Source organism: Flavobacterium granuli, assembly GCF_031456055.1.
GTDB lineage: Bacteria > Bacteroidota > Bacteroidia > Flavobacteriales > Flavobacteriaceae > Flavobacterium > Flavobacterium granuli_A.
In genome coordinates this window covers 57,672-495,623 of sequence record NZ_JAVDTX010000003.1, presented here as the reverse complement: position 1 = coordinate 495,623, position 437,952 = coordinate 57,672, and the positions used below count along the sequence as shown (strand labels likewise).

353 protein-coding genes, 5 tRNA genes and 1 pseudogene (1 of these 359 cut by a window edge) are annotated in these 437,952 nt (G+C 34.6%); 188 read left to right on the top strand and 171 right to left on the bottom strand.

The features are described from left to right. The 5 genes and pseudogenes from J2W95_RS09105 to J2W95_RS09085 all read right to left on the bottom strand — a co-directional run. Positions 1-11,849: pseudogene (locus tag J2W95_RS09105) on the bottom strand (SprB repeat-containing protein); the annotation flags it as partial. Between the two features lie 466 nt (positions 11,850-12,315). Continuing rightward, positions 12,316-15,543 carry a PorP/SprF family type IX secretion system membrane protein gene (locus tag J2W95_RS09100; protein WP_310006142.1) on the bottom strand — a complete coding sequence of 1,076 codons (3,228 nt, stop codon included), beginning with the start codon at positions 15,541-15,543 and terminating at the stop codon, positions 12,316-12,318. A gap of 1 nt (position 15,544) precedes the next feature. Next, entirely contained in the window at positions 15,545-17,071 is a 1,527-nt protein-coding gene (locus J2W95_RS09095) for a T9SS type B sorting domain-containing protein (protein WP_310006141.1), read from the bottom strand. A gap of 195 nt (positions 17,072-17,266) precedes the next feature. Next, the gene (locus J2W95_RS09090) at positions 17,267-18,553 is read right to left on the bottom strand and encodes a hypothetical protein (protein WP_310006139.1); all 1,287 of its coding nucleotides are present in this window, start codon (positions 18,551-18,553) and stop codon (positions 17,267-17,269) included. 120 nt (positions 18,554-18,673) lie between these two features. Then, a complete protein-coding gene (locus J2W95_RS09085) occupies positions 18,674-19,042 on the bottom strand; it encodes a hypothetical protein (protein ID WP_409025121.1) in 369 nt (122 codons plus the stop codon). A 479-nt stretch (positions 19,043-19,521) separates the two neighbouring features. Here J2W95_RS09085 and J2W95_RS09080 point away from each other — a divergent pair, with 479 nt between their 5' ends. Genes J2W95_RS09080 through J2W95_RS09070 form a run of 3 tightly spaced genes read left to right on the top strand, consistent with a single transcriptional unit; the run spans position 19,522 to position 21,611 of the window. Continuing rightward, a complete protein-coding gene (locus J2W95_RS09080) occupies positions 19,522-20,658 on the top strand; it encodes a DNA polymerase III subunit (RefSeq protein WP_310006135.1) in 1,137 nt (378 codons plus the stop codon). 6 nt (positions 20,659-20,664) lie between these two features. Further along, entirely contained in the window at positions 20,665-21,048 is a 384-nt protein-coding gene (locus J2W95_RS09075) for a DoxX family protein (protein ID WP_310006133.1), read from the top strand. Between the two features lie 53 nt (positions 21,049-21,101). Further along, positions 21,102-21,611, top strand: coding sequence for an acyl-CoA thioesterase (locus J2W95_RS09070; protein WP_310006132.1), 510 nt, complete (start codon positions 21,102-21,104; stop codon positions 21,609-21,611). A gap of 164 nt (positions 21,612-21,775) precedes the next feature. Here J2W95_RS09070 and proC read toward each other — a convergent pair whose 3' ends face one another. From proC to J2W95_RS09045, 5 genes are all read right to left on the bottom strand, one after another. After that, positions 21,776-22,552: a pyrroline-5-carboxylate reductase gene (gene proC / locus J2W95_RS09065; protein ID WP_310006130.1), complete on the bottom strand. Its 777-nt coding sequence runs from the start codon at positions 22,550-22,552 to the stop codon at positions 21,776-21,778. A 183-nt stretch (positions 22,553-22,735) separates the two neighbouring features. Beyond that, positions 22,736-24,085 carry a magnesium transporter gene (gene mgtE / locus J2W95_RS09060; RefSeq protein ID WP_310006128.1) on the bottom strand — a complete coding sequence of 450 codons (1,350 nt, stop codon included), beginning with the start codon at positions 24,083-24,085 and terminating at the stop codon, positions 22,736-22,738. Next, entirely contained in the window at positions 24,075-24,854 is a 780-nt protein-coding gene (rsmA, locus tag J2W95_RS09055) for a 16S rRNA (adenine(1518)-N(6)/adenine(1519)-N(6))-dimethyltransferase RsmA (RefSeq protein WP_310006126.1), read from the bottom strand. The genes mgtE and rsmA overlap by 11 nt, the downstream gene beginning before the upstream one ends. Positions 24,855-24,930: 76 nt before the next feature. Continuing rightward, positions 24,931-25,242, bottom strand: coding sequence for a DUF4286 family protein (locus J2W95_RS09050; RefSeq protein WP_310006125.1), 312 nt, complete (start codon positions 25,240-25,242; stop codon positions 24,931-24,933). A gap of 83 nt (positions 25,243-25,325) precedes the next feature. Further along, a complete protein-coding gene (locus J2W95_RS09045; RefSeq protein ID WP_310006123.1) occupies positions 25,326-27,104 on the bottom strand; it encodes a tetratricopeptide repeat protein in 1,779 nt (592 codons plus the stop codon). A gap of 306 nt (positions 27,105-27,410) precedes the next feature. Here J2W95_RS09045 and J2W95_RS09040 point away from each other — a divergent pair, with 306 nt between their 5' ends. Further along, complete coding sequence (locus J2W95_RS09040; RefSeq protein ID WP_310006121.1) at positions 27,411-28,319, top strand: hypothetical protein; 909 nt, start codon at positions 27,411-27,413, stop codon at positions 28,317-28,319. Positions 28,320-28,392: 73 nt separating this feature from the next. Here J2W95_RS09040 and serS read toward each other — a convergent pair whose 3' ends face one another. Further along, complete coding sequence (gene serS, locus J2W95_RS09035) at positions 28,393-29,664, bottom strand: serine--tRNA ligase (RefSeq protein WP_310006119.1); 1,272 nt, start codon at positions 29,662-29,664, stop codon at positions 28,393-28,395. A 253-nt stretch (positions 29,665-29,917) separates the two neighbouring features. Between serS and J2W95_RS09030 the strand changes: the two genes are divergently transcribed. Then, positions 29,918-30,436, top strand: coding sequence for a ferritin (locus tag J2W95_RS09030; protein ID WP_310006117.1), 519 nt, complete (start codon positions 29,918-29,920; stop codon positions 30,434-30,436). Between the two features lie 671 nt (positions 30,437-31,107). On the opposite strand, the gene J2W95_RS09025 is transcribed toward J2W95_RS09030, so the two are convergent. Then, positions 31,108-31,431, bottom strand: coding sequence for a single-stranded DNA-binding protein (locus J2W95_RS09025; RefSeq protein WP_310006115.1), 324 nt, complete (start codon positions 31,429-31,431; stop codon positions 31,108-31,110). Between the two features lie 271 nt (positions 31,432-31,702). Between J2W95_RS09025 and J2W95_RS09020 the strand changes: the two genes are divergently transcribed. The 3 genes from J2W95_RS09020 to J2W95_RS09010 are packed head-to-tail and all read left to right on the top strand — an operon-like array spanning position 31,703 to position 35,980. Further along, positions 31,703-33,232: a bifunctional GNAT family N-acetyltransferase/carbon-nitrogen hydrolase family protein gene (locus J2W95_RS09020; RefSeq protein ID WP_310006112.1), complete on the top strand. Its 1,530-nt coding sequence runs from the start codon at positions 31,703-31,705 to the stop codon at positions 33,230-33,232. Then, the gene (locus J2W95_RS09015; RefSeq protein WP_310006110.1) at positions 33,229-33,576 is read left to right on the top strand and encodes a DUF2116 family Zn-ribbon domain-containing protein; all 348 of its coding nucleotides are present in this window, start codon (positions 33,229-33,231) and stop codon (positions 33,574-33,576) included. Before J2W95_RS09020 ends, J2W95_RS09015 begins: the two co-directional genes overlap by 4 nt. A gap of 10 nt (positions 33,577-33,586) precedes the next feature. Next, the gene (locus tag J2W95_RS09010; RefSeq protein ID WP_310006108.1) at positions 33,587-35,980 is read left to right on the top strand and encodes a M20/M25/M40 family metallo-hydrolase; all 2,394 of its coding nucleotides are present in this window, start codon (positions 33,587-33,589) and stop codon (positions 35,978-35,980) included. A 69-nt stretch (positions 35,981-36,049) separates the two neighbouring features. Here J2W95_RS09010 and J2W95_RS09005 read toward each other — a convergent pair whose 3' ends face one another. Then, the gene (locus J2W95_RS09005) at positions 36,050-36,445 is read right to left on the bottom strand and encodes a rhodanese-like domain-containing protein (protein WP_310006106.1); all 396 of its coding nucleotides are present in this window, start codon (positions 36,443-36,445) and stop codon (positions 36,050-36,052) included. A 147-nt stretch (positions 36,446-36,592) separates the two neighbouring features. Between J2W95_RS09005 and J2W95_RS09000 the strand changes: the two genes are divergently transcribed. From J2W95_RS09000 to J2W95_RS08960, 9 genes are all read left to right on the top strand, one after another. Then, positions 36,593-37,483, top strand: a complete 891-nt coding sequence (locus tag J2W95_RS09000) for a LysR family transcriptional regulator (protein WP_310006104.1) — start codon at positions 36,593-36,595, stop codon at positions 37,481-37,483. After that, a complete protein-coding gene (locus J2W95_RS08995) occupies positions 37,480-38,304 on the top strand; it encodes an NAD(P)H-binding protein (RefSeq protein ID WP_310006102.1) in 825 nt (274 codons plus the stop codon). The genes J2W95_RS09000 and J2W95_RS08995 overlap by 4 nt, the downstream gene beginning before the upstream one ends. 1 nt (position 38,305) lies before the next feature. Further along, a complete protein-coding gene (locus tag J2W95_RS08990; RefSeq protein WP_310006100.1) occupies positions 38,306-39,235 on the top strand; it encodes a DMT family transporter in 930 nt (309 codons plus the stop codon). Positions 39,236-39,247: 12 nt separating this feature from the next. Continuing rightward, positions 39,248-41,194, top strand: a complete 1,947-nt coding sequence (locus J2W95_RS08985; RefSeq protein ID WP_310006099.1) for a S9 family peptidase — start codon at positions 39,248-39,250, stop codon at positions 41,192-41,194. 152 nt (positions 41,195-41,346) lie between these two features. Beyond that, entirely contained in the window at positions 41,347-42,024 is a 678-nt protein-coding gene (locus J2W95_RS08980) for an SCO family protein (RefSeq protein WP_310006096.1), read from the top strand. Positions 42,025-42,095: 71 nt separating this feature from the next. Next, positions 42,096-42,332, top strand: a complete 237-nt coding sequence (locus tag J2W95_RS08975) for a FeoA family protein (protein ID WP_310006094.1) — start codon at positions 42,096-42,098, stop codon at positions 42,330-42,332. 2 nt (positions 42,333-42,334) lie between these two features. After that, positions 42,335-44,434 (top strand): ferrous iron transport protein B, encoded by a 2,100-nt coding sequence (feoB, locus tag J2W95_RS08970; protein ID WP_310006092.1) that lies wholly within the window; start codon positions 42,335-42,337, stop codon positions 44,432-44,434. Between the two features lie 7 nt (positions 44,435-44,441). After that, complete coding sequence (locus tag J2W95_RS08965; protein ID WP_310006090.1) at positions 44,442-44,564, top strand: FeoB-associated Cys-rich membrane protein; 123 nt, start codon at positions 44,442-44,444, stop codon at positions 44,562-44,564. Positions 44,565-44,849: 285 nt separating this feature from the next. Further along, positions 44,850-45,335, top strand: a complete 486-nt coding sequence (locus J2W95_RS08960) for a YybH family protein (RefSeq protein ID WP_310006088.1) — start codon at positions 44,850-44,852, stop codon at positions 45,333-45,335. Positions 45,336-45,535: 200 nt separating this feature from the next. Here J2W95_RS08960 and J2W95_RS08955 read toward each other — a convergent pair whose 3' ends face one another. The 3 genes from J2W95_RS08955 to J2W95_RS08945 all read right to left on the bottom strand — a co-directional run bounded on the left by J2W95_RS08955 (position 45,536) and on the right by J2W95_RS08945 (position 49,548). Further along, positions 45,536-46,711 carry a hypothetical protein gene (locus tag J2W95_RS08955; protein WP_310006087.1) on the bottom strand — a complete coding sequence of 392 codons (1,176 nt, stop codon included), beginning with the start codon at positions 46,709-46,711 and terminating at the stop codon, positions 45,536-45,538. Positions 46,712-46,929: 218 nt separating this feature from the next. Then, the gene (locus tag J2W95_RS08950; protein WP_310006084.1) at positions 46,930-47,583 is read right to left on the bottom strand and encodes a metal-dependent transcriptional regulator; all 654 of its coding nucleotides are present in this window, start codon (positions 47,581-47,583) and stop codon (positions 46,930-46,932) included. Positions 47,584-47,676: 93 nt separating this feature from the next. Further along, positions 47,677-49,548 (bottom strand): Nramp family divalent metal transporter, encoded by a 1,872-nt coding sequence (locus J2W95_RS08945; protein ID WP_310006083.1) that lies wholly within the window; start codon positions 49,546-49,548, stop codon positions 47,677-47,679. An 88-nt stretch (positions 49,549-49,636) separates the two neighbouring features. Here J2W95_RS08945 and J2W95_RS08940 point away from each other — a divergent pair, with 88 nt between their 5' ends. From J2W95_RS08940 to J2W95_RS08930, 3 genes are all read left to right on the top strand, one after another. Beyond that, entirely contained in the window at positions 49,637-51,913 is a 2,277-nt protein-coding gene (locus J2W95_RS08940; protein ID WP_310006081.1) for a TonB-dependent receptor, read from the top strand. A 1-nt stretch (position 51,914) separates the two neighbouring features. Continuing rightward, a complete protein-coding gene (locus J2W95_RS08935; protein ID WP_310006079.1) occupies positions 51,915-52,379 on the top strand; it encodes a thioredoxin family protein in 465 nt (154 codons plus the stop codon). A 131-nt stretch (positions 52,380-52,510) separates the two neighbouring features. Then, on the top strand, positions 52,511-52,921 hold the full coding sequence (locus J2W95_RS08930) for a BrxA/BrxB family bacilliredoxin (protein WP_310006077.1): 411 nt from the start codon (positions 52,511-52,513) through the stop codon (positions 52,919-52,921). Positions 52,922-52,997: 76 nt separating this feature from the next. Here the strand turns inward: J2W95_RS08930 and J2W95_RS08925 are convergent, their stop codons facing one another. The 4 genes from J2W95_RS08925 to J2W95_RS08910 all read right to left on the bottom strand — a co-directional run bounded on the left by J2W95_RS08925 (position 52,998) and on the right by J2W95_RS08910 (position 59,679). Continuing rightward, positions 52,998-53,777, bottom strand: coding sequence for a bestrophin-like domain (locus J2W95_RS08925; protein ID WP_310006075.1), 780 nt, complete (start codon positions 53,775-53,777; stop codon positions 52,998-53,000). Between the two features lie 196 nt (positions 53,778-53,973). Continuing rightward, positions 53,974-55,338 carry an efflux transporter outer membrane subunit gene (locus J2W95_RS08920; protein WP_310006073.1) on the bottom strand — a complete coding sequence of 455 codons (1,365 nt, stop codon included), beginning with the start codon at positions 55,336-55,338 and terminating at the stop codon, positions 53,974-53,976. After that, positions 55,331-58,498, bottom strand: a complete 3,168-nt coding sequence (locus J2W95_RS08915; RefSeq protein WP_310006071.1) for an efflux RND transporter permease subunit — start codon at positions 58,496-58,498, stop codon at positions 55,331-55,333. Before J2W95_RS08915 ends, J2W95_RS08920 begins: the two co-directional genes overlap by 8 nt. Before the next feature lie 32 nt (positions 58,499-58,530). Beyond that, entirely contained in the window at positions 58,531-59,679 is a 1,149-nt protein-coding gene (locus J2W95_RS08910; protein ID WP_310006069.1) for an efflux RND transporter periplasmic adaptor subunit, read from the bottom strand. A 288-nt stretch (positions 59,680-59,967) separates the two neighbouring features. Between J2W95_RS08910 and J2W95_RS08905 the strand changes: the two genes are divergently transcribed. From J2W95_RS08905 to J2W95_RS08875, 7 genes are all read left to right on the top strand, one after another. Next, entirely contained in the window at positions 59,968-60,939 is a 972-nt protein-coding gene (locus J2W95_RS08905; RefSeq protein WP_310006067.1) for a polyphosphate kinase 2 family protein, read from the top strand. 123 nt (positions 60,940-61,062) lie between these two features. Beyond that, the gene (locus J2W95_RS08900; protein WP_310006065.1) at positions 61,063-62,733 is read left to right on the top strand and encodes a SulP family inorganic anion transporter; all 1,671 of its coding nucleotides are present in this window, start codon (positions 61,063-61,065) and stop codon (positions 62,731-62,733) included. A gap of 140 nt (positions 62,734-62,873) precedes the next feature. Continuing rightward, on the top strand, positions 62,874-63,158 hold the full coding sequence (locus J2W95_RS08895) for a GIY-YIG nuclease family protein (RefSeq protein ID WP_310006063.1): 285 nt from the start codon (positions 62,874-62,876) through the stop codon (positions 63,156-63,158). Positions 63,159-63,692: 534 nt separating this feature from the next. Beyond that, the gene (gene trhO, locus J2W95_RS08890; protein WP_310006061.1) at positions 63,693-65,051 is read left to right on the top strand and encodes an oxygen-dependent tRNA uridine(34) hydroxylase TrhO; all 1,359 of its coding nucleotides are present in this window, start codon (positions 63,693-63,695) and stop codon (positions 65,049-65,051) included. A 6-nt stretch (positions 65,052-65,057) separates the two neighbouring features. Beyond that, positions 65,058-66,299 carry a peptidase U32 family protein gene (locus J2W95_RS08885; RefSeq protein WP_310006059.1) on the top strand — a complete coding sequence of 414 codons (1,242 nt, stop codon included), beginning with the start codon at positions 65,058-65,060 and terminating at the stop codon, positions 66,297-66,299. Next, entirely contained in the window at positions 66,299-66,529 is a 231-nt protein-coding gene (locus tag J2W95_RS08880; RefSeq protein ID WP_310006057.1) for a ferredoxin, read from the top strand. Before J2W95_RS08885 ends, J2W95_RS08880 begins: the two co-directional genes overlap by 1 nt. 106 nt (positions 66,530-66,635) lie before the next feature. Next, positions 66,636-68,138 carry a hypothetical protein gene (locus J2W95_RS08875; RefSeq protein WP_310006055.1) on the top strand — a complete coding sequence of 501 codons (1,503 nt, stop codon included), beginning with the start codon at positions 66,636-66,638 and terminating at the stop codon, positions 68,136-68,138. A 143-nt stretch (positions 68,139-68,281) separates the two neighbouring features. Here J2W95_RS08875 and J2W95_RS08870 read toward each other — a convergent pair whose 3' ends face one another. Further along, positions 68,282-70,672: an arylsulfatase gene (locus J2W95_RS08870; protein WP_310006053.1), complete on the bottom strand. Its 2,391-nt coding sequence runs from the start codon at positions 70,670-70,672 to the stop codon at positions 68,282-68,284. A gap of 394 nt (positions 70,673-71,066) precedes the next feature. Between J2W95_RS08870 and J2W95_RS08865 the strand changes: the two genes are divergently transcribed. From J2W95_RS08865 to J2W95_RS08835, 7 genes are all read left to right on the top strand, one after another. Continuing rightward, a complete protein-coding gene (locus J2W95_RS08865; protein WP_310006051.1) occupies positions 71,067-72,455 on the top strand; it encodes a PSP1 domain-containing protein in 1,389 nt (462 codons plus the stop codon). Beyond that, the gene (locus J2W95_RS08860; protein ID WP_310006050.1) at positions 72,439-72,918 is read left to right on the top strand and encodes a gliding motility lipoprotein GldH; all 480 of its coding nucleotides are present in this window, start codon (positions 72,439-72,441) and stop codon (positions 72,916-72,918) included. The genes J2W95_RS08865 and J2W95_RS08860 overlap by 17 nt, the downstream gene beginning before the upstream one ends. 9 nt (positions 72,919-72,927) lie before the next feature. Further along, positions 72,928-75,246 (top strand): penicillin-binding protein 1A, encoded by a 2,319-nt coding sequence (locus J2W95_RS08855; protein ID WP_310006048.1) that lies wholly within the window; start codon positions 72,928-72,930, stop codon positions 75,244-75,246. Between the two features lie 369 nt (positions 75,247-75,615). Continuing rightward, entirely contained in the window at positions 75,616-76,317 is a 702-nt protein-coding gene (locus J2W95_RS08850; RefSeq protein WP_310006047.1) for a CoA transferase subunit A, read from the top strand. A gap of 79 nt (positions 76,318-76,396) precedes the next feature. Beyond that, on the top strand, positions 76,397-77,056 hold the full coding sequence (locus J2W95_RS08845) for a CoA transferase subunit B (RefSeq protein ID WP_310006045.1): 660 nt from the start codon (positions 76,397-76,399) through the stop codon (positions 77,054-77,056). A 194-nt stretch (positions 77,057-77,250) separates the two neighbouring features. Then, the gene (locus J2W95_RS08840; protein ID WP_310006043.1) at positions 77,251-77,874 is read left to right on the top strand and encodes a hypothetical protein; all 624 of its coding nucleotides are present in this window, start codon (positions 77,251-77,253) and stop codon (positions 77,872-77,874) included. Positions 77,875-78,086: 212 nt separating this feature from the next. Next, entirely contained in the window at positions 78,087-81,383 is a 3,297-nt protein-coding gene (locus J2W95_RS08835) for a M4 family metallopeptidase (protein ID WP_310006041.1), read from the top strand. Positions 81,384-81,538: 155 nt separating this feature from the next. Here J2W95_RS08835 and J2W95_RS08830 read toward each other — a convergent pair whose 3' ends face one another. The 16 genes from J2W95_RS08830 to hemA all read right to left on the bottom strand — a co-directional run bounded on the left by J2W95_RS08830 (position 81,539) and on the right by hemA (position 98,767). Continuing rightward, entirely contained in the window at positions 81,539-83,140 is a 1,602-nt protein-coding gene (locus J2W95_RS08830) for a fumarate hydratase (RefSeq protein ID WP_310006040.1), read from the bottom strand. Between the two features lie 425 nt (positions 83,141-83,565). Further along, positions 83,566-84,741: a BamA/TamA family outer membrane protein gene (locus J2W95_RS08825; protein ID WP_310006038.1), complete on the bottom strand. Its 1,176-nt coding sequence runs from the start codon at positions 84,739-84,741 to the stop codon at positions 83,566-83,568. An 89-nt stretch (positions 84,742-84,830) separates the two neighbouring features. After that, positions 84,831-86,270, bottom strand: coding sequence for a nucleoside recognition domain-containing protein (locus tag J2W95_RS08820; RefSeq protein WP_310006036.1), 1,440 nt, complete (start codon positions 86,268-86,270; stop codon positions 84,831-84,833). A gap of 189 nt (positions 86,271-86,459) precedes the next feature. Continuing rightward, positions 86,460-87,173 carry a 3'-5' exonuclease gene (locus tag J2W95_RS08815; RefSeq protein WP_310006035.1) on the bottom strand — a complete coding sequence of 238 codons (714 nt, stop codon included), beginning with the start codon at positions 87,171-87,173 and terminating at the stop codon, positions 86,460-86,462. A 94-nt stretch (positions 87,174-87,267) separates the two neighbouring features. Further along, the gene (locus J2W95_RS08810; RefSeq protein ID WP_310006033.1) at positions 87,268-89,625 is read right to left on the bottom strand and encodes a glycoside hydrolase family 3 N-terminal domain-containing protein; all 2,358 of its coding nucleotides are present in this window, start codon (positions 89,623-89,625) and stop codon (positions 87,268-87,270) included. Between the two features lie 68 nt (positions 89,626-89,693). After that, positions 89,694-90,164, bottom strand: a complete 471-nt coding sequence (locus tag J2W95_RS08805; protein WP_310006031.1) for a methylated-DNA--[protein]-cysteine S-methyltransferase — start codon at positions 90,162-90,164, stop codon at positions 89,694-89,696. A 191-nt stretch (positions 90,165-90,355) separates the two neighbouring features. Beyond that, a complete protein-coding gene (locus J2W95_RS08800; protein ID WP_310006030.1) occupies positions 90,356-90,739 on the bottom strand; it encodes a c-type cytochrome in 384 nt (127 codons plus the stop codon). A gap of 100 nt (positions 90,740-90,839) precedes the next feature. Then, positions 90,840-91,838 carry a porphobilinogen synthase gene (hemB, locus tag J2W95_RS08795; RefSeq protein ID WP_310006028.1) on the bottom strand — a complete coding sequence of 333 codons (999 nt, stop codon included), beginning with the start codon at positions 91,836-91,838 and terminating at the stop codon, positions 90,840-90,842. Between the two features lie 32 nt (positions 91,839-91,870). Next, the gene (locus J2W95_RS08790) at positions 91,871-92,815 is read right to left on the bottom strand and encodes a DUF4421 family protein (RefSeq protein ID WP_310006026.1); all 945 of its coding nucleotides are present in this window, start codon (positions 92,813-92,815) and stop codon (positions 91,871-91,873) included. Beyond that, the gene (gene hemF / locus J2W95_RS08785) at positions 92,806-93,708 is read right to left on the bottom strand and encodes an oxygen-dependent coproporphyrinogen oxidase (protein ID WP_310006024.1); all 903 of its coding nucleotides are present in this window, start codon (positions 93,706-93,708) and stop codon (positions 92,806-92,808) included. The genes J2W95_RS08790 and hemF overlap by 10 nt, the downstream gene beginning before the upstream one ends. Next, entirely contained in the window at positions 93,698-94,249 is a 552-nt protein-coding gene (locus J2W95_RS08780; RefSeq protein WP_310006021.1) for a GNAT family N-acetyltransferase, read from the bottom strand. The genes hemF and J2W95_RS08780 overlap by 11 nt, the downstream gene beginning before the upstream one ends. 4 nt (positions 94,250-94,253) lie before the next feature. Continuing rightward, the gene (locus tag J2W95_RS08775; RefSeq protein ID WP_310006019.1) at positions 94,254-94,631 is read right to left on the bottom strand and encodes a hypothetical protein; all 378 of its coding nucleotides are present in this window, start codon (positions 94,629-94,631) and stop codon (positions 94,254-94,256) included. Positions 94,632-94,701: 70 nt separating this feature from the next. Beyond that, the gene (gene hemE / locus J2W95_RS08770) at positions 94,702-95,727 is read right to left on the bottom strand and encodes a uroporphyrinogen decarboxylase (RefSeq protein WP_310006017.1); all 1,026 of its coding nucleotides are present in this window, start codon (positions 95,725-95,727) and stop codon (positions 94,702-94,704) included. 95 nt (positions 95,728-95,822) lie between these two features. After that, a complete protein-coding gene (locus J2W95_RS08765) occupies positions 95,823-96,485 on the bottom strand; it encodes a uroporphyrinogen-III synthase (RefSeq protein ID WP_310006015.1) in 663 nt (220 codons plus the stop codon). A gap of 43 nt (positions 96,486-96,528) precedes the next feature. After that, positions 96,529-97,455 carry a hydroxymethylbilane synthase gene (gene hemC, locus J2W95_RS08760; RefSeq protein ID WP_310006014.1) on the bottom strand — a complete coding sequence of 309 codons (927 nt, stop codon included), beginning with the start codon at positions 97,453-97,455 and terminating at the stop codon, positions 96,529-96,531. 55 nt (positions 97,456-97,510) lie between these two features. After that, positions 97,511-98,767 carry a glutamyl-tRNA reductase gene (gene hemA / locus J2W95_RS08755; RefSeq protein WP_310006012.1) on the bottom strand — a complete coding sequence of 419 codons (1,257 nt, stop codon included), beginning with the start codon at positions 98,765-98,767 and terminating at the stop codon, positions 97,511-97,513. 228 nt (positions 98,768-98,995) lie between these two features. On the opposite strand from hemA, the gene J2W95_RS08750 reads away from it, so the two are divergent. From J2W95_RS08750 to recA, 6 genes are all read left to right on the top strand, one after another. Continuing rightward, on the top strand, positions 98,996-99,868 hold the full coding sequence (locus J2W95_RS08750) for an AraC family transcriptional regulator (protein WP_310006010.1): 873 nt from the start codon (positions 98,996-98,998) through the stop codon (positions 99,866-99,868). Between the two features lie 101 nt (positions 99,869-99,969). Beyond that, a complete protein-coding gene (gene hemH / locus J2W95_RS08745) occupies positions 99,970-100,983 on the top strand; it encodes a ferrochelatase (protein WP_310006009.1) in 1,014 nt (337 codons plus the stop codon). A gap of 5 nt (positions 100,984-100,988) precedes the next feature. Further along, a complete protein-coding gene (locus tag J2W95_RS08740) occupies positions 100,989-101,543 on the top strand; it encodes a CopD family protein (RefSeq protein ID WP_310006006.1) in 555 nt (184 codons plus the stop codon). Positions 101,544-101,602: 59 nt separating this feature from the next. Next, positions 101,603-103,018: a sensor histidine kinase gene (locus tag J2W95_RS08735; RefSeq protein ID WP_310006005.1), complete on the top strand. Its 1,416-nt coding sequence runs from the start codon at positions 101,603-101,605 to the stop codon at positions 103,016-103,018. 10 nt (positions 103,019-103,028) lie between these two features. After that, positions 103,029-103,811 carry an enoyl-CoA hydratase/isomerase family protein gene (locus J2W95_RS08730; protein ID WP_310006002.1) on the top strand — a complete coding sequence of 261 codons (783 nt, stop codon included), beginning with the start codon at positions 103,029-103,031 and terminating at the stop codon, positions 103,809-103,811. Positions 103,812-103,940: 129 nt separating this feature from the next. Beyond that, positions 103,941-104,960, top strand: a complete 1,020-nt coding sequence (gene recA, locus J2W95_RS08725; protein WP_310006000.1) for a recombinase RecA — start codon at positions 103,941-103,943, stop codon at positions 104,958-104,960. Between the two features lie 33 nt (positions 104,961-104,993). Here the strand turns inward: recA and J2W95_RS08720 are convergent, their stop codons facing one another. Further along, positions 104,994-105,761 (bottom strand): lysophospholipid acyltransferase family protein, encoded by a 768-nt coding sequence (locus J2W95_RS08720; RefSeq protein ID WP_310005998.1) that lies wholly within the window; start codon positions 105,759-105,761, stop codon positions 104,994-104,996. 103 nt (positions 105,762-105,864) lie between these two features. On the opposite strand from J2W95_RS08720, the gene trpS reads away from it, so the two are divergent. Continuing rightward, positions 105,865-106,839: a tryptophan--tRNA ligase gene (gene trpS, locus J2W95_RS08715; protein WP_310005997.1), complete on the top strand. Its 975-nt coding sequence runs from the start codon at positions 105,865-105,867 to the stop codon at positions 106,837-106,839. 82 nt (positions 106,840-106,921) lie between these two features. On the opposite strand, the gene J2W95_RS08710 is transcribed toward trpS, so the two are convergent. Further along, positions 106,922-107,395 carry an Lrp/AsnC family transcriptional regulator gene (locus J2W95_RS08710; protein ID WP_111408403.1) on the bottom strand — a complete coding sequence of 158 codons (474 nt, stop codon included), beginning with the start codon at positions 107,393-107,395 and terminating at the stop codon, positions 106,922-106,924. Between the two features lie 189 nt (positions 107,396-107,584). Between J2W95_RS08710 and J2W95_RS08705 the strand changes: the two genes are divergently transcribed. The 3 genes from J2W95_RS08705 (at position 107,585) to J2W95_RS08695 (ending at position 113,616) form a co-directional block, all read left to right on the top strand. Beyond that, complete coding sequence (locus tag J2W95_RS08705) at positions 107,585-108,394, top strand: DUF1338 domain-containing protein (protein ID WP_310005994.1); 810 nt, start codon at positions 107,585-107,587, stop codon at positions 108,392-108,394. 328 nt (positions 108,395-108,722) lie between these two features. Next, positions 108,723-110,618 carry a phosphoglycerate dehydrogenase gene (serA, locus tag J2W95_RS08700; RefSeq protein WP_310005992.1) on the top strand — a complete coding sequence of 632 codons (1,896 nt, stop codon included), beginning with the start codon at positions 108,723-108,725 and terminating at the stop codon, positions 110,616-110,618. Positions 110,619-110,697: 79 nt separating this feature from the next. Further along, complete coding sequence (locus tag J2W95_RS08695; RefSeq protein ID WP_310005989.1) at positions 110,698-113,616, top strand: FAD-binding and (Fe-S)-binding domain-containing protein; 2,919 nt, start codon at positions 110,698-110,700, stop codon at positions 113,614-113,616. Between the two features lie 121 nt (positions 113,617-113,737). Here the strand turns inward: J2W95_RS08695 and dprA are convergent, their stop codons facing one another. Then, the gene (gene dprA / locus J2W95_RS08690; protein ID WP_310005988.1) at positions 113,738-114,838 is read right to left on the bottom strand and encodes a DNA-processing protein DprA; all 1,101 of its coding nucleotides are present in this window, start codon (positions 114,836-114,838) and stop codon (positions 113,738-113,740) included. Positions 114,839-115,072: 234 nt separating this feature from the next. On the opposite strand from dprA, the gene J2W95_RS08685 reads away from it, so the two are divergent. Both J2W95_RS08685 and J2W95_RS08680 read left to right on the top strand, forming a co-directional pair. After that, positions 115,073-116,050 carry an HU domain-containing protein gene (locus tag J2W95_RS08685; protein ID WP_310005986.1) on the top strand — a complete coding sequence of 326 codons (978 nt, stop codon included), beginning with the start codon at positions 115,073-115,075 and terminating at the stop codon, positions 116,048-116,050. A 469-nt stretch (positions 116,051-116,519) separates the two neighbouring features. After that, positions 116,520-117,776 (top strand): DcaP family trimeric outer membrane transporter, encoded by a 1,257-nt coding sequence (locus J2W95_RS08680; protein ID WP_310005984.1) that lies wholly within the window; start codon positions 116,520-116,522, stop codon positions 117,774-117,776. A gap of 34 nt (positions 117,777-117,810) precedes the next feature. On the opposite strand, the gene J2W95_RS08675 is transcribed toward J2W95_RS08680, so the two are convergent. Together J2W95_RS08675 and J2W95_RS08670 are read right to left on the bottom strand one after the other, a co-directional pair. Next, on the bottom strand, positions 117,811-118,377 hold the full coding sequence (locus J2W95_RS08675; RefSeq protein ID WP_310005981.1) for a TetR/AcrR family transcriptional regulator: 567 nt from the start codon (positions 118,375-118,377) through the stop codon (positions 117,811-117,813). A 94-nt stretch (positions 118,378-118,471) separates the two neighbouring features. Further along, positions 118,472-119,266, bottom strand: coding sequence for an LOG family protein (locus J2W95_RS08670; RefSeq protein ID WP_310005979.1), 795 nt, complete (start codon positions 119,264-119,266; stop codon positions 118,472-118,474). A 436-nt stretch (positions 119,267-119,702) separates the two neighbouring features. Here J2W95_RS08670 and J2W95_RS08665 point away from each other — a divergent pair, with 436 nt between their 5' ends. Beyond that, the gene (locus tag J2W95_RS08665) at positions 119,703-119,933 is read left to right on the top strand and encodes a hypothetical protein (protein WP_310005977.1); all 231 of its coding nucleotides are present in this window, start codon (positions 119,703-119,705) and stop codon (positions 119,931-119,933) included. A 276-nt stretch (positions 119,934-120,209) separates the two neighbouring features. Then, positions 120,210-120,695, top strand: a complete 486-nt coding sequence (locus tag J2W95_RS08660) for a hypothetical protein (protein WP_310005975.1) — start codon at positions 120,210-120,212, stop codon at positions 120,693-120,695. 259 nt (positions 120,696-120,954) lie between these two features. Here J2W95_RS08660 and J2W95_RS08655 read toward each other — a convergent pair whose 3' ends face one another. From J2W95_RS08655 to J2W95_RS08620, 8 genes are all read right to left on the bottom strand, one after another. Continuing rightward, positions 120,955-121,623, bottom strand: coding sequence for a DUF6624 domain-containing protein (locus J2W95_RS08655; RefSeq protein ID WP_310005973.1), 669 nt, complete (start codon positions 121,621-121,623; stop codon positions 120,955-120,957). Positions 121,624-121,849: 226 nt separating this feature from the next. After that, on the bottom strand, positions 121,850-124,123 hold the full coding sequence (locus J2W95_RS08650; protein WP_310005971.1) for a helix-turn-helix domain-containing protein: 2,274 nt from the start codon (positions 124,121-124,123) through the stop codon (positions 121,850-121,852). A 101-nt stretch (positions 124,124-124,224) separates the two neighbouring features. Then, on the bottom strand, positions 124,225-124,779 hold the full coding sequence (locus tag J2W95_RS08645; protein ID WP_310005969.1) for an OmpH/Skp family outer membrane protein: 555 nt from the start codon (positions 124,777-124,779) through the stop codon (positions 124,225-124,227). A gap of 247 nt (positions 124,780-125,026) precedes the next feature. After that, entirely contained in the window at positions 125,027-125,875 is an 849-nt protein-coding gene (locus J2W95_RS08640; protein ID WP_310005967.1) for a class I SAM-dependent methyltransferase, read from the bottom strand. Between the two features lie 93 nt (positions 125,876-125,968). After that, on the bottom strand, positions 125,969-126,436 hold the full coding sequence (locus J2W95_RS08635; protein ID WP_310005965.1) for a hypothetical protein: 468 nt from the start codon (positions 126,434-126,436) through the stop codon (positions 125,969-125,971). Positions 126,437-126,783: 347 nt separating this feature from the next. Further along, positions 126,784-128,655 (bottom strand): tRNA uridine-5-carboxymethylaminomethyl(34) synthesis enzyme MnmG, encoded by a 1,872-nt coding sequence (gene mnmG / locus J2W95_RS08630; RefSeq protein ID WP_310005963.1) that lies wholly within the window; start codon positions 128,653-128,655, stop codon positions 126,784-126,786. A 241-nt stretch (positions 128,656-128,896) separates the two neighbouring features. Then, entirely contained in the window at positions 128,897-129,316 is a 420-nt protein-coding gene (gene ybeY / locus J2W95_RS08625) for an rRNA maturation RNase YbeY (protein ID WP_310005961.1), read from the bottom strand. Next, positions 129,313-132,633 carry a hypothetical protein gene (locus tag J2W95_RS08620; RefSeq protein WP_310005959.1) on the bottom strand — a complete coding sequence of 1,107 codons (3,321 nt, stop codon included), beginning with the start codon at positions 132,631-132,633 and terminating at the stop codon, positions 129,313-129,315. The genes ybeY and J2W95_RS08620 overlap by 4 nt, the downstream gene beginning before the upstream one ends. 153 nt (positions 132,634-132,786) lie before the next feature. On the opposite strand from J2W95_RS08620, the gene gltX reads away from it, so the two are divergent. Together gltX and J2W95_RS08610 are read left to right on the top strand one after the other, a co-directional pair. After that, positions 132,787-134,298 carry a glutamate--tRNA ligase gene (gene gltX / locus J2W95_RS08615; RefSeq protein WP_310005957.1) on the top strand — a complete coding sequence of 504 codons (1,512 nt, stop codon included), beginning with the start codon at positions 132,787-132,789 and terminating at the stop codon, positions 134,296-134,298. Positions 134,299-134,391: 93 nt separating this feature from the next. Then, a complete protein-coding gene (locus tag J2W95_RS08610; protein WP_310005955.1) occupies positions 134,392-135,381 on the top strand; it encodes an SPFH domain-containing protein in 990 nt (329 codons plus the stop codon). A 28-nt stretch (positions 135,382-135,409) separates the two neighbouring features. Here J2W95_RS08610 and J2W95_RS08605 read toward each other — a convergent pair whose 3' ends face one another. The 4 genes from J2W95_RS08605 to J2W95_RS08590 form a co-directional block, all read right to left on the bottom strand. After that, on the bottom strand, positions 135,410-135,664 hold the full coding sequence (locus J2W95_RS08605; RefSeq protein WP_310005953.1) for a DUF6327 family protein: 255 nt from the start codon (positions 135,662-135,664) through the stop codon (positions 135,410-135,412). 2 nt (positions 135,665-135,666) lie between these two features. Further along, positions 135,667-136,017: a competence protein gene (locus J2W95_RS08600; RefSeq protein ID WP_310005951.1), complete on the bottom strand. Its 351-nt coding sequence runs from the start codon at positions 136,015-136,017 to the stop codon at positions 135,667-135,669. 11 nt (positions 136,018-136,028) lie between these two features. Further along, positions 136,029-136,364 carry a YtxH domain-containing protein gene (locus J2W95_RS08595; RefSeq protein ID WP_310005949.1) on the bottom strand — a complete coding sequence of 112 codons (336 nt, stop codon included), beginning with the start codon at positions 136,362-136,364 and terminating at the stop codon, positions 136,029-136,031. Between the two features lie 564 nt (positions 136,365-136,928). Then, entirely contained in the window at positions 136,929-139,025 is a 2,097-nt protein-coding gene (locus tag J2W95_RS08590; protein ID WP_310005947.1) for a glutamine--tRNA ligase/YqeY domain fusion protein, read from the bottom strand. Between the two features lie 238 nt (positions 139,026-139,263). Here J2W95_RS08590 and folB point away from each other — a divergent pair, with 238 nt between their 5' ends. Together folB and J2W95_RS08580 are read left to right on the top strand one after the other, a co-directional pair. Then, positions 139,264-139,632: a dihydroneopterin aldolase gene (folB, locus tag J2W95_RS08585; protein WP_310005945.1), complete on the top strand. Its 369-nt coding sequence runs from the start codon at positions 139,264-139,266 to the stop codon at positions 139,630-139,632. An 85-nt stretch (positions 139,633-139,717) separates the two neighbouring features. Continuing rightward, positions 139,718-139,791: transfer RNA gene (locus J2W95_RS08580), tRNA-Cys, on the top strand. Between the two features lie 320 nt (positions 139,792-140,111). Here the strand turns inward: J2W95_RS08580 and J2W95_RS08575 are convergent. The 3 genes from J2W95_RS08575 to rnr are packed head-to-tail and all read right to left on the bottom strand — an operon-like array spanning position 140,112 to position 143,711. Next, positions 140,112-140,792: a LysE family translocator gene (locus tag J2W95_RS08575; protein ID WP_310005943.1), complete on the bottom strand. Its 681-nt coding sequence runs from the start codon at positions 140,790-140,792 to the stop codon at positions 140,112-140,114. A 34-nt stretch (positions 140,793-140,826) separates the two neighbouring features. Continuing rightward, positions 140,827-141,492 carry a head GIN domain-containing protein gene (locus J2W95_RS08570; protein WP_310005941.1) on the bottom strand — a complete coding sequence of 222 codons (666 nt, stop codon included), beginning with the start codon at positions 141,490-141,492 and terminating at the stop codon, positions 140,827-140,829. A 38-nt stretch (positions 141,493-141,530) separates the two neighbouring features. Continuing rightward, the gene (gene rnr, locus J2W95_RS08565) at positions 141,531-143,711 is read right to left on the bottom strand and encodes a ribonuclease R (protein ID WP_310005939.1); all 2,181 of its coding nucleotides are present in this window, start codon (positions 143,709-143,711) and stop codon (positions 141,531-141,533) included. A 107-nt stretch (positions 143,712-143,818) separates the two neighbouring features. Between rnr and J2W95_RS08560 the strand changes: the two genes are divergently transcribed. Together J2W95_RS08560 and rpiB are read left to right on the top strand one after the other, a co-directional pair. Continuing rightward, positions 143,819-144,052, top strand: a complete 234-nt coding sequence (locus J2W95_RS08560; protein WP_310005937.1) for a DUF2007 domain-containing protein — start codon at positions 143,819-143,821, stop codon at positions 144,050-144,052. A 736-nt stretch (positions 144,053-144,788) separates the two neighbouring features. Next, positions 144,789-145,220 (top strand): ribose 5-phosphate isomerase B, encoded by a 432-nt coding sequence (gene rpiB, locus J2W95_RS08555; protein ID WP_310005935.1) that lies wholly within the window; start codon positions 144,789-144,791, stop codon positions 145,218-145,220. A 68-nt stretch (positions 145,221-145,288) separates the two neighbouring features. On the opposite strand, the gene J2W95_RS08550 is transcribed toward rpiB, so the two are convergent. Next, positions 145,289-145,564 (bottom strand): DUF1294 domain-containing protein, encoded by a 276-nt coding sequence (locus J2W95_RS08550; protein WP_310005932.1) that lies wholly within the window; start codon positions 145,562-145,564, stop codon positions 145,289-145,291. An 87-nt stretch (positions 145,565-145,651) separates the two neighbouring features. Here J2W95_RS08550 and J2W95_RS08545 point away from each other — a divergent pair, with 87 nt between their 5' ends. The 3 genes from J2W95_RS08545 (at position 145,652) to J2W95_RS08535 (ending at position 150,646) form a co-directional block, all read left to right on the top strand. Beyond that, positions 145,652-147,775: a Tex family protein gene (locus tag J2W95_RS08545; RefSeq protein ID WP_310005930.1), complete on the top strand. Its 2,124-nt coding sequence runs from the start codon at positions 145,652-145,654 to the stop codon at positions 147,773-147,775. Between the two features lie 422 nt (positions 147,776-148,197). After that, on the top strand, positions 148,198-148,902 hold the full coding sequence (locus J2W95_RS08540) for a Crp/Fnr family transcriptional regulator (RefSeq protein ID WP_310005928.1): 705 nt from the start codon (positions 148,198-148,200) through the stop codon (positions 148,900-148,902). A 316-nt stretch (positions 148,903-149,218) separates the two neighbouring features. After that, positions 149,219-150,646, top strand: a complete 1,428-nt coding sequence (locus J2W95_RS08535; protein WP_310005926.1) for an alginate export family protein — start codon at positions 149,219-149,221, stop codon at positions 150,644-150,646. Positions 150,647-150,844: 198 nt separating this feature from the next. Here J2W95_RS08535 and J2W95_RS08530 read toward each other — a convergent pair whose 3' ends face one another. Continuing rightward, positions 150,845-151,018 carry a Sec-independent protein translocase subunit TatA/TatB gene (locus J2W95_RS08530; protein ID WP_310005924.1) on the bottom strand — a complete coding sequence of 58 codons (174 nt, stop codon included), beginning with the start codon at positions 151,016-151,018 and terminating at the stop codon, positions 150,845-150,847. A 211-nt stretch (positions 151,019-151,229) separates the two neighbouring features. On the opposite strand from J2W95_RS08530, the gene J2W95_RS08525 reads away from it, so the two are divergent. The 7 genes from J2W95_RS08525 to J2W95_RS08495 all read left to right on the top strand — a co-directional run bounded on the left by J2W95_RS08525 (position 151,230) and on the right by J2W95_RS08495 (position 159,747). Beyond that, the gene (locus tag J2W95_RS08525) at positions 151,230-151,733 is read left to right on the top strand and encodes a peptidase (protein ID WP_310005922.1); all 504 of its coding nucleotides are present in this window, start codon (positions 151,230-151,232) and stop codon (positions 151,731-151,733) included. Between the two features lie 64 nt (positions 151,734-151,797). Continuing rightward, positions 151,798-153,285 carry a GH3 auxin-responsive promoter family protein gene (locus J2W95_RS08520; RefSeq protein ID WP_310005920.1) on the top strand — a complete coding sequence of 496 codons (1,488 nt, stop codon included), beginning with the start codon at positions 151,798-151,800 and terminating at the stop codon, positions 153,283-153,285. A 35-nt stretch (positions 153,286-153,320) separates the two neighbouring features. Next, complete coding sequence (locus J2W95_RS08515; protein WP_310005918.1) at positions 153,321-155,000, top strand: DUF6909 family protein; 1,680 nt, start codon at positions 153,321-153,323, stop codon at positions 154,998-155,000. 14 nt (positions 155,001-155,014) lie between these two features. Next, the gene (locus tag J2W95_RS08510) at positions 155,015-155,998 is read left to right on the top strand and encodes a hypothetical protein (protein WP_310005916.1); all 984 of its coding nucleotides are present in this window, start codon (positions 155,015-155,017) and stop codon (positions 155,996-155,998) included. A gap of 16 nt (positions 155,999-156,014) precedes the next feature. Then, positions 156,015-157,325 carry an MATE family efflux transporter gene (locus J2W95_RS08505; RefSeq protein WP_310005913.1) on the top strand — a complete coding sequence of 437 codons (1,311 nt, stop codon included), beginning with the start codon at positions 156,015-156,017 and terminating at the stop codon, positions 157,323-157,325. An 81-nt stretch (positions 157,326-157,406) separates the two neighbouring features. After that, the gene (locus J2W95_RS08500) at positions 157,407-158,471 is read left to right on the top strand and encodes a hypothetical protein (protein WP_310005911.1); all 1,065 of its coding nucleotides are present in this window, start codon (positions 157,407-157,409) and stop codon (positions 158,469-158,471) included. Further along, positions 158,443-159,747 carry an O-antigen ligase family protein gene (locus J2W95_RS08495; RefSeq protein WP_310005909.1) on the top strand — a complete coding sequence of 435 codons (1,305 nt, stop codon included), beginning with the start codon at positions 158,443-158,445 and terminating at the stop codon, positions 159,745-159,747. Before J2W95_RS08500 ends, J2W95_RS08495 begins: the two co-directional genes overlap by 29 nt. Here the strand turns inward: J2W95_RS08495 and J2W95_RS08490 are convergent. Then, positions 159,718-160,791, bottom strand: coding sequence for a glycosyltransferase (locus J2W95_RS08490; RefSeq protein WP_310005906.1), 1,074 nt, complete (start codon positions 160,789-160,791; stop codon positions 159,718-159,720). The genes J2W95_RS08495 and J2W95_RS08490 overlap by 30 nt on opposite strands. Before the next feature lie 198 nt (positions 160,792-160,989). On the opposite strand from J2W95_RS08490, the gene J2W95_RS08485 reads away from it, so the two are divergent. Then, positions 160,990-161,973: a UDP-glucuronic acid decarboxylase family protein gene (locus tag J2W95_RS08485; protein ID WP_310005905.1), complete on the top strand. Its 984-nt coding sequence runs from the start codon at positions 160,990-160,992 to the stop codon at positions 161,971-161,973. 3 nt (positions 161,974-161,976) lie between these two features. Further along, positions 161,977-163,329 (top strand): exopolysaccharide biosynthesis polyprenyl glycosylphosphotransferase, encoded by a 1,353-nt coding sequence (locus J2W95_RS08480; protein ID WP_310005903.1) that lies wholly within the window; start codon positions 161,977-161,979, stop codon positions 163,327-163,329. On the opposite strand, the gene J2W95_RS08475 is transcribed toward J2W95_RS08480, so the two are convergent. The 3 genes from J2W95_RS08475 to J2W95_RS08465 form a co-directional block, all read right to left on the bottom strand. After that, a complete protein-coding gene (locus tag J2W95_RS08475) occupies positions 163,326-164,510 on the bottom strand; it encodes a glycosyltransferase family 4 protein (RefSeq protein ID WP_310005901.1) in 1,185 nt (394 codons plus the stop codon). The genes J2W95_RS08480 and J2W95_RS08475 overlap by 4 nt on opposite strands. Beyond that, a complete protein-coding gene (gene wecB, locus J2W95_RS08470) occupies positions 164,510-165,595 on the bottom strand; it encodes a non-hydrolyzing UDP-N-acetylglucosamine 2-epimerase (RefSeq protein ID WP_310005899.1) in 1,086 nt (361 codons plus the stop codon). Before wecB ends, J2W95_RS08475 begins: the two co-directional genes overlap by 1 nt. Before the next feature lie 61 nt (positions 165,596-165,656). Then, complete coding sequence (locus J2W95_RS08465) at positions 165,657-166,967, bottom strand: phenylacetate--CoA ligase family protein (RefSeq protein ID WP_310005898.1); 1,311 nt, start codon at positions 166,965-166,967, stop codon at positions 165,657-165,659. A gap of 150 nt (positions 166,968-167,117) precedes the next feature. Here J2W95_RS08465 and purD point away from each other — a divergent pair, with 150 nt between their 5' ends. Then, positions 167,118-168,392: a phosphoribosylamine--glycine ligase gene (gene purD, locus J2W95_RS08460; RefSeq protein WP_310005896.1), complete on the top strand. Its 1,275-nt coding sequence runs from the start codon at positions 167,118-167,120 to the stop codon at positions 168,390-168,392. Between the two features lie 70 nt (positions 168,393-168,462). Here the strand turns inward: purD and J2W95_RS08455 are convergent, their stop codons facing one another. Further along, the gene (locus tag J2W95_RS08455) at positions 168,463-168,699 is read right to left on the bottom strand and encodes a DUF6341 family protein (RefSeq protein ID WP_310005895.1); all 237 of its coding nucleotides are present in this window, start codon (positions 168,697-168,699) and stop codon (positions 168,463-168,465) included. 144 nt (positions 168,700-168,843) lie between these two features. Between J2W95_RS08455 and J2W95_RS08450 the strand changes: the two genes are divergently transcribed. Next, the gene (locus tag J2W95_RS08450; protein WP_310005893.1) at positions 168,844-169,773 is read left to right on the top strand and encodes a DUF6427 family protein; all 930 of its coding nucleotides are present in this window, start codon (positions 168,844-168,846) and stop codon (positions 169,771-169,773) included. Here the strand turns inward: J2W95_RS08450 and upp are convergent. Continuing rightward, on the bottom strand, positions 169,768-170,421 hold the full coding sequence (gene upp / locus J2W95_RS08445) for a uracil phosphoribosyltransferase (protein ID WP_310005891.1): 654 nt from the start codon (positions 170,419-170,421) through the stop codon (positions 169,768-169,770). The two genes, J2W95_RS08450 and upp, sit on opposite strands and share 6 nt — an antisense overlap. 90 nt (positions 170,422-170,511) lie before the next feature. On the opposite strand from upp, the gene J2W95_RS08440 reads away from it, so the two are divergent. Together J2W95_RS08440 and J2W95_RS08435 are read left to right on the top strand one after the other, a co-directional pair. Next, positions 170,512-171,117: a DUF4254 domain-containing protein gene (locus J2W95_RS08440; RefSeq protein WP_310005889.1), complete on the top strand. Its 606-nt coding sequence runs from the start codon at positions 170,512-170,514 to the stop codon at positions 171,115-171,117. A gap of 46 nt (positions 171,118-171,163) precedes the next feature. Next, the gene (locus J2W95_RS08435; RefSeq protein WP_310005888.1) at positions 171,164-172,174 is read left to right on the top strand and encodes a glycosyltransferase family 9 protein; all 1,011 of its coding nucleotides are present in this window, start codon (positions 171,164-171,166) and stop codon (positions 172,172-172,174) included. Positions 172,175-172,218: 44 nt separating this feature from the next. On the opposite strand, the gene J2W95_RS08430 is transcribed toward J2W95_RS08435, so the two are convergent. Then, on the bottom strand, positions 172,219-173,271 hold the full coding sequence (locus J2W95_RS08430; protein WP_310005886.1) for a 2Fe-2S iron-sulfur cluster-binding protein: 1,053 nt from the start codon (positions 173,269-173,271) through the stop codon (positions 172,219-172,221). A gap of 137 nt (positions 173,272-173,408) precedes the next feature. On the opposite strand from J2W95_RS08430, the gene J2W95_RS08425 reads away from it, so the two are divergent. From J2W95_RS08425 to hflX, 22 genes are all read left to right on the top strand, one after another. Beyond that, on the top strand, positions 173,409-174,869 hold the full coding sequence (locus J2W95_RS08425; RefSeq protein ID WP_310005884.1) for a DUF5687 family protein: 1,461 nt from the start codon (positions 173,409-173,411) through the stop codon (positions 174,867-174,869). 46 nt (positions 174,870-174,915) lie between these two features. Then, on the top strand, positions 174,916-175,611 hold the full coding sequence (locus J2W95_RS08420) for an ABC transporter ATP-binding protein (protein ID WP_310005882.1): 696 nt from the start codon (positions 174,916-174,918) through the stop codon (positions 175,609-175,611). An 87-nt stretch (positions 175,612-175,698) separates the two neighbouring features. Further along, complete coding sequence (gene porW / locus J2W95_RS08415) at positions 175,699-178,320, top strand: type IX secretion system periplasmic lipoprotein PorW/SprE (protein ID WP_310005880.1); 2,622 nt, start codon at positions 175,699-175,701, stop codon at positions 178,318-178,320. A 2-nt stretch (positions 178,321-178,322) separates the two neighbouring features. Next, positions 178,323-178,709, top strand: a complete 387-nt coding sequence (locus J2W95_RS08410; RefSeq protein WP_310005878.1) for a bactofilin family protein — start codon at positions 178,323-178,325, stop codon at positions 178,707-178,709. Further along, a complete protein-coding gene (locus J2W95_RS08405; protein WP_310005877.1) occupies positions 178,696-178,929 on the top strand; it encodes an AtpZ/AtpI family protein in 234 nt (77 codons plus the stop codon). Before J2W95_RS08410 ends, J2W95_RS08405 begins: the two co-directional genes overlap by 14 nt. Before the next feature lie 13 nt (positions 178,930-178,942). Then, entirely contained in the window at positions 178,943-179,335 is a 393-nt protein-coding gene (locus J2W95_RS17435; RefSeq protein ID WP_476400170.1) for a DUF6168 family protein, read from the top strand. A gap of 119 nt (positions 179,336-179,454) precedes the next feature. Continuing rightward, on the top strand, positions 179,455-180,603 hold the full coding sequence (atpB, locus tag J2W95_RS08400; protein ID WP_310005875.1) for a F0F1 ATP synthase subunit A: 1,149 nt from the start codon (positions 179,455-179,457) through the stop codon (positions 180,601-180,603). Between the two features lie 88 nt (positions 180,604-180,691). Further along, a complete protein-coding gene (gene atpE / locus J2W95_RS08395) occupies positions 180,692-180,883 on the top strand; it encodes an ATP synthase F0 subunit C (protein ID WP_077374818.1) in 192 nt (63 codons plus the stop codon). Positions 180,884-180,970: 87 nt separating this feature from the next. Continuing rightward, entirely contained in the window at positions 180,971-181,471 is a 501-nt protein-coding gene (locus J2W95_RS08390; RefSeq protein ID WP_310005870.1) for a F0F1 ATP synthase subunit B, read from the top strand. Positions 181,472-181,473: 2 nt separating this feature from the next. Beyond that, positions 181,474-182,007, top strand: a complete 534-nt coding sequence (atpH, locus tag J2W95_RS08385; protein ID WP_310005868.1) for an ATP synthase F1 subunit delta — start codon at positions 181,474-181,476, stop codon at positions 182,005-182,007. Positions 182,008-182,043: 36 nt separating this feature from the next. After that, complete coding sequence (gene atpA / locus J2W95_RS08380) at positions 182,044-183,621, top strand: F0F1 ATP synthase subunit alpha (RefSeq protein WP_310005866.1); 1,578 nt, start codon at positions 182,044-182,046, stop codon at positions 183,619-183,621. Between the two features lie 71 nt (positions 183,622-183,692). Further along, on the top strand, positions 183,693-184,553 hold the full coding sequence (gene atpG, locus J2W95_RS08375; protein ID WP_310005865.1) for an ATP synthase F1 subunit gamma: 861 nt from the start codon (positions 183,693-183,695) through the stop codon (positions 184,551-184,553). 373 nt (positions 184,554-184,926) lie between these two features. Next, the gene (locus tag J2W95_RS08370) at positions 184,927-185,370 is read left to right on the top strand and encodes a GNAT family N-acetyltransferase (RefSeq protein ID WP_310006162.1); all 444 of its coding nucleotides are present in this window, start codon (positions 184,927-184,929) and stop codon (positions 185,368-185,370) included. A gap of 98 nt (positions 185,371-185,468) precedes the next feature. Continuing rightward, positions 185,469-186,938, top strand: coding sequence for a lipopolysaccharide biosynthesis protein (locus tag J2W95_RS08365; protein ID WP_310005863.1), 1,470 nt, complete (start codon positions 185,469-185,471; stop codon positions 186,936-186,938). 105 nt (positions 186,939-187,043) lie between these two features. Beyond that, complete coding sequence (gene dut / locus J2W95_RS08360; protein WP_310005862.1) at positions 187,044-187,478, top strand: dUTP diphosphatase; 435 nt, start codon at positions 187,044-187,046, stop codon at positions 187,476-187,478. 93 nt (positions 187,479-187,571) lie between these two features. Then, the gene (locus J2W95_RS08355; RefSeq protein ID WP_310005861.1) at positions 187,572-188,582 is read left to right on the top strand and encodes a sugar phosphate nucleotidyltransferase; all 1,011 of its coding nucleotides are present in this window, start codon (positions 187,572-187,574) and stop codon (positions 188,580-188,582) included. 130 nt (positions 188,583-188,712) lie between these two features. Then, positions 188,713-190,065: a tetratricopeptide repeat protein gene (locus tag J2W95_RS08350; protein ID WP_310005860.1), complete on the top strand. Its 1,353-nt coding sequence runs from the start codon at positions 188,713-188,715 to the stop codon at positions 190,063-190,065. Beyond that, positions 190,065-190,868: a lipoprotein insertase outer membrane protein LolB1 gene (gene lolB1, locus J2W95_RS08345; protein ID WP_310005859.1), complete on the top strand. Its 804-nt coding sequence runs from the start codon at positions 190,065-190,067 to the stop codon at positions 190,866-190,868. Before J2W95_RS08350 ends, lolB1 begins: the two co-directional genes overlap by 1 nt. Before the next feature lie 21 nt (positions 190,869-190,889). Next, positions 190,890-192,122, top strand: a complete 1,233-nt coding sequence (locus J2W95_RS08340; RefSeq protein WP_310005858.1) for a murein hydrolase activator EnvC family protein — start codon at positions 190,890-190,892, stop codon at positions 192,120-192,122. Between the two features lie 102 nt (positions 192,123-192,224). Further along, the gene (locus J2W95_RS08335) at positions 192,225-193,706 is read left to right on the top strand and encodes a murein hydrolase activator EnvC family protein (RefSeq protein WP_310005857.1); all 1,482 of its coding nucleotides are present in this window, start codon (positions 192,225-192,227) and stop codon (positions 193,704-193,706) included. Between the two features lie 77 nt (positions 193,707-193,783). Continuing rightward, positions 193,784-194,545 (top strand): Bax inhibitor-1/YccA family protein, encoded by a 762-nt coding sequence (locus J2W95_RS08330; protein WP_310005856.1) that lies wholly within the window; start codon positions 193,784-193,786, stop codon positions 194,543-194,545. A gap of 128 nt (positions 194,546-194,673) precedes the next feature. Beyond that, complete coding sequence (hflX, locus tag J2W95_RS08325; RefSeq protein ID WP_310005855.1) at positions 194,674-195,918, top strand: GTPase HflX; 1,245 nt, start codon at positions 194,674-194,676, stop codon at positions 195,916-195,918. 44 nt (positions 195,919-195,962) lie between these two features. On the opposite strand, the gene J2W95_RS08320 is transcribed toward hflX, so the two are convergent. The 6 genes from J2W95_RS08320 to J2W95_RS08295 form a co-directional block, all read right to left on the bottom strand. Next, positions 195,963-196,892, bottom strand: a complete 930-nt coding sequence (locus tag J2W95_RS08320) for a DUF3078 domain-containing protein (protein ID WP_310005854.1) — start codon at positions 196,890-196,892, stop codon at positions 195,963-195,965. Between the two features lie 74 nt (positions 196,893-196,966). Next, positions 196,967-197,476, bottom strand: coding sequence for a DUF2480 family protein (locus J2W95_RS08315; protein WP_310005853.1), 510 nt, complete (start codon positions 197,474-197,476; stop codon positions 196,967-196,969). An 86-nt stretch (positions 197,477-197,562) separates the two neighbouring features. Further along, a complete protein-coding gene (locus J2W95_RS08310; protein ID WP_310005852.1) occupies positions 197,563-197,886 on the bottom strand; it encodes an SUF system Fe-S cluster assembly protein in 324 nt (107 codons plus the stop codon). A gap of 4 nt (positions 197,887-197,890) precedes the next feature. Further along, a complete protein-coding gene (locus J2W95_RS08305; protein WP_310005851.1) occupies positions 197,891-198,316 on the bottom strand; it encodes a SufE family protein in 426 nt (141 codons plus the stop codon). Then, positions 198,313-198,744: a hypothetical protein gene (locus J2W95_RS08300; RefSeq protein WP_310005850.1), complete on the bottom strand. Its 432-nt coding sequence runs from the start codon at positions 198,742-198,744 to the stop codon at positions 198,313-198,315. The genes J2W95_RS08305 and J2W95_RS08300 overlap by 4 nt, the downstream gene beginning before the upstream one ends. A 10-nt stretch (positions 198,745-198,754) precedes the next feature. Next, positions 198,755-199,969 (bottom strand): aminotransferase class V-fold PLP-dependent enzyme, encoded by a 1,215-nt coding sequence (locus J2W95_RS08295; RefSeq protein WP_310005849.1) that lies wholly within the window; start codon positions 199,967-199,969, stop codon positions 198,755-198,757. A 180-nt stretch (positions 199,970-200,149) separates the two neighbouring features. Here J2W95_RS08295 and J2W95_RS08290 point away from each other — a divergent pair, with 180 nt between their 5' ends. Beyond that, complete coding sequence (locus tag J2W95_RS08290; RefSeq protein WP_310005848.1) at positions 200,150-201,499, top strand: serine hydrolase domain-containing protein; 1,350 nt, start codon at positions 200,150-200,152, stop codon at positions 201,497-201,499. 88 nt (positions 201,500-201,587) lie between these two features. Here J2W95_RS08290 and sufD read toward each other — a convergent pair whose 3' ends face one another. From sufD to J2W95_RS08265, 5 genes are read right to left on the bottom strand one after another with little or no spacing between them, the layout of a single operon-like run. Next, positions 201,588-202,904, bottom strand: a complete 1,317-nt coding sequence (gene sufD, locus J2W95_RS08285; RefSeq protein WP_310005847.1) for a Fe-S cluster assembly protein SufD — start codon at positions 202,902-202,904, stop codon at positions 201,588-201,590. A 1-nt stretch (position 202,905) separates the two neighbouring features. Then, entirely contained in the window at positions 202,906-203,652 is a 747-nt protein-coding gene (sufC, locus tag J2W95_RS08280; protein ID WP_310005845.1) for a Fe-S cluster assembly ATPase SufC, read from the bottom strand. Positions 203,653-203,689: 37 nt separating this feature from the next. After that, entirely contained in the window at positions 203,690-204,178 is a 489-nt protein-coding gene (locus tag J2W95_RS08275) for a flavodoxin family protein (protein ID WP_310005843.1), read from the bottom strand. Positions 204,179-204,185: 7 nt separating this feature from the next. After that, positions 204,186-205,634 carry a Fe-S cluster assembly protein SufB gene (gene sufB / locus J2W95_RS08270; RefSeq protein ID WP_310005841.1) on the bottom strand — a complete coding sequence of 483 codons (1,449 nt, stop codon included), beginning with the start codon at positions 205,632-205,634 and terminating at the stop codon, positions 204,186-204,188. Positions 205,635-205,676: 42 nt separating this feature from the next. Next, positions 205,677-206,006 carry a HesB/IscA family protein gene (locus tag J2W95_RS08265; protein WP_310005839.1) on the bottom strand — a complete coding sequence of 110 codons (330 nt, stop codon included), beginning with the start codon at positions 206,004-206,006 and terminating at the stop codon, positions 205,677-205,679. Positions 206,007-206,360: 354 nt separating this feature from the next. Here J2W95_RS08265 and J2W95_RS08260 point away from each other — a divergent pair, with 354 nt between their 5' ends. Next, on the top strand, positions 206,361-207,218 hold the full coding sequence (locus J2W95_RS08260; RefSeq protein WP_310005837.1) for an MBL fold metallo-hydrolase: 858 nt from the start codon (positions 206,361-206,363) through the stop codon (positions 207,216-207,218). 77 nt (positions 207,219-207,295) lie between these two features. On the opposite strand, the gene J2W95_RS08255 is transcribed toward J2W95_RS08260, so the two are convergent. Then, positions 207,296-213,502, bottom strand: coding sequence for a T9SS type A sorting domain-containing protein (locus J2W95_RS08255; protein WP_310005834.1), 6,207 nt, complete (start codon positions 213,500-213,502; stop codon positions 207,296-207,298). Positions 213,503-213,923: 421 nt separating this feature from the next. Here J2W95_RS08255 and J2W95_RS08250 point away from each other — a divergent pair, with 421 nt between their 5' ends. Both J2W95_RS08250 and J2W95_RS08245 read left to right on the top strand, forming a co-directional pair. Then, positions 213,924-215,501 (top strand): S8 family peptidase, encoded by a 1,578-nt coding sequence (locus J2W95_RS08250; protein WP_310005832.1) that lies wholly within the window; start codon positions 213,924-213,926, stop codon positions 215,499-215,501. A 62-nt stretch (positions 215,502-215,563) separates the two neighbouring features. After that, entirely contained in the window at positions 215,564-217,438 is a 1,875-nt protein-coding gene (locus J2W95_RS08245; protein WP_310005830.1) for a M1 family metallopeptidase, read from the top strand. A gap of 264 nt (positions 217,439-217,702) precedes the next feature. Here the strand turns inward: J2W95_RS08245 and J2W95_RS08240 are convergent, their stop codons facing one another. From J2W95_RS08240 to J2W95_RS08215, 6 genes are all read right to left on the bottom strand, one after another. Beyond that, positions 217,703-218,917 (bottom strand): DUF418 domain-containing protein, encoded by a 1,215-nt coding sequence (locus J2W95_RS08240; RefSeq protein ID WP_310005828.1) that lies wholly within the window; start codon positions 218,915-218,917, stop codon positions 217,703-217,705. 126 nt (positions 218,918-219,043) lie between these two features. Further along, the gene (locus J2W95_RS08235) at positions 219,044-221,704 is read right to left on the bottom strand and encodes an MGH1-like glycoside hydrolase domain-containing protein (protein ID WP_310005826.1); all 2,661 of its coding nucleotides are present in this window, start codon (positions 221,702-221,704) and stop codon (positions 219,044-219,046) included. Between the two features lie 379 nt (positions 221,705-222,083). Next, positions 222,084-222,755, bottom strand: a complete 672-nt coding sequence (locus J2W95_RS08230) for an SDR family NAD(P)-dependent oxidoreductase (protein WP_310005825.1) — start codon at positions 222,753-222,755, stop codon at positions 222,084-222,086. Positions 222,756-223,002: 247 nt separating this feature from the next. Continuing rightward, positions 223,003-224,166: an acetyltransferase domain-containing protein gene (locus tag J2W95_RS08225; protein WP_310005823.1), complete on the bottom strand. Its 1,164-nt coding sequence runs from the start codon at positions 224,164-224,166 to the stop codon at positions 223,003-223,005. 181 nt (positions 224,167-224,347) lie between these two features. Then, complete coding sequence (locus tag J2W95_RS08220) at positions 224,348-224,884, bottom strand: hypothetical protein (RefSeq protein ID WP_310005821.1); 537 nt, start codon at positions 224,882-224,884, stop codon at positions 224,348-224,350. A 514-nt stretch (positions 224,885-225,398) separates the two neighbouring features. Further along, positions 225,399-226,361, bottom strand: coding sequence for an L-threonine 3-dehydrogenase (locus tag J2W95_RS08215; protein ID WP_310005818.1), 963 nt, complete (start codon positions 226,359-226,361; stop codon positions 225,399-225,401). Between the two features lie 262 nt (positions 226,362-226,623). On the opposite strand from J2W95_RS08215, the gene J2W95_RS08210 reads away from it, so the two are divergent. The 6 genes from J2W95_RS08210 to J2W95_RS08185 all read left to right on the top strand — a co-directional run bounded on the left by J2W95_RS08210 (position 226,624) and on the right by J2W95_RS08185 (position 234,231). Beyond that, a complete protein-coding gene (locus J2W95_RS08210) occupies positions 226,624-227,325 on the top strand; it encodes a hypothetical protein (protein WP_310005816.1) in 702 nt (233 codons plus the stop codon). A gap of 100 nt (positions 227,326-227,425) precedes the next feature. Next, positions 227,426-230,704, top strand: coding sequence for a transcription-repair coupling factor (gene mfd, locus J2W95_RS08205; protein ID WP_409025124.1), 3,279 nt, complete (start codon positions 227,426-227,428; stop codon positions 230,702-230,704). Positions 230,705-230,776: 72 nt separating this feature from the next. Next, complete coding sequence (locus tag J2W95_RS08200) at positions 230,777-231,421, top strand: outer membrane beta-barrel protein (protein ID WP_310005812.1); 645 nt, start codon at positions 230,777-230,779, stop codon at positions 231,419-231,421. Positions 231,422-231,496: 75 nt separating this feature from the next. Then, positions 231,497-232,390 carry an alpha/beta fold hydrolase gene (locus J2W95_RS08195; protein WP_310005811.1) on the top strand — a complete coding sequence of 298 codons (894 nt, stop codon included), beginning with the start codon at positions 231,497-231,499 and terminating at the stop codon, positions 232,388-232,390. Between the two features lie 42 nt (positions 232,391-232,432). Continuing rightward, positions 232,433-233,362, top strand: coding sequence for a helix-turn-helix domain-containing protein (locus J2W95_RS08190; protein WP_310005809.1), 930 nt, complete (start codon positions 232,433-232,435; stop codon positions 233,360-233,362). 101 nt (positions 233,363-233,463) lie between these two features. Beyond that, positions 233,464-234,231, top strand: coding sequence for an SDR family NAD(P)-dependent oxidoreductase (locus J2W95_RS08185; protein ID WP_310005807.1), 768 nt, complete (start codon positions 233,464-233,466; stop codon positions 234,229-234,231). 119 nt (positions 234,232-234,350) lie between these two features. Here the strand turns inward: J2W95_RS08185 and J2W95_RS08180 are convergent, their stop codons facing one another. The 6 genes from J2W95_RS08180 to J2W95_RS08155 all read right to left on the bottom strand — a co-directional run bounded on the left by J2W95_RS08180 (position 234,351) and on the right by J2W95_RS08155 (position 241,154). Then, on the bottom strand, positions 234,351-235,067 hold the full coding sequence (locus tag J2W95_RS08180; protein WP_310005805.1) for a heterodisulfide reductase-related iron-sulfur binding cluster: 717 nt from the start codon (positions 235,065-235,067) through the stop codon (positions 234,351-234,353). 1 nt (position 235,068) lies between these two features. Further along, complete coding sequence (locus J2W95_RS08175) at positions 235,069-237,180, bottom strand: FAD-binding and (Fe-S)-binding domain-containing protein (RefSeq protein WP_310005803.1); 2,112 nt, start codon at positions 237,178-237,180, stop codon at positions 235,069-235,071. 20 nt (positions 237,181-237,200) lie between these two features. Continuing rightward, positions 237,201-238,715 carry an L-lactate permease gene (locus J2W95_RS08170; protein ID WP_310005801.1) on the bottom strand — a complete coding sequence of 505 codons (1,515 nt, stop codon included), beginning with the start codon at positions 238,713-238,715 and terminating at the stop codon, positions 237,201-237,203. Between the two features lie 151 nt (positions 238,716-238,866). Then, the gene (locus J2W95_RS08165; RefSeq protein WP_116796690.1) at positions 238,867-239,523 is read right to left on the bottom strand and encodes an aspartate kinase; all 657 of its coding nucleotides are present in this window, start codon (positions 239,521-239,523) and stop codon (positions 238,867-238,869) included. A 119-nt stretch (positions 239,524-239,642) separates the two neighbouring features. After that, on the bottom strand, positions 239,643-240,002 hold the full coding sequence (locus tag J2W95_RS08160; protein WP_310006160.1) for a YraN family protein: 360 nt from the start codon (positions 240,000-240,002) through the stop codon (positions 239,643-239,645). Positions 240,003-240,257: 255 nt separating this feature from the next. Then, positions 240,258-241,154, bottom strand: coding sequence for a S66 peptidase family protein (locus tag J2W95_RS08155; protein ID WP_310006157.1), 897 nt, complete (start codon positions 241,152-241,154; stop codon positions 240,258-240,260). Positions 241,155-241,383: 229 nt separating this feature from the next. On the opposite strand from J2W95_RS08155, the gene J2W95_RS08150 reads away from it, so the two are divergent. Beyond that, positions 241,384-242,499 carry an endonuclease/exonuclease/phosphatase family protein gene (locus tag J2W95_RS08150; RefSeq protein WP_310005798.1) on the top strand — a complete coding sequence of 372 codons (1,116 nt, stop codon included), beginning with the start codon at positions 241,384-241,386 and terminating at the stop codon, positions 242,497-242,499. A gap of 2 nt (positions 242,500-242,501) precedes the next feature. On the opposite strand, the gene J2W95_RS08145 is transcribed toward J2W95_RS08150, so the two are convergent. Then, entirely contained in the window at positions 242,502-243,452 is a 951-nt protein-coding gene (locus tag J2W95_RS08145) for a 3',5'-cyclic-nucleotide phosphodiesterase (RefSeq protein WP_310005796.1), read from the bottom strand. Positions 243,453-243,698: 246 nt separating this feature from the next. Between J2W95_RS08145 and amaB the strand changes: the two genes are divergently transcribed. Then, positions 243,699-245,252 (top strand): L-piperidine-6-carboxylate dehydrogenase, encoded by a 1,554-nt coding sequence (gene amaB / locus J2W95_RS08140; protein WP_310005795.1) that lies wholly within the window; start codon positions 243,699-243,701, stop codon positions 245,250-245,252. A gap of 255 nt (positions 245,253-245,507) precedes the next feature. On the opposite strand, the gene J2W95_RS08135 is transcribed toward amaB, so the two are convergent. The 6 genes from J2W95_RS08135 to J2W95_RS08110 all read right to left on the bottom strand — a co-directional run bounded on the left by J2W95_RS08135 (position 245,508) and on the right by J2W95_RS08110 (position 253,127). Then, complete coding sequence (locus tag J2W95_RS08135; protein WP_310005793.1) at positions 245,508-246,782, bottom strand: APC family permease; 1,275 nt, start codon at positions 246,780-246,782, stop codon at positions 245,508-245,510. 83 nt (positions 246,783-246,865) lie between these two features. Continuing rightward, positions 246,866-249,328, bottom strand: coding sequence for a TonB-dependent receptor plug domain-containing protein (locus J2W95_RS08130; protein ID WP_310005791.1), 2,463 nt, complete (start codon positions 249,326-249,328; stop codon positions 246,866-246,868). Between the two features lie 19 nt (positions 249,329-249,347). Beyond that, positions 249,348-249,872 (bottom strand): DUF6646 family protein, encoded by a 525-nt coding sequence (locus tag J2W95_RS08125; RefSeq protein ID WP_310005789.1) that lies wholly within the window; start codon positions 249,870-249,872, stop codon positions 249,348-249,350. Positions 249,873-249,906: 34 nt separating this feature from the next. Continuing rightward, positions 249,907-250,638 (bottom strand): metallophosphoesterase family protein, encoded by a 732-nt coding sequence (locus J2W95_RS08120; RefSeq protein WP_310005787.1) that lies wholly within the window; start codon positions 250,636-250,638, stop codon positions 249,907-249,909. Between the two features lie 402 nt (positions 250,639-251,040). Next, positions 251,041-252,180 (bottom strand): ATP-binding protein, encoded by a 1,140-nt coding sequence (locus J2W95_RS08115; protein WP_310005785.1) that lies wholly within the window; start codon positions 252,178-252,180, stop codon positions 251,041-251,043. Positions 252,181-252,254: 74 nt separating this feature from the next. After that, positions 252,255-253,127, bottom strand: coding sequence for an aldo/keto reductase (locus tag J2W95_RS08110; protein WP_310005783.1), 873 nt, complete (start codon positions 253,125-253,127; stop codon positions 252,255-252,257). Between the two features lie 225 nt (positions 253,128-253,352). Between J2W95_RS08110 and J2W95_RS08105 the strand changes: the two genes are divergently transcribed. From J2W95_RS08105 to J2W95_RS08070, 8 genes are all read left to right on the top strand, one after another. Further along, positions 253,353-254,357: an AAA family ATPase gene (locus J2W95_RS08105; protein WP_310005781.1), complete on the top strand. Its 1,005-nt coding sequence runs from the start codon at positions 253,353-253,355 to the stop codon at positions 254,355-254,357. An 87-nt stretch (positions 254,358-254,444) separates the two neighbouring features. Next, complete coding sequence (locus J2W95_RS08100; protein ID WP_310005779.1) at positions 254,445-255,308, top strand: DUF58 domain-containing protein; 864 nt, start codon at positions 254,445-254,447, stop codon at positions 255,306-255,308. Between the two features lie 66 nt (positions 255,309-255,374). After that, positions 255,375-257,000: a phenylalanine--tRNA ligase subunit alpha gene (locus tag J2W95_RS08095; protein ID WP_310005777.1), complete on the top strand. Its 1,626-nt coding sequence runs from the start codon at positions 255,375-255,377 to the stop codon at positions 256,998-257,000. After that, a complete protein-coding gene (locus J2W95_RS08090) occupies positions 257,000-258,001 on the top strand; it encodes a vWA domain-containing protein (RefSeq protein WP_310005775.1) in 1,002 nt (333 codons plus the stop codon). Before J2W95_RS08095 ends, J2W95_RS08090 begins: the two co-directional genes overlap by 1 nt. 134 nt (positions 258,002-258,135) lie before the next feature. Further along, complete coding sequence (locus J2W95_RS08085) at positions 258,136-259,167, top strand: VWA domain-containing protein (protein ID WP_310005773.1); 1,032 nt, start codon at positions 258,136-258,138, stop codon at positions 259,165-259,167. 70 nt (positions 259,168-259,237) lie between these two features. Continuing rightward, on the top strand, positions 259,238-259,972 hold the full coding sequence (locus tag J2W95_RS08080) for a tetratricopeptide repeat protein (RefSeq protein ID WP_310005771.1): 735 nt from the start codon (positions 259,238-259,240) through the stop codon (positions 259,970-259,972). Between the two features lie 99 nt (positions 259,973-260,071). Next, positions 260,072-261,817: a BatD family protein gene (locus tag J2W95_RS08075; protein ID WP_310006156.1), complete on the top strand. Its 1,746-nt coding sequence runs from the start codon at positions 260,072-260,074 to the stop codon at positions 261,815-261,817. A 67-nt stretch (positions 261,818-261,884) separates the two neighbouring features. Further along, entirely contained in the window at positions 261,885-262,631 is a 747-nt protein-coding gene (locus J2W95_RS08070; protein WP_310005769.1) for a tetratricopeptide repeat protein, read from the top strand. A 154-nt stretch (positions 262,632-262,785) separates the two neighbouring features. On the opposite strand, the gene J2W95_RS08065 is transcribed toward J2W95_RS08070, so the two are convergent. Then, entirely contained in the window at positions 262,786-263,286 is a 501-nt protein-coding gene (locus J2W95_RS08065; protein WP_310005767.1) for a CvpA family protein, read from the bottom strand. Positions 263,287-263,422: 136 nt separating this feature from the next. Between J2W95_RS08065 and J2W95_RS08060 the strand changes: the two genes are divergently transcribed. The 3 genes from J2W95_RS08060 to J2W95_RS08050 all read left to right on the top strand — a co-directional run bounded on the left by J2W95_RS08060 (position 263,423) and on the right by J2W95_RS08050 (position 265,471). Next, entirely contained in the window at positions 263,423-263,779 is a 357-nt protein-coding gene (locus J2W95_RS08060) for a hypothetical protein (protein ID WP_310005765.1), read from the top strand. Between the two features lie 111 nt (positions 263,780-263,890). Beyond that, complete coding sequence (gene pheS, locus J2W95_RS08055; RefSeq protein ID WP_310005763.1) at positions 263,891-264,910, top strand: phenylalanine--tRNA ligase subunit alpha; 1,020 nt, start codon at positions 263,891-263,893, stop codon at positions 264,908-264,910. A gap of 153 nt (positions 264,911-265,063) precedes the next feature. Beyond that, positions 265,064-265,471: a hypothetical protein gene (locus J2W95_RS08050; RefSeq protein WP_310005761.1), complete on the top strand. Its 408-nt coding sequence runs from the start codon at positions 265,064-265,066 to the stop codon at positions 265,469-265,471. 82 nt (positions 265,472-265,553) lie between these two features. Here J2W95_RS08050 and J2W95_RS08045 read toward each other — a convergent pair whose 3' ends face one another. From J2W95_RS08045 to J2W95_RS08035, 3 genes are all read right to left on the bottom strand, one after another. Beyond that, positions 265,554-266,549 (bottom strand): NAD(P)H-dependent glycerol-3-phosphate dehydrogenase, encoded by a 996-nt coding sequence (locus tag J2W95_RS08045; RefSeq protein ID WP_310005759.1) that lies wholly within the window; start codon positions 266,547-266,549, stop codon positions 265,554-265,556. A 295-nt stretch (positions 266,550-266,844) separates the two neighbouring features. Continuing rightward, positions 266,845-268,008 (bottom strand): iron-containing alcohol dehydrogenase, encoded by a 1,164-nt coding sequence (locus J2W95_RS08040; RefSeq protein WP_310005757.1) that lies wholly within the window; start codon positions 268,006-268,008, stop codon positions 266,845-266,847. A gap of 85 nt (positions 268,009-268,093) precedes the next feature. Continuing rightward, positions 268,094-268,855, bottom strand: coding sequence for a type 1 glutamine amidotransferase domain-containing protein (locus tag J2W95_RS08035; protein ID WP_310005755.1), 762 nt, complete (start codon positions 268,853-268,855; stop codon positions 268,094-268,096). A 100-nt stretch (positions 268,856-268,955) separates the two neighbouring features. Between J2W95_RS08035 and J2W95_RS08030 the strand changes: the two genes are divergently transcribed. Beyond that, positions 268,956-269,852 (top strand): LysR family transcriptional regulator, encoded by an 897-nt coding sequence (locus J2W95_RS08030; protein WP_310005753.1) that lies wholly within the window; start codon positions 268,956-268,958, stop codon positions 269,850-269,852. On the opposite strand, the gene nadD is transcribed toward J2W95_RS08030, so the two are convergent. From nadD to J2W95_RS08005, 5 genes are all read right to left on the bottom strand, one after another. Beyond that, entirely contained in the window at positions 269,853-270,434 is a 582-nt protein-coding gene (gene nadD, locus J2W95_RS08025) for a nicotinate (nicotinamide) nucleotide adenylyltransferase (RefSeq protein ID WP_310005751.1), read from the bottom strand. Between the two features lie 77 nt (positions 270,435-270,511). Continuing rightward, the gene (gene gmk, locus J2W95_RS08020; protein WP_310005749.1) at positions 270,512-271,084 is read right to left on the bottom strand and encodes a guanylate kinase; all 573 of its coding nucleotides are present in this window, start codon (positions 271,082-271,084) and stop codon (positions 270,512-270,514) included. Between the two features lie 6 nt (positions 271,085-271,090). Next, positions 271,091-271,951 carry a YicC/YloC family endoribonuclease gene (locus J2W95_RS08015; RefSeq protein ID WP_310005747.1) on the bottom strand — a complete coding sequence of 287 codons (861 nt, stop codon included), beginning with the start codon at positions 271,949-271,951 and terminating at the stop codon, positions 271,091-271,093. A 105-nt stretch (positions 271,952-272,056) separates the two neighbouring features. Then, positions 272,057-272,938, bottom strand: coding sequence for a DMT family transporter (locus J2W95_RS08010; protein ID WP_310005745.1), 882 nt, complete (start codon positions 272,936-272,938; stop codon positions 272,057-272,059). Next, positions 272,938-273,288, bottom strand: coding sequence for an arsenate reductase family protein (locus J2W95_RS08005; protein WP_310005743.1), 351 nt, complete (start codon positions 273,286-273,288; stop codon positions 272,938-272,940). Before J2W95_RS08005 ends, J2W95_RS08010 begins: the two co-directional genes overlap by 1 nt. A gap of 74 nt (positions 273,289-273,362) precedes the next feature. Here J2W95_RS08005 and J2W95_RS08000 point away from each other — a divergent pair, with 74 nt between their 5' ends. Both J2W95_RS08000 and J2W95_RS07995 read left to right on the top strand, forming a co-directional pair. Next, positions 273,363-273,818 (top strand): DinB family protein, encoded by a 456-nt coding sequence (locus J2W95_RS08000; RefSeq protein WP_310005741.1) that lies wholly within the window; start codon positions 273,363-273,365, stop codon positions 273,816-273,818. 42 nt (positions 273,819-273,860) lie between these two features. Then, entirely contained in the window at positions 273,861-275,021 is a 1,161-nt protein-coding gene (locus J2W95_RS07995) for a cystathionine gamma-synthase (RefSeq protein ID WP_310006154.1), read from the top strand. 55 nt (positions 275,022-275,076) lie between these two features. Here J2W95_RS07995 and J2W95_RS07990 read toward each other — a convergent pair whose 3' ends face one another. Next, positions 275,077-275,862, bottom strand: a complete 786-nt coding sequence (locus tag J2W95_RS07990; protein WP_310005739.1) for a THC0290_0291 family protein — start codon at positions 275,860-275,862, stop codon at positions 275,077-275,079. A 278-nt stretch (positions 275,863-276,140) separates the two neighbouring features. Here J2W95_RS07990 and gdhA point away from each other — a divergent pair, with 278 nt between their 5' ends. The 8 genes from gdhA to J2W95_RS07950 all read left to right on the top strand — a co-directional run bounded on the left by gdhA (position 276,141) and on the right by J2W95_RS07950 (position 287,154). Beyond that, entirely contained in the window at positions 276,141-277,484 is a 1,344-nt protein-coding gene (gene gdhA / locus J2W95_RS07985) for an NADP-specific glutamate dehydrogenase (RefSeq protein ID WP_310005737.1), read from the top strand. 477 nt (positions 277,485-277,961) lie between these two features. Continuing rightward, complete coding sequence (locus J2W95_RS07980) at positions 277,962-278,774, top strand: formylglycine-generating enzyme family protein (RefSeq protein WP_310005734.1); 813 nt, start codon at positions 277,962-277,964, stop codon at positions 278,772-278,774. Positions 278,775-278,877: 103 nt separating this feature from the next. Beyond that, a complete protein-coding gene (locus tag J2W95_RS07975; RefSeq protein WP_310005732.1) occupies positions 278,878-279,399 on the top strand; it encodes a GNAT family N-acetyltransferase in 522 nt (173 codons plus the stop codon). A gap of 59 nt (positions 279,400-279,458) precedes the next feature. Then, positions 279,459-281,753, top strand: coding sequence for a type IX secretion system anionic LPS delivery protein PorZ (gene porZ, locus J2W95_RS07970; RefSeq protein WP_310005730.1), 2,295 nt, complete (start codon positions 279,459-279,461; stop codon positions 281,751-281,753). 73 nt (positions 281,754-281,826) lie between these two features. Then, positions 281,827-282,540, top strand: coding sequence for a DNA repair protein RecO (gene recO, locus J2W95_RS07965; RefSeq protein ID WP_310005728.1), 714 nt, complete (start codon positions 281,827-281,829; stop codon positions 282,538-282,540). Positions 282,541-282,669: 129 nt separating this feature from the next. Next, the gene (gene ileS, locus J2W95_RS07960; RefSeq protein WP_310005726.1) at positions 282,670-286,080 is read left to right on the top strand and encodes an isoleucine--tRNA ligase; all 3,411 of its coding nucleotides are present in this window, start codon (positions 282,670-282,672) and stop codon (positions 286,078-286,080) included. A gap of 4 nt (positions 286,081-286,084) precedes the next feature. Then, complete coding sequence (locus tag J2W95_RS07955) at positions 286,085-286,465, top strand: TraR/DksA family transcriptional regulator (RefSeq protein WP_077372364.1); 381 nt, start codon at positions 286,085-286,087, stop codon at positions 286,463-286,465. 86 nt (positions 286,466-286,551) lie between these two features. Continuing rightward, positions 286,552-287,154 carry a lipoprotein signal peptidase gene (locus J2W95_RS07950; RefSeq protein ID WP_310005722.1) on the top strand — a complete coding sequence of 201 codons (603 nt, stop codon included), beginning with the start codon at positions 286,552-286,554 and terminating at the stop codon, positions 287,152-287,154. A gap of 57 nt (positions 287,155-287,211) precedes the next feature. On the opposite strand, the gene J2W95_RS07945 is transcribed toward J2W95_RS07950, so the two are convergent. From J2W95_RS07945 to J2W95_RS07930, 4 genes are all read right to left on the bottom strand, one after another. Next, on the bottom strand, positions 287,212-287,406 hold the full coding sequence (locus J2W95_RS07945) for a hypothetical protein (RefSeq protein ID WP_310005720.1): 195 nt from the start codon (positions 287,404-287,406) through the stop codon (positions 287,212-287,214). A 44-nt stretch (positions 287,407-287,450) separates the two neighbouring features. Next, entirely contained in the window at positions 287,451-288,014 is a 564-nt protein-coding gene (locus J2W95_RS07940) for a 5-formyltetrahydrofolate cyclo-ligase (protein WP_310005718.1), read from the bottom strand. Continuing rightward, positions 287,983-289,245 carry a pyridoxal-dependent decarboxylase gene (locus J2W95_RS07935; protein WP_310005716.1) on the bottom strand — a complete coding sequence of 421 codons (1,263 nt, stop codon included), beginning with the start codon at positions 289,243-289,245 and terminating at the stop codon, positions 287,983-287,985. The genes J2W95_RS07940 and J2W95_RS07935 overlap by 32 nt, the downstream gene beginning before the upstream one ends. A 63-nt stretch (positions 289,246-289,308) precedes the next feature. Then, positions 289,309-290,286 carry a succinylglutamate desuccinylase/aspartoacylase family protein gene (locus tag J2W95_RS07930; protein WP_310005714.1) on the bottom strand — a complete coding sequence of 326 codons (978 nt, stop codon included), beginning with the start codon at positions 290,284-290,286 and terminating at the stop codon, positions 289,309-289,311. A gap of 150 nt (positions 290,287-290,436) precedes the next feature. Here J2W95_RS07930 and uvrC point away from each other — a divergent pair, with 150 nt between their 5' ends. The 11 genes from uvrC to J2W95_RS07875 all read left to right on the top strand — a co-directional run bounded on the left by uvrC (position 290,437) and on the right by J2W95_RS07875 (position 306,376). Next, positions 290,437-292,230 (top strand): excinuclease ABC subunit UvrC, encoded by a 1,794-nt coding sequence (gene uvrC / locus J2W95_RS07925; protein WP_310005712.1) that lies wholly within the window; start codon positions 290,437-290,439, stop codon positions 292,228-292,230. Positions 292,231-292,239: 9 nt separating this feature from the next. Further along, positions 292,240-294,435, top strand: a complete 2,196-nt coding sequence (locus tag J2W95_RS07920) for a patatin-like phospholipase family protein (RefSeq protein ID WP_310005710.1) — start codon at positions 292,240-292,242, stop codon at positions 294,433-294,435. A gap of 246 nt (positions 294,436-294,681) precedes the next feature. Then, positions 294,682-295,839 carry a homogentisate 1,2-dioxygenase gene (locus J2W95_RS07915; protein ID WP_310005708.1) on the top strand — a complete coding sequence of 386 codons (1,158 nt, stop codon included), beginning with the start codon at positions 294,682-294,684 and terminating at the stop codon, positions 295,837-295,839. A 180-nt stretch (positions 295,840-296,019) separates the two neighbouring features. Further along, positions 296,020-297,180 (top strand): 4-hydroxyphenylpyruvate dioxygenase, encoded by a 1,161-nt coding sequence (hppD, locus tag J2W95_RS07910; RefSeq protein ID WP_310005706.1) that lies wholly within the window; start codon positions 296,020-296,022, stop codon positions 297,178-297,180. A gap of 278 nt (positions 297,181-297,458) precedes the next feature. Next, complete coding sequence (locus tag J2W95_RS07905) at positions 297,459-298,232, top strand: DUF3108 domain-containing protein (RefSeq protein WP_310005704.1); 774 nt, start codon at positions 297,459-297,461, stop codon at positions 298,230-298,232. Beyond that, positions 298,229-299,161 (top strand): tryptophan 2,3-dioxygenase family protein, encoded by a 933-nt coding sequence (locus J2W95_RS07900; protein ID WP_310005702.1) that lies wholly within the window; start codon positions 298,229-298,231, stop codon positions 299,159-299,161. The genes J2W95_RS07905 and J2W95_RS07900 overlap by 4 nt, the downstream gene beginning before the upstream one ends. Positions 299,162-299,179: 18 nt before the next feature. Next, positions 299,180-300,397 (top strand): M23 family metallopeptidase, encoded by a 1,218-nt coding sequence (locus J2W95_RS07895; RefSeq protein ID WP_310005700.1) that lies wholly within the window; start codon positions 299,180-299,182, stop codon positions 300,395-300,397. 134 nt (positions 300,398-300,531) lie between these two features. Further along, positions 300,532-302,175 carry a glucose-6-phosphate isomerase gene (pgi, locus tag J2W95_RS07890; protein ID WP_310005698.1) on the top strand — a complete coding sequence of 548 codons (1,644 nt, stop codon included), beginning with the start codon at positions 300,532-300,534 and terminating at the stop codon, positions 302,173-302,175. 297 nt (positions 302,176-302,472) lie between these two features. After that, the gene (locus tag J2W95_RS07885; protein ID WP_310005696.1) at positions 302,473-305,280 is read left to right on the top strand and encodes a TonB-dependent receptor; all 2,808 of its coding nucleotides are present in this window, start codon (positions 302,473-302,475) and stop codon (positions 305,278-305,280) included. Positions 305,281-305,384: 104 nt separating this feature from the next. Next, entirely contained in the window at positions 305,385-305,807 is a 423-nt protein-coding gene (locus tag J2W95_RS07880; protein ID WP_310005694.1) for a hypothetical protein, read from the top strand. Positions 305,808-305,884: 77 nt separating this feature from the next. After that, positions 305,885-306,376, top strand: coding sequence for a septal ring lytic transglycosylase RlpA family protein (locus J2W95_RS07875; RefSeq protein ID WP_310005693.1), 492 nt, complete (start codon positions 305,885-305,887; stop codon positions 306,374-306,376). Positions 306,377-306,407: 31 nt separating this feature from the next. Here the strand turns inward: J2W95_RS07875 and J2W95_RS07870 are convergent, their stop codons facing one another. Then, entirely contained in the window at positions 306,408-306,875 is a 468-nt protein-coding gene (locus J2W95_RS07870; protein ID WP_310005691.1) for a CYTH domain-containing protein, read from the bottom strand. Positions 306,876-307,047: 172 nt separating this feature from the next. On the opposite strand from J2W95_RS07870, the gene dinB reads away from it, so the two are divergent. After that, entirely contained in the window at positions 307,048-308,130 is a 1,083-nt protein-coding gene (gene dinB / locus J2W95_RS07865) for a DNA polymerase IV (RefSeq protein ID WP_310005689.1), read from the top strand. Positions 308,131-308,438: 308 nt separating this feature from the next. Here dinB and J2W95_RS07860 read toward each other — a convergent pair whose 3' ends face one another. The 3 genes from J2W95_RS07860 to aceB form a co-directional block, all read right to left on the bottom strand. After that, positions 308,439-309,731: an aminopeptidase P family protein gene (locus J2W95_RS07860; RefSeq protein ID WP_310005688.1), complete on the bottom strand. Its 1,293-nt coding sequence runs from the start codon at positions 309,729-309,731 to the stop codon at positions 308,439-308,441. 612 nt (positions 309,732-310,343) lie between these two features. Further along, complete coding sequence (gene aceA / locus J2W95_RS07855) at positions 310,344-311,624, bottom strand: isocitrate lyase (RefSeq protein WP_310005686.1); 1,281 nt, start codon at positions 311,622-311,624, stop codon at positions 310,344-310,346. 65 nt (positions 311,625-311,689) lie between these two features. After that, positions 311,690-313,291: a malate synthase A gene (gene aceB, locus J2W95_RS07850; protein WP_310005683.1), complete on the bottom strand. Its 1,602-nt coding sequence runs from the start codon at positions 313,289-313,291 to the stop codon at positions 311,690-311,692. Positions 313,292-313,411: 120 nt separating this feature from the next. Here aceB and J2W95_RS07845 point away from each other — a divergent pair, with 120 nt between their 5' ends. Further along, positions 313,412-314,893, top strand: coding sequence for a helix-turn-helix domain-containing protein (locus tag J2W95_RS07845; protein WP_310005682.1), 1,482 nt, complete (start codon positions 313,412-313,414; stop codon positions 314,891-314,893). Positions 314,894-314,953: 60 nt separating this feature from the next. On the opposite strand, the gene J2W95_RS07840 is transcribed toward J2W95_RS07845, so the two are convergent. Continuing rightward, on the bottom strand, positions 314,954-316,315 hold the full coding sequence (locus J2W95_RS07840) for a hydroxymethylglutaryl-CoA synthase family protein (protein ID WP_310005680.1): 1,362 nt from the start codon (positions 316,313-316,315) through the stop codon (positions 314,954-314,956). A gap of 382 nt (positions 316,316-316,697) precedes the next feature. Between J2W95_RS07840 and J2W95_RS07835 the strand changes: the two genes are divergently transcribed. The 3 genes from J2W95_RS07835 to J2W95_RS07825 are packed head-to-tail and all read left to right on the top strand — an operon-like array spanning position 316,698 to position 320,154. Continuing rightward, the gene (locus J2W95_RS07835; protein WP_310005678.1) at positions 316,698-317,363 is read left to right on the top strand and encodes a succinate dehydrogenase cytochrome b subunit; all 666 of its coding nucleotides are present in this window, start codon (positions 316,698-316,700) and stop codon (positions 317,361-317,363) included. A gap of 12 nt (positions 317,364-317,375) precedes the next feature. After that, positions 317,376-319,385: a fumarate reductase/succinate dehydrogenase flavoprotein subunit gene (locus J2W95_RS07830; protein WP_310005676.1), complete on the top strand. Its 2,010-nt coding sequence runs from the start codon at positions 317,376-317,378 to the stop codon at positions 319,383-319,385. A gap of 7 nt (positions 319,386-319,392) precedes the next feature. Beyond that, positions 319,393-320,154, top strand: coding sequence for a succinate dehydrogenase/fumarate reductase iron-sulfur subunit (locus J2W95_RS07825; RefSeq protein ID WP_310005674.1), 762 nt, complete (start codon positions 319,393-319,395; stop codon positions 320,152-320,154). A 74-nt stretch (positions 320,155-320,228) separates the two neighbouring features. Here the strand turns inward: J2W95_RS07825 and J2W95_RS07820 are convergent, their stop codons facing one another. The 5 genes from J2W95_RS07820 to J2W95_RS07800 all read right to left on the bottom strand — a co-directional run bounded on the left by J2W95_RS07820 (position 320,229) and on the right by J2W95_RS07800 (position 324,132). Then, positions 320,229-320,639 (bottom strand): cupin domain-containing protein, encoded by a 411-nt coding sequence (locus tag J2W95_RS07820; protein ID WP_310005672.1) that lies wholly within the window; start codon positions 320,637-320,639, stop codon positions 320,229-320,231. A gap of 54 nt (positions 320,640-320,693) precedes the next feature. After that, positions 320,694-321,137 (bottom strand): Rid family detoxifying hydrolase, encoded by a 444-nt coding sequence (locus J2W95_RS07815; protein WP_310005670.1) that lies wholly within the window; start codon positions 321,135-321,137, stop codon positions 320,694-320,696. Positions 321,138-321,206: 69 nt separating this feature from the next. Continuing rightward, positions 321,207-322,118 carry an alpha/beta fold hydrolase gene (locus J2W95_RS07810; protein WP_310005667.1) on the bottom strand — a complete coding sequence of 304 codons (912 nt, stop codon included), beginning with the start codon at positions 322,116-322,118 and terminating at the stop codon, positions 321,207-321,209. Positions 322,119-322,252: 134 nt separating this feature from the next. After that, positions 322,253-323,074: an alpha/beta fold hydrolase gene (locus tag J2W95_RS07805; RefSeq protein ID WP_310005665.1), complete on the bottom strand. Its 822-nt coding sequence runs from the start codon at positions 323,072-323,074 to the stop codon at positions 322,253-322,255. A 227-nt stretch (positions 323,075-323,301) separates the two neighbouring features. Then, complete coding sequence (locus J2W95_RS07800) at positions 323,302-324,132, bottom strand: helix-turn-helix domain-containing protein (protein WP_310005662.1); 831 nt, start codon at positions 324,130-324,132, stop codon at positions 323,302-323,304. A 272-nt stretch (positions 324,133-324,404) separates the two neighbouring features. On the opposite strand from J2W95_RS07800, the gene J2W95_RS07795 reads away from it, so the two are divergent. Further along, positions 324,405-325,169 (top strand): amidohydrolase, encoded by a 765-nt coding sequence (locus J2W95_RS07795; protein WP_310005660.1) that lies wholly within the window; start codon positions 324,405-324,407, stop codon positions 325,167-325,169. Here J2W95_RS07795 and J2W95_RS07790 read toward each other — a convergent pair. Continuing rightward, positions 325,161-326,849, bottom strand: a complete 1,689-nt coding sequence (locus J2W95_RS07790; RefSeq protein WP_310005658.1) for an Ig-like domain-containing domain — start codon at positions 326,847-326,849, stop codon at positions 325,161-325,163. The two genes, J2W95_RS07795 and J2W95_RS07790, sit on opposite strands and share 9 nt — an antisense overlap. A 239-nt stretch (positions 326,850-327,088) precedes the next feature. Here J2W95_RS07790 and J2W95_RS07785 point away from each other — a divergent pair, with 239 nt between their 5' ends. From J2W95_RS07785 to J2W95_RS07775, 3 genes are read left to right on the top strand one after another with little or no spacing between them, the layout of a single operon-like run. Further along, a complete protein-coding gene (locus tag J2W95_RS07785; protein WP_310005656.1) occupies positions 327,089-327,541 on the top strand; it encodes a 6-pyruvoyl trahydropterin synthase family protein in 453 nt (150 codons plus the stop codon). Positions 327,542-327,555: 14 nt separating this feature from the next. Further along, a complete protein-coding gene (locus tag J2W95_RS07780) occupies positions 327,556-328,311 on the top strand; it encodes a UDP-2,3-diacylglucosamine diphosphatase (RefSeq protein WP_310005655.1) in 756 nt (251 codons plus the stop codon). Between the two features lie 51 nt (positions 328,312-328,362). Next, on the top strand, positions 328,363-329,046 hold the full coding sequence (locus J2W95_RS07775) for a GNAT family N-acetyltransferase (protein ID WP_310005652.1): 684 nt from the start codon (positions 328,363-328,365) through the stop codon (positions 329,044-329,046). A 32-nt stretch (positions 329,047-329,078) separates the two neighbouring features. Here J2W95_RS07775 and J2W95_RS07770 read toward each other — a convergent pair whose 3' ends face one another. The 5 genes from J2W95_RS07770 to J2W95_RS07750 form a co-directional block, all read right to left on the bottom strand. Next, the gene (locus tag J2W95_RS07770; RefSeq protein ID WP_310005651.1) at positions 329,079-330,347 is read right to left on the bottom strand and encodes an MFS transporter; all 1,269 of its coding nucleotides are present in this window, start codon (positions 330,345-330,347) and stop codon (positions 329,079-329,081) included. A gap of 12 nt (positions 330,348-330,359) precedes the next feature. Continuing rightward, positions 330,360-332,048 carry a single-stranded-DNA-specific exonuclease RecJ gene (gene recJ / locus J2W95_RS07765; protein ID WP_310005649.1) on the bottom strand — a complete coding sequence of 563 codons (1,689 nt, stop codon included), beginning with the start codon at positions 332,046-332,048 and terminating at the stop codon, positions 330,360-330,362. Positions 332,049-332,098: 50 nt separating this feature from the next. Further along, the gene (locus J2W95_RS07760) at positions 332,099-332,443 is read right to left on the bottom strand and encodes a HopJ type III effector protein (RefSeq protein ID WP_310005647.1); all 345 of its coding nucleotides are present in this window, start codon (positions 332,441-332,443) and stop codon (positions 332,099-332,101) included. Positions 332,444-332,453: 10 nt separating this feature from the next. Then, a complete protein-coding gene (rsmI, locus tag J2W95_RS07755; RefSeq protein WP_310005646.1) occupies positions 332,454-333,170 on the bottom strand; it encodes a 16S rRNA (cytidine(1402)-2'-O)-methyltransferase in 717 nt (238 codons plus the stop codon). A 63-nt stretch (positions 333,171-333,233) separates the two neighbouring features. Further along, on the bottom strand, positions 333,234-334,235 hold the full coding sequence (locus J2W95_RS07750) for a hypothetical protein (RefSeq protein WP_310005644.1): 1,002 nt from the start codon (positions 334,233-334,235) through the stop codon (positions 333,234-333,236). 234 nt (positions 334,236-334,469) lie between these two features. Between J2W95_RS07750 and J2W95_RS07745 the strand changes: the two genes are divergently transcribed. From J2W95_RS07745 to J2W95_RS07725, 5 genes are all read left to right on the top strand, one after another. After that, positions 334,470-335,063: a thymidine kinase gene (locus J2W95_RS07745; RefSeq protein ID WP_310005642.1), complete on the top strand. Its 594-nt coding sequence runs from the start codon at positions 334,470-334,472 to the stop codon at positions 335,061-335,063. A gap of 30 nt (positions 335,064-335,093) precedes the next feature. Continuing rightward, complete coding sequence (locus J2W95_RS07740; RefSeq protein WP_310005640.1) at positions 335,094-337,541, top strand: bifunctional UDP-N-acetylmuramoyl-tripeptide:D-alanyl-D-alanine ligase/alanine racemase; 2,448 nt, start codon at positions 335,094-335,096, stop codon at positions 337,539-337,541. A 64-nt stretch (positions 337,542-337,605) separates the two neighbouring features. Then, positions 337,606-338,034 (top strand): large-conductance mechanosensitive channel protein MscL, encoded by a 429-nt coding sequence (gene mscL / locus J2W95_RS07735; RefSeq protein ID WP_310005638.1) that lies wholly within the window; start codon positions 337,606-337,608, stop codon positions 338,032-338,034. A gap of 268 nt (positions 338,035-338,302) precedes the next feature. Further along, positions 338,303-339,292, top strand: coding sequence for an aspartate-semialdehyde dehydrogenase (locus J2W95_RS07730; protein WP_310005636.1), 990 nt, complete (start codon positions 338,303-338,305; stop codon positions 339,290-339,292). A gap of 582 nt (positions 339,293-339,874) precedes the next feature. Beyond that, positions 339,875-342,082 (top strand): TonB-dependent receptor, encoded by a 2,208-nt coding sequence (locus tag J2W95_RS07725; RefSeq protein ID WP_310005634.1) that lies wholly within the window; start codon positions 339,875-339,877, stop codon positions 342,080-342,082. Positions 342,083-342,139: 57 nt separating this feature from the next. Here the strand turns inward: J2W95_RS07725 and mtgA are convergent, their stop codons facing one another. Further along, a complete protein-coding gene (gene mtgA, locus J2W95_RS07720; protein WP_310005633.1) occupies positions 342,140-342,883 on the bottom strand; it encodes a monofunctional biosynthetic peptidoglycan transglycosylase in 744 nt (247 codons plus the stop codon). Positions 342,884-342,886: 3 nt separating this feature from the next. Next, positions 342,887-343,999, bottom strand: a complete 1,113-nt coding sequence (locus tag J2W95_RS07715) for an NAD(P)/FAD-dependent oxidoreductase (protein WP_310005631.1) — start codon at positions 343,997-343,999, stop codon at positions 342,887-342,889. A 251-nt stretch (positions 344,000-344,250) separates the two neighbouring features. Here J2W95_RS07715 and J2W95_RS07710 point away from each other — a divergent pair, with 251 nt between their 5' ends. From J2W95_RS07710 to J2W95_RS07700, 3 genes are all read left to right on the top strand, one after another. Beyond that, positions 344,251-344,664: a hypothetical protein gene (locus J2W95_RS07710; protein WP_310005630.1), complete on the top strand. Its 414-nt coding sequence runs from the start codon at positions 344,251-344,253 to the stop codon at positions 344,662-344,664. A 115-nt stretch (positions 344,665-344,779) separates the two neighbouring features. Continuing rightward, positions 344,780-346,681, top strand: coding sequence for a S9 family peptidase (locus J2W95_RS07705; protein WP_310005628.1), 1,902 nt, complete (start codon positions 344,780-344,782; stop codon positions 346,679-346,681). 245 nt (positions 346,682-346,926) lie between these two features. After that, entirely contained in the window at positions 346,927-349,359 is a 2,433-nt protein-coding gene (locus J2W95_RS07700) for a hybrid sensor histidine kinase/response regulator (RefSeq protein WP_310005626.1), read from the top strand. On the opposite strand, the gene J2W95_RS07695 is transcribed toward J2W95_RS07700, so the two are convergent. The 10 genes from J2W95_RS07695 to pdxA all read right to left on the bottom strand — a co-directional run bounded on the left by J2W95_RS07695 (position 349,356) and on the right by pdxA (position 357,198). Beyond that, complete coding sequence (locus tag J2W95_RS07695) at positions 349,356-350,693, bottom strand: sigma-54-dependent transcriptional regulator (protein ID WP_310005624.1); 1,338 nt, start codon at positions 350,691-350,693, stop codon at positions 349,356-349,358. The two genes, J2W95_RS07700 and J2W95_RS07695, sit on opposite strands and share 4 nt — an antisense overlap. Before the next feature lie 128 nt (positions 350,694-350,821). Beyond that, positions 350,822-351,130, bottom strand: a complete 309-nt coding sequence (locus tag J2W95_RS07690; protein WP_310005622.1) for a hypothetical protein — start codon at positions 351,128-351,130, stop codon at positions 350,822-350,824. A 50-nt stretch (positions 351,131-351,180) separates the two neighbouring features. Next, the gene (locus J2W95_RS07685) at positions 351,181-351,477 is read right to left on the bottom strand and encodes a hypothetical protein (protein ID WP_310005620.1); all 297 of its coding nucleotides are present in this window, start codon (positions 351,475-351,477) and stop codon (positions 351,181-351,183) included. A 29-nt stretch (positions 351,478-351,506) separates the two neighbouring features. Further along, entirely contained in the window at positions 351,507-351,815 is a 309-nt protein-coding gene (locus J2W95_RS07680; protein ID WP_310005618.1) for a hypothetical protein, read from the bottom strand. Between the two features lie 384 nt (positions 351,816-352,199). Then, positions 352,200-353,546: an acetyl-CoA carboxylase biotin carboxylase subunit gene (accC, locus tag J2W95_RS07675; protein WP_310005616.1), complete on the bottom strand. Its 1,347-nt coding sequence runs from the start codon at positions 353,544-353,546 to the stop codon at positions 352,200-352,202. 89 nt (positions 353,547-353,635) lie between these two features. Continuing rightward, on the bottom strand, positions 353,636-354,115 hold the full coding sequence (gene accB / locus J2W95_RS07670; RefSeq protein ID WP_310005614.1) for an acetyl-CoA carboxylase biotin carboxyl carrier protein: 480 nt from the start codon (positions 354,113-354,115) through the stop codon (positions 353,636-353,638). Positions 354,116-354,137: 22 nt separating this feature from the next. After that, entirely contained in the window at positions 354,138-355,136 is a 999-nt protein-coding gene (locus tag J2W95_RS07665; RefSeq protein WP_310005612.1) for a beta-ketoacyl-ACP synthase III, read from the bottom strand. A 172-nt stretch (positions 355,137-355,308) separates the two neighbouring features. Then, positions 355,309-355,506 (bottom strand): 50S ribosomal protein L32, encoded by a 198-nt coding sequence (rpmF, locus tag J2W95_RS07660; RefSeq protein ID WP_100432852.1) that lies wholly within the window; start codon positions 355,504-355,506, stop codon positions 355,309-355,311. Between the two features lie 9 nt (positions 355,507-355,515). Next, complete coding sequence (locus tag J2W95_RS07655; protein WP_310005609.1) at positions 355,516-356,064, bottom strand: YceD family protein; 549 nt, start codon at positions 356,062-356,064, stop codon at positions 355,516-355,518. A gap of 84 nt (positions 356,065-356,148) precedes the next feature. Continuing rightward, positions 356,149-357,198, bottom strand: coding sequence for a 4-hydroxythreonine-4-phosphate dehydrogenase PdxA (pdxA, locus tag J2W95_RS07650; RefSeq protein ID WP_310006152.1), 1,050 nt, complete (start codon positions 357,196-357,198; stop codon positions 356,149-356,151). 58 nt (positions 357,199-357,256) lie between these two features. Here pdxA and J2W95_RS07645 point away from each other — a divergent pair, with 58 nt between their 5' ends. Continuing rightward, the gene (locus J2W95_RS07645; protein WP_310005607.1) at positions 357,257-357,844 is read left to right on the top strand and encodes a riboflavin synthase; all 588 of its coding nucleotides are present in this window, start codon (positions 357,257-357,259) and stop codon (positions 357,842-357,844) included. Between the two features lie 36 nt (positions 357,845-357,880). On the opposite strand, the gene J2W95_RS07640 is transcribed toward J2W95_RS07645, so the two are convergent. From J2W95_RS07640 to mce, 3 genes are all read right to left on the bottom strand, one after another. Next, positions 357,881-358,069, bottom strand: a complete 189-nt coding sequence (locus tag J2W95_RS07640; protein WP_310005605.1) for a hypothetical protein — start codon at positions 358,067-358,069, stop codon at positions 357,881-357,883. Positions 358,070-358,410: 341 nt separating this feature from the next. Then, a tRNA-Ile gene (locus J2W95_RS07635) sits at positions 358,411-358,484 on the bottom strand. Positions 358,485-358,621: 137 nt separating this feature from the next. Further along, positions 358,622-359,023, bottom strand: a complete 402-nt coding sequence (gene mce, locus J2W95_RS07630) for a methylmalonyl-CoA epimerase (protein WP_077376138.1) — start codon at positions 359,021-359,023, stop codon at positions 358,622-358,624. A 256-nt stretch (positions 359,024-359,279) separates the two neighbouring features. On the opposite strand from mce, the gene rbfA reads away from it, so the two are divergent. Next, complete coding sequence (gene rbfA / locus J2W95_RS07625) at positions 359,280-359,672, top strand: 30S ribosome-binding factor RbfA (RefSeq protein ID WP_310005602.1); 393 nt, start codon at positions 359,280-359,282, stop codon at positions 359,670-359,672. A gap of 3 nt (positions 359,673-359,675) precedes the next feature. Further along, entirely contained in the window at positions 359,676-360,875 is a 1,200-nt protein-coding gene (locus J2W95_RS07620) for an ABC transporter permease (protein WP_310005601.1), read from the top strand. A 222-nt stretch (positions 360,876-361,097) separates the two neighbouring features. On the opposite strand, the gene dusB is transcribed toward J2W95_RS07620, so the two are convergent. Then, positions 361,098-362,090 (bottom strand): tRNA dihydrouridine synthase DusB, encoded by a 993-nt coding sequence (gene dusB, locus J2W95_RS07615; protein WP_310005599.1) that lies wholly within the window; start codon positions 362,088-362,090, stop codon positions 361,098-361,100. A gap of 355 nt (positions 362,091-362,445) precedes the next feature. Here dusB and lepA point away from each other — a divergent pair, with 355 nt between their 5' ends. Then, positions 362,446-364,242 carry a translation elongation factor 4 gene (lepA, locus tag J2W95_RS07610; RefSeq protein WP_310005597.1) on the top strand — a complete coding sequence of 599 codons (1,797 nt, stop codon included), beginning with the start codon at positions 362,446-362,448 and terminating at the stop codon, positions 364,240-364,242. A gap of 369 nt (positions 364,243-364,611) precedes the next feature. On the opposite strand, the gene J2W95_RS07605 is transcribed toward lepA, so the two are convergent. Continuing rightward, a complete protein-coding gene (locus J2W95_RS07605; RefSeq protein WP_310005595.1) occupies positions 364,612-365,544 on the bottom strand; it encodes a 1-phosphofructokinase family hexose kinase in 933 nt (310 codons plus the stop codon). A 183-nt stretch (positions 365,545-365,727) separates the two neighbouring features. Here J2W95_RS07605 and J2W95_RS07600 point away from each other — a divergent pair, with 183 nt between their 5' ends. Next, complete coding sequence (locus tag J2W95_RS07600; RefSeq protein WP_310005593.1) at positions 365,728-369,786, top strand: choice-of-anchor L domain-containing protein; 4,059 nt, start codon at positions 365,728-365,730, stop codon at positions 369,784-369,786. 188 nt (positions 369,787-369,974) lie between these two features. Here the strand turns inward: J2W95_RS07600 and J2W95_RS07595 are convergent, their stop codons facing one another. Both J2W95_RS07595 and J2W95_RS07590 read right to left on the bottom strand, forming a co-directional pair. Continuing rightward, positions 369,975-371,015 carry a Gfo/Idh/MocA family oxidoreductase gene (locus tag J2W95_RS07595; protein ID WP_310005591.1) on the bottom strand — a complete coding sequence of 347 codons (1,041 nt, stop codon included), beginning with the start codon at positions 371,013-371,015 and terminating at the stop codon, positions 369,975-369,977. Between the two features lie 68 nt (positions 371,016-371,083). Then, on the bottom strand, positions 371,084-372,154 hold the full coding sequence (locus J2W95_RS07590; RefSeq protein WP_310005590.1) for an NADH:flavin oxidoreductase/NADH oxidase: 1,071 nt from the start codon (positions 372,152-372,154) through the stop codon (positions 371,084-371,086). A gap of 200 nt (positions 372,155-372,354) precedes the next feature. Here J2W95_RS07590 and rseP point away from each other — a divergent pair, with 200 nt between their 5' ends. The 10 genes from rseP (at position 372,355) to thiL (ending at position 380,806) form a co-directional block, all read left to right on the top strand. After that, positions 372,355-373,698 carry an RIP metalloprotease RseP gene (rseP, locus tag J2W95_RS07585; RefSeq protein ID WP_310005588.1) on the top strand — a complete coding sequence of 448 codons (1,344 nt, stop codon included), beginning with the start codon at positions 372,355-372,357 and terminating at the stop codon, positions 373,696-373,698. An 82-nt stretch (positions 373,699-373,780) separates the two neighbouring features. Continuing rightward, a tRNA-Asn gene (locus tag J2W95_RS07580) sits at positions 373,781-373,854 on the top strand. A 38-nt stretch (positions 373,855-373,892) separates the two neighbouring features. Then, a tRNA-Asn gene (locus J2W95_RS07575) sits at positions 373,893-373,966 on the top strand. A 168-nt stretch (positions 373,967-374,134) separates the two neighbouring features. Further along, positions 374,135-375,064, top strand: coding sequence for an alpha/beta hydrolase (locus tag J2W95_RS07570; RefSeq protein WP_310005587.1), 930 nt, complete (start codon positions 374,135-374,137; stop codon positions 375,062-375,064). A gap of 456 nt (positions 375,065-375,520) precedes the next feature. Beyond that, positions 375,521-376,957, top strand: coding sequence for a circularly permuted type 2 ATP-grasp protein (locus J2W95_RS07565; protein ID WP_409025123.1), 1,437 nt, complete (start codon positions 375,521-375,523; stop codon positions 376,955-376,957). Positions 376,958-376,986: 29 nt separating this feature from the next. After that, positions 376,987-377,313, top strand: coding sequence for a hypothetical protein (locus J2W95_RS07560; protein WP_310005584.1), 327 nt, complete (start codon positions 376,987-376,989; stop codon positions 377,311-377,313). Between the two features lie 25 nt (positions 377,314-377,338). Beyond that, positions 377,339-377,467: a hypothetical protein gene (locus J2W95_RS07555; RefSeq protein WP_310005582.1), complete on the top strand. Its 129-nt coding sequence runs from the start codon at positions 377,339-377,341 to the stop codon at positions 377,465-377,467. 278 nt (positions 377,468-377,745) lie between these two features. Beyond that, positions 377,746-378,699, top strand: coding sequence for an alpha-E domain-containing protein (locus tag J2W95_RS07550; protein WP_310005581.1), 954 nt, complete (start codon positions 377,746-377,748; stop codon positions 378,697-378,699). Between the two features lie 6 nt (positions 378,700-378,705). Beyond that, entirely contained in the window at positions 378,706-379,644 is a 939-nt protein-coding gene (locus tag J2W95_RS07545) for a transglutaminase family protein (protein ID WP_310005579.1), read from the top strand. 115 nt (positions 379,645-379,759) lie between these two features. After that, positions 379,760-380,806, top strand: a complete 1,047-nt coding sequence (gene thiL / locus J2W95_RS07540; protein WP_310005577.1) for a thiamine-phosphate kinase — start codon at positions 379,760-379,762, stop codon at positions 380,804-380,806. Between the two features lie 67 nt (positions 380,807-380,873). On the opposite strand, the gene J2W95_RS07535 is transcribed toward thiL, so the two are convergent. The 5 genes from J2W95_RS07535 to J2W95_RS07515 all read right to left on the bottom strand — a co-directional run bounded on the left by J2W95_RS07535 (position 380,874) and on the right by J2W95_RS07515 (position 386,764). Beyond that, positions 380,874-381,569 (bottom strand): response regulator, encoded by a 696-nt coding sequence (locus tag J2W95_RS07535; RefSeq protein ID WP_310005575.1) that lies wholly within the window; start codon positions 381,567-381,569, stop codon positions 380,874-380,876. Next, the gene (locus J2W95_RS07530; RefSeq protein WP_310005573.1) at positions 381,569-383,614 is read right to left on the bottom strand and encodes a tetratricopeptide repeat-containing sensor histidine kinase; all 2,046 of its coding nucleotides are present in this window, start codon (positions 383,612-383,614) and stop codon (positions 381,569-381,571) included. Before J2W95_RS07530 ends, J2W95_RS07535 begins: the two co-directional genes overlap by 1 nt. Before the next feature lie 98 nt (positions 383,615-383,712). Then, positions 383,713-383,973 carry a hypothetical protein gene (locus tag J2W95_RS07525; RefSeq protein ID WP_310005572.1) on the bottom strand — a complete coding sequence of 87 codons (261 nt, stop codon included), beginning with the start codon at positions 383,971-383,973 and terminating at the stop codon, positions 383,713-383,715. A 174-nt stretch (positions 383,974-384,147) separates the two neighbouring features. Beyond that, complete coding sequence (locus J2W95_RS07520; RefSeq protein WP_310005570.1) at positions 384,148-384,957, bottom strand: LytR/AlgR family response regulator transcription factor; 810 nt, start codon at positions 384,955-384,957, stop codon at positions 384,148-384,150. A gap of 265 nt (positions 384,958-385,222) precedes the next feature. Then, the gene (locus J2W95_RS07515) at positions 385,223-386,764 is read right to left on the bottom strand and encodes a glycine--tRNA ligase (RefSeq protein WP_310005568.1); all 1,542 of its coding nucleotides are present in this window, start codon (positions 386,762-386,764) and stop codon (positions 385,223-385,225) included. Positions 386,765-386,860: 96 nt separating this feature from the next. Here J2W95_RS07515 and J2W95_RS07510 point away from each other — a divergent pair, with 96 nt between their 5' ends. From J2W95_RS07510 to J2W95_RS07500, 3 genes are all read left to right on the top strand, one after another. Continuing rightward, on the top strand, positions 386,861-387,544 hold the full coding sequence (locus J2W95_RS07510; RefSeq protein ID WP_310005565.1) for a ComF family protein: 684 nt from the start codon (positions 386,861-386,863) through the stop codon (positions 387,542-387,544). A 320-nt stretch (positions 387,545-387,864) separates the two neighbouring features. Then, positions 387,865-389,076 carry an MFS transporter gene (locus J2W95_RS07505; RefSeq protein ID WP_310005563.1) on the top strand — a complete coding sequence of 404 codons (1,212 nt, stop codon included), beginning with the start codon at positions 387,865-387,867 and terminating at the stop codon, positions 389,074-389,076. Positions 389,077-389,334: 258 nt separating this feature from the next. After that, positions 389,335-390,339, top strand: coding sequence for a carboxypeptidase-like regulatory domain-containing protein (locus J2W95_RS07500; RefSeq protein ID WP_310005561.1), 1,005 nt, complete (start codon positions 389,335-389,337; stop codon positions 390,337-390,339). 518 nt (positions 390,340-390,857) lie between these two features. On the opposite strand, the gene J2W95_RS07495 is transcribed toward J2W95_RS07500, so the two are convergent. Together J2W95_RS07495 and J2W95_RS07490 are read right to left on the bottom strand one after the other, a co-directional pair. Further along, positions 390,858-393,590: a hypothetical protein gene (locus tag J2W95_RS07495; RefSeq protein WP_310005560.1), complete on the bottom strand. Its 2,733-nt coding sequence runs from the start codon at positions 393,588-393,590 to the stop codon at positions 390,858-390,860. A gap of 191 nt (positions 393,591-393,781) precedes the next feature. After that, positions 393,782-394,051: a hypothetical protein gene (locus J2W95_RS07490; protein WP_310005558.1), complete on the bottom strand. Its 270-nt coding sequence runs from the start codon at positions 394,049-394,051 to the stop codon at positions 393,782-393,784. Between the two features lie 672 nt (positions 394,052-394,723). Between J2W95_RS07490 and J2W95_RS07485 the strand changes: the two genes are divergently transcribed. Then, on the top strand, positions 394,724-395,326 hold the full coding sequence (locus J2W95_RS07485) for a recombinase family protein (protein WP_310005556.1): 603 nt from the start codon (positions 394,724-394,726) through the stop codon (positions 395,324-395,326). Positions 395,327-395,379: 53 nt separating this feature from the next. On the opposite strand, the gene J2W95_RS07480 is transcribed toward J2W95_RS07485, so the two are convergent. The 3 genes from J2W95_RS07480 to J2W95_RS07470 form a co-directional block, all read right to left on the bottom strand. Next, the gene (locus J2W95_RS07480) at positions 395,380-396,864 is read right to left on the bottom strand and encodes a DNA/RNA helicase domain-containing protein (protein ID WP_310005554.1); all 1,485 of its coding nucleotides are present in this window, start codon (positions 396,862-396,864) and stop codon (positions 395,380-395,382) included. Positions 396,865-396,891: 27 nt separating this feature from the next. Beyond that, the gene (locus J2W95_RS07475) at positions 396,892-397,338 is read right to left on the bottom strand and encodes a hypothetical protein (RefSeq protein WP_310005552.1); all 447 of its coding nucleotides are present in this window, start codon (positions 397,336-397,338) and stop codon (positions 396,892-396,894) included. A 63-nt stretch (positions 397,339-397,401) separates the two neighbouring features. Beyond that, positions 397,402-398,934 carry a tyrosine-type recombinase/integrase gene (locus tag J2W95_RS07470; protein WP_310005550.1) on the bottom strand — a complete coding sequence of 511 codons (1,533 nt, stop codon included), beginning with the start codon at positions 398,932-398,934 and terminating at the stop codon, positions 397,402-397,404. Positions 398,935-399,149: 215 nt separating this feature from the next. Here J2W95_RS07470 and J2W95_RS07465 point away from each other — a divergent pair, with 215 nt between their 5' ends. Both J2W95_RS07465 and J2W95_RS07460 read left to right on the top strand, forming a co-directional pair. Next, positions 399,150-400,934 (top strand): TonB-dependent receptor, encoded by a 1,785-nt coding sequence (locus J2W95_RS07465; protein ID WP_310005548.1) that lies wholly within the window; start codon positions 399,150-399,152, stop codon positions 400,932-400,934. An 18-nt stretch (positions 400,935-400,952) separates the two neighbouring features. Further along, positions 400,953-402,305, top strand: coding sequence for a DUF5689 domain-containing protein (locus J2W95_RS07460; protein WP_310005546.1), 1,353 nt, complete (start codon positions 400,953-400,955; stop codon positions 402,303-402,305). Positions 402,306-402,406: 101 nt separating this feature from the next. On the opposite strand, the gene J2W95_RS07455 is transcribed toward J2W95_RS07460, so the two are convergent. From J2W95_RS07455 to J2W95_RS07425, 7 genes are all read right to left on the bottom strand, one after another. After that, positions 402,407-404,524, bottom strand: coding sequence for a glycoside hydrolase family 97 protein (locus J2W95_RS07455; RefSeq protein WP_310005544.1), 2,118 nt, complete (start codon positions 404,522-404,524; stop codon positions 402,407-402,409). 289 nt (positions 404,525-404,813) lie between these two features. Continuing rightward, positions 404,814-406,460: a DUF6377 domain-containing protein gene (locus J2W95_RS07450; protein WP_310005542.1), complete on the bottom strand. Its 1,647-nt coding sequence runs from the start codon at positions 406,458-406,460 to the stop codon at positions 404,814-404,816. Positions 406,461-406,565: 105 nt separating this feature from the next. Continuing rightward, positions 406,566-407,996 carry a pyruvate kinase gene (gene pyk / locus J2W95_RS07445; RefSeq protein WP_310005540.1) on the bottom strand — a complete coding sequence of 477 codons (1,431 nt, stop codon included), beginning with the start codon at positions 407,994-407,996 and terminating at the stop codon, positions 406,566-406,568. A gap of 5 nt (positions 407,997-408,001) precedes the next feature. Continuing rightward, positions 408,002-408,490, bottom strand: a complete 489-nt coding sequence (locus J2W95_RS07440; RefSeq protein WP_310005538.1) for an IPExxxVDY family protein — start codon at positions 408,488-408,490, stop codon at positions 408,002-408,004. 114 nt (positions 408,491-408,604) lie between these two features. After that, positions 408,605-409,345 carry a ribonuclease III gene (rnc, locus tag J2W95_RS07435; protein WP_310005536.1) on the bottom strand — a complete coding sequence of 247 codons (741 nt, stop codon included), beginning with the start codon at positions 409,343-409,345 and terminating at the stop codon, positions 408,605-408,607. Beyond that, entirely contained in the window at positions 409,346-410,605 is a 1,260-nt protein-coding gene (gene fabF / locus J2W95_RS07430; protein WP_310005534.1) for a beta-ketoacyl-ACP synthase II, read from the bottom strand. Positions 410,606-410,796: 191 nt separating this feature from the next. Next, the gene (locus tag J2W95_RS07425; protein WP_007137004.1) at positions 410,797-411,033 is read right to left on the bottom strand and encodes an acyl carrier protein; all 237 of its coding nucleotides are present in this window, start codon (positions 411,031-411,033) and stop codon (positions 410,797-410,799) included. Positions 411,034-411,211: 178 nt separating this feature from the next. Between J2W95_RS07425 and purN the strand changes: the two genes are divergently transcribed. The 4 genes from purN to J2W95_RS07405 all read left to right on the top strand — a co-directional run bounded on the left by purN (position 411,212) and on the right by J2W95_RS07405 (position 415,310). Next, on the top strand, positions 411,212-411,781 hold the full coding sequence (purN, locus tag J2W95_RS07420; protein ID WP_310005532.1) for a phosphoribosylglycinamide formyltransferase: 570 nt from the start codon (positions 411,212-411,214) through the stop codon (positions 411,779-411,781). Between the two features lie 10 nt (positions 411,782-411,791). After that, a complete protein-coding gene (gene rnhA, locus J2W95_RS07415; RefSeq protein WP_310005529.1) occupies positions 411,792-412,271 on the top strand; it encodes a ribonuclease HI in 480 nt (159 codons plus the stop codon). A gap of 75 nt (positions 412,272-412,346) precedes the next feature. Next, on the top strand, positions 412,347-413,270 hold the full coding sequence (locus tag J2W95_RS07410; protein ID WP_310005527.1) for a PfkB family carbohydrate kinase: 924 nt from the start codon (positions 412,347-412,349) through the stop codon (positions 413,268-413,270). 141 nt (positions 413,271-413,411) lie between these two features. Further along, the gene (locus J2W95_RS07405) at positions 413,412-415,310 is read left to right on the top strand and encodes an amidophosphoribosyltransferase (RefSeq protein WP_310005525.1); all 1,899 of its coding nucleotides are present in this window, start codon (positions 413,412-413,414) and stop codon (positions 415,308-415,310) included. A 1,431-nt stretch (positions 415,311-416,741) separates the two neighbouring features. On the opposite strand, the gene J2W95_RS07400 is transcribed toward J2W95_RS07405, so the two are convergent. Beyond that, the gene (locus J2W95_RS07400) at positions 416,742-417,350 is read right to left on the bottom strand and encodes a superoxide dismutase (protein ID WP_310005523.1); all 609 of its coding nucleotides are present in this window, start codon (positions 417,348-417,350) and stop codon (positions 416,742-416,744) included. A gap of 331 nt (positions 417,351-417,681) precedes the next feature. On the opposite strand from J2W95_RS07400, the gene J2W95_RS07395 reads away from it, so the two are divergent. The 5 genes from J2W95_RS07395 to J2W95_RS07375 all read left to right on the top strand — a co-directional run bounded on the left by J2W95_RS07395 (position 417,682) and on the right by J2W95_RS07375 (position 427,491). After that, on the top strand, positions 417,682-420,855 hold the full coding sequence (locus J2W95_RS07395) for a UvrD-helicase domain-containing protein (RefSeq protein ID WP_310005521.1): 3,174 nt from the start codon (positions 417,682-417,684) through the stop codon (positions 420,853-420,855). 75 nt (positions 420,856-420,930) lie between these two features. Further along, a complete protein-coding gene (gene kbl, locus J2W95_RS07390) occupies positions 420,931-422,124 on the top strand; it encodes a glycine C-acetyltransferase (protein ID WP_310005519.1) in 1,194 nt (397 codons plus the stop codon). Positions 422,125-422,235: 111 nt separating this feature from the next. Beyond that, positions 422,236-423,693 (top strand): OmpA family protein, encoded by a 1,458-nt coding sequence (locus J2W95_RS07385; RefSeq protein ID WP_310005517.1) that lies wholly within the window; start codon positions 422,236-422,238, stop codon positions 423,691-423,693. A gap of 63 nt (positions 423,694-423,756) precedes the next feature. Continuing rightward, entirely contained in the window at positions 423,757-426,522 is a 2,766-nt protein-coding gene (locus J2W95_RS07380) for a PD-(D/E)XK nuclease family protein (RefSeq protein ID WP_310005516.1), read from the top strand. A gap of 297 nt (positions 426,523-426,819) precedes the next feature. Further along, complete coding sequence (locus tag J2W95_RS07375) at positions 426,820-427,491, top strand: ATP-binding cassette domain-containing protein (RefSeq protein ID WP_310005514.1); 672 nt, start codon at positions 426,820-426,822, stop codon at positions 427,489-427,491. Here the strand turns inward: J2W95_RS07375 and J2W95_RS07370 are convergent. The 6 genes from J2W95_RS07370 to J2W95_RS07345 all read right to left on the bottom strand — a co-directional run bounded on the left by J2W95_RS07370 (position 427,488) and on the right by J2W95_RS07345 (position 433,593). Further along, positions 427,488-428,270 carry an alpha/beta fold hydrolase gene (locus J2W95_RS07370; RefSeq protein WP_310005512.1) on the bottom strand — a complete coding sequence of 261 codons (783 nt, stop codon included), beginning with the start codon at positions 428,268-428,270 and terminating at the stop codon, positions 427,488-427,490. The genes J2W95_RS07375 and J2W95_RS07370 overlap by 4 nt on opposite strands. A 136-nt stretch (positions 428,271-428,406) precedes the next feature. Beyond that, positions 428,407-429,213 carry a TIGR00266 family protein gene (locus tag J2W95_RS07365; RefSeq protein ID WP_310005510.1) on the bottom strand — a complete coding sequence of 269 codons (807 nt, stop codon included), beginning with the start codon at positions 429,211-429,213 and terminating at the stop codon, positions 428,407-428,409. Positions 429,214-429,415: 202 nt separating this feature from the next. Continuing rightward, on the bottom strand, positions 429,416-431,677 hold the full coding sequence (locus tag J2W95_RS07360) for a hypothetical protein (protein ID WP_310005508.1): 2,262 nt from the start codon (positions 431,675-431,677) through the stop codon (positions 429,416-429,418). Next, a complete protein-coding gene (locus J2W95_RS07355) occupies positions 431,637-432,641 on the bottom strand; it encodes a hypothetical protein (protein WP_310005506.1) in 1,005 nt (334 codons plus the stop codon). Before J2W95_RS07355 ends, J2W95_RS07360 begins: the two co-directional genes overlap by 41 nt. A gap of 20 nt (positions 432,642-432,661) precedes the next feature. Continuing rightward, the gene (locus J2W95_RS07350; protein WP_310005504.1) at positions 432,662-432,832 is read right to left on the bottom strand and encodes a hypothetical protein; all 171 of its coding nucleotides are present in this window, start codon (positions 432,830-432,832) and stop codon (positions 432,662-432,664) included. Positions 432,833-432,834: 2 nt separating this feature from the next. Further along, positions 432,835-433,593: an enoyl-CoA hydratase/isomerase family protein gene (locus J2W95_RS07345; RefSeq protein ID WP_310005502.1), complete on the bottom strand. Its 759-nt coding sequence runs from the start codon at positions 433,591-433,593 to the stop codon at positions 432,835-432,837. A gap of 127 nt (positions 433,594-433,720) precedes the next feature. Here J2W95_RS07345 and J2W95_RS07340 point away from each other — a divergent pair. The 4 genes from J2W95_RS07340 to J2W95_RS07325 all read left to right on the top strand — a co-directional run bounded on the left by J2W95_RS07340 (position 433,721) and on the right by J2W95_RS07325 (position 437,048). Beyond that, a tRNA-Ala gene (locus J2W95_RS07340) sits at positions 433,721-433,794 on the top strand. 112 nt (positions 433,795-433,906) lie between these two features. Next, positions 433,907-436,015 carry a prolyl oligopeptidase family serine peptidase gene (locus J2W95_RS07335; RefSeq protein ID WP_310006149.1) on the top strand — a complete coding sequence of 703 codons (2,109 nt, stop codon included), beginning with the start codon at positions 433,907-433,909 and terminating at the stop codon, positions 436,013-436,015. Between the two features lie 308 nt (positions 436,016-436,323). Then, the gene (locus J2W95_RS07330) at positions 436,324-436,509 is read left to right on the top strand and encodes a hypothetical protein (protein WP_310005500.1); all 186 of its coding nucleotides are present in this window, start codon (positions 436,324-436,326) and stop codon (positions 436,507-436,509) included. A gap of 224 nt (positions 436,510-436,733) precedes the next feature. Further along, positions 436,734-437,048, top strand: a complete 315-nt coding sequence (locus J2W95_RS07325; RefSeq protein ID WP_310005498.1) for an HPF/RaiA family ribosome-associated protein — start codon at positions 436,734-436,736, stop codon at positions 437,046-437,048. Between the two features lie 71 nt (positions 437,049-437,119). On the opposite strand, the gene J2W95_RS07320 is transcribed toward J2W95_RS07325, so the two are convergent. Continuing rightward, a protein-coding gene (locus tag J2W95_RS07320; protein WP_310005496.1) for a L,D-transpeptidase family protein crosses the window boundary here: on the bottom strand, positions 437,120-437,952 show its 3' portion. Its footprint extends 760 nt past the window's final position; only the last 833 of its 1,593 coding nucleotides appear in the window; its start codon lies beyond the right edge, outside the window; its stop codon occupies positions 437,120-437,122.

Sequence of the window (437,952 nt, the reverse complement as noted above, 5' to 3'; positions counted from 1 at the left end):
GAACCATTATTGTTTATTCCGTTAGCAACATTACATGAAATATCACTCGCTAAGGCTCCAACTATAGCTATTGGAGTAACTGAATCTACTGTGTAAGATTCTTGATACGTACAGCCGTTAGCATCTTTTACTTGGAATGTATATGTATCTGGTACCAATCCTGTAAATACTCCGCTTGATTGGCCAGTAATATTGCCAACTGCACTTGTTGGTGACAAAATGGAATATGTTTTTGTTCCTACTCCCTTAACAACATTCGTAATTGAAACTGTACTTGTTTGTCTGACTGCCGGACTGCAATACACTGCTGTGCCAGTAATATCCATTCCTGTAGGAGCATCCAAAACTGGAATATTAACTCCATTTGACAGTATATAGATACATTCATTAGCATCTTTCACATAAACATTAAAAGTTCTTCCAACATACGATTGATACGTATTTGTTGAAGAATAATTAACTCCTAAATCAAAACTATACTCATAAGGAGCTGTTCCAGTTCCTGGCGTAGCTGTAACAGTAACAGTAGCAGGTTGTGCAGCATTCGCAGCTCCACATGTTAATGGTGTCGTTAAAATTGAGCTAGCTCTTAAAGGTGTTGGTGATCCAACAATAACATTATTTTTTATATCTGAACAACCTCTGCCTGAATTAACTTTTACAGTATAAGTTCCAGCAAGTAAACCACTAAACACATTAGAAGCTTGAGCTATACGTGTTGTTGGGCCAGCGGTAATTTCATAAGTATAATTAGGATTATTATTTCCAGTTCCCAAGTTAACAGTAATAACTCCATTAGAATCTCCGCTACAAACTACAGGAGTCGTAACTGTTGTAAAAGTAACCGCAGTAGGTGCAATTAACGTGACTGAAGCCGTTGTACTACAATTCGTTGGTGTAGTAGTTGGTATGGTTTTATCAGTCATTGTAACAGTATATGTTCCTGCAGGTAATTTTGAAATTACATTTGCTACTATAGTAACTCCTACTGGCATTGGCACTATTGTATACGTGTAAGGACCTGTACCTCCATTTCCGGACATAGTAATTACACCATCATTATTGGCACAAGTTGGCAAGGTCGTAATTGCAGCAGTAGCTACTAATGGCTTAGAAATTGTAATTGACTCAGTATCAATGCAGCCATTGGCATCTTTAATTTTAATAGTATGAAGGCCAGAATTTAATCCAGTAATAATATGAGGCCATACAGTGACATTTGTAAAAGTGCTATTATCAACACTAATAGAATGAGTGCCAATTCCTGCAGTAGTTCTGTTAACATTGATACTAAAAGTTCCCTCGACAACACATTTATTAACTACTGATAAAGCAATTACCGGCGCAGGGTCTTTAATCAAATTAACGATGGCGCTTGGCTGAATACATCCATAAGCATCTTTTGCATGAACGTAATAAGTTCCTGCTGCTTTAGTGAATGTGCTAGCAGAATTCCAAGCAGAATCAGTTGCAGATGGTGCTGTAGCTGAACCCGTAATCATATACAAATAAGGTGCTGTACCGAATTTTGCCAATGCAGTTATAATACCTAAATTATCACAATTCTCATTTTTAATAACTGAAGCGGATACAGTTAAAGGAATTGATGATTCTTTAATTTCAAAAATGGCTGAAGCAGATTTACATCCATTAAAAGCTCCTGTTCCATTTTCAATAAATTTAATGTAATACTGTCCTGGAGATAAAGCACCAGGGCTTGGGGCCGTAACTGTATAAGGTGGTGCACCTGTAACAATTTTATTACCAACAGCTCCAACAGCAACATTAGAAAAAGCACTAAAAATTTGATAATCTATACTAGTTGTTGTACTATAAAATCCACTAAGTGTAAAAGTAACGCTACCATTATTTAATCCTTGACAAGTAACATTCTTAGCTATAGGTACTGCTGTTAATGCTGATGCCGGAAGAATAGGCGCACTAGCTGCCTCTACATAATAACATTGGGTAGTTTTATCATGAACTACAAAAGTATAAGTCACTCCAGGAACAAGATTAGTAAAAGTTTTAATTTTTCCTCCTAGTGCATCAGGAGCAAACCAAGTTGTAGTGTATGGAGAAATGTTCGATTCTAAAATACCAAATTCATAATTACCGCTAGCAATTAAAGTTTTCACTTCAACCTTTGCAGTCCCTCCAGTTGTACAATTTGATGCTAGAGAGGTAACATTAATGTCTAAGTCAGTAGGTGGCGAAGCCATCGTAATTTTCTGTGTTAAACTACATCCATTGGCATCAACAACATTAATTGTATAAACACCATAATTGATAATCGTAAAAGTGTGATTTTCACGTCCTGTAGTAGTTGCAGTATAAGGATTTCCAGCAATTACATCACCAAAATTATTAGTAATAAAATATTTAAATGGTGTTGCAACAGAACCTGTACCTCCTAAAACATTTGAAACTGTGATAGAACCTAAACTTGAACCAGAAGAAGCATTACACTTAATCTCAACATTAGACAAAGTAAAAGTAATTGGATTTGGCTGTGCGATTGGGGCGCTATAAGGCACGGGATTGATACAACCTTTACTGTCTTTTACCGTAACAGAATATGTTCCTGCTATTAGTCCAGTAAATATATTAGAAGATTGATAAGTAGTGCCATTAATACTATAAGTAAATGGACCTAAACCTTTAGTTGTATCTATATTAACCGTAAGTATTCCCGTATTATCTCCATTACACTTAATAGATTGTGTTTCAGTTACAGAAGTAATTACAGGATTAACAATTGGATTAACAGTGATAACATTCGTTTCCTTTTTACAGCCATTGGCATCTGTAATTTCAAACTGGTAAGTTCCCGCTACAGTTGGATTAGAGGTAAATGTATTTCCCGTTACAGCTGTTGAACTTCCATAAACTCCTCCATTAAACTTAACCTTATAACTAAAATTGGCTTTTCCTCCATTAATGGTAACATCAATTTGAGCACTAGCCGGCGTAGAACAAGTTAAGTCTTTCTTTAAAATAGCATCTGTATCTAAAGCGTCATTAACCGTAACAGAAATTGTATTCGGACAGCTATTAGCATCTTTAACAGTAATTGTATAAGTCCCTGCAGGTACTGTAAATGTATCAGCTGGACTTGGTGCCACACCTGTATTAATAGTATAAGTATATGGACCAACACCAGAAGCTCCAACAGCTTTAATTTGGAATGTGCTTCCCGAAGCAGTACATTGATTCAGTACTGAAGCACTCACGGTTGGATCAAGATCTTTGGCAACAGTAACGTCTAATTTAAAAGTACATTCTTGACTGTCTTTTACCCATACATCCCAACTTAGACTTGTCGTTGGGTTTAAATTTCCAATATTGGTAGTCCCAACATAATCATTTGCACCTGGTGCTACACCATTTATCTTATAAGCGAATGTATAAGGAGCAGTTCCTCCTGTTGGCGTAACAGTAACTTTTGATGTTGCAACATTACAATTAGCATTTACTTGCGCAACAGTTGCAGATAAAGCAGTTGTTGGCCCATTAATAGTTATTGGTTTTGAAATAGTACATTTTGTTGTCTCGTCAGTAAAGAGAACATTATAACTTCCTTTAATAAGGTTTGGCAAAGTAAATTCTGCAGCTGTTTGTCCTAGAACTGCAGTTCCTCCATTTACACTATAGCTATAAGTAGTTGTAAAACCGCTCACATTATAACGAATAGAACCTGCATTAGAACCAAAACAATCAGCATCAGATAATTTTGTTGCTGTTACCGCAATTTGTATTCCTACAGGAACGTTATGAGTATCTATATCATAACATCCGTTAGCATCCGTTACTTTAAAAGTATAAGTTGTACCTCCTGCTAAACCATTGAAAACACCAGTTGTATTTGATGTCACTGCTGTTGAAGGAGCCGTAATTGCATAAGTAATTGTTCCTGTTCCAGTTCCTGCAGTCTTAGTAATAGTAACTGTACTTGTAGTACTGGCAACTGGTAAGCAATAAATTGGTGTATGAACAATATTCGAAATCGCTGGAGGGTTTAATTTATTAATCGTAACTGCCGTTCCAGCTTGAATACAACCTTTACTGTCTTTAACAGAATAATTTATCGTTTGATTCGATCCGTTATCATATACAGTCAATGTTCTTGCCGAATCATATGCGCCTCCATTGAAACTATACTCATAAGGGGCTGTCCCAGTTGTAGGAACATTAATTGTAACCAAAGCGGATTGTTTTACATTGCTAGCGTTACAGCTCAAACTTGTTGCTGAAGCTGATACTGCCAAAACTGTAGGTTGAGTAATAGTAACAGAAACTGATCCTGTACACCCCTTGCTGTCTTTAACATAAAAAGTATAAGCTGTGGCCGAAGCAGCTAAACCAGAAAATGTAGGACTAGTCGTAAAACCAGAAGTTGCATTTCTACTGTAAGTATATCCTCCTGAACCTCCAGCTCCTGTTAGGGTAACTGAACCATTGCTTAATCCGTTACAACTTACTTGCGTTGGCGCTGCAGTAACTGTAGGATTCGTAATTGCCGTTACAGTAGCTGTAGCAATGGCAGTACATCCATTTGCATCAGTAATAACAAATTTGTAAGCACCTGCATTTGCATTGCTTACATTATATGTAAAAGTTAAAGACGAACTTGATGCGCTTGGGGCGCTAACTGCTCCTGTACCTTTTTGAACCGTATAAGTATAAGGCGCTTTTCCTCCTGTAATTGTAGTGGTTATTACAGCATCTGGACTGGTTGAACAATCTAATGTATTGGTAACATCAGCACTTGCCGTCAACTGCGGATAAACTGTAATTGGCGTTGTTGAAGCCGTACATTGATTACCGTCTTTTACCCAAACGGTATATGGCGTTGCACTAGCTGCAACAGTAAATGTATTTGCAGATTGGAAAGCACCTGCTGCACCATTGATTCCATAAGTCAATGTGCCTATTCCTCCAGTACCGGTAGCAGTAATGGTAAAATTGTTTCCAGAAGCAGTACATTGGTTACTTACAACTGCTGTCACTGATGGTATAGCATCTTTAATAATGGTTACGGTAGTTTTTACGGTACATGCGTTAGCATCTTTTACATACACATCCCAAACTAAATCAGCTCCAGAATTAGTATTTACCGTTACAACATTGCTGGTTGCAAAAGCCGTAGGCGCCGCAGCTCCTGTTTTTACCGCTGCATAACCGTAATTAGTTGTCCCGCCCGATGCTGTTATAGTAATATTTGAATTATAATCATTACAGTTTACATGAGTCGCTGCAGCACTCGCGATTGATAAAGCAGCAATAGGCTCTTTAATCGTTACTGGATAATCGTCACTACAGCCTGTTGCTGTATCTGTTACCTGAACTTTATAGTTTCCAGCCTTTACATTGGCCAACGTAAGCGTATTTCCAGATTTTGTTAATGTTCCTGTTCCTAATGTTCCTGATGTTAACGCAAATGTATAAGCGCCCGCAGTAACATTTCCAGATACAGTAAATGTAGCTTTACCTGTTGAATTCCCTTTACAATCTACATTTAAATCAACATTTCCTGTTATTGCAATTGGAGTAACAGCATCAATTGTATGTAATTCTGAATAATAACATCCATTAGCATCCGTTACTTTAAAAGTATAAGCACCCGCTGCTAAACCAGCAAAAATATTTGATGGTTGTTTTCCTAGAATCACTACAGACGGAGCTATAGTTTCGTATTGTAAAGTCCCAACTCCATTAACAGCAGTAACCGTAACTGTAGTAGTTGGTGCAGAACATGTAACAACTGCATTGGCAAACGTTAAATCGGTTGGCTTGTTTAACTTATTAATAATGATTGCTGTTCCTGCTTTGATACAGCCTTTACTATCTTTTACCGAATAATTTATCGTTTGATTCGATCCATTATCATTTACAGTCAATGTTCTTGCCGCATCATATGCGCCTCCATTAAAACTATACTCATAAGGTGATGTTCCTGTTGTAGGAACATTAATTGTAACCAAAGCGGACTGTTTTACATTGGTAGCGTTACAGCTCAAACTTGTTGCTGAAGCTGATACAACCAAAGCAGTAGGCTGAGTTATAGTAACAGAAACTGATCCTGTACACCCCTTGCTGTCTTTAACATAAAAAGTATAAGCTGTGGCCGAAGCAGCTAAACCAGAAAATGTAGCAGTAGCTGTAAAACCAGAAGTCGCATTTCTACTGTAAGTATATCCTCCTGAACCTCCAGCTCCTGTTAAGGTAACTGAACCATCACTTAATCCGTTACAACTAACATTTATGTGTGTCTCGCTTACTGTTGGATTCGTAATTGCCGTTACAGTAGCTGTGGCAATAGAAGTACATCCATTTGCATCAGTAATAACAAATTTGTAAGCACCTGCATTTGCATTACTTACATTATATGTAAAAGTTAAAGACGAACTTGATGCGCTTGGGGCGCTTATTGTTCCTGTACCTTTTTGAACCGTATAAGTATAAGGCGCTTTTCCTCCTGTAATTGTAGTGGTTATTACTGCATCTGGACTGGTTGAACAATCTAATACTTTTGTTGAAGTCAAAGTTGTCAGTTCTGGATAAACGGTTACTGCAGCTGCAGAAGCCGTACATTGATTACCGTCCTTTACCCAAACGGTATATGGCGTTGCACTAGCTGCAACAGTAAATGTATTTGCAGATTGGAAAGCACCTGCTGCACCATTGATTCCATAAGTCAATGTGCCTATTCCTCCAGTACCGGTAGCAGTAATGGTAAAATTGTTTCCAGAAGCAGTACATTGGTTGCTTACAACTGCTGTTACCGATGGTATAGCATCTTTAATAACCGTTACGGTAGTTTTTACGGTACATGCGTTAGCATCTTTTACATACACATCCCAAACTAAATCAGCTCCAGAATTAGTATTTACCGTTACAACATTCCCTGCTGCAAAAGCCGTAGGCACTGCAGCTCCCGTTTTTACCGCCGCATAACTATAATTAGTTGTCCCACCGGATGCTGTTACCGTAATATTCGAATTTTTATCGTTACAGTTTACATGAGTAGCGCTAGCACTCGATATTGACAAAGCAGCTGTTGGCTGCGTAAGATTCACTGCATAAGTACCTGTACATTTCGTTTTTCGGTCAGTTGCAGTAATCGTGTAAACTCCCACTGGCAGAGCCGTAGGAACATTGACTGTCGTAATGGTTTCACTTATATTATCATCTTGTTGTACAATCCCACCACTTGCATTTTTAATCACATAATCATAACCTCTATCTTTTACTCCAGTAACTGTAAACTCAATAGTTCCTTTATCTCCAAAACATTTAATAGGAGTAAGCACAGAACCTCCTGCAACAATATCTGGCACATCTTTTACATGGTAACGTCGCTCAACAGAACATCCATTTCTATCAATAGCTGTAAAAACATAGTCCCCTGGATCAAGACTATATTGTCCAGATGCTTCAATTGGAATACTTATACCCGAAGGAACAGCAATTACTTGATAACGAATAGGAGATAATCCTCCTATAGCCTGAAATTTGACATGCGCCTTATATGCTGGACACTCTAGACCAGTCTCAAAAAACACATCAATACCAGCAATAAGTGTATTAGCACTAATTGTTTTCGATAAAGGCCCAAACTGACAGCCATTTTTATCTCTAATATAAGCAGTTACAGTTTCTGGTGTACTTGTAAAATAAATATTATCAGAGCCAAAATGATTAGCATCATTAAAACTATATTCATAAGGACCTACCCCACCTGAGCCAATAACTGTAATCTTTGCAGCAACAGTACCTGTACTACTGCAACCTAACTCTGTTGCACTAATAGTTCCTCCAACAACAGTTGGATTTATTATCGTAACGTCAGTCACCGCAGATTCACAACCTTTACTATCAATAACCTTAATATTATAAGTCCCCGCCGCTAAACCGGTAAATTGATTCGTAGTTTTAGTAGTATATGTTGCTGCAGTATTTAACTTAATTGCATAGGTGTAAGAACTAGTAAAACCATTACCTGCTGTCACTGTAATAATACCATCATTTTTATTATTACAAGTAATATCGGTTTTATTAGCAGTTAATGTTGGCGTTGTTTTTGAAGAAACAATTATAGTATTGCTAGTTGCCGGACAGCTCTTGCTATCAGTAACTGTAAACACATAGGTACCAGCAAGTGTAGTCGTATATGGGAAAGAAGCAACTGTTGTAGCCGTAGCTCCGTTATAAGAAACTTTGTAAGTATATGGTCCTGCATATCCATCAGTAACCGTAGCTGTTATAGATGCACTTACTAAACAGGTTAGATCTTGTGTTAAAACTGCGTTCAGTTTCAATGGAGGCGAAATAACAATATTTGATATTGTGGCTGTACACCCATTGCTATCAGTCACAACAATTGAATGCGTACCTGGTGCAACATTACTAAAGGTTTTTGAATTAGCAGGTGTATTTGCATTTCCATCTAATGCATAAGAATATGGTCCAACTCCACCGCTAGCATTAACTACTAAAGATGCAGGATTAGCTGAAGTATAACACCAGTCAGTAGTTGCATCCAAAGTTGCTGTTACCGCTGGAGGATTTACTACACTTACAGGTACACCAACAACATTGCTGACACACAAATTAATATCACGGGCAAAAACTGTATAATTACCAACTGGCACACCTGTAAATACTGCATTATTACTGAAACTGAATGGAGCTACTACAGTAATTCCGTCAGATTTACGTAATTCATATTGGTAAGGAGATGTTCCTCCTCCACCCACAGCTGTAATCGTTGCTCCTGTTGTACAAGTAGCTATTTTGGTTACAGAAGCAGAAACAGTTAAAGCTGCTGGTGCTTTTATTTCTTTAGAAAATGGAAATGTACAGCTACCTGCTGCTGAATCGTAACGAATACTTATATTATAGATTTTGCTTCCTAGGTTTGTTAAAGTTTTGCTTCCGCTTGTTGAAGCTGGAACCGGAATTACAGTTTGCCAAGCACCACCATCTACTGAATATTGAAATCCTTTAACTTTGTCAAAATTTTGAGCCGATATCGTAATTTCACCATTGCTTTGACCACTACATTTTACATCTTTATATCCTGTTATACCAGCCGAAAAAGCTTTACTCCCATCAACAACTAAAGGAAAAGAAGCTACTGTATTACAGGCCTTAGGCATCTGTGTAACCACTAAATCATCAACAGCAAAATCGATACCATTTACTTGTGATAATTCTAATCGCAATACAAAATCTAAAGTTGTATTATTACCGGGGTTGATAGTTTTTGTATATTCTACCCAACCATTAGTTTTTGGTATTCCACCTGTAGATTGAGAAGACAAAGCAACTCCAGCACTATTTTGTAATTCTACAGTAAGAGAGGCGTCTGGTTGTGTATTTCCAACTTTCAATAAATTGGTACCAACAAACGTAACCTTAATTGGTTGGTTAGGAATAATATCTTTAATGGTTTTTCTATAAAGAACCGCGTTATTAGGAATTGAATTTCCGGCATCTACAGCCAAATATCTTCCATTCGCACTACCACTTGTATGATCCACAGGATTATGCCACCCGCTATAAGGATTGTTTTTTAATGAATTGGTAACGGTGTATTCTCCATTTCCAAATAATCTATCTCCATTACATTTTGTCGCTTCAACTTGTCTTTCCCAACAAAAATTTGGATTAATTCCCGGAGAACTAACATCTGGTCCTGAACCAAAGCTTTCATTTAACAATACGCTTTCGGTAGGAACACTTAATACATTATAGCTAACAGTTATTGTATGATCTCCTTGAGTGACATTTTTGAAAATGTTTGAAGGACTACTTGTATTAAGAACTCCATCCATATAATAGTCATAACTAAATTGAGGAGATCCACTTCCGCTATTAGTAACCGTTACCGTACTTGTAGCCGAACCATCACAATTAAATACTGGAGCATCAACACTAATTGTTGGAGCAGCAGGTTTTGTCTCTAAAGTAATGGGCGCCAATGCAACCTCACAATTCGCGTCTTTGATATAAAGAATATGCGTTCTTGGATCAACATATGCTTCTTTTGTGGTTACCCAAGTAGCTTTACCATCAAAACTATATAGGTAAGGATTTGTCCCTGATATAGGAACTCCACCTTCTGCATTCGTAATCCTAACCTTTCCTTGAAGTTCTTTTCCTACTGGACCACAACCAGATAATTCTGCAACCCCTGCTGACGCAGTTAATGCAGTTGTTTGCCCAATTGAAATTGGAGCGTCGGGATCAATACAGTAACTATCATTCCTGCTTTTTTTGTACTCAATACTTATAATATAGTTTTCAGGAGGAAGATTATTGAATACATAAGTAGTTCCTGTTACTGTTTGATAGGTACCAGCAGCTAAGCTACCACCATCTATCTTTACATTTATATAACTATAACTTTTCCTGTCTGATAATGTTACTGTTATTGATCCATTTGGATTTGTACATGTTCCAGCCGTTTTAGTAATAGTATAAACTGGTTTATCAACGGGATCAACTATAATTGTTTTCGAAATGGAACAGCCATTTGTATCTTCAACACGAACTTCATAAGTTCCTGGCTGTACCACTGTAATGTTCTTATCTGAATTTAGAACAAAACCGGCATTGTTTATATTAACCCAGTATCTATAAAAAGTGGTACCACCTGTTGCGTCAACCCTAATTTTACCTGGAGTACAGACTGCTAATGCTGTGGGAACTAAATTAATTGTTAAAGCCGCTGGAGCTGCTGGTACAACAACATTTGTCTGAATATCAACCATACAAGAAGTCCCCTCCACATAAGTTTTTATAGTATAGGTACCAGGAGTCAAACCAGTAAAAAGTTTGGCCGTATCTTTAATATAGCCACCACTAGAACCAGCTGATAATGTTGTAGCATTATTATAAATTTCATATTTATATTGTAGTCCAACATTACTCGCAACAACGTTAACACTCCCTTTGTCACCATTACACTTAGGCGCAGTAATCACAGTTGAAACAGTAAAATCTAAGCTATTAATTTCAAGGTTTATAACTTTAAATTCACATGCACCAACAACATTTTTTAGTCTTATAAAAGCCGTGTAAGTACCAGGCGTTGTCGTAGTAAAAACATTACTGTCATTCCATGCTCCTGGAGTAGATCCAGTAGTAAAACTATATTGGTAACCATCACCAAATCCGCCTACAGTAATTTTACCAGGAATTACACAAGTAGCACCATATTTAACAATATTGTTTTTGGCAACAGCAGTAGGTATTAAGGCGTTTTGATAAACATTGAAGTAAAAAGTATAAAGAGTCCCAGTGCTATCAGTAATTTTCACACGAAATTGTCCTGCTGAATTTGCTAGATAATCTTGACCTTGAGTACCCGCAACGCTTGGAACTGCTACCCAACAAGATGCTAATGCATTTTTATTGGCACAATCGCTATTTGAAACAGTTGTACAACTACCCCCAGAAATAAATCTTTCCCAGATTATGGATCGTGCATCTGTTATTCCAGTTTGGATAAGTCTAGAATCATTTCCACCACATAAAAATAATTTAGGCAATAGATCACCATCATTAGGACATTGGGAAACCTGCCCAGCATAGGAATTTGTTGCATATTTAATTAAGGGATTTGTAATTTCAGCTGCAGTATTGGAAATCAATGCTTTTCCATTAGTAACAGTAATCTTATTTTTCAACGAATCTGCGCCAATTACTAACGTATCAACTTTTACTTCGATGCTTTTAGCATTAACAAGAGACAACAAAGAAGAGCTCTCTACATTAGAAAAACTAGAAAGAGTTGTTATTAAAAAGAAAAGAAATAACAAAACAGCAATTCTGTTTTGCATAATTGAAAAAGAATTCCTTTGTAAAAAAGATTTTTTCAAATCTCTCAATTCTTTCGAAATTGAAAAATTTAAACTTACACTCTTTTGAAATAAATTTTCAAACAGAGAAAATATCAAAACAAAAAAATTAGAAAAAGTAGGTTTTTTCATGGTAAATATATTTTTGAAGAATTCCTTTCAAATAGCTCTCTTTGGGGGGAGACACTATTATAAGAAAATCTCATTTTAAATTAAATGTTAAATTTTAACACAAACAACACAACTTCTCACTTAAAATGCCTGAAAAACAGCGCGTTATTTATTGTATTTATATAATCTTTAAAAAAACAGAGCGATAAAAAGCTTTTTAAAAAAGTCGATTAAAGCTACAAATCATCGTTTAAAGCGCTAAAAATAATCATTTCATAAGAATAATTAGCAAATGTTTAAAAAAATATTTGAAAAAGACAACTCCATTAAAAAAGACTTATTTCTGAATTTTAACAATTACCATTTTTCCATTATAAGGCTTCTTACCTTTCTCTCCCAATGCCTGTGTCGCTTCATCCAAATTATCAAACATAGCTTCGTAAATAAAATATTTACTAGAACTAGCGTCATAGAAGAAATTCACCTCTTTTTGTCCAGCAGCTACTGTTTTAGTAACGAAGGCATCACGTTTTTGAGCATCAGTATGAACAGCTAATATTACATAATAACCACTTTCAACATTCTTATTGTTTTTAATAATCTGCATGTTGGACTGGCTTTCTCCAAAATCAAAATCTTCAGCTTTTAATGGTGTACTACTTACTTTTGTAGTTTCTTTTATTCGTTTCAGAGTAGCCAAATCTTGCGTATAACGATCTTGATCATTCAAAGAAGCGGCACGCTTAATTCTACGTTTTTTCTCTATCTCAGTTTCTACTTTGATTTGTTCAAGTTTGGCAGCCATGATAGCATTAGATTGCTCTGCTTTTGCTTGTTCCGCTTTTAAATTCTCAATAGTCTTCAAATAATTTTGGTTAATTAAATCATTCTTCGGAGTCTTTTTAAGTCTTTCAGCATAAAGTCTATTGAACTCATCCAAAGATTCTGCCTGAGCTCTATTTACCTCGGCAATTTGTGCCTTAATAGATTCCAACTCGGCATTTTCACCAGAAGTACTTTTGAATTCTACTGTAGTTTTTACAATACCTTTATCACTTAAATCATTTTCTTCCCTCATTTCTCTCAATGCTTTTTGCTTATTCGCCACAGAAGCATCCAAGCGAGATAACAATTGTTGTTGCTTACGTTTCGAATCTTCAAGTGTCTTTGTCAAATTATCCATTGATTTTCCATACTCATCTTTTGGCATGGCATCGGCTTTGGCTTTGGCAAGTGCCTCAACAGCCAATTTAGCAGCAGCGGCAGCTTCAATTTTATCTTGTTCAGCTTGAGCAGCAGCATCAGCTTTGGCTTTATTTTCAGCAGCAAGTTTTGCGGCAGCGGCATCAGCATCGGCTTTCGCTTTGGCATCGGCGGCAAGTTTCGCAGCGGCAGCATCAGCTTTTGCTTTATTTTCGGCAGCCAATTTAGCAGCGGCTTCAGCATCTGATTTTGCTTTGGCATCAGCAGCAAGTTTTGCGGCAGCGGCATCAGCATCGGCTTTCGCTTTAGCATCAGCGGCAAGTTTCGCAGCGGTAGCATCAGCTTTTGCTTTATTTTCGGCAGCCAATTTAGCAGCGGCTTCAGCATCTGATTTTGCTTTAGCATCAGCAGCAAGTTTAGCGGCAGCGGCTTCAGCATCGGATTTCGCTTTGGCATCAGCAGCAAGTTTTGCAGCGGCAGCATCAGCTTTTGCTTTATTTTCGGCAGCCAATTTAGCAGCGGCTTCAGCATCTGATTTTACTTTGGCATCAGCAGCAAGTTTTGCAGCAGCTGCATCGGCATCAGCCTTAACTTTATTATCGGCAGCTAATTTAGCGGCAGCTTCAGCATCTGATTTTGCCTTAGCATCAGCAGCAAGTTTCGCAGCAGCAGCATCGGCATCAGCCTTAACTTTATTATTGGCAGCTAATTTAGCGGCAGCTTCAGCATCTGATTTTGCTTTGGCATCTGCAGCAAGTTTCGCAGCAGCTGCATCGGCATCAGCCTTAACTTTATTATCTGCAGTTAATTTAGCGGCAGCTTCAGCATCTGATTTTGCCTTAGCATCAGCAGCAAGTTTCGCAGCAGCTGCATCGGCATCAGCCTTAGCTTTATTATCGGCAGCTAATTTAGCGGCAGCTACAGCATCTGATTTTGCTTTGGCATCTGCAGCCAATTTTGCAGTGGTTGCATCTGCATCAGCCTTAGCTTTGTTATCAGCAGCTAATTTAGTGGCGGCAGCAAGTTTCACTGCGGCAGCATCTGCGTCTGCTTTAGCTTTAGCATCAGCAGCTAATTTTTCTTTTGCAACTTCTTTTGCTTTAGCATCGGCAATTAATTTCGCAGAAGCATCAGCATCTGCTTTTGCCTTGGCATCTGCTGCCAATTTTGCTTTAGAAACTGGCTCTTGTTTTTTCGCTAATGCTAATGCGGCCGCATCAGCTTTGGCTTTATTATCAGCAGCTAGTTTAGCTTTTTTAGCTTCTTCCACTGCATCAGCTTTTGCTTTCGCATCTGCAGCTAGCTTGGCTTTATTTTCAGCAATTTTTTGTTGTTGTACAGCCTTTGTATCGGCAACTGTTTTGGTATCTGCTTTTGGTTTAGCAGTCGATGTTTTTTGAATTGGAGCTGGCTCTATTAAAGCACCTTCTTCTTCATCATCTCCGTAATCAAAATTATTATTTTTAAACTTATAAGCCAATACAACTATATGAGAAGCGCCCAAATCTGAAATATCACCCAATCCCATCCCATAAGAATATTCAAGAGCTATTTTTGGGGTGATATTAAGTCCAAAACCAGCGGTCATTCCCAAAATAGAATGATAACCTCCTTGTACCCATATTCCTTTTGGAATTGTAAACATAGCAGATCCAGAAAAAACAGTTTCTTCTTTATTAACTTCAGTTTTGATTAAACCAGAAAATTTGCTTTTGTCAAAAAACCCATAAGAATCTATAAAACCAGTGTACATAACATGACCTACGATTCCTTTATTAGGATCATCTTTTAATATTCCAGAGTTAAAATTATAGGAAACTAAATTATTAAAGGCCAATCCAAAATCAAAAAAAGCAGTCCCGTAATTGATACCTGGGTTGATGGTCATTACAGTATTTGAAGGTATATTATCCAATGATGGGTCTGGATAATTTGAAATAATCTTTCCACTATTCAATCCACTTTTATATGCACTTAAATTGATTCCAAAAGTCAAATTACTATCTTCTTGCAATAGAATATTATGAGCAAAATTTGCAACTAAACCTGTAGTTGAAAGAACTCCTTGTGATTGTTGAAAAACACCCAAAGCCACACCTTCATCCTCTCTAAAACGACCTGAATAGCTTAACAAATAAGTTGTTGGAGCATTTTCAAAACCAGCCCATTGTGTCTTATTAAACAAAGTTATATACGCACTTTGCTGTCTAACAAAACTAAATGTAGGGTTAATAACAAAAGAATTGAATTTCAAAGAATTTCCAGGCGGAATTACATAAGAGACAACTCCATCTTCTTGTTGGGCATAGAAAACTTGGATTGAACAGCAAAAAATGAAAACGAATAGTAAATATTTTTTCATATTATTTCACAAGAGTAATAGAACCCTTTTTGGCAGACTCGCCAGTTGGAGTAATTATATAATAATAAACGGGATTGAAATTATTGAATTCAATAGCTGTTTGTGGCCAACCATTATAATTGTCATAATTATCAGTTTGGTAAACGATTTCACCTAAAGAGCTTAAAATCGAAATATGAGTATTTGTTCCAGTCAAATATTTATCAGGAATAATCCAAGTATCATTAACCCCGTCACCATTTGGAGTAATAATATTAGAAATTTTCGGGACGTTTAAATTTACTTTAAAAGAAACTTCAAATGGGAATTCATCGGTTATAATACAACCTGTAGTTTGAGTAACAACTCCTTTGTATTTCCCTTGAGCTGCAATCTCTAGAAGAGGTTTATCAGCACCAGGTATTGCTACTTCATTTAAAAACCATTGATAAGAAGGAACTGCTGCATCAGATGTTATGGTAGCAGTAATCATTTCGCCTTCTGAAATATTATTAACTTTATCAACATCAACACCAGATATTGTGCTGTTGGTTTTTAACACCTTTAAATCTATTGTTCCCAACCCCTTGCAACCACCAAAATCAACATCGCAAGTATAAACACCAGATTGATTGGTTTCATAAGTTTGGGATATTGCTTCTTTAATAACAACATTATCTTTTTTCCAAACATAGGAATTACCTCCTGAAACCGCTAATGTAGTATTCCCTAAACTGGAACAAAAAGGATTTCCCAAACTCGAGGTAATGGGCATACCAGTACTAGAAGCTCCAGAAACTGTAACATTTTGTGAAAGATAATTACCTGTACAAAGACCATAATCAATGGCGGCATAATAAACACCAGCAACATTAATATTACTCAGAGAACTGGAAGTTTGACCTGGAATTAAAACATCATCTTTATACCACTTGTATTTTAATTGAGGATAATTTGCTGGTGAAGAATTTGTAATATCCGGTGTAGGATTATCGACTGAAAGCGTTACGCTCCCACCACTACAAAAACCAGCTGAAGACTGCTTATTATTGATTGAAAAAGAATCAGAAAACACCTTATAATATGCCGGAAATGTCTTTGTACTAGTTGTACCACTAATGGTAAAAGAAGTACTTGCAACATTAGTAGAACTAACCACTCTTAATCTATATGTATTGGAACCAACTAAATCAGTTGGTACAGCAAAAGTTAAAGTTTTATCAGTTGCTGTATCAGGAGGTGCCCCTGCTAGGGCAGGCAAATCAATTGTAGAAGTAGGGTTAGTAAAAGAACCTGTAGCATCAGAAAGTTGAACTTTAAAAAAAACATCAGAAGCAAAACCACTAATAGAAAACGAAGCTTGATACTCGTTGAAAATTTCTCCTGGTTTTTCAGGATGGGGTCCACCAGCACAAATCTGAAAAAAATTTAATATTTTAGGGCTAATTTGCTGTGCAAATAAACTCTGACTTGATGGAAGCACTACCAACAACATCAAAAAAAACATAAATGTACAGGAAGAAAAAAAAGAAGTAGGTTTACTTTTCATATGTTGATATTTATTGCTATTCATAGGGGCATATGCAATACGCAAATAATCATTTTAATCTCAACCAGTTGTTTAGGTTAAGTTCATTCTTATTAAAGTCAATTCAAAACTATTTTAATTAATAAAATGAAAGCTAAACCTTCTTAATATTAGGTCCAACTTTCATTTTATTAATTTAAAAACAATTATAAATTTTTATTTAGTAGCTGCAGTAAATTTTGAAAGTGCCAACCTAAAATCTGGTCTTCTTGGATTAGCAAAATCATTAAAGGTTTCTAAGTTTGTTGTCTTAGAATGCAAATTAAAGAATACGCTATCACCGTAATAACTTTCTAAATCTTCATTTTCAGTCGAACCTTCTGTATATATATTCCCATTACAGAAATTCAAATACATTTCTTCGATTCTGATTTTCTTAAGATTCTTGTCATTGATTTCAATTTTATTATCAAATACAACTGCTGGACTAAATCCAGAAATCACACTTTTTCTTAAAACTAAAGAACAATTTTCAGCCACATAGACACCTTCTTTGACTAAACCTGCTTTGATATCCTGATCGATATTATCACTATCGTTTGCAAAAGTTAAATTAGTGGCAGTAACAAGTGTTTGTTTTTTGGTAAAATCTACTTCTTCTTTCTTAGTATATGAAGAAACATCTAAACAACGAGATCCTGCACTACTTGTCAAATAAGAAGATCTAACGGCTAATGAATTATCAATTTTAGCTTGTGTTCCTAAAGTAAATTTAAAGTCAATACCATTAGATTTATAAGATACCATTTTAGTCATTACTGGCTCGCCACCAAGAACTTCAAACGAATCTCCTAATGCATAGCTCACCATAATATTTTCTAAAATTGTTTTGTTTCCAATTCCTCCAAGTAAAAGAGCATTAAAACTCTCTGAGGAACCTCTTACCTTTTTACCAGCGTATTCAATTCTTACGAATTTTAAAACACCTGAAGAACTTGCTGGATTTAAACCTCCATAGGTAGTTAAACTTGGGTCTAAATCAAAATTCACAGAAGAATAATTACCAAATTTATTAATTGGAGCATCACCAAGAATAACAATACCTCCCCAATCACCAGCTTTTTTTATAGATTTATTAGATGTAAAAACAATAGGATCTGTCTCTAAACCTTCTGCAATTATTTGGGCACCCTTTGTAATGATTAAAGTACCTTTTGACTCACCATCACCAATGATAACAGTACCAGGTTCAATACTAAGAATTGCATTATTAGTCACATAAACATTACCTTGAATAATGTAAACATCCTTCTTTACCAGTTTAGTATTTTCAGTAATATTACCAGCCAAAATTTGTGTAGCTTCGCCATAATCGACTTTACCAGGTTTAAATTCAGTCCAGTTATTCAACCAATTGCTTGATCCAATTATCCCCTTCTCTTGTTGTGCATTTACGCTGCAAACAGTAGTAAGGAAAACCCATATAATAAATATATTTCTCATAGGTTTGGGGGTATTAAATTATTATTTGTAACTCTGTAGGTCTAGAGTATATTGTCTCATTAAAGAGGAAAAGATCAAACTTAGCTTAAGATTGTTACATCTTTTCTAAAAACAACTTATTTATTGTTGTTCAACTTCATGAAGTGATTTCAAAGTTGACTCATAGAATAAAACCATAGTCACAAGTTGATTTTTATCTGCATAAGGAAGCATTTTTCTTAAGAAATTCACAGTGATTTCTATGTAAGTTTGAGTTGCTTCAGTTTCTAAATCCAATGCTTTTCTATTATCTGCATCGTCTGGAATACCTAAATCTGTCATAGTTACTCCTGGCTTAGTAGCCAATGCAATATGAGGCAATGTTTTAACAATTACTTTCATACGCTCAATGTACAATTCCACTAATTCACCTTTAGACATAGCTCTAAGTGTCTTATCATCATAATAAGTACGTAGTGATGCACTTGTGCTAACTATACTTTTTGGCATATTTGGTTTTGCTTGCGCGAAACCTTTAGAAGTTAATGCTAACATAACAATACTGAAAAATATAATTTTCCCTTTCATAAACTTGAATTTTAGATTTAGTTGAAACAAAAATATACAATTAAATCGAATTTGCAAGTTCTGCAAAAAAAATTAAAGATGTTTTTAATTCAAAATAGAACGAAAAAACTTCGTAACATATCTAAAAACAGCGTTTTATCGAAATAAAATGCGTTTAAAAAAAATAATTGTTAATTTATATTATCAAGTTTACATAGGTTTTTACTTTAGTTATTTTGTAATACAAAACTTCGTAAAATAAAATGTTGAAAAATAATACAGAAGTTATTAACATTTACTAGTTGAAAAGTAAAAAGACAATTTATAAATTCTTCTTCTAAATTTTGTTCTAAAATTTTTAGTAAAAACAAACTTTCTAACAGAAAATTTTTGAAACTATCATTTTCTCCTATCTTTGCTTAATGGAATTTTCAAAAATTTTAGGACAAGAGTATATTAAAAATCACTTAATTCAAAGTGCTAATTTAGGCAGAATACCGCATGCTCAATTATTCGTTGGCCCTGAAGGAAGTGGAACTTTGGCCATGGCAATCGCTTACACTCATCATATCTTATGCAATAGCAATAAGAACCTAAACGAATCTTGCAGTCTTAAATTTCAAAAATTATCCCATCCTGATTTACATTTCATCTACCCAACAGTTACTACCGAAGAAATCAAAGTAAAACCAAAAAGTATTGATTTTATTGCAGACTGGAGACAATTTGTTATAGATAATCCTTATGGAGGATTATTTGATTGGTATGCCAAATTAGGAGTTCAGAACAAACAAGGAGAAATTCGCGTCGATGATGCTCAAGAAATTTTAAAATCTCTTTCCTTAAAATCGTATGAAGGTGGATACAAAATAATGATTATTTGGATGGCAGATAAAATGAATATAGCCGCTTCAAATAAACTGCTCAAACTACTTGAGGAACCACCCGAAAAAACAGTTTTCATTCTCATCTCCGAAAATGAAGAAGACATCATTCAAACGATTCGGTCACGCTGTCAAATTACACATTTTAGTGGTTTGAGTGAACAGGTTATTGCTGATGCACTAATTGAGAAAGAGCAAATTGATCTTAAAGAAGCTCTAAAAATCGCTCATCAATCACAAGGTAATTTCAACAAAGCTTTACACCTTTTATATGACGACCATGAAGTATTGCCTTTTGAACAATGGTTTGTAACTTGGGTTCGAGCTGCATTCAAAGCAAAGGGAAATGCAGCAGCTATACAAGACTTAATCGGATGGAGTGAACAGATAGCCGCTTTAGGAAGAGAAACACAAAAAAAATTCTTGCAGTTTTGCATCGAAATGTTTCGCCAAGCATTGTTGCTCAATTATGAAACCAAAACACTTGTTTACATTGAACCCAAAGTCGAGAAATTCAAACTAGAAAACTTTGCGCCTTTTGTAAATGGGAACAACATTACAGAAATATTCAAAGAATTATCTGACGCGATGTACCATATAGAACGCAATGGTAATGCTAAAATAATTTTAACCGATTTATCCATAAAACTTACTCGTTTAATTCATAAAAAATAAAACCCAATGAATAATATTGCCTCAATTTTAATTTTAGTTTTTTTAGCTATAACTTTTTTACAGTCTTCACAGGATAAATTATTTAACTGGAAAGATAATATCAACTGGCTAAAAGAACATTTTGCCGAAACTCCTTTGCGCAATCAAGTTCCATTAGCTCTAGTAAATGTTTTAATTTTAGAATTAATTTCTGGTATTTTGTGCGTGGTTGGAGCTATAGAAATAGCCGTAAATAGTGGCAGAGTATACGGTCTATATGGCGCCATTTTTTCTTGCATCACTCTTATTATGTTGCTTTTCGGTCAGCGTTTGGCCAAAGACTACGATGGTGCAAGAACCATTGTGTTATATTTCATTCCTTCAGTAATGGCAGTATATTGGCTTAACTAAAAAGTTAATTACAATAACGTTTAAAATTAAAAACTAATACTCATATAAAAAGTATGACAGCAAAACATCCTTCAGAGTCCTTGACGATATTAACCGATTTGGTTTTACCGAGCGAAACCAATCCTTTGAATAACTTATTTGGAGGGGAACTATTGGCAAGAATGGATCGCGCAGCAAGTATTGCAGCCGGAAGACATTCACGTCGCATTGGTGTGACGGCATCAGTAAATCACGTGGCTTTTAACAAATCCATTCCATTGGGAAGTGTTGTAATTATTGAGGCCAAAGTATCTAGAGCTTTTAAAAGTTCAATGGAAATTTACCTGGACGTTTGGGTAGAAGACCGTCAATCTGGAAACAGAACCAAAGCAAACGAAGCAATTTACACATTTGTGGCGGTTGATGATACTGGAAGACCTGTAGAAGTTCCGTTGATCATACCTGAAACAGAATTGGAAATACAACGTTATGATGCCGCTTTGAGAAGAAAACAATTAAGCTTAGTATTGGCTGGTAAAATGAGTCCCCATGACGCCACCGAATTAAAAGCCTTATTCACATAAAACCTAAATTGTGCTACCAAACTATAAAGATGTAGTTTAGCGTGAGGGATAGAAGCTAGCTACCAAAGTAGCGCGGATAGCCCGACCATAAAATAAAAAAGAGGCAACTAGCAAGTTATACTAGTAAGCCTCTTTTTTATTTTGTGGTCACGCCCAAGTGATTCTTACCCCTTGATTTGTTTCAATGATGTTTTGATTCCTTTGATTAAGGATGAACTGAAACCATGTAATTCCATTTCATTCAAACCAGCAATGGTGCAACCTTGTGGAGTAGTTACGCGGTCGATCAATTGCTCTGGATGTCCTTTTTCCTCAAGTAGCATTTCGGCAGCTCCTTTTACGGTTTGAGCAGAAATGGCTAAGGCTGTTTGCCAGTCAAAACCAATTTCGATTCCCGCTTGCATCGATGCACGAATGTAACGCAAGGCAAAAGCAGTTCCACTAGCAGCAAGAACAGTTGCAGCATCCATCAATTTTTCGTCTATTATAGGAGCAGTTCCCAATTCTTGGAAAAGAGCTACTGTTGCTTGTGCTTTTTCTTTATTTTTTTCGTGAAAAGCAATACAAGTTGCCGAGGCACCAAATTGAGCAGCAATATTAGGCATTATACGAACTGCACTATGCCCTTCCCCTATTTTGTTTTGTAAATTCTCAATAGATAATCCACTTACGGCTGAAGCGATTACTTTGTTTGAAATAGTAGGCAATATCTCGGCCAAAACAGTATCCACTTGATATGGTTTTATCGTCAAGATAATGATATCAGCTTCTTGAATGTTGCTTGTATTAACTGTTGTAATAGTGATTCCCAAATCCTCTAAATGAGAAATTGGAACTATATTACGTCTGGTTACGGTTACTTGATTATTTGTAGTGAATTTTGCTATTCCTATTGCGATAGAAGCTCCAAGGTTTCCGCCGCCTATAATATGTACTTTCATTTTGGTTTATTCTTTGGTTGGTTAATAGCATTTGGAATACCAAAAGTATTCAAGCTGACTTTAGATTCTACTCCAAATGGAGCAGAAACGATTAGGTTACAAAGTACACGAAAAATCCCGAATTTATTATTTTTTAATATAAATAAATTCGGGATAATTGTTAAATTCTAAAACTATCGATATTTAATATCCTAATATTAATCTAGCTATCCAAAAATAAATAATTATTCCAAAAACATCATTTGAAGTAGTAATAAAAGGCCCAGTTGCTATAGCGGGGTCAATTTTTTTTCTGTGTAGAAAAAGAGGTACTAAAGTCCCCAAAGTCGCTGCGAATAAAATTACGACCACCATTGATATAGAAATAGCAAAACCTACTAAATATTGTTGATACATAATCGAATGATACCCTAACAAGAATAAGGAAATAATAGACCCTGAAGTCATAGACACTCTTAGTTCTTTGCTGAAATAACTGCGACTGTAATTTTTGAGGGTACCGTTTGCCAAACCTTGAACTACGATCGCCGAAGCTTGAACCCCAATATTTCCAGCCGTAGCAGAAAGTAATGGTACAAAAATAATCAAGGTTGAAAATTTTTCAAACATATCTTCATTTCCTTTCAACACAAACGAAGCCACAATTTCAATCACCATTGCGATTAGCAACCAAGGCAAACGTGCTTTGATTAATTCATAAACACTATCGTTAGACTCAATATCATTGGTAATACCCGCAGCCAACTGGTAATCTTTATCGGCTTCATCCTTGATTACGTCAATAATATCGTCAATGGTAATTCGACCTACTAATCTATCCAGCTCGTCAGTTACCGGTATGGCTTCAAGGTCATATTTTTGCATGATTCTTGCCACTTCTACATCTTCCGTATCGACCATAACCGAGTTCAATTTTTTGATGTAAACTTCGCTAATAGGAGTTTTGGAGGAAGTTGTAAGCAAATCTTTGAGTGACAATCGTCCCAAAAGCTTATTTTCATCATCTACTACATAAATAGAATGGACTCTTGAAATGTTTTCGGCTTGAATGCGCATTTCTTTGATACAGGTAAAAACAGTCCAATTTTCATTAACTTTTACCAATTCTTTATGCATCAAACCACCAGCAGTATCCTCTTTGTAACGCAATAACTCAACAATATCCTTGGCATGCTCAACGTCTTGCAACTCAGATATTACTTCGGCTTTTTTCTCTTTCGAAAGTTCTCCAATAATATCAGCAGCATCATTGGTTTCTAATTCGTCAAGCTCCTCGGCAATCTCTTTTGGCGAAAGCCTGCCTAAGATGTTTTCACGTAAATCGTCTTCAAGCTCCAAAAGGATTTCGGCAGTTTTCTCACTATCCAAAACCTTGAAAATATAGGTAGCTTCATCGAAGTCCAATTCATCAAGAACTTCGGCAATATCAGCATGGTGCATGTCATTCAATAAAACTTCCAGTTGTTGGTCGTTCTTACTTTGAATGAGTTGCTCTAATTCTTTAATTAATTCTTTGCTGATTTTAAACTCCATCCGCTTCTATTTTTTGGGTCAATGCAATAAATTCTGTGTAATCCAACTGTTCAGGACGAAGATTAAAAACGGTGTCTTCTCTCAAACTGTCGGACAAATTTAAGGTTTTTAAACTGTTACGCAAGGTCTTTCTTCGCTGTTGAAAAGCCGTTTTCACTACCGTGAAAAATAATTTTTCGCTACAAGGCAAACTATAATCTTCCTTCCTGCGCATACGCATCACACCTGATTTTACTTTGGGTGGAGGATTAAATACATTTTCATCTACGGTAAATAAATATTCGGTATCATAAAAAGCCTTTACTAATACCGAAAGTATTCCATAAGCTTTACTCCCTTTTTTCTCGCAAATACGTTCTGCAACTTCTTTTTGAAACATTCCTGCAAATTCTGGAATTTGATTGCGTAATTCCAATGTTTTGAAAACGATTTGTGTTGAAATATTATATGGAAAATTACCAATTATAGCAAATTGTTTTCCACCGAAAACTTCGTTTATATCGTATTTTAGAAAATCTTTTGATATGATTCTGTCTTTCAATTTGTCATAATTTACACCCAAATATTCAACCGATTCGGTATCAATTTCAATAACGTAGGTATTAATTGGTTTGTCCAATAAATACTTGGTCAGTACTCCCATTCCAGGTCCTATTTCCAACACATCTTCATAACCTTCTAAATTCAAAGTATCGGCGATGTCTTTTGCTACGCTTTCGTCTTTTAAGAAATGCTGTCCTAGGTGTTTTTTGGCTGTTACTTTTTCCATTTTATTTTGTTAGATTTTCGAATATTAGATTGTTAGATTTTCGAACTAACGAACTATCTAAAAATCGAATAATCTATTAATGATCACTTATTACCTGTAATTCGGTTCTAAAAGTCAGCATTTTATCGCCAAACAATTTCTCCCCTTCTTCTCTTAGTTGAGGCGCATCTTCTAGGTAATATCTATCTAATGTTTCCTTACTGTCTGTTGTATATTGAACTGAATAGGTAACTCCCCCCATTTCTTCTTCTACCAAAACACGAACTAAACGTGCTGAAATAAATTTTCCACAAGCCAACATTTCAGGAATGTGTTTGTGTTGCATCCAAATCATCCATTTGTCATGAACACTTTCGTGTATGTTTGTGGTAACGTTGTATATTATCATTTTAACTTTTGATTTGTTTAACTAATTATTTGTTCAACCGATTCGATTAAACGAATAGACAGTTAAACGATTAAACTATTCTCTTATAAATTCGTATCTCCTCGCAATTCTCTGAACTTTCTCCTTGCATCTACAAAATAAATACTATCCTGATGACTGAAAATGATTTTCTCGTACAGTGCCTTTGCCTTATCGGGTTGTTGTAATTGCTTGCTGTAAATGTCTGCCGAAAAATACAGCGCTTCATCAACGTAAATTCCGTCGCTATGATGCTCAATTATGTCTTGATATTGCGCCAAAGCTAAAGTATAATCATCTAACTTTTCATATATTCTTCCTAACCTCAACAAAGTTACCCCTTCAATTTCCTGCCCTTTAAAACTTTTTAGAATTGACTGAAACTGAACAATCGCTTCCTGACTTCTATTTTGGTACAAAAGATAATCTCCCTTGGCAAATTGTTTCAGAGCAGTTTGTGTCGAATCGGCAACAGTATTGTCATTTATTAAAAGAAAATACTCTAAAGCATCGTTGGCGATCAACTGTGTACTGGCTGATTTCAACTCTTTGAATTGTTTCAAAGCCCATTCAAAATCAGTTTTAAAATAACTTGTTTTGGCGGATTTCAAACTAGCTTCGTGCGACAATACATTGTTTTGCAAATTCTCCGAAATCTGTGAATAATAGAGTAGCGCCTGATTGAACTTTTCTTCTGAAAGCAAAATATCAGCCAACTCCATTTTGCATTGCGCTTGATCGAATTGATTCAGTTGCATTTCCATTGCACGCTTTATAATGGCTTTTCCTTCCGTAGGATTCTTCATTAAGAAACTAACAAAATGCGCTTGTTTCAGTTGCAAAGATAAGGTAACTGGCGTTATACCGTACTGCTTTAACAAAAGTTCAAATTGCGCATTGATAGCTGCAAAATCTTTTTCCTGTGCCTTTTCCATTTTCATTTTCAACAGAAAAGTATGGGCCTGCACAATCATCTCAACATCAGTAGTGTTTAGCAATACATAATCCATAACTTCTGTGGCAACCTCATTATCTCCTTCTTCAATCGCCATTTGCCCCAAACTGATTATACTTGTAAGAGACTCTGGATTTCGCTTATATATTGCTTTTTCTTGAATAAATGCCTTTCCAAATTCTTTTTGTTGCATATAAAACCAACTCAAGAACTGATTCCAAAAAACATCCTGACTTTTTTGAACCCTAATAATCAATGCTTTTCGAAGACTATCATTGAACTTGGAATCTCCATCAGAGGACATATAACGCGTCAATTGATTTTGAATCATCAATCCCGATTGCGGATTTTCAACCGCTTCATCCAAAAAATTGGCAATCATCTGATCAGTATTTCCTAATTGTCCGTACAACAAAGCCGTTTGATATTTAAAATCAAAAGTTGGAACCAATTCGCTGGCTACCAAGTAGGATTTTAAAGCATATTCCAGCAATACTTTCTTTTCAAAAGAATTCGCAACCCCATAAACTTCATTTGGATTTTTTCGGATTTTGTCTATCGCCTCATCATAATACTTTTTGGCTTTCGAATCATTTTTCTGTAATTGAAAATTGTATCCCAATTCAACTAAAAGTGTAGCTTGTTTGTATTTATTCAATCGATCCTGAATTGCTTTTTCAACTGGTTCAAATTGGAGTAATTGCTGCATACAATCTATTTTTCGTTGAAAATAAAAAGGATTAGTTGGTAAACCATCTGATAATTCCTGATAGCTAACCAAAGCTTTCTCAAAATCTCCCTTGTCATAATAATATTGTGCCAATTGCTCGTTTTGTGAAAAACAAACCAATGACAAAAACAAATTTATATACAACAGGATTTTTTGCATAATTAACGAAATCACTTAGAACATCTATTTTAATGTATAATCACAGGTGAAATATACTTTATAACAACAACTAACTTAAAAAAAAAGACAAAATAGGCCATTGCTTGATTCTGTTGGTAAAAGTAATTATTATTCTGCTAAATCTATTTTCGAAGAGCCTATTTCTTTAAACTGACAGTATAACGATTGAAAAACAGAACCAGCCAAAAGAAATATCAAGGTTTCACAACCAAAAACATTTACGCCTATTTTTTTGTTTCTTTGCCAAATGTTCTTTTGCAAAAAATCCAAAAAACCCAATTATTTATGCCCTTTAAATTTATCTTCAAAACTATCTGCCTTCTTTTTGTTCTTCTTTTATTCCTTACTACCAGTTGTGACAACAATGATGCAACTCCATCAAATACTATTGAAAAACCCATAACTACCAATCTAAAAATGGAATCTTCAGGGGCTTTTAGTAATTTGAAATTAACTACTGAAGAATTCAATTATTGGAATAGCAATTCTGTTAATTCAACAGAAACAATTTCTAAAATAAAAACACTTTGCAAAACGGAAATTTATCCTGTACTCAAAGATGAGTTTGATTTCATCATCGTAGTAATGAATAATAAAGATCTTCCTGCGAACATGCCTTATGGAGAATATCATCATGTAAAAAATGACATTCAGGGGATTGGACTAGATTTATTTGACTATTCTGCCGAATTTGGATCTTCAGGTAAACTGCAAGGCATTTACTTCCTATACAAAAACAACATTGACAATGGACCTGTATTACACGAGATGTTTCATCGTTGGGGAAATTGGGCAGTTCCCCAAAATTATGGAGGTCATTGGGACAAGGTAGATGGAATACTTACAAGTGTTTCCAACAATTATGCTGATATCGAATTATATCTTGCTGGAGCAATTCCAGCTTCGGAAATTAAAGATTCTGAAAGTTTAGCAATCTATAATGACTCTCGTTTTACCAATAAAACAAGAACTCCAAATAGTACAAATTCACAGAAAAACTTCAAATCACTTGTCCTGGTTATGGGTTCCTCCGATTTGACCGATGCTGAAACAACCACTTTAAAAAATCGAATCTCAAACATAACACGTACTCCTGCTCAAGGAACAACAAATACGGGATATCAAAATATATACAATAAAACTAAAGGCTTATTAACACTTTCGATAGGCGAACTTGATAAAGCCAAGAAATAATTTATAACCTTTACCTATATTCAAATAAAAAGGGAAATCTCACGATTTCCCTTTTCCTATTTAATAACTTGAATTAATCTATAATATCAAACCCACAATACGGACGTAAAACTTCTGGGATTACGATTCCTTCTGGAGTTTGGTAGTTTTCCAAAATTCCGGCAAGAACTCTTGGCAAAGCCAAAGAACTTCCGTTAAGCGTATGTGCCAATTGGTTTTTTCCATCTTTGTCTTTGAAACGCAATTTCAAACGATTCGCCTGGAAAGTTTCAAAATTAGACACTGATGAAATTTCCAACCAACGTTCTTGTGCTGTAGAATATACTTCAAAATCATAAGTCAAGGCCGATGTGAAACCCATATCGCCTCCGCAAAGACGTAAAATTCTATATGGCAATTTCAAATCCTGCAAAATGCTTTTTACGTGTTCCACCATACCATCAAGTGCTGCATATGAATTATCAGGATGCTCCACACGAACGATTTCTACTTTGTCAAATTGATGCAAACGGTTCAAACCACGTACATGTGCACCATAAGAACCTGCTTCACGACGGAAACAAGGTGTATAACCTGTGTATTTAACAGGCAATTCACTTTCATTTAAAATGACATCTCTAAATATATTTGTTACAGGAACCTCAGCTGTTGGAATCAAATACAAGTCATCGGTAGCATCGTGATACATTTGACCTTCTTTATCCGGCAATTGCCCAGTTCCATAAGCGGATGCTTCATTTACCAAATGTGGCACTTGCATTTCTTTATATCCAGCTTCTGTGTTTTTATCCAAGAAATAGTTGATCAAAGCGCGTTGCAAACGAGCTCCTTTTCCTTTATAAACAGGGAATCCAGCACCAGTTATTTTTACGCCCAATTCAAAATCGATGATATCGTATTTTTTCACCAATTCCCAGTGTGGTTGGGCACCTTCGTGCAATACAGGAATTTCACCTTCCTCAAACACGTTTAAGTTATCCTCCGGAGTTTTTCCAACAGGAACAATATCTGCAGGAAGATTTGGTAAAGTATATAATTTCTCTGTTAGTTCATTAGCAAGGGCAACTGCACTTTCGCCCAATGCTTTGCTCTTTTCCTTTAACAGAACTGTTTTTTCTTTAAGAATAGCCGCTTTCGACTTCTCTCCTGCTTTCATCAAATCGCCAATATCTTTGGATAATTTATTAGATTCAGATAAAGTGTTGTCTAACTCCACTTGCGTAGCGCGACGTTTTTCATCCAATTGTACCACTTCTTCAACAATCCCTTTGGCATCCATATTTCTTTTGGCCAAAGCATTGATTACTTTTTCTTGATTCTCTCTAATAAATGCAATTTGTAACATAGTTGATTTTTTATAACTAAATAATGACAGCAAATTTAGGGAAATGTTTGATAATACCGAGACAAAGTTTGTTTTGTGTTTTCATTTTAGTTTTTGCCATGCTCTTTTAATAAAATAATGACTCTTTTTCGCGTTTTAGTACCATTTTGAAGCATTTTTAAAGATTCTAAATTGAGATGAATTCTGTCTTTTTTGATTTAAAAAGAACGGCAACAAACTATTTTTTTTCTAATTTTACTAAAAACTAGAAATCATGTTGTTAAAAAATATCGAAACCGCGCTGAACAAACAAATTCGTATTGAGGCAGAATCTTCTCAAACCTATCTATCAATGGCTTGTTGGGCCGAGGTAAATGGACTAGAAGGAATCGCACAATTTATGTACGCACAATCTGATGAGGAGCGTTTACACATGCTCAAGTTAATCAAGTACGTTAACGAAAGAGGCGGTCACGCCCAAGTTACCGACTTGAAAGCACCGAAAACGACTTATGAAACTTTCAAAGGAATGTTTGAAGAACTTTACAAACACGAAATTTTTGTTTCGGAATCAATTAATAAGTTGGTACACATCACATTTGAAGAAAAAGATTACGCGACCCATAATTTCTTGCAATGGTATGTAGCCGAGCAAATCGAAGAAGAAGCAACTGCTAAAAACATTTTGGACAAAATCAACCTTATAGGTGATGACAAAGGCGGATTATATCTTTTTGATCGTGATATTCAACAGATGGCAATAGCCAGTGCAGCAGCAGCGACAGCCAAATAATTAAGAGAAGCCTTCATAAATAATAACCCCAAAATGCTTGAGTTGCATTTTGGGGATTTTTTTTGTTCCAAAAGTGTTAAAGTTTATTTAGAACAGATAAGAATAACATACATTTGTCTTGGTTTTAAATTCTTTATACCAAAATTCCGAACAGATTCATAACAATAATTCGCAATTACCTTGAGCAAGAAAGAAAAAGAAAAGGAGAAAAAGGACAAGAAAAAAAAGAAGGAGAAAAAAGAAATCCTTAAAAAATTAAAAGCGCTTGAAAGCTGCAAATCTAGTTGTCAATTGGCTGGAAATTGTAAATCCAGTTGTTGTGAAAAATTCAAGAAAAGCGAAAAAAAGCGTTGCAGTCGTTGTCCTATGTTTGATTTACTAAAAAAAACAGCATAACTTCTAGTTGACATATAGAATTACATAAAATATATTTTAATTCCCTATTAGTTTGTAAGGAACCGTCGTAATAGTTAATTTATAAGTATTGAAAAAAGAGTTCCGCAATAACGGAACTCTTTTTTTATTAAATTTTCATCTCATTCAAATAGTTGAGATACTTCCTGTGTAAGCATGACGATATTGTGGTAAAACAATACCTAAAACGCTCAACTCTCCTTCATGAACCAGCCTCTAAGTCAACCTTCTCTATTCTGAAAACTGCTTCCTGAAGTCTACTTTCCGAGTAACATAATTTCTTTAACAACTACTTCGGTGATATATCGTTTTTCTCCGTTCTTGTCATCGTAGCTTCTGTGGGTTAGTTTACCGTCTATGGCAATTTGTTTTCCTTTGGTTACGTATTTCTCGATGATCTCAGCGGTTTTTCCCCAGGCCACTACAGTGTGCCATTCGGTTTGGTCTACACGTTCCCCTTTTTCGTTTTTGTAACTGTCGTTTGTAGCTATAGTCAAATTAGCTAATTTTTTTCCTCCTTCAAAAGATTTGATTATTGGGTCGTTTCCTGCGTTTCCGATCAATTGAACTCTGTTTTTCATGGCGTGTAAATTTAAATGTTAGTGTGTATATAATTGTTTTGTTGAAATTGACAATGCTTGTTTCATTTCGACTTGGCAAAGATGCGATGACTACCAAAAGTTATTCGGTTACTAACTACTTACTTTCGGTTGTAATTATTTGTAACCGTTTGTAAATGGAAATTTTTGAGTATATTTGGATAAAGGAAATCAGAAACAAATAAAGCCAATGATTGACTCCAAAAAAAATTGATGTTCATTTAAACCAATTATACACCTAAAATTCTCCATTATGCAGGCCAAAATAAAAAAAGTAGAATTGCGGAACTTAGCTTTTGAGGATTACAAACAACTCAAAAACTCGATGGTAGAATCGTATCCCGAAATGGCGGATTCCTATTGGCGTGCCGATGATATCCAGAGATTATTGGGTGTTTTCCCAGAGGGACAATTGGTTATTCTCGTCGACGGAAAAGTGGTGGGCTCTGCCCTATCATTAATTGTAGATGAAAGACTGGTCGATAAAAAGCACAATTATTTGCAGATAGTTGGCGATTATTCGTTTTCGACACATAATCCGCAGGGGGAAATATTGTACGGAATCGATGTTTTCATTCATCCAAATTATCGCGGATTGCGTTTAGGTAGACGTTTATATGATGCCCGAAAGGAACTGTGTGAAAAACTGAATCTCAAAGCGATTGTTTTTGCAGGACGTATTCCGAGTTACGGTCAGTATGCCGATAAAATGACACCAACAAAATACATAGACAAAGTAAAAAGCAAACAATTGCACGATCCTGTGCTTTCATTTCAGCTGAGTAATGATTTTCACGTGTTGCGAATTATGAAAAATTATTTGGCGGCCGATGAAGATTCCAAACAATTTGCTGTTTTACTCGAATGGAATAACATCTATTTTGACGAAAGTCCAAGACTCATAAACACCGAAAAGAATGTTATCCGATTAGGGTTAATTCAATGGCAAATGAGATCATTGGGCAATCTTGAAGCTTTATTTGAACAGTCGGAATTTTTTATAGATGTGGTTTCGGGCTATACTTGCGATTTTGCAGTTTTCCCAGAACTCTTCATTGCTCCTTTAATGGCCGATTACAATCATTTGACCGAGGCCGAAGCTATTCGGGAATTGGCAAAACACTCTGAACCTATTCGTAAACGGTTTCAGGAGTTAGCTATCTCGTATAATATAAATATCATTTCTGGCAGTATGCCGCATCTTGAAAATGGAAATTTATATAATGTTGGATTTCTGTGCAAAAGAGACGGAACTTCGGAGATGTACACCAAAATTCACATAACGCCAAACGAAGTACAACATTGGGGAATGAAAGGCGGATCTGAAATCAAGACTTTTGACACCGATTGCGGTAAAATTGGAATTATGATTTGCTATGATGTAGAGTTTCCGGAAGTCTCGAGAATTATGGCTGATGAAGGAATGAATATACTGTTTGTTCCTTTCTTGACCGATACTCAAAACGCCTACATTCGAGTGAAACACTGTGCCCAAGCCAGAGCGATAGAAAACGAATGTTATGTAGCCATCGCGGGTTGTGTGGGTAATTTGCCGAAAGTAAATAATATGGACATTCAATATGCACAGGCGGCGGTTTTCACCCCTTCGGATTTTGCTTTTCCAAGTAATGGTATCAAAGCCGAAGCTACTCCAAATACCGAAATGACTTTGATTGTCGATGTCGATTTACGATTGCTCAAAGAATTACACGAACATGGAAGTGTAAGAATCCTCAAAGACCGAAGAACCGATTTGTATCAAATAAAAAAGATAGAACCATGAAAACCTGCCTTGAATGTGGAGAACCTATTGTAGGTCGTGAAGACAAAAAATTCTGCAGTGACGGTTGCCGAAATGCCTACAACAACAAAATAAATAAGGATAGTACGAATTATATGCGCAATATCAACAACAAATTGCGTAAAAATTACCGAATTTTGTCGGAACTGAATATCGAAGGAAAATCCACAACAACACGAGCCAAGCTGATGAGCAAGGGCTTTGATTTTGAATTTTTTACCAATATTTTGAATACCAAATCAGGGAATACCTACTATTTCCTGTACGACCAAGGCTATATGGTTTTGGAAAATGATTATTATGTGCTAGTTAAAAAAGAAATTTAATACCCCAATTATGAAAAAGAATTATTCCTCCATTATAGCTGTTGTCATCATCCTTGGGATTTTGGGCTTTTTATTTGCCTTTTTAATGCCATCGTGGTCGCCTGATGAGGAAAAAAAAGTAACGGAGTTTTCCACCAGCAGAGCTTTGGAACATATTAATGCGATTGCAAAACAACCGCATTACGTGGGCACCAAAAACCATGAAGTTGTTGCCAATTATATTATCCAAGAATTGCAAAAACTGGGATTGGAAACTACAGTTCAGGAAGGTTTTACATTGAGTGACTGGGGGAATTTGGTGAAATCCAAAAACATAATGTGCCGCATCGAAGGAACTAAAAACACCAAAGCATTGCTACTGCTCTCACATTATGACAGTGCACCGCATTCTTTTTCACATGGAGCGAGTGATGATGCATCGGGTGTGGCAACGATTCTGGAGGGCGTTCGTGCTTTCTTGAATGCTAAAACCAAACACCAAAACGACATCATTATTTTGTTCACCGATGCTGAGGAATTAGGTTTGAATGGTGCCGCTCTTTTTGTTACCGAACACCAATGGGCAAAAGAAGTAGGATTGGTTTTGAATTTCGAAGCCCGTGGTTCTTCGGGACCAAGTTATATGTTGATGGAAACCAACAAAGGAAATTCTGGTTTGGTAAAAGAATTTGCCAAAGCGGACGCTACTTACCCTGTTTCGAATTCGTTGATGTATAGCATTTACAAAATGTTGCCGAATGATACGGACTTAACTGTTTTTAGAGAGCAGGGCGATATTCAGGGATTTAATTTTGCTTTCATCGATGGTCATTTTAATTACCATACCCAACAGGATGATGTGACGCATTTGGACAAAAACAGTTTGAAACATCAAGGCTCTTATTTGATGCCGTTATTGAATTATTTCTCGAATACCGATTTGAATGCCGCGGCTTCAACGAGCGATGATGTTTATTTTACGATTCCATTTACGTTTATTAGTTATCCTTTTGACTGGGTTCTGCCAATGACATTGATTGCCGCTGGTTTGTTGGTCATTTTGGTATTTCTTGGCAAAGCCAAAAGAATGCTGAAACTGAACGATATTATGAAAGGTTTTTTCCCATTTTTGGGTTCTTTGATTTTTACTGGATTGATTACCTATTATGGATGGAAAGGATTGCTCTTGTTGAATCCACAATACAATGATTTACTAAACGGCTTTACCTATAATGGACACGATTATATTACAGCCTTTGTATTACTTAGCCTTTCGATTTGCTTTTTCTTTTATAATATAGCTTCTAAACCAAAAGTGACGATGAATCATTATGTCATTCCTCTTCTGTTTTGGATTGTTCTAAATGGTTTCCTTGCTAATAGTTTGCGTGGTGCAGGATTCTTGATTATTCCTGTTTATTTTGGACTTATTGCTTTTGCAGTTTTTGTTTTTAGTCAAAGATCCAATTGGATTGTAAACCTTATTTGTGGAATTCCCGCTTTGCTGATTATTACTCCTTTTATCCAAATGTTCCCTGTAGGTTTAGGATTGAAAGTATTGTTTGGCAGTGCGATTTTGACTGTTTTAACATTTGCCATATTGCTGCCTATTTTTGGGGCTTTCACCAAAAAAGGAAGCTGGTCATTGTCGTTTTTTTTAATCGCAGTTATCTTTTTGGCAAAAGCACAATATCATTCGGATTATGAATTAGGAGAAGCTAAATCTAATAGTTTGGTATATCTCTATAATGCTGATAACAACAAAGCACATTGGGCAACATACGACACTAATCTCGATTCTTGGACCAAAGGTTATTTGGGAGAAAATCCGAAAGGAGCAAAAATTTTCAATAATTTGAAGTTGTTTAGCAAATATAATTCAGAGTTCACGTATGCCAATGAAGCTCCAAACAAAGGAATTGCAAAACCAACGATTACTTTTCTCAAAGACAGCACAGTAGGCTTTAAAAGATATTTAAAAATACAAATCACTCCAAATCGAAAAGTCAATCGCTATGATATTTTTGCCGATGAAATCATGACTTTTTACAATTTTAAAGCCAATGGAGTTAGTACATTGGGACAAAAAGGAACCGAATTGGAACGAAACGGGAAAAAACTATTAAGTTATTATGTAATCGATAATGAACCCTTGGTATTACAATTCACACTGAACAGATCGACTGTTCTTGATATGCATGTTATGGAAAGTTCATTTGATTTGATGGTCAATCCGCTATTTGCGATGACTCCAAGAGAAAGCTGGATGATGCCGACTCCTTTTGTGTTGAATAATGCAATAATCATTACTCAAAAAATAAGACGAACTCCAAAATACGTTGCACCTGTTGTAAATCCAAATTTGGTACAACCAGCAATAACTGATAGTTTAAAGGTCGTAAAGGATAGTTTGAGAATTCAATAAGAGTCATAAGTTCTAGTTTATAAAAAATGCGGTCTTCTATTGAAACCGCATTTTTTATAAACTATTCCATCAACAGGCACATTCAAATTTCAGCCCCCCTTTGTTTCCTTTAGTTCCTTCAGTCGCGTAGCCGTCAAATTTCCACCACTCGATTCCACCAATTAATTCTTTTACTTTAAATCCTAATTTGGTCATATTTAAAGCTCCTTTCGTGGAAGCATTACAGCCTATTCCATCGCAATAGGTAACATACAAAACGTCTTTGTCCAAATGGGCTGTTGTTTTAGGACTCATTTCACGATGCGGAATATTAATCGCGTTTGGAATGTGTTCTGCCTCAAATCCAAATGCTTTTCGGGCATCGAGAGCGATTACTTTTTCTCCGTTATTTAAGGCGTCAAACAAATCGGACGGATCCATTTCGAAGGCCAGTTTGTTTTCATAGTATTTTATTTGCTCTTCCATTAATATTGCTTTTTAGATTGATTAATAATCCAAAATTAGGGCAACTAAATTTACCATAAAAACGAAAAGAATTCATCTATCCCATCAATTATTTTCATACAAATCCAAGTATAAATTTTGTTCCTTTGTGAAAACAATTTTCAAAAAATGGAAATCAGACATCTAAGATTGATTAAGGCAATTGTCGAAGAAGGAAGCATCACAAAGGCGATAGACAAACTGCATTTAACGCAATCGGCCTTGAGCCATCAACTTAAAGAAGCCGAATACCAATTGGGTACACAGCTGTTTTTGAGAACAAACAAAAAACTGGTTCTGACCAAAGCAGGCGAGAAATTATATGAAATTGCAAATGAGATTCTCGACAAACTTTCGGAAACAGAGCACCAAATAAAAGAGATGGTTTTCGGGGAATTTGGAGAAATCGGTATTAGTACTGAATGTTTTTCCAGTTATCATTGGTTGCCCTCGGTTTTAAAACAATTTCATAATTTATACCCAAATGTTGAATTGAAAATTGTTACCGAAGCCACTCATTATCCGCTACAAAAACTATTGGATAATGTAATCGACATTGGAATAGTCAGTGACCAAATCAAAGATGATAGAATAAGATATTTGGAGCTTTTTCAGGATGAAGTCGTTATGGCTGTTTCTGAGAATCATCCCTGGGCCAATAAAAAATATGTGGTTGCAGAAGATTTTGTAGATGAACATTTAATCATTCATTCACTGCCGATGGAAACGGTTACGATTCATCAAATGGTTTTGGCGCCAGCCCAAGTAACACCTAAAAAAATAACACCATTACCCCTCACTGAAGCCTCCATCGAAATGGTCAAAGCCGATATGGGCGTAATGTCTATGGCAAAATGGGCATTGCAACCTTATTTAAAAAACAGTCCGATCAAAGCCATAAAAATTGGTAAAAATGGGCTCAGAAGAAAACATTACATCGCCATTAGAGCCGAAAAACAATATCCGGATTATTTCAACCATTTTATTGGCTTTTTGCAAACTGAAATCAATCTCCAATGAAATATATAAGCATATTAGGCTGTGGTTGGTTGGGTTTGCCTTTGGCGAAATCCTTACTAACAAATGGTTTCTCTGTAAAAGGTTCAACTACATCTGAAGAGAAACTTACTTCTTTAAAATCATTGGGCATTAACCCTTTTTTAGTTTCGCTTGACAGCAAAAGTATAACTGGAGCCATCGAAGAGTTTCTCGATGGAAGTGAAACTTTGATTATCAATATTCCGCCTCAATTGAGAGGAAAAAATAGCGATATCACAACTGTAAATGAAAAGATATTTGTGGAAAAGATAAAAACCTTGATTCCTTATATTGAAAAATCGGCCATAGAAAATGTACTTTTTGTGAGTTCAACTTCCGTTTATGGCGAAGTCGATGGAACGATAACCGAAGAAACTATTCCTAAACCCGATACCGAAAGCGGAAAACAATTACTGGAAGTGGAATCACTTTTACAGAATAACCCCAACTTCAAAACCACGATTCTCCGTTTTGGTGGACTCATTGGCAAAGACCGAAATCCTGCCAAATTCTTGGCTGGAAAAACAAATCTTGAAAACCCCGAAACACCCATCAATTTCATCCATCAAGAAGATTGCATCGGCATTATACATAAAATCATAACTACCAATTCTTGGAACGAAATCTACAATGGTGTGAGTCCTTTTCATCCCACAAGAGAAACTTATTATACACAAAAAGCAATCGAATTAATCTTACCTTTACCACAATTTGACCACTCAAAACCTTCAATTGGAAAATTGATTTTGAGCGATAAAGTAGAAACTGTTTTAGGCTACGCCTTTATTAAAAATAATTTATAAGTTGATAACAAATATAAAAGACGCTTTTAAGTCAAGAATAAATTCCATTGGGTTGCCAATTTTGGCTTTATGCTGGGTTAGCTTTTTTTGGGGTACCACGTGGTTGGCTTCCAAAGAAGGCGTTAAACACATGCCAGCATTACAACTCGCTGGCATTAGACAATTTATTGGAGGATCTTTATATCTTGCCTTTTTCTTGTTTAAAAAAACACCTTGGCCCAAAGGAAAACAATGGAATACTATCATAATTCTAAGTTTACTTAATTTTGTTTTAAGCAATGGACTCAGTACTTGGGGTGTAAAATACATCAGCAGTGGATTGGGCGCAATCATTGGGGCTATGGTTCCTTTATGGATTGTATTCATCAGTATTTTTAAAGGCGAAAGAGTCACCAGACTGGCTGTTTTGGGAATTTTGGTTTGCTTTGGAGGTGTTTGCGTTATATTTTATGAACACTTACTTGATTTTTTACAACCCGACTTTCAATTTGGAATAATTCTTTCGATAGCGGCAACGATTACTTGGGCTTTTGGTACTTTATATACCAAGAAAAAAGCGGCGAGTTTCAACCCTTATTTTAGTTTGGGATTGCAAATGTTTATTTCCAGTATTTTTCTTTTTTCATTTGTAGGTGCTACTGGTGCTAGCATTCCGCTTTCGGAAATTCCTGCCAATTCTTGGTGGTCCATTCTCTATTTGGTTTTTATTGGCTCTGTGTTGACCTTTATTGCTTTTATTTATGCCCTGCAAAAACTACCAACCGAATTGAGCAGTGTCTATGCTTATGTGAACCCAATAGTTGCAGTTATTCTGGGAGCTTTTATTTTTGGGGAACCATTAACCACTGCAATTATCTTTGGCGGTAGCATAACTTTAATTGGATTATATTTGATTAACTTAGCTATGCGAAAAAAACAGTATAAATCTTAATAAAGGGTATTTATGAAAATCAAAATTTTTGTTTTAATTCCAACTTTCGTTGGTTTATCGTTTGTCCATGCTCAGCAAAAACAAAATGTTATCGTTCCTAATGAAAACTTAGTGACCGAAAACATCGCTCCAATTCCAAGTGAGTTGGCGGGTCAGGTCAAAAAATATTCTGAGGCAAGAGGAGCAACTTTGGCTGAAATTCATCCTACAAAAAACGAAGTCATAATCAGCACCCGATTTGGATCGACTTCACAATTACACCTCGTATCCCAACCCATAGGTGCAAGAAGACAAATCACCTTTTTTGATGAACCTGTAAGTGGTGCTTCCTATGAACCCATTAAAGGTGAATATCTTATTTATTCCAAAGATATTGGTGGTAATGAATTCGGTCAATTATTTAAATTGGATTTAAAGACACTTCAATCTACCTTACTCACCGATGGTGGAAAATCGCAAAATGGCGGTGTGACATGGCGTGAAGATGGAAAAGGATTTTACTATTCCTCTACCAAAAGAAACGGAGGAGATAGAGATATTTATTATATGGATCCCAACAATCCCAGTTCAAACAAGCTTATCCTTGAAGTAAAAGGCGGTGGCTGGGGAATTCAGGATATTTCAAAAGACAATAAACAATTATTGGTCAGCGAATTTATTTCTGCAAATGAATCCTACTTATGGTCATTAGACACAGAAACCGGAAAAATTACCGAAATTACCGATCGAAAATCTAAAAATATAGTTCAAAACAATGCTGAATACAGCAATATTGCAGATGAAATTTGGTTTGTGACTGATCGTGACAATGAATTCAAACGATTGGCCACCCTGAATTTAAAAACAAAAAAAGTAGGCTATCATACTTCTAAAATTCCTTGGGACGTAGAACAATATTCACTTTCTGATGACAAAAAAACAATTGTGTTTATAACCAATGAAGCGGGCCTAAACAAGATGTATCTTATGAATACTGCCGATAAATCATATCAGGAAGTCAAAAATATTCCTATTGGTCTTATTAGTGGAGCCGATTTCACCAAAGACAATCAAAATATTTTCTTTTCACAATCTACAGCCCAAACAGCTTCCGATGTTTATAAATTAAATATAAAAACAGGCAATATCGAGCAATGGACAGCGAGTGAACTTGGCGAAATGCAACAGTCCGATATGTCTACACCTAAATTCATTGAATGGAAAAGCTTTGATAACCAAACTATTTCGGGTTTTTATTATCCCGCTTCACCAAAATTCACAGGAAAAAGACCCGTTATCATCAACATCCACGGTGGTCCCGAAGGACAATCATCTGCTTCTTTTTTAGGTTCCGGTAATTATTATACAAATGAAATGGGAGTTTCCATAATTTTTCCAAATGTTAGAGGTTCTTCTGGTTTTGGCAAAACATTTTTGCTAAAAGATAATGGGTTTTTAAGAGAAGATTCAGTAAAAGATATTGGAGCATTACTAGACTGGATTGCGCTTCAACCCGATTTAGACAAAGACAGAATAATGATTATGGGCGGAAGTTACGGCGGTTATATGACACTTGCCACTGCCTATCATTATGCAGACAAATTAAAATGTTCTGTTGATATAGTTGGAATTTCTAATTTTAATACGTTTTTAAAAAACACAGAAGAATACCGAAGAGACTTAAGGAGAGCTGAATATGGAGACGAAAGAGACGAAAAGATGGCAGCTTTTTTCAATAAAATAGCGCCTTTGAACAATACTGATAAAATTAAAAAACCAATGTTTATCGTTCAAGGAAAAAATGACCCTCGGGTTCCTGTGACAGAAGCTATCCAAATGAGGGACAAACTAAAAGCACAAGGCAACACGGTTTGGTATCTTGAAGCAAAAGACGAAGGACATGGCTTTAGAAAAAAAGCAAATATCGATTACCAACGTCTTGCATTAATCCGATTTATGCAAGAATATTTGTTGAAATAATTCCATATAAAATCCCATTCTACACAAAGAAGAATGGGATTTCATATTTTTGAATCATATTAAATCACCAAATTTTGAATCTTTTTCCCATCCAATAGGTAAAATATCCAAAAAAGAAACTCCTTTTTGTATTTTTGCACCAAATTAATTTTATGTTGTCTATTCTAAAAAAATACAGAACCTACATTGGTGTCGTATTGATTTTCTCCATCATAACACTTTACTTGTTTTATTCGGCTTTGAAACCCAGTAAAACATTGCCAATCTACAATCCTTCGGATGTAAACCCAGAATTGGTGGATAGTACGGTACAATACATCAGCAAGTACCACACGATTGCCGATTTCTCTTTTGTGAATCAAAACGGAAAAACCATTACCCAAAAAGATTATGAAGGTAAAGTATATGTTGCCGACTTTTTCTTTACAACTTGTGGCTCAATTTGTCCAAAAATGACCACCAACTTGGTCGATGTACAAAATGCAGTCAAAAACAATCCAAAAGTTATGTTGCTTTCCCATACCGTTTTTCCAGAGACAGATAGTGTTCCAGCATTAAAAATCTATGCAAAAAAATACGGTGTCATTGATGGAAAGTGGAATTTGGTCACAGGCGACAAAAAAGAAATTTATACGATGGCCAGAAAATCCTATTTGGCTGTAAAGCTTGGAAAACCGGAACAATTGTATGATATGGTACATACCGAAAATTTTGTTTTGGTTGACCAAAAAAGACGTGTCCGTGGATTTTATGATGGTACCAAAAAAGAAGATGTTCAGCGATTAATTGAAGACATTAATTGGCTTTGCTCCAATGAAAAAAATGAGTAAATCTGATAATTGTCAACTATATTTATAATAAAAAATGTATTTTTGTAATCTTAATTCAATCTAAATAAGTTTTGCAAACAACGATACATTCTCTCAAAAAAGGCCAAAAAGCCATCATACTGGATTTTGATATCGATATTATCCCTTTAAAACTTCTGGAAATGGGATGTTTGCCAGGAAATGAAGTCGAATTACTTCAAATTGCTCCTTTTGGAGATCCTTTGTATCTTGACATTAACGGTTCTCATCTTGCCATTCGCATCGAAACCGCCAAACAAATTGAAGTTGAACTCATTAACAACAAATAAAAATGAGTTTAAAAAACATCAACGTTGCATTAATTGGAAATCCAAACGTGGGGAAAACTTCGGTTTTTAATCAACTTACGGGCTTGAATCAACAAGTGGGAAACTATCCCGGAATTACGGTGGAGAAAAAAATGGGTTTTTGCAAACTGCCCAACAACATCAAAGCCAACATTCTTGACTTACCCGGAACTTACAGTTTGAATGCAAGCTCTATTGATGAAAGCGTCGTTATCGAACTTTTGCTTAACAAAAACGACCGTCTCTACCCAGATGTAGCTCTTGTAGTTACCGATGTGGAGAATCTAAAGCGAAATTTACTTCTTTATACCCAAATAAAAGACCTTGAAATTCCAACCATTTTGGTCATCAATATGGCCGACAGAATGGAACACAAAGGCATTAGTCTCGACATACCTTATCTTGAAGAACATTTAAAAACTAAAATTGCACTGATTAGTTCTAGAAAAGGACATGGGATTGAGGAATTGAAAAACTTAATCGTTAGTTATAAAACCATTTCGGCAGAACCCTGTTTGAATGCTTCTGTGATTGATACCGAATATTTCAACAGTCTTCGTCAAGCGTTTCCTAATCAGCTTTTATATAAACTATGGCTGGTTATTACGCAGGATGTCAACTTTTTGAATTTAGAACGCAATGAAATCCGCAGCACGTTTACTAAATCCCATTCGGATTTAAAACGACTGCAACAAAAAGAAACTATCAAGCGCTATCAATTCATCAATGATGTTTTAAAAGAAGGTTTAAAAGTTGACTCCAGCGTTGCCAAGGATTTCCGTAGCAAATTAGACCGAGTACTTACCCATAAAGTTTGGGGTTACGCTATCTTCTTCGTGATTTTGTTTGTGATTTTTCAATCTATTTTTGAATGGTCCAAAATTCCAATGGATTTTATCGATATCTCTTTTGCAACTTTGAGCTCCATGACAAGCGAACATCTACCTTCTGGGATGTTAACCAATTTGATTTCGCAAGGAATAATACCGGGAATCGGAGGTATCTTGATATTCATTCCCCAAATTGCCTTTTTGTTTTTGTTCATTTCGATACTCGAGGAAAGTGGCTATATGAGTCGCGTGGTGTTTTTGATGGATAAAATCATGCGCCGATTTGGATTATCTGGAAAAAGTGTAGTCCCTTTAATTTCCGGAACAGCCTGTGCTATTCCAGCAATTATGGCAACTCGAAATATAGAAAACTGGAAAGAGCGTTTAATCACTATACTGGTAACACCTTTTACAACCTGCTCAGCTCGTTTGCCAGTTTATGCCATTATCATTGGCTTGGTTATTCCCGACACTTATGTTTTTGGAATTTTAAACCTTCAAGGATTAACCTTAATGCTTTTGTATGTAATTGGATTTGGAATGGCGATATTATCGGCTTACATTTTGAATATTATTCTAAAGGTAAAAGGCAAAACATTCTTTGTGGTAGAAATGCCCAACTATAAATTACCTTTGTTCAAGAATGTTGTCATCAACGTAATTGAGAAAACAAAAGCCTTTGTTTTTGGCGCAGGAAAAATCATTTTGGCAATATCTATCATCTTGTGGTTTTTGGCTTCTTACGGACCCGGAAAACAATTCAAAAACGCAGAAGCCATTGTGATAGAAAACACAAAAACAAATCCATTATCTGAAACAGAATTTAATAATGCTGTCGCTTCGCAAAAATTAGAAAACTCTTACATTGGATTAATGGGAAGAGGTATAGAACCGGTTATTTCACCATTGGGTTACGATTGGAAAATCGGAATAGCTATCATCAGTTCGTTTGCGGCCAGAGAAGTGTTTGTAGGTACTTTGGCAACCATCTATAGTGTAGGTGGAACAGACAATGAAAATACTATAAAAAATAAAATGGCGGCAGAAGTGAACCCTATAACTGGCGAAAAGATATTTAACTTTGCGTCAGGAATATCATTACTTATGTTTTATGCATTTGCCATGCAATGCGCCAGTACACTTGCGATTACCAAAAAAGAAACCAACTCCTGGAAATGGCCTGCAGGTCAGCTCGTTTTTATGAGTATATTGGCCTATGTCGTTGCATTAATTGCTTTTCAAATTCTAAAATAGCAACATCATGATTCAAGAAATAATCGCCTTTGCTGTTCTTGTAATTGCACTCTCTTTTTTGATTCGAAAGTTTTTCTTCAAAAAAAAATCGAATAAAAACTGCGGAGACGGTGATTGTGGGTGTAGTTAATTGAATTTTCAATAATCTTAAAAATGTTTTTTTTGCTTTTAAGCAAAAGTTTCTATTCCTTATAAATCCATACTTGGTGCCATTTTTAAACTACTTTTACAAAAAATAAAATTATTCTTTTAGATTTTTTGTTCAAAACATTAAAAGTAGCTGATAATCTTAATCAAAACATCATGAAATAGTCTAATTTCTGATATAAAAAACATTTCTTTCCATTTTTTATCTTAAATTTATGTCATTAATTTTCAATTCCTTAATGCCTAAATTTAAAAAAACCAGAATATTATGAAAAAAACGTTTATTAAAGGATTAGTTGTATCAAGTGTATTGTTATTATTAATTTCCTGTAAAAAAGAAGAACCAGCTGCGGCTGTAATTGACACTAACCAAATCAAAGAAGAAATTCAAGCCAAGGAAAATGAATTTGCCGAAACATACAATGCTGGAATAGTCAAAAACATAGGATATCATGCTGATGACGCAATAACCTATCCGCAAAACAGCAAACCAGTAATAGGCAAGGCTGCAATAGTTGAATTCCTAAAAACCCACAGAGACACTATTTCGGTAGGTAGAAAAATCTCATTCAAAACCGACGAGGTATTTGTATCTAATGATGGAAATCAAGTCGTAGAAGTTGGTACTTATAAAGTAACAGATTCTACAGATGCAGTTGTAAATTCAGGAAATTACATGAGTTTATTTGTAAAAAGAGATGGTAAATATGTTTGTTTAAGAGACATGAGTACATCCGATTTGCCAAACGAATAAAAACGTCAATCTATTTACTAAAAAATGTTCCCAAAATTAATTATGCTGTTTTTCAATTATAGCTTTATGAATAGCATTATTTCAACAATAAATCAACAAAGGAAAATCGTTTAAATCTTTATTTTTTGCACATAAAAAAAACCCTGATATTCTTTTATCAGGGTTTTTTATTTTCTATTTACAGAATACTATGGAATCGATTAACGTCTTCTTCCTCCACCTCCGCCACTAAATCCGCCGCCACCGCCACCTCGGTAACCGCCGCCGCCGCCGCCAGATCTGTAACTACCACCGCTACTTCCTCTATTGAAACTAGAACCAGATCCAGAATTAAAACGAGATGAACTCATTGAATTAGAAGACGATGGTCTCGGTGAAGAGGATGACCTATTGCCTTCACGCGTTGAAGCAGAAGGTCTGTTAGCAGAAGATGATCTGTTGCCATCTCTTGTCGAAGCAGAAGCTTTATTAGCATCTCGTCCAGAAGAAGATCTGTTTCCATCACGTGTCGAAGCAGAAGCTTTATTATCTCTTGAAGAATTTAAATTATTGTTGTTTCTGCTGTTGTTGATATTATTGTTTCTACTATTGTTTATGTTATCACGCGATATATTATTCGCAGTGTTTCTACTGTTGTTGTTATAGTTATTGTAACTATTATGATTAATATAAACATTGGAATTATGATAACCATAGCCTCCGCCATGATAGTGATAATGGTTATGGCGATAAATCCCTACTGCCATAACAGTAAAGGCTGCAGCTGCAAAATAAGGAGGATAATATCCATAGTAATAAGGAGGATAATAAGGCACATACGCTGGTGAATACACATATTGCACAATTGGGGCTTGCTCAACAACAACCGTAGTGGTTGGAGCAGGCACATTCACTGTAACCGGATTGGACCCTGTATAGGCTGGATTAGAAGTTACTCCACCACTGCCTTTAGGAACGGGCTCTACAATATAGTCCTTTCCATATAAATCTTTGTCGCCGACAATTTGTAAACTTATCTTTTTGTCTTTATCCTTTGACACGAAAATAACAGCTACATCTTGAGTTTCAGTTTTACTGATAGGGTCTCTAAGAATAAATGTAAAGTCATCTCCATCTTTCTTGGTTTCAACTTTGATAAAATCAACTTTTTTATCGCCATTTAAATCCAAATTATTTATTTTACTTTTTTCGTCATTCAATGACTTCTCAAAATCTTCAATTGTTTTGGACTTTTGAAAAAGATCCAATACCGCATAAAGATCTAAGTTGTCTCCTGGCAAACCTAATTCTCCAGTATCACTAGTTGTCTGAGAAAAACCGTTTAGTCCAATCAAACTCATTGCAATTACTAGAACTGATAAAAATCTTATTTTCATAACATTATGATTTAAATTTGTATTGTAAATATAGGAAACAAAACTTAATAAATTTATTCCTCTATTAGAATATATTACAGATAAATCAAATCTTGTGCCAAATAAACAGACCTTTTTGCAATGTTTTGTTAATACTAATAAAATTACCTCAGCTGACCAAAATTAATTCACAAATTAAATTTCGTAAATTAAATTTCGATTCGAGACAAACAATTGATTTAAATCACTTTAACAAATAAATTACTTGCTATCTTATTGGAAATAACAAATTCGATATCATTTACTTTTATTTTCAAAGACAAATCAAAAGTTTCTTTAGTTACTACTTCAATTTTAGTTCCCAGTCCAATTTGCTGCTTGTCGAGGTATTTCAGGAAATCGGAAGAATTGTCTTTTACTCCTACACATATCCCAAATTGATTTGCCAATAACTCAGACAACAATTGCTTTTCTATCGTAATTATTCGGCCTTGCGCATCGGGAATTGGGTCACCGTGTGGGTCTTCTGTAGGATTTCCAAGAAAATCATCGAGCTTATTGATCAGTTTCTCAGATTTGATATGTTCGAGTTGTTCGGCGATGTCATGAACTTCATCCCAAGAAAAATCAAGCTTCTCAACCAAAAACACTTCCCATAAACGGTGCTTTCTCACAATCATCTTGGCGGCTAGCTTTCCCTTTTCTGTTAATGAAACTCCTTGGTATTTTTTATAATTAACCAAATCTTTTTCTGCCAATTTTTTTAGCATATCTGTTACTGATGAAGCTTTGGTTTCCATCATTTCGGCAATAGCATTGGTACTTACTTCACTATCCAGACTAGTAGTAAGATGATATATGGATTTTAGGTAATTTTCTTCGGAGAAAGTCATTTTTTAAAGTTTCTAAGTTTAAAGATTCTGAGATTCTAAGCTTAAATATTTCTAAAAAACCCTTAGAAACTTAGCCACTCAGAGCCTCAGCTACTATTTTTTTACAATCAACAAAGGTATTGAAATTTTATGGCGTAATTTATCGACTGTAGTTCCAAAAATTAGATCTTTCAAGCCTGTATGGCCATGAGTTCCCATGACCAAAATATCAAAACTACCATTATTTATTATCGTTGGAATAATTTTAGTAGGATTTCCAAATCCTAATTCTGTTTCAATTGTAAAGCCCTTTTGCGAAAGCATCTCTTTGTATTCCTGCAATAACTTTTTATCTATCAACGTTTCATGATCGTCAATATTTTCCCCATAAACCATAGCTCCAACGGTTTCCACTATGTGTATTAAAGTATATTTTGCATCCATTCCACCCAATTCGAAAGCATGATTCAAAGCAACTTCATCAGCATCAGAAAAATCAACTGAAACAGCAATGTCTTTGTTTGAATAAGTTCCAACTGAAGAAAATTTCAAAGTCAAAAGATGTGGTGAATGATTTTGAATATCCTGTTTTGCCTTGGTAATAAATGGTTTAAAAACAATATAAAGTAATAGTCCCAGAAAAAAAAGTGCCAAAGGAACAACTGTTAACCACAGTACAATTGGATTTTCAGAAGATTCAAGCCAACCACTGATTTCGTTAAAAACCAATTTCGCATTTAATGAAACGATAATGGAAGCTATAATCCAAGCTGCAATTTGTGTTGTTCTAGAAATATGAAATCCTTTCATTTTAGTTTTGTCACTCACGAAATGAATTAACGGAATGATAGCAAACCCTAATTGTAAACTCAAAATAACTTGGCTTAAAATCAATAATTTTCCCGTTACGCTTTCGCCATAAATTAAAATCACGATAACTGCAGGAATAATAGCAATTAACCGTGTAATTATTCTTCGAACCCAAGGTTGGATACGCAAATTCAGATAGCCTTCCATCACGATTTGACCTGCTAATGTTCCTGTTATAGTCGAACTTTGACCAGCTGCAATTAAGGCAACAGCAAACAAAATCGGAGCCCATTTGTTTCCTAAAAGCGGTTCCAAAAATCGATGAGCATCTTGAATTTCGGCAACCTCAAACATACCATTTCTATAAAATGTGGCCGCTGCCAAAATTAAAATAGCAGCGTTTACAAAAAACGCTAAGTTGAGCGCAATTGTTGAATCGATAAAATTGTATTTCAGAGCCTGTTTGATTCCAGCTGGACTTCTATCAAATTTTCGGGTTTGTACCAATGAGGAATGCAAATACAAATTATGTGGCATAACCGTTGCCCCAATAATCCCGATAGCTATGTATAATGCCGTTTCACTTGGAATCGAAGGAACTAAACCGTAAAGAACTTTGTCCAATTCCGGTTGGGCAAAAATCATTTCGAATACAAAGGAAAAACCAATAATCGCCACCAATACAATAATAAAAGCTTCCATTTTTCGGATGCCCTTATTGATTAAAAAAAGCAACAAAAAAGTATCCAAAACCGTAATTAAAACCCCTTCGATAAGCGGAATATCAAACAATAAATTGATCCCGATTGCCATTCCCAATACTTCTGCAAGGTCGCAGGCTGCTATCGCAATTTCTGCCAAAAAGTATAGTATGTAGTTTATGGGTTTTGAATAGGTTTCTCTGGAAGCTTGCGCCAAATCGCGTTGTGTAACGATTCCGAGTCGGGCACTTAAGCTTTGCAATAGCAATGCCATTAAATTACTCATCAGCAATACCCACAACAAAGAATAACCAAACTGGCTTCCGCCTGCAATATCCGTCGCCCAATTCCCCGGATCCATATACCCCACACTAACCAAATAGGCTGGACCAAAAAAGGCTAATATTTTTCTGAAAATTGTAGTTTTATTTTGAGTCGCCACCGATTGGTGAACTTCTTCAAGTGATTTAGTCATTATTAAAAGATTAAAAAACAAATATATAAAATATATTTACATTGATGGAATTATTTTTTTAGCTTTGTCTAAAAATTAATTTAATATAATGAAATATTTATTTTTGATATTAATAATACTCACATTACAGTTAACATACTCCCAAGAAAACGCTACTGTAATAGGAATTGTAATGCATAAATCGACACCAATTGAAAATGCAACAGTAGAGATTATAAGTTCCAATTTCAACACACAAACAAACGACAAGGGAATTTACACCTTTCAAAATATCACTAAAGGTAATTACAAAGTACTAGTAACAGCCGTTGGTTATAAAACCCAAAGAAAAAATTTAATAATTCAATCACCAGAACAAATTCAACTCGACTTCGAACTGCAAACAGATGATAATGAACTCAACGAAGTTGTTGTCTCAGGAACCTTAAAAGCAGTAAAACGACTAGAAAGCGCAGTCCCTGTTGAAGTGTACACACCGGTCTTTTTCAAAAAAAATCCAACGCCAAGCATATATGAAGCGTTACAAAACGTAAACGGAGTGAGACCACAACTCAATTGCGGTGTCTGCAATACAGGTGATATTCATATCAATGGTTTGGAAGGGCCATATACATCGGTAATGATTGACGGGATGCCTATTGTCAGCAGTTTATCAACCGTTTATGGATTGTCAGGAATTCCTAATTCATTGGTGGAGCGAATCGAAATAGTAAAAGGCCCAGCCTCTTCTTTATACGGAAGTGAAGCTGTGGGCGGCTTGATCAACATCATTACAAAAAATCCAATTAATGCTCCCGTATTTTCAGCCGATGTATTTACAACCACTTGGCTAGAAACCAATGTTGATTTGGGCGTAAAATTTAATATTAACCAAAAAGCCTCTTCATTATTAGGCCTTAACTATTACCTCTACGACCAAACCATTGACAATGATCATGATGGATTTACAGATGTAACGGCGCAAAACAGAATTTCCCTTTTCAATAAATGGAATTTCAATCGTGTCCAAAACAGATTATTCACGGTAGCCGTCAGAGGAATGTACGAAGATCGATGGGGCGGTGATATTCGTTGGGAGAAAAAATATCGTGGTGACAATGAAATCTATGGAGAAAGCATTTACACCAAACGAGGGGAACTTCTAGGAAGCTACCAATTCCCAACTATAGAAAAACTGATGCTCTCTTTCTCCGGAACGATACATTTTCAAGACAGCCGTTATGGAACAACCTCTTATATTGCGAATCAAAAAATTGGCTTTCTGCAACTGACTTGGGACAAAAAAGTAGGAAAAAATGATTTGCTTACAGGAATAGCATCACGTTATACTTACTATGATGACAACACGCAATCTACCTCACTTTTAAACGAAAACAATCCAGAAAAAACATGGCTTCCGGGAATTTTTGTCCAAGATGAAATTTCTTTTAGCGAGAAACACAAAATGTTATTCGGCTTACGATACGATTACAACACCATTCACGGGAATATTTTTACTCCAAGGTTTGCCTATAAATTAAAAATCAACGAAAATAACATTCTCCGTTTGAATGCCGGATCTGGCTTTAGGGTGGTTAATTTATTTACTGAAGACCATGCTGCATTGACTGGATCAAGAGAAGTGGTGATTGCCAATAATCTGAATCCTGAAAAATCAATGAACGCCAATTTGAATTATATAAAGAAAATATATTTTACGAATGGTACTTTTTTAGGAATTGAAACCACCGCTTTTTATACCCGATTCAGCAACAAAATTGTATCGGATTACACAACAGACCCAAACAAAATTATTTATGACAACATAGATGGTTACGCTTTGAGCCAAGGAATCAGCTGTAATACCGATATCAATTTCACCAATGGATTAAAATTCATATTGGGCGCTACTTATATGGATGTTTCCAATGTAGAAAATGACGTAAAAACAAGACCTTACTTAACCGAAAATTTCACGGCCACTTGGAGCGTATCGTATAAAATTAATCCGATTGATTTAGCAATTGATTATACCGGAAATGTTTATAGCCCCATGAAATTACCATTATTAAGTGAAACTGATCCCCGTAATCCTTACTCTCCTTGGTACAGTTTACAAAACATACAGTTTACTTATTCAGGTTGGAAAAATTTTGAATTGTACGCCGGCATCAAAAACCTACTTAACTTTACTCCTAAACAAAACAATCCATTCCTGATTTCCAGAACCGAAGATCCATTTGACAAAAATGTACAATACGATTCGAATGGAAAAGTATTAGTGACACCTGACAACCCTTATGGTTTAACATTTGACACCACTTATGTTTACGGCCCAAATCAGGGAATCAGAGGTTTCTTTGGGCTTCGTTATAATTTATTTTAAAATGAAAAAATGGCTTTACATACTATTAATTTTCTCTTGGGCAATTCCATCAGGTTTTGCCCAATTGAAAACCCATACTTTTGAAGAAGCAGAAAAAATGTCCAAAGAAAACCCGAAACCATTTGTAATTTATATTCACACATCTTGGTGCAACTACTGCAAAATGATGGAAAATTCCACTTTCAAAAACCCTGAAATCATAAATCTTTTAAATAACAACTATTACTTTATATCATTAGATGCCGAAAGCAAAGAAGATATTCATTTCAATAATCATACTTTTGAATTCAAACCAAAAGGTCAAAACACAGGAATTCACGAACTGGCAACGGCATTAGCAACAATAAATTCTCAAGTGATTTATCCAACAATTACAATTTTAGAATCTGATTTTTCAATTGTCTTTCAAAAGCATTCATTTCTAAACAACAAACAGTTAATAGCTATTCTAGAAAAGAAAAAATAAGATAATTACTAGCTAAAAAAATATCCCATAACTACAATCAAACTATAACAAAACTTTATATTTCAAATTAAGTTCTTGTAATTAAACTTTGTAACTTTGCATTTATAAAAGTTGAACTTAAAATAAAAAATATGTATCCAGAAGAAATGGTAAAACCAATGCAGGCTGAATTAACAACTGTAGGTTTTCAAGATTTACATAGTGCTGAAGCAGTAAATACTGCAATAAAATCGGAAGGCACAACATTAGTGGTAGTAAATTCTGTTTGTGGGTGTGCGGCAAGAAATGCACGTCCAGGAGCGGCTATGAGTTTAGAAGGCGCAAAAAAACCAGATCATTTAATCACAGTTTTTGCAGGAGTTGATAAAGAGGCAGTAACTGCCGCAAGAGAACATATGTTCCCTTTCCCTCCATCTTCTCCAAGCATTGCCTTGTTCAAAGACGGTGAATTGGTTCATATGTTAGAGCGTCACCACATTGAAGGACGTCCAGCAGAAACTATTGCTGAAAACTTAAAAGATGCTTTCAACGAGTATTGCTAAGCTTTAAAACACATTAAAAATCGAAAACCATCCCTAATCGGATGGTTTTTTGATTTTAAAACTATCTTGTTCAGCTTCATTTTCCGTGTAACTGTTCATAAAGTGTAATAATTGGCTGTTGATTCAACCTAATAAAACCTTGTTCCGGACGATCAAGCGCAAGAATAAGCCACATCACAGAAGCAAAAATTATCGAAATTATAATAGCAACCACGTAATTTTTTTTGCCTGAAATTCCAAACTGATATCCCAATAAAAACATTGAAAGTAACGTAATAACACCCAAAATAAATAAAATGGCAAAAGGGATTCGGTACTCAAAAGTATAAGTAACCCGATGATTGTAAATTTCATTCAAATCGTTTGTAGAACCTGTATAAAGTGAAAATGCTTCCGAACTTCTATCAAATGATGCCAATTCCTCCGAATAATGCCAGAGCGAATCCAGAATTGCTTTAGATCTAATTCTAAGATGTTCAACTTTTTTAGGTGATATGTCGTTGACTATAGCTGCCCGCAAATCGGTATATTCAATCAAAAGTTTTCGGGTACTGGATTTATAGGGTTCCGGAATTAATCCGGCACGTAAATAAGTGGTTCGGATGGTGGTTACCTCATCAAGCAAAAGTTTCTTGCGCTCGTTATAACGGTTATCAACAATTTGAAAGGTAAAAGCCAACATAAAAGCCAACAACCCAAGCGATGCACCCACGACTGAACCAACAGGAGAATCGCTGACCTTAACAGCGTGGGTTTTTAAATAAAATCCATACTGCTGACCTAAAATGATTGGAATCAGCACGCAAAAAAACGGAATTAAATACATTCCCAGATTTAAAAGTATGTTATACATCATTAGAAACAATTAAATTCAAAAAACATTCAGAAAACAAACATAATTCACTCAATGACATAAAGTTACAATTTATATATTACAATAAGCAAAAAGCAAAATAAGTATGTTAACATTTCAGTTTAAACTTAATTTCTAAGTCTTTTAAACAAAAAACCACGCAAATTGCGTGGTTTTTTGTTTAATAAGAATGGTGTTTCTAATTCCAGCCACCACCTAAAGCCCTGTACAATTGTATCATTGAACTCAATTGATTTTGGGTTAACTGAGAAAGGCTCAATTCGGCATCAAATAGTGAACGTTCTACCTCCAAAACTTCTAAATAAGACACATAACCATTGTAATATCTAGCGTTTGACAATTCCAAGTTCTTTCTAGCCGCTAGTACTTGTCTGTTTCTGGCTGTCCATTCTTCTTTGTACGTTTTTACATTTTGTAAAGCCTGTTCCACTTCTGCAACGGCAACAATACAAGTTTTTTGGTATGAAAGTCTGGATTCTTCAGCAATTTGTCTATAAATCTCCACTCTTCTTCTGTTTTTTCCAAAATTAAAAATCGGTCCGGCAACAGAAGCGCTGGCATTTTGCAAATACGAAGAACCATCAAATAATTGACTTACTTGATTGTTTGCAAATCCAGCTAATGCAGCAATATTGAAAGAAGGGAAACGCATCGCCTGTGCAACCCCTATTCTTTCGTTAGAGGCCATATAATACATTTCTGCCTGCATTACATCCGGACGGTTTTTTAATAAAATAGAAGGGATAGAAACAGGTATGTTATTAGCCACTTGAAGCTCTAAAACAGTCTTTCCGCGATCAACAGGACCAGGAGCTTGTCCAGTCAATATTGAGATCGTGTTTTCTCTATCTGTAATTTGTCTTTGAATGGATGGTATCGCCGCTTCGGCAATAGCTACTTGCTGCTCAATCTGAACTTTGTCCACCTCAGAAACATACCCAGCCTGAAACCTTTGATTGATAAGATCAAATGCCTTTTGTCTAGTTTCTAAAGTCTGTTTCGTAATCAGCAACTGATTGTCAAAATCACGAAGCTCAAAATAAGCAACCGCTATATCACTCACCAAATTGGAAAGAATTACTTTTCGTCCTTCTTCACTGGCAAGCAATTCATTTTGAACCGCTCTATTTTCATGACGTATTTTACCCCAAAAATCTAATTCCCAAGATAGATTAGCTGATGCATTGGAAGGCAAAAAGGTCTTCTCATTACTGTTTACAGTTCCACTATATCCTATTGCGGGCAATAAATCAGCTTTGGTATATCCTAATTCTGCTCGTGTACGCTCAATACGTGCCAATGCAATTTTCATGTCATAATTATTTTCCAATCCTTTGTTGATAAGCCCTTTTAGAACTTCGTCATTAAAAAGATCAAACCATTTGACATTGACTACAGAGGCCAAAGTATCAACATTTGCAGGGCCTTGTCGAAAATTCCCTGTACTTTGTTCTTCCGGCTTTTGGTATTTAGGTCCAACCAAACAACCTACAGGAAGTACTGCTAGGACTACAATAACAACAATTATTTTAAATTTATTCATGATCTGTAGTTTTTGAATCCGTACTATTTTCAGTTGCTACAACCTCATCTTTATTTCCAATTTTTTCAATCATTACAAATAAACCGGGCACAATTAATACTCCAAGAATAGTGGCTATCAACATCCCGCTGAACACGGCCATACCCATTACGATACGAGCTTGTGAACCAGCACCTGTAGCCGTAAGCAAAGGAACAACACCAAGTATAAAGGCAAAAGCGGTCATTAAGATTGGACGGAAACGAAGTTTGGCTGCAACCATCGCCGATTCGTACAGCGGTTTGCCCTTCTCATATTCCTCTTTGGCAAACTCAACGATAAGAATCGCATTTTTGGCGACCAGCCCGATTAAGAGCACCAACCCAATCTGCGCAAATACGTTATTTACATAAGCATCACTGCCCATTCTTGCCAAAAACAATCCTAAAAACGCACCAAACACAGCAAAAGGAGCTCCAAGCAATACACTAAAAGGTAATTTCCAGCTTTCGTATTGTGCTGCCAAAATTAAGAATACAAACACCAATGCCATTAAAAACACTGTACCTCCACCAGGAGAATGTTTTTCCTGATACGAAAGGTTGATATAATCGTAACTCATATCTGCTGGCAAAGTTTCTTTAGCTACTTCTTCCAATGCGGTCAAAGCTTGAGCACTACTATAACCATCATTTGGGCTACCTCCAATTTCAGCAGCTCTAAATAAATTAAGACGGTTGGTAAAATCAGGTCCCGCTACTTTTGTGGCAGTAACCAAAGTGGATATTGGCAACATGTCACCGCTATCGTTTCTCACGTAAATCTTGTTTAGATTTTCTGGCCTCAACCTGTCTACGGCTTCACCTTGTAAATACACTTTATACTGGCGACCAAAACGGTTAAAGTCATTCACGTAAGAACCTCCCAAAAAGGCTCCTAATACTTCAGTGACTTTAGAAACAGGCACTCCTAATTTCATCGCTTTTTCGTTGTCAATATCTAATTTTATCTGAGGAGTTCCTGCATTAAAAGTGGTATAAATCCTTTTGATTTCAGGACGTTTTTGTGCGGCAGCAATAAATGCCTGTGTCTGTTGGGCAAGATATTGCGGAGTGTTTCCACCTCTATCTTGCAACATCAAACTAAAACCTGCAGACGCTCCCAAACCTTGAATTGCAGGAGGACCAAAAGCAAAAGCGGTTGCATTTGTAATTTGCGTTGATAATCTTTTATTCAATCGATCAACCAATTGTTTGGCCGTTTCTGTTCTTTCTTCCCAAGGCTTTAACGATATGAAAATAAAAGCATTATTAGGCTGATACGAGTTCGTAAGCATACTAAATCCGTTGATTGTAGTATAAGAAAGTATCGACTCCTCCTCTTTTAAAAATCCGTCTATTTTTCTCGAAATCTCATCTGTACGCTGGATAGAAGATGCAGGCGGCAATGCTACGTTAATTAAAATATACCCCTGATCTTCCTCTGGAATAAAACCTGATGGGATTTTTAAGCCCAATAACACTACAGCAGCTAAAACTACTCCTAATAAAACAACAATACGCATCGCCTTTTTAGCAAAAAAAGTAGCTCCTGTTAAGTATTTTTCCGTTACGTTTTCGAAAATTCTATTGAACCCTGTAAAAAATTTGGCCAACCATCCTGTTTGCTGATCAACAGGTTTCGTGGGTTTTAAGAGCATGGCACAGAGCGCGGGACTGAGTGACAAGGCACTAAATGCCGAGAAGGCGACCGAGACCGCAATGGTTATGGCAAATTGTTGATAAAAACGACCAGTGATACCAGGCGTCATTGCAACGGGCACGAACACTGCTATCAAAATAAGGGCAATTGCAATTACTGGTCCAGAAACTTCTTTCATAGCCTGTATTGTAGCATCTTTTGGAGATTTACCATGTTCAATATGATGCATAACGGCTTCCACAACCACGATGGCATCATCGACGACAATACCAATTGCTAGTACTAACCCCAATAAAGATAAGGTGTTTATCGAAAATCCTAACATTGGAAAAACTGCAATGGTACCAATTAATGACACTGGAACCGTTATCAATGGAATCAAAGTTGCACGCCAGTTTTGAAGAAATATAAATACAACTAATATTACCAGAATAACGGCTTCAAAAAGGGTATGGACAATATCTTCAACACCCGCAGTAATAGCAAGTGTGGTATCCAATGATTCTTGGTATTCAATACCTTTTGGAAACTTTTCGGACATTTTTTTCATAGCCTCTTTTGCAAGAGTAGCTACTTCCAAAGCGTTACTTCCCGGCATCTGAAACATAGTGATTGCCGCTGTTGCGCTTCCATTTCTACGGGCATTTGAACTATAATTTTCTGTACCCAATTCAATTCGGGAGATGTCGCTTAATACTACTTGAGAACCATCTGATTTACTTTTTACCACAATTTTGCCAAACTCCTTCTCAGTAACTAAACGATCTTGAAGCGTAACACCATAGGTAAAATCCGTTCCTAATGGAGCAGGCTCAGAGCCAAATTTTCCACCAGGGCTAATCATGTTTTGAGCATTCAAGGCATTTTTTACATCATCAACAGTTATCCCGAGTTTGCTCATTACATCGGCTTTTAGCCAAACTCTCATGGAATAATCACTTCCTCCAAAAAGGGAAACTTCACCAACTCCTTTTATACGCGCCAATTGATCCACAATGTTGATATTGGCATAATTGTTCAAAAATTTGTTGTCGTATTTAGGATTTGTAGAGGTAAGTGTAAACAACATCATCGGGAATGACAATGATTTTTTTACCACAACCCCTTGTTGTTTAACGCTTGAAGGCATAAATGGAGCCGACTGTGCCTGACGATTTTGGGTAAGCATATTGGCATTGTCCAAATTGGTACCCACATCAAATGTTACTTCAATTGTACAGGCTCCATCAGAAGTGTTTGTCGATTTTATGTAAAGCATCTGCTCTACTCCATTTACCTTTTGCTCAATTGGGGTAGCAACTGCCTGCTCCACATTCAACGCATTAGCTCCTGTAAAAGTAGTCGTGATCTTTACAACTGGCGGATTAATATCCGGATATTGTGATATTGGTGTTTTTTGTAATGCAAGCAATCCGAGTATCACCGTAATGATACTGATTACTATGGCTACAATTGGTCTTCTAACAAAAAATTCTCCCATAATGTGTTTCTTAATTGTTTAGTTCGCTTTGGTTAATTTTCTGTTTTACCAGGCTGCCATTCTGTAGCTTTTGGTGTTATCACACTGCCACTTTTCAATAAGGAAGTTCCCCCTAAAGCAATTTTATCATTTGCAGATAATCCTTCTGTAACAAGATATCCGTCTTTATAGGCAGGACCAACTTGTATAATTTTAAGATCCACTTTGTTATCACTGCCAACCACATAAACCTGGTAAATTCCCTGCATTTCGATAACAGAACGCTGTGGAATAACCAATGCATTTTGACGAACATCGGTAACTACCAAAATTTTCACATATTGGCCTGGACGAATTAGTTGGTCAGGATTGGCAAATGCCGCCTCGAAAGTCACAGCCCCGGTAGTCGGGTCAATTTGTCTGTCGGCAAAACTGATTTTTCCTTTTTCAGGGTAAACCGACCCGTCTGACAATACTAATGAAATTGATTTTCCGGCTCCTTTTAGACTAGAATCCTTCTTTGTTATTTCTCTAAAAATTCGAAGATATTCCTGTTCGCTCATTGTAAATCGAACCCTTACATCACCCAAATCTGAAATTGTATTTAAAACGGATGCAGCACCCGGACGAACATAATCACCAACTCGAACTTTTGAAATCCCTATCAATCCTGAAATAGGAGCAACAATTGTACTATATCCCAATTCTATTTTTGAATTTTGTAACCTGGCTGTAGATGCTTTTATGGATGCAGCCGCGGCTTCATACGCTGATTTTGCCGCTATTAATTCTCTTTGGCTGACTGCGTTCATCTTGGCAAGTGGCACCATCATGTCGTAATCTGATTTGGTTTTGGCCAATCTAGCTTGCATTTCTGCCAAATCTGCTTCCGCTTGATGCACTTTTTCCTGAAACGGCAACGGATCAATAGTGTATAACAATTGTCCTTTGGTTACCAAGCTGCCCTCATTGAAATTAAGGCTTTCAATAACACCATCAACTCTAGGGTTAATCTGTATATCCGATTGCCCAAAAGTCTGTCCAGTAAACTCAGATTCTAGCCTTACATCTTGTTGCAATACTTTTACGACCGAAATTTCCAGTGGTTTGGCTTCGGGTGGAGCATCTTTTTTGCAAGAAGTGTAAATTGGAGAAAGAACTACAACAAAAAATAATATTTTAATCTTTTTCAGCGTATTCATAAAATCATTATTAAAATTAGTTACAAACAAAAATACTGATTTATATTTATCAGTAAGAGGAAATTACAAAAAACAAACGAATAATTCACAATGATTAATAAAAAAAACAATAGTTAACTGTTGTTTCAAATTATATCTCCGAATTTCACAATCATTCTCTGTTAAAAATATTCCAGCATTTGTTTTTTTACTAAATTAGTAGATTGTATCCTGTAATTCTCAACATAGGAAAAACATTAATTATTTTTTAATCTGCATCACCTTTTACTAACATTAAATTTCAAAATTATGTCCAAGTCAAATAAAAAAGAGCTGAATGATTATGAGGAAAATCTAATTGACCTTGCCACTTTAAGTAAAAAAGAGCTGATACAAAGGGCCAAAAAATTCTCAAAACAATATAATGTCGGTGATGGTGACGGCTTCAAGCTTAAGGATTACGAAACCAAAGCCAGTTTCAATCTAGGAGAAGAAGGAAAACCACTGGTGAATCAGACCCTGCAAATGGGAGTTGATGCATTGGCCGCCATGCAGGATATATTATATGCACAGGACAAATGGTCATTACTACTCGTTTTTCAGGCGATGGATGCTGCTGGCAAAGACGGCGCCATCAAGCATGTGATGTCTGGGGTCAATCCGCAGGGATGTCAAGTTTTCTCTTTCAAAGCGCCTAGTTCAGAAGATTTAGACCATGATTTTTTATGGCGATGCCAAAAGCATTTACCCGAACGAGGACGCATCGGTATTTTTAACCGATCTTATTATGAAGAAGTTTTGGTGGTGCGTGTTCACGAAGCGATTTTAAAAGGTCAAAAACTTCCAGAAAAACTGATTACCAAAGACATCTGGGAAGAGCGTTTTCAAGACATTCGAAACTTTGAAAAATACCTGGCCAGAAACGGGACCATCGTCCTTAAATTTTTCCTCAATGTTTCCAAAAAAGAACAGAAAAAGAGATTCATAGAACGCGTGGACGATCCGGACAAAAACTGGAAATTTAGTGCCGCTGACGCCAAAGAAAGAGGCTATTGGGACGACTACCAGCATGCCTATCAGGATTTAATAAAAAACACCTCAACCAAAAAATCACCTTGGTACGTGATTCCTGCCGACAATAAATCATACGCCCGAATTGCAATAGCATCGGCAATCATAACAGCTCTAGATGAAATGGACTTGGAATACCCAAAAGTAAGTGCCGAAAAAATAACTGAATTGCAAGCTGTCAAACAAGCTTTATTGAACGAAAAAGATTAATTAGCCGATAGTAATTAGTAAAAAAGTGATTAGTCTAGAGCATTATTCTAAAAGACATATTTTCAAAATCACGACCAAAAAGCTAATCACTAAGAACTAGTCACTAATCACTAAAAAGAGCCTATGACTTCCAAACTTTTTCCGCCTACGGAATGGATTACAGCATACAATACTAAAACCTTAAAAAGCGACTTTGTAGCTGGAATAACTTTGGCAGCCTACGGTATTCCGGTTTCATTAGCCTATGCCACCCTTGCAGGATTACCTCCGGAATACGGAATTTATGGTTACCTTATTGGCGGCTTATTTTATGCCTTATTGGGAACTAGCAAGCAACTGGCCATAGGTCCAACATCGGCAATTTCCTTATTGATTGGAACCACCATAGCTGATATGGCAAACGGTGATGTTCAACGCTGGGCTGATATTGCTTCACTTACAGCACTTGTCTTTGCGGCAATGGCAATACTCGCTTATCTCTTGCGTTTGAGCGGTATCATCAATTTTATTAGCGAAACCGTTTTGGTGGGGTTCAAAGCCGGTGCTGCCATAACCATCGGTTTAACCCAACTACCCAAATTATTTGGCGTAAAAGGCGGAGGCGATAATTTCATTGATCGCGTTATCACTCTTTTTTACCAACTCCCAGACACCAATACTTCAGTATTTATTTTTGGCATTGCCGCCATTATCATTCTAATTATTGGCGAAAAAAAAGCACCTGGACGACCCGTTGCAATCTTCATAGTGATTTTATCCATCGTACTCATTTCGGCAACTTCATTAGGCCTTCATGGATTCAATACTGTTGGCATCATACCTACAGGTTTACCGGAATTCCATTTGCCTTCACTTCAAATTAACGATGTCGATGGCGTGCTCCCACTAGCTATGGCCTGCTTTTTATTATCGTATATCGAAAGCGTTTCGGCAGGGAGAACATTGGCACAAAAAAACGGATACGTTATCGATCCGCGTCAGGAACTGCTGGCACTGGGAGTTGCAAATGCGGCTGTAGCGTTTGGACAAGGCTACCCGGTTGCGGGAGGACTTTCGCAGTCTGCCGTAAATGATACCGCGGGTGCCAAAACACCGTTATCATTAGTATTTGCCTCAGCAACAATCGCTCTCTGTCTCTTGTTTTTGACAGGATTCCTCCAGAATTTACCAACCGTAATTTTGGCATCCATTGTTTTAGTCGCCATCAGAGGCCTTTTTGACCTCGAAGAGCTCAAACATCTCTATAAAATAAACAAACAGGAATTTGGAGTTGCCATGATTGCACTGATCGCAGTTCTTATTTGGGGAATCCTGACCGGAGTTTTACTCGCGGCTATGGTAACTTTGCTGTTATTGATAAAAGCAGCCTCACAGCCCAATGTCGCTTTCCTGGGCAGAATCCCCGGCACAAAACGCTATACCGACATGGAAAGGCATCCAGATAATCAAAAAATCGAAGGCGTGCTGCTCGTTCGGGTAGAATCTTCCATATTCTATTTTAACGCCGAATACATAAAAGAGCAGATTTGGGAAAAAATACAAAGCGAACCCGACACTTTAAAAGCCGTTATATTAGATTTGAATTCCTCTCCCCGCATCGATATTGCTGGTGCGCGCTTTTTGAAACAGCTTTTTAGCGATTTACAAGCCAAAAATATTTCCCTAAAAATTGCCGAAGCCCGCGCCGAAGTTCGGGACAGTCTCCGTGCCGAAGGGCTCGAAATGCTTCTGGGACACATAAGCCGTGCCACTTCCGTTGATGATTTGGTGGTTAGTGCAGTTCAAAATAATTAAGGGTGACAATATTTCGCTCAATCCAATTCCCTCAATCTTGTCATCCCGAGGAACGAGGGAACTCCACAATCCTCTTCCACAATCTGGGAACACCGAAAATATTATTTCTCCATTTGTAAATAAAAGACTATTTTAGTTTTATGGAATTTCAAGAAGGATACCATACTTATTACATTTATATAATCACCAATAAAGCAAAAACTGTTTTATACACAGGTGTTACAAATCATTTGAAAATACGTTTAGAACAACACAAAGACAATATTGCTTCAAAAAATAAAACATTTGCCTCTAGCTACAATGTTCACTATTTACATTACTATGAAAAATTCACTTGGATTCAAGAAGCCATAGGTCGTGAAAAAGAAATAAAAGGTTGGAGGAAGGAAAAAAAAATTGGATCTCATAAAGACAATCAATCCTGAACTTAATTTTTTGAATCATTTGTTTGAGTAGTATTGCGAAGCAATCTCCGACAGCCACTTTCCTCAATCTACTTCCTCGCAATCTTGTCATCCTGACGGAGGAAGGATCTTCACAATCCTATTCGACAAAGTGACTCTTTTTCTACTTGGATTACGGGCTTTCTTGCGAAGATCCCTCGTTCCTCGGGATGACAATATTGGGCGTAGGTATTGTGTGATAAGAATGCTTTAACATCATTTATATTGTTTTTTTCGGATAATGATAAAAAAGCAAAATCTCTCTCCTTAGCCCCGATTGAAGTGAAAATCCTTTTGTGCCGGGGTTCGGCACAAAAGATTGTAACGAAAAGCGGGACGATATGTCCTAAAATGCCAAATCTTTCTACTCCAAAAAATTAATCATACCATTTTAAAAAAGCACAAATCCTAAATTTCCCCTAATACGCATTTGAAAATCGCAAAAGTTCACTAATTTTGCGCCCGAATTCTTCCATTTAGAATTCACGACATATTTCTCACTTAAACGTTTATAGCATGCAACTGTATAACACCTTAAGCGCAGAAGAAAGAGCCGAGCTTATTGACCAAGCCGGAAAACAACGACTTACGTTGTCTTTCTATGCGTATGCCAAAATTCAAGATCCCACACAATTTCGTAACGATTTATTTATTGCCTGGAATGCACTCGATGCTTTGGGTAGAATTTACGTTGCCCATGAAGGAATCAACGCCCAAATGAATGTTCCTGCCGAAAATATTGAAGCTTTCAGAGAAACTCTTGAAGCTTATGATTTTATGAAAGGCATTCGTTTGAATGTGGCTGTAGAACATGATGATCACGCCTTTTTGAAACTAACGATCAAAGTGCGTCACAAGATTGTTGCTGACGGTTTGAACGATGAAAGTTTTGATGTAACCAATATAGGTGTTCACTTAAAAGCCAAAGAATTCAACGATATATTGGATGATCCAAACACAATTGTGGTTGATTTTAGAAATCACTATGAAAGTGAAGTGGGCCATTTTAAAGGTGCCATAACTCCCGATGTTGAAACTTTTAGAGAGAGTTTGCCGATAATCAACGAGCAACTTCAAGACCACAAAGAAGACAAAAACCTGGTAATGTATTGCACCGGTGGAATTCGTTGTGAGAAGGCAAGTGCTTATTTCAAACACCAAGGTTTTAAAAATGTTTTCCAATTGGAAGGTGGAATCATTAATTACGCCAAGCAAATTGAAGCAGAAGGATTGGAAAGCAAGTTCATTGGAAAGAATTTTGTTTTTGATAATCGTTTAGGCGAAAGAATTACAGACGATATCGTTTCGCAATGCCACCAATGCGGAAAACCATGCGACAATCACACCAATTGCGAAAATGATGGTTGCCATTTGTTATTTATCCAATGTGACGAATGCAAAACGGCCATGGAAAACTGCTGTTCTTCCGAATGTCTGGAAATTATCCACATGCCTCTAGTCGATCAAGTACGATTGAGAACTGGAAAACAAGTCGGAAATAAAGTTTTTAGAAAAGGAAAATCTGAAAGTTTAAAATTCAAACATTCTGGTGAATTGACGGATACGGCTTTGGCAACAGCTCCAAAAACAACTGATATTCGCAAAAAGATAAAAGTTAAAAAAGCATTACTTGGCAAAGCGGAACATTATTACGTAAAAGCGCAAGTGGGACTTTTCACCATAGAAAACCAAGAATTGAATTCGGGTGATAAAATCTTAATCGTGGGGCCAACAACCGGAAACCAAGAAATGGTTTTGGACAAAATGTTGGTTAACGGAACCGAAAGTACTCAAGCCACAATAGGCGACAAAGTAACATTCACAGTCCCTTTCAGAATTCGATTGTCTGATAAATTATATAAAATTCTAGATTAATTTATCATGGCAACAAACAACAAAATAGAACTTATGGCTCCCGCAGGGAACTTTGAGTCGCTTCAGGCTGGACTGGATAATGGTGCCGATTCTGTTTACTTTGGCGTAGAACAATTGAATATGCGCGCTCGTGCCACGGTAAATTTCACGATGGATGATTTACCGGAAATCGCCCGTCGTTGCGAAGCCAAAAACGTTAGAAGTTATTTGACTTTGAACACCATCATTTATGACCACGACTTATCGGTAGTAAAAACATTGTTGAACAAAGCCAAAGAAGCCAATATCACCGCAGTTATCGCTTCCGACCAAGCCGTAATTTCAATGGCGAGAGGAATTGGGATGGAAGTTCATATTTCGACCCAATTGAACGTTACCAATATCGAAACCATCAAATTCTACAGCTTATTCGCCGATACCATGGTTTTGAGCCGTGAATTGAGTTTACGTCAAGTGAAGAAAATCACGGAACAAATCGAGAAAGAACAAATCAAAGGGCCAAACGGCAAATTGGTGGAAATCGAAATCTTTGGTCACGGTGCATTGTGCATGGCGGTTTCAGGGAAATGCTATTTGAGTTTACATTCGAATAACTCATCGGCAAACCGTGGCGCGTGCAAACAAAATTGCCGTAAAAAATACACTGTTATCGACCAAGAAACTGGTTTTGAAATAGAATTGGACAACGAATACATGATGTCTCCAAAAGATTTGTGCACGCTGAATTTTCTGGATCAGGTAATTGATTCAGGCATTCAAGTTCTAAAAATCGAAGGCCGAGGCCGTGCGCCGGAATACGTGGCCACGGTAATAAAAACCTACCGTGAAGCGATTGACAGTTATAACGAAGGCACTTTTACCAAAGAAAAAATTGCAGTTTGGATGGAAGCCTTGAACACCGTTTACAATCGCGGTTTTTGGTCGGGTTATTATCTTGGTCAAGAATTGGGAGAATGGAGCGATGTTTCGGGATCGATGGCAACACAGAAAAAAGTATATGTGGGGAAAGGAACCCATTTTTTTCCAAAAGCAGAGATTGGTCAATTCAAAATCGAAGCTTACGACATTAAAATCGGAGACAAAATATTGGTTACCGGTCCAAGCACTGGTGCACAGGAAATGGTTATCGAGGAAATGTACGTAAATGACGTAACGGCTGAAAAAGCAACCAAAGGTGACGATTGTACTTTCAAATTACCTTTCAGAATCCGTATGTCTGACAAATTATACAAAATAGTCGAAGCCTAATGGTTATCGTAACACTACAAAGGGACAAGTGCATTGGGTGCAATTACTGTGTGGAAATGGCACCCGTTCATTTTCAGATGTCCAAAAAAGACGGAAAATCGGTGTTGATCAAAAGTGTAAACGCCAAAGGTTTTTACACTTTGAAATCACCCGACCACACCATAGCCGAAAGTTGCGAACTGGCCGCCAAAGCCTGTCCAGTGAAAATCATTTCGGTGAAAGAGACATAGAAAAATAGTGGTTTTGAGCAATCAACAAATGAACCAATAGAAATTTTGTGATTTAATAAAATTTGTATCTTTGATTGTAACAATATGTTCAAAATCATAGATCAATATGTTGGAAAACAGATTCAAATCCGTAAATTTCATCAAACCATTTGCAACATATTTGTTTTGTTTACTTTCTTATGGTTCGTTTTCTCAATCGACAGAAAAACAAACCATCCTGGTCGAAAAAATGGAGTATGCTTACAACTCCTCTATTACAGTATCCAGCAATGAATTCGATTCTTTTTCTGATTCTAGGGTAATTTTAGCAACCGATCCCGAAATAGCAGATAAAATGAAGCAAAGCATTCTGACTGCAATAAGCAATCGTTGGAATGCAACTATTTTAAATCCTCAATGGGACCTAAAAAGGTTAGGCGACTTCAATAAACATCCAAAATTTAAAACTGATTTAAAAAAAGGCACTCCCGGCAGTTGGCATTTGTTCCTTCAAGTATTTGACAATGGCCCATATCCAATAACTGACAAAGGCAGTTCCCTCTTCAACACATATCCCGCATTTAAAAGTCTGGATTATGCCCCTTATTATTTGCAATTCAAAGTATCTATTGTAGACGGAAGTAATAAAGCGGTAATCTTTTCAAATGAAATGATGGTCGAAATGCAACGGGCACCATTGCCTGCTGGACAGCTTTTATTTAGAAAACTTCCTGCTCATACTGATTCTTTTCTTCAGGCTTTTGATACCGTCGCTCAAACATTATTCGCTGTTAATCCTCAAAGAGAATTAAAATTGGAAGTTACCCCTGCTTGTTTATTTTTAGATACCGATAAAACATTGGCGAATGCCAAAAAATTAAACTTCGTTTCAAAAAACGATTCCATTATTGAACTGATTCAGCTGAAACAAGAATGGATTATTCAAAACACCAAAACCCGAAAAACAAAAAGGAAAAATAATTTCGGCAACAATTTATTCAACTCAACATTCACCTCTTTAACGGGTTTGAACACCGATAAAATTAGAGCAATGGGATATATCACAAAATTTGGTTTCATAGACACAAACGATAACACCCATTATTTTTGTGAAATTCCTTTTATTGAAGAAACTCGTGAAGAGAAAGAAAGTGAAGTAACCAAAGAAGCAGATGGTTATAAATCCTATTCAAACAATCTCAACGGTAATATAAAAGTTAATCGATCTATTAACCCCGAACAAATGTGTTATTTAATCCGCGAAAAAGATACCGTTGGGTATTTTAAGCTAAAAAAGGGAGATCGTATCGGTTCCAAAAACAATCTCTCACAATTTTGGGATGGCAAAAACGAATCTTCGATAAAAAAAACACCTGATTTTTGGAACAATTCTGAATCATCCATAAGTCCATATTTTTTAGATGGAGAACTTAATAAAGTACATTTTATCATTGAAAACGGCAAAGGTGGAAACCAAACAGACATTAAAATCAGTGGTCAAGAAATAATGACATTAAAAATATACAACGACAAACCAGTTTTTGGACTATTATATTCCAATCCCCCTGATGAAAAAACACTATCCATTTTATTGATGCTTTCGACAATGCCTTTTGGTTCCATGCTTTAAAGTAGGTTAAAAACGATATTTTCAGTGGTCAATTATTAAAATAGCCAAAATTAGAAACGAAAATAGGCTGTTCTTTTGAACAGCCTATTTTCGTTTCTTGATTATAATTCTATCTAAACTAAACGTCTATATTCTTAAACGAATTATTCCTTACTGAAAGCTCTAGCTGCTTCTCGTTCCAAATCAAGGTATTGTTCTTTACCCGTACTCACCGTTACGAAGGAAATCGTTCCTCCCTCAAACTTACTGGATGATGGATATAGTTTACTTACAGGATCCCCACTATCATATCCCACACACAGACCATCTCCAACTAGAGTAAATTTACCCACTTGTGCTTTCATGGTGTTGTTTCCTACTTGCTTATCATTGATATACAATTTAGCTGGCCCTATTGATTCTTTATGGTCACCCGATTTTTCTTTGGCAAACTCCATCCCAAAAGTATATTTCCCAGGTTTAACAGACTCCGTAGACACTAATTGCTGTTCTGTAATTCCAAGGAAATTATAAACATAGTACAATTTGTGATCTTTGATAAATAAGCTGTGTCCTCCAAAACGAGAACCATGGGCAAAGATAACTCCCGAAGCGTTATTCTCCTTAATTTCAACATTGGCGACAATTTTATATGATTTTCCTCTAATGTTTACCGCTACTGCTTCAGGAACTTGACTCGTATGAGGATAGTAAGTATAGCTGTCTCTCACCGCTTCTTCGGTCGGACGTTCAATGCCAGCCTGAACAACTGCGGGACGATCATCAAGAGGCAAAGCATTATTTTTCAATGCTTCCTCCATATACAATTTTTTTAGTGCCTCTAGCTTTTCCGGATTTTTTTGAGCCAAATCAACAGATTCTGAACGATCAACATCTGTATGATACAATTCCCATTTATCCTGATCAAATTTACCAACACCGGTTAGCGGTGCGTGAACCGCAACTGCTTTCCAACCGTCCTGCCAAATGGCGCGAGTTCCCAACATAGTGTAATACTGTACGTGTTTTTGGGTAGGCGCATCCGGTTTCGCATCAAAAGTATATTTCATAGAAACCCCGGATAATGGGTACTGATCAACTCCTTTGAACACTTTTGGCATTTCAAGTCCGCAAATTTCAAGAACAGTAGGAACAATATCTACAGCATGGTGGTATTGATTGCGAATTTCACCTCGCGCTTTAATACCTTTTGGCCAGGAAATTACCAAGGGATCGGCTGTACCTCCAGAATAATTAGAATATCGTTTGAACATTTTAAACGGAGTTGAAAAAGCTGATGCCCATCCAGTTGGATAATGTTCGTAAGTATCTGGGCCACCTAAATCATCTATCATTTTCATGTTTTCGGCTAAATCATCAGGATACCCATTAAAGAATTTGTTTTCGTTTACAGAACCATTCGGACTTCCTTCACCAGATGCTCCATTATCCGCTGCGTACAAAATAAGGGTGTTTTCATACTGACCAGAAGCTTTCAAATGGTCTATGATACGTCCAATCTGAACATCAGTATATTCTGAAAATGCCGCATAGACTTCACACAAACGAGAAAATAATTTTTTTTCATCGGCACTAAGCGTATTCCAAGGGCGCACAAAATCACCTGGGTTGGCCTGATCTTGAGACATCGGATTAAATTCGGTTAATTTGGTCCCTTTAGGCAAAATTCCCTTTTCAATCATACGGGGCAATACCCATTTGCGATAAGCGTCATAACCGTCATCAAACTTTCCTTTGTATTTTGCAATATAATCTTTCGGTGCTTGATGTGGCGCGTGATTGGCTCCAGGGCAAAACCACATAAACCATGGCTTAGATGGATTGGCCGATTTTTGATCACTTAACATTTTAATTGCCTGGTCAGCCAAATCTTTGGACAAATGATATCCCTTCTCAGGTCCGTAAGGCTGTTCGATAGCATGATTGTCTTCGGTTAAATCTGGATAAAACTGATTGGTTTCGCCTCCAATAAAACCATAGAAACGATCATAACCTTGTTGCAATGGCCATTGACTTTTATTGGCTCCAGCCGAAAGATCTGTTTCCGGAACGTTATGATCCTTCCCTAACCAAAATGTACTCCAGCCATTCTGCTGCAAAATTTGAGCCATCGTTGCCGTCTGTTCAGGCAGCTGGCAACTGTAACCCGGAAAACCATTCGCTCCTTCTGTGATGGTTCCCATACCGTTAAGGTTATGGTTACGACCGGTATTAAGACAAGAACGAGTTGGTGAACAAAGAGAAACGGTATGCCACTGGGTATAGGTTATACCATCGGCTGCCAACTTATCCATAGAAGGCATACTGATTCTGCCTCCATAAGGGGACCAAGCGGCTAGACCTGTATCATCATAAAGAATAAAAAGTACATTGGGTGAGCCTTCCGGAGCTTTTTTGCGGATATAAGGTTTCCAATCAGGGGTGGACTCTCGAACATCCAATTTCACAACCCCATTAAAAGTGGGTTGTTGTGCATAGCCACAGCAACAAAACAATACTGTAACTACAAGCAATAGTAAACTTTTCTTATTCATAATTATTGGATTTTGAAATTTATAAATCTTGTAAAGAAAGTAGTGCTCGAAAAATAAAGTAATAAAGTTAAAAAAATAATCAATTACTTAAGATAAAAATTACTCATTATCAGAATGTTAGACACAAATTAAACAATTATCAGGAAAAATCAAATAAATCAAAAAAGCTTAAAATTTTAAAGACAATAATCTAAATAATCAGTTATTTACTAAACAAAAGCATTTTTATGAAACATCACCCTTTTCGTTTACATCCTCACTTTTTGCATTAGCATAATTTTATGATTTTTTCGAGTTTTTGCCCCTTGTAACATAAACCAAAAAAATACTATCTTTACCCATTAAACGTAATACGAACTTAAATTGCTTTTATAGCAATACTACATATATTATTATGGCATGTACAAGTTGTTCAACTTCAGACGGTGGTGCACCAAAGGGTTGTAAAAATAATGGGACTTGCGGCACCGATAGCTGCAATAAATTAACGGTTTTTGATTGGCTTTCGAACATGAGTTTGCCCAATGGCGAAGCTCCTTTTGACTGTGTGGAAGTCCGTTTTAAAAACGGTAGAAAAGAATTTTATCGCAATACCGAGAATCTAACTTTGAGTATGGGCGATATCGTGGCAACTGTTGCTTCACCTGGACATGATATTGGAATCGTGACACTTACAGGAGAATTGGTAAAGATTCAAATGAAGAAAAAAGGAGTCAATCCTTTAAGCAATGAAGTTCCAAAAGTATATCGAAAAGCTTCTCAAAAAGACATCGATATTTGGACCACAGCCCGAAATAAAGAAGAACCAATGAAGGTTCGTGCGCGCGAATTGGCGATTGCACAAAAACTGGAAATGAAAATTTCTGATATTGAATTTCAAGGCGATGGTTCCAAAGCCACGTTCTATTATACAGCCAATGATAGAGTCGATTTTAGACTTTTAATCAAAGATTTTGCCAAAGAATTTGCCACAAGAGTGGAAATGAAACAAGTAGGTTTCCGTCAGGAAGCTGCTCGTTTGGGAGGAATCGGTTCTTGTGGTAGAGAATTGTGTTGTTCTACTTGGCTAACGGATTTTAGAAGTGTAAACACTTCGGCAGCTCGTTACCAACAACTGTCTTTAAATCCACAAAAACTGGCTGGACAATGCGGTAAATTGAAGTGTTGTTTGAACTACGAACTAGACACTTACATGGACGCCTTAAAAGACTTTCCAGAATTTGACACCAAATTGGTTACCGAAAAAGGAGATGCTATTTGTCAAAAACAAGACATTTTCAAAGGATTAATGTGGTTTGCCTACACGAATAATTTTGCCAACTGGCATATCCTAAAAATTGATCAAGTCAAAGAAATCATTGCCGAAAATAAACTAAAAAACAAGGTTTCTTCTCTTGAAGACTATGCAATTGAAATAGTTGCAGAACCAGAACAAAATTTCAATAATGCAATGGGTCAAGAAAGCTTAACACGTTTTGATCAACCTAAGAGAAAGAAAAAACCAAACAAAAAACCTAGAGTAGCCGGTGAAAATGTGATTGTTCCTAACAATGCAAATAAACAACCAGCCATTCAAAAAAACAATCCTCAGAACAATGCAAATGCTAACGTTGCAAACAAAGAGAATCCAACTAAGGAAAATCCGAACAGCAATAACGGCAATAAAAATCGCAATAAAAACAATCGCAAAAAATCCAACAATAATCGTCCCGCTTCAGACGAAAACAAAGCAGAGCAACCTAGAAAACCTATAATTATTAAAAAAAATGAGAATAAAGAATAGTCTTTTGCTGCTTTTGGTGGCAGTACTCCTTTTTTCATGTGATAAAAAAAGGGTTTTTGACGAGTATAAATCTGTGGGAAGCGCTTGGAATAAAGACAGCATAGTCACTTTTGACTTACCTGTTTTGGATTCGACAAAAAGATACAATTTGTTTGTAAATTTAAGAGACAATGACAATTACAAATACAGTAATCTCTTTCTAATTGTATCCTTGGAAAGCCCAAATGGTTACACCAAAGTAGATACTTTGGAATACCAAATGGCAGAGCCGGACGGAACATTATTGGGTGATGGTTTTACTGATATCAAAGAAAGTAAACTCTATTACAAAGAGAATGTGCGTTTCAGAGGAAAATACAAAGTACATATCAAACAAGCGGTAAGGGAAAATGGAAAAGTACCCGGAGTTACTTTCCTAGACGGAATTACCGAAGTAGGTTTTAGAATAGAAAATAAAGATTAGAACACGATTATGGCTATAAAAAAAAGTAACACTCAGACAAAAGGCATCGATAAAGATGTTAAATATTATTCCAGACTGTTTTGGAAAATTTACTTTTATGGATTGGGAATCATTGCTTTATTTTTCCTTTTTGCCTCTTGGGGTTTATTCGGATCGATGCCTTCTTTTGAAGACCTTGAAAATCCAGACTCCAATCTTGCCACCGAAATCATCTCTTCTGACGGAGTGGTTCTTGGAAAATATTTCAAACAAAACCGTTCAGCTTTAAAATATTCTGACTTACCAAAAAACTTAGTTCAAGCCTTAATAGCAACCGAAGATGCCCGTTTTTACGAGCATTCTGGTATTGACGGAAGAGGAACCCTAAGAGCCATTGCCAGTTTGGGAACTAGTGGAGGAGCCAGTACATTGACCCAGCAATTAGCTAAACAATTATTTCACGGAGAAGGATCTAAGTTTTTGCCTTTTAGAATCATACAAAAAGCTAAAGAATGGATTATCGCGATTCGTTTGGAAAGACAGTACACCAAAAACGAAATCATCGCAATGTATTGCAATGTGTATGATTTTGGAAACTATTCTGTAGGAGTTAGCTCTGCAGCCAAAACTTATTTCTCTAAAGAACCAAAAGATTTAACCATTGACGAATCGGCAATTTTAGTGGGTATGTTCAAAAACTCAGGACTTTACAACCCGGTAAAAAATCCAGTTGGTGTAAAAAACCGAAGAAATGTAGTGCTTTTGCAAATGGAAAAAGCCAACCTCATTACCGAAGATCAAAAGGTACAATTACAAAGCCTTCCAATCACACTGAAATTTAAATTGGAAAGCCACAGAGAAGGTACTGCAACTTATTTTAGAGAATACCTTCGCGATTATATGAAGAAATGGGTGGAAGAAAACAAAAAGCCCGATGGTACTGATTACGACATTTACAAAGACGGACTTAAAATCTACACCACTATTGATTCAAGAATGCAAGCTTATGCCGAAGAAGCAGTTGCTGCCCACATGGCTAATATGCAAGAAGAGTTTTTTATTCAAAATAAAGACAATAAAAATGCTCCTTTCATAAACATTTCAGAAGCAGAAACCCAACGAATCATTAATCAGTCCATGAAATCATCCAGTAGATGGGCTATTTTGAAAGATCAGGACAAAAGTGACGAAGAGATCATAAAATCCTTTAATGAAAAAACAAAAATGACGGTTTTCACCTGGAAAGGGGAAAGAGACACTATCATGACACCAATGGATTCCATCCGTTATTACAAACACTTTTTGCAAGCGGGAGTTATGTCTATGGAACCACAAACGGGTAATATAAAAGTTTGGGTTGGAGGTATCAATTACAAATATTTCCAATACGATCACGTAGGGCAAGGAGCAAGACAAGTAGGTTCTACCTTCAAGCCTTTTGTCTATGCAACAGCGATAGAACAATTAAACATGTCTCCTTGTGATTCCATACTTGATGGTCCATTTATCATTCGCAAAGGACGTCATCACGTAACCGAAGATTGGGAGCCTAGAAACTCAGACAATAACTACCGCGGAATGGTAACCTTAAAACAGGCATTGGCATATTCCATCAATACGGTATCCGCAAAATTAATTGACAAAGTAAGCCCGGAAGCAGTAATTGAACTGACTCATAAATTGGGTGTAAAATCCGAAATTGTAACTCAGCCTTCCATCGCTTTGGGAGCTGTGGAAATTACAGTAGAAGATATGGTAGCGGCTTTCAGTACATTTGCTAATCAAGGTGTTTATACTAAACCACAATTCTTATCCAAAATCGAGAACAAAAGCGGTGAAGTAATTTACGAACCAATACCAGAATCCCATGATGTTTTGAACAAAGACATCGCATTTGCTATCATTAAATTATTGGAAGGAGTAACCGAAAGTGGTTCTGGAGCCAGATTGAGAACTCAAGGTGGCGGTAATGGAGACAAGCGTTGGACAGGATATCCATATATGTTCAAAAATCCAATTGCCGGAAAAACAGGAACTTCGCAAAACCAATCCGATGGTTGGTTTATGGGAATGGTGCCTAATTTAGTAACAGGTGTTTGGGTAGGATGTGAGGATCGTTCAGCACATTTCAAAAGTCTTACATATGGACAGGGAGCCGCAATGGCCTTACCTATTTGGGGATATTTTATGAATAAATGTTATGAAGACAAAGCCTTAACAATATCCAAAGAATCGTTCGAAAGACCAAAAAACCTATCTATAAAAGTAGATTGTTACGTGCCAAGAGCAGCAGTTGTTCAAGACACCACTGCAAGTCCGGAACAAGATACAGAAGAATTTTCATTGTAAAAGTATTTAATGCCGACAATGGTTTATTAAAACCTTTGGGGCATGCCACCATAAAGAAAAGGGACCAACTCACCATATCCGGTGATTCGGTCCCTTTTCTTTATGCTGTCGGGCTATGCGCGCTACTTTGGTGCTAGCTCTTATCCCTCACGCAAATCCTGCAAATCATCATCCTTTTTGATATTCTAATTTAATAAAATTTTCAAACTAAATCAGTGCGATTATTTTATTAGATTTGCATTATAAATCCGTTTTCTTCAATTGAAGTTGATTTTTTAATTCATTAAATAATAATACTTCACAGAAAACCAAAATGTTCTAATTTTTAAAAATCAAAAACGAAATCGATATAGTTATAAAAGAATTATTATGATTAACAAAAAAGTAAATACTGTACAGGAAGCACTTCAAGGAATTGAAAACGGAATGACCCTTATGCTTGGTGGCTTCGGATTGTGTGGCATACCGGAAAACTCCATCATCGAGTTGGTTCAAAAAGAAACCACAAACCTAACCTGTATTTCGAATAATGCTGGAGTGGATGATTTTGGACTTGGTTTGCTTTTGCAAAAAAAACAAATCAAAAAAATGATTTCCTCCTACGTGGGTGAAAATGCAGAATTCGAGCGTCAAATGCTTTCTGGCGAACTCGAAGTAGACCTCATCCCACAAGGAACTTTGGCCGAAAGATGTCGCGCGGCACAAGCCGGCATTCCAGCCTTTTTCACACCCGCCGGTTATGGAACCGAAGTAGCCGAAGGTAAAGAAGTTCGTGAATTCAATGGTAAAATGCATATTATGGAGCACGCTTTCAAAGCTGATTTTGCCATAGTAAAAGCCTGGAAAGGCGATACAGCGGGGAACCTCATCTTCAAAGGAACTGCTAGAAACTTCAACCCGTGCATGTGTGGCGCTGCAAAAATCACTGTGGCCGAAGTAGAAGAATTAGTCGAAGCAGGAACACTGGATCCAAACCAAATTCACATCTCTGGGATTTTAGTACAACGCATTTTCCAAGGAGAAAAGTACGAGAAAAGAATTGAGCAACGTACGACCAGAAAAAGAGAATAGATTTTAGATTGAAGAACGCAGATTTTAGAAAACAGATTTCTTAGTTTTTTAGATTATTTACACTTTACATACAAAACACATGGCATTAGATAAAATAGGAATCGCAAAACGAATTGCACAAGAACTAAAAGACCGTTATTTCGTCAATCTAGGCATAGGAATACCTACTTTGGTGGCCAACTATATACCGAAAGGAATTGACGTCGAATTTCAAAGTGAAAATGGCGTTCTGGGTATGGGTCCTTTCCCTTTTGAAGGAGATGAAGATGCCGATATCATCAATGCGGGAAAACAAACCATCACGACTCTGCCTGGAGCTTCTTTTTTTGACTCTGCAACTAGCTTTGGAATGATTCGTGGACAACACGTAGATTTGACTATCCTTGGCGCAATGGAAGTTTCAGAAAACGGGGATATTGCAAACTGGAAAATCCCCGGAAAAATGGTAAAAGGAATGGGTGGCGCGATGGATCTTGTAGCCTCAGCCGAGAATATTATCGTAGCAATGATGCATGTCAACAAGGCTGGAGAATCCAAAATTCTTAAAAAATGTACCTTACCATTAACTGGTGTAGGTTGCGTGAAAAAAGTAGTAACTGAATTGGCTGTTTTAGAAATCACCACAAAAGGTTTTAAACTGTTAGAACGTGCACCAGGAGTTACCGTAGAACACATTATTGCTTCCACAGAAGCCAATTTGATCATCGAAGGTGAAATTCCAGAAATGATAATTGATTAACATCCTATCCAATTTTAAAAAAACAATTCTTACGAGTTGTTTTTTTTTTGCCTAAGCCTAAAAATAGAGGCTTAATATAACTATCTAATAGTTAAATCATATTTATAACACACAATTATCATTTAACATATAATTTGTAATATTTTTAATTTTTTATTTCTATTTTTGATCGAAACAAACTAAACAAACACATTATGAAAAATTACAGTTTATTACTAATCGCTTTTTTGTTTTCGGCAGGTATGATGGCTCAAGATAGAGGAGATATTGTATTAGATGTTCATGGAACTTACACCTTTTCTAACAACGTAAATTTTGATTATGGACACATAGATATCGGAGACGGTTTTACGTATGGTGCCGGATTAGAATTTTTTCCTCAAAAGTCAACTTCTGTAGAGCTTAAATATTTAAGATTAGACACATCCATGGATGTTGATGTGCCAAACGTTGCTAATCCAGGTGTAAATGGAGATATTAATGGAGATGGTGCATTCAATTATATCTTAATTGGTGGTAATCATTATTTTGACAACGGAAATAATGCTGTTCCTTATTTAGGTGGTGGAATTGGTATGGCTATTACTGAAGGTCCATATGGTGGAAGTGACACCAACTTCGCTTGGGAAATCAAAGGAGGTGTTAAAATAAAAACAGCTTCTATTGTTTCTATAAGTCTTCAAGCTAATCTTATATCAACTGTTGCTGCAGCTGGTACGGACACATATTGGGGATATTGGGGACCTGTTGCTGTACAAGATTATGCTTATTCCTATCAATTTGGCCTAGGTGCTATCTTTGGTTTCAACTTTAAATAAAAAAACAAAATTCAATATGAAAGCAACTCTTAATCGAGTTGCTTTTTTTATATCATAAAAGAAACAATTAAACATAAAAGAGCACGTAAAACTACCTAAAAACCTCATTTAGAGAAAAATAACTAAATATATTCCTTCAAATTTCAAAAATATTCATAAATTTGATTACCCCATTTTTCAGAACGGATTATTCATTATTTAATAATATTTCCATGAAAAATACATTACTTCAAAAGGGTATCTGTTTGATCATTTTTTCCTTTTCAACTTTTACGTTATTGGCTCAAGAAGGAGATAAAAATGTTTTAAAAAAAATCACCAACGAAAAAGGCATACCTACCTTGATAACGTTTACCAGTAAATCGACTTATAAAATAAGTGATTATCAACAGTTATTCAAAGATCAATTGGGAATAAAAGACAATTCAAATTTTACAAAAATCAAATCTGAAATTGATAAATTGGGCATTTCCCATGAAAAGTTTCAGTTGTTTCATAATGGTATCAAAGTAGAATTTTCCACATATACATTACATTCTGCAGCGGGAAAATTAAATTCGATGAACGGTGAATTCTACAAAACCGATTTGTTGAATGCCATCCCTACTTTATCGAAAGACCAAGCATTTGCGAAAGCATTACAACAAATAGGAGCTCAAACCTACCTTTGGGAAATCCCAGAAGACGCCAAAATGTTCAACTACAAAAAACCGATTGGCGAATTAGTTTGGCTACCAATTTTGGATGGGGATAATTCTAACACGAAAGACACTCCTTTGCGATTAGTTTATAAATTTGACATCTATGCCACAAAACCAGTAAGTCGTGGGGATATTTACATCGATGCCATAACAGGAGAAACTTTATTTTATAACGCCACCATCAAACATATCGGGGAATACAGTCACGGAAAAGGAGAAGTCCTTTCTGGAAACCAAAACAAAATAGTCGTCGCAGCCAATGCCGATACCCGTTACACTGGTTCACAAACCATACAAACAACTTTAAGCGGAGCCAACTACATATTGGCCGATGCCACAAGAGGAAACGGAATTAACACTTTCAATATGAAGAAAGGCACTAATTACAGCGCTGCTGTAAATTTTACTGATGCCGACAATAACTGGACAGCTGCCGAATATAATAATGCCAACAAAGACAACGGAGCTTTTGATGCGCACTGGGGAGCTGAAAAAACTTATGATTATTGGTCAATCGTTCATGGTCGAAACAGTTTTGATAACGCAGGTGCAGCCATCAAAAGTTATGTTCATTATGATGTCGCCTATGACAATGCCTATTGGGATGGATCCGTAATGACCTATGGCGATGGTAGCGGAACCAATTTTGATATCCTGACCTCGATAGATGTTATAGGACATGAAATTGGCCATGCCGTCTGCGAAAAGACAGCCAATTTAGCCTATCAAAAAGAATCTGGGGCCATGAACGAAGCTTTATCAGATATCTGGGGTGCCTGTATTGAATATTTTGCGGCCCCTAGTAAATCGACTTGGCTTATTGGCGAAGATATTGAAAGAAGATCGGGACATTTGTCTTTGAGATCCATGAGTAATCCAAAAGCAGAAGGCCAACCCGATACTTATGGCGGAACCAACTGGAAAAACCCAAATTGCAGTTTTCCGTTCAGTTATAATGATTATTGTGGCGTCCATACCAATAGCGGGGTATTGAATCACTGGTTTTATATTTTATCAGTTGGAAAATCAGGTACAAATGATAAAGGCAAGAGCTATTCGGTAACGGGAATCACTATCGAAAAGGCTGCCAAAATAACCTTTAGGCTAGAAAGTGTTTACCTAACAGCCAATTCAACTTATGCCAATGCCAGAACCTATGGCATTCAAGCGGCAACCGATTTATACGGAGCCGGGTCAGCTGAAGTAATTGCTACCACCAATGCCTTTTATGCAGTAGGTGTCGGAGAAGCATATGCGGGGCCTACAGACACAACCGCACCATCGGCACCAACTAATTTAACAGCTTCGGGAACTACAGACACCACAACTAATTTGTCCTGGACAGCTTCCACCGATAATGTAGCCGTAACTGGTTACAATGTATATAATGGCGCCAACTTAATAACTACTGTAGCCGGAACAACATATGCTGTGACAGGGTTGATTGCATCTACTGCTTATACTTTTACTGTAAAAGCAAAAGATGCTGCTGGAAATTTATCTGCCGTTAGTAATGATGCGTCCATAACTACCTTGCCTAGTCCAGCAGACACAACGATCCCAACAGCACCAACCAATTTAACAGCTTCTGGAACTACGGACATAACAACCAATTTGTCTTGGACTGCTTCGACCGATAATATTGGTGTTACGGGCTACAATGTTTATAATGGAGCTACCCTTATCACAACAGTTGTAGGAACAACTTATGCAGTAACTGGATTAAGTCCGAGTACAGCCTATACTTTTACGGTTAGAGCCAAAGATGCCGCAACTAATTTATCGAATCCTAGTAATGAAGCCAACATTACGACATTGGCAACCGACACAACGCCTCCATCAGTACCAACAGCCTTGACTGCTAGTGGCACCACCACCACAAGTACCAATTTGTCTTGGACAGCTTCAACCGATAATGTGGCCGTGACCGGATATAATGTATATAATGGCGCTACTTTGGTTAACACAATTACCGGAACTAGCTACACTGTAACCGGATTAAGTCCTAGTACAGCTTATACATTTACCGTAAAATCCAAGGATGCAAAAGACAACTTATCTGGAGCCAGTAATGTAGTATCGGTAACAACTTCTGCAAATAACTTGACTTATTGTAATTCCAAAGCAACAAGTTCTGTTTATGAATTTATTGATTATGTAGGCATCGGAGGAATAGCTAATACAACGGTTGGAAACGGCGGTTATGGCAACTTCACCAATCTAACAGGTAATTTGCCTTATGGATCAAATACAATCGTATTGAGTATCGGATACAAATCTTCTATGTATAAAGAAAGTTGGAATGTATGGATAGATTTCAATAAAAATGGGACTTTCGAAAGCTCCGAAAAAGTAGTCTCTACGACCATAAAAAGCAATGCCAATAATTCGTATGCCTTTTCAGTCCCTGCATCAGCTCTAACTGGCCCTACCCGAATGAGAGTTTCATTGAAAAGAACATCCGCATCTACTGCCTGTGAATCCTTTTATTTTGGAGAGGTCGAAGATTATACTGTTAACATTGGCGCAAGCACCATTATAGCTTTTGCAAATGCAAATACTCCCGAAATCAATACCACTACAGAACCATATTATATTTTCCCAAACCCGACCAATTCAATTTTAAACATTACCAATCCCGAAAACAAAGGATTTGCGTATCGAATTATATCGTCATCGGGAATTGTGATAGGTTCAGGAAAAGCAGATGAAAATAGTATTAACACCAACAATTTGAGCCCAGGGGTTTATATACTGGAATTAAATGATGGTAGTCAGAAGTTTACCAAAACTTTTATTAAAAAGTAGCTTACCAATAAATCAACCTAATTAATGATGCAGTAGAGACTGAGAAACTTGCCAATGAGCCAAGTAACTTAGTCTCTATTGTTTTTTTGGAAAATATAATTCAAAAAAAAAGACCGCCACAATTGACGGTCTTTTCTATATAAATTCTTTTCTTTCTAAAGATTCTCAAAGAAATCATTCCCTTTGTCATCGGTGATGATAAATGCAGGGAAATCTTTAATGGTGATTTTACGAACGGCTTCCATACCCAGTTCTTCAAAATCTACAACCTCCACAGAAAGTATGTTTTCTTTGGCCAATATCGCCGCAGGACCTCCGATTGAACCCAAATAGAATCCACCGTAAGTTTTACAAGCATTCATTACCGGTTTGGTTCTGTTTCCTTTGGCAAGCATTACCATACTTCCACCATTCTTTTGGAACTCTTCCACATAAACATCCATTCTACCAGCAGTTGTTGGCCCAAAACTTCCCGAAGCCATTCCTTCTGGCGTTTTAGCAGGTCCTGCATAATAGATTGGGTGATTTTTAAAGTATTCTGGCATTGGTTTCCCAGCATCCAATAATTCTTTGATTTTGGCGTGTGCAATATCACGAGCCACAATCAAGGTTCCGTTTAGTTTCAAACGTGTTTTGATTGGGTATTGCGATAATTTTTTAAGGATATCAGCCATTGGTTGGTTCAAATCAATATCAACTGCTGCTTCCAAATGTGGAGGTGTTTCAGGCAATAAACGCTTTGGATTTACTTCCAATTGTTCTACAAAAACACCGTCTTTAGTGATTTTTCCTTTGATATTTCTGTCAGCCGAACAAGAAACTCCCAATCCAACCGGACAAGAAGCCGCGTGACGTGGTAAACGAATCACTCGAACATCGTGAGTGAAATACTTCCCTCCAAATTGCGCTCCAATATGGCTTTCCTGGCAAATTAACTGTACTCTTTTTTCCCATTCCAAATCACGGAAAGCCTGACCAGCCATATTCCCAGTTGTTGGCAAATGGTCGAAATAGCCTGCAGACGCTTTTTTAACAGCGGCTAAATTCGCTTCCGCAGAAGTTCCTCCAATCACTAAAGCCAAGTGATAAGGTGGACAAGCAGAAGTTCCCAAGTCCATTATTTTGGCTCGAATGAACGCATCCAAAGATTTCTCATTCAACAATGATTTTGTTTGTTGGTACAAATACGTTTTGTTCGCTGAACCTCCACCTTTAGCCAAAAACAAGAAATCATAAGAAGCTCCTTTTTTAGCATAAATATCAATTTGTGCCGGAAGATTAGAACCAGAGTTTTTTTCTTCAAACATACTGATAGGTACAATTTGAGAATAACGAAGATTTCGCTCTTGATAAGTGTTAAAAATCCCTTTTGAAAGCCATTCTGCATCATCAACGCCTGTATATACGTTTTCTCCTTTTTTGGCCATTACAATCGCTGTTCCAGTATCCTGACACGAAGGTAATTCACCATCGATGGCTACAACTGCATTTTGTAATAAATTATAAGCCACAAATCGGTCGTTATCGGTCGCTTCTGGATCATCAAGAATAACTCTTAGTTTTTCCAAATGCGAAGTTCGCAACATAAAAGAAACATCCTTCAAAGCTTCTTGTGCCAATAATTCCAAGCCTTTTGGATCAACAGTCAAGATTTCTCTATCACCAAGTTTTTCTATTTTTACAAAATCAGAAGTGATTTTGCGGTATTGTGTGTCGTCTTTTAAAATAGGATAAGGATCCTGATATATAAAGTCCATAGTTAGTTTGTTTTTAAAGAACGCCAAATATAAGAATTGTTCAAAGAATCCTAACTGATTTATGTCACGTTCCTTAAAGAAATTATTAAAAAACCCAGTCTATGACATTAAAATCGAACTCATATTTATAAAAACGAAAAGCCTCACATTTCTGAAAGGCTTTTTATATCATTGTCTTGGATTAAAACCCAAAACCCTAACTGAACGAAGTAGATTTAACTTAATAAACTTGTAACTAAGAATAGAATAAGCAAACCTATGGCGATGTATTTTGTGTATTTTGACATTTTTTAATTTATTTAATGAGTTGGATCCAAAAGAATGAAAAATAAATTAAAACTCCTAAAAATTATTGTTATAATTATTCCATTGTGTCTATTTTCTTCCTGAGCAGGTGTGATTTACTTTAAAAAAAACTAAAGCCGTTATCGATTCCATTTATGTCCAAAGACTATATAATATCCCCAACTGTCTGGCCCTTTTGCAACATCAAGACCTGCGCGAAGCCCATAAGTTCGGGCGACAAGGTACCTAAAACCAGTTCCGTAATTGTAAACAGTTTTAGCGTCGGAGAAATTTTCGCCTTTTTGGAAAACTTTTCCAAGACCTCCATATGCCAAAACACTCCAACGTGTATCGAGATCAAAACGCTGTTCAGTTTCGGTTAAAAGAGTAGCTTGACCTTGGTAGCGATAGGCCGTGATTCCTCTCAATTTAATGTATGGCATTTGGTGAAAAGGGACATTTCCATAAGCTTGTAGTGCTTCAAATCGCAATCCAGAAATCCATTTGTTGTTTATCGGAAAAAAATAGTGTACAAAGGTTTCTAATTTTTCAAATTTATAATCACTGCCTGTCCAGTCATCATTTACATAATAAGCAAGATTCGCTCTAAAGCCTTTATCTGGTGTAAAAATGGTGTTTCTTCGATCCCAATCCAAATAACCACCTAATGAAGCAACTTTTTTTTTGAAATCTTCAGTTGTAATATTTGGAGGTAGTTCGTAATCAAAATTTGGGTTGATTGTCATATTGGCATTAAAGTATTCCAAACCAACATAGAGATCACTAAAGGTCTTCTTGGAAAGAGAAAACATAATCGGTATTGTCTTATAATTAAAATCAAATTTTTGATCATCGCCATTTTCGACCTCTTTATAATACGCGAGATTGTAATCTACATAACCGAGAAAAACTCTGTATTTTAAACCATATTTAGCAATCACTTCTTTTCTGTAAATACCGGTAAACCAAGACTTGTTTGCAGTATATGCTCCAAACGCCGCAGTTACGGCCGGCGCAATATAATCCTTATCGCCAATGGGTTTTTCTTGGGGTGAAATATAAACGGGTGCCAAACCCATTCCAAATCCACCTAGGGCGGCTTCGGTTACAAAAAACGGAATTGGCAAAAAGCCTTTGGTATTGTCAATCATGACACTGGCATCGAGTCTTCCGTCGAGCGTATCCCGGAGCATTGCTTTTCGCTGTTCCTTGGTCATTTTGGGTTTGGTCTGGGCAAAACCCAAAGTGGAAAAAGCCAATATAAGGCTGAGATAAATTATTTTTAATGCCGACAAATGCGGGGTAATTTTGATCATTTTTGAGAATTTTTAAAATTAACAATTTGAAACAAAACACATTACATCAAAAATAGTCTTTTTTAGGGTTAATTATTAATCCAATTGGTTTAAAAAAACCAACTCGCTACAAAAATAGCGGTAATCACACAAATCACATCGACTAAAAGCATGGTTCCCAAAGCGTAGCGGGTATTTTTTATATTAACAGAACCAAAATAAACAGCAATCACATAAAAAGTACTTTCGGCACTACATTGAAAAATACTGCTTAATCTTCCCGTCATGGAATCGGCTCCAAAAGTATTCATTGAATCAATTAAAAACCCTCTTGATCCTGCTGAACTAAATGGTCTCAGCAATGCTACCGGAAGAGCATCCGTGATCTCTTTACTTACTCCCATATTAGAAAAAGCAAAAGCAATCCAGTTACTAATAATTTCAAACAATCCACTGTTTCTGAATAATGAAATAGCCACTAACATTCCTAAAACATAAGGAAAAATGGTAACTCCAGTTTTAACACCATTATTGGCTCCTGTTACAAAGGCTTCAAAAACTGTCGTTTTAGCGTCAGTGAATTTCTTCTCTTTAATAAATGAAAATATCAAAGTAAAAACGATAATCCCCACTAATATTAAAGCCGAAAGATTTGAAGTGAAATAGTTTTTTCCAATTAAATCCAAATGGTTCACATACATCAACAAACCAATAATTGCAGCTATTAGCCCCATCAAGACGGCTACCAAAGAAGCGCTTTTAAAATTAATCTTTTGCTTAATTCCAACTATAAGAAAAGCAGCAATCGTACCAATAAAAGAAGTAATAATACAAGGCAGCATCACATCTGCTGGGTTTGTTGCATTAGCAGCAGCGCGGTAACCAATAATAGAAGTTGCTATTAAGGTAAGTCCAGAAGCATGCAGGCACATGAACATAATTTGTGCATCACTCGCCTTTTCTTTTTCTGGATTTATTTCTTGTAAACTCTCCATCGCTTTAAGACCAAATGGCGTAGCGGCAGAATCCAATCCCAAGAAATTGGCAGCAAAGTTTAGAGTCATGTATGAAATAGACGGATGATCTTTCGGAATGCTTGGGAACACCTTAACAAATACAGGGCTCAATAATTTAGCCAATTTTCCAGATGCTCCAGAAATGATTAAAAGTTCCATCAGTCCACAGAAAAATGCTAAATAAGCCATAAGCGGCAAAATCAAATCGAGTAAAGTACTTTTACAAGTAGGTAATAAACCATCCGATTTTTGAACACCACTGAAAATTTTAACGGTTTTGTTTTTATAAACATAAGTAGTATCTGCATTCAGTGTATCACGATTGATAATCATCGTTTGGTCTGGAGCCTTTTTGATACTGTCCTTAATAAAAGCGGGAACCTGATTAATATATTTTTCGGATAGTAAAATTGGGTCGTCTTTTTTTCCATTCAAAACAAAATCAATGGTGTAACTATTGCCCATAAACAAACTGACAACAACAAATACAATCGAAGAAATGAAAATAACGAGCCAAAATCTACTTAATACCATAATTTATAATTTTTGTAAATGTAACAAATCAATGTCAATTGCAATATCAATATCAATTTTCAATATTTCAAAAATGAAAAATCGTTTCTTCATTTTCAAAAGTCAACCTCGAATTAAAAATTGATTATTCCTTAACGATTGCTTCCTTCAAATTGGAGTTGCCATTGAATTTTGATATTGCCATTGTTTTTACACATGAATAATCTCTTCCTCAATCAATAAATCTTCTCGGCGTAATCGAAGGAAAATCTGTGCTACGGCAATGGTATCTTTTTCACAATAAGTAACGATTCGGTCAATGTCTTTGTCCATATAAAAAACATGCCCGACCTGACTGCCGTCAATATCGCCTTTTGGCGATGGGACCCCAAGTACTTTGCACATTAATTTCAAAGAAGTGAAATGTTTGTAATCGCCAAATTTCCACAACTCCAAAGTATCCAAGTGGGCAATTTCCCATGGTTTTTTTCCAAATAAATTGAGTTTATCTGGAATCGGAATTTGATTGATAATCATTCGGCGGGCAAGAAACGGAATGTCAAATTCTTTTGCATTGTGCCCACACAAAACGTGTTGTGGCTGATTGAAATGATTGTTTAGCAAATTATTGAAGTCTTTCAAAAGTTTTGGTTCTTCACCAAAAAAGGAAGTCACCCTAAAATTACGAATATCTCCTTTGATCGTAAAATAACCAACCGAAATACAGACAATTTTTCCAAACTCGGCCCAAATTCCAGCTCGGTCATAGAATTCTTCCCCGGTAAACTCGTCTTTTCGTTGGTATTGGGTTTTGAGTTCCCAAAGAGTTTTCATTTCATCGTCCAAAGAATTATAATTTGCAGTTTCGGGAACGGTTTCAATGTCGAGGAAAAGTATGTTATTGATGTTTATCTTTTCAATCATAAGTTCTTATTTTAGGAAACATATTTAACAATCTCACTATATTTTAAAACCATAATAAAATACAATCGGCTTAAATTTATTATAGTACAAAAAATTAGTTTTCTACTTTCAATAATATTTTTTGCAAGTCTTTATCAGCAGACGAACTGCCTATCATGATTTCAAAATCACCAACTTCTACGACGTTTTTCATTTGCAAATCCCAAATTGATAGTTTATCTGGTGTGATTTCGAAAGTTACTATTTTGCTTTCACCTGCTTTCAATGAAATTCTTTTAAATCCTTTCAATTCTTTTACAGGAACTGTTACCGAACTCACTAAATCGTGGATATACATTTGCACAATTTCATCACCATCAACCTTTCCTGAATTTTTAACCGTTACAGTTATCGAGGCATTCTCTCCAATTTTGATGTTGCTGTTGTTCAAAACTGGTTTCGAATAAGTGAAATTGGTGTAACTTAAACCAAAACCAAAATTATAAAGTGGCGAATTATCTTCAAAGTGATATCCTCTTTGTGCTGTTGGTTTGTGATTATAATAGGCTGGTATTTGACCAGTAGTACGCGGAAAAGTAGCTGGCAATTTACCACTAGGATTTACGCTACCAAATAAAACATCAGCAACCGAATTACCTCCTTCTTGTCCTAAATACCAACATTCTAAAATAGCTTTAGATTTTTCTTGTACATTTTGAATAGCCAACGGAGCGCCATTAAACAAGGTAACAACAATAGGTTTTCCTAATTGTGATAATCTATTTATTAATTCATTTTGTTGTCCAAAAAGCTCAATACTTGAACGGTCTCCTAAATGATTTTCTGCCCAACCTTCTCTATTAATTCCCTCATCTGAACCTAATGCTAAAATAATCACATCGGCGTTTTGAGCTACCTTAACAGCTTCTTCTATTCGACCTTTATTGTCTTCTGCAGAGGTTGGTGTCGTACTATCTTTATACCAACGGTTCCATTCACTTTCTTCAATCAAACGGCAACCTTCTGCATAAGTAACATTTACTTTATTACCCAACTTGTTTTTTATACCCTCCAATAGTGTTGTCACATATTTTGGCGAATCGCTATAGCCACCTAATTGTTTGCGGTCAGCGTTAGGGCCTATAACTGCAACTGTTTTAATTTTAGATGCATTTAGAGGTAAAAAATCATTGTTATTTTGCAATAAAATAATTGCTTTGTCTGCAGCTTCTTTTGCTAATTTCTTACTTGACTCAAGATTTGAAACAACTTCGGCTTTGGAGACGTCTACATAAGGATTCTCGAATAGTCCCAATAAAAATTTTGCTTTTAAAATTCTAGAAACGGTTTCATCCAATACGGCAACAGATAATTTTCCTGATTCAATAGCTGGTTTCAAATATTGGAATGTTGTGATGTCTGGTGTTTCAATATCAACTCCAGTTTTGAATGCTAAAACACCAGCTTCGGCTTGAGTTTCTATAAGATGATGGCGACTTTGAAGTTCTGAAATCGCACCATAATCTGAAACCACCAAACCTTTAAAACCCCATTCCTCTTTTAAAATTTTCTTTAGCAAAAATGTGCTGGCATGAGAGGGAACTCCGTCAATTTCATTATAAGAAGCCATCACCGCTTGTGCGTTTGCTTCTTTAATCGCAGCATAAAAAGGAGGTAAAAAGGACTCTCTTATTTCTCTTTCGCCCAAGTTTGCTGGAGCTATATTATTACCTGCTTCTGGTTGACCATGTCCTGTTAAGTGCTTTAGTGTGGCCATAACATGACTTTTATCAATACCTTTTTCACTATTTTCACCTTGAAATCCTTTCACAACAGCAACGCCCATTCTAGAAACTAAATAAGGGTCTTCACCATAAGTCTCCTCAAAACGTCCCCATCGAGGATCACGAGCAATATCTATTACAGGAGCTAAAACGTGTTGTGCACCACGGGAGCGTACCTCAGCGGCAACAACTGTAAAAATTCGCTTCATTAATTCATCATCCCAAGTGGAGGCTAGAGCAATTGATTGCGGAAAACTAGTGGCATCTTTAGCTGGTAATCCGTGTAATGCTTCTTCGTGAAACATAACAGGTATTCCCAAACGGGTATTATTAACAAAAAACTTTTGAATCGCATTCGTTATTTCAGCCATTTGTCTGGGATTTCGGCCATAACTCCCATTCAAAGAACCATTTGGATTTTCGCTTGGTCGATTGACTTCCCCCAAACCAAAAGATAAGTTTTTTTCTGCTTTTCGAATATCAAAATTCCCATTGGCATCATACAAAAACTCACTACGTTTTTGCCAAATACTCATAGTTTGAGAAACTTTTTCATCTAACGTCATTCTACTTAAAAGATCGCTAACTCGAATATCTACAGCTTGATTTGGGTCTTTATACAAAGGCTTTTGAGCAGAAACAAAACCTATTTGAAAAAAAAAGAAGATTAAAAGAGTACTATTTTTCATTGTGTTTAAAGAATTTTTAATAAGTTTTATTGATACAAATCTCAAATATACTCTTATTTATAATTCCCTTAAAACAAACTTTGCTGATTACTAGGATTTTCGTGTTCCAATAACCATTTTTTTCGCCATAATCCTCCGGCATAACCTGTGAGAGAACCATCGGTTCCGATGACTCTGTGGCAAGGAACCACAATCCAAAGTGGATTTTTCCCATTCGCGGAAGCCACGGCACGAATCGCTTTTACATCTCCTAAAACTTTTGACTGTTCCAGATACGTTCTGGTTTTTCCATATGGAATCTCTAATAATGCTTTCCAAACTTTTTTTTGAAATTCGGTTCCCACGGGATTGAGTATGAAATCAAAATCAGTTCGTTTTCCTTCAAAATAATCATTAAGTTGTGAAACTGCTTTCTGCAAAACTGCTGGAATTTCTACCGAAACAGTTCCTTCATCGGAAACTGAAATTACCGATACTCCATTTTCATCGCCAATAATTGTGGTGATTCCCAAAGGTGTTTTGATATAAACTGTTTCCATGATTTTGAATAGATTTGAATACAAAGTTATCGCAAACTTCGTAAATAATTTTAAAAGGATGAAAATAAAAAGAACCATTCGTATGTACAAATGGTTCTTGTTTTTTAGCCCCGATAATAGTAAAAATCCTTATGTGCCGGGGTTCGGCACATAAGATTGTAACGGATAGCGGGAATAGCTTCTAAAAATTATTATTTCAGATTCGAATAAATATAAACTTCAACAGCTTTTAATTCTTCCTCAGTAAAGGTTTTTGTGATCTCTAAATTAGCTTGCATCACCGCAGCTTGGCTTGGGTCAACAATCGCTTCACCTTCACCTTTAAGGAAATTAACCATATTCCCGTTTTTGTCTTTATAGATTTTAGCAATTTCCTGAATACTTGGTCCAATCACTTTTTGATCCACTTGATGACAAGCAACACAATTCCCTTTACCTTCGAAAATTTCCTTTCCTAATGCTTCTGGTGTTTGAACTTCTGTTGTACTTTCTGTAGGTTTTCCAAATGGTTCTTGGCTTTCTTTCTTGCAGGAAAATCCAAGAACAGCTATCGCTATTAGTACTAACTTTTTCATATATGCAGAATTTATTTGTTATTGGTCATACATGGTATCGCCTTTTTGTTTTTTGTTGTTTGCTTACGCAAACTTGTTATTAATGGCGATTTCATATTCATTATTTTTGATTTAAAAGAATAGCAGCTTCTTTGGCAAAATATGTCGAAATCAAACTGGCTCCTGCTCTTTTGATACACATTAATTGTTCCATCATTATTTTGTCATTATCCAACCAACCTCTTTCGGCCGCGGCTTTTATCATTGCATATTCACCAGATACATGGAAAACGGTAACCGGAACATTTACAGCGTTTTTGACCTCGCGAACGATATCCAAATAAGCTATTCCTGGTTTAACCATAACCATATCGGCACCTTCTTCAACATCGGACAAAGCTTCTTTGATGGCTTCGATACGGTTGGCATAGTCCATTTGATACGTTTTTTTGTCTTTTGGAACGGCGATATCGGCTTCTCTGGGCGCACTGTCCAATGCATCACGGAAAGGTCCGTAAAACGCAGAAGCGTACTTAGCCGAATAGCTCATAATCCCCACGTGATGAAAACCTGCGGCGTCCAATCCTTCGCGCAAACGCAAAACGCGTCCATCCATCATATCCGATGGCGCAACAAAATCAGCTCCAGCTTCGGCGTGAGAAACAGCCATTTTTACCAAAGCCGTTACTGTAGAGTCGTTTTCAACATCACCATTGGCAATAATTCCGTCGTGACCATAAATAGAATATGGGTCTAAAGCTACATCCGGCATTACAATCATCTCAGGACAGGCCGATTTGATGGCACGAATGGCTTGTTGCATCAATCCATTTGGATTCCATGCTTCTTTTCCTGTATTGTCTTTTAAATTCTCACTTACTTTTACGTAAATATTGACTGCACGAATTCCCAACGCATAAATTTCTTTAACCTCAGCTACTGTCAAATCAATCGAACGACGAAAGATTCCTGGCATAGATGCTATCTCGACATTTACGTTTTCACCTTCGGCGATGAACATTGGAAACATAAAATCGGTTGGGCTTAAAGTGGTTTCACGAACCAAAGAACGAATAGATTCATTAACTCTTAAACGGCGGTTTCTGTGTAATGGAAACATATAATTTTAATTTTTAGATTGTAGATTTTATATTAAAGTCCTGTTTTCTGATGACTATTTTCAAATGCATCTTTTACTTTTTTTGGAGGATCAAAACGATATCCCACAGCAATATTTAAAGTCGAAACATTATCGTTAAATTGCACTCTAGTGTCACTGTCTTGGGCAAATGCAATGAAGTTTACATTAACAAATGAAAAAAACGAATCGGTATTATAGCCCAGCTTTAAACTCCCGCTAAAATTGTAAATACCCGATATTTCGCCATCCATATCACTAATTCCTCCACCTATACCCAAACCTGTAGATAATAAAACACGATTATTGATTACAAAATTATAATAATAAGATGGAGAAATTGTCATTTCAAAGAGATCACTTTCTGGATTCTTACTCCCGTCATTCAAATCAAGATTGGTATAAAAGAATGAAAAACTAGGAATAAAACTGCCCGAACTTTTGGTTTGCCATTCTTTTTGGTTCGCTATTGCTTTAAAAGAAAAATTGGGATTGAAAATATACGATGTAACTCCTCCAATTTTAGTGGATCTTAAATCTGGCAAAGGGACTGTTATTGCTCCTTCGCTTGCATAAAATCCTGTTTGATTGATAAAACTAAGCGTTTGCATCCATTTTTTATGAATAAACCGTGTACTGAAATTAAACAGCTTTGAACCATCATTATCTTTGTTGACATCAAAGAACTTAGGCGAATATCCAAATGAAAAATCAGCAATTTTAAATGAAACGCTTGCCCCAATTTGTTCTCTGCGATTCGGAATTAAGTCTAAAATTGTTGTAGTTCCATCTGAATTTGGGCTAACAATTTGAAAATTATTGGAAACATCCAAATAATACAAACTGGCTATCACTTTGTCATCATACGTTTTGAAATACGGATTGGAGGCTGTCTTTTCTTGGGCAAAACAGCCAAGAATACCACCAATCAGTGTAAAACAAAACGTTTTTACAACCATTCTTTCGGATTTTCAAGCGTTATAATTAATTTTTCTTCATCACTTCCCACTTCAGGATGATGATCGTAAACCCATTGCACATTCGGCGGTAAACTCATCAGAATACTTTCTATCCTTCCGTTCGTTTTTAAACCAAACAAAGTGCCTTTATCGTGTACCAAGTTGAATTCAACATAACGTCCTCTTCTTATCTCTTGCCACGTTCTGTTTTCAGCAGTATATGGAAGGTTTTTTCTTCTCTCGACAATTGGAACGTAGGCTTCTAGGAAACTATTTCCAACTTCTGTAACAAAGTTAAACCAATTTTCCATTGACATTTGCTCGGTTGCTTTGCAATAATCGAAAAATAGTCCTCCAATTCCGCGGGCTTCGTTGCGATGTGCGTTCCAAAAATAGGCATCGCATTGTTTTTTATATTTTGGGTAAAACTCAGGATTGTGTTTGTCGCAAGCGGTTTTACAGGTTTGATGAAAATGAATGGCATCTTCCTCAAACAAATAATAAGGTGTTAAATCCTGTCCGCCTCCAAACCATTGCTGAATCACGTTTCCGTTGTCATCGTACATCTCGAAATAGCGCCAATTCGCGTGAACCGTCGGTACCATTGGATTTTTTGGATGCAAAACCAAACTCAAGCCACAGGCAAAAAAATCGGCTTCGCCTACATTGAACAGTTTTTGCATTGAATCTGGCAATTTTCCGTGCACTGCCGAAATATTCACACCGCCTTTTTCAAAAACAGCTCCGTTTTCAATTACGCGAGTTCTTCCTCCTCCACCTTCTGGGCGTTCCCACAAGTCTTCACGGAATTTTGCTTGACCGTCAACGGCTTCTAATCCTGCAACAATTGTATCTTGAAGATTTTGTATATATGAGAAAAATTTATCTTTCATTGGTATTGTATTCTGATTTGAGCAAGCCGAAATAAACAGTGTTTTGCAATTCGCCATCACCATTTCTAAATTCGTCTCGTAAAATTCCTTCTTGTTTGAAATTGTGTTTTAATGCGATTCGTTGACTTGCCAAATTAATTTCTGAAGTGCAGATAAAAACCTTATTCAACATCAATTCATTGAAGCAAAATTCAAGTGCATCAGAAACCATTTTTGATGTGATTCCTTTTCCCTGAAAATCTTCATCTACAAAATAGCCCAATTCACATTTTGAAATACGGTAATCTATAGTTTTTACACATAAATAACCAATTAAATCATTTGTTTTGATGTCCCTTGCATAAAAATAAAAACCTTCTTTATTCTTTTCTTTGTCAAGGCTGACTCCTATGAAATCACCTGCTTTCTTCAGAGAATCTGAGTTGGCTAGAGTAACCGGGAAAGTTTTCCCAATGTGATTTCTATTTTTATCGATTAATTTATAAAACTCTTCGGGATGAATGTTTTCAATTCGGTCTATTTTCCAATCTGTAAAACTCATTGGTCTATTTATTTTTAGCAGCAGCTATTTTATTAATAATCCCAAACGAAAAGGTCTTACTTTCCTGTTGGATATTATTGTAAATGGCAACTGCTTTTTGTGAAAAATCAAATTGGTTTTCCTTAGAAAAAGCGACCAAAAAATCAGCGAATAACTCCAACTGATTCCAATCCAAATGAAGTCTATGCAAGTGAACAATCAATTCCTCTTCCTTGAAATTATTGAGACTTTCGACATTCATCGCCAAGTCTTTTAATTCATTTTCTAAGAAAAGAAGGTCTTCTAAATTCCAAAACTTAGGCACATAAACCAATGATATCAGCTTTTTGAGCACGTTGTCAATTCGAATACTTTCTTGGTCTCTTAAACCTTTGTTTAGCATTTTTTATTAGTTGTTGGTTGATTGTTGTTAGTTGATAGCCATTTGGAGTTTCCCCAACAACTATCAACTATTAGTTCCCGTATTCCTTCACCGCATCCACAAATGCCTTAGCGTGATCAACAGGAATATTAGGTAAAATTCCGTGACCTAAATTGGCGATGTATTTGTCTTTTCCGAATTCATCGATCATTTCGTGTACCATTTTCTTGATAGTCGGAATTGGCGAAAGCAATCTTGACGGGTCAAAATTCCCTTGTAAAGTCACATTTCCACCTGACAAATAACGGGCATTTCTAGGCGAACACGTCCAATCTACACCAAGTGCCGAAGCCTTGCTTTTCCCCATTTCGTTCAAAGCAAACCAACATCCTTTTCCAAAAACAATAACTGGAGTAACCTCAGCCAATGCTTCTATGATTTGGTTGATGTATTTCCACGAGAATTCTTGGTAATCAACAGGAGAAAGCATTCCTCCCCAAGAATCAAAAATCTGAACGGCATTTACACCTGATTTTACTTTTTCTTTTAGGTATAAAATAGTGGTGTCGGTAATTTTTTGCAATAAAGTGTGCGCAGCTACTGGGTTTGAAAAACAAAATCCTTTGGCAGTATCAAAACTTTTAGAACCTTTTCCTTCTACAGCATAACAGAAAATTGTCCAAGGCGAACCAGCGAAACCAATTAACGGCACCTCATCATTCAGCATTTCTTTTGTTAATTTTATGGCATCAAAAACATAACCTAAAGTTTCATTTACATCTGGAACAAAAACCTGATTTACCTGTTCCATCGTACGAATTGGATTTGGGATAATCGGACCCAAATTGTCTTTCAATTCTACGTGAATTCCCATCGCTCTTGGCACTACCAAAATATCTGAGAACAAAATAGCAGCATCCGGAGCAATTCTGCGAATTGGTTGTACCGTGATTTCAGCTGCTAATTCTGGTGTTTCGCAACGAGTGAAAAAATCGTATTTGTCACGCAAAGCTCTAAATTCCGGTAAATATCTTCCAGCTTGACGCATCATCCAAACTGGCGGGCGTTGTACTGTTTCTCCTTTTAAAGCTTTTAAAAATAGGTCGTTCTTTAACATAGTGTTCAGTTTGCAGTTTGCAGATTACAGATTTTGACAATCGTAAAAAGAAACTTTTATTTTTATTTATTTTATTTTTCCCTTTGGGAACTTGATTATTTGTATTCTGTTATTACATCCTCAATCACGTCTTCAACACTTTGCTGATCTGCAACGATGATATTTTTTGTTATTTTGTCTAATGCGCTTGCTGTGGTTTCGCCAATGCAAAAACAGATTTCTTTCTTTATAACATTGTCTTTCAAATAACTTTCAATGGCAGAAGGACTGAAAAACAAAATTGCATCGATTTTCTCCTTGATCTTCATCGGAGTCAATAGCGTTTCATAAACTTGAATTTCATTGAATTTTATCCCTGCTTCTTTTAAAGCTTTTGGTAATGTTTCTTTACGAAGATTTCCGCTAAAGAAAGTATAGCTTTCTTGACTATAAATCAAAGCGATAATCTCGGCTAAGTCGGCGGCATAACCCGTGTAGGCAACCACATTGAACCCAGCTTCAGATAATAGAATTTTCGTTTTTAGTCCAACGCAAAAAACATTTTTGGTTTTCAAATTGTCTATATCTGAATTTTCTAAAACACTCTGTGCCGCATTTTGACTGGTAAAAATCAAATTGTCGTTGATGTCATTAAGTTCGAATTCTTGCTTCTTAGTCGAAATGAAATCCTCTTCGAACACTTCAAAACCAGCACTTAGAAGTTCTCGACGCTGAACATCCGACAGCGTTTTGGTAGATAATATAACTGTTTTACTCATTTTTTGTTTTTGAATCATTCTGAAAGCCAAATCTTTCGCTCCTTTATTTTTTTAAAGTTGCTTTTATCGTTGACATCAATTCAGTTCCACCGTTTGCGAAGATTTCTTGAGCCGAGTTATAACCAAGCTTTTTCCATTCTTCGATGGGAACAATTTTGTTGACTTCAATTTTTTGTTTTCCGTCAATCGAAAACAGCACTCCGTTGAAATGGATGGTATCTTCTATTTCATTGTATTTTGCCAAAGCGCCAATAGGTGCAGTGCAACCGCCTTCGAGGGTTTTCAAGAATTGTCTTTCGATATGGGTGCAAACTTCGGTTTCTATATCGTTGAGCTGAGCAACGGCATCACGGCAAAAATCATCGTTACCCATCGCCACAACGAGCATCGCTCCTTGCGCTGGCGCTGGAATCATCCAATCTAGATTGATATAATTTTCGGGTTTCAGGTTGATGCGCTCCAATCCTGCAGCGGCAAAAACGGCTCCGTTCCAGTCATTTTCCTGTAGTTTTTGCATTCGGGTATTCACATTTCCGCGCAAATCGACTACGTTGTGATTCGGATATTTATTCCACCATTGGGCTTGACGGCGTAAACTTCCTGTGGCAATAGTCCCTTTTTCTTCTAAAAAATCAAGATTCCCTTTGTGTACCAAAATGTCTAAAGTGTTGGCTCTTTCTAGAACTGCACCTTGAACAATCCCAATAGGCAAAGCGGTTGGAACGTCTTTCATGGAATGCACAGCGATATCCACTTGGCCATTGATCATAGCAATATCAAGCGTTTTGGTAAAAATACCAGTGATTCCAAGTTCGTAAAGGGGTTTGTCAAGAATGATATCTCCTTGTGATTTTACGGCAATGATTTCGGTTTTATAACCTAAATCGTTTAGCTTTTTTTCTACCGTGTGGGCTTGCCATAACGCAAGTTCGCTGTCACGGGTTCCAATACGTATTGTTTTTTCTGCCATTTTTTATTTTTTAAAACCATACAATCGGAATGTAACTGAATTCCTTGATGGTTCCTTATTTTGTAGTCGTTGCTATTTGAAAAACTTTTTCGATCCAATCGATGCTCTCATCTACCATTGTGTCTTCATTTTTAAGATGATTGGCAAAATGGGTAGTGATTTTTTGGATGATTCTGGAGCTGATGATTTCGGCTTGTTCTTCGTTGAAGTTGGACATCTTTTTGCTTTGAAAATCCAATTCCGAATTTTTAATCGTGTTTAGCTTCTCTTTCAAGGCATTGATCGTTGGAGCAAACTTTCTTACTTTGGTCCAGGCGATAAATTCGTCCTTTATTTCTTCAATAATAGCCTCTGCTGCTGGGATATGGGCCTTTCTGTTTTCCAATGTTTCATCAGTCATCTGAGATAAATGATCCATGTGAATTAAAGTAACTCCTTCAAGGTCTTTGACGTTTTCGTTTACATTTTTTGGAATAGACAAATCCAAAATCAACAATGGTTTTTTCAAATTCAAAATTGCCTTGTCGATAGTAGGATTTTGGGCTCCTGTAGCGACAACCACCACATCGGCTTTTTGCAATTCAAGATGCAATTCCGAGTAATCTTTAACAATTAGATTCAACTTTCCGGCCAATTTCTCAGCTTTGTCTTTGGTTCTGTTGATTAAAGTGATGTGTTCATTTTTGGTGTGTTTTACTAAATTCTCACAGGTATTTCTTCCGATTTTCCCTGTTCCGAAAAGTAAAATATTCTTGTTTCCAATGTCTGGAACGTTCTTGATAATGTATTGAACCGATGCAAAAGACACCGAAGTGGCTCCTGAACTGATTTCGGTTTCATTTTTGATTTTTTTACTGGATTGTATTACAGCATTTACCAATCTTTCCATAAAAGCGTTGGCTAAACCCAGTGCTTTGGCTTCAGCAAAACCATTACGAATCTGGCTGATGATTTCAAAATCACCTAGAATTTGGCTGTCCAAACCTGTTCCTACTCGGAATAAATGAGAAATAGCTTCTTGGTTTTTGAAAACATAAGCGACCTTTTGAAAGTCTTCAACAGTACCGTTGCTGTTCTCGCAAAGTAATTTTATTAATTGAAAAGGGTGTTCGGCATAGCCGTAGATTTCAGTTCTATTACAGGTCGAAGTCACGAATAAGCTTTGTATCCCTTCAGTTTTGGCTTGTTCGAGTAAACGAGTTTTAGCTAAAGTGTCTAAACTAAATTTACCTCTTATCTCGGCATCGGCTTTTTTATAGCTAAGACCGATTGAGTAAAAATAGTGATGCTTTGAACCGTTATGATTTTCCATATATTCCCTTTCACATATAAGCCTACAAAAATATTACTATCGTTTCTATAAAAGTAACGCTAAAAGTTCTATTTGTGTCGCTAGATGCTTTTTTAAATTTAATTCGTTGTTTTCTAATAAAAACTGCTATTTTTGTAGCGTTATCAAGGGTCGGATTCCGACTTGTTTAGAGTGATTCTAAATAAATATTTTCATTAAGAGTCTTTTTTTAAATAAAAAAATATCGTTATGAGTTCACAAGATATTATAACAATTGAAGATGATTTTACGCTACTTCGTTTTCAAAATGATGGTTTAGAAACTTTTCAAGCCAAACACGAAGTGAGTAATGGCTTGATTCAATTTCATTTTGGATTAAAAGGAAAGGCTAAATTCAACTTTAACCAAGGGAGTTACATATTGGATTTGAATGAGGAAAAATCATACTTATTCTACAACCCTCAAAAAGAATTACCCCTCAATTTAGAATTGGCACCTAATACTTGGGTGATATCCATTTTAATTTCGATTCAAAAATTTCACCGATTATTTTCTAATGATTCGGGGCATATTCCGTTTTTGAGCGAAGAGAATAAAGACAAAAAATACTATAAAGAGGGCGATATTAGTCCTTCAATGGCAATTGTTTTGAGTCAATTGTTTCATTATAATTTAAATCCTTCGATCAAGAATTTGTATTACAAAGGCAAGGGATACGAATTGTTGAGCTTGTATTTTAATCGCTCTGAAGATCCGAATGCGGAACAATGTCCATTTTTGATTGATGAAGAAAACGTCTATAAAATTAAAAAAGCCAAAGAAATCATCATAACCAATATGGCTGAGCCTCCAGGATTACAAGAATTGGCTGATGAAGTAGGTTTGACGTTAAAGAAACTCAAAATGGGTTTTAAGCAAATTTATGGTGACACCGTTTATGGTTACCTTTTCGACCATAAAATGGATTATGCCCGCCAATTGCTGGACAGCGGTTCCTATAATGTCAATGAAGTGGGACTGAAAATCGGGTACAGTACCGGAAGTCATTTCATCGCGGCTTTCAAAAAGAAATTTGCAACTACTCCAAAGAAGTACCTGATGTCAATCAATTCAAATGTTTAAAACACGATTGATTTTAAATATCAAAACATAATAAAAAAATAACATTTATCATATTTCCAAAAAGTAGCTTTCTATACTTTTGGCAAAAAAATCACCTAGATATGAAAGGCGCATTATTAATAAACTTAGGATCACCTGAAAGTCCAACCCCGAAAGATGTAAAACCCTATTTAGATGAATTTCTAATGGACAAATACGTGATTGATGTTCCGTATTTGTTGAGAGCATTTTTGGTTCGTGGCCTTATTCTAAGAAAACGACCTGAAAAAGCTGCTGCTGCTTACGCAAAAGTATGGACAGACGAAGGTTCGCCACTTGTGGTCATTTCAAAAAGAATGTACGAAAAAGTAAAACCGCAAGCCAATGTTCCGGTTGCTTTAGCAATGCGTTACGGAAACCCTTCGTTGATGGCAGGCTTACAGGAATTGCAAGACAAAGGTGTTACTGAGGTATTGCTTTTGCCTTTGTATCCGCACCACGCGATGTCATCGACAGTTACCGTTCTTGATAAAGCGGAAGAAATCAGAAAAAAGCATTTCCCTAATATGAAATTCACTTCTGTTCCTGCATTTTACAACAAACCAGATTATATTAAAAACCTGTCCGATTCTATCCAAAAACACTTAAACGGATTTGATTACGACCATCTTTTATTCTCTTATCACGGACTTCCGGAGCGTCATATTCGCAAAACTGATGTAACCAAATCACATTGTAAAATTGATGGTTCTTGTTGCAACACGCCATCACCGGCACACGAATTTTGTTACCGTCACCAATGTTATGAAACCACAAAATTAGTTGTAAAAGCACTTGGAATTCCTGAAGGCAAATACAGCCAAACTTTTCAATCGCGCTTGGCTGGAGATAAATGGTTGGAACCCTACACGGATGTTGAAGTGAACAAACTTCCTGAAAAAGGAATTAAGAATCTAGCCATTGTGACTCCTGCTTTTGTGGCAGATTGTTTGGAAACTCTGGAAGAAATTGCAATGGAAGCCAATCACCAATTCAAAGAACACGGAGGCGAAAATTTCTTGGCCGTTCCTTGCTTGAACGATGATGACGAATGGTGCGCTACGGTAAGTAAATGGATTAATGACTGGGCTAAATAATTTTTATGGAACTCTACAACTATCTCAAATCCCTACATCTCATATTTGTAATCACTTGGTTCGCAGGATTATTCTATATCGTCCGATTGTTTGTGTACCAAATAGAAGCTGCCGATAAACCTTCGCCTGAAAAAGAAATTCTGCAGAAACAATATAAACTTATGTCCTACCGATTGTGGTATATCATTACCTGGCCATCAGCCGTATTGGCTAGCATTTTTGCGTTTTGGATGCTGTTTTTTACCGATTTGGGAAGCGCTTGGTTAAAAATGCCTTGGATGCACGTAAAACTTGGCTTCGTTTTTGTGCTATATTTATATCATTTAAAATGCCAGCAAATTTTCAGTCAATTACAGAGGGACGAAGTAAAATACACTACCAATTTTATGCGTTTGTGGAATGAGATTGCCACTATAATTTTATTCGCTGTTGTATTTTTGGTTGTATTGAAAAATGCCGTAAATTGGATTTATGGAGTGATCGGTATTTTCCTCTTTTCGATTACTATTATGCTTGGTTTTAAATTTTACAAAAGAATTAGGGAGCGAAATAAATCGTAATTATGCTTAAAAACTTAAAGATTCCCATAATTTCATTACGTGTTAGAATCTTTCTATCAATGGTTGTATTAATCATTGCCACCTCTCTTTTGCTTATAACCATTTCCATCTTTCAATACAAAACTATCGCAAAAGAATACAATCAAAAGCGAATAGAAGGCAAGGAACATTATGTAAAAGAGCACATCAATTATATGCTTTCAAACACCAAGTATCCTCTGACCGATGCTAATATAAAATTAATCTTTAAAGATAAAATCTACGAAATATCCGATATACAAAATACTGAAATACAGTTCTATTCCTTAGATGGAAAATTACTGAAATCCTCCAAAGAATCCTTCGCCGCTGCGACACAAATCCCAACAATCTCAAAATTCATCCTGAGATTAGTCAATGCTTCAATTGAAAAAAGATTTGTCGAAGTCAAAACCATTAATGGAATTAAATACCGATCCTCCTATAGCCTTATAAAAAATAAAAAATTCAAACCCATCGGAATTCTAAAATTACCTAACGTCCCCGATGATGGCTATTATGAAAAAAAATTAAACAATTTCTTAATAAGCTTGATACAGGTGTATGCACTTATGATCGCCATGGCTTTTGGACTGGCTTATTTCCTTTCTACCTTTATTACCAAACCAATCTATGATTTTGCAGAAAAATTAAGTGAAACCAGTTTGAACCAAAAGAACGAAAAAATTCCATTTTCGGCCAAAATTAAAGAGATTAACATGCTCTTACTAGCCTATAACAGAATGATTGGAGAACTCGAGAGAAACGCCATTGTTTTGGCTCAAAACGAACGGGATTTGGCCTGGCGTGAAATGGCTAAACAGGTGGCTCACGAAATCAAGAATCCGCTAACGCCAATGCGACTTACTATTCAGAGTTTTCTACGAAAATTCAATCCAGAAGAACCAAATATTAAACAAAAATTAAACGATTTCTCTGAATCCTTAATTCAGCAAATAGACACGATGAGCGCCGTTGCATCAGCCTTTTCCGATTTTGCTTCTATGCCCGCCCAACAAAATGAAATGCTGAATGTCGTTGAAGTGGTAGAACTTACCTTGGATATTTTTCATGAAGATTATATTGTTTTGGAATGTTCCGAAAAAGAAGTTATTTCTAAAATTGACCGTACTCAACTCATTCGTGTAATAACCAATTTGGTTAAAAACGCCATACAAGCCATTCCAGAAAATCAGGAAACCAAAATGATATTGGTCACCATAGAAAAAATAAATAAAGAAGTCATTATTACGATAAAAGACAATGGAACTGGAATAAGTCCTGAACATATCGACAACATTTTTGAACCCAAATTCACTACCAAAAACAGCGGAATGGGTTTAGGCCTTGGAATTATAAAAAACATTATAGAAAACTACAACGGAACAATTACCTTTGAATCTAAATTTGGAAGAGGTACTATATTCACAGTTACCTTACCCATCATTAACTCATAATTATAACACAATGAACTACGACAATCTTTTAATTACACTAGAAAACAACATTGCAACAGTTGTCATCAATAGACCAAATAAACTAAATGCTTTGAATATTGCAACGATCAACGACTTGCACAAAGCCATAAAAGTATTGGGTAAAAACAAAGAAATTCAAGTTATCATACTTACGGGAACTGGCGAAAAAGCATTTGTTGCTGGTGCAGACATTTCAGAATTTGCTCATTTTACAATCGAAGAAGGAGCGCAACTGGCTTTTCAGGGGCAAGAATTGTTGTTTAATCTTATTGAAAACCTAAAAACACCAGTTATAGCAGCAGTTAATGGATTTGCATTGGGAGGTGGATTGGAATTGGCCATGGCCTGTCATTTTAGAGTAGCTTCAGACAATGCCAAAATGGGACTTCCGGAAGTTTCTCTTGGAGTTATTCCAGGATATGGAGGAACTCAGCGTTTACCACAATTGATTGGTAAAGGTCGTGCAATGGAAATGATTATGACTGCCGGAATGATAACTGCAGATGAAGCCAAACAATACGGATTAGTGAATCACGTAGTTCCTCAAGCCGAGTTAATCGAATTTTGCACAGGAATTGCCCAAAAAATCATGAAGAATTCTCCTTTTGCGATTGGTAGAGCCATAAAAGCAATTAATGCTAATTATACCGAAGGAAAGAACGGTTATGAGACCGAAATCAAAAACTTTGGAAAATGCTTTGGAACCGAAGATTTCAACGAAGGAACAAAAGCATTTTTAGAGAAAAGAAAAGCTGTTTTTACAGGGAAGTAGTTCTTTAAATGTTAAAAAAACAACTTTTGCTACTTCGAAAAAAAGGAGTATTTTTACGAAAATTATATAAAAACGATCCCTTATTTTGAATAAAATAAAGGAAAAACTGAATAAACAAAAGAAATAGAGATGAAAGAAAAAAGCAGTTCAGAGAAAGAAGCTAAGTTGAAAGCGTTGCAGCTTACACTTGACAAATTAGACAAAACCTACGGAAAAGGAACTGTAATGAAAATGGGCGACAAAGCCATTGAAGAAGTAGAAACAATTTCTTCGGGATCTTTGGGAGTTGATTTGGCTTTGGGAGTTGGTGGTTATCCAAAAGGAAGAATTATAGAGATTTACGGACCAGAATCCTCTGGAAAAACGACTTTGACACTTCATGCAATTGCAGAAGCTCAAAAAGCGGGAGGTATTGCTGCTTTTATTGATGCGGAGCATGCTTTTGATAGAAATTATGCTGAGAAATTAGGAGTTGATATCGAAAACTTAATCATTTCACAACCTGATAACGGGGAACAAGCACTTGAAATTGCCGAAAACCTGATCCGTTCTGGAGCTATTGACATCGTGGTTATTGACTCTGTTGCTGCATTGACACCTAAGAGTGAAATTGAAGGTGAAATGGGAGATTCCAAAATGGGTCTTCATGCTCGTTTGATGTCTCAAGCATTAAGAAAATTGACTGGAACAATTAGCAAAACGAATTGTACTGTATTTTTCATCAACCAATTGAGAGAGAAAATCGGTGTAATGTTTGGAAATCCAGAGACAACTACTGGAGGTAATGCCTTGAAGTTTTACGCTTCGGTACGTTTGGATATTCGTCGTTCTACACAAATTAAAGATGGTGAAAATGTTTTGGGTAACCGTACTAAAGTAAAAGTTGTAAAAAACAAAGTGGCTCCACCTTTTAAAGTGGCCGAATTTGACATCATGTATGGTGAAGGAATCTCGAAAACAGGTGAAATACTAGATCTTGCAGTAGAGTTTGAAATTATCAAAAAAGCAGGTTCTTGGTTCAGTTATGGTGAAACCAAGCTTGGACAAGGCCGTGATGCCGTTAAATCATTGATTAAAGACAATCCAGAATTGGCGGATGAACTTGAAGTGAAAATTAAAAGTCACATCAAGGAATTAGCAGAAGCATAAAAATAGAAAAGACCGCAATTGCGGTCTTTTTTTTTAATTGTTTTTTGATTCATCCAGCTTTTTGAATGCTAATAATTCATTATATATTAAAGTTCTAACGTGTTCTCGTACTTCCTTTCTGTCCAATGGCTCTCCGTTTTCCGAAACCGTTTCAACCAAAGGTAAAATCTTAACGCGCATTAGCCCTGGACTTCCGCTATAGAACGTGTACGACAATCTTTTTTTATTATCCGGAAAAACGAGAGGAACTATCGGTAAATGATGTTCTACAGCCAAACGGAAAGCTCCGTCTTTGAAATTATCCAAAAGGATAGTCTCGTCGTGTGGTACACCACCTTCTGGGAAAATACAAATACTTAACCCTCTATCAATTCTTTTTTGAGCTTCGTCAAACACTTCCATTCTACTTTTAGAACTGCTTCTATCTACTAGAATACTGGTTCTTTTGTAGAAAAACCCAAACAATGGAATCTTTGCAAGCGACATTTTTCCAACAAAAACAAAAGGATTATCCACTGCGGCAAGCATTAGCATAATATCGGTCATGGAAGTATGATTGGCTACAAACATATAGCTCTTCTTGTGATCCAATTTTTGGATTTTTTCTATTCTATAATAAAAACCCATTCCAAAAAGCACACATTTGGCCCAAATACGGGACATTTTAAAGAAATAGGGGTAACCCTTTTCAGTCAATATGGAAGCCACCAAAAATGGAAGCATAATCAGGATAGGTATGAGCATCACCACATAAAACCATACCCGCCAAACAGCCCAAAATATCTTTTTTATACTTTTCATGAAGCCAAAAGTAAGGAAACTTGCGGAAAATTTAGCAAAAGAATTAACTTTGCAATCAAATATTACATCACCATACTATCATACTAGATTTAAAAAAATAAAAATGGCAAAAATACTTACAGGCGTTCAAAGTACAGGAACTCCGCATTTAGGGAACCTATTGGGCGCAATTATACCTGCAATCGAATTGTCGAATAAACCAGAAAATGAATCTTTCCTTTTTATAGCCGATTTCCATTCGGTTACACAAATAAAAGATGGAGAAACATTAAGAGGCAACACTTATAGCACTGCTTGCGCGTGGTTGGCCTGTGGTTTAGATACCGAAAAAGTGATTTTTTACCGCCAGTCCGATGTGCCGCAAACAGCGGAATTATCTTGGTATTTGAGCTGTTTTTTCCCTTTCCAACGTTTGACATTAGCACACTCATTCAAAGACAAATCTGATCGATTAGATGATGTTAATGCCGGTTTGTTTTCGTATCCAATGCTTATGGCTGCAGACATTTTATTATATGATGCCCAATTTGTTCCCGTTGGAAAAGACCAATTGCAACATGTAGAAATTACACGTGATGTGGCATCCCGTTTCAACCACCAAATGGGAGAAACATTTGTAATTCCAGAAGCCAAAATCCAAGAAGATAGCATGCTAATTCCTGGTACAAACGGTGGAAAAATGAGTAAATCTGCAAATAACATCATTAATATTTTCTTGGACGATAAAGCGCTACGCAAACAAGTAATGAGTATTGAGACAGACAGTACGCCATTAGAAGATCCAAAAAATCCTGATACTTGTAACGCTTTTGCCATCTATTCTTTGTTAGCCAATGAAGAGCAAATTGCAACTATGAAAGCAAATTATTTAGGTGGAAATTATGGTTATGGCCACGCCAAACAAGCTTTGTTTGAATTGATTGTAGAAAAATTTAAAACCGAAAGAGAAAAATACAACTACTACATCAACAATCGCCCAGAGGTTGATACCTTATTGAAGAAAGGAGCCGTAAAAGCCGGTGCGGTTGCAAATGGCGTTTTGGCAAAAGTAAGAGAGAAATTGGGATTTGAGATTTAGATAAAATTTCAAAAACTAAACAAATTGCACTAATTAGCACGAACAGATTCGTGCTAATTAGTGCAATTCGTGTTTATAAACCTTATTGTATCGGCAGGTTTTTCTCGAAAGCAGAACCAAAAGAAATAAAGGAATCCGTTCCTCCCACTCCTTCAATAATGTGAATTTGTTCGTAGATAATTTTGCGTAACTCTTCGTTATTGGCCGCCACAATCTTGATAAACAAAGCATATTTACCCGAAACCCAATGACATTCCACAATCTCAGGAATCAATTTGAGTTGTTCAGCTATTGAGTAAGCGAAACGGGCTTCTTTGGTAGTGATTCCGGTATATGTAATGGTTTCAAAACCATTGGCTTTCGCATTCAATTTAACTGAAAATCCTGCAATCACTCCCGATTCCTGCAATTTTCGCACACGCAAATGCACTAATGAATTGGATACTTTTAATTCTTTGGCCAATTCAGAATATGGAATTCTTCCATTCTCACTCAGCTTTCTGATGATTTCTTGGTCTAAATAATCAGTATTTTCGTTGTTTTTGGAGTTTAACATCACTTCATTATTTGGTTAAAAACTATAACATTGACAATTCTAAAGCAAAAACAATGCTTACTGCTGTCAAAATTACACAATTATTACTCATATATGTCTTTTTATAAATAATCCAACCTACATTGTGTTATTTCAACAGATTTCTATCTAGTTTTGTGTCATTCTTACAATTTAAAAACACAGACAGGAATGGACAAAAATCAACTGCTTTCGAAACTATGGGAACAATATGCTGAAATAACCCCATCTGCAAAAAAAATACACACGTTATTAGAAGAGAAAGGTGAAACCATTCTAAATGATCACATTGCCATTAGAACATTTAATGACAAAAGAGTCAACATCTCTGTCTTAGAAAAAATTTTCGTAAACGTTGGATATGAAGCCCGTGGAGAGTATGTTTTTGAATCTAAAAAGTTATTTGCAAAACATTACGAACATACTACAGACAAAGATGCGCCGAGAATTTTTATCTCCGAATTAGAGTTAGAAAAATGTTCTGAATCGTTACAAAACACGGTTAAAAAAATATTGGACGATTGCGACCCAAATGAGTTTAATCACCCACAATTGGCTTTGAACAGTACTTTTTGGAAATCAGATTCACAGGCGATTTACAAATCACTTTTGGAAGAATCAGAATATGCAGCTTGGATGTATATCTACGGTTTTAGAGCCAATCATTTTACCATTAACGTAAACGCGCTTAAGAATTTTGAAAAACTAGAAGAGTTGAACAACTTTTTGGAGGAAAACGGTTGGAAATTAAACGCTTCCGGAGGAAAAATAAAAGGAACTCCTGAGCAATTTTTAGAGCAATCCAGTACACTAGCCGATTTGTACACCATCACTTTTGAAGAAGGTTCTATTGAAATTCCATCTTGCTATTACGAATTTGCATTGCGCTACACTATGGCTGACGGTAATTTGTACCAAGGATTTGTAGCTTCATCTGCTGATAAAATATTTGAAAGCACAGATGTGAAATTGCAAAATTAGAAGCTAAAAACATTTCAATAACTTGTCATATTCGCCATTTTTTGGATTGGATTATGACAAGTTATTATAGTTTTTAAGAAATATCTCTCCAAAATTGTATAAATCCAGATTGAAAAACTCATTTTTAAATAAATAAAATAAAATTTAAAATTGCTTTTTGAGGATTAAATTTAATAATGTCCCATCAAACAGACTATTTATAACAATAACCTCAATTATCGTTAAACTGGCTAGTATTATACCAATATATTTTTAGAATAACAATCGAGGGTTTATCTTTGTGCAAAAAATTTACAAATAATTTTTATTTGTGACAAACACAAAAAAGATGACAGAAAATCAGGAAACATTTATATTCGATTTTGACAGTACTTTTATAAAAGTAGAAGCACTTGATGTATTATGCGAAGTAATTTACCAAGATAGTGCAGCTGGTGAGCAAATATTAAAGGAAATCCAAAGGTTAACTGATCTTGGGATGGAAGGAAAGCTTTCGCTAAAAGAATCTTTGACTAAAAGAATTCAGTTATTACAAGCCAATAGAGATCATATTGGAACTGTAATTGAAGAGTTGAAAAAGAAAGTAACTGCTTCGGTAATTAGAAACAGAACTTTTTTCAAACAGCATTCTGACAATATATATATCATTTCGAATGGTTTTAAAGAAATCATTATTCCAATAGTTTCGGAATACGGAATCAAACCAGAACACGTTTTGGCCAACACTTTCAAATTTGACCATGACGGAAAAATAATTGGTTTTGACGAAAAAGACGAATTGTGTGAAAATCAAGGAAAAGTAAAAAAAATCAAATCATTGAATCTTCAAGGAGAAGCGATAATGATTGGTGACGGATATACCGATTACGAAACCCTAGAAGGTGGAGCGGTAAGCAAGTTTTTTGCTTTTACTGAAAATGTAAGCCGTAAAATCGTAGTAGAAAAAGCTAGTCAAATAGCGCCATCATTGGATGAAATTCTTTATGAACTGTCTTATAAAGCTTCAGTTTCTTATCCAAAAAACAGAATCAACGTTTTATTATTAGAAAACGTTCACGAAGACGCCGTTAAAATCTTTGAACACGAAGGCTATAATGTAGAAACTATCAAAGGATCTTTGTCTGAAGACGAATTGATCGAAAAAATAAAAGGCGTTTCTATATTAGGAATCCGTTCAAAAACTCACGTTACGGCAAAAGTTTTGGAACATGCTAATAAATTGCACGCTGTTGGAACATTCTGTATCGGAACCAATCAAGTGGATTTGAACGCTTGTAGCATGAAAGGTATTTCGGTTTTCAATGCACCATACAGCAACACTAGATCTGTTGTGGAATTAGCTTTGGGACAAATCATTATGTTAGTTCGTAATACTTTCGAAAAAAGCAAATTAATGCACGAAGGCGTTTGGGACAAATCGGCCACAAACAGTGTTGAAATTCGTGGTAAGAAATTAGGTTTGGTTGGATACGGAAGCATTGGATCACAGCTTTCTATCGTTGCTGAAGCATTAGGTATGAAAGTATATTTCTACGATGCAGTTGACAGATTGGCTCTTGGAAATGCTAAAAAATGTTCTTCTTTGAAAGAATTGTTAGCTCTTTCAGATGTAGTTTCTTTACACGTTGACGGACGCGCAAGCAACAAAAACATAATCGACGCCGATGCTTTTGATTACATGAAGCCAGGTGTTGTATTCTTGAACCTTTCAAGAGGTCACGTTGTTGACATTGAAGCATTGGTTGCCAATTTAAAAAACGGTAAAATTCACGGAGCTGCTGTCGATGTTTTCCCTTATGAACCAAAAAACAACGATGAGCCATTTGTATCTGAATTGCAAGGTTTGAAAAATGTAATATTGACGCCGCACATTGGAGGAAGTACCGAAGAAGCTCAAGAAGACATCGGACATTATGTTGCTAACAAAATAATCAATTACATCAATACTGGTACGACTTATGGAAGTGTAAACCTTCCTGAAATTCAGCTTCCTGAACTTCAAAGTGCACACCGTATCATGCATATCCATGAAAACGTAAAAGGTATTTTGGCACAAATCAACAATATCCTTTTAGAATATGACAACAACATTTTGGGTCAATATCTAAAAACCAACGAAACTTTGGGGTATGTAATTACCGATATCGATAATTTCCACAACAAAGATTTGGAGAAAAAATTAAAAAAGATTCCAAATACAATCAGATATAGAATTCTATACTAAATAATTTTAGATTTCAGCTTATAGATTTCAAATTAACCGAAATCTATAAGCTGAAATTTTTTAATAAAAAATTACCCAAATGAACCTTGAAAGTCTTGAAAAGCAATTAGATGGAAAACTATTGTACGACCACACCATGCGTACGCTTTATGCCACTGATGCAAGCGCTTACAAAGAAATGCCATTGGCAGTGGCCATTCCAAAAACTAAGGAAGATATTCAAAAAATCATTGCTTTTGCCAGAGAAAACAAAAGTAGCGTAATTCCTCGTGCAGCTGGAACTTCTCTTGCTGGACAAGTTGTTGGGAATGGAATTGTGGTTGATATTTCACAAGAATTTACCAAAATCCTTTCGGTTGATCCAGTCGAAAAATCAGCTTGGGTAGAGCCTGGAGTGATTCGAGATGAACTGAATTTACATTTAAAATCCTATAAATTATTCTTTGGCCCTGAAACCTCAACCAGTAACCGCTGTATGATTGGCGGAATGGTAGGTAACAATGCCTGTGGTGCAAGATCTGTAATTTATGGTTCTACACGTGAGCATTTGCTTGAAATTAAAGGATTTTTGGCAGATGGAAACGAAGTAACTTTTGGTGCTTTGACCAATGCCGAATTTGAAGACAAATGCAACGGTATCAATGTGGCAAGCCCATTGGAACAAGCCATTTATGTTCAAACCAAAGAATTATTGTCATCGCCGGCCAACAGAGCGTTATTCGACGAAAATTATCCTAAAAAATCAATTCCGAGAAGAAATACGGGTTATGCATTGGATTTATTAGCTGACAGTCAGCCTTTTGGAGATCCAACCGAAAAATTTAATTTTTGCAAATTAATAGCAGGATCCGAAGGGACTTTGTTCTTTTCGACAGCTATTAAACTGAATTTGGTTGATGCACTAAAACCTTTCGCTGGTTTGGTCTGCGTACACCACAATAGCATCAACGAATCGTTGAAAGCCAACTTGGAAGCCTTGAAATTCAAACCGGACAGTGTTGAGTTAATCGACCATTATATCCTTGAATGTACCAAAGAAAATATCGAGCAAAGTAAAAATAGATTCTTTGTGGAAGGTGATCCACAGGCGATTTTGGTTGTTGAATTTTTAAGGGACTCACAAGAAGAAATTGTCGAAATCGCCAAAGAAATGGAAGAGCTGATGCGTTCCAAAAACCTTGGCTACCACTTCCCGATTGTTTGGGGAGAAGACACCAATAAAGTCTGGAACCTTAGAAAAGCAGGATTGGGATTATTGTCTAATATTCCCGGTGATGCCAAAGCAGTTGCCGTTATTGAAGACACTGCGGTTGATGTTAATGATTTACCTGATTTCATCGAAGATTTCAATGCTATTCTAAAAGAGCGAAATCTAAGCTGTGTGCATTATGCACACGCTGCTACAGGAGAATTGCACCTTCGCCCAATCATTGACCTAAAAACCAAAGAAGGGACAGCGCTTTTCAGAACTATCGCTACCGATATTGCCCATTTGGTTAAAAAATATAAAGGCTCACTTAGTGGAGAACACGGAGACGGAAGACTTCGTGGTGAATTTATTCCATTGATGTTGGGAGAAGAAATCTACCAAATGTTTATCCAAGTGAAAAATACTTGGGATCCTTGGGGTATTTTTAATCCTGGGAAAGTGGTAAATACGCCTCCGATGGACAGCAGTCTAAGGTATAATCCTGGACAGGAAACTCCAATGCCGGAAACCTATTTTGATTTCTCCGAACACAATGGAATCGTGCGTGCTGCCGAGATGTGCAACGGATCGGGAGATTGTCGAAAAACAGAAAAAAGCGGCGGTACAATGTGCCCAAGTTATATGGCAACGCGTGATGAAAAACACACCACTCGCGCCAGAGCCAACATATTGAGAGAAACCATCACCAATTCAACCAAAGAAAACAAATTTGATGACGAAGGTTTACTTGAAGTATTGGATTTATGTTTGAGCTGTAAAGGATGTAAATCCGAATGCCCATCCAATGTGGATATGGCGAAGCTAAAAGCAGAAACCCTACAACAATACCATGATAAAAACGGAGTTAAATTCCGTTCGAAATTAATTGGTAACACTCCAAAAATCAACCAATTATTTGGTTCATTGCCTTGGATGTATAATTTTGGAACCAAAGGAATCATTGGAAATATTGTGAAACGCGCGACAGGTTTTGCCACCGAAAGATCGTTGCCTCAAATGCACAAGATTACCTTTCAGAATTGGATCAAAAATTATAGACAAACCGGAAATTTCATTAACGGAAAAGTCTATTTGTACAACGATGAATTCTTGAATTTCTATGATGTCGAAATAGGACAAACTGCCGTAAAGCTGTTTAACCGTTTGGGTTATGAAGTTGTGATTCCACAAATCGGATTCAGCGGAAGAACTTATCTTTCAAAAGGAATGCTGAAAGAAGCCCGTGAATTGGCCGAAAAAAATACTCAGGCTTTCGCCAAAGTAATGCCGGAGAACGCAATTTTGGTTGGAATTGAACCATCGGCTATATTATCGTTCCGTGATGAATATCCGGATTTATGCCGTGGTGACTTGAAAGTAAAAGCCAAAGCATTTTCAAGCAGAGCAATGTTAATCGAAGAATTCTTGGCCAAAGAATTGGACGAAGGACGTATCACATCAGCATCTTTCACAGAAAATACCGAAAGAGTCCGTATGCACGGTCACTGTTTCCAAAAAGCGTTGTCTTCATTGGTACCATTAAAGAAAATCCTAATGTTGCCACAAAACTATACCGTGCTTAATATCCCAAGCGGATGCTGTGGTATGGCGGGATCTTTTGGTTATGAAAAAGAGCATTATGACATTTCGATGAAAATTGGAGAATTAGTATTATTCCCAACCATTCGTTCAGAAGAACAAGCCACGTTAATTTCAGCTTCAGGAACGAGCTGTAGGCACCAAATAAGCGACGGAACAAGCCGAACAGCATTTCACCCTGTTGAGATACTTTATAAGGCTTTAAAATAAAGATTACAGACTTAAGAATAAAGATTGCAGATGTTTTTGGACATCTGCTTTTTTTTTTGAGGTAAACAATCAATCTTTACTTTCTTGCTGAAATCTGAAATCTACATTCTATAATCTAAAATTATATAGCCTCAAACATTTTCCCTGGCAAAGGCCGTATTACTCCCTTTAATTCCATATTGAGTAATAAACCCGAAATTCTATAAATGGGGAAATCACAATGCAGGGCAATAATGTCCATCATTTCTTTTCCTGTTTTCAAAAGGTAATCATACACTTTTTGTTCGTCGTCATCAAGGTTGACAAACAATTGTTTTTGAATCGGTTTGACTTCTTTCTCAATATCCCAGTTTAGCATATAAACCAAATCGGCGGCACAAGTAAGTACATTCGCCTTTTGAGTTTTAATTAAATTATTACAGCCTTGACTGTATTTATCGGTGACGCGCCCGGGAACTGCAAAGACATCTCGATTATAATCATTGGCCATATTCGCTGTGATCAACGAACCGCCCCTATCTGCAGATTCAATGACAATCGTGGCTTCGGTCATTCCGGCAACAATGCGGTTTCTACGAACAAAATTCTCTTTATCTGGATTTGAAGTACTCCAGAATTCTGTCATAAAACCGCCGTTCTGTTCCATTTTTGCAACGTATTTTTTATGTGGTTTAGGATAAATTTGGTTCAGACCGTGGGCAACAACTCCAATTGTCTGTAAATCGTAATCCATCGCCAGTTGGTGTGCCACGATGTCAACGCCATAAGCAAAACCACTGACGATTATCGGATCCAAAGGCGCCAGATCTTCTATTAATTTTCTACAGAATTCAGTGCCATAAGAGGTGATTTGGCGCGTGCCGACAATGCTGATTATTTTTCGATTTTTTAAATCAATGTTCCCTGAAGAAAACAACAAAACCGGTCCGTCTATGCAGTGTTTTAGCCGATCTGGATATTTTTCATCTTGAAAACCAAACACCTCAATGTTATTCTTTCTAATGAAATCCAACTCTTGATTGGCTTTTTCAAAAATGGTTTTCTCCTTAAAATTTCTTAACAGAACAGTACCTACACCGTCAATGGCGGCAAGTTGGGAGGATTTTGCATTCAAAACATTCTCGGCAGTTCCAAAATGGGTAAGTAGCTTTTTGGCCATAATATCTCCCACCCCTTCAACACGGAGTAAAGCCAATACATGAAATAGATTTTCTTCTGACATATCTTACAATTATAAGATAAATTTTCGAATTTTAAAAAGTTTAAAAATTAAAAACCCATTCATTTGTAAAAAAAGAGATTCCAAATTTTAAAAAAAAGAACAAAAAATTGATTTAAAAAAAAGATTCCTTAAAAAACAAAACTGTAACTTATTGATTATGTAATACATGTAAATTGTTAATAAAAATTGTGAATAAAATTTTGATAACTATTCCCGTTGTATAACTTTGTTACTATGAAAATAGAACTTTACATCGCGCAACTTTTATACCGTTATCAATGTGTAACCGTTCCAGGTTTTGGAGCTTTCCTGACCGAAATCCAATCGGCTCAACTGCTTGAAAACTCCCATTCCTTTTTCCCTCCAAAAAAGGTGATTTCGTTTAATACTCACATCAAAAATAATGATGGTTTATTGGCAAATCATATTGCTCAAGCCGAGAAAACATCTTATGATTATGCTGTAAGCGCAATCGAATACGAGGTTTTGAATTGGAAAAAAACGTTACAGGAAAATCGTAGTTTTTCTATAAAAAATATCGGTATTCTAAGTTTAACTTCCGAAAATAATATCCTTTTCACGCCAAACGAACAAACCAATTATTTGGCACAATCTTTTGGATTGACTTCTTTTGTTTCACCTGCAGTGAAAAGAGAAATGGAACTTGCAAAACCTGAAATTGTATTTGAAAAAGCAACAGCAGTAATTGAGGAAGAAAAACCTATTTTCAATTTTATTCCTGAGACTAGAGAAAGAAGCCCTTATTTAAAATATGCTGCTATTTTCGTTATCGGATTAGCAATTGCTGGATCTGTTGGTTATCCGATGTATCAAAATCAAATAGCGACTGAAACTGTTTTGGTTGAAACAGCCGTTCAAAAACAGGTACAAAATAAAATCCAGGAAGCAACTTTCTTTATTAAAACACCAATTCCTGCAGTTACACTTTCTTTGAAATCCGAAAAGGAAGTAGAAGCAAAAATGCCTTATCACATTATGGCTGGCGCTTTTAGAAGTGAAGCTAACGCCCAAAAAAGATACAACCAATTAATCGCTAAAGGCTTTAAAGCAAGAGTTCTTGGTATTAATAAAAACGGTTTATACCCTGTTTTATACGGAAGCTACTCTACTTTTTCGGAAGCGGAAAAACAAAAAGACACTATCACCGAAACAGATAATCCTGAAGCTTGGATCTTGATTCAATCTTTGTAGAAAAGTCAAAATCTCAATACTTAAATCACGAACAAACCCGAATCAAAAAAGGGATTGTTTGTGATTTTTTATTTTGTAGCGATTCGATTTCTCTCCTTTTGAAAAGTAAAATCAATTTTAGTCTTTCTTTCTCAATTTTTATTAAAAAAAAAAATGAGGTAGTTTTTGATTTAAAAGCGTCTTAAATCAACCAAAAACACCCTTAAGCCTTATTTCGAACATAACTCAATAATGTTTCTCAAAGCTCAAATCAGGCTGAAAATGCACTATTTTTCAAAAAATAAAAAATAACAAATGATTTTATGTCATTTTAAAAGTTTTAAAAATTATAAATAATTGTAATTAAAATAGTTATAATTTTTTTATTAAATTTGGTAAGTAAAAACCAAATTTTCTCTTCCCATATCATTTTGAGTTTTTTTTACAAAACAAATAGCAGTATTTCAATCACTATTTAAAACCAAAGAATATGATAAAAATAAAATACGCTTCTCTGATTATTTTATTATTTTCCTTCCGTCTTATAGCCCAAAATGCAGAAACCGACAAAACTATGGAAATCTTTGGTTTCATACAGATGGATTCTGGCTATGATTTTGGAAGAATGAATCCCGATTGGTATGACACAATGCGTCCCACCCAAATTTTGGACAGCGAGGGAAATGAATACCAAGAGCAAGGTGTCTATTTTATGAGTGTAAGACAAACTACATTTGGAATAAAAAACTATTTTGACACTCCAATGGGTAAAATCAAAACACATTTTGAGTTTGATTTATTTGGAATGGGAAAAGAAGTTGGAAACATTGCTTTTCGACTTAAACATGCTTATGGAGAGTTAGGCAAATTTGGAGCAGGTCAAACCAATAGTTTATTTACTGATACTGACGTTTATCCTAATATCGTAGAATTCATGGGCCCTAATGCCTTGCCTTTCATACGAAATATTCAAATACGATACACCCCTATTTCAAATCAAAACCATACTTTGGCTATTGCAATTGAGAAACCTGGAGCCACTGCAGATCAAGGTGTATACGGAAAAAACTTTGTGTATCCTCCACTGCTAGATGGTATGGATGCAAGATTTTCGGTTCCTGATTTTACAGCAGAATACCGATATAGTGATTCATGGGGTTATTTAGAATTGGCAGGTATTGTCCGAAGTATAAAATGGGAAGATAACAACGATGATCAATATGACTTGTCAGGAAGTGCAGTAGGTTGGGGTTTAAGTTTAACTACCCGATTAAAAGTAGGCAAAAGCGTGATTTTTCATGGAGCGTTAACAACCGGTGCCGGTATACAAAACTACATGAATGATGCAGATGCAGATATTGGAATTAAAAGACAATATAACAACACAAATACGCCGATAAAGGGAATTCCTATTCCAATGATAGGAGTGGTTACTTATTTTGACATTAATTGGAGTCAAAAATTTAGTTCGGCTATTGGATATTCGATACTAAATAACAATACCACCGAAGCTCAGTTATCTACTGCATACAAAACAGGGCAATACGCCAGTGTCAATCTTTTGTATTCACCAGTAAAAAACTGCATTTTAGGACCCGAATTACAATGGGGAATGCGTCATAACAATGACTTTGCAGGTGATCCGCAATTCAATCTTCCTGCGGCAAAAGGCAATAGCGGAAGCGATGTGAAACTTCAATTTTCATTTAGATATTCTTTCAATACTGCTTTTTATAAAAACAAATAAGTGTTAACTGACTAATCAGTCAATTATTATTTACTTAATCTTCAATCATTTTCCATAACATTTCGAAAGCTTCCTTTATAAGCTCCATTTGTTTTTCATTACTCAAATCATTTGAAATAATATAATAATGTAAGCCGTTGATTTGAGCTGTAAACAAAGAGTAAATGAAAGAAACAGGCAATTGTTTGATAAGCACAATGTCAATTCCGTTTTTAATCAGGACAAAAAGTGGGTGTTCTTCTTGATTTTCAATTGTTGGCAATGCAACTTTAAAATAAGGAGAATGACTGAATTGCTGTAAATAATGGTAATGAACTGGATTTGCAAGACTCCAAGACACAGTTGACAAAAAAAGCGATTCAAATGATTCTTTAGAAATTGAATGAGATTCCATTCTCTCGAGAATAAAATCGTCCATTTCTTTTAAAATCAAATGATATAAGGCAAAGATAAGTTCATCTTTGGTCCTGAAATAATTGAAAAGCGTACCTGTGGCCACGCTCGCCTCTTGAGCAATTTTAGCGGTTGCAGTGCCGTGAAAACCGTTTTCAACAAATAACTTAAGTGCCGTAGCTAGAATTATCTCTTTTTTGTTCATCATTTTAAGATTGACTAATCAGTCACAAAAATAATTATTTTTATTTCATTAAAATAAAATTTAGATAATTAATATTATTGGTTAACTAATTTCATAGTTATAAAGGCTTCAATGAATTTTTAAAATCATTTGGTAAACTAGATAAAACCATATTTATTGCTTCTTCAGGAGTTTCAACAATTCTTGAAAAACCAATCTCATCAGGAGAAAAAACACCTTGATCTGCCATGAATCCAACAAAATCACGCAATCCTTTCCAAAATTTTCCTCCAACCAAGATAAGAGGGAATGGACCAATTTTGTGACACTGAATCAAAGTTGCGGCCTCAAACAATTCGTCGAGAGTTCCTAAACCTCCAGGCATAACAATAAAAGCACATGAGTATTTAACTAACATGACCTTTCGGACAAAGAAATATTTAAATTCAAAACTGTCATTGACATAAGGATTCGGCTGTTGTTCCTTCGGCAAAATGATATTCAGTCCATAAGTAAGTCCTCCCGCTTCTTTTGCGCCTCTATTGGCTGCTTCCATTGCTCCAGGTCCTCCTCCAGTTAATACTGTGAAACCCGCTTTTGCAAAAGCATTTCCAGTTTCTCTTGATAATTCGTAATATGGTTCGCCAGGTTTAAATCTTGCTGATCCAAAAATAGTTACCGCGGGTCCAAGTTGACTAAGTTTTGTAAAACCCATTTCAAATTCAGAAGTAATTCTCCCCAATCGTTCTTTTTCCTTTTCTGCAGTTCTTCGCTCGCTTAAAAAACGGTGCTCTTCAGAATCTTTTACCGGTAATTCATAGTCCAGTTGCGCTTTTTTCCAATGCTTTTGCCAAGCTTCTTCCCATTGTTCGTGACTTAATCTTTTAAGATTATCCTCATTGTTTGCTTCCATATCCATAAATAAATTAAATGAAATATTATCTAAGATAAGAAAAAACAAACTAATTATTCAGTTCAGTATCAAATACTTGAATTTTAAACATTTAATAAGCAACTGCAATGAATATGACAAAACTCATAATGAACTTTTGACTTATATATGTAATTCAAAAAATGTTATAAGATTGGTGTTTTAAAATAATTATATCTAACGAAATAACGAATCATAAAACAATTCTTAATTAAAACAACGCTCATATACAGGTATTTACAGTAAAAAATAAGATTAAATTGACGTCTAGCTTGTTTTAGTGCTTTTATCGGATTATAAAGCTATTGGTCAGATTTATTTTTAATAGCAAATACATTGACCTAATTTTATAATAGTCTTATTATTAATAGTTTAAATATTATAGGATGGGTATATAAATAACTTAAAAGAAAAAAAGATGAAAACAGATCAAATTACAATTAAAGAGTCCCTCTACCTGATCTACGCTTACGTGAGCATTTCTACATTTGTATTAATGGCAATAAGCAAAATTACTGACAGTCTTGGAAAAGCATTAGACTTCAATCCAAATGTTGAAGTGATAATAGTTTTGAATGTGGCAGTATTTATATCGCTTTATTATTATAAAAAAAGGCATAATAACCATATTCATCATAACAACTTTTAATGTTATGAATTCTCCAATGCGGTTTGAACCCAGATTCCGCATATAAAATGTTAAGTTACATTGATTCTTATTAATCTATTGCTTCAAGAAATAAAAACCTAGCATTTGTAAATTCCTCTTAACCTCTATTTTAACAATCGAACTGGAAAATAATTCAAAAATCGAAAACAGTAAGTTAACCAGCTTATCATTTTCGAGTTAAAAATTATATCCGATACCTATTTTAGGTAAAGAAAAATCTTTTGTCAATAATGATGAATTAAAATGATTTTATGGATGAAAACACTAATACTACTATTTATTTCAATTTCATGTTACAGTCAAAACACGACAATCCACTTTTATTATGGTGCTAAAAACATAGTAGGAAGCGAGATAATGTTTCATATCAAAAACACGGAATCTACTTATTTTGGCGGTGCCTTTTCTGGAGCATTGAAACAAGAACCTACAATGCCAGGAAAAATAACTGCCTATTTTTCAGACCAAACAGTCACCAAGTCATTCAATGAAGAATGGTGTTCTATTTACGGGGTTGGTAGTTCTGGTTTGTTTAAAAGCATACTTATTAAATACAAAGGAGGTCTATCCGTGTATAACCGAAAAGTAGAATTCAACAACGAATATTACAAAATAGATAAAATTGTTTACAAACCATTAATTGGGATTGGTGCCATGTATGCGGTAACAGATGATATTGGAGTTGAAGCAGGTATAGATACCTTTAACAAGGGAACAATAGGATTGACAGTGAATTTTTAAAATATGATTATCTAGGAGATTTTTATAACCCTTTTATTCAAATAATTAGAAATTAGAAAATCAAAAAGGAGGCTGAATGTTGAATTCAGCCTCCTTTTTGATTTTTCCTTTTTTAAGTTAGTTGTGTAATAGCTATGAATGTAAATTGACAAATCGAATTTAATCGAAGATTATAAATTCATTAGTTTTACAATATTCAATACAAGTTTCATTATTTGTGCTTCGCAAACAACGAAAACTTAGTTTTTATAGACAGTTTTTATTTATATAATTTCGGTTCTTTTATTCCTCGTTTTAAAAAATTTTCTTTGTTCATTTCAAAATGACTTGTTGTCATCGAATTATAATATGTCTTAAAAGGCGGCAAATCATATTCAAGTCTTAATTTATCAACGTTTAATGAATCAAGTAATCCATTTTTTGGAATTGCCTGCCCCTCATCATTGTAAGTAACTTGCGATCCAAATGATTGTTTTTTATTTAAGTTAATAGCAATTCTGTCTTCAAGCATTGCGTAATTGGATTTTCTGGCATTATTTCTATCAATTTCCTTACGTAATGCTTTAAGCATTTGTTGCTGAAATTTAACATCATTATCTGCGTGCTGAATTGTTATCCAAAATTTATTTGAATGTTCTTTACCTATTTTGTCAAATCCTAAATAACCATACTCGGAATATAACTTTTTAATCCTTATTTGGTTGTCAGTACCTACACTGTCTCTTTTTGATTCAAAAAATTTCCAAGCTTTTTCATTACCATATTTTTTAACCAAGTCGTCAAAAGGAAGCCCTGCGTATTTTTGATCAATTTCAAATATATAATTCAGTTCTGAAATTATCTCTTCTTTCTCTGAATTGGTAATTGATCTGGTTGAGTTACAACCTATAATTGTTATTGATATAAAAAGAACTATTGCTTTTTTCATTTAATGCATGGATTATATTAACTTGGATTACAACATCATCTCAATGCACCTAAAATTTGGATCGCTTTGTCTGATAAACGTCATATTTTGCCTTTTCCAAATATAAAAAAATAATACTTATAAACCTACAAAATATGATTTTTTGCGGTTTTGAACAGTCTTTGTGCATCGCATAATAAAAACAGGGAACTCAATCAGAAAATAATGCCCTTACACGGCCTTCGGTTTAATGTAGATTCAAACTCGCCTTGAACATTCGGAGTTCTTCCCAACTGAAGGCGTCACCGTATTTTTCTTTTAGTGGAGAAACCGATTCTTCTTTGTAGCCGTCAAAGGCCTCGGTGAGCGCTGCCAATTTATCTTCCGAAAATACTTCGCTGACAGTAATTCTTTTGGTTTGTATTAGCTTGGTCAGATGTCCTAAAATGGTTTCCTGGGTGAACTTGCGAATGGTGCCAATTTCCTTTACCGTTTTCTTTTGCAACCATAGCTCGTAGGTTTCCTCTATTGTTGATTTTTTGGGTTCTTTAGTCGCAGTTTTCTTGGATCCGTATCGCTCAGCATCTTTTTCGTCCTCGATCAGGGTGATATTGGCTTTCTTGAAATCTTCGATGACGCGCTCGACCTTGATGGTTTTGTATTGCTTGATTTCTGGGGAAGTCAGCTTTTCCTTTGAAATTGTTTCTCCTTTTACCAATGTGGCTACCATTAATTTGGCTTTCATCAATTGAAGCACCGCCTTAGTTTGTAAATCGTCGAGCACTATCAACTCGTCATAAAAAGCTTTGGCTTTTTTTAGACGCTTTACTTCTTCTATTTTCCAAAGGATTTCATATACTAGCTTGTCCATTGGCTCCATGAAATAATTAAAAGCGGCGTTGATTCGGTCTGAAATATGATTGAATTCCAATTGTTCGTTATGGAACAACTTATCCAATTGAACTAAAAACTTAGAAGACGGATCGAGCAATTGCCAAATCACACCCGCTTGGTTATTTGCCCAAGTGCGGTGTTTGGATTTGGCCGAGTTTTCAGCATCTTCATTGTAGCTGAATTGATGGTTGCGCCATTCTTGTGCTAACTCATTCCAATCGAAACTGTTTTTCAGATAGTTGAGAATAAAATTCTTGGTTTCGCGCTTTAAAGCATTCGCCAAAGCTTCTTCCGTAGCTTTGTTCTCAGCATAATCCATTACATCCTGATCGTTAGAAATGCCATTCATTCGCAGCGGAGAAAGCAAAACAAGCCCATTTAAGGAACGTAAACGCGATAAAGCCACATATGCTTGTCCAGGAAGAAAAACTTGTGATACATCGAGCGCTGCTTTGTCAAAAGTCAATCCTTGACTTTTATGTACTGTAATCGCCCAGGCCAGCTTGATCGGATAATGCACAAACGAGCCTAAAACCTCCTCCTCTATTTCCTTGGTCATTTCGTTTACCGTGTAGCGAATATTTTGCCATTCGTATTTATCGACTTCGATCGTTTTGTCTTCGTCAGGAAAATGTACCCAAACTTCTTTGGCAGTCATCGTTTTTATGATTCCCATTTTTCCGTTAAAGTAATTTTTTTCCATCGACAAATCGTTTTTGACAAACATAACCTGTGCTCCCACCTTCAGCTTTAGATAGGGATCGACAGGATAGATTTTTTCAGGAAAGTCTCCAGTGATTTCGGGCATAAACATCATTTGCTTTGCCTCTAGATCTTCAAGCGATTGTGCATTCATCACATCCGCTTTGGAGTTGTGTGTTGTCAAAGTGATGAAACCTTTATTAGCTTTCAGATCAAAATCTGGTTTCACGAATTCGTTCAGCGTTTGAATATCACTTGGAGTAATCTCGTTATTGCGTAGATTATTCAAAACCGAAATGAATCGGTCATCTGTTTGACGATAAATTTTAGATAATTCTATGTACAACGGCGGGTATTGTTGAATCACATGTGCGTGAAAAAAGAATTTTCCTCTGTAGTAATTCCGTAATGTTCGCCATTCTTCATCTCGAATGATTGGTGGCAACTGTAGTAAATCACCTATAAATAACACTTGGACTCCACCAAAGGGAGCTGATTTCCTGCGAACAGTTTGCATCATATAATCCATTGCATCCAGCAAATCGGCACGTAACATACTGACTTCGTCAATAATAAGCAATTCCATATTTCTGATAACAGCACGTTTTTGTCCACTCATTTTGAAATGTCTGCGCAAAGTGGCTTTTGTTTCAAATTTTGTAGTATCAGAAAATTGTGGAGCTGAATTGTCTGGTATAAATCCACCAAAAGGCAACTGAAACATCGAGTGAATCGTTACACCGCCTGCATTCAAAGCAGCAATTCCTGTAGGCGCTACTACCACGGTATTCTTGTGTGTAGTCGCAATTATTTCCTTCAAAAGTGTGGTTTTACCCGTTCCCGCTTTCCCAGTAAGAAAAACGGATTGATGTGTTTGATTGATAAAACGCAGAGCATAAGCTGCTGCTTCGGATATAGATTGCATTTGGCGTGTAATTTAAAAGCTAAAATAGTATAATAATGAAAACAAAAAAACCTTCAATCTTGTTCAAGATGAAGGTTTTATGAGTTTTTGTAAACGAAAAATTATTTTTTAACTTCTTCTGTTTTAGCAGTCGATTTGTATTTTTCATTCAAAAGTTTTACAACTTCTTTAGTGATATCGTATTTCTCTTCAGCATACAAAATAGAAGCTGCATCACCAGTTCCGTAGATATAAGCATAACCTTTCTCTTTACCGTAATCTTTAATGAATTTTTTAACTCCTTTTACAAGGGAATCCATTTCTTTTCCGCTTTCTTGTTGCAATTGCATCTGTAAAGCTTGTTGCGCTTGAGCTAATTGTTGCTCTCTACGTTGCAATTCTTGACCATTTTTTTGAGCCCATTCTTGTCCATTTGCCTGAGCATTACGTTGAAAATTAGCAGCATCTTGTTTGAATCTATTGATTTCAGCTTCTAATTGTCTTCCTTTTTCAGCTGCTTGACCTTTGTATTTTGCTTCTAAATCTTTAGTTTCTGTATATTCTTTCATCAACACAGCTGTATCAACATAAGCTGTTTTAAATTCTTTCACTTCTACTTTTTTATCACAAGAAACAAGTGATATTGAAATTGCGATAAATAATAATGCTTTCTTCATTTTGATGTATTTCAAGTTTTTTATGTGTGGACGACAAAAATATAAAAAAATAGATAGTATTGATAAAAAGTTTCAAAAATGCTACAATTTTATTACTATAAATTTAATTTATTAAAAATTTAAAAATAATAATAAATTATTATAAAAAACAGGTTTTAAAGAAGCTTTAAGATGAACAAATTAAAACATTAGACCTATTACCCTGTTAAAACCAAAATAAACGTCTTAAAATCATTTAAAATAAGTTTTAGTAGTTTTTTAGGACGTAAATATGCGATGAATATTCCATTTTTTGCTTGGCTTTCCAATTTGACTGTAAACCGATGAAAAAAGCTTTAAAATAATTCATTTTGCCGGTTTTGTATTTTTCCGAAAGCAAGCTCACATAAAACGAATCAAATTTCATTGGAAGTACTTTTTCAAGTTTCATGTTTTCTTTAGCAAACAATTTTTGAACAGCAGTTTTAGAGAAATGCCAAAAATGAATTGGTACATCATAAGCGGCCCAGAAGTTTCCATAATGTTTTGCATCGAAAGATTTGAAATTAGGAACAGCCACAATCAAAGTACCACTCGGTTTCAATAATCGTTTCAATTCTTTAATTTGTTCATCCAAATTTGGAACATGTTCCAAAACATGCCACATCGAAATCACATCAAAAGTATGGCTTTCCAATTCGGAAGTATTTTCAACAAAAGAAACGCCTTTATTTTTGGCTATTGCTTTTGCCTTATCACTTGGTTCAACACCTACCGTTTTCCAACCATCATTTTGAGCAACCGTCAAAAAATCACCGGTCCCTGCGCCAATATCCAAAATCAACCCTTTAGAAGGCTGATAGGAGTTGATTAAACTTAATTTATTTTTTAGTGCAATATTTTTTACAAAATGATAAGCCTTTTCAAATATTGATCTTTTAGAATCGGTATGCGAAATATAATCAGCACTTTCATAGTACTTACCCAAAACATCCAAACTAGGTTGTGGATGTGTGATAAGCATGTCAAGTGTTTCATCATAAAAAAGTTCGAAAATCTCTTGAGAAACGGAAAAATCTTGTACAGTAAGAAAATGTTTTTTGTTTGTAATGTCCATTTTAGTTTTAAATAAATAATTTCAGCCCTAATTACAAAAGCTGAAAAGAAATTCTTTTTTTTAATTTTATTGGGAAAGAAGTGCATTAGTTAACTAAGCTCTATCCCATCTTATTTTTATTGCGGAAATTTTATCGTTTTCCATTCGTATGTTTTGGTCTACTATAAATCCATTTTTTGCATAAAATTCCAAGGGTGACATATAGGGCTCTTTATTTCGCTTAATGTCATTTTGATGATCGGTTGCCCATCCATTCAAAACCGATGTATTTCTTTTTAATTCATCGAGCAAAATAGTTCCAAATCTTTTTCCCTGGATCTTGGAATTAATTATAATTCCAAACCAATCTTCTTCTTCTCGAACAAAAGTAAAAGCCCAGCCAGAAATTTGATTTAAATGATCGACTAGCAAATAATGTTTTACACTTAAAAGTCCGTCTAAATAATCTTCAAATTCGGGTAAATCTTTATAACCGATTCTTTCAGGATATTCTGCATTCCAAAGTTCAAACAAAGATTCTTTTTGTTCTAAAGTTATAACCCCTGTTTGAATAATCTTCATTTTCAAAAAACTTTAAATATCAATTTACTCAACAAATATAAGGTTTACAGCCGTAGTTTCACGTGGAACAAATGATTTTTTAAATTAAAGGCTTTGATTTAAAATATTGGAAAATGATTAGAAAACATTCTGAAAAATCCAATTTAAAACATAAAACTTAAAACATAAAACTTAAAACTTGAAAAGAAAAAAAATGACTAATCATTTGATTTAAAATTTACTTAAAGTAAAACTTCAAATACATTGAATAATTAAAATTCAATGAAAAACTATTCATTTATAAAAATAAAGGTTTTAAAAACAAAAGGACAAAACTCCTATTATTCTAAAACCTGAATTTAAAAACACTATCTTCCCATATAAATCAAAAGCACCGAAACATCACTTGGCGAAACTCCACTTATTCTCGAAGCTTGCGAAATAGTAACCGGGCGAATTTTACTCAGTTTTTGCTTTGCTTCAATCGACATCGATTTAATTTTATTGTAATCGAAATTTTCAGGAATTTTTACATCTTCCAAACGAGTAAGCTTATCAGCATTATTTCTCTCCTTTTCAATATACCCTGAATATTTAACTTGAATCTCGGCTTGCTCTAAAATTTCTTGATCTAAATTATTTTCAGCAATATATTCCTTTACTTTCTCAAATTTCATGATATCTTCCAAATCGATTTGAGGTCGAGAAAACACTTTGAACATTTTATCACCTTGAGTAATCAACGCCGTTTCTTTTGCTTCCAAAATAGGATTTGTCTCCGCAACAGAAACACTTGTCTCTTTGAAAAAAGCAACCATTTTTTCAGATTCCTTAAGTTTAGTTTCCATACGACGTAATCGAGCTTCGGAAGCCAAACCAATTTCATATGACAAAGGCGTCAATCTAAAATCGGCATTATCTTGACGCAACAAAGTTCTATACTCCGCTCTTGAAGTAAACATACGATATGGCTCTTCTGTTCCTTTTGTAATCAGGTCATCAATCAAGACACCAATATAAGCTTCATCTCTTTTCAAAATCAATGGCGCTTTTTCGTGAACTTTTAAATGCGCATTAATTCCAGCCATCAAACCTTGAGAAGCCGCTTCTTCATATCCTGTAGTTCCATTTATCTGTCCTGCAAAATATAATCCTTCAACCAATTTAGTTTCCAACGTATGTTTCAATTGCGTCGGCGGGAAATAATCATATTCGATAGCATAACCAGGACGAAAGAATTTCACATTCTCAAAACCAACTACTGTACGCAAAGCTTTAAATTGAATATCCTCTGGCAAAGAAGTTGAAAAACCATTTACATAAACCTCACAAGTATTCCAACCTTCTGGCTCAACAAATAACTGGTGACGTTCTTTATCAGCAAAACGATTAATCTTATCTTCGATAGAAGGACAATATCTCGGTCCTATACTTTTTATTCTTCCATTAAACATTGGAGAACGATCGAAACCTTCCCTCAAAATATTATGCACCTCATTCGAGGTGTACGTCATGTGACAAGATTTTTGAAACTCTAATGGTTTTGTCAAATCAGAATAAGAAAACTTATCCGGTTTAGCATCTCCCTTTTCCTCGTTCATTTTAGAATAATCCAAAGACCTTCCATCAACTCTTGGAGGTGTTCCGGTTTTCATTCTTCCGGCTTCAAAACCTGCATTGACCAAATCTTCAGTTATTCCAAAAGCAGCACTTTCTCCTGCACGTCCTCCTCCAAATTGTTTTTCTCCAATATGAATCAAACCATTCAAAAAAGTGCCATTTGTCAAAACAACCGACTTGGAACGAATCTCAACTCCCAACGAAGTTTTAATTCCTTTTATCTTTCCATTTTCAATTATCAATCCTTTTACCATCTCTTGGTAAAAATCAAGATTTGGAGTTCCCTCCAACATCATTCTCCATTCTTCGGCAAAACGCATACGATCGCTTTGAACTCTTGGCGACCACATCGCAGGGCCTTTTGATTTATTCAACATCTTGAACTGAATCGCAGTTCTATCCGAAACAATTCCAGAGTATCCACCAAGCGCGTCAATCTCACGAACTATTTGTCCCTTGGCTATTCCGCCCATTGCAGGATTACAAGACATCTGCGCAATGTTCTGCAAACTCATCGTCACCAACAAAGTTTTGGATCCCAAATTTGCTGCCGCTGCCGCGGCCTCTGAACCTGCGTGACCTGCCCCCACCACAATTACATCATACTCTTCTAAAAACATTTTCTTAAATATTAATCCTTTTTAAAGGAATTATGAAATTTTAAAATTTCGTTCCACGTGAAACATTCCAACTTTACAAAAAATCGAAACTTCAAAAAAACAATGTTCCACGTGAAACACATCGTTTTGTTTTAAAAAAAGCAAACCGAAAGAAACATTTTATTCGAAAAAAAATAAAAACTTTTAACGATGTTTCACGTGGAACGTATTGCTTTTTTATATAATTTTGAAAGATTTATATCTACTGTTCCACGTGAAACATTGCTAGTTTTTCGTTTTCTTTACTACGCATTAGTGCTTCGTCTTCTTCGGATTTATCTTTATATCCGCAGTAGTGTAAAACACCATGAACTAATACGCGTTTTAATTCGTCTTCGAAACTTGTGTTATAATCCTTAGAATTGTCTAAAACCCTTTCGACGGAAACAAAAATATCACCACCAACTTCATTTCCCATTGTGTAATCAAAACTTATAATATCGGTTAATGTGTCGTGATTCAGATATTCTAAATTAATCTTGTGAAGATATTCATCATCACAAAAAATATAATTAATTTCACCTAGTGTCTTGTTCTCCGATACTATTACAGCACCTAACCAAGCAGCAATCGCTTCTTCGTTGTCTAAAGTAAATTCGGATTCGTAATTAAATTCGATCATTTGTTGTTAAAATAAACTTGAACTTTTTGATTAAAATTCGAGCGCAAAGGTAACGATTGTCTATTTAATATTTCGATGCTATTTAAATAATCTGAAAGTGACTTTGGTAACGGACTTGCTTGATTAGTAAAACTCTTGGTATTCGTTTCAGACTGACGCTTTGGATCCTCACCTTGCAAGCGAATAGCTGTGTCTAATTTCAAAAGTTCTTGTTTAATATTATTAGTTCTTTGTAGAGTTTCATTATTAAATCCTTTGTTTAATAATTGCTTTTCCAACTGCTTCATCTGCTCTAAAGCATTTTGTCCGCTATTACCTAAACCTTTTTTATTTAATTCCTCTTGTAGTGCTTCACGCAACTGTTTTTGCTCTTTGTAAATATCCATCGTTGCTTTCGCATCACCTTCACCATCTCCTCCCGAGTCTCCATTTTGCTCTTGACCTTTTCCAGATTGTGAACCCTTTTTTTTACTGTCACCTGGTTTACTTCCTTCACCTGGCTTACTGCCCGGTTTCATTCCTTGTTTCATTTTCTCGCTTAACTCCCCTTGCTTTTTTATAATATCTGGTAATTGCATACCTGAACCTTGACCTGGTTTAGGTTTTCCTCCGCTGCTTCCTGACATTTGCATTTGCATACTATTTAATGAATCGCTTAATAAATCAGCTAATTTATTTGCAGATGAAATAGCATATTGTTGTTGAGACAACCCTCTTTGCAATTGTGTTTCTGTCAAACTTTCAAGCGATTTATCAATATTATATTGAACATTGGCAACCTCCTTGGTAACAGATTCTGCAATCTTTGGCTGGCGCAAAGACAAGGCAAACAGACTGTCGTCAATATGCTTGAACTGAGTTTTTAAGTTCTGTTGGTTTCTAATATACTTGCTGAACGATGGAGAACCCAACTTAGTTGCTTTGAATTGGTTCATAACATCTTCCTGAGAAAAAGAATAAGCCAAAAGATTATCTAATATTTGACGTAACATCTTTACATCTTCTTCTATCTGATCTTTCTTCGATTCTTCCATTGCCATCTCCATGGTTTTGGACATTTCTTTCATCTTTTTAGAAGCGCTTTTTTGACTCGGTTTCGCTTTAGATTTATTGTTGTTTTGTAAATCAGAATTTGCTTTATTAAGATCTTCTTTGATGCTTTTTTCTTTATCCGAATCTGAAGGAATATCAATAGGCGATTTTAAATCTTCATTGTCTTTGTCCAACTGTTTTAATTCTTCTTGAATTTTTTCGAACTCATCAGTTAATTTCCTTTGCTCTTGAGCAGTATTTTCTTTATCATTCTCAGATAATTTATCTTCCTTTTGAGATAATTTATCGAGTTTGTCAGCTAACTGTTCTGCCTTTTTTTCGACATAATAACGTTTGGTCAGTTCTACTAATTGAGCTAAATTCTTGTTTTGGCTTTTACTATTTTGTTTGAATTTTTCCAATTTTTGAACAAAATCTTCATCTTTAATTTTATTATTTAGATCATTAAGTTCATCCAATAATTTTTTGTTTTTATCCAATTCCTTGTCTGTACTCTCTAACCGCTTTTGTAATAATTCTTTAGTTTCATCTTTCTGTTGAGGATTAGATTTCTCTAAATTATCCTTCATTTTATTTGAAAACTCTTTCATCAGTTCATTTTGCATTTGTTGTTGCTTGATGAAATCTTGAATCTTTTGACGGTCATTAAAATTTAAACCTTCTTTTTCTTTATTTGTCTGTTGGAGTTTTTCCATTTCAGAAAACTGTTTATCTTGTTTAGACAATGTTTTCTGTAGACTGTTTATCGCATTATTTTGCTCTTGCAGTGCATTGTTTTGCTTCTCTTCATCAGATAAAATTTTGCTTGAAAACACAGTTGAACGAGAGCTTTTAAAATGATGGATAGCATCATTATCAAAAACCTCAAAATAAAAATCATAATTCACCCCTTTCTCAACATCAAGATTACTTGGGAAGTTGAAAACAATTTGGTCGAAAGTATCGCGCTTAACAGCAATTGTTCCACGTTTGGCATTAAGCGGTTTTCCAGATTCATAGTAAACAATCTGTAATCGCGACAACCCATAATCATCACCAACTTGGCCAACAAAATAAGAACTTTCTACACTCAAACTATCAGGAGCCTTAGCAATATTGATAGTTGGAAACTGATCTTTCACAACATTCAGTTGATAGTTCAGTTTTTCGAAGTTTTTCACCTCGTTATTTGATGTAATTATTTGATATACTGTATTTTGAATAATATTTTTAGTCAAATTAAAAGCATTATCAGACTTAACGAACGGAAAAGACTGTAAATCATTTTTCCAAACTACATTTTGGGTAGCATTCGTATTCATAACCCAAGTAACTTGAGTTCCTTCTGGAATTATTCCATTACCCGTTCCTTTTACAACTGTGCTTTTCAAATTAAGATAACTTGGATAAACAAACTTCATTTCAAAATTTGAAATAGTAGGAACAGCAATCACTTTCAATTCATAATCTCGTGAAACAACAGAATTAGCTTCCAAATGAAAAGAAACATTAGCTGTCGGTTTGGCAATTTTAAATTGAAATTCTCCTGGCTGAATAGTCTCAAGATAATAACTTTCATCACCAATAAAAATCATAACATTTTCAGGAACTACAGCTCCATCTGATTTGATTTGTAAAACAAAATCTTTACCCTGCTCTGTAACCAAATTTGAATTTAAAACTGTGAATCTAAATGGAGCTGGTGGAGCAAATGTCGAATTGAAATTCACTACCCTATTCAAACTTTGAGAAATAATTCGACTGTTTCCCGACAGAAAAAAGAACAATAAAAAAAGAATCGGTAAAATGGCCAATGGCAAATATTTTCTATTGGTACTAAAATCTATTGCTTTTCCAAAGGGAATTGGTCGCAAAGAATTTGCTTTTTGTTCGATAGAAGCCAATAACAATTCAGAATTATAAACTGAAGTATCCGATTTTGAAAGCTGTAAATAATTGATTAATGTATCATTCACTTCAGAGAAATGACTTCCAATAATCATTGAAGCCTGAGAATAATCGATTCCTTTTTGGAATTTTAATATTTTAAAGATTGGAAATAATATAAACCGCAACAATAAAAAGACTTCAACTGCAATAAAAAACCAAAACAACAACGTTCTCCCTTGCGGTTTTAACCACAGGAAATACTCAATAAAGAGGGTAAAAAAGAAATAGATTAATCCAAGACCAATAAAAAATATACTGCCACGAATCAATTCATTTGTATAATACTTCTTTATAAAAGCTTCTAACTTTTGATGTATCGAATATGACTTTTCCAAAATTACCGTATTAATATAATAACCAATAAAAGTAATAATTTTAATGCTTACTAAAAGATAAATAAAACATAATATTAAAGCGTTGAATAAACACTAATTACAGATAACCAAAGGACGAATTGAAAATTGTATATTTGCAAAAAATTTACAATAATGTCTAAACCAGTTCGCGTGCGTTTTGCACCAAGTCCAACAGGACCTTTACATATTGGCGGAGTACGTACCGCTTTATTTAATTATTTGTTTGCTAAAAAAAATGGGGGAACTTTCTATTTACGAATAGAAGATACCGACCAAAATAGATTTGTTCCAGGTGCAGAAGAATATATAATGGAAGCCTTGGAATGGTTAGGAATAGCTCCATCAGAAACTGTTGGAAAAAATGAAAAATTTGGACCATACAGACAAAGCGAAAGAAAACCACTTTACAAACAATATGCTGATCAATTAATAAAATCAGGTAATGCTTATTATGCTTTTGATACAGCTGAAGCATTAGACGCTCACAGAAAACAACACGAAGCTGAAGGAAAAACATTCATCTACAATCATCATAACCGTGAAAAGTTAGACACTTCTTTGGTAATTACTAAGGAAGAAACAGCCAAAAGAATTGCAAACAAAGAAGATTATGTAATCCGCTTTAAAACTCCGGTTAATGAAACATTGCATTTGCAGGACATTATTCGTGGTGAAGTAAAATTTGAAACTGGTCTTTTAGATGATAAAGTACTTTTTAAAAGTGATGGAATGCCAACTTATCATTTAGCTAATATCGTTGATGACCATTTAATGGAAACTTCACACGTTATTCGTGGTGAAGAATGGTTGCCATCAATGCCACTACACGTAATGTTATATCGTGCATTTGGTTGGGATGCTCCTGAATTTGCTCATTTACCATTGATATTAAAGCCAATTGGAAACGGAAAATTATCCAAACGTGACGGAGATAAAATGGGATTCCCAGTATTTCCATTGGAATGGAAAACCGAAGAAGGAGTTTCATCAGGATACAGAGAGAAAGGTTTTTTTCCTGAAACAGTAATAAACTTTTTAGCTTTATTAGGTTGGAATGACGGAACAGACAAAGAACTTTTTTCATTAGAAGAATTAACTGAAGCTTTTGATTTAAAAAGAGTCCATAAATCAGGAGCTAAATTTGATCCAGAGAAAAACAAATGGTTCAATCATCAGTATTTAATGAAAAAAGATGATGTCGTTTTAGCTGAAGAATTCTCTAAGATTATTGAATTAAAAAATCTAAACAGATATTATTCCTTAATTGAAATGACAAAAATTGTTTCATTAATTAAAGAAAGAGCGCACTTTGTTTCGGAGTTTTGGGAGATGAGCGATTTCTTTTTTAACGCACCAACCACTTATGATGAAAAAGCATCAAAAAATTGGAAAGCTGAAACTCCTGCTTTAATGCAAGAATTGATCTCAGTTGTAGAAGAAATAAGTGATTTTACATCTTTGAATATTGAAACAATTGTGAAAGATTGGATGACCAAAAATGAAATTGGTATGGGCAAAGTAATGCAACCATTTCGATTGAGTTTGGTTGGAGCACTCAAAGGCCCTCACCTATTCGATATTGTCGAAGTCATAGGAAAACAAGAAACGATTTCAAGATTACAAACCGCAATCGAAACATTATAAAACTAAAAGCTCTCAAAGTATTGGGAGCTTTTTTATTTTGTAACTTTAAAGATTATCTTACGTATAACATACACGAACTTAAAAACTTAAACTATGAGCATCCCTTTAATTATTCTAATTTTTTTCAGTTTTATTATTTTTCTTTCCTCCTTTTTTACAGTTAAACAACAAACGAGTATTATAGTGGAACGATTTGGAAGATTTCACAGTATCAGACAATCTGGTTTGCAGTTAAAAATTCCATTGATTGACCGAATTGCAGGTCGTGTGAATTTAAAAATACAACAATTGGATGTTATCATTGAAACCAAAACCAAAGACAATGTATTTGTTAAACTAAAAGTTTCAGTGCAATTTATGGTGATCAAAGAAACAGTTTACGATGCTTTTTATAAACTAGAATATCCACACGATCAAATTACTTCTTATGTTTTTGATGTTGTACGTGCCGAAGTTCCAAAACTAATTTTAGATGATGTTTTTGAACGAAAAGACGATATTGCAATTGCAGTAAAAAGAGAATTAAATGAAGCTATGACAACTTATGGATACACGATTATCAATACCTTGGTAACTGATATAGATCCTGATATTCAGGTTAAGAATGCTATGAACAGAATAAATGCGGCAGATAGAGAGAAAACAGTAGCCGAATATGAAGCTGAAGCATCAAGAATTAGAATCGTAGCTAAAGCTAAAGCAGAGGCAGAAAGTAAACGTTTACAAGGTCAAGGAATCGCTGATCAACGTAGAGAAATTGCAAGAGGATTAGTCGAAAGTGTTGATGTACTTAATAAAGTGGGTATCAATTCACAAGAAGCTTCAGCCTTGATTGTAGTGACACAACATTATGATACATTACAATCAATTGGTGCAGATACCAATTCAAATCTAATATTACTACCTAATTCTCCTCAAGCTGGAAGCGATATGCTGAATAATATGGTTGCTTCTTTCGCGGCATCAAACCAAGTAGGTGAAATGATAAAGAAGAACAAACCAAAATTAAAGGAAAAACGATCACAATCCGATGAAACTCCACAATTACCAACTCAAACAGAAGAACCTGAATCGGAATTATAATAAAGAATAATATAATAAAAAAAGAGGCTTAATCGCCTCTTTTTCTATTTATTACATAACTGATAATGTATGGTAAAACCGTTTTAAGAATAGTCTTCACAGAGTTTGGAATATCAATTTTAAAAGGCTCCAGAAAACCACTTACAATATTTTCGGGAGTAATTTCCTCTTTTGTTTTTTGAAAACTTAAAACTAATTTTTGATAACTAATCTCCTTTTCTATTTTTAAGATTTCCAAATCTCTTTCAATAGCAGCATAGGATGAATATTTTTTAGTCTCCATAATTAATCGTTAAAAAAGATTTCTGAAAATTTTTCTAAAATTGGACCTTCAATTACTTTTTCTTTAACTAAAAATAAAAGAAAAGTGGCTAATAAATAAAATCCACCAACAAACGAAAAGCCAATGGCATAATTATCGAAATATACACCAATTGCTAAAGCGGCTGCAATTGATCCAAATAACAAAACCATACTGAAACACAATAAAATTAAAGTAAACTTTAAGATCATCGTCGTCGACTTCATAGCAACCTTAAAACCCCACAACTTGTAATAAGAAGCTGATTTTTCGAAATAAATTTGTGCCTGTTCCTGAATATTATCAGTATTATCTTTTAGTTTGTCAAAAGCCATATATGCTGATTTTATTTCTGAAATTTAGCATTTTTTAATTTAAGATCTGCTAATTTATTTTCTAAAAATGAAATAACATCCTCAGTCTTATGACTTAAGGTAGAAACTATGTTTTCATAATTGCCATCAATATCGTCTTTGGCAATCAAAGCCTTTGCCTTTCCAATCAATTTTTCGGATACATCATGGTATTTATCCTGAAGATTGTGTTTCGCATCATCAAAACCATCTTTAAGTTTTTCTCTAGTTTTGGATCCTTTATCTGGTGCAAACAGAATTCCAATTCCTGCTCCTATTGCTACACCTGCTAAAATAGCTACAATTGTATTTCCAGTATTATTTGACATATTGAATGAATTTAAAAGTTACTACTAATAAAAATACAACTTTATCAACAAACTAATGTTAACAAGCCGTTAAAGTGCAAATTATGGAGTTAAAAATCAATATTAAGCGTCAATTTAAAAGAAAAAACAAAAACGATGTATTGGTATACAAACTAAATAAAAACGTTTTAAAAAGAAGATATAGAAGTTAATTTTAATAAATAATATTTATTAAAATAAAATAATAGATAGTAAAAATAAATAATTACATAAAACTATTATTAATTAAATTTAATTAGAAAAAATTTATACTACAGTTTTTTTATAAGTTAATTCTAAATTATGTGTTTTAAATTAAAAAAAATGAATTTTTAAGTAAAAAATCAAAATAAGATCTTCTAATAAATTAAATTTATAAAAATATAAATTAACACGTTTAAAAATTAAAAACGTCTTAAATTTAATTTATGGAGGTTGATTTTAATAATAAAAAATTATTATTTTATTAAAAATTATAAATATTATATATAATAAAAAAGTGCTTTATAAAAAGCACTTTTAATTGATAAAATCTATAACCAGGATTTAAATTGAATTAAGAACTTCTAAAACCTTTTCATTTTTCTCTGCATTCCTCAATTCTAAAATTTGAGTTTCAAAAATAGAATTATTAACCAAATCTTTCTTGATGTTTAATAATACAAAAATACGAACCGAAGCTAATTGGCTTTTCAAAGACATATTATATAATTTATGCAAAAAATCAATGTCAATATCATTTGTTTTTACTTTATCAGAAAAATGCAAAAGCAAATTAGCAAACAACAAAGAATTATTGTCGTTCTTCACGTTTTTAACCAATGTTTGACAAAGCAAACTAAAATTATCAATTGATTTAATATTATCAACAATAGCATTTAAAAGTAAAGAAGCATTTTTATCGTCTTTTTCTTTTACGTATTTATTGATTTCTTTTTGGGTGTTCATTAAAAGATTAGCTTCTTTTTTATCCTTCTCTTCCCATGCATCTTTAAGACTAACTGTTTTATTAAATACTAATTTTGAGTCAGTTGCATCTTTATCAACAACAAAATAACCCAAACGTTGAAACTGAAAATGGTCACCAATTTTAGCATCTGATAAACTCGGTTCAACAAAACCTTTAGCAATTTGTAAAGATTCAGCATTCATAAATTCTAAGAAACTTTTCTCTTTGTGGCTGTCTGGCGCTTCATCAATAAACAAACGATCATACAAACGAACTTCGGCTTCAACTGCATGAGAAATTGAAATCCAGTGCAATGTTCCAGCTACTTTACGTTTGCTAGCTTCACTCCCGCTTCCGCTTAAAGAATCAGTATCGTAAGTTACTTGAATTTCTGTAATAATACCGTTAGCATTTTTTGTAACACTTTCTCCTTTAATGATATAACCATTTTTAAGGCGCACTTCATTTCCAATACTTAATCGGAAAAATTTAGCTGGCGCTACTTCAAGAAAATCATCTCTTTCGATATATAATTCACGGGAAAAAGGGACTTTTCTATAACCAGCCGATTCATCTTCTTGGTTATTTTCAGCTTCAAGCCACTCCTCTACTCCTTCTGGATAATTGGTAATAACCACTTTAACAGGATCTAAAACAGCCATAACTCTTGGAGCTGTTTTGTTTAAATCTTCACGTAAACAGAAATCCAAAAGTGAAACATCAATAATATTTTCACGTTTTGCAACTCCAATAACTTCACAGAATTTACGTATAGAAGCTGCAGTATAACCGCGTCTTCTTAAACCTGAAATGGTAGGCATTCTAGGATCATCCCAACCATTAACTATATTTTCCTGTACCAATTGCAAGAGCTTACGCTTACTCATAACAGTATAGTTCAAATTCAAACGAGCAAACTCATATTGATGTGGACGCACTTGATTTACATCATAAATTTGATTCAAAAACCAATCGTATAATTCACGGTGCATTACAAATTCAAGAGTACAAATAGAATGTGAAATTTGTTCTATATAATCACTTTCACCATGAGCATAATCATACATAGGGTAAATATTCCATTCATTTCCAGTACGATGATGATGACGGTGTAATATTCTGTACATCAAAGGATCACGCATCAACATATTCGATGATGTCATATCAATTTTAGCTCTCAAAACATGACTTCCTTCAGGGAAATCTCCATTTTTCATTCCTTCAAAAAGAGTTAAATTTTCTTCAATAGAACGGTTTCTATAAGGTCCATCTACTCCAGGTTGAGTTGGTGTTCCTTTTTGAATTGCCATATCTTCAGAAGACTGACTATCAACATAAGCTTTACCATTTTTAATCATAGTAACAGCCCAATCGTATAATTGATGGAAATAATCTGAAGAATATAATTCTTCAGACCAATTGAAACCCAACCATTTCAAGTCTTCTTTGATAGCATCAACATATTCTTGTTCTTCTTTGGCAGGATTAGTATCATCAAAACGCAGATTTACTGGTGCATTGTATTTTAAGCCTAAACCAAAATTTAAACAAATAGATTTAGCATGGCCAATATGTAAATATCCATTAGGTTCTGGTGGAAAACGAAAGCGTAATTTATCTTGTGAAAAACCGTTTGCTAAACTGTCTTCTATAATTTGTTCAATAAAATGAAGTGATTTCTCTTCTGATGCCATTTTTATAAATTTTAGCAAAGATAAAAAATAGATGACAGATAATAGACAATAAGATAATAGACTTTAAAGAAAAAACAGTTGCCAATTTTTAATACATTTGTATAAATACTTAATGTTTAGGAACAAAAAAAGAGGTTATTCAAGATGTAAAAATCGATGAAAAGGAATGTTATTATAACTATATAAATTTAAAATCATTACGATTATAAAAAAAAAAATAATTACTGAAAAGAATAAAATGGGAACAATACGATTAAAAAATATACGCACTTTTTCATATCACGGCTGTTTGATAGAAGAAGGAAAAATAGGCTCGGATTACAGTGTAGATTTAGAAATAAAAGCAAATTTAAGACAATCTGCTGAGTCCGATAACTTGAAAGATACTGTAGATTATGTACATTTAAATAAGATTGTAGTAGAAGAAATGGCTATTCGTTCCAATTTACTAGAGCAAGTAACAAAAAGAATCATTGATAGAGCCTTGGCAGAAATCGAAACTATATCAAAAATAAAAGTAGGTGTTTCAAAAATAAATCCTCCCATAGGTGGTGATGTAGAATCGGTTACGGTAGAAATGGAAGAAGAACGCTATTATAAATTATAACAATTCTGATAAAAAACAGAAAAAAGTTAACTTTAAACTTTTAAACTATAAATTTTTAAGTTACTTTTGCCATCCGTTTAAGAATGGCGTCGTGGCCGAGCGGCTAGGCTGGGCTCTGCAAAAGCTCCTACTCCGGTTCGAATCCGGACGATGCCTCCAAAACCTCTAAAGCAATTTAGAGGTTTTTTTTATGTTTAATTTTTAGAAAAAATTAGATAAAGATAAAGTTCGAATCCGAACAGAAACTTAAAAACCTATAAAGTAATTTTAGCCGTTTTTTTATGTTTAATTTTTAGAAAAAATTAGATAAAAATAGAGTTCGAATCAAGACAATATCTCAAGACAATATAAAAAATCTATCTCTTTTTATGCTTAACTTTTTTAAGATATAAAGAAATATTCACTCTTAATTCAGTAAAATTATTCACAAAAAAAGGAACCAATTATAGTTCCTTTTGCTTAAATTTTTTATATAAAAACTACTTTTTTTCTATTTTCTCAAAAGCATTTTTCATCATTTGCTTTTCTTCTGGAAACCATCCTTGAAAGATTAAAGCTACTCCAAAAATCATTAGGACTACACTTATTCCTCTTTTTATTTTATAGATATTAGTAGGCGTCATTTTGTGTTTTAATTGTTTAGCCAAAACTATTTTTATACAATCTATGGCCAAATAAGTTACAATAACAGAAACAAAAAATGTAAATACCCTAGTGGCTTCCATTTCTAATTTTGGACCTACCGAAATGATTACCGCTAACCAAAAACCAAGAACACCAATATTGATAATATTTAGAAAAAAACCTTTAAAAAAAAGTCCTAAATAATTTTTTTTGATAATCTCATTATCTATATTTTTTGTATTTACTTTCTTCTCTTTTTTGACTCCCAGAAAAGAAATAAATCCATAAGCCATCATAATAAAACCTCCAAAAATAAACAATGAAGAATTATCATTTAAACTTTGAATCAATCTATAACTTCCCAAATAAGCAATAATTATAAAAAAAACATCACCTAAAACTACACCTAAATCAAAAACAAAAGCGGCTCTAAATCCTTTTATTATACTTGTTTCAAGTAAAATAAAAAACACAGGACCAATCATAAAACTCAAGAGAACACCCCAAGGAATACCAGTTAAAATATCGTTTATCATTAAAAAATGACTTTAAAAATTGGTTACAAATTTACTATTTCTGAACTATAGTTCCACCCATAACAGTTTCTTGTTTTATTTCTTTCGGGTTTCCATAAATAAAAATAGTGCCTCCCATACTCACTTTGGCATCAACAAGGGTAGTTGCATTTACATCAGCATTACCTCCTGCAGAAATACTTACTGTAGTTTGGGAAGTCTCTAATTCTTTTGCATTTAAAGCACCCCCAGAATTAACAGAAACAGTTTGAGTGACCGCTTTACCTGTCAAAGTAACAATACCGCCTGAAACAGCTTTAATTATTACTTTATCGACATCTACTGGAACGGTTATCTTTGCACCTTCTTGGGTATTTAAAGTCAATGATGTTTGTTTAAAAGTATCAGCACAAGTCACAACACTTCCTTCATTTGCATCAATTGTATGGATTTTTTTGAAATATAGGGTTATTTGTGCTTCGTCTCCAGATAGAATTTTTGTTATTGGCATTCTTATTTTTAAGAGGCCTTTTTTATTTACAATTTCCACTTTAGTTTGCTCTGGCCCAGTAATTACGGCTTTTGTTTCATTCGACGCAATTAAAGTAACATTCAGTTTATCAAACACTTTTACATCATCAAAATCCTTAAACACCATTGTTATTTGTGCAGAAGTGAATTGTGCGATAAAAACAAAAAATAATAGAACTATTCTTTTCATTTTAATAAAATTTAATTGTTAGTATTTATTTAAAAACCTTATTCATTCCTTTTTATAAAATTGAAATCCAATTGTTTTTTAACCAAATCAGCATTTTTTACTTTTACATAAATCTCATCGCCAAGCTGTAATAATCGATTGGAATTGGCACCCACTAAAGCATATTGTTTTTCATCGAAAGTATAATAATCCTCTTTAATATCACGAATTCTAACCATACCTTCACATTTGTTTTCAATGATTTCAACATAAATTCCCCATTCAGTAACTCCTGAAATAACACCCAGGAATTCTTGATCATTATGGTTTTGCATGTATTTTACCTGCATGTATTTTATAGAATCTCTTTCGGCGTTGGTTGCCAAACCTTCCATAGTTGAAGAATGCAGACATTTGGTTTCATATAGTTCTTCATCAACCGATTTCCCTCCATCTAAATAATACTGCAATAAACGATGCACCATAACATCTGGATAACGACGAATAGGAGATGTAAAATGAGAATAATAATCAAATGCTAGTCCGTAATGCCCGATATTATCCGTAGAATATTTGGCTTTACTCATAGATCGAATGGCTAAAGTATCAATTAGATTTTGCTCTTTTTTACCATTCACTTCTTCCATCAAAGCGTTCAGTGACTTAGAAATATCTCCTTTGTTTCTGAAATCAATTTTATAACCAAACTTAGCAATCAGATTTTGCATTGCTATTAATTTATCTTCATTTGGTTCATCGTGAATTCTATAAATAAACGTTTTCTTTTGTTTACCAATGTATTCGGCCACTTTTCTATTAGCTAATAACATAAATTCTTCAATCAAATGATTAGCATCTTTAGAAATTTTAAAATATACTCCTTCTGGTTCTCCTTCAGCATCTAAGTTGAATTTTACTTCTACTTTATCAAAAGAAATAGCACCTTCATTCATCCTGTTTCTTCTGAATATTTTGGCTAATTGATCCATTTTCAAGGTTGCTGCTACAATTTCATCTGAAACTACATAGGAACTTCCTGTAATAGAAGTTTCGGCTGGAATAGTATTGTCTTTCGTCTCAATGATGTATTGGGCTTCTTCGTAAGCAAAACGCTGATCGGAGAAGATAACAGTTCTTCCAAACCATTGATTTACTACTTTGCTAGTTTCTGTAATTTCAAAAATAGCCGAGAACGTATATTTTTCTTCTTGAGGACGTAATGAACAGGCAAAATTAGAAAGTACTTCTGGTAACATTGGTACTACCCTATCCACCAAATAAACCGATGTAGCTCTTTGAAAAGCTTCATCATCGAGTATGGTCCCTTCTTCCAAATAATAAGAAACATCGGCAATGTGAATTCCAATTTCATAATTACCATTTTCTAATTGTTTGAAAGATAAAGCATCATCAAAATCTTTAGCATCTTTTGGATCAATTGTAAAAGTCAGCGTATCACGCATATCACGACGTTTCGCAATTTCACTTGCTTCAATCGAAGTATCAATTTTTTGGGCAAACGTTTCCACTTCAATAGGAAACTCTGCAGGTAAACCATATTCTGCTAAAATTGCATGAATTTCAGTATCGTGTTCTCCTGGTTTTCCAAGTACTTTCACCACTTTTCCAAAAGGACTGTCGGCTCTTGCTGGCCAATCTTCAATATGGACCAAAACTACATCTCCTTGCTCGGCCTCCCCTATTTTATCCTTTGGAATAAAAATATCAGTGTACATTTTCGGATTCGCAGTTGACACAAAAGAGAAATTCTTTTGAATATCAATAACTCCAACGAAATCAGTTTTGTATCTTTCGATTACTTCAATGACTTCACCTTCAGCTCTTCTACCGCTTCTTTTGTTATAAACATATACTTTTACTTTGTCTTTGTCTAAAGCATGGTTCAAATTGTTTGTTGGAATAAAAACATCTTCCTCAAATTCAGGACAAATAAAATAGGCGCTTTTACGGCCAGTCATATCAATGGTTCCTTCGTAATACTCTTTGCTGGCAGCTTTTATCAAATATTTGCCAGGTTCTGATTCTATAATTTTTTTTGAAGCTGCCAAAATCTTTAAATCTTTTATGATTTGATTTCGGCTTTGGGTGTCATCTAATTCTAATTTAGCTCCTATTTGCTTATAATTAAAGGCTTTATTAGCACTTTGAGATAATATTTTTATAATTTTATCTGAGAAATCTTTCTCTTTCTTTATCGGCTTTCTTAATCTTTTACTCATGTATCTTTTCTTAAAAGTCTAAAATTACAAAATTGTATCCACTATTCCTTATTCTGCCTAGAGTTTTAAACTAATTATAACTTTACTACATTTATAAAAAATTCAAAATGAAAGGATTTAAAACGATTGCTATTTTTAACTATCCACATGAAATTGTGGTACTTAGACATATTTTGGATCAGGAAGAAATTCATTATTTTTTCGAAAATGAACATATCGTCTCCATTGACCCATTGGCAAGCTTTGCCTACGGTGGAATCCAACTAAAAATACATCCAAACGATTTCGAACAAGTTCAAGAAATATTAGACAATTTGAATTCCAAATTATCGGTCGTTTAAAAACTTTCAAATTTTAAACTCATTTTTTTGTTTTCAAATTTCAAAGTTGTCAACATATATTAAATACAACAAAAAGAAAATTTAAATTTAAATTAATTATTTATGGTTATTATAGCTTGTTAATAGTTGCTATAAATTTCTAAAAAATTGTATTGAAATGTAGTTTTAGGTTTTTATATTGAGTTATTAACATAGTTGTTTTGATTTAAATTATTGGTTTTTAAGATATTTTTAAGATTAGTTAACAACTGTTAACAATTCAAAAATTATATAAATTGTAAATAAGTGAATTTTGTTTTCTTGTTGAAAAACTAATTTTAAGTATTGATAACTTTTCTAAAAATTATCCAAACTTTATTTGGATTTCTAATATCAGTTTTGGATTACTTATTTTTTCTTTACAAACTCAAAAAACTTCTAAAATTCTATCCAAAGTTATGAACAGTTTTTGTTAAATTAAGGTTAACTGAATATCAAGTAGTTATGTTTTACTATTAACAATGCAAAATATTAACATTATAATTTCATTCTGTCTATTGATTTGCAGACTATTGTGTATTTATAAAAATGTTAATAAACTCCAAAATTTCTTGTAATCAGAGAGTTATATGTTATTTAAAAATTCTATTTTACCTTCTTTCATTACCTAATCATTAATGTAAAGTGATAAGAGCTTTTTTCTTTATATATAAAATACTTTGGCTAAATTTGCAATTCAAAATCTAATACAAAAAAAATGAAAATTTCAATAGGAAATGACCACGCAGGACCAGATTATAAAAAAGCAATTGTTCAATATTTGGAATCAAAGGGACATGTAGTTACTAATTATGGAACCGATTCAGAAGCATCTGTAGATTATCCTGATTTTGGGCATCCTGTAGCAACTGATGTTGAGGAAGGAAAAGCTGATTTTGGTATTGTTATTTGCGGTAGCGGAAACGGAATTGCAATGACTGTTAATAAACATGCTGGCGTTCGTGCTGGTTTGTGCTGGACTAAAGAGATTGCTTATTTGACCCGTTTGCATAATGATGCTAATATTGTGAGTATTCCAGCAAGATATACGTCTATTCAACAAGCAATTGAAATTGTAGAGACGTTTTTAGAAACTGAATTTGAAGGAGGAAGACACCAAAACAGAGTGAATAAAATCGCTTGTCAATAAAAAAAAAGCGCGGTGCTTCGCACCAAATATTTAGTATAAGCTCAGTTAAAAACTGGGCTTTTTTTGTTTTATAATGATATTAAATCAAAATGAAACAAGGCGATAATGGTTAAAATCTGGACAAAGATTATTCCGAAAAATTTCAACAAATAGCTTGTTTTTGCTGTTTTGTGTCGAAAAACCGACATCGCAAGCGATGATCCAATTGTTCCACCAAGTGCCACCCAGACTAAAAGTGTTTTTTCTGAAATTCTATTTTTGTTTTTAATGGCTAATTGTTTGTCGTAGCCTATTAATACAAAAGCGATTAAATTAATGGCTAAAAAAGAATATAATAAAATCATAATTGGAGTTCAATTAAAGTTTAAAGATAGTATTTTAGCATCTCTTTTTTTCAAAGAAAAAGATTCCTTTTTAAACAGAAATTCACAATGACCAACTTACAATTCATTTCAAAGTTTGTTGCAACTGCAACAATCAATATTCAAAACACAGTTCAATTATTGCAAGAAGACTGCACGATTCCATTTATCTCGAGATATCGAAAAGACAAAACCGGAAACTTAGATGAAGTTTTTATTGAGCAAATTGCAAAATTTCAAAAGGAATATGAAACGATTGTAAAACGAAAAGAAGCGATTTTAAAATCCATTCAGGAGCAAAATGCTTTGACTCCGGAATTGGAGAAAAAAATCCAACAAAGTTTTGATTTACAGGAATTGGAAGATTTTTATCTGCCATATAAAAAGAAAAAAAGAACCAAAGCCGACGTGGCAAGAGAGAACGGATTGGAACCTTTGGCGAAAATAATTATGGCGCAAAGCAAAGATGATGTTGATTTCTTGGCAACGCAATATCTGAATGAAAATGTAATCAATGAAGAATCTGCTTTACAAGGCGCTAGGGATATTATCGCTGAATGGATTAATGAAAATATTTATGTTCGTAAACAATTGAGAAGATTGTTTGAACGTAAAGCGATAATCACAACCAAAGTTGTTAAGTCAAAAAAAGAGGAGGAAGGTGCCCAAAAATTCAATCAATATTTTGAATGGGCAGAGCCTTTGACTAAAGCTCCATCGCATCGTTTACTAGCCATCATGCGAGCAGAAAATGAAGGTTTCATCAAGTTCAAAGTTGATGTGGAGTTGGATGATGCTTACGATATTATTGACGAATTAATTATAAAAGGGGATAACAGTACGACGCCACATATTCAATTAGCGATTGAGGACAGTTACAAACGTTTGTTGAATCCTGCGATATCAAATGAAGCTTTGCAGGAAGCAAAAGCAAAAGCTGATGCCAATTCGATTCAGGTGTTTGCTAATAATTTAGGGCAGTTGTTATTGGCTCCACCATTGGGAGAAAAAAGAATTTTGGCAATTGATCCGGGATTTCGCTCAGGTTGTAAAGTCGTTTGTTTGGATGAAAAAGGAGATTTATTGTACAATGAAACCATTTATCCGCACGCGCCACAAAAGGAGGAAGCAATGGCGATAAAAAAAATTCGTTCGATGGTCAATGCCTATCAAATAGATGCAATATCGATTGGAAACGGAACGGCTTCGAGAGAAACGGAATTCTTCATCAAGAAAATTGCTTTTGATAAACCTTTACAAGTATTTATTGTTTCGGAAGCTGGGGCTTCGGTATATTCGGCTTCGAAGATTGCGAGAGAGGAGTTTCCTAATTATGATGTTACGGTTCGTGGATCGGTTTCTATCGGGAGAAGACTTTCAGATCCTTTGGCCGAATTGGTAAAAATTGATCCAAAAGCGATTGGAGTTGGGCAATACCAACATGACGTGGACCAAAACAAACTTAAGGAAGAATTAGATTCTACAGTTATTCGTTGCGTGAACTCTGTGGGGATAAACATCAACACGGCGAGCAAGCATTTATTAGGTTACGTGAGTGGAATAGGTGAGAAGTTGGCTGAAAATATTGTAGCCTACCGTTCAGAAAATGGACCATTTACAGACAGAAAACAACTCAAAAAAGTGCCTCGTTTGGGTGACAAAGCTTACCAACAAGGAGTCGCTTTTATCAGAATTTCGAATGCGAAAAATCCTTTGGACAATTCGGCTGTTCATCCCGAAGCGTATGCTATTGTTGAAAGGATGGCCAAAGATTTAAAAATAACGGTAAATGATTTGATTGCAAACAAAGAGAAAACAGCTTTAATAAAACCTGAAAATTACATTACGCCCGATATTGGAGTTTTGACCTTGAAAGACATCATTAAAGAGTTAGAAAAACCGGGATTAGATCCAAGGAAAGCAGCGACTGTTTTTGAATTTGACCCAAATGTAAAATCAATAAAAGACGTTAGAACAGGTATGATTTTACCTGGAATTGTGAATAACATTACCAATTTTGGATGTTTTGTCGATATCGGAATCAAAGAAAGTGGTTTGGTTCATATTTCCCAACTCAAAGCCGGTTTTGTGAGCGATGTAAATGAGGTTGTCAAATTACATCAACACGTTCAGGTTAAAGTGACGGAGGTTGATGAAGATAGAAAACGTATTCAGTTGACGATGGTTATTTAAACTCAAAGTTAAGAATCCAAATAGAATCATAATTGCAAAATCCCAATCCAAATTCTCTTGGATTGGGATTTTTGTTTCAGTAAAAAACTACAAATTACAAAAAACTACGTATTTTTACTTATTTGTAAAGAATTGCGAATATCCAAAAAGCACCGACTCTAAGTAGATGAAATGATAATTGACGTCATTTTTTCGGGTTCATTTATAAAAAATGAATAAAAAACGACTCTTTTTTTGAGCTGATGACTTGACTTGTCGGCTTGAGTCAATTACCATTTATTGCGAAAAACCTATACATTTACTTCAAATAAAGACAGTTACAGTATAATTTTTACTGATTTTGTTATTTAACCAAGATGTATTCATTGGATTAAATATTTCGTTTACCGCAAACACTTAAAAACAATAATAAATAACTACAGATGAAAGAGAATCAAGCTATTTGCAACAGTTGTAGTAATGAAAATTGTTTTATCAAAAAGCATATTCATTTGTCCAACATGCAAAGTTATATTGAAAAGAAACATAGTTTTACCTGCAAGAAGGCACAGCAGTTCATTATAGAGGGGGCACCGATTCAGGGGCTTTATTTTGTACAAAAGGGAAAGGTGAAAACGGTAAAAACAGGAATCAATGGCAGGGAACAAATTGTTCGGTTTACTACGAATGGGGACACGGTTGGTTTCAGGGGATTTGGGACGAGCAATCGGTATTTGATAGGCGCTTATGCTCTGGAAGATACGGTTTTGTGCAATTTCAACAACGAAGTGATGCTCGACATTCTTAGAAACGTTCCCGAATTCACTTATGATATGATGCTTTTTTATGCTGAAGAATTGAACAAGAGCGAGAACAACATTCGGAAAATTGCCCACATGAATGTGAGAGAGCGCGTGATCGATACCTTATTATACATTCATAGAAAATTTGGCCAAACGAATGAATTGATTAATCTCGATTTGTCCCGAAAAGAAATTGCTGATTTTGCAGGAACAACCGAAGAACAGGTTACCCGTGTGATTTCGAGTTTGAAGAGAGAAACATTAATTAAAACGGTTGGTAAGAAAATAGGATTGCAACAAATCAATAAAATGAAATCGGAAATTATGGAACATAAGTATGTATAAGTAGTTTTAGATTTGAACTTTGAATTTATTAAGCCCTTCTGGGGCTTTTTTTGTGGAAGTAAACGTCGTTTTTTAGTTTTTGGATAAAAAAGTTTTAATGATTGTTTTCTAAGTAAGTAATTTAGGTGAAAACTAAGTGTTTGTTAATGTCAATGATTATAAGGTTTAATAATAATTATTTGCGTTAACGCAGTAAATAAGTTGTTATCAGAATAATTTTTGCCGTGCAAAAAAGAGGTTTTAGACTGTAAAAAGTAAATAAGTAAGTATTAATACGTATATATATTTGCTTAACACTAATCAAAATCAATTTGCCATGCAAAAGATTACATCCACAATGCAAAAAACAAAAAATTCAAAATCGATACTATTAGGTTTGGCCATAACATTGTTTGGTTATAACACATCTAACGCACAGTTTACCGCTACAGGACAATTTAGACCAAGAACAGAATTTAGAGATGGTTACAGCACTTTGCAATCAAAAGACGCAGAGACAGCTGTTTTTACTTCACAAAGAACAAGATTGAATGTTGGGTTCACAGGATATAGATTCAAATTTTTTGTTGCCGTTCAGGATGTTCGTGTTTGGGGACAAGACGCTTCAACCATCAATAAAACAACAACGGCGGATAATAACGGAATTCAATTACACGAAGCTTGGGGTGAAATTATATTAAATGACACAGTAAGTTCAATTCAAAATTTATCTTTAAAAATAGGTCGCCAAGAGATTTCCTATGATGATCAAAAGGTAATAGGAGGACTTGATTGGTTACAACAAGCGCGTTACCATGACGCGGTTGTTTTGAAGTATGCCAACAAAGGATGGACAGCCGATTTTGGAGCCGCTTTTAATCAAAACAAAGAATTATTGGCGGGAACAATTTATAATGGCGTACCAACTGCAACTTCTGGTTATACCGCTGGAACCAACGGTTTGGGGACAAATTATAAATCAATGGAATATTTGTATTTGGCGAAGAAATTTTTCTTTGGTGATATCTCCTTTTTATTCCTAAGCGATAATTTTAATAAATACACCAATGTGACTTCGGGAACTCCGCCTGTTGTAACCAAAGTAAATGAACAAGGAATTTGGACTCGTAACACTTCCGGTTTCTACTATAATATCAATGCTACCAGAAAATTGAAATTTGAAGGAAGCTTGTACCATCAATTTGGTCACGATAAAAATGGCCGCAGTCTAAGTAGTGATTTGACTTCTATTACTGCGACTCTGCAGATGGGGAAAAAATTGTTTATAGGTCCTGGAGTTGATTATTTATCAGGAAATGACGGAACAAAAGCCGTTACGGCCACTTCAGAGAATAATCAATTTGATCCGCTTTATGGAACGCCTCACAAATTTTGGGGAACTATGGATTATTTCTATGCTTCAAGTGGTTTTGGAGCCCAAGGTTTGCTAAATTACTTTTTGAAAACTAAATACAACTTGAGAGATAACTTGACACTTTTTGCAGATTTACATTGTTTCGAAGCCGCGAACACTTTGTCTAATGGAGCAGGGGGGAAGCAAAACAGTTATTTGGGAACCGAATTGGATTTGAAAATATCTTATAACTTCACCAAGATGATCAATATTGAAGCCGGTTACTCATTTATGCAGGCAACTAATTCTATGGCATCGGCACAGGTTAAAAATGTTGCCAATGCAAATCTGACACCGCAATGGGCATATGTGATGGTGAATATTAAACCTAATTTTTTAAACAAAAAGTAAATTGAATCAATCCTTTAAATCTAGTCTTTTATAGATTACTCACCAATTGTAATACTAATTACTGAGTTGAGGTCGTGGTTACCAAATAAGCAATTCGAACTCCTTTTAACTCTTGAAAAGTTTTTTTAAAAAAAATTCCAAACCCCATTATAAATATTGGAATTTGGAATTTAAGATTTAGGAATTTTTATAAAATTCTTACTTTACTTCTTCTTCTTTTTTACCTGCTGATTGATCGTCTTTGGCTGCGTTTTTAAATTCTTTAATTCCGCTTCCCAAACCTTTCATTAATTCCGGAATTTTTTTACCTCCAAAAAGTAATAGCACAATACCTACTATAACGAGGATTTCTGTAAGACCTAATCTTCCCATGATTGAATATTTAATGCCGTAGCAAATTTGTAATGAATCTAATATGCAAATGTATATAGAATAACTTAATACACATTCATTTTGACTGATTTATTTGCTTTTGTCAGCGTTAAATATTTTATAAAATTGGGAGGTTAGGAATTCAACTACTTAAAAGAGGCTAGTGTTGGCAACACTTTAAATTATTATATTTGTAATTAAAAGAAATGCCATGTCCAGAAATCGATTAAAAAGAAAGAAGTTTTTTGACAGATTATTAATCAAAAACCGATTAATAATTTTAAATGAAGATACTTTTGAAGAAATTTTTTCTTTTAAATTAAACATTATGAGCGTTTTTGTTTCACTTTCATTAGGCGCTATTTTTTTGATTTCCATTACAACGGTTTTGATTGCTTTTACTCCTTTGCGCGAATTTATACCAGGCTATTCTTCTTCTCAATTGAAGAGAGATGCTACAGTTTTGGCCTTAAAATCCGATTCACTTTCAATAGCTTTGAAGAAAAATGAAGTTTATATAAAATCGATTCAAAAAGTATTGAACGGTGATTTGGAATATGCCAAATTCAACAAGGACTCTATACTTTCAAGTGCTGAGGAAACTGCAGAACCAATAGATTTATCGCCGACACAAAAAGAAAAGGAGTTGAGAGAAAGAGTTAATAATGAAGAGAATACTCATCCAGTCTCCCCAAAGGGAAAGCCAAAAAACTAAAAAATAATCTGATAACTTCGGAATTAAATAAAGAACACTACAATTTTAAATAAAGGCCAAAAGAATGTCATTAAAATCGATTGCAGCAAAAATATTTGCACAAAGAATATATAAAAAAACGCAAGCTTGGGCTAGTTCTCCCATTGAAACCCAGAAAGCTGTTTTCCAAAGTTTAATACATGATGCCCAAAAAACTCAATTTGGGATAGACCATTATTTTGACCAAATAAAAACGTATGAAGATTTTGCAAAACAAGTTCCCATTCGTGATTACGAAGCTTTGAAGCCCTATGTAGATAGAGTGGTAAAAGGGGAAGAAAATATACTTTGGAAAGGAAAACCGCTTTATTTTGCCAAAACTTCAGGAACAACTTCAGGAGCTAAATACATTCCATTGACCAAAGAATCAATGCCTTTTCATGTTGAAGCAGCAAGAAATGCCATTTTACTTTATATCCATGAAACCCAAAATGCCGATTTTGTAAACGGTAAAATGATTTTTTTGCAAGGAAGTCCTATTTTGGAAGAAAAAAATGGAATTCAATTAGGGCGATTGTCTGGAATTGTTGCGCATTTTGTTCCAAAATATTTGCAAAAAAACCGATTACCGTCTTGGGAAACCAATTGTATCGAAGATTGGGAAACCAAAGTAAATGCCATTGTTGAGGAAACTATCAACGAGGATATGACCATAATTTCTGGAATTCCGTCATGGGTCCAAATGTATTTTGAAAAATTACAGCAAAGAGCAGGAAAGCCAGTTGGTGAGATTTTTAAAAACTTCAATTTGTTTATTTACGGAGGTGTAAATTATGAACCATATCGAGCCAAATTCGAAAATCTTATTGGACGGAAAGTGCACAGCATCGAACTGTTTCCAGCCTCGGAAGGTTTCTTTGCTTATCAGGATTCCCAAAAAGAAAAAGGAATGTTACTGTTGCTAAATTCCGGAATCTTTTACGAATTTATAAAAAGCGAAGATTTTTTCACCGAAAAGCCAAAACGATATACTATTGGCGAAGTGGAATTGGGAGTTAATTATGTTTTGATTATTTCGACCAATGCTGGACTTTGGGGTTACAACATTGGAGATACCGTTCAGTTTACTTCTCTGAAACCGTATCGAGTTATAGTTTCGGGTCGAATTAAACATTATATCTCGGCTTTTGGCGAACACGTTATCGGGAAAGAAGTCGAAAGCGCTTTGCAGGAAGTGATGGAAGGAACAAATGTAAGTGTCAATGAATTTACCGTTGCTCCACAAATCACACCTCCTGAAGGTTTGCCATATCATGAATGGTTTATCGAATTTGAAAATGAACCAGACAACAGTAACGCTTTTGCGGAAGCACTAGATAATGCCATGCGAAAACAAAATATTTATTATGACGATTTGATTGTGGGACATGTTCTAAAAAAACTAGTTATTACCAAAGTATCCAAAAATGGTTTTCAGGACTACATGAAATCCATTGGAAAATTAGGCGGGCAGAATAAAATCCCTAGACTTTCTAATGATAGGAGTATTGTAAGTGTTTTAAACCAAAAATAAAAACAATACATTTGAGGGTATTAAAGAATATAAGCATGAAAGAAACTAAAAATATATCTAGATCCAGAGCACAAGAATCATCAGCAGCTATTGAAAAAATGTACATCACGATGCGTCATCTTTTCAATAGAGGATTTTACAAACCGATGGGAATTTCTGGGGACACATTAAGAGAAGCATTGTTGGCCTTAAGACCTGAAATTTATGGAAATATAGCAGAAGAGAAAGTAGAATTAAATGGACTTTTATACGTTATTGAACGTCTTCCGACAGGAATTGAAGAGTGTCGATTCATTAACTTAACCTCGGATGAGGGGTATTCGAAATCACATTTTAAAGCTATAGTACCGCCAAAAAGACGTCGAAACTGCTATCGAATTGACGAAGAACAAATGAACGTTGAAATCACCCGTGGACGATCAGATATTTATGATATTCTGACCCATTTGACGTTTATTTTTATTGAATCTCATAAAATTAAAAATAGAATTTTACTAGATGATGCAGGTGAAGTTTCCCGTGATTGGACAAAACTGGAAATAGCTGTATCTCAAAGTAAAAAATTGACTCTGATAGAAAAAGAAAAGGCCATTTCCCATGCCGCTAATATTCTAGGAAGAACCTTCGAGGAAGTTTTGGATATTTACGATGCCTTTGGAACCGAAGCGGCTCCTGATCGTTTTTTGCACGTGATTTATTGGTTGGGAAAATTGGCTATAGAAGAAGTTGTTGAGAATAATAAAAGAACCATTACGTTCAGTCCTATTTTGAGAGAGCGTTTGGGACATCATATTCACGGAGAAGTTTGGGCAACTAATATTAAGGAAGTTTTGAAAGCGAACCAACTTTTAGATAGACCAATTCACGTGATTAGTGCCAATATGCACTCAGTGATGAATTCGATATTTGCAACTCCTATTTTGAAAACAAAATTCAAAGACAAATCTGATTTCTTTATGTATGAAGAATTGAGTAAGTCGGGGGCGAAGGAGCTTCGTAGCCAAGTAGAAACTGTTGCTTTGAAGCAAGGAATGATTTTTCTTCCAGATACTTCTGGAACCAATATAGATGTTCAAATTTTTGATACTGCCAAAATAGATTGGTCTAAATCATCCTTTCCAAAGGCAGATTTAGAAGAGAAAAAACCAGTTCTTATTGTTATGGATTATGCCTTTGGCGAACAAGCTTATGAAACAATAGACGAATTATTGAAGCCCTATAAGAAAGACACTTTACTTAACGTAAAATCGGTTTCGATTATGGGGAAAGCAGGAATTCTGGAAGGTGGAAAAGGAGACATTATGATTCCAAATGCCCATATCAATGAAGGAACTGCTGATAATTATTTCTTCGAAAATGAATTGACTGCCGAAATGTTTGAAGGCAATGACATCGCAATTTTTGCAGGGCCAATGGTTACCGTTCTTGGAACATCATTGCAAAATAGGGATTTATTGAAGTTCTTTCACGAATCCACTTGGGGTGTTATAGGGTTGGAAATGGAAGGTTCCTATTACCAAAAAGCGATTCAATCGGCTTCCAAAATCAGAAAAAGTGTTCCTCACGACATCAAAGTACGCTATGCTTATTATGCTTCGGATAATCCATTAGAAACAGGAAGTACATTGGCATCTGGAGGATTGGGAACCACTGGGGTAAAACCTACGTATCTGATTACGATTAAAATATTGGAACAAATTTTTAATATTAAATAAAATACACCGACAGCATGGGTAAAAAAAAAGATAAGAATCCTGAGAATCCAGAAATTGACTTACTGACTGTTTTCAGCAGAATAGGTGATTTCTTCGAATGGATTAATACTTTGTTGTTCAGAACGATTCGGTTTTTTGTAAAAAATGTGATTGTTGTTTCTGTTTTGATGATTGTTGGGATTGGGGCTGGTTATTTCTTGACAAAAGTAATTTCCCGTTTTGAACAAAAAATCATCGTGGCTCCCAATTTTAAATCCACGGATTATCTGTATTCCAAAATTGATTTTTTAGCCTCAAAAATTGTTTTAAATGACACTTTGTTTTTAAAATCGATTGGAATTGAAAAGCCTTCAGAAATCGTGTCGATTACCATAGAGCCTGTTGTCGATGTAAATAATTTGATAAATAAGAATGGTGAAAACCTAGAATTGTTGCAATTGTTGTCGCAAAACGGTGATCTTAAATCGATTATAAAAGAGACAACTACCAATAAGAATTTTAGACTTCATACGATTATTCTGAAAACGGTTGGCGTTGTTTCTCCCCAAAATACAGTTGAACCCCTTTTGAAATACTTGAATGCGAGCTCATATTATGATGTTTACAATACTATCAATTCCAAAAATATTCAGAATAATATAAAAACAAAAGAAGCCACAATTCTTCAGATTGACGGCATTTTAAATCAATTTTCAGGTACTTACGGGAAACTTTCAAACAATGAAAAATTGGTTTATTATAATGAAAATTTGAATTTGGATGAGGTTATTAAAACCAAAGATTCGTTATCCAAAGAAATCGGTAAATTAAAAATAGAACAATACAATACAAGCAAAACCATTATAGAAAAAGGAATGGTTTTGAATACCAAAAACAGCAAAGATTTAAAAGGGAAATTGATTTATATCCTGCCATTGGTTTTTGTTGGTCTTTTTGTTTTCTTTAGTTTCTTTATTTCTTTTTATAAAAAAGAGTCACTGAAAGCAAATTTAAAATAAGTACGACTGACAAAATATGTTAAAAAAACTTCGGAATCAAGTACTGAGAGCCAACCAAAATTCATTTGTGCAACAAAGTTTAATCACTTTGATTTTGAGGTTTTTTGGAGTAATAACGTTGTTTGGTTTTACCTTATTTTTGACCAAAACCTACCCTCCAAAAATTGTCGGGCAATATGATTTTGTACGTTCTTTTCTTCTTGTAGTTGGAAGTATTTGTCTGTTGGGATGCGACCAGTCGATTTTGTATTTTAAAGGCAGACTTAGTAGTTCCAATACTTTGGAAGGAATAAAAAAAGTATATACTAAAATGGTAGTATTGTTGCTGATGATGTCAGTTTTATTTCTTTTGATATTTAGGAGTATTGACGAAGAATTTATAAATAATTATTTCTCCGATTCGAGAGTTTATGGTATTCTTTTGAAATCAATAATGGCGTTATTTTTTTATGGTATTGCAACTTTGAACACAGAAGTTTTTCGCGCTTTGGATCATTTTTATGTTGCCGAACTTTTTAGAAACATTATTAAATTTATTCCTTTGATTGTTGGGGCGATTCTGCTCTCTTATTTTGATTGGGAAACCTATTTGGTTGAGGTTTTTTTGGCAGGTTTTGTTCTTCTTGCGATTATAACAACCATTATCGTTTTCTTTTATTTCAGAAAAGCAAAAATTGAGAATGAGGTTATGAATTTCAGTTATAAAGAAATATTCACGAAGTCATATCCCATAGCAATTAGCGGAATGGCGATGTTTTTATTGATGAGTTTTGATATTCTTTTTTTAAAGAAATATAGGGACGATTCAACTGTTGCTTTTTATTCGGTGGCTATAAAGTTAATGACGGTTCTTTCGGTGATAATTCTCTCGATCAACATTACGGTTTCGACCAAAATTTCGGAATATTTTTTTAGTAAAAGAGAACAAGATTTGGTCAAAACGGTCCGACATTCCTCCCGTTTAATATTTTTGATTACTTTGCCGGCAGTACTCATTATTTGTGCTTTTTCGGAGTATATTTTAGTTTTTTTTGGAAAAGAATACGTGGTTGCAAGGGATGCTTTACTTATCTTAATTGTCGGACAAGGCATCTGCTCGGCGTTTGGTACTGCGACAGTTTATTTGAATATGACTGGGAGACAGCATATTTTTCAAATCATATTGATGATTGCTGTGTTTATTAATTTTATTCTGAATAGGTTACTAATACCTGAATATGGGATGATAGGAGCAGCGACTGCATTTGTGGTTAGTACCTTTTTTTGGAATAGTATTTCGGCTATTGTGATTTATAAAAAGGACAAAGTAAACGTTTTTTTGAATTAAAATATTTGATTCAGTTAAACAGAACAACTTTCAGATTATGATCGGTAAACGCCTACATTTGTATCAAACAACAGTATAATTATGCAAATTTTAATCAAAAGAAGTACAGCGACTTTTATTGGATTGTTTATGCTCAACTTATTGATTACTGTTTTGGCATTCTATGTGTTGCCCAAACGTTTTTTTTATGATGCTGTCATTATTGCGTTTGACAAAGGCAATGAAATTGGATTTTTTGGAAGTTATCCACTTACTATTTTATTTTATAAAATAACAGGTTTGCGGTATTTGCCCTTTCCGATAGTTGGATTGATACAATTTCCTATTCTGATGTATGTGTTGTATAAAATTGGAATTCCAACCGACTTTGAGAAACTAAACATAAAAAATGTGATTGTTTATCTAGGAATCTTGATGATTGCTATTTTTATGTCAATGCCTTCCAAGGAATTTATTACTTATTTATTTGTTTCTCAGGTTGTTTTTCTATTTCTGAGCAAAAGGATTTCATTTAGGATGGCTCTTTTCTCATCTTTGTTTTTGCTTGCTATTTTTGGCGTTTTTTACAGGCCTTATTTTTTTCTGATTCCAATTATTGCAATTGGAATGTATGGAGCAAGTTTAGTGAATTTTAAGAACAAGACATTAACTGTTATTTTTTACGGATTATTAATCACCATATTTTTGTCGTTATGCTATGGCGTTGTTTCAGGGCAATTTTTTTCGGAAGTCAGCAGAGAAGTCGTCAATAGTTCTAGAATAGGTTCCGCGGATGCTAATTCTAGTATTATTTCTCCAGTAAAACCGGACACCTGGTATGGGGAAACTGTCGGTATTGTATATGGTTTTTTCTCGGTAAACATTCCTGTCAACGGATTCAAATATATATTTTCTCCTCAAATACTGCTTTTTGTAATCTGGCAGCTTTTCTTGTTTTACATTCTTCTTGTTCGATTTTCCAGATGCATTAAAGCGAGGGATAAACACAAAAATGAACTTTGGATTTTACTTATTTTGTTTGCATTTTTTATTGTTCAAGGTGTTTTCGAGCCAGATTTAGGATCAGCTGTTCGACATAAAATAGGTGTTTTTCCTCTAATTTATTATGCATTATATTATGACCATTTCAGAAAAAAACTTCAATAAAATATTCAATGGTTTTCTGATATTAATTGCCATTGCAATGATCTTTAGAAAACCATGTACTTTGTTGATTATATTGTTTGCTGTCTTCAATTTGATTTTTATCAAAAAGCTGAATTATTCTAAGCAATCATTAGCATTAATATTGCTAATTGCATCTCCTTTGGTCTTGGAAATTATAATGTTTTGGAACAATGATTCTTTCGCTAAAGGTTTAAAATCATTAGAGAAATACAGTTCCCTGCTTGTTTTTCCATTATTTATTTTAGGGAATTATCAAAGGATTCAATTTTTAAAAATTCTTCGATATTATAGTGTAACAACTACTATTATCATGCTTTTTTTCTTCATCCGATTTATTATTTACTTTCCCGAATTGATTCATAAATATATAAACGGAATTGATTTATGGGAGATGGGATATGAGTTTTCAAACAGTATTGGTATTCATGCGCCAGCATTGAATATGCATTTGGCTTTTGTGTCGATTTGCAGTCTTTATTTTGTTTTTGAGTCTTTTCGCCTAAATGAAAAATGGATTCTGAGATTGAGTAACATTATTCTCTTTATTCTCTCTTTTTTCTTTGTCCTTTTTGTAAACACTAGAATGGCTTTGTTTAATGCATTGATTGGCTTTGTTTTGGTTTTTTTCGGAGAAGTAATGCGTAAATATAATTTAAAAAAAGTGTTGGGAACTATGGCTGTTTTAGCAATTACACTGGGAGGAGTACTTTTCTTTTTTGTACAAAGTAATCCGTATATGAAGGAGAAGTATTCTTCGGTGACTTTTGCCCATATGGATAAAATAGGAAAGTTGGACGAAATTGAACATCCAGAAGCCAAAGTATTCAATTCTCTTGTAACGCGTGTTTCTATATGGAAATCAGGTTGGGAACTTGCAGAGAAAAACCTCATTTTTGGAGTAGGAGCATCAGATGGAAAGCCAGAATTGGTCAAATATTTCAAACAAACAAATCAACAATTTTTGGCAAAATACAAGTTTCAAACTCATAATCAATTTCTTGATTTTTTAATAAAATTTGGAATATTGGGGACTTTAGTCGTGGTGCTTTATATTTTTACAATTGGTTATTTGGGATTAAGTTTAAAAAGCGCAATAGTTTTTTCTTTCTTCTTCCTTTTTTTTACTTCCAATCTTACTGATGATTTTTTGTTGCGCTTTGATGGCATTGCCTTTAGTGGATTGTGGATGGCAATTTTCGGGAGTTATTGGCTGCAACAAAAGTTATTACTGATAAAGAGCAGCCAGAGTTTTTAAATTTTTATTTTTATCAAATAAATCATGACATCTTTTATAGGCATTATCGCCAAATTGATTCCGGATTTTGTCGTCTTTTAATAATTCCAAGTAGCTATCTAGTTCTTCAATTTCATTAAAAAGAAAACCAGTTTCGTTTGGAATGACAACATCTTTATTGCCGATGATGTTGGTTGCCAGAACGGGTTTTTTCATTGCCATTGCTTCCAAAACGGCTATGGGTAATCCTTCCCAAAGAGAAGTTTGGATGTAAACATCTATGGCATTGAGTTCTTTCAGAGCATCATTTCTATCCATGAACCAGCCAGTAATCTTTATATTTGGAGCGGTTAATTCACAATTTAATTCTCCATCTCCAATCCAAACAAAATTTAAGTCAGGAAAACGAAAAGCAATTGCATTGAATAGTTTTGGGTTTCTTGCACTGGTAATTCTAGCGACAATACCAATTGTTAAGATTTGATTCGAGTGTTTTATGGATTGTTGACAAACTTCTTCAATATTGATGCCGTTTCGTATCAAAAATGATTTTCCAATTTTTTTTGCGATTTCATATTCAGTATCTCCACATGCAATTGTAACGCCGCCGAATAATTGCTGAAAGCTTTTTTCAATGAACCAATATATTTTTTTGGTCAAATTTGAAATGTCTGTCCTAAGAAAAGAATAACCATGCGGGGTGTAAAATATTTTTTTTCTTTTGAGTAATAAAAAACAAGCAATTCTTCCTAAAACACCAGCTTTTGAAGAATGGAGATGAATGACATCTGGATTGATTTTTTTGAGTTCTTTTCGTAAATGAAGAATTGATTTAAAATCTTTAATTGGTGAAAATTCGCGAACCATATCTATTTCTATCAACGATACCCCTTTTGAAAATTCTGATTCAATTTTTTTAGGATCAATTTCTTTACGATTTCCACTATAAATAATGGTAGTTGAAAGGTCTTTTGCTATTTCATCATCTCCAAAATAATAGGACAAGTCTTTGAAATAAGTATAAACACCTCCTCCTAATGCTTCAATTATATGGACAACTTTCAAATTGGTTGATTTTAATTGGAACAAAAATAGTTTAAAGTTGATTAAATAAACATTTTTTGGACGAGAGTTAGGGTTTTTTATACACGATTTGATGGTGAAATGTTTAGCTGTTAATCATTTATCAGTAAATAAAAAGGCAAAATATTTTAGTACATTTGTGCATATTACAAAAGTTAATTACAGTAGTATATATCAACTATGAAAAGAATACTTATCACCGGAGCAGCAGGATTTTTAGGATCTCATTTATGTGATCGTTTTATCAAAGAAGGTTATCATGTAATTGGAATGGATAATCTCATTACTGGCGATTTAAAAAACATAGAACATTTGTTCAAATTGGAGCAATTTGAATTTTATCATCATGATATCACCAAGTTTGTACATGTTCCAGGAAAGTTAGACTATATTTTGCATTTTGCATCGCCAGCAAGTCCTATCGATTATCTTAAAATTCCAATTCAAACCTTAAAAGTAGGTTCGTTGGGAACACATAATTTATTAGGTCTGGCAAGAGTAAAAAAAGCAAGAATCCTTATAGCTTCAACATCTGAGGTGTATGGAGATCCTTTGGTTCATCCACAGACTGAAGAATATTACGGAAACGTAAATACGATTGGACCAAGAGGAGTATATGACGAAGCCAAACGTTTTCAGGAATCAATTACGATGGCGTATCATACTTTTCATGGAGTAGAAACCCGTATTGTCCGAATTTTTAATACTTATGGGCCAAGAATGCGTCTCAATGATGGTCGTGTTATCCCAGCTTTTATTGGACAAGCCATTCGTGGAGAAGATTTAACCATATTTGGTGACGGAATGCAAACTCGTTCTTTTTGTTATGTGGATGATCAAGTAGAAGGGATTTTCAGATTATTGCATTCCGATTATGTGTATCCAGTGAATATTGGTAATCCTGATGAGATCACCATCAAAGATTTTGCTGAGGAGATTATAAAATTAACGGGGACTAATCAAAAAGTAGTTTACCATCCATTACCTATAAACGATCCTTTACAACGTCAGCCAGATACAACCAAAGCCAAAGATCTATTGGGTTGGGAAGCAAAAGTAAATCGTGCAGAGGGGATGAAAATCACCTATGATTATTTTAGGTCTTTATCCGAAGAAGAATTATCAAAGGAGGAACACAAAGATTTTTCAAAGTATATTAATTAGGTTGTGAAAACTAAAACCGGAAGATATTCGGGATATATTCGCCCTTTTTCACGCTTATTAGACTTGGTTATTATCAATGTTTTCGCCGTGTATTTTTCTGGTGTATCTGTTTTTGAGGATTTTTATGCTTTGTTCATCAGTTGTGCATGGTTTATTATAGCCGGAAATTTAGGTTTTTATGAAGTCTATCGATACACGAAAGTAATTGCTATTTTGAACTGTACTTTGAAGCAAGCCCTTGCTTTTACAACTTGTTGTCTAGCCCTTGCTTATTTTTATCCCGAAAGATATAGTTTGTCTACAATATTGATATTCACTACAATATCAGTTGCTTTAATTCTTGGTTTTAAATTATTTATTTATTTTTTTCTAAGAAAGTATAGAATCCTATTTGGTGGAAATTTTAGAAGAGTAGTGCTCATTGGGAAAGATAAAAGTATTGAGCCCTTGCAACATTTTTTCGAAGAAAATCTTGATTACGGTTATAAATTGATTAAAATATTCAATGTTGAAAGTCAAAAATTAGATCATCTTCAAGAAAGTTTTTCTTTTATTTTAGACAATAAAATAGATGAGATTTATTGTTCTTTAAATGATTTGACTAGTAAGCAAGTGGAAGATTTCATATTTTTTGCAGACAATAATTTTAAAACTCTTAAGTTCATTCCAAATCCAAAACAGTTACTTTCTTTAAATACAGTTTTTGAATATTATGATTACATCCCAGTAATTTCGCAAAGGACTATTTCTCTTGATGAATCCTTGCATAAAATAATTAAACGTGCTTTTGATATTGTTTTTTCATTACTAATTATAGTTGGAATATTATCTTGGTTAATACCTGTTTTGGCAATCATTATCAGAATAGATTCCAAAGGATCATTATTTTTTGTACAAAAAAGGAATGGCTTGAATAACAGGGAATTTAATTGTTTTAAATTCCGATCTATGGAGGTAAATGAGTTGGCAGATATTGAACAGGTATCTAAAAATGATGCAAGAATCACAAGAGTTGGTAAGTTTATCCGAAAAACAAGCATTGATGAATTGCCCCAGTTTTTCAATGTTTTATTAGGAGATATGTCTGTAGTGGGACCAAGGCCGCATATGGTAAGTCATACCAATATGTATGCAGAACGGATTGATAAATTTATGGTTCGTCATTTTATAAAGCCTGGTATAACAGGTTTGGCGCAAACCAAAGGGTTTCGTGGTGAAGTTGAAACCGATAAGGACATTATAAACAGAGTGAGGTACGATATTTTTTATATAGAAAAATGGTCTCTTTTGTTGGATTTAAAAATCATTTTCAACACTATTTATAACACTTTAAAAGGAGACAAGAAAGCGTATTAAAACGCATCTTTATTGATTAAATCTTTAATTTGAAAATCAAGATTAAAATTGTTTTCAGAATAATCGAAAACTTGTCTTTTTAAAGTTTGTATAGGTTCTTTTCCTGTTTTTGAAATTTCCATTAAAGAGGTATTTAAACTTTTAAAATTTCCGACTTGGGCAATCCAGCCTAAATTGTTTTCTTTCACGATGGTTTCTCCTTCACCACCACCGAAATAAAGAACTGGGAATCCCAAAGCACCATATTCGAATATTTTCGATGGAACTGAGCCGTAAATTCTTGTTTTTAATGGAACTAGGGCAACATCAAAAGTTTTTAATTTTTCGTGTAAAATTTTACGATCCAGCATTCCGTGAAAAAAGATTTTTTTCTCAGGATTTTGTTTGATTAAATTTTCGATTTGTGTTTTTTCTGCACCATCACCAAAAATGTGCAATTCAATGTTTACGTCTTGCAGTTCAATATTTTGGCACAATTCAAAAACACCTTGTGCAATCCCCAACAATCCTGCATAAAATAATTTTATAGGCTCATTTTCTTTGGTTTCAAACTTCATCTCTTCGGTTTGATGATCGGGAAAATTGCGGTACAAATGACATTTTTTCTCAGGAAATAGAGAATGAATATGTGTAATGATTTCGTCTGATTGACCGAAGATTAAAGAAGCTTTAGTATAGATAAACCGTTCAAAAAACAAAGATATTTTATGTGAAAAACTTCCTTTTTTCAACGCATTTAATTCAATAGCAGCTAGAGGCCATAAATCGGAAACATTCAATATGATTTTTTTTCGCTTTAGCGAAAGTGCCAAAACCGAAACAAAAGACAATAAAAGCGGTGGCGATTGTACAACAACTTTATGGGGTGTTTTTTTGAACAATAAATAGAAAAGCAATACTGAAGAAAAGGATAAAACAGAAAGCGTTCTTTTAAAAATATTTTTGCTGATACTAGGGTATATCCATAGTCGTTTTACGGTAATATTCTGAAGATTTTCAGTTACAGAAAATTTGCCTTTGTATTCGGGAAATAATTCTCCTTTAGGGTAATTTCCCAGAGGACAAAGCACGGTAACTTTATAATTATTTTGATTTAATTTTAGAGCCAATTGTTCTATCCTATTGGCAGCAGCCCCTTTTTCAGGAGGATAATAATTTGATATGATGAGGATTTCTTCCATTATTTTTGAAGCAAAATATCAATAATTCGTTCTGAGGCTTTTCCGTCCCAAAGTTCAGGAATTCCAGCTTTTCGTTTTCCGTTTTTAATGAAATCGGCAAATAGTTTTTCCAAATTCTCTATTGAAGTCCCTACTAAAGTATTGGTTCCAATGGTTTGCGTTTCGGGTCTTTCAGTGTTGTTTCGCATCGTAAAACATGGAATTCCCATAACTGTAGTTTCTTCTGAAATTCCGCCTGAATCAGTAATAACTGCAAAACTGTTTTTGATGAGGTACATAAAATTCAAATAACCTTGCGGTTCTACAAAAAGAATGTTTTTTAACATCAAATTCGTTTCACCCAAAATTGCTTTTGTCCTTGGATGAATGGGAAAAATTACTTTTTTACCGTCAGCCATTGTATCGATGCCCTCTAGTAGTTGAATTAAGGATTGTTCTTCATCCACATTTGACGGTCGATGTAAGGTCAGAATGATATAATTTCCAGTTTTCAATTGATATTCATTCCAAAAAAGGGGCTCGAAAATTCTATTCAAATTTTGATATAAAGTATCGATCATTACATTACCTACAAAATGAATGTTGGTTGCCTCAACACCGTATTTCAATAAATTCTCGGATGCCGAGGTTGAGGTGGTAAAGAAATAATCGGTAATGCTGTCGGTTACGATTCGGTTGATTTCTTCGGGCATTGTCATATCGCCAGAGCGGATTCCCGCTTCGACGTGAGCTACTTTTATGTTTTGTTTTTTGGCTACAATAGCACAAGCCATCGTCGAATTGACATCTCCAACTACTAAAACCAAATCGCAGGGATTTTGCAACAATTCTTTTTCAAAAGCTACCATAATAGCACCAGTTTGTTCCGCTTGTGAACCGCTTTTTACCTCCAGATTACTATTGGGTTTTGGAATATTTAATTCTTCAAAAAAAGTATCACTGAGATTTTTATCATAATGTTGACCTGTATGCACCAAACGATAAGAAACATTAGATTCTTCATTTTGCTTTTTTTCAATCGCTTTGATGATGGGTGCTATTTTGATGAAATTAGGTCTTGCTCCAGCTATTATGGTGATTTTCATTTGATGTTATTTTTATCCAATTTTCTTGTTTTTCCGCAACTAGATGTCCCAATTTGTGACTTTATAAAAATGAAGTAAACTGCTTCAATTTTCCGTTTTTTCCCCTTTCTAAGACTTTTTTTCTAATAAAAAGATAGTTTAAATGGGGCTCTAAATAATTAGAAAGTACAGTTTTAATATTGTTAATTTCTTTCTCATTTAGTTCAAAGTCACTTGTATATTCTATTTCAAAAGTATCTAATTTTGTTTGTTTAATGATAAATTCTTTTACATTTCCCTGATCTCCAAATATTTTTTTTGTTATAGAATAAAAAGTCATTCCGGGAGCTATTTTACCGCTTGGCAATATTGCATTGTCATTTGTACGTCCTATCAATTTTTTTAGAATAGGGTTTTTTAGAGTGCTTTTTTCATCCAGCATACCAATATCACCCACCTCGTATCGAATCATTGGGTGGGCTTTGTTATAAAGTGATGTGACCACAATTTTCCCCACTGTACCGTAAGGGACAATCTGATTATTTTCATCCAGAATTTCAACAAAAATTGTTTCTGCGTTCACTTTCCATTCTCCTTTGGCGTTTTCAAGTGCTATAACATCTAGCTCTGCTGCTCCATATTCATTTATAATTGGGATTCTAAAACGTTCATTTAGTAGTTTTTTATCTTCGTCAAAAAGCATTTCGGAAGTAGTAATGCACACTTTTAATGTGGGGCAAATGGTATCTAAATATAAATCATTTCTTTTCAAATATTTTGCCAATAGCACAATTGAAGTAGTATATCCGTTGATATAATCAAACTTAGTACTTGAAAATTTCTTAACTATTTTTTCTAATCCATTGTCTGACAAATCAAATATATTGAAACGATAACGATGACTTAAGTAATCTTTAATCCGTATTTTTTTATTTGAAATAAAATCCAAAGGCATCCCATAAAAACGAGCTTGATAGGAATGATTGAAATCAATGTCATGCCATTGAAATCGGCGTGTAATGTTTGCCCAAATTAGAGCATGGCAAAATTTATCTTTGCCAAATACTAATGGATTCCCACTAGAACCAGATGTTTTATTGATATATACCGATTTTTCTGTATAACCTAAAGAAAGCCTTTCTTTCAAAGGTTTCTGTAAATTTTTCTTAGTCAAAATTGGCAAATCGGACCATTTTTTTAAAGACTCAGTTCCTACCAATTCTCTGTAAAAAGGATTATTACTTAAATGAAAGTTTACAATTTCCATTTTTTTTTGTTCAATAAAATGGCCATATTCATCCTCCGGAATTGCAATGATTTTTTGTAATTCAGACTTGGCTTTCTGCATAGGAAAACCATTTATTTTAAGTGTTAAGTCGAATATTTTAAGCATTGAGGAGTAAATTTTGTCAAAAATAATATTTAACCACAACTATTGACGGATTAGTTACAACTTTTTAGCATATAATTATTTTTTAAGTTCAAAAGCAATTATTTTTGCACCATCTGTCAAAAGACAGCTTTGCAACTAAAAAACCGCACCATGAATATTTTACTATTAGGATCAGGAGGAAGAGAACATGCTTTTGCATGGAAAATGATTCAAAGTCCACTTTGTGACACCCTTTTTGTAGCTCCAGGAAATGCTGGAACTGCTCAAATCGCAAAAAACGTTGAGATCAGTGCTACCGATTTTGAAGCCATAAAAGCATTGGTAGTAAAAGAAAAGATAGAAATGGTTGTTGTAGGACCTGAAGATCCTTTGGTAAAAGGGATTTATGATTTTTTCTTAAATGATCAAGAGTTAAAGAACATTCCAGTAATTGGGCCCTCAAAAATTGGAGCAACATTAGAAGGAAGTAAAGAGTTTGCTAAAGAATTTTTAATGAAACATAAAATTCCAACAGCTGCTTATGATAGTTTTACTGCCGAAACGGTTGAAAAAGGATGTGAATTTTTGGAAACATTGCAACCTCCGTATGTATTGAAAGCAGATGGTTTGGCAGCTGGAAAAGGTGTTTTAATCATTCAGGATTTAGAGGAAGCTAAATCTGAATTAAGAAATATGTTGGTAAACCAAAAATTTGGGGCAGCAAGTTCCAAAGTGGTTATCGAAGAATTTTTGGACGGAATAGAATTGAGCTGTTTTGTATTGACTGATGGGAAAAGCTATAAGATTTTGCCAACAGCTAAAGATTACAAGCGAATAGGAGAAGGAGATACAGGTTTGAATACAGGCGGAATGGGAGCAGTTTCTCCAGTCCCTTATGTGGATGCTGTTTTGATGGAAAAAATCGAAACACGTATTGTAAAACCTACTATTGAAGGTTTTCAAAAAGACGGAATAGCATATAAAGGATTTGTATTTATAGGATTGATTAATGTTAATAATGAACCGATTGTTATTGAATACAATGTAAGAATGGGCGATCCTGAAACCGAAGTAGTTGTTCCTAGATTAAAATCGGACTTAGTGGAATTGTTTTTGGCTGTAGCCAATGAAAAACTAGACGAATTCAATTTAGAAATAGACGAAAGAAGCGCCACTACTGTTATGATTGTATCTGGAGGATATCCTGAAGATTTTGAGAAAGGGAAAGTTATTACAGGATTGGAAACTGTTACTGATTCTATTGTTTTTCATGCTGGAACCAAATTGGACAATGGTAATGTAGTGTCTAATGGAGGAAGAGTTATGGCAATTACTTCTTATGGAGATAATTTTCAAGAAGCGTTAAATAAATCATACAAGAATGTAGATCAGATACATTTTGACAGAATGAATTTTAGAAAAGATATTGGATTCGATTTAATCTAAAACAAAAAAACACGAATTGAACTTAATTATTTTGTTCAATTCGTGTTTTAATTTTTATTTGGATTGGTGATTATTCGTCGCCCAAAAAAGAATGAGCTGTTGTATCTTGATACTCTTCTCCGTTTTCTTTTTGTAATTTTAATTGTTTAATCCAATAAACGATAGCAACTGCACAAATTATCATAAAGATCCAGTTGATAGTATTGGCACCAAACCATGATTTAAGCTCTAATGAACGTATAAAGTCTAAAGGAGCGAATAAAATGTTTACAAATAAGTATTGTATTCCTTCAAAAAATGATGTCATAATGTATCTCTTTTATTTTATTATTTTATGTTTTGGAATTTAGAAAATCAAAAAAATAAATTTCTATTGAATTTTTTTTAATCTTGTCCCATTCCTTTTTAAACAAGTATTATATTTACAGTCACAAAAGTATAAAATATCCTTATGATAACAAGTGTTTTTAAAAAATCTACACCATTAAATTTTTCTTTGGTGATTATTTTAATGCTGGTTTTCTTTTTTCTATATCAAATTCAAGACGTCACTTGGGCAAATTCAGTTATTTCTATTTTAAAAAGCATAGGATTATTGCTGGTTTTACTTGCCACTATTTTTCTTTCCAGTTTTATCTCAAAACGCAATGGATTGAGTAGAGACAGTACTTACACCGCTTTTTTTTATTTTTTATTTTTGCTTTTTTTCCCAAATTTATTAAATAACACCAATCTTATTCTTTCCAATTTTTTTATTCTATTGGCGATTAGACGACTTGTTTCTTTGCAAACTTTAAAAGAAACAAAGGAGAAACTTTTTGATGCCTCATTATGGATTTTTATAGCGGCTTTATTCGAATTTTGGAGTATATTATATATTTTGCTGGTTTTTATATCTGTTATTTTTCATGTTTCCAGAGATTATAGAAACTGGGTTATTCCTTTTATTGCTCTTTTTGGAGTTTCAATATTGTTTGTTTTAAGCTCATTGATTTTTGATATTCACAGTTTGGATTTCTTGAAGGAGAAAAGCAAAATCAGTTTTAGTGTTGACTATTTTACTAATAATTACCAAAATGCAGCGTTTTCTATTTATGTTACTGTTGCGTTGTTTTTTGTAATTTCAATGTTTATGACATTGTCTAGCCGACCTTTGGTATTGCTTTCTTCGTATAAAAAAGTAATTGCTTCTTTTTTTATTGGGATTTTAGTTTTTGTTTTATCTGCTAATAAAAGTAATGAATTATTAATCTTTACCTTTGCTCCATTAACTATAATGGCCACTTCCCATATCGAGATTTCTCAACCAAGTTTAAAAGAGGAAATTGTTATGTTTGTGCTTTTAACCTGTAGTTTTTTTACTTTCTTTTCTCAGTTATAATTTATCTCCATAAGCCAAATCTCCAGCGTCTCCTAGTCCTGGAATAATATAGCTTTTGTCATTCAGTTTTTCGTCTAGGGAAGCAACCCAAAGATGGCAAGTGTTGGGTAAATTTTGTTTTAGAAAGGATATACCTTCTGGAGCCGCAATAATCACGGCTATGTGAATTTCTTTTGGAGTACCTCTTTCCATCAGTTTATTAAAAACAGCAACCGCTGATTGTCCTGTGGCTAACATAGGATCTATAAGCAATAGGGTTTTATTATTAATGTTAGCAATAGCTTCATAATCAACACGAATATCAAAGAAATCATCATTATTTGGGTGGTGTCTGTAGGCCGAAATAAAACCGTTTTCTGCATTGTCAAAATAGTTCAAAAAGCCTTGATGCAAGGTCAATCCCGCTCTCAAAATGGAACATAAAACTAGCTTATCTGCAATTTCAGTTGTTTTTTTAACACCAAGAGGAGTAGTTGTTTCAATATCTCTGTAATGAAAAGACTGACTCATTTCATAAGCCATAATTTCTCCAATACGTTCAATGTTTCTGCGAAATCGCATACTGTCCTTTTGAACATTGACATTCCGAATTTGGCTTAAAAAGTGATTCAACACACTGTTTTTTTCTGATAAATAATGAATTCCCATGGAGTTGTTATTAGAAATTTAATTTGTGGAGTTTTTTTTACACTATCAAAAGTATAAAAAGTATCTTTGTATTTCTAAAATCATAAAGATATGTTTTCAAAATTAGCTTATTCAGTATTTGAGCAAAGTATAAAAGATTATCATCAATTTGATAATGTTGACCAACCTATAAATAATCCTTTTCCAAAAGATAAATTCGAGCATTTGTTGTACCTAAAAAACTGGATTGACACCGTACAATGGCATTTTGAAGATATTATTCGTGATCCGAATATTGACCCGGTTGCGGCTTTGACTTTGAAAAGAAGAATTGATGCTTCAAATCAGGAACGTACGGATATGGTTGAATATATTGACAGTTATTTTCTTCAAAAATACAGTCATGTTGTGGTTAAGGACGATGCTAAAATCAACTCCGAAAGTCCAGCTTGGGCTTTTGACAGATTGTCTATTTTAGCCTTGAAAATTTACCATATGAACGAAGAAGCCACTCGTACTGAAGCTTCACAAGACCACAGAGATAAATGTCAAGCGAAATTGAATATTCTTTTGGAACAAAGATCTGATTTATCAATGGCAATTGATGATTTATTGAATGACATCGAAAATGGTGACAAATTCATGAAAGTGTACAAACAAATGAAAATGTACAACGACGATGATTTGAATCCAGTTTTGTATCAAAATAAAAAGTAATTTTTTGGCAACAAATTTGTCTCCAAAAATTAAACATATAGCCGTCATGAGACTTTCCGCAATGGGGGATGTCGCCATGACGGTTCCTGTTTTACGTGCTTTTGTGAATCAATTTCCGGAAGTAAAAATTACGGTAGTTTCCAGACCTTTTTTTAAACCTTTTTTCGATGGAATTCCGAATCTTTCTTTTTTTGCTTTTGATGAAAAAGAACGGCACAAAGGATTCTTGGGGCTGTGTAGATTATATCAGGATTTAAAGGAATTGGATATTGATGCTTTTGCTGACCTACATAATGTCTTACGTTCTAAAGTAGTGAGAACACTTTTTGCGGTAAGCGGAAAAAAAATAGCCTCAGTAGATAAAGGCAGAGAAGAGAAAAAAGCTTTGACCCGTCCCGAAAATAAAATTTTCAAACCATTGACCACAATGTTTGAAAGACACACGAAAGTCTTTGAAGAACTTGGCTTTTCTGTGAACTTAGCTAATCCAATATTTCCTTCAAAAGCCATTTTGGATTCAGATATTCTAAATATAATTGGCAATTCTACACAAAAATTAATTGGGATAGCACCTTTTGCACAATACGATTCTAAAGTATATCCTTTGGATTTAATGCAAGAAGTAATTAACACTTTGGCACTAGATCAAAATAACACCATTTTGCTTTTTGGTGGAGGAAAAAAAGAAATCGAAATTTTGGATACGCTTAGTTCTGGCAAAGAGAATGTCATTAATATGGCTGGAAAAATCAAGTTTCAACAAGAATTACAAGTCATCAGTAATCTGAATTTTATGCTTTCTATGGATTCCGGGAATGCACATATTGCGGCTATGCTTGGGGTAAAAGTAATCACACTTTGGGGTGCTACACATCCTTACACTGGTTTTTCTCCTTTCAATCAGCCTTTGGAAAATGCCTTGGTTTCGGATAGAAATTTGTATCCAAAATTACCTACTTCTGTTTATGGAAACAGAAAAGTAGAGGGTTATGAAGATGTTATGCGAACGATTTTGCCAGAAACGGTTGTTGAAAAAATTAAAACTTCTCTAAAATAAAAAACTTCCCTTTTCAGAGAAGTTTTTTGCTTTATTATATTATTTTAAACATCATCATAATCTACTCGTATAGTTGGAGTAGTTGGATGCGCTTGACAAGTTAGGATTAAACCTTCTTCAATTTCACTGTCGGTAAGGATAGAATTTTTCTTCATTTCGGCAGCTCCTTCAGTAACACGAGCTAGACAACTACTACAAATTCCGCCTTGACAGGAATATGGCGCGTCAATTCCTTGTTTAAGAGCAGCATCAAGAATACTTTGCTTTTGTGACATTTCAAAACTAGTTTCCTCATCATCAACCATGATGGTGATTTTAGAATGGCCATTTAAGGATTGACTAATGGCTTGTTCTTGGGACGAAGAGGTGAAAAGTTCAAATTTTATAGCCGATTCTTTTACGTTTTTTTCTTTCAAAACACCAGAAACAGTATTAATCATATCTTCTGGACCACATAAATAAAATTTATCAAATTCCAATGTGGCATGCTTCGTATTCAAGACATAATTTACAGCTGCTTTGTCAATTCTTCCAAATAACGCGTTTTCAACATTAACTCTACTGTACACATAATCTACAAATAGACGGCCTACATATTGAAGTTGTAAATCATGCAATTCCTGATGAAAAATAGTTTCTTCAGGAGATTTGTTTCCATATACTAGAGTAAAAGAACTTTTAGGCTCACTTTTCAAAACCGATTTTATGATCGATAAAACGGGAGTAATTCCACTACCTGCTACAAAAGCGATATAATTTTTTTGACGGTCAATCTCTGGTTCAAAAATAAATTTCCCCTCTGGTTTTCCTACTTCAAGTGCATCACCAGCTTTTAATTTGCTATTCGCAAATTGAGAAAAAGCACCATCTTTTACAGCTTTTACAGCAATTCGCAATTCTCCGCTTCCTGGAGCCGAACAAATAGAATAAGCGCGACGGATCTCAGTATTGTCTAATGTCAATCGTAAATTAATGTATTGACCAGCTATAAAAGTATAATTAGGTTTTAATTCTTCAGGGACATTAAAAAGTATGGAAACGGCGTCTTTGGTTTCACGTTTTACTTCTTTTACAATTAATTTAAGAAAATTTGGCATGTGACTGTTTTTTTGCAAAAGTAATAAAACTATTTAGGATTGAAAGAATTTGATATTATTCAAGTTAGATTTTATTATATTTTTTGTAACATTTTCCTACTATAAACTACTTATTCTCAAAACCAAACAAAAAAACCATGTTTAGAAAATTTATTTATCTCGAATGGAAATCTTTTACGAGATCTGCTTCATTCGCTTCGAATTTGGCCATGAAAATTTTAATTGGATTTCTGGTCCTTTATTTTACATTAGTTTTTTTAGCATTAGGAGTGGGGGCTTTTTATATTCTTAGGGAAATGAAGTTGGATCCATTGGTTACAGTAAACAAATTTTTGGTGTACTACTTTTTAGGGGACTTGATTGTTAGGATTTTGTTGCAGGCAATTCCTGTCATGAACATTAGACCACTGCTAACATTGACTTTTAAAAGACCAACTATTGTACATTTTTCTTTGGGAAAAACGGCTTTATCCTTTTTTAATATAATGCATGCTTTTTTCTTTCTTCCTTTTTGCACTGTTTTACTATATGAAGGTTATGATCCAGTAAGTGTAATACTTTGGGGAGTTGCTCTTTTTTCAATAGTTTATTGTAATAACTTTTTGAATATTTTACTGAACAACAAGGATAATTTGTTAGGAATTTTTATTGCGGTAACAGCAGTATTAGCGGGTTGTCAATACTACAAATTTTTTGATATTACGATTTATGTTTATCCTTTTTTTGAAACATTATTTCATACAAAATGGGCTTTTGCTATTCCAGTTTTGGTTTTGTCGGGATTATATTATTGGACATATAATTATCTAAAAGGAGATTTATATCTGGATGCAGGTTTGTCTGTTAAGAATGATATTGCTAAAACCGAAAATTTAACATGGTTAAATCAATTTGGGACTTTAGGAACTTTTTTGAAAAACGACATTAAATTAATCAAAAGAAATAAGCGCTCGAAAACGACAGTTGGAATGAGCTTTATGTTTTTGTTTTATGGTTTAATATTTTTCACCAATTCAAATCAGCCGCCAGTGATGCAAATTTTTGCAGGTATATTTGTTTCGGGAGGTTTTTTATTCACTTTTGGACAGTTTGTTCCAAGTTGGGACAGTTCCTATTACCAATTGATGATGACACAGAATGTTCCGTATCGAGGATATTTGAATTCTAAGTGGTGGTTAATTGTTATTGCTACAGTTATTTCTACTATTTTGGCTTCCTTTTATCTTTATTTTGGTTGGGAGGTTTATCTTACTATAGTTGCAGGAGCTGTTTATAATATTGGCGTGAATTCACATTTGGTTTTATTGGGGGGAGCTTTTACGAAAACTCCAATAGATTTGACAATGACAAAAGGGGCTTTTGGTGACAAAAAATCATTTAATGTAAACACTATGCTGCTTACATTGCCCAAATTGCTTTTACCTGTACTTTTATATTGGTTAGGTTCATATTTAATGAATCCAAAATTAGGATTGGCCTTGGTAACTTTGGCAGGTGTATTAGGTTTTATGTTCAGAAATACTGTTTTTTCAATCATTGAAAAAATTTATAAGAAAGAGAAATACAAAACCATTGAGGCATACAAGCAAAAAAGTTAATTAATAAAAAAACCGAATTAACAAATCAACGATTAAACATTATAAAATGATACAAGTAAACAATCTTTCCAAAGAATATAACGGAACTACCGTATTGCATATAGAATCATTAGAAATTCCAAAAGGACAAAGTTTTGGATTAGTTGGTAATAACGGAGCAGGAAAAACCACTTTCTTTAGTTTGTTATTGGATTTAATTCAGCCTACTACGGGACATATTTTGAACAATGAAATTCAGGTGAATGCTAGTGAAAACTGGAAACCCTTTACAGCTTCTTTTCTAGATGAGAGTTTTCTGATTGGGTATTTGACTCCTGAAGAATATTTCTATTTCATAGGTGATTTAAGAGGTCAAAACAAAGCCGATGTCGATGCGTTATTGGCTCAATATGAAGAATTCTTTAATGGTGAAATCCTTAAAAATAAAAAATACTTACGCGATTTATCCAAGGGGAATCAAAAGAAAGTGGGAATTATTGCTACTTTGATCGGAAATCCAGAGGTAATTATCTTGGACGAACCTTTTGCCAATTTAGATCCGACAACGGTAAATAGGTTGAAAAAAATCATCAAAGAACTGGCGGATAATCCAAATGTTACTGTGTTGGTTTCGAGTCATGATTTATTGCACACTGTTGAAGTTTGTGATAGAATTGTTGCATTGAACAAGGGGGAATTGGTCAAAGATATACTGACCACAAAAGAGACACTTCAGGAATTGGAATTGTTTTTTGCTGTTTAAATTTATATATTTCAAAAAGAAACGTATTTTTACAAGTCATTATACTAAAAACTTTTTTTACAAGTTTAATGAACTAAACGTTTTCCATTGAATAATAACACATTAAAATACTTCTTGGTCGTATTAATAGTATCTTTCTTGATAGCTTGCTCTACCAAGAAAGATACTTTTTTGGCTAGAAATTCTCATGCTTTGAGCACCAAACTCAATATATTATACAACGGACAAATTGCGTTGGATAAAGGGGTAAAAAGCATAAATGACAATACTGTCGAAAATTTTTGGAAACGTTTACCCGTGGAAAAAATGCAAGTTAGTGATGATGTTACTGCTGATGGCAAACCTAAAAATGCCGATTTTGAAGTTGCTGAAGCTAAGGCCACCAAAGCCATTCAAAAACATTCGATGAATATTGGAGGGCATGAAAAAAATTATCAAATAGACGAAGCCTATTTATTACTAGGGAAATCAAGATATTACGATCAAAGATTTATTCCAGCCTTAGACGCATTTAATTACATTCTCTATAAATATCCCAACAGCAGTAATATTTATGATGCCAAAATTTGGCGTGAAAAAACGAATGTTCGTTTGGGGAATGATGCTTTGGCAATAAAAAACACTTCAAAACTTATTAAGGATAATGATTTGAAAAAGCAAGAATTTGCCAATGCGAATGCCATTTTAGCAAGTGCTTTTTTGAATATTGAAGAAAAGGACAGCGCAATCGTTAAGTTGAAATTGGCGAATGACTACACCAAAATTCATGAAGAAAAAGAGCGTTATTCTTTTTTGCTAGGCCAGTTGTATGAAGAATCAGGCCAAAAAGACAGTGCTATTTATTTTTATCAAACTGTTATTGATATGAATAGAAAAGCCGAAAGAAAATTTGTTATTCAGGCTTACGCCAAAAAAGCAAAACTCAATAATTATCAGGGTGAGGACTATGACTTATTTGTCAAAAAATCCAAAAAAATTATGGAGGACAGAGAGAACAGACCTTATTTGGATGTGATTTATCATAGTATTGGAATTTTTTACGACAATAATAATGAGAAAGAAAATGCATTAGATTATTATAATGCTTCTTTAGACACCAAATCTACTGATCCTTATTTGAATGCTTCCAATTATAGAAATATTGGAAATTTATATTTCAAGCACACCGATTATTTTTTTGCAGCCAAAAGCTATGACAAGTCTTTGGAATTGATGGACCCAAAAACCAGAGAGTATCTTCAAATTTCTAAAATTAGAAAAAATTTGGATGAGGCGATTGTCAATGAGGCTATTGCTAAACGAAATGATAGTATTATCTATGTTACTTCTTTGAAAGAGCCAGAACAAGTAGTGTATTATGAAAATTATATTCAAAAATTAAAAAGCAGTGATGAGCTTAAAAAATTACTGGCTGAGAAACAAAAGAAAATGGATGAAAATATTGCATTAAATGCGGGTACAAATATACCTAATGATGCAATCCAAAATCAAAATGGGCAAGTAGCCAATGCACCTTCTTTAGCTCCACCAACGAATAGTAATCCAGTGGCAACTTCAAACACATTTTATTTTTATAATCCTAACACTGTTGCTTTCGGAAAATTGGAATTCAGAAAAACATGGGGTAACAGAGTTCAAAATGGTTATTGGAGAGTTTCATCGGCAGGGAATCAAAATCAAAATACATCAGGGACTAATGATGTAGTTGAGACCACTGATAAACCAATAGTTTCAACAGAAGTAGATGAAAAATATACAACCGACTATTATTTGAAGCAATTGCCGAAGTCACAAACTGCAATCGACAGTATTACTAAGGAAAGAAATGCGGTTTATTACCAGTTGGGTGTTATCTATAAAGAAAAATTCAAAGAATATAATTTAGCTTCGGCGAGATTGGAGCAATTATTATTGTTCCAACCAGAAGAAAAATTAATTCTTCCGACGAAATATAATTTATATAAAATATACGAAATAACCAATCCAGCGAAAGCAGAATCAATTAAAAACGAGATAGTAAGTCAATATCCTAATTCTCGTTATTCGCAAATCATTACGAACTCAAGTCCAAATACAAGCATAGGTAAAGATACACCAGAAGGAGAATATGAAAATTTATACCGATTATTTCAACAGGAATATTTTACTTCGGTTTTGCAACAGGTAGATGGTTTGATCAATCATTTCACAGGGGAAGCCATTATTCCAAAATTTGAATTACTAAAAGCGTACACTATTGGAAAATTATATGGATTGGAAGCTTATAAAAAAGCAATTGAATATGTAGCAGATAATTATGCGAATAGTAAGGAAGGTAAAGATGCTATTGAAATTCTTAAAACCCAAATTCCGCTTTTGGAAAAAATGAGCTTCAGTACAGTTGATTCTAAAAATTGGAAGGTCGTTTTTAGAATTGATAAAAATGATGAGAAAACTGCTTCGGCAATTGAAAGTAAAATAGCTTTGTTTTTTGCCAATGAGAATGTGGAGAAATTGAAATATACTTGTGATTCTTATACTGAAAATGAAAGTTTTATTTCTATTCAAGGAATCCATTCAGAATCGTATGCTCAATTTGTCGCCGCCCTTTTTGCAGAAAACGATAAATATAAAATTAGTCAACCTGGAATTGTTATTTCAAATGACAATTATAAAATAGTTCAAATCAAGAAGAATTTTGAAGAGTTTCTTTCACTAAAAAAACCGTAATTATGTTTGATAAAAAGCCAAAATCGTACACAGATCTTTTAGGAAAAACTAATAGAATTGTAGAAGGTACTAAAATTCATGGTGACATAATTTCGCCAGCCGATTTTAGATTAGATGGTGAACTGATAGGTAATTTTACATCCAATGGGAAATTAGTGATTGGGCCTGCAGGAAGTGTCAAAGGGGATGTCATTTGTAATATGGCCGACATAGAAGGTAAATTTGAAGGGAAAATTCAAATTGAGGAGACTTTAAATATTAAAGAATCAGCCAGTATTATTGGTGAAGTTATTATAGGTAAATTATCGGTAGAGCCAGGTGCAATTTTCAATGCAACTTGTGTAATGCTATCTAATAATACTAAAGGGACAAAAAGTGCCGACGAATAGTGACCCCAAAAAGAACAACTATAATAAATGGTTGGCCTTAATTAATATCCCAATACAAATGGGGGTTATTATTTTCCTGTTTGCCTATCTGGGAAATTGGTTGGATGAAAACCATCCGAGTACAAAAGTTTACTATGTAAAAGTGTTGGTAATGGTCGGTGTTTTTTTGGCACTGTATAATGTTTTCAGGCAAGTAAACGAAATCAACAAAAAACAATAAAATCAAAAGCATAATGAGTCTTAAAAAAATGTTCCCATTTTTCATGTTGTTGGGGGTTGCAGTCCTATTATATGTAATCCATAAAATGGTATTCTATGGTTTTAACATCGATCAAGAAACATTTCATTATTCTCTTGAAACACTTTATTTGTTTTTCTTTGTATTATCGGCTGTTATTTTTAAAGTTTTATTAACAATAAGAAAAAGAAGTTTTGACAATGTTGGAATGTCTTTCCTTTTGGCGACAAGTATAAAAATGATTTTTTGTTATTTGATTTTAAGACCATTATTGCAAGTTTCGAAACATAATGACCCTACTGAAAGAATAAATTTTTTTATATTGTTTATTGTCTTTTTAACAATTGAGACTCTTTTTACAATACGCTTAGTAAACGAAAAGCAATAATCAATATCTTAGTGAATGAAATTCTCAAAAAAATACTTTTATATGCTTTTGAGTATTAATAAAAAATGTACCTTTGCACCAAATTTTAGAATCGTTAAAAAATAAGATATTTAAGAGATATGGTGATTTCCAACAAAGCACTTAGATTTATTATAGCGACTTTCGTTATATGTCTTCCTTTTATTAGTATGGCAAATCCTGAAAAGGACACTACAACTGTTCAAACTGTTGTAGCACATGAAGGTGCAGAAGCAAGCCATGAAGCACATGCTGAATCAACAGATGTGAAAACTGAAATTAAAGAATTTATCAATCATCACCTTTTAGACGCTCACGATTTTACTTTCAGTGCCAATAAGGAAACAGGGAAACATTATGGTTTTTCTTTGCCGATCATTCTTTGGGATAATGGTATTCAATTTTTTATGTCTTCAGAGTTTCACCATGGACCTGCTGAAGGCGTTGCAGAACACAACGGAAATTTCTACAAATTACACCACGAAAAAATTTATAAAACTGATGCGTCAGGTACTTTAACTGAAGAGCACGGTCACCCAACAAATGTTAGGCCTATAGACTTTTCAATTACTAAAAGTGTAGTTGGAATTTTATCAGTAGCAATATTAATGTTTTTATTATTTGCAGGTTTAGCAAAATCATATGCTAAAAATGGAGGAATTGCTTCTGGAGCTGGACGTTTCTTTGAGCCAATAGTAATTTATGTTAGAGATGAAATTGCTATTCCAAACATTGGAGAAAAAGGATACAAAAAATACATGAGTTATTTATTGACTATATTTTTCTTTATTTTATTCTTGAATCTTTTAGGATTAACTCCACTGGGCTTCAATGTAACTGGTAATATTGCTATTACAGCTTCATTAGCTTTATTAACTTATTTGATTACTACTTTTACAGCTAATAAAAATTATTGGGGTCATATTTTCTGGATGCCAGGAGTTCCAACTCCAATGAAATTTATTTTGGCGCCAATTGAATTACTAGGAACTATTATCAAACCATTTTCATTAATGATTCGTTTGTATGCTAATATTTTAGCAGGTCACGTTGTATTGATGAGTATCATTGGATTGATGTTTATTTTCAAGAGCTGGATTGGAAGTTCTTTATCATTTGGATTAGCATTTGCGCTTTCTATTCTAGAAATATTAGTAGCGTTTTTACAAGCATATATTTTCACAATGTTATCGGCACTTTATTTTGGAGCAGGTAACGAAGAGCATCATCATGAAGAAGCTCATCACTAAAATGTTTAACCGTTAATTTGTTTAATCGATTTAACAAATTAACGATTCAACAACAAACAAAGAATGTTTAATTTTTAATATATATATTATGCAAATTCCAACTATTGTAGGAGCAGGATTAATTGTAATCGGAGCAGGTTTAGGTATTGGTAGAATCGGTGGTTCAGCAATGGACGCTATCGCTCGTCAGCCAGAAGCTTCTGGAAAAATCCAAACAGCTATGCTTATTGCAGCTGCACTTATTGAAGGTATTGGTTTCGCTGCGTTATTCGCTGCTTAATTAAACTTAAAAACAATGGTTGCAACGGTTGGTTGCAACTATTGTTTTAAATTAAAACATTAAAATTAAATATAATAGATATAAAAAATGGATAAGTTAATAAATGATTTTTCGTTTGGTTTGTTTATTTGGCAAGTATTAATATTTGTTGGGTTAATTCTTTTATTGAAAAAATTCGCTTGGAAACCAATTCTTGATGCTGTAAATGATAGAGAAGAAGGAATTAAAAACGCATTACTTTCTGCAGAAAATGCTAGAAAAGAAATGCAAAACTTGCAAGCTGACAACCAACGTATTTTACAGGAAGCTAGATTAGAGCGTGACAACATGCTTAAAGAAGCTCGTGAAATGAAAGATAAAATGGTTGACGATGCAAAAACTGAGGCGCAGGCTCAAGGTCAAAAAATGATTGATCAAGCTAAATCAGCAATTGAAAGTGAAAAAAATGCAGCTATGGCTGAATTGAAATTACATGTTTCTACATTATCTCTTAGCATTGCTGAAAAAATATTAAAAGATGAACTATCTAACAAAGAAGCTCAAACTAAATTGGTTGAGAAATTGTTAGGTGACGTTAAATTGAACTAATCATGGCAAGTACTAGAGCAGCAATTCGTTATGCAACCGCAATTTTAGATTTATCCAATTCAAAAGGAGTGTCTGAAGCTGTGAATAATGACATGAAATCTATTGCTTCAACGATTAAGGGTAATACGGAATTGAGTACTTTTATTCAAAATCCAACCATTAAAGTAGAAGTGAAAGAGAAAGCACTTTTAGAAGTTTTTGCTTCTGTTGATAATGTAACTAAGGGTTTGCTTCATTTGTTATTTGAAAACAAAAGATTCGAAATTCTAGATGTTATCGCTGCAGAGTATAGCAAATTGTTTGATATCATGAATAATGTTGAAGTAGCAAAAGTAACTACAGCTGTTGTTATGGATGCTGTGCTTGAAGCTAAAGTTTTGGCTAAAATAGCAACACTTTCTGATAAAAAAATCACAATTGAAAACATTGTAGATCCTGCTATCATTGGAGGATTTATATTAAGAATAGGTGATCAGCAGTATAATGCTTCTGTTGCCAACAGATTACAAATATTAAAGAGAGAGTTAAGTAATTAGTTTTATTACACATTAGTGTCTAAATTATAAATTAAGATGGCGGAAATTAAACCTGCTGAAATATCAGCAATATTAAGAAAGCAAGTAGAAGGGTTTGAATCTGGTGCTACGCTAGAGGAAGTAGGAACAGTGCTTCAAGTTGGAGATGGTATTGCTCTTATTTATGGGCTTTCAAATGTTCAATACGGTGAATTAGTTGAATTCGAAAACGGATTAGAGGCTATCGTTTTGAACCTTGAACAAGATAATGTTGGGGTGGTACTTTTAGGACCTTCAACAGGAATCAAAGAAGGATCTACTGCAAAAAGAACACAACGTATTGCTTCCCTTAAAACAGGAGAAGGAATGGTAGGACGTGTAGTTAACACTCTTGGTTTTCCAATTGATGGAAAAGGACCAATCGGTGGTGAATTATACGAAATGCCTTTGGAAAGAAAAGCTCCTGGAGTTATCTTCCGTCAACCAGTAACTGAGCCTTTGCAAACAGGGGTAAAAGCAGTTGATGCTATGATCCCAGTTGGTCGTGGACAACGTGAGTTGGTTATTGGTGACCGTCAAACAGGAAAATCTACTGTTTGTATCGATACCATCTTAAATCAAAAAGAATTTTACGATGCAGGAAAACCTGTATTTTGTATCTATGTAGCAATTGGTCAAAAAGCTTCTACTGTTGCAGGAATTGCAAAAACATTAGAAGAAAAAGGAGCAATGGCTTATACAGTGATCGTAGCAGCAAATGCTTCTGATCCAGCTCCAATGCAAGTTTACGCTCCTTTCGCAGGTGCTGCAATTGGAGAATATTTTAGAGATTCTGGTCGTCCAGCTTTAATTGTTTATGATGATTTATCTAAACAAGCTGTTGCTTACCGTGAGGTTTCTCTTTTATTAAGAAGACCACCGGGACGTGAAGCATATCCTGGAGACGTTTTCTACTTACACTCTCGTTTATTAGAACGTGCTTGTAAAGTGATTGCTGATGATGGAATTGCAAAAGACATGAATGATTTGCCAGATTCTTTAAAAGGAATTGTAAAAGGTGGAGGTTCATTGACTGCATTGCCAATTATTGAAACACAAGCAGGTGACGTATCAGCATATATCCCTACAAACGTAATTTCGATTACAGATGGTCAAATTTTCTTGGATGGAGATTTGTTTAACTCTGGGGTTCGTCCAGCGATTAACGTAGGTATTTCTGTATCTCGTGTTGGAGGTAATGCTCAAATTAAATCAATGAAAAAAGTATCAGGTACTTTGAAATTAGATCAAGCACAATTCCGTGAATTGGAAGCGTTTGCTAAATTTGGTTCTGACCTTGATGCTGTTACATTGAACGTAATTGAAAAAGGAAAAAGAAACGTTGAAATCTTGAAACAAGGTTTGAATGACCCTTATACTGTTGAAGACCAAGTTGCAATTATCTATGCTGGATCTAAAAACTTATTGAGAAATGTTCCTGTGAATAAAGTGAAAGAATTTGAGAAAGATTTCTTGGAATTCTTAAACAACAAACACAGAGCTACTCTTGATGCTTTGAAAGCAGGAAAATTAACAGATGAAATTACAGATGTACTTGAAACTGTTGCAAAAGAAATTTCAGCGAAATATAACTAATCTAGTGAATAGTAATTAGTGATTGGCAAATGCTAATCACTAATTACTCTTACTATTTACTTAAAAATAAAATGGCAAACTTAAAGGAAATCCGTAATAGAATTACTTCCATTTCATCTACGATGCAAATCACATCGGCTATGAAAATGGTTTCTGCAGCAAAGCTAAAGAAAGCACAAGATGCGATCACTGCAATGCGCCCTTATGCCGAAAAATTGACGGAATTATTACAAAATCTTTCTGCTTCACTTGATGGTGACGTTGGTGGAGAATTTACTACACAACGTGAGGTAAAAAAAGTTTTAATTGTTGCTATCACTTCTAATAGAGGTTTGTGTGGTGCTTTTAACACGAATGTAATTAAGGAAGCTAAAAACCGTTCTGAATATTATGCTGGTAAGCAAGTAGATATTTTTGCTATTGGTAAAAAAGGAAATGATATTTTATCTAAAACTTTGACTGTGATTGATAATCAAAGTTCAGTTTTTGATCAATTAACTTTTGAAAATGTTGCTGTTATTGCAAAAACATTAACCGATAAATTTGTTTCAGGAGAATATGATAGAATTGAATTGGTTTACAATCAATTTAAAAATGCCGCTACTCAAATTGTACAAACAGAACAATTTTTGCCATTAGCGCCTATTCAATCAGACAAACCAGTTTCATCGGGAGATTATATTTTTGAACCTGCAAAGGAGGAAATTGTAATGACATTAATCCCAAAAGCTTTGAAAACACAATTATACAAAGGTATTCGTGATTCATTCGCTTCAGAGCACGGAGCACGTATGACTGCAATGCACAAAGCAACAGATAACGCAACCGACTTAAGAGATCAATTGAAATTAACTTATAATAAAGCTCGTCAGGCGGCTATTACTAACGAAATCCTTGAGATTGTTGGTGGAGCAGAAGCTTTGAAAGGATAATTTATAAAATGCATAAAATGAAAAAAGAGCCATTTGGCTCTTTTTTTATGCTTTGTTTTTAGGAACAAATAGCTTTATAATCCTTGGCTCTATGTTTAAGGGTGAATCTTAGCTTTTCCCTGTAGCTTTGTTTTTTTGAGGAAACAATTAGCTTTATTAACCTCTAAGCTTAGTTTTTTATGGGGGTAACTTAGCTTGAATCGTGCTTTGTTTTTTGAGGATCAATTAGCTTTATAAACCCTTTATATTTTTACAAATATCAGTGATTAAGAGAGTCTATGCAATACCCACTTTCGGTGATTTTTAATATATTCACTTCACTTTTCTGAATGGTTCTTTTTTGTTTATTTTTGTTCTTTTATTTTTAAATTCTATTCAATTGAAACTCGTCGAACTCACTACCGTTCCAGAAATGCTTGCTCAAATTGAAGTGATGCAACATTTGTATCCCAAACTCACTTTAGAAAAGTATGAATCATACTTGCAGGAAATGGTTCGCCATAATTACAAACAAGTGGCGGTTTTTGATAATGATATTTGTGTTGGCCTATCAGGTTTTTGGACAGCAATTAAACTTTGGACTGGTAAGTATATAGAAATTGATAATTTTATTGTTCATTCTGAACATCGCTCAAAAGGGATTGGAAAAATAATGACTGATTATATTGATGTCAAAGCTAAAGCAGAAGGTTGTACTGCCATTGTTTTGGATGCTTTCACTGGGAATTTCACAGCACATCGGTTTTATTATAATCAAGGGTACGAACCTAGAGGCTTCCATTTTTTGAAAATGCTAAACGAAGACGGATTGACATAATCACAATTTCGTTTTGAAACTTTATTCAGCCACAAAACACAAAAAATAACCAAAGAATTGGTTATTTTTGTTTTATAATAATTAACAGACAAATCATTTTGGGATTATATAAAAAGCTTTTTAAACAAACCGCCATATATGGACTTGCGACTGTAATACCTAGGATGTTCAGCTTTTTGCTGGTACCACTATATACGGGACTGTTGCCTCAGGCTGAGTATGGAAAGGTATCCATCATTTTTGCTTGGATGATTTTCTTTAATGTCATCTTGGCTTACGGAATGGAAACTGCTTTTTTTAGATTTTATAATGCCGAGAAAAATAAGGAAAGCGTTGTAGAAACAACAACCGTTTCCATTTTTTGGTCCACAATCCTTTTCGTTTTTATAGCATTATTGTTCAGAAGCTCATTGGCACTTTGGTCAGGAGTTGATACGCAATATATCACTTATTCCATTTGGATTTTAGCGTTGGATGCATTGGTTATTGTCCCTTTTTCTAAGTTAAGAGCCAACCAAAGGCCAAAATTTTATGCTTTGATCAAAATTGGAAATGTACTAGTCAATTTATCATTCAATTTATTTTTTCTACTCTATTTACCAAGTGCATCGGTCTCAGAACCCGATAGTTTTTTGAGTTCCATTTATATAGAAAATTTCCAGATTGGATATATTTTCCTTGCCAATATCATAGCGAGTTTTTTAACTTTTGTGGTGCTTTTTCCAGACTATTTTACAATAAAATGGAAATTCGATTACGAGCTTTGGAAACGAATGATGCGTTATGGATTACCCATTATGGTTGCCGGATTAGCTTTTGCCATCAACGAACAATTTGACAAAATTCTTTTAGGATTATGGTTACCAGCCAATATCGCAGCTGAACAAGTTGGAGTATATTCGGCCTGTTATAAGTTGGGACTTTTTATGGTCTTGTATAGAACTGCTTATACATTAGGGATTGAGCCTTTCTTTTTTAGCCATGCTTCCAATGAAAATGCACAACAAACCTATGCGACAGTCACCAAATATTTTGTCATTTTTGGTTCTTTCATTTTATTGTCTGTAATCGTATTTGCTGATCTTTTAAAACAGGTGATGATTCCAAATTCTTCCTATTGGGAGGCAATGAAAGTGGTCCCACTGATTATTTTGGCGAATTTTTTTCTTGGAATTTACACCAATCTTTCCGTTTGGTACAAACTCATTGATAAGACTTACATTGGAGCCTATATTTCTATAGTTGGTGCAGCAGTGACTTTAGTATTAAACTATTTATTGATTCCAAAATACAGTTATACAGGGTCGGCTATTGCGACCATTTCGGCTTATGGGAGTATGATGTTCATTTCCTATTACCTCGGAAACAAATATTACCCAATTCCGTATGACAAGAAAAAAATAGTAGGATATCTTATTTTATCTACCGGTTTTTCATGTATTTCTTTTTATGGTTTTAACGGAAATTATTTTATCGGGATTTCACTTTTGGCAATATTTATGGGCTTCATCTATTACAATGAAAAAGAAACACTTTTGCGAATTTTAAAACGTCCAACTAAAAATTAGGATCTATTTCCTGCTGTCCGCTGTATCCACGATAAAAAGCGTGGGATACTGCTTCCATCAGGGCTAGGGGATTCCATAATCAAATACATTTTATATTAAAAAATAATGAGAATAAACATTATCAACAAATCACAGCATGCGTTGCCAAATTACGAAACCATTGCTTCAGCAGGAATGGATTTAAGGGCAAACTTAACACAATCAATAACCTTGCAACCTTTAGAAAGAACCATAGTAAAAACTGGTCTTTTTATAGAATTGCCAATAGGATATGAGGCTCAAGTGCGACCAAGAAGTGGATTAGCAGCCAAAAATGGCATAACTGTACTTAACGCTCCCGGAACTGTCGATGCCGATTATAGAGGTGAAATTGGAGTAATTTTAGTAAATTTATCCAATGAACCATTCGTTATAGAAAATGGAGAACGTATTGCCCAACTCATCATCGCCCAACACGAACGAGCGGAGTGGATTGAAGTACAGGAATTAACTGAAACTTCAAGAGGTGCAGGAGGATTTGGAAGTACAGGAGTTAAATAAATTAATTTAATAATTTTAAAGATTAAATAATTGAAAGATTTTTGATTCTAATTTTTCAATCTTTTAATTTTTCAATCTTTTAATAAAAAGAATATGAAAATAATCGTACCAATGGCAGGACGCGGATCACGCCTTCGCCCACATACATTAACCATTCCTAAACCTTTAATTCCAGTTGCTGGAAAACCGATCGTACATCGTTTGGTCGAAGATATTGCTGGTGTTTTAAATCAGGATATTGAAGAAATTGCATTCATCATTCATGAAAGTTTTGGAACAAAAGTGGAAGAAGATTTAATTGCAATTGCCCAAAAATTAGGAGCCAAAGGAACCATTTATTACCAAAATGAGGCACTTGGAACGGGTCATGCCATTATGTGTGCCAAAGATTCTTTGAGTGGGCCAGCGGTTATTGCTTATGCAGATACGCTTATTCGTGCCAATTTTGATTTGGATAAAAACGCAGACAGTGTTATTTGGGTAAAACAAGTAGATCAGCCGGAAGCTTTTGGAGTTGTGAATTTAAATGAGGCAAACGAAATAATTGAATTGGTAGAAAAACCAAAAGAATTTGTTTCGGATCTTGCCGTTATCGGAATTTATTATTTTAAAGATATTGCCATTTTAAAAAACGAGCTTCAATTAGTGCTGGATAACAACATTATTCACGGTGGAGAATATCAAATTAATGATGGAATAAAACAAATGATGGCGAAAGGCATGAAATTTGTTCCAGGAAAAGTTGATGAGTGGATGGATTGCGGCAACAAAGATGTAACTGTAGAAACCAATTCAAGAATGCTAGGATTTCTTCACAGTGACGGAATTAATTTGGTAGATGAAAGTGTGAAACTTGAAAATTCAACCATTATTCCACCTTGCTATATTGGAAAAAATGTAATTTTAATCAATGCTACTGTTGGACCAAATGTATCTTTAGGAGATGCATGTCATGTACAAAACAGTACAATTCAAAATAGTTTGATACAAACACATTCACATATAAAAAATGCCAATTTAGACAACGCGATGATAGGAAATCACGCTAGTTTTGATGGAAAATTTACAAGTATAAGCATTGGAGATTATTCTGTTTTGGAATAATTTAAAGCATACATTAAAAATTAACAAGCAGCATTATTTAAGGTTTTATTATGCTGCTTTGTTGTTTTTTTAATTTATTTTGCAAGGAATGAAAACACAGTTGATTTTGTTCCCAAAGACTTTTTTTTAAATGAAAATAAAATGGCCTTTCATATTCGCTTTTTCTGTTTTGCTGGGCAATACTGTTACTGTATTGGCACAAACAGAACCTGAGGAAATAAAAGTGGAAGGGGACAAATTTCAAGATTTTTTCTATGAATCCATTTTCCAAAAAAGCATCGAAAACTATGACAAATCGTTGGTTGCATTGGAACAATGTTTAAAATTGAAACCCAATGAGGCTACCATTTTTTTCGAAATGGGGAAGAATTATCTCTATTCCAAAGATTATAAAAATGCTTATTCTTCTTTCGAAAAAGCAACACAAATTGACCCCAATAATAAATGGTTTTGGGTAGGAATGTATGATGTGTGTTATGAAACCAAAGATTTCAATCAAGCGATAATTATTGTCAATAAAATCATTCCTTTCGATTCAGAATATAAAGAAGATTTGGTTTCGATTTATATGTTAACCAAACAAAATGAGAAGGCCTTGACGTTAATTAATGAGTTGAACGAAAAGGTTGGGAAAACAGAGAGAAGGGAAATGTACAAAATGGAAATCTTGTCTGAAGGAAAATATCAAAATTCGGAGATTGATAATTTAAAAGAACAGATTGACAAAAACCCAAAGGAAGAATCCAATTATATTGCTTTGATATTTTTATATTCCAACAATAATGAAGAAGGTAAAGCAGAGGATGTTGCAAAAAAACTAGAAAGAGAAATCCCAGAGTCAGTTTGGGCGCATGTGAGTTTGTTCAAAAGTTATCTCGAAAAGAACGAAGGAGCTAATGCGGTAAAATCAATGAACATAGTTCTTGGAAGTTCTAAAATTGATTCTAAAATAAAGCACCGAGTCCTAAACGAGTTTTTGATTTTTGCCAATGCCAATCCCCAGTTTGTGCCCGATTTAGACCATGCAATTGGGTATTTTAAAAATGATAAATCGGTAAATGTCGCTAAGGAAATCGGTAAATTTTATTACAATAAACAGCAATGGGAAAAGGCAATTAAGTATTATGAGCTTTCGGAAAAAGACATTTCAGAAGTTGATTTGGAGACTAATTTACTTTGGCTTCAAGCCAATACCGAACTCAAGCAATTTGAAGCTGTACTAAAAAAATCAATGACAATGATTGATACTTATCCAGCTGAGCCTCAGTTTTATTATTATGCAGGGATGGCCAATAATCAGTTGCAATCGTTCAAAAAAGCCAAAGATATTCTTGAAATGGGATTGGATTATGTTGTCGAAAACAAAAATTTAGAAATCAATTTCAATATACAGCTCGGAGAAGCCTACAATGGATTAGGGGATACCTCCAAAAAAGAATTATATTTCAATAAAGCCAATCAATTATTAAAAGAAAAAAAATAATGAATCGATTTTTAGTAAGGATACTTTTTGTTTTTATGATTTGCTTAGGCAGTTCAATGACATTGGTGTCTTGTAAAGCCAAAGCAAAAGTAGTAAATGAAAGTAAAAAGGAAGACACGAAACGTATGTCTGCGAATCGCATCATTAAAAACTACTATGCCAATAAAAATGATTTTAACACATTATACATAAAATCGAATGTAAAATATAGTGATGAAAAACAGTCACAAAATTTGACTGCCGAAATTAAAATTAAAAAGGGAGAACAAATTTTGGTAAGTATTCGTTTTCTAGGAATCACTATGGCCAAAGCCTTGATAACTCCAACTTCAGTAAGCTATTATGAGAAGTTGAATTCTACATATTTCGAAGGTGATTTCAGTACATTAAGCAAATGGTTAGGCACAGATTTGGATTACAACAAAGTGCAAAACATCTTGATTGGACAAGCAATGGACGATTTAACTAAAGGAAATTACCAAGATTCTTTAGTTGACCAAAATTATCGATTGGCAGATATTTCGAATAACAACATCAAGAAGTTTTTCTTTTTTGACAAAGAAAAATTTCTACTGAACAAACAAGAGATTACTCAAATTGCCGAAAACAGAAAAATGGAAGTCTCCTACTCGGATTATAAAATTTACAATGAATCTCCAATTCCATCGGATATTGCCATCAATGCCGAACAAGACAAAGGGAAAACGGAGATTAATTTAGGGTACAATACTATAACCATGAATGAAGAACTTACTTTCCCATATAGTGTTCCAAATGGTTATAAAAGAATTTTAATTAAGTAAATTTGAACAAAATTATTGAAGATGCGAAAATTTCTCTTAAGTCTGTTTTTTTTATGCACTGCCACACTCATGTGGGGGCAGGATTCGCAACAAGAAAAATTAGAAAAGCGTAAAGCCGAAATTCAACAAGAAATTCTGGATAATGAAAAGTTGCTGCAAAGTGTAAAGAAAAAAGAAAAGTCTGCCGTCAATGTAATCATTTTACAAAATAATAAAATAAAATTGAAGGAAAAATTGATTCGTACTACAGAGAAGCAAACCAAAATTCTCGGTAATGATATGTACATCAATCAAATGAAAATTAACAAGTTGAATAGAGAACTTGCCGTACTTAAAGAAGACTATGCTAAAATGATTGTGAAATCATATAAAAGCAGATCGGAGCAAAGTAGAGCGATGTTTTTATTGTCTTCAGAGAATTTTTTGCAAGCTTATAAAAGAGCTCAGTATATGAAACAATATACGAGTTATAGAAAAATGCAGGGAGAAGAAATCAAATCCAAAACGGAGGAACTTGTAGGTTATAATGAAAAGCTAGATATTCAAAAAGCGGCCAAAAAGAAATTGTTAGCTGAAAATACTAAAGAAAAACAGTCTCTTGAAAAAGAAAAGGCTGCACAATTGAAGTTGGTGAATTCAATCAAAAAAGACAAGAAAAAAATCACGGCAGATATTAAGAAAAAACAGCAGGAATCAAGGGCTATTGACCGTCAAATTGATCGTTTAATTCGTGAAGCCATTGCCGCAGCCAATAGAAAAGCAGCAAGTGAAAATCCAAATGCTCCAGTAGCTGCTTACACTTCGTCAAAAATTGTTCTAACAGCTGAAGCTAAAATATTGGCAGACAATTTTAGAGCCAATAGAGGAAAATTACCTTGGCCTGTTGAAAAAGGATTCGTTTCGCTCGGGTTTGGAAGTCAGCCACATCCTGTTTATCCAAGCCTAGTGGTTCACAACAGTGGAGTGGAAATCACCACAGAACAAGGATCAAATGCAAGAGCCGTTTTTGGCGGGGAAGTGACCAGTGTTATCGTTTTGTCCCCAGTGAATAAAGCAGTAATGATTCAGCATGGAGATTGCTTCACGGTTTATCAAAACTTAAGTTCTGTTTTTGTAACCAAAGGAGAGAAAGTAAATATCAAACAAAGTTTGGGAAAAATACGAACTAATGGAGAGGGAAAAACAATCTTGAAGTTCACCATTTCACAAAACACAACCTACAATAATCCTGCAACTTGGTTGTATAATATGTAGTTTTTTTCAGTATCAAAAGCAGCATTATTTTATTTGTAAAAATAAATTAGTGCTGCTTTTTAATAAAATCATTCATTAAGTTTGCACCATATATAATTTACGATGTTAAAATATTTTTTCAGTTTTATTTTTCTAATAACAGCGACTGTAACTTGGAGTCAAGACAATCAAAAAAAATTAGAAGAGCGTAAAGCTAAAATACAACAAGAGATTCGTGAAAACGAAACCAAACTTCAAACGGTAAAGAAGAAAGAAAAAACGGCAACCAAAGCGATTGTTTTGCAAAGCAACAAAATCAAACTTAAAGAAGAATTGATTGCCACTACCGAAAAACAAACATCACTTCTAGGAAATTCAATTGTTGCCAATCAAGCTCAAATAGCCAAATTAGAAAATGAGCTACAATTGCTAAAAGAAGATTATGCAAAAATGATTGTTCAATCTTATAAAAGCCGTTCCGAAGAAAGTAGAGCGATGTTTTTATTGTCATCAGAAAGTTTTTTGCAAGCGTATAAAAGAGCTCAGTATATGAAACAATATACTAATTATAGACACATGCAAGGACAAGAAATAAAATCCAAAACGAATGTGCTTTATACGTTTAATGCCAAATTGGATGTTCAAAAAAGTGCCAAAGAAGAACTCATAGCCGAAAATGACAAAGAACGATTGTCTTTGGAAAAAGAAAAGCAAGAACAATTAATATTAGTTGAATCTTTAAAGAAAGACAAGAAGAAAATTATAGCTGCGATCAAGAAAAAGCAGCAAGAGGCTAAAACGATAGATAGAAAGATTGATAAATTAATTCGCGAAGCTATTGCCGAAGCCAATCGAAAAGCGGCTAGAGAAAAAGCGGAAAAATTAGCGAAAGAAAAAGCTAAAGCGGACGCAATCGCCAAAGCCAAGGCCGATGCATTAGCCAAAGCCATTGCCTTGGAAAAAGCCAAAGCATTAGAAAAGAAAAAGGAAATCGAGAAAGCAAATGCATTAGCTGCAGCACAGGCTAAAGCCAATTCGAAACCAAAACCAAAACCGATTCCGATTCCGAAAGAAGTTGAAAAAGCCATTGCCATGGAAGTGCCGGTTGCTGTGAAAGAAGCGCCAGCCAATAAGCCAGCCGTAGCAGTTTCATCTACAAAAATCGATATGTCACCTAGTGATAAAGTGGATTCAGATAATTTTAAAGCAAATAAAGGAAAATTACCTTGGCCAGTTGAAAGAGGTTTTATCTCTTTGGGTTATGGTGATCAATTCCACCCAGTGTATAAAGAGCTTCAAATTCACAATAGCGGATTGGAATTCACCACCGACTCAGGTTCTAGTGCCAGAGCTGTTTTTGCTGGAGTCGTAACAAGCGTTATTATTATTTCACCAGTAAATAAATTGGTAATGTTGCAACATGGCGATTTTTTCACCATATATCAAAACTTGAGTTCAGTGAATGTATCTAAAGGCGACAATGTGAGCATAAAACAAAGTTTAGGAAAAATAAAAACCAATGGTGATGGGAAAACAATATTAAAATTTGCTATCACACAAAACACAACTTACACCAACCCGAGGTCTTGGCTGGCGGGAAAATAGCGGAAATAAATTAATAAAATTTAAACATCCTTCTAAAAAATATCAATTATATTTGATAAAATTTAAATTTGAAAACTATGAATTCGAATAACCCTTTTTTGAATAACAAAACATTTTCAACTGCAGTTTCAAGAAAAGACGATGCACAGCAATTCAATGTTATTGATGAAAATCAAGACATGACTTTGGCGGGAACCATCAACAGAACTTTAATTCTTTTTTTATTGCTTACTGCTTCGGCTACGGTAATTTGGTGGGCTACTTTTAATGGGATGAACCCAATAGTTCCAGCTTTTGGTGGAGCTATAATTGGATTGATTTTAGTTGTAATCTCAGCTTTTAAACCTCAATATTCTCCTTATTTGGCTCCAGGTTATGCTCTTTTTGAAGGATTGTTCATAGGTGGAGTTTCAGCTATTTTTGAAGTTCAGTATCCTGGAATTGTAACACAAGCCGTTGGTGCGACTTTTGTAACTTTTGCTGTTTGTCTAGGTTTATATAAATTTAAAATTGTAAAAGTAACCGAGCAATTCAAATCTGTTGTTGTTGCAGCGACATGTGCAATTGCTACATATTATTTAATTTCTTGGTTGTTCTCAATGTTTACCAGTTTCACACCAGTACATTATGGAAACTCTATGATGAGTATTGGTATTAGTGTATTTGTGATAGTAATTGCTGCATTAAACTTATTCTTGGATTTTGACAGAATAGAAAAAGGAGTAGAGCAAAAAATGCCAAAATTCATGGAATGGTACGGAGCAATGGGTTTAATGATAACTCTAGTGTGGTTGTACATTGAATTTTTACGATTACTATCTAAACTTTCCAAAAAATAATATTCAACAATTATTTTATATAATGATACCCTTCAGAGATGAAGGGTATTTTTTTCAATGTTATTTTATAATGGTATAAAAGGGATTGTAGCCATCAAATCATTAAATTTGCATTCTTATTTAAAGACATGTTAGAAAAAGAAACAATAAATTTCGAAAAAACGGCTATTGTTGGGATTGTTACGCAAAACCAAAGTGAAGAGAAACTCAATGAATATCTTGATGAATTGGAGTTTTTGACATTTACCGCTGGAGGTGAAGTGGTGAAACGTTTTTCGCAAAAAATGGAGCGCCCTAATCCTAAAACTTTTGTTGGAACAGGAAAACTAGAAGAGATTTGTCTTTTTGTAAAAGAAAATGACATCTCGACTTTGGTATTTGATGATGAATTATCACCTTCTCAACAAAAGAATATTTCCAAAATAATAGATTGTAAAATATTAGATCGAACTCACCTTATTCTTGATATTTTTGCCCAAAGAGCAGAAACCTCTTATGCTAGAACTCAAGTTGAACTAGCACAATGCCAATATTTATTGCCTAGACTTTCCGGAATGTGGACACACTTGGAACGTCAAAAAGGAGGTATCGGAATGCGTGGACCTGGAGAGACTGAGATTGAAACTGACAGACGTATTGTACGTGATCGTATAGCGTTGTTGAAAGAGAAGATTAAAACCATCGATAAGCAAATGGGAGTACAACGTAGTAATCGTGGTGCGATGGTACGTGTAGCTTTGGTAGGATATACCAATGTTGGTAAATCGACTTTGATGAATGCTGTTGGGAAAAGCGATGTATTTGTAGAAAACAAACTTTTTGCGACATTAGATACTACCGTTCGAAAAGTAGTCATTAAGAACTTGCCTTTCTTGCTTTCAGACACCGTTGGGTTTATTAGAAAATTGCCAACTCAATTAGTAGATTCGTTTAAGAGTACATTGGATGAAGTTCGTGAAGCCGATTTGTTATTGCATGTTGTTGATATTTCACATCCTGAATTTGAAGATCATATCGAGTCGGTAAACCAAACGTTGTTGGATATTAAAGCCCATGATAAACCTGTAATTATGGTTTTCAACAAAATTGATGCCTATAAACATCTGACGATTGATGAAGATGACTTAATAACTGAAAAAACGCCAAGACATTTTACATTGGAGGAGTGGAAACAGACATGGATGCACCGTTTAGGAGAACAAAATGCTTTGTTTATTTCGGCGACCCAAAAAGAAAATTTTGAAGACTTTAGGGAGCGTGTTTATGAAGCTGTTCGGCAAATTCACATTACCCGTTTTCCATACAATAAATTTTTATATCCAGATTATAAAGATGCCGTGGAGAAGGAAGAGAAAGAAGAAGATATTGAATAACAAAAAGACCTTTTAGCAATTGTTAAAAGGTCTTTTTGTTATTCTTAAAAATTATAATTCAGCCCGACACCAAACACTTCTTTAGTTTGAAACCCGGCAAAAGCATCGTCATCATAAATCGCTTGAAAATTTAGATTCGCAGATAATATTTTGTTGATTTTCATCACAATAATCAAATCGTAATTGATGTCGATATTTTGTGGGTCTTTCAAATAATTAGAATATAAATTTAAAAGATTTTCGGCGGTCACGTTTTCCATTATTTTGAATTTATAATAAGCAGTGGCATTAAAACCAAATTGGTACAGCATACTCTTATTGGCATCAACACCAAAATAGTCACCATCGACATAACCGGGAATTGAAGTAAAACGACTGTCTACAAAAGTCAGTTTGGATGTCAACGGAGCAAAATTAAGCTTGAAGTTATCATTCTTTTTCCAATACATTCCGGGGCCAAAAAGCAAATAACCGGGGGACATGAAGTTGGTGTATTCTTCTCTTATTTCAGCACCATTTATATCTTTGGTATACAAATATCCTTTAGTAAATTGAGTTCTAAAATTTACTAAAAACGAATAATACCAATAGCTTTTTGTTTTTTTGGCTAGAATGGAATTTATTTCAATCTGATCATCAGTCTTCTTTTCAAAATTAGAATTCTGTGTTTGCAGTAAACCGTAGGAAGCTAGAATTCTATTTTCCCATGAAAAATCATCTTTTTTATAATCGATTTTATAATCCAATCCCAAGTTGCCAGAAAAGCTATTTTCGCCTCCAGCAATCCAGTTGTTAAAGTTGGCTTGGTTAAAAAGAAATGTAACTTTCCCTGTTGATTTCCAACCATTCGGGATCGTATCATCTATAGTTTTGGCAGCGTCTTCAGTTTTTTTGATTACGTCTTTTTCAGAAGATTGGGAGTGGATAAGAGTTGAAATCAGAAACAGACAGGCAAATAGTATGATTTTTTTCATTGTATTTGTATTGGTTCTAATACAAATATAATAAAAAGAATAAATGACTGAAATTCAATTGATTAAAAAAAATATTATTTTTTAGACGATTTGTATAAAGGTACAGCCGAACAAGCTTCTCCATACATTATGCTTCTGGCGTAAGGCTGTAGGTATTGTGCTGCCAAAACATAGGCCTGCATGGGAACAGGTTTTCTCGAACAGCCTTTTATGATAACAGGTTTGTCTTTATAAACGCTGTAATCTATTTTTGGAAGCAATTCTCCGTACATGACCGAGTCTAAATCTTCCAGAGAACCATTTATAATTTTCTTGGCATAAGGAGCCAAATGCATCGTGAGCAAGACTATCGCCCACTTGGGAAGAATGGCATCGGTACTGCACGAAACTGCCACATATTGATTTTGGTATTGTGACCAATCCTGATTGTTGAGCTGTTCCCTGAAGTCTTTTTCTTTTAACAAAAAACCCTCAATAAGCCATTGCGAAATATCGATTTGTACACGAACTCCTGTTGGATAATAGTCTTCAAGATCGAAAACTTCCAGGACGCTATTTGCAACTTTATTGATTATTTCTTCCATAATTAAATATTTAGTGGTCAATCCTCAGTATTTTAGTGGTCAGCTTCTAATTGAACACTAAAATACTGATGACTGTCTACTTTTTATTAAAGCATTCCCAATTCTAATTTTGCTTCTTCGCTCATCAAATCTTTGCTCCATGGTGGGTCAAAAGTGATTTCTACTTCAGCGTCTTTTATATGTTCGATTGATTTTACTTTTTCCTCTACTTCTCTTGGTAAACTCTCAGCTACAGGACAGTTTGGGGACGTAAGGGTCATTAATATTTTTACTTCATAATCGGTGTTGACCATTACGTCATAAATCAATCCCAATTCGTAAATATCTACAGGAATTTCTGGATCGTAAATTGTTTTTAGTTTTTTTACGATTGCTTCTCCTAATTCTGCGGTGTTTATTTCTTCTGTCATAATTTTAGTTTTTTCTCTGGGCATCAAATGCCAAAGCATACATTTTAATATTTTTTATCATGGAAACCAAGCCATTAGCCCTTGTTGGCGAAAGATGTTCTTTCAAACCTATTTCGTCAATAAAATCCGTATCAGCATTTAATATGTCAATTGCCTTTTGGTTCGAAAAAGCACGGATTAAAATAGCGATAATTCCTTTGGTTAAAATAGCATCACTATCGGCTGTAAAGATGATTTTATCATCGTTTTGTTCTCCTTGTAACCACACTTTGGATTGACATCCTTTGATTAAGTTATTGTCAGTTTTGAATTCCTCTTTAATTAAAGGAAGATTTTTGCCTAAATCAATAATGTATTCATAACGTTGCATCCAGTCATCAAACATGGAGAATTCATCTATGATTTCGTTTTGTATTTCTTTTATTGTCATTCTACTTTTTTTGAAAAGGATAGTATTGTGTTTACTAAGTTCTTTATTTTTTCTGGTGGATATCCATTATCGAAAGTTTGGCTTTCGTATGTTTTTCCTTTATATGTTATTTTCAAATCCGCCATTGCCGCACCATCGTGGAAACGCTTTTCGGTAGGTGCTTTCAAACTCGGAATTTCCTCCAGATTTACTTTTTGAAATTCATTTATCAAAGCATTCAATTCGGCATCCGTGAGGGAGTTTGAAACAGGTTTTCCATCTCTTGTTTTCGTTACGGACACTGTTTTATTTTCTATAACGGTGTTATTATACAATCCTCTTGAATTGGCGGTATATTCTATTTTTGCTGCATTCAAATCCATATTGTTTTGGCTTTGGCAATTTTTCCCAAGTATAAGAGTCAAAAACAAGAGTGTTATAATTTTCATACTGTTGATTTTAAGATAACATCATTTGTGCTTTTTTTACTGCTTCGACCAATGAGTCAATTTCTTCTTTAGTATTGTAAAAAGAAAATGAAGCTCTAATCGTTCCCGGAATACCAAAAAAATTCATAATCGGTTGGGCGCAATGGTGACCCGTTCTTACCGCGATTCCTAACTTGTCAATGATAGTTCCAATGTCATATGGATGAATACCTTCTATATTAAAGGATACTACAGAAGTTTTTGTTTCAGAAGTTCCAAAAATTCTCAAACCATCAATTTCTAATAATCGTTTTGTGGCGTGATCCAATAATTCCAGTTCTTGCTTCTGAATATTTTCAAAACCAATTTCATTCATATAATCAATCGCTGCTCCTAAAACAATTCCGCCGGCGATATTTGGTGTTCCAGCTTCAAATTTATGTGGTAAATCGGCATAGGTTGTTTTTTCAAAAGTAACCTCTTTGATCATTTCTCCACCACCTTGATAAGGAGGTAATTTATTCAACCAAGCTTCTTTTCCGTATAAAACACCAGTTCCTGTTGGTCCACACATTTTATGTCCCGAAAAAACATAGAAATCACAATCCAAAGCCTGAACATCTGGTTTTAAATGTGGTACTGCCTGTGCACCATCAATCAAAATAGCTGCACCAACTTCATGCGCTTTGTCAATCATATATTTGATTGGATTGATAGTTCCTAGGGCATTTGAAATATGGTTTACCGTTACAATTTTGGTTTTTGACGAAAGTAACTTATCATATTCGCTCATTATCAATTCCCCATTTTCATTCATCGGAATGACTTTGAGTGTGGCTCCTGTTTTTTCACACAACATTTGCCAAGGCACAATATTACTGTGGTGTTCCAATGCTGAAACTAACACTTCATCTCCAGGTTTTAGAATGGAAGCAAATCCATTGGCCACTAAGTTGATGCCAAAAGTAGTCCCCGAAGTAAAAAGTACTTCGTGAAGGAATTTAGCATTGATATGATTCTGGATTTTTGCACGGGAAACTTCATAGGCATCTGTTGCCAACTGGCTCAATGTATGAACTCCTCTATGAATATTGGCATTTATTTCTTGATAATACTTTTCAATTGCATTAATTACCACTTGCGGTTTTTGTGAAGTGGCTCCGTTATCGAAATATACTAAAGGCTTTCCGTTTACTTTTTGTGAAAGAATAGGAAAGTCGGCTCTTATTTTCTGAATATCTAACATTGCTTTATTTAGAATTTTTCTAAATACAAAAGTAATACAATTGATTTAGTTTTCTAAGAAACAATAGTTAATAATTGTAAAAATAGTACGTAAGTGAAGAGCATTGCAATTAAAGCCAAATGGGATTTAATTGAAGTTAGTATTACTTTTTTCACTAATTTGCTGTAATTATCTTTCATTATGAAAAAGTATTTTAAAATAGGTATTCTTATCTTTTTTCTGTTTTTGGTTTATTTTGGTTTTACCAATTATCCCAAGCTAGAATTGATATCTGGATTTTCGGCTAAAAGCGTTGCTTCAGGACATTTCATTGACAATCGTTCATTGGATGTTATTGAAAACGGCGACAATGATTTTGATGTGATAGGTTGGGCGACCAATGAAATCAGTGAATCAGGGAAATTTGCAACAGCGACTGTTTTAGGTTTAAAAAAGCGAAAAGCAATTTACAGGGAAGGTTTGGGAGCGACATTAATCGATGATGATTTTGATGTTACTAAACCGTATGAAATTCCCAAAAGAACTAAATCAAACAATAAATTTCCTTTTCCTTATGGAGAAGTAGAACCTAAAGACACGGTTTTTGAAAATGTGAATTATACCAAATTGAATAAGGTTGTTGCCAATGCGTTTGATGCCAAAGGATATAATGATAAAAGAACGCGCTCGGTTTTGGTTATTTATAAAGATAAAATCATTGCCGAGAAATATGCTGATGGTTTTACAAAAAGCAGTGTAATTCTAGGTTGGTCCATGACCAAGAGCATTACGGGTACACTTTTTGGAATACTTGAAAAACAAAGAAGATTTGACATCTACAAACCTGCTCCTATTGCCGAATGGCAAAATGACAATCGAAAATACATTACGACCAACGATTTATTGCATATGAATTCAGGTTTGGAATGGGATGAGTATTATGACAGAATCTGTGATGCGACAAAGATGCTTTTTCAAACCGAAGACATGACACAATCACAATTGACAAAACCAGCAGTTTACAAACCAAACACACATTGGAATTATTCTTCTGGAACAACCAATTTGCTTTCGGGAATTTTGCGGAAGCAGTTCAAGACACATCAAGAATACTTGGATTTTTGGTATTCGGCATTGATTGATAAAATTGGAATGCATTCAATGCTTGTAGAAACAGATATGGCGGGGAATTATGTTGGATCGTCTTATGGTTGGGCAACTACTCGCGATTGGTCAAAATTGGGCTTGTTGTATTTACATAAAGGAAATTGGAACGGAGAACAATTATTTGACGAAAGTTGGGCAAAGTATGTTTCGACTCCCACAAATACTTCAAACGGAAGATATGGAGCACAATTTTACCTCAATGCTGGTGGATATTTCCCGGATGCTCCAAGAGATATGTATTATTGTAGCGGTTTCCAAGGGCAAATGGTAGCTATCATTCCGTCGATGGATTTGGTAATTGTAAGAATGGGTTTGACAGAAGAACCTCAATTTGATTTTAATGGGCTGTTGAGTGGAATTGTAGGGAGTGTGAAAAAAAATTAGCCACAAAGGACACAAAGGAAAAAGCGCAAAGTATAATACAATACTTTGCGCTTTTTGCGTAAATTTTAGTGAACCCTTCGGTTAAAAATTATAAATCAAATCCAATTTTCACGCCCAATTTATTAGCGATAATAGTGGTGATTCGTTGTTTCAGTTCCGGTATTTTGATGTTTTCGATTACGGCATTCGAGAAAGCGTACATCAATAATGCTTTGGCTTCTTTTTTAGGAATTCCACGTTGTTGCATATAGAACATAGCAGTTTCGTCTAGTTGACCAATAGTACAACCGTGTGAACATTTTACATCATCTGCAAAAATTTCCAATTGCGGTTTGGCGTTAATGGTTGCTTTGTCGCTCAATAGAATGTTGTTGCTTTTTTGAAAAGCGTTTGTTTTTTGAGCTTCTCTTTCTACATATACTTTCCCGTTGAAAACTCCTGTAGATCGGTCGTTAAAGATTCCTTTATAATCTTGGAAACTTTCACAATTTGGTGTTGCGTGGTTCACTAATGTATAGTGATCGACGTGTTGATTCTCACCAATAATCGTGATTCCGTTTAAGGTACTAGTCAATCTTTCTCCAAAGTGGTAGAAATTCAAATTGTTTCTGGTTAAGTTTCCTCCAAAAGAGAAAGTGTGAACCGAAACGTGACTTTCTTGTTTTTGAGAAACATAAGTGTTGTCAATCAAATTAGCTTCCAGATTATCATTTTGAATTTTATAATAATCTACAATGGCTCTTTTTTGAGCAAAAATCTCAGTAACCGAATTGGTTAAAACGGGATTTTCGTTCAAGCTTTGATGACGTTCTATAATTTGTACATGTGAGTTTTCACCAACAATAACCAAGTTTCTAGGCTGAACCAAAAGCGCTGTTTCGCTTCCAGTAGAGAAATACATTATCTCGATAGGTTTGTCTGCAACTTTGCTTTTTGGAATATTGATATAAGCTCCTTCATTGGCGAAAGCCGTATTCAATGAAGTCAAACTTTCATCTTTGCTGGCAATCTGATTGAAGTAAGTATCAATAATCATTTTGTATTTTGGCTTGTTCAATGCTGATGACATTAAGCAAACATCAATACCGTCATGAGTTGTTGAAGATAAATGTGAACTAAAAACACCGTCTACAAAAACTACTTTGTAGGTGTCTATTTCGTGTAAAAAATATTTTTTTACATCGCTATATTGGATGGCATTTTCTGTTTTTGGAAAAACGCTAAAGTCATTTTTTAAGATCGCATTTAGCGAAGTGTATTTCCAACTTTCTTCCTTTTTGGTTGGAAATCCTTTATTTTCGAAGTTTTTTATGGCTGCAGTACGCACATCGTGAAGTTCGGAATGAACATCGACGCGTTCTTCAAAAGCCATAAAAGACGATAGTAATTTTTCTTTAAGCTCCATCTTAATTTTCTCCTTTAATCCAGTCGTATCCTTTTTCTTCTAACTCGTGTGCTAATTCTGCTCCGCCTGATTTTACAATTCTTCCGTTGTGAAGAACGTGAACAAAATCCGGAACGATATAATCCAATAATCTTTGGTAGTGAGTAATTACAATGACAGCATTTTTATCGCTTTTCAATTTATTTACACCATTGGCAACAATTCTTAAAGCATCAATATCAAGACCAGAATCGGTTTCGTCAAGGATAGCTAGTTTTGGTTCTAGCATTGCCATTTGAAAAATTTCGTTTCTTTTTTTCTCACCACCAGAGAAACCTTCGTTAAGGGAACGAGAAAGAAACTTTCTGTCGATTTCCAATAATTCTGATTTTTCACGAATTACTTTTAGCATTTCGTTGGCTGGCATTTCTTCCTGACCATTTGCTTTACGTGTTTCGTTGATAGCCGTTCTCATGAAGTTCGTTACCGAAACTCCCGGAATTTCCACTGGATATTGGAACGAAAGGAAAACACCTTTGTGAGCTCTTTCTTCTGGAGCTAGATCTGCAAGGTCTTCACCGTCCAAAAAGATTTCACCATCAGTTACTTCGTAATTTTCGTTTCCGGCAATAATAGCCGAAAGTGTACTTTTACCAGCACCGTTTGGTCCCATTATAGCATGAACTTCTCCTGCGTTTACTTGAAGGTTTATCCCTTTTAATATTTCTTTGTCTCCTATTGAAGCGTGTAAATTTTTTATACTTAACATTTGTTTTTTTTAATTTTAAAAGAATTTTGAATTCTCCTTATGACAAAATACTATTTATATGTTCTTGATCTTTTATTGTTTGGTAGGAAAAATGTTTTTCTCCTAAATATGTCATGCCTAAATAATCTGCGGATAATCGGAAGGGTAAATAAAAATCATAATCTAATTGATCTTCATCCGAATTTGAAATTACAAACATTTTTTTGCCCCTTAACATTCTTCCTGTTTCTTTTTCTATTCTAATTAAATCAGAGAATCGGTCAAAAAACACTTTCATTATACCGCTCATTGAGTACCAATATACAGGAGTAGCAAAAATTAAAGTATCGTATTTTTCCAATATCGATTTTATTAAAGGCAAAAAATCATCTGTGATATTCTGACTTTCATAATCATAATAAGAAATAGAATAGTCTCTTAAATCAATAACATCAGCATTTATTTGAAGAGAAATTTTATCACCAATTTTTGATGTATTTCCGTTGCTTCTGGAAGATCCTACTATAATAACTTTCTTATTTCCCATTTTGATATTACCCTACAGAACCTTCAAGCGAAATTTCCAATAATTTTTGTGCTTCTACAGCAAACTCCATCGGCAACTTGTTCAACACATCTTTGCTGAAACCATTTACGATAAGCGCAATTGCTTTTTCGGTTGGGATTCCACGTTGGTTGCAATAGAAAACTTGGTCTTCACCAATTTTACTGGTAGTTGCTTCGTGTTCTACTTTTGCTGTTGGATTTTTGCTTTCGATATAAGGGAAAGTATGTGCTCCACAATTATTACCCATTAACAGCGAATCACATTGTGAAAAGTTTCTGGCATTTTCTGCTCTTGCTCCAATTTGAACCAAACCTCTATAACTGTTTTGTGATTTTCCTGCAGAGATACCTTTAGAAATAATAGTCGATTTGGTGTTTTTGCCTAAATGAATCATTTTGGTTCCAGTATCGGCCTGTTGGTAATTATTGGTAACGGCAATCGAATAAAATTCTCCAATTGAGTTGTCTCCTTTTAAAATAACAGAAGGATATTTCCAAGTTATCGCAGAACCTGTTTCCACTTGTGTCCAAGAGATTTTAGCATTCTTCTCGCAGAATCCTCTTTTGGTTACAAAATTGAAAACTCCACCTTTACCTTCTTTGTTTCCAGGGTACCAGTTTTGAACAGTAGAATATTTTATTTCAGCACCATCTAAGGCGATTAATTCCACAACTGCAGCATGTAATTGATTTTCATCACGAGTTGGCGCTGTACAACCTTCAAGGTAAGAAACATAGCTTCCTTCATCTGCAACTAATAAAGTTCTTTCGAACTGTCCTGTTCCAGCTTGGTTAATTCTAAAATATGTTGAAAGTTCCATTGGGCAACGAACGCCTTTAGGGATATAACAGAAAGATCCGTCTGAGAAAACAGCTGAATTTAAAGCCGCATAAAAGTTGTCTTTTTGCGGAACAACTGTTCCTAGATGTTTACGAACTAATTCAGGATGTTCTTTGATGGCTTCGGAAATACTCATAAAAATAATTCCTTTTTCGCCTAATGTTTTTTTGAATGTTGTAGCTACCGAAACCGAATCAACTACGATATCCATGGCAACATTATTCATCTTTTTTTGCTCGTCAATAGAGATACCTAACTTTTTGTACATTTCTAAAAGTTCAGGATCAACGTCGTCCAATGTTTTGTTTGGATCTGCTTTCTTTGGAGCGGAGTAATAAGAAATGGCTTGAAAGTCCGGTTTTTGATATTTTACGTTTGCCCATTCTGGCTCGATCATTTCTTCCCAAGCGCGGAAAGCCTCAATACGCCAGTCGGTCATCCATTGTGGTTCGTCTTTCTTTTGAGAAATAGCGCGAACAATATCTTCATTCAGACCAATAGGAAATGTTTCCGATTCTAATTCGGTGTAAAATCCGTACTCGTATTCTTTGGTTTCTAATTCGATTTTTAAATCGTCTTCGGTGTATTTTGACATAATAATTATAATATTATTTTTAACCCTTTGTAAGGTTAATTTCTATAGTGAGAATGATTCCCCACACCCGCAGGTTCTATTGGCATTTGGATTGTTAAAAACGAATCCTTTTCCGTTCAATCCTCCAGAAAATTCCAATATTGTTCCTGCTAAATAAAGGAATGATTTTTTTTCGACAGCGATAGTGATGTCGTTGTCAATGAATATTTTGTCGTCTTCGCCTTTGGTTTTGTCAAATTTTAAATCATAAGACAAACCAGAGCATCCACCGCTTTTTACGCCGACTCTCACGTAGTCAACGGCGGCATCAAAACCATCGTCTTTCATCAAATCAATGATTTTCTTTTTGGCAGTATCAGAAACTTGTATCATGTTTAGGTAATATTTGTTTTATGTTTTGAACATAAATAGCTTAAAATGAATCTCTAAAAAGAGAACATAATTCTGTAAAGCTCTTTTATGTACTATGTTTATTTCGTCTAAATTAACTGCAAAGATACTATATAAAATGCTTTTTCCCATAGTTGATAACATTTATATAACTAATGTCAAAATAGAAATTTGTTATATATGGTTAGAATTAAGCCATCCGATTTTGCTAAATTGCAGGTTATTTTAAACTTTAAGACATACTAATGAAATAAACATGTCCTAAGATTGGTCGCAAATACCAATGATGATATGCGAATTACATATGACTTATAATAAAACAATAAATATCAACATATGAAACTTTATCCAATAGAAACAGGCAATTTTAAACTCGATGGCGGAGCTATGTTTGGTGTAGTGCCCAAAACCATTTGGAACAAAACTAATCCAGCCGACGAAAATAATCTGATAGATATTGCCGCTAGGTGTTTGTTGATTGAAGATGGAAACCGATTGATTTTGATTGACACTGGAATGGGGAACAAACAATCCGATAAGTTTTTTGGATATTACTCGCTTTGGGGCACTCATTCTATGGACAAATCGTTAGCTAAATACGGTTTTCACCGCGATGATATTACGGATGTTTTTATGACGCATTTGCATTTTGACCATTGTGGAGGAAGTGTGCAATGGAATAAAGAGAAAACTGGTTACGAACCTGCTTTTAAAAACGCAAAATTCTGGAGTAACTCAAATCATTGGGAATGGGCCACAAAACCGAACAACAGAGAAAAAGCTTCCTTTTTGTCTGAGAATATTTTGCCAATGCAGGAAAGCGGGCAGTTAAATTTTATTTCGAAACCCGAAAGCGATTTTGGTATTTCAAATGAATTAGGATTCGGAATTTTTTATGTTGATGGTCATACCGAAAAAATGATGATTCCACATATTAAATATCAGGATAAAACGATTGTTTTTTGTGCCGATTTAATTCCAACTGCGGGGCACTTACCTCTGCCGTATGTAATGGGATATGATACTCGACCGTTATTGACCATGCCTGAAAAATCTAAATTTTTGAGCGCAGCCGCCGATAACAGCTATTATTTGCTTTTGGAACATGATGCTCACAATCAAATTATAACAGTTGAGCAAACGGAGAAAGGTGTGCGATTGAAAGAAGTTTTTAGGTGTGAAGAGATTCTTTAAATAATAAGTTCAATATGTTTAAAATAAAAAAAACCATTTTCAATTGAAAATGGTTTTTTTATTTTAAAGCAATTATGTTATTCAACTATAATTTTTTTAGCGGTATTGGCTCCTTCACTTTCTAAATAGATATAATAAACTCCAGTTGGAAACCCCTCCAAATGCAACGTATTGTCATTCGCTCCGGAAGTAAACGTAGTTGTCTTGATTAACTTTCCTAAAGCATCGTAAACGGTTGCTTTTTCAAGTACAATGTTATCGATATGCAATTCTCCTTTGGCAGGATTTGGGTAAATGGCAACTTTGTCAAAAACAGAATCTTCAATTCCTAAAGTACAAGTTTCAGAATAAATTGTGGTAGATTCTTTAATTTTAGACCAATTTGTATTTGAATAAGCAACGCTATCTACTTTTACACAACCCAAAGAAGTAAGTCCTAAGAAACTTGTCCCTTGTGTGTTAGCCGTGTTTTTGGCTGTTTGTGATTCCACAATAAGGTTCTGGTTGTTTCCATTTTTCAAATTTATATATACAAGCGGATTACCTGTAACATATAGTATTTGAAGATTAGTATTTTTAGAAAGATCTAAAGAAATAAGTTGGTTGTTGCTACAATTTAAAGTGGTTAATGCAGTAAAATTTTCAATTCCAGTTAAATCTGTAATATTACTATTTGAAAGGTCCAAGGTTGTAATTGAGTTTACGTCCGCAGGGGTAATTTTTCCGTTTAAACCATCTGTATCAATTCCTAAATCAATTAGCTTTTGTTCAAAAGAAGAATCGGGAATTAAAGCATATAATGGACAATCTACATTGTAATTTGCAGTAGCATCTTTCTTATCAGCCCAATTCGTATTTGAATAAATAGCATTATCTACCTGAATGCAGGTAAGTTTTGGATTGTCTATAAATGATATAGTATTAAAATGTGAATTATAACCATTCTTTAAATTCAAATAGGTTAACTGATTTGAATTACAGGAAAAATTCCATAAATCCTTATGATTACTGACATCTAGTGCGGTTATTTGATTAGAAGAGCAATCCAAATAGATTAATTTCGTTTGGTTACTTATATCCAATGCAGTTAATTGATTTGAAGAGCAATACAAAGCTTCTAATTCTGTGTTTGCTCTTATATCCAATGCGGTTAATTGATTTGAATCACAGGACAATGACCATAATGCCGTGTTTTTAGTTATATCTAATGCCGTTAACTGATTAGAAGAACAACCCAGGTAGTTTAATTCTTTTTGATTACTAATATCTAATGTTGTTAATTGATTAGAAGTACAAATCAAGCTCGTCAATCCGGTATTTATACTTACGTCTAATGTTGTTAGTTGATTAGAAGAGCAATTTAAACTATATAAATATTTATTTGTACTTATATCTAATACACCTAATTGATTAAAAGAACAATCCAAAGATCTCAACATCGTCTGATTTTTTATATCTAATGCCGTCAATTGATTTGAAAAACAATTCAGAATCATTAAACCTGTATTTTTACTTACATCTAATGTTGTTAATTGATTATAAGAACAATGTAGCGTTTCCAATGCTGTATTTTTACTGATATCTAAGACTGATAATTGATTTGATGAACAATTTAAAGTAGTCAAATCAGCAAAATCCTCAATTCCTTTTAAACTTTTAATTTCTTTTTCTGAAACATCTAAAGAAGTTAGAGTGTTGATTCTAGATCTATCAACTTTTCCATTTAATCCATCAGTGTCAATTCCTAAATCAATTAGTTTTTGTTCAAAATTTGAATCGGGTATAAGTGTATAAGGATTACAGTTTGTGGAATAACTTGCTGTGACATCTTTTGCACCAGCCCAATTAGCATTCGAATAAGTTTCATCATCAACTTGGATACAGGTTAAGTCCGGATTTCCTGTGAAATTCAAAAGCTGAGTATCGAAATGAACGTTGCTTCCATTTTTCAGGTTCAGATTTAATAATTTGTTATTCTGACAAAGTAAAAAGATGAAGTAAATATGTTTAGAAAGATCCAATTCAGTTATTTGATTGTCATTACAAAATAAAGAGTTCAACATTAAATTATGAGAAAGATCTAAATTTGTAACTTGATTTGATTGACAGTTTAAAAATCCAAGTGAGCTGTTTTTTGAAACATCGATAGTGGTTACATTATTGCCAGAGTAAGAAAGAGCACCTAATATGGTGTTTTTAGAAACATCTATAGTGGATATTTTATTATTATCAAAATATAAGGTGACCAGTGAAAGGTTTTTGGAAACATCTAAATCAGATAGTAGATTTGTGTAGCAATATAAAGCTCCCAAAGAAAGATTATTTGAAACATCTAAAGAAGTTATATAGTTGACTTCACATCTTAAACTTTCTAAAGATAAGTTCTTAGATACGTCTAGAGCAGATAATTTATTGTAACTGCATTCTAAGCTAGTAAGTGCCAGATTTTTAGAAACATCCAGCATTGTTAAATTGTTAACATTACAAATCAATTCTTTTAAAGAAGTAAAATCTTGAATTCCTGTCAAATCTGAAATTGAACTTGAGGAAACATCCAATGCAGTCAATTTATCCACATTTGAAGTTAACACTTTTCCATCAGCCACACCGGAATCGATACCGAGAGAAATCAACTTGTTCTCAAAATTAACATCAGGTATATAAGTATATAGATTTGAAGTTGCACAGTCTGTATTAAAATTTACAGTATTGTTTTTAATTGAGCTCCAATTCGCATTAGAATAAATCGGATCATCAACTTGTATGCAACTGAGAGTACCGGATGTCAAAAAACTTGTGTAAAAAGCAGTGGCATTTTTTTTATTCGTGACCGATGGCAAAATAAAATTTTTATTGTTCCCATTTTGAATATTTAAATACGAGAGAGGGTTATTATCTAAATACACCAGGTTAAGGTTGCTGTTTTTTGACAAGTCTAAGGAAGTAATTTGATTTGAAAATGCAATTAAGGTTTCTAATAATATGTTATTGTTTAAATCGAGAGCGGTTAATTGATTAGAGTAACTATACAAGTATTTTAAATTTGCATTATTAGAAACATCAAGACTAGTTAATTGATTTGAGTCGCAAACTAAATTTTTCAGATTTACATTTTTAGAAACATCAAGACTAGTTAATTGATTTGAACCACAAGATAAGTTAGTTAAATTCACATTGTTAGAAACATCAAGTGATGTTACTTGATTTACATTAAGTATAAAATCTGTTAAGCTCACATTTTTAGAAACATCAAGACTAGTTAATAGATTTTCATGACAGCTCAAAAACGCTAAATTTATATTGTTTGTAACATCAAGATTGTTTATCTGATTTGTTTCACAACTTAGTTGATTCAAATTAATATTTTTTGAAAGATCAAGAGCAGTTAATCGATTGTTGAAACAAATTAAGTCTTTCAAATTTATATTGTTTGAAACATCAAGAGTCTTTAATTGATTAACATTGCACAATAAACCAGTTAAATTAACATTTTTGGAAACATTAAGACTGGTTAATTGATTTGAGGAACAGTTCAAAAGTATTAAATTAATATTTTTTGAAAGATCAAGAGTTGTTAACTGATTTGAATAGCAAAACAAGTTTTCTAACCCTTTAAAGTCTTCTATACCTGTTAAATCAACAATTGATTTCGAACTTATGTCTAATGTTTTAATAGTGGCTATATTTGATGTTGGAACTTTCCCGTCAGGAGTTCCTGAATCAGACCCATTGTCAATTAAGGCATTTTCAAAATTTATATCTGGAATAAAAGTGTAGGTATCACAATTAGTGCTAAAATCTGCTATTGCATCTTTAACGCTATTCCAATTTAGATTGGAATAATTTTCATCATCCACCTGTATACAACTTAAGTTGGGATTAGTAGTGAAATTTAAATTTGATGTTATTAATGCTAAATTATTCCCATTTTTTAAATTTAAACTTGTAATAAAATTGTTGTTACACATCAAACTAGTTAAATTCACATTATTTGAAATATCTAGACTGGTCAATAGATTTGAGTAACAGTATAAGTTTATTAAATTTAAATTATTAGAAACATTTAGATTCGTTAATTGATTGCCATAACAAAACAAGTCTGTTAATTGATTATTATTTAAAACATTTAAGGATGTTAATTGATTTGAGCCACAATTTAAGTATGTTAAATTAATATTCTTTGATAAATCCAGACTAGTTAATTGATTTGAGGTACAATATAATGCTGTCATTGCAGTAAAGTCCTGAATACCAGTTAAATCAACTATAGATTTATTAGTAACATCTAAGGTAGTAATTGATGCTATATTTGATGTCAGCACTTTTCCGTCCGGCATTCCTGAATCGATCCCTTTCTCTATAAGTACATTTTCAAAATTGACATCGGGTATAAGTGTGTAAGGAGTACAGTCTGTAGAGTAATTTGCTGTGACGTCTTTTATATTAGCCCAATTCGCATTAGAATAAATCGCATCATCAACTTGTATGCAAGTTAAGTTTGGATTTCCTGAAAGGATTATATGGTCATTTACTAATAAAGTGTTTTTTGTATTTTTTACATTCAAACTCAAAAGGTCGTTTGAAGAACAATTTAAATAAGTTAAAGCCACATTTTTTGAAACATCCAGATTAGTTAATTGATTATTGGCACTATGTAAAAAAGTTAATTCTACATTTTGTGAAACATCTAAAGTAGTTAATTGATTTTCGCGACAACTAAAAGTATCCAAAGCTATATTTTTAGAAACATCGATAGTGGTTAATTTATTGGTAGAACAATGCAAAGATTTTAAAACTAGGTTTTTAGAAACATCCAGAGCGGTTAATAGATTGTCATTACAGCCTAAATTAACCAAAGTTAAATTATTAGAAACATCTAGAGTGGATAATTGATTTTGCCCACAAACAAATTCAGTCAAAGCTATATTTTTAGAAACATTGATAGTAGTTAATTGATTGGAGTCACATAAAAAATAGGTCAAAGCCACATTTTTAGAAACATCTAGAGATGTTAATTTATTGGAGGCACAGTTAAAAGAATTCAAACCCAAATTGTTAGAAACATCCAAAGAAGTTAATAGATTGTAGGAACAATAAAATTCATTCAAAAGCACATTTTTAGAAATGTCAAGAGATGTTAATTGATTGAAATGACAATGTAAATAATTTAAAGCTACATTTTTAGAAATATTGAGAGTAGTTAATTGATTTCGTGAACAATCCAAATTAGTCAAAGCCACAAAATCCTGAATTCCTGTCAAATCACTAATTGAACTTGACGAAACATCCAGTGAGGTCAATGTGTTAATACTGCTAGTCAACACTTTCCCATCCACGTTACCAGAATCAATGTCGAGAGCAATTAATTTGTTTTCAAAATTAATATCTGGTATTAACGTATAAAGATTATTAATTGTTACATCAACTGCTGTTCTTGTGCTTTCACATCCGTCGATTGTTTGTGAAACATAATATTTAGCTGTTTGCAGTGTAACCGATAAATCTAAAGCAATTCCTTCGGTAATGTCATTGTACCATTTAATATCTGATCCGGTAGCTTGTAAATTGGCAACCGTAGCATCACTATTGAAAATCTGTGCAGTTGCAGCTGGAGGAGGTGTTTGATTTGGAGCGATAACAACTGAATATAAAACCAAACAACCGTTAGCATCTATTGCTTTTACCATATAAACTCCCTCGGATAAGTCAGTAAATACATTTGAACTTTGGTATGGATTAGCGGAAAGAGAATATAGGTATGGAGGCGTTCCTCCAGTTGCGGTTAGAGTTATACTCCCTTGGCTATTGTTATTACAGTTTGTATTAGTGACGATTACCGTACATAAAAGAGCTGTGGACTGTGTAATGGTAACACTTTTGGTGATTGATAACGAAGCAGCATCTGTTACCGTACAGGAATAATTCCCTGCGGTCAATCCCGTAATGGTAGCTGTTGTTTTACCATTAGACCAAAGATAGGAATAAGGAGCAGTACCTCCCGACGGAGTTACCGTGGCAGAGCCATCTGCACTACCAGCACATCTTACATTGACTTGGGATGTCGTTGCACTTAGTTCTTCTGGACTATCTAAAAATGTTAAAACATTCTTGTTGGTATTTATTCCGTCACCTAATTGACCTACCGAATTTCCATTCCAAGCCCATAAACGCCCATCTGTTTTTGATCCAACAGTGTGATTATATCCGGAAACAACAGTTTTTAAGCAATTCGCGTTTATTTGAAATCCTGAAAGTATTAGAAATAATAGTAAAGTTTTTTTCATGTAATAACGATTTGGGATGGTTAATAGGTATAGTTTTTAGTATCATACAACAAAACAATTAACATTATTGCTCTTAGTTATTTACCGTTAAAACAACTTGCATAATCTCAAAGTCTGTAGTGTTTTAATTGGTTTTTTTAGAGTTTTTTTTTGTTTTCTTAGAGTTTAAAATACCTAAAAGTAACAAAAAGCAAATAGTTTTATTTTCATATGAAAAGCTTTATGATTTAGGTTATTACAAGAATACGAAAACCAATTTATTTTCTAAAGTTTTTGTTAAAATATTTTAAAATTTGTATTTTTCTCACAAAATTTACTTCCAAAAGCATTTTATCATAAAAAACCGTTAATGATCGATTAATATCTAAATTACTTCCGCTATTTTTGGAACATATTCATATTAATGGGAAAACTACAAAAAATGAAAAAAATAAACTTAACCTCAATAACATTACTGGCTGCTTTGTCTTTATGCCTTTCGGCCAATGCGCAAACAGCTACAACTTATGTTGCAAAAAAAGGAGAATTAAGCGAACCTGAATTACAAAGATGGTCACATCTGGATTTGGCCAAAGATAGTGTTCCGGGAATGAGTGTGGATAAAGCTTATGCGGAATTACTTAAAGGAAAAAAAGGAGTAAAAGTGATTGTTGGAATTATAGATTCGGGTGTTGATATTGAACACGATGATTTGAAATCGGTAGTTTGGACCAATAAAAAAGAGATTGCAGGAAACGGAATCGATGACGATAAAAACGGTTATATCGATGACATTCACGGTTGGAATTTTCTTGGAAATGCTGGACATGAAACTCTAGAAATGACCCGAGTTATAAAAAAGGGGGATGATGGTTCGGTGACATACAAAAGAGCATTGGCGGCTTATGAAGAAAAGTATAATAAAGCAAAGGAAGAAAAACAGCAAATGGATTTCTTAATTGCTACCGATAAGGCAATTCAAAAGCATTTGAATAAAGAAAATTATACTATTGAAGATTTGAACGGAATCGTAACAACTGATTCCAATTTGTCCAGAAGCAAAATGATCATGACCCGTATCATGAGTAATGCAGGTCCGAATTTCAGAACTGAAATTGAAGAATACACAAAATATGTTTACGACCAATTGGACTATAACTTGAACAAAGAGTTTGACGGTAGAAAAATTGTAGGAGATAATCCAGAAGATATTAAAGACACGAAATACGGAAATAATATTGTTTACGGACCAGACAAGGAAGATGCACTTCACGGAACCCACGTTGCTGGAATCATTGCACAAGTAAGAGGTAACAATATTGGTGGTGACGGAATTGCTAATAATGTAGAAATTATGGCCGTTAGAGCAGTTCCAGATGGAGATGAGTATGATAAAGATATTGCTTTAGCAATTCGTTATGCAGTAGATAATGGAGCTAAAGTAATCAACGGAAGCTTTGGAAAAAGTTATTCTCCACACAAGCAATGGGTTTTTGACGCTATAAAATATGCCGAAAAGAAAGATGTGTTATTTGTTCATGCTGCTGGAAACGATGGGAAAAATATTGACTTGTCAGAAAATCCAAGTTTCCCAAATGACTCCGAAGACAATAAAAAAGAATTCGCCTCGAATGTATTGACTATTGGTGCTTTGGATAATAAATACGGAGAAAATGTAATTGCAGATTTTTCAAACTATGGAGCTTTCAACGTTGATGTTTATGCGCCTGGAACAGAAATTTATGCAACGGTTCCTAATAACAAATTCAAATATGAGCAAGGAACTTCTATGGCTTCACCAAATGCTGCTGGAGTTGCTGCCTTAATTCGTTCGTATTACCCAAAATTATCTGCCAAACAAGTGAAACAAATTTTGATGGATTCTGGAACTCCACTTCCTATTAATGTAGTTTTGGGAGAAAATAAAGAACCAAAAACATCTGTTGATTCATCAAAATCAGGCAAAATGGTCAATGCTTACAATGCTTTATTGATGGCCGAAAAAATGTCTAAAAAATAATTTAACTACTATTAATCCGATGGAAGAGTTTTTGATTCTTCCATTTTTTTATTTTAAATACTATGCGCAAACTCTTCTTATTTACTTTATTCTCCCTAAGTATTGGGAATTTATTCGCCCAAAAATCGGGTTACTGGCAACAACAGGTTGATTACAAAATGGATGTCACTATGGATGTCAAAAATTATCAGTACAAAGGAAAACAAGAATTGGTTTATACCAATAACTCTTCAGATACGTTGAAGAAAGTGTATTATCATTTGTACAATAATGCTTTTCAACCGGGAAGCGAAATGGATGCCAGATTGCAAACCATCAAAGATCCAGATGGGCGTATGGTGACCAAAATAAAAGTGGATGGTATAGACGTAAAAGAAAGTCGAATCAAAAATTTGAAGCCGAATGAAATTGGATATTTGAAAATTTCCAATTTCAAACAAGATGGTGTTTCAGCTGTTGCTAAAGAAGTGGGAACGATTCTAGAAGTGACTTTGGCTAAGCCAATTTTACCAAATTCAAAAACAACTTTTACTCTAGATTTTGATGGTCAAGTACCATTACAAATTCGTCGTTCGGGACGAAATAATGCTGAAGGAATCGAATTGTCGATGGCGCAATGGTATCCAAAAATGGCCGAATTTGACTTTGAAGGTTGGCATGCTGATCCTTATATTGCAAGAGAATTTCACGGAGTTTGGGGAAATTTTGATGTAAAAATCACAATTGATAAAGATTATACTTTGGGAGGTTCCGGTTATTTGCAGACGCCAAACGAAATAGGTCATGGTTATCAAGATGCTGGTGTTACGGTAGTTTATCCAAAAAAAGCAAAAACATTAACGTGGCATTTTATAGCACCAATGGTGCATGATTTTACTTGGGCTGCCGATAAAAATTATGTACATGATGTAGTAAAAGGACCTAACGATGTAGATTTACATTTCTTTTACAAAAACACACCTGCAGTAGTCGAAAACTGGAAAAAATTAGAACCTTTGATGGTAAAGGTGATGGACTTTTATAATAAAATCGTAGGCGATTACCCATACAAACAATATTCATTTATACAAGGAGGTGACGGCGGAATGGAGTATGCCATGTGTACCTTGATGCTAGGAAACGGAAAATTGGAAGGAATGTTAGGTACCGCAGCACATGAGTTGGGACATTCTTGGTTCCAACATATTTTGGCATCCAACGAATCCAAACACCCTTGGATGGACGAAGGTTTTACCTCTTATATCGAAGATTTGGCTCTGAATGAATTGAACGTTAAAAAGGAAGAAAACCCATTCAAAGGGAATTATGCCACTTACTATAAATTAGTGGAATCTGGGAAAGAACAACCATTATCTACACACGGGGATCGTTATGACGAAAACCGCCCTTATAGTATTGCATCTTATGTAAAAGGAAGTTTGTTTCTGTCGCAATTGATTTATGTTATTGGTCAAGACAACGTGAACAAAACGTTGAAAAAATACTATCAAGAATTTAAATTTAAGCACCCATCACCAAACGATATCAAGAGAACTGCCGAGCGAGTTTCGGGAGCTAATCTAGATTGGTACTTGGTAGATTGGACAGAAACATTAAACACTATCGATTACGGAATCAAAGATATCAAAGAAAACGCCGACAAAACAACGGTAACTTTAGAACGTATCGGTAGAACGCCAATGCCTATTGATTTACTAGTAGAATATACAGATGGAAGTAAAGAGAGTTTCTACATTCCGTTACGCATGATGAGTTTTGAAAAAGAAAACCCAACTCCAGCCATTACAAGAACGGTTCTTAACGATTGGGCTTGGGCGTATCCTACTTTTGAGTTCAATATTTCAAAACCAAAGGGGTCTATCAAGAAAATCACCATCGACCCAAGCGGTTTAATGGCAGATATCAAACAAGCAAATAATGTTTACGAAGTGAAATAATTTTTGTTCACAAAGCATAAAAGGCTCTTTTAAAATGTAACGTTTTAAAAGAGCCTTTTTTAGTTAAAATTATTGGGAGGTGCCACCATAAAGAGAAGAGACCAGCTTATCACAACGGTGATTCGGTCCCTTCTCTTTATGCTGTCGGGCTATACGCGCTACTTCGGTAGCTAGCTTCTATCCCTCACCCGTACATAACAGCATTAGTATAAACTTAGAAATTTAGAGTTATCAATTAGATTTTGCAGAGTCTTTGAAACAATCTTAAACCTCAATAACAACAGCTTCCGCTTCTTTTGAGATCAATTCAGATTTAGTTTTTCTGAAAGGAAATAATTTTCTGTAACTTAGAATTCTCCAAAGCCATTCTATTGGGCCGTAATTGAATTTGGAAAGCCACCATTTGCTAATAAATAATTGAATAATGAATACAAAAACAGCCAAAAGAAAGTAAGACCAATAAGGCAGGGTATTATATAATTTTAAACCAACACCTGAGAAAATAAGAAAAGCCAATAAGTTTTGAACGACATAATTAGTCAATGTCATTTTACCCGAAAGTCTGAAATAAGCAAAAATGGTTTGTAGTTTATTATGATTGTACAAAATACAGATTCCCGAAGCAATACAAAGCATTGTACTTAATATTAACCAATAACCAGGTCTGAAATAAGTTGGAAAAACTAGGTCTTTTGAAAAAACAATTTCAAAAATAGAAATGAGTAGAAGTGCAATTGCTAGACTAATAAAAAATGTCTTTTTTAAGTTTTTTTTCAATTCGGGCAATCTAGTAAAAAAAGTTGTTTTTTGAGCATAAAACCCCAATAACATACAAGCAAACATTATTATGTGGACTGTTATTGCATAAGTTAAATTTAGCATTTGACTGTAATAAGTACCCAATAGATTGTACTCAAACACATCTAACCAGTTACTTGAATGATACAACTGTAAATATTTAGGATCAGAATACACATCAGGAACTGCATATTCAAGTGTATTGACATAACCGGAAATTACAGGAATAGTGAGTAAAAGAAACAAACTCACCCTAAGAATTGTTTTTGGAGAACACTTATAAAACAATAATAAAATAAGGCCCAGAAAAGCATAATCTTTCAATATATCACCTAACCAAATAGCCGAATTAAAAAAAGCTAACACAAAAAGAATCAACATTCGCCATGCAAAAAAGCCAACGGGATTTTTGCCTTTATTCGCCATATTTTGGATCAGAATTGCAAAACCATAACCAAATAAAACACTCAGTAATGTCCAAGATTTGGCTACAAAAACATATTGATGAATATTTCCAAGAACTGTCGAGAATATATTTTTAGCACTGGAATCGATGGGTATGCCAATGTATTTATAATCGACATAATTACCAATGACAACTCCCAGTAAAGCCCAGCCTCTTAGAATATCAACAATTGGGGTTCTGTTATTATCTTCAATAGGTTTATAGGTTTTGTTCATGTTTTAAAATTGAGAAATGGGTTAGTTTTGGTTTTTTAAAAAACCCAAATGTAGGAAAAATAAAAAATCACCAAGTAAGATTTTTAAATATCTTATTGGTGATTTTTTTATGATGTATACTAAATGTTATTCCGCTACCTCATTCAAATGCCTAATAATTTCCGAAATTAATCCTGTCCATCCCGTTTGGTGATTGGCTCCTAAACCTTTCCCACTGTCTCCATCAAAATATTCAAAAAACAAATGATTTTTATTGAAAAGAGAATCTTCCTGAAACTTTTTGTATTCTCCATACATCGGAATCTTTTTATTGGAAGCGGGAACAAATAATGCCAATAATCTTTCGGCAACACCTTCGGCAGCTTTTTGCAGGGTTACCAATTCACCTGAATTAGTTGGAAATTCTACTTTGAAGTCTTTGCCATAATAGCTGTGAAATTTTTCAAGTGAATCCAAAATCAAATAATTCATAGGAAACCAAATAGGACCTCTCCAATTTGAATTTCCGCCAAACATATCTCCAGTGGCTTCGGCTGGCGTATAATTTACTTGGATAATTCCGCCATCATGTTTGAATTTATATGGATGTTCTTTGTGATATTTCGATAAAGATCGCACACCGTAATCAGACAAAAATTCTTTTTCGTCAAACATACGCTTGAGGATCATTTTCATTCTATGTCCTCTAAGAGTAGAAAGCAAACGGGTCTCTCCTTTCCCAGGGTTGTACCAACTGGACACCAAACTGGCCAAGTCTGGCCTATTTTTCAAAACCCATTCGACACGACGTTTGAATATGGGTAATTTTTCGAGTAATTCAGGAGTTAAAACTTCGACGGCAAATAGTGGAATTAACCCAACCATCGAACGAATTTTTAACGATTCGGCATCACCATTTTCTTTATGGAGCATGTCATAATAAAACTGATCTTCTTCGTCCCAAAGGTTCAATTTATTGTCACCCAAAGATTGCATAGCTCCCGAAATTTGAAGAAAATGCTCAAAGAATTTGGATGCCATATCTTGATAAACTGGATTTTTCAGTGCTATTTCACAGGCTATCCGAAGCATGTTCAGGCAGTACATCGCCATCCAACCTGTGCCGTCGGCTTGTTCCAAGTGGCCTCCAGTGGGCAAATCGGCAGAGCGGTCAAATACCCCAATATTATCCATCCCAAGGAATCCACCACCAAATATGTTATTTCCGTTTTTATCTTTCAAATTCACCCACCACGTAAAATTAAGTAGCAGTTTGTGAAAAATACGTTCTAAGAAAATAGTGTCTCCAATACCACCATTGGCTTCTTTGTCAATTTGATATACTTTCCAAGTTGCCCATGCATGAACAGGCGGATTGACATCCGAGAACGACCATTCATAAGCAGGAATTTGTCCGTTTGGATGCATATAGTATTCCCTAAGTATAACGGATAATTGCCTTTTGGCAAAATCAGGATCCAATCTGGCCAAAGGCAAAGTATGAAAGGCCAAATCCCAAGCCGCAAACCAAGGATATTCCCATTTGTCCGGCATCGAGAGAATGTTGGACGTGTACATATGTTTCCAAGAACTATTCCGTCCCTCTTTTCGATTAGCATCCGGTCTGGGAGTTGATGGATCTCCTTTTAACCATTCAAAAACATTATAGTAATACCATTGTTTCGTCCAAAGCATACCTGCATAGGCTTGTCGTTGAATGGATTTTAATTTTTCGTCTTTTACTCCTTTTTGAAGAGGAGCATAAAATTCATCAGCTTCTTTAATTCTTTGTTTGAAAAGATCATCAAAATCTTCAAAAGGATAGAGCGGCTTTGTGTTGGTAAAACGAAGTCGGTATTCTTTTTTGCCAAACGCAGGGATGAAATCATCATAATGTACCGAGGCTTTGGTGCCAATGGCGTCTGGATTTATACTGGTTCTTTTTTGGCTAATAATATAATCATTGATTCCGTCTTTGGCGTAAGAGGATTGAGCAGGGGATTTGTATAATTTTTCGAAATTGGTTTTGTTGTCACAAAATAAAAGATCCTTAGCTTTTTCGGCATATAAATTAAAGTGCCCCACGAGTTGATGATTGACCTCTATATGTGATTTTTCAACTCCAATTAAAGTGGGTTTGTGCTTGTAGTTTTCATAGCCCCAACTCCACGTATTTCGAAACCAGATTGTGGGTAAAACCGTAATGGGAGCTGCTAGTTTGGAACGATTTTCTACCGTTACTTTTATTAAAATGTCTTGCTCGTCGGCTTTGGCATATTCGATGGTAATGTCAAAGTACTCATCTTTGTCAAAAACACCTGTATCCAGCAATTCATATTCGGGTTCCTGACGGCTGCGTTTTTTGCTTTCCTGAATCAGTTTTTCATACGGAAAAGCCGCATGAGGATATTTATAAAGCATTTTTTGATACGAGTGGGTAGGAGTGGAATCTTGGTAATAGTAAATTTCTTTTACATCTTCACCGTGATTTGATTCGGATGGAGTTAATCCGAAGAAACGCTCTTTTAGGATGTGGTCTTTGTGGTTCCAAAAGGCAAAAGCTAAGCAGATGTGTTGTTTGTTGTCACTAATTCCACCGATGCCTTCTTCTCCCCAGCGATAGGCTTTGGAACGAGCCATGTCGTGAGTAGTGCTTCCCCAGGCATAACCGCTTTGAGAATAATCTTCTCTAACTGTTCCCCATTGTCTCTCTGTTAAATAAGGACCCCATTTTTTCCAGCCTTTGTTATCGGTTCTTAGCTGCAAACGTGCTTTTTCGGCGTTATTTTCCGGATCTCTTTCTGGCATACCCTTTCTAATTTGTTTCTAAATGCAATTTAGTCAAAACACGTATAAAAATAGGTATTTAATTGGCAAAAATCCTCTGAGATAATTAATGAAAAGTTATTTATGAATTGTTTTATTATTTTATTTACAGAATCGGCCTAAAACGGGAATTTGTTTTGATTTTATTTTAGTGGGATGATGTAGAAATTCAATTGAACTGAGTTCAATTATTGATTTTTGAAGGTGATACATTTGTTTTTTTGTCAACGACTCACTTTTAGCTTACATAATGAAATAAATACTTTTTTAGGATTTTCTAAATGTCCCAAAAACAAAACCAACTTTCCATTAAACTTATTGCCAAAATCACTAGTAGCAAATGTTGGAGGTTCGTTCTTTTTTACCACTCAATTTCTATTTTCTCGGGAGCATCCCAATAAATTCCTGTTTTATAATCACTTTGAATAAATTCAAATATGTTTTTGGCAGATTCTTCTTTTGATAAAGGAGCATTTATATTGTTTTCGGTAAGTTCTGTCTTTACCCATCCAGGGTGTATCGTTGCTATTGATTGCTTGCCTAAAAGTCTGTTTGTTAGGATTTTAGAATACATATTTAAGGCAGTTTTAGACATTCTGTAAGCAACTGAATCATTTTTTTGGCATACAGCAATTGAACCCATTTTAGAGGAAATATTTATTATTTTTCCGTTTTCATTCAAATGGTTTAACATTGATTCTGTGAAAAATACAGTTCCGGTAACGTTAGTATCAAAAGTTTGGCGAAATGAATTTTCATCTGGAAGGGAAGTGTTCAAATCGGGTCCAATTGCTGCATTGTTTACAAGGATGTCAATTTTAATTTCACTATCAATAATGAATTTTTCAAATTTTTTGATACTTTCCATATCAGCCAAATCAAGTCTAATATGCTCTGCACTATTATCAGTTGAACTTAATTTTGTTTCTGTTCTACTTGTCCCGATTACATTATAGCCATTTTCAATAAAAAGCTTAAAAAGTGCATAACCTATTCCTTTACTTGCTCCCGTCAATAAAACTGTTTTCTTCATCTTTTAATTTATTATATAATGTTCACAAAATTATTATTTAACTATGTTTCAATTACTTGAGTTCTCTTAGAACGTTCTGGTATAACAGGGGTTTGGTAATAAATTAATCCCCTTCTTTGGATTTGTCACCTGAGCGATAGCGAACAGGCGAAGCAAATCATCTCAAATACAAAACCAACTTTCCATTAAACTAATTGCCCAAATCTGTAGTAGTACTTGTTCGCGGTTCGTTGTTTTTCTTGTATTGTCAAATATATTTTAACCACCAATTTTTATGGGTTGCTTTGTATTGCCCATACCAATGACAGGGCTTATAAAGTACTATAACAACGGCTAACCAGATTAAATAAATTGCCCAAAGTGGTAATCCACTTTCTATACCCTTTGGTCTGCCGAAAGTTCCTGTTGCAAATTCAAATTGAGAAAAATGTAAACCTTGGATCATTAAAATCATGAGTGTGATTAAATGAATCAGATAAAAATGTATAATAAAGTAAAACAATGGCACTTTGCCATAAACAGAAAGTATGTTTTTAAGCCCATCGCTCAATCGTCCTGAAAAGGCAAGTAATAAAAACATAATGCCTAGCGTAACTAAACAAAACAGAAGCGATGGCGGATATTTGCTAATGTTCGTAAAGGACATAAAAGTAAACATTGCATTTTTTTGTGATGTCCATGGCAATCCATCGCCATAAATATTTATAAAACGGATTACTGTAAATAATGCCAATGCCCCTAATCCAATTTTTATAAATATTTTTTCCATTTTTTCTTGTGTCCTTTCAAAATAAAGGCCACAACCAAATCCAATCAGCATAATACCTAACCACGGAATTGGGGGATAACCCATTACAAATGTTTTTCCTGCAAAAAGAGGTATGGCAGTTGGACTGAAAAAAGGTGTTAATATAACTTTTAGAATTGATGTTTCTCCAAATGGAATAAGTGGTGTAAGGTTATGACAAAATAGTATAAGTAACCCCATAATACCTAGTTGCTTTGCGGATAATTTTAGTAATAAACTCAAAATAATAAATCCAAAACCTGTACTAGCTATCACTTCAAATAATATGGTGTGAAAACCAACATCGAAAAATATCGCAAAATTGACAATAGTAAATTCAAGTAAAATTAAGAATAAACCTCTATTTAGTAGATTTCGCCTTGTTTCTGATATGCTATTATTGTTTTTTAACGACATATAAGCCGATGTGCCTGCCAAAAAAACAAAAATCGGGGCGCATAAATGAGTTATCCACCTTGTAAAAAACAGTATGGGTGTAGTGGTTGTAAAATCAGTTGGGCTCTGTGTAATTGAATCTATGTGAATTAAATCTCGAACATGGTCTAATGCCATTATTATCATCACTATGCCTCTTACTATATCAATCGAATGAATTCGTTTCATTTTTCGCTTGTTTGATTTGCAGTATGGTTCTACAATGACCACTAACGTCTTGGGACTACAGTGGGTTTGGGACTAAATTAAGCCCTATTTTCGGATTTGCCAAATCTCCCAAATACAAAACCAACTTTCCATTAAGCCTATTGCCCAAATCCGTTGTAGTAGCTGTTTGCAACTTGCTTTATCATTTAATTGTTATATAGTATTCTGTTATTCTCAATATTACAAAACAAATAAAAGCAATAACTAATTTGATTATAAATTTATATTTCGGTTGTTGAGATTTATTGAAATTGATTAAAGTCTTTATGCTTTGAATAACTTTATCTTTATTTAACCATAAAATTATTAGAATTAACAATTGGTATAGAATCGCTGCTTTTAGAGCTCCAAGATGCACTTCAAAATATATGTCTTGCAAAATCACATTTACAAGTATAGTAGATGTGAACAAACAACCAATAATTCTAGTTCTTTTCATCAAAATCAATGTTCCCCCAATTATTTCAAAAAGGCCTAAAGTTATTGCATATGATTTGGAGTAACCATAAAAAGCCCACATCAATTCCATTCCAGTCATTTCTGAAACAGTTTTGTCAATTTCAGAAGCTCCATCAAATTGTAATATTTTAGCTCCACCATAAATAAACATTGCAAATACTACAATCCAACTAATTGCATTTTCAAAAATTTCTATTTTATCTTTTCTGTCGAATTTCATTCTTCGTGTTTTTTTTCAGCTTGTTGACAACTTGTATATATCTGTGACAAAATCACACATATCCACCTAAATAAAGGTGACTTTGTCTGACAAACATACCGTTTATTTTTTGAATAAAATGGATTTTAAAATCAATTCAGATGTTGTTTATTGCCTCCGGAAAGTTCCCCTAGACCTTTCTTATATTTATTACTGTTGCTGTCATTTTGATATGTTTTATAAGTTTTCTGGTCAAAAACAGGTAGGTCGTACCAAATATTATTGGTATGACCTACTCGTTTTTACTGTTGCTTCTCATCGTAACAAAAATTATTAAATATAATTTTTGTTGCCGAATTAAGTAACCTTTATAAGGATGACAATATTGGGTGCAGGTATTGAGTGAGGGACAGAAGCAAGCTACCGAAGTAGCGCGAATAGCCCGACAGCATAAAGAGAAGGGACCAAATCACCGTTACAGTGATTTGGTCCCTTCTCTTTATGGTGGCACGCCCAATAGATGATAATTGGTGTGTTATTGTAAATCGGTGTTGTATTGAGGAGCTAGATTTTTTAGCATATCGACGGTCATCATTTCCAGGTCAAATTCGTGGTTCCAGCCCCAATCTTCTCTGGCGCGGGAGTCGTCAATACTGGCAGGCCAACTGTCGGCAATTTTTTGACGGAAGTCAGGTGCGTAGGTTATTTCCAGTTCTGGAATGTGTTTTTTGATTTCGGCAGCAATCTCGGTTGGGGTGAAACTCATGGCGGCCAAATTATAGGAAGAGCGTATCTTGATTTGCTCAATAGGTGCTTTCATGATATTGATAGTGGCGGCAATGGCATCATCCATGTACATCATCGGCATTTTGGTTTCGGAGTTCAAAAAACACTCGTATTTTCCATCGCTTAGTGCTTTGTGGTAAATGTCTACGGCATAATCCGTAGTTCCTCCGCCTGGCAATGTTGTCCAGCTGATTAATCCCGGATAACGGATGCTTCTTACATCGACCCCAAAAATGTTATGGTAGTATTCACACCATCTTTCACCAGCCTGTTTGCTGATTCCATAAACGGTTGAAGGTTCCATAACTGTGTATTGTGGCGTGTTTTCCTTTGGGGTTGTCGGTCCAAAAACGGCGATACTGGAAGGCCAGAATATCTTTTTTATTTTTCCGGCTTTCGCCAAATTCAAAACGTGAAACAACGAATTCATGTTTAGATCCCAAGCAAAGGCAGGGTTTTTTTCGGCAGTTGCAGAGAGTAAGGCAGCCATCAAATACACATCGGTAATTTGGTGAAGTTCTACTAAATTTTCGATTTGGTTAAAATCTAACGCATTGATTACCTCAAAAGGGCCAGAATTCACCACATCGTTATTCAATTTACGAATATCAGAAGCGATAACATTGTCGGTTCCATAAATGGCTCTAAGTTCATGGGTCAATTCGGTACCGATTTGCCCGCAAGCGCCAATAATTAAGATCTTTGGATTCATTGTGTGTTGTTTTGAAATGCAAAGATAACGATTTCGCAAATTATCACGTATAAAGACATTCATTTTTATATATATTGTAAAAAAATAAGTAAAACCTAGAAAAGGTCGTAATTCTTGACGTTGCTATTTTGTCATTAAAGTTGGCATTTCTATTGAAATTGTTATCAAATTTACTATTGTCATTGCCATTGATATTGTGATTGGCATAGCGATTGCCATTGTAAATTTACTTTGTAACTTTGTGACTCAAATAATTTAGGAAATGAACAATAAATTAACGCTACTTTTTTTGGTGCTTTTGATGCAGTTTTCGTGTAAAAACGACAATGATGTACGACTTGCCGATAACTTAAGGGATGCAAAAAAGAAAGAATTAATTTTTAAAACCATAAATAAAGAGTGGAATTTTATTGATACGCCTATCAATTCTACTTCAGAAGCTACCTTGAAAACTTGGCCAGAGTGGCGCGCTTTTATGGATGAGTTGTCCGTTAAGCCAAAGAAAACAATTACAGCTTTTCAAAAGAAAGCCAAGGCTCTATCGACCAAAGTGATGGCTTTGAATACCAATATTCCTGCACAATTTGACAATCCACAGATAAGAAGCCGAATTGCAACTTTGATTACCCAAGTTCGAATGTTGGATTTATACATTAATCTGGATAAAGTTTCGGATAAAAAAGTTGCCGAACGTCTTGCAGAAATTAATTTGGAGCTGGTTTCCTTGCAAAGACAAATGGACAAGATTGTTGAGAAAAGCAAAATCCCAATGGAAGTAGGCGAATCTGAATTATTGATGATGCTTGATACTACAAGAGCTATACAAGCAGGAAATCCAGCGATGCCCGGAAGTACGGTGACGCCTGGAAACCCAACACTACAAGGAAATCCAAAAATCCCAGGAACTCAAACAATACCTGGAAATCCAGGCGGAGCAGCTAGTCCACAACAACAGAAACAATAAGAGTCACGCATTGAGTAAAGCAACTATATATTCGGTTTATGATTCTTCACCAAAAACGGCTCAGATTGTGGCTCGTTTGTTGGAGAACAATCAGGTAAAAATGCAATTGGACGGTTTGTTGGGATCGGCGGCTTCCTTTGTGATTCAGTCAGTTTTCAAGAAATCGGAACTTCCCTTTTTGGTAGTTTTGAACAATAAGGAAGAAGCGGCTTATTATTTGAACGATTTGGAACAAATGATTGGTGAGCAGGATGTGTTGTTTTATCCGGGTTCTTTCCGCCGTCCGTACCAAATTGAAGAAACCGATAATGCCAATGTTTTGCTTCGCGCTGAGGTGCTCAACCGAATTAATTCCCGCAAAAAACCAGCGATCATCGTTACTTATCCAGAAGCCCTTTTTGAAAAAGTAGTGACCCGAAAAAACTTGGATCAAAACACTTTGAAAGTAAGTTTGGGGGATAAGATTTCGATCGATTTTCTAAACGAAGTGTTGTTTGAATACGAATTTAAAAGAGTTGATTTTATTACAGAACCCGGTGAATTCTCCGTTCGTGGAGGAATTGTCGATGTGTTTTCGTTTTCGAATGACAACCCGTACCGAATAGAATTTTTTGGTAACGAAGTCGAAAGTATCCGAAGTTTTGATGTTGGAACACAATTGTCATTAGAAAAACAGAAAAAAATCACCATTATTCCGAATGTCGAGAATAAAGTTTTTCAGGAAAACAGAGAAAGTTTTCTTGATTATATCAATGAAAGAACGGTTTTGTTTTTTCAGAATACAGAGAATCTTTTATACGAATTGGATAAACAATTTGGCAGAGCCGAAGAAGCTTTTGAGAAATTATCCAAAGATATTAAACACGCGACTCCAGAACAATTATTCCTGAACCAAAAGGAATTCATAAAAAGAGCGTTAGATTTTTCGGTTGTGGAATTCAATTCGAAGCCCGTTTTTAAAACGACCAAGAAGTTTGAATTTCACATTCAGCCGCAACCGTCGTTCAACAAGCAATTTGATTTATTGCTGAATAATTTGAGTGATAATCATTTTAATGGCTACCAAAATTATTTGTTTTGTTCGAATGAAGCGCAGACGAAACGTTTTCATGATATATTCGAATCTTTGGATGAAGCCAATTCTGAGAATATCCGCAAGCAGTACAAGACGATTGTGTTGCCTTTGTACCAAGGTTTCATCGATCAGGAAAACCAAATTACTTGTTATACCGACCATCAAATTTTTGAGCGTTATCATAAATTCAGTATCAAAAATGGTTACTCTAAAAAACAAAATTTAACTTTAAAAGAACTTACGACTTTGTCCGTTGGGGATTATGTAACACATATCGACCACGGAATCGGGAAGTTTGGAGGACTGCAAAAAATACAAGTCGAAGGCAAAACACAGGAAGCTATCAAGCTCGTTTATGCCGACAATGATATCGTTTATGTGAGTATTCACTCGCTGCACAAAATTTCGAAATACAACGGAAAAGACGGAACACCACCGAAAATTTATAAATTAGGTTCGAATACTTGGAAAGCTTTAAAGCAGAAGACTAAAGCAAGAGTTAAAAATATTGCGTTCAATTTGATTCAGTTGTATGCGAAACGTCGATTAGAAAAAGGATTCCAGTTTGCTCCCGACAGTTACCTGCAAAACGAGTTGGAAAGTTCGTTCATCTACGAAGACACTCCCGACCAAATCAAATCGACTCAGGAAGTCAAAGCCGATATGGAAAGCGAGCGCCCGATGGATCGTTTGGTTTGCGGGGATGTAGGATTTGGTAAAACCGAGGTGGCGATTCGTGCGGCTTTCAAGGCTGTGGACAATTCAAAGCAAGTGGCAATTCTAGTTCCAACGACTATTTTGGCCTACCAGCATTACCGTACTTTTAGTGAAAGATTGAAAGATATGCCGGTTTCTATTGGTTATTTGAACCGTTTTAGAACCGCCAAACAAAAAGCCGAAACCCTAAAACAACTCGCCGAAGGTAAACTTGATATTGTCATTGGAACACACCAATTAGTCAATAAAAATGTGGTTTTCAAAAACCTTGGATTATTGATTGTCGATGAAGAACAGAAATTTGGTGTTAATGTAAAAGACAAACTCAAAACCATTGCGGCCAATGTCGATACTTTGACTTTGACGGCAACGCCGATACCGAGAACTTTGCAATTTTCGTTGATGGCAGCGAGGGATTTATCGGTAATTACGACACCTCCGCCTAATAGATATCCGATAGAAACGAATGTGGTAAGTTTTAATGAAGAACTGATTCGCGATGCGATTTCGTATGAAATTCAGCGAAACGGACAAGTTTTCTTTATCAATAACCGAATCGAAAACATCAAGGAATTTGCAGGAATGATTCAGCGTTTGGTACCAAATGCTCGAGTTGGAATTGGTCACGGTCAAATGGACGGCTCCAAACTCGAAGAATTAATGCTTGCCTTTATGAATGGTGAGTTCGATGTTTTGGTAGCCACGACAATTATCGAAAGCGGATTGGACGTTCCAAATGCGAATACCATTTTTATCAATAATGCTAATAATTTCGGTTTGTCTGATTTGCATCAAATGCGTGGTCGAGTGGGGCGTAGCAACAAGAAAGCGTTTTGTTATTTCATCTGTCCGCCGTATTCCCACATGACTGAAGATGCAAGAAAACGAATTCAGGCTTTGGAACAATTCAGCGAATTGGGAAGCGGTTTGAACATTGCGATGAAAGATCTTGAGATTCGTGGTGCCGGAGATTTATTGGGAGGAGAACAAAGCGGTTTCATCAACGACATTGGTTTTGATACCTACCAAAAAATCATGAACGAGGCCATCGAGGAATTGAAGGAAAACGAATTCAAGGATTTATACCCAGAAGAGAATAATATCGAAACCAAGGAATATGTAAAAGACCTGCAGATCGACACTGATTTTGAGTTGTTGTTTTCAGACGAATATATCAATAATGTCACGGAGCGTTTAAGTTTGTACAACGAATTGGCCGATGTGAAAAACGAAGAAGAACTAGTTGTTTTCCAAAATAAATTAATTGACCGTTTTGGCCCAATGCCTCCAAGGGCGCTTGCCTTAATGAACAGTATCCGAATCAAATGGATCGCAACTCGTGTGGGTATCGAAAAACTGGTGATGAAAAAAGGCAAGATGATTGGCTATTTTGTCTCCGATCAGCAATCGGATTATTACCATTCTAAACGTTTCCATAAAGTGATTCAGTTTGTGCAAACTCACAGCAATATTTGCGTGATGAAAGAAAAGCAAACCCCAAATGGTTTGCGTCTTTTGTTGACTTTTGATAATGTGAAATCGACTAGGAGAGCTTTGGAATTGATGGAGTTGCTGGGTGGGGAGTGAAAACTCACTGTTTAATAAAAGGAAGTTTTGTATTTGTAAATCAGAATAATAGGTTTAATTTGGTGCTAAATATTGTATGAGCTACAGAAAGTTGTAGCGCATTGTGGAAATAGTATCGTAATCCTTAAACCTCCTAATATGATTTCAACTACACGTAATTTTCTTGTTCTTGCTATTTTCACAATATTTATTTCTAACTCAGCAAAAGCCCAACCTAGACAAGGTAGATTTGTTGATGTTTCTATTGGTTTTGCAACAAGTTCCTCTTATGAGAATGCTGATATAACCGGAACTGGGTTTTATGCGCAAGGGGAATATGTGTTTGGTTTAACCAAATGGGTCGGCATAAGGCCTTATGCTGGAATTATTTTAACAGCAACACATAATAACGTCATTAACCAATCTCAACAAGACTACAGGGTCACTACCAACGCTTTTTTATTAGGCGGTAAAGTCCGCATTTGTGCACCTATTCCTTGGGTTGCACCTTATTTCGAAATCGGTATTGGTACCTCAATAGGTTCGTTTGAAACCTATGTACCATCTATAGAGAAGATAGAAGAAAGTGGGCTAATAATGCATATTCCTTTTTCTGTTGGACTGTCATTAGGTCGGAAGCATAATATTGACGTCGCACTTAATTATTATTTCACCCCAGCTGTAGATCAGGACTCTGGAGCTTTGGCTCTTGGTTTTACTTTTCCAATAAACCAATAACTTTAGTGGTATAAGGCTCGTTTCTCAAAGAGGCGTATTACAATTGAAAGTGTTTAACTAAAATTTCAAATCATTATGAAAAAAACAACCTTGTTTTTAGTTTCGATTTTTTTAGTGGTAGCAATATCCTATGGGCAGAACACTGCTTCGAAAGCTGCCAAAGAATATGATAGTTTAGTAAGTCACACGATCTATGGCAAAAACGAAAAAGTCGGTAAATATTACACCATCAGAGGATTTAAAATGTATTGCGAAACCTATGGGGCAGGAGAACCGCTGTTGTTCATACATGGAAATGGGTCGAGTAGCAGTGCTTTTGTAAAACAGATTCCTTTTTTTTCGAAAAAATATAAAGTAATAGTTGCCGATAGCCGTGCTCATGGTAAATCAATTGACAAATCGGATGCGCTCACTTACGAAATGATGGCTGACGATTATGCTGCTTTATTGACGGAAATGAAAATAGATTCGGCTTATGTTGTGGGTTGGAGTGATGGCGGAATAAATGGGCTGTTACTCGCCATAAGACATCCAAAAAAAGTAAAAAAATTGGTAATTACGGGAGCAAACCTGCAGCCGGATTCTACCGCTATTTCACCAGATATTTTGAAAAGTACAAAAAAAACATACGACATGTTTGTCAATATGTTTAAGGAGAAAAGAGCCAAAACTCCATTGGATTCAACAGTTTATAAATATATGAAGTTGTTGATTGAGCAACCTCATATTGGAATAAATGACCTTCATAAGATTAAGGCTCCAACACTTGTTATTGGCGGTGATCAAGATGTGATCCGACCAGCACATACCTTGACCATTTTTGAAAATATTCCTAATGCCAATTTGTGGATTCTTCCTAATTCAGGGCATTCGACTTTAGTGAGATACTCCGATGAATTTAATGAAAAAGTCGATTCTTTTTTTAAAACCAAGTATCATAAAATCGAAGGCGATAATCGGGGATTTTAGAAAGTGTTTTTCGTATATTTGATTTTTGCAAATTCATTCTCAATGAAATCAAAATCAATAGAAGAGTTCTATCAGGAAATTTCCGGTAACTCCAATACAGAAAAAAGTTCATTATTGCCCAATGGTATTCAAAAAGAAATTGGACATTTTAATGTTTTCAGTATTAAAGAACTTTATGAAAGGCTAAAGGAAAAGTCTTTTATGCCTTATGACCGAAGAGCTTATTATAAAATTAGTTTGATTCGAGGTAAAAATAGAGTGGAGTATGCTGACCGAATAATTGAGATTGAAGAGAATGCCCTTCTATTTGCAACTCCAAAAATTCCCTATAATTATGTTCCGTTAGACACCCAGCAGTCGGGACATTTTTGTGTTTTCACGACTGAATTTTTGACTAAGGACAAAAGTGGAATCGACTTGGATAAACTGCCTATTTTTCAAACAGATGGTTATCCGGTTTTTCAGCTGAATCAAGAAGACACTATTTCTGTTGATTTGATATTCAAAAAGATACATCAAGAAATCAATTCGGATTATGTCTATAAATACGATTTGATTCGGAATTATGTAGCAGAGCTTATTCATTTTGGACAAAAACCGCAGCCAGTAACTGCTTTATATTCTAAACATAATTCGGCAACAAGGGTTTCTTCTTTGTTTGTGGAATTACTCGAAAGACAATTCCCAATTGAATCGCCTCGCCAACGATTAGAATTAAAATCGGCTAAAGATTTTGCAACTCGTTTGTCTGTTCATGTCAATCACCTGAATAAAGTTTTAAAGGAAAATACAGGAAAAACAACCACCGAATTAATTAGCGATAGATTGATTCACGAGGCCAAAATTTTATTGAAAGAAACCGATTGGAATATTTCGGAAATTGCTTATTCACTCGGTTTTGAGGAATTGGCACATTTCTCAAATTTTTTCAAAAAACAAACAACATTAACTCCGTTATCATTTAGGATTTGAATGTGGTGATTTGAATTTTGCAAACTCTGGATTGATATTTACAATTCGAGAGCTTTACATCTGAACTAATTTTGTCTTATCAATTTAAAACAAAATTAAAGATGGAAATTAGAAACAATAAAATAGCATTAGTTACAGGAGGAAGCCGCGGTTTAGGAAAAGACATGGCTTTGAATCTTGCCAAAAAAGGGCTTGACATTGTACTGACTTACAACAGCAAAAAGGAAGAGGCTGACAATGTTGTAAGTGAAATCGAAAAATTGGGACAAAAAGCAGTGGCAATTCAGCTGAATGTTTCAATTGTAAATAGTTTTGATTTGTTTTTTCAAAATGTTGAGGTTGCTTTGAAAAACACATTCGGAACTAATAAAATCGATTTTTTAATTAACAATGCAGGTATTGGTATTCACGAAAGTTTTGCGACAACTACTACAGCCCAATTTGACGACTTGGTTAATATTCAATTCAAAGGCCCATTTTTTCTAACTCAAAAAGCTTTGGAGGTTATGAATGATGGTGGCGGAATTGTAAATATTTCATCCGGATTGGCTCGTTTTTCATTTCCCAGATATGCTGCTTATGCGAGTATGAAAGGAGCTATGGAAACTTTGACCAAATATCAGGCAAAAGAATTGGGGGCAAGGAAAATCAGAGCGAATATAGTAGCTCCTGGAGCTATTGAAACGGATTTTGGCGGTGGTGTGGTTCGCGATAACGAACAGTTGAATCATCAGCTAGCTTCAATAACCGCATTAGGGCGAGTAGGCTTACCCGATGATATTGGAAGTGTAGTTGCCTTTTTGTGTACTGATGATTCTAAATGGGTGAACGGACAGCGTATTGAAGTTTCGGGAGGAATGAATTTGTAAAAACGGAAAAAGGATAAAGAGTTTTGAATTTTTCATCCTTTTTTTAATTTGTGGAAATTCGCGACCGAGTTCCGATAGCTATCGCTACGAACAGGTGAAGCAAATGGATATCTATTTTTTTATCGCGTCACTTCATCAATCAAATAAAAAATGGATTTAAAATCAATGCCACTCATTTTTTCAAAACCAATTTCACAGGTTCGGCTAGTAGAATAGCCTTCTTTGCAGTTGGTAGGAATTTGTTCTTTTAGTGCACGCAGTCCGTGTTCGTTCAATTCTGGAATAAGGAATCCTCTGTCGCCGGCAAAACCACAACAATTACTGTCAATAAGGGTAACTTGATCAGCGCAGATTTTAGATAAGGCCACTAATTGATCTATTTTTCCAATTTTTTTGACAGAGCAAACCGGGAAAACCGCTACTGTATCTTTTTTGTTTTTTACAACTAGTTGTGGCATCACATAATCCAACATGAATTCAATGGGATCCACAATTTTTAAGGTGTTCGAAAATTCTTCTTTCGAATGGTAAAAACAAGGACTCATGTCATACAAAACGGGATATTTTCCGTTATCAGAAGCTTTCAAAAGAGCTATCTCTAATGCTTCGGATTGTGCGTGATTTGCTTCAGTAAAACCTTTGCTTGAAAAAGGCATACCACAGCAATGAGCGTCCATGGATTCGGGATAAATTATTGTAAATCCGGCACGAACCAATAAACGATGTGTTAGTTCTGTCAATTGAAGATCATCTGAATCTTGAAAACGATTTTTACCCATACTTCTGTTGATGCAGGAAGGGAAGTAAACGACTTTTAAATCAGCTGTTGTATTCATTTTAGTGCTTTTGATTCAAGTTAATTTTATCGGCTCCTTTTGGCATTTCGGGAATCCATTTCGGGACTGTTTTAAAAGTGATAAAATGGAACACAGTAGATAATGTTGTCATAATGGTATTTCCTAGAATAGAATGAAAAAAGGAAACGATTTTTAATCCCGTTCTCACAATTGATGTTGTTCCTGCCATGTGAGAACCAATGTAGCCCGCCGTTTTTTTTGCACCGGAATCCAGTTCTTTGGCACGCCAAGTTTTTACAAATTTTCCGGTATCGATATGTACGGGACATGCCAAGGCACAAAGTCCATCTGTGGCGCAGGTTTCGTCCAACTGATACGTAACATCTTTTCGGATGTCTGCCAATCGTTGCGGATCATCTTTGGATTCTTCCAAACGATTGATTTCTCTAGCAATCACAATGCGTTGTCTTGGTGACAAAGTCAAACCTTCGGATACGCAATGCGGTTCGCAAAAACCACACTCCATACATTTGTCAACAATATCATTACATTCGGGTAGCGGTTTTAAATTTTTGAGGTGCGCTTTGGGATCGGTATTTATTATTACATCTGGGTTGATTTTATTATTAGGATCAAAAATATTTTTGATGCGTTTCATGATTTCATAGGCCGTAGGTCCCCATTCTTTTTCAACAAAAGGAGCCATGTTACGGCCTGTTCCGTGTTCGGCTTTTAAGGAACCATTAAAGCGGTCAACAACCAAAACGGCCAATTCGGACATCAGTTTTTCATAACGATCCACTTCGGCTTGGTTCGAAAAGTCTTGTGAAAATACAAAATGCAGGTTTCCTTCCAATGCATGGCCAAACAAAACGGCATCGTGGTATTCGAATTTTTTAAACAAATCTTTCAATTCCAAACAGGCATCAGCCAATTGTGGCAAAGGAAAGGCAACATCTTCAATGATAACCGTTGTTCCGTTTTTTCGTAATCCGCCAACTGTTGGCAACAAACCTTTTCGGGCTTTCCAATTAAAATTGTATTGTTTGGGATCACTCGTAAATTCGTAATCTGTATAAGTGGGAATGGACTGAATCTGTAATCGAATGGCAGCTTGTTTTTCTTTTAAAATGACCAAATCATTGTCACGACATTCAACCAATAAAGCACAAGCAGATTCGGGCAGAGTTTTGAAATATTCCGGAGAGTCACTGTCATTTTCTACGGAGCGAATGGATTCTCTGTCTAATAGTTCAACTGCTGACACTGGAGCAGATTTCAACAAAATGGTAGCATTACATGCATCCTGAATGGTGTTGAAAAAAATCAAAGAACAGGATTTATATTTTTCGTCAATAACCGTTTTGAAAGTGACCGAGGAAATAAAGGCCAAAGTTCCTTCAGAGCCTACCATCAAATGTTTGATAATATCGATAGGATCATGATAATCAACTAAGGCATTGATGCTATAGCCTGTCGTGTTTTTTATTTTGAATTTATTTTTGATTTGATTGAAAAGGGTTTCATTACCTTTAATTTGTTCCCTGAGGCTTTCAATTTCCTGAATTAAGGCAGGCTGGTTATTCTTGAAAGCAGCAACACTTCCCTTATCGGCGGTATCTAAAATTGTTCCGTCATGCAATATAATTCGAATGTCGGCAATGGTTTGATAGGAGTTTTGTGCTGTTCCACAACACATTCCGCTGGCATTATTAGCGACTATTCCTCCAATCATGCAGGCGCCTATTGATGCTGGATCGGGGCCTATTTTCAAACCATGCGGGGCAAGAAAAATATTGGCTCTAGCACCAATAATGCCGGGTTCGAGTTTTACTTTTTGATTGTTGTCTAAAAGTTCAAAGCTTTTCCAACCGTGCGTAGCGACAACCAAAACTGAATCTGTAATGGCCTGACCAGACAAACTCGTTCCAGCAGCTCGAAATGTCAAAGCGATATCGAGTGCTTTAGCCTGTTTTATAATTTCGATTACTTCGTCTTCATCATGAGCCAGAATTACAATTTTTGGAATAAGTCTGTAAAAACTGGCATCAGTTCCATAAGCAAGGGTCTGCAGAGGATTGGTCAAAATGCGTTTGGGATCAATAGATTCCGATAGTATGTCTTTTAACTTTTGATAAGAAGGAGCTAACATAGCATTTGTATTTTAAAAGTTTATTTTCCAAAGAAATACACCACTAAACCGGCGACAATTATGTAAAATATGGCATAAGGTAATGCTTTTTTCATAATTTCCCCTTCCTTTCCTTGCTGGTTACATGCCGAAGTCGCAATGGCGATACTTTGCGGAGAAATAATTTTTCCGCCAGTGGCACCAACGGTATTTGCGGCTGCAAACCAGCTTGGTTCTCCTCCAATTTGGTTGGCAACATGAGCCTGAAGTTTACCGAAGAGTATATTGGAAGAAGTATCGCTCCCTGTCAAAAAGGCTCCCAAACATCCAATTGCTGGTGCAAATAAGGGATAAAAGGCACCCGTCGTAGTAGCGATGGCTGTTCCCAACACCACAATCATACCAGATAAATCCATTATGGTAGACAGAACGATAAGGCTTGTTACCGTTATATATGTTTTCTTTAATTGAAGAAATGTTTTTCCAAGAACCTGAAACAGCTCGCTTAACTTAGCTCCCTGCAGTAATCCCCCGATAACTGAACCCAAAAACAGCAGAACTCCACCATCTGTTAGCCAAAAAATCTTTATGGTTTTTATGGATCCATTTATGGTTAGCTCTATTGGAGTTGCAGCTATAGATTGTAGAAAAGTTCTAAAGCTGTTGAACAAAGGGCTAGTGCCGATAATGAATAACAAAATCAAGCCATACACTGCCCATGCGTTCATAATCTCTTTGGAGCTTTTGCTTTCCAAGGCAGTATTATCCTCTTTTTTGGCGGTTAATTTAGCCCATATAACAATTACTATAATCGAGGCTATACTTCCCAAAACGGCAGGAGTTTCTATTCCGATATAGATAACTGAATAATATTGCACAGCGATTGATACCGCTCCCACAACTAAACTTAAGGCAATGTTTTTGGGTAATGATTTTAAACTGTTATCCGTTAGGAATACAATAAGGAATGGAATAATTAGCATTAAGGGAGACAATTGGAAAACGACTTCACTTCCCAAACTCTGTAAATCGGTGTGGCCTATTTCTATGGCAATCGCTTTTACGGGTATTCCAACAGCACCAAAAGCGGTGGGAACACTATTGGACAACAAACTGACCAATGCAGAAAAGAGAGGTTTGTATCCCAAGCCTATCAGAATAGCCGCTGGTATGGCAACCGCCGTTCCAAAACCGGCCATTCCCTCCAGCAATCCCCCAAAGCCCCAAGTCAATAATAAAACCTGAATGCTCTTGTCTGTTGAAATGTTGGAAAATTGAAATTTTAAGACCTCCATTTTTTTTGTATAAACCAACACATTATAGCTGTAAATAGCCATGATGATGATTAAAATGATGGGGAAAATTGCTTTTAGCGTACCATAAATTACCGAAAGTCCTATTGAAGCTGTCGAAAATTTAAAACCAAATAAAGCTAAAATAATTGTTGTAATTAATGTGATGAAGGCGCTTTTGTCACCGGAAACTTTAAGGAAACCCAGTAAAATTATTAAAAGAATAACTGGAGTCAAGGCAAGTAAAATAGCTAAGTAATCCATAGAAGTAAATTTTAATAAAAAAAATAGTTCATTAAAATTAATAAAAAAAACACACAACTAGTTCATATGCAGTATTTTTGTTTGAATTTATGTAAAAAAATAAGGCGAAGCTATGAGCCTCGCCTTTGAATTATTTAGATATTAATTACGTTTAGTTTTTCAAATCTTTAATCACTTTGAAAGCTACGTCAACCTCATTTTCACTAACCATAATTGTAAATTCATTAGAAGTTGAAATTACCTCATTGATAATAATTCCTTCCCAAGCCAAACGTTGAAAAATGAAATAATAAATTCCCGGAACAACAATGTTTTCTTTTGGTAATTTCACTGTTATTGAAGCTAAATTATCTAATTTCTGAATCAATTTTTCAGAAGCAAAATGTTTTTCAACCAAGTGATTGACACTATTGCTCACCACAATATTGGTTTCATTTACTCCTTTGGAAGAGGTATAAAAAATATCTGGTAACGAATTGATGTCAGTAATTAAGTCAGCTTGTTTATTCAAAACCGTATCCGAAACAGCATACGTATAATCCGTCAAAGCAGAACGTACAGTGATTTCGCCTATGTTTTTTATTACTTTATTGATTTTGTGATTTAATCTAAAATCTAACTCTTCGGTCAAACGTTTCAGAGCCATCACTACTGCTCCTTGTTTTACTTCTTTGCCAAATTCACTTTCCAATTCGGTCATAATATTTCTTGACAAGGAAGTCAAGTTTATGATTCCGAGTGACAAAGCATTCAATAAAAAAGGTTTTGTTTTGATGTAATTCTCTACTATCGATGAGACTGTTTTCATAATTGTGGTTGGTTGTTTTTTGGTTGTACTATTTGTTATAGAATGGTTTTGTAGTTAAAAACCGGGGCAAATATAAACAAAAAAACAATTTGTTACAAATATAACATTGTTAAATTTCTTTAAAAATGATAAAAAGCATCTATAAGGTGTTCAATAGCAAATGATTTGTCTTCTTTATAAATGGCTATGATGTCAAAACGCACTTCTAGATCTAAATCTTTTTCGTTGACATAAGCATCGACTGCTTTCACCAGCAACTGAATTTTTTTGGGTTTCACAAAATCTTGTGGCAAACCAAATTCGAGAGACGAACGCGTTTTTACTTCTACAATGGCTAGCGTATTTTCTGTTCTCGCAATAATATCAATTTCTGCTTTTTGGAATGTCCAGTTAGTTTCTAAGATAGTGTAATCGTTTTTTTTGAGGTAATCGACAGCAAGATCTTCTCCAAGTTTTCCTAATTCGTTGTGTGCAGCCATTTTGGAGTTATAGATTTGGATTAATTTTTTTGAAGCAGAATGATTTGGTTTTTTAGGAAACATCGTCCCGCTTTCCGTTGCAATCTTTTGTGCCGAACCCCAGCACAAAAGGATTTTCACTTCAATCGGGGCTAATGGGGGAGATTTGGCATTTTTACCATCATCTAAAAAAGAAAAATAGTAATAATCGAATTGAATCTTCTAAATTCCGATTAAAGTCTATACTCTTTATTCTATTTTTATATTGTTCTTTTTCTATTCAAAAACCACCGTATTGCAATTCTCGTTCACATCCATTGTCACAGTATTCCCCATAATAAGGGCTCTATTATCGTGAACGTGTCCAGCTGGGAAATTATAGAGTATTGGAATATTATATTTTTTGGTTACATCTTGAACAATTTCATTGGCGTTTTTCCCCCAAGGAATATCATTGTCTTTCATTTTGGTCATTCCACCCACAATAATTCCTTTGATACTTTCAAGACAACCATTGCGCTTCAGGTTCATCATCATTCGGTCAATGTGGTAAAGATATTCGTCAAGATCTTCTATAAACAAAATTTTATCAGTACAGTCAATAGCTGATTTGGATCCCATTAAACTATATAAAATTGATAAATTTCCACCCACCAATTCACCGGTGGCTTTCCCAAAGCGATTCATCGGGAACGGATCGATTTTATAGGATAAATTTTGGCCAAATAAGGCTGTTTTCAAAGTTGAGATAGATTCGGGAGCTGTTCTTTCTACACTAACCGGCATCGTTCCGTGAATCGATTTGTAACCCATCGTGTTGAGATGATTATGCAAAACGGTTACATCACTAAAACCAATAATCCATTTTGGGTGTTGTTTGAATTTGGTAAAATCCAATAAATCAATCATTCGTACAGTCCCATATCCGCCACGGGCACACCAAATTGCCTTGATATTTGGATTATCCATCTGTTTCTGAAAATCGGCAGCGCGCTGTTCATCGGTTCCTGCCAATTGATTCAAATCCAAGCCTATAGTATTACCAATAACGACTTCCAAACCCCAAGAGTGTAATAAATCTATTGTGGGTTTTAGGTTATCATCAACGTTTTTTCGTGCAGTTGCGACAATTGCAACGGTATCTCCTTTTTGTAAATAAGGTGGTGTGATCATAGTAGTTTGAGCTTGACTGTTCATAGATTGTAAAACAAAAATAAGCAATAGCATTGGATACAAAACACCTTGTTTTGGGACAAAAGAAAATGGATTGCTATTCATGCTGTGCTTTTTGAAAATGAATTATTATTTGGATTAAAGCAAAGATATACATTTCTTAAAGACAATAAATAATTGTAATCAAATTACTATATTTACAAAAATTGAACCCATTTTTGAAAGTGTAATGATAACCAAAAAGAACTGTTTCTATCTGATTTTATTATTTTTGATTTCAAAAAGCAATGCACAAACCAAAGCTTTTTCGATTCATACCGTGGCGTTTTATAATTTTGAAAATCTTTTCGATACTATAAATGACCCGATTACCAATGACGAAGAATGGACACCAACCGGAGCCCAACATTGGAACGCCAAAAAGTACCGTCAAAAACTTGAAAATTTAGCACGAGTATTGTCTGAAATCGGAACAGGGGAAAATTCGAATTCACCCACATTTATTGGAGGAGTCGAAATTGAAAATCGATTAGTATTGGAAGATTTAGTTAAACAGCCCAAATTGATTGATAAAGAGTATGGAATCATTCATTTTGATTCCCCCGACAAAAGAGGAATAGATGTTGCTTTATTATATCAAAAGAAACAATTCCAGCCAACGAGTTATATAAATGTACCGTTGTATGTATATAAAGGAGAACAGCCCGTTAAAGAAACTCCAAAAACAGATTCTTCAGAGAATTTAGAAACCGAGGATGTTATCGCGATTAATACCAAAAACTATCGGGTTTATACTAGAGACCAATTGCTGGTAACTGGTTTTTTGAATGGTGAAGAGATTCATATTATTGTCAATCACTGGCCATCCCGTGCTGGAGGCGAAAAGAAATCAAGTCCATATCGGGAAGTAGCAGGAGCTTTGAACCGAAAAATTATTGATTCTTTGCAACTTATCAATCCTAGTGCCAAAGTAATTACGATGGGGGATTTGAATGATAGCCCTTTTAATAATAGTGTAAAAAAAGCGCTTGGTGCAAAAGGAAAAATACAGGAAGTCAAACCGCTCGGGATTTACAATCCATTCGAAGAAATGGCTAATAAAGGATTGGGAACAATTGCTTTTCGAGATTCATGGGATATTTTTGACCAAATTCTGATTTCGGGCTCATTGTTGCAAAAGGACTATAATACATTCCAATATTGGAAAGCGGGGATTTATAACAAACCATTTTTGATCCAAAAAAATGGTAAATACAAAGGCTATCCATTGCGGCATTCACTAACTGAAATTGGTTTTAGTGATCATTTTCCCGTTTATGTTTATTTGATAAAAGAAAAAAAGTGAAGCTATAATTCAAAGCGCTTTCCTTGTTCAGGGAATATGAGTTGTACTCCCAGATCATTTGCTTTTTGCAATTGCTCTTTAATTTTTGTTATGTTTTGACTTGGTGGTTTCAAATGGGTAATAATAATTTTGAAATTCTTTAAGCTTCCTTTTCCGGACAATTCTTCCAGTTTGTGGAGTTCTTTCATAAGATGATTAGGAGTCAAATGTCCGAATAATAAATTATCAGGTTGTTCATTTGGAAATGAAACTTCAATAAAAATCCCTTTCAATTTTTTCTGCTGAACCAAAGGAGAAATTACTTTCCATAATTCACTTAAATCATTGCTTTTCTCAACTGAATCAGGCCCAGTATCTCCTAAATATAAAATGGCATCATTTCCGTTTTGGATTAAAAAAGCAGTGCTCTCAAAAGGATTTACATGGCTTAGCGGAAATGCTTTTACAGTCATTGTAGTATTCGTAATTTTGGTTTCATCCCCTATGGCAAGGGTTTGAAAATGATATTTTTTTAGTTGAAAACCAGGTCCTTCGTCACCAAAGTTTGCCCAAGTCTCTCCATTAAAATAATGATTTTGCATCATTTCCATGCATTTTTTTGTTGCATAAACCGTTTTGGAAGAATCTGCCGGCGAGTTAATAATTAAACCCGAAACATGATCCAAGTGCGCATGGGAAATAAAATAACCTTTGATATACTTTCTCAGAACTTCATTGGTTGAAACATTGAAAACTTTATTATTTATTGCTTTTTCAATCCCTGCATTAATTGTTCCTGCATCAAGACATATATAATCATGGGTATTTATTGGAGCAACCAAATAAGCCGATAGATTTTTTTCGTCAATACCTCCATATATGCCTAGAGGAACTACATTAAAAGCAGCTTTCTGTGCAAATATTTGGAAAGAGATCAATAAGAAAAAAATGAAGTTTTTATTAAAAAGAGTCATATTCAAAAAAGTTTTTTTAAAGGCATAAAATTACTTCCTTCTTTTTTAATTGACACAAGTTTTTGTAAAAATCAGGACCAAGACATAAAAAATGCTATAATTTTACTTTTCGAAGAATCAATTTTTGATATTGACGAGGAAGTAATGTTTAAACTGTTTTGATTTTAACATCTCAGTTGTGTAAAAATTAACCTTAAAATAATATCTTTACGCAAAAATATAACAATTTTAACTAAAAAAGTTACAATGACAACAATAGCAGATCAATTTGGGATGAAAGAGGCATTAGCGCAATTGGGAGTTAAAGCCATAAACGAAGGAAGTTCGACAGGAATTAATCATTTTTCAAACGGAGAGATCCTAGATAGTTTTTCACCAGTAGATGGTAAATTAATTGCTTCAGTAAAAACGAGCACACCAGCAGATTACGAAAAAGTAATGCAAACTGCCACCGAAGCTTTCAAAACATTTAGATTGATGCCAGCACCACAACGTGGAGAAATTGTACGTCAGTTTGGAGAGAAATTGCGTCAAAATAAAGAAGCTTTAGGTAAATTGGTTTCTTATGAAATGGGGAAATCATTGCAAGAAGGATATGGTGAAGTTCAAGAGATGATCGACATCTGTGATTTTGCAGTAGGATTATCACGTCAATTGCACGGATTAACAATGCACTCGGAACGTCCAGGACATAGAATGTATGAGCAATACCATCCCTTGGGAATAGTAGGAATCATTTCGGCTTTCAATTTTCCAGTAGCCGTTTGGGCTTGGAATACGGCATTGGCTTGGATTTGTGGCGATGTGTGTGTTTGGAAACCATCAGAGAAAACACCTTTATGTGGAATTGCATGTCAAAATATTATTGCTGAGGTAATCAGAGAAAACAATCTTCCAGAAGGGATTTCTTGTTTGATCAACGGAGATTATACAATAGGACAATTAATGACTGCTGATAAACGTGTTCCTTTAGTTTCGGCTACAGGTTCTACTCGTATGGGTAAAATTGTGGCTCAAACGGTTGCAGGTCGTTTAGGAAAATCATTACTGGAATTAGGTGGTAATAATGCAATTATTGTAACGCCAGATGCTGATATCAAAATGACTGTTATTGGAGCTGTTTTTGGAGCCGTAGGAACTGCAGGACAAAGATGTACTTCTACTCGCCGTTTGATTATTCACGAAAGTATTTATGATAAAGTAAAAGATGCTGTTGTATCTGCTTATGGGCAATTGAGAATTGGAAATCCATTGGATGAGAAAAATCACGTTGGACCATTAATTGACAAGCATGCTGTTGAAATGTATGCAAATGCTTTGACTAAAGTTGTTGCAGAAGGAGGAAAAATTCTGGTTGAAGGCGGAGTACTTTCTGGAGAAGGTTATGAAAGTGGTTGTTATGTAAAACCAGCTATCGCCGAAGCGCAAAATTCATTCGAAATTGTACAACACGAAACTTTTGCTCCAGTTTTATATTTGATCAAATATTCTGGAACTGTTGAGAATGCAATTGATGTTCAAAATGGAGTTGCTCAGGGATTATCTTCTGCGATTATGACCAACAATTTACGTGAAGCAGAACATTTCTTATCTGTGGTAGGATCAGATTGTGGAATTGCAAATGTCAATATTGGAACTTCTGGAGCTGAAATCGGTGGTGCTTTTGGAGGAGAAAAAGAAACAGGTGGAGGTAGAGAATCCGGTTCTGATGCTTGGAAAATATATATGCGTCGCCAAACCAATACGATCAATTACACAACAAGTTTACCTTTGGCACAAGGAATCAAATTTGATTTGTAGGTTTGTAAACGAAACAAATTTACTATTTAAACCTGAGTTCGAATATTATCTACAAAACCTAATCTGTAGATAATATTCGAACTCAGGTTTTTTTGGAATAATTGAATAATGGCAGGAAAGTTGTCTCTTAGCCCCGATAGAAGTGAAAATCCTTATATGCCGGTGTTCGGCATATAAGATTGTAACGGATAGCGGGACAACACTTGATGAAATATCAAATGTTTCTGCTCCTAAAAATTAATAATCGAACTCAGGTTATTTGAGGTTTGATTTTTTATCAAATAAATATAAAATGAACCCTATTAAAATAATTGACAGTCCTATTATACTTTCTTTTGGGTGTGCTATAAATGTAAAATAACAGATGTAAACCCCAAAAGCTAAAAACACGACTGGGAAAATCCAGAAATATTTTCCTTTGAAAATGTATCTTTTGTTTGAAGGAATTGTAAAAACCGTTGCAACTGCAAGTGTAGCCAATATTTGAAGCAGAAAGGAAGAATAGATAAAAATTTCTTCGAATTCACCAGTCAAAATTATTATAATTGCGATCAAAGCGTGAACCCATAAAGCTAAATAAGGAATGCCGTTTTTTGATTTATTCATAACACTCCAAAGTTTATTTTCTTTTGAAGTCGCAAAACTTACTCTGGAACCAATCCATAAATAGCCACTAATTGTAGCAATTAATTGGGCTGCAATAAAAAAGCAAACCCATTTTGCGCCACTTAATCCCAAAAAATTCTTTGCAGCAATAGAAGCGACGTCTTCTTGATTGACTAATGAAGCAATTGATGCATGTTTTAGAAAAACATAATTGATTAAAATGTAAACCGAAGTCACAAATAGAGTTCCAATAATGAGCGATTTTGGAAGATTTTTAGTTGGATTTTTTATTTCTCCAACAATATAAGAAGCGGAATTCCAGCCTGTATAAGCAAAAGAGACGAATACCAATGAACTCGCAAATTCTGGCATTTGAACTTCTTTTATCCAGCCATTACTGAAATTTAAACTGTTTGGACCTTGTGGAGCATAATATAATCCGAGGCCGATTATCCCTAAAACAAATAAAACTTTTAGTAAAGTAAAGCCGTTTTGAAAACCGCTACTCATTTTTAAGCTAAAAGACTGAGAAAGTGCAGTTAAAATAATAATTGCTATGGCAAATTCTTTTCCTAGTTCTAATCCAAAAATTTGTAAATACTTGCTCATCGCCAATGCTGCCAATGCAACTGGAGCAGAAAAACCAACGATCAACGAAATCCAACTGCTTAAATATCCAAAAAAAGGATGAAAACCCCGAGACAAATAAATATAATCCCCTCCAGATTCTTTGTAATAATTCCCTAATTCTGAATAGCAAAACGCACCGAACATTGCTAAAACCCCACCAATAAACCAAAGTAAAATTATAGAATAGGTATTGGTCAAATCTGCAACTTGGTATCCCAAAGAAGTAAAAATCCCGGTACCAATCATGTTCGAAACCACTAATGCTGTGGCCGTAAGCCATGTAATTTTTTTCAAAACTGAAAGTGTATATTAAATAAAAAAACTTTGCCAAGGTTTTCGCCTTGGCAAAGTAATAAAATTAACTTTGAAATAAAGAATTATAAGCGGTAACTTATTCTTGCAAAATAGTAAGCACCTGTTGTACCCATTTGAACTGGAGCGTATTTAAACACCCCATAATAACTGTTTTCATAAACTTGTTCGTCTGGGAAAACATCAAATAAATTATTAGCTCCTACAACAAATTGAATTTTAGGGGTAACTTTATAAGCTACAGTTAAATCAGTAACCACTTTTCCACTGTGTTCTTGTTCGATACCGAAAGGGAAACCGTTTCGAGTAACTTCCCCAAAATAAGTGTTTCTCAACATGAAGTTGAATTTATTCACACCGTAATTTAAAGCTAAAGTTCCTTTATGTAATGGCGTATTTGTTTCTATCAAGCTTCTTTCTTGTGGTCCATAATAAACATCTTCCTGACCAACGAATATTGTTGGAACATTATTTAAAGTATCATCTACTTCATTTTTATTGTAGTTGTATAACAGCGAAATACTTAGATTTCCACCTCCTAAATTCACCTCATAATCTGCTACAAAATCGATCCCTTTGGTTGTGGTATTTATGGCATTGGTAAAGAAACGGCCAGTTTGTGCACCATAAGCTTCAAATATTTCTTGAAGTTCTGGAATAGGTTCGCCGTAAGGATCATTTCCTAAATTTCCAGTTAGGATAATTCTATTGTCGATTTTAATTTGATAAGCATCAATCGTAAAGTTCAATTTTTTTATCGGAGAATAAACAAATCCAAGACTGTAATTTGTAGATGTTTCCTCTTGTAATTCTGGAATTCCAAGTTGTTTGGCAACATCACTGTCATTTCTAAAAATACCAGAATTTAATAATTTTCCATCTACAATATCCGTGGCTATATTGTTGAAATAGTGCTGTTGCAAAGATGGAGCTCTAAATCCTGTACTTGCTGAACCGCGAACAGAAAAATTGTCAGTAATTTTATATTTGGCTGAAAGTTTACCGTTTGTAGTGTTGCCAAAATCGCTATAGTTTTCGAAACGTAACGCAGCATCAATTAAAAATTTATCGGTAATATTTAATTCCGCGTCGGCATAAACGCCAATACTGTTTCTGGATTCACTTACAACATTCAACGGAGAAAAACCGGGGAAAGATTGCGCTCCGCCATTTTCATAGGAAGCAGGTTCACCCTCTTCAATTTGATAATTTTCATATCTATATTCTGCGCCAAAAGCTACATTTAGCCCGCTCAAAACAGTTGTGAAAGAACGGGAAGCATCTGTATTTATCGTGTTTTGCATAAACGAGTGACTTCCTGCATCAAAATTGGTTGAACTGGCCGCTCCTAAAGAAAAATTATTGGTATTGTTTACCTCATATTTAAAATCATTTGATCCATAAGTATTGCTTAAGTCTAATTTCCAATCGCTGAATTTAAATCTTAAACCAGAAATTAAGGAGAGATCAAGAATATTTGACTTTAATTCTGGTTGAAAGCCATTTGGAAATAATTCAGGAACAACACTTTCTGTTTCACTTGGCAAACGTCTAAAACCATATCCAGTTCCATTTTTTTGGTTAAAGCCACCAGCAGCATAAAATTCAATATTTTCGATTAAAGGAACTACAGTATTAACAAAACCTTGGATGTTTTGAATCTTGGCATCACCCACTTGAAAATTAAAATCATCACGGTTTAACCCTTTGGCGGCAAGCATATCATCGTCTATTTGACGAGAAGCTGCTGGGTCGGCAGCAAAATCGTAAGCAAAATAATTATCATAAGCCGATTGATCAAAGATAATCAGATTGTGATTTTGAGAACGATTGGTGTTTTCGCGATTGTTAAACTCAGCCGTTAAGTTGATAAAGCCACCTTTGTCACCCAGTTCATGACCATAATTCAAATTTAAATTGGTTGTTTGGCCATCATTACGAGAAGTTTGTCCGTAAGTAGCATTAGCTTCCAGTCCTGTGTTTTCTTTCAAAACTAAATTGATAACTCCTGCTATTGCATCTGAACCATATTGGGCAGCAGCCCCATCTCGCAAAACCTCAATTCGCTTAATTGCCGAAGCTGGAATAGCACTTAAATCTGTTCCAACCGAACCATTTCCAACCGTATTTTGATAGTTTACCAATGAAGTGGTGTGTCTTCTTTTACCATTAATCAAAACCAAAGTTTGGTCTGGACCTAAACCTCTCAACGAAGCAGGATCAATATGGTCTGTTCCGTCTGAAGACGATTGCCTGTTCGAATTAAAAGCAGGAATCATATAGGTCAAAATGTCGTTGATGCTTGTTTGTGGCGTTACATTTTTGATTTTTGCCAAGTTAATTACATCAACAGGAACGGGAGTTTCAAGCTTACTTTTACTTGGATTTCTACTTCCTACAATAATAATTTCATCTAAACTGTTGAGTTGTGTATTTAAGCTGTCCTTTTTTTTATCGTCTTGCGAAAAAGCTTGACCAGCCGCAAATAATAAAAGGACGCTCAAGTTCAATTGAAAAATTCTTTTCATAATTCTTTTTTTACTGGGTTTAATCTAAATTAAACGAAGCACCTAAACTAAAGGTAACTTGATTATTTAAATGATCGAATACTTCTTTATCATTACTGTATTTTGCTATTGGGAAGCCAAGTTCAGTAAAAACGCCAAAACCTTCTGTAAAAAAGTAACGAGCACCAAGGTGACCTCCAAAATTGTGCAATCCTAAGCTCAATCCTGGATAGATATCCAATTGGTCTACACCAATTACACTACTTAAATTAGCATTAATTCTAAATTTTGCATCAAAACGATCTATAAATTCTGGCTTTGCGTTCACATAAGTGTTTTCACCATAGAAACCTGAAAACTCATCTACTCCCAATAAATAAGTTGCTACAAATCCATAAGAGAAATTTTCTCCAAGACCAAAATCTGCAGATGCTTGAATCCCGGAACCTCCATCTTGAAAGTTTGCCCCCAAATTAAATTTTGCATCCCCTTTTCCCTTAAAAGCATGTTGTGCATTTACTAAACCAAAAGAAGCCAAAAACAAAATTGTTATAATCTTTTTCATAAAATAAGTAATAAATTTTCGGCAAATATAAGATTTAGATTTTATTCCTTCCTTTTTCATTTGGATATAAACTGGGCAGCGGTTCGCTTTGCCAAAATTCTTTAGTGTCAACATTCATAATAGTCAACGGGCCTTTGAAGGCAGCGCTAGTGTCAATATTCCAGATATTGGCTTTTTGCACAGGAGTGGTTTTTCCTATACGCGAGACAGGGGTATGGCCAATATAAATTTCCTTGTATAGAGTAAAACGTTTAGGATAAAGAAAATGATCTGGTTTCAAATTCGGGTCTAGTGACAAAGCGGTTTCCCAAAGTGTTCGGTCCCAATAAAATAACTTAGGAAAATACTCGAAGTTGACTCCATTTAGATTGGTGAAGCCAGCATGAATAAACATTCTGTTTTGCTCGTCCAAATAATAATCCTCTAAGGATTCCAAGAATTTTATATGTTTGTTTTTGGTTTCGCCGTCTACATTTAGGTAAGCTAAAACAGTAGCTTCTCCACCGTGTTGGTACCATTGGTCATTGTTTTTATTATCCTTGAGCCACTCTCTTAGTAATTCATCATGATTGCCACGTATGCATATAACATCATGGGTTGTTTTTAATTCTATCAAAAAATCAATAACTTGCGGGGATTGACTCCAACCATCTACATAATCTCCCAAGAAAATGAGTTTGTCTTTTGGACTTACTTTGGCTCTTTCAAAAATTTGATGTAGAGCTCTCAAACCACCATGTATATCGCCAATGACTAATGTTCTCATTTATTCTCAATTTGTTCTTTTACAAAAATAAGAGAAAAGAAGTGTTGGTTTATTATTTTTTTGAAAGAGATGTTAAAAGTATCTTAATTGAAACGGTTTTAAGTTTTTGTTAAGAATAAAACCGTCAAATAGTTATTTATATCCGTTGAATTCCAAGTTGATGCAGAGTTGCTGTATTGTATTTTTAAGTATTTTTGAATTTCAATAAAAATCATTATTTATAGTGATTGTATGCTAAAAAAAAACATTATAATTTTACTTAAAAATTTTAAAATGAATGCACTTCTCACTTTGTTGCTTTTAATGACCAATTTTGTATGCCAAGTTATAAATGATGTGGTTGTTTGGCTAACATGTTTTTTTAGCTAATTAAGGCAACTCAAATTTCAATAAGCACTTTCCTTATTGTACATCATATTTCATTTTTCTGAGAATTCGCAATGCTTCTTTAAACGAAAGATAGACTTGTGCAAATGGTTTTAATAACTCTTTAGCATCAATCAACTTTTGTTTGGCATCTTCAAAACCATTGAGATAACAAATCATAAAAGTAGAAGGCAAATGGTCCAAATCTTTTCTTTCCCGCTCCGATAATTTGATATTTTTTTCAAGTTTATTTAAGAGAGCCATATTCGAATTATAAATATGGTAGAGCATTTTCCTATTGTATTCGGGTGGTTCAAAAAGTATTTTTCGATCAATTTTATAGTATCCGTTATCATGAAAATGGATCGTTTGTTCCTCTAGAGGATAATAACTGGTTATGTCATTTAAGCCCAAAGGAACATATTCAATAATTGTAAAGCTATCATCATCATAGGTAATTTCAACTACATCTTGAGCCGAATAGAATAATTTGATTTGCTCGTTAATCAGTTCAATATCAACTCTTGAAAGAAAGGTTTTGTTTCTGGATTTTTTTTCAATTCCTGCCCAACAAATGACGAATAACTCTTTGAAAACTTTATATTTTGGAGCCATATCTCTATGGCGAAAATTCATAAAATCAATCACGCCGTCAAGAGTGTATTCGATGCTGTTTCTTGAATTATTTTCGATACCAATTACTGTTTCCGTATTTTGGAAATTTTTCTCGACTTCACCCTCAATAGGCATTGTATTACTGCCCCGACGAATGAAAACACTATTGGCAGGAATCGTATGTATGCCTTTTTTGAAAGAAGATGTTTTACTGTTGGGTTTTATGGTTACAAGTCCAATTACTTTGTCTTTTGGTAAATTTGGAAAAGGGACATTTTCGTATTGAATTTTGGGAGGGTTTTCAAGAAATGCATTTACTAAATTCTGAATCCTACTGTCATCAAAAAAATCGTCTCCTACAATTTGATTGTTCTCATCTTCAACCCCTACAACTATATAGGAATTATTAGTTGGATTTGAATTTGATAACGCACAAATGTGTTTCAAAAATTTAGCTTTTCCTTCTCTGGAATGCAAATTCAGCTGTCGCTTTTTGTCATAAAAACTGGACTCATCATTGTGAGCCAATAGATTTTTAATAAGTAGACGCTTGTTTATCATTTTTTCTGAATTTGCAACCTAAAATTGTTACTTGAGAACAGTTTTATCCAACTGCCAAATCAATCTTGAATAGTCTAATCTACATCTTTTCCGGTACTTGCAGACCAAAGAGAGAACCAATCCTGTAACTCCATTTCAATTGTGGTGGCTTGCATTAAATTGATAAGTCTGTTTTTGTCTGAAGTACCACAAACCGGTAAAATTCCAGCTGGATGTTTCAAAATCCAGGCTAATAAAATAATATCATTTGTTACATCATATTTGGAAGCCAGCTCGTTTGCGATTTTTCGAATTCGTTGTGACTGTTCATCATCTTTTCTAAAAACAGTTCCTAGAGGCGACCAGCACATAGGAGTGATTCTGTTGGTTTGCATATGATCCAAACTTCCATCAATCATTGGATCCAAATGAGTAACAGAAAACTCTATTTGATTGAAGTTTATTTTGGTTTTTGTCTCAATCAAATCACTTTGGCTTGGCGTAAAATTAGAAACGCCAAAATCCAAAATCTTTCCGTCTATTTTTAATTTTTCAACTGCTTCAGCAATTTCATCCACTTGCATTAATGGACTTGGTCGATGCAACAGCAAAAGATCCAAATAATCAGTTTGTAAATTTTTTAAAGACTGCTCTGCAGAGGCTATAATGTACTCCTTGGAATAAGCATAATGTTTGATTGTATTGCTTCTTTTTTCAGACAACATTTGAATACCACATTTAGAAATCAACTGAATGTCTTTTCGGTTTATTTGGCTTTCGCCAAAAGCTTTACCAAAGTCTCCTTCTGTAGTGTAATCTCCATAAATATCGGCATGATCAAAAGTTGAAATGCCGCTTTCGAGACATAGATTCATTAGTTCTACCATTTGTGGAGTAGAGCAGTTTTTGCCCCATGCTCCCCAAGTCATTGTACCTGCAATTATCTTTGAAAATGGAATTTTACTCATGGTTTTATTTTGTTATTTACCTGGGTGATTTTGAGGGTAAATCTATGAATTTGATGTTTATTTCTTTTTGTTCTTAAAAATAGGTAAATACTATCATAATTCGTCCTTAAAATTAGGAAATTGGTCGAAGTTTTAACCATTTTTTAACATCTTACTTCTAAAAAAAAATTCAATTTGCACTACTAAATAAAGGACACAAAAAATCAAGAGAATAAATATAAAAAAATGGAAGAAAATACAACGACTTTAGACATTAGAGCAATCAATGAAAAGATAGAGAGAGAGAGTGCTTTTATAGACCTTCTTACTATGGAAATGAACAAAGTTATTGTGGGACAAAAACACATGGTCGAAAGACTGTTAATTGGATTGTTGGGTCAAGGACATATTTTGTTAGAAGGGGTTCCAGGATTGGCAAAAACTTTAGCCATAAACACGCTTTCACAAGCCATTCACGGTTCTTTCAGCAGAATCCAGTTTACTCCCGATTTATTGCCTGCCGATGTTATCGGAACCATGATTTATAATATTAAAGCCAATGAGTTTTCTATAAAAAAAGGACCGATTTTTGCTAATTTCGTTCTTGCCGATGAGATTAACCGTGCTCCTGCCAAGGTGCAATCCGCTTTATTGGAGGCGATGCAGGAAAAGCAAGTTACTATTGGTGATACCACATTCAAGTTAGACCGACCATTTTTAGTTTTGGCAACTCAAAACCCTATTGAGCAAGAAGGAACTTACCAATTACCGGAAGCCCAAGTCGATCGTTTTATGTTGAAAACAGTTATCGATTATCCAAAAATGGAGGATGAGCGTTTGGTTATTCGTCAAAATCTTAAAGGGAGTTATGATAAAGTAAATCAAGTGGTTTCTGTAGAACAAATTTTGCGTGCACAAGAAGCGGTTCGTGAGGTTTACATGGATGAAAAAATTGAGAAATACATACTGGATATTATTTTTGCTACTCGTTATCCAGAGAAATATAAATTGGCTGATTTAAAACCTTTAATCAGTTTTGGAGCATCACCACGTGGAAGTATTAATCTTGCTACTGCCGCTAAATGTTATGCTTTTATCAAACGTCGTGGATATGTAATTCCCGAAGATGTTCGTGCAGTAGTTCATGATATTTTACGTCACAGAATCGGAGTTACTTATGAAGCTGAAGCCGAAAATATTACATCGGTAGACATTATCAATAAAATCATAAACGAAATCGAAGTTCCTTAATCAGACAACAGTTGGCAGTATTTAGATAGCAGTTGTTACTCGACCGCAAATCTGAAATCTGAAATCTAAAATCTGAAATCTGAAAAAATGGATACAAAAGAGCTTTTAAAAAAAGTACGTAAAATAGAAATCAAAACCCGAAGATTGAGCGATCATATCTTCTCGGGAGAATATCATACATCGTTCAAAGGACGCGGAATGACTTTTAGCGAGGTGCGTCAATATCAATTTGGCGACGATATACGTGCCATCGATTGGAATGTAACAGCTAGATACAATGAAGCGCATGTTAAGGTTTTTGAGGAAGAAAGAGAATTGACCATGATGTTAATGGTCGATATTTCAGGTTCTGAAAGTTTTGGTTCCAAGAACCAGTTTAAGAAAGAAATTGTTACCGAGATTGCAGCTACAATGGCATTTTCGGCTACTCAAAATAATGACAAAATTGGATTGATTTTGTTCTCGGACCAAATCGAATTGTACATTCCGCCAAAAAAAGGAAGATCTCACGTACTAAGGATTATTCGTGAATTGATAGAATTTGAACCTAAAAGTCACAAAACAGATATTTCTCAAGCTTTGAAGTTTCTGTCGGGAACCCAAAAAAAGAAAGCAATCGTTTTTGTCATTTCCGATTTCATGTCGGGAGATTATGAGCAAACCTTGAAAATTGCTTCAAAGAAACACGATATCACAGGTATTCGCGTGTATGACATTCGAGAAGAAAAAATGCCAAACTTGGGAATGGTGTCGATGATTGATGCTGAAACAGGCGAAACTCGATTGATTAATACAGGTTCAAAATCAGTGCGAATGAATTATGAGAAATACTTCCATGATAATGTGAATTATTTTAAAGAAACTTTTAGTAAATCGGGTTCAGGTGTTGTAAACACGAGAGTGGATGAAAGTTATGTCACCAAATTATTAGGCTATTTTAAATCACGATAAGACGAAACCTAGCCCCAATCAGTTCTGGAATATCCATTGGAACTGATAAGGTTAATTAGATAAAAAATGAAAATTAAACTTTACCTACTATTACTGCTGATTTCGACTTCTATTTTTGCACAGCAAAAAGTAGTTACCAGTATCGATACCACAAAAAATAAAATTGGAGCTGAGTTTAAATTGACTTTAAAAACTTCGGTAGATACTTTGTCTAAAGTTGTTTTTCCAAAACTAAAAAACATTGGAGCGCTAGAAGTAATTCATTCGTATCCAATTGACACCATCAAAAAAGATGACCGATACGAATTAATCAAAAAGTATGGTTTGACTCAATTTGATTCGGGGAAATACACAATTCCAAGTATAAAGATTTTGATTAATAATAAAGAGTTTTTGACGGACTCCTTAAAAGTTGAGGTTGCCAATGTTCAGGTTGATACATTAAGACAAAAAATGTATGACATTAAAGATATTGTCAAAGCCGAAGATTCTTCAGATTGGTGGAAATATCTTTTGGGGATTTTATTGATTTTAGGAATTGGAGCTTTCGTTTATTGGTACACAAAAATTCGCCAAAAGAAAAAAATTGAAGAAGAAGTTTATAAAACGCCTATAGAAAAAGCGACAAGTTTACTTAATACTTTAGAAAAAAAGGAGCTTTGGCAACATGGTGAAGTGAAAGCGTATTATAGTGAACTGACGGATATTGCCCGAAATTATATAGAAGAAGCGATAGAAATTCCAGCAATGGAAAGCACTACTTCAGAGTTGATTGAGGGATTAAAAACTGCTTCGCTAAAAAAGAAAATGAAGCTTTCCCAAGAAACGATAGAGAATTTATTTACTGTTTTGAAACAGGCCGATTTAGTGAAATTTGCCAAATCAAAACCTTTGGAATTTGAAATAACGGAAGATAGAAATAGAATTCAAAAAGCGATTTTAACTCTAGATGAAGCGATTCCTGTAGAAGTGCCAATTGAAGAAGATACTATTTTGAATGAAGCTCAAAAGCAAAAACAAATTCAAATTTTGCTTAGAAAAAAGAGAAATCAGCGTATTGCAATTGCAGTTGGATCAGTTGTTTTTTTACTTTTTGCCACGACAACTTTCTTTATAGCAACAAAGGGATTTGATTACGTTAAGGATAATTTATTAGGGCATCCAACAAAAGAATTGTTGGAAGGCGAATGGGTTAAAAGTGACTATGGAAATCCAGGAGTTATTGTAGAAACTCCAAAAGTTTTGAAACGAATTGATTTGACAAAATCATTGCCAAAAGACGGAATGGCTCTTATAAAAGAGATGCAATCCTTTGGATATGGAAGCTTTTTGGACAATTTTTACATTATGGTTTCTACTATAAAATACAAACAAGAAGGAGCTTTGGATTTATCTAAAGCGATTGAAAGTTCTTTGAAAATATTGGAAACCCAAGGAGCGCAGAACATGATTGTTAAAGAAGAGGATTTTCAAACCAATAATGGAGTAACCGGTAAAAAAGGATATGGTACTTTTTCAAGAATCGATAGTAATAGTCAAACTAGTTCCAAAATATATTATGAAATCGTGCTTTTTGGACAAGAAGGAGGATTACAGCAAATTATGATTCTTCACGAAGAAGGAGATAAATATGCAAAGGAATTGACAGAGCGAATTATGAATTCGATAGAACTTAAATCAGCTAGTAACTAATGGAAAAAATAACCTTTTTAAATCCAGAATTCTTTTGGTTGTTTCTTTTAATTCCATTAGCAATTGTCTGGCTAGTTTGGAAAAGAAACCAGCAATCTGCTACCTTAAAAATGAGTTCGCTTCAAGGGTTCAAAGGAACAGATTCTTTGTTAGCTAAATTAAAACCAGGCTTAGACGTTTTGCGTTTATTGGCTTTGTCATCGTTGATAGTGGCAATGGCCAGGCCTAGAACGGTTGATATTAGCAATAAAACAAAAACCACAAGGGGAATAGATATTGTTTTGGCAATTGACGTGTCTGGAAGTATGTTGGCAAGAGATTTAAAGCCGGATCGAATGCAAGCCCTTAAGAAATTAGCGGCAAATTTTGTGGATGAAAGACCCAATGATAGAATTGGACTTGTAGTTTATGCTTCTGAAGCGTACACAAAATCACCGGTAACGAGCGACAAAGCTATTATTCAAGAAGCAATTAAAAGCATTAAATACGATAATGTTTTGCAAGACGGAACTGGAATTGGAATGGGATTAGCAACAGCCGTAAACCGACTCAAAGACAGCAAAGCCAAAAGTAAAGTGGTTATTTTGATGACCGATGGTGTCAACAATGCTGGATTCATTGAGCCTGACACGGCATCGGATATTGCACAACAATATGGAATAAAAGTTTATACTATTGGTATTGGTAGCAATGGTATGGCAGAATCACCTTATGCTCTTGGACCAAATGGGCAATTGATATTTAGAATGATGAAGGTAGAAATTGATGAGCAAATGATGAAAAGTATTGCCAGAAAAACGGGAGGAAAATATTTTAGAGCAACTAGTAATGACAAATTAGCTCAAATTTATAGCGAAATCAATAAACTAGAAACAACTGAGATTGAAGAATTGAAATTCTATGATTATGACGAAAAGTTCAGACCTTTTGTTTTACTGGCTGGGTTTTTATTGTTGTTGGAAATAGGTTTACGTAATACAGTGTATAGGAGTTTTATATAGTATTTAAATCCTACTTCTGATTGCCATCAGAAGGGAGTTTAAAAGCTAAACAGATAAGATTGAATTAACAATATCAAATTTAGATTCACAATTTTAGAGAAAAAAATCTAAAATCTAAATTCAGAAAATTAAAAATGGAATTAGACGAACGCAACTATTTATACTTTCTTTTTATACTGCCAGTTGTGGCGGTACTTTTTCTATTTAATTTATATTGGAAAAGGAAGAAGCAACGCGAGTTTGGAGATTTGGAAGTTATCAAAAGATTGAGCCCAGAACGTTCTGTTTTCAAACCATTTTTGAAATTAGGCGTTTTGCTTTTGGCATTAATTGCCCTGGTTTTTGGATTGGTAAATCCTAAAATTGGAACCAAGGTTGAAACAGTAAAAAGAGAAGGAATAGACATTGTGTTTGCGATTGACGTATCTAAAAGTATGCTTTGTGAGGATGTTGCTCCAAGTCGTTTGGACAAAAGTAAACAGATTGTATCGCAAATTATCAATCAACTAGGAAGTGATAGAATAGGAATTGTGGCTTATGCAGGAAGCGCTTTCCCTGTGTTGCCGATAACTACCGATTATAGTGTAGCTAAAATGTATTTGCAAAGTATGAATACCGATATGGTTTCATCTGTAGGGACATCGTTTGACGAAGCCATCAGAATTTCATCTACTTTTTTTGATGATAAAAAAACAAGCAAACTGTTGATTATGATTTCTGATGGAGAAGATCATTCTGAAGGAGCGGAAGCTGCTGCAGATGAAGCCAGTAAATTGGGAATTAAAATTATAACCATCGGGGTCGGAACAGAAAAAGGCGGCACTATTCCTTTGAAAAGAAATGGAGTTGTCGAAAGTTATAAAAGAGACCAAAACGGGGAGATTGTGATAACGAGATTGGTTTCAAAAAATCTCGAATCAATTGGAAAAGCTACAAAAGGAGGTTATGTGAATGGGAAAAATACCAAAGAAGTACTGGAATACGTAAAAGCAAATTTGGATAAAATTCAAAAGACTGAATTTGAAGCCACCCAAATGGCCGACTTCCAATCGCAATTTCAATGGTTTTTAGGAATTGGGTTTGTGTTGTTGTTTTTGGATCTTTTCTTTTTAGAAAGAAAAACCAGTTGGGTAAACAAATTGAATTTATTTAACGAGAATAAGTAAAGTTTAAAATCAAGGTAAACTAACGAAGCAATCATTAGAAAAATACTTTGAAAGGAACATTTAAATAAAAATGAAAAATAGAATTATATACTTACTACTATTGCTTTTAACTTTTGTGGCAAATGCCCAAGAGAAAGACAAAGTTTTGCCTGAAGCAAATGAGGAATATGTAGCAAAGAAATTTGTGGATGCCGAAGCGAACTATAGAATTTCACATTCTAAATTCCCGAGCAGAACAGTTGCTACATATAATTTAGGAAATTCTATATATAGACAAAATCAATTTTCGGAATCCAAATATGCGTATGCGAATGCTTTGAAAAGTTTAAAAACAAGATCTCAAAAACATAAAGCTTTCCATAATTTAGGGAATGTTTTCATGAAAGAGAAGGATTATACTCAAGCCGTGGAAGCGTATAAAAATGCTTTGCGAAATAATCCAGAGGATGAAGAAACGCGTTATAACTATGCTTTGGCAAAAAAAATGTTAAAAGACAATCCTCCTCCAAAAGACGATAAAAAGAAAGACAAGGATAAAGACAAGGACAAGGATAAAGATAAAAAGGACGACAAGAAAGACGGCGATAAAGATAAAAAGGACGATAAGAAAGACGGCGACAAAGATAAAAAAGAAGATAAACCGAAAGACGATCAAGCGCAACCAAAACCTAAGCCAGGTGGTATTTCAAAACAACGAACTGAAAATCTTTTGGATGCCGTAAACAACGAGGAAAAGAAAATTCAGGATAAAGTAAATGCCAATAAAGAAAAAGGCTCGCCTAGAAAAACAGAGAAAGATTGGTAAGATTTAGTTGATTCGTTTAATCGTTGATTTGTTTATTAAATGAAACAGTTCAACGATTAAACAATTAAACAGTTCAACAAAAAAATGATTAAACAAGTAATGAAAAGATATTTAATTCTATTCCTATTAAGTTTTCAAGGACTTTTGGCTCAAGTACAATTTGAGGCAAGAGTAAGCAAAACGACGCTTGGTCTCAACGAGAGATTACGTATTGATTTTGTGATGAATATTGATGGAGATAATTTTGCGCAACCTTCTTTTGACGGCTTTAGAATTATTGCAGGGCCAAGTCAGCAGGTAAGCCAATCTTGGATAAATGGAAAAACATCTTTCGAGAAAAGCTATTCTTATTTTTTATTGCCCAACCAAAAAGGAAACTTGGTCATCAAACAGGCAATGATTGAGTACAATGGCCAGATTTACAAAACACAACCCATAAAAATCAATGTTACCGGAGCAACGGAACAGCCTAGAGACCCTAATGACTATCAAGTTTCTGCCGATGACAATTTGTATCTGGTTGCTGACATATCGAATACAAATCCATACATTAATCAGCCTATTACGGTAGTATATAAATTGTATTTTAATAATATTGGAATTACTGGTTTTAAAGAACTTAGTAAGCCAAAATACAATGATTTTTGGAACCAGAATATTGATATCAAGCAATTGGTTGCCGAGGAAGGAATGTTCAAAGGAGAACAATATCGTTATGTAGTTTTGCGCAAAACAGTTTTATACCCACAAAAATCTGGAAAGTTGATTATAGAGCCACTTTCTCTAGATATTGGAGTTCAATTACCAACGAATCGTAGAGATTATTACGGTCGAGTTCAATTGGTTGACGACAACAAAAGAGTTTCTGCAGGAACCAAAATGATTAATGTAAAACCTTTGCCAGAAGCAGGAAAACCGGAAGATTTTACTGGTGCCGTAGGAAAATTTGATTTTAAGGTAATTCCATCCAAAACTACTCTAAAAAATGGAGAAAGCTTGGACCTTGTTTTGAGTGCTGCTGGGACAGGAAACTTAAAATTATTTACGTTACCAAAGCCAGAAGTGCCAAACGCATTAGAAATGTATGATGCAGTACACAGCGAAAAAGTAAATACACCATTATCTGGAATGAATGGTAAGATATCAGATTCTTATACAATTGTGCCACAATACAAAGGGGATTACATCATTAAACCAATGCATTTTTCATATTTTGATTTAGGAACGGGTACTTATAAAACAGTAAGTTCTTCGGAAATAAAAATTAGTGTTTTGGATGGACCTTCACAAACGGCAGAGACACAAGACACAACAAGTACTGGAAAAAATAAGATTGAGCCTACTGAACAATTTAAATATATTGACTTAAATACAAAGCTTGCAGCAAGAGAGGAACCTGTATTTTTCGGATCCAATAAATTCTATGGGTTATTGTTCCTGCCGTTCTTATTACTTCCAATAATTGTATTGTTCAAAAAGAAAAAAGAAGCAATTGACAGTGATGTTTTTGGAAACAGAATCAAAATGAACAACAAATTGGCCAAGAAATATTTATCGGAAGCCAAAAAACAAATCAGCAATAAAGAGCCTTTCTATGTTGCCTTGGAAAAAGCAATGCATAATTTCTTAAAAGCCAAGTTGCATATTGAAACTTCGGAAATGAGTAAAGATAATATTCAGGAATTGTTGTTGTCTAGAAAAGCAAAACCTGAAGTAGTTAATGACTTTATTGCACTTACTGAGAATTGTGAGATTGCGAGATATGCCCCTTCGTCAAGTGCAACGATACAACATGATTTTGATAAAGCGGTAGCCATCATTTCTGAATTGGAAAAACAGATTTAATATCTAAGTTGCTAAGATTCTAAGAAACTCGGAATCTTAGCAACTTAGTATCTTAAAAAAAATTAAAATGAAAAAGATTTTTTACATATTATTATTAATCTCACAAGTTTTCTATGCCCAGACGGGTTTTGAAAAAGGAAATCTTTTGTACCAAAACGGAAAGTACGAAGAAGCTGTAAAAGCCTATGAATCTGTTTTGGCCACCAACAAAGAGTCTGTTGAGTTGTATTTTAATTTAGGGAATTGTTATTATAAATTGCACCAAACGGCTCCAGCAATTTATAATTATGAGAAAGCCTTGATTTTAGATCCTACGGACAAAGATGCTTTAAACAATATAAAATTTGCCCAAAAACAAACGATAGACGAAATCAAAGTAGTTCCAAAAGTAGGTTTTGCAAAATTGCTACGTGACTTTACAGGGATTTACACTTTTGATACTTGGGGTTGGATTACCGTTGGCTTTGCATTTTTGTTTTTGATGTTTTTTATGGGTTATTATTTTTATCAAACTGTAGTTGTAAAAAGAGTTTTTTTTGTAGGAATGTTTGTGATATTATTGTTGCTTGTAATGAGTATTTCAGCCGGGTTTTTTGAAAAAAGCCATTTTGACAATGAAAGGCCAGCGATTGTTTTTGCTGAATCTGCAGATGTAAGAAGCGAGCCTCAAAATGCAAGCACTACTACTTTTGTCCTGCACGCAGGCACGAAAGTGTTCGTGGAAGAAACATTAGGATACTGGAAAAAAATTCAATTAACAGATGGAACCGAAGGTTGGATTGACAGTAGGTCGATTAAAGAAGTGAAAGATTAGATTTCAGATGGCAGTTTTCAGTTTGAGACTTTGATATAATGATATTAAAAAAGAATAGCCCGTAGTTTCAACTACGGGCTATTCTTTTTTAAAAGGATTCAGAATTAATTTTTACATAGACAAATCTGCCATCTGAAAACTGCTATCTCAAAAACTATTTCCTCGCTTTATCATACCACTTCTCAATAGACGGGAATATATAGCCTGATATTTTTTGAATTGGGTTAAAGAAAATAGATTTGTCAAGTGTTTCCTTTTTGGCCAGATAGTTATGGTAGTTTATTTTTTCGAAAACTGTAAAAAATATACTGATGATTAAAATGGTTTTCAATACTCTGAAAAAACCGCCACCAACACTGTTAATCCAACCCAAAAAGGCAAAATCAGCTACATTGGTCAAGAGCTTTCCAAGCATATAAATGCCAATAACCACGACAATAAAAGTTAGGATAAAAGCAAAAACTTGAATAGTATAAGGATTCCAATGCAACCAACCAGAAAAGATGTTTTTGAGTACATCTGAAAATTTTATGGCGATGTAAATTCCCAAAATAAGGGAAACGAATGAAGCCAATTCTACAAAAAGTCCATTTCGGATTCCTTTATAGAATGAATAACACAAGAATCCACAAATAATAATATCAAAAAAACTCATTTTTTATTTTAAATAATTAAAGACGCAAAGATAAAAGAATTGTTCGGTAACCATTGTCAATTTTCAAGTTCTTATCTTTGTCAAAATAACTCGATTTCTTTTTTTTAAAATCTGAAATTGTTAATCAAAAATAAAAATGTCAAGAGACACACAATTGAAAGAACGCTGGGAACGGCTTGTCGATATACTTTCCAATCAATTTTCACAAGGGGAAGATTTGGATTTGGATGCCATTATTTATTTAATAGGTGTACAGGAATTGGGAAAAGTGCATCGTGAATACAAAAAAGATGAGAAACTCAATTTGATGCATATCGCTATTTGCCGGTTATTGGAGCCTTACGGATTCTACGAATTCGATTATTTTGATGAAGACGGCTGGCCTCATTATATAGTAAAAGAACAATTACCATCTCTAAAAGCTGGAGAACAATCTGTTTTGATGAAAGAAGCAATCGTTAATTATTTTCTGGAAAGAGAAGTGATTGATTAATAATTCAAGATTATTGATAAATGATTGATTATTTTGAGTCGAAACTTTAAACTTTAAGCCTTAAACTTGGAACAAATTACTTAAATTTGCACTCTCAATTACGGAATGAAAATGATAGACAAGATAAAAGAATATATTGGTGAAGCTCAAGCGTTCTCCACGCAAAATACAGCAGAGCTAGAAGCATTTAGAATAAAATTTCTAGGAACCAAAGGTTTGTTGAAAGATCTTTTTGCTGAATTCAAAAACGTACCGAACGACCAAAAAAAGGAATTTGGGCAAGTAATCAATTTACTTAAAACTTCTGCCGAAGACAAAGTAAAATCCATTCAGGAAGCTTTGGCTGACAAAGAAGAGTTTAAAGGAATCTACGGCGATTTGACTCGTACGGCCGAACCGTCAATTATTGGTTCGCGTCACCCTATTTCATTGGTAAAAAACCAAATTATTGATGTCTTTTCAAACATCGGGTTCAATGTTTCCGAAGGTCCGGAAATCGAGGACGATTGGCATAATTTTACCGCATTGAATCTTCCGGAATACCATCCGGCGCGTGATATGCAGGATACATTTTTCATTCAAACGAATCCAGATATTTTGTTGCGTACGCACACTTCATCCGTGCAGGTGCGTTACATGGAGAACAACAAACCGCCTATTCGTACCATTTCTCCGGGGAGAGTTTTCCGTAACGAGGCCGTTTCATCACGCTCACACTGTATTTTCCACCAAGTGGAAGGATTGTATATCGACAAGGACGTTTCTTTTGCCGACTTAAAACAAACCCTTTTGTATTTCACCAAAGAAATGTTTGGGAAATCAAAAATTCGTTTGAGACCTTCATACTTTCCATTTACGGAACCAAGCGCTGAGGTTGATATTTATTGGGGTTTAAAAACCGAAACTGATTATCGAATCACCAAAGGAACAGGTTGGTTAGAAATCATGGGTTGCGGAATGGTTGATCCAAACGTTCTTAAAAACTGTGATATCAATCCAGATGAGTACAACGGTTTTGCATTCGGAATGGGAATCGAGCGTATCGCGATGTTATTGTATCAAATTGGTGATATCCGTATGTTTTATGAAAATGACGTGCGTTTCTTGGAGCAATTTAAATCAAGCATATAAATTATTTGGAGCTATTTCCAGCTGTCCACTGTATCTTTTCCTTTTTAAAGAAAAAAGGAAAAGGATGCTGTTTCCATCTGGGCTAGGTCATTTCGTATTCAACATATTTAGTTTAATACAAAAAACAACAATCATAATAATATTCCCAAAAGAATGAAATCTGACATCACCATCCCCGAAGTAGAAAACGTATTCCTTGCTGCCGTTCAAGAATGGAGCGATGATTTTATGGAAAAAGTATGGTATGCTTATTTGATAAACGACAGTGATTTCCAACTCGACAGCGTTATGGTAGTTTCCAAAGCTTTCGGGACTATTGACGGAGAAATGAAAAAAACGTCTCTTTTGCGTCATGCTTTTATGGAAGTTCCAGCTGTTTCAGTGGTGAAAATCGAAATGATAGAAAAAAGTGTATTGGCACTAAACAATGAGTTTATGGTAACTTATTTCATCGGAAGTACATTATATGATAAAAAATTTATTTTCAAAGCCAACAGCATCAATGAAACCGATGTAGAGGAAGTACCTCTCCTGTTTGTTGATGGAGTGATGGTAAAATAAAATATTTAGTAATAAGTAAAAAAGGCATTTTCTAATTTAAGAAAATGCCTTTTTTATTGTTTTTCAACCTAAAATCTGATGTTTAATCAAGTTCTTCCGTCAATTTTTTGAAGACTGCTTTGGCTTCTTTTCCTTCATATAAAATGCTATAAACGGCATCAATAATTGGAGTTTTGGCACCATAGCCTTGGTTTAGTTTATAGGCGCTTTTTACGGCATAATAACCTTCGGCAACCATACTCATCTCCATTTGCGCAGCTTGTACAGTGTAACCTTTTCCAATCATATTACCGAACATTCTGTTTCGGGAAAAAATAGAATAACCTGTAACCAATAAATCGCCCAAATAAGCAGAATCATTGATATTTCGTTTCATTTTATGCACTTTTTTGATGAATTTCTTCATCTCACGAATGGCATTACTCATAATAACCGATTGGAAATTATCGCCGTAACCCAATCCGTGTGCTATTCCTGCAGCAATAGAATAAATGTTTTTCAGCATTGCGGCGTATTCAGTACCAATAATATCGTCAGAGATTTTTGCTTTGATATAATTTCCTGATAAATTTTCAGCTACTATAGTGGCTTTGTCAGGATCACCACAGGCAATGGTTAAATACGAAAGTCTTTCCAATGCTACTTCTTCTGCGTGGCAAGGTCCAGTAATTACACCAATATTGTAATAAGGGATGTCGTATTTGTAATGAAAATGTTCACCCACAATCAAACTAGTTTCGGGAACAATTCCTTTTATCGCAGAAAAAATTATTTTGTCTTTTAGGGAAACAGTTAATTTTTCTAATTCGCCGTTCAAAAAAGCGGAAGGAATTGCAAATATGATGTAATCTGCATAAGCAACGGCTTCGTTGATATCATTGGTAAGTTTGAGTTTTGTGTTGTCAAACTCTACAGAACTCAAATAATTAGGATTGTGTTTATGGGTTTTAATGTGTTCTATAGCAGCGTCATTTCGCATATACCATGAAATCTCGGGAAGATTTACGCACAACATCTTAGCAATAGCAGTAGCCCAGCTTCCGCCACCAATTACTGCAAATTTTAAATTATCGGCCATTTCATTATTAAATTTCACCAAAAGTACTTAAAAATATACCAATAACACAAATTAATTTTTTTGGTAAGCCTAGAATTTATGGGCTTTTATAGAGTTTCTGCTAAAAAAATAAATTATTTATATTTTTTTTTGAGTTTATGCAATATATCTACAATACTTGCGTTGTAAGTCATTATAAATAAATTGTTTAGAATTAAAATATGAAGATTGAGTTAGTTAGTTTTGTTTTAGTATTTTAAAAAGGCGTTCTTATTGGTTAAGTGGACGCCTTTTTTATGAACTATTTTTACTAAAATTAGTAACTCGTCAAAACAATTTCTTTTACTTTTTCTAATGTAATATTTTGTTTTTCTCCTAATGCTTTCCAGCCTCTTTTTTCAAAACGATCGACTATAAAATCTGCAGTTTTATCAATGTTTTCGGCATTTTCAGAAAGCAGTGTTTTCATTCCCATAGTATGAAAGAAAGCTATGGTTTTTTCAATGGCGGCCAAAGCAATTTCTTCCTCGGTTCCCGCTAAATTAAAGACGCGTTTTCCGTATTGGGCTAGTTTTTCTTTTTTGGTTTCAAACATTATTTTATATAGATTTGGACCAATGATAGCTAATGTCCTGGCGTGATCAATTCCATAAAGAGCTGTCAATTCGTGTCCAATCATATGAGTAGCCCAATCTGAAGGAACTCCTTTTTGAATTAATCCGTTCAAAGCCATAGTACAACTCCACATAAAATTAGATGCCAAAGCATAATCAGTTGGGTTTTCTACTACATCAGGACCAATTTGGATTAAAGTTTGCAAAATACTTTCTGAAATTCGGTCTTGCAAATAGCCTTCATGCATATAAGTTAGGTATTGTTCCATGACGTGAGTGTAAGCATCTACAACCCCGTTTTGCAATTGTCTTTTAGGCAAGGATGCAATTACTGTAGGATCACAAATTGAAAATTTTGGAAACATCGCGGAACCGCCAAAATCCAATTTTTCTTGGGTAGTTGCAATTGTTATTACAGAACCCGAATTCATTTCACTTCCTGTAGCAGGCAAAGTCAGAACAGTTCCAAACGGAATCACAGTTGCTCCTTCTTTAAAAATAATTCTCTTTTTCAGAATGTCAATTGGATCTCCTTCAAAAGGAACGGCAGCCGAAATAAATTTCACGCCGTCTATAACGCTTCCGCCCCCAACAGCCAGAATAAAATCAATTTTTTGCTCGCGGATAATTGCCACAGCTTTCATCAAAGTTTCAAAATGCGGATTGGCTTCAATTCCTCCAAATTCGACAATGTTGTATCCTTCTAGACTTTTGCGAACTTGTTCGTGAACTCCATTTTTAAAAATACTTCCTCCTCCATAAGCGAGAAGAATCTTTGCATTGGAAGGAATTAACGTAGGTAATTTTTCTATTTGTCCTTTTCCAAAAACTAATTTGGTTGGATTGTATAATTCGAAATTTATCATAGTTTATTTTTTAGTTGCTAAGAAACTAAGTTTCTGAGATGCTAAGTTTAAATCTTAGTGTCTCAGAATCTTAGCATCTTTATTTTCACTTTAATTGAGCCAATAATTTCTCAGCCACCAATTTGGATGAAGCTGGGTTTTGACCTGTAATTAACAAACCGTCTTCTACAGCGTATGGATGCCAGTTTTCAGTTTTACTATAAATTGCACCATTTGCCTTTAGTACATCTTCCAATAAAAAAGGAACAATTTTGGTTAAGCCAATTGCTTCTTCTTCGGTATTGGCGAATCCAGTAACTTTTTTTCCTTTTACCAAAAATTGCCCATTTACTTTTACATCTTTCAAAACTCCGGGAGCATGACATACAAAAGCAACTGGTTTTTTATGATTATAAAAAGCTTCAATTAATGCAATCGAGGTTTTATCTTCGGCTAAATCCCAAAGCGGACCGTGACCTCCTGGGTAAAAAACTGCATCATAATCAGCTTGATTAACGTCAGCTAGTTTTTTGGTTTTTTTTAGTTTTTCCAATAAAACGGTATCGGCATCAAAACGTTTTGTGTCTTCGGTTGCTGATGAAGGGTCTGCACTTTTTGGGTCAATTGGAGGTTGTCCTCCCTTTGGCGTAGCGATGTCAATGATTACGCCTTGGTCAAGTAAAGCATAATAAGGAGCAGCTAATTCTTCTGTCCAAAATCCCGTTTTTTCTCCTGTGTTACCCAATTGATCGTGGCTGGTAACTACGAATAATACTTTTTTCATCTTTTTGTTATTTTGTTTTTGCGCGGTTGCCATAAAGCAACTTACGATTAATGCTAGAATAGTTAAGACTGTAAATTTTTTCATAATTTAATTAGTTTGATGATTATTGATACAGCAAATTTATGATGAATATGATATTAGTAAAAATAATTTAAATTATGTTTGTGATAAATATATTTATATCATGGTTAATTTAGAATGGTACAGAACGTTTAAATCAGTTTATAAAAATGGAAATTTTTCCTTGGCTGCCAAAGAACTATTTATAAGTCAACCTGCTGTTAGTCAGCAAATAGTTATGTTGGAAGCACATGTAGGTTATAAGCTTTTTAATCGAAAGTCCAAAGGGGTTGAACCAACAGAGTATGCTAAGTTACTCAATAATCTAATTATTGATGCCTTAGACCGACTGGAAAATGTTGAGAACGGTTTTCGTGCCAAAGCTTTTAATGCCAATCGATTGTTGTCTGTTGGTATTTCCAAACATTTGATGAGCAGTATCGGGAGTGCTTTGATTGCAAAATTTGATTTTATCGATTTTACGTTTCATATTAATGATACTTTATTTGACTTAGTGAATTCCAAAAAATTAGATTTTGCGATAGTAAACAAGAAGTTCGACACTTTTGATACCATTCAAAAAAAGGCAGGCGAAATTAAGCAAGTCATTGTTAGTTCTACTGATATTGATGTTTCAACGATTAAGAAAAATATTAAAGCAAAAGATTTTAAGACCATCGAAAATTGGCTGAACGAGCAAAAGTGGTACAGCCATGATGCCGGAATCCCACATATTAAATTATTTTGGCTTCATGTTTTTGCTAAAAAAAGACCGTCAATAATTGCCAATTATATCATTCCCTCAGAATATGAAATGTTGGAAATCCTTAGTAAAAATTCAGGAGTTGCAGTCACTTGGAATGTCAATGCCAAAAATTGGATTCAGGAAAAGAAATTGCAGCTGATATGGAATAGTAAAGAAATGCCAAGTACAGATGTGTTTTTATTATCGGGTAAAAATGAAAATTTGAGTCCTATTTTTCAGGATATAATGGCTGAGTTAAAGCGGGTTTTGTGTTGATTATTTTTTGTAAAAATTATTGTGATCAATATAATCCCAAACTTTATGGTGCAAAAGAGGCTGAACATTTTTCCCTTTTTTGATATTGTGTCGAATGTCAGTCGAAGATATTTCTACGACTGGAGCATCGATCAAATGAATTTTTGTATGATTTTTTAATTCTAAATTCTCGGCTTCAAATGAGATGCGTGGGTAGACATAAATGTCATGATGGGCCAAAATTACTTCATAATTTTTCCATTTATGCAAAGACTTTAAATTGTCTTCCCCCATAATCAAGGAAAACTCATGACTTGAATATTTTTCTTGTAAGTGAACCAGAGTATTTACGGTGTAATTGGGTTGCGATAATTTGAACTCAATATCCGAAGGTTTTATTTTAGGAAAATCCTCGGTGGCCAGATGGACCATTTGCAAACGGTGGTAATCGTCGAGTAAAGTGCTTTTCTTTTTGAGCGGATTATGTGGCGTAACGACCATCCAAACCTGATCCAAATCGGCATGTTCCGCCATGTGATTGGCAATGATAAGATGCCCAACATGAATGGGATTAAACGTTCCGAAATAAAGTCCGATTTTCATGAATTTAATTGAAAGATTTAAAATTGAAAGATTTAAAAGTCATGTTTCGTAATTTTTAAATCTCTCAATTTTTTAATTTATTTTTTCACAAAATCCTTAACCAATTGATGCGCTTCTTCAAGTGCAACAGGCAAATCATAGTTTTTGATAATCACGTCAAATTGAGGTGCAGTTGCCAGTTCTACAGAAGCTTTTGCAATTCGCATATTGATTTTGTCATCACTCTCAGTAGAGCGTTCTTTCAATCTTCTTTTGAGTTCATCTACGCTTGGTGGTTTTACAAAAACAGCCAAAGTCTCTTCTGGAAATTTCGATTTAATTCGCAAACCGCCAGCAACGTCAATGTCAAAAATCACGTTTTTGCCTTGCGCCCAAATGCGTTCTACTTCGCTTTTTAGTGTGCCATAGAAATTATCGCGATAGACTTCTTCCCATTCCACAAAATCTTCTGCTTTGATGTGTTTTTTAAATTCATCCAAAGACATAAAGTAATAATCCTTTCCACTTACTTCTTCACCACGGGCTTCACGCGTTGCAGCGGAGATGGAAAATTCAAGATTCAAATCTTCCTGTCCTAATAAATGTCTAACTATGGTGGTTTTCCCAGATCCCGATGGTGCCGAGAATACGATTAATTTTCCTTTTTTCATTTTTTATTACAATACATTCAACACCTGTTCCTTAATTTTTTCCAATTCGTCTTTCATCTGAACTACCAATTTTTGCATTTGTGCATGATTCGATTTGGAACCCATAGTGTTGATTTCTCGTCCCATTTCCTGGGTAATGAATCCTAGTTTTCTTCCGTTGGCTTCGGTTCCGTTTATAGTTTCCAGAAAATAATCTAAATGGTTGGTCAAGCGTACTTTTTCTTCAGTAATGTCCAGTTTCTCTAGGTAATAAATCAATTCCTGCTCAAAACGATTTTCATCCACGTTTACTTTTAGTTCAGAAATAGCAGTCTGCAAACGGTCTTTTATCGCCTGAACACGTTCAGGATCTAGTGCCAAAGCTTCATTCATATATTGACGAATGTTCCCGATACGCAATTGAAATTCATTTTCCAATGATTGTCCTTCGTCTTTTCTAAAATTCAAAATGTTTTGCAGCGCTTCTTCGATTACGGTTTGGATCTGAATCCAATCATTTTCGTCGATTTCCTCACGTTCTATTTTCATGGTGTCCGGCATACGCACGGCCATTTTCATCAATTCGGTTTCATCGGCATCAGCATACACTTCTCTTAATTGTTTGATGTATGCTTTTACGATAGGTACATTGACTTTGGTCGAAGTCTGTTCTGCGGTACTTTCGATAAAAATAGAAAAATCTACTTTACCTCTTTCTAGTTTTAAGGCGATTTGGTTGCGTAAACCCAGTTCCATTTCGCGATAAAGAGAAGGCATGCGTACATTTAAATCTAAACCTTTACTGTTTAAAGATTTTACTTCTACTGTAATTTTTTTGGATGGTAATTGCAGAGTCGCTTTACCAAAACCAGTCATCGATTGTATCATATGTTTTTCTAAAAGTGTTCAAAGATAAGGAAAAAGTTTTCAGTCTCAGCCTAGGTTTTCAGTCTCAGTTATCAGTTTTACATTGAGATAGAAAATTCCAATTGTTTAATGTTTCTTCATGGTAACCAAATATACTCCAGAAAATATCAATAAAGCCGAACCAACTTTAGCCAAACTCAAGGTGTCTTTTCCTAAGCTTATCGCAAAAACAGAAGCAAACAAAGGTTGCAGGTAAATAAAAACGGCCACAGTGGTTGGTTTCAATTCCTTCATCGAAAGCAAGTTCAATAAATAGGTCAAAAAAGTTGAAATCAAGACTACAAAACTTATTTTCCAGTAAATGTCAGTTGGAACAATAGTCCAATCCACCGCTGAAAATTCGCTCCAGCCAAAAGGTAAAACCATAATAAAGCCAAACAAATAAATCCATTTCACGAAGGTGAAGGCATTGTATTTATTCATTAATTTCTTGACGATGATCAGATAAAATCCATACGAAATGGCGTTGACCAAAACGAGAAAATTACCAAGTCCGGATTGAGAGCTGTCACCTATAGATTTTCCGTAAAGGATTAAGGAAGCCGTTCCAATCAAACCGAGAAAGATTCCAAACACCATTCTTTTTTTCATCCGCTCTTTCATGATAATGGCCGAAAGTACCAACACAATCATAGGAGTCGAAACCATAATTACCGCTGCCGAAATAGGAGAGGTCAAACTCAAACCCTTGAAAAAAGTCAGCATATTGAATGCTACGCCAAAAAAAGCAGCAGCTATTATCCTGGGAAAATCATTAAGTGCAATTTTTTCTTTAGGCATAAAAAACCAAACCAACCAAAACAACAGCATGGAACCACCAGCACGCAAAAGAATGAATCCATAAGCGTCGATGTATTTTGGCATGACATCTTTGGCAATGGTAAAAGTAACGCCGTAAATTATAGAAACAATGGTTGCGCCAATTAAGGCGAGATTTCTTTTTGACATTAACCCAACGCTTTCATTACTTGAAGAATATTTTGCTGAGTGTTGCCAATGTATATTTTTTCATTTATGATAAAAACGGGACGGCTCAAGAAAGTATAATGTTCTAGAATGTATTTTTTATAATCGACTTCAGTAAGTGATTTGTTTTTTAAATCCATCGATTTGTACAATTGTGCCTTTTTGCTAAACAAAGCTTCATAGCTTCCAGAAAGGCGGTACATTTGCTCCAATTCTTCAACAGTAATTGGGTTTTGTTTGATGTCGTGAAAAACCAAATCATGGTCTTTTGGAAGTGATTTTATTATTTTTCGACAAGTGTCACAAGAAGCGAGATAGTATATTTTGTTCATTTTTTTCTATTTTCTAATTGCAAAGGAAAACATTTGACACTTAAAATGTTTAATTTTATGCAAAAATTACAATCATGCAAGATACATTTGAAGTTAACAGAACTGGAAGAAAAATGCTGAGTTCTTATTTTGAAAACTATACATTGGAACAATTGAACAAAATTCCAGAAGGATTTAGTAATAATTTATTTTGGAATATTGCACACATTGTGGTAACCCAACAATTATTAGTATACAAATTATCAGGATTGCCAATCGCGGTTTCCGATGAAATGGTAGAAAAATATCGTAAAGGGACCAAACCGGAAGGTGATGCAACACAGGAAGAGGCAGATTTAATAAAATCATTATTATTTAAAACGGTAGATCAATTAGAAGTAGATTATAATAACGGTGTTTTTGTAAATTATCAGGAATACCCAACTTCAACAGGATTTGTTTTGAAAGATGCAAAAGGTGCCATAGAATTCAATAACCTTCACGAAGGGTTGCATATTGGAATTATGATGAGCATCAGAAAGTTTGTATAAGCTTAGGGAAGTAAATTGGTTAGATGGAGTCTAACAAAAAACATAAAAAAATATAAAATGAAATTCAATACCAAAGTAATTCATGGTGGACAACATCATGATCCTAGTACAGGAGCAGTAATGCCTCCTGTTTATCAAACATCAACTTTTGTACAAACAAGTCCTGGAAAACCTTTAAATCCAGATTACGAATACAGTAGAGCAGCAAACCCAACACGAACTGCTCTTGAAAACGCTTTGGCAAGTATTGAAAATGGAACTCGTGGATTGGCTTTTTCATCAGGGTTGGCAGCAACTGATTGTCTTTTGAGATCGTTTAAAGCAGGTGATGAAATCATCGCGATGGATGATTTATATGGAGGGACTTATAGAATGTTTACCCGTATTTATAAAAATAGCGGAATTGTGTTTCATTTTGTGGATATGAATGATTTGGATAAATTCAAGTCGTTGATTAATGAAAACACCAAATTAGTTTGGGTAGAAACTCCAACTAATCCCTTAATGAAATTGGCCGATATTCAGGAAATTTCCAAAATTACTAAAGCAAACAATATTCTTTTTGCAGTGGACAATACTTTTGCAACACCTTATTTGCAAAAACCACTGGATTTAGGAGCTGATATTGTTATGCACTCGGCCACCAAATATTTGGGAGGCCACTCAGATGTAATTGCAGGTGCTTTAATTGTAAAAGATGAAGAATTGGGTAATCAATTGCATTTTCAGCAATTTGCAACGGGTGCAACTCTTGGTCCAATGGACAGCTTTTTAGTACTTAGAGGAATAAAAACCCTGCATTTGAGAGTACAAAGACATTGTGAAAATGGAACCAAAGTAGTTGAATTTTTGAGTAATCATCCTAAAATAAAGACAGTTTATTATCCAGGATTGCCAAGTCATCCGTATCACGAAATTGCAAAAAAACAAATGAGTGGTTTTGGAGGAATGATCTCTTTTACATTTGTATCGGGTAAAAAAGAAGAAGCAGTAGATTTTTTAGAAAGACTTAAAGTATTTACACTTGCAGAATCTTTAGGAGGGGTTGAATCATTAGCAAATCATCCGGCATTAATGACTCATGCATCGATTCCAGAGCACAAACGAAAAGAAGTTGGAATTACTGATGATATGGTTCGTTTGAGCGTTGGTATAGAAGACGCTGAAGATTTAATTGCTGATTTGAATCAAGCATTGTCATAAAAGAAAAAATCCCAACTTTAATAAAATAAGAGTTGGGATTTTTTTTGAATATTTTTTAATATTCAAAATAATAAATATAACCTAAACCGACAAAAGTAAGCCAGTCATTTCCCTTGTTTTCAGGCGATAAATCTTTATTTGGATTAAGTCCATCAACCCAATCCGAACCGAAATATTGTGCTCTCATATCTAAAATAAGATCAGACATTTTTGTCAATTTATAACGGGTTCCAATATTTAATGTTCCAGAGAAAACTGCTTTACTTTCGTTAGAATATCCATGAGGACGTCCATCAGATGGTCTTAAATATTTTATAGAAGTAACATTAGGATCACTCATCTCTCCCAAAGTAGAAGTAGCAGTTGCGGTATAGTAACTGATTTGTGGTCCCAAACCAATGTAAGGAGCCCAGCCGCCTATAGTATTTTCAAAATCGTGTATGTGAATAAAATTATACTCAAGTTGCATTCCTAAGTTAATCAACTGAGTAGAACCTCTCATGCCTTTTAGTTTTGTGGCAAAAATACCGTTTCCTTCAACCCATTCACCATAGTGCTTCAAATTGGTAGTACTATACGAAAGTTCATTTCTTACTTTGAAATGCTCTTTGAAATAATCATTAACGTTGTCTGTATACGAGAAGTTCAAGTAGTCAACAACAGCAATTCCAAATCCTTGATTGCTTAAATTGGTTTTAGTGTTATCTTTTTGTCCATAGTCCGATCGAAACTCAATTCGACCAGCAATAACACCAACTTCATGCGTAATTCCGAATTGGGAAAAGGAACTATGCGGTAGGCCGATTAATAGAAATAATAGAAATATTTTAAGTTTGATCATAGGTAGGTATTATATTCAAAACGGAGCAAAGATATAAAAACTACTATAACAGATAATAATAATATCAAAAATAAAAAATAAGTGAATATTATTCTATTCTTTACGAAAACTACATCGATTTCGTAAAAACGATATGCCATGTTTTGAATTTTTTATAAATGATTAATAAAAAGATAATTTTATCGTAATCACATGCAAAAAAAGTTAAAATATTTGAATAAGATGTATCTTTGCAAAACTAACGGAAACGTTTTTTGAACGTTTATAATTTAATGATCATGTCACAAAGTATTACAGATTTTATCGAATTGGTTGCCAAAAAAAATCCGAACGAGCCGGAATTTATGCAAGCTGTTACTGAAGTTGCCGAAACAGTAATTCCTTTCATCGAACAAAATAAAAAATACCAAAATAAAATGATTTTGGAAAGAATGGTCGAGTCAGATCGTATCATTATGTTCCGAGTAGTTTGGGTAGATGATAAAGGTGATACACAAGTAAATAGAGGATACCGTATTCAAATGAATTCGGCTATCGGACCATATAAAGGAGGGATTCGTTTCCATCCTTCAGTAAATTTAAGTATTTTGAAGTTCTTGGCTTTCGAACAAACCTTCAAAAACAGCTTGACTACATTGCCAATGGGTGGTGGAAAAGGTGGAGCTGATTTTGATCCAAAAGGGAAATCAGATAACGAAGTAATGCGTTTTTGTCAAGCTTTCATGACTGAATTATCTAAACATATTGGAGCTGACACTGATGTACCTGCTGGAGATATTGGTGTAGGTGGAAGAGAAGTTGGATACATGTTTGGTCAATACAAAAGATTAGTAAATGAATTTACCGGAGTTTTAACTGGTAAAGGAATTTCTTTCGGAGGATCATTAATTCGTCCGGAAGCAACTGGATACGGAGATGTATATTTTGCACAAAGTATGTTGGCTACCAAAGGTGAAAGCTTCACAGGGAAAACAGTAGTAATCTCTGGATCTGGAAACGTAGCTCAATATGCTGCTCAAAAAGTAATTCAATTAGGAGGTAAAGTAGTGACTATGTCTGATTCTGCAGGATATATCTATGATGCTGCAGGAATTGATGAAGCTAAATTGGCTCATGTAATGGAAATCAAAAATGAGTTAAGAGGAAGAATCAGTGATTACGTTGCAAAATATCCAAATGCAAAATATGTAGCTGGTAAACGTCCATGGGAAGTAAAATGTGATGTAGCCTTGCCTTGTGCAACTCAAAACGAATTGAACGAAGAGGAAGCCAAAGCACTTGTTGCAAACGGATGTATTTGTGTTGCTGAAGGAGCAAACATGCCTTCTACACCAGAAGCTGTTCACGTTTTCCAAAAAGCTAAAATTTTATTTGCTCCAGGAAAAGCCTCAAATGCTGGTGGAGTTGCTACTTCAGGACTTGAAATGTCTCAAAACTCATTGCGTTTAAGCTGGACTTCAGAAGAAGTGGATGATAGATTAAAATTGATCATGAAAGACATTCACGCTTCATGTGTGAAATATGGTACTGATGAAACTGGTTATGTTGACTACGTAAGAGGAGCCAACATTGCAGGATTTGTAAAAGTTGCCGATGCTATGCTTGCTCAAGGAGTAGTATAAAGATCGCAGAGTTCAGATTTAGAATTCAGAATAATATAAAATGCCTTTTTTCTGTAAAGATTAAAGGCATTTTTTTATGCTCATAAAATTCAGTTCTAACAGCATTTAATTCGTCAGTTCGCAAAAGCTCGTGTGGGCGAAACCCCATTATGAAAAGGGGGCTGCTTTACATTGCGCTTATTCGCCCCCTTTCCATAATGCGTTCGGGCTATCCACGCTACTTCGGTAGCTTGTTCCTATCCCTTTCGCGAACAGACAAATTCTAGGGAGACGAGAGATTTATTTTTTTCAAGATCAAAAGTATAATCACACATTCAAAAAAAACTCTTAGGAAATTGTAAGCATTATTCAATATATTTGGGAACAATACTCGAAGGTTATTGAGTAGTCTGTTTCATCCAGTTTTGGGTGGGTTTACAATCCTTTGTAGTGTTTATATACTAATTGTCAGTAATTTTAAAAGATAACAAACTAATAATGACAAAACAAATATTATTAATATTGGTCGGATTCTTAGTATTCAATTCTTGCAAGCAAAGTCAAGACAAAATTGACTGGATTTTTGTAGATGGTGGGACTTTTGAACAAGGCAAAAATCAAATAATTATCAGTCCAAAAGGAGACACAATAAAAGGTTTTACAAGTCCAAACCGTTTAGTAGAACTTGATGACTTTTATATAAGTAAATTTGAAATAACAGTTAAACAGTTTAGGGAATTTTGTGAAAAAACAGGCAGAAAAATGCCTGAGCCACCTATAGAAAATGCTCACGGCAAAAAGGTATATTATAAATGGATAGACGAAAATCCAATGCTTGCAACTTGGGACGAAGCAAATGATTTTGCCAAATGGGCAGACGGAAGACTATTAACCGAAGCAGAATGGGAATACGCTGCTAAAGGTGGAAAGAAAACGAAAGGATATAAATATAGTGGCAGTAATAATCCAGTTGAGATTGGCTGGGTAAAAGAAAACGCTGACAGTATTTTTCATAAAGTTGGACTTCTTAAGCCTAATGAACTAGGAATTTATGATATGACTGGAAATGTTGGTGAATGGGTTTTTGATTGGTATAACCCCGAAAAGGATAGTTTAGTAAGTAAGATAAATCCACAAGGACCAACAGACGGAGAGTATAAAATTTCAAAAGGAGTCAGTTGGTTTTACGAAACACAAGGTGCAGACGGAAAGCCCTTAGAATATGGAATTCATATGCCAGAAGTTAGATACCAATCACCTCGTGAAACACGAAATGATGGTTTCGGATTTAGAATAGCAAAAAGTAAATGAAAAACGTTTAACCGCGTTTAGCAATATGGAGGGTTTAGATTTCTTTAATCTGTTGCGTTGCAAGCCAAAACGTCAATACAATCTACATAAAACATAAATTACAATGACAGATTATCACTTTAGAAAAGCTACAATTTCTGAAATCCCTCAAATATGGGATATTTTACAATTGGCTATATTAAGGAGAAAAGAAGAAGGAAGTGAACAATGGCAGGATGGTTATCCAAACCCCGAAGTGGTGCAAAAAGACATTGAAAAAGAGGCTGGATTTGTTTTGACCGATGGAGAAACAATCATCGGATATTGTGCGGTACTAATCAATGACGAACCCGAATATGCAAATATTGAAGGGAAATGGTTAACCGATGATGATTTTGTTGTGTTTCACCGAGTAGCTATTTCCGAAAAGTATTTGGGAAAAGGTTGTGCCCAAAAAATGATGGGTTGCATAGAAGATTTTGCAATCCAGAATAATATACACAGTGTAAAAGCAGACACGAATTTTGACAATAATGCAATGATGAAAGTTTTTGAGAAATTGGGCTACACTTTCTGTGGGCATGTGTATTTCAGAGGTGGGCAAAGAAAAGCATATGAGAAAGTGCTACAAAAAGTTAAAATCTAAAATCTGCAATCCACAATCTCTTTTCCTTTGTGCTATATTTGTGAACCAATATTGATTCGATGCAAAAAAGGCTTTTATTACTATTTTTTTTATTTGTGTTGCAAATCACTTTTGCCCAAACCAATTTGTCTTGGCAAGGGTATTTCTCGTACACCCAAATCAAAGCCGTTTCCGAATCGCCAACGACTATTTATGCCGCTTCTGAAAATGCTTTGTTTTCCAAAAACAACAGCACAAATATTATAAAAACAACCACAACAGTGGATGGACTTTCGGGCGAAACCATTACGGCGCTTTATTACAGTCCAACTTTCAATAAAACTATTGTCGGCTACCAAAATGGTTTATTAATCGTTGTCAACGAAGCTGATGGGTCAATGCTCAAAGTGGTCGATATCATCAATAAAAATTTGCCTAGCAGCATAAAACGAATCAATAGTTTCATGGAATTTGGCGGAATTGCATATGTCTCCACCAACTTTGGGATTGTTCAATTCAATTTAGCCACTTCCAAGTTTGTTGATACTTATTTCATCGGTGACAACGGCGCCGAAATCAAAGTGTCTCAAACAGCTATTCACAATGGATTCATTTATGCATCAACTTCAAGCGGAATTAGAAAAGGAGATACAGCCAATCCCAATTTAATCGATTTCAAACAATGGCAAGTTACAAACGCAGGTGATTGGTTAGGAATAGTATCATTTGGAACCGAATTATATGCCGCAAATACAGCAGGTTACGTTCACAAATACGATTCAGGTTCCAATACATTTAATGGTTTTTTGCCATTATCGGAAGCAACTACAAATTTTCGTTCCACCACAGATTATTTTATTATAACAACAGCCAATACTATTTTTATTTACAACAAACAGTTGGTATTGCAGCGTCAAATAAACAGAAATGAAATCCCAGAAATAAATTCAACTTTTAGCTGTGCTACCGTAATAAGTGATGTAATTTATATTGGCACAACCGAAAATGGATTGATTACGAATTCACTTTCGCCTGGTTCAACGTATGAAAATATTACACCCGTTGGGCCCTCCAGAAATAGTATCTTCTCTATGCAAGTTACGCCAACACAGCTTTGGACTGTTTATGGAGATTATGATACTTTTTACAATCCGTATCCATTGGATGATTTTGGCATAAGTAAATTTTCGACTTCGGGATGGTTGAATATTCCTTTCGATCAGGTTTTTGGAGCCAAATCGATGAGCAGAATTGTAATAAATCCAACCAATGAAAATCAAGTCTACGCCAGTTCTTTTTTCTCAGGCTTATTGAAAATAGAAAAAGATATTCCAACGATTTTATATAATCAAACCAATAGTGGTTTAGAATCACTAACGATTAGCCCGCCAGATCCCAACTATATTGACATAAGAATCAATGGAACTGCATTTGATAAATCTGGCAATCTTTGGGTAACCAATTGCAGGGTTGTAAATGGTTTGAAAGTGTTAAGCTCTGGAGGACAATGGAAAAGTTATACTATGGATAAAATTCTTTCAGCCCCTTCCGAAAATGATTTTGCCACAATGGTTATTGATAAACATGGGACCAAATGGATGGCAACGAGTAAAAACGGTGTCGTAGGATTTAATGAAAGAAGTAATACTTTCAAAAAAATTACTTTTGGAACAGATCTAGGTAATTTACCCATCCAAGATGTTAGGACGGTTGCGGTTGACAACAAAAATCAGCTTTGGATAGGGACAACAAAAGGATTGAGGGTTTTGTCTAATGTGAATAGTTTTCAAACCGAGAGCCAGTTGACCACGGAAAGCATCATTATTTTGGAAGATAATTTGGCACAGGAATTACTTTATGAGCAATTTATTAGTGATATTGAAGTAGATGGGGCCAACAATAAATGGATTGGAACTGCCGATGCTGGTGTATTTATGGTTTCTCCAAACGGACAGGAAACCAAGTATCATTTTACAACAGACAATTCACCATTGCCGAGTAATGTGATAAACGACATCAGTATCAACAGCAGTACTGGGGAGGTTTTTATTGCGACATCCAAAGGATTGATTTCCTTCAAAGGAATTGCCACATCAGCCAGTGAAAACTTAAGTAATGTATATGTCTACCCCAATCCGGTTCGCCCAGAATATGAAGGGACCGTTAAAATAAATGGATTGCTGAATAAAGCCAATGTAAAAATAACTGATGTCGCAGGGAATCTTGTTTACGAAGCCACATCCGAAGGAGGAACTCTTGAATGGGATACAACAGCTTTCGGGAAATACAGAGTGGCATCAGGTGTTTATATGATTTTTGTATCGGCCCAAGATGGAGGAGAAACCAAAGTCAAAAAAGTGATGATAATCAGATAGCAGAATGAAGATTTCAGTTAGCAGTTTCTGAAAATCTATAATCTAAGAAGTCCAATAATCTAATAATCCAATTTTGCTAGTCAAAACAAAAGCCATCGTAATTTCAACATTAAAATTTCAAGAGAAAAGCTTGATTGTGAAATGTTTTACGCTATCCAGTGGATTGAAGTCGTACTTTGTGCGTGATGCTTTTTCATCTCGGAAAGCGAGTCAAAAAATGGCTTATTTTCAACCTTTGACTATTATAGAAATTGAAGCCGGCCATAAAAACAAGGGAACTTTAGAAAATTTCAAAGAAGTAAAAATTTCGTCTCCTTTTCATTCGATACATTCGGATATTTTCAAAAGTACCATTGTTTTGTTTCTTTCAGAAATTCTGCATCATTCGATACATGAGGAGGAAAAAAACGAATCGTTGTTTACATTTCTAGAAACGGCTTTGCATTGGTTGGACCAGCACGATGAAATTTCCAATTTTCATCTGATTCTAATGTTGGAAACCACAAAATACCTCGGATTTTACCCTGACACTTCAGATATGGACATGCCATTCTTCGAAATGATCGAAGGTATTTTTACTCCCTTTCACGCTATTAGTTCACTAACGGAACATGAAACTCAGTTGTTCAAAAAACTAATTCAGTTAAGACTTGATAATGACCAAAAAACGTTTCATGTCATTGAAAGACAATTGCTTTTAAAAATTTTAATTGATTACTACAGTTTCCACCTCGATGGATTCAAAAGGCCAAAATCTTTGGATGTTTTGAAAGAAGTTTTTTCTTAAAATAACGCATATGGGTTTAAAAGTGAATGTGTATATAAATTTATAAGGAATTAATGCTATTTTTTAACTTCTTTTCTTTGTTTTATTCAAAATTCCTTACTTTCGCACCACGATTAAGAAAAGGATAAAATGAGCACAAAATTTACTGAATACAAAGGACTTGACTTGCCTACAGTGGCATCAGAGGTACTAGATTTTTGGAAGGAAAAAAACATCTTTGAGAAAAGTGTAACCACTCGCGAAGGGAATGAGCCTTTCGTGTTTTTTGAAGGACCACCTTCTGCTAATGGATTGCCTGGTATTCACCACGTAATGGCACGTGCGATTAAAGATATTTTTTGCAGATATAAAACCCAAAAAGGATTTCAAGTAAAGCGTAAGGCTGGTTGGGATACCCATGGTTTACCTGTGGAATTGGGCACAGAAAAAGAACTTGGAATTACCAAAGAAGATATTGGAAAAAAAATAACCGTAGAGGAGTATAACGAAGCATGCAAGAAAACTGTAATGCGTTATACCGATGTATGGAATGACCTGACCGAAAAAATGGGATATTGGGTTGATATGGAAGATCCATACGTTACTTACAAATCCAAATACATGGAATCGGTTTGGTGGTTATTGAAACAAATTTACAACAAGGATTTGATGTACAAAGGGTACACCATTCAGCCATATTCTCCAAAAGCAGGAACAGGATTGTCTTCTCACGAAGTAAATCAACCGGGTTCTTACCGTGATGTTACCGATACTACAATTGTAGCTCAATTTAAATCAATACAAGAAACTTTGCCTGATTTCCTTCAAGGATTTGGCGATATTCATATTTTGGCTTGGACGACAACACCTTGGACATTGCCTTCAAATACCGCTTTGACTGTTGGTCCAAAAATTGATTATGTTTTGGTTAAAACATTCAATCAATATACTTTCCGTCCGTCGAATGTAATTTTGGCTAAAAATTTGGTTGGAAAACAATTCGGGAAAGGATTTTTTGAAAGTTCAGAACCAGCTGATTTTGAAAATTTCAAAGAAGGAGACAAGAAAATACCATATCAGATTCTAACTGAAGCAAAAGGAGCCGATTTAGTTGGTATTCGTTACGAGCAATTAATGCAGTTTGCTTTACCATATCAAAATCCAGAAAATGCTTTTAGAGTAATTTCAGGAGATTTTGTAACTACGGAAGACGGTACAGGAATTGTGCACACTGCCCCAACTTTTGGTGCTGATGATGCTAAAGTAGCTAAAGAAGCTACTCCTGAAGTTCCGCCAATGTTGGTGTTGGATGAAAATGAAAATCCAGTTCCTTTGGTAGATTTACAAGGAAAATTTACCTCTCACATGGGGGAATTCGGGGGTAAATATGTTAAAAACGAATATTATACAGCTGCAGATGGAGTTGCTCCAGAGCGTTCTATTGATGTAGAGATTGCCATTCGATTAAAAGAGGAAAATAAAGCTTTCAAAGTAGAGAAATACGTGCACAGTTACCCACATTGCTGGAGAACGGATACGCCAATTTTGTACTATCCTTTGGATTCTTGGTTTATAAAAATCACCGAGGTTAGAGACCGTATGTTTGATCTTAACGAAACCATCAACTGGAAGCCAAAAGCTACTGGTGAAGGACGTTTTGGGAATTGGTTGAAAAATGCCAACGACTGGAATCTATCTCGTTCTCGTTATTGGGGAATTCCATTGCCAATTTGGAGAAGCGAAGATGGAACCGAAGAAATGCTAGTTGGATCGGTTGAGGAATTATACAACGAAATCGAAAAAGCAGTTCAGGCTGGTGTTCAAGCTGAAAATCCATTCAAAGGATTCGAGATTGGAAACATGTCTGAAGAAAATTATGATTTGATTGATTTGCATAAAAATGTAGTCGATCAAATTACATTAGTTTCTGCTTCAGGAAAAGCAATGAAGCGTGAAGCCGATTTGATAGATGTTTGGTTTGATTCAGGAGCGATGCCTTATGCACAATGGCATTACCCATTTGAAAACAAAGAAAAAATAGACGATAACAAAGACTTTCCTGCCAATTTTATTGCCGAAGGAGTAGATCAAACTCGTGGTTGGTTTTATACTTTACACGCCATTGGAACTTTGGTTTTTGATAAAATAGCTTATAAAAATGTAGTTTCAAACGGATTAGTTTTAGATAAAAATGGACAAAAAATGTCCAAACGTTTGGGTAATGCAGCCGATCCTTTTGAAACTTTAAAAGAATACGGGCCAGATGCTACACGTTGGTACATGATATCGAATGCTAATCCTTGGGATAATTTAAAATTCGATTTAGAAGGAATTGCTGAGGTGCGTCGTAAGTTCTTTGGAACCTTGTACAATACGTATTCTTTCTTCAGTTTGTATGCTAATATTGATGGCTTCAAATATGCAGAAGCCGAAATTCCGGTAAACGAAAGGCCTGAAATTGACCAATGGATTATTTCGGAATTGAATACTTTGATTGCTGATGTAGATGGTTTTTATGCCGATTATGAGCCTACAAAAGCTGCTCGTGCGATATCCGAATTTGTTCAGGAAAATTTAAGTAACTGGTACGTTCGTCTATGTCGTCGTCGTTTCTGGAAAGGTGAATATGCACAAGATAAAATAGCTGCTTATCAGACGCTATATACTTGTTTGTTGAGCATCAGTAAACTAAGTGCTCCTATCGCTCCGTTCTTTATGGATTCACTTTATAGAGACCTGACAAAAGCAACACAAACAGAAAACTTCGAGTCTGTACACTTGGCTCAGTTTCCTGTTTCAGTTGAAAAGTATGTTAATAAAATGTTAGAGAGCAAAATGCAGAAAGCGCAGACCATCTCTTCACTTGTCTTATCATTAAGAAAAAAGGAGATGATTAAGGTGCGTCAACCATTGCAAAAGGTAATGATTCCAGTACTTGACGAGAATCAAAGGCTTGAAATTGAAGCAGTTTCAGACCTTATCAAAGCAGAGGTAAACGTGAAAGAAATCGTACTTTTAGACGACGCTTCTGGTATTTTGATCAAACAAATTAAACCGAATTTCAAAGCTTTAGGGCCACGCTTCGGAAAAGATATGGGATTGATTTCCAAAGAGATACAAAATTTAACTACAGAACAAATCTCACAATTTGACAAAGAAGGCACACTAACTGTTGTAATTGCGGGAAATAGTGTAATTTTATCACTAGAAGACGTAGAAATATCGTCACAAGATATCGAAGGATGGTTGGTTGCCAATTCAAACGGAATAACAGTTGCATTGGATATTACAATTTCTCCCGAGCTGAAAGAAGAAGGAATTGCAAGAGAATTGGTAAACAGAATTCAAAATATCCGAAAAGACACAGGATTTGAGGTGACGGATAAAATTAAAGTGCATTTGAAAAAGAATGATACTTTGGAAACAGCAGTAAAAGCCAATGAAGATTATATCAAATCAGAGACACTGACAGAAATACTTGTCTTTGAGGAAAATATAATGAACGGCACGGAGATCGACTTTGATGGAATAACAACAAGTATAATGATTACAAAAAATTAGTATTATGGTAGACGAAGTTGCAAGATACTCTGACGCTGATTTAGCAGAGTTTAAGGAAATCATTCAGATCAAGATCGTAAAGGCTCAAGCCGATTTAGATTTGATTAAAAGCGCCTACATGAATGACCTTAACAATGGAACAGATGATACATCCCCCACTTTTAAAGCATTTGAAGAAGGCAGTGAAATCATGTCTAAAGAAGCCAACTCCCAATTGGCGATTCGACAAGAAAAGTTTATACGAGATTTGAAGAATGCACTATTCCGTGTAGAAAACAAAACATATGGTGTTTGTAGAATCACAGGAAAATTAATCGGAAAAGAAAGACTAAAAATTGTTCCTCATGCGACAATGAGCATCGAGGCCAAAAACTTACAAAGATAAACGGTCTTATCATTCAATAATTAACGCTCCTTTGGGAGCGTTTTTTTTGGTTAATTTATTACTTTTACGCCTTTAAAAATTCAAAAATGTCATTATTCAAAGCATACTTTCTTATTGTCCTTATATTGTTAGTGGATCAAGTTTCTAAAATATATGTAAAAACAAATTTTATTTTAGGCGAAGAGGTTCATATATTCGATTGGTTTCAAATTCATTTTATAGAAAATGAAGGAATGGCTTGGGGTACCAAAATCCCTGGGGAATATGGAAAATTAATCCTTACTGTTTTTAGACTTTTTGCCGTAACTGGAATTGGTTACTGGTTGTGGGATTCTGTAGAAAGAAAGAAAAGCTCCAATTATCTGATTGTAGCTATCGCTTTGATACTTGCAGGAGCTTTTGGAAACATCATTGACTCGGTTTTTTATGGTGTTATTTTTGATGACAGTCACCAACAATTGGCTACAATATTTACCGAGAATCCATATGGGACTTGGTTAAACGGACAAGTGGTAGATATGTTCTACTTTCCTTTCATAAAAGATTACCCGATGCCAGAATGGGTTCCTTATTTTGGTGGACGTAATTTTACTTTTTTCAATGCCATTTTCAACGTTGCAGATGTGGCCATTTCAACAGGTGTTGGAATTTTGATTGTATTCAATAAAAAAGCATTTCATAAAGATTAGTATGTTACTTTTTAAATAAAATAAAAGAGGCTGTTCGCAAGAACAGCCTCTTTTATTTTATTTATTATGCCCTGGGGCGTGATTCTTGGCACTTTTTTGCCCAGACATTTTTTTAGCTTGTCCAGGGGGAACCTGTTTTGTTTTGGCATGACTATGATTTGGTCCAACTTTAACACTGCAGTTTGTCAATGTAAAGGCAAATAATAGAATCAGAATTTTGGTAGTGAATTTTGGGGTTTTAAACATTTTCATAATTTAATTGTAGGTTTTATAAATGCAAAAGTACTGCTAATAAACTAAAATTCATAAACTCCACTGGGACAAACGCAATAATCAAGCAATACGTCGCTTTCAAAAACATCCGAAATGAGTTCTTCTGGTTCAAAGAATGATAAGCCAATTATAATAGTTTCGGGTTTGCATTGCGACAGAAATTTGTCATAAAACCCTTTGCCATAACCTACGCGGTTTCCTTTTTTGTCAAACGCTAAAAGCGGGACAAATACTATATCAATTTTTGAAGCTGGAACTTCAAGGCCATCAACGGGTTCAGGGATGTTGTATTCGTTTTTTTGTATTTTGGTATTGTCTGTTAAAAGGAAATGAGTCATTTCTCTGGTTGCAAAATCACTTTTTGAAATCACAATTTCCTTGTCTTTTCCTGAGAGGAGGTGCAGTATAAATTCTGTATTGACTTCTTTTTGTTCTTCAATGGGTAAAAAAACATGGAAATAGGTTTTGTCCCAAATGGGAAGCTTCAGTATTTCATTGGCAATAGCCAAACTCTTCTCCTCAATATCAATTTCGGAGAGCTCTTTTCGCAAGGCTTTATACTTCGTTCGTAATTCTTTTTTCAACATAAAGTGATTCTTTTAGATCGGTTATAAAAGTACTCAAATGATCTACTTCTACATGATCCATAATCACAATTTTATACCATGAATTATCGCCATTGTGTTTTTGGGGAACCAAATCAAATTTTTTGACCAATGCTTCTTCAATGTATTGTGCTTGAATGGTCACGATGTTCATAAAAGGATCCCTAAAATAGGCTACTTTCAATTCGTCCAATTGGTCGCATAACCATTGTGTTCTCATTTGTAAAACTCGTATTTTTTCGCACCAGCCAAAAGGCCCATAGGTAAATAAAATCATCCAAACGGCCACTGCATTAGAACCTGAACGGCTGCCGCAAAGGGTCAAATCCATTCCTTCTACATATTCGGCTTCTTTGGTCAGGACGTTTTCGATTAAACCTTTTCTGCATAGAAAAATGCCCGTGCCATAAGGAGCCTGCAACATTTTATGAGCATCAATTGTTATTGAGCTGATTTTTGGATTTTCAAAATTAAGTTCAGATTCTTTGTTGCTTAGCGGATAGATAAATCCACCATAGGCACCATCAATATGAATTTTATAAATCAATTGATGCTTTTCCAGAACTTGAATATAGTCGTTGGGATTGTCAATAGCTCCAAACATGGTTGTTCCCATATTTGATACAACAATGAAATATTTTTTGCCTTTTTCTTTGGCTTTAATTATGATGTTTTCCAATTGGAAAGTGTCTATTTCTCTAGTGTGAAAATCAACTGGAATTTTTAACCAATCGAGCATTAGGATATTGGCTGCTTTCGGGATGGAGTAGTGTGTGTCTTCAGAGGCTAAAATGGCAATTTCATAGGGATTGGCGCCAAGTTTATAGCTGAAATAATTACGGTACATCCAAATGGCCTGAATATTGGCTTCGGTTCCGCCGGGAGAAATGTACCCGTCATAAGATTTGGGTTGTGCTTTGAAAAGATCAACGGCCAATACATCCAAAACTTCGCGTTCTATTTCCTGAGTTCCTTTAAAAGCTTTTTCGGAAGTACCCAACGTATGGCAGCCAATATGATTGGGATTGGCCACATAAGTTTTCAAAGTTGGAGCATCGGTCAAGAACGAGGCTTCCTCATAATACACTTTGCTGTCCAGTTTGGAGGCTGGATAGCCTAGAGAGGTGTCAAGGGTAAAATTGACATTCTCCTCCAATGCTTTTTCGATGCGGGCTTGTCTCTCTTTTTGGGATAACTTTTTCCAATACAGCATAATCTCAAATTTTATTCAAAAATAAGAGTATTGATTGGGAGAAAACATGATAATTGTTAGGTTTTACTCGCTATCTTCTTCTGCCGTATTTGAAAGATGGTAAATGGCATCTCCTTGATACACAATTGGCGAGTGATTAGCATTGAGGACGTAACCATCATTTGGAGCTTTTATTTTTCGTTCAAATTTCCCAAAGGGATCAGTTATCATTCCTAAGATTGTTCCTTTTTTTACAAACTTTCCAACCAAATTATTATCGATTAATAAACCGGAACATTTGGCTCGTAACCATCCCGATTTTTCAATGTAAATGGTTGGTTTTTTTTGTGATGGAACATAATGTTTTGGATCTAACATGTCCAAATGTTTTAAAAGACGTTTGACTCCATTGATGCCTTCTTGTGCGACGTCGTGATTAATATCCAAAGATTTTCCTCCTTCAAAAAGCAACATTTTTACATTTATTTTTTCACTGGAACTTCTAAAAGAGCCTGCTATGTTTTTGGAGAATAAAGTGAAGGGCGCATTAAAAGCATCGGCCAGTAGTTTTACAGTAGGGTTATTTGGCGTGAGCCTAATTTGGGGAGCATTAAATCGGCCGGCTCCACCTGCGTGAAAATCGACTGCATAATCTACGAGAGGCATGATATCGGTTATGATATGATAGGCAAATCGGCTGGCTAGTGAGCCTTTTTTGCTTCCCGGAAACACGCGATTCAAATCTCTTCCATCTGGAAAATCCCTTGATCTATTGATAAACCCGTATATGTTTATGATGGGAATGCAAATGATAGTACCTTTTTTGGGTTTGTTTATTTTTTTGGTGATGAGTTGCCTCACGATTTCGATACCATTAAATTCATCTCCATGAATTCCTCCCGAAAAAAGGACAACTGGGCCTTCTGTTTTGGAACGTTTTACAATAATTGGAATGGTAAGTTTAGTGGTAGAATGTAATCGAGCAATTTCTAATTGAATAGTTTTACTTTCTCCAGGCAAAACACTTTCGCCAAAAATCACTAATGGTATTGAGTTTTTCATGTTGTAAAATAAAAGCCTAAATATAGAAATTATTTATTTGGTATAGAGAAAATCGTATTGGTTTGCGTGAATGTTATTTGTAAATTTGAAAAAATGAAAAATTAGGATTTATTTTCTACAACAGACTAATTTTCAGAAGATTTTTTAAAAATGACCAACCCTAGTTTAGCCCTTCAGATACAAACGCTACCAGATGGTCCTGGCGTATATCAATACTACGATAAGGAGGAGAAAATTTTATATGTGGGCAAAGCCAAGAATTTAAAAAAAAGAGTTACTTCTTATTTCAATAAAATTCATGATACTGCCAAAACAAATGTATTGGTTAAGAAGATAGTAACCATAAAGCACATTGTCGTTCCTACCGAAACTGATGCTCTTTTATTGGAAAACAATCTGATAAAAACTTTGCAACCCAGATATAATGTATTGTTGCGCGATGATAAAAGCTATCCTTGGCTGTGTATCAAGAAAGAACCTTTTTCCAGAATTTTTGCCACCCGTAGAATGGTCAAAGACGGATCGGAATATTTTGGGCCTTATACTAATTTCAAGACGGTTCATACGATTTTGGATTTAATAAAAGAGCTGTATCCGCTACGAACTTGTAATTATGATTTGTCCCAAAGCAATATTGAAAGTGGGAAATTCAAAGTGTGTTTGGAATATCATATCGGTAATTGCAAAGGACCTTGTGAAGGGTTTGAAACATTGGAACATTATCAAAAACAAGTCGATGCTATTCGGGAAATTTTGAAGGGAAATTTCAAGGAAAGCATGAAAGATTTCAAACGTCTCATGACGAGTTTAGCGATGGATATGAAGTATGAGGAAGCACAAAAAATAAAGGAAAAGATAGAAGTTTTGGAGAATTACCAATCGCGTTCTACGATTGTAAACCCAAAGATTACCAATATTGATGTTTTCTCCATTGTCTCCGACGAAAGTGCTGCTTTTATCAACTTTCTGCAAATTTCTCATGGATCGATTATTCGTTCGCACACAATGGAAATTAAGAAGAAGCTCGAAGAAACAGACGAAGAACTTTTGGAATTAGCCATAATAGAATTGCGGGAGCGTTTTCAGTTAATGTCCAAGGAAGTGATTGTTCCTTTTGAAGTGGATTTGGGGCCAACGATTAAAATTACTGTACCGCAATTAGGTGACAAAAAACAAATATTGGATTTGTCGATTCGCAACGCTAAGTTTTACAGAATAGAACAACTGAAACAATTGCAAATAGTAGATCCGGATCGCCATACCAATCGAATTATGGCACAAATGAAAAGCGATTTGCGCTTGCCGGTGGAACCAAGACATATAGAATGTTTTGATAACTCCAATATTCAGGGAACAAATCCTGTTGCAGCATGTGTAGTTTTCAAAGATGGAAAAGCGAGCAAGAAGGATTACCGACATTTTAATGTCAAAACTGTGGTCGGTCCAGATGATTTTGCTTCGATGGAAGAAATAGTCTATCGCCGTTACAAAAGATTATTAGACGAAAACGAACCTTTGCCCAATCTGATTATTATCGACGGAGGAAAAGGGCAATTGTCATCGGCATTGAAAAGTATCGATACTTTGGGATTACGGGGTAAAATTGCCATTATAGGGATTGCTAAAAGATTGGAAGAGTTATTCTATCCTGGAGATTCGATTCCATTGTACTTGGATAAAAAATCAGAAACTTTGAAGGTTATCCAACAATTGCGAAATGAAGCACACCGTTTTGGAATTACGTTTCACCGTGATAAAAGAAGTAAGGCAGCGCTGAATTCTTCAATTGAAAGTATTCCTGGAATTGGTGAAAAAACAATGCAGACATTAATCCAACATTTTAAAAGTGTTAAAAGATTGAAATTGGCCACCGAAAAAGAAATTTCTGACGTTATAGGTGTGTCAAAAGCCAAAAAAATTACCGACTTTTACAAAACAAAGTAATTTGCCCTTATGTATAGAATATTGATTATTATTTTGTTGTGTTTTACTGGTTTGTATTCATTTTCCCAAGACACACCTAAAAGACCTAAAATAGGTTTGGTGTTGAGTGGAGGTGGAGCCAAAGGGTTTGCTCATATAGGTGTTTTAAATGTACTCGAAGATGCTGGAATAAAGGTAGATTACATTGGTGGAACCAGTATGGGAGCCGTTATAGGAGGACTTTATGCTATGGGTTATAATGCCAAGCAAATAGATTCAATTATTGATGTAACCAATTTCAGTAATGTCCTAAATGACTATATTCCACGATCTTCCAAGAATTTTTATGAAAAAAGGAATGATGAGTTATATGCTCTGACTTTACCTTTCAATAAATTCAGTATTGGTACACCCGAGGCATTGTCAAAGGGAATGTATAACTTCAATCTGTTGAGTCGATTGACTTTACCGGTTCGACATGTTCGTGATTTTGATGAATTGTCTATTCCGTTTTTGTGCATAGGAACTAATATTGCAGTTGGGGAACAAGTTGTTTTTAACAAAGGAATTTTGGCTCAGGCCATAACGGGAAGTTCTTCCTTGCCTTCTATATTTGCGCCAGTAGTAATTGATGATAATCTTATTATTGATGGAGGAGTAATCAATAATTATCCTATTGAAGAAGTTCGGAAAATGGGTGCCGATATAATAATTGGAGTTGATGTACAATCGGGTTTGCTCAGTAAAGACGAATTAAGAAGCGCTTCAAAAGTTTTTTTTCAAATCACAAATTTGCAGATGATTGAAAGGATGAAATTAAATGCAAGTCAAACCGATGTTTACATCAAACCAGATGTAAAAAACTATGGTGTGGTAACCTTTGAAAAAGCTTCAGAAATTATTAAAAAAGGAGAAGATGCCACTTTTGCAGTATATGAAAAAATTGAACTTTTGGTAGATAAATCGAATCCGTACCATAAGGCCAAATTAAAAGTGGATACAGATAGTTTGACAATAGTTGATATCAAAGTCAATGAATTGAAAAATTATTCTCGGGATTATATTATCGGAAAACTAAACTTTAAGCCTGGAACCAAAATAAGTTTTAAAGACTTGGAAACGGGAATTAATAATCTTAATGCGACTCAAAATTTTAGTGCCATGAGCTATTATTTTGAAAAAAATGGTGAGTATGATGATTTGATTCTTACGTTAACCGAAAGTCCAGTGAAAACCCAATTGAAATTTGGATTGCACTATGATGGGTTGTATAAGAGTGCAATTTTGGCCAATGTGACCAATAAAAAAACGTTTTTTAAAAATGACTTTTTATCTGCAGACTTGGTTTTGGGAGATAATATAAGGTATTATTTTGACTACTATATTGACAATGGATTTCAGTTGAGTTATGGGTTTAAGTCTCAATTGCATCAATTTAACAAAAACATTCCGGTGAGTGTGATAACATACAATAGTGAGGGGACGAATTCTATAAATATAGATTATCTTGATTTGGCCAATCAGATATATATTCAATCCGTATTTGCTCAAAAATTCCTTATTGGTGTTGGAGCCGAATTTGAATATCTTGACATTACCTCCGAAACACTTGAAGTAGAACCAACGATTACCAAAAGCAATTTTTTTAGTCTCTTTGGATATATAAAATACGATTCCTACGACAATAAATATTTTCCTAATAAAGGCTGGTATTTTTCGGGGAACCCACAATTTTATATGCTTTCATCTGAAAGTGCGCTAAATTTTGAGCCCTTTTCGATTGTAAGCGCCGAAGCTGGTATTGCAAAAACAATTTTTAAGAATACAACAATTAAACTTCAGGCTGAAGCAGGAACTTCAATTGGAAGTAAAAGTTTGCCTTATTTTGACTTTATTTTGGGAGGCTATGGATTTAACAACACGAATAATTTCAAATATTTTTATGGCTATGATTATTTAAGTATTGCGGGCAATAGTTATTTGGAAAGTACAATTACACTTGATTTTGAAATTTTAAAAAAGAATCATCTCAATTTTTCGGCCAATTATGCCAATTTAGATGATAATCTTTACGATTCGTTAGATTGGATTTCATTGCCAAAGTATTCAGGATATGCTTTGGGTTACGGATTGGAAACCGTTATTGGTCCAGTGGAAGTAAAATATTCATGGTCTCCAGAAACTTCAAAATCTCACCTTTGGTTTAGTGTTGGATTTATTTTTTAATTTGTATTTTTTATTAAATAAAATTACGACATTTGTAATTATGAAAACAAATTGGACAGGTTTATTAGAGTATCTTCAATTCTTAATCAAAAGAAATCCAGAGTGATTTTATAGGAGCGCTTAGCCCTATTAGTATTGTCAAAGAATTGAATACTTGATTGTGTATATCAAAGTTTTGCTTTAAAAAAGAGAAACTATTTGACGCTACGATTTTTACGAATTGCTTACTATCTAATTTAAATTGTCATGCCAATATATCATAAACTAGGAAATATTCCTCCTAAAAGACACACCCAGTTTAAAAAACCAAATGGAGGTTTGTATTACGAACAACTATTTGGTACAGAAGGTTTTCATGGTCATTCTTCCTTATCGTACCACATTGATAGACCGACTCAGGTCAAAGAAATACTAAAATCGTATTCGGTTGAACCCAAAATTGCAATTGGGAAAAACATAAAATCATTATTATTGAAAGGTTTCGAATTGAAGCCTGAAGATGATTTTTTGGATAGCCGAAAAGCGATGTTGGTCAATAAAGACTGTATCATAGGATTGGCAGCGCCCAGAAAATCATTGACCTCATATTTCTATAAAAATGCCGATGCCGATGAAATGATTTTCATACATAGAGGCAAAGGAAAGCTTAGAACAATGCTTGGGAATATCCCTTTTGAGTATGGGGACTATTTGATTATTCCACGCGGAATCATTTACCAAATCGAATTTGAAACCGAAGACAATCGTTTGTTTTATGTAGAATCCTATTCTCCGTTTTATACGCCAAAACGTTATAAAAACGAATCAGGACAGCACTTGGAACATTCTCCATTTTGCGAGCGTGATTTTATTTTGCCAAACGAATTAGAGTCGCATGACGAAAAAGGAGATTTTGTAATCAAAATGAAAAAAGAAGGTATGATGCATGAAGTAGTTTATGCCACACACCCTTTTGACGTTGTGGGTTGGGACGGTTACAACTTCCCGTATGGATTTTCTATTCACAATTTTGAACCTATAACTGGGCGTGTGCATCAACCGCCACCGGTACACCAAACATTCGAGACAGGTACTTTTGTAGTTTGTTCTTTCGTACCAAGATTGTACGATTACCACCCGAAATCCATTCCGGCACCATATAATCACAGTAATATTGATAGTGACGAGGTATTGTATTATGTAGATGGCGATTTCATGAGCCGTAACAACATCGAGCAAGGATACATCACATTGCACCCAAAAGGGATTCCGCACGGACCTGCTCCAGGTGCTATGGAACGCAGTATTGGACACACAGAAACGCAGGAATTGGCCGTAATGGTCGATACTTTCCGACCGCTTATGGTAACCGAAGAAGCGATGGGAATTGATGATGGACAATACTATAAATCTTGGGTAGAGTAAGTCCTTACTTGGAAAGAAGTTAATCACATTTAATAAATTAATTAGGAGCATTTCCTGCTGTCCGCTGTATCCACGCAAAAAAGCGTGGGATGCCGCTTCCATCAGGGCTAGGGCTTTAGGACAATCAATAACATTTCGGTGAATCAATTTAACGATTAACCGATTAAACAAATAAACACAATGGCAAAAGAAGTAAAATCAGTAGAATACGGATTAGAGAAAATATTCGAAGGAGCACAAGACTTCCTTCCGCTTTTAGGAACCGATTATGTAGAGTTCTATGTAGGTAACGCAAAACAATCAGCACATTATTATAAAACTGCTTTTGGTTATCAATCATTGGCGTATGCCGGATTGGAAACAGGAGTAAAAGACAGAGCTTCTTATGTATTAAAGCAAGACAAAATCCGAATTGTTTTAACTACTCCTTTAACGCAAGATTCTCCTCTTCACGACCATTTGAAAAAACATGGTGATGGAGTAAAAGTAGCTGCACTTTGGGTAGAAGATGCAAGAAGTGCTTATGAAGAAACCATGAAGCGTGGTGCTCGTTCCTTTATGGAACCAACAGTTGAGAAAGATGAGTTTGGGGAAGTAGTACGTTCAGGTATATATACTTATGGTGAAACGGTTCATATTTTTGTAGAAAGAAAAAACTACAACGGTATATTCTTACCAGGCTATAAAGAATGGAAATCTGATTACAATCCAGAGCCAACAGGTCTGAAATATATCGACCACATGGTTGGAAATGTGGGTTGGAACGAAATGAATACTTGGGTAAAATTCTATGAAGATGTAATGGGATTTGTAAATTTCCTTTCTTTTGATGACAAACAAATCAATACAGAGTATTCAGCTTTGATGAGTAAAGTAATGTCAAACGGAAACGGAAGGATCAAATTTCCAATCAATGAACCAGCCGAAGGAAAGAAAAAATCACAAATCGAAGAATACTTGGATTTCTATGGCGGGCCCGGAATTCAGCACATCGCCATTGCCACAGATGATATCATAAAAACAGTATCGGAATTAAAAGCGAGAGGGGTAGAATTTTTATCAGCACCACCGCATACTTATTACCAAGCCATTCCAGAAAGATTAGGAGTGCATATGGATATGATGAAAGAAGATTTGAATGACATAGAAAAACTAGCCATTATGGTAGATGCTGATGAAGATGGTTATTTATTGCAAATTTTCACGAAGCCAGTTCAAGATCGTCCAACTTTGTTTTTTGAAATTATTCAAAGAATGGGAGCAAAAGGATTTGGTGCAGGGAACTTTAAAGCGCTTTTTGAGTCAATTGAGAGAGAACAAGAATTGCGAGGAACGTTGTAAAATTTCATTTTTATTGCATTATCAAAAAAAATAACAGTTAACTTACCCTTAAAATTGCAAATGTTGTGTTAAACTTGGATTTTTGCTAAAAAAACGTTCATTGATGATGTACTTTTGCACTCGCAAATCAGGAAGGGGTGGTTTCCTTCTTAGTTTCATATAAATTTTCATAATTTATAGTTTTTTGGTTAGTTAATAGCATAAAAACTCAGTCATTAATTTGACTGAGTTTTTTTGTTTTAATACATTTGAGGTTATCTTATAATGAATCGAATCCAATGAAAAAAATTATAATTTTCTTGATGGTGATTATCACTTTGGGTTTCGATGCGCAAAAGGAAGAAGCTTTTTCTGCAGGTGAATATCTAAGATTCAGGGTTCATTATGGAATCATAGATGCAGGATATGCTACAATTGAGGTTAAAGAAGCTATATTAAACAGCCAATCTGTTTACCATGTTATAGGTAAAGGTTATTCTACTGGCATGACCAAGTTTTTTTTTAAGGTTGAAGATGTCTACGAAAGTTATATAGATAAGAATAATAGAAGTCCCTATAAGTTTGTTCGCAAAATAAATGAAGGTGGCTACACAAAAAATCAAGAAGGTTTTTTTGATCAAAAAACTAATAAAGTCTTGGTAAAAGATTACAAACATAAAACGGAAAAAACCTTTAGCTTTTCGGATAAAACACAGGATATTTTGTCTTCCTTTTATTATTTACGTAATTACCCCAACATCAATAAAATTAAAGCAGGGGAATCAGTTATTATCGATATGTTTTTTGACAATGAGACTACAAAATTTAAGTTAAAATTTATAGGTCGAGAAGATATTAAAACTAAATTTGGCATGGTTTCTGCCATGATTTTTAGACCTTTAGTTCAGTCTGGACGTATATTTAAAGAAGAAGAAGGTTTAACGATTTGGATTTCAGACGACTATAATAAGATACCAGTTCGGATAAAAGCAAACCTTTTGGTAGGTTCGATCAAGGCCGATTTGGAAGAATACAAAGGATTGAATAATCCGTTTAAATTAAAATCAAAATGACAATAAATGATACCACTGCATCAATTTTGGATGAAATTGATCAAAAATTTCAAAAAATAAACCAAAAAACGGAGACGCATCTTGAAGGATTACTTTGGTCAAAACCAATAACCTATTGGGATTATATTCAAACAGATGCATTATTGAATTTGCAAATTCAAAGAACAACGCTTCCAGATGAAATGGTTTTTATCATGTATCATCAAGTCAATGAATTGCTTTTTAAAATGATACTTTGGGAAATGCATCAAATTTCCTATGCCGAAAAATTGACTACCGATTTTTTTACAGAGAGATTAATGAGAATTAGTCGTTACTTTGATATGCTTACCACTTCGTTTGATATTATGGGAGACGGTATGGAGGTTGAACAATATATGAAATTTAGAAATACGCTAACTCCTGCCAGCGGTTTTCAGAGTGCTCAATATAGAATGATAGAAATTGCTTCAACTGATTTAATCAATCTTATTGATTATCGTTTTAGAGCAACTATTGATAGAAACACACCTTATGAACATGCTTTGGATCATATGTATTGGCAAGCAGCGGGGAAAGATCATCAAACAGGTGAAAAGTCTTATTTGTTATTAGAGTTTGAACGCAAATACAAAGCTTCATTTTTGACACAAATGGAGGAATACAACACTATAAATCTTTGGCAGAAATTCAAGCAATTACCAGAATCTGATCGTGAAAATCCAGAATTGGTGAAAGCCATGCGGCACTATGATCACACAGTAAATGTTACTTGGGTAATGGGACATCTAAATGCCGCTAGAAAATATATTGACAATGGTAAAGGTGATGGTGAAGCGACTGGGGGAAGCGACTGGAAAAAATACATGCACCCAAGATATCAAAGAAGAATTTTCTTTCCGGAATTATGGAGTGAAGAGGAATTGGCTAATTGGGGAGTAGAAAACTAAAGATTAAAAAGAGATAACTTGAAGCAGGTAATTGTAATTTTAGTAGTGCTGTTTTCCTTGATATCCTGCAATAGGAGTGAAGATGTTGTGGAAAACCAAGTGATTCCAAAGTCCAAAAAGAATGATTTTGGATTTAAATTTTCTGATTTTAATGTTGTTCAGGATTCTGTAAAATCAGGAGATACTTTTGGGAGTATTTTGCAAAATCAAAATATTGGAGACAAAAAAGTATTTGACATTGTTGCTCAAGTGAAAGACACTTTTGATGTTCGTACTATTAGAATTAATAAACATTACACGCTTCTTCGTTCCAAGAATAAAACTAATTCTCTGAATGTTTTTATATACCAACCCGACGCATTACACTATTATGTGATTGATTTGCGGGATTCAATTGCAAAGGCATATAAAAAGACTAAACCTTTAACCTTAAAGCGCCGAACTATTGGTGGAGTTTTGAAAGGATCGCTATCCGAAACTTTAGAATCAGCTAATGTTGAAGGTGCTTTGGCAACGAGAATTTCAAAGATTTTTGCGTGGTCTATCGATTTCTTTAAAGTTAAAAAGGGAGACCGATTTGGATTGACCTTTACTGAACGTTATATCAATGATTCAATTTATGACGGTGTAGATAGTCTTGAAGCTGCTTTTTTTGAATACAAAGGAAAAATTATTTATGCTTTTCCGTTTGAACAAAATCCAGGTTCTGGTAAAGTAGATTATTATGATGAAGATGGAAAAACTCTAAAGAATTTTTTCCTTAAGACACCAATTAAATTTAGCCGTATCAGTTCACGTTTTACTTCTAATCGTTTTCACCCCGTACAACAAATTTGGAAAGCACACAAAGGAACTGATTATGCAGCCCCTTATGGAACGCCAATTTCTACAACGGCTGGTGGAATAGTTGAACAAACAGGTTATACTGCAGGGAATGGGAATTTTGTAAAAGTAAAACACAATAAGGTTTACTCTACCCAATATTTACACATGTCTCGAATATTGGTAAGACGTGGACAACATGTCAATCAAGGGCAAACTATAGGATTGGTAGGAAGTACGGGCTTGGCAAGTGGTCCACATGTATGCTATCGTTTTTGGAAAAATGGAGTTCAGGTTGATGCATTGCGATTGAAATTGCCAAACGGTGAACCTATGAATGCAAAAAACAAAGAACGTTTCTTAACAAAGATCGAGCCCTTGAAATTTGAATTGGATAGTGTTTCCAATTTATAGAAGTTCTTTTTGCGTTTTTTGTATCAAGTTATTTATTCTTCTAATTTGATATTTAATTGTTATATAATGTACTGATTTTAGTCCAATCAAACTTATTTCAGTAAATTTGCACAATTATAAAAAACTAGAATAAAATGGCTTTAAATACAATAAACCCTACCGAAACTTCTGCTTGGAAAAAACTTCAGGCACACTATAATGAAATACAAAAGGCTTCAATGACAGCAATGTTTCAAGCCGACTCTTCAAGAACTGAAAAATTTCATTTGAAATGGAATGATTTTTTGGTTGACTATTCTAAAAACAGAATTACTCAGGAGACAATTGATTTGTTACTTGAATTAGCAAACGAAACAGGTTTGAAAAATGCTATATCCGATTATTTTGGAGGAGCAATTATTAATCAAACAGAAAATAGAGCTGTTTTACATACTGCTTTGCGTGCTAAAGAATCTGCTGTAATTAATGTGGATGGGATCAATGTGATGCCAGAAGTATATGCAGTAAAAAATAAAGTGAAATCATTTTCAAACGAAGTAATTTTAGGACAAAGAACTGGATACACGGGGAAGCCATTCACGGATATCGTTAATATAGGTATTGGTGGTTCTGACTTAGGACCTGTTATGGCAGTTGAAGCTTTACAATATTATAAAAACCATTTAAATGTGCATTTTGCATCCAATGTTGATGGAGATCACGTAAATGAAATTATCAAAAAATTAAATCCAGAAACTACCTTATTTGTGATTGTTTCCAAAACATTTACAACTCAAGAGACTTTAACTAATTCTGAAACTATCAAAGCTTGGTTTTTAAAATCAGCTAGCCAAGAAGATGTTGCCAAACATTTCGTGGCCGTTTCAACCAATATTCAAAAAGTAACCGAGTTTGGGATTAATCCTGACAACGTATTCCCAATGTGGGACTGGGTTGGAGGACGTTTTTCTTTATGGAGTGCCGTTGGGCTTTCTATAAGTTTGGCTGTTGGGTTCGATAATTTCAACGATTTGTTAAGTGGTGCCAATGAAATGGACGAACACTTCAAAACAGCTGATTTTGACAAAAATATTCCAGTAACATTGGCGTTATTGAGTGTTTGGTATAATAATTTCTTTGGTGCCGAAAGTGAAGCTTTGATTCCTTATACACAGTATTTGCAGAAATTGGCTCCTTATTTGCAACAAGGAACAATGGAAAGTAATGGTAAAAGTGTGGGACGTGACGGGAACCCAGTGAATTATGAAACGGGAACTATCATTTGGGGAGAACCAGGTACAAATGCACAACATGCTTTTTTTCAATTAATTCACCAAGGAACAAAATTGATTCCTTCTGATTTTATTGGATTTGTAAAGCCATTATATGGAGATGACGATCATCACGATAAATTGATGTCAAACTTTTTTGCCCAAACTGAAGCTTTGATGAACGGAAAATCACAAGAACAAGTTCAGGCTGAATTTGACAAACAAGGATTAAGCGCGGAGAAAGCAAGTGTTCTTTTGCCGTTTAAAGTGTTTACGGGAAATAAACCGACCAATACAATTTTGATTCAAAAATTGACACCAAAATCATTGGGTTCCTTGATTGCGATGTATGAACACAAAATTTTTGTTCAAGGGATTATTTGGAACATCTTTAGTTTTGACCAATGGGGCGTGGAACTTGGAAAACAATTGGCTAATTCGATATTAGAAGAGATTAATACCAAGCAAGTAAAGAATCACGACAGTTCTACTAAATTTTTATTGAATCATTTTTTAGAAAATAAATAGATCGCTTCTGTAGTAAATTAAAAGGCTCTGATTATAAAAAATCAGAGCCTTTTTTATTGGAATGAAATTAGAATTAACATATTAAAAGGAAAAACTGAAAAGAGGACATTCCTTATTGAATGATAAATTCTTATAATTCGACATTATAAACAGATAAATCGTTAAAACATTAACAATAAAATTAAAATATGATTTTTTTGTGGTTAGATATTGTTGTAAGTGCAATTTTTTAAAGATTCCTTAACACATATTGATTCAAATGTTATAATTTTGCCAAAAATATTTAAACTAACAATGATGACTACAATGAAAAATTGGTTACTCTCTGGATTGCTATTTTTAGTGGTTTCAACCGTATTTTCACAAGGGAAAATTACTGGAACTATTACAGATGGTCAAAGCCCATTACCTGGGGCAAATGTTGCTATTAAAGGTGCATCAGTAGGTGCTTCAACAGGTTTTGATGGTAAATTTACCATTGAATCTACTGTAAATGCTGGACAATTAATTATTTCTTACATTGGTTTCGAAAACCAAACAGTGAGCTTTTCAGTTTCAAGTGGAACTACTGATTTAGGAAATATTGTTTTGGTTTCTAATTCTAACGAATTGAGTGAAATCGTAGTTAGATCAACTGTTGTGGATGTTGCAAAAGACAGAAAAACACCTGTTGCCGTTTCTACAATCAAAGCATCAGAAATTCAAGCAAAATTAGGTACTCAAGAATTCCCTGAAGTTTTAAAGAACACTCCTTCAGTTTATGCTGTAAAAGGTGGTGGTGGATTTGGAGATTCAAGAATTAGTATTCGTGGATTTAGTCAAAATAACATTGCAGTTATGATTAATGGTGTGCCTGTTAATGATATGGAAAACAGTTCTGTTTACTGGAGTAACTGGGCAGGGTTATCTGATGTAACTTCTGCTATGCAAGTTCAAAGAGGTTTAGGTTCTTCAAAATTAGCTATCGCTTCAGTTGGAGGAACAATTAATATATTGACTAAATCTTCTGATCAAAAAGAAGGAGGTTCTATTGGTACTTCTTTTGGAAATGCAAATTATCTAAAAACACAAGCGTCTTATTCTACAGGTAAATTGGAGAATGGACTTTCAGCCTCTATTTTATACAGCCACACAATGGGAGATGGATATGTAGATGGAACTGATTTTGTAGGAGACAACTATTTTATAGCTTTGGGTTATACTACAAAAGACAACAAACACGATTTTCAATTTACTTTTACAGGAGCGCCACAATGGCACAACCAAAGAAGTTCAAGTATTACTATCGCTCAGTATCAAAAATATGGAGTTGATGGAGAGCCAAATATAAAATACAACTCTGATTGGGGATATTTGAATGGAGAAAAGTTTAGTATGACAAGAAACTATTTCCATAAACCAGTTGGTTCTTTTAACTGGGATTACAAAATCAACGAAACTTCAAAATTGTCAACAGTTCTTTACGGTTCTTGGGGCCGTGGTGGTGGAGCTAGAGGTGCAGGAGGAGTTAGAGGAGCTACTTATACAGCAGATGCATTTAGAACTGCTGATGGTTTAGTGGATTTTGATAAAATTCAAGCTTATAACTCAGGTCAAACTGTTGTGATTGGTGGAGTGGCTAGAACAAGAACGGAAATTAATGGTAATTTTCAAAATAGTTCAAATACAGGTAGATCTGGTGCAGGAACTCCAGCTTCTCCATATGTTTATAATAGTACTTCAGGTATTTCTCAAATTTCATCTATCAACTCTCATGACTGGTATGGTGGTGTGATCAATTTTAATAAAAAATTCACAGAGAACATAACTTGGGATTTAGGGGTTGATGCTAGAACTTATGTGGGTATTCACTATCAAAATTTAAATAATTTGTTGGGAGCTGATGAGTATTATGATAATACAGACATTAACAATCCAAAAAGAATCTTGACAAACACTTACACAGTTAGTCCTTCTGGGAATCCTTTTTCAAATGCTACAGCTGGAGATAAGATCAATTTTTACAATGATGGAAATGTTAACTGGTATGGTGCTTTTACTCAATTAGAGTATTCAAAAGATAATTTGACAGCATTCATTCAAGGAGCTGTTTCTCAACAAGGTTTCAAAAGAGTAGATTACTTTAAATATTTAAGTTCTAATCCACTTTCTTCCACAGATTATGAAAATATTCTTGGAGGTAACGTAAAAGGAGGAGTAAACTATAATATTAATGAACAGCATAATGTTTTTGCTAATGCAGGTTATTACTCAAAACAACCGTTCTTTAATGCCGTATATCCTGGAAATGCTTCTATAGTGAATCCATACTTGGTAAATGAAAAAATCATGAGTGTTGAAGGAGGTTACGGTTTCCGTTCTGGAATTTTCTCTGCCAATGTAAATGTTTATTATACTACTTGGGATGATAGAAATTTAAGAATAAACGATTCTAATACAGCTACCAATAATGGTGGGTATTATGATTATACAGGAATTAGTGAAACACACATGGGGGCTGAATTTGAAGGAAATGCTAGAATTACTGATAAATTCAAAGTTAATGGAATGTTCTCTTTTGGAAACTGGGAATACAGTGGTAATGCTAATTCAACATTATACAATTCTGCTAACGAAGAGTTGAGTAAATCACTTTTATATTTAGATAACGTAAAAGTTGGAGATGCTGCTCAAATGACTGCTTCTTTAGGTGCTTCTTATGAAGTTTTAGAAAGAGTTACTTTAGATGCTAATTATAATTTTAATGATAATTTATATGCAGCAATTTCACCTGATAAATTCACAGCAGCTGATAACAAAGGATCGTTAGAATTGCCATCTTACGGATTAGTTGATGCAGGATTTTCATATAAAATGCTTGTAGGAGCAAAAAGAGATAAATCAGTAAATTTCAGATTGAATGTAAATAACGTATTTGATGAAATTTATATTGCTGAATCTAGATCTAACTTCTTCGCTGATGATATTAAAACAAAAGCTACAGCAACAACACCTGCTGTAACTTATGCACAAGCAGGAGATATTTACAATGGTATAGCAACTGTTAACCAAGTTTTCTTCGGATTTGGAAGAACTTATAACTTTAGTTTGCGTTACGATTTCTAGAAAAAAGAATCAAAATATAGTTCAGAAACCCCAATCGCTTTTTAGTGTATTGGGGTTTTTTTATGACTTTTTTGCTTATATTTGTTTAAATTAAAATAATATTTATGTACACGATTTTACAAAAATTTCACTCAGGTTGGGCTTATATTGCATTGTTAGTTCTTGTTATCGCGGTTATTAATGCCATAATAGGAATGTCTTCTAAAAAAGAATTTACTGCAAGAGACAGAAAAATTGCTTTGTTTGGATTAATTGGAATACACGTTCAATTATTGGTTGGTATAATCTTGTATTTTGTTTCTCCACTAGGATTGGCCTCTTTAGGGCAAATGTCTGATAAAGCGTTGCGTTTAACTTCATTGGAGCATCCATTAATCAATATCATTGCTATCGTTTTAATTACGATTGGTTGGTCAAAACATAAAAAATTAACGACTAGCGAATCAAAATTTAAGACTTTCTCTATATTTTACGGTTTAGGATTAGTGCTTATTTTAAGTAGAATCCCTTGGTCATTATGGTTTTAAACCATTTTTAAAAGTCCTGAGAAGGACTTTTTTTTACCTTTTTTTGCACTTCAAAAGTTTCACCTAATAAACTATAAATGAAAAAAATAATCACGCTTTTATTTTTACTTGCCAATTTTGGATTGGTAAGTGGTCAAAGTGCCATTATAAATAGCAAAAAATTTTCCATCAATAAAGACACTGTAAAAAAAGTTAAGGTTGTCGAAAAAGAGTTTTCACCAGCAACAATCGCCCCAGATACTGCTACTGTTGAAACAGGGAAGTTTGTGTTTTTCAAGAAAAATGCTCACGCTTCTTATTATCACGACAAGTTTAACGGTAAAAAAACAGCAAGCGGAAAACGATTTGACAATCAAAAATTAACCGCAGCCCATAGAAAATTTCCTTTTGGCACTAAGCTAAGAATTACCAATGAAGACAACGGGAAATCGGTAATAGTAGAAGTGACTGATCGCGGTCCTTTTGCAAGAGGAAGAGAAATAGATTTAAGTAAAAAAGCCTTTATGGATATTGCTTCCAACAAAAGGGGTGGAGCAGTAAATGTAAAAATAGAGGAATTGCAAAAGTGATTTTTTAGTAATTACTTTATTCACTCAAAAACTACCAATTTTTAAAAGGGTTATTACTCAAGTAGGCATTGTAATATCTTTTGTCATTTGTAACTTCTTGACCAAGCCAGATTGGTTTTTCAAAAGATTCGGTTTCAGACTTCAGTTCGATTTCAGCCATAATTAAGCCTTCATTTTCTCCGTAAAATTCATCTATTTCAATAATATGACTACCCGTTTTGACTTCAAATCGGGTTTTGTCAATTACGCCAGATTCACATAAAAGCAATAATTTATCAGCTTCGTCAACGGGGATTTCCTTTTCCCATTCAAAACGGGACATACCCGATTCGCTTGAGAGTCCTTTTATCGTCAAAAACCCTTTGTTACCTTTTACACGCACTCTTACTGTTCTTTCGGGGATCGAGCTTAAATAGCCTTGTTTTATTCTGTTTTGGGCAAAAGATTCTTCTTTGAAAGAATCTGAAGTCACCAAAAATTTTCTTTCTATTTCTACCATTTTTATGTTTTTTGGAGCTTTATCCCGCTATTCGTTTCAATCTTATGAGCCGAACCCCGGCTCATAAGGATTTTCACTGTTATCGGGGCTAGTGCGTTTATCAAAGATATTCATTTATTTTTTTAACAGTTCTGTCATTCCATTTTTTTCAAAACGTTTCTAAATTTGTAACATGTCCGAACCTCTCCCACATAGAAAAATCATACACATCGACATGGATGCGTTCTATGCTTCGGTGGAGCAAATGGATAATCCTGAGTTGCGTGGCAAACCCATTGCTGTTGGGGGAGCCGAAAACCGAGGAGTTGTTTCGGCGGCCAGTTATGAAGCTAGAAAATTTGGTGTTCGCTCTGCGATAAGTGGCTTTTTAGCCAAAAAAAACTGCCCCGAACTTATCTTTGTAAGGCCACGTTTTGATAGGTACAAAGAAATCTCAAAGAAAATCCATAAAATATTCCATGAGTATACAGATTTGGTTGAGCCTCTTTCACTTGACGAAGCTTATCTGGATGTTACCAAAAATAAAAAAGGCAATCCTAGTGCCAGTTTATTGGCACAGGAAATTCGAGCAAGAATATTTAATGAAGTTGGGTTAACGGCTTCGGCGGGGATTTCGGTCAATAAATTCGTGGCCAAAATTGCCAGTGATTACAATAAGCCTAACGGCCAAAAAACGGTCAATCCAGATGAAGTGATTTCTTTTTTGGAACAATTACCCATCCAAAAATTTTATGGCGTAGGAAAGGTTACTGCTGAAAAAATGTTTCAGCTTGGAATTTTTACGGGTTTGGATTTAAAAAATAAACCAGTTGAGTATCTGGAAAAGCATTTTGGAAAGTCTGGTGGTTTTTATTATAATGTAGTTCGAGGTATTCATAACAGTGAAGTGAAATCAAATCGGATTACAAAATCGGTTGCTGCCGAACATACTTTTGACATTAATCTTTCCTCCGAAATATTTATGTTGGAAAAACTCGAAAAAATTGCGTCTGAATTGGAACGTCGTCTAAAAAAACATCAGATTTCCGGCAAAACAATTACACTTAAAATAAAGTACAGCGATTTTACCCAACAGACGCGAAGCAAAACGATGCCTTATTTCATTTCCGATAAAGCACTGATTTTTGAAACGGTCAAAGAACTCTTGTACCAGGAGAAAATGAAAGATTCAGTTCGTCTTCTTGGAATTTCCTTAAGCAACCTAAATACGGAAATCAAAAAAACAGTGGTGGTACAGCTCAAATTTGATTTTTGATTTGAATTGTGCATTGAGCCACAGATTTTGTGGATTAAACGAATTTGGGCGAATTTTTTATTTCTTACTCAAAATGTATTTAGCCATTGTTTTGCTTCGTTTCTATTAAGAGTAGAGCTACTGGCAATATTAAGGCTCACCTACCAAAAAAAACATAGGCGAACATGCCAAAAGTATGAGTATGCCAATCTAAAATTATTGCATTCCTGTCACAAAACCGATTATTGAGACTGGACATTATTTTATGAAAAAACAAAAAAAAGGCTCTCATTACTGAAAGCCGTTTTTTTGATTGTATTTAATAAGAATTAAGAATTCATCAAACTTTCGATTTCTTCCACTTCAATCGGAATGTTTCTCATTAAGTTGAAAGGTTCTCCTTTTTCCTGAACAACAACATTGTCTTCCAAACGAATTCCAAAACCTTCGGCAGGGATGTAAATTCCAGGCTCAACAGTGAATACCATATTTGCTTTCATCGGCTCATGCAATAATCCGTAATCGTGTGTGTCCAATCCCATGTGGTGAGAAGTTCCGTGCATAAAATATTTTTTGTAGGCAGGCCATTCCGGGTTTTCATTTTGAACATCGGCTTTGTCAATTAATCCTAAACCAAGTAATTCTGATGTCATGATTTTACCCACTTCAACATGATATTGTTTCCAGAGAGTTCCTGGAGTAAGCATTTTGGTCGCTTCATTTTTAACTCTCAAAACGGCATTGTAAACATCTTTTTGTCTGTCCGTGAATTTTCCCGAAACTGGAATCATACGAGTCATATCACTAGAATAGTTTGCGTATTCAGCAGCCACGTCAAGTAATACTAAATCACCCGCTTTACATTGTTGGTTATTTTCGATGTAATGCAAAACATTGGCGTTGTTTCCTGAAGCAATAATTGGTGTATAAGCAAAACCTTTGGAACGGTTGCGAATGAATTCGTGAACTAATTCAGCTTCGATTTCGTATTCGGTTACGTTTGGTTTTACGAATGACAACAATCTTCTGAAACCTTTTTCGGTAATGTTACAGGCGTTCTGAATTAAATCAATTTCTTCGGTTTCTTTGATTGAACGGATGCGTTGCAATATTGGATTGCTTTTTGCAACTTGATGTGCAGGATATTTGGCTTTCCACCATTTAATGAAACGAGCTTCACGGGTTTCTGTTTCAATAGTTGCACGATAATGTTCATTGGTATTGATGTACATGATGTCTGAGTAAGTCATCATTTCGTTTAAGATTTTCTCAAAATCTTGTAACCAATAAACGGTTTTAATTCCAGAAACTTCAAAAGCGCGGTCTTTGGTCAGTTTTTCACCTTCCCAAACGGCAATATGAGCACTAGTTTCTTTTAGGAATAATATTTCTCTTTGATTTTCGTAAGGAGCATCTGGAAAAAGTAATAAGATACTTTCTTCTTGATCTACACCGGATAAATAAAAGATATCGCGGTGTTGTGCAAATGGCAATGTACTATCTGCAGAAACAGGATAAATATCATTAGAATTAAATACTGCTACACTATTAGGCTTCATTTGAGCCATGAATTTTGCTCTGTTTTTTATAAAAAGGGCACGGTCAATTTGGTGGTATTTCATACGTATTTGTATTTATTAATTTTTATTGGAATATGGTATTGCCACTTTTCTATTGATTTTATGATTTGAAATTGTGGCAACTTCCCTTTAAAACAATTTTAGGTATTGAATTATCAAAAATAGTAACTTTAAAAATGTAATTAGTATTTGTATAGTTTTTTTTAAGATTTTAATAACTGCGGAAGTTTTATTATTGGTTTTGAAGCAGAAAGATTAGGCATTTTTGCAGGCATCGTCCCGCTATCCGTTGCAATCTCATGTGTCTCGTCCGAAAAGACGAGACACATGAGGATTTTCACTACTATCGGGGCTAAAGGGAGAGATTATGTTTTTTTTGGGGTATTATCTGAAAAAGGAAAAATGGGAATGATTTAACTCGGAGGTGAATAGTAATTATTTGCACTAAAGTTCTTGTTTCGACCGCGCGAAGGATGGGAGCAAGTTACCGAAGTAACGCGGACAGCCTGACCGCATAAAGAAAAGGGACCGATTCACCGTTATGATGAGTTGGTCCCTTTTCTTTATGAGGTCGCGCCCAAATAAAGTTTTTAAATAAAAAAAGCACGAAGAAATGAGGGTTTCTCCGTGCTTTATTAAAAAAGTATTTTAAAGTTAAAACTGTGCTACCTCGGTAGAATCTTTCATTGCTGTTGTAGAAGATTTTCCTGTGGTAACGGTGTTTTGTACGGCATCAAAATAGGATGTGCCAACAAATCCTTGGTGTTTTACGGCTTTGAAACCATGTTTTTGTAAAGCAAATTCTCTTTCTTGTAATTCAGAATATCCGGCCATTCCTCTCTCTTTGTAGGCTTTGGACAATTCGAACATACTGGTGTTCAAGGCATGGAATCCAGCCAAAGTGATGAACTGGAATTTGTAGCCCATTGCAGCCAAGTCTTCTCTGAAAGTTTCCATTTCGGCAACGGATAATTTGGCGGCCCAGTTGAATGAAGGCGAACAATTGTAGGCCAACATTTTTCCAGGAAATTGTTTGTGGATAGCTTCTGCAAATTGTTTAGCATAGGCCAAATCAGGATTGCTGGTTTCCATCCAAATCAAATCGGCATAAGGTGCATAACTTAATCCGCGATCAATTCCTTGCTCCACACCACAGTTTACATAGAAAAACCCTTCGGCTGTTTTTTCTCCTGTGATGAATTTGGCATCTCTTGGATCGATATCGCTAGTCAATAAATTGGCAGCATCGGCATCAGTTCGCGCAACGATAAGCGTTGGTGTTCCCATTACATCGGCGGCCAAACGCGCAGCAATTAATTTATTGATGGCTTCTTGAGTAGGTACTAAAACTTTCCCGCCAAGATGGCCACATTTTTTAGCAGAACTCAGTTGGTCTTCAAAGTGAACACCAGAAGCTCCCGATTCAATCATCGATTTCATCAATTCGAACGCATTTAGATTACCTCCAAAACCGGCTTCGGCATCGGCAACTATTGGAACCAAATAGTCTTTTTTATCAGTCGTTCCGTTTACTACCTGTATTTGATCTGCGCGCAAAAGTGCGTTGTTGATTCTTTTTACAACCAAAGGAACGCTGTTGGCTGGATACAAGGATTGGTCGGGGTACATTTCGCCAGCAACATTGGCATCCGCCGCCACTTGCCAGCCGCTAAGGTAAATGGCTTCCAGTCCAGCTTCTACTTCTTGAATGGCTTGGTTTCCTGTAAGTGCTCCTAATCCAGCGACAAAATCTTGCGAATTGAGTTTGTTCCATAATTTGGTAGCTCCCATTCTGGCAATGCTGTGCTCAATTTGATAAGATCCTTGGAGATTTACAACTTCTTCGGCGGTGTACGGTCGTTCGATTCCTTTCCATCTTGGGTTTGTAATCCAGTCGGTAACTAGTTCTTGAATTCTTGTCTCGGTTGTTTTCATGGTGTTCGTTTAATAGCGTTTGTTGGTTATTTATTTTGATTTTTTTTATTTTGAAATTGAAGTTCTTACAGGTATTTATAGCCAATTAAGGTTAGAAATTCTATAAAATTTTCATTGACTACTAAAGTATCGAGTAGCTGTTCTGCTAAATGATAATTTTGTTTTTCGTGGTTTTCATCACCGACAATCTTTTTAATTTTTTCAAATTCTTCCATTGCTAAACGATGATAATAATCTTCTGTTAGTGTTTTGTTGTTGTCCAAAATCACTTCGTTTTGAAGCCATTGCCACAATTGAGATCTTGAGATTTCGGCAGTAGCGGCGTCTTCCATCAAATGATGTAAAGCGGCAGCGCCTTGTCCGTTGAGCCATGAGGCGATATATAGAACCGAAATGCTGATGTTTTTTCGAACACCTTCTTCTGTTATGGTTCCTTTTGGGACTGCCAGCAAATCCTCTTCGACTACATTTACATCATCTCTTTTTACATGGATCTGGTTTTGAGTAGACATGTATTTATCAAAAACAGATTGGGCTAAAGGAACCAAATCAGGGTGCGCTACCCAAGTTCCGTCATGTCCGTTTTGAACTTCTCTTCGTTTGTCTGTTACTACTTTATCAAAGGCAATATTATTGGCTTCTTCATCATTCTTGATTGGAATTTGTGCTGCCATTCCGCCAATTGCGTGTATGTTTCGCTTGTGACATCTTTGAATAACCAATTGTGAATAAGCGCTCATAAAAGGCGAAGTCATAGTTACCTGGTCGCGGTTTGGAACGATAAAGGTTTTGTTTTTTCTTAATTTTTTGATGAAAGAAAAAATGTAATCCCATCTGCCACAATTTAATCCTACGATATGGTCTCTCAATTCGAAGATGATTTCGTCCAGCTGAAAGCTAGCGGTAATCGTCTCTATTAATACAGTTGCTTTGAAAGTTCCGTTTTGTTCTCCCAGATGTTCTTGTGCAAATTCGAAAACTTCATTCCACCATTTTGCTTCGAGATAATGCTCCAATTTTGGTAAATAAAAATAAGGAGCAGTTCCGTTTTTGGATAATTGTTCGTGATTATGAAAAGCATATAAGCCAAAATCAACGAGAGAACCAGACGTTTCTTGGCCGTCGATAAGAATGTTTTTTTCATTCAGATGCAATCCACGAGGTCTTACAATTAGAACGGCTGTCTTTTCTTTCAGAGCGTATTTTTTATTTTTTATTGGATCTTCAAGAGTTATGGTTTTGTTTACGGCATCGATTAGATTTTGTTGCCCTTCCATTAAATTGCTCCAAGTAGGGGAAGTACTGTCTTCAAAATCGGCCATAAATGTTTTGGCTCCAGAATTGAGTGCATTGATGACCATTTTACGATCCACAGGGCCTGTGATTTCTACTCTTCGGTCTAGTAAATCTCTTGGAGTAGTTGCGGCTACCCAATTGCTTTCTCTAATCATTCTTGTTTCGGGTTGAAAACAAGGTAAAGCTCCAGCATCAAATAAGCCCTGTTGTTTTTTGCGATCTTCTAATAACGAAAGTCTTTTGTTATTAAATTTTTGATGCAATTCAGTTAAGAATTCAATGGCGCTATCCGTCAATATTTCAGGATACTGCTGTGTGATTCCATTTGTTATTTGGAATTTTTTCTCGATGGTTTCTGTGTGGTTTTTCATAACTAGTTCATTTTGATACTGCAATACTACAAAAAGTTTTTTATAAAACAAGCGAACGTTCGCTAAAAATGAAAAATATTTTTTTTGAGGTTTTTCTTTTTTTAGTTTATCTTTGATTTTATGAATATGGAAAAAGATTATATCAAATTGATTTTTGGGCTTAAACTCAAGCAGGCTCGAACAAATAAAGATTTGTCATTATTTGGCTTGGCCAAAATAACGGAGCTGTCAAAATCGTATTTGAACGAAATTGAAAAGGGAAAAAAATATCCTAAAACGGAAAAAATTATTCTTTTGGCAGAGAAATTGGACGTCACTTACGATCATATGGTGTCTTTGAAACTCGATAATAATCTTGCACCGATTGGAGAAATTTTAAAATCAGGAATTTTAAAGGAGATTCCGTTGGATCTTTTTGGAATCCAAGAGGCCGATTTAATTGATATTATTGCCAATGCTCCGGCTAAAGTCAATGCCTTTATCAGTACAATTATTGAAATCGCACAGCATTATAACTTAAGCCGAGAAAGTTTCTTCTTAGCTTCGTTGCGTTCTTATCAAGAAGCGCACAATAATTATTTTGAGGAGCTTGAGGAAAAAGTGTTGCTGTTTTGCAAAGCATTTCATATTGATGGAGAAGCCACTATTTCTATCGATGAATTATCTGCGATATTGATTGAAGAATATGGTTATACAATTAATGAAATTGTTTTTTCGGAACAAGAAGAATTGGGTGATTTGAGATCTATTTTTGTGCCAAAAAGCAAAACATTGTTGCTTTCGGTTGGTATCGATGATTCTCAAAAAGCATTTATTTTGGCCAAAGAAATAGCCTATAATTTTCTTGAAATCAAAGAAAGACTGTTTACGTTTAGTTGGATAAAGTTTGATAATTTTGACCAAGTTCTCAATAATTTTTATGCTTCTTATTTTGCAGGGGCATTACTTATTCCAAGGGAACCTTTGATCAACGAGTTGAATTTGTTTTTGTCAAAAACAGATCCTAAACCGCAAGAAATGATTCAGCTGATGAATAAATTTACGGTTTCCCCAGAATCATTTTATCAGAGACTTACTAATATTTTACCAAAAGATTTTCAGATAAAGAACTTATTTTTTCTTCGTTTATCCCATGAAATTGGCACAGATACTTATCAAATAAAAAAAGAATTGCACATTACCAATCAGCAGGAACCTCATGCCAACGAAATGAATGAGCATTATTGTAGAAGATGGGTTTCAATAAAAACAATTGTGGAATCTTTGAAGCAAAAGAAAGAACACTTTTTTGACGCGCAGATTTCGCGTTATGAAAACAGTAATAATGAATATCTCGTTTTTTCATCTGCTACTCCAGATCCTTTTAAGAAGAATTGTTTAAGGAGTATTTCGGTAGGAATTTTGATAACACCTTCAATTAAGAAAAAATTTAAATTTATTGAGGGGGATTCGGTGCAAAGACAATTAGTTGGGGTAACATGCGAAACTTGCTCAGTTCAAAATTGTTTAGAGAGAGCTTCGCCTCCAATTCATTTGGAACAAAAAGTTAGAAATGAAAAGACGGACGCAACGGTTCAGGAATATATAGCTAAGTTTAGTTGAAACAAAAGAGCCACGAATGGATTTATTTCGTGGCTCTTTTTTATATTGTTATTCTCAGCATTAATCAACCCATTTGTAATAACGGGCTCCAATTAGATTTGGAATTTCTGTTTCTATTCGATCCAAAATCCATTCGTTTTTAGGCTCTTGAATGCTTTGTTTTTGTTCCTTTTTGTGTAATTTTTCATAAGTTTCAAAATCAATTTCAAAACTGTTTTCAAGCGTTTCAAAAAGCGCAACATTACTTATGGCTGATTTCCATTCTGGTTGAATAGTTCCTTCAAAAACCTTAGACTTAGAACCACTTCCGTAAGCTAGAAAACCAAATTTTTCGGATGTGATTTCTTTTTTTGTATCGTAGAAATGAGCCAGAGTAGAAAGCAATCCCATAAAAATGGAACCAGTATATAAGTTTCCAATTAATGAAGAAGCTAATTCTGCAGGCTGTAATTTTTCGGAAACAAATGTTTTATAATCATCAGATTTGCTGATTTCTTTTAATTTGTTCTGGTATTCTGAAGCAGTTTCTTCTCCAGAAAGAATTGGAGTGGAAACGTCTAAAGCATATATTTCAGACAACATTCTTCGGCCTTGAAAAGCATAAGGTAAATGCATTACGATACTTTTCCAATTGTCATAGATGGTTTCTTGAGTGCCTTTTAATTTTTTGAATGAAAAATAAGCGTCTCTAGTACGATCCATATAACATTGGTTCGAATATTGTCCGTCAAAAACAGGTTGGTCTTTGTGGATTTCAATTTCGCTTTCCAAATTATCAAACCAAGATTCATTGTTTGCGTTTCCAGTGATTTCCTGTTTTGAAATTGTTCTATATGGTTTAAAGAAATCAAAAACACCTTTCGTGCTAATTCCCCAGTTATTGTCGAAAGTGATGATTCTAGGATTGGCACTAATTAACATTGCTACGGCACCGGCTCCTTGGGTATATTCGCCAGTGGAATTTAAATCGTATTTGGCAAAATCGGTAGCAACGACAATTGCTTTTTTGGTCGGATTGAGTTGAACAAAATCAAGGCAGTTTTGCATAGCGTCAACTCCGCCAATGCAGGCGAAAGTGAAATCTACAACATCACATTCAGATAAAGAGTTCTCTCCGAATTTTTGCTCCATTAGAGAAATCAAAAAAGAACTTATGGGTTTTGAATTGTCAATAGCACTTTCGGTTCCAACGTATATTCGTGCAATTTCATCTAATTTGATGTTGTTGCCTTGGATTAGTTTTGTCAAAACATTCGCTCCAAATACAACAGTATCTTGATGAGTATCTGGTAAAGTCATTTTTAATAAACCCAATCCTTTTTCAAGTTTTTCTGGTTCTATATTTCTAGCTAAAGCTAGTGTTTTTATGGGTAAATGTAATTTGGCAACATCAAAAGCTATTGCATCTATTCCGATTTTCATTGTTGAATATTTTTTGCAAAATTAAAGCTCCACTTTTGAATAACAATTTTTTTAGATCTACAAAATTGATGTTTTTTGTGTTTTTGCTTATTTGCAAAGCAATCATTTATAAAACAGAATAATTGACAATAATTAGGGACTTTATTTTTATTATTTTATGTAATTCTCAAAACGCCTTTTTTGTTTAGGTTATGCTTTGAAGAAGTAACTATCGGACTTTTAAAGTGTTACTAATTGGCTTTTAAAAAGCATCTAAGTTTCAAAATAAACACTTTAAAATGATTATAAATAGTGGGGTAAAAATGTATAAATGGTTGTAATTCTTTCCTAATTAACCTAAATTTGTTCGACTTTTTAAAAAAAATAAAACATTTATACTATTATGGCAAAATCTGCAATATTGAAGTCGTCTATAGCTAAAAAAGTAGCTATGGCGCTTTCAGGACTTTTTTTGATTTCGTTTCTATCGCTACATTTCTTTATTAATTTCGTTTCGGTCTTCAGTGCTGATTCATTTAATGCGATGTCACATTTCATGGGTTACAACCCGTTAATTCAATTTGTTATGCAGCCGATCTTGGTTGCGGGAGTAGTTTTTCACTTCGTTATGGGATTCGTTCTAGAATTGAAAAACAGAAGCGCTAGACCAGTTGCCTATGTAAAATACGATGGTGCTGCAAATGCTTCATGGGCATCTAGAAATATGATTATTTCTGGTTTGGTTGTGTTGGCATTTTTAGGATTGCATATGTATGATTTTTGGTTTCACGAAATAGTGTACAAGTATGTAGAAGGTAATGATATCGAAACAACAAGATATTATGGCGAATTAGTTGCTAAGTTTGAGAGCCCAGTTCGTACAGGATTGTATTGTGTTGCTTTCGTTTTATTGGCATTACACCTTTGGCATGGTTTCACTTCCTCTTTGCAATCAGTAGGATTTGATAGCAAAATTGGGAAGTCATTGCATAAAATTTGTTATGCATTTGCAATTATAGTTCCTTTTGGATTTATTTTCATTGCATTATTTCATCATTTTAATAATTAATATCAATCTATAATGAAACTAGATTCTAAAATACCAGAAGGTCACATTTCACAAAAATGGACTGATTATAAAGATCACTTAAAGTTAGTTGCTCCGAACAACCGACCAAAAATAGATATTATCGTTGTGGGTACAGGATTGGCTGGAGCTTCGGCAGCAGCGTCTTTTGCCGAAATGGGTTATAACGTAAAAGCATTTTGTTACCAAGATTCTCCACGTCGTGCGCACTCAATCGCTGCACAAGGAGGTATCAATGCTGCAAAAAATTATCAAAATGATGGTGATAGTACTTTCCGTTTGTTTTACGACACTATCAAAGGTGGGGATTACAGAGCACGTGAGGCAAACGTACACCGTTTAGCTGAAGTTTCTGGGAACATCATTGACCAATGTGTGGCTCAAGGTGTTCCTTTTGCACGTGATTACGGTGGAATGTTGGATAACCGTTCTTTTGGTGGTACACAAGTACAACGTACTTTTTATGCTGCAGGACAAACAGGGCAACAATTATTGTTAGGAGCTTATTCTTCTTTATCAAGACAAATCGGTTTAGGAAAAATCGATATGTACAACCGTCACGAAATGTTGGAATTGGTAAAAGTCGACGGAAAAGCTCGTGGAATCATTGCTCGTAACTTGATCACTGGAGAATTAGAAAGACATTCTGCTCACGCTGTAATTATTGCAACTGGTGGATACGGAAACGTTTATTTCCTTTCTACAAATGCAATGGGATCTAACGTAACTGCTGGTTGGAAAATTCACAAACAAGGAGCTTTGTTCGCAAATCCTTGTTATGTTCAAATTCACCCAACTTGTATTCCAGTTCACGGAACCAATCAATCTAAATTGACATTGATGTCTGAGTCGTTAAGAAACTCTGGACGTATTTGGGTTCCAAAGAAAAAAGAAGATTCAGAAGCGATTCGTGCTGGGAAATTAAAACCAGTTCAAATTGCTGAAGAAGATAGAGATTACTATTTAGAAAGAAAATATCCGGCATTTGGAAATTTAGTTCCTCGTGATGTTGCTTCAAGAGCTGGAAAAGAAGTTTGTGACGAAGGTCGCGGAATTGAGGCTAATGATACCAATGAAGGAGTTTATTTGGATTTCGCTACAGAGATTCAATCTAAAGGAAAACAAACGGCTTTCGCCAAAGGAAATCACAATCCTTCTCAAGAGGAAATCCTTACTTTAGGAAAAAAATGGTTAGAAGAAAAATATGGTAACTTGTTTACTATGTATCAAAAAATTACGGATGAGAATCCTTATGAAACTCCAATGAAAATCTATCCTGCAGTTCACTACACAATGGGTGGAGTTTGGGTTGATTATAACTTACAATCTACTATTCCAGGTTGTTTCGTTGCAGGAGAAGCTAACTTCTCTGACCACGGAGCGAACCGTTTAGGAGCTTCGGCTTTGATGCAAGGTTTGGCTGATGGATATTTTGTATTGCCTTACACCGTTTCTAATTATTTAGCTGATGATATTCGTACTGGAAAAATTTCTACAGATTTGCCAGAATTCGTAGCTGCTGAAAATAACGTAAAAGAGCAAATCAACAAATTCTTGTCTAATAATGGAACTAAAACTGTGGATCACTTCCACAAACTTTTAGGACACATTATGTGGAATAAAGTTGGAATGGGTCGTAATGAAAAAGGTTTAACTGAAGCCATTTCTGAAATTGCTGCTTTGAAAGAAGAGTTCTACAAAGAAGTTTATGTTCCTGGTAGTTCAGACGAATTGAATCCTGAATTAGAAAAAGCGCTTCGAGTTGCCGATTTTATCGAATTAGGTCAATTGATGGCTATGGATGCTTTACAGCGTAAAGAATCTTGTGGAGGTCACTTCCGTGAAGAGTATCAGGATTCTGAAGGAGAAACACTTCGTGATGATGAAAACTTCTCGTTTGTAGGAGCTTGGGAAAACAAAGGATACGATGTTACAAAATCGGAACTTCACAAAGAGGAATTGAAATACGAGTTTATTAAAATAGCCGCAAGAAATTACAAATAAAAAGATCATGAGCGCAGCAAAAAATATCAATATAAGCCTTCAAATTTGGCGTCAAAAAAACTCCAAAGAAAAAGGAAAAATGGAAACATACAAATTGAACGATGTCTCTACGGCTAGTTCATTTTTGGAAATGTTAGACCAATTGAACGAACAATTAGTAAACGAAAGAAAAGAACCAGTAGCATTTGACCACGATTGTCGTGAAGGAATCTGCGGAATGTGTTCTTTGTATATCAATGGACGTGCACACGGACCAGACACTGGAATCACTACTTGTCAATTACACATGAGAATGTTCAATGATGGAGATACTATCGTTATTGAACCCTGGCGTTCTGCAGCTTTTCCTGTAATTAAGGATTTAATTGTTGACAGAACTTCTTTTGATAGAATTCAACAAGCTGGAGGTTTCGTTTCTGTGAATACTTCTGGAAACACTATCGATGCGAATGCAACTCCAATTAACAAACAAGATGCAGACAAAGCTTTTGAAGCAGCAGCTTGTATCGGTTGCGGTGCTTGCGTTGCAACTTGTAAAAATGGATCTGCAATGTTATTTGTAGGAGCAAAAGTATCTCAATATGCTTTGTTGCCACAAGGACGTGTTGAAGCTACAAACCGTGTATTAAACATGGTGCGTCAAATGGATGAAGAAGGTTTTGGTAACTGTACAAACACTGGAGCTTGCGAAATCGAATGTCCAAAAGGAATTTCCCTTGAAAACATTGCTCGTATGAACAGAGAATATCTTTCTGCAAGTTTGAAATAATATTTCAAAACAGTTTATATCAAAAACGTTCCAAGAAATTGGGACGTTTTTTTTATTACAATAAGTTGAAAACATTATTTTATTAACTGAACCAGAGGTTTGCCTTTTTTAACGATGTAAGTGGCTAGTTCGCTGGCTTTAGTATTCCCAACATTTTTAGCAGAATGAATTGTCCCGGCAGGTATAAATAATACTTGTCCAGCTTTAAGTGTTACAGGAGGTTTACCCTCTACTATATATTCAAGTTCACCTTCGAGAACATAAATGATTTCTTCACCGGGATGATTGTGGTTTCCGAATGCTGTTCTTGGTTCGAAATCAATATGTGCCTGAACGACTTCGCTGCCTGGAGTGCTAATGTCGTGGCGTTGCAGCTCGGTACGACTAATTCCTGAAGGCTTTGTTTGAGCAGAGGTAGAAATCGCGTATGTTACTATCATTAAAATAGCAGCTACGGTTCTAAATAATTTTTTATTGTTTTTCATTTTAGTATATTTTAAATTAAAATTTTTCTAGTGGATCCAAAATTATTTCAATAACTAGTCCAGTTTTTTGATTGCAATACATTCTATTTCAACACTCGCATTTTTAGGTAACGCAACTATCTGAATGGTGCTTCGAGCTGGAAAACCTTCTTTGAAATAACTTCCATATATTTCATTAACTACTTGAAATTGGTTTATGTCGGTAATAAAAATTGTCGTTTTAGTAACATGATTCAAATCGGAATGGTTGTCTTTAAGAATGACTTTTAAATTTTCAAAAATCTGAACGGTTTGTGCTTGAATATCTTCTTTTAAAACATTTGTCTTGGGATCTATTCCTATTTGTCCGGAAACAAATATCAAATCATTATAAGCTATAGAATGACTATACGGACCAATTGGTGTTGGTAAATTGGAATGATTTGTTCTAGCTATTTTTTTCATATTGGTACAGGATGACAAAATCAGGACTACTAGAATAAAAACTATTTTTTTCATGATGTATTTGATTTTGAGTTTAAAAAAAAGAGGCTAATCCTTTTGTAGATTAACCTCTTAAATTGATTCTTATTTTTTAATAAAATTTAATAATTCAGAGTTGAATTTTTCTAATTCTTCGATGAATAATGCGTGGCCACTTTTTTCCAAAGGAACCAATGTAGAGTTTGAAATTAATTTGTTCATTTGTTCAGCCAACTCATAAGAACAGATTTTGTCTAGTTTACCGTGAAGGATAAGAGTTGGGATTTTTATCTTTTTCAAATCATCACGCAAATCAGTGTCTCTTAAAGTTTTTAAACCTTCAGCCATTGCATAAGGAGACGCCTGCGCTTGAATTGTTCCTAACCATGCTCCATATCCAGGAGAAACGCTTGTTGCATTTGCAGGGAATATTTGTCCAAAATTCTCTAATAATTGAGGTCTGTTAGTATTATTCAAAGCAATCAAACCATCTACATCAGCTTTAGTCCAATTACCGAAGTTAAAATCGGCTCTTTTTGTCCAGATTGGTGCTGCTGCTCCGAATAAAGCTAATTTAGAAATGTGAGCTGCATTATATTTTGCTGCATAATGAATTACTGTTGCACCTCCCATTGAAAAACCTCCTAAAGTTGCATTTTCAATTTTTAGTTTATCCAAAATCACTTTGATGTCATCTGCAAAAACATCGTAGTTGTATTTTCCTCCCGGTTTGTCAGAAAGACCAAAACCTCTTAGAGTAATTCCGATTACACGATATCCTTTTTCAACAAAATAAGCATATTGGTATTCGTACATGGCATCGCTTAATGGCCATCCGTGAATTAAAACTATTGGTTGACCTTCTCCAAGGTCAGTTACGTGAAGTTTTACATTTTTTTCTACTTCGATGTATTCTTCTCTTCCGTAAGAAGCAGGAGTTCTTTTTGTTTGTGCAAAAGATTGCAAGTTGATTAATAGAGCAGTAAAAAGTCCGATTGATAAGATTAAATTTTTCATTTTATAAATTTTTAAAGTTGTTAATTATTGGTTTTAATTATATTGTTAATTTGATATTGCAAAGTTGTTATAATTTGGAAAGCGTTACAATGGATGGTTTTCCCTTTAAATTGCACTTTTTTCCCTTTCTTAATTTAGGCTTGAACAAATTCTAAAATGTCTTTGTTTATAGTGTCGGCATCAGTAGTCGGCATACCGTGAGAAAGCCCTTTGTATATAATGAGTTTGCCATTTTTCAAAAGCTCGGCTGCCTTAACCGCAGTAGTTGCATAAGGAACAATCTGGTCGTCATCGCCGTGAAGGACCAATACTGGAATTTCAACACTTTTAAGATCTTCGGTAAAATCAGTTTCTGAGAAAACTTTGATACAGTCATAATGAGCTTTTATACCACCCATCATTCCTTGTCTCCACCAATTGTCCTGAATTCCTTTTTTTACATTTGCTCCTTCACGGTTGTAACCATAAAAGGGAACAGTTAGGTCATGATAAAATTGTTGTCTGTTGTTTAAAGTGTTATCTCGGATATCGTCAAACACTGATAATGGCACACCTTCTGGATTTCTGTCATCAGCAATCATATATGGAGTGATGGCGCTGATTAGAACTACTTTTGCAACGCGGTCCTTGCCATATTGGGCCGCATATCGTATTGCTTCACCACCACCTGTGGAGTGCCCAACGTGGATAGCATCTTTTAAATCCAAAAATTCAGTCAATTCAGCTACATCTGTAGCGTATGTATCCATGTCATTTCCTTTGAAAGTTTGAGTGGATCTACCGTGTCCACGTCTGTCGTGAGCTATTACTCTGTATCCTTGATTTAAGAAAAACATCATTTGTGCATCCCAATCATCTGATGACAATGGCCACCCGTGGTGAAAGAAAATTGGTTGTCCTGCTCCTAAGTCTTTGAAATAAATTTCTGTTCCGTCTTTTACTGTGAATTTGTTCATGATTTTATTTTTTAAATTTTATTGTTATTTTGATATTGCAAAGTTGCATCAATTGCCAAAGGACAACAATGGATGCTTTTCCCTTTGAATTGCACTTTTTTCCTTTTTTAAATAAAACAGAAAAGAGTTGAATTATTTTTAAAGATTTTTATTGTTAAAATAAAAATCTTTAAATAAAAAAAGTGTGATTGTAAAACCACACTTTAATAAATCATTATTATTTGATGCTAGAATTGCTTTCGAAATGATAAGGGTGAAATGCCCGTGTTTTTTGTAAAAAACCGAATGAAATAAGCGTCATCTTCATAATTTAAACTAAAAGCTATCTCTTTTACAGTCATTGCAGTATGCGCCAACAGACGTTTGCTTTCGAGTATAATTCTGTTTTTAATGATGTCGTTTGGCGTGTCTTTACTCAATAAGCCAATTTTTTTACTTAGATTTTTTGGAGTTAAAAATAACATTTCAGCATAGTCAGCAACAGTATGATGTGTTTTATAATGCTGTTCCACCAGTTTACTAAATTTTCTCAGGAACTGAACATCTGATTGTTGGTCATTTTCCGCTAACAGATGTTGTTGTTTCCAAATTCTGGTCGATTTGAGAATGATGAGTTTTAACAGTATTCGCAACATTTCTTCGGTATTTGAATCTTCATCTTTCATTTCGGATTGTATTTCCCGAATTATATTTTGAATATCTGTAGATTGATTTTCATTTAACTGAATAAATGGAATTTCAAAAACATTATTGTAGAGTATACCATCACAAGCGACTTCTTGGTCGTGAATTTGTATGCAATAAAAGTCTTTATTAAAATGTAATAACAGCTCGCCTCCAAATTCAGTTTCATTAGGTTTTATAATCACTTTTGGATTTAAAAAAAGTAATGAATCCGTTTCTATTTGAAACTCTTGAAAATCAACTTGAATTTTGGATTGTTTTGGCAAAAACAAAACTTTGATGTGTTCATCAATTTTGACCAATGTGTTTTCATCAAGTTCTTGTTCAGTAAAGTTAAGATTACCAAATTGTTTGTATGAGAATTCTTTGAGCATGCTGTTTAATGATTAAATAAAATGGAGTTATATTATATTATTTTCACATCAAATTTAAACAAATAAAATATTAAGAAATAACCTATGTTGTGTAAAAATACAGATTTATGAGTCTAATATATTTAGATATGAATATTTTAATAATTATTAAAAAAAACTTGAAAAACTATCAATAGCTCACCAAAATGGACAAAGATTTAAGCTGAAAAAGCGGATGTGTTTTATGATTTATGAATTGTCATTTGAGATTTAAATTTCACTAATTTTATACTATGAAAATCGCCTTAATTCAATCTTCTTTATTCTGGGAAAACCCAAAATCAAACCGAAATCATTTCGAAGAAAAAATCAATGCAATTTCAGAGACAATTGATTTAATTGTGCTTCCAGAAATGTTTACGACAGGCTTCACGATGCAACCCAATGATGTTGCAGAAACTATGCAAGGCGAAACGATTACTTGGCTAAAACATTTGGCGAAAGCCAAAAACACTGCCATTACCGGAAGCTTAATTATTACTGAAAATGATAATTTCTATAACAGGCTAGTTTTTGTTTTTCCTTCAGGAGAAATTCAGTTTTATGACAAACGACATTTGTTTACTTTGGCTGGAGAAGACGAAGTTTATATGGCTGGTAGCAAAAAATTAATTGTTGAATATAAAGGCTGGAAAATCTGTCCGCTGATTTGTTACGATTTGCGTTTTCCTGTTTTTGCTCGAAATGTTGAGGAATACGATCTGCTGATTTATGTTGCCAATTGGCCCGAAATAAGGATAAATGCTTGGGATGCTTTGCTCAAAGCACGTGCCATCGAAAACATGAGCTATACCGTTGGAGTTAATAGAATTGGGGAAGATGATAACAAATTTCAATACAATGGACATTCCCAAGTGGTCAATTTCTTGGGAGAATACATTATGGAACCTATTGAGGCAAAAGGAGTTTTTATTGTCGAATTGAATAAAGGCGAACAACTCGTAACAAGAAAAAAACTCAATTTTTTAAATGATCAGGATTCTTTCGAACTAAAATAAACTACTTTTCTTTCCTTTTTCCTTTTCTTTTCCTTTTGGGGTTTTCTTCTTAGGTTCTGGAACATAAGGAAGACTTAGGTCAAAAGTCTCTTCCCAATCAAAATTAGCATGAAGATTTATTTCCTTAGATAAATAAATTACTTCTTCAGCTTGTCGTTTTTCAAGATAATTTCCGGTGTCCCATTCCTTGTTTTTATTGTCATCATAAATTGCTCTAACCGTATATGCGCTCGGCTCTAGGAGGTTGAATTCAATTCTTGTTTTATCCTCGGTGTATTCGCTGGCTTTAATAATGTCTCCTTTTTCGTTTGTCAATTCAATAATAACAGGAAAACGTTTTACATTTTTTAAATTCATCAAAATATTTCCATAATCGGCAAGATTTCGGGTACTCGTGCTAAACGATAGAGTATCATTTGTTTTTTCGAAAAAATCGGTGACAGCGCCAGGCATCAATTTTAAATGATACTTCTGAGCCTCTTCTATTTTAAAATCGATAAATAGCAGTTGATTATATTCATCGTATGCTGTAGTAAATGCAACGTCTGTCGAATCTTTGTTGACAAGTTTCATTTTGGATTTGTCAAAATTCACCAAAGGTGTACTTGATTCCAAAGTAAAGCGATCCCTAAAATTCAAAATACCAGTTTGAACAGCCTTGATGCTCAAAGTGTCACTTTTTTGATTTTTGATTTTAAAAGTGTAGTCTTTTTGATATTTGTCTTTTTCAATATTTAGCGTAAGCGAATCCACTTTCAGAGGTTTGTACCAGACTTGTAAAGAGTCTTTTTTCTCAATTTTTGTAACTATAGAGGGGATTATTTCGCTATTGTTTTTCAAAGTGATTTTAGCCTTTTCACCATTGCTATTCGGATTACCTTCATAACCTACAATTAATCGATTACCCGAAGCCTGGCTTGGCTTAATGGATTTAAAAGGCAATACTTCCTTGAATAATTCCAATTCAAAAACGGTGTCATTGGGAATCGTTACAATTTGTTTGTTAAACCCAATTCGGTCTGATTTAGGGTTGAATTTATTATTACTATTGTTGTCTTTCATAGCAACTAAATAGTATTTCCCCGATTTCAAATTCTCCAATCGAAATGTTTTCAAACTATCCAAAGTATTGGTAACATATCGAGGGTTCTCTTTATAAACGGTAGAATCATTGAATTTTTCATTCGCTTCATAAAGCATAATAGAAACAAAAGAAGCAACCTCTTTATCATAGGCATCTTTTATTCTTCCACCAAGAGCCAAAGAATCGATATAATCTCCCGTAGAAAACACATATTTAAATTGGTTCAATGGATTTCCCTCGTTATTATCAGCTATACTTTGTCCAAAATTAAGACTATAAGTCGTGTTGGGCTGTAAAGTATCATTTAGGGTAATTGTCAATTTCTTTGTGGCAGTCATCGGAACGATTAACGGCTCATTCTTCATTGGTGGCGAAATAATCAATTGCTTATTTATGTTTTTAAGCTTGATATTCTCATCAAAAACAAGTTTGATTTTATTGCCTTGAAACTTAGACGAATAATTTTCTGGGAAACTGGACTCCAATGTTGGTGCAATGGTGTCTTTATCTCCGCCAGTAATGGAACCTCTCTTGGCACAACTCACAAAAAAAATCAAGAGCAAAAAAGGAATATATTTAAAATGTTTTTTGAACATAATGAACTAAAATTTGATTCTACAAAATAACAATTATATTTACTGTAATCGAAATATTTCATGAATTATTAGGAGCTTTTTCCTGCTGTACACTATATCTTTTTATGAGGTGAAGAAAAATCACCCCATAAAAAGGATGCCGTTTCCATCAGGGCTAGTAACTGCAAGTAAGGGAATCCCGTTTTAAAAGAGCATTTCTCATGTGAATTCATTAAATTTGCAATCAAAATAGATCTTCAATGAGCAATATTAGAATCACCAAACAATTTAATTTTGAAACCGGTCATGCTTTATACGGTTATGACGGGAAATGTAAAAATGTGCATGGTCATAGTTATAAGTTATCGGTTACCGTTATCGGAAAACCGATTACGGATCGAAACAATGTGAAGTTTGGTATGGTCATTGATTTTTCGGATCTGAAAAAAATCGTAAAAGAAGAAATTGTCGATCAGTTCGATCATGCTACTGTTTTTAACGAAACCACTCCGCATATCGAGTTAGCCAATGAGCTAAAAGATCGTGGACATCATGTGATTTTAGTAGATTATCAACCAACCAGCGAGAATATGGTAGTTGATTTTTCCGAAAGAATTATCAGTAGATTACCTCAAAATATTGAACTTTTTTCTCTTAAATTGCAGGAAACCGAGTCTTCATTTGCCGAATGGTTTGCAAGCGACAATCAATAATTTATACGTAGTTCATGCAATTATCCAATAATAAAAAAATCTATTTTGCCTCCGATCAGCATTTTGGAGCGCCAACTCCAGAGTTGAGTTTTCCGAGAGAGCAAAAATTTGTTGCTTGGCTAAACGAAGTTAAAGACGATGCCGAAGCGATATTTCTTCTAGGTGATTTATTTGATTTTTGGTTTGAATATAAAACCGTAGTTCCAAAAGGGTTTGTTCGTATTTTAGGAAAGTTGGCCGAAATTCGCGACAGCGGAATTCCTATTTATTTCTTCGTTGGAAACCATGATTTATGGATGTCCGATTATTTTGAAACCGAATTGAATATTCCCGTTTATCACGATAACAAAGAATTTACTTTTGGAGACAAAACCTTTTTGATTGGTCATGGGGATGGTAAAGGGCCTGGGGATTTAGGTTATAAACGCATGAAAAAAGTGTTTACGAATCCACTTTCCAAGTGGCTTTTCAGATGGCTTCATCCCGATCTTGGAGTGAAATTGGCACAATATCTTTCCGTTAAAAATAAGCTTATCTCAGGGGCCGAAGACGTGAAATTCTTGGGTGAAGAAAACGAATGGCTTATTCTTTATGCCAAACGAAAATTGGAAACAAAACATTATAATTATTTTGTTTTTGGTCACCGCCATTTACCAATGATTAAGACAGTTGGCGAAAATTCAGAATATGTAAATCTTGGTGATTGGATCACGTATTTTACCTACGGAGTTTTCGATGGAGAAAAATTCGAAGTAAAAAAATTCGAATAAATTCAGCTATTAGTACAACTCACTTTCGGTATTTCATAAATATAATTAAAGATGGCAACTGGTAATCATAAATTAGACAACCCCGTTTGGCATTCGGTGTCCGAAACTCATAGAGATTACGGAATTGATTACGGAACTATAAAATTCTACCATCCCGATTATTGCCCTTTTGGAGGTATTGTTGCTCTTGATAATATAGAGCAGTATATTTCTGAATACGCTAAATTAGCCAGCAATTTTTTTATTATTGGACAAAGACCAATTATACCTGAGAGTCTAAAATTAAACAATGAATTGATCTGTCTTCAAATGATTATTCATGATAAAATTGAGGGAAACATTGAAGATGAGATTGTGAAATTAGAGGAAGAACATTTAGACGATTTATTAGGATTGGTCAAAATTGTTTATCCCGAATATTTTAAAAAGAAGACTTCTTCATTGGGAAATTATTATGGCATTTACAAAAACAATCAGCTCGTTGCTGTAACTGGCGAACGAATGCAAATGGATGAGTACACAGAAGTAAGTGCGGTAATTACACATCCGGAACATACAGGAAAAGGATATGCAAAGCAATTAGTTACTCATACCGCAAATGCTATTTTTGCAAAAAACAAAACCCCATTTTTACATGTTGCCGAGTCCAATATTGGAGCAATCAAGCTATATGAAAAATTAGGTTTTGAGACCAGAGCTAAAATAAGTGTTTGGAATATTGTAAAAACTGATTAAGATATCTTTTAAAAATGTTATCTCAATAACTTTTACGATTGATTTTCGTGCTCTTCCAGATCTTTTCGCAAATCTAATTTTCTAAATTCTGGAGAAATAAATCCAGTAAAAAGTACAATAACAAGGGTCATACTTCCTCCAAAGACAACTGCCGTTACTGTTCCCATCAGTTTTGCGGTTAGTCCACTTTCAAACGCTCCCAACTCATTCGAAGAGCCTACAAATATTGAATTTACTGAGGCAACACGACCGCGCATATGATCAGGAGTTTTAAGCTGTAAAATCGTTTGTCGGATAACCATCGAAATTCCATCGACAACACCGCTGAAAAACAGAGCTAAAAGTGAAATCCAAAAGCTTGTGGAAAGTCCAAATATGATGATGCACACTCCAAATAGAAATATTGCTGTCAATAGTTTCATTCCAGCATTTTTGTTTAAAGGAACATAGGCTGCAAAAAACATGGTCAAAATAGCACCAACTGCTGGGGCGGCTCTCAAAAAACCGAATCCTTGCGGACCTACTTTCAAAATGTCTAAAGCAAAAATTGGGAGAAGGGCGACGGCTCCTCCAAATAAAACTGCTGCCATATCAAGCGTTAAGGCACTTAAAATCGTTTTGTTATTAAAAACAAATTTGACACCTTCTTTCAAACTTTCCATTACTGGCTCTCCAATTTTTGGATTCAAAATAGGTTTTTTTTCTATTTGAGTTAGTATTATTAAAGCAAAAAGAGAGCACGCAAGAACTAAACACATTGACCAATGTACTCCAATTAAATGAATAGAGAAACCTGCCACGGCTGGCCCCACAACAGAACCCACTTGCCAAACTGAACTGCTCCAAGTTGAAGCATTAGAGTAAACTTTTTTTGGCACAATGAGAGCCAAAAGCGAGAAAACGGTTGGCCCTAAAAAGGAACGAACAATTCCCCCAACGAACACCAAGAAATAAATTGTATATAGAATAGCAGTTGTAGGTAAGTCAGAATTTACTTCTGGCCAAGTGATTAAAAACAATCCTAAACTAATTACTGAGAATCCTAAAATACATTTGAGTAATAAGCCTTTTTTTTCTTTTTGGTCGACAACATGTCCTGCGAATAATGACACTGCAATGGCCGGAATGATTTCCATTAAACCAATAATACCAAGAGAAAGAGCGCTTTTTGTAATTCTATACACTTCCCATTCAATGATAATAAATTGCATGGACCAAGCAAAAACCATGGCAAAACGAATAAGTAAAAAGGTATTGAATTCTTTAAATCTCAGTGCTGCGTATGGATCGTTTTTTTTCATTTTAGTCTTGAATTATTTAATGTCTTTTAATCGTAGTTGAATGCTCACTTTGTCATTCCATTCATTTTCATCGATGCAATATACGGCATCAAATTCTTTTTGATTGGAGGTTATGTCTTTTTTATTTCCAAGTCCAAAGCCAATAGCGGTAAGGCCATCGGAGTTATTTTGCTTTACAAATAACTTTAAATGTTCATCTTCAGAACCTAGGGTTTTGGCATAACCTGTATCCTTTATTTTTTTGGTTAAAAAAACTGGAGTCATATTTAATGGACCAAAAGGCTCAAATTGTTTTAGAATCCGAATTAATTTTGGTGAAATGTCTTCAAAATTAATTTCGGCATCAATAGATATTTCGGGAGTTAACTGGTCGGGATGAATAGTTTCCTGGACTATTTTTTCAAATGCGTTTTTGAAAACTTGATAGTTTTCTGCTGCTAAAGTCATTCCCGCTGCATACATATGTCCACCAAATTGCTCTAAATGTTCCGAACAGGCTTCAAGTGCGTTGTACACATCAAATCCTTTTACCGATCGCGCAGAAGCTGCATATTTATCTCCACTTTTGGTAAAAACCAACGTGGGACGATAATAGGTTTCTATTAATCTGGACGCCACAATTCCAATAACCCCCTTATGCCAATCCTCTTGAAAAACTACCGAAGTAAAGTTTTTCTCTTCCTGATTTTGGGTAATTTGCAGCAGTGCTTCTTTGGTGATTTGTTTGTCTAAATCTTTTCGATTGGTATTGTATTGTTCAATTTCGGAAGCAAATTGCTGTGCTTGTTCAAAATCAAATTCTGTCAATAACTCAACTGCGTGGTTTCCGTGTTTGATGCGACCAGCAGCATTGATCCGAGGCGCAATTATAAATACAACATCAGTAATGTCGAGTGTTTTCTTTTTTATTTGATGTATTAATGCTTTGATTCCGGGTCTTGGCTCCGCATTAATTACCTGCAATCCAAAATAAGCCAATACTCGGTTTTCACCAGTCATAGGCACAATATCTGCGGCAATTGCTGTGGCTACTAAATCAAGATACAAAACCAAATCTTCAAGAGTTTGGTCTCTATTGGCACCTAAAGCCTGAATTAGTTTGAAACCTACGCCACAACCACACAATTCATCATAGGGATAATCGCAATCTTCACGCTTTGGATCCAGAACCGCAATGGCTTCCGGTAAAATTGGCCCAGGCCTGTGGTGGTCACAAATGATGAAATCAATGTTTCGTTCTTTTGCGTAAGAGACATGATCTATGGATTTTATACCACAATCCAGAGCAATGATGAGTGAAACGCCATTATCATCGGCAAAGTCAATTCCTGCGTAGGAGATTCCGTAACCTTCGTTGTAGCGATCCGGAATATAAGTGGCAACATTGGGATAATAACTTTTTAAATATGAAGAGACAAGAGAAACAGCGGTAGTTCCATCGACATCATAATCCCCGAAAATGAGAATATTTTCCTGATTTGCAATGGCTTTTTCAATGCGCTCGACTGCTTTGTCCATGTCCTTCATTAGGTAAGGATCGTGTAAGTCGTCTAGACTTGGGCGAAAAAAAAGTTTGGCTTGTTCAAAAGTTTCAATGCCTCTTTGTATCAATAAAGCAGCGACAAATTCTTCTACATTCAAAGCTTGGGCTAGGTGCTTTATTTTTTCTTCAGCAGGTTTTGGCTTAAGTGTCCAACGCATTTTTTATGGCAGTTTTAGGGTGCTAATTTTTTGTATTTAATGAAATGAAACTATTTCAAAAGCAATGCTTCTCCTTCAAATTGAATTCCATCCCAACCTGTTTTCATGAAATTGCGAATATTTTGATGATTTGTCCCATAAGGTTCACCCAAAACTTCTACAAAATAATAGGCTCCAAAACAGGCTAAAGTTTCGGCAACGGATAATTTTTGCAATAGCGCAAAAGCAAATAATTTACAAGATCCTGAATTTTCGCCGGCAGCATTATAGTGTTCTCCATTAGTAAACCCAGTTGGTATAAAAACGTAGTTCTCATCAATTATTGCTATTGTTTCAGCAAATTCTATTGCTGTTGGGGTTTGAACTAGTTTGTCTAAAAAGGTATTGATAGTCATGATTAGTTATTTATTCTTCGTCTTTTTGAAATTTGTTTTTCTTGGCTTCTTTCACAATTGTTTTTCCTGCAACAACTACGACGATTTCTCCGCGAGGAGCTGTTTTTTCAAAGTGTGTCAACACTTCGCGGGCAGTTCCCCGAACATTTTCTTCGTGTAATTTTGATAATTCCCTGCAAACACAAATGGTTCGGTCTTCACCAAAATAGGTAATGAATTCGGCTAAAGTTTTGACCAATTTATGAGGAGAAACATACAGAATCATCGTGCGAGTTTCCTCGGCAAGTTCCAAATAGCGCGTTTGTCTTCCTTTTTTTTCCGGTAGAAATCCTTCGAAAATGAATTTGTCATTTGGCAAACCGCTGTTGACAAGCGCAGGGACAAAAGCCGTTGCGCCAGGTAAACATTCAACTGCAATTCCGTTTTCGATGCAGGCACGAGTTAATAAAAATCCTGGGTCTGAAATCGCCGGTGTTCCCGCATCAGAAATTAATGCAATGTTTTCACCTGCTTTTAATCTTGAAATTACATTCTCGATTGTTTTGTGTTCGTTGTGCATATGATGACTGTGCATATGCGTGCCAATCTCAAAATGCTTGAGCAATTTACCGCTCGTTCTGGTGTCTTCGGCAAGGATTAAATCTACTTCTTTAAGAATTCTAATGGCCCGAAAAGTCATGTCTTCGAGGTTACCAATAGGAGTAGGGACTATATATAATTTTGACATTTTTCTTGCTTAAAGAGAGGATTTAATAAAATATAAAATAGGAAATGAGTAAAGTTGAAATCCTTAAAACGACAAGAATTTTTTCTCAATGATTTCCATAAAGCGATGCTCGTAATCTTCTTTTCCGTCCCAATTATTGTAATCTGGTTTTACCATTTCGTCAATAAAAGTTTTGGTTTCAGTAAAAGTATCAAATGTAATGAGCTGATTCACTACACGATTGTAATCCTCATTATTGCCGCCGAATAAATGCTTAACAAAAGCAATTCGGTCATTAAGCCCAATGTTGATTTCTTTTGCTAATTTATCATTTAGGGTAATTGTTTTGGGTTCTGCTTTTTCAAATGTTGTTTGTGGAGCATTTGAAATGGACTCTTTCTGAAAATCAAAATCAGAAATTGGTTGTATAGAATCCAATTCTGGTTTTTTATTAGAAGCAGAAACTTTTACAAAATCAGGATCAGAATATTTACCACCAAGTAAATCATCAAAAGATATTTGAACTATTCCCTTTTTCTTAGGCGTTTCTGGTTTTGTAATTTCTATTGATTCAGCAATTGGTTCAATTTCTGTTTCTTCCAAAACAAACATTGGCTTTTCAATTAGGGTATCCTCTTCTGTTTCTTCAGTAATAATTTCTTCGGATCCTTCTGCCACAGCCAAAGGTTCAGCAATAATTGAAGCTGGAACTTCTTCGTTTTCAGCAATAGGTTCTTCCAATTCTACTTTGTAATCTTCTTCTTTTGCTTCTTCAACTTCAATAAGATTGATAGATTTATCCTCAATAATTTCAGGAACAGGAGCCTCTTCTATAATAATTGATTGAGGTCTTTGAAGTTCGGGAACCGGTATGTTTTCGAAAAATTCGTCTACTTTTTCTACAACTTCAGCTTGACCAATGGTAGGTTTTGAATCTCCAAAATGCTCTTCCACGAATCGTAAAACTGCTAATTTTTCATATAATTTTTGTGTTTCCAAAAAAAGCTGATTGACGTCAGATTTATTTTTAAGTTGTAAAATTCTATGTGCAATGCTGATTAAGTCGGCTTCCAATTTTTTTTTCATGACTTCTGAAATTATAATGAATATGGCTTTATATAAAATTGTTCTTTGTTTGTAATGGCTGGCGAGGTATGAATTTCTTTTTTCTTATTTATTATCTAAATAAGACCTCTCAAATTTTCGATTTGATAAAAATTATCTACTTTTGAAACGAGGTAAAATTAAGTTTACCCATGCGATTTATTACCGTTACAAAGTAATAAAAACTATTCATTTTTTAAGCTAGAAAAATATAAAATGTTTCTCGAAAACACAGTAAATCATAAAGAGCAGTTTGGTTGGATTGAAGTCATTTGCGGTTCTATGTTTTCGGGCAAAACCGAAGAACTGATTCGCAGGTTAAAAAGAGCACAATTTGCCAAGCAAAAAGTAGAGATTTTCAAGCCTGCAATTGACACTCGATACCACGAGGAAATGGTGGTATCCCACGACAGTAACGAAATTAGATCAACTCCCGTTCCCGCTGCCGCCAATATCGCGATTTTGGCTCAAGGCTGTGATGTGGTTGGGATTGATGAAGCACAATTTTTTGATGACGAAATTGTAACTGTTTGCAACGATCTTGCTAATCAGGGGATTCGTGTTATTGTTGCTGGTTTGGATATGGATTTCAAAGGAAACCCTTTTGGACCAATGCCCGCACTTATGGCCACAGCAGAATATGTTACCAAAGTGCACGCTGTTTGTACCCGAACAGGAAATCTAGCCAATTATAGTTTTCGAAAAACCGATAGTGATAAACTCGTAATGCTTGGTGAAACCGAGGAATATGAGCCATTGAGTCGCGCTGCCTATTATCACGCGATGAGAAAAGATGACAAAAACAGCTAGAGTCAAAAAAACCAATAATAAAGTCTAAGATTGAATTTAAACATTGTAAATATTGAAACTGTCCTAAATTCGAGATGGAATGGAAATCCTACAGGAGAATCTATTGATAACATTTCGATTGACAGTCGTTCTTTGCAAAACAATGAAAAAACACTTTTTTTTGCATTAGTAGGAACCAATAATGACGCTCATATATACTTAAAAGATTTAATTGGTAAAGGCGTTCGCAATTTTGTGGTAACGCACATTCCCAATGGTCTTGAGTCAAAAGCCAATTTTTTAGTTGTCAAAAATACTTTAGAAGCTTTACAACAAATCGCGGCATATTACCGAAACCTTTTTTCGTTTCCAATTATAGGAATGACAGGAAGCAACGGCAAAACAATCGTAAAGGAATGGCTCAATTTTCTGTTGAGTCCCGATTATAATATTATCCGAAGCCCTAAAAGTTATAATTCTCAAGTTGGTGTTCCGTTGTCGGTGCTTGCTACTAATGAGAAACATAATCTAGGTATTTTTGAAGCCGGAATTTCGACCGTTTCAGAAATGGAGAAACTGGAGAAAATCATTCAGCCAACTATTGGCATCTTAACCAATATTGGCTCTGCACACGATGAAGGCTTTCAAAATTTGGAAGAAAAAGTCAAAGAGAAAATGCTGCTTTTCAAAGATTCGGAAGTAGTGATTTTTCAAAAAAATATTGACGTAGAGAAATTTATTCTTCCGAAAACTAAAGCTATCTCTTGGTCTTTTACAGATACAACTGCTGACGTTTTTGTTTCCAAAAACGAGCATACACACGAAAACACAATAATTGAATATACTTATAAAGGAAATGTTTCGACCTTAAAAATTCCTTTTGTGGATGATGCTTCGGTCGAAAATGTGATTACTTGTTTATCGGTTTTATTGCATTTGGAATACGATGCCAAAACCATTCAAAGCCGAATCGAATTATTGTATCCGATAGAAATGCGTTTGAAAGTAAAAAAAGGAAACAATAATTGCAGTCTTATTGACGACAGTTATAGCTCCGATTTTCAATCTTTAAAAATAGCATTGGATTTTCTCGAAAGTCAAAAACAACATCAGAAGAAAACGGTCGTACTTTCGGATATTTTTCAAAGCGGATTGTCCAATGAAGTGTTGTATTCTAAAGTGGCGGAGTTGATTATTTCTAATGACATCAGCCGTTTTATAGGTATTGGTGAAACGATTTCAACATTGGAAACAAAACTTCCAAATGCCTTATTTTTTAAAGATACCAACGATTTTTTATTGCATTTGGAGCAATTGAATTTCGAAAATGAAACCATTTTAATAAAAGGCGCGCGATCTTTTCAGTTTGAAGAAATTGTAGCTGCATTTGCTGAGAAAACACACGAAACGGTTCTTGAAATCAATCTGAATGCGATAAGTCATAATTTTAATTTCTTTAAATCAAAACTAAAACCGACCACTAAAATGATGGCGATGGTAAAAGCGTTTGGTTATGGAAGCGGAGGATTTGAAATCGCAAAATTACTAGAACATCACAAAGTAGATTATTTGGGAGTGGCATTCGCAGATGAAGGGATTTCATTAAAAACTGCAGGCATAAAATTGCCAATTATGGTTTTGAACCCCGAAAACACGAGCTTTCCGGCCATTATTCAGCATCAATTAGAACCTGAGATTTATAGTTTGAAAGGACTGAATGCTTTCCTGAAAATTGCGGAACAAAAAAAACTAAAAGATTTTCCTATTCATATTAAAGTGGATACTGGGATGCATCGTTTGGGTTTTGAGGCGAATACAATTGATGATTTAATAGCCACTCTGAAAGGGAACTCAACAGTCAAAGTACAGAGTATTCTATCACATTTGGCCACAAGTGATGATTTGCAACATAAAGATTTTGTACAGTATCAAATTAATTTATTCGAGAAATTATCTTCAAAATTAATGGGTGAATTGGAGATTACTCCTATTCGTCATATTTTGAACACATCCGGAATCAGTAATTTTCCACAGGCACAATACGATATGGTTCGTTTGGGAATTGGTCTTTATGGTGTATCTAATGATTCTGAGGAGCAAAAGTATCTTGAGAATGTGGGAACTTTAAAATCCATTATTTCCCAAATCAGAACAATTCAATCAGGAGAAAGTGTTGGCTACGGCAGACGATTTATGGCAAATAGAGAATCGAAAATTGCCACTATTCCTATTGGTTATGCCGATGGTATTACTAGAAGTTGGGGAAATGGAATTGGATTTGTGACGATCAAGAATAAAAAAGCTACCATCCTAGGAAGCGTTTGTATGGATATGCTAATGGTGGACGTGACCGAGATTGATTGCAAAGAAGGAGATGCAGTAGTGATTTTTGGAGAAAGCCCAACCGTAACTTATATGGCGGAGCAATTAAAAACTATTCCGTATGAAATCCTTACGAGTATTTCGCAACGTGTAAAACGTGTTTTTTATAGAGAATAACATCTTTTTTTGTTAAAAATTGAGTATATTCGTTACATTCTAAATTAACCAAAACCAATACATTATGGGATTTATAAGTGATTTTAAGGCCTTTTTGATGAAAGGCGAAATAGTAAATTTGGCTACAGCGGTAATCGTTGGAGGTGCTTTTGGAAAAATCGTAACCTCTTTTACAAATGACGTTTTGATGCCACCAATTGGACTTATATTAGGAAAAGTAGATTTCAAGAACCTAAAACTTGTTCTTCAGGACGGTGTTCCAGCTGTTATGGAAAATGGAACAGAAAAAGTTCCCGCAATTGCAGAAGTTGCCATTAATTATGGTGCTTTTATTCAGACTGTTTTTGATTTTGTTATTATTGGTTTTTGTATATTTATGGTACTAAAAGCCTATGAAAAAACCAAGAAGCAAGAAGTTGTGGTTGAAGCTCCACCAGCAGGACCAACACAGGAAGAATTGCTTACTCAAATTAGAGATTTGCTAAAAAAATAGACTCTAAGCGACTAAGTTGCTAAGTTAAAGAATAATGCTATTTCAAAGTCTTAGTAACTTAGCATCTCAGAATCTTAGAAACTATAAAAAAAACAATACCGCTTTACACTATATATTCTAACTAAACCACTCTATAAAAGGGTGGTTCTTTTGTTTTGTTTAATTTATAACAATTTGTTAATTTTTGTGAAGACGCTTGTTATGTTTTGGATATTACATACTTTTGTACTTCAAAAATGAAATATACACATATAATAATATAGTTACGATGAGAATAGCAGTTGTAGGAGCTACCGGAATGGTTGGCGAAATAATGTTGAAAGTATTGGCAGAAAGAAATTTTCCTGTAACCGAATTAATTCCAGTTGCTTCTGAGAAATCAATTGGGAAAGAAATTGAATTTCAAGGAAAAAAATACAAAGTAGTAGGAATGCAAACGGCCGTTGATATGAAAGCTGATATTGCGTTATTTTCTGCTGGAGGAGAAACTTCATTAGAATGGGCTCCAAAATTTGCTGCTGCAGGAACTACTGTTATTGACAATTCATCTGCTTGGAGAATGGATCCAACCAAAAAATTGGTGGTTCCAGAAATCAATGCAAATCAATTGACAAAAGAAGATAAGATCATTGCAAATCCAAACTGTTCTACTATCCAAATGGTATTGGCTTTGGCTCCATTACATAAAAAATACAATGTAAAACGTGTGATTGTTTCTACTTACCAATCCATTACAGGAACTGGTGTAAAAGCGGTTCAACAATTCGAAAACGAAGAAAAAGGAATCAAAGGCGATATGGTTTACAAATATGAAATCAACCGTAATTGTATTCCACAATGTGATGTTTTTGAAGATAACGGATACACAAAAGAAGAGATGAAATTGGTTAAAGAAACCAAAAAAATCTTGAGCGATGATTCAATCAAAGTAACCGCTACTGCTGTTCGTGTGCCTGTTGTTGGTGGACATAGTGAAGCGGTGAACGTTGAATTCAGCAATGATTTTGATGTAAACGATGTAAGAACTCTTTTGAGTCAAACAGACGGTGTAACGGTTCAAGACAATTTGGACACTTTTACTTACCCAATGCCAAAATATGCCGAAGGTAAAAATGACGTTTTCGTAGGACGTATTCGCCGTGACGAAAGCCAAGAAAACACTTTGAATATGTGGATTGTTGCCGATAACTTGAGAAAAGGAGCAGCAACAAACACTATCCAAATTGCAGAATATTTAATTGCAGCAAAATTGGTTTAATCCATTTCAGATATTTAATAAATAAGAAACTACAACTTTAATCGGTTGTAGTTTTTTTGTTTTCTTACCTTTGCGTTGATGAAAAGAAAACAGCTCATATTAAATCTTTCTTTGGTTGTCGCAGTATTGTTCTCAATAGTGTTTCAATCGGTTGATAGTATTAGCCATTTACAAGAAAAATTTTCTGAAAAAACCTGTCATCACACCTATAATTCTAGTTCGGAGTTTACGCATCAGCACCACAATTTTGACCATTGTTATGTTTGTCAATTTGGGTTTAGCAGTTTTGTAACACCAATAAATTATTCCTATGCATTCTTCGCTGGGAACTATACTATACCTTATTTCTTTGCAAATTCTGAATCTGTTTTTTCATTTTCGGGTAGTTTGTATTCTCATCGTGGGCCCCCAAATTGTATTTAGATAACCCAATTTTGCGGGTTATTTAGTTGTTAAAGTAGGCTATTGACTGGCAGTTTTCTTTTTAAGAAATTTTGTCGGTTGCTTTATTAATTACAAAAACATTTCCCGTCTAAGTTGCTTTTTCAAAGTGCTTTGATTGGGAACAATACAATTATTCAAATGAAAATATATATAGTAGCTCTATTGCTAGGGCTTACCACTTTTTTACATGCACAAAACACGATAACTGGAAAAATCACCGATTCCAAGAACAACCCTTTGACAGAAGTAACCGTCTATGCATCGGAATTGCATAAATCAACAAAGACGGATCAAAACGGAATCTATACATTGACAGAACTTCCAAATGGAAATCTAACACTTGTATTTTCTTCCGTGGGATTTTCGACCCAAAGTAAAAATATCGAAAAAACTCAAAATACCCCAACGTTTGATGTCATACTGGAAGAATTGGCTTTTCAGATGGATGAGGTTATTGTCTCAACTCCTTTCTCCAAATTGCAATCGCAAAATGTAATGAAAGTAGATCGAGAAAGTGTCAAATCAATGCAAGAAAAAGGTAGCGCCACTTTGATTGAAGGATTGGCTACCATTCCCGGAGTTTCACAAGTTTCTACAGGAACGTCAATCGGGAAACCGGTAATTCGTGGTTTGAGTGGGAACAGGGTTCTGGTCTATACTCAAGGAATCCGCTTGGAAAATCAACAGTTTGGCGATGAACATGGTTTGGGACTGAACGATTCAGGTGTAGAAAATGTTGAGGTTATAAAAGGGCCTGCTTCATTACTTTATGGCTCTGATGCATTGGGAGGGGTTTTGTTTTTTAATCCCGAAAAATTTGCTTTGGCGAATACTTTTCAAGGGGATTTTGGGCAAAGATTGTTTTCGAATACTCTTGGAGCCAGTACTACTTTGGGATTGAAAACATCTACCGATAATTGGAAATATTTGATACGTGGCGCTTACAATACACAGTCGGATTATAAAATTCCAGATGGTGATCGTGTCACTAACACGCGTTTTCAAGAAATGGATTTCAAAGCAGGAATCGGGTATAGCAATGCGAAGTTTTCTAGTGTTTTGAGATACAATTATAACAATTTGGACATTGGAATTCCCGAAGAAGGAATTGCAGACCAAACCACAACTAAGAAAACAACTTTTCCAAAACAAGAGGTTTTCAATAATTTACTTTCTTTAAACAATACACTGTTTTTTAGCGATTCAAAATTGGATGTGAATTTAGGTTATATCAAGAATGACCGAAGCGAGTTTGAAGACAGTGACGTTGCAGTTTTGCATATGATTTTAAACACATTTGATTATAATGTCAAGTATTATTTGCCAAAGTTTGGTAAAGTAGAAACCATTTTTGGTGTTCAAGGGATGTCCCAGGAAAATAAAAATCTAGCCGATGAGTTTTTAATTCCAAATGCAACAACAAATGATTTTGGTGTTTTTGGAACCGGAATTTATGAATGGGATTCAAACTCATTACAGGCAGGCCTTCGTTTTGATTACCGAAATTTAGTTTCTGAAGAACACGGAATCGTTGGCGAAGAAGGATATTTTGAAGCACTCGACAAGAATTATGACAGTTTCAATGCTTCGTTGGGTTATAAAACAAATTTTGCTACGGATCTGGTTTTCCGATTGAATGCGGCTACTGGTTTCAGGGCGCCAAACTTAGCAGAGTTGTCATCCAATGGCGTTCACGAAGGAACCTTTCGTTATGAAATAGGAAATCCAAATTTGAAAACCGAGCAAAACCTACAGACAGATTTGGATTTGGAATACAAAAGTGATCATTTTGAGTTTAGCGTGAGTGGATTTTACAATCATATTAACGACTACATTTATTCGTCACCATCTGGGGCAGAAATCGATGGTTTTATGGTTTATGATTACATTCAGAGCAATGCCAATTTGTATGGAGGAGAAGTCGCTTTGCATATTCACCCGCATCCATTGGATTGGTTGCATTTTGAAACCAGTTTTGAAACCGTTACGGGAAAATTGCAAGATGGTGGTTACTTACCTCAAATCCCGGCTAACAATTGGGACAACACTTTAAAGACTGATTTTGTAATTGGAAAATGGCTTGAGGATGCTTTTGCCACTTTAAATGTTTCAACTACTTTTAGTCAAGACAAGGTAAGCGGTTATGATATTTCTTCAGATGGTTATACGTTATTGAATATGGGGTTTGGAGGTAAAGTGAAGCTGGGTAAAACCGCTTTTGATGTAAACTTGAACGGTAATAACTTATTGAATAAAACATATATTCCTCATTTGTCTCGTTTAGCCACTTCAGGAATACCCAATCTGGGAAGAAATTTTGTTTTAGGAGTTGCATTTAAATTTTAAGGTTTAAATTTCTAAAAATAAAAAACTCCAATAGCAAATCGTTATTGGGGTTTAATTTTAATATTCAATTTTCCCGACATGTCTCATTATTCGAACAATTTTTGTTTTTCTATTGTTGATGTATGATGAGGAACTAGTTGCTTTGTATTTTCTTGGATTAGGTAAAATTGCTGCAATCCCCGCGGCTTGTGTCATCGTTAGACTCGAAGCGTCTTTTCGATACCAATGTTCAGTTGCGGCATAAGCTCCATATACGCCGTCACCCATTTCGATGCTGTTGAGGTAGACTTCCATAATTCGTTTTTTGCCCCAAATCACCTCTATTAAAACTGTAAAATAAGCTTCCAAGCCTTTTCGGAGGTAGCTTCGGCCTTGCCAAAGAAAAACATTCTTGGCGGTTTGCTGTGATATGGTACTTCCACCTTTTATTTTTCGGCCTCTTTCATTGCTTTTGTATGCTTTTTGCATCGCAATAAAATCAAATCCATTGTGTGTCAGGAAAGTCCCGTCTTCACTAGCTATCACAGCTTTTTGGAGGTTCATGGAAATTTTATTAATCGGCTCCCAATTATGGCTGAAATGATTTTCTTTACCTTCTGCAATATTTTCAAAATAACGTATCACCATTAATGGGGTGAATGGAACGGGTACAAATTTAAAAAGTACAACAAAAGAAACGGATATTCCAAAAAACCACAGCAAGACTTTTAGCAGAAACCATTTTACTTTGGTCCAAAAACTTCTGTTGTTTTTTTTGACGGGTTTCTTAGTTGGTTTTTTTGGTGTTATTTTGGTTGCCATTTTTTATGTTAAATCTGCTAATTCGGTTCCTATTAAACTGCCTATTGCTACTCCCATTCCGCCTAATCGAACGCCACAATACACGTTTTCAGATAGTTGGGAAACAATTGGTTTTTTGCTATTGCCGATGCCCATTATTCCGCTCCAGCGGTGTTCAATCTGGACATCATGATTGGGCAAAATTACTTTTTTTAATAAGTCTTCCAATTTTTTTTGTACAATTTCTGTTTGGCCAAATTCGGTCGTGGTTTCGGTTTCAAAATCTAGATTTCTACCACCTCCAAGCAGTATTCGATCGCCAATATTCCTGAAATAATAATAGCCTTTATCCAAATGGAAAGTTCCTTTTATGTCTAAATTTGGAATTGGTTCTGTAATTAAAACTTGTGCTCTTGCTGGTTTTACTCCGCCTTTGGTTAATTCATTGGCAAAACCATTGGTGGCAAACAATAATTTTTTGGTAGTAAAACTAAAATCGTCGAGTGCTACTTCAACACTGTTTTCCTTATCCAAAAAAGAAGTAACAGTTTTCTGGTTTAGTATTAAAATATCTTGCTCAACAGCTTGTTTTAACAAAGCTTGCATCATATTTCCAGTGTCAATTTGAGCTTCAAATGGATTGAAAATCAAATATTCGTTGATGTCTCCAAAACCAAAACGATCGACTTCTTTAGCAAACACATCGGATTTGAAAAGCGGCTTTAAGATTTGATTTATAAATGATAACTTATTTGAACATTCAGAAAAACTACTTTCATCGTCCTTTAAAAACAACTCGTAACCTCCGTAGGGTTTGAAATCTATTGTGCTGTCACCAAGTCGTTTTCTTAATAATTGCAGTCCGTCCCATCTTTTTTGTATGAGTTGGATAACATCTTCTTCTGTATGAGTTTTTAAATCTTCAATGATTTCCGAAATACTTCCGAAGCATGCAAACCCAGCATTTTTAGTGCTGGCACCTTGTGGTAACATCCCTTTTTCGAGTATCAATATTTTACTGTTGGGATATTTTTCGCGCAAGCGTAATCCTGTATGCAGTCCCACAATGCCACTGCCCACAATAGTGAAATCCACATTAGTAAACCAATTTTTTAATTCCCAATAGCTTAGTTGCATTTCACTTTTTTTTTATAAAATTAAATAAATTTTCTAGTTTGTGAATAGTACAATTTGAATATGTTGGGTATTATCAATTATTTTTTGAAATATTCTTTTTTAAGTTAGGAATGTATTAATAATTCAACCAATATGGTTTTGGCACTATAATTGTATTGTAAAAGAAGATTTTAAAAATCGGTATTAGCTTTAGATTGGTAGGATAAACTATTAGCTAGAACAAAATGTAATAATAAATTAAATACTTGGTTATGTTTGAAAATATAGATGAACTTATAGAAGTAAACTTAAAACTGCTATATACATCGAAATCTCAATTTATGATGCGAATCAATTTTAAAGATGAATTCGGTTTCAATTTAAAAAACTCCAAAGTGTTTGCTGAAATTTTAGATGAGAAAGGCCTAGTCGTTTTGGATCAAGATCAAGGATTTAGATGTGATTTAACTGACTTTGGTAAACAAATTTATGAGAGCGGAGGATGGATTGTGTACCTAAGAACTGTTGAATCGTTTGCAAATTTCAAAACCATCGTCAAGGTAGATTCTCAAGTTAAAAAAATGGAACGGTCTTTTTTAAAAAAAGTAATGGTTGCCGGTATTATTATCGTAGTGTTGTGTTTTTTTATCACGCTGCTGACAGTTGAACTTTTTAAAACTTCTTAGTTCAATTTTTCGCATAAAAAGCTATTTTATTTATGCTTTTTTTATGTATTTCAATTTATTTTAATTGATAATTATAATGTTATATTTGAAATCTGAATATGTATTTTAAACAATTATGAGAAAAACAATCCTTTTAATGCTAACAATGATGAGTTTAACTGCAAGTGCTCAAAATGTAATGACTCCAGAATTACTGTGGAAGTTAGGACGAATTACTCCTTTAGGAATTTCAAAAGACGGCAAAAATGTTGTTTACAAAGTTTCGACACCTTCAGTCGAAGAAAATAAATCTAGTTCCAAATATTATACTGTTGCCATTAGTGGAGGAACAGCTGTAGAAGTTAAGGACACAAAAGAAATTTTGTTTGATAAAAATGTTTCTCCTGATGGGAAATACATAGTTTACAATCAAGAAGTGAAAATTGATAATGTCTTAGGGAAAGACTATTACCCTAATTTAGATAAATCCGATGCTCAAATTTATAATGGTCTTGATTATCGCCATTGGGATACTTGGAATGAGGGTAAATTTAATCACGTTTTTTACAAAGAAAATAAAGAAGGAGCTGAAGGGATTGATATTTTGAAGGGTGAAAATTTTGACAGCCCGCAAAAACCTTTTGGTGGTGATGAAGATTATAATTGGTCCCCTGATGGGAAAAGTATAGTGTATGTGTGTAAGAAAAAAGCAGGTACTCAATATGCGCTTTCTACAGACACCAACATATATGAATACAATCTTGAAACTGGGAAAACAATCAATAGAACTGAAGGAAATTTCGGATACGATATGGCTCCACAATTTTCTCCTTCTGGGGATTTGACTTGGCTGCAAATGAAACGCGATGGTTATGAGGCCGACAAAAATGATTTGATTGTTAGTTTCAAAGGAATCAAAATGAATCTTACTGCCAATTGGGATGGAACTGTAAGTAGTTTCAAATGGAGTAATGATGGAAAAAAAGTATATTTTATTGCGCCAATTGACGGGACATTACAGCTTTTTGAAGTTAATTTCCCTGGTTTGACTAAAATTGCGATTACTGTAAAGCAAGTTACGAACGGTGATTTTGACGTGCATGATCTGGTAGGTTTTTCAGGAGATGATGTGATCGTTACAAGAACCGACATGAATCACGCCTCTGAAATTTTCTCTTATAATTTGAAGAAAAAATCTTGGAAACAATTGAGTAATGTAAATACTGAGACTTATTCAACATTAGCATTAAGCAAAACAGAAAGACGTTATGTAACAACTACCGACGGAAAAAAAATGTTGGTTTGGGTAATTTTGCCTCCTAATTTTGATGCGACCAAAAAGTATCCAACTCTTTTATATTGCCAAGGTGGACCTCAATCTCCTTTGACTCAATTTTATTCTTTTAGATGGAATTTCCAATTAATGGCTGCAAACGGATATGTTGTTGTAGCGCCAAACCGTCGTGGTATGCAAGGTCACGGTGTAGAATGGAATGAGCAAATTAGTAAAGATTGGGGAGGACAAGTGATGGACGATTATCTTTCGGCTATTGATGATATTGCAAAAGAAAGTTATGTTGACAAAGCACGTTTGGGTTGTGTTGGTGCAAGTTATGGAGGTTATTCTGTGTTTTATTTGGCAGGAATTCATAACAACAGATTCAAAACATTTATTGCCCACGATGGAGTTTTCAACACACAAAGTATGTTTGGAACCACCGAAGAAGTTTTCTTCAACAACTGGGATTTTGGTGGAGCTTATTGGGAAAAAGACAATGCAGCTGCACAAAAAGCGTATACTAAATTCAACCCTATAAATTATGTACAAAACTGGAACACACCAATTTTGATTATTCAAGGAGGAATCGATTTCAGAGTGCCAATAGGACAAGGTCAGGAAGCTTTTCAAGCGGCCCAGATACGCGGAATTAAAAGTAGATTTCTTTATTTCCCAGAAGAAAATCATTGGGTTTTAAAACCTCAAAACGCACAAGTTTGGCAAAAAGAGTTTTATAAATGGCTTAATGAAACGTTATAAGTCTTAAGCTAATTGATAATTTTGTAAAACACAAAACGACTTCTTTGACGGTTAATAAAGGTGATATTCCATCTAATATTGCTAAGGTAATAGGAGATAAAAAATAATAAACCTATAATTTGAAAACCTCACATTTTATGTGAGGTTTTTGTTTTTTTAATACTATTTAAACTTAGATAGAGTTCTATAATAAAGTCTATTAGCAATCTAAGTATATTCATTTTTGTAATTCTTATCTTTGAAATATGAACAGTAAAAAAAGCTATATTCCAATAAAAATTTTTATCAGTTATCTGGTTTTGGCTACCTTATTTGTTGGTGTGAGCTGGTTTTTGTATTCTGAAAATAAGGGGTTTTCTGAAGCCGAGAGTAAAGCTGCTAAAGCAAATAGCAAGATTTTAAAAGTTAGTAATTTACTTTCTAATATCTATGAAACGGAAAGTTTGGCTAGGATAACTATACAATCCGATTCGAAGAAGGATTTCCAAAATTATATTTCCAAAACAGATTCCTTAAAAATCGAAATTGATTCTTTAAAATTATTGGTCACAACTCAATATCAGATAACGTTATTGGATAGTGTGAAGCTTTTATTGTCTAAAAAGACCAATAATATAAGGTTACTGAAAGCCATAAAAAACAAAACAAATGATGAAGCGGCACTCAAAAAAGCTATTAATGATTTGACAAAAATGGAATCGTCGCTTAGAAAGCTCCAGCTGGAAGATTTTATAAAGCGTCCATCAGAGCTGGGGAGTTATCAACGAAATGTTCTTAAAAAATATGTGGCTTATTTGAATGAAAACATTCCAGACGACAGTACAAATACATTAAGTAAAAAAGAATCTGATTCGATTATAGCGGTTTCAAAAAGCTTACTTAATAAGGTCAAGAATGCTACTTTAAAAAAGAAACTTACATTAAATTATGAAGAAAACAGGTTGCTTCAAAATGAGCTTTTAATTTCAGATCAGTTAAGAAAGGTTTTGAGTATTATAGAAAGAGAAATTATTCGAAACACAACAAAAAACTATTTAGAAAAAGAAAAATCATTAAAACGAAATAATCAAATCGTTACCATAGCGGCAATGTTGGGGTTGTTCTCGACTTTGTTTTTTTTGATCTTAATTCTAAATGATTTTTCCAAGACGCAATCGTACAAAAAACAACTTGAAGAAGCTAATAGCACGACCAAAAGATTGCTCAGAAACCGGGAGCAGCTTATATCTACAGTTAGTCACGATTTAAAAACTCCATTAAGTACAATTGTTGGATATACAGAGCTTTTAGGTAATTCTGAGCTAACAAAAAAGCAATTGTATTTTGCCAATAACATAAAAGGTTCTTCAGAATACATTACAAAATTGATTCAGGATTTACTTGATTTTACACAAATCGAAGCTGGAAAAATTACGATAGAAAAGCTTCCTTTTTCTCTACCGGATGTTATTCACGAAGTGGCAAAAAGTATTCAATCCGTTTACGAACAAAAACCAATCGATCTTTCTATTGATATTGATGCTGTTTTTCAAGATAAAATCATTGGCGATCCATTTCGATTGAGGCAAATTGTTACCAATATAATTGGGAATGCTTTTAAATTTACTACTGAAGGTTTTATTAGAATAGAAGTAAAAGCTAATATTGAAAACAGTTCCCTTACAATTAAAGTCGAAGATTCTGGAATTGGAATACAGGAAGACAAACAACAATTAATTTTTGAAGAATTCACTCAGGCTAATGAAAGTATAGAAAAAAGATACGGAGGAACTGGCTTGGGACTTACGATTTCAAAAAAAATGGCTGAAATTCTTGGCGGTAAATTGAGTTTAAAGAGTGTTTACGAGAAAGGAAGTGTTTTTGAGATTCAACTTCCATTGCTGCTTGATTCATCTTCTCAAAAAGTGCCGGTAATTGGTCATTCCAGTAATAAGTTGACGGCGGTTGTTATTGATGATGATATTAATTTGTTAAAGTTGACAACTGAAATTTTACAGCAGAATGATTATAAAGTATTGTCGTTTAATAATGCTTCTGCGGCACTAGAAGCTCTGGAAAGCAATTCGTTTGACTTTATAATTACTGATATTCAAATGCCAGATATTGATGGATTTCTGTTTTTGAATAAGCTAAAGGAGTCTGTTACTATAGATTTTGACGAAAAACCAGTTATAGCATTAACTGGAAGGACTGATTTGGCAACGGAAATCTATATAAAAGCAGGGTTTACCAATGTGATTCGGAAACCATATTCTCCAAAAATATTAGTGGAAATTATAGATTCGATTTTGAAGAATGGAGAAACACAATTTACAACAATTGAAGAAGTTCAAATTAGAGTTGATCCAACAAAAAGATATTCATTAACCTCTTTGAAATTATTTTTATCAGATGATGATGATGTTTTAAAGAATTTTTTGCATTCTTTTAAAATAGCAACAACAGAAAATTTATTAATACTTGAAGAAGCAGTTTCTGAAAAAAATATCATAAAAATAAAAGAGATAGCACATAGAATGGGGCCAATGTTTAGACAGATTGAAGCTCATGAAATTGTTCAAATTTTAAGTAATTTGGAATACAATGAAATTTCATTTGAGGAAATTGAAGTTAAATTCAAAGTTTTGAAGACTTCAATCACATCTCTTTTTTTACTTTTAGAAAAAGAAATAACCTAATCGATATTGTGCTGTTTTAATTTATTATATAGCGTTTTCCTAGTTATTTTAAGCAATTTTGCTGCTTCAGATTTGTTGTTTTTCGCTTGATCCAAGGCGTTCAAAATGGCGTCTTTTTCATTTTCAAATAAAGAAAAATCACTTGTAGTTCTATTGCCCATCTGGAAAACTTCAAACGGGAGTGTGTTTTTTTCGATAAAATCACCTTGGGACAACAATGTGGCTCTCTTAATTATATTTTGAAGTTCTCTTAGATTCCCAGGCCATCTGTAATTTTCAAAAATTGTCACCACTTCGGGAGAAAATCCAATGATATTTTTATTTAATTGTTGATTTGCTTTCCCAAGAAAGAAATCGGCAAAGATCATTAAATCCCCATTTCGTTCAAGTAATGAGGGTGATTGAATTGAGAATTCATTGATTCGATGGTATAAATCTTCACGGAAGGTTCCGTTCTTTACAGCTTCTCTTAAATCTTCATTTGTTGCTGTAATTATTCGGATATCAACATTAATTTCTTTGTTACTACCGACTGGTTTTATTTTCCTTTCCTGTAATGCTCTTAGGAGTTGAATTTGATTTTCATAGGAAAGATTGCCTATTTCGTCAAGAAATAGTGTCCCCTTATTTGCAGCCTCAAAACAACCAATTTTGTCATTTATCGCTCCTGTAAAAGAGCCTTTTAAATGGCCGAAAAATTCACTGGCAGCTAGTTCTTTTGGAATTGCTCCACAATCGACGGCTATAAAATTGTTGTTTTTTCTGGGACTATTTTTATGAATGCTCTTTGCAATAACTTCTTTTCCTGTTCCGCTTTCGCCAATGATTAAAACAGACATGTCCGTCGGGCTTACAAGTTGAATGTATTCTGCCAATTTTTTTGATGCGGCTGAAATTCCCAAAACAACTTCTTCATCTGAGGATTTATTGCTTTTTGTAGAAGTAACAACTGTTTCATTTGCTGTGTTTACAACAGGAATCTGTAATGTATTGGCAATAACAAGTAAAACTTCTTCAGGATTAAAAGGTTTTGAAATGTAATCGGCTGCACCATTTTTTATGGCTTTCACTGCTGTATTAACATCAGAATAGCCAGTCATTAGGATGACTGGAATTGTCGGATATTCGCTTTTAAATTCAGACATAAGTTGAATTCCATCGTAGTCAGGAAGTCTCAAATCTGTGATTATAAGATCAAAAGTTTGACTTTTAATTTTAGTTTTTGCTTCTTCTACTGTAAAAGCAGTAGTTACAGAGTAAGATTTTTTCACGAGAAAATTTTCCAACATCTTGCAAAAGGAAACATCGTCTTCTATCAATAAAATCTTTGACATAGGTTTTTACTTTATTTGCTAAAGTAAAGTTATTAAAATTAGGGCATTCATAATAAACTTATAAAAAAAGGGAGAGAAACTCATTGAATTTCTCTCCCTTTTTACTCTAAAATTATTAAGTCCCCAATTTATTTATTTTTCAAGTTACCTGCTGCATCTGTGTAAACAGTAGCTTTCTGGTTATCAACTTTTATGTCAAGTTTATATTCTTTTTTTTCATTGATATATGCTTTTTCGATAACTGCTCCGGGTTGAGCAGTTTTTTCCGCCAGTATCACGGAGCTTGGCACGTCTTCTATTTTAATTTCTTTATATTTTTCTTCAACAGTTTGTGTTGTAGTAACTGTTTTTGAAGGGACTGAGGTTTGTTCTGCAGTTTGTGCAAATGCTGTGAAACCTCCCAAAAGGATTGCTGCTGATAAGATTAACTTTTTCATAATAATGTTTTTAATGATTTAATTGTTTGTTAGTTGTTTGTTTTGTGAAATTATTTTTTTATCCAAGCTCCAGTTGCATCGGCATATAATGCTCCCACTTTGTCGCCAACTGTGATTTGTAGTTTATATTCTTTTTTCTCATTGATAAAAGCTTTGTCAAGAATTGCGGTTGGATACGCTTTTATTAATGCAGTTTTTACTGCTTCAGGCACTTCTTCCACTTTAATTTCAGTGTAGTTGTCTTGAACAGTTTGAGTTGTTAGTACTGATTTCGGTGGAGTTGATTGTTGTGCAAATGCTGAGAAACTCCCTAAAATGATTGCGGCTGATAAGATTAATTTTTTCATGATTTAATATATTTTTTTGTTTTGTAAAATTATTTTTTTATCCAAGCACCAGTAGCATCAGCATATACTGATCCCTCTCTGCCGCCCACTTTGACTTGTAGTTCGTACTCTTTTTTCTCATTGATAAGAGCTTTGTTAAGAATTGCAGTTGGATAGGTTTTTATTAATGCGTTTTTTACCGCTTCTGGCACTTCTTCCACTTTAATTTCAGTGTAGGTGTCTTTGTAGGCATCTTTTACAGTTTGAGTTGTTACTTCAGATTTCGGTGGAGTTGATTGTTGTGCAAATGCTGAGAAACTCCCTAAAATGATTGTGGCTGATAAAATTAATTTTTTCATGATAGTAATTTTTTAAGTTTTATATTTTTACTTAATGAAATTATTATGCCAACTTATTTAACTCATGGATAATATGCGTAATTATCTAATTGTTAGCTTGTTGTAAAAAGCATAAAAGTTAAAGATTATTTTAATGTGTGTATTTTTTGACTAAGGCTGGGTAAATTTTACACACTTATTGAGCTTTAAACAAAAAAAAGACTTTACATATTGTAAAGTCTTTTTTGATTTTTATAAAATAAAATTTACTGAACTCCGATAAAATAAATAGTATAATCAAGTAATCCCTTATGTAATAGTAGATCAAGATCTTTGAAAGGAGTTAGGAATTTATTATTAGTCAAAAAAAAATCCCAATCTTAAGAATGGGATTTTATATTTGATTTATTCAGGGTCATTCATTTTGAAAGTGTCCATGAAGGCAGTGGTATAATCCCCTGCGATGTATCTGGCATCATCCATCAACTGTCTGTGGAATGGAATGGTTGTTTTGATACCTTCGATTACGAATTCGTCTAATGCTCTTCTCATTTTACTGATAGCTTCTTCACGAGTTTGAGCTGTAGTAATTAATTTGGCAATCATCGAATCGTAATTTGGTGGAATCGTATAACCTGAATACACGTGTGTGTCAAGACGTACTCCGTGACCACCCGGCATATGTAGCGTAGTGATTTTTCCCGGAGAAGGTCTGAAGTCGTTATAAGGATCTTCGGCGTTGATACGACATTCGATAGCATGTAATTGAGGCAGATAATTCTTTCCAGAAATTGGCACACCAGCAGCTACTAAGATTTGCTCACGAATTAAGTCGTAATCAACAACTTGTTCTGTAATAGGGTGCTCAACTTGGATACGAGTGTTCATTTCCATGAAGTAAAAGTTTCTGTGTTTATCCACCAAAAACTCTACAGTTCCAGCACCTTCATATTTTATGTATTCTGCTGCTTTTACAGCTGCTTCACCCATTTTTGAACGTAATTCGTCGGTCATAAAAGGAGAAGGAGTTTCTTCAGTCAATTTTTGATGGCGACGTTGAACAGAGCAGTCTCTTTCTGAAAGATGACATGCTTTTCCGTATGAGTCACCAACGATTTGAATTTCGATATGACGTGGCTCTTCAATTAATTTTTCAAGATACATTCCGTCGTTTCCGAAAGCCGCAGCTGATTCTTGACGAGCACCTTCCCAAGCTTTCAGCAAATCTTCAGGAGCCCAAACAGCTCTCATTCCTTTACCTCCACCACCGGCAGTTGCTTTTAGCATAACAGGATATCCGAATTTATTGGCTAATTCTGCTGCTTGTTCAAAAGACTCTAAGATTCCAACTGAACCAGGTACGCAAGGTACACCAGCTTCAATCATCGTGGCTTTTGCAGAGGCTTTATCACCCATTCTGTCAATCATTTCTGGAGACGCACCGATGAATTTTATATTATGTTCTTGACAAATTTTAGAAAATTTTGCATTTTCAGAAAGGAACCCGTAACCAGGATGAATTGCATCTGCATTTGTAATTTCTGCAGCAGCAATAATATTGGACATCTTTAAATAAGACAAGTTACTTGGAGGTGGTCCTATACAAACGGCTTCGTCAGCAAATTTCACATGCAAGCTTTCGGCATCTGCAGTAGAATAAACGGCTACTGTCTTGATGCCCATTTCTCTACAAGTTCGGATGACACGAAGCGCTATCTCTCCTCTATTTGCTATTAGTATTTTTTTAAACATTTTTTTTCAATTAGATAATTAGACAATTAGATAATTAGTTTTTAATTTGATTTTAATCAAATCTGAAATCTAAAATCTGCAATCTAAAATTATGATGGATCTACTATGAATAAAGGTTGGTCAAATTCTACTGGTGACATATCATCTACCAATATTTTTATAATTTTACCAGATATTTCAGATTCAATTTCATTGAATAATTTCATTGCTTCAATAACGCAAAGAACATCTCCTTTTGCAATAGATTTACCAACTTCTACAAACATTGGTTTGTCTGGAGCAGGTTTTCTATAGAAAGTACCAATGATTGGTGATTTTATAGTGATATAATGTGCATTTTCTACTGCTGGAGCTTCTGGTGCAGCAGCAACTGGAGCTATTTGTTGTGGAGCAGCAGCTTGAGGAAGAGCGTTTTGTACTGGTAATTGTTGAACGTAAGTTGCTTCGGTAACGTTTCCTTCTAAAGTAGTTCTGATGGTGATTTTAACATCATCCATTTCTAATTTTACTTCTGCAACACCTGAATTTGCTACAAATTTGATTAGATTTTGAATTTCTTTTAAATCCATAATTATTTCTTTTTAGTTTATTTTATTTTTTATCGTAAGCCCAAGTTAGGTAAATGGATCCCCAAGTAAAACCGCCGCCAAAAGCAGCAAAAATTATAGTGTCGCCTTTTTTGAAAACGTGTTCAAAATCGTATAGTACTAATGGCAATGTTGCAGAAGTTGTATTTCCATATTTTTCAATATTCATCAATACTTTGTCGTCTTCTAAGTTCATTCTATGAGCTGTAGCGTCAATAATACGTTTGTTAGCTTGGTGAGGTACTAACCAATTTACATCTTCATTAGTCAAATTGTTTCTTTTTAGAATCAATTCACTTGCATCGGCCATATTGGTAACTGCATATTTAAAAACAGTTTTTCCATCTTGAATGATATTATGCTTGTTGTCGTTTACCGTTTCCATACTAGTTGGAAGAAGAGAACCTCCAGCTGAAATTTTCAAGAAATCACGACCTACACCATCACTTCGTAAATATTCATCTTGTAAACCGTAACCTTCATAATTTGGTTCAAATAAAACAGCTCCTGCACCATCTCCAAAAATAATGCATGTTGATCTGTCTTTATAATCTACAATTGAAGACATTTTATCGGCACCAATAAGTAGCACTTTTTTGTATCTTCCAGACTGAATATAAGCAGCAGCCGTTGACATTCCATAAAGGAAGCTAGAACAAGCGGCTTGTAAGTCGTATGCGAATGCATTTGTAGCACCAATTGCGGTTGCTACATATACACCTGTAGAAGCTACTGGCATATCTGCAGTTGCAGTTGCCATTAAAATTAAATCTATTTCAAGAGGGTCAATGTTTGCTTTTGCTATTAAATCTTCTGCAGCTTTTATAGCAAGAAAAGAAGTTCCTTTATCAGCATCTTTCAGTATTCTTCTTTCTTTAATTCCGGTGCGTGTGGTTATCCATTCATCATTTGTATCGACCATAGTTTCGAGAACTTTGTTTGATAGAACAAAGTCTGGAACATAACCACCAACTGCGGTAATTGCGGCTGTAATTGTACTCATTATATGCGATTATTTATTGTCAAATGTTGCCATTTGCAAAATTTTTAAAAGTCTCTAAAATTACAATAAAAAAACTAAACAAATTGTTTTAAGTTTTCTTATTTAAGGAAATTGTAAACAACAAAAAAAACTCTCACGAAGTGAGAGTTCTGGTATTATTTACAAAAACGTATTAAGCAAGAGCTACGACAGATTTATCGATAACAACTTGTCCTCTGTAGTACATTTTACCTTCATGCCAGTAAGCTCTGTGGTATAAATGTGCTTCTCCAGTAATAGGACATGTAGCGATTTGAGCTACAGTAGCTTTGTAATGTGTTCTTCTTTTGTCTCTTCTAGTTTTCGAGATTTTTCTCTTTGGATGTGCCATTTTACTATATTATTTATCCGTTAATAGTTGCTTTAATTTGTCCCAACGTGGGTCTATATTTTCTTCTTTTTCTTCTTTGCTTTCCTTCTTTTGTTCTTCAATTGCTAATTCTTTCAGTTTTGTCAAAGCTTCGGTTTTTAAACTTCCATCCTTTATTCCTGGATGTACCCTTCTGAGTGGTATTGAAAGTGCAATCATCTCATATATATATTGAGCGATGTCTATTTCAAATTCGCCAAAAGGCAATATTAGCAACTCTTCATTGTCATTGTTGTATGTATCTCCAAATCGAACAATTAATTTTAATTTTCCCTTTACAGGTAAGTCAAAATCTTCACTAGTAAGATCGCAAGGTACATTGACAGTTCCTTTGTGTTTGAAATCAATTTCTAACAGGTTGCTTTTTTTGTCTAAAACTACATTTACTTTGATATCTGAATTTTGAAATTCGTTATAATCAAAGATTTCAAAGAACGCATTATTAATTTGATACTCAAATTTGTGTTTCCCTAGCTTCAATCCTACGAAAGGAATTACATATTCTTTTGTCTTGCTCATTTCAACAACAATTTGCCCTAAACTTCGGGAGTGCAAAGATATAAAATAATTGGAAATCTAATAATGTTATTCACCTTTTTTTGTTTATAACTGTTTTTCTTTTGTTTTTAAAGGCTTTTGGCTGATTTCTGCGTATTGATTTCTTGAATTATACACATCAATAGCGAGATAAACGGCCTCTTTGAAGGAATTATAGTCGGCTTTATTTTTTCCTGCAATATCATAAGCAGTTCCGTGATCTGGGGAAGTTCTTATTTTATTCAACCCAGCAGTATAGTTAACTCCATTTCCAAAGGATAGTGTTTTGAAAGGAATTAAGCCTTGATCGTGATAGGTTGCGATAACAGCATCATATTTTTCGTATTGATTACTGCCGAAGAAGCCATCTGCAGGAAAAGGACCGAAAACTAAAGTTCCTTTTTCGAATAATTTTTTCAATGTTGGTTTCAATACAGTGTCGTCTTCGGTTCCAATAACTCCACCATCGCCACAATGTGGATTAAGTCCCAAAACCGCAATTTTAGGTTTGTTAATGCTAAAATCCTGTATTAAAGTTTGATTGATGGTTTGTATCTTCTTGAAAATTAACTCTTCGGTTAAATGAGAAGCTACTTCATTAATTGGAATATGATCCGTTAGCAAACCTACTCTTAAGTTGTCTTGGACCATTAACATTAATGCGTCTCCTTCTAGTTCTTGGTTTAAATAGTCAGTATGCCCGGGGAATTTAAACGATTCCGATTGAATGTTGTACTTATTTATAGGGGCTGTTACTAAAACATCTATTTCGCCTTCTTTTAAGGCTTTGGTAGCTGCAACAAATGATTTAATGGCGTATTCGCCCACTTTTTCGTTATTTGTTCCAAGGTTTAAATCAATTCCTTCTCTCCAAAGATTGAATACATTGACTTTGCCAATAACAATTTGATCCAGCTTGTCTATGCCGTGTAAAGCGACTGTGGATTCAAAATTCTTTCTGACGAAAGAAAGTATTTTTGCATTTGCAAAGATAACAGGAGTACATAGTTCTAACATACGAGAGTCCTCGAATGTTTTTAGAATGACTTCGCTTCCAATACCGTTTAAATCTCCTATTGAAATTCCTACGATTATATTTTCTGCTTTTTTCATAATGACCTCTAGTTATTTATTGCTAATTTTGAAGTGCAAATTTAGTAAAATAAAATAAGAAATGTTTACAGGAATTATTGAAACACTTGGGATTGTCCAAGAAGTTAAGAAAGAGCAAGATAATATTCATATCACGATAGATTCTTCAGTGGCAGATGAATTAAAAATTGACCAGAGCGTTGCTCATAATGGAATATGTTTAACGGTTGTAGCTATTGACGGGAATCATTATACAGTTACTGCAATTGGGGAAACAATTAAAAAGACCAATATTTCAAGTTGGAAAGTTGGTGATAGTGTCAATCTGGAAAGAGCAATGAGGCTTGGAGACCGACTAGATGGGCATATCGTACAAGGACATGTAGATCAAATAGGAACTTGTGTTTCTGTTCAAGAAACAAATGGAAGTTGGTTTTATACTTTTGAATATGATTCTGCTTTACAAAATATTACGATAGAGAAAGGCTCTATTACAGTAAATGGTGTTAGCTTGACAGTAGTGGATTCAGGTAAAAATAATTTTAGCGTAGCAATTATACCTTATACATACGAACATACTAATTTTAATTCGTTTGCTGTTGGAACCGAGGTGAATTTGGAATTTGATGTTATTGGGAAATATGTTTCTAGGCTGTATGCTAATAAATAGGCTGAGAATAATTTATTAAAACAAAAAAAGACCAATTTAAATTGGTCTTTTTTTGTTTAGTTTGTAATTGTATATAATGTAGATTCCAAATATTATAGCCGCTAAAGCTAGTATGGAGATATTTTCATCTATTGGAACATCACCTGGAGTGGGGGCTCTAGCACTAACTTGTGGTGGAGGCACGTCTTTTGGATCATCAGCATATCCACTTATGCCAGTAAGCATAATAAATATAACTAAAATAAGGTTGTTAGTAAAAATTCTCATGTTTTATTTGGGGGTAATACATTAAGTTTAAAAAATAGCTCTAGAGTCAATATAAAACTCTTACTCCTTAATAAGAGCAGAATGCAAATTTAATATTATTTTTTGTAATCTCTAAGTAAGTTGTCAAATTCGAGCTGAAAATTTAACGTTTAAGCTTGTTTTTGAGCGTAATTAGGGAGTAAACTTACAATATCAACACCTGTGTTGTAGGCTTGTTCTTAATTAAAATAACTGTATCTTTGTTTGGTTTCTTGAAAAGAAAAAGCCTCTCAATTTCTTGAAAGGCTTGATTTTACTAGTGGTCCCACCTGGGCTCGAACCAGGGACCACCTGATTATGAGTCAGGTGCTCTAACCAGCTGAGCTATAGGACCGGTTAAGAGTTTGCAATATTACTACAATTTTTTTATTGCTACAAGTATTTTATGAGTAGATTTTTGGATAGTTTGAAGACTAATGTAAATCTATTTTGAAAATGACTGATTATGAAATGACTAAATTGTAGATTTTTTTATTTTATTTCTTGGCAGAGCTCAATTAATACGCCATTGGTCCCTTTCGGGTGCAAAAAAGCGACCAATTTATTGTCAGCTCCCTTTTTTGGGGTTTCGTTTAGGACTGTGAATCCTTCCGATTTTAGCCGCTCGATTTCGGAAAGAATATCCTCGACGTCAAAAGCGATGTGATGAATTCCTTCTCCTTTTTTTTCGAGAAACTTGGCTATTGGGCTTTCGGGATTGGTGGCTTCTAGGAGTTCTATTTTGTTGGGGCCGTTCATGAAGAAAGATGTTTTTACTCCTTCACTAGCAACTTCTTCTTGTTTGTAGGCTGGTGCTCCAAATAGTTTTTCGAATAACAAATTGGATACTTCAAGATTTTTGACTGCAATGCCAATGTGTTCTATTTTTCTCATTATATATATTATAGGTTGTATTTTTATTTTCTAAATCGTTCCAAAAAAGAACTATTGTCTCTCTTTAGTCCTGATGGAAGCGGCATCCTTTTTATCTTGTCTTTTGGGACGAGATAAAAAGATATAGCGGACAGCAGGAACTTTGCCTCCAGAAAAAGCCAAATTTTCTGCTCCTAAATCATAAAACAAATATAAAAAACTTTATGAGTTAATGACTTTGTAAGGTGGTCTCTCAAAAAAATAGTATTTTTGCAGCATGGAAACAAATAGACAGAAAAAAATAGGCGGGGTTATCCAAAAAGATTTGGTTGATATTTTGCAAGGTGAAGTGAGAAAAAATGGAATTACAAATTTGATAATTTCAGTATCCAAGGTTACGGTAACTACAGATTTATCTGTGGCGACAGTGCATTTAAGTATTTTTCCTCAAGAGAAAGCAGCGGAAACTTTAGTAGGGATTAAAGCTAATTCGACTTTGATTAAACACGATTTATCGCAAAGAGTTCGTTTGCAATTGCGTAAAGTACCTAATTTGGTTTTCTTTATTGATGATTCACTGGATTACATCGAGAAGATTGATAATGCCTTGAAAAATCAAGAAAATCCGATTGAGAATAGAGATTTGTTGGACAAACGCAGATTTCAATAAAATTTGAATTTTCCTCTTTACATAGCCAAGCGGTATATTTTTAGCAAAAGCAAAAATAATGCTATCAATATCATTAATCGTATTGCCAGTATGGGGATTATAGTGGGAGCAATGGCATTGTTTGTCGTGCTTTCGGTTTTTTCGGGCTTGAAGGAATTTAGTCTTTCGTTTACCAATGATATTGATCCAGATCTTAAAGTGAGCAGTACGCTTGGAAAATCTTTTTTTATTGTGCCAAAACAGGAAAAAGAGCTTGCTGCAATAGAAGGAGTTGCCTCTTATTCTAAAGTTATTGAAGAACGAGTACTTTTTACTTTTAATGGAAAACAAGAAGTTACTTATCTTAAAGGTATTGATTCTACTTTTAACGCTGTCAGCAATTTTAATAAAAAACTATATAACGGACAATGGCTAAAACCTGATACTTATCAAGTTGTTATTGGATATGGTATTGCTCAAAAGTTTTCGATGGGTTTGCTGGATTATAATAATGCTTTTGAAGTTTTTGTACCAAAACCGGGGAAGGGGGCTATTGAGAATCCTGCTCAAGCTTTTAATAAAACAGATGTTTTTCCAGTTGGAATTTATGCAATCAGCGAAGATTTGGATTCTAAATATGTGTTTGCTGATTTAGGGTTGGCTCAAGAATTATTGGAATACAAAACTGATCAGATTTCGGGTCTTGAAATTAAATTAAAACAAGGTGCTGATGAGAGTGCTGTAATTGGAAAATTGAAGGCACTTTTCAAGAATAAAATTACCGTAAAAAATAAGGAACAACTGAATGAAGCCTTATATAAAATGCTGAACACCGAAAATATAGCGGTGTATTTGATATTTACTTTGGTAATTATCGTAGCGCTTTTCAACTTGATTGGTGCGCTTATCATGATGATTTTGGATAAAAAAGGAAATCTAAAAACCCTTTTTAATCTAGGAACTAATATCAAGGATTTGCGGAATATATTTTTACTGCAAGGAACTTTGTTGAGTGTTTTTGGTGGAATTATAGGATTGTTATTGGGTGTTGTGTTTGTGTTATTGCAACAACAATATGAGCTGATAATGATAACTCCCACACTGGCTTATCCAGTGGTTTTTACAACAGAAAATGTAGTGATTGTTATGGCTACTATAGTCACACTTGGTTTTATTGCGTCGCTAATTGCGAGCAGTAGAGTGAGTAAGAAGTTGTTGGATTAAAAATTTTGGAGCACCACATTTGAAATATTCAAGACGATTTGTCCCGCTATCCGTTGCAATCTTTTTGTTTTTAAAGAAAAAACAAAAAGGATTTCCACTTCTATCAGGGCTAGACAAGATATTTAGTTTTTCATAGCATTTTTCAAGCGGCTAATAACATTCTCTTTACTATGGGTTGTGCCTAACCTTTTTTTTAAAGCGAATGCTTTGTTTTTTTAGTTTTTAAACAACCTTATAACCTGCATAAGCCTCTTCAATCTCATTCAAAACAGCGAATAATTCTTCAGGACGGTCTAGAGTTACTAATTTTTGTTTGTACGTTTTAAAAGAATGGATTCCTTTGAAATAATTAGTGTAGTGTGGTCGTGTTTCAACAATACCGAGTCTTTCTCCTTTCCATTCCATTGCCCAAGTTAGGTGGTTTCGAACTGCTTCGACTCTGTCCGCAACGGTGGGTTTGGCTAGATGTTCCCCAGTTTTGAAGTAATGTTTGATTTCGTTAAAAATCCAAGGATAACCAATGGCGGCACGACCAATCATTATTCCGTCGATGCCGTATTCGTTTTTATAATGCAATGCTTTTTCGGGAGAATCAATATCGCCATTTCCAAAAATGGGCATTGTGATTCTCGGGTTGTTTTTGACGCGGGCAATATGTGACCAGTCGGAATGACCTTTGTACATTTGGGCACGGGTTCTGGCGTGGATGCTCAAAGCAGCAACCCCAATATCCTGTAAACGTTCGGTAACCTCATCTATATTTATGGAACTGTCGTCCCAACCCAAACGCGTTTTTACGGTAACTGGCAAATGCGTGCTGTCGATAACGGCCTGCGTCAGGCGAATCATTAAATCAACATCTTTCAAAACTCCGGCACCGGCGCCTTTGCAAACTACTTTTTTGACTGGACAGCCAAAATTGATGTCTATTAGATCTGGGTTTACGGTAGAAACTATTTTGGACGATAACGCCATTGCTTCTTCGTCTCCACCAAAAATTTGGATTCCAACTGGGCGTTCGTAATCGAAGATATCTAATTTCATTCGGCTTTTGATGGCGTCGCGGATTAGTCCTTCGGACGAAATAAATTCGGAGTACATTAAGTCGGCTCCATGTGTTTTGCATAATCTGCGGAAAGGAGGGTCGCTCACATCTTCCATAGGTGCTAACAATAGGGGGAATTCGGGTAATATAATGTTGCCAATCTTAATCATCGTCCTTAAATTTTTTGCAAAATTACATCTTTTAAGCGAAAGGATGAAAAAGTTAATGACATTAGATAAGTAAAGAAGTGATTTTGAATAGTATGTATACTAATTAAGGGGTATATGTATTACAATTTGAAAAGAGTTAATGCAAATGGCTGAGTTTCCTATTTTGAAACTTTGAAACTGTTGAATTTAGACTATATTTGCAGATTAATTGTCTCTTTACTGCTTTTGCGTGAGGGATAGCAGCGGAAAGCCCAGAGTAAAGTGTAGCGATAGCGAAACTTTGCGAGGACTTGCAGCGAATAGCCCGACGGCTTTTTTTGCCGGCACGCCCAAATAAATTTGATATCAGAAGAAAATGAAACATATAAGGAATTTTTGCATTATTGCACATATTGACCATGGTAAAAGTACATTGGCGGATCGATTATTGGGGGCAACCCAAACGGTAACGGCTCGTGAAGAAAAAGCGCAATTGCTAGATAATATGGACTTGGAACGTGAACGTGGTATCACGATTAAAAGTCACGCCATACAAATGGAGTATAAATATAAAGGAGAGGAATACATTCTGAACCTTATCGATACTCCGGGTCACGTGGATTTCTCTTATGAAGTTTCGCGTTCTATTGCGGCTTGCGAAGGAGCGCTTTTGATTGTGGATGCTGCACAAAGTATTCAGGCACAAACGATCTCTAACTTGTATTTGGCTTTGGAAAATGACTTGGAAATTATTCCGGTTTTGAACAAAGTGGATTTGCCAAGTGCCAATCCAGAGGAAGTAAGTGATGATATTATTGACTTGCTTGGATGTAAATTGGAGGATATTATTCACGCTTCGGGTAAAACTGGGTTTGGTGTGGAGAATATTTTGGCTGCGATTATTGAAAAAATTCCAGCTCCAAAAGGAGTGAAAGACGAGCCTCTTCAGGCTTTGATATTTGATTCGCATTACAATCCGTTTCGTGGTATTGAAGTAATTTTCCGTGTGAAAAACGGGGAAATTAGAAAAGGCCAAAAAATAAAATTTATGGCGACCGGAAACGAGTATTTTGCCGATGAAGTTGGAACGTTGAAACTGAATCAAGTTCCTAAAAATGTGATTTCGACAGGAGATGTTGGGTATTTGATTTCTGGAATTAAAGAAGCCAAAGAGGTAAAAGTAGGGGATACGATTACGGATGCCAAAACGCCGACTACAAATATGATTACTGGTTTCGAGGATGTAAAACCAATGGTATTTGCTGGGATTTATCCTGTAGATACGGAGGATTATGAGGATTTGCGTTCTTCGATGGAAAAATTGCAATTGAACGATGCTTCACTTGTATTTGTTCCTGAAAGTTCTGCCGCTTTAGGATTTGGTTTCCGTTGTGGATTCTTAGGAATGTTGCACATGGAGATTATCCAAGAGCGTTTGGAACGTGAGTTTGATATGACTGTAATTACTACGGTTCCTAACGTTTCGTATTTGGCTTATACCAAAAAACATCCAGAAGATGCTTTTATAGTAAACAATCCATCAGATTTACCGGAACCTTCTCGTTTGGATAGAGTGGAGGAGCCTTATATTAAAGCGACTATCATTACTAAAGCTGATTTTGTTGGAAACGTAATGAGTTTGTGTATTGAAAAACGTGGTCAGATTACCAATCAAACGTATTTGACAACGGAACGTGTAGAATTGAATTTTGATATGCCATTGGCAGAGATTGTATTTGATTTCTACGACAGATTGAAAACGGTTTCAAAAGGATATGCGTCATTTGATTATTCCCCAATTGGAATGAAAACTTCAAAATTGGTTCGTTTGGATGTATTATTGAATGGTCAAACGGTTGATGCGCTTTCTGCGTTGATTCACGAAGATAATGCGTATAACATCGGAAAGAAAATGACGGAGAAATTACGTGAATTGATTCCGAGACAACAATTTGATATTCCGATTCAAGCAGCGATTGGTGCTAAAATCATTGCACGTGAAACGATTAAAGCTTTACGTAAAGACGTTACAGCAAAATGTTACGGTGGGGATATTTCCCGTAAACGTAAATTGTTGGAGAAACAGAAAAAAGGTAAAAAACGTATGCGTCAGGTAGGAAATGTGGAGATTCCGCAAGAAGCGTTTATGGCGGTTTTGAAATTGAATGATTAGATTCGTAGAGACGCACGGCAGTGCGTCTATTTACAATAAAGAATATAGATAATAGAGAAAACCTGATGATGAAAATTATCAGGTTTTTTTGTTTTGTGAAATGCAGATTGTTGATTCATATTGTAGAGACGCACTGCAGCGTCTTTTTAGAATATAGATAAAATCTGATGATGAAAATAAAATCATCAGGTTTTTTTATTTTGTTGAATCTGGATAAAAATTGAATTAATGAAGGGCTTTAATGCGTCTCTACAATGGTGCGTCTCTATGGAATGTGTTTCTGATGATTTTTGTTTAAAACTATACATTACAGATTACAGAGAGACGCACGGCAGTGCGTCTCTACGCAACGTACTTCAACAACAAATTCTATTTATCCTTCAACCAATCAAACAACCGTTGCGCATCGGCACCTTTAAACAATTGTGTTCCTTCGTTCATTGTGGCGGCAGAACCACAGGCCACGCCCCAACGGATGACTTCTTTCAGGCTTTTATTTTGCGAAAGAGCCCAAACCATTCCGCCGACCATGCTGTCTCCGGCACCAACGGTACTTCTTTTGGCAACATTGGGGGCAGGTACAAACTCATAACTATCTTTCGTAACTAGAACTGCTCCTTGCGGTCCAAGTGAGACAACTACAATTTCGGCTCCGCCTTTGGCAATGATTTGTTTGGCAGCTTCATTGACTTCTTCCATTTCCAATCGTTCAACACCAATCAATTTTGCAAGTTCTCCAACATTTGGCTTGATGAGGTAAGCACCTGTTTCCAACACTTTTTTCAAGGCTTCCCCAGAAGTGTCAACTATTAATTTTGAATTTAATTTTTTGGCGATTTCTGCAACTTTTTGATAAAAATCAGGAGTTAAACCTTCGTTTAGACTACCGCTGGCTACCAAAAATTTAGGTTTTAAGTTAGCTACTGCCTCAAGAACTGCTTTTTCCTCTTCATCGGTGATTTCTCCTCCGGTAAAACCGAAACGATATTGTGAATTAGTATTGCTGTCTACAGCCACAAAACTCTCTCTTGTCCAAGTTTGGATAGGAATAGCTTCAAAAGCGATCGCTTCTTTAGCAACCAAATCTTCCAACACTTTTCCTGATGGACCACCTGAAGTAAATACCGCTAACGATGACCCACCCAAACGAGAAATAGCTTTGGAAACATTGATTCCACCGCCACCAGCATCAAATCTAGGTTCTTCACAACGTATTTTTTGTTCGGCTACTAAACCTTTAAAATGGGTGCTTTTGTCCAAAGCTGGATTTACAGTAAGGGTAACAATATCGAATGAGTTCATCTTTTGTTTTGTGTTATATGGCGTTAAGACTATATCTGCAATTTACTAAAATTAGAACCGATAATTGATCTTGTACAATAATTAATTGCAAATGACTTTAACAGTGTAAAATACTGAAATTCATCACGTTAAAAATAAAATCATTTGTATCTTTAATCACCCCAAATTAATAAAATAAGAATTATGAGAACGCCTCTATTTCTACTTTTATTACTTTATTCGACTATATCTTTTTCACAGGGGATTCTAGTCGATACTACATCTTTGGGCATACCAGAACTGGTTCGGGAAGAGTTAATGCAAAATGCCTGTGCCAATGAAAGCAATTTCAAATATTCATCACACCAAGGAATCGGTAAATTTACCAACACCAATCCCAATTTTCCTATTTCAGACGGAATCATTATTCGGAACGGAATTGCAAAACATACTGAAGGAATTTATACAGGTGTCAATGAAAGCAGTCAATTGAATACTGCAAATGATCCAGATTTACAAGCTATAAGCGATAGTAATGGACAAATTGTTCCTATTACTGATGTGAGTTATCTTCAGTTTGATTTTACTCCTTTGTCAAGTAATTTTAGTTTTGATTTTCTTTTTGCTTCTAATGAGTATGGAGAATTTCAGTGCGGTTTTAGTGATGTTTTTGCATTTATATTAACCGATTTAACCACAGGAGTCTCAAAAAATCTTGCTGTAGTTCCAGGAACAAGCACGCCTGTTTCAGTTAAGGATATTAGAGATGAACAATACAATTCCTCCTGTTTATCTGCGAATGCCAATTTGTTTAACAATTATAATGTAAACAATCCTGGGGAATCTGCTATAAATATGAGAGGGGAGACCAAAGTTTTGACAGCATCGTCAACCGTGATTCCAAATCGGACTTACAGTATAAAACTGGCTATCGGAGATTACAATGACAGTAGTTATGATTCGGCAGTTTTCATAAAAGGGGGCAGTTTTATGACTACCTTGAATTTAGGCCCCGATAAAACTATTTGCGAAGGCGAAAGAATCGTTCTCCAATCAGGGCTTGTTGGGAATTACGCATACGTTTGGACCTTCAATGGAGCTGAAATTCCAGGGGAAACGAGCGCTTCTTTGGCACTCAATAAGGCAGGTACTTATGGTGTTACGGCAACACTTTCGGGTTGTGTCATAAAAGATGAGGTGGTGATTACCGATTTGGTTATTAAACCTCCCAAAAACCTAATAGCTTGCTATAACGGAAACCCGACTTATCAATATGACTTGACACAGAATAACCTAATTACCTTGGGTCTGAGTCCGGCGGAATATACTCTTGAATATTTTGATTCTTTGGCAGCTGCTAATGCAAATGGACCTACGATACTAGATAATCAATTGCTCTCTTTTACTAGCGCAGGCAACCAAACGATATACATAAAAGCGGTGCACGTTTACAACAGAAATACATTTTGCAATAATTTGCTTTCGTTTGATTTGCTGGTTACAGCTCCAATCAATGTTGTTAAACCTCCAGATTTGAGTTTTTGTGATACCAATTTTGGAAGAGTGACCGTTGATTTGACAGTTCAAGAAAGTCCAATTCTGAACGGATTAAATCCTGCGGATTATAAAATTAGTTTTTATACTAGCCAAGCTGAAGCCAACACCAGTACGAATAGCATAGCAAATCCATCAACGTTCATTACTTCCTTATCCCAATCACCGCAGACTATTTGGGTGCGGATAGAAAATGTTTCGAGCTCGGTTTGTTATAAGACTGTCAATTTTAATATAATCGTCTATTCGCTTCCGGCGGTAGATGACATTGCAGACGTGATTGCCTGCAACAGCTATACATTGCCGGTAATTACGAATGGTAATTATTATACGGGTTCGAATGGAACAGGAATTGAATTGAACGCAGGAGATGTTATCACCAAAACGGGAACCTATTACATTTACAGCGGTCCAACCGCAACGAATAGTTGTACCAATGAAAATTCCTTTAAGCTAACCTTTGTTTACGAAATTGATTTCCCTAAAGAAGCCTGTGGCGAATACAAAGTTCCTCCCGTAGTTTTTGGAGCTTTTTATACGGCAACAGGTGGCGGAGGAAGTGTTATTTCACCAGGAACATCATACACGACTAGCCAAACCATTTACTATTTTGCGTCAATCGATGGGGTGGTTTGTCGTGACGAGCCTGTGCCTTTTGACGTTTATCCCTTGCCTTTGGTGGATAAGCCTAGTAATGTGGTGACTTGCGATTCCTATACATTGCCGCCTTTGGCGAACGGGAACTATTATGCCTTATCTGGAGGTTTGGGAATTGCTTTGAATACTGGAGATGTCATAACTTCGAGCCAAACGCTTTTTGTTTTTGCAAATGATGGAAGGTGTACCAATGAGAATTCCTTCAGAATTGATATTGTTAATTCTTCGGACTTCATTCCCATTTCAGAGTGCGGAAGCTTTACTTTACCAGCAGTTCCCATAGGGGGTTATTATAGCAGTCCGAGTGGTCAGGGTCAAAGCATTCCTGCTGGAACGGTTATTACCAATTCGCAAACGGTCTATTATTATGTTGCCACCACAACTTCTCCCAATTGCACCGATGACCTAAAATATGAAATTACCATAAAGCCCTTGCCATTGGTGGATACACCAATTGATAGGTTGGAATGTCAAAGTTATACATTGCCGCCTTTGGTGAATGGTAATTATTTTACTGAAGTCAATGGAGGAGGACTTCCACTAAAAGCTGGCGACGTAATCACTGCAACTCAGACGATTTATGTTTATGCCATGGGAACAGAATGTAACAATGAGCATAGTTTTATAGTCGAAATCAGAGAACTACCACCAGTTGATAGTTTTACAGATGTGGTTACCTGCACCGATTTTAAATTACCGAAATTAAAAGATGGAGCTTATTATACCGCAACAGGAGGACCTCACGGTTTAGGAAATCTACTTACTGAAGGAACGGTCATAACAACTACACAAACTATTTATATCTATAATGAATGGGCTGATTTTACCAAATGCAGTAATGAATCTTTCTTTAAGGTTAATGCCAATGGAATTGATGTTGGTACTTTTGAAGACATAAATGTTTGTGACAGCTACACTCTACCGCCATTACAATTAGGCAAATATTACACACAACCCAGAGGGGCAGGAACCGTTATTCCTGCGGGAACCGTCTTGACAACCTCGCAGACTATTTATGTTTATGCTATTGTTGGGAATAGATTGACCTGTACAAGCGAGCAGCGTTTTTCGATTACCATTTCTATAGCGCCAGTATTGGTAAGCACTCCAGATGTTGCCATTTGCCAAAGCTATACCTTACCTCCATTATCAAAAGGAGATTATTATAGCGGGCCAGATGCGACAGGAACGAATTATTTGGCAGGCCAACAAATCAACACCAGCCAAAAGATGTATATCTATGCTCCTGCACCAGAAAATTTCAGTTGTGCTTCTCAAGATGATTTTGACATTACCATTTATCCGTTAAAAGATTTGCCACTAAAAAGCGGAGTTATCTGCGTCGATTACCAAACGGGAGCACTAATCAATTCTGCACAACTGAATTCTGGACTGAATCCAAATATTTATACCATTGATTGGTTTTTGAATGGTAACAAAATAAGTACAGGGGCTGATTATACGGCCGTTCAAGAAGGAATTTATACCATCGTAAGTACTAAGAACACTCCGAATGTTGGCGACGATTGCGGTTACAATCAAGCCACGGTTACTGTCGAAAAATCCAGTCCAGCGATAGCAACCTTAACGGTGACCGATGCTTTTGAAGATAGTATTGATATTATCGTAACTGTGACCAATGGATTCGGAATTTATGAATACCAAATGGATGACGGCAATTTTCAAACCAGTAATGTTTTTTCCAATGTCAATTCTGGACAGCACATCATTACTGTAAAAGACACCAAAGGGAATTGCGACAACCGAGTTTTGATTGCCAATGTGCTCAAATATCCTAAATATTTTACCCCAAACAACGATGGAACCCATGACACTTGGAATATAACCGATCTCTCTTTTCAGCCCGATGCCATTATAAATATCTTCGACCGCTACGGTAAATTTCTAAAAGAGCTCAAACCTTCCGAACCTGGTTGGGATGGTAATTACAATGGCCACCCGCTTCCCTCCACCGATTATTGGTTCCAGGTTTTTTATACTCAAGACGGTGTAGCACAAGTCTTCAAATCACATTTTAGTATGAAACGATAATCTTTTGCTTCGTCAATTCCGTTTAAGTTCATTTGAGTGTGCCACTAGATAGAAAAATGGCTATATACTTTGTCGTCATCGCCCTTTTTTCAATCTGCTGTCGGGCTATCCGCGCTACTTCGGTAGCCAGCTTTTATCCCTCACCCAAACTGCAAAACGAGATATTGAGTGCTAAAAAACATCATTCATTACAACATAATGACTTTTCCTTGGGCATTACTTTCTATAGCAGCTTCAATGATTTGCATCACTTGCAAACCTTCTTTAGCCGTAACCGGTTCCTTGGCTTCATTAATAATTGATTGATAAACACCTTCAAAAAAATCATAATAATTACCCTGTAATGTTGGGATTTTATCTTTTATAATTTTATCATCGACAACCGTATGCAACAATCCTTCGTAACCCGGAGCTTCTGTTCCCCAAGTGGTACCATTTGGTTTCTTTCCTAGTTTTAATTCATCTTCCTGCACATCGCCTCGAGGTTTTAGAAAAGAACCTTTTTTTCCGTGAATAACATACGCAGGATTTGCTTCTCTAACAAAAAAACCAGCTTTCAATCGCACTCTAAAATCTTGATAATAAAGCAAAATATCAATCCAATCATCTACCAAAGAATGCTCACGCGTTACTCTAATATCGGCAAAAACACTTTGGGGAAACCCAAATAAAAACAAAGCTTGGTCAATTAAATGCGGTCCTAAATCCTTTAGAATCCCAGCACCCGAATTGGCGGTTTCTTTATGTCCCTTTGGACTCAAAAGTGGATTGTAACGGTCAAAATGAAATTCGGCTTCCACCAATTCCCCTAGTGCTTTATCGTTAAGAACCTTTTGCACCGTTTTAAGATCGCTGTCCCATCTTCGATTCTGGAAAACCGAAAGTTTCAATCCTTTTTCTTTGGCTAAATTCACTAATTCTTGAGCTTCGGCAACAGTCGTGGTAAAAGCCTTTTCTACCACAGCATGTTTTCCTGCAAGCAAAACTTGTTTGGCATATTCAAAATGAGTTCCGACAGGAGTATTTACAATTACCAAATCAACATCATCCTGAAGCAATTCCTCAATAGTTGTATAACTTTTTACATTTGGATAATCCAATTGAATTAATTGCTTACTTCTTTCCCAAGAACCAACCAATTCAAATCCTTCATGAAATTCTAAAAAAGGAGCGTGGAAAACTTTTCCAGACATTCCATAAGACAGTAGTGCTGTTTTTATTTTTTGCATTATTTTGTGTGATTTACAATCCTACAAGGTTTTAAAAAACCCTGTAGTAATATCATTTAAACAATAATTTATCTCAATTTAGCTCTGTCATATTGCTTTGGCCATTGAACATCTACACCCAATTCCTGCGCAAAAGTCAATCCTAAACTTGGATTTCTAAGCGACTCTCTAGCGAACAAAACAAGGTCAGCTCTCCCACTTGCTACAATCGCTTCGGCCTGTTGAGAAGTGGTAATTAAACCAACTGCTCCTGTCAAAACTCCTGTTTCTTTTTTAATTTTTTCTGCAAAATGAACCTGATAATTTGGTCCTAAAGGAATTTGCTGATGAGACACCAATCCGCCTGAAGAAACATCAATTAAATCGACTCCTTTCTCTTTTAAAATTTTGGAAAGTTGCACTGATTCTTCAGCATTCCAACCACCATCAGCCCAGTCTGTAGCTGAAATTCTTACCATTAAAGGAAACTCTTTCGACCATTCTGACTGAACCGCTTTGAGAACTTCTAGAAGCAATCGTATTCTGTTTTCAAAAGAACCACCATATTCATCCGTTCTCGAATTGGACAAAGGTGATAGAAATTGGTGCAATAAATAACCATGTGCTGCATGAATTTCAAGCACTTGATAGCCTGCCTGCTCAGCTCTTCGGGTTGCCAATTTAAAATCGGTAATTACTTTTTGAATTCCAGCTTTATCTAATGCTGTTGGGACTTGCTCTTCATCGTGATAAGCAATCGCACTTGGTGCAACAGTTTCCCAACCACCTTGATTTTGAGTCAATTTTTTATTGCCATACCAAGGTGAAGAAACACTCGCTTTTCTGCCAGCGTGAGCCAATTGTATTCCAGGAACCGAACCTTGGTTAATGATAAACTTAGTAATGGACTGCAATTTTTTAATGTGGTCGTCGCTCCACAAACCTAAATCGGCTGGAGAAATCCTTCCTTCTGGTGAAACGGCTGTCGCCTCTTGAATGATTAAACCAGAACCACCCGTAGCGCGACTACCAAGATGTACCAAATGCCAATCATTGGCAAAGCCATCTTCAGCCGAATATTGACACATAGGAGAAATTGTGATTCTATTTTTGAGTGTAATGCTTTTTATTTGTAAAGGAGAAAATAATTGTGAAGACATAAATTCAAGTATATTAATGTTTTAAGCCAAATTGCGTTAAAACAAGATTTTTATGTAGTAAAGTTATTGCACTAACTTTAAAATAAAAATGAAAAATGCATTAATTAACAAACATTTAAAACGATCCAAAAAAATATAGCGTAAATAATAAAATAGAAAATAGTACTTTTGTCCGTCATTAAAGAACCGAAAATTAAAAAATGGAAATAGTTATCAAGCTTTCTCAATTTTTATTGAGCTTATCATTACTTATTATACTTCACGAATTAGGACATTTCATTCCTGCAAAATTATTCAAAACCAGAGTCGAGAAATTTTATTTATTTTTTGATGTCAAATATTCCCTTCTAAAAAAGAAAATTGGCGAAACCGAATATGGAATTGGCTGGTTACCTCTTGGTGGTTATGTAAAAATTTCTGGTATGATTGACGAAAGCATGGACAAGGAGCAAATGGCTTTACCTCCTCAACCTTGGGAATTCAGATCCAAACCAGCTTGGCAACGTTTAATTATTATGTTAGGCGGAGTAACCGTAAATTTTATATTGGCTTTCATCATATATATTGGTATGGCTTACGCTTACGGAGATTCTTATATTGCAAATGCCGATATGAAAGATGGTGTTTTGATAGAAAACCAAGCGATGATTAATGCTGGATTTAAATCTGGCGACAAAGTCGTTGCTGTTGACGGTGAAAAAATCATACGTTTTGACAAGGAAATTAATGGTAAAATCATATTAGCCAAAGATGTTGTGATTGAAAGAAATGGTGTTGAACAGAATATTAAAATGCCAAGCGATTTTGTGGATCAATTATCTAAAGTTGAAAAAGAGCCGTTGACAACTATCAGAATTCCATTTGTAATTGGAAATGTTGCTGATGAATCTTTAAACAAAGATCTTAAAGCGAAGGATATTCTTTTGTCTCTAAATGGGCAAACTACAAAATATCTTGATCAAGCCAAAGTAATTTTAGAAAGCAACAAGAACAAAAGCATTACAGCAATAGTTTTAAGAGATCAAAAACAAGTAGCATTAAACCTGAAAGTTAATAATGAAGGTAAACTTGGTGTTCAACTTGGTGGTTTAGGTCTTGATTCTTTAGAGAAACTAGGTTACTACAAAATTACACATCAAAAGTACAGTTTCATGGAATCGATTCCTTTTGGAATAGTAAAAGGAAAAGACCAACTTGTTGGGTATGGTAAACAATTAAAAATGATTTTCAATCCAGAAACCAAAGCATACAAGCAAGTGGGAGGTTTTCATGCTATTTATAATATTTTTCCTAGTTCTTGGAGTTGGGAGGTTTTCTGGAGCATTACTGCCATATTATCAATTATGCTTGGTGTGATGAATTTATTACCTATTCCAGCACTTGATGGTGGTCATGTAATGTTTTTATTGTTTGAAATTGTTAGCGGTAAGAAACCAAGCGACAAATTCTTAGAGAACGCCCAAATGGTTGGTTTTGTATTACTTATCAGCCTATTGCTTTTTGCGAATGGAAACGATATTTATAAAGCGATTGTAGGCAAATAAAAAAGAATGTTATTTTTGCTTTTTTTGTTTGCTACATTTAAATTTAATCCTATATTTGCACTCGCTAAAAAGAGCAACAACTTCCTCCTTAGCTCAGTTGGTTAGAGCATCTGACTGTTAATCAGAGGGTCCTTGGTTCGAGCCCAAGAGGGGGAGCAAACTTTTTTTAGCAAACATACTACCTTTAAGGTGATTCCTCCTTAGCTCAGTTGGTTAGAGCATCTGACTGTTAATCAGAGGGTCCTTGGTTCGAGCCCAAGAGGGGGAGCTTAATAAAAAGACTATCAGCAATGATGGTCTTTTTTTTTTTGCTTAAAACCCAAGTCTTCACATAATCCTCGTTTTGGACTCCTCCAAAAGCAATAAAAGACAAATTAAAATTCTCCCTTGATGTTTGCATAATTAATCGTTAAATTGCTATGCCAAATAGTTAATAATGAAAACGAGAAAAATTTATACATTTTGTTTGCTTCTATTTATTTATGGAAATGCACTACATGCTCAGATGCCTTCCAAAATAAAAGATGCAATACCCGAGGGAACCCTTGTTCAATCAAATATCCCTTATGCTTCAGATACTCTGAAAAATCATACCTTAGATTTATACATTCCAAAACATATTGGGAATTCACTGCCGCTTGTGGTATGGATTCATGGCGGAGGATGGAAAGGTGGAGACAAATTTGGAGATATGGAGAATATGAAATCCACTCTAAAAGCGATTTTAGACAATGGGTTTGCAGTGGCTTCCATTGCATATCGTTTTAGCACAACCGACATTTTTCCTGCCCAAATACAAGATTGCAACCAAGCTGTAAATTACCTTTATAACAACTCTTTAAAATACAATTTGAACAAAAACAAAATTGCTGTTATTGGCTTCTCAGCTGGCGGACATTTAGCTTCATTGATTGCTACTTCAAACAACAATGCTGTTAACGCTTTTTATTATAAAAATCAAAAACCACATTTCAAAATAAGGGGAGTAATTGATTTTTATGGTCCATCTGATTTCATAGCCAGAATTGGTAGTATGCCTTTGGACGAAGGAGAACACAAAACCACATCGACAGGACTTCTTGGAGCTCAACCATTAGCTAGACCTGACTTGGCTAAATTTGCAAGCCCCACCTCTTATATTGACAAAGCAGACCCTCCATTTCTGATTTTCCATGGTGATAAAGACACAACTGTACCTATTACATTATCAAAACTATTAGATTCCTATTTAAAGCTTGCAAATGTTCAAAGTGAATTTGTAATTGTACAAGGTGGTCAACATGGCGGAGAATTGTTTAGATCAGAAGATATTAAAAATAAAGTTTTAGCTTTTTTAAATGCTCATTTGAACCAGAAAAAACAATAATCTGAATAAAAAATAAAGTCAAAATAGCTGCTTTTGAAATAGCATTATTAAAAGACCATCAGCAATGATGGTCTTTTTTTTTGCAAAAAAAACTTATTGTTCTTTATTTGTTAATGACTCAACAACTGAAACAGATTATGACATTATTTCTTTCATCAAAAGATAATCGTGTAATCTAAATGTTTTCTTCTTTAATAACATTTACACAAACTATAAAACACCCACTATCAATTAGCTGTGAGTAAAAAATCAATTTAGCGAATGCGAAATCAAAAAAAAATACAATCAAAAAAATTGGATTTATCAAAAAAAGATTAGCTAAAAAAGAAAATGATATAAATTACAAAATAATCACATCAATGTAAATTTCAGTGATAATAATTTAATAATTTAGTCCTAAACACGGCCCAAAAAGCCATATTGTGCCAGGATATTAATTATTTAATACTGATGAATATGATGGAATTGATGCCACAGCTGAACCCAAAAGGGTGGGACGAAATGTTCTCGAATGAAGGCGTTAGAGATTCTTATGCTCAGGTCCTTCAAACGTTACAAAATCTAAATCCGGAAAATCTAAACGACAAACAAATTCAGGCATCGGATTTGTTCATGAATCAAGGTATAACATTTACAGTTTATAGTGACAACAATCAAGGAATAGAAAGAATTTTTCCGTTTGACATCATTCCCAGAATAATCACAAAAGCCGAATGGAGCGAAGTGGAAACAGGAATCAAACAACGATTAAAAGCCCTTAATTTATTTCTGGAAGATGTTTATAATGGACAACACATTATAAAAGATGGTATAATTCCCGCTTCATTAATAGCATCTTGCCCTCATTATATACAAGAAGTTCACGGGATAAAAGTCCCGCATAGTATTCATGTGCATATTGCAGGAATTGATTTAATAAGAGGGACAAAGGGAGAATTTTACGTACTTGAAGACAACCTACGATGTCCCAGCGGTGTGAGTTACATGTTGGAAAACCGTGAAATTACCAAGCGAATTTTTCCTGATATGCTTACCTCTAATAAAGTAAGTATGGTAGGAAGCTATCCGATGATATTTCACAACATATTGGTTTCATTATCCCCACGAAATGTATCCAATCCCAACGTAGTTTTACTCACACCGGGAGTCTATAATTCGGCTTATTATGAGCATACTTTTTTGGCCAGACAAATGGGAATTCCACTTGTGGAGGGAAGAGACTTGGTGGTCAATAATAATAGAGTATACATGAAAACCACTTCGGGATTACAGCAAGTGGATGTTATTTACCGTCGTTTGGACGATGAGTATCTCGACCCGTTAGTTTTCAAACCCGAAAGCACACTAGGCGTACCAGGGCTTATCAGTGCCTATCGACACGGAAATGTCGCCTTAGTCAACGCTGTAGGAAATGGCGTTGCCGATGACAAAGCAGTCTATGCCTATGTCCCAGATATGATAAAATATTATCTTAACGAAGAACCAATTCTTAAAAATGTTCCAACATACCAAATGGAAAACAGCGAGGAAAGAGAACTCGTATTTGCCGATATGGAAAATATGGTAATCAAAGAAACTAATGGAAGTGGGGGATATGGAATGATTATGGGAAATAAGGCTACACAAGAAGAACTTGAAAATGGTAAAATAGCCATTTTGGCCAATCCCAGAAATTTTATCGCACAACCTATCATTCAGCTCAGCACCGTCCCCTGTTTAATAGATGGCCAATTGAAATTACGCCATGTAGATCTAAGACCGTATGCTTTATGTGGACCCAATGGAGTAGAAATTGTGCCTGGAGGACTAACTCGAGTCGCACTAACAGAAGGTTCATTGGTCGTCAACTCTTCGCAAGGAGGAGGAAGCAAAGATACTTGGATCATAAAGTAATTTCATTTTAATTTTTAAAATGAATCAAAATGAAAACAGCAGCCTTAAACACAGAAAAAAACGAAAAGTTTGCCTTTTTACCCGAAATGGTTTTAGAACATTTAAACGATGCGAAACCAACCAAAACTACAGTAGTAGAAAATTCAAATGTACCTGAAGTAAAAAAAATAACAATAACAGCAGATCCTGAAATACCAAATTTAGATTCAATACCAATTCCTGAAATTGTTTCAAAAAAGGAAGCAATAAAACCCATTGAAACTGTAGAACATCTCAGTCTCAGTTTGGAAAAAATAAAAAGTGAAACAGACGAAAATTTAATTAAGCGATTTATCAATAAAATAAAAAACTATTAATCTCAATTTTAAAAAACCAATTCAAATGAAAACAACTATGCTAAGTGGAGTTACAAACGGGATGTTTTTACTCAACAATTATTCGGATTCTCAAACTCCTATTATAGAGTCAATAATAGAAACCATTGTAGAACCTATTATTTTCAAATGCTAAAATAGAGCATTGTTTTGGTCACAGTTTTTAATTATTGTGAACTCGTAATTATCTACGAGAGTCGATTTATGGGGTTGCGTGAGGGATTACTTTACGATATATTTATTTTCATTGGAGTTCAGTAAATTTCATTTGAACAAGGCGTCATGCGCTCGTTATAGACCGTCGCTGCTGAGCCAAGGGGCTGTATAAGCGGTGCTAAAAGTAAGTCCCTTTGCTCAATAGGGTCACGCCCAAATAATTTTACTGAAAAAGTTACAATTTATAAATCGAATCATATGAAGGCAAATATGTTAAGTCGAGTTGCGGACGGAATGTTCTGGCTCAACAGATATATGGAAAGAACTGATGGCATGTTACTAACTCTTAATACCAGTTACATTTTGTCATTTGACAAAGAAACCGATGATTGTCAAGGCTACAAACCTCTTTTAAAATACTATACCGACTTAACACACGATCAAATAAACGAAGTACAATACGATACCAATTTTGTGCTTAAATACATTATTTGTGATAGTTTGAATCATAATTCGGTTAAAAATTTGGTTGTAAAAGCACGCGAAAACGCCAGAGGTTCCCAAGATAAAATAACAAAAGAACTTTGGGAACACATCAATTCGCTGTATCATTTCATGAATTCACCCGATCTTCCCAAAAAATTGGAAACCTCTGATGCCTTAAAAATTGTAAACAAACTCAATAAAGATCTCTTACTTTACAACGGCATTTTACAAGTTACCATGCCAAGAGGACTTGGTTGGAGTTTTTCGAGTATAGGAAAATTGATAGAACGGTGCCTACAAACCATATCTATGACGCAAGCCTATTATTCTCCCATTAATTATAATCTAGATGGAAACGAGGACGTAATGTACTGGAGAAGATTATTACTTTCACTATCCGGCTACGAATTGTACCTAAAGAGTTATAGCAACATCAAGCACAACCGAAAAGTTGTGCAACACGTTATATTTAATTACGATTTTGCTCATTCAGTAATATTTACATTAGATTTAATTGATAAATATTTGGATTGTCTTGTGAAAGATAATGAACAAAGTGAAGCAAGGACACTTTACTATCAATTTGGAAGATTAAAAAGCAACGTAGTCTATACCGACTACCAACACTTGACTAACAAACAACTGGAAGAAATGCTGGAAACCACAAAAACACAACTGACTCAGTTTTCTGTCGATTTCTCGAAATTATTTTTCTCCTACACTTAGTAACTTATGGCAATATTCAAAATCGTCCACATAACAAAATACCAATACAACTGGCCCATTAAAGAAAGCATAAACGAAGTGCGTTTATTTCCTCATAATTTTAAAAATCAAGATGTACTGGATTTTCAACTCTTGATTACACACGATCCTCATGTAGAATATCATCAGGACTATTATGGTAATCGTGTCGCTAATTTCAATAATCTGGAAGCGCATGAAGAAATGGTTATCGAATCCAGAATGACTGTTCGGGTTAATCATTCACTGAAAATACCTGAAATTGACAACACAACTGTTGAAGGTTTACAGAAAGAAAAAAGGGAGAAGATAGCTTTATTAAGGCTGAGTTATCCTGAAGCAACGGAAAAGCAAAAGGAAATCGACGCTATTTTGGCGACTATCAATATAGACAATAAGTCCGTTATAGCTATTGCGCAAGCCTGCAATCAATACATATTCGAAAATTTTACCTATACAAAAGGAATCACCAATATAGAAACCACAATTGACGAAATTTTAGAGCTCAAAAAAGGCGTTTGTCAAGATTTTGCACACGTACTGCTACAACTTCTAAGAACAGTAGGGATCTCATCCAGATACGTAAGCGGCTATATTTGTCCAAACGAAAGTGGGTTAAGAGGCGAAGGAGCAACTCATGCCTGGATCGAAATTTACACTCCTACTCAAGGCTGGCTAGGACTCGACCCCACCAATAATATTTGGACTATGGACAATCACGTAAAACTCGCCGTCGGCAGGAATTTTTATGATTGCACCCCAATCAAAGGAACTTTCAAAGGACTCGCCAGGCAAACACTCTCCGTCTGCGTTTCCATAGGATACGAAGACGGCAGACATTATGAAGAAATAAATGATGTCCAACTTGAAGAAATCCCACAGGAAATAAGCGAACAAATAGACTATATCGAACAGCAGCAACAATAAAAACCAAATCTTTCTGCTCTAAAATCAACAATCGAACTCCGGTTTATAGTTATTAAATCATCAACTTCGTACCTTTGCAGCCTTGGTAAAACCAAAATAGCAATAAACAGACAAAATGATTGAAGATAAAACCCCGCAACGCACGAGTATAGCCCAACTGGGAGAATTTGGCTTAATAGACCATTTGACAAAAAACTTCGAAATCACGCAGCCTTCCACATTAAAAGGAATTGGTGACGACGCAGCAGTGTTGGATTTCAAAGAGAAAAAAGTAGTTGTTTCCACTGATTTATTAATTGAAGGTGTGCATTTTGATTTGGCCTACATGCCATTGAAGCATTTAGGTTACAAATCTGTCGTGGTTAATGTTTCGGATATTTGTGCGATGAATGCAAGACCAACGCAAATCACGGTTTCGATAGCTGTATCCAATCGTTTCCCGTTGGAGGCATTGGAAGAATTGTACGAAGGAATTGCCCACGCGGCTCAAGAGTACAAAGTAGATGTGATTGGTGGCGATACAACTTCTTCACAAAAAGGATTAATCATAAGCATTACTGCTCTTGGTGAAGCCGATGAAAACGAAATCGTGTATAGAAATGGAGCTAAACAAACCGACTTATTGGTAGTTACAGGAGATATAGGAGCTGCTTATATGGGATTGCAGGTATTGGAAAGAGAGAAACAAGTGTTTCAAGTTAATCCTAATTCGCAACCAGATTTGGATGCCTATACCTATTTGATAGAGCGTCAATTGAAGCCGGAAGCTCGCAAAGATGTTCGTACGTTATTACACGCTTTGGAAATAAAGCCTACTTCTATGATTGATATTTCCGATGGATTGTCTTCGGAGATTATGCATTTGTGCAAACAATCGGGTGTTGGTTGTAATCTATATGAAGATAAATTGCCTATAGATCCTCAATTTATCAATGTTTGCGAAGAGTTTAATATCGATAGTACAACAGTTGCTATCAACGGAGGAGAGGATTACGAATTGCTCTTTACAATCGCTATGGAAGATTTTGAGAAAATAAAAGGGAATCCAAATTTTAGTATCATTGGGCACATGACCCAAGAGAGTGAAGGAATTCATCTAGTAACTCGCGCCAATACCAAAATACCTTTGAAGGCTAGAGGTTGGGACGCAATAAGCGAATAATAGATAATTGTTTTAAATAAAAAAACGACACTATCACAGTGTCGTTTTTTGTTATTATTTGGTGGAGTTAAAAGATGATTCCTCTAACTTTTGCTTCTCGAATTAAATCAATATCACTTCCGTCTTCAATTTTGAATAATTCTTTTAGATTTACTTTTCTGCTTTCTATAGCATGAAGTGAAATTGGGATGTATTGGGGAATGTCTTTGGTTTTTGTTCCTTTGGAAATATGGAATAAAATTAATTTGTCAAATTGGTCAATACCTTCAAAATCATTGTTAATTTGGTCAGCCATTTTAATTACGGAGTGGCTGTAGTATATTTCATCTTTCAATATAATGTCGAAACCAAAAAGCAATTCATCAAAGGTTAAATCATTTTTTATAACTAGTCCAGCAGGATTTATAGTTTCGATTATGTTTTTTATTTTAAGTAGCTCCGTGTACATCGTGAGCAAAACAATTTTGCAATTGGGCATCAATTCCAAAATTAATTTTGCCAAATCCTCACCAGAAAGAATCTCTTTTTCTTCATAAGCAGGCATGCTGATGTCTAAAAAAGCAACGTCAAAAGGCATGCTTTCTGGATTTGTAATAATATTATAACCTGTCTCGCAGTCTTTTCCTTGTGTGAATGAATACTCGTATAGATCAGGTTTGTAGCGGGTAATGGCGTTTTTGTATCCGTCAATTATAAAGGGATGGTCATCTACTATTAAGATGTTTTTTTTAGTTAAATATTCCACTTTTGAATCAACTTTCATTATGTTGTAGGTTTTGGGGTTTTGTCAATGGGGATAACTATTAGTATGGTAGTTCCTTCTTCTTTTTTTGATTTTATTTCGAGCGTTCCTGCACATTCGATAGTTCTCGTTTTTATATTTTGGAGACCTATCCCTTTTTTTGCTCGGTTGATATTAAATCCTACTCCATCATCACTAATTTTTAATACAATATTGTTGTTTTGTTTTTTGAATTCTACCTTTATCTTAGAAGCATTAGCATATTTATTACAATTTTGAAGGGATTCCTGAAGAATTCGATAAATATTAATTTTTACTGTATTGTCTATCAAATCCCATTTTATGGATGAGTCGATATGAGCAAGAAACTTTGTATTATATGTTTTTTTCTGTTCTTCAAATAAATTAGCAACTATTGCGACGAAGTTATTAATTAATTCTGATTTTTCTCTATTCAAATTATGTGAAATTTCACGGATATCTTGTTCAATATTTTTGAGTTCAGTCAAGTAATTAAGTCTGCTTTCGATACCGGAATCATCTTTGATTTTGTTTAAACTGTCCAAATTGATTCGAACACCAAACATTCTCCCCAGTACACCATCATGCAATTCTCTAGCAACTCTTTTTTTCTCTTTAATGCTATTGATTTCAATTGCGTTTTGCTGATTGATTAATAGATTATAGATTTCGGCATTGGCTTGTTGTTGTTGTTGTTTGAACAGCAACTCGCGTTGCTTAATTTTTTGTAATTTAATAGTATATAATAATATTGCCAAGATTACAAAAGAGCCAAAAATCAACAAAAGCTTTCTGTTTTGCCCTTCTAGATTCGTGTTTTCAACTTTGATTTCATCGGTTTCGTATTCTATTCTCGAGAATTTTTCACCCATTTTGCGTTCTGCTTTTTGAAGGCGATCATTGATAAGTATGTATTCTTTAGAATAGGCAGAAGCTTTTTTTTGGTCAACGGCTTCCATTTGCTGTAGTGCTTCCAGTATACTTCTCAATCGATTGGTGCTGCGTGAAAGCATAAGTGCTTGCTTGGCATATTGAACAGCCCTTAACGTATCATTTTTGGAAGCAAAATATTCAGACAAATGAGTTTTATTGATAATTACTCCTGAAGTGAAGTGGAGACTATCTCGAATTTTAAGAGCTTCGTAAAACTGATCTGGAAGTCCATCCGATTCTTTAAGTTTAAATTTGGCATAAGCCGAATTATCCAATAACATTGCATATAACTTGGGCTTATCTATAAATAAATGTTCTTGTTGTAGGCCTTCTTCAAAATAACTTTTGGCTTTTTTATAATTTTTTAAATTCAAATACACATAGCCTATATTGTTTAGCGAGGAGGCTCTATATTGAAATATTAATGGAATAGATTGGTTATCTATACTTGCCAATGCCTTATTATGGTATTCTAATGCTCTATCATATTCTTCCCTTTCATTGTATAAAATCCCCAAAAGATTATAGGATTCATAAAATAAATCATTTGCTTTTTCTCCTTTTATAGCTTTTAATGCTTTAAAAACAGCTGTTTCACTATTGAAATAATCACTTTCTGTGTATTGTAAATTGGCTTTGCTAAAAAGTGTTTTAGCCAGATTATAATTATCGTTGAGTTTAATGTAAAGTTTTTCGGCCTTGTAATAATTCAAATAGGCACTGTCTGAGATTGCCTTTGCTTCATAGTAATCACCTAAATAAGTGAATGCTTTAGCCATATTAACGGTGTCTCGGCTTCTTTTTGAACGCTCTAAGATGAGTTTTGATGTTTTAAAATAACCATTCCAATCATTCATATTGTAATAACGATTGGCAATTTTAAAGAGATTGACTTTATTAATCGAATCGTCTTTTTGATTCATAATAATTGTTAATGCCTTTTGATTGTATTTTTTTCTATAGACATGCGGCAAATGGTCATCATTAGCCAAAGTGAGATAGGTAGAAAGACTATCTTTTGAGGCGTTGGATGATTGTTTTGCTACTTTATTTTTAGTACAACTAAAAAAAAAAGCAAAAAAAAGAATTAGTATGTAGTAAATTCTATTCAATAGAAGGATTTGAGTTGAACCAAAAATACTAAAACTTTTCATATATACAAAGGCTGTCAAGTAATTGACAGCCTTTGTATATTTAATATTCATTCAGATTAGTCTACCTTTTTGTGTCCTCCTGAATCTTGTCCTCCATTTCCATCAATATCAGCTACTTGTTGTTTTGAAAGAATGTGTGAAGTACTACCGTTATAATCTACTTTTTTGTGTCCTCCAGAATCTTGTCCTCCATTTCCATCAATTCCTGTGATTAAGGTATTATCAGCAAATGAAGAAGTTGAAATTTTAGGAGAGGCGAATGAAGTTGTTGCCAATACTAATGTAAATAGACCGATAGTTAAGATAGCTTTTTTCATGATTTTAGGGCTTTATACTGTTGTTGTTTTTTACGTTTTTAATTCCGTTTGTGTTGGAATTCTTTTGTAAAACTATACAGGAAGACTCAATAATCAATTCAAAAAAAGACGTTTATGGTAGAAGGTATTCGTTTGATAGTAAATGGATGGCAATTCAGGGCAAACGACTATTTCTTAGGTTTCAATGTAATTTTCATTGGCAAATTCACTAATTATAAAATCAATATTAGTTTTGTAAGATTTCGAGAATGGTAACTTTATTGTGGTTTTCTTGATGTAACACAATGAGTTTCCAGTGTGAATTCTAGATATAAAATTCCGATTTACAATATAACTATTATGGATTCGTATGAACGGATTGGTTAATACAGTTTCAAAATGTTTCAGTGTCTTGAAAGCCGTTATCATTTCGCCATTTTTTAAATGGATATCGGTAGAATTATTGTCCGCTTGAAAATAGCAGATCTCGTCAGAATCAATGTACCTATGATCCCCATAGGATTTGACGCATAGGATAAATGGTTTTTTGCTGTTTTTTGATTCTATACTTTCTAAATTTCGTTTTTCTCTGGCATTTGGATTTTGAACAAGTACGACTTCGTCTTCTGTATTTATTTTATTCAGTTTATGAATCAATTTTACAAAATCAATAACTAACAATGGTTTCAATAAATAATCGATGACTTCATATTTGATACAGTCGAAAGCAAAATCTTTTTTCTTGGTAGTAATGACAATTTTTGGTAATTCTTTCAAATACATCATTAATCCATTGATTAATTGTAAGGATAAATTACTGTTTTTGTCAATGGGGTCTATTTCCAAAAAGATAAGTTTTGGCATATGCTCTAAAATTAGATTTACACCATCTGCATAATTATCAGCGGAAGCTAGAAAATTTAATTCCGAAAATTCACTGGCAATTGCCTTCGTTTTCAAAACGCTTTCTGGATCGTCATCTATAATAATGTAGGTGTAATTCATTTCTTGGGGAGACTTATTAATAATGCTTTTTCTTAATATTTTTCTTTTTTAATTATTATCAACATAAGATAATTTTGCTGTAGATCTAAACAAACCTCTCAAAGTTATACTTTTTTAGTACAATTTGATTAAAAACAACAATAAAATTTAAAAATCGTGCTAATTAAAAATCTGTGATAAATTTGATTTTGTTTTTAATACTTGTTTTAAAAAAAAATGCTTCCCAATCGAGAAGCATTTTTTATAATATATTTGAATCAAATAATTACATTTTCATTAACCAGTTTTTCATAGAAACTTCATTTTCGATAATTGATTTCAAATCTGCGATAGCTACACGATCTTGTTTCATCGTATCTCTATGACGAATGGTTACCGTTTGGTCTTCGATAGTTTGATGATCCACAGTGATACAGAAAGGAGTTCCTAAAGCATCTTGTCTTCTGTAACGTCTTCCTACTGCATCTTTTTCATCATAAGCCACATTGAAGTCCCATTTTAAATCGTCGATGATTTTTTTGGAGATTTCTGGTAATCCGTCTTTTTTAACTAATGGCAAAACTGCAGCTTTAGTTGGAGCAAGAACTGCAGGCAATTTCAATACTGTTCTAGTTGAACCGTCTTCTAATGTTTCTTCTTTTAGAGAAGTTGCGAAAACAGCCAAGAACATTCTGTCTAGACCAACCGAAGTTTCTACTACATAAGGAACATAGTTTTGATTCAATTCGGCGTCAAAATACTGAAGTTTTCTACCTGAAAATTCTTCGTGTGCTTTTAAATCAAAGTCAGTTCTAGAGTGAATTCCTTCTAATTCTTTGAATCCAAAAGGGAAATTAAATTCGATATCAGCAGCGGCATTTGCATAGTGTGCTAATTTTTCATGATCGTGAAAACGGTAATTCTCTTTTCCTAAACCTAGAGATAAATGCCAATTCAAACGAGTGGTTTTCCAATGTTCGTACCATTGCATTTCTTCACCTGGACGAACAAAAAATTGCATTTCCATTTGTTCAAACTCACGCATACGGAAGATGAATTGTCTTGCAACTATTTCATTTCTGAACGCTTTTCCAGTTTGAGCAATTCCAAAAGGAACTTTCATTCTTCCTGATTTTTGAACGTTCAAGAAGTTAACAAAAATACCTTGAGCCGTTTCCGGACGCAAGTATAAATCCATTGCTGTATCTGCAGAAGCTCCTAATTTGGTACCGAACATCAAGTTGAATTGACGCACTTCAGTCCAATTTCTAGAACCTGATTCAGGACAAGCAATTTCTAATTCTTCAATTAATGCTTTTACATCTTCCAAGTCTCCAGCTCCTAAAGAACGGCCCATTCTTTCCAGAATTTCTCTTTCTTTAGCTAGATATTCAACCACTCTTGCGTTTGTTGTGATGAATTCTTGTTCGTTGAAAGCCTCTCCAAAACGAGTTTTCGCTTTTTCGATTTCTTTTTTTGCTTTTAGATTTAACTTTTCAGCATAATCTTCAATCAAAACGTCAGCTCTGTATCTTCTTTTGGAATCTTTGTTGTCTATCAATGGATCGTTGAAGGCATCTACGTGACCAGATGCTTTCCAAGTTGTTGGGTGCATCAATATTGCCGCGTCCAATCCTACGATGTTCTCGTTCATTTGAACCATTGATTTCCACCAATATTCGCGTATGTTCTTTTTTAATTCTACTCCGTTTTGTGCATAATCATAGACTGCACTTAAACCATCGTATATTTCGCTTGACGGAAAAATAAATCCGTACTCTTTTGCGTGCGAAACTACATTCTTAAATAAATCTTCTTGTTTTGCCATAGTGATGCAAAAATATAAAAAGTGAAATTAAAAAAAGAAAAAAAATGAAGTTTGAAGCAGAGGTTTTCTTATTTTTATGGATAAATCGATTTTTTTATGTTTAATTCCCTGATTAATTTGTTTTTCCCAAAGGTTTGTGCTGGTTGTAAATCATTTGTAGGTACCAACGAACATATAATTTGTACGGTTTGCCGACATGAATTACCTCTGACGAACCATCATCTGAATCCCGAAAATGAAGCATTTAAAAAGTTTTATGGTCGGATTCCTGTCGAACATGTTTCGGCATTATTGTATTTTCACAAAAAAGGAATGGTTCAGGAAATAATTCATAATCTAAAATACAAAGGACATGAAGAAATAGGAAGTTTTTTGGGCGAATGGTATGCATCTGATTTAAAAGATAGCTCCTTTGTAAATAATGTAGACGTGATCATTCCAGTTCCTTTGCATAAAAAACGATTGAAAGAGCGAGGTTATAATCAGGTTACTAATTTTGGATTAGCCTTGTCCGAGAATTTTAAAATTCCATTGAATAATACTATTCTAATGCGCAAAGTATATTCTAAAACTCAGTCAAAGAAAAATCTTTTGGGAAGGACTGAAGGAATTGAAACAGTTTTTGATGTTACTTTCACCGAAGAAGATACCAATAAACATTATCTGCTGATTGATGATGTGTTGACTACAGGAGCCACTCTCGAAGCTTGTTCGAAAGAGTTGCTAAAAATTCCGGGAGCCAAAATTAGTATTCTTTGTATGGCAATGGCACATTCTTGATCTGTATTTAACTTGGTTTATTCTTAAAAGATTGAATGTCTAATTTACACTAAAGATCTTGTTGATGTGCGTGAGGGATAGTAGCAAGCTACCGAAGTAGCGCGGATAGCCCGACAGCATTAGGGAAATGGGTCGACTAAGCGATATGCTGAGTTGGCCCATTTTTCTAATGGTGACACCCCAAAATGATTCTTATTTTAATAGGGTTGCTTGCTTTTTTTAAACAATATCGTTGTAATTTATTGCATTGAAAGGGTTTATGTCTTTGGATTGTTTCTTTTCGTACTTTTGACACAAAGGATCCCAAAAAAACAATTGTTTTGATAGATTTAAATTTTATAGGTCGGTATAAAGCCAAAGGAAAATACAAAAAAAACTATCGAGATGCGAAAGCCTCTTATTTGGTTCGAATACGATGGGCAGTATCCATGTTTTATTTTGCTATGGGGCTGTGTTTTGCTACTTGGGCGAGCCGTATTCCAAGCATAAAATCTGAGTTGAACTTAAGCGACGGTCAATTAGGAAGCATTCTTTTTGCCTTGCCTGTTGGACAATTGACGATGATGTATTTTTCGGGTAAATTAGTTACTCGTTATGGAAGTCATCGCATTCTGCCTTTTGCTATCTTGATGTATGCAGTGAGTTTAACAAATTTAGGTCTGGCTCAAAATGCCTGGCAATTGGCTCTTGGATTATATTTTTTCGGAATTTTTAGCAATCTGACTAATATTTCTGTAAATACTCAAGGCGTTTATACAGAAGGGCTTTTTAAGAGAACCATTATGTCTTCGTTTCACGGGATGTGGAGTTTAGCGGGATTTACCGGTGCTTTGGTAGGACTGGGAATGTTGGCATTTCAACTCAGTACATATGTTCATTTCCTAATCGTTGCTTTTATTGCATTTATATTGATTGCATTAAATTTTAAATTTTTGATTAAGGCTAAAGAAACCATTAAAACAGAGAAGAAAAAAGGGTTCACTAAACCGGACAGCACTTTAGTTTTACTTGGAGTTATTGGTTTTTGCAGTATGGCTAGTGAAGGAATTATGTTTGATTGGAGTGGCGTATTTTTTAAAGATATTGTCAAAGCTCCTGGTGCATTAATAATTTTGGGTTATACATCATTTATGATTATGATGGCAAGTGGCCGTTTTTTTGGAGATAAATTAATAAATATATACGGCCGAAAAAAAGTAATGCAAATAAGTGGAATTATGATTTCATCTGGTTTCTTTATTGCAGTTGTTTTTCCTTATATAATGCCTTCCACAATTGCATTTATGGTTATTGGATTAGGAGTTTCTACAATTGTACCTACTTTGTATAGTATTGCGGGTAAACATCCAACGATCCCTACTGGTGAAGCTTTGACGACTGTTTCAAGTGTTAGTTTCCTTGGTTTTTTAATGGGGCCGCCTGTAATAGGGTATATTGCTGAGTTATTTAGTTTGCGTTTTTCCTTTGCTCTCATTGGAATTTTCGGTTTTTTCATTGCTTTTATGGTTAGTCGAATCAAAGCTATTGAATAAAAAATAAGAAAATATTTCTATTTATTTTATTTGTTAATAGTTTTTTTCTTAAGTTTACAACTTAGGTTTTTAATTGAATGCTTTGTTATTCGATTGAAAACTAAGATGCCACACTTGTTTTAGGTTTTTTGCAACCCTTTTTTCCAAAACTTTTTTTATCCTTTTTTTAAACGAATCTAATTTTTTGGATGTGTTGTGTCTTGCATACAACCTATTCCATATGTTTATAAAACAGGTATGTGTAAATTTTTGTTAGGAATGTTTTTTTTATTCAAGATGTCTTTTGTATTTGCCCAAAAACCAACAGGAATTAAAGGCAAAATTATTGACTCTAAAACTCAAAAGCCATTAGAAAATGTAGTGGTTACGATTGCAAACACTCAACTGATGCAACTCACATCAAGTGACGGTGTTTTTAGTTTCTATGTTGTTGCTCCCGGAAATCAGTTGTTGCTATTGCACAGTCAAGGATTTAAGGATGTGCTGCTTCCTATTGTGATTACCCAAGACTTAATGTTGGATTTGGGTGCTGTTCCATTAGAGGACAATCAAACTTCAGAGCAACAGACAGGAATAATCACGCTTCTCGAAAGTGATTTGAGTGATGATAATAGTGGTTCGGAAAGTACGTCGGGACTTTTGCAATCTTCCAGAGATGCTTTTCAACAAGCAGCGGCTTTCAATTGGGGACAAGCTCGATTTAGGATTCGAGGGCTAGACAACCAATATGCAACTACAATGATCAATGGCGTTACAATGAACAAGCTATTCGATGGAAGACCGCAATGGGGCGATTGGGGAGGGCTGAATAATGTGATTCGGAATCAAGAATTTACAGTGGGCTCTTTTCCTTCGGATTATGCTTTTGGTGGTATTTTGGGTACTCAGCAAATCAATACTAGAGCTTCAATTTACAGGCCGGGAACGATTTTATCTTTTTCGGGTACTAATACCAATTATGATTGGCGGATGATGGGGACATATGCTTCAGGAATGAACAGTAAAGGTTGGGCATTTGTGATTTCGGCAGGTACGCGCTGGGCGACGGAAGGGCATTTTGAAGGAACAAATTATAATGCCTTAGCTGGTTTTATAAGTGTAGAAAAGAAAATTAACGAAGAACATTCCTTGAATTTTTCAGGATTTTACACACCCAATTCTAGAGCCAAAAATTCACCAAATACTACTGAAGTTACTGAATTAACAAGTGATAAATACAATTCATACTGGGGCTGGCGAAATATTACTAATATAACTAGCTAAATATTAATTGATTATATTATCAATATTTAATATTCGTACAACAATTGTACAACAATATATAAAAATATTCTTATCTATTTTAGACCAAAAAATCTAGGAAATATTTGTTTGGCTATTCGATTGGTCGTTTTTTGATTGTGTACATTTTCGGAACTATTGAGGGCGGTAACTGAACACATTCATATTATTTATTTTTTTTAGTCAATACAGGGGGGGGAGGGGGTCAAACGTGTATTTAATCGCCAATTTGTGTTTAACACCTATATGTGTTTACAGGAGAGTGTGTATCCGTTTTGGTACATTTTGGAATGTATAAAGACTAATATTTGACACTTTTAAATACTTAATAAACGTATACCCACCTTGCCGAAAAACCTCGTCTTTCTATTAAAAGTACAATTCTCGGCAAGGTGTTTATACAATGTTAACCCCTACCGATACTACATTTTTTGAAAAAAAAGGCAAAAAAAACGGGGCGAAATTTGCCCCAATTCTTTTTTTAGTATGTGTTAACTTGTCTATTTAGTTGTGGTACGGTCGGCAATCCATTTAGCTAAATCTATTGCGTACTTCTCACTACTTTCAGTGTCAAACTTTGTATCGGTGCTAAAACACAATGACCCAAATTGAGTTATATATTTTGTCTTCTCTGACTTCATAAACATTACTGCATCATGAACCCTTGTGTACTTACTTATGTCATTAACCTCAACAAACGTTTCGACTGCCTTTTTCTCTCTTGGTGTCATATTGCGATAGAATGAACCTTTACCACTTTTAATGATAACTTTTAGTTGTTCAATCTGTGTAACACTATAACCGCATTTCGTTAATACCTTTGTTATTTCGGTTAATGGTGCTTGCCACGAATTAAGAATACTATTATATTTTTTCTTTGCATCTGCTCTGCATATTCCATACGCTCCCATTAAGTTTAAGTACACATCATCTTTAATGTTACTACCCACCATATCATCAACAAACGTTGCAAACTCACTATCAATGTCAAATGATACCATTTCGTACGGTGTAAGACTTCTTAATTGCCTTGTCGTTTTAGTTACGATGTTAAACTCTCTATCATCGGTTGTTGTACGTTTAAATCCTGCAACGTGTCCAGCAACTGAACTAGATAGCAAATACAATATCATATCGTTATGGTTTTCTTTTTGCTTAGCAATAGAATATAAATTACTTACATAACTTGCATACACTCCATTTTTACATTCAGTTAATGACTTGGTTATACTTGCTAATTTTTGATTAAATTGGTTAATCTCATTAGAATTAAACTCATATACTTCGCCATCATTTAATCCTTTAATTGCTATCTCATTCAATTTACTTCCAAGCGTTCTTGGAACGTGTTTAAAATAATTATGCTTTGCGTGGTTGGTGTCCACCTTAATAGATTTAAGAGTTTCAATATCCTTATCCTTAATTAATTTCTTTACGTCTAAACCTGTATCGTTTGTTAATCCAGCAACATATGCATCTAGAAGTTCTTCACTAATTGCACTAAATCCTTTAATGAATTTACGTGTACGTTCTGGCATAAGTGAATCATCATTAACACCTTTGATACAAAATAATGCTTCAATTACTTCTTTAATTTTTCTAAATGCTTCATCACCTGTAAAGATATGGTGATACTCGTTGTATGTTTCTGTATCCATTACTGCACCACTTGCAATAGCCATTTCTTTTTGCTTACTCGTAATGTGATAACGTTTATATTTCTCTATCGTTTTGTATTCAGCCAATAGTTCATCATTAACATCAAAAAATGATTTCAGTTTATCAATACATCTATCCATTTTATCAGGAACGTGTAACAAGTACTGCGACCCTGTTAGTTTAGCAATGTAACCGTATGAATGTATCAAAAGAGGCTTAACTCCAAAACCGTTAAACTCGATATCGTCACCCTCAATGTTATTGAGTATGGTTAACACTTGCGGTTGGGTCACTTCAATATCTTGTTCTATAATATTGTTAATGGAAAATGTTAATCCACCTTTGGGTGCTTTGGGTTTGTCTGCATCTGCTGTCATGTCTTTAACATTAAAATTAGCTTGTCTAAGCGATTGAATTAATGAATTAACATTGAATGTCAATGACTTGTTTATTGTGTTGATATGAGGCTGTATTTGAGTTAAGTATTCAGCTGTCCATTCAGTATTAACAATCGCATTTTCTGCATTCAAAACATCTATTCTAGTTGGTATTAGTTTTTCACTTATTCCACTATAAAAAATTGTAGCATTATGTACATTATTTCTACAACGTCCAAAGGCTTGTATGATATCGTTTAGATATTTGCATTCGGCAACGTTGTAACCATCAACACATATTGCAAGACTACAGTCAAAATCAATATCATAGCCAATGGTGTACGATGTAGATAATATGTAGATGTCCTTGGTGATGTCAATTTGACCCGTTTCAATCTTAATTTGTTCATCAAGTGTTCTTGCTTTAATCAATGATGTTTTGATTGCTATTTTTTCACCAACGAGTATTTGAGTTTGCTCTCCGTAGTTATCTGAGTGCAGTATGTTTTTATACTTGTTAATATCGTTTGTGAATATAACAACCTTTCTGCCTTGCGCTAATTCTTGTTTAACAAAATTGTAATAACCTATCATAGGTTGTACATTCACATTCTTAATTTTGGGTGTCGTGTGTTCAATGTGTATCACTTCAAGACTATCTTGAATATGTAACGGTATATCTATCATTTTATATGTTGGTGTTGCCGTTGAAAGTATAAATGGTACTTTGGCATCCGTGAAGATTTGATAAAAAGCATTACTAGCATTTTTGCGGTATTCTGCTTCACCAAAAACTTGAAACTCATCAACAAACCAGTTAATCTTACATATCTTTAAGTATAACGGATAGTTTTTTTCTTTTAACATCACTAGTTGGTCAAACGTTACCGTAATGATTATTTTGTCACCATCTAGTAGCCTGTCGCTAACATCATTCCAATTATCCTTAGACCCCATATAAATTGAAAGATGATGTGATTGTGCGTGTAGTTCTTTACCCTTTATGATTCCTGTTGTCGGTGTTATGATGACTACGGATTTATCTTTGATGTTTAGGATACTAGATGTACCACCCATCCCTGTAGACTGTTTAATTATGTATTTATTATGCGTGAAGCTCGTTATTGCATCATTTGCAATTGTATCATTTGAAATGTAATCTTTTATTTTAATTACTTGTTTAACATTTTGTACCACTTGTTTTAAAGGTTAGCGGTCAACTAATTGTATATGTACTTGACTATAAAAAAAATAGTAGTATATTAAGAATAACAATTAATCTTTATGTAGGTTATTTAACCACTTTATTCTAGTGTTGGCTTTGCGACCTTTAACCTATATATTATTTTATAAAACCCTGTACAACTAGTACAGGGTTTTGTGTTTAGTTATGCTAGTGTAATGTGATACGCATACGCATTCTTAATCCGTTTCATTGCTAAACTACGTGCTACCTTACGTGCGCTATATCCTGCATCACTAATTGGTAGAAGTGGCAATGTACCATCTATCCAAAATTCTTTAATCTTTGTGATTGCCGTTACGTAATCACCACATACATTAAGCATTGCAATCATTATCATTGCATCCTTACGCTCCTGTAAGGTTAGTTCTTCTTGTGATACATTTAGTATCCATTTTTTTGTGCTGTCTTTCATTCATTATATTTTGACTTTGCGTTATTCAACATTAGAAGCCTAATGTTATATTACAATTATACTAAATCTCAAAAAAAAATCAAGAGGTTAAATCTAAATATAACTTATTTTTCTTACTCAATATTTATAAACAACTGTAAAACAATTAGTTGTATTTATTTTTAATTTAATAATTAACATTTATTTAACTTATTACAATTTTGTAATGATTAATTAAATAACTATTAAAGTTAACTACCTTGCCGAAAAACCTAGTCTTTCTTATATAATGACAATTTTCGGCAAGGTGTTTTTCCTCTGTTAAGTATTGCTATCACTACGATTGTTTTAAAAATAGGTCAAAAAAGTGGGGCGAAATTTGCCCCAATTGACATACATTATATGTTTATTTCGGATTATAAAAAGGATTCAAAAAACTAGTAACACGCTTACATAAATAAACTATATATCATACAGTTAAATTTTTACGGCTTATAAAAAAGATGTATATACATTTATATGATTTAATTTATTCTACAATGTATTCAATTTAGACTCTGCTTAATGAATACATTTATATATCAATAAAAGCGTTATACATTTATTATTAATTATAGTCTAAAAAAAGTATAGTTTAATTTGAATACAATACATTAATTACATACATTTGTTATGAATTTAAAACCATTCATTATGACAACTAATCAATGTACTTACGTTAGAGTTTCATCTGCTACACAATCTACAATTCGCCAAACTATTAATAATACAGATGGCAATATGTTTATAGATGTTATTAGCGGTGCAGTTGCATTTAAAGATAGACCAGAATCAAAACGTTTGATGCAACAAATAGAATCGGGTCTAATTAATTATGTGATTTGTGAGAGTGTCGATAGAATCGGTAGAGATGCGTACGATATACAATCCACTTTGAATTACTTTAATAAAATGGGTGTTACGTTAAAGGTTAATAATTTAGGTATTGAATCGTTTATTAATGGTAAACCAAACCCAATATTTAAGATGATTACTGACGTATTAGCAAATGTTAGTGAGTTAACTAGAAACAATATTCGTGAATCACAGGCACAAGGTATTAAGATTGCTGTTGCACAAGGAAAATATAAAGGACGTGTTAAAGGTTCTACAATAAGCGATAAGGATTTTTTAAGCAAGTATAGTAATGTAGTAAAAGAATTGAATAGCGGTGTTAATTCTATGCGTAAGGTGGCAAAGTTAACTGATACAAGTCTATCAACTGTAACTCGTGTGAAATCAATACTAAGTGCTTAATTAGGAATATTTTGAAAATAAAAAAGGCTATCAATATTGATAGCCTTTTTTATTTATTTTTGATTCATTATCTCCATACATCTATTAAGAACTTCTTCATTATTTATAATTATAAGAGCTAGTTTAATCCTAGTTCTAGATACTATTTGAAATAGCATTTTTGTTGGATGATAATAGGGGTTTTCTTTATAGTTTCTTGTTGAAAGGTAATCTCCTTTATAATAAAAATGCTCACCGATAACTGCAACAACATTATTAAATTCCTGACCAATAACTTTATGAGCATTAGCTTCAACACCTTCAAGATTATGATGCTCGTATGGCAATGTTTTTGTTCTATCTGGTGTATAATTAATTATTTTCCAATCCTCATTTTGCAATTGACTTAAAAATAGTTTAGCTTCTGCATTATTATTAAAATAGTACAGTTCAATATTCTCATAATTTAATTTTTTTAGATTTCTCCTTTTGCTAAATAAGCAATTAATAAAAGTGGCCACCTCTTTATTTGTTCTAATTTTATCAGTTAACTCAAACTTTGGTATCGTTACTTCTTTTTCAATAGTTTGTGCAACATTGTTATTTTCTTCACCTTTACGGAGCGTTTGTTGACCATCGTATGAAAACAATATATTGGTTGAATGTTTTTTAACTTCCTTGATTAAATGGTCAAGTTGTTCTGGATAAATTCTTTGTGCCTCATCAACAACTATTAAATAATATTTTGATAAGTCCGTGTGTATTATATTTAAAGCAGGAATAATAGTCCAACCGTATTTATCTCTAAGAGCGACATGTCCTTCATTTAAATAACCACAATGTATTACAAGTGTTTCCTTTGTATCGGATACGTCCTTCGCAATGTCATAAGTTAGCAACGTTTTACCTGTTCCTGCATTTCCTATAATAGAAATTATTGAAGTAGTTGGTAATGCAAATTGCTTTAATGTAGCCTTTTTAATCTCTTCTTGATGAGCTGTAAGAAAGTATTTATTCTTAATAAATTGCTTAGTAGAGTTGAACGGTGAAACGAGATAATTTGAGGGGTCAAAATAGCTATCTATGTTATTAATCTTTTGTACATTTTGTGAAGATAGTACTTCTATTAGTTTTTTAAAACTTACTTCTACTAGTTGATTTTGGTCATCGAGTGTATATAATTTTCCTGTATCTGCAACAAAAGTAAAACTGTGTAATTCTTTGTTTAAGAAATTTAAATAGTATTTATTTTGTATTAGCTGAGTTAAAATTTCATCCTCGGTACTTGTTCTCTTTAATTCGATATTAACGACCGTTTCATCATCTATCCTTAATAAATCAAATTCTTTACTGATTTGTGGAATTTTATAGCCAATGAAGTATTTATCAAACAAGGCAATATTTTTAGTTTTTGTTATTAAAATATCAACTAGGCTCTTTAAATCCTTTAATTCACTAACTCTTAATTCAATTGAATGATACTCTAAATACGAACTAAATGACGGTTTATTTAAATCATTGTATGCACTTAATAGAGAAATAATGTTTACTTGTTTCATTTAAGTTTTTTTGGTTAGCTAATATTATTATCTTTTTGCTAAGTGTTCAAGTAGTACATTTGCAGATAAAGTGTGTTTAATCTTGTTATCATCGGGTACGGTTATAGTTGAGTTCATTGGTACACCCTTAGCATTAACTAATCCTGTACCTTCTGCATTCAATTTGTAACCTTTCTTGATTGCCATTTGTATCTTAGTATCCTTGTCTAGTGTTGGTTTTTTGCTCTTTTTTCTTTTCGCTTTTGCTTTGGGTGCTGGAAATAGTACAGTATTGTATAACTCTTCAAAGTCTTTTATTTGCTTAGCTCTGTCATCATCAAAAGTTTTCTTTTCACTTTCTAACTTCGCCTTTATCTTTATTGTTTCAGCATCTTTCTTGTCTTCAAGTTCTAAAGTTTTAAGTCTTTGCTCTAATGCTAATTGTGATTCTTTAATTACTTCTGCTTTCTTTTGTTCGAGTGTTAACGTGGCCATATAATTTGTATTTTAGTTATTATTTTTTAGTGCTAATATATGAATGTTTTGTTATTAAAAAAATTAAGTACTAAATTGATTTGATAGTAATGTGTTGATTGTAGTCACATTGCTCGATGGTAATTTGCTTATATATTTCTGAGTGGTTCTTAAATCAGAATGACCCAACGATTGACTTATATCTATTACGCTTGCTTGATTCTCTAATAGTAATTGGGTGTAAGTATGTCGAGCTATATGACTGGTTAATGTTAATTGTATTTTGGCTTGTTTCTGTATTAGTTTAAGCATTTGATTATAATACGCTCGTCTGCTTGTAAGTATTGAATATTGTTTATGGCTAAGATTATCAAAAATCTTATTTGTAAAGTTTGAATAGTCATTATTATTTAAAAAATAAAACACAAAATCATTTACCTTATCACTTGTGACAATGCTTTGTATTGCTATTAAATATGCATTATACACATCGTATTCGATTTTTTTTAATAACTCCTCATTCATTGCTATAATGCCCTTATAAGCAATGTTGTTAGCTTGCTTGTTTGCGTGTTCTTTTGCTATTGGCTTGTAGTTATCATCTGCAATACTTGCTAATTGTACCACTTGCATAACATCATTGTTTGCTGTTGGTGTTGACAATTGCTTATACTTTAGTATTTCGTTTATATGGTCTTCTTTTCTCAATTCAATATCTTCAATCTGTTCTTTTAACGTTGGCACAAGTCTAAATAAAGGATTGTTTAGCATCTTTAACGCCATTGGTGTCAAAATTAATGTCATTCCTTTTTTAGTTTTAAATTGTGTGTAATCAATTTTTATTACATCATTTTGAATTTGAAAATTTGACCAACGCAATAGTATAACATCCGAACTTCGTAAACCTTGTGAAAAGAATTGAAAAAGAAAAATATTACGAACTTCATTAAGGTTTATGTTTCTTCCTTTGATAAATTTTCGTGAATCAACTAAGTTAATACTAATTAAAGTTTTAATATCATCTGCGGTTAATGCCTTGTTTCGTTTTGATGAAAATTTTAATGTAATATTAAAAAATGGGTCGTTAATATAAGTAACTAACTTTAACTGTATGGCTTTATTAATTACAGTTTTAAAACTTCTTAAATTGTAATTTGCGCTATCAATTTCATTACCATTATCGCACATGTATTTATGAAATTCTCGAACTTTTTGATTTGTTAATTGATTAAATTTTAAATCTGAATAGCTAATACTAGCAAGATAGTTAATGAATTTATTTCGAATGCCAATATACTTTAGTTTTGTACCTTGATTGATTGTAGTGTCAATTGTATTTTGAAAAAATTCTAGTATTGTTTTGTTGCTAGTTGTAAGAACTTGTATGTCGTTATCGTAATGGTTTAAATCCTTTAATACTTCGGTAAGTTTGTTGTTAATAGCATCGTGGTTAGTTTCATTTTTACTAACTCTTTGTTTACTGTCTAGCCAATTTTTACCTTCAATCTTAATGCCTAAGCTTTTAATCTTTTGTACTCTATTTTCAATTATTCGTACTTTTAGATAACCATCTTTAGATTCCTTATTTACAGGCCTATACACAATCTTAACACTCATACTGATTCTTTTTCTTCAAAGATATGTAAAATGTACTATTGTACAACAATTGTACAACAAATAGAGTATTATATTTAAAAATTACTATAATTATAAACTTTAAAGTATTGATATACAGCTATATAAAATTGTTAAATTATGAATAATCGTATTGGGGTTGGCAAGATGGAAAAAAAAGAAATGCCAGAATAAAAACCATTGAGGAGCCAATCTTAATGCTGAATCATTTTTATGCAATTAATGATTATTCAACTCTGAATTCAAGTTTGACCTATCAATTTGGAAAAATCACCAACAGTAATATTGATTACCAAAACGGCAATAGCCCGGATCCAACTTATTATAGAAAAATGCCGAGTTATTATAGTTCGATGTATGCACCAGATAATGGTGAGTTTTCAGGAGAATTTACTCCCGATTATGAGAATGCAGAGAAAAGCAAAGAGCAGTTTCTAACCAATAATCAAATTGACTGGAATGCTTTGTATTATGCTAATCAATCTCCAGTTATTGATGCTAGTGGGAATGTTACTGGTTTTGCTCCCGCGAAAAGCCGTTACGTTTTGTATGAAGACCACACTGACGACCAAACAATAACTGCTAATTCTAACTTCAATACGCAAATAAGCGACATCCTTTTTTTTACGGCAGGTGGTTTTTACAGTCATCTAAAATCTCATAATTACCAACAATTAACGGACTTATTGGGAGGTTTGTATTTTGATGATATTGATGTTTTTTATAATGGAAACCAAGCACAATCAGATTTGAATAATCCCGACAGGCAGGTTGTTGAGGGAGATACTTATGGTTACAACTTTAATTACGAGGCTAATACTTTAAATCTTTTTACCAACTTTAAATTTACTTACGATAAAGTCGATTTTTATTTGGCACAAAATTTCATAAGCACTAATTATCAGAGAGAAGGTTTGTATCAAAATGGAATTTATCCGACCAATTCTTTTGGCAAAAGCGAGAAACTGCAGTTTGAAAATTTTGGTTTTAAAGGCGGAATACTTTTCAAAATTTCAGGAAGACAACAGTTCAGTTTTAATGGTGCGTATCTTTCCAATGCGCCAACAATTCGAAATGCCTTTCCTAATTCTCGATTGAATAATTCAATTGTTGCTAGCTTAGAAAATGAAAACATAATTAGTTTGGATGCTAGTTATTTTTACCGAACTCCAAAATGGCAAACCCGCCTCACTCTTTTTTATGTCCAGATTAAAAACATTACACAAACTTCTTTCTTTTATGCCGAAGGGATTTTTGACGATGGCGCAGGATATGCTAGTACCGACGCTTTTGTAAGTCAGACCTTGACTCATTTGGATAAGAAGAATTTAGGTGCTGAGTTCAGTTTTCAATACCAATTAAGCCCAACGATAATGACTAATTTTTCGGCAGCTTATGGTCAGTTTACGTTTGACAGCAACCCGAATGTCACCATAATCAATGATGCTCAAGCGACTGCTGAAAATCCAAATCCAGTATTTGATTTTGGAACTTCATCATTAAAAAATTACCATCAGGCGGGAATGCCACAACAGGCATTTGCTTTAGGAATCGAGTATAGAGATCCTAAATATTGGTGGATTGGTGCCAATATTAATTATTTGGCCAATAGCTTTATAGATATTTCCCCAATTTCGAGAACTGATACTTTCTATAAAAATCCTGAGTCAGGTTTTAATTTTCCTGAAGCTACAGAAGAAAGAGCTAGAGAGTTATTGAAGCAAGAAGAATTTAATCCTTTCACTTTGCTAAACATTTCCGGAGGGAAATCCTGGAGAATAAAAGGAAAGAATATTGGACTTTTTGCAACGCTAAATAATGTTTTGGATTTGGCCTACAAAACTGGAGGTTACGAACAAGCAAGAAATGCCAATTTCAGACAACTCAATCAAGATGTTTCTAGTGGGACTCCCAATTTTGGGAACAAATATTTTTATGGTTATGGGAGAACCTATTTTGTAAACCTGTACATCAATTTATAAATTTTAAACAAAAGAAATATGAGCTTAAAATTCCACACTGTTTTTTTAGTAATTGTAATGATTTTCGGGAGTTGTACAAAAGAGGAGTTTGATGTGCCAAATTTGACCTGCAGTCAACCCGATTTGATTGTAAATCGGACTGTTGAAGAAGTACGCGCTAGCACAAGTTCCATAGTGGCACAATATACTTACGATGATATTATAGAAGCCTATGTGGTTTCTAGTGATGAGGCGGGGAATTTTTTCAAGACGATTTCGTTTCAAACTTTAGCGACAGCCACAACACCCGCGATGGGTTTTAGCGTTCCTGTAGACGCTTCGAATACGTACATTGATTTTAGGTTGGGCAATAAAGTATATATCAAGATGAAAAATCAATACACGGATATTTATTTTGGTGGAATGCGTATTGGGGATATTTATGTCAATTCGTATAACGAAGGAGGCGTTGGCCGAATTTCCCCAAACGATTATAAAAATGTTTTGAATGCTTCTTGTACAATAATCGATGAAAATCAATTGGTAAAACAGCTTACTGTTGGGGAAGCTTTGGATGATGCAAAACTAAACACTTTAATCGAATTGAAAGATGTTGCGTTTACCGAAGCAGCAATAGGACGGCATTATTATGAAGAAACCAACGATGTGGGCGGTGCAACAAATTGGAATCTGCGTGATAAAGCAGGGAACCAAATTATTTTCAGGACAAGCGGTTATGCCGATTTTGCAGATCATTTAGTGCCTGAAGGGAGTGGTACTGTACGTGGAATCATGACAAAATTCGGTACCGATTATCAATTGATGGTACGATCAGAAAAAGACGTTGTATTGACTGGAAAGAGAAGTGTTCCTTTTTTCGCAGAAGATTTTCAATCGGTTAAAAACAACGTGAATTTTGCGTTGCCAGGATGGAGTAATATTGTGGAAAAAGCCACTAAGTTGTGGAAAAGCATCGTCTATGGCGGCAACGGTTATGCCGAGTTTAACACCACAAGTACCACGGCGGCAGAGAATGTGGCCTGGTTAGTTTCTCCCAAAATTAATTTGAATGACTATAAAAATGTGGTATTGTCTTTCAGAAGTGCACAACACGATCTGAAAATCGATTCTCCCCTCAATACTTTGGAAGTATATATCTCCAACAATTTTGACGGCGCAAATTTATCAAAAGCAAAATGGGTAAAACTAGGCGCAAAAGTTGCGTCCTTATCGACTCCTACTCGTGAATTTATCAGTTCGGGAGGTATTGATTTGTCTGCCTACTCAGGAAATATCCACATTGCATTTAAATATATTGGTTCTGGTAAAAACAAAACTCTAAATGGTGCTTTTATGGTCGATGACGTTAAAATTTTTGGAGAAAAACAATAAATTTTAAACCATTAAGACATTAAGAAAATTAAGTTTCTGCGCTTAATAATCTTAATGTCTTAATGGTTCTACTTTTTTTAATCCGTTCGGATTAGAAAAAATTATTTTTTGTTTTCAATAACGCTTATCGCATAACCACCGCCAGCGGCACTTAGTTGAGAAAGTTTAGAGGTATTGGTTACCTGTATTTTTCGAACAGTATAGGCTTGGGGATTTGTTTTGTAATTCGCATCCTTACCATCAGCATAAATTGTGGCTGTGTATTTTTTTCCTTTTTCTAAAAAAGCAAAATTGATATTCGAAGTACGAGGTTCGTATCCATTTACATTCCCAATAAACCAATTGTTGTTTCCTTTAGCTTTTCTGGCTACAGTTACATATTGACCTGGTTCGGCTTCTAGATAGTTGCTTTCGCTCCAATCTACCGCAACATCTTTAATGAACTGGAACGCATCTGGAAATTTATTGTAGTGTTCAGGAAAATCTGCAGCCATTTGCAACGGGCTGTATAGTGTTACATACAGTGCCAATTGATTTGCAATCGTACTGTTTACGCGTGATTTGTTGTTTGGACTAAATTTGCTTAAATCCATTTCAAAAATACCCGGAGTATAATCCATTGGACCACCAATTAATCGGGTAAATGGCAATAATGTTACGTGGTTAGGTTTTGATCCACCAAAAGCCTGATATTCTGTCCCTCTAGCAGCTTCGTTACCAATTAAGTTTGGATAGGTTCTGCAAATACCTGTTGGTCTAACCGCTTCATGCGCATTGACCATAATTTTATATTCAGCTGCTTTTTCTATTGCGTATTGATAGTGATTTATCATAAATTGGTTGTAATGATTATTACCATTAGCGATAATACTACCAACGTATCCACTTTTTACAGCATCATATCCATTGTCTTTCATGAATTGATATGCTTTGTCCATATGTCTTTCGTAATTACGAACCGAACCAGATGTTTCGTGATGCATAATCATTTTTACACCTTTGGACTTTGCATATTCATGTAACCCTTTCACGTCAAAATCAGGATAAGGAGTAACAAAGTCAAAAACATAGTCTTTATAATGCCCAAACCAGTCTTCCCAACCTTCATTCCAGCCTTCAACTAATACGCCACCAAAACCATTTGCGGCAGCAAAATCAATATATTTTTTCACATTGGCATTATTTGCACCATGTGTACTGTTGGGTTTTGCTTTAGAAAAATCAGTAACACCTAGTTGAACTGAAGGAAATTCATCAGTGTAAGACCATGTACTTTTTCCGGAAATCATTTCCCACCATACACCAACATATTTTATAGGTTTAATCCAAGAGGTATCTTCAATTTTGCAAGGGTCATTTAAATTTAAAGTCATTTTAGAAGCCAGTATTTCTCTAGCGTCATCGCTTACAATAACAGTTCGCCAAGGAGAATGTGATGGTGCTTGAATATATCCTTTGTCCCCTTTTTCATCAGGAGTTAACCAAGATTCAAAAATCATGTTTTTGTCATCTAAATTTAGATGCATGCAAGAATAATTGATCAATGCAGCTTCGTGTAAATTGATGTACAATCCATCAGCTGTTTTCAACATAAGGGAAGTCTGTACACCAGTTGGTGAAAAGAAAGTTTGGGATAAATTATCGGTTTTTGCTTTTTCAGATAGGCCTCTTATCTCAGATAATTTAGAAGTGGTGTAATCATATTCTTGGGTATCATAATCTCCTGGAATCCAAAAAGCAGTATGATCTCCAGTCATGACAAATTGAGTTCTCTCTTCTTTTATGACAAAATAAACCAAGTTCTTTTGTGCTGGGAATTCATATCGAAAACCTAATCCGTCATTGAACAATCGGAAACGAATGATAATTTGTCTGTCTGTTCCTTTCTGATTTAGCGTAACTGCCAATTCGTTATATTGATTTCTAATGCTTTCTACTTCGCCCCAAACTGGTTTCCACGTTTCGTCAAAAGTGGTGGTTTTGGTGTCAATTACTGTAAAATCATTTAATAATGATTTTTTGTCGTCTTTAAGTTCAAGACCTAATTTACTTGGCTTTATGACAGTTTTGTTTTTATAGTTTAAACTATAACTTGGAGTTCCATCTTTTTGTAAAGTAAATTCCATGATGAATTTTCCATTAGGAGATTTCAATTGTTGGGAATTGGCAGACTGCAAAACAAAAAAATAGAACAGAGCTGTGTGAAGTAAATGTTTCATTTTTTATTATATAAATTAGAGGTTGATTTTTTCGAATAACTTTCAGCGAAATCGATTTATTAATTGTTAAAAATGATAAGTCGTTTTCGTGAAAGTAAAAGTAGATGCTTTAGGGTTTGAAAAATTCAATTGTTTTAAAAAAGTAGATTGTTATTTCAAAAATACAATTTAAAACACTTGCAATCAATAATTTGTATTTGTTTTGATTTTAAAAAAAGTGGTTGAAAAGTGAATTGAAAATTAAAACTGGAGGAGATTTAATTTCAATAAATCTTTAAAACGAGAAATTTTATTTATCGCTTGTCCCAATTTGCATTACTTTTTCTTCAAATTCGTCTCTAGGACCAGCCGATTTATTTTTAAGTTGCGAGCGATAATTGTAAATAGTGGAAATGGAATATCTGAGGAACACAGCAATTTTGGCGCTGTCTTTTATCCCCAAACGAATGAGAGCAAAAATTCTTAATTCGGTATTGAGCTGTTCACCTTCTTTTGGCTGAACGGTATCTGCCGGGATTAATAAAGCATTAAAATCATGAATAAAATTAGGGAATAGTTGTAAAAAGGTTTTGTCAAAATTCGCATAAAACTCCTTTAATTCATTTTCGATATATTCTTTTGACTTTACTGCGCTTACTAAATCATTCAGTTTTCCTGTAGTTGCCAATACATTTAGTTTTCGTTGGTATTCATCCAGTTTTCCTAAATAATCAGAACATTGGTCCATATAGCGACCAATATATATTTCCTTTAAAAAATTGGCTTCAGTCAAAGTGTTATTGGAAAGATTTAGTTTCTCATTAAAAGTGTTTAATTCAGTGTTCAATTCAGAAAGTTTATCATTAGCTAAACTTAAATCGCTCTTTGCTTTAGATAATTTTTTCATTTGTCTAAAGAGTAAAAACAAAAGGGTAAGTAATACGAGGGCCAAAAAACTTGCGCTAATTAAAAACACAACCAATTGAAATTTATTAGTTTCATTTTGTTGTTGATACGATTCGCTGATGATTGGAAGCATCTTAGATATTTCATAAGTTCGCAAGCGGGCATTGCACACAACTGCATCATCGAGAGAACGTTTTATATAAGTGTAGGCCCTATCAATATCACCATCTTCATAAAGTAGAAAGGCCAATGATCGAAGCGAAATGTATTCTTTTTTGGCCAACTGCAAATCGGATAAGGCCGAAATACTTAGCCATTTTTTTTCCTGATTTCTATCTTTTTTCTGTTTGTATGCTTGTGAAATGATATAGGATATTATAGCCCGATTAGGGTCATTTTGTTGAATTTTTGGAAATAAAGGAAGTAACAAATCGAGAGTTTCATTATGCTTTTTATGGACTAAATACCAATCGGCTTTTGCGATAATGAATGGATTGGAATTATGAGGGTAAAAATTCACACAGGAATCTAGGTATTTTTTTGACAGCAAAAGATATTCTTCTTTTTCTTGTTGGGAAGAAGCATTGTCTGCCATTTGCCCGTAAATTACCCTACTAACACCATAAAAAGAACCTTTTAAAATGGGAGTAGATTCAATTGTAATGGCATTCAATACATCAACTCCTTCTTTGTACATGCCTAATGTACCCATAATGGCAACCAGATTAAATTTAGCCTGATTTAATTTTTCAAGCTCATTCAGATTTACTGCTATTTGAAAATTCTTTCGAGCATAAACCAAAGCAGAATCGGATTGATACGATTGGTAGTCATTATATAGTTTTTGTGTAATATTATATTTTTGTACAGGATCAATGGTGTGTTTTAATAGTACTTTAAGTTGTGTAATTCCGTGTTCTTTCTTTTGTGTATAATAGGAATTGTTTTCAATAGTTTTGTCTATTTCAAGCAATAAATTAGTTGAATTATTTTGAGCAAATAAAGGAAAAGATAGAAGTGAAATAATAACAAACAGTGAAAAGCGATTCATTAAAGTTAGATTTGTTTCCTGTAAAAATAATTAAAAATTTAAATGAAAAACCGTCTTGAACCTTTAAAAGATTTAAGACGGTTTTATATTTTAATGTACTAAAAGTTATTCTATTTCAGAAACTCTTAAAGTGTTTACCATTCCTTTTTCAACAATAGGCATAGCAGCCAAGTTGATTAAGAAATCACCTTTTTTTACATATCCTTTTTCTTTTACGATGTTGTTTACATCAGTAACAGTATCATCGGTACTTACTCTTTTGTCGTAATAATAAGATCTTACCCCCCATAATAAATTAAGCTGGGTCAAAATTCTTTTATTGGAAGTAAAAACCAAAATGTGTGCAGAAGGTCTCCAAGCCGAAATTTGGAATGCAGTATAACCGCTGTTTGTCAAAGTGCAAATAGCTTTTGCTTTGATAGAATTGGCCATAATAGCAGCATTTTGACAGATGGTTTTAGTGATAAAACGATTTGTTCTTACTTGCGGTGAGTTTTGTGGTACTTGGATAAGCGGTGAATCTTCAACTGCTTCAATGATTTGAGTCATTTTTTGGATTACTTGAACTGGATAGTTTCCAGTAGCCGTTTCTCCAGAAAGCATTACAGCATCAGCACCATCCATTACAGAGTTGGCTACGTCGTTTACTTCAGCACGAGTTGGAGTCAAGCTGGTAATCATAGTTTCCATCATTTGAGTCGCAACGATAACAGGGATTCTAGCTGTTTTAGCTCTGCGAATCAATTCTTTTTGTACCAATGGCACTTCATGAGCAGGAAGTTCAACTCCCAAATCTCCTCTAGCTACCATTAAAGCATCACAATAAGCCACAATTCTATCCATGTTTTCTAATGCTTCAGGCATTTCGATTTTGGCTATAATTGGAATTTTATGCTCAGAATGTTTAGCGATCAATTCCTGTAAATCTTGTAAGTCTCTAGGTGTTTTTACAAATGAAAGAGCAATCCAGTCTAGTTTTTGCTCAATTGCAAAAATAGCATCAGCAACGTCTTTCTCAGTCATTGCAGGTAATGAAATTTTAGTATTTGGTAAATTTACCCCTTTCTTTGATTTCAATTCACCCCCTTGAATAACACGGGCTACAACTTCTGTTTTTTTATCAGTTTCAACGATTTCAAAAATTAATTTTCCGTCGTCAAGTAATATTCTTTCTCCAGGATTTACGTCGTTAGGGAAATTTTGGTATTTCATGAATACTTTCTTCGAAGTACCAATTATATCTTCTGCAGTTGTAAAAGTGATTAAATCACCATCATTTACAACAACTCCATCTTCCATTACTCCAACACGTAATTTAGGTCCTTGTAAATCTCCTAAAATTCCAGTAGTATATCCAAATTCTTCGTTTATACCACGAATAATGCTTATCTTGTTTTTTACGTCTTCGTAATCAGCATGGGAAAAATTTACTCTAAATACATTTACACCTGCTTCAATCATGTCTTTTATGATTTCTCTTGTGCTACATGCAGGCCCAAGTGTGGCTACAATTTTGGTCTTTTTATTTGTATGCATTGGTATTAAAAAATTAAATTGTTTTTTGATTTTATTTTATTTGTGTCAACAATATACGTTGTAGAAATATTGTCTATTGTATTCAATGTGTTTAATATCTCCAAAAGATTCAAGTTATCGTCGCAATTTTGTACCTTCAAAAAGTATTCCACTTTTTTAAATTCAGGAAGCATATACACTTTTGTAGCTACTTCTAAATCTACATTTGAAAATAAACTTTGATTCTGTTCTCTTTTTTGTTGAATGACTTCGTTTTTATTCTGTATCAAATCCCAGGTAATATCTTTTTTCTTTTCATAATAATGAAATCTAGAAAAATGGGTTTCCCCTTCTTTTATTGAAATTTGAATTTCTGTTATAGATTTATTCAGATTTAAAAGAAGTTTTTTATTGATAAAATAAGCCAATCTGTAATCTTCCAATGAAGTATGTATTGCAATAAGACTGTAGTCTATTTTGTCAAAATCGTCAAAATCCAGCTTGTGAATTGCCATTTCATTAAAAAATAAGATGTAAATATAGCATTTCTATTGTCGCAAAAGGTAGCTTCATAGATATGATTTTGATATTTTATTAACGAAAACGATGTAGTATTGATAAGAGAATAGTTATTTTCTGTCAATTTTTTCTTGAAAAGCAAAGTAAGCGCGTTGTGATGCCTTCTCTTCTGCTTTCTTTTTGGAAGTGGCTCTGGCTTTAGCAATTACTTTGTCATCAATACTAAGTTTTACACCAAATAAGCGTTGACCATCAATAGCATTATCTTCAAATATGTCATAGTGAAACTGTTTTTTCTCTTTTTGACACCATTCAATTACAAGGCTTTTGTAGCTGATGACTTTGCCTTCCAGTCGAGCAATGTCAACATAAGGGATGATAACTCTTTTTTGAATGAATTTTTCACAATATTCATACCCTTTGTCTAAGTAAATGGCTCCGATTAAAGATTCGAATATATTGCCATGTATGTTTTCTCCAAAATGATGTACAGGTACTTTGCTTTCGACAAATTGAATTAAATTTAAATCTTTGCCCAATTCGTTTAAATGTTCTCTGCTGACTATTTTAGAGCGCATTTTTGTTAAATAACCTTCGTCTCCAAGTGGAGCTTCATTAAATAAATAAGCGGCAATTACAGAACTTAGCATTGCGTCTCCTAAAAACTCCAATCTTTCGTAATTAACTGGGTTTCCTTTTAAATCGATACGATTGGATGAGCGATGTGTAAATGCTTTTTTGTAATATTCTAACGTTACAGGGTCGAAACCAAGAATAGGTTGAATAGCATCAAAAAAAATCCCGTCTTCTAGAGAACGGGATTTTGAGAATATTTTTTTTAATATACGCATTTATGCTTTGTAATCTAATTTTTTCACCAAAACACAAGCATTGTGGCCACCAAAACCAAATGTATTACTCATAACAACATTCATTTCTCTTTTTTGAGCAACGTTAAAAGTAAAGTTTAATTTTGGGTCAATATTTTCATCATCTGTAAAATGATTGATTGTTGGAGGAACAATACCATGTTTTAATGAAAGAATACAAGATATAGCTTCAATTGCTCCAGTAGCACCAAGTAAGTGACCTGTCATTGATTTTGTTGAATTCAAGTTCATTGTGTAAGCGTGCTCACCAAAGACGTGTAGAATTGCTTTTGATTCTCCAATATCACCTAGAGGAGTTGAAGTTCCATGCATATTTACACCGTCTACGTCAGTTGGTTCTAAACCAGCATCTCTTAAACAGTTTAGCATTACATTTTTAGCTCCAAGTCCTTCAGGATGTGGTGCAGTAATGTGATAAGCATCTGCAGACATTCCGCCTCCACCAATTTCACAGTAGATTTTTGCTCCACGAGCAACAGCGTGTTCGTATTCTTCTAAAATTAATGCTCCAGCACCTTCACCCAACACAAATCCATCTCTGTCTTTGTCCATAGGTCTTGAAGCCGTTTTTGGGTCGTCATTTCTAGTTGATAAGGCATGCATGGCATTAAAGCCACCCATTCCTGCAATTGTTACAGCTGCTTCTGAACCACCAGTAACTATGGCATCTGCATGACCTAGTCTGATGTAATTGAAAGCATCAATGATAGCATTTGTTGATGATGCACAAGCTGAAACTGTCGTGAAATTTGGACCTCTAAGTCCATATTTCATTGAGATTAAACCACCTGCTATATCTGCAATCATTTTTGGTATGAAGAAAGGATTGAATTTTGGTGTTCCATCTCCGGCTGCAAAATTAAGAACCTCTATTTGAAAAGTTTCCAATCCTCCAATTCCTGAACCCCAGATAACACCTACTCTATCTTTGTCTAATTTTTCAAAATCAAAACCGGCATCTTTTACAGCTTCGTCTGATGCAACCATAGCATATTGTGCATAACGGTCCATCTTTCTTGCTTCTTTTCTGTCTATAAAGTCTTCAACATTGAAATTTTTAACTTCACAGGCAAACTTAGTTCTAAACTTTGAAGCATCATAATAAGTTATTGGAGCAGCTCCGCTAACGCCATTGATTAGACCATTCCAAAATTCCTCAATATTATTACCAATGGGAGTAAGAGCACCAAGGCCTGTTACAACAACTCTTCTTAAAACCATAACGTTTTTATTTTTGTTATCTTTTAACAAATAAAGCCCATGCTTTCTATACTATAAGAAGTAACTAAAAGAGACATGGGTATTATAATGTAAATATAATTTGATTGAAATTCAATCGAAAAATTTATTTAATCAAATAATAACACCCGATTCTTAAAATTTTAAAATTTTAGAAATCGGGTGTGTCATTATTATTTTTTAGCTTCCTCGATGTAAGAGATAGCTTGACCTACAGTAGCGATGTTTTCTGCTTGATCGTCTGGAATTTGGATATCAAATTCTTTTTCGAATTCCATAATAAGCTCAACAGTGTCTAATGAGTCAGCTCCCAAATCATTAGTGAAGCTTGCTTCTGTTACAACTTCGTTTTCGTCAACACCTAATTTGTCTACGATAATCGCTTTTACTCTTGATGCAATGTCTGACATAATCTTTTAATTTTAGAATTTAATTTGTTGGCAAAAATAAAACAACTTTATTTTAAAACAACAATTTAGTGAATAAATGTGAGTACTAATTTATAAAATTTATTTCAACAAAGATTTCTTAAACCTATTTAATTTCGTTTTTTATTCTTTTTTTTGCATAAATTTAAAATAACGAATTATGAAAAAAATACTGATATTTGCTTCTGGATCGGGGACTAACGCTGAAAATATTATAAAATATTTTGGCAGTAGATCTACTGGAACGGTGGTAGCGGTTTTTTCAAATAATTCAAATGCAACCGTTCTTGATAAAGCAAAAAAATTAGCTGTTCCGACTGTTATTTTTTCAAAAGACGAATTAAATTCAGGAAAAACACTACAAAATGTTATTGATTTTCAACCTGATTTGATAGTTTTAGCAGGCTTTCTATTAAAATTTCCCGAAAATTTGATTGAAGCCTATCCAAATCGCATAATAAATATACATCCGGCACTATTGCCAAAATTTGGAGGGAAAGGAATGTATGGGATGCACATTCATAAAGCTGTAGTGGAAAACAATGAAAAAGAAACAGGAATAACCATTCATTATGTAAATGAGAATTATGATGAGGGCAATATAATATTTCAACAAAGTGTTGCTCTTTCTGAAATCGATACCCCAGAATCTGTAGCAGTAAAAATCCACGCATTGGAACAAGAACATTTTCCAGAGATTATTGAAAAGCTTTTAACTTCTAATCTCTAACTTCATAGCTTTGGAATACGACGTACATATATATACTGATGGTGCTGCCAAAGGAAATCCCGGAAACGGAGGTTATGGAGTAGTCATGGAATGGGTTGGCAAACCTTATAAAAAAGAATTTTACGAAGGTTTTCGCTATACAACCAATAATCGAATGGAATTGTTGGGAGTCATTGTAGGTCTTGAAAAGTTGAAAAACGAAAATACTTCAGTTTTAGTCATCTCGGATTCAAAATACGTTGTGGATTCGGTGCAAAAAAAATGGGTTTTTGGATGGGAAAAGAAAGGATATACAGGTAAAAAAAATCCTGACTTATGGAAGCGCTTTTTAGTTGTATACAGAAAACATCAAGTAGATTTCAAATGGATCAAAGGACATAATAACCATCCACAAAATGAAAGATGTGACGAATTAGCCGTTATGGCTGCTATGCAAAAGCAACTATCTATTGATGCTTTTTATGAAAAAGAAGAAGGTAAACTTTTATGAAAACTTTGATAGAGTCACCCGTTGCAATATTGCAACATATGGACTATCTTTGCACCCTAATTCGAAACTCATATAATGAATAAATTATTGATTGTTGGAACAGTAGCTTTCGACGCAATTGAAACTCCTTTTGGAAAAACAGATAAAATTTTAGGGGGAGCAGCAACATACATTGGAATATCAGCTTCTTTTTTTAATGTGAAATCAGCTATTGTATCTGTAGTTGGTGACGATTTTCCACAAGAATATCTTGATTTGTTAACTGATAGAAATATTGATATTTCAGGAATTGAAGTTGTCAAAGGAGGTAAAACTTTTTTCTGGAGCGGATTATACCACAACGATTTAAATTCAAGAGATACTTTGGTTACAGAACTTAATGTTTTGGCCGATTTTCAACCGAAAGTACCTCAAGACTATAAAAATGCCGAAATTGTGATGCTAGGTAACTTACATCCATTAGTACAAAGCAGCGTTTTGGACCAAATGGAAACCAAACCTAAGTTAGTAGTTTTGGACACCATGAACTTTTGGATGGATTGTGCTTTACCAGAATTATTAGCAATCATCAAAAGAGTAGATGTTATTACAATAAATGATGAAGAAGCGCGTCAGCTTTCAGGAGAATATTCTTTGGTAAAGGCAGCCGCAAAAATTCACGAAATGGGACCAAAATATGTGGTAATCAAAAAAGGAGAACACGGAGCTTTATTGTTTCATGGCGAAGAAATTTTCTTTGCTCCAGCTTTGCCCCTAGAAGAAGTTTTTGATCCAACTGGAGCAGGAGATACTTTTGCAGGTGGTTTTTCAGGATTTATTACGCAAAGCGAAAATGTTTCTTTCGATAATATGAAAAATGCAATAATTCATGGTTCCAATTTAGCTTCTTTCAGTGTAGAGAAATTTGGAACAGAACGAATGCTTGATTTAGATAAAAAAGAAGTGGTCTCAAGATTGAAGCAGTTCAAGTCTCTGACCCAGTTTGAAATAGAATTATAATGTTCTTAAGCCTCTATATGAGGCTTTTTTTAATTAGTACAGTCAATATTTATAAGAAAGAGTACGAATTTGCACCGTATTTTATTAGAATGATAATAATTGAAACACCATTAAATACCAATAACTACAAACAATAAAACAATGAGCGACGCTTTAAAACACGAATGTGGAATAGCTTTAGTTAGACTTTTAAAACCCCTTGAATTCTATAAAGAAAAGTACGGAACTGCTTTCTATGGTATCCAAAAAATGTATTTAATGATGGAGAAACAGCACAATCGTGGTCAAGACGGTGCTGGTTTTGCAAGTATTAAAATGGATGTAGAACCTGGTGAGAGATACATCAGTCGTGTACGTTCCAATCATGCGCAACCGATTCAAGATGTTTTCAAACAAATAAATGATAGAATAAACGAAGAAATGGAGGCTCATCCAGAATATGCGGATGATGTAGCACAATTGAAGTCCAATATTCCTTATATTGGTGAGTTGTTTTTAGGCCATGTTCGTTATGGGACATTTGGCAAAAACAGTATAGAAAGTGTTCATCCATTTTTACGTCAAAGCAATTGGATGCACAGAAACCTGATTCTGGCAGGGAATTTTAACATGACTAATGTTAAAGAACTTTTTGAGAACTTGGTTGAATTGGGGCAACATCCAAAAGAAATGGCGGACACAGTTACTGTAATGGAAAAAATTGGTCACTTTTTGGACAAAGAAGTAATGCAATTATACCAAGATTGTAAAGCTGAGGGTTATTCTAAAAGAGAAGCTTCGCCAGTTATTGCAGATCGTTTAGATATTGCAAAAATTCTTTCCCGTTCAGCTAAAAATCTTGATGGTGGATACGCTATGGCTGGTTTATTGGGACATGGAGACGCATTTGTTTTCAGAGATCCCGCTGGAATTCGCCCCGCTTATTATTACCAAGATGAAGAGATTGTGGTTGTAGCCTCTGAAAGACCTGTTATCCAAACAGTCTTTAATGTACCTTTTGAAAGTGTTCAAGAAATTGACCCAGGAAGTGCTTTGATTATTAAGAAAAATGGAGAGGTTTCTATGAAAGAAATAGTTACACCAACGATAAAAAAAGCATGTTCTTTTGAACGCATTTATTTTTCTAGAGGTAGTGACGCCGAAATCTATCAGGAAAGAAAGAATTTAGGAAAATTAATTCTACCAGCGGTGTTAGAATCAATTGACAACGATACAGATAACACAGTGTTTTCATATATTCCAAATACAGCCGAGACTTCTTTTTACGGATTGGTTGAAGCGGCTCAAGACTTTTTGAATCAAAGAAAGAAAAATTTCATTCTTGAAAACAAAGATACATTAACTGTTGACTCTTTAGAAAAATTACTTTCTGTAAAAATAAGAACCGAAAAAGTTGCTATAAAAGACGCTAAATTGAGAACCTTTATTACCGAAGACAGTAGTAGAGACGATTTAGTGGCTCACGTTTATGATGTGACTTATGGAGTAATAAAACCAACAGATAATCTTGTTATAATTGATGATAGTATCGTAAGAGGGACAACTCTTAAAATGAGCATCATTAAAATGATGGATCGTTTAAATCCAAAAAGGATTGTAATTGTTTCATCAGCACCACAAATTAGATTTCCGGATTGCTATGGAATTGATATGGCAAAACTGGAAGGCCTTGTTGCCTTTAGAGCGGCATTGGAGTTGTTAAAGGAAAGAAACTTATATCATATAGTTGATGATGTTTATGCTAAGTGTAAAGCTCAAGAAAATTACCATGATAATGACGTTGTAAATTACGTTACTGCTATATATGAACCATTTGCTGCTCAAGAGATTTCAAATAAAATAGCCGAAATGCTAAGTTCACCAGAAATTAACGCAGAAGTGAAAATTATTTTCCAAACGGTGGAAGATTTACATATTGCTTGCCCTAAAAATTTGGGAGATTGGTATTTTACGGGTGATTATCCTACTCCAGGAGGTAACCGAGTGGTTAATAGAGCTTTCATGAATTTTTACGAAGGAAAAGACGCTAGAGCATATTAATTCGTATTACCGATAAACGGGTTTGTATGTGTTTTGTCGAGTTTATTTTCAAAGCCGTAATTCTAAAAGTATATTCGCTTACCATAATTTTAGTAGGTTAAGTTTATGGTAGATTTGGGGCAAAAAGGGTGAAAGTAAAATTTCACCTTTTTTATTGGGATAAAGTCAAGTTTTGAATTTTACAATATGAGACTGACAACGAGCGTGTTGTAAGTAAAATTAACTAAATGTTATGTAAATCAACATATTACCCAATAATCGAGTATTTAGGGCATTTATCGAATATATTTTAAAAGGAATAATTCTCAAAGTATATTTGACTACCATAATTTTAGTAGGTTAAGTTTATGGTAGATTTGGGGCAAAAAGGGTGAAAGTAAAATTTCACCTTTTTTATTGGAATAAAGCCAGGTTTTAGATTTTAGCGATTAGTCTGACAGAGAGATAGTTGTAAGTAAAAAATGATTTAATATATTGAAAATCAATAAAATAGCTAATAATCGAGTATTTAGGGTATTTATCGAATATATTTTAAAAGGAATATTTCTCAAACTATATTTGACTACCATAATTTTTAGTAGGTTAAGTTTATGGTAGATTTGGGGCAAAAAGGGTGAAAGTAAAATTTCACCTTTTTTATTGAAATAAAGTCAGGTTTTAGATTTTAACGATTAGTCTGACAGAGAGATAGTTGCAAGTAAAAAATGATTTAAAATATTGAAAATCAATAAAATAGCCAATAATCGAGTATTTAGGGCATTTATCGAATATATTTTAAAAGGAATATTTCTCAAAGTATATTTGACTACCATAATTTTTAGTAGGTTAAGTTTATGGTAGATTTGGGGCAAAAAGGGTGAAAGTAACATTTCACCTTTTTTATTGGTATAAAGTCAGATTTCTTATTTAAATAAATTAAGAGTAAAATAACAAGTCAAATACTCTGAAAATCAATAAATTAACTAATAAACGTGTATTTGTGACATTCATCGAAAATATTTTCAATAAAGTGATTATCAATGTATATTTGAGGACCATAATTTTAGTAGGTTAAGTTTATGGTAGATTTGGGGCAAAAAGGGTGAAAGTAACATTTCACCTTTTTTATTTTAAAAAAATAAGATTTAATTAATTGACAACCAGTAAATTGACTATTTAACGAGTATTTAGGGTATTCATCGAAAATAGTATTAAAACAGTTTATTCCAATGTATATTTGACTACCATAATTTTTAGTAGGTTAAGTTTATGGTAGATTTGGGGCAAAAAGGGTGAAAGTAACATTTCACCTTTTTTATTGGAATAAAGTCTCAAGAAAAAATAGAATTTAGAGAATAGAAAAAGATAAAAAGTATTGATCAAAAAAAATAGACGAACAAACTATAAGTTCATCCGTCTATTCTCAATATTCTTTATTCTATTTTCTTCTAACTATTTCTCTAAAACAAAACGTCTAGTTACTTCTGTCCAGTTAATTACATTGAAGAAAGCTTCGATATAATCAGGTCTTCTGTTTTGATAATTTAAATAGTAAGCATGTTCCCAAACATCCATTCCTAAAATTGGAGTTCCACCGCAACCTACTTCTGGCATCAATGGATTATCTTGGTTTGGAGTTCCACAAACGTCAAGTTTACCACCTTTTTGCACACATAACCAAGCCCAACCTGATCCAAATTGTGTAGCACCAGCTTTAGCAAATTTTGCTTTAAATTCTTCAAAAGTACCAAAAGAGCTTTCGATAGCTTCTAACAATTCACCTGTTGGTAATCCACCACCGTTTGGAGACATAACAGTCCAAAACAAGTTGTGATTGTAAAATCCTCCACCATTATTGCGAACCGCAGCATTCTTTTTATCTAGGTTAATTAAGATATTCTCAATTGTTTTTCCTTCCAAATCAGTTCCAGCAATAGCCGCATTCAAATTTGTTGTATATGCATTGTGGTGCTTTGAATGGTGAATTTCCATTGTACGAGCATCAATATGAGGTTCTAATGCGTCATACGCATAAGGTAATTGTGGTAATTCAAAAGCCATAATATAGTTGTTTAATGATTTATAAATATTTTATTCAAAATTAAACATTTAACTTTGGAATTGAAAATTCTATTTCGTTATAATTTCATCAAATAAAATGATATTACAATTCTTATTATTTAAATCCTTGTAATTAGGAGCTATTTCCCGCTATTCGTTTCAAACGAAGTTCACTGAACTCCGATGAAAATAAAAGTATAGTGAAGTAATCTTTTTAGTTGCAGAAAAAGCAACTAAAAAGGATTTCCACTTCTATCGGGGCTAGGGCATTTCGAATTTTAAGAATCTTTAGTGTAAATCAGAAGTCTATAATTGTTAATTTAAAATCCAAATGGAGAGACCTTCTTTTGCCATATACGATGCTTCCGCAGGTTCAGGAAAAACATATGCTCTTGTAAAAGAATACCTCAAAATCATTCTTACTGCAAACAAAAATGATGCTTACCGAAATATTCTAGCCATAACGTTTACCAACAAAGCGGTGCACGAAATGAAAAGCCGAATCGTAGGCAGTTTGTCCGAATTCGCCAAAGACGAACCTAATTCCAAAGCTTCGGATCTAATGCAGGACTTATCTGTTGATACAGGACTTTCCATAATTCAAATAAAAATCAAATCCCAACAAATCATTAAGCACATTATTCATAATTATGCTGCTTTTGATATATCCACGATTGATAAATTTACACACAAAGTAATTCGTGCTTTTGCTCACGATTTGGACTTACCCATGACTTTCGAAGTAACTTTGGATACCGAAAACCTGCTAACCGAAGCGGTAGATGCTATTATTGCGCAAGCCGGGGAAGATGAAACGCTGACCAAATTACTCATCGATTTCACGATGGAAAAAACCGATGATGATAAATCTTGGGATATCTCCCGAGAAATTTTGGAAACGGGAAAATTAGTGTTGAATGAAAATAACCGAAATGAGATTACTCATTTTCATGATAAATCGATCAGTGATTTTATAGCCGTAAAAGAAAAATTAGTTCAAATCTGTAAAGATTTGGAAAAAGAAAATGCAAGCCTTGCTAGTGAACTATTATTGCTAATTGAGAACAATACCATTGATTTAAAATCATTTTCAAGAGGAACTTTTCCCAATCATCTTCAAAGCATAGCAGATGGAAAATTCAATTCAAAAAACAAAATGTTTAGGGAGTTCGATGATATTGCCATCAATAAAACGGCAAAGGACCGAGCGTTAATAGAAAATATAATCCCCGATTTGTTACAAAGTCTTTCAGAAATATACAAAAACTTCGAAAAGCGAAATTTCTATAAAGCCTTTTTGAAAAACATCACTCCTTTATCTTTATTAAATACGGTTAGTAATGAATTGACAAAAATTCAAAACGAACAAAATGTATTGTCGATAACCGAGTTCAACGCGATTATTCACCGAGAAATCCAAAATCAGCCAGCTCCTTTTATTTATGAACGATTAGGAGAAAAGTATCGTCACTTTTTTATTGATGAATTTCAGGATACTTCCGAAATGCAATGGCAAAACCTGATTCCACTTATTGATAATGCGCTTTCTGGTCAAGATGATTCTGGACAAAAAGGAACTTTAATGATTGTTGGCGATCCAAAACAATCTATTTACCGTTGGCGTGGAGGTAAAGCAGAGCAGTTTATTGAGTTAAGTAAAAACCAAAATCCTTTCAGTAATCCAGAAAAAAAACTAGAGCATTTAGACAAGAATTACAGAAGTTATTCGCAGGTAATTGAATTCAATAATGACTTTTTTCAATTATTGTCAAATGAATTCAGCAATGCCGATTATAAAGATTTATACGAAAATCACAGCCATCAGAAGATAAATAATAAAGTTGGTGGTTATGTGAATATTTCTTTTTTACCTGAAATTGAATCGTCAGAAGAGGATGAAGAGATATTGGATAAAACGGATTTGTATGTTTTGGCCACATTAAATACAATACAAAAAGTTGTAAAAGAAGGTTTTGAATACAAAGACATTGTAATTCTGACTCGAAAAAGAAGCCAGGGAATTGCTGTTGCGAATTATTTAACGGAACAAGGCGTTCCACTTTTGTCTTCCGAAACATTGATGATTCAAAACGCAACTGAAGTTCGATTGATTATTCATATTTTAAAATATTTGAAGAATAGTTCTGATTTGGAGTCAAAGGCCAACTTTTTGCAGTATTTGGCGCAAAACAAACAAGATGAATTGCCTGTTCATGATTTTATAGCTAAAGGAATGGAATTAAAAGAGGAAACGACTTTTGAAAAATGGCTTGAAAACTGCAACATAGAACTTTCGTTTCAGAATATTAGAAAGAAATCATTATATGAAGCCGTTGAAATAATTATTTCTAAGTTTTTGAAAACTAATGAAAATTCAGAAGCACAATCGTCATCTAGTGCTTATGTCCAATATTTTCTAGACATTGTTTTAGAACGAGATGTGCGTAATCAGGCAGGAATTTCGGATTTTCTGAATTATTGGGACAAAAATTCGGAGAAATTCAGCATTCCTTCTCCCGAGGGGACAAATGCGGTTCGGATTATGACTATTCATAAATCAAAAGGATTGGAATTTCCAGTTGTAATAATGCCTTTTGCCGAAGAAGATTATAATAGAAAACCGAAAGATAAGTTATGGCTTAATTCGGAAGAACAAGATTTTGATATGCCAAAAATACTGGTTGATAACAGTAGTGCTATTGAAGAATTTGGGGAGGAAGCTTCTCTTGTTTATAATTTAAAAAAGCAAGAAGAATTGTTAGATAACATTAATGTATTGTATGTGGCTTTAACCAGGGCTGAAGAGCAATTATATGTTATTTCTCAAAATATAAAGCCAAGAAAAGATGGAGAATACCCAAGTAATATGGCTTCATTTTTTATAAAATATTTGATACAAGAGGGGGTTTATGATGAAAATCAACTCGAATACAAATTTGGAGATCAAATTAAGTTATCTGAAAAATCCAAACATATTGATACTTCAAAAAACATTCCTGTAGTTTCTGCGGTTTTGAATCCGAAAAATATAAAAATTGCACAAAGAGAAGCATTAATGTGGGGAACGCATCAATTGGAAGCTATTGAGTTTGGTAATGTGATACACGAAATACTTTCTTTTATAGCTACAAAAAATGATGTTGAATTGGCAATTAGTAAAGCGATTGAAAACGGATTGATTACGATATTTCAAAAAGACATTGTTTATAATGCAATTATTGAAATAGTAAATCATCAAGATTTAGTTGAACATTTTGGCGAAGGAAATGAAGTTTTGAATGAAAAAACAATCATTCAAAAAGAGGGTGGTACTATTAAACCAGATCGAATTGTGATTAATAAAGCAAAAGAAGTTTTTTTATTGGACTATAAAACAGGTCTTCCTAATCCAAAATATAAGTATCAATTGGAAAATTATCAAATGGCAATTGAGAAAATGGGATTCAAAGTATTAAAAAAAGCACTCGTGTACATAGGAGAAGAAATCGATGTAGTACATTTGTAAAAAAATAAATAATTGTCAAATAGCGAAGTTTATGGCTTATCTGTCTTTAAACTTTAAGATTTAAAACCTAATAAAATGTACGGTAAAATTCAACAACACTTACAATCAGAGCTTCAAAATATTGAAGAAAATGGAATTTTTAAAAAAGAAAGAATTATAACTTCTCCCCAAGGAGCAGAAATTACCATTTCGACAGGGGAAACAGTTTTAAATTTTTGTGCTAATAATTATTTAGGACTCTCGTCACATCCTGAAGTGGTTCAAGCTGCGAAAGATGCGATGGATACTCATGGTTTTGGAATGTCATCCGTCCGTTTTATTTGTGGAACACAAGACATTCACAAAACACTGGAAAAAAAGATTGCCGATTTCTATGGAACTGAAGATACTATATTGTATGCAGCGGCTTTTGATGCAAATGGAGGGGTTTTTGAGCCTTTATTTGGAGAAAACGATGCCATTATATCGGATAGCCTAAATCATGCTTCTATAATAGACGGAGTGCGTTTATGTAAAGCGGCTCGTTATCGCTATGAAAACAGCAACATGGAAGATTTAGAGCAACAATTGATTAAAGCCAATGAAACAGGAGCTCGATTTAAAATAATAGTTACCGATGGTGTTTTCTCTATGGATGGAATTGTAGCACCATTAGACAAAATCTGTGACCTAGCTGATAAGTATGATGCTTTGGTTATGGTTGATGAATGTCATGCAGCAGGATTTATTGGCGCAACTGGAAAAGGAACTCTAGAAGCTAAAGGTGTTATGGGTCGTGTTGATATCATAACAGGGACCTTAGGAAAAGCTTTGGGAGGTGCTATGGGAGGCTATACAACCGCAAAAAAAGAAATAATAGAATTGTTACGTCAACGCTCTAGGCCTTATTTGTTTTCAAATTCATTAGCACCAGCTATTGTTGGGGCGTCAATCAAGGTATTTGAGTTGTTAGAAAAAGATACTAGCCTTAGAGATCGATTGGAATGGAACACCAATTATTTTAAAGCAGGAATGGAAAAAGCAGGATTTGACATAGTAGAAGGGGATTCGGCTATAGTTCCGGTAATGTTATATGATGCAAAATTAGCTCAAAATATGGCTAATGAGTTATTAAAAGAAGGGGTTTATGTCATCGGTTTCTTTTTTCCAGTAGTGCCTAAGGACAAAGCAAGGATAAGAGTACAGTTGTCTGCGGCACATACAAAAGAACATTTAGATAAAGCAATTAGTGCTTTTGTAGCTGTGGGTAAGAGACTTGCTGTAATATAATTGTTAAATTTTGTGTTTACGAAGTGTTTTATTTAACATTTTATTTTGTTGTTACAGAAAATCGTCCTACTTTTGTTTCAAATTAACTAATTGTAATTAAAAATAACAAGTATGAAACATCTTAACAAACTTTTAGTTGCTGTAACGATGGTGATGGGATTAAGTTCTCAAGCACAGGACAGTAACAATAAATGGGCTATCGGTTTTGGAGTAAACGCGATTGACTACAGATCTAGTGCTGGTGACGATTTTATGAGTCATTTTGACCAACCTTTTAAGGTAGATGAAAACTGGAACATTCTTCCATCGGTTTCTTATATCAACGTATCAAGGTATGTAGGAAGTGGTTTTATAGTAGGGCTTACAGGATCTATCAACCAAATTGATAAATTTGTTATACCTGTTCCTGGGAAAACTTGGAATGGACCTAATGATTATGCAGCTGTAAATCCTGGAGATTTGATGTACTACGGTATCGACGTGACTGCTACTTACAGTTTCATGGAATTAATCAAATCTAAAGTAATTGAGCCAACATTAAGCGTAGGTGGAGGTTATACTTTCTTAGGAGATGAGAGTTACGGAACTGTAAATCCTGGAATTGGAGTTAATTTTTGGTTTACTGAAAATGTAGGTCTTTCTTTATTAGGGACTTATAAAAAATCTTTCGGAGATAGACAATATGCTGGTACAAATACACCAGATGCACCTTCTTATTCTCAATATTCTGCAGGTTTAACTTTCAAGTTTGGAGCTAAGGATACTGATGGAGATGGAGTATATGACAAAGATGATGCTTGTCCAGAAGTGGCAGGTTTAAAACAATTCAATGGTTGTCCTGACACAGATTCTGATGGTATCGAAGATTCTAAAGATAAATGTCCTACAGTTGCAGGTACTGCAGAATTCCAAGGTTGTGCTGATACAGACGGTGACGGTGTAGCAGATCCTGATGATGCATGTCCTTCAGTAGCTGGATTGAAACAATTCCAAGGTTGTCCTGATACAGACGGCGACGGTGTTACTGATGCTTCAGACAAATGTCCTAAAGAAGCAGGTCCTGCGTCAAATGGTGGATGTCCTGTTTTAGATGCTGATAAAGATGGTGTTCCAGATTTAGATGATGCTTGTCCTACTGTAGCTGGTCCTGCTAGCAACAAAGGTTGTCCTGAAGTAACTGAAAAAGTTATTGAAGAACTTAGAGTTCAAGCTAGAGCAGTTTACTTCGTAACTGGTAAAGCCGTACTTGAGACTGCTGATAAAGGAGCAACAGATGGTAGATTAGAAGCAATTAAAGAAATTCTTAAAAACTACCCTAATGCTAAATTTGCAATCGAAGGTCACACAGATAATACTGGTAGCGCTAAATTAAACCAAAAACTTTCTGAAGCTAGAGCTAAAGTTGTTATGGATAAATTAATTGAAAAAGGTGTTAACCCTGCTAACTTAACTTCTGCTGGGTTTGGTTCATCTAAACCAGTTGCTACTAACAAAACTAAAGAAGGTAGAGCACTTAACAGAAGAACAGAAATTAGACACATAGGTACAGTATACGAAGGTAAATTGTAATCGAATATCTAAATAATTTTAAAAAGCCATTCTTAATTGAATGGCTTTTTTTATATTTATAAAATGACAAATACTAGTTTTTTAGATAAAATTGCTACTGTAATAATAACTGAGTATCAAAAAATTGTAACTGATATTATAGTAGTGTTACCCAACAAACGAGCAAAAATATTTCTTGTTGAAGCATTAAAAAAGCAAACAAGTGAAAATATATTTTCACCAGAAATCATCAGTATTGAAGATTTCGTTCAAAGTATTGCAGAGATAAGAACTATTGATCCCATAGAATTGTTATTTGAGTTTTATGAAGTATACCAGTCAATTACAGATAAAAAGAATCAACAATCATTTGAACTTTTTGCCAATTGGGCCAAAACATTGCTTCAGGATTTTAATGAAATTGATCGTTATCTCTTAGATTCAAATCATGTTTTATCGTATTTAAAAGACATTGAAGATATCAAAAAATGGGGTATTGAAGTTGAGAATAAAACACAATTACTTGAAAACTACATTGATTTTTGGAAATTATTGCCCAAATATTATGAGTCTCTTTATGAACATTTGCTCAAAAAGGGAATAGGGCATCAAGGATTGATTTATCGTGAAGCAGTAAAAAACGTCAATACTTTTTCAAAATCGATTCAAGGCAAACAATTTGTTTTTGCTGGTTTTAATGCTTTGAACGCCTCAGAGGAAAAAATAATTCAAAATCTTATTACCTCAAATCAGGCTAAGATCTATTGGGATGCTGATCAAACTTTTCTAAATGATCCTTATCATGATGCCGGTTTATTCGTGCGTCGTTTTAAAGAAAGTTGGAAACATTATAACTCACATCCTTTTGAATGGATAGTGGATGATTTTTCGGCTACTAAAAACATTCAAGTAATAGGCACTCCAAAAACCATCGGTCAAGCCAAGATTGCAGGAAGTATTATTGAGAAAATCAATATTGAAAATTCGACGACAACACTTGATAAGGTGGCTATTGTTTTGGGAGAAGAGAATTTATTGATTCCGCTGTTGTATTCTTTACCCAATACTGTTGGAGCTTTGAATATTACTATGGGATATTCTAGCAAAAATAACCCCGCACAAATTCTGATTGCAAAATTATTTAAAATGCATACCAATGCATTGTCTAGAAGCAATAGCAGTTATGTTTTTTATTATAAAGATGTATTGGATATATTGACCCACCCGTTAATTGAGCCTTATGCCAATACGAGTGCTTTGGTAGGGATTATCAACAAAAACAATTACACTTTTATTAGCCATCATAAATTATTAGAATTAAATAATAATTCTAATGATCTATTTTTGCTTGTATTTCAAAAATGGGAGACTGGCTCTATTGTCGTTTTAGAAATAATATCTAGTTTATTACTAAAGGTTAAGAATAATTTAAGCAATGAAAATGAAGAGGAAAAAATTGCAAAAACTTTTGTCTATGCCATTTTTAAAGTGATTAATAAATTGATTAATTATTATTCAAAGCACACAGAAATTGATACTATTGATACATTGTATGCCATTTATAAACAAGTAATTGATTTGGCGGAAGTTTCTTTTGAAGGAGAACCTTTAAATGGATTGCAGATTATGGGGGTTCTTGAAAGCAGGGTTTTAGATTTTGAAACCGTTATCATTACTTCTATGAATGAGGGCAAATTTCCAGCTGGTAAATCGCAAAACTCTTTTATCCCTTATGATGTGAAGCGTGAGTTGGGATTACCTACTTTTAAAGAGAAAGATGCTATTTATACTTATCATTTTTATCATTTGTTGCAACGTGCAAAAAATATTTATCTGCTCTATAATACTGAAAGTGAAGGTTTGGATGCAGGTGAAAAAAGCCGTTTTATTACCCAATTAGAAGTAGAGAAGCAGCCTAAACATACAATAACTCACGAAATTTATAACGCAGTTTTACCAGACACCGCATATTCACCGATGGTTATTCCGAAATCAGAGAAGGTGATGGATCGTCTGAAAGAAATAGCAGAAAAAGGGTTTTCTCCCTCAGCGTTGACGAGTTATATACGGAATCCAATTCAGTTTTATTTTCAAAAGATTTTGAGGATTAGTGAGGTCGAAGAGGTTGAGGAAAATATAGCTTTGAATACTCTTGGAACAATTATTCATGAGACTTTGCGTGTTTTGTACGAACCTCTTGTTGGAAAATTTATTTCGGAAATTGACATTCAAAATTGCATAAAACAAATAGACTTTGAAGTTTTAGTACAATTCAAATTGGTTTACAAAGAAGGAGAAATAAAAAAGGGAAGGAACTTATTGGCTTTTGAAGTTGCAAAACGCAATGTTTTTAACTTCCTCAAAGTAGAATTAGAGAGTATTAAAAATGGTGATGCCATAAAGATTCTGGAGCTTGAAAAAACTTTTGAAAGAAGGGTAGAACATCCAAGTTTACCTTTTCCTGTTTTGATTAAAGGAAATGTTGATAGGATTGAAGAACGAAACGGAATAATCAGAATTATTGATTATAAGACTGGTAAAGTAGAAAAAGCGAATGTTACTCTTAAATCCTGGAGAGGATTGAAGGATGATATCAAAAACGACAAAATAATTCAGGTTTTGGCGTATGCCTATATGTATGAGGAAAATGCTAATGGAAAACCTATCGAAGCAGGAATTATTTCTTTTAAAAACCTAAAGTCAGGTTTTCTGCCTTTTAATTTTAAAGAAGAAAAAGAGAGTATTGCTATCATTAATAATGAAATCCAATCTAATTATTTGGAACAAATAGTTTTGTTACTGAATGAAATATTGGATGTGACAATTCCTTTTGAGGAGAAAATTCTATAACTGAATGAGTAGAAAATGGTATAATGTATTTGAGTTTTTCAAAAGCACACTTCCGATTAATTTTGCTGGTAGTTTTTTTGTTTTTCTTTTTGGAGGCATGATAGCTTTTAATTATTCGATTCTCACTTTTGGTTTTGGTTTAAGTTTACTTTTTAAAGAAGTCAATGCTAAAAACGAGTATGTGTTTTACTTCAATAATAAAATTTCCAAAATACAGCTTTGGGTTTATTCATGGTGTTTTACTTTTGTTTTTTTAGTGGTTTGTTCTTTTGTTTTTAATTTGATAAAGAAGGTGTTTTGAAAAATCATTTATTAGAGATTGATAGCGTTCAGAAATCTTTTGACAATAAAAATATATTGTCGGATGTTTATTTAAAATGCGAAACAAAAGATGTTATAGGACTTCTTGGCAGAAATGGTTCAGGAAAGTCAACTTTTTTAAAAATTATTTTTGGGATTATTTCTGCCGATTTTAAGTTTGTTAGAATTGACGGCATTGTAAAAACCAAGACAAAGGATTTACTTGATGAAATTAGTTATTTGCCTCAGGATAATTGTATTCCCAAAGTGTTTTCGGTCAAAAAAACGATACAATTATCAGTTCCAAAAGAGAGGATTCAGGAGTTTTATTCAGATGAAATCATTGTAACAATGTTAGATAAGAAGATTTCTCATTTGTCTGGGGGAGAATTACGATATTTAGAAATTAAAATTATACTCAATAACTCTTCAAAATTTGTTTTGTTGGACGAGCCTTATAATGGTTTGTCACCTTTGATGGCTGAGAAAGTAAATGAATTAGTAGTTGAGAATTCAAAAACGAAGGGCATTATTATTTCTGATCACAATTATGAAAATGTAATTAAAGTGTCAAATAAATTAATTTTATTGAAAGAAGGTAAGGCACATCATCTTCTTTGTAAAGAAGAACTAGTTGAGAAAGGTTATCTGAAAGAAGGAATGCTTTAAACTCCTTTAAAAAAGTCAACTAAAACAGTTAGTAATTCAGCTTGGTTTTCAATAGAGCTCATATGACCGTCCGGAAAAGTTACCAATTCAACATCGGAGTTTTTTATTTGTTCCAAGTTTTCGTCGTAATTGAGAACAGGGTCCTTTTTTCCTAAAATCAATAATTTTGGATAAGTTGTAGTGTGTAAAAGAAATTCTCTGTCTTTTCTAGCTTTCATTCCCTCAAGTGAGGCGACGATTCCTTGCAATGGTGTTTTCAAAGCTTGAATTTTTACTTCTTCTATCTCTTTGATAAGGATTTCTCGGTTCTCTTCACTGAATAAATTGGCAATCGAAAGTCTTATAAAGGTTTCATAATCTTTCTTAACGGCTTTGATGGCTCGGTCTCTGTTTTTCTTTCTTTCTAAGCTGTCTTCTTTTGAAGTAGAATTAAGTAATACCAGGCCTTTCATTTTTTCGGGATACAATTCGGCGAATGCTAAAGCTACATATCCACCCATAGAATGCCCAACAAGAATAGCTTTTCGAATTCGCAGTTTGGATAAAACCTCGTGAACCACATCGGCATTTTCTTCCATGGTTTGGATATAACCCAAGCTTCCGGTTTCACCATGTCCTAACAAATCGATAGTAATGAGTCGGTTTTTTTTACTTAATTCAGGAACAAAAGCATCCCACATGGTTTTGTTTTCTAAAAAACCGTGCAACAAAACTACTACAGTTCCTTTTCCGGTATCAGAGTATGAAATTTGTGTGTTTTTGTAGAGAAGTGTTTCCAATGGAATAAGTATTATGTTGATAGTTGTACAATACAAAATTAATTTTTTAAATTCCTAAATGCTACATTTGAAGAAAGCATTTTATAAAATTAATGGCTTCCATTTCTGAAAGCCATTAATATTTAAATATAAAAAATTAAAAACGATTGTCTCCGTCCAAAAGATTTCCCAATCCGCCGAGTAAACTTCCTTCATCACGACCGTTTCCTCCTGATCTTGGTGCCGATGCAATGATTCTGTCTGCCAATCTACTGAAAGGCAATGATTGAATATAAACGGTTCCTGGACCACGCAAGGTTGCATAAAACAAGCCTTCTCCTCCAAAAATAGAATTCTTGATTCCGCCTATAAATTCAATGTCATAATCGACATCTTTCGTAAAACCAATGATACAGCCTGTATCCACTTTTAGAACTTCGCCGTGCGCTAATTCTTTTTTTGCCATTGTTCCTCCTGAATGAACGAATGCCATTCCGTCTCCTTCAATTTTTTGCATAATGAAACCTTCGCCTCCAAATAAACCGCGTCCTAGTTTTTGGGAGAATTCTATTCCAACCGAAACGCCTTTGGCAGCACATAAAAATGAACTTTTTTGGCAGATAAATTTCCCTTGGAATTGTGTTAAATCTATTGGAAGAATCTTCCCGGGATATGGTGAGGCAAACGAAACTTTGCTTTTGGTGTTGCCTTGATTAAGGAATGCTGTCATGAATAAGCTTTCGCCTGTGAGAACTCTTTTTCCGGCATTCAAAAGTTGGCCAAACAAACCCGAACTTGATTGTTGCGTGGATCCGTCTCCAAATATGGTTTCCATTTTGATATTGTTTTCCATCATCATGAAACTGCCCGCTTCAGCAATTACTATTTCTTGCGGATCCAATTCTATTTCCACATACTGCATTTCTTCTCCAAAAATCTGATAATCTATTTCGTGTGCTTGCATGATTTCTCTAATTTAAGTTTTTGGATAAGTCGGTTTCAAACTCAGAATGTTACAGTTTATAGACAATCACAAACCTACAAAGCATAAATTTTGCACAGTTTTCCAAGTAACTCGGACAGCCTGACAGCATAAAACAAAGGGACCGATTCACCGATGAATTGGTCCCTTTGTTTTATGGTGGCACGCCTAATTATATTTAAGTCTATTTTTGAACGTAGGTTTTGAAATACCCACATTCGTTGATGATTTCTTTATAGTACTTGGTTTTAGAATAATTGGCTTTTATGTTTTTGAAGCCTTGCCAAGCGAGAAAATTAGTTTTGTCGTCCTGAATGTCCCAAGTGGATAAATTGAGAGAATAATATCTTTTGTTGTAATAGTCGTTTCGTTCACATTTGGCCATCATGTATTGAGTTTTGGCTTTTTGCTCGTTGTTTTTGGAAGCTGAAAATGCTTTTTCGTAATAAGCTTTCGCCAAAGAGCAGTTAGTAATCATGTCACGAATTGGGTCTCTAAAAAAATCGGGAGTTGAGCCAGAACCAGTAATACTTCCTTCATAAAACAGTCGGCCGTTACCAAAATGAGTGATGTTGTAAAAGGCATGACCGAGCAAAAGACTGTTGTTGTACACATCGATTTTTTTCTCAACATTATCCTGCATTTTTTGGATGGTGGTTAGAAAATCAAGCATAGTATATTTCTTTTTTTGAGCGGCTTGATGGTCGCAATCGTGGCAGTCTTTGATGTTGCCAAGAAATGGATTTCCATAAAAAACAGTGTTTTGAAGCTTGTCCGATTGTTTTATAAAAGCTATGGCTTCTGGGATTTTGTTTTCGAAAGTGGCTTTAACTCCTTGAAAATAGTTAATGTCGGCCAGTTTAATTTCATAAATGGAAGTTCCAATTTTTTCTAATTCGGTTTTGTTTGCTTTGGATAAAAAAGCCTTCATGTCGAGCAATTGTTTTTCATTATCATAAAAACTGAATTCATGATTGAAAATTTCGGTCATTACGGTATTTTTTTGAGTGTGGTATAATGCTGCCAAATAGTTTTTGCTCCAAGCAGAAGCATTTTCATAGCGGAAACTTTCAATAGGCTTTTTAGGCAATTCAAAATACAACCAGGACAAATCGGCCAAGATAGTTTTTTCGTTTTCTGAATTCAGTTGGTCTATTTTGCTGAGGTTGTTTACGAATCTTAATAATCTTACTTGATTAATAGCCAAAGGAGTTTTTGGCATTTTGCTTTCGGCTTTGTCAAAATTCTTGTCGGCTTGTTTAAAATTACCATTTAAGGTTTCCAGATAACCTGCAGCCACATTCCATAAATAAGGTTTTGAAGTTTTGTCCGATTCTGCAATTTTGTTAACCAAATTGATTGTCGATTTGTGAATGCTGTCTTTGGTTCTTTTTTTGTTTTCAAGAACCGTTTTGTCTTTGAAAGATTGATCTATTTTGTTTTCCTGATTATTGATTAATCGGGTCAATAAAAAATCAAGATGTTGGTTTTTTGGTTGTAGTTTGTAGATTTCGGCTATGGCTTTTTCATCATCATTATAATAGCCCTGAATAGCCCAAAGAGCTGCTTTTTCATCATCGGTTTTAGCCATTGACAGCGATTGTTTCCAGTCTTTTTGTTCTTGTGGATGAAAACAATAAGCTGAAACTACTCTCATAGTTGGGCATTTGTCAAATACCTGACTGTAGAGAAAATTAGATTTGGCATAATGTTTTTGTTTATATTCTACTCCAGCTACGTAGGCTAACGCTCTGAAATATAGAGTGTTTTTTGGAATTGATTTTTCTGTTTGATAAAAGAAAGATACACCATTTACCTGACGATCACTGTAAAAACTAGCTTTAATTGCCAAAAACCAATATCTGTTTTTCAGGAAAGGATCCTTAGCGTCGCTGTATTTTTTTTCTATTGATTTGATCCAATTACGGTCAGTTAGAAGCTGTGGTTTTGTTGTTTCGTCATAATTCCAAGAATCAAATTGTTGGGTGGAATAGGTTTCGACAAATTGGGCATCACTCAAAAACATTAGAAAGTCTTTTACTTTACTATCGTTTATGTTGAATTTTTTATTCCATTTTTCAGTCCATTTATTTGTCTTTCCTTTTTTATAATAAATGTTCAAATCGGCTACATCTGTACTGCTTGAGTCAGTCAAGAAAAAGGTCAAATCTTTTTCGTTTATTTTACCTTCAAGATACGTCGACCAGTCTTTTATATTCTCGGAGTTGAATCGTGTGCGATGTTCGGTGTCAAAACCAATTCCATAAAAAACATCAGTAGATAAGAAAAGTGGAGAGTAGGATTTGTCCACAAAAGTTTCGGGTGTGAAGTTGGAATCAAATGACCAACCCCAATCACCATCTGCGCATGCATAAATTGTTCCGTAAACTAAAAGCGCAAGAGCACTAAAAGCAATTAATAATTTTTTTAAAAAGGGCTGTATCATATTTTTTTAAATTCATTTCGTCAAGATCATAAAAGATAATTTCTTTTGGATTTTGAGTTGTATTTTCTTCAAGGCTATTTGCCATTTCGAGCAAATCGTTTTCTGATATTGTTTCTATTTTTATCTGGTCGTTTTGTTTATAAAAAACACCGCCTTTAAAATTGGAATTTGTGGCGGTTAACCAGTTGTTTTTTGTAAGAGCAAAACTATTGTTATTTTTTAAACTATCGATATCAATTTTGTTTCTTAAACCTATTATTTTTCCATCCCTTATATGAATGCCCCAAGAATAAATAGGCAATGCAACATCTATAGGTAGAGGGTAGTTTTTTAGACTTGCTAAATAACGATTGGCAATGTTTAAATCGTATATCGAATTAAAGGAATCGGTTGCTATTTTACCCATATTGTAGTACATCAATACGCCTCGATCTACATTTGGGATTTTTGTTTTCTTGAAATATTTTATCTGGTGGAGTCGAATGGTTGCCGATAGTTTTTTATTGGAAACCTTTTTAAAAGCGTCTATAAATCGCAAGTAATTGTCTTTACTTTCAAGAGTCCAATCACAATCGATTTGGATTTCCTGAATGGTAATATTGTTTTTTGAGTTGATTTGCTGAATGAAACTATTTGTTTTTTGAGCCAAATCCAATACATTTAATTTCTTGTCCAACATCACCTTATTTTTGATGTAAACCACAGGGATAATTTCAAAACCTGAAGCTACATCTTCGAAACGGATTGGAGTCCTAGGAAACGGTTTTTGAGTTTTCGGACTCAGGTCAATATCAAAATACCGAATATAAAGTCTCTTAACCTCGTTTGTTGTCAAGGTGTTTTTTTCTTTTGGCGAAAGCCTAAAAATGGTTTTCCAATAATAAAAAGAAATTGTAGGTTGTTCCTGTTGCTGGCAGGAAATAAAGAGACAGAGGATAACACCAAAAATGATTATTTTTTTCAAAGAGAAGCAGTTTTAATAAGTTACTCTTTTCTGTTTTTGGCTCGAGTGTAAGTCCAATAGGCTAGTAAAACCAATATAACAAAGGGTAAGTAGGAGCCAATAAGAACACCTATTTGATATCCTTCATTGGGAGCATTTTTAATTTTTTCGTTAATGTTTACCTTTTGAAGGAGTAAAATCAAAGCTGTCATTGTTATTTAATTAATGCGTTTTTAGTGAAATCGGATAGAACAAGTTTGCCGGAAATGGCTGCTCTTTCTTTTAATAGTTTATCCCAATGTGCAGTTCCTTCCCAAAAGACTTTTTTCATTTCGGCAAGTGCCTCTGGATTATAATGGGATAGTTTTTTGGAGAAAGCGATTACTTCTTGATCTAGTTCTTCTTGGGTTTCAAGTACTTTGGCATATAATCCTTTTTGGTGGGCCCAGGATGCTGCTTTCCATTCGTGTGCGGCCAAAGTCATTTCGGCCATTGCTGTTTTTCCAATTTTACGGCTTACGGCAGGTTCTATCACAAATGGACCAATTCCGATTGCCAATTCTGATAATTTGATAGCACTTTCTTGGGTTGCAATTGCATAATCACAGGCTGCAATAATACCAACACCGCCACCAACGGCTTTGCCTTGAATGCGTCCAATAATTATTTTTTTGCATGAACGAATAGCATTAATCAAATTGGCAAATCCAGAGAAAAAGCGAGTACCTTCATCAAGAGTGCTTACTGCAAGTAATTCATCAAAGGAAGCGCCTGCACAAAAAGCTCCGACTCCTTCGCTTTTTAAAACAATTACTGAAATTTCGGGATTATCACTCAAAAAAGTAAGTTCATTAGTCAATCGATCCAACAATACTCTAGGAAAAGAGTTGCTGGCTGGATGACCAAATTGCACCGTAGCGATTTTGTTTTCTATGGTTGTTAAGAGTGTTCCGTTTTTATCAGATGTAAGCATAAGGTGTATTTTGATGTAAAGTTAAAAAAGTAACTGAAGCAAAATGTTATTTTTTTGGATTTAAAGAATAGTCTTTTTGAAATTTGCATATTCCTATAATTATATGTTATATTTGCGCCATAGCATTGGGGGATTAGCTCATTTGGCTAGAGCGCTTGCCTGGCAGGCAAGAGGTGGTCGGTTCGAATCCGATATTCTCCACATATTAAACCCAAACTATGTTTGGGTTTTTTTTATGTCTTGTTCTGAAATTTTTTTCTCTATTTTTGTTAGGTACTTAACCTAATAATTTATGAAAAAAATCCTATTTCTGATGGCTGTATCTACTTCAATGGCTTCTTTGGGGCAAAACCAAAAACAAACTCCAATAACTTATCCCACGACAGCAAAGGGACAAACGGTTGACGTTTATTTCGATACCAAAGTTGGCGATCCGTATCGTTGGCTCGAAGACGATAAATCGGCTGAGACAGCTGCTTGGGTCAAAGAAGAAAACAAAGTGACTTACGATTATTTGTCTCAAATTCCTTTTAGAGGCGCATTAAAAGCGAGGCTCGAAAAACTTTGGAACTACGAAAAAATAAGCGCACCATTCAAAGAGGGGAATTTTATTTATTATTATAAAAACAACGGATTGCAAAATCAGGCGGTTTTGTATCGTAAAGATGCCAAAGGCAAAGAAGAAGTTTTTCTGGATCCAAATACTTTCTCAAAACTAGGAACAACTTCATTGGGAGGACTGGATTTCTCCAAAGACGGTTCTAAAGTTGCCTATTCGATCTCAGAAGGCGGAAGTGACTGGCGAAAAGTAATTTTGATGGATGTCAACAATTTTAAAAAATTGGAAGATACTTTGGTCGATATCAAGTTTAGTGGAGTGTCTTGGAAAGGAAACGAAGGATTCTATTATTCCAGTTATGACAAGCCAAAAGGAAGTGAATTATCAGCTAAAACCGATCAGCATAAATTGTATTACCATAAATTAGGAACGGCTCAAAAAGACGATCAAGTAATTTTTGGCGCAGACCAAAAACGCCGTTATGTAGGCGGAGGCGTAACCGAAGACAATCATTATCTAGTGATTACTGCTGCCAATTCCACTTACGGAAACGAATTGTACATTCAGGATTTGACCAAACCCAACAGTCCTATTATAACGATTGTAGATAATTTTAATAGTGACAACAACATTATTGAAAACGAAGGAGGGAAATTATTTATAGAAACCGACTTAAACGCACCCAATAAACGCATTGTGAGTGTGGATATTAGCAACCCAAAACCAGAGAATTGGAAAGACGTTATTCCTGAAACCGAAAACGTTTTGACACCATCAACAGGAGCTGGATATTTCTTCGCTAATTATATGAAAGATGCCGTATCGATTGTGAAGCAGTACGATTACTCAGGTAAATTAGTGCGAGAAATTCAATTACCAGGATTGGGGACAGCTACTGGATTTGGAAGCAAGAAAGACGAAAAAACTCTTTATTATTCGTTTACCAATTACATCACACCGGGAACTATTTATTCTTTTGAACCAAAAGCGGGAAAATCGGCGGTATATGCTCAACCAAAAGTTGATTTCAAAAGCGAGGATTACGTTTCTACACAAGTTTTTTATACTTCCAAAGACGGAACCAAAGTTCCAATGATCATCACCCATAAGAAAGGATTAAAACTCGATGGAAACAACCCGACCATTCTTTATGGATATGGAGGATTCAACATTAGTTTGACACCAAGTTTTAGTGTTTCCAATGCTGTTTGGATGGAAAATGGCGGAATCTATGCAGTAGCCAACCTTCGTGGAGGAGGAGAGTATGGCAAAAAATGGCACGATGCGGGAATCAAAACTCAAAAACAAAACGTCTTTGATGATTTCATCGCCGCCGCCGAATATCTAATTGCCCAAAAGTATACATCTTCTAGTTTCCTTGCCATCCGTGGCGGATCCAACGGCGGATTATTGGTGGGAGCTGCCATGACTCAACGTCCAGATTTGATGAAAGTCGCTTTGCCGGCCGTGGGCGTGATGGACATGTTGCGCTACCACACCTTTACATCTGGTGCCGGTTGGGCTTTCGATTATGGAACTTCAGCAGACAGCAAGGAAATGTTTGAGTATCTAAAATCGTATTCCCCAGTTCAAAATGTGAAAACTGGCGTTCAATATCCAGCTACTTTGGTCACCACTGGCGATCACGACGACAGGGTAGTTCCTGCACACAGCTTTAAATTTGCTGCCGAGTTGCAGGAAAAACAAACAGGAACCAACCCAGTTTTAATCCGAATCGATATCAACGCAGGCCACGGCGCCGGAAAATCACTCGCAGCAACCATTCAGGAAATCTGTGACATCCAAGCCTTCACGCTATACAACATGGGATTTACAACATTGTCAACAATAAATAATCCATAGTTAATAAGGAGCTTGATCCTGCTGTACGCTACAAGCTTTTTCATAAAACGCCCTTTTTCTAAGAACAAAAAGGAGCTTCCGCTGGTCGCTCTTTTTATTCAAGAAAAAGGGCATTTTATTTCAAAAGGCTTTTCACTTCCATCAGGGCTAGGGCAGCAGTTTTCATAAGAACTTTATTTTATACAAACGCCAGTCGAAAGATTGACGTTTTTTTGGTTTAAAAAGTACCCAAAAACGTCAAATTTGAGGTTCGTGACGTCAAAAATGACGATACACTACGTCAAAAATGACGATACATTACGTCAAAAATGACGTCCGAGACATCAAATTTGACGTTGGTAACTCCATATATGACGTTAACAACCCCAAATTTGACAGATGAGAATTCAAAAATGACATTATGCAAGTCCATAGTTGACGTTCAGGGCTCCAAATTTGACGTCGATAACTCCGAGTATGACCTTAACTACTCCAGATTTGACGTTTTGAGTTAATTTTTGAGCTATGAATAAAAACAAGCTCGAAGATTGTATTGCCATAATCGAACAAGAAATCGCTTTTCGACAAAAAACAATACTGTCTTTTTTTATTTTCAATCTTATTATCTGTATGTCATAAAAATAACCTTTTTCTTTCATAATGTTTTGCTAAAACAGAATTATGAAAAGGAATAATCTTTAACTTTGAGATATATCAAAAACAATTAAAATTTTTACATATGAAGGTACAGATCAACACAGACAAGAATGTAGAAGGTAGCGATAGACTAGAAGTTTATTTTTCTAGCGAAATCACAAGAGTATTATCCCGTTTTGATGACAAAGTGACTCGTATTGAAGTACATTTTGGAGATGAAAACAGTGCCAAATCAGGTGTAAACGACAAACGTTGTCTTATTGAAGCGCGCCCAGCCAATATGCAGCCAATCGCCGTTACAGAACACGCCGATTCTATTGAAAAAGCTTTTGCAGGGGCTCTGGATAAAATCAAAAAAGTGCTAAACACTACATTCGATAAACAAAAAGTACATTAAGTAAATTATAAATATAACAAGAGAGGCTGTCCCTAAAAAGACAGCCTCTCTTGTTTTGTGTTGAGGTCTGTTTATTCCTCAAATAACATCGTAGCAAGTTGATCATCTCTTTGATAAACATCATCATAAAAATGAAGAGTACCTGCATCATCAACCCATGCGGTAAAATAACCTATGTAAACCGGTATTTTATTTTTTAGGGTGTACCATGTTTCTTTTTCTTTGTGCATAGCTGCGTCAATCTTTTCGGGAGTCCAACTTTTATCGTTTTTTAGAATTTCCATGGCCAATTCTTTGGGTTTGGCAACTCTTACACAGCCATGGCTGAAAGCTCTTTTGTCTTCATTAAATAGATTCCTTGATGGAGTATCATGTAAATAAATGGAATTCGAATTTGGGAACAAAAATTTCACTAACCCCAATGAGTTTTTAGGCCCTGGTTTTTGTCTCACACTACCATTATTCCACTCCATATTGTGTTGAGCGAGATAGTTAGGGTTTTTAGCCATACCGGGTTTGATTTCTTTTGTAATAATGCTAGTTGGAACATTCCAATAGGGACTAAAAACAATGTAACGCATATCGGCGCTAAAAATCACGGTTTGATTTAAGGCTTTCCCCACAACCACATTGGAAATTAAAACAGGTTTTCCTTCTTTGAAAAATGTTAATTGATAGGCTGGAATATTGACTACTATTAATTCTTTGGATTTAGCAACATCAGCATCAATCCATCTAGAACGCTCCATATTGACCATAATGGTCTTGATGCGATCTTCAATGGGAATATTCAAAGAGGCTATAAGTTTTTCAGTAATGTTTTTGTTTGCTTTTAGCCCATTTCGATTCTGGTATTTTGTAATTCCATTAGCTAGCGCTTCATCAAAAACAGCATTTTGGGAAT

What these genes read in the sequence shown, in the direction of transcription:
- J2W95_RS09100 (WP_310006142.1), bottom strand. Translation starts at nt 15,543, where the DNA reads ATGAAAAAATATTTACTATTCGTTTTCATTTTTTGCTGTTCAATCCAA.
- J2W95_RS09095 (WP_310006141.1), bottom strand. Translation starts at nt 17,071, where the DNA reads ATGAAAAGTAAACCTACTTCTTTTTTTTCTTCCTGTACATTTATGTTT.
- J2W95_RS09090 (WP_310006139.1), bottom strand. Translation starts at nt 18,553, where the DNA reads ATGAGAAATATATTTATTATATGGGTTTTCCTTACTACTGTTTGCAGC.
- J2W95_RS09085 (WP_409025121.1), bottom strand. Translation starts at nt 19,042, where the DNA reads ATGCCAAAAAGTATAGTTAGCACAAGTGCATCACTACGTACTTATTAT.
- J2W95_RS09080 (WP_310006135.1), top strand. Translation starts at nt 19,522, where the DNA reads ATGGAATTTTCAAAAATTTTAGGACAAGAGTATATTAAAAATCACTTA.
- J2W95_RS09075 (WP_310006133.1), top strand. Translation starts at nt 20,665, where the DNA reads ATGAATAATATTGCCTCAATTTTAATTTTAGTTTTTTTAGCTATAACT.
- J2W95_RS09070 (WP_310006132.1), top strand. Translation starts at nt 21,102, where the DNA reads ATGACAGCAAAACATCCTTCAGAGTCCTTGACGATATTAACCGATTTG.
- proC (WP_310006130.1), bottom strand. Translation starts at nt 22,552, where the DNA reads ATGAAAGTACATATTATAGGCGGCGGAAACCTTGGAGCTTCTATCGCA.
- mgtE (WP_310006128.1), bottom strand. Translation starts at nt 24,085, where the DNA reads ATGGAGTTTAAAATCAGCAAAGAATTAATTAAAGAATTAGAGCAACTC.
- rsmA (WP_310006126.1), bottom strand. Translation starts at nt 24,854, where the DNA reads ATGGAAAAAGTAACAGCCAAAAAACACCTAGGACAGCATTTCTTAAAA.
- J2W95_RS09050 (WP_310006125.1), bottom strand. Translation starts at nt 25,242, where the DNA reads ATGATAATATACAACGTTACCACAAACATACACGAAAGTGTTCATGAC.
- J2W95_RS09045 (WP_310006123.1), bottom strand. Translation starts at nt 27,104, where the DNA reads ATGCAAAAAATCCTGTTGTATATAAATTTGTTTTTGTCATTGGTTTGT.
- J2W95_RS09040 (WP_310006121.1), top strand. Translation starts at nt 27,411, where the DNA reads ATGCCCTTTAAATTTATCTTCAAAACTATCTGCCTTCTTTTTGTTCTT.
- serS (WP_310006119.1), bottom strand. Translation starts at nt 29,664, where the DNA reads ATGTTACAAATTGCATTTATTAGAGAGAATCAAGAAAAAGTAATCAAT.
- J2W95_RS09030 (WP_310006117.1), top strand. Translation starts at nt 29,918, where the DNA reads ATGTTGTTAAAAAATATCGAAACCGCGCTGAACAAACAAATTCGTATT.
- J2W95_RS09025 (WP_310006115.1), bottom strand. Translation starts at nt 31,431, where the DNA reads ATGAAAAACAGAGTTCAATTGATCGGAAACGCAGGAAACGACCCAATA.
- J2W95_RS09020 (WP_310006112.1), top strand. Translation starts at nt 31,703, where the DNA reads ATGCAGGCCAAAATAAAAAAAGTAGAATTGCGGAACTTAGCTTTTGAG.
- J2W95_RS09015 (WP_310006110.1), top strand. Translation starts at nt 33,229, where the DNA reads ATGAAAACCTGCCTTGAATGTGGAGAACCTATTGTAGGTCGTGAAGAC.
- J2W95_RS09010 (WP_310006108.1), top strand. Translation starts at nt 33,587, where the DNA reads ATGAAAAAGAATTATTCCTCCATTATAGCTGTTGTCATCATCCTTGGG.
- J2W95_RS09005 (WP_310006106.1), bottom strand. Translation starts at nt 36,445, where the DNA reads ATGGAAGAGCAAATAAAATACTATGAAAACAAACTGGCCTTCGAAATG.
- J2W95_RS09000 (WP_310006104.1), top strand. Translation starts at nt 36,593, where the DNA reads ATGGAAATCAGACATCTAAGATTGATTAAGGCAATTGTCGAAGAAGGA.
- J2W95_RS08995 (WP_310006102.1), top strand. Translation starts at nt 37,480, where the DNA reads ATGAAATATATAAGCATATTAGGCTGTGGTTGGTTGGGTTTGCCTTTG.
- J2W95_RS08985 (WP_310006099.1), top strand. Translation starts at nt 39,248, where the DNA reads ATGAAAATCAAAATTTTTGTTTTAATTCCAACTTTCGTTGGTTTATCG.
- J2W95_RS08980 (WP_310006096.1), top strand. Translation starts at nt 41,347, where the DNA reads ATGTTGTCTATTCTAAAAAAATACAGAACCTACATTGGTGTCGTATTG.
- feoB (WP_310006092.1), top strand. Translation starts at nt 42,335, where the DNA reads ATGAGTTTAAAAAACATCAACGTTGCATTAATTGGAAATCCAAACGTG.
- J2W95_RS08965 (WP_310006090.1), top strand. Translation starts at nt 44,442, where the DNA reads ATGATTCAAGAAATAATCGCCTTTGCTGTTCTTGTAATTGCACTCTCT.
- J2W95_RS08960 (WP_310006088.1), top strand. Translation starts at nt 44,850, where the DNA reads ATGAAAAAAACGTTTATTAAAGGATTAGTTGTATCAAGTGTATTGTTA.
- J2W95_RS08955 (WP_310006087.1), bottom strand. Translation starts at nt 46,711, where the DNA reads ATGAAAATAAGATTTTTATCAGTTCTAGTAATTGCAATGAGTTTGATT.
- J2W95_RS08950 (WP_310006084.1), bottom strand. Translation starts at nt 47,583, where the DNA reads ATGACTTTCTCCGAAGAAAATTACCTAAAATCCATATATCATCTTACT.
- J2W95_RS08945 (WP_310006083.1), bottom strand. Translation starts at nt 49,548, where the DNA reads ATGACTAAATCACTTGAAGAAGTTCACCAATCGGTGGCGACTCAAAAT.
- J2W95_RS08940 (WP_310006081.1), top strand. Translation starts at nt 49,637, where the DNA reads ATGAAATATTTATTTTTGATATTAATAATACTCACATTACAGTTAACA.
- J2W95_RS08935 (WP_310006079.1), top strand. Translation starts at nt 51,915, where the DNA reads ATGAAAAAATGGCTTTACATACTATTAATTTTCTCTTGGGCAATTCCA.
- J2W95_RS08930 (WP_310006077.1), top strand. Translation starts at nt 52,511, where the DNA reads ATGTATCCAGAAGAAATGGTAAAACCAATGCAGGCTGAATTAACAACT.
- J2W95_RS08925 (WP_310006075.1), bottom strand. Translation starts at nt 53,777, where the DNA reads ATGATGTATAACATACTTTTAAATCTGGGAATGTATTTAATTCCGTTT.
- J2W95_RS08920 (WP_310006073.1), bottom strand. Translation starts at nt 55,338, where the DNA reads ATGAATAAATTTAAAATAATTGTTGTTATTGTAGTCCTAGCAGTACTT.
- J2W95_RS08915 (WP_310006071.1), bottom strand. Translation starts at nt 58,498, where the DNA reads ATGGGAGAATTTTTTGTTAGAAGACCAATTGTAGCCATAGTAATCAGT.
- J2W95_RS08910 (WP_310006069.1), bottom strand. Translation starts at nt 59,679, where the DNA reads ATGAATACGCTGAAAAAGATTAAAATATTATTTTTTGTTGTAGTTCTT.
- J2W95_RS08905 (WP_310006067.1), top strand. Translation starts at nt 59,968, where the DNA reads ATGTCCAAGTCAAATAAAAAAGAGCTGAATGATTATGAGGAAAATCTA.
- J2W95_RS08900 (WP_310006065.1), top strand. Translation starts at nt 61,063, where the DNA reads ATGACTTCCAAACTTTTTCCGCCTACGGAATGGATTACAGCATACAAT.
- J2W95_RS08895 (WP_310006063.1), top strand. Translation starts at nt 62,874, where the DNA reads ATGGAATTTCAAGAAGGATACCATACTTATTACATTTATATAATCACC.
- trhO (WP_310006061.1), top strand. Translation starts at nt 63,693, where the DNA reads ATGCAACTGTATAACACCTTAAGCGCAGAAGAAAGAGCCGAGCTTATT.
- J2W95_RS08885 (WP_310006059.1), top strand. Translation starts at nt 65,058, where the DNA reads ATGGCAACAAACAACAAAATAGAACTTATGGCTCCCGCAGGGAACTTT.
- J2W95_RS08880 (WP_310006057.1), top strand. Translation starts at nt 66,299, where the DNA reads ATGGTTATCGTAACACTACAAAGGGACAAGTGCATTGGGTGCAATTAC.
- J2W95_RS08875 (WP_310006055.1), top strand. Translation starts at nt 66,636, where the DNA reads ATGTTGGAAAACAGATTCAAATCCGTAAATTTCATCAAACCATTTGCA.
- J2W95_RS08870 (WP_310006053.1), bottom strand. Translation starts at nt 70,672, where the DNA reads ATGAATAAGAAAAGTTTACTATTGCTTGTAGTTACAGTATTGTTTTGT.
- J2W95_RS08865 (WP_310006051.1), top strand. Translation starts at nt 71,067, where the DNA reads ATGGCATGTACAAGTTGTTCAACTTCAGACGGTGGTGCACCAAAGGGT.
- J2W95_RS08860 (WP_310006050.1), top strand. Translation starts at nt 72,439, where the DNA reads ATGAGAATAAAGAATAGTCTTTTGCTGCTTTTGGTGGCAGTACTCCTT.
- J2W95_RS08855 (WP_310006048.1), top strand. Translation starts at nt 72,928, where the DNA reads ATGGCTATAAAAAAAAGTAACACTCAGACAAAAGGCATCGATAAAGAT.
- J2W95_RS08850 (WP_310006047.1), top strand. Translation starts at nt 75,616, where the DNA reads ATGATTAACAAAAAAGTAAATACTGTACAGGAAGCACTTCAAGGAATT.
- J2W95_RS08845 (WP_310006045.1), top strand. Translation starts at nt 76,397, where the DNA reads ATGGCATTAGATAAAATAGGAATCGCAAAACGAATTGCACAAGAACTA.
- J2W95_RS08840 (WP_310006043.1), top strand. Translation starts at nt 77,251, where the DNA reads ATGAAAAATTACAGTTTATTACTAATCGCTTTTTTGTTTTCGGCAGGT.
- J2W95_RS08835 (WP_310006041.1), top strand. Translation starts at nt 78,087, where the DNA reads ATGAAAAATACATTACTTCAAAAGGGTATCTGTTTGATCATTTTTTCC.
- J2W95_RS08830 (WP_310006040.1), bottom strand. Translation starts at nt 83,140, where the DNA reads ATGGACTTTATATATCAGGATCCTTATCCTATTTTAAAAGACGACACA.
- J2W95_RS08825 (WP_310006038.1), bottom strand. Translation starts at nt 84,741, where the DNA reads ATGATCAAAATTACCCCGCATTTGTCGGCATTAAAAATAATTTATCTC.
- J2W95_RS08820 (WP_310006036.1), bottom strand. Translation starts at nt 86,270, where the DNA reads ATGGTATTAAGTAGATTTTGGCTCGTTATTTTCATTTCTTCGATTGTA.
- J2W95_RS08815 (WP_310006035.1), bottom strand. Translation starts at nt 87,173, where the DNA reads ATGATTGAAAAGATAAACATCAATAACATACTTTTCCTCGACATTGAA.
- J2W95_RS08810 (WP_310006033.1), bottom strand. Translation starts at nt 89,625, where the DNA reads ATGAAAAATAGTACTCTTTTAATCTTCTTTTTTTTTCAAATAGGTTTT.
- J2W95_RS08805 (WP_310006031.1), bottom strand. Translation starts at nt 90,164, where the DNA reads ATGGAAACAGTTTATATCAAAACACCTTTGGGAATCACCACAATTATT.
- J2W95_RS08800 (WP_310006030.1), bottom strand. Translation starts at nt 90,739, where the DNA reads ATGAAAAAGTTAGTACTAATAGCGATAGCTGTTCTTGGATTTTCCTGC.
- hemB (WP_310006028.1), bottom strand. Translation starts at nt 91,838, where the DNA reads ATGTTTCCATTACACAGAAACCGCCGTTTAAGAGTTAATGAATCTATT.
- J2W95_RS08790 (WP_310006026.1), bottom strand. Translation starts at nt 92,815, where the DNA reads ATGGTTGTAAAAACGTTTTGTTTTACACTGATTGGTGGTATTCTTGGC.
- hemF (WP_310006024.1), bottom strand. Translation starts at nt 93,708, where the DNA reads ATGAAAGATAAATTTTTCTCATATATACAAAATCTTCAAGATACAATT.
- J2W95_RS08780 (WP_310006021.1), bottom strand. Translation starts at nt 94,249, where the DNA reads ATGAGTTTTACAGATTGGAAAATAGACCGAATTGAAAACATTCATCCC.
- J2W95_RS08775 (WP_310006019.1), bottom strand. Translation starts at nt 94,631, where the DNA reads ATGCTAAACAAAGGTTTAAGAGACCAAGAAAGTATTCGAATTGACAAC.
- hemE (WP_310006017.1), bottom strand. Translation starts at nt 95,727, where the DNA reads ATGTTAAAGAACGACCTATTTTTAAAAGCTTTAAAAGGAGAAACAGTA.
- J2W95_RS08765 (WP_310006015.1), bottom strand. Translation starts at nt 96,485, where the DNA reads ATGAGTAAAACAGTTATATTATCTACCAAAACGCTGTCGGATGTTCAG.
- hemC (WP_310006014.1), bottom strand. Translation starts at nt 97,455, where the DNA reads ATGGCAGAAAAAACAATACGTATTGGAACCCGTGACAGCGAACTTGCG.
- hemA (WP_310006012.1), bottom strand. Translation starts at nt 98,767, where the DNA reads ATGGAAAATCATAACGGTTCAAAGCATCACTATTTTTACTCAATCGGT.
- J2W95_RS08750 (WP_310006010.1), top strand. Translation starts at nt 98,996, where the DNA reads ATGAGTTCACAAGATATTATAACAATTGAAGATGATTTTACGCTACTT.
- hemH (WP_310006009.1), top strand. Translation starts at nt 99,970, where the DNA reads ATGAAAGGCGCATTATTAATAAACTTAGGATCACCTGAAAGTCCAACC.
- J2W95_RS08740 (WP_310006006.1), top strand. Translation starts at nt 100,989, where the DNA reads ATGGAACTCTACAACTATCTCAAATCCCTACATCTCATATTTGTAATC.
- J2W95_RS08735 (WP_310006005.1), top strand. Translation starts at nt 101,603, where the DNA reads ATGGTTGTATTAATCATTGCCACCTCTCTTTTGCTTATAACCATTTCC.
- J2W95_RS08730 (WP_310006002.1), top strand. Translation starts at nt 103,029, where the DNA reads ATGAACTACGACAATCTTTTAATTACACTAGAAAACAACATTGCAACA.
- recA (WP_310006000.1), top strand. Translation starts at nt 103,941, where the DNA reads ATGAAAGAAAAAAGCAGTTCAGAGAAAGAAGCTAAGTTGAAAGCGTTG.
- J2W95_RS08720 (WP_310005998.1), bottom strand. Translation starts at nt 105,761, where the DNA reads ATGAAAAGTATAAAAAAGATATTTTGGGCTGTTTGGCGGGTATGGTTT.
- trpS (WP_310005997.1), top strand. Translation starts at nt 105,865, where the DNA reads ATGGCAAAAATACTTACAGGCGTTCAAAGTACAGGAACTCCGCATTTA.
- J2W95_RS08710 (WP_111408403.1), bottom strand. Translation starts at nt 107,395, where the DNA reads ATGTTAAACTCCAAAAACAACGAAAATACTGATTATTTAGACCAAGAA.
- J2W95_RS08705 (WP_310005994.1), top strand. Translation starts at nt 107,585, where the DNA reads ATGGACAAAAATCAACTGCTTTCGAAACTATGGGAACAATATGCTGAA.
- serA (WP_310005992.1), top strand. Translation starts at nt 108,723, where the DNA reads ATGACAGAAAATCAGGAAACATTTATATTCGATTTTGACAGTACTTTT.
- J2W95_RS08695 (WP_310005989.1), top strand. Translation starts at nt 110,698, where the DNA reads ATGAACCTTGAAAGTCTTGAAAAGCAATTAGATGGAAAACTATTGTAC.
- dprA (WP_310005988.1), bottom strand. Translation starts at nt 114,838, where the DNA reads ATGTCAGAAGAAAATCTATTTCATGTATTGGCTTTACTCCGTGTTGAA.
- J2W95_RS08685 (WP_310005986.1), top strand. Translation starts at nt 115,073, where the DNA reads ATGAAAATAGAACTTTACATCGCGCAACTTTTATACCGTTATCAATGT.
- J2W95_RS08680 (WP_310005984.1), top strand. Translation starts at nt 116,520, where the DNA reads ATGATAAAAATAAAATACGCTTCTCTGATTATTTTATTATTTTCCTTC.
- J2W95_RS08675 (WP_310005981.1), bottom strand. Translation starts at nt 118,377, where the DNA reads ATGATGAACAAAAAAGAGATAATTCTAGCTACGGCACTTAAGTTATTT.
- J2W95_RS08670 (WP_310005979.1), bottom strand. Translation starts at nt 119,266, where the DNA reads ATGGAAGCAAACAATGAGGATAATCTTAAAAGATTAAGTCACGAACAA.
- J2W95_RS08665 (WP_310005977.1), top strand. Translation starts at nt 119,703, where the DNA reads ATGAAAACAGATCAAATTACAATTAAAGAGTCCCTCTACCTGATCTAC.
- J2W95_RS08660 (WP_310005975.1), top strand. Translation starts at nt 120,210, where the DNA reads ATGAAAACACTAATACTACTATTTATTTCAATTTCATGTTACAGTCAA.
- J2W95_RS08655 (WP_310005973.1), bottom strand. Translation starts at nt 121,623, where the DNA reads ATGAAAAAAGCAATAGTTCTTTTTATATCAATAACAATTATAGGTTGT.
- J2W95_RS08650 (WP_310005971.1), bottom strand. Translation starts at nt 124,123, where the DNA reads ATGCAATCTATATCCGAAGCAGCAGCTTATGCTCTGCGTTTTATCAAT.
- J2W95_RS08645 (WP_310005969.1), bottom strand. Translation starts at nt 124,779, where the DNA reads ATGAAGAAAGCATTATTATTTATCGCAATTTCAATATCACTTGTTTCT.
- J2W95_RS08640 (WP_310005967.1), bottom strand. Translation starts at nt 125,875, where the DNA reads ATGGACATTACAAACAAAAAACATTTTCTTACTGTACAAGATTTTTCC.
- J2W95_RS08635 (WP_310005965.1), bottom strand. Translation starts at nt 126,436, where the DNA reads ATGAAGATTATTCAAACAGGGGTTATAACTTTAGAACAAAAAGAATCT.
- mnmG (WP_310005963.1), bottom strand. Translation starts at nt 128,655, where the DNA reads ATGTTTTTAGAAGAGTATGATGTAATTGTGGTGGGGGCAGGTCACGCA.
- ybeY (WP_310005961.1), bottom strand. Translation starts at nt 129,316, where the DNA reads ATGATCGAATTTAATTACGAATCCGAATTTACTTTAGACAACGAAGAA.
- gltX (WP_310005957.1), top strand. Translation starts at nt 132,787, where the DNA reads ATGTCTAAACCAGTTCGCGTGCGTTTTGCACCAAGTCCAACAGGACCT.
- J2W95_RS08610 (WP_310005955.1), top strand. Translation starts at nt 134,392, where the DNA reads ATGAGCATCCCTTTAATTATTCTAATTTTTTTCAGTTTTATTATTTTT.
- J2W95_RS08605 (WP_310005953.1), bottom strand. Translation starts at nt 135,664, where the DNA reads ATGGAGACTAAAAAATATTCATCCTATGCTGCTATTGAAAGAGATTTG.
- J2W95_RS08600 (WP_310005951.1), bottom strand. Translation starts at nt 136,017, where the DNA reads ATGGCTTTTGACAAACTAAAAGATAATACTGATAATATTCAGGAACAG.
- J2W95_RS08595 (WP_310005949.1), bottom strand. Translation starts at nt 136,364, where the DNA reads ATGTCAAATAATACTGGAAATACAATTGTAGCTATTTTAGCAGGTGTA.
- J2W95_RS08590 (WP_310005947.1), bottom strand. Translation starts at nt 139,025, where the DNA reads ATGGCATCAGAAGAGAAATCACTTCATTTTATTGAACAAATTATAGAA.
- folB (WP_310005945.1), top strand. Translation starts at nt 139,264, where the DNA reads ATGGGAACAATACGATTAAAAAATATACGCACTTTTTCATATCACGGC.
- J2W95_RS08575 (WP_310005943.1), bottom strand. Translation starts at nt 140,792, where the DNA reads ATGATAAACGATATTTTAACTGGTATTCCTTGGGGTGTTCTCTTGAGT.
- J2W95_RS08570 (WP_310005941.1), bottom strand. Translation starts at nt 141,492, where the DNA reads ATGAAAAGAATAGTTCTATTATTTTTTGTTTTTATCGCACAATTCACT.
- rnr (WP_310005939.1), bottom strand. Translation starts at nt 143,711, where the DNA reads ATGAGTAAAAGATTAAGAAAGCCGATAAAGAAAGAGAAAGATTTCTCA.
- J2W95_RS08560 (WP_310005937.1), top strand. Translation starts at nt 143,819, where the DNA reads ATGAAAGGATTTAAAACGATTGCTATTTTTAACTATCCACATGAAATT.
- rpiB (WP_310005935.1), top strand. Translation starts at nt 144,789, where the DNA reads ATGAAAATTTCAATAGGAAATGACCACGCAGGACCAGATTATAAAAAA.
- J2W95_RS08550 (WP_310005932.1), bottom strand. Translation starts at nt 145,564, where the DNA reads ATGATTTTATTATATTCTTTTTTAGCCATTAATTTAATCGCTTTTGTA.
- J2W95_RS08545 (WP_310005930.1), top strand. Translation starts at nt 145,652, where the DNA reads ATGACCAACTTACAATTCATTTCAAAGTTTGTTGCAACTGCAACAATC.
- J2W95_RS08540 (WP_310005928.1), top strand. Translation starts at nt 148,198, where the DNA reads ATGAAAGAGAATCAAGCTATTTGCAACAGTTGTAGTAATGAAAATTGT.
- J2W95_RS08535 (WP_310005926.1), top strand. Translation starts at nt 149,219, where the DNA reads ATGCAAAAGATTACATCCACAATGCAAAAAACAAAAAATTCAAAATCG.
- J2W95_RS08530 (WP_310005924.1), bottom strand. Translation starts at nt 151,018, where the DNA reads ATGGGAAGATTAGGTCTTACAGAAATCCTCGTTATAGTAGGTATTGTG.
- J2W95_RS08525 (WP_310005922.1), top strand. Translation starts at nt 151,230, where the DNA reads ATGTCCAGAAATCGATTAAAAAGAAAGAAGTTTTTTGACAGATTATTA.
- J2W95_RS08520 (WP_310005920.1), top strand. Translation starts at nt 151,798, where the DNA reads ATGTCATTAAAATCGATTGCAGCAAAAATATTTGCACAAAGAATATAT.
- J2W95_RS08515 (WP_310005918.1), top strand. Translation starts at nt 153,321, where the DNA reads ATGAAAGAAACTAAAAATATATCTAGATCCAGAGCACAAGAATCATCA.
- J2W95_RS08510 (WP_310005916.1), top strand. Translation starts at nt 155,015, where the DNA reads ATGGGTAAAAAAAAAGATAAGAATCCTGAGAATCCAGAAATTGACTTA.
- J2W95_RS08505 (WP_310005913.1), top strand. Translation starts at nt 156,015, where the DNA reads ATGTTAAAAAAACTTCGGAATCAAGTACTGAGAGCCAACCAAAATTCA.
- J2W95_RS08500 (WP_310005911.1), top strand. Translation starts at nt 157,407, where the DNA reads ATGCAAATTTTAATCAAAAGAAGTACAGCGACTTTTATTGGATTGTTT.
- J2W95_RS08495 (WP_310005909.1), top strand. Translation starts at nt 158,443, where the DNA reads ATGACCATTTCAGAAAAAAACTTCAATAAAATATTCAATGGTTTTCTG.
- J2W95_RS08485 (WP_310005905.1), top strand. Translation starts at nt 160,990, where the DNA reads ATGAAAAGAATACTTATCACCGGAGCAGCAGGATTTTTAGGATCTCAT.
- J2W95_RS08475 (WP_310005901.1), bottom strand. Translation starts at nt 164,510, where the DNA reads ATGGAAGAAATCCTCATCATATCAAATTATTATCCTCCTGAAAAAGGG.
- wecB (WP_310005899.1), bottom strand. Translation starts at nt 165,595, where the DNA reads ATGAAAATCACCATAATAGCTGGAGCAAGACCTAATTTCATCAAAATA.
- J2W95_RS08465 (WP_310005898.1), bottom strand. Translation starts at nt 166,967, where the DNA reads ATGCTTAAAATATTCGACTTAACACTTAAAATAAATGGTTTTCCTATG.
- purD (WP_310005896.1), top strand. Translation starts at nt 167,118, where the DNA reads ATGAATATTTTACTATTAGGATCAGGAGGAAGAGAACATGCTTTTGCA.
- J2W95_RS08455 (WP_310005895.1), bottom strand. Translation starts at nt 168,699, where the DNA reads ATGACATCATTTTTTGAAGGAATACAATACTTATTTGTAAACATTTTA.
- J2W95_RS08450 (WP_310005893.1), top strand. Translation starts at nt 168,844, where the DNA reads ATGATAACAAGTGTTTTTAAAAAATCTACACCATTAAATTTTTCTTTG.
- upp (WP_310005891.1), bottom strand. Translation starts at nt 170,421, where the DNA reads ATGGGAATTCATTATTTATCAGAAAAAAACAGTGTGTTGAATCACTTT.
- J2W95_RS08440 (WP_310005889.1), top strand. Translation starts at nt 170,512, where the DNA reads ATGTTTTCAAAATTAGCTTATTCAGTATTTGAGCAAAGTATAAAAGAT.
- J2W95_RS08435 (WP_310005888.1), top strand. Translation starts at nt 171,164, where the DNA reads ATGAGACTTTCCGCAATGGGGGATGTCGCCATGACGGTTCCTGTTTTA.
- J2W95_RS08430 (WP_310005886.1), bottom strand. Translation starts at nt 173,271, where the DNA reads ATGCCAAATTTTCTTAAATTAATTGTAAAAGAAGTAAAACGTGAAACC.
- J2W95_RS08425 (WP_310005884.1), top strand. Translation starts at nt 173,409, where the DNA reads ATGTTTAGAAAATTTATTTATCTCGAATGGAAATCTTTTACGAGATCT.
- J2W95_RS08420 (WP_310005882.1), top strand. Translation starts at nt 174,916, where the DNA reads ATGATACAAGTAAACAATCTTTCCAAAGAATATAACGGAACTACCGTA.
- J2W95_RS08410 (WP_310005878.1), top strand. Translation starts at nt 178,323, where the DNA reads ATGTTTGATAAAAAGCCAAAATCGTACACAGATCTTTTAGGAAAAACT.
- J2W95_RS17435 (WP_476400170.1), top strand. Translation starts at nt 178,943, where the DNA reads ATGAGTCTTAAAAAAATGTTCCCATTTTTCATGTTGTTGGGGGTTGCA.
- atpB (WP_310005875.1), top strand. Translation starts at nt 179,455, where the DNA reads ATGGTGATTTCCAACAAAGCACTTAGATTTATTATAGCGACTTTCGTT.
- atpE (WP_077374818.1), top strand. Translation starts at nt 180,692, where the DNA reads ATGCAAATTCCAACTATTGTAGGAGCAGGATTAATTGTAATCGGAGCA.
- J2W95_RS08390 (WP_310005870.1), top strand. Translation starts at nt 180,971, where the DNA reads ATGGATAAGTTAATAAATGATTTTTCGTTTGGTTTGTTTATTTGGCAA.
- atpH (WP_310005868.1), top strand. Translation starts at nt 181,474, where the DNA reads ATGGCAAGTACTAGAGCAGCAATTCGTTATGCAACCGCAATTTTAGAT.
- atpA (WP_310005866.1), top strand. Translation starts at nt 182,044, where the DNA reads ATGGCGGAAATTAAACCTGCTGAAATATCAGCAATATTAAGAAAGCAA.
- atpG (WP_310005865.1), top strand. Translation starts at nt 183,693, where the DNA reads ATGGCAAACTTAAAGGAAATCCGTAATAGAATTACTTCCATTTCATCT.
- dut (WP_310005862.1), top strand. Translation starts at nt 187,044, where the DNA reads ATGAGAATAAACATTATCAACAAATCACAGCATGCGTTGCCAAATTAC.
- J2W95_RS08355 (WP_310005861.1), top strand. Translation starts at nt 187,572, where the DNA reads ATGAAAATAATCGTACCAATGGCAGGACGCGGATCACGCCTTCGCCCA.
- J2W95_RS08350 (WP_310005860.1), top strand. Translation starts at nt 188,713, where the DNA reads ATGAAAATAAAATGGCCTTTCATATTCGCTTTTTCTGTTTTGCTGGGC.
- lolB1 (WP_310005859.1), top strand. Translation starts at nt 190,065, where the DNA reads ATGAATCGATTTTTAGTAAGGATACTTTTTGTTTTTATGATTTGCTTA.
- J2W95_RS08340 (WP_310005858.1), top strand. Translation starts at nt 190,890, where the DNA reads ATGCGAAAATTTCTCTTAAGTCTGTTTTTTTTATGCACTGCCACACTC.
- J2W95_RS08335 (WP_310005857.1), top strand. Translation starts at nt 192,225, where the DNA reads ATGTTAAAATATTTTTTCAGTTTTATTTTTCTAATAACAGCGACTGTA.
- J2W95_RS08330 (WP_310005856.1), top strand. Translation starts at nt 193,784, where the DNA reads ATGAATTCGAATAACCCTTTTTTGAATAACAAAACATTTTCAACTGCA.
- hflX (WP_310005855.1), top strand. Translation starts at nt 194,674, where the DNA reads ATGTTAGAAAAAGAAACAATAAATTTCGAAAAAACGGCTATTGTTGGG.
- J2W95_RS08320 (WP_310005854.1), bottom strand. Translation starts at nt 196,892, where the DNA reads ATGAAAAAAATCATACTATTTGCCTGTCTGTTTCTGATTTCAACTCTT.
- J2W95_RS08315 (WP_310005853.1), bottom strand. Translation starts at nt 197,476, where the DNA reads ATGGAAGAAATAATCAATAAAGTTGCAAATAGCGTCCTGGAAGTTTTC.
- J2W95_RS08310 (WP_310005852.1), bottom strand. Translation starts at nt 197,886, where the DNA reads ATGACAGAAGAAATAAACACCGCAGAATTAGGAGAAGCAATCGTAAAA.
- J2W95_RS08305 (WP_310005851.1), bottom strand. Translation starts at nt 198,316, where the DNA reads ATGACAATAAAAGAAATACAAAACGAAATCATAGATGAATTCTCCATG.
- J2W95_RS08300 (WP_310005850.1), bottom strand. Translation starts at nt 198,744, where the DNA reads ATGAAAATTATAACACTCTTGTTTTTGACTCTTATACTTGGGAAAAAT.
- J2W95_RS08295 (WP_310005849.1), bottom strand. Translation starts at nt 199,969, where the DNA reads ATGTTAGATATTCAGAAAATAAGAGCCGACTTTCCTATTCTTTCACAA.
- J2W95_RS08290 (WP_310005848.1), top strand. Translation starts at nt 200,150, where the DNA reads ATGAAAAAGTATTTTAAAATAGGTATTCTTATCTTTTTTCTGTTTTTG.
- sufD (WP_310005847.1), bottom strand. Translation starts at nt 202,904, where the DNA reads ATGGAGCTTAAAGAAAAATTACTATCGTCTTTTATGGCTTTTGAAGAA.
- sufC (WP_310005845.1), bottom strand. Translation starts at nt 203,652, where the DNA reads ATGTTAAGTATAAAAAATTTACACGCTTCAATAGGAGACAAAGAAATA.
- J2W95_RS08275 (WP_310005843.1), bottom strand. Translation starts at nt 204,178, where the DNA reads ATGGGAAATAAGAAAGTTATTATAGTAGGATCTTCCAGAAGCAACGGA.
- sufB (WP_310005841.1), bottom strand. Translation starts at nt 205,634, where the DNA reads ATGTCAAAATACACCGAAGACGATTTAAAAATCGAATTAGAAACCAAA.
- J2W95_RS08265 (WP_310005839.1), bottom strand. Translation starts at nt 206,006, where the DNA reads ATGATACAAGTTTCTGATACTGCCAAAAAGAAAATCATTGATTTGATG.
- J2W95_RS08260 (WP_310005837.1), top strand. Translation starts at nt 206,361, where the DNA reads ATGAAACTTTATCCAATAGAAACAGGCAATTTTAAACTCGATGGCGGA.
- J2W95_RS08255 (WP_310005834.1), bottom strand. Translation starts at nt 213,502, where the DNA reads ATGAAAAAAACTTTACTATTATTTCTAATACTTTCAGGATTTCAAATA.
- J2W95_RS08250 (WP_310005832.1), top strand. Translation starts at nt 213,924, where the DNA reads ATGAAAAAAATAAACTTAACCTCAATAACATTACTGGCTGCTTTGTCT.
- J2W95_RS08245 (WP_310005830.1), top strand. Translation starts at nt 215,564, where the DNA reads ATGCGCAAACTCTTCTTATTTACTTTATTCTCCCTAAGTATTGGGAAT.
- J2W95_RS08240 (WP_310005828.1), bottom strand. Translation starts at nt 218,917, where the DNA reads ATGAACAAAACCTATAAACCTATTGAAGATAATAACAGAACCCCAATT.
- J2W95_RS08235 (WP_310005826.1), bottom strand. Translation starts at nt 221,704, where the DNA reads ATGCCAGAAAGAGATCCGGAAAATAACGCCGAAAAAGCACGTTTGCAG.
- J2W95_RS08230 (WP_310005825.1), bottom strand. Translation starts at nt 222,755, where the DNA reads ATGAAGAAAACAGTTTTATTGACGGGAGCAAGTAAAGGAATAGGTTAT.
- J2W95_RS08225 (WP_310005823.1), bottom strand. Translation starts at nt 224,166, where the DNA reads ATGAAACGAATTCATTCGATTGATATAGTAAGAGGCATAGTGATGATA.
- J2W95_RS08220 (WP_310005821.1), bottom strand. Translation starts at nt 224,884, where the DNA reads ATGAAATTCGACAGAAAAGATAAAATAGAAATTTTTGAAAATGCAATT.
- J2W95_RS08215 (WP_310005818.1), bottom strand. Translation starts at nt 226,361, where the DNA reads ATGAATCCAAAGATCTTAATTATTGGCGCTTGCGGGCAAATCGGTACC.
- J2W95_RS08210 (WP_310005816.1), top strand. Translation starts at nt 226,624, where the DNA reads ATGAACAATAAATTAACGCTACTTTTTTTGGTGCTTTTGATGCAGTTT.
- mfd (WP_409025124.1), top strand. Translation starts at nt 227,426, where the DNA reads ATGCAATTGGACGGTTTGTTGGGATCGGCGGCTTCCTTTGTGATTCAG.
- J2W95_RS08195 (WP_310005811.1), top strand. Translation starts at nt 231,497, where the DNA reads ATGAAAAAAACAACCTTGTTTTTAGTTTCGATTTTTTTAGTGGTAGCA.
- J2W95_RS08190 (WP_310005809.1), top strand. Translation starts at nt 232,433, where the DNA reads ATGAAATCAAAATCAATAGAAGAGTTCTATCAGGAAATTTCCGGTAAC.
- J2W95_RS08185 (WP_310005807.1), top strand. Translation starts at nt 233,464, where the DNA reads ATGGAAATTAGAAACAATAAAATAGCATTAGTTACAGGAGGAAGCCGC.
- J2W95_RS08180 (WP_310005805.1), bottom strand. Translation starts at nt 235,067, where the DNA reads ATGAATACAACAGCTGATTTAAAAGTCGTTTACTTCCCTTCCTGCATC.
- J2W95_RS08175 (WP_310005803.1), bottom strand. Translation starts at nt 237,180, where the DNA reads ATGTTAGCTCCTTCTTATCAAAAGTTAAAAGACATACTATCGGAATCT.
- J2W95_RS08170 (WP_310005801.1), bottom strand. Translation starts at nt 238,715, where the DNA reads ATGGATTACTTAGCTATTTTACTTGCCTTGACTCCAGTTATTCTTTTA.
- J2W95_RS08165 (WP_116796690.1), bottom strand. Translation starts at nt 239,523, where the DNA reads ATGAAAACAGTCTCATCGATAGTAGAGAATTACATCAAAACAAAACCT.
- J2W95_RS08160 (WP_310006160.1), bottom strand. Translation starts at nt 240,002, where the DNA reads ATGGCTGCACACAACGAATTAGGAAAACTTGGAGAAGATCTTGCTGTC.
- J2W95_RS08155 (WP_310006157.1), bottom strand. Translation starts at nt 241,154, where the DNA reads ATGATCACACCACCTTATTTACAAAAAGGAGATACCGTTGCAATTGTC.
- J2W95_RS08150 (WP_310005798.1), top strand. Translation starts at nt 241,384, where the DNA reads ATGATAACCAAAAAGAACTGTTTCTATCTGATTTTATTATTTTTGATT.
- J2W95_RS08145 (WP_310005796.1), bottom strand. Translation starts at nt 243,452, where the DNA reads ATGACTCTTTTTAATAAAAACTTCATTTTTTTCTTATTGATCTCTTTC.
- amaB (WP_310005795.1), top strand. Translation starts at nt 243,699, where the DNA reads ATGACAACAATAGCAGATCAATTTGGGATGAAAGAGGCATTAGCGCAA.
- J2W95_RS08130 (WP_310005791.1), bottom strand. Translation starts at nt 249,328, where the DNA reads ATGAAAAGAATTTTTCAATTGAACTTGAGCGTCCTTTTATTATTTGCG.
- J2W95_RS08125 (WP_310005789.1), bottom strand. Translation starts at nt 249,872, where the DNA reads ATGAAAAAGATTATAACAATTTTGTTTTTGGCTTCTTTTGGTTTAGTA.
- J2W95_RS08120 (WP_310005787.1), bottom strand. Translation starts at nt 250,638, where the DNA reads ATGAGAACATTAGTCATTGGCGATATACATGGTGGTTTGAGAGCTCTA.
- J2W95_RS08115 (WP_310005785.1), bottom strand. Translation starts at nt 252,180, where the DNA reads ATGATAAACAAGCGTCTACTTATTAAAAATCTATTGGCTCACAATGAT.
- J2W95_RS08110 (WP_310005783.1), bottom strand. Translation starts at nt 253,127, where the DNA reads ATGAGTAAAATTCCATTTTCAAAGATAATTGCAGGTACAATGACTTGG.
- J2W95_RS08105 (WP_310005781.1), top strand. Translation starts at nt 253,353, where the DNA reads ATGGAAGAAAATACAACGACTTTAGACATTAGAGCAATCAATGAAAAG.
- J2W95_RS08100 (WP_310005779.1), top strand. Translation starts at nt 254,445, where the DNA reads ATGGATACAAAAGAGCTTTTAAAAAAAGTACGTAAAATAGAAATCAAA.
- J2W95_RS08095 (WP_310005777.1), top strand. Translation starts at nt 255,375, where the DNA reads ATGAAAATTAAACTTTACCTACTATTACTGCTGATTTCGACTTCTATT.
- J2W95_RS08090 (WP_310005775.1), top strand. Translation starts at nt 257,000, where the DNA reads ATGGAAAAAATAACCTTTTTAAATCCAGAATTCTTTTGGTTGTTTCTT.
- J2W95_RS08085 (WP_310005773.1), top strand. Translation starts at nt 258,136, where the DNA reads ATGGAATTAGACGAACGCAACTATTTATACTTTCTTTTTATACTGCCA.
- J2W95_RS08080 (WP_310005771.1), top strand. Translation starts at nt 259,238, where the DNA reads ATGAAAAATAGAATTATATACTTACTACTATTGCTTTTAACTTTTGTG.
- J2W95_RS08075 (WP_310006156.1), top strand. Translation starts at nt 260,072, where the DNA reads ATGAAAAGATATTTAATTCTATTCCTATTAAGTTTTCAAGGACTTTTG.
- J2W95_RS08070 (WP_310005769.1), top strand. Translation starts at nt 261,885, where the DNA reads ATGAAAAAGATTTTTTACATATTATTATTAATCTCACAAGTTTTCTAT.
- J2W95_RS08065 (WP_310005767.1), bottom strand. Translation starts at nt 263,286, where the DNA reads ATGAGTTTTTTTGATATTATTATTTGTGGATTCTTGTGTTATTCATTC.
- J2W95_RS08060 (WP_310005765.1), top strand. Translation starts at nt 263,423, where the DNA reads ATGTCAAGAGACACACAATTGAAAGAACGCTGGGAACGGCTTGTCGAT.
- pheS (WP_310005763.1), top strand. Translation starts at nt 263,891, where the DNA reads ATGATAGACAAGATAAAAGAATATATTGGTGAAGCTCAAGCGTTCTCC.
- J2W95_RS08050 (WP_310005761.1), top strand. Translation starts at nt 265,064, where the DNA reads ATGAAATCTGACATCACCATCCCCGAAGTAGAAAACGTATTCCTTGCT.
- J2W95_RS08045 (WP_310005759.1), bottom strand. Translation starts at nt 266,549, where the DNA reads ATGGCCGATAATTTAAAATTTGCAGTAATTGGTGGCGGAAGCTGGGCT.
- J2W95_RS08040 (WP_310005757.1), bottom strand. Translation starts at nt 268,008, where the DNA reads ATGATAAATTTCGAATTATACAATCCAACCAAATTAGTTTTTGGAAAA.
- J2W95_RS08035 (WP_310005755.1), bottom strand. Translation starts at nt 268,855, where the DNA reads ATGAAAAAATTTACAGTCTTAACTATTCTAGCATTAATCGTAAGTTGC.
- J2W95_RS08030 (WP_310005753.1), top strand. Translation starts at nt 268,956, where the DNA reads ATGGTTAATTTAGAATGGTACAGAACGTTTAAATCAGTTTATAAAAAT.
- nadD (WP_310005751.1), bottom strand. Translation starts at nt 270,434, where the DNA reads ATGAAAATCGGACTTTATTTCGGAACGTTTAATCCCATTCATGTTGGG.
- gmk (WP_310005749.1), bottom strand. Translation starts at nt 271,084, where the DNA reads ATGAAAAAAGGAAAATTAATCGTATTCTCGGCACCATCGGGATCTGGG.
- J2W95_RS08015 (WP_310005747.1), bottom strand. Translation starts at nt 271,951, where the DNA reads ATGATACAATCGATGACTGGTTTTGGTAAAGCGACTCTGCAATTACCA.
- J2W95_RS08010 (WP_310005745.1), bottom strand. Translation starts at nt 272,938, where the DNA reads ATGTCAAAAAGAAATCTCGCCTTAATTGGCGCAACCATTGTTTCTATA.
- J2W95_RS08005 (WP_310005743.1), bottom strand. Translation starts at nt 273,288, where the DNA reads ATGAACAAAATATACTATCTCGCTTCTTGTGACACTTGTCGAAAAATA.
- J2W95_RS08000 (WP_310005741.1), top strand. Translation starts at nt 273,363, where the DNA reads ATGCAAGATACATTTGAAGTTAACAGAACTGGAAGAAAAATGCTGAGT.
- J2W95_RS07990 (WP_310005739.1), bottom strand. Translation starts at nt 275,862, where the DNA reads ATGATCAAACTTAAAATATTTCTATTATTTCTATTAATCGGCCTACCG.
- gdhA (WP_310005737.1), top strand. Translation starts at nt 276,141, where the DNA reads ATGTCACAAAGTATTACAGATTTTATCGAATTGGTTGCCAAAAAAAAT.
- J2W95_RS07980 (WP_310005734.1), top strand. Translation starts at nt 277,962, where the DNA reads ATGACAAAACAAATATTATTAATATTGGTCGGATTCTTAGTATTCAAT.
- J2W95_RS07975 (WP_310005732.1), top strand. Translation starts at nt 278,878, where the DNA reads ATGACAGATTATCACTTTAGAAAAGCTACAATTTCTGAAATCCCTCAA.
- porZ (WP_310005730.1), top strand. Translation starts at nt 279,459, where the DNA reads ATGCAAAAAAGGCTTTTATTACTATTTTTTTTATTTGTGTTGCAAATC.
- ileS (WP_310005726.1), top strand. Translation starts at nt 282,670, where the DNA reads ATGAGCACAAAATTTACTGAATACAAAGGACTTGACTTGCCTACAGTG.
- J2W95_RS07955 (WP_077372364.1), top strand. Translation starts at nt 286,085, where the DNA reads ATGGTAGACGAAGTTGCAAGATACTCTGACGCTGATTTAGCAGAGTTT.
- J2W95_RS07950 (WP_310005722.1), top strand. Translation starts at nt 286,552, where the DNA reads ATGTCATTATTCAAAGCATACTTTCTTATTGTCCTTATATTGTTAGTG.
- J2W95_RS07945 (WP_310005720.1), bottom strand. Translation starts at nt 287,406, where the DNA reads ATGAAAATGTTTAAAACCCCAAAATTCACTACCAAAATTCTGATTCTA.
- J2W95_RS07940 (WP_310005718.1), bottom strand. Translation starts at nt 288,014, where the DNA reads ATGTTGAAAAAAGAATTACGAACGAAGTATAAAGCCTTGCGAAAAGAG.
- J2W95_RS07935 (WP_310005716.1), bottom strand. Translation starts at nt 289,245, where the DNA reads ATGCTGTATTGGAAAAAGTTATCCCAAAAAGAGAGACAAGCCCGCATC.
- J2W95_RS07930 (WP_310005714.1), bottom strand. Translation starts at nt 290,286, where the DNA reads ATGAAAAACTCAATACCATTAGTGATTTTTGGCGAAAGTGTTTTGCCT.
- uvrC (WP_310005712.1), top strand. Translation starts at nt 290,437, where the DNA reads ATGACCAACCCTAGTTTAGCCCTTCAGATACAAACGCTACCAGATGGT.
- J2W95_RS07920 (WP_310005710.1), top strand. Translation starts at nt 292,240, where the DNA reads ATGTATAGAATATTGATTATTATTTTGTTGTGTTTTACTGGTTTGTAT.
- J2W95_RS07915 (WP_310005708.1), top strand. Translation starts at nt 294,682, where the DNA reads ATGCCAATATATCATAAACTAGGAAATATTCCTCCTAAAAGACACACC.
- hppD (WP_310005706.1), top strand. Translation starts at nt 296,020, where the DNA reads ATGGCAAAAGAAGTAAAATCAGTAGAATACGGATTAGAGAAAATATTC.
- J2W95_RS07905 (WP_310005704.1), top strand. Translation starts at nt 297,459, where the DNA reads ATGAAAAAAATTATAATTTTCTTGATGGTGATTATCACTTTGGGTTTC.
- J2W95_RS07900 (WP_310005702.1), top strand. Translation starts at nt 298,229, where the DNA reads ATGACAATAAATGATACCACTGCATCAATTTTGGATGAAATTGATCAA.
- pgi (WP_310005698.1), top strand. Translation starts at nt 300,532, where the DNA reads ATGGCTTTAAATACAATAAACCCTACCGAAACTTCTGCTTGGAAAAAA.
- J2W95_RS07885 (WP_310005696.1), top strand. Translation starts at nt 302,473, where the DNA reads ATGACTACAATGAAAAATTGGTTACTCTCTGGATTGCTATTTTTAGTG.
- J2W95_RS07880 (WP_310005694.1), top strand. Translation starts at nt 305,385, where the DNA reads ATGTACACGATTTTACAAAAATTTCACTCAGGTTGGGCTTATATTGCA.
- J2W95_RS07875 (WP_310005693.1), top strand. Translation starts at nt 305,885, where the DNA reads ATGAAAAAAATAATCACGCTTTTATTTTTACTTGCCAATTTTGGATTG.
- J2W95_RS07870 (WP_310005691.1), bottom strand. Translation starts at nt 306,875, where the DNA reads ATGGTAGAAATAGAAAGAAAATTTTTGGTGACTTCAGATTCTTTCAAA.
- dinB (WP_310005689.1), top strand. Translation starts at nt 307,048, where the DNA reads ATGTCCGAACCTCTCCCACATAGAAAAATCATACACATCGACATGGAT.
- J2W95_RS07860 (WP_310005688.1), bottom strand. Translation starts at nt 309,731, where the DNA reads ATGAAATACCACCAAATTGACCGTGCCCTTTTTATAAAAAACAGAGCA.
- aceA (WP_310005686.1), bottom strand. Translation starts at nt 311,624, where the DNA reads ATGAAAACAACCGAGACAAGAATTCAAGAACTAGTTACCGACTGGATT.
- aceB (WP_310005683.1), bottom strand. Translation starts at nt 313,291, where the DNA reads ATGAAAAACCACACAGAAACCATCGAGAAAAAATTCCAAATAACAAAT.
- J2W95_RS07845 (WP_310005682.1), top strand. Translation starts at nt 313,412, where the DNA reads ATGAATATGGAAAAAGATTATATCAAATTGATTTTTGGGCTTAAACTC.
- J2W95_RS07840 (WP_310005680.1), bottom strand. Translation starts at nt 316,315, where the DNA reads ATGAAAATCGGAATAGATGCAATAGCTTTTGATGTTGCCAAATTACAT.
- J2W95_RS07835 (WP_310005678.1), top strand. Translation starts at nt 316,698, where the DNA reads ATGGCAAAATCTGCAATATTGAAGTCGTCTATAGCTAAAAAAGTAGCT.
- J2W95_RS07830 (WP_310005676.1), top strand. Translation starts at nt 317,376, where the DNA reads ATGAAACTAGATTCTAAAATACCAGAAGGTCACATTTCACAAAAATGG.
- J2W95_RS07825 (WP_310005674.1), top strand. Translation starts at nt 319,393, where the DNA reads ATGAGCGCAGCAAAAAATATCAATATAAGCCTTCAAATTTGGCGTCAA.
- J2W95_RS07820 (WP_310005672.1), bottom strand. Translation starts at nt 320,639, where the DNA reads ATGAAAAACAATAAAAAATTATTTAGAACCGTAGCTGCTATTTTAATG.
- J2W95_RS07815 (WP_310005670.1), bottom strand. Translation starts at nt 321,137, where the DNA reads ATGAAAAAAATAGTTTTTATTCTAGTAGTCCTGATTTTGTCATCCTGT.
- J2W95_RS07810 (WP_310005667.1), bottom strand. Translation starts at nt 322,118, where the DNA reads ATGAAAAATTTAATCTTATCAATCGGACTTTTTACTGCTCTATTAATC.
- J2W95_RS07805 (WP_310005665.1), bottom strand. Translation starts at nt 323,074, where the DNA reads ATGAACAAATTCACAGTAAAAGACGGAACAGAAATTTATTTCAAAGAC.
- J2W95_RS07800 (WP_310005662.1), bottom strand. Translation starts at nt 324,132, where the DNA reads ATGCTCAAAGAATTCTCATACAAACAATTTGGTAATCTTAACTTTACT.
- J2W95_RS07795 (WP_310005660.1), top strand. Translation starts at nt 324,405, where the DNA reads ATGAAAATCGCCTTAATTCAATCTTCTTTATTCTGGGAAAACCCAAAA.
- J2W95_RS07790 (WP_310005658.1), bottom strand. Translation starts at nt 326,849, where the DNA reads ATGTTCAAAAAACATTTTAAATATATTCCTTTTTTGCTCTTGATTTTT.
- J2W95_RS07785 (WP_310005656.1), top strand. Translation starts at nt 327,089, where the DNA reads ATGAGCAATATTAGAATCACCAAACAATTTAATTTTGAAACCGGTCAT.
- J2W95_RS07780 (WP_310005655.1), top strand. Translation starts at nt 327,556, where the DNA reads ATGCAATTATCCAATAATAAAAAAATCTATTTTGCCTCCGATCAGCAT.
- J2W95_RS07775 (WP_310005652.1), top strand. Translation starts at nt 328,363, where the DNA reads ATGGCAACTGGTAATCATAAATTAGACAACCCCGTTTGGCATTCGGTG.
- J2W95_RS07770 (WP_310005651.1), bottom strand. Translation starts at nt 330,347, where the DNA reads ATGAAAAAAAACGATCCATACGCAGCACTGAGATTTAAAGAATTCAAT.
- recJ (WP_310005649.1), bottom strand. Translation starts at nt 332,048, where the DNA reads ATGCGTTGGACACTTAAGCCAAAACCTGCTGAAGAAAAAATAAAGCAC.
- J2W95_RS07760 (WP_310005647.1), bottom strand. Translation starts at nt 332,443, where the DNA reads ATGACTATCAATACCTTTTTAGACAAACTAGTTCAAACCCCAACAGCA.
- rsmI (WP_310005646.1), bottom strand. Translation starts at nt 333,170, where the DNA reads ATGTCAAAATTATATATAGTCCCTACTCCTATTGGTAACCTCGAAGAC.
- J2W95_RS07750 (WP_310005644.1), bottom strand. Translation starts at nt 334,235, where the DNA reads ATGAAAAAAAAATTGGAAGCCGACTTAATCAGCATTGCACATAGAATT.
- J2W95_RS07745 (WP_310005642.1), top strand. Translation starts at nt 334,470, where the DNA reads ATGTTTCTCGAAAACACAGTAAATCATAAAGAGCAGTTTGGTTGGATT.
- mscL (WP_310005638.1), top strand. Translation starts at nt 337,606, where the DNA reads ATGGGATTTATAAGTGATTTTAAGGCCTTTTTGATGAAAGGCGAAATA.
- J2W95_RS07730 (WP_310005636.1), top strand. Translation starts at nt 338,303, where the DNA reads ATGAGAATAGCAGTTGTAGGAGCTACCGGAATGGTTGGCGAAATAATG.
- J2W95_RS07725 (WP_310005634.1), top strand. Translation starts at nt 339,875, where the DNA reads ATGAAAATATATATAGTAGCTCTATTGCTAGGGCTTACCACTTTTTTA.
- mtgA (WP_310005633.1), bottom strand. Translation starts at nt 342,883, where the DNA reads ATGGCAACCAAAATAACACCAAAAAAACCAACTAAGAAACCCGTCAAA.
- J2W95_RS07715 (WP_310005631.1), bottom strand. Translation starts at nt 343,999, where the DNA reads ATGCAACTAAGCTATTGGGAATTAAAAAATTGGTTTACTAATGTGGAT.
- J2W95_RS07710 (WP_310005630.1), top strand. Translation starts at nt 344,251, where the DNA reads ATGTTTGAAAATATAGATGAACTTATAGAAGTAAACTTAAAACTGCTA.
- J2W95_RS07705 (WP_310005628.1), top strand. Translation starts at nt 344,780, where the DNA reads ATGAGAAAAACAATCCTTTTAATGCTAACAATGATGAGTTTAACTGCA.
- J2W95_RS07700 (WP_310005626.1), top strand. Translation starts at nt 346,927, where the DNA reads ATGAACAGTAAAAAAAGCTATATTCCAATAAAAATTTTTATCAGTTAT.
- J2W95_RS07695 (WP_310005624.1), bottom strand. Translation starts at nt 350,693, where the DNA reads ATGTCAAAGATTTTATTGATAGAAGACGATGTTTCCTTTTGCAAGATG.
- J2W95_RS07690 (WP_310005622.1), bottom strand. Translation starts at nt 351,130, where the DNA reads ATGAAAAAGTTAATCTTATCAGCAGCAATCCTTTTGGGAGGTTTCACA.
- J2W95_RS07685 (WP_310005620.1), bottom strand. Translation starts at nt 351,477, where the DNA reads ATGAAAAAATTAATCTTATCAGCCGCAATCATTTTAGGGAGTTTCTCA.
- J2W95_RS07680 (WP_310005618.1), bottom strand. Translation starts at nt 351,815, where the DNA reads ATGAAAAAATTAATTTTATCAGCCACAATCATTTTAGGGAGTTTCTCA.
- accC (WP_310005616.1), bottom strand. Translation starts at nt 353,546, where the DNA reads ATGTTTAAAAAAATACTAATAGCAAATAGAGGAGAGATAGCGCTTCGT.
- accB (WP_310005614.1), bottom strand. Translation starts at nt 354,115, where the DNA reads ATGGATTTAAAAGAAATTCAAAATCTAATCAAATTTGTAGCAAATTCA.
- J2W95_RS07665 (WP_310005612.1), bottom strand. Translation starts at nt 355,136, where the DNA reads ATGAGTACAATTACAGCCGCAATTACCGCAGTTGGTGGTTATGTTCCA.
- rpmF (WP_100432852.1), bottom strand. Translation starts at nt 355,506, where the DNA reads ATGGCACATCCAAAGAGAAAAATCTCGAAAACTAGAAGAGACAAAAGA.
- J2W95_RS07655 (WP_310005609.1), bottom strand. Translation starts at nt 356,064, where the DNA reads ATGAGCAAGACAAAAGAATATGTAATTCCTTTCGTAGGATTGAAGCTA.
- J2W95_RS07645 (WP_310005607.1), top strand. Translation starts at nt 357,257, where the DNA reads ATGTTTACAGGAATTATTGAAACACTTGGGATTGTCCAAGAAGTTAAG.
- J2W95_RS07640 (WP_310005605.1), bottom strand. Translation starts at nt 358,069, where the DNA reads ATGCTTACTGGCATAAGTGGATATGCTGATGATCCAAAAGACGTGCCT.
- mce (WP_077376138.1), bottom strand. Translation starts at nt 359,023, where the DNA reads ATGAGAAAAATAGAACACATTGGCATTGCAGTCAAAAATCTTGAAGTA.
- rbfA (WP_310005602.1), top strand. Translation starts at nt 359,280, where the DNA reads ATGGAAACAAATAGACAGAAAAAAATAGGCGGGGTTATCCAAAAAGAT.
- dusB (WP_310005599.1), bottom strand. Translation starts at nt 362,090, where the DNA reads ATGATTAAGATTGGCAACATTATATTACCCGAATTCCCCCTATTGTTA.
- lepA (WP_310005597.1), top strand. Translation starts at nt 362,446, where the DNA reads ATGAAACATATAAGGAATTTTTGCATTATTGCACATATTGACCATGGT.
- J2W95_RS07605 (WP_310005595.1), bottom strand. Translation starts at nt 365,544, where the DNA reads ATGAACTCATTCGATATTGTTACCCTTACTGTAAATCCAGCTTTGGAC.
- J2W95_RS07600 (WP_310005593.1), top strand. Translation starts at nt 365,728, where the DNA reads ATGAGAACGCCTCTATTTCTACTTTTATTACTTTATTCGACTATATCT.
- J2W95_RS07595 (WP_310005591.1), bottom strand. Translation starts at nt 371,015, where the DNA reads ATGCAAAAAATAAAAACAGCACTACTGTCTTATGGAATGTCTGGAAAA.
- J2W95_RS07590 (WP_310005590.1), bottom strand. Translation starts at nt 372,154, where the DNA reads ATGTCTTCACAATTATTTTCTCCTTTACAAATAAAAAGCATTACACTC.
- rseP (WP_310005588.1), top strand. Translation starts at nt 372,355, where the DNA reads ATGGAAATAGTTATCAAGCTTTCTCAATTTTTATTGAGCTTATCATTA.
- J2W95_RS07570 (WP_310005587.1), top strand. Translation starts at nt 374,135, where the DNA reads ATGAAAACGAGAAAAATTTATACATTTTGTTTGCTTCTATTTATTTAT.
- J2W95_RS07565 (WP_409025123.1), top strand. Translation starts at nt 375,521, where the DNA reads ATGATGGAATTGATGCCACAGCTGAACCCAAAAGGGTGGGACGAAATG.
- J2W95_RS07560 (WP_310005584.1), top strand. Translation starts at nt 376,987, where the DNA reads ATGAAAACAGCAGCCTTAAACACAGAAAAAAACGAAAAGTTTGCCTTT.
- J2W95_RS07555 (WP_310005582.1), top strand. Translation starts at nt 377,339, where the DNA reads ATGAAAACAACTATGCTAAGTGGAGTTACAAACGGGATGTTTTTACTC.
- J2W95_RS07550 (WP_310005581.1), top strand. Translation starts at nt 377,746, where the DNA reads ATGAAGGCAAATATGTTAAGTCGAGTTGCGGACGGAATGTTCTGGCTC.
- J2W95_RS07545 (WP_310005579.1), top strand. Translation starts at nt 378,706, where the DNA reads ATGGCAATATTCAAAATCGTCCACATAACAAAATACCAATACAACTGG.
- thiL (WP_310005577.1), top strand. Translation starts at nt 379,760, where the DNA reads ATGATTGAAGATAAAACCCCGCAACGCACGAGTATAGCCCAACTGGGA.
- J2W95_RS07535 (WP_310005575.1), bottom strand. Translation starts at nt 381,569, where the DNA reads ATGAAAGTTGATTCAAAAGTGGAATATTTAACTAAAAAAAACATCTTA.
- J2W95_RS07525 (WP_310005572.1), bottom strand. Translation starts at nt 383,973, where the DNA reads ATGAAAAAAGCTATCTTAACTATCGGTCTATTTACATTAGTATTGGCA.
- J2W95_RS07520 (WP_310005570.1), bottom strand. Translation starts at nt 384,957, where the DNA reads ATGAATTACACCTACATTATTATAGATGACGATCCAGAAAGCGTTTTG.
- J2W95_RS07515 (WP_310005568.1), bottom strand. Translation starts at nt 386,764, where the DNA reads ATGGCAAAACAAGAAGATTTATTTAAGAATGTAGTTTCGCACGCAAAA.
- J2W95_RS07510 (WP_310005565.1), top strand. Translation starts at nt 386,861, where the DNA reads ATGTTTAATTCCCTGATTAATTTGTTTTTCCCAAAGGTTTGTGCTGGT.
- J2W95_RS07500 (WP_310005561.1), top strand. Translation starts at nt 389,335, where the DNA reads ATGTTTTTTTTATTCAAGATGTCTTTTGTATTTGCCCAAAAACCAACA.
- J2W95_RS07490 (WP_310005558.1), bottom strand. Translation starts at nt 394,051, where the DNA reads ATGAAAGACAGCACAAAAAAATGGATACTAAATGTATCACAAGAAGAA.
- J2W95_RS07485 (WP_310005556.1), top strand. Translation starts at nt 394,724, where the DNA reads ATGACAACTAATCAATGTACTTACGTTAGAGTTTCATCTGCTACACAA.
- J2W95_RS07480 (WP_310005554.1), bottom strand. Translation starts at nt 396,864, where the DNA reads ATGAAACAAGTAAACATTATTTCTCTATTAAGTGCATACAATGATTTA.
- J2W95_RS07475 (WP_310005552.1), bottom strand. Translation starts at nt 397,338, where the DNA reads ATGGCCACGTTAACACTCGAACAAAAGAAAGCAGAAGTAATTAAAGAA.
- J2W95_RS07470 (WP_310005550.1), bottom strand. Translation starts at nt 398,934, where the DNA reads ATGAGTGTTAAGATTGTGTATAGGCCTGTAAATAAGGAATCTAAAGAT.
- J2W95_RS07465 (WP_310005548.1), top strand. Translation starts at nt 399,150, where the DNA reads ATGCTGAATCATTTTTATGCAATTAATGATTATTCAACTCTGAATTCA.
- J2W95_RS07460 (WP_310005546.1), top strand. Translation starts at nt 400,953, where the DNA reads ATGAGCTTAAAATTCCACACTGTTTTTTTAGTAATTGTAATGATTTTC.
- J2W95_RS07455 (WP_310005544.1), bottom strand. Translation starts at nt 404,524, where the DNA reads ATGAAACATTTACTTCACACAGCTCTGTTCTATTTTTTTGTTTTGCAG.
- J2W95_RS07450 (WP_310005542.1), bottom strand. Translation starts at nt 406,460, where the DNA reads ATGAATCGCTTTTCACTGTTTGTTATTATTTCACTTCTATCTTTTCCT.
- pyk (WP_310005540.1), bottom strand. Translation starts at nt 407,996, where the DNA reads ATGCATACAAATAAAAAGACCAAAATTGTAGCCACACTTGGGCCTGCA.
- J2W95_RS07440 (WP_310005538.1), bottom strand. Translation starts at nt 408,490, where the DNA reads ATGGCAATTCACAAGCTGGATTTTGACGATTTTGACAAAATAGACTAC.
- rnc (WP_310005536.1), bottom strand. Translation starts at nt 409,345, where the DNA reads ATGCGTATATTAAAAAAAATATTCTCAAAATCCCGTTCTCTAGAAGAC.
- fabF (WP_310005534.1), bottom strand. Translation starts at nt 410,605, where the DNA reads ATGGTTTTAAGAAGAGTTGTTGTAACAGGCCTTGGTGCTCTTACTCCC.
- J2W95_RS07425 (WP_007137004.1), bottom strand. Translation starts at nt 411,033, where the DNA reads ATGTCAGACATTGCATCAAGAGTAAAAGCGATTATCGTAGACAAATTA.
- purN (WP_310005532.1), top strand. Translation starts at nt 411,212, where the DNA reads ATGAAAAAAATACTGATATTTGCTTCTGGATCGGGGACTAACGCTGAA.
- J2W95_RS07410 (WP_310005527.1), top strand. Translation starts at nt 412,347, where the DNA reads ATGAATAAATTATTGATTGTTGGAACAGTAGCTTTCGACGCAATTGAA.
- J2W95_RS07405 (WP_310005525.1), top strand. Translation starts at nt 413,412, where the DNA reads ATGAGCGACGCTTTAAAACACGAATGTGGAATAGCTTTAGTTAGACTT.
- J2W95_RS07400 (WP_310005523.1), bottom strand. Translation starts at nt 417,350, where the DNA reads ATGGCTTTTGAATTACCACAATTACCTTATGCGTATGACGCATTAGAA.
- J2W95_RS07395 (WP_310005521.1), top strand. Translation starts at nt 417,682, where the DNA reads ATGGAGAGACCTTCTTTTGCCATATACGATGCTTCCGCAGGTTCAGGA.
- kbl (WP_310005519.1), top strand. Translation starts at nt 420,931, where the DNA reads ATGTACGGTAAAATTCAACAACACTTACAATCAGAGCTTCAAAATATT.
- J2W95_RS07385 (WP_310005517.1), top strand. Translation starts at nt 422,236, where the DNA reads ATGAAACATCTTAACAAACTTTTAGTTGCTGTAACGATGGTGATGGGA.
- J2W95_RS07380 (WP_310005516.1), top strand. Translation starts at nt 423,757, where the DNA reads ATGACAAATACTAGTTTTTTAGATAAAATTGCTACTGTAATAATAACT.
- J2W95_RS07365 (WP_310005510.1), bottom strand. Translation starts at nt 429,213, where the DNA reads ATGCAAGCACACGAAATAGATTATCAGATTTTTGGAGAAGAAATGCAG.
- J2W95_RS07360 (WP_310005508.1), bottom strand. Translation starts at nt 431,677, where the DNA reads ATGATACAGCCCTTTTTAAAAAAATTATTAATTGCTTTTAGTGCTCTT.
- J2W95_RS07350 (WP_310005504.1), bottom strand. Translation starts at nt 432,832, where the DNA reads ATGACAGCTTTGATTTTACTCCTTCAAAAGGTAAACATTAACGAAAAA.
- J2W95_RS07345 (WP_310005502.1), bottom strand. Translation starts at nt 433,593, where the DNA reads ATGCTTACATCTGATAAAAACGGAACACTCTTAACAACCATAGAAAAC.
- J2W95_RS07335 (WP_310006149.1), top strand. Translation starts at nt 433,907, where the DNA reads ATGGCTGTATCTACTTCAATGGCTTCTTTGGGGCAAAACCAAAAACAA.
- J2W95_RS07330 (WP_310005500.1), top strand. Translation starts at nt 436,324, where the DNA reads ATGACGTCCGAGACATCAAATTTGACGTTGGTAACTCCATATATGACG.
- J2W95_RS07325 (WP_310005498.1), top strand. Translation starts at nt 436,734, where the DNA reads ATGAAGGTACAGATCAACACAGACAAGAATGTAGAAGGTAGCGATAGA.